The organism is Thiovibrio sp. JS02 (genome assembly GCF_053485635.1).
Window position 1 is genome coordinate 2,226,555 of the sequence record NZ_CM130715.1, and the last position, 456,559, is coordinate 2,683,113.

General features: G+C 59.2%; 400 protein-coding genes, 3 tRNA genes, 4 pseudogenes and 1 riboswitch (2 of these 408 only partly in view). Of the genes and pseudogenes, 181 read left to right on the plus strand and 226 right to left on the minus strand.

Annotation, left to right across the window (positions count from 1 at the left end):
- The 3 genes in view from ACUUL3_RS10235 to ACUUL3_RS10245 are tightly spaced (at most 3 nt apart) and all read left to right on the plus strand, a layout consistent with a single transcriptional unit that may run on beyond the window.
- Nucleotides 1-46 carry the end of an efflux RND transporter permease subunit gene (locus ACUUL3_RS10235; RefSeq protein WP_448551031.1) on the plus strand. The gene continues 1,943 nt to the left of window position 1, outside the view, so 46 of the gene's 1,989 nt are visible here — the last part of the coding sequence; its start codon lies off the left edge, out of view; it ends in the stop codon at nucleotides 44-46.
- A 3-nt stretch (nucleotides 47-49) separates the two neighbouring features.
- On the plus strand, nucleotides 50-1,111 hold the full coding sequence (locus ACUUL3_RS10240) for a hypothetical protein (RefSeq protein WP_448551033.1): 1,062 nt from the start codon (nucleotides 50-52) through the stop codon (nucleotides 1,109-1,111).
- Nucleotides 1,111-1,782: an alpha/beta hydrolase gene (locus tag ACUUL3_RS10245; protein ID WP_448551035.1), complete on the plus strand. Its 672-nt coding sequence runs from the start codon at nucleotides 1,111-1,113 to the stop codon at nucleotides 1,780-1,782. Before ACUUL3_RS10240 ends, ACUUL3_RS10245 begins: the two co-directional genes overlap by 1 nt.
- A 49-nt stretch (nucleotides 1,783-1,831) precedes the next feature.
- Here the strand turns inward: ACUUL3_RS10245 and ACUUL3_RS10250 are convergent, their stop codons facing one another.
- The 3 genes from ACUUL3_RS10250 to ACUUL3_RS10260 all read right to left on the minus strand — a co-directional run bounded on the left by ACUUL3_RS10250 (nucleotide 1,832) and on the right by ACUUL3_RS10260 (nucleotide 4,715).
- Complete coding sequence (locus ACUUL3_RS10250) at nucleotides 1,832-3,496, minus strand: protein phosphatase CheZ (RefSeq protein WP_448551037.1); 1,665 nt, start codon at nucleotides 3,494-3,496, stop codon at nucleotides 1,832-1,834.
- Between the two features lie 112 nt (nucleotides 3,497-3,608).
- A complete protein-coding gene (locus ACUUL3_RS10255) occupies nucleotides 3,609-3,986 on the minus strand; it encodes a PilZ domain-containing protein (RefSeq protein ID WP_448551039.1) in 378 nt (125 codons plus the stop codon).
- A gap of 165 nt (nucleotides 3,987-4,151) precedes the next feature.
- Nucleotides 4,152-4,715 (minus strand): isochorismatase family protein, encoded by a 564-nt coding sequence (locus tag ACUUL3_RS10260; protein ID WP_448551041.1) that lies wholly within the window; start codon nucleotides 4,713-4,715, stop codon nucleotides 4,152-4,154.
- 145 nt (nucleotides 4,716-4,860) lie between these two features.
- Between ACUUL3_RS10260 and asnS the strand changes: the two genes are divergently transcribed.
- The 9 genes from asnS to ACUUL3_RS10305 all read left to right on the plus strand — a co-directional run bounded on the left by asnS (nucleotide 4,861) and on the right by ACUUL3_RS10305 (nucleotide 14,488).
- Nucleotides 4,861-6,252: an asparagine--tRNA ligase gene (gene asnS / locus ACUUL3_RS10265; RefSeq protein WP_448551043.1), complete on the plus strand. Its 1,392-nt coding sequence runs from the start codon at nucleotides 4,861-4,863 to the stop codon at nucleotides 6,250-6,252.
- A 35-nt stretch (nucleotides 6,253-6,287) separates the two neighbouring features.
- Nucleotides 6,288-7,373: a TPM domain-containing protein gene (locus tag ACUUL3_RS10270; RefSeq protein ID WP_448551045.1), complete on the plus strand. Its 1,086-nt coding sequence runs from the start codon at nucleotides 6,288-6,290 to the stop codon at nucleotides 7,371-7,373.
- 18 nt (nucleotides 7,374-7,391) lie between these two features.
- Nucleotides 7,392-8,189, plus strand: coding sequence for a class I SAM-dependent methyltransferase (locus ACUUL3_RS10275; protein WP_448551047.1), 798 nt, complete (start codon nucleotides 7,392-7,394; stop codon nucleotides 8,187-8,189).
- A gap of 223 nt (nucleotides 8,190-8,412) precedes the next feature.
- The gene (locus tag ACUUL3_RS10280) at nucleotides 8,413-8,613 is read left to right on the plus strand and encodes a cold-shock protein (protein ID WP_448551049.1); all 201 of its coding nucleotides are present in this window, start codon (nucleotides 8,413-8,415) and stop codon (nucleotides 8,611-8,613) included.
- A gap of 220 nt (nucleotides 8,614-8,833) precedes the next feature.
- Nucleotides 8,834-9,466: a YchE family NAAT transporter gene (locus tag ACUUL3_RS10285; RefSeq protein WP_448551050.1), complete on the plus strand. Its 633-nt coding sequence runs from the start codon at nucleotides 8,834-8,836 to the stop codon at nucleotides 9,464-9,466.
- A gap of 136 nt (nucleotides 9,467-9,602) precedes the next feature.
- Nucleotides 9,603-10,424, plus strand: coding sequence for a universal stress protein (locus ACUUL3_RS10290; RefSeq protein ID WP_448551052.1), 822 nt, complete (start codon nucleotides 9,603-9,605; stop codon nucleotides 10,422-10,424).
- On the plus strand, nucleotides 10,424-13,123 hold the full coding sequence (locus tag ACUUL3_RS10295) for a cation-translocating P-type ATPase (protein ID WP_448551055.1): 2,700 nt from the start codon (nucleotides 10,424-10,426) through the stop codon (nucleotides 13,121-13,123). Before ACUUL3_RS10290 ends, ACUUL3_RS10295 begins: the two co-directional genes overlap by 1 nt.
- Nucleotides 13,072-13,524 carry a DUF2784 domain-containing protein gene (locus tag ACUUL3_RS10300; protein ID WP_448551056.1) on the plus strand — a complete coding sequence of 151 codons (453 nt, stop codon included), beginning with the start codon at nucleotides 13,072-13,074 and terminating at the stop codon, nucleotides 13,522-13,524. The genes ACUUL3_RS10295 and ACUUL3_RS10300 overlap by 52 nt, the downstream gene beginning before the upstream one ends.
- 70 nt (nucleotides 13,525-13,594) lie before the next feature.
- A complete protein-coding gene (locus tag ACUUL3_RS10305) occupies nucleotides 13,595-14,488 on the plus strand; it encodes an HDOD domain-containing protein (protein WP_448551058.1) in 894 nt (297 codons plus the stop codon).
- Here ACUUL3_RS10305 and ACUUL3_RS10310 read toward each other — a convergent pair.
- Nucleotides 14,485-15,495, minus strand: a complete 1,011-nt coding sequence (locus ACUUL3_RS10310; RefSeq protein ID WP_448551060.1) for a tRNA dihydrouridine synthase — start codon at nucleotides 15,493-15,495, stop codon at nucleotides 14,485-14,487. The genes ACUUL3_RS10305 and ACUUL3_RS10310 overlap by 4 nt on opposite strands.
- A gap of 185 nt (nucleotides 15,496-15,680) precedes the next feature.
- On the opposite strand from ACUUL3_RS10310, the gene ACUUL3_RS10315 reads away from it, so the two are divergent.
- A complete protein-coding gene (locus tag ACUUL3_RS10315) occupies nucleotides 15,681-17,390 on the plus strand; it encodes a flagellar assembly protein A (RefSeq protein WP_448551062.1) in 1,710 nt (569 codons plus the stop codon).
- A gap of 6 nt (nucleotides 17,391-17,396) precedes the next feature.
- On the opposite strand, the gene ACUUL3_RS10320 is transcribed toward ACUUL3_RS10315, so the two are convergent.
- Both ACUUL3_RS10320 and clpB read right to left on the minus strand, forming a co-directional pair.
- Entirely contained in the window at nucleotides 17,397-17,936 is a 540-nt protein-coding gene (locus tag ACUUL3_RS10320; RefSeq protein WP_448551064.1) for a C-GCAxxG-C-C family protein, read from the minus strand.
- 331 nt (nucleotides 17,937-18,267) lie between these two features.
- On the minus strand, nucleotides 18,268-20,856 hold the full coding sequence (clpB, locus tag ACUUL3_RS10325) for an ATP-dependent chaperone ClpB (protein ID WP_448551065.1): 2,589 nt from the start codon (nucleotides 20,854-20,856) through the stop codon (nucleotides 18,268-18,270).
- 418 nt (nucleotides 20,857-21,274) lie between these two features.
- Here clpB and ACUUL3_RS10330 point away from each other — a divergent pair, with 418 nt between their 5' ends.
- From ACUUL3_RS10330 to ACUUL3_RS10340, 3 genes are all read left to right on the plus strand, one after another.
- A complete protein-coding gene (locus tag ACUUL3_RS10330; protein WP_448551067.1) occupies nucleotides 21,275-22,048 on the plus strand; it encodes a fibro-slime domain-containing protein in 774 nt (257 codons plus the stop codon).
- A gap of 167 nt (nucleotides 22,049-22,215) precedes the next feature.
- A complete protein-coding gene (locus tag ACUUL3_RS10335; RefSeq protein WP_448551069.1) occupies nucleotides 22,216-23,451 on the plus strand; it encodes an anion transporter in 1,236 nt (411 codons plus the stop codon).
- A gap of 48 nt (nucleotides 23,452-23,499) precedes the next feature.
- Entirely contained in the window at nucleotides 23,500-24,828 is a 1,329-nt protein-coding gene (locus ACUUL3_RS10340) for a mechanosensitive ion channel family protein (RefSeq protein WP_448551071.1), read from the plus strand.
- Here ACUUL3_RS10340 and ACUUL3_RS10345 read toward each other — a convergent pair.
- On the minus strand, nucleotides 24,825-26,234 hold the full coding sequence (locus tag ACUUL3_RS10345) for an MBL fold metallo-hydrolase RNA specificity domain-containing protein (protein WP_448551073.1): 1,410 nt from the start codon (nucleotides 26,232-26,234) through the stop codon (nucleotides 24,825-24,827). The genes ACUUL3_RS10340 and ACUUL3_RS10345 overlap by 4 nt on opposite strands.
- 376 nt (nucleotides 26,235-26,610) lie before the next feature.
- Here ACUUL3_RS10345 and ACUUL3_RS10350 point away from each other — a divergent pair, with 376 nt between their 5' ends.
- The 7 genes from ACUUL3_RS10350 to ACUUL3_RS10380 all read left to right on the plus strand — a co-directional run bounded on the left by ACUUL3_RS10350 (nucleotide 26,611) and on the right by ACUUL3_RS10380 (nucleotide 36,781).
- The gene (locus tag ACUUL3_RS10350) at nucleotides 26,611-27,534 is read left to right on the plus strand and encodes a hypothetical protein (protein WP_448551075.1); all 924 of its coding nucleotides are present in this window, start codon (nucleotides 26,611-26,613) and stop codon (nucleotides 27,532-27,534) included.
- The gene (locus ACUUL3_RS10355; RefSeq protein WP_448551077.1) at nucleotides 27,531-28,043 is read left to right on the plus strand and encodes a hypothetical protein; all 513 of its coding nucleotides are present in this window, start codon (nucleotides 27,531-27,533) and stop codon (nucleotides 28,041-28,043) included. Before ACUUL3_RS10350 ends, ACUUL3_RS10355 begins: the two co-directional genes overlap by 4 nt.
- A gap of 80 nt (nucleotides 28,044-28,123) precedes the next feature.
- On the plus strand, nucleotides 28,124-31,081 hold the full coding sequence (locus ACUUL3_RS10360) for a pyruvate formate lyase family protein (RefSeq protein WP_448551078.1): 2,958 nt from the start codon (nucleotides 28,124-28,126) through the stop codon (nucleotides 31,079-31,081).
- Nucleotides 31,078-32,100 carry a glycyl-radical enzyme activating protein gene (locus ACUUL3_RS10365; protein ID WP_448551080.1) on the plus strand — a complete coding sequence of 341 codons (1,023 nt, stop codon included), beginning with the start codon at nucleotides 31,078-31,080 and terminating at the stop codon, nucleotides 32,098-32,100. The genes ACUUL3_RS10360 and ACUUL3_RS10365 overlap by 4 nt, the downstream gene beginning before the upstream one ends.
- Nucleotides 32,073-33,134, plus strand: coding sequence for a DUF6765 family protein (locus ACUUL3_RS10370; RefSeq protein ID WP_448551082.1), 1,062 nt, complete (start codon nucleotides 32,073-32,075; stop codon nucleotides 33,132-33,134). The genes ACUUL3_RS10365 and ACUUL3_RS10370 overlap by 28 nt, the downstream gene beginning before the upstream one ends.
- A gap of 45 nt (nucleotides 33,135-33,179) precedes the next feature.
- Complete coding sequence (locus tag ACUUL3_RS10375) at nucleotides 33,180-35,621, plus strand: hypothetical protein (protein ID WP_448551084.1); 2,442 nt, start codon at nucleotides 33,180-33,182, stop codon at nucleotides 35,619-35,621.
- A 26-nt stretch (nucleotides 35,622-35,647) separates the two neighbouring features.
- Nucleotides 35,648-36,781: a hypothetical protein gene (locus tag ACUUL3_RS10380; protein WP_448551086.1), complete on the plus strand. Its 1,134-nt coding sequence runs from the start codon at nucleotides 35,648-35,650 to the stop codon at nucleotides 36,779-36,781.
- Between the two features lie 24 nt (nucleotides 36,782-36,805).
- On the opposite strand, the gene bamA is transcribed toward ACUUL3_RS10380, so the two are convergent.
- From bamA to ACUUL3_RS10400, 4 genes are all read right to left on the minus strand, one after another.
- Nucleotides 36,806-38,860, minus strand: a complete 2,055-nt coding sequence (gene bamA / locus ACUUL3_RS10385) for an outer membrane protein assembly factor BamA (protein ID WP_448551088.1) — start codon at nucleotides 38,858-38,860, stop codon at nucleotides 36,806-36,808.
- Between the two features lie 100 nt (nucleotides 38,861-38,960).
- A complete protein-coding gene (locus ACUUL3_RS10390) occupies nucleotides 38,961-43,025 on the minus strand; it encodes a translocation/assembly module TamB domain-containing protein (RefSeq protein WP_448551090.1) in 4,065 nt (1,354 codons plus the stop codon).
- A gap of 110 nt (nucleotides 43,026-43,135) precedes the next feature.
- Nucleotides 43,136-44,320 carry a phosphoglycerate dehydrogenase gene (locus tag ACUUL3_RS10395; protein WP_448551092.1) on the minus strand — a complete coding sequence of 395 codons (1,185 nt, stop codon included), beginning with the start codon at nucleotides 44,318-44,320 and terminating at the stop codon, nucleotides 43,136-43,138.
- A gap of 119 nt (nucleotides 44,321-44,439) precedes the next feature.
- Complete coding sequence (locus ACUUL3_RS10400) at nucleotides 44,440-45,456, minus strand: diguanylate cyclase (protein ID WP_448551094.1); 1,017 nt, start codon at nucleotides 45,454-45,456, stop codon at nucleotides 44,440-44,442.
- A gap of 514 nt (nucleotides 45,457-45,970) precedes the next feature.
- On the opposite strand from ACUUL3_RS10400, the gene dinB reads away from it, so the two are divergent.
- Both dinB and ACUUL3_RS10410 read left to right on the plus strand, forming a co-directional pair.
- On the plus strand, nucleotides 45,971-47,155 hold the full coding sequence (gene dinB, locus ACUUL3_RS10405) for a DNA polymerase IV (RefSeq protein WP_448551095.1): 1,185 nt from the start codon (nucleotides 45,971-45,973) through the stop codon (nucleotides 47,153-47,155).
- A 436-nt stretch (nucleotides 47,156-47,591) separates the two neighbouring features.
- Nucleotides 47,592-49,643: a sigma 54-interacting transcriptional regulator gene (locus ACUUL3_RS10410; RefSeq protein ID WP_448551097.1), complete on the plus strand. Its 2,052-nt coding sequence runs from the start codon at nucleotides 47,592-47,594 to the stop codon at nucleotides 49,641-49,643.
- A gap of 159 nt (nucleotides 49,644-49,802) precedes the next feature.
- Here ACUUL3_RS10410 and ACUUL3_RS10415 read toward each other — a convergent pair whose 3' ends face one another.
- The 8 genes from ACUUL3_RS10415 to grpE all read right to left on the minus strand — a co-directional run bounded on the left by ACUUL3_RS10415 (nucleotide 49,803) and on the right by grpE (nucleotide 61,139).
- The gene (locus ACUUL3_RS10415) at nucleotides 49,803-49,925 is read right to left on the minus strand and encodes a hypothetical protein (protein WP_448551099.1); all 123 of its coding nucleotides are present in this window, start codon (nucleotides 49,923-49,925) and stop codon (nucleotides 49,803-49,805) included.
- Nucleotides 49,926-50,444: 519 nt separating this feature from the next.
- A complete protein-coding gene (locus ACUUL3_RS10420) occupies nucleotides 50,445-52,790 on the minus strand; it encodes a sensor histidine kinase (RefSeq protein WP_448551101.1) in 2,346 nt (781 codons plus the stop codon).
- A 344-nt stretch (nucleotides 52,791-53,134) separates the two neighbouring features.
- The gene (trpS, locus tag ACUUL3_RS10425; protein WP_448551102.1) at nucleotides 53,135-54,100 is read right to left on the minus strand and encodes a tryptophan--tRNA ligase; all 966 of its coding nucleotides are present in this window, start codon (nucleotides 54,098-54,100) and stop codon (nucleotides 53,135-53,137) included.
- Nucleotides 54,101-54,321: 221 nt separating this feature from the next.
- Entirely contained in the window at nucleotides 54,322-55,170 is an 849-nt protein-coding gene (locus ACUUL3_RS10430; protein WP_448551104.1) for an FAD/NAD(P)-binding protein, read from the minus strand.
- Between the two features lie 71 nt (nucleotides 55,171-55,241).
- Complete coding sequence (locus ACUUL3_RS10435; RefSeq protein WP_448551106.1) at nucleotides 55,242-56,288, minus strand: 4Fe-4S dicluster domain-containing protein; 1,047 nt, start codon at nucleotides 56,286-56,288, stop codon at nucleotides 55,242-55,244.
- 88 nt (nucleotides 56,289-56,376) lie between these two features.
- Nucleotides 56,377-58,407, minus strand: coding sequence for a formate dehydrogenase subunit alpha (fdhF, locus tag ACUUL3_RS10440; RefSeq protein WP_448551108.1), 2,031 nt, complete (start codon nucleotides 58,405-58,407; stop codon nucleotides 56,377-56,379).
- A 218-nt stretch (nucleotides 58,408-58,625) separates the two neighbouring features.
- Nucleotides 58,626-60,533, minus strand: a complete 1,908-nt coding sequence (gene dnaK / locus ACUUL3_RS10445) for a molecular chaperone DnaK (RefSeq protein ID WP_448551110.1) — start codon at nucleotides 60,531-60,533, stop codon at nucleotides 58,626-58,628.
- A 39-nt stretch (nucleotides 60,534-60,572) separates the two neighbouring features.
- Nucleotides 60,573-61,139: a nucleotide exchange factor GrpE gene (gene grpE, locus ACUUL3_RS10450; protein WP_448551112.1), complete on the minus strand. Its 567-nt coding sequence runs from the start codon at nucleotides 61,137-61,139 to the stop codon at nucleotides 60,573-60,575.
- Between the two features lie 355 nt (nucleotides 61,140-61,494).
- Between grpE and ACUUL3_RS10455 the strand changes: the two genes are divergently transcribed.
- Nucleotides 61,495-62,328, plus strand: a complete 834-nt coding sequence (locus ACUUL3_RS10455) for a carbonic anhydrase (RefSeq protein WP_448551114.1) — start codon at nucleotides 61,495-61,497, stop codon at nucleotides 62,326-62,328.
- Between the two features lie 84 nt (nucleotides 62,329-62,412).
- Here ACUUL3_RS10455 and ACUUL3_RS10460 read toward each other — a convergent pair whose 3' ends face one another.
- Nucleotides 62,413-63,717 (minus strand): pyridoxal phosphate-dependent aminotransferase, encoded by a 1,305-nt coding sequence (locus tag ACUUL3_RS10460; protein ID WP_448551116.1) that lies wholly within the window; start codon nucleotides 63,715-63,717, stop codon nucleotides 62,413-62,415.
- Between the two features lie 253 nt (nucleotides 63,718-63,970).
- On the opposite strand from ACUUL3_RS10460, the gene ACUUL3_RS10465 reads away from it, so the two are divergent.
- Nucleotides 63,971-64,174 (plus strand): hypothetical protein, encoded by a 204-nt coding sequence (locus ACUUL3_RS10465; protein ID WP_448551118.1) that lies wholly within the window; start codon nucleotides 63,971-63,973, stop codon nucleotides 64,172-64,174.
- Between the two features lie 55 nt (nucleotides 64,175-64,229).
- On the opposite strand, the gene ACUUL3_RS10470 is transcribed toward ACUUL3_RS10465, so the two are convergent.
- Together ACUUL3_RS10470 and ACUUL3_RS10475 are read right to left on the minus strand one after the other, a co-directional pair.
- Nucleotides 64,230-65,144 carry a putative metalloprotease CJM1_0395 family protein gene (locus ACUUL3_RS10470; RefSeq protein WP_448551120.1) on the minus strand — a complete coding sequence of 305 codons (915 nt, stop codon included), beginning with the start codon at nucleotides 65,142-65,144 and terminating at the stop codon, nucleotides 64,230-64,232.
- Nucleotides 65,145-65,375: 231 nt separating this feature from the next.
- Nucleotides 65,376-66,689, minus strand: coding sequence for a citrate synthase (locus ACUUL3_RS10475; protein WP_448551122.1), 1,314 nt, complete (start codon nucleotides 66,687-66,689; stop codon nucleotides 65,376-65,378).
- Between the two features lie 235 nt (nucleotides 66,690-66,924).
- On the opposite strand from ACUUL3_RS10475, the gene thiE reads away from it, so the two are divergent.
- Nucleotides 66,925-67,611: a thiamine phosphate synthase gene (gene thiE / locus ACUUL3_RS10480; RefSeq protein ID WP_448551124.1), complete on the plus strand. Its 687-nt coding sequence runs from the start codon at nucleotides 66,925-66,927 to the stop codon at nucleotides 67,609-67,611.
- A 17-nt stretch (nucleotides 67,612-67,628) separates the two neighbouring features.
- On the plus strand, nucleotides 67,629-68,297 hold the full coding sequence (locus tag ACUUL3_RS10485; RefSeq protein ID WP_448551126.1) for a hypothetical protein: 669 nt from the start codon (nucleotides 67,629-67,631) through the stop codon (nucleotides 68,295-68,297).
- A 4-nt stretch (nucleotides 68,298-68,301) separates the two neighbouring features.
- On the opposite strand, the gene hflC is transcribed toward ACUUL3_RS10485, so the two are convergent.
- From hflC to ACUUL3_RS10510, 5 genes are all read right to left on the minus strand, one after another.
- The gene (gene hflC / locus ACUUL3_RS10490) at nucleotides 68,302-69,228 is read right to left on the minus strand and encodes a protease modulator HflC (protein WP_448551128.1); all 927 of its coding nucleotides are present in this window, start codon (nucleotides 69,226-69,228) and stop codon (nucleotides 68,302-68,304) included.
- Nucleotides 69,229-69,269: 41 nt separating this feature from the next.
- The gene (gene hflK, locus ACUUL3_RS10495; RefSeq protein WP_448551130.1) at nucleotides 69,270-70,400 is read right to left on the minus strand and encodes an FtsH protease activity modulator HflK; all 1,131 of its coding nucleotides are present in this window, start codon (nucleotides 70,398-70,400) and stop codon (nucleotides 69,270-69,272) included.
- A gap of 92 nt (nucleotides 70,401-70,492) precedes the next feature.
- The gene (locus ACUUL3_RS10500; RefSeq protein WP_448551132.1) at nucleotides 70,493-71,392 is read right to left on the minus strand and encodes a rhomboid family intramembrane serine protease; all 900 of its coding nucleotides are present in this window, start codon (nucleotides 71,390-71,392) and stop codon (nucleotides 70,493-70,495) included.
- Between the two features lie 194 nt (nucleotides 71,393-71,586).
- The gene (locus tag ACUUL3_RS10505; RefSeq protein ID WP_448551135.1) at nucleotides 71,587-75,252 is read right to left on the minus strand and encodes an InlB B-repeat-containing protein; all 3,666 of its coding nucleotides are present in this window, start codon (nucleotides 75,250-75,252) and stop codon (nucleotides 71,587-71,589) included.
- An 18-nt stretch (nucleotides 75,253-75,270) separates the two neighbouring features.
- Nucleotides 75,271-75,666, minus strand: a complete 396-nt coding sequence (locus ACUUL3_RS10510) for a hypothetical protein (RefSeq protein ID WP_448551137.1) — start codon at nucleotides 75,664-75,666, stop codon at nucleotides 75,271-75,273.
- Between the two features lie 512 nt (nucleotides 75,667-76,178).
- Between ACUUL3_RS10510 and ACUUL3_RS10515 the strand changes: the two genes are divergently transcribed.
- Nucleotides 76,179-77,228: a peptidyl-prolyl cis-trans isomerase gene (locus ACUUL3_RS10515; RefSeq protein ID WP_448551138.1), complete on the plus strand. Its 1,050-nt coding sequence runs from the start codon at nucleotides 76,179-76,181 to the stop codon at nucleotides 77,226-77,228.
- A 93-nt stretch (nucleotides 77,229-77,321) separates the two neighbouring features.
- Here the strand turns inward: ACUUL3_RS10515 and ACUUL3_RS10520 are convergent.
- A tRNA-Leu gene (locus ACUUL3_RS10520) sits at nucleotides 77,322-77,408 on the minus strand.
- Between the two features lie 254 nt (nucleotides 77,409-77,662).
- On the opposite strand from ACUUL3_RS10520, the gene ACUUL3_RS10525 reads away from it, so the two are divergent.
- Entirely contained in the window at nucleotides 77,663-78,637 is a 975-nt protein-coding gene (locus ACUUL3_RS10525; RefSeq protein WP_448551140.1) for a bifunctional riboflavin kinase/FAD synthetase, read from the plus strand.
- Nucleotides 78,638-78,701: 64 nt separating this feature from the next.
- Here ACUUL3_RS10525 and ACUUL3_RS10530 read toward each other — a convergent pair whose 3' ends face one another.
- From ACUUL3_RS10530 to ACUUL3_RS10610, 17 genes are all read right to left on the minus strand, one after another.
- Complete coding sequence (locus ACUUL3_RS10530) at nucleotides 78,702-80,333, minus strand: methyl-accepting chemotaxis protein (protein WP_448551142.1); 1,632 nt, start codon at nucleotides 80,331-80,333, stop codon at nucleotides 78,702-78,704.
- Between the two features lie 139 nt (nucleotides 80,334-80,472).
- Nucleotides 80,473-81,363 carry a phosphate/phosphite/phosphonate ABC transporter substrate-binding protein gene (locus ACUUL3_RS10535; RefSeq protein WP_448551144.1) on the minus strand — a complete coding sequence of 297 codons (891 nt, stop codon included), beginning with the start codon at nucleotides 81,361-81,363 and terminating at the stop codon, nucleotides 80,473-80,475.
- A gap of 184 nt (nucleotides 81,364-81,547) precedes the next feature.
- Nucleotides 81,548-82,243, minus strand: coding sequence for an ABC transporter ATP-binding protein (locus ACUUL3_RS10540; RefSeq protein ID WP_448551146.1), 696 nt, complete (start codon nucleotides 82,241-82,243; stop codon nucleotides 81,548-81,550).
- Nucleotides 82,244-82,253: 10 nt separating this feature from the next.
- The gene (locus ACUUL3_RS10545) at nucleotides 82,254-83,411 is read right to left on the minus strand and encodes an ABC transporter permease (RefSeq protein WP_448551148.1); all 1,158 of its coding nucleotides are present in this window, start codon (nucleotides 83,409-83,411) and stop codon (nucleotides 82,254-82,256) included.
- 72 nt (nucleotides 83,412-83,483) lie between these two features.
- Nucleotides 83,484-83,924: a hypothetical protein gene (locus ACUUL3_RS10550; protein WP_448551149.1), complete on the minus strand. Its 441-nt coding sequence runs from the start codon at nucleotides 83,922-83,924 to the stop codon at nucleotides 83,484-83,486.
- A gap of 17 nt (nucleotides 83,925-83,941) precedes the next feature.
- The gene (locus ACUUL3_RS10555) at nucleotides 83,942-84,406 is read right to left on the minus strand and encodes a Fe-S-containing protein (RefSeq protein ID WP_448551151.1); all 465 of its coding nucleotides are present in this window, start codon (nucleotides 84,404-84,406) and stop codon (nucleotides 83,942-83,944) included.
- A gap of 19 nt (nucleotides 84,407-84,425) precedes the next feature.
- Entirely contained in the window at nucleotides 84,426-84,854 is a 429-nt protein-coding gene (locus ACUUL3_RS10560) for a hypothetical protein (RefSeq protein WP_448551153.1), read from the minus strand.
- Nucleotides 84,855-85,085: 231 nt separating this feature from the next.
- Nucleotides 85,086-86,435, minus strand: a complete 1,350-nt coding sequence (locus ACUUL3_RS10565) for a sigma-54-dependent transcriptional regulator (protein WP_448551155.1) — start codon at nucleotides 86,433-86,435, stop codon at nucleotides 85,086-85,088.
- 12 nt (nucleotides 86,436-86,447) lie between these two features.
- Nucleotides 86,448-87,563, minus strand: coding sequence for a sensor histidine kinase (locus tag ACUUL3_RS10570; protein WP_448551157.1), 1,116 nt, complete (start codon nucleotides 87,561-87,563; stop codon nucleotides 86,448-86,450).
- 62 nt (nucleotides 87,564-87,625) lie between these two features.
- Nucleotides 87,626-88,825: a bifunctional glutamate N-acetyltransferase/amino-acid acetyltransferase ArgJ gene (gene argJ / locus ACUUL3_RS10575; RefSeq protein ID WP_448551159.1), complete on the minus strand. Its 1,200-nt coding sequence runs from the start codon at nucleotides 88,823-88,825 to the stop codon at nucleotides 87,626-87,628.
- A 54-nt stretch (nucleotides 88,826-88,879) separates the two neighbouring features.
- Nucleotides 88,880-91,423: a preprotein translocase subunit SecA gene (gene secA, locus ACUUL3_RS10580; RefSeq protein WP_448551161.1), complete on the minus strand. Its 2,544-nt coding sequence runs from the start codon at nucleotides 91,421-91,423 to the stop codon at nucleotides 88,880-88,882.
- A 194-nt stretch (nucleotides 91,424-91,617) separates the two neighbouring features.
- Complete coding sequence (locus tag ACUUL3_RS10585) at nucleotides 91,618-92,076, minus strand: N-acetyltransferase (RefSeq protein ID WP_448551162.1); 459 nt, start codon at nucleotides 92,074-92,076, stop codon at nucleotides 91,618-91,620.
- 114 nt (nucleotides 92,077-92,190) lie between these two features.
- Nucleotides 92,191-92,742: an SPOR domain-containing protein gene (locus tag ACUUL3_RS10590; RefSeq protein WP_448551164.1), complete on the minus strand. Its 552-nt coding sequence runs from the start codon at nucleotides 92,740-92,742 to the stop codon at nucleotides 92,191-92,193.
- Between the two features lie 62 nt (nucleotides 92,743-92,804).
- A complete protein-coding gene (argS, locus tag ACUUL3_RS10595; protein WP_448551165.1) occupies nucleotides 92,805-94,463 on the minus strand; it encodes an arginine--tRNA ligase in 1,659 nt (552 codons plus the stop codon).
- Between the two features lie 37 nt (nucleotides 94,464-94,500).
- The gene (alr, locus tag ACUUL3_RS10600; protein ID WP_448551167.1) at nucleotides 94,501-95,640 is read right to left on the minus strand and encodes an alanine racemase; all 1,140 of its coding nucleotides are present in this window, start codon (nucleotides 95,638-95,640) and stop codon (nucleotides 94,501-94,503) included.
- 5 nt (nucleotides 95,641-95,645) lie between these two features.
- Entirely contained in the window at nucleotides 95,646-95,987 is a 342-nt protein-coding gene (locus ACUUL3_RS10605; RefSeq protein WP_448551169.1) for a hypothetical protein, read from the minus strand.
- A gap of 229 nt (nucleotides 95,988-96,216) precedes the next feature.
- Nucleotides 96,217-96,402 (minus strand): ATP-binding protein, encoded by a 186-nt coding sequence (locus tag ACUUL3_RS10610; protein ID WP_448551171.1) that lies wholly within the window; start codon nucleotides 96,400-96,402, stop codon nucleotides 96,217-96,219.
- A gap of 300 nt (nucleotides 96,403-96,702) precedes the next feature.
- Between ACUUL3_RS10610 and ACUUL3_RS10615 the strand changes: the two genes are divergently transcribed.
- The gene (locus ACUUL3_RS10615) at nucleotides 96,703-97,065 is read left to right on the plus strand and encodes a hypothetical protein (protein ID WP_448551173.1); all 363 of its coding nucleotides are present in this window, start codon (nucleotides 96,703-96,705) and stop codon (nucleotides 97,063-97,065) included.
- Nucleotides 97,066-97,148: 83 nt separating this feature from the next.
- On the opposite strand, the gene ACUUL3_RS10620 is transcribed toward ACUUL3_RS10615, so the two are convergent.
- Both ACUUL3_RS10620 and ACUUL3_RS10625 read right to left on the minus strand, forming a co-directional pair.
- A complete protein-coding gene (locus tag ACUUL3_RS10620; protein WP_448551175.1) occupies nucleotides 97,149-97,667 on the minus strand; it encodes a PilZ domain-containing protein in 519 nt (172 codons plus the stop codon).
- Nucleotides 97,668-97,730: 63 nt separating this feature from the next.
- Nucleotides 97,731-99,152, minus strand: a complete 1,422-nt coding sequence (locus ACUUL3_RS10625) for a cobyrinate a,c-diamide synthase (RefSeq protein ID WP_448551177.1) — start codon at nucleotides 99,150-99,152, stop codon at nucleotides 97,731-97,733.
- 409 nt (nucleotides 99,153-99,561) lie between these two features.
- Here ACUUL3_RS10625 and ACUUL3_RS10630 point away from each other — a divergent pair, with 409 nt between their 5' ends.
- Genes ACUUL3_RS10630 through ACUUL3_RS10640 form a run of 3 tightly spaced genes read left to right on the plus strand, consistent with a single transcriptional unit; the run spans nucleotide 99,562 to nucleotide 101,904 of the window.
- Nucleotides 99,562-100,188: a tetratricopeptide repeat protein gene (locus tag ACUUL3_RS10630; protein WP_448551179.1), complete on the plus strand. Its 627-nt coding sequence runs from the start codon at nucleotides 99,562-99,564 to the stop codon at nucleotides 100,186-100,188.
- 1 nt (nucleotide 100,189) lies between these two features.
- Entirely contained in the window at nucleotides 100,190-101,335 is a 1,146-nt protein-coding gene (locus ACUUL3_RS10635) for a DVU0298 family protein (RefSeq protein WP_448551181.1), read from the plus strand.
- Nucleotides 101,332-101,904 (plus strand): tetratricopeptide repeat protein, encoded by a 573-nt coding sequence (locus ACUUL3_RS10640; RefSeq protein ID WP_448551183.1) that lies wholly within the window; start codon nucleotides 101,332-101,334, stop codon nucleotides 101,902-101,904. The genes ACUUL3_RS10635 and ACUUL3_RS10640 overlap by 4 nt, the downstream gene beginning before the upstream one ends.
- 60 nt (nucleotides 101,905-101,964) lie before the next feature.
- On the opposite strand, the gene ACUUL3_RS10645 is transcribed toward ACUUL3_RS10640, so the two are convergent.
- From ACUUL3_RS10645 to dsrA, 4 genes are all read right to left on the minus strand, one after another.
- Complete coding sequence (locus tag ACUUL3_RS10645; RefSeq protein WP_448551185.1) at nucleotides 101,965-102,519, minus strand: YkgJ family cysteine cluster protein; 555 nt, start codon at nucleotides 102,517-102,519, stop codon at nucleotides 101,965-101,967.
- Nucleotides 102,520-102,656: 137 nt separating this feature from the next.
- Nucleotides 102,657-102,893, minus strand: a complete 237-nt coding sequence (locus ACUUL3_RS10650) for a dissimilatory sulfite reductase D family protein (RefSeq protein WP_448551187.1) — start codon at nucleotides 102,891-102,893, stop codon at nucleotides 102,657-102,659.
- A 110-nt stretch (nucleotides 102,894-103,003) separates the two neighbouring features.
- Nucleotides 103,004-104,134 carry a dissimilatory-type sulfite reductase subunit beta gene (gene dsrB, locus ACUUL3_RS10655; RefSeq protein ID WP_448551189.1) on the minus strand — a complete coding sequence of 377 codons (1,131 nt, stop codon included), beginning with the start codon at nucleotides 104,132-104,134 and terminating at the stop codon, nucleotides 103,004-103,006.
- 60 nt (nucleotides 104,135-104,194) lie between these two features.
- Entirely contained in the window at nucleotides 104,195-105,475 is a 1,281-nt protein-coding gene (gene dsrA, locus ACUUL3_RS10660) for a dissimilatory-type sulfite reductase subunit alpha (protein WP_448551191.1), read from the minus strand.
- 409 nt (nucleotides 105,476-105,884) lie between these two features.
- On the opposite strand from dsrA, the gene ACUUL3_RS10665 reads away from it, so the two are divergent.
- Entirely contained in the window at nucleotides 105,885-106,199 is a 315-nt protein-coding gene (locus tag ACUUL3_RS10665; protein ID WP_448551193.1) for a DUF134 domain-containing protein, read from the plus strand.
- A 36-nt stretch (nucleotides 106,200-106,235) separates the two neighbouring features.
- On the opposite strand, the gene ACUUL3_RS10670 is transcribed toward ACUUL3_RS10665, so the two are convergent.
- From ACUUL3_RS10670 to ACUUL3_RS10680, 3 genes are all read right to left on the minus strand, one after another.
- Nucleotides 106,236-106,634: a NifB/NifX family molybdenum-iron cluster-binding protein gene (locus tag ACUUL3_RS10670; RefSeq protein ID WP_448551194.1), complete on the minus strand. Its 399-nt coding sequence runs from the start codon at nucleotides 106,632-106,634 to the stop codon at nucleotides 106,236-106,238.
- A 57-nt stretch (nucleotides 106,635-106,691) separates the two neighbouring features.
- Nucleotides 106,692-107,678: an arsenic resistance protein gene (locus ACUUL3_RS10675; protein ID WP_448551196.1), complete on the minus strand. Its 987-nt coding sequence runs from the start codon at nucleotides 107,676-107,678 to the stop codon at nucleotides 106,692-106,694.
- A 73-nt stretch (nucleotides 107,679-107,751) separates the two neighbouring features.
- Complete coding sequence (locus ACUUL3_RS10680) at nucleotides 107,752-108,162, minus strand: DUF302 domain-containing protein (RefSeq protein ID WP_448551198.1); 411 nt, start codon at nucleotides 108,160-108,162, stop codon at nucleotides 107,752-107,754.
- 299 nt (nucleotides 108,163-108,461) lie between these two features.
- Here ACUUL3_RS10680 and ACUUL3_RS10685 point away from each other — a divergent pair, with 299 nt between their 5' ends.
- Together ACUUL3_RS10685 and ACUUL3_RS10690 are read left to right on the plus strand one after the other, a co-directional pair.
- The gene (locus tag ACUUL3_RS10685; RefSeq protein WP_448551200.1) at nucleotides 108,462-110,186 is read left to right on the plus strand and encodes an FAD-dependent oxidoreductase; all 1,725 of its coding nucleotides are present in this window, start codon (nucleotides 108,462-108,464) and stop codon (nucleotides 110,184-110,186) included.
- Nucleotides 110,174-110,773, plus strand: coding sequence for a phospholipase D-like domain-containing protein (locus ACUUL3_RS10690; RefSeq protein ID WP_448551202.1), 600 nt, complete (start codon nucleotides 110,174-110,176; stop codon nucleotides 110,771-110,773). Before ACUUL3_RS10685 ends, ACUUL3_RS10690 begins: the two co-directional genes overlap by 13 nt.
- A 176-nt stretch (nucleotides 110,774-110,949) precedes the next feature.
- Here the strand turns inward: ACUUL3_RS10690 and ACUUL3_RS10695 are convergent, their stop codons facing one another.
- Nucleotides 110,950-113,619: a DNA topoisomerase gene (locus ACUUL3_RS10695; RefSeq protein WP_448551204.1), complete on the minus strand. Its 2,670-nt coding sequence runs from the start codon at nucleotides 113,617-113,619 to the stop codon at nucleotides 110,950-110,952.
- A gap of 205 nt (nucleotides 113,620-113,824) precedes the next feature.
- Between ACUUL3_RS10695 and ACUUL3_RS10700 the strand changes: the two genes are divergently transcribed.
- A complete protein-coding gene (locus tag ACUUL3_RS10700) occupies nucleotides 113,825-116,296 on the plus strand; it encodes a formylglycine-generating enzyme family protein (RefSeq protein ID WP_448551206.1) in 2,472 nt (823 codons plus the stop codon).
- A gap of 10 nt (nucleotides 116,297-116,306) precedes the next feature.
- Here the strand turns inward: ACUUL3_RS10700 and aroB are convergent, their stop codons facing one another.
- Nucleotides 116,307-117,386 (minus strand): 3-dehydroquinate synthase, encoded by a 1,080-nt coding sequence (gene aroB, locus ACUUL3_RS10705; protein WP_448551208.1) that lies wholly within the window; start codon nucleotides 117,384-117,386, stop codon nucleotides 116,307-116,309.
- Nucleotides 117,387-117,540: 154 nt separating this feature from the next.
- On the opposite strand from aroB, the gene ACUUL3_RS10710 reads away from it, so the two are divergent.
- On the plus strand, nucleotides 117,541-118,011 hold the full coding sequence (locus ACUUL3_RS10710; protein ID WP_448551209.1) for a winged helix-turn-helix domain-containing protein: 471 nt from the start codon (nucleotides 117,541-117,543) through the stop codon (nucleotides 118,009-118,011).
- Between the two features lie 97 nt (nucleotides 118,012-118,108).
- Here the strand turns inward: ACUUL3_RS10710 and sat are convergent, their stop codons facing one another.
- The 6 genes from sat to ACUUL3_RS10740 form a co-directional block, all read right to left on the minus strand.
- Nucleotides 118,109-119,386 (minus strand): sulfate adenylyltransferase, encoded by a 1,278-nt coding sequence (gene sat / locus ACUUL3_RS10715; protein WP_448551210.1) that lies wholly within the window; start codon nucleotides 119,384-119,386, stop codon nucleotides 118,109-118,111.
- 378 nt (nucleotides 119,387-119,764) lie between these two features.
- Complete coding sequence (locus ACUUL3_RS10720; protein WP_448551212.1) at nucleotides 119,765-120,184, minus strand: flagellar protein FlaG; 420 nt, start codon at nucleotides 120,182-120,184, stop codon at nucleotides 119,765-119,767.
- Nucleotides 120,185-120,219: 35 nt separating this feature from the next.
- Nucleotides 120,220-120,633, minus strand: a complete 414-nt coding sequence (locus tag ACUUL3_RS10725) for a hypothetical protein (RefSeq protein ID WP_448551214.1) — start codon at nucleotides 120,631-120,633, stop codon at nucleotides 120,220-120,222.
- Nucleotides 120,634-120,694: 61 nt separating this feature from the next.
- Entirely contained in the window at nucleotides 120,695-121,177 is a 483-nt protein-coding gene (fliS, locus tag ACUUL3_RS10730; protein WP_448551216.1) for a flagellar export chaperone FliS, read from the minus strand.
- 46 nt (nucleotides 121,178-121,223) lie between these two features.
- Nucleotides 121,224-122,612, minus strand: a complete 1,389-nt coding sequence (fliD, locus tag ACUUL3_RS10735) for a flagellar filament capping protein FliD (protein WP_448551218.1) — start codon at nucleotides 122,610-122,612, stop codon at nucleotides 121,224-121,226.
- Nucleotides 122,613-122,813: 201 nt separating this feature from the next.
- Nucleotides 122,814-125,258, minus strand: a complete 2,445-nt coding sequence (locus ACUUL3_RS10740) for a flagellin N-terminal helical domain-containing protein (protein WP_448551220.1) — start codon at nucleotides 125,256-125,258, stop codon at nucleotides 122,814-122,816.
- 556 nt (nucleotides 125,259-125,814) lie between these two features.
- Here ACUUL3_RS10740 and ACUUL3_RS10745 point away from each other — a divergent pair.
- From ACUUL3_RS10745 to ACUUL3_RS10775, 7 genes are all read left to right on the plus strand, one after another.
- Complete coding sequence (locus tag ACUUL3_RS10745; protein WP_448551222.1) at nucleotides 125,815-128,706, plus strand: 6-hydroxymethylpterin diphosphokinase MptE-like protein; 2,892 nt, start codon at nucleotides 125,815-125,817, stop codon at nucleotides 128,704-128,706.
- A 63-nt stretch (nucleotides 128,707-128,769) separates the two neighbouring features.
- A complete protein-coding gene (locus ACUUL3_RS10750; RefSeq protein ID WP_448551224.1) occupies nucleotides 128,770-129,762 on the plus strand; it encodes an NAD-dependent 4,6-dehydratase LegB in 993 nt (330 codons plus the stop codon).
- The gene (locus tag ACUUL3_RS10755; protein ID WP_448551226.1) at nucleotides 129,755-130,894 is read left to right on the plus strand and encodes a LegC family aminotransferase; all 1,140 of its coding nucleotides are present in this window, start codon (nucleotides 129,755-129,757) and stop codon (nucleotides 130,892-130,894) included. The genes ACUUL3_RS10750 and ACUUL3_RS10755 overlap by 8 nt, the downstream gene beginning before the upstream one ends.
- Nucleotides 130,891-131,505, plus strand: coding sequence for an acetyltransferase (locus ACUUL3_RS10760; protein ID WP_448551228.1), 615 nt, complete (start codon nucleotides 130,891-130,893; stop codon nucleotides 131,503-131,505). Before ACUUL3_RS10755 ends, ACUUL3_RS10760 begins: the two co-directional genes overlap by 4 nt.
- Complete coding sequence (gene neuB, locus ACUUL3_RS10765; protein ID WP_448551230.1) at nucleotides 131,502-132,518, plus strand: N-acetylneuraminate synthase; 1,017 nt, start codon at nucleotides 131,502-131,504, stop codon at nucleotides 132,516-132,518. The genes ACUUL3_RS10760 and neuB overlap by 4 nt, the downstream gene beginning before the upstream one ends.
- A gap of 6 nt (nucleotides 132,519-132,524) precedes the next feature.
- Nucleotides 132,525-133,694: a UDP-N-acetylglucosamine 2-epimerase gene (gene neuC / locus ACUUL3_RS10770; RefSeq protein WP_448551232.1), complete on the plus strand. Its 1,170-nt coding sequence runs from the start codon at nucleotides 132,525-132,527 to the stop codon at nucleotides 133,692-133,694.
- An 8-nt stretch (nucleotides 133,695-133,702) separates the two neighbouring features.
- Nucleotides 133,703-134,770 carry a nucleotidyltransferase family protein gene (locus ACUUL3_RS10775; protein ID WP_448551234.1) on the plus strand — a complete coding sequence of 356 codons (1,068 nt, stop codon included), beginning with the start codon at nucleotides 133,703-133,705 and terminating at the stop codon, nucleotides 134,768-134,770.
- Between the two features lie 55 nt (nucleotides 134,771-134,825).
- Here the strand turns inward: ACUUL3_RS10775 and ACUUL3_RS10780 are convergent, their stop codons facing one another.
- From ACUUL3_RS10780 to rfbF, 11 genes are all read right to left on the minus strand, one after another.
- Nucleotides 134,826-135,566: a cytidylyltransferase domain-containing protein gene (locus ACUUL3_RS10780; RefSeq protein ID WP_448551236.1), complete on the minus strand. Its 741-nt coding sequence runs from the start codon at nucleotides 135,564-135,566 to the stop codon at nucleotides 134,826-134,828.
- Nucleotides 135,563-136,576 carry an N-acetylneuraminate synthase family protein gene (locus ACUUL3_RS10785; RefSeq protein WP_448551238.1) on the minus strand — a complete coding sequence of 338 codons (1,014 nt, stop codon included), beginning with the start codon at nucleotides 136,574-136,576 and terminating at the stop codon, nucleotides 135,563-135,565. The genes ACUUL3_RS10780 and ACUUL3_RS10785 overlap by 4 nt, the downstream gene beginning before the upstream one ends.
- A gap of 120 nt (nucleotides 136,577-136,696) precedes the next feature.
- Nucleotides 136,697-137,566: a hypothetical protein gene (locus ACUUL3_RS10790; protein WP_448551240.1), complete on the minus strand. Its 870-nt coding sequence runs from the start codon at nucleotides 137,564-137,566 to the stop codon at nucleotides 136,697-136,699.
- Between the two features lie 16 nt (nucleotides 137,567-137,582).
- Nucleotides 137,583-138,479, minus strand: a complete 897-nt coding sequence (locus tag ACUUL3_RS10795; RefSeq protein WP_448551242.1) for a TIGR00180 family glycosyltransferase — start codon at nucleotides 138,477-138,479, stop codon at nucleotides 137,583-137,585.
- Nucleotides 138,480-138,547: 68 nt separating this feature from the next.
- Nucleotides 138,548-139,312, minus strand: a complete 765-nt coding sequence (locus ACUUL3_RS10800; RefSeq protein ID WP_448551244.1) for a cephalosporin hydroxylase family protein — start codon at nucleotides 139,310-139,312, stop codon at nucleotides 138,548-138,550.
- An 8-nt stretch (nucleotides 139,313-139,320) separates the two neighbouring features.
- A complete protein-coding gene (locus ACUUL3_RS10805) occupies nucleotides 139,321-140,490 on the minus strand; it encodes a class I SAM-dependent methyltransferase (protein ID WP_448551246.1) in 1,170 nt (389 codons plus the stop codon).
- Nucleotides 140,477-141,397 (minus strand): NAD-dependent epimerase/dehydratase family protein, encoded by a 921-nt coding sequence (locus ACUUL3_RS10810; protein ID WP_448551248.1) that lies wholly within the window; start codon nucleotides 141,395-141,397, stop codon nucleotides 140,477-140,479. Before ACUUL3_RS10810 ends, ACUUL3_RS10805 begins: the two co-directional genes overlap by 14 nt.
- Entirely contained in the window at nucleotides 141,394-141,924 is a 531-nt protein-coding gene (gene rfbC, locus ACUUL3_RS10815) for a dTDP-4-dehydrorhamnose 3,5-epimerase (RefSeq protein WP_448551250.1), read from the minus strand. The genes ACUUL3_RS10810 and rfbC overlap by 4 nt, the downstream gene beginning before the upstream one ends.
- A complete protein-coding gene (locus ACUUL3_RS10820) occupies nucleotides 141,924-143,156 on the minus strand; it encodes a methyltransferase domain-containing protein (RefSeq protein ID WP_448551252.1) in 1,233 nt (410 codons plus the stop codon). Before ACUUL3_RS10820 ends, rfbC begins: the two co-directional genes overlap by 1 nt.
- Nucleotides 143,149-144,210, minus strand: coding sequence for a CDP-glucose 4,6-dehydratase (gene rfbG, locus ACUUL3_RS10825; protein WP_448551254.1), 1,062 nt, complete (start codon nucleotides 144,208-144,210; stop codon nucleotides 143,149-143,151). The genes ACUUL3_RS10820 and rfbG overlap by 8 nt, the downstream gene beginning before the upstream one ends.
- Nucleotides 144,210-144,983 (minus strand): glucose-1-phosphate cytidylyltransferase, encoded by a 774-nt coding sequence (rfbF, locus tag ACUUL3_RS10830; RefSeq protein ID WP_448551256.1) that lies wholly within the window; start codon nucleotides 144,981-144,983, stop codon nucleotides 144,210-144,212. The genes rfbG and rfbF overlap by 1 nt, the downstream gene beginning before the upstream one ends.
- 382 nt (nucleotides 144,984-145,365) lie before the next feature.
- On the opposite strand from rfbF, the gene ACUUL3_RS10835 reads away from it, so the two are divergent.
- The gene (locus ACUUL3_RS10835) at nucleotides 145,366-145,680 is read left to right on the plus strand and encodes a hypothetical protein (RefSeq protein ID WP_448551258.1); all 315 of its coding nucleotides are present in this window, start codon (nucleotides 145,366-145,368) and stop codon (nucleotides 145,678-145,680) included.
- 52 nt (nucleotides 145,681-145,732) lie between these two features.
- Here the strand turns inward: ACUUL3_RS10835 and tatC (ACUUL3_RS10840) are convergent.
- Nucleotides 145,733-146,517, minus strand: a pseudogene (gene tatC, locus ACUUL3_RS10840) (twin-arginine translocase subunit TatC).
- Between the two features lie 115 nt (nucleotides 146,518-146,632).
- On the opposite strand from tatC (ACUUL3_RS10840), the gene ACUUL3_RS10845 reads away from it, so the two are divergent.
- Complete coding sequence (locus tag ACUUL3_RS10845; RefSeq protein WP_448551260.1) at nucleotides 146,633-147,508, plus strand: YkgJ family cysteine cluster protein; 876 nt, start codon at nucleotides 146,633-146,635, stop codon at nucleotides 147,506-147,508.
- A 26-nt stretch (nucleotides 147,509-147,534) separates the two neighbouring features.
- Here ACUUL3_RS10845 and ACUUL3_RS10850 read toward each other — a convergent pair whose 3' ends face one another.
- Nucleotides 147,535-148,218, minus strand: coding sequence for a 5-formyltetrahydrofolate cyclo-ligase (locus tag ACUUL3_RS10850; RefSeq protein ID WP_448551262.1), 684 nt, complete (start codon nucleotides 148,216-148,218; stop codon nucleotides 147,535-147,537).
- Between the two features lie 93 nt (nucleotides 148,219-148,311).
- The gene (locus ACUUL3_RS10855; RefSeq protein WP_448551264.1) at nucleotides 148,312-149,247 is read right to left on the minus strand and encodes a D-alanyl-D-alanine carboxypeptidase family protein; all 936 of its coding nucleotides are present in this window, start codon (nucleotides 149,245-149,247) and stop codon (nucleotides 148,312-148,314) included.
- A gap of 57 nt (nucleotides 149,248-149,304) precedes the next feature.
- Here ACUUL3_RS10855 and ACUUL3_RS10860 point away from each other — a divergent pair, with 57 nt between their 5' ends.
- Nucleotides 149,305-149,565 (plus strand): hypothetical protein, encoded by a 261-nt coding sequence (locus tag ACUUL3_RS10860; protein WP_448551266.1) that lies wholly within the window; start codon nucleotides 149,305-149,307, stop codon nucleotides 149,563-149,565.
- 197 nt (nucleotides 149,566-149,762) lie between these two features.
- Nucleotides 149,763-150,320, plus strand: coding sequence for a methylated-DNA--[protein]-cysteine S-methyltransferase (locus ACUUL3_RS10865; RefSeq protein WP_448551267.1), 558 nt, complete (start codon nucleotides 149,763-149,765; stop codon nucleotides 150,318-150,320).
- Nucleotides 150,321-150,485: 165 nt separating this feature from the next.
- Here the strand turns inward: ACUUL3_RS10865 and ACUUL3_RS10870 are convergent, their stop codons facing one another.
- From ACUUL3_RS10870 to ACUUL3_RS10915, 10 genes are all read right to left on the minus strand, one after another.
- A complete protein-coding gene (locus ACUUL3_RS10870; RefSeq protein WP_448551269.1) occupies nucleotides 150,486-151,514 on the minus strand; it encodes a protein-glutamate methylesterase/protein-glutamine glutaminase in 1,029 nt (342 codons plus the stop codon).
- A gap of 56 nt (nucleotides 151,515-151,570) precedes the next feature.
- Nucleotides 151,571-151,975 (minus strand): chemotaxis protein CheX, encoded by a 405-nt coding sequence (locus ACUUL3_RS10875; RefSeq protein WP_448551271.1) that lies wholly within the window; start codon nucleotides 151,973-151,975, stop codon nucleotides 151,571-151,573.
- A 155-nt stretch (nucleotides 151,976-152,130) separates the two neighbouring features.
- Nucleotides 152,131-152,568 (minus strand): response regulator, encoded by a 438-nt coding sequence (locus tag ACUUL3_RS10880; RefSeq protein WP_448551273.1) that lies wholly within the window; start codon nucleotides 152,566-152,568, stop codon nucleotides 152,131-152,133.
- Between the two features lie 85 nt (nucleotides 152,569-152,653).
- Nucleotides 152,654-153,499 carry an HDOD domain-containing protein gene (locus ACUUL3_RS10885; protein ID WP_448551275.1) on the minus strand — a complete coding sequence of 282 codons (846 nt, stop codon included), beginning with the start codon at nucleotides 153,497-153,499 and terminating at the stop codon, nucleotides 152,654-152,656.
- Nucleotides 153,496-153,975, minus strand: a complete 480-nt coding sequence (locus ACUUL3_RS10890; protein ID WP_448551277.1) for a chemotaxis protein CheD — start codon at nucleotides 153,973-153,975, stop codon at nucleotides 153,496-153,498. The genes ACUUL3_RS10885 and ACUUL3_RS10890 overlap by 4 nt, the downstream gene beginning before the upstream one ends.
- Nucleotides 153,976-154,033: 58 nt before the next feature.
- Nucleotides 154,034-154,894 carry a CheR family methyltransferase gene (locus ACUUL3_RS10895; protein ID WP_448551279.1) on the minus strand — a complete coding sequence of 287 codons (861 nt, stop codon included), beginning with the start codon at nucleotides 154,892-154,894 and terminating at the stop codon, nucleotides 154,034-154,036.
- A 170-nt stretch (nucleotides 154,895-155,064) separates the two neighbouring features.
- Complete coding sequence (locus tag ACUUL3_RS10900) at nucleotides 155,065-155,574, minus strand: chemotaxis protein CheW (RefSeq protein WP_448551281.1); 510 nt, start codon at nucleotides 155,572-155,574, stop codon at nucleotides 155,065-155,067.
- A gap of 103 nt (nucleotides 155,575-155,677) precedes the next feature.
- Nucleotides 155,678-157,972 (minus strand): chemotaxis protein CheA, encoded by a 2,295-nt coding sequence (locus ACUUL3_RS10905; protein WP_448551283.1) that lies wholly within the window; start codon nucleotides 157,970-157,972, stop codon nucleotides 155,678-155,680.
- 230 nt (nucleotides 157,973-158,202) lie between these two features.
- Nucleotides 158,203-159,924 (minus strand): tetratricopeptide repeat protein, encoded by a 1,722-nt coding sequence (locus ACUUL3_RS10910; protein WP_448551285.1) that lies wholly within the window; start codon nucleotides 159,922-159,924, stop codon nucleotides 158,203-158,205.
- Between the two features lie 2 nt (nucleotides 159,925-159,926).
- Nucleotides 159,927-163,196, minus strand: coding sequence for a transglycosylase domain-containing protein (locus ACUUL3_RS10915; protein ID WP_448551287.1), 3,270 nt, complete (start codon nucleotides 163,194-163,196; stop codon nucleotides 159,927-159,929).
- Between the two features lie 347 nt (nucleotides 163,197-163,543).
- Between ACUUL3_RS10915 and ACUUL3_RS10920 the strand changes: the two genes are divergently transcribed.
- Complete coding sequence (locus ACUUL3_RS10920; protein ID WP_448551289.1) at nucleotides 163,544-165,214, plus strand: LysM peptidoglycan-binding domain-containing protein; 1,671 nt, start codon at nucleotides 163,544-163,546, stop codon at nucleotides 165,212-165,214.
- Nucleotides 165,214-166,029, plus strand: coding sequence for an SDR family NAD(P)-dependent oxidoreductase (locus ACUUL3_RS10925; protein ID WP_448551291.1), 816 nt, complete (start codon nucleotides 165,214-165,216; stop codon nucleotides 166,027-166,029). Before ACUUL3_RS10920 ends, ACUUL3_RS10925 begins: the two co-directional genes overlap by 1 nt.
- A 53-nt stretch (nucleotides 166,030-166,082) precedes the next feature.
- Here ACUUL3_RS10925 and ACUUL3_RS10930 read toward each other — a convergent pair whose 3' ends face one another.
- A complete protein-coding gene (locus tag ACUUL3_RS10930; RefSeq protein ID WP_448551293.1) occupies nucleotides 166,083-166,385 on the minus strand; it encodes a hypothetical protein in 303 nt (100 codons plus the stop codon).
- Nucleotides 166,386-166,633: 248 nt separating this feature from the next.
- Here ACUUL3_RS10930 and ACUUL3_RS10935 point away from each other — a divergent pair, with 248 nt between their 5' ends.
- The 3 genes from ACUUL3_RS10935 (at nucleotide 166,634) to ACUUL3_RS10945 (ending at nucleotide 169,159) form a co-directional block, all read left to right on the plus strand.
- Nucleotides 166,634-167,143, plus strand: coding sequence for a nucleoside deaminase (locus tag ACUUL3_RS10935; protein WP_448551295.1), 510 nt, complete (start codon nucleotides 166,634-166,636; stop codon nucleotides 167,141-167,143).
- Entirely contained in the window at nucleotides 167,140-168,141 is a 1,002-nt protein-coding gene (locus ACUUL3_RS10940; protein WP_448551297.1) for a radical SAM protein, read from the plus strand. The genes ACUUL3_RS10935 and ACUUL3_RS10940 overlap by 4 nt, the downstream gene beginning before the upstream one ends.
- A gap of 223 nt (nucleotides 168,142-168,364) precedes the next feature.
- A complete protein-coding gene (locus ACUUL3_RS10945) occupies nucleotides 168,365-169,159 on the plus strand; it encodes a cytochrome C (RefSeq protein WP_448551299.1) in 795 nt (264 codons plus the stop codon).
- Nucleotides 169,160-169,265: 106 nt separating this feature from the next.
- Here the strand turns inward: ACUUL3_RS10945 and ACUUL3_RS10950 are convergent, their stop codons facing one another.
- The gene (locus tag ACUUL3_RS10950; protein ID WP_448551301.1) at nucleotides 169,266-170,063 is read right to left on the minus strand and encodes a cytochrome C; all 798 of its coding nucleotides are present in this window, start codon (nucleotides 170,061-170,063) and stop codon (nucleotides 169,266-169,268) included.
- A 363-nt stretch (nucleotides 170,064-170,426) separates the two neighbouring features.
- On the opposite strand from ACUUL3_RS10950, the gene hisF reads away from it, so the two are divergent.
- Nucleotides 170,427-172,016 carry an imidazole glycerol phosphate synthase subunit HisF gene (hisF, locus tag ACUUL3_RS10955; protein ID WP_448556468.1) on the plus strand — a complete coding sequence of 530 codons (1,590 nt, stop codon included), beginning with the start codon at nucleotides 170,427-170,429 and terminating at the stop codon, nucleotides 172,014-172,016.
- A 120-nt stretch (nucleotides 172,017-172,136) separates the two neighbouring features.
- On the opposite strand, the gene ACUUL3_RS10960 is transcribed toward hisF, so the two are convergent.
- The 4 genes from ACUUL3_RS10960 to ACUUL3_RS10975 all read right to left on the minus strand — a co-directional run bounded on the left by ACUUL3_RS10960 (nucleotide 172,137) and on the right by ACUUL3_RS10975 (nucleotide 175,099).
- The gene (locus tag ACUUL3_RS10960; RefSeq protein ID WP_448551303.1) at nucleotides 172,137-173,261 is read right to left on the minus strand and encodes an LEM-3-like GIY-YIG domain-containing protein; all 1,125 of its coding nucleotides are present in this window, start codon (nucleotides 173,259-173,261) and stop codon (nucleotides 172,137-172,139) included.
- Nucleotides 173,262-173,354: 93 nt separating this feature from the next.
- On the minus strand, nucleotides 173,355-173,828 hold the full coding sequence (locus ACUUL3_RS10965) for a hypothetical protein (RefSeq protein WP_448551305.1): 474 nt from the start codon (nucleotides 173,826-173,828) through the stop codon (nucleotides 173,355-173,357).
- A 32-nt stretch (nucleotides 173,829-173,860) separates the two neighbouring features.
- Nucleotides 173,861-174,334: an SHOCT domain-containing protein gene (locus ACUUL3_RS10970; RefSeq protein ID WP_448551306.1), complete on the minus strand. Its 474-nt coding sequence runs from the start codon at nucleotides 174,332-174,334 to the stop codon at nucleotides 173,861-173,863.
- A 75-nt stretch (nucleotides 174,335-174,409) separates the two neighbouring features.
- Complete coding sequence (locus ACUUL3_RS10975) at nucleotides 174,410-175,099, minus strand: Lcl domain-containing protein (RefSeq protein WP_448551308.1); 690 nt, start codon at nucleotides 175,097-175,099, stop codon at nucleotides 174,410-174,412.
- A 59-nt stretch (nucleotides 175,100-175,158) separates the two neighbouring features.
- Nucleotides 175,159-175,239, minus strand: a riboswitch (cyclic di-GMP riboswitch).
- Between the two features lie 553 nt (nucleotides 175,240-175,792).
- Here ACUUL3_RS10975 and ACUUL3_RS10980 point away from each other — a divergent pair.
- A complete protein-coding gene (locus ACUUL3_RS10980; RefSeq protein WP_448550836.1) occupies nucleotides 175,793-177,007 on the plus strand; it encodes an IS256 family transposase in 1,215 nt (404 codons plus the stop codon).
- 27 nt (nucleotides 177,008-177,034) lie between these two features.
- On the opposite strand, the gene ACUUL3_RS10985 is transcribed toward ACUUL3_RS10980, so the two are convergent.
- Nucleotides 177,035-177,355 (minus strand): DUF262 domain-containing protein, encoded by a 321-nt coding sequence (locus ACUUL3_RS10985; protein ID WP_448551310.1) that lies wholly within the window; start codon nucleotides 177,353-177,355, stop codon nucleotides 177,035-177,037.
- Between the two features lie 310 nt (nucleotides 177,356-177,665).
- Between ACUUL3_RS10985 and ACUUL3_RS10990 the strand changes: the two genes are divergently transcribed.
- The gene (locus tag ACUUL3_RS10990; protein WP_448551312.1) at nucleotides 177,666-178,076 is read left to right on the plus strand and encodes a HisA/HisF-related TIM barrel protein; all 411 of its coding nucleotides are present in this window, start codon (nucleotides 177,666-177,668) and stop codon (nucleotides 178,074-178,076) included.
- A 123-nt stretch (nucleotides 178,077-178,199) separates the two neighbouring features.
- On the opposite strand, the gene tatC (ACUUL3_RS10995) is transcribed toward ACUUL3_RS10990, so the two are convergent.
- A complete protein-coding gene (tatC, locus tag ACUUL3_RS10995; RefSeq protein WP_448551314.1) occupies nucleotides 178,200-178,934 on the minus strand; it encodes a twin-arginine translocase subunit TatC in 735 nt (244 codons plus the stop codon).
- Nucleotides 178,931-179,266, minus strand: coding sequence for a Sec-independent protein translocase protein TatB (tatB, locus tag ACUUL3_RS11000; RefSeq protein ID WP_448551316.1), 336 nt, complete (start codon nucleotides 179,264-179,266; stop codon nucleotides 178,931-178,933). Before tatB ends, tatC (ACUUL3_RS10995) begins: the two co-directional genes overlap by 4 nt.
- A gap of 328 nt (nucleotides 179,267-179,594) precedes the next feature.
- On the opposite strand from tatB, the gene ACUUL3_RS11005 reads away from it, so the two are divergent.
- The 6 genes from ACUUL3_RS11005 (at nucleotide 179,595) to ACUUL3_RS11030 (ending at nucleotide 187,153) form a co-directional block, all read left to right on the plus strand.
- Nucleotides 179,595-180,896 (plus strand): adenylosuccinate synthase, encoded by a 1,302-nt coding sequence (locus ACUUL3_RS11005; protein ID WP_448551318.1) that lies wholly within the window; start codon nucleotides 179,595-179,597, stop codon nucleotides 180,894-180,896.
- A 17-nt stretch (nucleotides 180,897-180,913) separates the two neighbouring features.
- Nucleotides 180,914-181,690 carry an AMP nucleosidase gene (locus tag ACUUL3_RS11010; protein ID WP_448551319.1) on the plus strand — a complete coding sequence of 259 codons (777 nt, stop codon included), beginning with the start codon at nucleotides 180,914-180,916 and terminating at the stop codon, nucleotides 181,688-181,690.
- Between the two features lie 109 nt (nucleotides 181,691-181,799).
- Entirely contained in the window at nucleotides 181,800-183,152 is a 1,353-nt protein-coding gene (locus tag ACUUL3_RS11015; protein WP_448551321.1) for a glycoside hydrolase family 30 protein, read from the plus strand.
- Between the two features lie 307 nt (nucleotides 183,153-183,459).
- Entirely contained in the window at nucleotides 183,460-185,148 is a 1,689-nt protein-coding gene (locus tag ACUUL3_RS11020) for an ABC transporter ATP-binding protein/permease (protein WP_448551323.1), read from the plus strand.
- A 23-nt stretch (nucleotides 185,149-185,171) separates the two neighbouring features.
- A complete protein-coding gene (locus ACUUL3_RS11025) occupies nucleotides 185,172-186,353 on the plus strand; it encodes a glycoside hydrolase family 5 protein (protein ID WP_448551324.1) in 1,182 nt (393 codons plus the stop codon).
- A gap of 20 nt (nucleotides 186,354-186,373) precedes the next feature.
- Complete coding sequence (locus ACUUL3_RS11030) at nucleotides 186,374-187,153, plus strand: endonuclease/exonuclease/phosphatase family protein (protein WP_448551326.1); 780 nt, start codon at nucleotides 186,374-186,376, stop codon at nucleotides 187,151-187,153.
- Between the two features lie 196 nt (nucleotides 187,154-187,349).
- Here the strand turns inward: ACUUL3_RS11030 and ACUUL3_RS11035 are convergent, their stop codons facing one another.
- The 4 genes from ACUUL3_RS11035 to ACUUL3_RS11050 all read right to left on the minus strand — a co-directional run bounded on the left by ACUUL3_RS11035 (nucleotide 187,350) and on the right by ACUUL3_RS11050 (nucleotide 189,813).
- Nucleotides 187,350-187,982 carry a hypothetical protein gene (locus ACUUL3_RS11035; RefSeq protein ID WP_448551328.1) on the minus strand — a complete coding sequence of 211 codons (633 nt, stop codon included), beginning with the start codon at nucleotides 187,980-187,982 and terminating at the stop codon, nucleotides 187,350-187,352.
- Between the two features lie 9 nt (nucleotides 187,983-187,991).
- On the minus strand, nucleotides 187,992-188,603 hold the full coding sequence (locus ACUUL3_RS11040) for a FlgO family outer membrane protein (protein WP_448551330.1): 612 nt from the start codon (nucleotides 188,601-188,603) through the stop codon (nucleotides 187,992-187,994).
- A 65-nt stretch (nucleotides 188,604-188,668) separates the two neighbouring features.
- Nucleotides 188,669-189,460: a FlgO family outer membrane protein gene (locus ACUUL3_RS11045; protein ID WP_448551332.1), complete on the minus strand. Its 792-nt coding sequence runs from the start codon at nucleotides 189,458-189,460 to the stop codon at nucleotides 188,669-188,671.
- Between the two features lie 110 nt (nucleotides 189,461-189,570).
- On the minus strand, nucleotides 189,571-189,813 hold the full coding sequence (locus ACUUL3_RS11050) for a hypothetical protein (protein ID WP_448551334.1): 243 nt from the start codon (nucleotides 189,811-189,813) through the stop codon (nucleotides 189,571-189,573).
- A 563-nt stretch (nucleotides 189,814-190,376) separates the two neighbouring features.
- Here ACUUL3_RS11050 and rpoZ point away from each other — a divergent pair.
- The 8 genes from rpoZ to glyS all read left to right on the plus strand — a co-directional run bounded on the left by rpoZ (nucleotide 190,377) and on the right by glyS (nucleotide 197,259).
- On the plus strand, nucleotides 190,377-190,649 hold the full coding sequence (gene rpoZ / locus ACUUL3_RS11055) for a DNA-directed RNA polymerase subunit omega (RefSeq protein ID WP_448551336.1): 273 nt from the start codon (nucleotides 190,377-190,379) through the stop codon (nucleotides 190,647-190,649).
- Nucleotides 190,650-190,656: 7 nt separating this feature from the next.
- A complete protein-coding gene (dnaJ, locus tag ACUUL3_RS11060; RefSeq protein WP_448551337.1) occupies nucleotides 190,657-191,784 on the plus strand; it encodes a molecular chaperone DnaJ in 1,128 nt (375 codons plus the stop codon).
- Nucleotides 191,785-191,807: 23 nt separating this feature from the next.
- Nucleotides 191,808-192,311, plus strand: a complete 504-nt coding sequence (gene moaC / locus ACUUL3_RS11065; protein WP_448551339.1) for a cyclic pyranopterin monophosphate synthase MoaC — start codon at nucleotides 191,808-191,810, stop codon at nucleotides 192,309-192,311.
- Nucleotides 192,312-192,443: 132 nt separating this feature from the next.
- The gene (gene dksA / locus ACUUL3_RS11070; protein ID WP_448551341.1) at nucleotides 192,444-192,809 is read left to right on the plus strand and encodes an RNA polymerase-binding protein DksA; all 366 of its coding nucleotides are present in this window, start codon (nucleotides 192,444-192,446) and stop codon (nucleotides 192,807-192,809) included.
- A gap of 12 nt (nucleotides 192,810-192,821) precedes the next feature.
- The gene (gene galT / locus ACUUL3_RS11075) at nucleotides 192,822-193,823 is read left to right on the plus strand and encodes a galactose-1-phosphate uridylyltransferase (RefSeq protein WP_448551342.1); all 1,002 of its coding nucleotides are present in this window, start codon (nucleotides 192,822-192,824) and stop codon (nucleotides 193,821-193,823) included.
- 52 nt (nucleotides 193,824-193,875) lie between these two features.
- A complete protein-coding gene (locus tag ACUUL3_RS11080; protein WP_448551344.1) occupies nucleotides 193,876-194,229 on the plus strand; it encodes a response regulator in 354 nt (117 codons plus the stop codon).
- A 148-nt stretch (nucleotides 194,230-194,377) separates the two neighbouring features.
- Nucleotides 194,378-195,160 (plus strand): GTP cyclohydrolase, FolE2/MptA family, encoded by a 783-nt coding sequence (locus ACUUL3_RS11085; RefSeq protein ID WP_448551346.1) that lies wholly within the window; start codon nucleotides 194,378-194,380, stop codon nucleotides 195,158-195,160.
- A gap of 23 nt (nucleotides 195,161-195,183) precedes the next feature.
- The gene (gene glyS / locus ACUUL3_RS11090; RefSeq protein ID WP_448551348.1) at nucleotides 195,184-197,259 is read left to right on the plus strand and encodes a glycine--tRNA ligase subunit beta; all 2,076 of its coding nucleotides are present in this window, start codon (nucleotides 195,184-195,186) and stop codon (nucleotides 197,257-197,259) included.
- Here the strand turns inward: glyS and ACUUL3_RS11095 are convergent.
- The 4 genes from ACUUL3_RS11095 to ACUUL3_RS11110 form a co-directional block, all read right to left on the minus strand.
- Complete coding sequence (locus ACUUL3_RS11095; protein ID WP_448551350.1) at nucleotides 197,249-198,508, minus strand: EAL and HDOD domain-containing protein; 1,260 nt, start codon at nucleotides 198,506-198,508, stop codon at nucleotides 197,249-197,251. The two genes, glyS and ACUUL3_RS11095, sit on opposite strands and share 11 nt — an antisense overlap.
- A gap of 56 nt (nucleotides 198,509-198,564) precedes the next feature.
- Nucleotides 198,565-199,188, minus strand: coding sequence for a Maf family protein (locus ACUUL3_RS11100; protein WP_448551352.1), 624 nt, complete (start codon nucleotides 199,186-199,188; stop codon nucleotides 198,565-198,567).
- Nucleotides 199,189-199,298: 110 nt separating this feature from the next.
- On the minus strand, nucleotides 199,299-200,051 hold the full coding sequence (gene fabL / locus ACUUL3_RS11105) for an enoyl-[acyl-carrier-protein] reductase FabL (protein WP_448551354.1): 753 nt from the start codon (nucleotides 200,049-200,051) through the stop codon (nucleotides 199,299-199,301).
- 117 nt (nucleotides 200,052-200,168) lie between these two features.
- On the minus strand, nucleotides 200,169-201,110 hold the full coding sequence (locus ACUUL3_RS11110; RefSeq protein WP_448551355.1) for a DUF362 domain-containing protein: 942 nt from the start codon (nucleotides 201,108-201,110) through the stop codon (nucleotides 200,169-200,171).
- Between the two features lie 365 nt (nucleotides 201,111-201,475).
- Between ACUUL3_RS11110 and ACUUL3_RS11115 the strand changes: the two genes are divergently transcribed.
- The 19 genes from ACUUL3_RS11115 to ACUUL3_RS11205 all read left to right on the plus strand — a co-directional run bounded on the left by ACUUL3_RS11115 (nucleotide 201,476) and on the right by ACUUL3_RS11205 (nucleotide 222,150).
- A complete protein-coding gene (locus tag ACUUL3_RS11115) occupies nucleotides 201,476-201,976 on the plus strand; it encodes a flagellar basal body-associated FliL family protein (protein WP_448551357.1) in 501 nt (166 codons plus the stop codon).
- A gap of 53 nt (nucleotides 201,977-202,029) precedes the next feature.
- The gene (fliM, locus tag ACUUL3_RS11120; RefSeq protein ID WP_448551359.1) at nucleotides 202,030-203,019 is read left to right on the plus strand and encodes a flagellar motor switch protein FliM; all 990 of its coding nucleotides are present in this window, start codon (nucleotides 202,030-202,032) and stop codon (nucleotides 203,017-203,019) included.
- A gap of 72 nt (nucleotides 203,020-203,091) precedes the next feature.
- Nucleotides 203,092-203,487, plus strand: a complete 396-nt coding sequence (gene fliN, locus ACUUL3_RS11125) for a flagellar motor switch protein FliN (RefSeq protein WP_448551361.1) — start codon at nucleotides 203,092-203,094, stop codon at nucleotides 203,485-203,487.
- Nucleotides 203,488-203,626: 139 nt separating this feature from the next.
- A complete protein-coding gene (gene fliO, locus ACUUL3_RS11130; RefSeq protein WP_448551363.1) occupies nucleotides 203,627-204,193 on the plus strand; it encodes a flagellar biosynthetic protein FliO in 567 nt (188 codons plus the stop codon).
- Nucleotides 204,183-204,968, plus strand: a complete 786-nt coding sequence (gene fliP, locus ACUUL3_RS11135; protein WP_448551365.1) for a flagellar type III secretion system pore protein FliP — start codon at nucleotides 204,183-204,185, stop codon at nucleotides 204,966-204,968. The genes fliO and fliP overlap by 11 nt, the downstream gene beginning before the upstream one ends.
- A gap of 2 nt (nucleotides 204,969-204,970) precedes the next feature.
- Entirely contained in the window at nucleotides 204,971-205,240 is a 270-nt protein-coding gene (gene fliQ, locus ACUUL3_RS11140; protein ID WP_448551367.1) for a flagellar biosynthesis protein FliQ, read from the plus strand.
- 17 nt (nucleotides 205,241-205,257) lie between these two features.
- Nucleotides 205,258-206,049, plus strand: coding sequence for a flagellar biosynthetic protein FliR (fliR, locus tag ACUUL3_RS11145; protein WP_448551369.1), 792 nt, complete (start codon nucleotides 205,258-205,260; stop codon nucleotides 206,047-206,049).
- Between the two features lie 3 nt (nucleotides 206,050-206,052).
- A complete protein-coding gene (gene flhB, locus ACUUL3_RS11150; protein WP_448551371.1) occupies nucleotides 206,053-207,123 on the plus strand; it encodes a flagellar biosynthesis protein FlhB in 1,071 nt (356 codons plus the stop codon).
- 194 nt (nucleotides 207,124-207,317) lie between these two features.
- A complete protein-coding gene (gene flhA, locus ACUUL3_RS11155) occupies nucleotides 207,318-209,384 on the plus strand; it encodes a flagellar biosynthesis protein FlhA (RefSeq protein ID WP_448551373.1) in 2,067 nt (688 codons plus the stop codon).
- Between the two features lie 21 nt (nucleotides 209,385-209,405).
- The gene (flhF, locus tag ACUUL3_RS11160) at nucleotides 209,406-210,620 is read left to right on the plus strand and encodes a flagellar biosynthesis protein FlhF (RefSeq protein ID WP_448551375.1); all 1,215 of its coding nucleotides are present in this window, start codon (nucleotides 209,406-209,408) and stop codon (nucleotides 210,618-210,620) included.
- A 17-nt stretch (nucleotides 210,621-210,637) separates the two neighbouring features.
- Complete coding sequence (locus tag ACUUL3_RS11165) at nucleotides 210,638-211,531, plus strand: MinD/ParA family protein (RefSeq protein WP_448551377.1); 894 nt, start codon at nucleotides 210,638-210,640, stop codon at nucleotides 211,529-211,531.
- 53 nt (nucleotides 211,532-211,584) lie between these two features.
- The gene (locus ACUUL3_RS11170; RefSeq protein ID WP_448551379.1) at nucleotides 211,585-212,367 is read left to right on the plus strand and encodes a FliA/WhiG family RNA polymerase sigma factor; all 783 of its coding nucleotides are present in this window, start codon (nucleotides 211,585-211,587) and stop codon (nucleotides 212,365-212,367) included.
- A gap of 189 nt (nucleotides 212,368-212,556) precedes the next feature.
- A complete protein-coding gene (locus ACUUL3_RS11175; protein ID WP_448551380.1) occupies nucleotides 212,557-212,937 on the plus strand; it encodes a response regulator in 381 nt (126 codons plus the stop codon).
- Between the two features lie 8 nt (nucleotides 212,938-212,945).
- A complete protein-coding gene (locus tag ACUUL3_RS11180) occupies nucleotides 212,946-213,839 on the plus strand; it encodes a flagellar basal body-associated FliL family protein (RefSeq protein ID WP_448551382.1) in 894 nt (297 codons plus the stop codon).
- Between the two features lie 321 nt (nucleotides 213,840-214,160).
- A complete protein-coding gene (locus ACUUL3_RS11185) occupies nucleotides 214,161-215,375 on the plus strand; it encodes an ammonium transporter (protein ID WP_448551384.1) in 1,215 nt (404 codons plus the stop codon).
- Between the two features lie 71 nt (nucleotides 215,376-215,446).
- Nucleotides 215,447-215,785, plus strand: coding sequence for a P-II family nitrogen regulator (locus tag ACUUL3_RS11190; protein WP_448551386.1), 339 nt, complete (start codon nucleotides 215,447-215,449; stop codon nucleotides 215,783-215,785).
- Nucleotides 215,786-218,341 (plus strand): [protein-PII] uridylyltransferase, encoded by a 2,556-nt coding sequence (gene glnD / locus ACUUL3_RS11195; RefSeq protein ID WP_448551388.1) that lies wholly within the window; start codon nucleotides 215,786-215,788, stop codon nucleotides 218,339-218,341. It abuts the gene before it with no gap.
- A 173-nt stretch (nucleotides 218,342-218,514) separates the two neighbouring features.
- Nucleotides 218,515-220,656 carry a glutamine synthetase III family protein gene (locus ACUUL3_RS11200; RefSeq protein ID WP_448551390.1) on the plus strand — a complete coding sequence of 714 codons (2,142 nt, stop codon included), beginning with the start codon at nucleotides 218,515-218,517 and terminating at the stop codon, nucleotides 220,654-220,656.
- A 228-nt stretch (nucleotides 220,657-220,884) separates the two neighbouring features.
- Nucleotides 220,885-222,150, plus strand: a complete 1,266-nt coding sequence (locus ACUUL3_RS11205) for a TIGR03790 family protein (protein WP_448551392.1) — start codon at nucleotides 220,885-220,887, stop codon at nucleotides 222,148-222,150.
- A 21-nt stretch (nucleotides 222,151-222,171) separates the two neighbouring features.
- Here the strand turns inward: ACUUL3_RS11205 and ACUUL3_RS11210 are convergent, their stop codons facing one another.
- A complete protein-coding gene (locus tag ACUUL3_RS11210) occupies nucleotides 222,172-223,041 on the minus strand; it encodes an EamA family transporter (RefSeq protein WP_448551394.1) in 870 nt (289 codons plus the stop codon).
- Nucleotides 223,042-223,319: 278 nt separating this feature from the next.
- On the opposite strand from ACUUL3_RS11210, the gene ACUUL3_RS11215 reads away from it, so the two are divergent.
- From ACUUL3_RS11215 to ACUUL3_RS11225, 3 genes are all read left to right on the plus strand, one after another.
- Nucleotides 223,320-225,083, plus strand: coding sequence for an AsmA family protein (locus tag ACUUL3_RS11215; RefSeq protein WP_448551396.1), 1,764 nt, complete (start codon nucleotides 223,320-223,322; stop codon nucleotides 225,081-225,083).
- Nucleotides 225,084-225,104: 21 nt separating this feature from the next.
- A complete protein-coding gene (locus ACUUL3_RS11220; protein ID WP_448551397.1) occupies nucleotides 225,105-226,538 on the plus strand; it encodes a YihY/virulence factor BrkB family protein in 1,434 nt (477 codons plus the stop codon).
- A 1,145-nt stretch (nucleotides 226,539-227,683) separates the two neighbouring features.
- Complete coding sequence (locus tag ACUUL3_RS11225; RefSeq protein ID WP_448556470.1) at nucleotides 227,684-228,223, plus strand: methyl-accepting chemotaxis protein; 540 nt, start codon at nucleotides 227,684-227,686, stop codon at nucleotides 228,221-228,223.
- On the opposite strand, the gene cobS is transcribed toward ACUUL3_RS11225, so the two are convergent.
- The 32 genes from cobS to ACUUL3_RS11385 all read right to left on the minus strand — a co-directional run bounded on the left by cobS (nucleotide 228,220) and on the right by ACUUL3_RS11385 (nucleotide 257,495).
- Nucleotides 228,220-228,963, minus strand: a complete 744-nt coding sequence (gene cobS / locus ACUUL3_RS11230) for an adenosylcobinamide-GDP ribazoletransferase (protein WP_448551399.1) — start codon at nucleotides 228,961-228,963, stop codon at nucleotides 228,220-228,222. The two genes, ACUUL3_RS11225 and cobS, sit on opposite strands and share 4 nt — an antisense overlap.
- A gap of 3 nt (nucleotides 228,964-228,966) precedes the next feature.
- Nucleotides 228,967-230,031: a nicotinate-nucleotide--dimethylbenzimidazole phosphoribosyltransferase gene (gene cobT, locus ACUUL3_RS11235; protein WP_448551401.1), complete on the minus strand. Its 1,065-nt coding sequence runs from the start codon at nucleotides 230,029-230,031 to the stop codon at nucleotides 228,967-228,969.
- 51 nt (nucleotides 230,032-230,082) lie between these two features.
- Complete coding sequence (cbiR, locus tag ACUUL3_RS11240; RefSeq protein ID WP_448551403.1) at nucleotides 230,083-230,871, minus strand: cobamide remodeling phosphodiesterase CbiR; 789 nt, start codon at nucleotides 230,869-230,871, stop codon at nucleotides 230,083-230,085.
- Nucleotides 230,868-231,677 (minus strand): MBL fold metallo-hydrolase, encoded by an 810-nt coding sequence (locus ACUUL3_RS11245; RefSeq protein ID WP_448551404.1) that lies wholly within the window; start codon nucleotides 231,675-231,677, stop codon nucleotides 230,868-230,870. The genes cbiR and ACUUL3_RS11245 overlap by 4 nt, the downstream gene beginning before the upstream one ends.
- A gap of 74 nt (nucleotides 231,678-231,751) precedes the next feature.
- A complete protein-coding gene (gene dut, locus ACUUL3_RS11250) occupies nucleotides 231,752-232,213 on the minus strand; it encodes a dUTP diphosphatase (protein WP_448551406.1) in 462 nt (153 codons plus the stop codon).
- The gene (locus tag ACUUL3_RS11255) at nucleotides 232,213-233,478 is read right to left on the minus strand and encodes a M16 family metallopeptidase (protein ID WP_448551408.1); all 1,266 of its coding nucleotides are present in this window, start codon (nucleotides 233,476-233,478) and stop codon (nucleotides 232,213-232,215) included. The genes dut and ACUUL3_RS11255 overlap by 1 nt, the downstream gene beginning before the upstream one ends.
- Before the next feature lie 226 nt (nucleotides 233,479-233,704).
- Nucleotides 233,705-235,795, minus strand: coding sequence for a polyribonucleotide nucleotidyltransferase (gene pnp / locus ACUUL3_RS11260; RefSeq protein ID WP_448551410.1), 2,091 nt, complete (start codon nucleotides 235,793-235,795; stop codon nucleotides 233,705-233,707).
- 201 nt (nucleotides 235,796-235,996) lie between these two features.
- On the minus strand, nucleotides 235,997-236,266 hold the full coding sequence (rpsO, locus tag ACUUL3_RS11265; RefSeq protein ID WP_448551412.1) for a 30S ribosomal protein S15: 270 nt from the start codon (nucleotides 236,264-236,266) through the stop codon (nucleotides 235,997-235,999).
- A 143-nt stretch (nucleotides 236,267-236,409) separates the two neighbouring features.
- Entirely contained in the window at nucleotides 236,410-237,204 is a 795-nt protein-coding gene (truB, locus tag ACUUL3_RS11270) for a tRNA pseudouridine(55) synthase TruB (protein WP_448551414.1), read from the minus strand.
- Between the two features lie 5 nt (nucleotides 237,205-237,209).
- Nucleotides 237,210-238,184: a DHH family phosphoesterase gene (locus ACUUL3_RS11275; protein WP_448551416.1), complete on the minus strand. Its 975-nt coding sequence runs from the start codon at nucleotides 238,182-238,184 to the stop codon at nucleotides 237,210-237,212.
- Nucleotides 238,168-238,581 (minus strand): 30S ribosome-binding factor RbfA, encoded by a 414-nt coding sequence (gene rbfA / locus ACUUL3_RS11280; RefSeq protein WP_448551418.1) that lies wholly within the window; start codon nucleotides 238,579-238,581, stop codon nucleotides 238,168-238,170. The genes ACUUL3_RS11275 and rbfA overlap by 17 nt, the downstream gene beginning before the upstream one ends.
- On the minus strand, nucleotides 238,581-241,313 hold the full coding sequence (gene infB / locus ACUUL3_RS11285) for a translation initiation factor IF-2 (protein WP_448551420.1): 2,733 nt from the start codon (nucleotides 241,311-241,313) through the stop codon (nucleotides 238,581-238,583). Before infB ends, rbfA begins: the two co-directional genes overlap by 1 nt.
- Nucleotides 241,313-241,564, minus strand: a complete 252-nt coding sequence (locus tag ACUUL3_RS11290) for a YlxR family protein (protein ID WP_448551422.1) — start codon at nucleotides 241,562-241,564, stop codon at nucleotides 241,313-241,315. The genes infB and ACUUL3_RS11290 overlap by 1 nt, the downstream gene beginning before the upstream one ends.
- Nucleotides 241,565-241,587: 23 nt before the next feature.
- On the minus strand, nucleotides 241,588-242,874 hold the full coding sequence (nusA, locus tag ACUUL3_RS11295; RefSeq protein ID WP_448551424.1) for a transcription termination factor NusA: 1,287 nt from the start codon (nucleotides 242,872-242,874) through the stop codon (nucleotides 241,588-241,590).
- 77 nt (nucleotides 242,875-242,951) lie between these two features.
- Nucleotides 242,952-243,431: a ribosome maturation factor RimP gene (locus tag ACUUL3_RS11300; RefSeq protein WP_448551426.1), complete on the minus strand. Its 480-nt coding sequence runs from the start codon at nucleotides 243,429-243,431 to the stop codon at nucleotides 242,952-242,954.
- A gap of 172 nt (nucleotides 243,432-243,603) precedes the next feature.
- Nucleotides 243,604-243,678, minus strand: a tRNA-Gly gene (locus tag ACUUL3_RS11305).
- Nucleotides 243,679-243,777: 99 nt separating this feature from the next.
- Complete coding sequence (locus tag ACUUL3_RS11310) at nucleotides 243,778-245,199, minus strand: NADH-quinone oxidoreductase subunit N (protein ID WP_448551427.1); 1,422 nt, start codon at nucleotides 245,197-245,199, stop codon at nucleotides 243,778-243,780.
- A 37-nt stretch (nucleotides 245,200-245,236) separates the two neighbouring features.
- On the minus strand, nucleotides 245,237-246,760 hold the full coding sequence (locus ACUUL3_RS11315; RefSeq protein ID WP_448551429.1) for an NADH-quinone oxidoreductase subunit M: 1,524 nt from the start codon (nucleotides 246,758-246,760) through the stop codon (nucleotides 245,237-245,239).
- Between the two features lie 24 nt (nucleotides 246,761-246,784).
- The gene (locus ACUUL3_RS11320) at nucleotides 246,785-248,581 is read right to left on the minus strand and encodes a Na(+)/H(+) antiporter subunit D (protein WP_448551431.1); all 1,797 of its coding nucleotides are present in this window, start codon (nucleotides 248,579-248,581) and stop codon (nucleotides 246,785-246,787) included.
- Entirely contained in the window at nucleotides 248,571-248,822 is a 252-nt protein-coding gene (locus tag ACUUL3_RS11325) for a hypothetical protein (RefSeq protein WP_448551433.1), read from the minus strand. Before ACUUL3_RS11325 ends, ACUUL3_RS11320 begins: the two co-directional genes overlap by 11 nt.
- A complete protein-coding gene (locus ACUUL3_RS11330) occupies nucleotides 248,819-250,324 on the minus strand; it encodes a monovalent cation/H+ antiporter subunit D family protein (protein ID WP_448551435.1) in 1,506 nt (501 codons plus the stop codon). Before ACUUL3_RS11330 ends, ACUUL3_RS11325 begins: the two co-directional genes overlap by 4 nt.
- Nucleotides 250,325-250,447: 123 nt before the next feature.
- The gene (nuoK, locus tag ACUUL3_RS11335) at nucleotides 250,448-250,774 is read right to left on the minus strand and encodes an NADH-quinone oxidoreductase subunit NuoK (protein WP_448551436.1); all 327 of its coding nucleotides are present in this window, start codon (nucleotides 250,772-250,774) and stop codon (nucleotides 250,448-250,450) included.
- Nucleotides 250,771-251,289: an NADH-quinone oxidoreductase subunit J family protein gene (locus ACUUL3_RS11340; protein ID WP_448551438.1), complete on the minus strand. Its 519-nt coding sequence runs from the start codon at nucleotides 251,287-251,289 to the stop codon at nucleotides 250,771-250,773. The genes nuoK and ACUUL3_RS11340 overlap by 4 nt, the downstream gene beginning before the upstream one ends.
- An 11-nt stretch (nucleotides 251,290-251,300) precedes the next feature.
- Entirely contained in the window at nucleotides 251,301-251,741 is a 441-nt protein-coding gene (locus ACUUL3_RS11345) for a NuoI/complex I 23 kDa subunit family protein (RefSeq protein ID WP_448551440.1), read from the minus strand.
- Between the two features lie 2 nt (nucleotides 251,742-251,743).
- Nucleotides 251,744-252,736: an NADH-quinone oxidoreductase subunit NuoH gene (gene nuoH / locus ACUUL3_RS11350; RefSeq protein ID WP_448551442.1), complete on the minus strand. Its 993-nt coding sequence runs from the start codon at nucleotides 252,734-252,736 to the stop codon at nucleotides 251,744-251,746.
- A 13-nt stretch (nucleotides 252,737-252,749) separates the two neighbouring features.
- Nucleotides 252,750-253,868, minus strand: coding sequence for an NADH-quinone oxidoreductase subunit D (locus ACUUL3_RS11355; protein WP_448551444.1), 1,119 nt, complete (start codon nucleotides 253,866-253,868; stop codon nucleotides 252,750-252,752).
- Nucleotides 253,865-254,482 carry an NADH-quinone oxidoreductase subunit C gene (locus tag ACUUL3_RS11360; RefSeq protein ID WP_448551446.1) on the minus strand — a complete coding sequence of 206 codons (618 nt, stop codon included), beginning with the start codon at nucleotides 254,480-254,482 and terminating at the stop codon, nucleotides 253,865-253,867. The genes ACUUL3_RS11355 and ACUUL3_RS11360 overlap by 4 nt, the downstream gene beginning before the upstream one ends.
- Nucleotides 254,483-254,484: 2 nt before the next feature.
- Nucleotides 254,485-254,982 carry an NADH-quinone oxidoreductase subunit B gene (locus ACUUL3_RS11365; protein ID WP_448551448.1) on the minus strand — a complete coding sequence of 166 codons (498 nt, stop codon included), beginning with the start codon at nucleotides 254,980-254,982 and terminating at the stop codon, nucleotides 254,485-254,487.
- On the minus strand, nucleotides 254,952-255,362 hold the full coding sequence (locus ACUUL3_RS11370; protein WP_448551450.1) for an NADH-quinone oxidoreductase subunit A: 411 nt from the start codon (nucleotides 255,360-255,362) through the stop codon (nucleotides 254,952-254,954). The genes ACUUL3_RS11365 and ACUUL3_RS11370 overlap by 31 nt, the downstream gene beginning before the upstream one ends.
- 293 nt (nucleotides 255,363-255,655) lie before the next feature.
- Nucleotides 255,656-257,092: a UDP-N-acetylmuramate--L-alanine ligase gene (gene murC / locus ACUUL3_RS11375; protein ID WP_448551451.1), complete on the minus strand. Its 1,437-nt coding sequence runs from the start codon at nucleotides 257,090-257,092 to the stop codon at nucleotides 255,656-255,658.
- A 17-nt stretch (nucleotides 257,093-257,109) separates the two neighbouring features.
- On the minus strand, nucleotides 257,110-257,289 hold the full coding sequence (locus ACUUL3_RS11380; protein WP_448551453.1) for a hypothetical protein: 180 nt from the start codon (nucleotides 257,287-257,289) through the stop codon (nucleotides 257,110-257,112).
- Nucleotides 257,290-257,419: 130 nt separating this feature from the next.
- Nucleotides 257,420-257,495: transfer RNA gene (locus ACUUL3_RS11385), tRNA-Ala, on the minus strand.
- Nucleotides 257,496-257,708: 213 nt separating this feature from the next.
- On the opposite strand from ACUUL3_RS11385, the gene ACUUL3_RS11390 reads away from it, so the two are divergent.
- From ACUUL3_RS11390 to rodA, 5 genes are all read left to right on the plus strand, one after another.
- A complete protein-coding gene (locus ACUUL3_RS11390; protein ID WP_448551454.1) occupies nucleotides 257,709-258,746 on the plus strand; it encodes a rod shape-determining protein in 1,038 nt (345 codons plus the stop codon).
- A 125-nt stretch (nucleotides 258,747-258,871) separates the two neighbouring features.
- The gene (mreC, locus tag ACUUL3_RS11395; protein WP_448551456.1) at nucleotides 258,872-259,705 is read left to right on the plus strand and encodes a rod shape-determining protein MreC; all 834 of its coding nucleotides are present in this window, start codon (nucleotides 258,872-258,874) and stop codon (nucleotides 259,703-259,705) included.
- A gap of 118 nt (nucleotides 259,706-259,823) precedes the next feature.
- On the plus strand, nucleotides 259,824-260,360 hold the full coding sequence (gene mreD / locus ACUUL3_RS11400; protein ID WP_448551458.1) for a rod shape-determining protein MreD: 537 nt from the start codon (nucleotides 259,824-259,826) through the stop codon (nucleotides 260,358-260,360).
- Nucleotides 260,361-260,382: 22 nt separating this feature from the next.
- A complete protein-coding gene (gene mrdA, locus ACUUL3_RS11405; RefSeq protein WP_448551460.1) occupies nucleotides 260,383-262,293 on the plus strand; it encodes a penicillin-binding protein 2 in 1,911 nt (636 codons plus the stop codon).
- 1 nt (nucleotide 262,294) lies between these two features.
- Nucleotides 262,295-263,407 carry a rod shape-determining protein RodA gene (gene rodA, locus ACUUL3_RS11410; RefSeq protein ID WP_448551462.1) on the plus strand — a complete coding sequence of 371 codons (1,113 nt, stop codon included), beginning with the start codon at nucleotides 262,295-262,297 and terminating at the stop codon, nucleotides 263,405-263,407.
- 13 nt (nucleotides 263,408-263,420) lie between these two features.
- On the opposite strand, the gene ACUUL3_RS11415 is transcribed toward rodA, so the two are convergent.
- The 16 genes from ACUUL3_RS11415 to ACUUL3_RS11490 all read right to left on the minus strand — a co-directional run bounded on the left by ACUUL3_RS11415 (nucleotide 263,421) and on the right by ACUUL3_RS11490 (nucleotide 284,894).
- A complete protein-coding gene (locus tag ACUUL3_RS11415) occupies nucleotides 263,421-263,951 on the minus strand; it encodes a methyl-accepting chemotaxis protein (protein ID WP_448551464.1) in 531 nt (176 codons plus the stop codon).
- A 40-nt stretch (nucleotides 263,952-263,991) separates the two neighbouring features.
- Nucleotides 263,992-265,182 (minus strand): cytochrome c3 family protein, encoded by a 1,191-nt coding sequence (locus ACUUL3_RS11420; protein WP_448551466.1) that lies wholly within the window; start codon nucleotides 265,180-265,182, stop codon nucleotides 263,992-263,994.
- A gap of 37 nt (nucleotides 265,183-265,219) precedes the next feature.
- Nucleotides 265,220-266,677, minus strand: a complete 1,458-nt coding sequence (locus ACUUL3_RS11425; protein WP_448551468.1) for a YncE family protein — start codon at nucleotides 266,675-266,677, stop codon at nucleotides 265,220-265,222.
- A gap of 27 nt (nucleotides 266,678-266,704) precedes the next feature.
- Nucleotides 266,705-268,006, minus strand: a complete 1,302-nt coding sequence (locus ACUUL3_RS11430; protein WP_448551470.1) for a hypothetical protein — start codon at nucleotides 268,004-268,006, stop codon at nucleotides 266,705-266,707.
- Nucleotides 267,985-269,067, minus strand: a complete 1,083-nt coding sequence (locus tag ACUUL3_RS11435) for a cytochrome c3 family protein (protein WP_448551472.1) — start codon at nucleotides 269,065-269,067, stop codon at nucleotides 267,985-267,987. The genes ACUUL3_RS11430 and ACUUL3_RS11435 overlap by 22 nt, the downstream gene beginning before the upstream one ends.
- Nucleotides 269,068-269,076: 9 nt before the next feature.
- Entirely contained in the window at nucleotides 269,077-269,970 is an 894-nt protein-coding gene (locus tag ACUUL3_RS11440) for a hypothetical protein (RefSeq protein WP_448551474.1), read from the minus strand.
- Nucleotides 269,971-270,022: 52 nt separating this feature from the next.
- Nucleotides 270,023-271,186 (minus strand): cytochrome c3 family protein, encoded by a 1,164-nt coding sequence (locus ACUUL3_RS11445; protein ID WP_448551476.1) that lies wholly within the window; start codon nucleotides 271,184-271,186, stop codon nucleotides 270,023-270,025.
- Nucleotides 271,186-273,117 (minus strand): cytochrome c3 family protein, encoded by a 1,932-nt coding sequence (locus tag ACUUL3_RS11450; RefSeq protein WP_448551478.1) that lies wholly within the window; start codon nucleotides 273,115-273,117, stop codon nucleotides 271,186-271,188. Before ACUUL3_RS11450 ends, ACUUL3_RS11445 begins: the two co-directional genes overlap by 1 nt.
- Nucleotides 273,101-274,738 (minus strand): peptidylprolyl isomerase, encoded by a 1,638-nt coding sequence (locus ACUUL3_RS11455; protein ID WP_448551480.1) that lies wholly within the window; start codon nucleotides 274,736-274,738, stop codon nucleotides 273,101-273,103. Before ACUUL3_RS11455 ends, ACUUL3_RS11450 begins: the two co-directional genes overlap by 17 nt.
- The gene (locus tag ACUUL3_RS11460) at nucleotides 274,726-275,343 is read right to left on the minus strand and encodes a hypothetical protein (RefSeq protein WP_448551482.1); all 618 of its coding nucleotides are present in this window, start codon (nucleotides 275,341-275,343) and stop codon (nucleotides 274,726-274,728) included. The genes ACUUL3_RS11455 and ACUUL3_RS11460 overlap by 13 nt, the downstream gene beginning before the upstream one ends.
- 18 nt (nucleotides 275,344-275,361) lie before the next feature.
- Entirely contained in the window at nucleotides 275,362-276,870 is a 1,509-nt protein-coding gene (locus ACUUL3_RS11465) for a hypothetical protein (RefSeq protein WP_448551484.1), read from the minus strand.
- A gap of 3 nt (nucleotides 276,871-276,873) precedes the next feature.
- Nucleotides 276,874-277,467: a hypothetical protein gene (locus tag ACUUL3_RS11470; protein ID WP_448551486.1), complete on the minus strand. Its 594-nt coding sequence runs from the start codon at nucleotides 277,465-277,467 to the stop codon at nucleotides 276,874-276,876.
- A 76-nt stretch (nucleotides 277,468-277,543) separates the two neighbouring features.
- Nucleotides 277,544-279,619 (minus strand): hypothetical protein, encoded by a 2,076-nt coding sequence (locus ACUUL3_RS11475; RefSeq protein WP_448551488.1) that lies wholly within the window; start codon nucleotides 279,617-279,619, stop codon nucleotides 277,544-277,546.
- Between the two features lie 214 nt (nucleotides 279,620-279,833).
- On the minus strand, nucleotides 279,834-281,417 hold the full coding sequence (locus tag ACUUL3_RS11480; RefSeq protein ID WP_448551490.1) for a cytochrome c3 family protein: 1,584 nt from the start codon (nucleotides 281,415-281,417) through the stop codon (nucleotides 279,834-279,836).
- Between the two features lie 347 nt (nucleotides 281,418-281,764).
- Nucleotides 281,765-282,919: a cytochrome c3 family protein gene (locus ACUUL3_RS11485; RefSeq protein WP_448551491.1), complete on the minus strand. Its 1,155-nt coding sequence runs from the start codon at nucleotides 282,917-282,919 to the stop codon at nucleotides 281,765-281,767.
- A 625-nt stretch (nucleotides 282,920-283,544) separates the two neighbouring features.
- Nucleotides 283,545-284,894 carry a sigma-54-dependent transcriptional regulator gene (locus ACUUL3_RS11490; RefSeq protein ID WP_448551493.1) on the minus strand — a complete coding sequence of 450 codons (1,350 nt, stop codon included), beginning with the start codon at nucleotides 284,892-284,894 and terminating at the stop codon, nucleotides 283,545-283,547.
- A 472-nt stretch (nucleotides 284,895-285,366) separates the two neighbouring features.
- On the opposite strand from ACUUL3_RS11490, the gene ACUUL3_RS11495 reads away from it, so the two are divergent.
- The 6 genes from ACUUL3_RS11495 (at nucleotide 285,367) to ACUUL3_RS11520 (ending at nucleotide 293,260) form a co-directional block, all read left to right on the plus strand.
- The gene (locus tag ACUUL3_RS11495) at nucleotides 285,367-286,407 is read left to right on the plus strand and encodes a tetratricopeptide repeat protein (RefSeq protein ID WP_448551495.1); all 1,041 of its coding nucleotides are present in this window, start codon (nucleotides 285,367-285,369) and stop codon (nucleotides 286,405-286,407) included.
- A 120-nt stretch (nucleotides 286,408-286,527) separates the two neighbouring features.
- Nucleotides 286,528-287,637, plus strand: a complete 1,110-nt coding sequence (locus ACUUL3_RS11500) for a cytochrome c3 family protein (RefSeq protein WP_448551497.1) — start codon at nucleotides 286,528-286,530, stop codon at nucleotides 287,635-287,637.
- Nucleotides 287,638-287,653: 16 nt separating this feature from the next.
- Nucleotides 287,654-289,009, plus strand: a complete 1,356-nt coding sequence (locus ACUUL3_RS11505; protein ID WP_448551499.1) for a 6-bladed beta-propeller — start codon at nucleotides 287,654-287,656, stop codon at nucleotides 289,007-289,009.
- 101 nt (nucleotides 289,010-289,110) lie between these two features.
- Nucleotides 289,111-289,545, plus strand: a complete 435-nt coding sequence (locus ACUUL3_RS11510; protein ID WP_448551501.1) for a substrate-binding domain-containing protein — start codon at nucleotides 289,111-289,113, stop codon at nucleotides 289,543-289,545.
- 1 nt (nucleotide 289,546) lies between these two features.
- Nucleotides 289,547-291,259: a diguanylate cyclase domain-containing protein gene (locus ACUUL3_RS11515; RefSeq protein WP_448551503.1), complete on the plus strand. Its 1,713-nt coding sequence runs from the start codon at nucleotides 289,547-289,549 to the stop codon at nucleotides 291,257-291,259.
- A 66-nt stretch (nucleotides 291,260-291,325) separates the two neighbouring features.
- A complete protein-coding gene (locus ACUUL3_RS11520; protein ID WP_448551505.1) occupies nucleotides 291,326-293,260 on the plus strand; it encodes a sensor histidine kinase in 1,935 nt (644 codons plus the stop codon).
- A gap of 94 nt (nucleotides 293,261-293,354) precedes the next feature.
- Here the strand turns inward: ACUUL3_RS11520 and ACUUL3_RS11525 are convergent, their stop codons facing one another.
- The 6 genes from ACUUL3_RS11525 to ACUUL3_RS11550 form a co-directional block, all read right to left on the minus strand.
- Nucleotides 293,355-295,412 carry a sigma 54-interacting transcriptional regulator gene (locus tag ACUUL3_RS11525; protein WP_448551507.1) on the minus strand — a complete coding sequence of 686 codons (2,058 nt, stop codon included), beginning with the start codon at nucleotides 295,410-295,412 and terminating at the stop codon, nucleotides 293,355-293,357.
- A gap of 521 nt (nucleotides 295,413-295,933) precedes the next feature.
- Complete coding sequence (hemH, locus tag ACUUL3_RS11530) at nucleotides 295,934-296,917, minus strand: ferrochelatase (protein WP_448551510.1); 984 nt, start codon at nucleotides 296,915-296,917, stop codon at nucleotides 295,934-295,936.
- A 34-nt stretch (nucleotides 296,918-296,951) separates the two neighbouring features.
- Nucleotides 296,952-297,536, minus strand: coding sequence for an HD domain-containing protein (locus ACUUL3_RS11535; protein ID WP_448551512.1), 585 nt, complete (start codon nucleotides 297,534-297,536; stop codon nucleotides 296,952-296,954).
- A 22-nt stretch (nucleotides 297,537-297,558) separates the two neighbouring features.
- Nucleotides 297,559-298,596: a uroporphyrinogen decarboxylase gene (gene hemE / locus ACUUL3_RS11540; protein WP_448551513.1), complete on the minus strand. Its 1,038-nt coding sequence runs from the start codon at nucleotides 298,594-298,596 to the stop codon at nucleotides 297,559-297,561.
- 101 nt (nucleotides 298,597-298,697) lie between these two features.
- Nucleotides 298,698-299,759: a radical SAM protein gene (locus tag ACUUL3_RS11545; RefSeq protein WP_448551515.1), complete on the minus strand. Its 1,062-nt coding sequence runs from the start codon at nucleotides 299,757-299,759 to the stop codon at nucleotides 298,698-298,700.
- Between the two features lie 114 nt (nucleotides 299,760-299,873).
- Complete coding sequence (locus ACUUL3_RS11550) at nucleotides 299,874-301,193, minus strand: PhoH family protein (protein WP_448551517.1); 1,320 nt, start codon at nucleotides 301,191-301,193, stop codon at nucleotides 299,874-299,876.
- A 284-nt stretch (nucleotides 301,194-301,477) separates the two neighbouring features.
- Between ACUUL3_RS11550 and kdpA the strand changes: the two genes are divergently transcribed.
- From kdpA to ACUUL3_RS11585, 7 genes are all read left to right on the plus strand, one after another.
- Complete coding sequence (gene kdpA, locus ACUUL3_RS11555) at nucleotides 301,478-303,259, plus strand: potassium-transporting ATPase subunit KdpA (protein WP_448556472.1); 1,782 nt, start codon at nucleotides 301,478-301,480, stop codon at nucleotides 303,257-303,259.
- 3 nt (nucleotides 303,260-303,262) lie between these two features.
- Nucleotides 303,263-305,332: a potassium-transporting ATPase subunit KdpB gene (kdpB, locus tag ACUUL3_RS11560; protein WP_448551519.1), complete on the plus strand. Its 2,070-nt coding sequence runs from the start codon at nucleotides 303,263-303,265 to the stop codon at nucleotides 305,330-305,332.
- 34 nt (nucleotides 305,333-305,366) lie between these two features.
- Entirely contained in the window at nucleotides 305,367-305,933 is a 567-nt protein-coding gene (gene kdpC, locus ACUUL3_RS11565; protein ID WP_448551520.1) for a potassium-transporting ATPase subunit KdpC, read from the plus strand.
- Nucleotides 305,930-308,626, plus strand: a complete 2,697-nt coding sequence (locus tag ACUUL3_RS11570) for a DUF4118 domain-containing protein (RefSeq protein ID WP_448551522.1) — start codon at nucleotides 305,930-305,932, stop codon at nucleotides 308,624-308,626. Before kdpC ends, ACUUL3_RS11570 begins: the two co-directional genes overlap by 4 nt.
- The gene (locus ACUUL3_RS11575; RefSeq protein ID WP_448551524.1) at nucleotides 308,619-309,326 is read left to right on the plus strand and encodes a response regulator; all 708 of its coding nucleotides are present in this window, start codon (nucleotides 308,619-308,621) and stop codon (nucleotides 309,324-309,326) included. Before ACUUL3_RS11570 ends, ACUUL3_RS11575 begins: the two co-directional genes overlap by 8 nt.
- Before the next feature lie 68 nt (nucleotides 309,327-309,394).
- Nucleotides 309,395-311,062, plus strand: coding sequence for an NAD+ synthase (locus tag ACUUL3_RS11580; protein ID WP_448551526.1), 1,668 nt, complete (start codon nucleotides 309,395-309,397; stop codon nucleotides 311,060-311,062).
- The gene (locus ACUUL3_RS11585; RefSeq protein ID WP_448551528.1) at nucleotides 311,059-312,822 is read left to right on the plus strand and encodes a hypothetical protein; all 1,764 of its coding nucleotides are present in this window, start codon (nucleotides 311,059-311,061) and stop codon (nucleotides 312,820-312,822) included. Before ACUUL3_RS11580 ends, ACUUL3_RS11585 begins: the two co-directional genes overlap by 4 nt.
- A gap of 110 nt (nucleotides 312,823-312,932) precedes the next feature.
- Here ACUUL3_RS11585 and ACUUL3_RS11590 read toward each other — a convergent pair whose 3' ends face one another.
- From ACUUL3_RS11590 to ACUUL3_RS11600, 3 genes are all read right to left on the minus strand, one after another.
- On the minus strand, nucleotides 312,933-313,136 hold the full coding sequence (locus tag ACUUL3_RS11590; protein ID WP_448551530.1) for a dodecin family protein: 204 nt from the start codon (nucleotides 313,134-313,136) through the stop codon (nucleotides 312,933-312,935).
- A 125-nt stretch (nucleotides 313,137-313,261) separates the two neighbouring features.
- Nucleotides 313,262-313,702, minus strand: a complete 441-nt coding sequence (locus ACUUL3_RS11595; RefSeq protein WP_448551532.1) for an ExbD/TolR family protein — start codon at nucleotides 313,700-313,702, stop codon at nucleotides 313,262-313,264.
- Between the two features lie 2 nt (nucleotides 313,703-313,704).
- Complete coding sequence (locus ACUUL3_RS11600) at nucleotides 313,705-314,334, minus strand: MotA/TolQ/ExbB proton channel family protein (protein WP_448551533.1); 630 nt, start codon at nucleotides 314,332-314,334, stop codon at nucleotides 313,705-313,707.
- Between the two features lie 238 nt (nucleotides 314,335-314,572).
- Between ACUUL3_RS11600 and ACUUL3_RS11605 the strand changes: the two genes are divergently transcribed.
- From ACUUL3_RS11605 to ACUUL3_RS11615, 3 genes are read left to right on the plus strand one after another with little or no spacing between them, the layout of a single operon-like run.
- Nucleotides 314,573-315,793, plus strand: a complete 1,221-nt coding sequence (locus tag ACUUL3_RS11605) for an ABC transporter substrate-binding protein (RefSeq protein ID WP_448551535.1) — start codon at nucleotides 314,573-314,575, stop codon at nucleotides 315,791-315,793.
- A 2-nt stretch (nucleotides 315,794-315,795) separates the two neighbouring features.
- A complete protein-coding gene (locus ACUUL3_RS11610) occupies nucleotides 315,796-317,541 on the plus strand; it encodes a sensor histidine kinase (RefSeq protein ID WP_448551537.1) in 1,746 nt (581 codons plus the stop codon).
- Nucleotides 317,542-317,558: 17 nt separating this feature from the next.
- Nucleotides 317,559-318,176 carry an ANTAR domain-containing response regulator gene (locus ACUUL3_RS11615; RefSeq protein WP_448551539.1) on the plus strand — a complete coding sequence of 206 codons (618 nt, stop codon included), beginning with the start codon at nucleotides 317,559-317,561 and terminating at the stop codon, nucleotides 318,174-318,176.
- A gap of 44 nt (nucleotides 318,177-318,220) precedes the next feature.
- Here the strand turns inward: ACUUL3_RS11615 and ACUUL3_RS11620 are convergent, their stop codons facing one another.
- Nucleotides 318,221-319,576 (minus strand): hypothetical protein, encoded by a 1,356-nt coding sequence (locus tag ACUUL3_RS11620; RefSeq protein WP_448551541.1) that lies wholly within the window; start codon nucleotides 319,574-319,576, stop codon nucleotides 318,221-318,223.
- On the opposite strand from ACUUL3_RS11620, the gene ACUUL3_RS11625 reads away from it, so the two are divergent.
- The 16 genes from ACUUL3_RS11625 to ACUUL3_RS11700 all read left to right on the plus strand — a co-directional run bounded on the left by ACUUL3_RS11625 (nucleotide 319,575) and on the right by ACUUL3_RS11700 (nucleotide 335,664).
- The gene (locus tag ACUUL3_RS11625; protein WP_448551543.1) at nucleotides 319,575-319,934 is read left to right on the plus strand and encodes a hypothetical protein; all 360 of its coding nucleotides are present in this window, start codon (nucleotides 319,575-319,577) and stop codon (nucleotides 319,932-319,934) included. The genes ACUUL3_RS11620 and ACUUL3_RS11625 overlap by 2 nt on opposite strands.
- A complete protein-coding gene (gene hisD / locus ACUUL3_RS11630) occupies nucleotides 319,900-321,210 on the plus strand; it encodes a histidinol dehydrogenase (RefSeq protein WP_448551545.1) in 1,311 nt (436 codons plus the stop codon). The genes ACUUL3_RS11625 and hisD overlap by 35 nt, the downstream gene beginning before the upstream one ends.
- Before the next feature lie 19 nt (nucleotides 321,211-321,229).
- Complete coding sequence (locus ACUUL3_RS11635) at nucleotides 321,230-321,496, plus strand: DUF3862 domain-containing protein (RefSeq protein WP_448551547.1); 267 nt, start codon at nucleotides 321,230-321,232, stop codon at nucleotides 321,494-321,496.
- Nucleotides 321,497-321,663: 167 nt separating this feature from the next.
- Nucleotides 321,664-322,200 carry a flavin reductase family protein gene (locus tag ACUUL3_RS11640; protein ID WP_448551549.1) on the plus strand — a complete coding sequence of 179 codons (537 nt, stop codon included), beginning with the start codon at nucleotides 321,664-321,666 and terminating at the stop codon, nucleotides 322,198-322,200.
- 29 nt (nucleotides 322,201-322,229) lie between these two features.
- Nucleotides 322,230-322,616, plus strand: coding sequence for a YajD family HNH nuclease (locus tag ACUUL3_RS11645; RefSeq protein WP_448551550.1), 387 nt, complete (start codon nucleotides 322,230-322,232; stop codon nucleotides 322,614-322,616).
- Nucleotides 322,617-322,721: 105 nt separating this feature from the next.
- A complete protein-coding gene (locus ACUUL3_RS11650; protein ID WP_448551552.1) occupies nucleotides 322,722-322,919 on the plus strand; it encodes a hypothetical protein in 198 nt (65 codons plus the stop codon).
- A complete protein-coding gene (locus ACUUL3_RS11655) occupies nucleotides 322,898-323,494 on the plus strand; it encodes a CAP domain-containing protein (protein ID WP_448551554.1) in 597 nt (198 codons plus the stop codon). Before ACUUL3_RS11650 ends, ACUUL3_RS11655 begins: the two co-directional genes overlap by 22 nt.
- 188 nt (nucleotides 323,495-323,682) lie before the next feature.
- Nucleotides 323,683-324,393: a methyltransferase domain-containing protein gene (locus ACUUL3_RS11660; RefSeq protein WP_448551555.1), complete on the plus strand. Its 711-nt coding sequence runs from the start codon at nucleotides 323,683-323,685 to the stop codon at nucleotides 324,391-324,393.
- Nucleotides 324,394-324,555: 162 nt separating this feature from the next.
- The gene (locus ACUUL3_RS11665; protein WP_448551557.1) at nucleotides 324,556-325,389 is read left to right on the plus strand and encodes a mechanosensitive ion channel family protein; all 834 of its coding nucleotides are present in this window, start codon (nucleotides 324,556-324,558) and stop codon (nucleotides 325,387-325,389) included.
- A 26-nt stretch (nucleotides 325,390-325,415) separates the two neighbouring features.
- Nucleotides 325,416-326,330 (plus strand): cation diffusion facilitator family transporter, encoded by a 915-nt coding sequence (locus tag ACUUL3_RS11670; RefSeq protein ID WP_448551559.1) that lies wholly within the window; start codon nucleotides 325,416-325,418, stop codon nucleotides 326,328-326,330.
- A gap of 126 nt (nucleotides 326,331-326,456) precedes the next feature.
- Nucleotides 326,457-328,223: a protein kinase domain-containing protein gene (locus ACUUL3_RS11675; protein ID WP_448551561.1), complete on the plus strand. Its 1,767-nt coding sequence runs from the start codon at nucleotides 326,457-326,459 to the stop codon at nucleotides 328,221-328,223.
- Complete coding sequence (locus ACUUL3_RS11680) at nucleotides 328,220-328,648, plus strand: hypothetical protein (protein ID WP_448551563.1); 429 nt, start codon at nucleotides 328,220-328,222, stop codon at nucleotides 328,646-328,648. The genes ACUUL3_RS11675 and ACUUL3_RS11680 overlap by 4 nt, the downstream gene beginning before the upstream one ends.
- The gene (locus ACUUL3_RS11685) at nucleotides 328,635-330,257 is read left to right on the plus strand and encodes a pentapeptide repeat-containing protein (protein ID WP_448551565.1); all 1,623 of its coding nucleotides are present in this window, start codon (nucleotides 328,635-328,637) and stop codon (nucleotides 330,255-330,257) included. The genes ACUUL3_RS11680 and ACUUL3_RS11685 overlap by 14 nt, the downstream gene beginning before the upstream one ends.
- Before the next feature lie 211 nt (nucleotides 330,258-330,468).
- The gene (locus ACUUL3_RS11690) at nucleotides 330,469-332,079 is read left to right on the plus strand and encodes a sensor domain-containing diguanylate cyclase (protein ID WP_448551567.1); all 1,611 of its coding nucleotides are present in this window, start codon (nucleotides 330,469-330,471) and stop codon (nucleotides 332,077-332,079) included.
- Between the two features lie 107 nt (nucleotides 332,080-332,186).
- Nucleotides 332,187-333,452, plus strand: a complete 1,266-nt coding sequence (locus tag ACUUL3_RS11695) for a diguanylate cyclase (RefSeq protein ID WP_448551569.1) — start codon at nucleotides 332,187-332,189, stop codon at nucleotides 333,450-333,452.
- Between the two features lie 268 nt (nucleotides 333,453-333,720).
- Complete coding sequence (locus tag ACUUL3_RS11700) at nucleotides 333,721-335,664, plus strand: diguanylate cyclase (RefSeq protein WP_448551571.1); 1,944 nt, start codon at nucleotides 333,721-333,723, stop codon at nucleotides 335,662-335,664.
- Nucleotides 335,665-335,778: 114 nt separating this feature from the next.
- Here ACUUL3_RS11700 and ACUUL3_RS11705 read toward each other — a convergent pair whose 3' ends face one another.
- The gene (locus ACUUL3_RS11705; protein WP_448551573.1) at nucleotides 335,779-336,852 is read right to left on the minus strand and encodes a cytochrome-c peroxidase; all 1,074 of its coding nucleotides are present in this window, start codon (nucleotides 336,850-336,852) and stop codon (nucleotides 335,779-335,781) included.
- Between the two features lie 49 nt (nucleotides 336,853-336,901).
- Nucleotides 336,902-337,570, minus strand: a complete 669-nt coding sequence (locus tag ACUUL3_RS11710) for a DUF2202 domain-containing protein (RefSeq protein WP_448551575.1) — start codon at nucleotides 337,568-337,570, stop codon at nucleotides 336,902-336,904.
- Between the two features lie 348 nt (nucleotides 337,571-337,918).
- Between ACUUL3_RS11710 and ACUUL3_RS11715 the strand changes: the two genes are divergently transcribed.
- From ACUUL3_RS11715 to cbiB, 4 genes are all read left to right on the plus strand, one after another.
- Entirely contained in the window at nucleotides 337,919-339,868 is a 1,950-nt protein-coding gene (locus tag ACUUL3_RS11715; protein WP_448551577.1) for a glycoside hydrolase family 17 protein, read from the plus strand.
- Nucleotides 339,861-340,523 carry a 16S rRNA (guanine(527)-N(7))-methyltransferase RsmG gene (rsmG, locus tag ACUUL3_RS11720; protein WP_448551579.1) on the plus strand — a complete coding sequence of 221 codons (663 nt, stop codon included), beginning with the start codon at nucleotides 339,861-339,863 and terminating at the stop codon, nucleotides 340,521-340,523. The genes ACUUL3_RS11715 and rsmG overlap by 8 nt, the downstream gene beginning before the upstream one ends.
- Nucleotides 340,524-340,639: 116 nt before the next feature.
- Nucleotides 340,640-342,133, plus strand: a complete 1,494-nt coding sequence (locus ACUUL3_RS11725; RefSeq protein ID WP_448551581.1) for a cobyric acid synthase — start codon at nucleotides 340,640-340,642, stop codon at nucleotides 342,131-342,133.
- Nucleotides 342,130-343,092 (plus strand): adenosylcobinamide-phosphate synthase CbiB, encoded by a 963-nt coding sequence (gene cbiB, locus ACUUL3_RS11730; protein ID WP_448551582.1) that lies wholly within the window; start codon nucleotides 342,130-342,132, stop codon nucleotides 343,090-343,092. Before ACUUL3_RS11725 ends, cbiB begins: the two co-directional genes overlap by 4 nt.
- Before the next feature lie 214 nt (nucleotides 343,093-343,306).
- Here the strand turns inward: cbiB and ACUUL3_RS11735 are convergent, their stop codons facing one another.
- From ACUUL3_RS11735 to ACUUL3_RS11760, 6 genes and pseudogenes are all read right to left on the minus strand, one after another.
- Nucleotides 343,307-343,723 (minus strand): GNAT family N-acetyltransferase, encoded by a 417-nt coding sequence (locus ACUUL3_RS11735; RefSeq protein ID WP_448556474.1) that lies wholly within the window; start codon nucleotides 343,721-343,723, stop codon nucleotides 343,307-343,309.
- 66 nt (nucleotides 343,724-343,789) lie between these two features.
- Nucleotides 343,790-344,299: pseudogene (locus ACUUL3_RS11740) on the minus strand (GNAT family N-acetyltransferase); the annotation flags it as partial.
- Between the two features lie 149 nt (nucleotides 344,300-344,448).
- Entirely contained in the window at nucleotides 344,449-344,745 is a 297-nt protein-coding gene (locus ACUUL3_RS11745; RefSeq protein ID WP_448551584.1) for a type II toxin-antitoxin system RelE/ParE family toxin, read from the minus strand.
- Entirely contained in the window at nucleotides 344,742-345,023 is a 282-nt protein-coding gene (locus ACUUL3_RS11750) for a type II toxin-antitoxin system Phd/YefM family antitoxin (RefSeq protein ID WP_448551586.1), read from the minus strand. The genes ACUUL3_RS11745 and ACUUL3_RS11750 overlap by 4 nt, the downstream gene beginning before the upstream one ends.
- Nucleotides 345,024-345,458: 435 nt before the next feature.
- A complete protein-coding gene (locus ACUUL3_RS11755) occupies nucleotides 345,459-345,803 on the minus strand; it encodes a type II toxin-antitoxin system PemK/MazF family toxin (protein ID WP_448556476.1) in 345 nt (114 codons plus the stop codon).
- Nucleotides 345,803-346,039 (minus strand): CopG family ribbon-helix-helix protein, encoded by a 237-nt coding sequence (locus tag ACUUL3_RS11760; protein ID WP_448551588.1) that lies wholly within the window; start codon nucleotides 346,037-346,039, stop codon nucleotides 345,803-345,805. The genes ACUUL3_RS11755 and ACUUL3_RS11760 overlap by 1 nt, the downstream gene beginning before the upstream one ends.
- A 122-nt stretch (nucleotides 346,040-346,161) precedes the next feature.
- Here ACUUL3_RS11760 and ACUUL3_RS11765 point away from each other — a divergent pair.
- Nucleotides 346,162-346,620, plus strand: a pseudogene (locus ACUUL3_RS11765) (IS5/IS1182 family transposase); the annotation flags it as partial.
- A gap of 73 nt (nucleotides 346,621-346,693) precedes the next feature.
- Here ACUUL3_RS11765 and ACUUL3_RS11770 read toward each other — a convergent pair.
- Nucleotides 346,694-347,080, minus strand: a pseudogene (locus tag ACUUL3_RS11770) (transposase); the annotation flags it as partial.
- A gap of 240 nt (nucleotides 347,081-347,320) precedes the next feature.
- Here ACUUL3_RS11770 and ACUUL3_RS11775 point away from each other — a divergent pair.
- Nucleotides 347,321-348,535 (plus strand): IS256 family transposase, encoded by a 1,215-nt coding sequence (locus ACUUL3_RS11775; RefSeq protein WP_448550836.1) that lies wholly within the window; start codon nucleotides 347,321-347,323, stop codon nucleotides 348,533-348,535.
- Nucleotides 348,536-348,660: 125 nt separating this feature from the next.
- Here ACUUL3_RS11775 and ACUUL3_RS11780 read toward each other — a convergent pair whose 3' ends face one another.
- The 4 genes from ACUUL3_RS11780 to ACUUL3_RS11795 all read right to left on the minus strand — a co-directional run bounded on the left by ACUUL3_RS11780 (nucleotide 348,661) and on the right by ACUUL3_RS11795 (nucleotide 354,142).
- Nucleotides 348,661-350,973, minus strand: coding sequence for a DEAD/DEAH box helicase (locus ACUUL3_RS11780; RefSeq protein WP_448551590.1), 2,313 nt, complete (start codon nucleotides 350,971-350,973; stop codon nucleotides 348,661-348,663).
- Nucleotides 350,966-351,667 carry a hypothetical protein gene (locus ACUUL3_RS11785; RefSeq protein ID WP_448551591.1) on the minus strand — a complete coding sequence of 234 codons (702 nt, stop codon included), beginning with the start codon at nucleotides 351,665-351,667 and terminating at the stop codon, nucleotides 350,966-350,968. Before ACUUL3_RS11785 ends, ACUUL3_RS11780 begins: the two co-directional genes overlap by 8 nt.
- Before the next feature lie 318 nt (nucleotides 351,668-351,985).
- Nucleotides 351,986-353,200, minus strand: coding sequence for an IS256 family transposase (locus ACUUL3_RS11790; RefSeq protein ID WP_448550836.1), 1,215 nt, complete (start codon nucleotides 353,198-353,200; stop codon nucleotides 351,986-351,988).
- 156 nt (nucleotides 353,201-353,356) lie between these two features.
- Complete coding sequence (locus tag ACUUL3_RS11795) at nucleotides 353,357-354,142, minus strand: SMODS domain-containing nucleotidyltransferase (RefSeq protein WP_448551593.1); 786 nt, start codon at nucleotides 354,140-354,142, stop codon at nucleotides 353,357-353,359.
- Nucleotides 354,143-354,334: 192 nt separating this feature from the next.
- Here ACUUL3_RS11795 and ACUUL3_RS11800 point away from each other — a divergent pair, with 192 nt between their 5' ends.
- Nucleotides 354,335-354,865, plus strand: a complete 531-nt coding sequence (locus ACUUL3_RS11800; RefSeq protein ID WP_448551595.1) for an IS110 family transposase — start codon at nucleotides 354,335-354,337, stop codon at nucleotides 354,863-354,865.
- A gap of 130 nt (nucleotides 354,866-354,995) precedes the next feature.
- On the opposite strand, the gene istB is transcribed toward ACUUL3_RS11800, so the two are convergent.
- Both istB and istA read right to left on the minus strand, forming a co-directional pair.
- Nucleotides 354,996-355,778, minus strand: a complete 783-nt coding sequence (gene istB / locus ACUUL3_RS11805) for an IS21-like element helper ATPase IstB (protein WP_448551597.1) — start codon at nucleotides 355,776-355,778, stop codon at nucleotides 354,996-354,998.
- Entirely contained in the window at nucleotides 355,766-357,013 is a 1,248-nt protein-coding gene (istA, locus tag ACUUL3_RS11810) for an IS21 family transposase (RefSeq protein WP_448556398.1), read from the minus strand. Before istA ends, istB begins: the two co-directional genes overlap by 13 nt.
- A 117-nt stretch (nucleotides 357,014-357,130) precedes the next feature.
- Between istA and ACUUL3_RS11815 the strand changes: the two genes are divergently transcribed.
- Nucleotides 357,131-357,913, plus strand: coding sequence for a transposase (locus tag ACUUL3_RS11815; RefSeq protein ID WP_448556478.1), 783 nt, complete (start codon nucleotides 357,131-357,133; stop codon nucleotides 357,911-357,913).
- 307 nt (nucleotides 357,914-358,220) lie between these two features.
- Here the strand turns inward: ACUUL3_RS11815 and ACUUL3_RS11820 are convergent, their stop codons facing one another.
- Nucleotides 358,221-358,907, minus strand: coding sequence for a hypothetical protein (locus tag ACUUL3_RS11820; protein ID WP_448551599.1), 687 nt, complete (start codon nucleotides 358,905-358,907; stop codon nucleotides 358,221-358,223).
- Nucleotides 358,908-358,934: 27 nt separating this feature from the next.
- Nucleotides 358,935-359,294 carry a hypothetical protein gene (locus ACUUL3_RS11825; protein ID WP_448551600.1) on the minus strand — a complete coding sequence of 120 codons (360 nt, stop codon included), beginning with the start codon at nucleotides 359,292-359,294 and terminating at the stop codon, nucleotides 358,935-358,937.
- A 145-nt stretch (nucleotides 359,295-359,439) separates the two neighbouring features.
- Here ACUUL3_RS11825 and ACUUL3_RS11830 point away from each other — a divergent pair, with 145 nt between their 5' ends.
- The 3 genes from ACUUL3_RS11830 to ACUUL3_RS11840 all read left to right on the plus strand — a co-directional run bounded on the left by ACUUL3_RS11830 (nucleotide 359,440) and on the right by ACUUL3_RS11840 (nucleotide 362,044).
- Nucleotides 359,440-359,979 (plus strand): RNA ligase 1 family protein, encoded by a 540-nt coding sequence (locus ACUUL3_RS11830; protein ID WP_448551602.1) that lies wholly within the window; start codon nucleotides 359,440-359,442, stop codon nucleotides 359,977-359,979.
- A 115-nt stretch (nucleotides 359,980-360,094) separates the two neighbouring features.
- Entirely contained in the window at nucleotides 360,095-360,634 is a 540-nt protein-coding gene (locus tag ACUUL3_RS11835; RefSeq protein ID WP_448551602.1) for an RNA ligase 1 family protein, read from the plus strand.
- 162 nt (nucleotides 360,635-360,796) lie between these two features.
- Nucleotides 360,797-362,044: an integron integrase gene (locus ACUUL3_RS11840; RefSeq protein ID WP_448551604.1), complete on the plus strand. Its 1,248-nt coding sequence runs from the start codon at nucleotides 360,797-360,799 to the stop codon at nucleotides 362,042-362,044.
- 141 nt (nucleotides 362,045-362,185) lie between these two features.
- Here the strand turns inward: ACUUL3_RS11840 and ACUUL3_RS11845 are convergent, their stop codons facing one another.
- Nucleotides 362,186-363,385 (minus strand): amidohydrolase family protein, encoded by a 1,200-nt coding sequence (locus ACUUL3_RS11845; RefSeq protein ID WP_448551606.1) that lies wholly within the window; start codon nucleotides 363,383-363,385, stop codon nucleotides 362,186-362,188.
- A 342-nt stretch (nucleotides 363,386-363,727) separates the two neighbouring features.
- Between ACUUL3_RS11845 and ACUUL3_RS11850 the strand changes: the two genes are divergently transcribed.
- Nucleotides 363,728-364,405 (plus strand): hypothetical protein, encoded by a 678-nt coding sequence (locus ACUUL3_RS11850; protein WP_448551608.1) that lies wholly within the window; start codon nucleotides 363,728-363,730, stop codon nucleotides 364,403-364,405.
- Between the two features lie 115 nt (nucleotides 364,406-364,520).
- Here the strand turns inward: ACUUL3_RS11850 and ACUUL3_RS11855 are convergent, their stop codons facing one another.
- The 10 genes from ACUUL3_RS11855 to ydiK form a co-directional block, all read right to left on the minus strand.
- Complete coding sequence (locus ACUUL3_RS11855) at nucleotides 364,521-365,447, minus strand: AAA family ATPase (RefSeq protein ID WP_448551610.1); 927 nt, start codon at nucleotides 365,445-365,447, stop codon at nucleotides 364,521-364,523.
- A 12-nt stretch (nucleotides 365,448-365,459) separates the two neighbouring features.
- Nucleotides 365,460-366,101: a chemotaxis protein CheC gene (locus ACUUL3_RS11860; protein ID WP_448551612.1), complete on the minus strand. Its 642-nt coding sequence runs from the start codon at nucleotides 366,099-366,101 to the stop codon at nucleotides 365,460-365,462.
- A 7-nt stretch (nucleotides 366,102-366,108) separates the two neighbouring features.
- Nucleotides 366,109-366,483 (minus strand): response regulator, encoded by a 375-nt coding sequence (locus ACUUL3_RS11865; RefSeq protein WP_448551614.1) that lies wholly within the window; start codon nucleotides 366,481-366,483, stop codon nucleotides 366,109-366,111.
- Between the two features lie 33 nt (nucleotides 366,484-366,516).
- Nucleotides 366,517-367,125, minus strand: coding sequence for a PAS domain-containing protein (locus ACUUL3_RS11870; protein ID WP_448551616.1), 609 nt, complete (start codon nucleotides 367,123-367,125; stop codon nucleotides 366,517-366,519).
- Between the two features lie 138 nt (nucleotides 367,126-367,263).
- The gene (locus ACUUL3_RS11875) at nucleotides 367,264-367,677 is read right to left on the minus strand and encodes a hypothetical protein (RefSeq protein ID WP_448551618.1); all 414 of its coding nucleotides are present in this window, start codon (nucleotides 367,675-367,677) and stop codon (nucleotides 367,264-367,266) included.
- A gap of 16 nt (nucleotides 367,678-367,693) precedes the next feature.
- On the minus strand, nucleotides 367,694-369,799 hold the full coding sequence (locus ACUUL3_RS11880; protein WP_448551620.1) for an HD domain-containing phosphohydrolase: 2,106 nt from the start codon (nucleotides 369,797-369,799) through the stop codon (nucleotides 367,694-367,696).
- Between the two features lie 104 nt (nucleotides 369,800-369,903).
- Nucleotides 369,904-370,383: a type II secretion system protein gene (locus tag ACUUL3_RS11885; protein WP_448551622.1), complete on the minus strand. Its 480-nt coding sequence runs from the start codon at nucleotides 370,381-370,383 to the stop codon at nucleotides 369,904-369,906.
- 221 nt (nucleotides 370,384-370,604) lie between these two features.
- On the minus strand, nucleotides 370,605-371,603 hold the full coding sequence (locus ACUUL3_RS11890; RefSeq protein WP_448551623.1) for a PA2778 family cysteine peptidase: 999 nt from the start codon (nucleotides 371,601-371,603) through the stop codon (nucleotides 370,605-370,607).
- Nucleotides 371,572-371,979: a PA2779 family protein gene (locus ACUUL3_RS11895; RefSeq protein WP_448551625.1), complete on the minus strand. Its 408-nt coding sequence runs from the start codon at nucleotides 371,977-371,979 to the stop codon at nucleotides 371,572-371,574. Before ACUUL3_RS11895 ends, ACUUL3_RS11890 begins: the two co-directional genes overlap by 32 nt.
- A 128-nt stretch (nucleotides 371,980-372,107) precedes the next feature.
- Nucleotides 372,108-373,235 carry an AI-2E family transporter YdiK gene (gene ydiK / locus ACUUL3_RS11900; RefSeq protein WP_448551627.1) on the minus strand — a complete coding sequence of 376 codons (1,128 nt, stop codon included), beginning with the start codon at nucleotides 373,233-373,235 and terminating at the stop codon, nucleotides 372,108-372,110.
- Nucleotides 373,236-373,523: 288 nt separating this feature from the next.
- On the opposite strand from ydiK, the gene ACUUL3_RS11905 reads away from it, so the two are divergent.
- Entirely contained in the window at nucleotides 373,524-374,393 is an 870-nt protein-coding gene (locus ACUUL3_RS11905) for an AMIN domain-containing protein (protein WP_448551629.1), read from the plus strand.
- Between the two features lie 32 nt (nucleotides 374,394-374,425).
- Here the strand turns inward: ACUUL3_RS11905 and ACUUL3_RS11910 are convergent, their stop codons facing one another.
- From ACUUL3_RS11910 to mltA, 3 genes are all read right to left on the minus strand, one after another.
- Complete coding sequence (locus ACUUL3_RS11910) at nucleotides 374,426-375,220, minus strand: hypothetical protein (protein ID WP_448551631.1); 795 nt, start codon at nucleotides 375,218-375,220, stop codon at nucleotides 374,426-374,428.
- 69 nt (nucleotides 375,221-375,289) lie between these two features.
- Nucleotides 375,290-376,468 (minus strand): type IV pilus twitching motility protein PilT, encoded by a 1,179-nt coding sequence (locus tag ACUUL3_RS11915; RefSeq protein WP_448551633.1) that lies wholly within the window; start codon nucleotides 376,466-376,468, stop codon nucleotides 375,290-375,292.
- A 207-nt stretch (nucleotides 376,469-376,675) separates the two neighbouring features.
- The gene (gene mltA, locus ACUUL3_RS11920; protein ID WP_448551635.1) at nucleotides 376,676-377,824 is read right to left on the minus strand and encodes a murein transglycosylase A; all 1,149 of its coding nucleotides are present in this window, start codon (nucleotides 377,822-377,824) and stop codon (nucleotides 376,676-376,678) included.
- Nucleotides 377,825-378,203: 379 nt separating this feature from the next.
- Here mltA and acs point away from each other — a divergent pair, with 379 nt between their 5' ends.
- On the plus strand, nucleotides 378,204-380,198 hold the full coding sequence (acs, locus tag ACUUL3_RS11925) for an acetate--CoA ligase (protein ID WP_448551637.1): 1,995 nt from the start codon (nucleotides 378,204-378,206) through the stop codon (nucleotides 380,196-380,198).
- A gap of 183 nt (nucleotides 380,199-380,381) precedes the next feature.
- Complete coding sequence (locus ACUUL3_RS11930; protein ID WP_448551639.1) at nucleotides 380,382-381,704, plus strand: alanine/glycine:cation symporter family protein; 1,323 nt, start codon at nucleotides 380,382-380,384, stop codon at nucleotides 381,702-381,704.
- Nucleotides 381,705-382,042: 338 nt separating this feature from the next.
- Here ACUUL3_RS11930 and ACUUL3_RS11935 read toward each other — a convergent pair whose 3' ends face one another.
- The 11 genes from ACUUL3_RS11935 to ilvD all read right to left on the minus strand — a co-directional run bounded on the left by ACUUL3_RS11935 (nucleotide 382,043) and on the right by ilvD (nucleotide 395,699).
- Nucleotides 382,043-382,351, minus strand: coding sequence for a hypothetical protein (locus ACUUL3_RS11935; RefSeq protein ID WP_448551641.1), 309 nt, complete (start codon nucleotides 382,349-382,351; stop codon nucleotides 382,043-382,045).
- Nucleotides 382,352-382,391: 40 nt separating this feature from the next.
- Nucleotides 382,392-382,748 carry a hypothetical protein gene (locus tag ACUUL3_RS11940; RefSeq protein WP_448551642.1) on the minus strand — a complete coding sequence of 119 codons (357 nt, stop codon included), beginning with the start codon at nucleotides 382,746-382,748 and terminating at the stop codon, nucleotides 382,392-382,394.
- 14 nt (nucleotides 382,749-382,762) lie between these two features.
- A complete protein-coding gene (locus ACUUL3_RS11945) occupies nucleotides 382,763-386,803 on the minus strand; it encodes a PilC/PilY family type IV pilus protein (RefSeq protein ID WP_448551644.1) in 4,041 nt (1,346 codons plus the stop codon).
- A 44-nt stretch (nucleotides 386,804-386,847) separates the two neighbouring features.
- Nucleotides 386,848-387,339, minus strand: a complete 492-nt coding sequence (locus tag ACUUL3_RS11950) for a PilX N-terminal domain-containing pilus assembly protein (RefSeq protein ID WP_448551646.1) — start codon at nucleotides 387,337-387,339, stop codon at nucleotides 386,848-386,850.
- Nucleotides 387,340-387,347: 8 nt separating this feature from the next.
- Nucleotides 387,348-387,728: a type IV pilus modification PilV family protein gene (locus tag ACUUL3_RS11955; RefSeq protein WP_448551648.1), complete on the minus strand. Its 381-nt coding sequence runs from the start codon at nucleotides 387,726-387,728 to the stop codon at nucleotides 387,348-387,350.
- A gap of 8 nt (nucleotides 387,729-387,736) precedes the next feature.
- A complete protein-coding gene (locus ACUUL3_RS11960) occupies nucleotides 387,737-388,534 on the minus strand; it encodes a PilW family protein (RefSeq protein ID WP_448551650.1) in 798 nt (265 codons plus the stop codon).
- A complete protein-coding gene (locus ACUUL3_RS11965) occupies nucleotides 388,531-389,079 on the minus strand; it encodes a GspH/FimT family pseudopilin (protein WP_448551652.1) in 549 nt (182 codons plus the stop codon). Before ACUUL3_RS11965 ends, ACUUL3_RS11960 begins: the two co-directional genes overlap by 4 nt.
- Before the next feature lie 509 nt (nucleotides 389,080-389,588).
- Entirely contained in the window at nucleotides 389,589-390,629 is a 1,041-nt protein-coding gene (locus ACUUL3_RS11970) for a lytic murein transglycosylase (RefSeq protein WP_448551654.1), read from the minus strand.
- Entirely contained in the window at nucleotides 390,626-391,585 is a 960-nt protein-coding gene (locus ACUUL3_RS11975) for an acetyltransferase (RefSeq protein WP_448551656.1), read from the minus strand. Before ACUUL3_RS11975 ends, ACUUL3_RS11970 begins: the two co-directional genes overlap by 4 nt.
- Nucleotides 391,586-391,619: 34 nt before the next feature.
- A complete protein-coding gene (locus tag ACUUL3_RS11980; protein ID WP_448551658.1) occupies nucleotides 391,620-393,941 on the minus strand; it encodes an LPS-assembly protein LptD in 2,322 nt (773 codons plus the stop codon).
- Between the two features lie 78 nt (nucleotides 393,942-394,019).
- Nucleotides 394,020-395,699, minus strand: coding sequence for a dihydroxy-acid dehydratase (gene ilvD, locus ACUUL3_RS11985; RefSeq protein ID WP_448556480.1), 1,680 nt, complete (start codon nucleotides 395,697-395,699; stop codon nucleotides 394,020-394,022).
- A 259-nt stretch (nucleotides 395,700-395,958) separates the two neighbouring features.
- On the opposite strand from ilvD, the gene ACUUL3_RS11990 reads away from it, so the two are divergent.
- Together ACUUL3_RS11990 and ACUUL3_RS11995 are read left to right on the plus strand one after the other, a co-directional pair.
- Nucleotides 395,959-396,891, plus strand: a complete 933-nt coding sequence (locus ACUUL3_RS11990) for a radical SAM protein (RefSeq protein ID WP_448551660.1) — start codon at nucleotides 395,959-395,961, stop codon at nucleotides 396,889-396,891.
- Nucleotides 396,860-398,812, plus strand: coding sequence for an Rne/Rng family ribonuclease (locus ACUUL3_RS11995; protein WP_448551661.1), 1,953 nt, complete (start codon nucleotides 396,860-396,862; stop codon nucleotides 398,810-398,812). The genes ACUUL3_RS11990 and ACUUL3_RS11995 overlap by 32 nt, the downstream gene beginning before the upstream one ends.
- Nucleotides 398,813-398,864: 52 nt before the next feature.
- Here the strand turns inward: ACUUL3_RS11995 and ACUUL3_RS12000 are convergent, their stop codons facing one another.
- On the minus strand, nucleotides 398,865-400,178 hold the full coding sequence (locus ACUUL3_RS12000) for an L-lactate MFS transporter (protein WP_448551663.1): 1,314 nt from the start codon (nucleotides 400,176-400,178) through the stop codon (nucleotides 398,865-398,867).
- Between the two features lie 279 nt (nucleotides 400,179-400,457).
- On the opposite strand from ACUUL3_RS12000, the gene ACUUL3_RS12005 reads away from it, so the two are divergent.
- The 3 genes from ACUUL3_RS12005 to ACUUL3_RS12015 all read left to right on the plus strand — a co-directional run bounded on the left by ACUUL3_RS12005 (nucleotide 400,458) and on the right by ACUUL3_RS12015 (nucleotide 404,259).
- Entirely contained in the window at nucleotides 400,458-401,972 is a 1,515-nt protein-coding gene (locus tag ACUUL3_RS12005; protein ID WP_448551665.1) for a radical SAM protein, read from the plus strand.
- A 134-nt stretch (nucleotides 401,973-402,106) separates the two neighbouring features.
- Nucleotides 402,107-403,030: a phosphate/phosphite/phosphonate ABC transporter substrate-binding protein gene (locus tag ACUUL3_RS12010; protein WP_448551667.1), complete on the plus strand. Its 924-nt coding sequence runs from the start codon at nucleotides 402,107-402,109 to the stop codon at nucleotides 403,028-403,030.
- Between the two features lie 5 nt (nucleotides 403,031-403,035).
- Nucleotides 403,036-404,259, plus strand: coding sequence for a diguanylate cyclase (locus tag ACUUL3_RS12015; RefSeq protein WP_448551669.1), 1,224 nt, complete (start codon nucleotides 403,036-403,038; stop codon nucleotides 404,257-404,259).
- 53 nt (nucleotides 404,260-404,312) lie between these two features.
- Here the strand turns inward: ACUUL3_RS12015 and mltG are convergent, their stop codons facing one another.
- From mltG to ACUUL3_RS12030, 3 genes are all read right to left on the minus strand, one after another.
- Nucleotides 404,313-405,386, minus strand: a complete 1,074-nt coding sequence (gene mltG / locus ACUUL3_RS12020) for an endolytic transglycosylase MltG (protein ID WP_448551671.1) — start codon at nucleotides 405,384-405,386, stop codon at nucleotides 404,313-404,315.
- A gap of 39 nt (nucleotides 405,387-405,425) precedes the next feature.
- A complete protein-coding gene (gene lon / locus ACUUL3_RS12025; RefSeq protein WP_448556482.1) occupies nucleotides 405,426-407,717 on the minus strand; it encodes an endopeptidase La in 2,292 nt (763 codons plus the stop codon).
- Nucleotides 407,718-407,787: 70 nt separating this feature from the next.
- Nucleotides 407,788-407,973 (minus strand): hypothetical protein, encoded by a 186-nt coding sequence (locus ACUUL3_RS12030; RefSeq protein ID WP_448551673.1) that lies wholly within the window; start codon nucleotides 407,971-407,973, stop codon nucleotides 407,788-407,790.
- A gap of 88 nt (nucleotides 407,974-408,061) precedes the next feature.
- Here ACUUL3_RS12030 and ACUUL3_RS12035 point away from each other — a divergent pair, with 88 nt between their 5' ends.
- A complete protein-coding gene (locus ACUUL3_RS12035; RefSeq protein ID WP_448551675.1) occupies nucleotides 408,062-408,862 on the plus strand; it encodes a hypothetical protein in 801 nt (266 codons plus the stop codon).
- A gap of 8 nt (nucleotides 408,863-408,870) precedes the next feature.
- Here the strand turns inward: ACUUL3_RS12035 and ACUUL3_RS12040 are convergent, their stop codons facing one another.
- On the minus strand, nucleotides 408,871-409,167 hold the full coding sequence (locus ACUUL3_RS12040; protein WP_448551676.1) for a hypothetical protein: 297 nt from the start codon (nucleotides 409,165-409,167) through the stop codon (nucleotides 408,871-408,873).
- 164 nt (nucleotides 409,168-409,331) lie between these two features.
- Between ACUUL3_RS12040 and ACUUL3_RS12045 the strand changes: the two genes are divergently transcribed.
- Nucleotides 409,332-410,405, plus strand: a complete 1,074-nt coding sequence (locus tag ACUUL3_RS12045) for a hypothetical protein (protein ID WP_448551678.1) — start codon at nucleotides 409,332-409,334, stop codon at nucleotides 410,403-410,405.
- A gap of 18 nt (nucleotides 410,406-410,423) precedes the next feature.
- Here the strand turns inward: ACUUL3_RS12045 and ACUUL3_RS12050 are convergent, their stop codons facing one another.
- The gene (locus ACUUL3_RS12050) at nucleotides 410,424-410,870 is read right to left on the minus strand and encodes a universal stress protein (protein WP_448551680.1); all 447 of its coding nucleotides are present in this window, start codon (nucleotides 410,868-410,870) and stop codon (nucleotides 410,424-410,426) included.
- Between the two features lie 151 nt (nucleotides 410,871-411,021).
- On the opposite strand from ACUUL3_RS12050, the gene ACUUL3_RS12055 reads away from it, so the two are divergent.
- From ACUUL3_RS12055 to ACUUL3_RS12090, 8 genes are all read left to right on the plus strand, one after another.
- Nucleotides 411,022-413,019, plus strand: a complete 1,998-nt coding sequence (locus tag ACUUL3_RS12055) for an ATP-dependent DNA helicase (RefSeq protein WP_448551683.1) — start codon at nucleotides 411,022-411,024, stop codon at nucleotides 413,017-413,019.
- Nucleotides 413,016-413,996, plus strand: coding sequence for a polyprenyl synthetase family protein (locus ACUUL3_RS12060; protein ID WP_448551685.1), 981 nt, complete (start codon nucleotides 413,016-413,018; stop codon nucleotides 413,994-413,996). The genes ACUUL3_RS12055 and ACUUL3_RS12060 overlap by 4 nt, the downstream gene beginning before the upstream one ends.
- 34 nt (nucleotides 413,997-414,030) lie before the next feature.
- Nucleotides 414,031-414,978 (plus strand): divergent polysaccharide deacetylase family protein, encoded by a 948-nt coding sequence (locus tag ACUUL3_RS12065; RefSeq protein WP_448551687.1) that lies wholly within the window; start codon nucleotides 414,031-414,033, stop codon nucleotides 414,976-414,978.
- A 130-nt stretch (nucleotides 414,979-415,108) separates the two neighbouring features.
- Complete coding sequence (locus tag ACUUL3_RS12070) at nucleotides 415,109-415,756, plus strand: MOSC domain-containing protein (RefSeq protein ID WP_448551689.1); 648 nt, start codon at nucleotides 415,109-415,111, stop codon at nucleotides 415,754-415,756.
- Nucleotides 415,757-415,778: 22 nt separating this feature from the next.
- The gene (locus tag ACUUL3_RS12075) at nucleotides 415,779-416,591 is read left to right on the plus strand and encodes an SAM hydrolase/SAM-dependent halogenase family protein (protein WP_448551691.1); all 813 of its coding nucleotides are present in this window, start codon (nucleotides 415,779-415,781) and stop codon (nucleotides 416,589-416,591) included.
- Nucleotides 416,592-416,662: 71 nt separating this feature from the next.
- On the plus strand, nucleotides 416,663-416,950 hold the full coding sequence (locus ACUUL3_RS12080; protein WP_448551693.1) for an ArsR/SmtB family transcription factor: 288 nt from the start codon (nucleotides 416,663-416,665) through the stop codon (nucleotides 416,948-416,950).
- Nucleotides 416,951-417,189: 239 nt separating this feature from the next.
- Complete coding sequence (locus ACUUL3_RS12085; protein WP_448551694.1) at nucleotides 417,190-417,408, plus strand: YgaP family membrane protein; 219 nt, start codon at nucleotides 417,190-417,192, stop codon at nucleotides 417,406-417,408.
- Between the two features lie 316 nt (nucleotides 417,409-417,724).
- Nucleotides 417,725-419,509: a KamA family radical SAM protein gene (locus tag ACUUL3_RS12090; protein ID WP_448551696.1), complete on the plus strand. Its 1,785-nt coding sequence runs from the start codon at nucleotides 417,725-417,727 to the stop codon at nucleotides 419,507-419,509.
- 75 nt (nucleotides 419,510-419,584) lie between these two features.
- Here the strand turns inward: ACUUL3_RS12090 and ACUUL3_RS12095 are convergent, their stop codons facing one another.
- The 13 genes from ACUUL3_RS12095 to sfsA all read right to left on the minus strand — a co-directional run bounded on the left by ACUUL3_RS12095 (nucleotide 419,585) and on the right by sfsA (nucleotide 432,501).
- Nucleotides 419,585-420,235, minus strand: coding sequence for an OmpA family protein (locus tag ACUUL3_RS12095; protein ID WP_448551698.1), 651 nt, complete (start codon nucleotides 420,233-420,235; stop codon nucleotides 419,585-419,587).
- 174 nt (nucleotides 420,236-420,409) lie between these two features.
- The gene (gene bioD, locus ACUUL3_RS12100) at nucleotides 420,410-421,114 is read right to left on the minus strand and encodes a dethiobiotin synthase (protein WP_448551700.1); all 705 of its coding nucleotides are present in this window, start codon (nucleotides 421,112-421,114) and stop codon (nucleotides 420,410-420,412) included.
- Nucleotides 421,111-421,893 (minus strand): methyltransferase domain-containing protein, encoded by a 783-nt coding sequence (locus ACUUL3_RS12105; RefSeq protein ID WP_448551702.1) that lies wholly within the window; start codon nucleotides 421,891-421,893, stop codon nucleotides 421,111-421,113. The genes bioD and ACUUL3_RS12105 overlap by 4 nt, the downstream gene beginning before the upstream one ends.
- Complete coding sequence (locus ACUUL3_RS12110) at nucleotides 421,886-422,560, minus strand: alpha/beta fold hydrolase (RefSeq protein WP_448551704.1); 675 nt, start codon at nucleotides 422,558-422,560, stop codon at nucleotides 421,886-421,888. The genes ACUUL3_RS12105 and ACUUL3_RS12110 overlap by 8 nt, the downstream gene beginning before the upstream one ends.
- An 87-nt stretch (nucleotides 422,561-422,647) precedes the next feature.
- Entirely contained in the window at nucleotides 422,648-423,589 is a 942-nt protein-coding gene (gene fcl, locus ACUUL3_RS12115) for a GDP-L-fucose synthase (RefSeq protein ID WP_448551706.1), read from the minus strand.
- A complete protein-coding gene (gene gmd, locus ACUUL3_RS12120; RefSeq protein ID WP_448551708.1) occupies nucleotides 423,582-424,718 on the minus strand; it encodes a GDP-mannose 4,6-dehydratase in 1,137 nt (378 codons plus the stop codon). Before gmd ends, fcl begins: the two co-directional genes overlap by 8 nt.
- Nucleotides 424,719-424,870: 152 nt before the next feature.
- Nucleotides 424,871-426,712, minus strand: coding sequence for a glutamine--fructose-6-phosphate transaminase (isomerizing) (gene glmS / locus ACUUL3_RS12125; protein ID WP_448551710.1), 1,842 nt, complete (start codon nucleotides 426,710-426,712; stop codon nucleotides 424,871-424,873).
- Nucleotides 426,713-426,844: 132 nt separating this feature from the next.
- Nucleotides 426,845-427,993 carry a cysteine desulfurase family protein gene (locus tag ACUUL3_RS12130; RefSeq protein ID WP_448551712.1) on the minus strand — a complete coding sequence of 383 codons (1,149 nt, stop codon included), beginning with the start codon at nucleotides 427,991-427,993 and terminating at the stop codon, nucleotides 426,845-426,847.
- Between the two features lie 3 nt (nucleotides 427,994-427,996).
- Nucleotides 427,997-429,088: a quinolinate synthase NadA gene (gene nadA / locus ACUUL3_RS12135; RefSeq protein WP_448551714.1), complete on the minus strand. Its 1,092-nt coding sequence runs from the start codon at nucleotides 429,086-429,088 to the stop codon at nucleotides 427,997-427,999.
- A 132-nt stretch (nucleotides 429,089-429,220) separates the two neighbouring features.
- Nucleotides 429,221-429,754: a cold shock domain-containing protein gene (locus ACUUL3_RS12140; protein ID WP_448551716.1), complete on the minus strand. Its 534-nt coding sequence runs from the start codon at nucleotides 429,752-429,754 to the stop codon at nucleotides 429,221-429,223.
- A 237-nt stretch (nucleotides 429,755-429,991) separates the two neighbouring features.
- Nucleotides 429,992-430,987 (minus strand): beta-N-acetylhexosaminidase, encoded by a 996-nt coding sequence (gene nagZ / locus ACUUL3_RS12145; RefSeq protein ID WP_448551718.1) that lies wholly within the window; start codon nucleotides 430,985-430,987, stop codon nucleotides 429,992-429,994.
- A complete protein-coding gene (queC, locus tag ACUUL3_RS12150; protein WP_448551720.1) occupies nucleotides 430,984-431,706 on the minus strand; it encodes a 7-cyano-7-deazaguanine synthase QueC in 723 nt (240 codons plus the stop codon). The genes nagZ and queC overlap by 4 nt, the downstream gene beginning before the upstream one ends.
- 99 nt (nucleotides 431,707-431,805) lie before the next feature.
- Nucleotides 431,806-432,501, minus strand: a complete 696-nt coding sequence (sfsA, locus tag ACUUL3_RS12155; protein WP_448551721.1) for a DNA/RNA nuclease SfsA — start codon at nucleotides 432,499-432,501, stop codon at nucleotides 431,806-431,808.
- Between the two features lie 104 nt (nucleotides 432,502-432,605).
- Between sfsA and ACUUL3_RS12160 the strand changes: the two genes are divergently transcribed.
- From ACUUL3_RS12160 to fliW, 12 genes are all read left to right on the plus strand, one after another.
- Complete coding sequence (locus tag ACUUL3_RS12160; protein ID WP_448551723.1) at nucleotides 432,606-432,884, plus strand: EscU/YscU/HrcU family type III secretion system export apparatus switch protein; 279 nt, start codon at nucleotides 432,606-432,608, stop codon at nucleotides 432,882-432,884.
- A gap of 225 nt (nucleotides 432,885-433,109) precedes the next feature.
- A complete protein-coding gene (flgF, locus tag ACUUL3_RS12165; protein ID WP_448551725.1) occupies nucleotides 433,110-433,835 on the plus strand; it encodes a flagellar basal-body rod protein FlgF in 726 nt (241 codons plus the stop codon).
- A gap of 39 nt (nucleotides 433,836-433,874) precedes the next feature.
- Entirely contained in the window at nucleotides 433,875-434,657 is a 783-nt protein-coding gene (flgG, locus tag ACUUL3_RS12170) for a flagellar basal-body rod protein FlgG (RefSeq protein WP_448551727.1), read from the plus strand.
- 12 nt (nucleotides 434,658-434,669) lie between these two features.
- Nucleotides 434,670-435,398, plus strand: coding sequence for a flagellar basal body P-ring formation chaperone FlgA (gene flgA / locus ACUUL3_RS12175; RefSeq protein ID WP_448551728.1), 729 nt, complete (start codon nucleotides 434,670-434,672; stop codon nucleotides 435,396-435,398).
- A gap of 106 nt (nucleotides 435,399-435,504) precedes the next feature.
- Complete coding sequence (locus ACUUL3_RS12180) at nucleotides 435,505-436,215, plus strand: flagellar basal body L-ring protein FlgH (protein ID WP_448551730.1); 711 nt, start codon at nucleotides 435,505-435,507, stop codon at nucleotides 436,213-436,215.
- Between the two features lie 187 nt (nucleotides 436,216-436,402).
- The gene (locus ACUUL3_RS12185) at nucleotides 436,403-437,506 is read left to right on the plus strand and encodes a flagellar basal body P-ring protein FlgI (protein WP_448551731.1); all 1,104 of its coding nucleotides are present in this window, start codon (nucleotides 436,403-436,405) and stop codon (nucleotides 437,504-437,506) included.
- 18 nt (nucleotides 437,507-437,524) lie between these two features.
- The gene (locus tag ACUUL3_RS12190) at nucleotides 437,525-437,830 is read left to right on the plus strand and encodes a rod-binding protein (RefSeq protein WP_448551733.1); all 306 of its coding nucleotides are present in this window, start codon (nucleotides 437,525-437,527) and stop codon (nucleotides 437,828-437,830) included.
- 12 nt (nucleotides 437,831-437,842) lie between these two features.
- Nucleotides 437,843-438,343: a flagellar export chaperone FlgN gene (gene flgN, locus ACUUL3_RS12195; RefSeq protein ID WP_448551735.1), complete on the plus strand. Its 501-nt coding sequence runs from the start codon at nucleotides 437,843-437,845 to the stop codon at nucleotides 438,341-438,343.
- Nucleotides 438,344-438,346: 3 nt separating this feature from the next.
- Nucleotides 438,347-441,214 (plus strand): flagellar hook-associated protein FlgK, encoded by a 2,868-nt coding sequence (flgK, locus tag ACUUL3_RS12200; RefSeq protein WP_448551736.1) that lies wholly within the window; start codon nucleotides 438,347-438,349, stop codon nucleotides 441,212-441,214.
- A gap of 9 nt (nucleotides 441,215-441,223) precedes the next feature.
- Nucleotides 441,224-444,886 carry a flagellin N-terminal helical domain-containing protein gene (locus ACUUL3_RS12205; protein ID WP_448551738.1) on the plus strand — a complete coding sequence of 1,221 codons (3,663 nt, stop codon included), beginning with the start codon at nucleotides 441,224-441,226 and terminating at the stop codon, nucleotides 444,884-444,886.
- Nucleotides 444,887-444,980: 94 nt separating this feature from the next.
- Complete coding sequence (gene csrA / locus ACUUL3_RS12210; RefSeq protein ID WP_448551740.1) at nucleotides 444,981-445,247, plus strand: carbon storage regulator CsrA; 267 nt, start codon at nucleotides 444,981-444,983, stop codon at nucleotides 445,245-445,247.
- Nucleotides 445,248-445,344: 97 nt separating this feature from the next.
- Complete coding sequence (gene fliW / locus ACUUL3_RS12215; RefSeq protein WP_448551741.1) at nucleotides 445,345-445,836, plus strand: flagellar assembly protein FliW; 492 nt, start codon at nucleotides 445,345-445,347, stop codon at nucleotides 445,834-445,836.
- 67 nt (nucleotides 445,837-445,903) lie between these two features.
- On the opposite strand, the gene flgM is transcribed toward fliW, so the two are convergent.
- A complete protein-coding gene (gene flgM / locus ACUUL3_RS12220) occupies nucleotides 445,904-446,206 on the minus strand; it encodes a flagellar biosynthesis anti-sigma factor FlgM (RefSeq protein ID WP_448551743.1) in 303 nt (100 codons plus the stop codon).
- A 262-nt stretch (nucleotides 446,207-446,468) separates the two neighbouring features.
- Between flgM and polA the strand changes: the two genes are divergently transcribed.
- Both polA and ACUUL3_RS12230 read left to right on the plus strand, forming a co-directional pair.
- Nucleotides 446,469-449,144 carry a DNA polymerase I gene (polA, locus tag ACUUL3_RS12225; RefSeq protein ID WP_448551744.1) on the plus strand — a complete coding sequence of 892 codons (2,676 nt, stop codon included), beginning with the start codon at nucleotides 446,469-446,471 and terminating at the stop codon, nucleotides 449,142-449,144.
- 119 nt (nucleotides 449,145-449,263) lie between these two features.
- Nucleotides 449,264-451,159, plus strand: a complete 1,896-nt coding sequence (locus ACUUL3_RS12230) for a SurA N-terminal domain-containing protein (protein ID WP_448551746.1) — start codon at nucleotides 449,264-449,266, stop codon at nucleotides 451,157-451,159.
- Between the two features lies 1 nt (nucleotide 451,160).
- Here the strand turns inward: ACUUL3_RS12230 and ACUUL3_RS12235 are convergent, their stop codons facing one another.
- Nucleotides 451,161-451,487 carry a J domain-containing protein gene (locus ACUUL3_RS12235; protein ID WP_448551748.1) on the minus strand — a complete coding sequence of 109 codons (327 nt, stop codon included), beginning with the start codon at nucleotides 451,485-451,487 and terminating at the stop codon, nucleotides 451,161-451,163.
- Nucleotides 451,474-452,097: a glycerol-3-phosphate 1-O-acyltransferase PlsY gene (gene plsY / locus ACUUL3_RS12240; protein WP_448551749.1), complete on the minus strand. Its 624-nt coding sequence runs from the start codon at nucleotides 452,095-452,097 to the stop codon at nucleotides 451,474-451,476. The genes ACUUL3_RS12235 and plsY overlap by 14 nt, the downstream gene beginning before the upstream one ends.
- 166 nt (nucleotides 452,098-452,263) lie before the next feature.
- On the opposite strand from plsY, the gene ACUUL3_RS12245 reads away from it, so the two are divergent.
- The 5 genes from ACUUL3_RS12245 to ACUUL3_RS12265 all read left to right on the plus strand — a co-directional run.
- Nucleotides 452,264-452,731, plus strand: a complete 468-nt coding sequence (locus ACUUL3_RS12245; protein WP_448551751.1) for a nucleoside deaminase — start codon at nucleotides 452,264-452,266, stop codon at nucleotides 452,729-452,731.
- A gap of 209 nt (nucleotides 452,732-452,940) precedes the next feature.
- Nucleotides 452,941-454,566, plus strand: coding sequence for a hydroxylamine reductase (hcp, locus tag ACUUL3_RS12250; protein ID WP_448551753.1), 1,626 nt, complete (start codon nucleotides 452,941-452,943; stop codon nucleotides 454,564-454,566).
- Nucleotides 454,567-454,647: 81 nt separating this feature from the next.
- Complete coding sequence (locus ACUUL3_RS12255; protein ID WP_448551755.1) at nucleotides 454,648-455,379, plus strand: HD domain-containing protein; 732 nt, start codon at nucleotides 454,648-454,650, stop codon at nucleotides 455,377-455,379.
- 12 nt (nucleotides 455,380-455,391) lie between these two features.
- Complete coding sequence (locus ACUUL3_RS12260; RefSeq protein WP_448551757.1) at nucleotides 455,392-456,144, plus strand: ATP-binding protein; 753 nt, start codon at nucleotides 455,392-455,394, stop codon at nucleotides 456,142-456,144.
- A 159-nt stretch (nucleotides 456,145-456,303) separates the two neighbouring features.
- On the plus strand, nucleotides 456,304-456,559 hold the 5' portion of the coding sequence (locus ACUUL3_RS12265; protein WP_448551759.1) for a TlpA disulfide reductase family protein. 251 nt of this gene lie beyond the right edge of the window; only the first 256 of its 507 coding nucleotides appear in the window; its start codon is at nucleotides 456,304-456,306; the stop codon falls past the right edge of the window.

The following is a 456,559-nucleotide window of genomic DNA, read 5'->3' on the forward strand; positions in this document are numbered from 1 at the left end:
CCTGCTGCCGGCCCTGCTCCTGAGCCTGCCGAGCAGAAAAGGATAAGCAATGCCCCTGTCCGGCCCCCTGATCGAAGAGATCATCAACATCCATTTTGACCCACGCTTCGGTACTTCCTACTGGCTGGAGAAGGAAAAGCGGCTGGGTATTGACGCCCGCGGCGAAATCAGAAGCAGGGAGGCCCTGTACCTCTTCGGACCCATGGACAAAGAGGCCCTGCGCACCCGGCCCCTCAGGGATTTTATCCCCAGACGGTTCCATGGCGAACTGGCCGGGATGCTCCTTGCCGAAACCGGCGGCACCACCGGCGCGCCCTGCCGTCGGGTCTACCGGCCCGCCGAATTTGCCGCCGCTTTTCTCGATTCCTGGGAGCGGGCCGCCGCGGTCCGCAATTTTCCCAAGGGCGGCGACTGGCTCTTTGTCGGCCCTTCCGGCCCGCACATCATCGGCCAGAGCGCCCGGGCCATGGCCCGGCGTCTGGGCAGTCTCGAACCTTTTTCCGTGGACTGCGACGTGCGCTGGATCAAACGCCAGGCCAAAGGCTCCCTCGGCTTTACGCTCTACCTGGAGCATGTCCTGGACCAGGCCATGAACATCGTGGAGACCCAGGAGATCGAGGTGCTCTTCATCACCCCGCCCCTGCTCCTTGCCCTGGCCGCCCGGATGAGCGCAAGCGCCCGGCAGCGGATCCGCGGCATCCACCTGGGCGGCATGGCCTTGCCCGTCGCCGATTCGGATACCATCCGCCACGAACTTTTCCCAGGCGCCGTGGTGCTGCCCGGATACGGCAACAGCTTGCTCGGGGTGCTTTTTGAGCATCAACCACCAATGCCCGGCCAGAGCCCGGTCTATCTGCGGGACGACCCTGCCCTCTGGCTACAGCTTGTTCCCCTGGCGACAGATGGCAAAACCGGGCAGGCGGACCTGACCGTCACCCTGTCCGCCGGTGAGCGTGGCCGGGTGGTGGCGCACCGTCTGGACGCCTCCTTCCTTCTTATCAACCTGCTGGAACGGGACACGGCCTGTTATGCGGATGCCGAAGGCAATGCCCTTACCGAAGTGGCGCCGATCCAGCAGGCCATTGCCGGCAAGAGCGAGGGGGTTTACTGATGGCCGCGCTCCTGCATTGCCTGGCGGTTTCCATCCCCGTCCCGGAAGGGACGCTTGCCGGCAGCCTCTTCTACCAGGAGGGCGGGACGCCGTCGGCAGGGGTGCTCATCTGCCCGCCGCATCCGCTCCTGGCCGGGAACATGGAAAACAACGTGGTGCAGGCCGTGGCCGCGCACTGCGCAGCCCTGGGCCTCCCCGTTCTCATCTTCGACTACCGGGCCGTGGGCAACAGTTTCAGGCCGGAGCCGGATCTGCCCCTCTTTGAATACTGGCATCGGCTTGATCAGGGAGGAACATTTACCGAAGTCATCGCCGACACCGCCGCGGTGCTCGCTTACTGCCGCCGCTACTTTGCCGGCGTACATCTGGTCGGCTACTCCTTCGGCGCCTTCATCGGCCTGGCCGCCCTCGACGGCGCGGTCCGCAGCTACACCGCCATCGCCCCGCCCCTGGACGAACACGACTTCAGCCGCCTTCGCACCCTTGCCATGCCCGGCCTGGTCGTAAAAGCGGCAGAGGATCTTCTCCTGGCCACGGCGGACATCGGCCTGGCCGCCGCCGGCGAATGCCGGATACTTTCCGGGACCGACCATTTCTTCCTCGGCCGGGAGCGGGAGGTGGCGCTGCTGGCCGGAGATTTCATCTCCAGAAATCTGGCTCCGCGCAAATAAAAAAGGCCAGCGCAAAGGCTGGCCTTTGGCTCGGAATGGCAAAAATCGGCTAAAAACCCATCTCCGCGAGAAGACTGTTCACCGCGTTCTGATCCAGGGTTCCTTCCCCGCCCACCTGCTCGGTGGTCATGGATTTGAGATACTTGTCCACATCCTCCTGGGCCAGGCGCTTGCTTTCCTCCACCGAGATCTCGGCATGCTCCTCCTTGTGCTTCAGCTGGGAGCCGAAGGAAACGACAATGGCCAGGAGCTGCACCTGGAAGTCGGTGAGCAGCTTGATGATTTTCAGGATCTGCTGCCCGGAGAGATCCTGGAAACTCAGGGCTTCGGTGATCCGGGTGACATCCTCGGTGATGGAGGCGGTCACATGGAAGGCGTCTTCGATCTTGCTGAAAATCTCCTTCTGGTCCGCCATGCTCATCATGCTCATCTCCGCCTCCCGGCAGGGAGGCAGCGCGACCAGCTCCGTCTCAAGCTCCGCAAGCAGACCCTGGCTCTCGGCAAGCATCACGGAAAGCTCGGCCACCCGCGGATCGGCGCCCCGGGCGGAAGAATTCAGCACCGGAATCTCCAGAACGGTGGCATCCGCATCCTCCGGCCCCGCATCGGTGGAAACAGACAGGGTCTCTTCGATCTCTTCGGCGGGCGGCACCTCCAAAGGCAGGCTCTGATCCAGGAAGATCTCCTTCTGGTTCAGATCCATCTTCTTGAGAAGATTCTGGATCTTGCTGTCCGCGCAGGCGGCGAGCAGGGATTGCAGCACATCGGAAAGCGGCACGGTGAAAAAGTTGTCGCTGTCCGGCGCCAGATCCTTGACCTTGTCGTTCAGGCTCTCGATGAAGGCGTCGTTGGCAAAGATCTCGCCAGCCTTTTTCCGCGCGCCGCTGATATGGGTTTTCACGGTCTCGTTGGTGCAGAGCTCATACATGGTCTGGAAGATGGTGTCGATGGCGAAGAGATAACGGCTGCGGGTCACCAGCCGGGGCTCTGGTTCGTCGGGAGGCCCGGGCAGGGCTTCGCTCTGATCGTCCGGCTCTTCCCCGCTTTGCCGGCCTTGGTCATCCCCCGCGCCTTCTTCCCCCTGCAGGGAAGCCACCAGGCTGTTGGCCTGGGCAATTTTCTCCTGCAAGGCCTGCAGGGTGACCGCGGCCCCGGGCACCCCTCCGCTCGCCTCTGGCTCCTCACCGGTAACCTGGAAGGCGGGATGATTTTTCAGCAGGGAGAGAAGCTCCTTGACCCCGTCGGTCTGGCGCTGCACCTTCTCCACCTGATCCATGATCTCCATGGTGGCCTTTTCCGTCATGGAGACGATGTCGTGGAGCTGGTTCTTGGCATCCTCGATCTTTTCTCCCGCCTCGTCCAGTTCGACCCGTTTCAGTCGGCGGTCTTCGGCGGGAATCTCTCCCATGGTCGAGCTGAGACTCTTGGCCAGTTTGCCGATATCGTTGAAGATGTCCGTGGAGATCTTTTTGTAGTAGTCGTCAGGCCCCACCCCGGAGGAAAGCTTGTTCAGATCGATTTCCGGCAACGACTCCGGAGGGGCGCCGCCTTGGGCCCGCCGCCCCTCCGCGGCCACGATCTGCTTCGCCACCCGGTTGGCGCCGGTTTCCGGCCCGTCGAGCACCGTGATATTGTAGACCACCTTGTCCGTGGAAATCCGGAAGAACCCGGTACTTATCTCAAGATTGACTTCCGACTTGCTCGCTGTGGACATCGTTTCCTCCTGCGACTTTCAACGGCACCTGCCTTGCTTACTTTCCCAGCAAGATCCCCATCGGCAGCCCGTCGCTTTTCTTTACCGATTATTGACGGTTGGCAAGCCGGGCTCAGGGAGCGAGCATCCCGGAAAACTGAACGCCGATTTCATAGCGGCCCGACCTGGAACGGCTGGCCGCCACCCAGGAGACCTGGCCCACCGCCTGCAAGACCCCCACATCATCCTCGACCTTGGTGGCGACCCACTTGCCGTTTTCCGCGTGCCAACCCGGAAACTCCAGGACAATGACCAACTGGGTGCTCAGGGGAATGGGGGCCTCGGCGAGAAAACAGAGGCCGCCGCCGCCCAGATCGAGGAGCTCGCCATTTTCAGGGGAAGCTTCATCAAGAAGGTCTTCCAGCCTGGTGTAGCGGACGGCCAGATTCTTGGCAATCCGCTCATGTTGCCGCCGTTCGTCCTCGCTGCCCGCTTTTTCCCGCGCTTCCATGGTGCCCCGTTCCCCCTGTTTTTATCCCGGGCCATCCCGGTTCTTTTATGTTCTACCTGTTTTTGCGCGAAACAATCAACACACCCAGGCAAAAAATCTTCTTTTATCAATAAAAAAGGCCGTCTCCAGGAAAGGAAACGGCCTCTGAAACCCCAGGCAGCCCTTTTATTTGATAAAGGGCAACAGGGCCTTGAAGGCAGGAGTCCCCGCCTTGCGCAGCCACTCGTAGACGATCATCTCGGTATTGGCGACCACGCCGCCGACGGCACCGATCCGGGCGAGGCCGGTCTGATAATTTTTCCCCGTCCGGGAATTGACCGCATCGGCCGGCACCCACATCCGGTAGCCGGCAAGCAGCCCTCCCAGCACCGTCTGGTAGATGCAGATATGGGTCTCCACCCCGCAGACCACGATGGTATTGATCTGCCGGGGCAATTTCCTCATCGCCTCGGCAATTGCCGCGTTGTTGAAACAACCGAATTCCAGCTTGTCCAGGGGCACCACCCCGCCAAGTTCCGCCTGTATCTCCGGAAGCAGTTCGCCGATCCTGGCCACGTACTGGGTGGTGGCCACAAGCGGGATGCGGAGGAGGTTGGCCGCCTTCATGAGAAGAACGGAATTTTTCACCACCTCGTCACGATCCGGGATCGCCTGCATCATCCGCTCCTGAACATCCACCACCAGCAGCGCGCATTGTTCCGGTTCCAACCGGTAGAGCGTCTCTGTCATCCCATTCTCCCAGCGTCTCGATATTTCCGGGCTCCCTCCCCTGCGGCCCGCCGCAAAAAATCTATTGCAAAGAATCCATGATTATACATACTTTGTGATTTTGCAACGGACAATGACGTCCTGCCCGCAAGCCCGGAGGATTTTCATGACACCTTCTTTTCGCATCGCCTCCCTGCTGGACAAACAACCCATCGGCCAGGCCGTGGAAATCAACGGCTGGGTCCGCACCCGCCGGGACAGCAAGGAGTTTTCCTTTCTGGAGATCAACGATGGCTCCTCGGTCCGCAACCTCCAGGTCATTGCCGAGGCGACCCTTGCCAATTATCAGCGGGAAGTGCTCCGCCTCTCCACCGGCTGCTCGGTGAAAATCAGCGGCACCCTTGCCGCCTCGCCGGCCAAGGGACAGAACGTGGAGCTCAAGGCTGCCGAAATAGTCGTCTACGGCTGGGCTGATCCGGAAACCTATCCCCTGCAGAAAAAACGGCACTCCTTCGAGTTTCTCCGGGAGATCGCCCACCTGCGTCCCCGCACCAACAGCCTGGGCGCCGTGGCCCGAGTCCGCAGCGCCCTCTCTTTTGCCGTGCATCGCTTTTTTCAGGAACGCGGCTTTCAGTACGTGCATACGCCCATCATCACCACCAGCGACTGCGAAGGCGCCGGCGAAATGTTCACCGTCACCGCACTGGACCTCAACAAGCTCCCCCGGAAAGGTGACCGCGCCGATTTCAGTCAGGATTTCTTCGGACGCCAGGCCAGCCTCACGGTGAGCGGTCAGCTGGAAGCGGAGATCTACTGCCTTGCCCTGGGCGACGTTTACACCTTCGGCCCCACCTTCCGGGCGGAAAACTCCAACACCAGCCGGCATCTGGCCGAGTTCTGGATGATCGAACCGGAGATGGCCTTCTGCGATCTGGCCAGGGACATGGCCGTGGCCGAGGAATTCATCAAGTATCTGGTCTGCTACGCCCTGGACAACTGCGCCGACGACCTCAACCTCTTTGCCGGCTTCGTGGACAAAAATCTGCCGGCCCGCCTTGAGGCGGTGCTTTCCCGTGACTTCGCCCGCATCACCTACAGCGAGGCGGTGGAACGCCTGCTTGCCTCTGGCCGCGAATTCAGCTTTCCGGTGGCCTGGGGCGCGGACCTGCAGTCGGAGCATGAACGGTTCCTCTGCGAAGAGCTGTTCAAGCGGCCGCTCATCGTCAGCGATTATCCCAAGAGCATCAAGCCCTTTTACATGCGCGTGAACGACGACGCCAAAACCGTGGCGGCCATGGACATCCTGGTTCCCGGCATCGGCGAGATCGTGGGCGGCAGTCAGCGCGAAGAACGCTACGAAGCGCTGCTCGCCCGCATTCGGGAGCTTGGCCTCAACCAGCCCGATTACGAGTGGTACCTGGATCTCAGGCGCTACGGCACCGCCCCCCATGCCGGCTTCGGCCTCGGCTTCGAGCGGCTCATCCAGTTTGTCACCGGCATGGGCAACATCCGCGAGGCCATTCCCTTCCCGCGGACACCGGGGGCCGCCGCGTTTTGAACAGGCGGCCGAACGATCAGCCGGCGGCACTCCCCATGGCGATCCCACCGGCTGCCGGGCAAAAAGGAATCAGGCGATCCCTGCGCGCCTTTCTGCTCCTGCTCCTTGCCGCCCTCGCCCTGCCGGCGGGCGGCTGCAGCCGCTCCGAGGTGGCCGTCCCGGCGGACAAGGCCATCATCGATCCGGCAAACCTGCTCGACGCCACGGCAAAAGAAAGACTGATCACCATCTGCGAAAACGTGGAAGAGGCCTATGCCATCCGACTCACCACCATGATCCTGCCGAAACCGGCCCGGGATATCGACCAGAGCGCGGTACGGCTCTTCGCGGCCCTTGCCCGCCCCGACCAACGCCGGCAGGGACGGGAGCTCCTCTTCCTCATCGACCCGGTGGGCAGACAGGTGCGCCTTGAGGTCGGTTACGAACTGGAAGGCCTTTTCACGGATCTCTTCGTGGCCCGCCTCGAAACCGAGCAGATGCTTCCCTTTTTCGAGCAGGGCATGGTTGGCGCCGGGATTGAGGCGACCATCGAATTGCTGGTTGCCCAGATCGAAAGAGAGGGGGGGGAAATCGACACCGCTACGCTCCGGCCCGGCCTGCTCCGGCACCCCTCCGGCGGAGCAGGCGCGAAGATTGCCGCCGGGATCGGCGACAAAGCGGGCCAGCCCCTCGAAAAGGAGAAGGCGGCCGCAAGCTATTCCCCGCAACCCTCTCCCCGGGAAACCCTCCTGGTCTATCTCGAGGTTCTCCGCGACCGGGTCAAGGATCCGGAGCTGGCCGTGTACACCGAAGAGAGCCGGACCTTTTTCCGCAAATGGGTTGTCACCGACGGCCAGCAGGCCAACGAACACCGTGCCCTGCTTGCGGTCATCGGCAAAGCGGAATCCTTTGCGGACGGGGCGGTGGCGGTGGTCCGCTTCCCGCCGGAAGAACGCCGTTCCCCTCCCTATTTTTTCCGGCGCGGAAAAGCCGGCTGGCAACTCGATATTACGGCGATGCACGAGCTGATCCGCTTCAATACCCGCAACCAGTGGCACTTTACCCGGCTCGACCACCCGTACATGTTTGCCTTTGCCGACTGGCGCTTCGACCAGAACGGCTTCCCCTGGCCGGCAGAATGAGGCCGTCGCCCTGATCCCATGAGCACTGCTTCCAGAATCCGGGAGGACCGCATCTATGCCCATGACCGCTACACCTTTTTCTATGAGGTGGAGCTGGGCCGCTTCCGCGAAGACCTTGCCTTCTATCTGCGGCATCTGCCTGCCGCGGCCGGCGGTGTTCTCGAACTTGGCTGCGGCACGGGCCGGATGAGCCGGGAACTGGCCAGGGCCGGACACCGGCTGACGGGCATCGATCTGTCCTGGGCCATGCTCAGGGAGGCTTCCGGCCGGAAGGAGGCGACGACGGGACCGGCTCCTCTCTATGCCTGCATGGATATGAGCCGGCTTGCCTTTTCCCGGCCTTTTGCCGCCGCCATCGCCCCGTACAACACCTTCAATCTTCTCGGCAGCGACGAGAAGATACGCCGCTGCCTGAAGGAAATCACCCCCCTCCTTCCCAGCGGGGGCAAACTGCTTCTGCAGCTCTATGTCCCGGATGCGGAGTTGCGCGAGCTGAAGGGGAAAAAACGCTTCCAGTTCCAGATTTTCGACCTGCCGGAGGGGGCGAAGCTCATCAAGGAAATCAGCAAACGCTGCCGTCCAGACTCAGGACTGGTGGAAATGGAGGAATGCTATCGCCTGCGGTTTCGCAAGGACTTGCCCGACGAAGACTGGCGCTATTCCTATACAATCCTCGGCCACGGCGCCGAAGAGTGGCTGCGGCTTTTCCGCGACCACGGGTTTACGCCGACAGCACGGTACGGCACCTACGCGCTGGCTCCCTTTTGCGACGGCGAACATTCCCTTCTCCTGCTGGCCCTGGAAAAGAAGGCCTGATTTCCGCCCATAATCATTCGTTTTTTCCCCTCAATAATTTTATTTGCTATTCTCCAACCTTTTTGGTATCAAAAAATTAGTTAGCGTATTGTGCAGTATTTTTTAGCTTGGATAAAAAGTTCACCGCACAAACCAAAATCCGGTTGTGCGGTATTTTTTTTTGCCGGCGGGAAAATACTGCGGGTTCAAGTAAGTGTTCCAATGAGGGAACGAAGGAGTCACTATGTTTGAAGGCACTGTCAAATGGTTTAACGAGTCAAAAGGTTTTGGATTTATTGCCCAGGATAACGGCAAGGATGTCTTTGTACATTACTCCGCAATCCAGAAGAAGGGCTTCAAAACACTGCAGGAAGGCGAACGTGTCCGCTTCGACATCGTCGATGGCCAGAAAGGACCTGCCGCCGCCAATGTGGAATCACTGTAAATTCATCTGATCGCTTGATTCTCCAAGGGTCCCTGTGCGAGCAGGGACCCTTTTTTTCTGTCCGCCGACTCCGCCGCCGCAGGCCGGAACAGCTCCCCTGTTTTTCCCGCCCGGGCTGGATCACTGTTTGCGGAATCACCCTTCTCCGATACAATGCGAACAAGGCGGCCGGGGCAAAAAACATCTCCAGACAGGCGGACACTACAGGCAAAGAGACGACATGACCGATCTTTCCGAACATATCAAGTTCATCATCACCCTCTTCGCCATCGTCAACCCCATCGGCGCCATTCCCATCTACATCAGCCTGACCGACGGCTACCGGCCTGAAGAACGGCACCAGATCGTGCGCATCACCCCGGTGGCCGTGGTGGCGATCCTGCTGGTCGCCCTGCTCTCCGGCGAATTCCTCCTGCGCTTTTTCGGTATTTCCATCGGTTCCTTCCGGGTGGGGGGCGGCATCCTTCTCCTGCTCATGGCCACCTCCATGCTCCAGGCCAAAACCAGCCGGGCCGCGCACACCAGCGACGAGGCCGAGGAAACCGCGGAGCGGGAAACCATCGCCGTGGTCCCCCTGGCCATCCCGCTTCTCTCTGGACCCGGCGCCATCAGCACGGTGATCGTCTATGCCTACCGGGCAAAAAGCATGCTCGGCTACCTGCTCAGCAGCGCCGGCATTGTCCTGATCGGCGTCTCCATCTACCTGTCCCTGTCGGCGGCGCCCTACATCGCCAAGCGGTTGGGCAAAACAGGAATCAACATCGTCACCCGGATCATGGGCCTCATTCTCGCCGCCATTGCCGTGGAGTTCATCACCAACGGCATCAAAAACCTTTTCCCCTCCCTGGCCTGATTTTTCCCCTATCTCCAGACCCGGCCTTTCCGCTACAATAAAAAACAGCGGCCTGGTCGCGGCGCATTCTTTCCGGCAGAAGCGGTTCCTTGTCCCCTGCCCCCGTGGCCGGCCACACTCAACAGGGGGGAGTCGCATGAAGGTCATCGCAGCAGTCAACGGCCTCGTCACCTCGGACATCGCGGCGCTCTATGCCCTGCGCTACGCCGCCCTCTTCGACTACAGCCTGACCCTGCTCCATGTCCTCAATCCCGACGACCGCCGGGAAGAGGTGGAAACGAGCATGGCGGCCATCGAGGAAGCGGCCGAACAGTACCAAGTGAAGGTTGAACGCCTCTTCCTGCAGGGGGAACCGGCCCCGGCCATCCAGGCCCATCTCCAGAAAACCAATGCGGACATCCTCTTCTTAAGCACCAGGATGCGCAAACGCTTTTTTGAAAACTCCCTCAGCGACAAGCTCAGCCGTCTCCCCCTGCCGGTCGACCTGGCCATTGTCCGGGTGGCGCATGTGGACGCGGCCTTCCTGGCCGAGAATATCCTGCTGCCCATCAAGGAAGACCGCCTCTCCGTGAAAAAATTCGTCTTCGCCGCCGCCATGGCCAAGACCTTCGCCGCGGCAACCGAGATCTACAGCATCACCCTGGCCGGCAACCGTCGCCTGGCCCGGCTGGACATCGGCGCCACCAGGGAGTTGTTCCAGAAAATCAACGAACGGCTCGGCCATTACGCCAAAGGCTTCGCGCTCATGGCCGTACCCTTGCGTCTCAAGCATGCCCTGGCGGCAAACGAGATCGACCAGATCCTCCACCATGTGGCGCACCACGAGTTTGGCCTGATGATCATCGGCGGGAGAAGGCTGTCGCGCTTTTCTCTCTTCTGGCGGGAAAAGCCCATTGCCCGCCTCTTCCGTTACACGCCGGTGAACACCATTGCCTTTTATAGCCGGGATGAAAGGTGATGCAGCTTTTCAACCTGGAAAAATCCGCGCTCCTGAGGCGGCTGAAGACCTCGGAAAACGGCCTCTCCTCCGCTCTGGTCGCCAGACGCCTGCGTGAATTCGGCCCCAATGTCCTGGAGCGGGCCGCGAAAAAAAATTACCTGCTTGCCTACTGCGGTCAGTACATCCAGTTTTTTGCCATCCTGCTCGAAGTGGCCGCCCTGCTCTCCTTCATCGCCGACCACTACCTGCCCGGCCAGGGCAGCGACATGCTGGGCTACGCGATCCTGGCCGCGGTGGTCATCAACGCCACCTTCACCTTCTGGCAGGAATACCGGGCGGACAAGGCCATGGAGGCCCTGCTCAGGCTGATGCCCACCCTGGTCTCGGTGAGGCGCGACGGCGAAGTGGCGCAAATCGAGGCCCAGCATCTGGTGCCCGGCGACCTCATGCTCCTGGAAGAGGGCGACAAGGTGGCGGCGGACGGGATCCTGCTTGCCGCCAGCTCCCTCTACCTCAATCTTGCCTCCCTCAACGGCGAATCCGCGCCCGCCGCCCGCAGCGCCGAGCCGGGCAAGGCGAAAAGGGCCCTCGATGCCAGGAACATGGTTTTTGCCGGCACCACCGTGCTTGCCGGCAGCGGCTTGGCGGTGGCCAGCGCCACGGGCAGCGCCACGGAGTTCGGCAAAATCGCCAGCCTCACCAAGAACGTGCGCACCACCCTCACCCCCATGCAGCGGGAGATCATCCACATCACCCGGATCCTGACGATGATCGCCCTGCTCATGGGCGGCGTCTTCTTTGCCCTGGGTCTCTTCTCGGGCAAGGGCAGCCTCATGGCCTCGATCTTCGCCCTCTCCCTCATCGTCGCCAACGTGCCCGAAGGGCTGCTGCCCACCATCACCCTCTCCCTCTCCCTGGCCAGCCAGCGCATGGCCAGACGCAACGCTCTGATCAAGAATCTCGATTCGGTGGAAACCCTGGGCAGTGCCACGGTGATCTGTACCGACAAGACCGGCACCCTGACCAGAAACGAGATGACCCTCAAACTCATCTGGCTCGCCGGTGGCGAGGAGGTGGGCATCTCGGGGGAAGGCTATCGCGAGGCGGGCGAATTCTCCTTTGCCCAGGCAAACGACAGCAGCGAGCAGCGCCTCGCCGCTCTGCTCACAGCGGGGCTGCTCAACTGCCGGGCCAGCATCGACGCCGAAGGCCTGCGCGGGGATCCGACCGAACTGGCCATTGTCGCGGCGGCGGGCAAAAGGGGAATCACGGCGCCCGCCATGGAAAAGAAACGGGAATTCATCTTCACCAGTGAACGCAAGATGATGTCCAGCGTTTATCAGGAAGGGGAAAAAACCTGGCTTTTCGCCAAGGGCGCGGTGGAAGTGCTGTTGCCCAGATGCACGACCTTCCTGGCCGGCGACGGCGGGGAACAGCCCCTGGACCAGGCCGGACGGCAGGCGGCCCTGGCCCGGGCGGACGCCTTTGAAAATCAGGCCTTCCGGGTCCTGCTCATTGCCCGGGGCAGAAAGGAAGCCGAGGAAGAGCTGACCCTGCTCGGGCTCGTCGCCATCATGGACCTGCCCAGAGCCGAGGTGTACGGGGCCTTGTCCACCTGCAAGAGCGCCGGCATCCGCACCATGATGATCACCGGCGACAACCCGCGCACCGCTGCGGCCATTGCCCAACGAATCGGCATGGATTTCGAGCGGGTCATCACCGGCCAGGAGCTGGAAAAGCTCCGCGATGGAGAGCTGGAACGGATCCTTGCCGACCAAACCGTACTCTTCGCCAGAATGGCCAGCGGCCAAAAACTGCGCATCGCCACGGCCCTGCAGAACAACGGCGAGGTGGTGGCCATGACCGGCGACGGGGTCAACGACGCCCCGGCCCTGAAAAAGGCCGACATCGGCATCGCCATGGGGCTTGCCGGCACCGAGGTGGCCAAGGAGGCGGCTGACATGGTGCTGCTCGACGACAACTTCTCCTCCATCGTCACCGCCATCGAGGAAGGCCGCACCGTCTATTTCAACATCAAGAAATTCGTCACCTACATCCTCGCCTCCAACGTGCCCGAGATCGTCCCCTACATCCTGCAATTCTTCCTGAAGATCCCCCTGCCCCTCTCGGTGATCCAGATCCTTTCCATCGATCTCGGGACCGATATGCTGCCGGGCCTGGCCCTGGGCAGCGAAGGGCCGGAAAAAAACATCATGAACCGGCCGCCGGTGGGCAAGGGGGAAAAGATCCTCGACTGGGAGGTATTCAAGCGCGGCTACTTTTTTTTGGGCGCCATCGAAGCCGCCGCCGCCATGGCCGCCTTTCTCTCTTTTCTGCTCCTGCACGGCTGGCGGTACGGCACCGTTGATCTTGTCGACCCCCTCCTGCATCGGCAGGCCATGACCATGACCCTGCTCGGCGCCGTTTCCTGTCAGCTCCTCAACGTCTGGACTCTGCGCAGCTGGGAGTTCTCCGCCTTCAGCGTGGGGTTTTTCGCGAACCGCCTGCTGCTTCTCGCCATGGCCGCGGAACTCTGCTGGGTCTGGCTGCTCCTGAACGTGGCTCCGGTGCAGAAGGTGTTCAACACCGCGCATGTGCCGCTCGCCGATCTCTGGATCCTTTTTCCCTTCCCCCTGCTGCTCTTTTGCGGGCACGAACTCTACAAATGGCGGCAGCGGCGCGGATCCGCCCGGACGACGGACCCTTCCCGGCCATGATCTACCGGGTACTCGCCGACATCTGCGTCCTGTTCCACCTCCTCTTCATCCTCTTTGCCGGGTTCGGAGCCCTGCTGGCCTGGCGCCGGCCGTGGCTCGCCTGGCTGCAGATTCCCGCCGCCCTCTGGGGAGCCGGCATCGAGATTGCCGGCACGCTCTGCCCTCTGACCATCCTTGAAAACCGCTTCCGGGAAAAGGGCGATCTGGCAGGCTACCAGGAAAGCTTCATCGACCATTACCTCATGCCCCTCGTCTACCCGGAGCTGCTCTTTCCCCAGGGAGTGCCCCGTCCGGTGTTCATCGGCCTGGGCGTTCTGGTTCTCCTGGGAAACGCCCTTGTCTACGGGGTTCTTTTCCGACAGTGGCGGCGGCAAAAAAAATGCGGTTCTTCTCTTGGATAACCAGCCGAAAAGGTAGACTTTTTCCCCAAGGCGGGTAGAATGAATCATTCCTGAAAAAAGAGAGGAGCCGATGACCCTATCCTTTGATGAACACAGACTCTGCCAGGCAAAAAAAATCGTCGGCAAGATCACCCTGCCGACCCAGCCCGGCATTGTCATCGAAATCAACAAGGAGCTGCGGCAGGAGCATCCCAGCTTTCCCCGCATCGCCAGCCTGGTGAGTCAGGACGCCAGCATGTCCGCCCGGGTGATCAACGTGATCAATTCACCCTTCTTCGGCCTGGCCAAGAAGGTGGATTCCATCATCCAGGCCCTCACCCTCATGGGGCTCGAGAACTTCCGCAAGGTGGTGCTCACCGCCTGCCTGCAGGAGAAACTCGGAGGCAACAGCGAAGAAGAGAAGGTCTTCTGGGAACATTCCCTCCATTGCGCCGTGGCTGCCGAGGCTCTGGCCAGGTCCATCCGCGGCCTCCTGCTCGCCGAAGGCATTACCCCGGATCAGGCATACATGGCCGGGCTTTTTCACGACATCGCCATTCCGATTCTGCTGAAAAGAAGCGCCGACTACCGGCCCGTTGTCCCCTTTGCCCTGAGCCATAAGCGCGACATCATCGAAGAGGAGGACAGGCTCATCGGCTCGGACCATTGCGTGATCGGCGGGCTTCTGGCAAAGTCCTGGTCCGTGCCGGAGGAGGTCTGCAAGGCGATCATCCACCACCATGCCTCAAATCCCTCCGGACACAAGAACGTGCCCCTCAAGCTCATCGCCCTGATCCAGATGGCCGACTATCTCGCCTACCTCTACGATTTTTCCATCGGCAAGGTGCACCGGATCATCGAGGGAGAATGGGACCTGGAGGAGTGGGCGGAACGGCATGCGGCCACCCTGGACAACCTCCATCTGGGGGTGGATGACCTTGCCGATCTCAAAGAGGATATCTTCGAGCTTCTCTCCCGCCATTAAGCGAATTCATCGGGCAGATTCTCCGGATCGTTGCGCCGGAAAAACTCCACGGCCCGCGCCCTTGCCTCCGCCACGGTTCCGCTGGACTGCACCGCCGAGGCCAGACGATGTCCGAACCGATAGTTTGCGGCAAAGTAATGGCTGAACTCCTTGAGCCGGCCCAGGCGACGTTCCGGCAGAAAACTCTCGGCGAGCAGCTCCACATAGCGCAGATAGATCCGCGGCTTCCTCACCACTGGCAGGGCAAGGTCCGCCCCATACACTTCGCGGGCGATCTCGGCGAAGAGCCAGGGGGTGCGGGCCGCGGCCCTGCCGATCATCAGCCCGTCCGCTCCTGATTCGGCCAGGCAGCTTCCCGCATCCGCCAAGGAGAAAATACCGCCGTTGGCAATGACCGGGATGTTCAGCCAGCCCTTCACCTTGCCGATCCAAGCCCAGCGCGGCCTGCGACTGAATGGCTCCCCGCGGAGCCGCCCATGCACGGTAAGCAGCTCGATGCCCTCGCCGGCGAGCATCAGGCAGAAATCGCGAAGTTTTTTCTCGTCCAGACTCTCGCCCAGCCGGATTTTGGCGGTAAGGGGCAGATCGGTTTCCCGGCGCGCCGCCGCCACCAGGGCCCGCACCGTGGCCGGCGCCTCCATGAGCCGGCTGCCCGCGCCCATGCGCCGCACCGTGGGCGCGGGGCACCCCAGATTCAGGTCAATGGCGTCCGCGCCCAGGGCATGGAGCCTGGCAATGGCCGGTGCCACGTCCGCTTCGCGAAAAACCAGGAGCTGATAGGAAAGAGGCCTCTCCGCTTCGGTGCGGACCAGATAGGGGGAGAGGGCCGCGTTCTCCATGGGCAGCCGGGTGGCCGCCAGCATCTCCGTGGAGAGCAGACCCACCCCGCCCAGTTCGAGGATGAGCCGCCTGAGGGCCGAATGGGTAAGCCCGGCCATGGGCGCCAGCACAAGGGGAGGGGTGATGGAAAGACCTTTGATACGTATGGACTGGGAAAGAGCGCGCATGATTCGCCGGAGAAAAAGGGTTCAGTGCAAAACGGAAAAACAGAGGAGACACCATCCCTTAATAACGTGTTGATTTTTTTTGCCAACCTCTTTTCGAAAGGTATGATTTTTTCCTCTGCCTGTGATACTCTCGTTATAAGTTATTGAACAACCGCTTTCCTATTCCCTCCAGGCAGAACCAGCCCATGAGTCGCGTCTCCTCGATTGCCCAGGCAATCCATGCCTCCAACGCCGTCACCGCCCAGGGCGTTCAAGCGACCCTGCGCCTGCCCGCCAAGACAGGGCCGGACTCCCCGCAGGAAGTTGCCACCGCCATCGCCTGGGTATTGAAAAAATTTTTCAATATCCCGCTGAACCCGGACCAGATCATGGAAATCGAATATTCCGAACGGGCCTCCTTCAGCATCCCTTCGGAAAGGGGGCTGCCCTGCCGCCGGGTGCTTGTCGATTTTTCCGCCACGCCCCCCGTTCTGGAGATACGCGGCGAACCCGCCGTCCATGGGACAAACGGCTATTCCGCCCTTGCCTTCCCCTGGCAGAAACGGTCGGGCACCATCAACGAGGATGGCACCATCGACTGGAAGAAGATCAACAGCGTGCCCAACATCGAGCATGGCGCCCTCATCGCCACGATTTACGACAAAACCGACGGCAGTTACGGCATCGATTGCTTCGGCAAACCATTGCGGCCCGACCCCGGCCGCCGGCAACAGGTACGTTGGACTAAGGAGAACATCTACCGGGACAACGACGAACCGACCGCCCCCTCCTTCAACCTCATCGCCAAGAAATCCGGGGTCATCGTCTACCACCTGGAAGTGAAGGACGATCCCGCCACCCTCTCCCAGGTAAGCATTTCGGAAAATCTGAAGATCACCGGCGACATCGACTATTCCCTGGGGGATCTCGAAACCGCGGCAAGCCTGGAAATCATCGGCAGCGTCCGCGGCAACTTCTCCCTTATCTCGGAGGGATTCATCCATGTTTCCGATTGCATCGAGGGCAAGGAGATCTGCGCCCAGCGGGTGAAAGCGGATCTCATCACCAACAGATGCCTGGTCAAGGCAAAAGAAGAGGTGGAAACCGGCAGCATCACCAATGCCGAGGCCTCCGGCGCAACGATCGTGGTCAAGAAAAATGCCGCCCAGGCAGTGCTTTCCGCCAGCGACAAAGTTGTGTTCGAAAAAAACGCGGCAATCACCAACATCACGGTAAGCGCAATCACGCTGACCTGCCTCGGCAATGCCTTTTCCGGCAGGAGCACCGTCATCCTCGGGGAAAGGCTCTTTCAGGCCGTGAGACGAATCCTGCCCGAATTCGAGCATCTCGAGTCGGAGAGGACCGAGGCGAGCGGCAAGGCCAAGGAGGCGGCCACGGAGATCCTCAACCAGCTCGGCCAGCTGGAGCATTACGGCATCATCCAGAAAAGCACGATACTCCACAACCTCTGCCTTGCCCTCAAACAGAATTTCGTCAGAAGCTTTCAGACCGTACAGGCCATTGACCAGGAAACCCTGACCCAGGCCGCATTGTTCAAGGAAAAGGTGGAAGAGAAGGTCTTTGAGTATTCCATCTCGAAAAAAATCGAAAAACTGCACGAGGCGTTGCGCGACTACAACAGGGCACTGGCCATCCTGAGCAACGGCGCGGAGGAATATGCCGACTTGCGAAAAGAGGCCGAGCTGCTCAGCGACCGGATCGGCAAGGGGTTGCTGGCAACCCTGCACGAACCGCGGGTTGGCGGCAAGAATGCCAGTGTCCGCATTCTCTGCGGGGAGGCGGAGCTCACCCTCCAGGAACACGATCTCAGCGGCGCGACCAAAAAGGTCCGCTACCTGCCGCCGCGGGAAGGGGGCCTGGCCGCCATCCACAAGGGGCGGCTGGAGATCTGCTGAAGACAATCATCCCTGTCCGAGCAGCTTCCTGGCCAGGTTTCCCATCTTTGATTCCCGAAGGGCAAGAAAATCAAGGTCAGCGTGAGCGGCCAGCTCCGGCCGCTTTTCAAGAAGCAGGGCCGCGGCAAGTTCGGCCCCCCCCTGGGTCAGCTCCTTGCAGGTTGCCCCCTGTTTTTCCTTGCGCCGTTTAAGCAGAACCCGGCAGCAGGTGGCGCTGAAACGATCCCGGAAGCGGTCGTGCATTTCCCTGGCCACCTTTTCAAAGTCCTTCTTCTTCATGCCATGGGGCTGACGCGGCCCCAGAAAGAGGCTCAAGGCGATTTCCGCCCCGGCCAGGGCGCCGCAGGTGCAGCCGGCGCCGCCCATGCCGTGGCAGAAGCCGGAACCAAGCTGGGCCGCAAGCTCCGGCGCGAGTCCACCGCGAAATGCTCCGTTCATCATGGCGATGACCGCCTCGGCACAGCAATAGCCACGGGCCTCATAAATGTTGGCGGCCCGCTGCCCGGCGAGGCTTACTATCTCGGCAGGATCCTTACCTGTATCCATAGAACAAACCGTTATCCTTTATTGGGTTTCTGTATATTTTTTTTCACACTCTACCCGACAATCGCCCTGCTGTCGCCAGATTTCCGTAGCCGGGGGAGAGGCCGCCCGCCACTGTTACGTGAAAAAAATAACGCAAAGCCGGAGGAAAGCGAAAAAGGCGAGACTCCGAAGACGCAAAAAACCACCGATTTCGAGCATTTTTTCGCGGCGTCTTCGCGTTATTGGGTGAAGAAATCGATTTTCCCCCATCCGGCCACGCACGGCAATGCCCTGAAAAAAAGAGCCGGCCGGAGCATTCCCCGGCCGGCCCCAGAAGCAGGGAGGAAAGATCTCAGCCCTTGACAAACACCAGTCCGTCGCCCCCCCGGTCGATGATGATCCTGTCTCCCTCGCAGAAGCTCCCTTCCAGAATCTTCATGGCCAGGCCGTCCTGCACATGCCGCTGGATCGCCCTTTTGAGCGGTCTTGCTCCGTAGCTCGGGTCGTAGCCCACCTCGATCAGGTACTGTTTGGCAGACTCGGTAAGCTCCACGCCGAAGTGCTGTTCGGCCAGCCGCCGGGTGAGCAGCTCCACCTGAATGTCGATGATCCGGGCCAGATGCTCCTTTTTCAGGCCATGGAAGATGATGATTTCATCGATCCGGTTCAAAAATTCCGGCTTGAACTGGGCGTGCAGGATCTCGTTTACCCTGACCTTCATCTCGGCGCGCCGTTCCTCGCCAAGATCCATGATCAGCTGGCTGCCCAGGTTCGAGGTCATGATGAGAATGGTGTTCTTGAAATCCACGGTCCGGCCCTGGCCGTCGGTCATCCGGCCGTCGTCAAGGATCTGCAGCAGCACGTTGAAGACATCCGGGTGCGCCTTTTCGATCTCGTCAAAAAGGATGACGGAATAGGGCCGGCGCCGCACCGCCTCGGTGAGATAGCCGCCCTCCTCGTAACCCACATAGCCGGGAGGCGCGCCGATCAGCCGGGAAACCGAATGCTTCTCCATGAACTCGCTCATGTCCAGGCGGATCATGGCCTTTTCGGTGTCAAAGAGGAAATGGGCCAGGCTCCGGGCCAGCTCGGTCTTGCCCACCCCGGTGGGACCCAGGAAGATGAAGGAGCCAAGCGGCCGGTTCGGATCCTGGAGCCCGGCCCTGGCCCGACGCACGGCGTTGGAAACCGCGGCGATGGCCTCCTCCTGACCGACCACCCTTTTCGCCAGGGCGACATCGGCATGAACCAGCTTCTCCTTTTCCCCTTCCAGGAGCCGGTCCACCGGGATGCCGGTCCATTTGGCCACCACCGAGGCGACATCCTCTTCATCCACCTCCTCTTTCAGCATCTGCCGGTCCTTCTGGATCTCGGCCAGTCGGCTGTTTTCGGCGCCAAGCCGCTTTTCAAGCTCCACGATCCTGCCGTAGCGGATCTCGGCGACCTTGCTCAAATCCCCCTGCCGCTCGGCCTGCTGCTCGGCGACCCTGGCTTCGTCGATATCGCTCTTGATCTTTCTGATCTGCTGAATGATATCCCGCTCCAGGGTCCAGTGGGCCTTCATGGCGGTGAGGGTTTCGTTGAGATCGGCAAGCTCGGCCTCGATCTTGGCAAGCCTCTCCTTCGAGGCGGCGTCGTTTTCTTTTTTCAGTGCCTCCCGCTCGATCTCGAACATGATCTTCCGGCGCTCCACCTCGTCGATCTCGGTGGGCATGGAATCGATCTCTATACGCAGCCGGCTGGCCGCCTCGTCAATGAGATCGATGGCCTTGTCCGGGAGAAAGCGGTCGGTGATGTAGCGGTTCGACAGGGTGGCCGCAGCCACGGTGGCGGAGTCCTTGATGCGCACCCCGTGGTGCACTTCGTATTTCTCCTTGATGCCGCGCAGGATGGCGATGGTGTCATCCAGGGAAGGCTCCTGGACCAGGACCTGCTGGAAGCGACGCTCCAGGGCCGCGTCCTTTTCGATATGCTTCCGGTATTCGTCCAGGGTGGTGGCGCCCACGCAGTGCAGTTCGCCGCGGGCAAGGGCGGGCTTGAGCATGTTGGAGGCGTCCATGGCCCCTTCGGCGGCGCCGGCGCCCACCAGGGTGTGGATCTCGTCGATGAAGAGAATAACCTCGCCCTCGCGCTTCTGGATCTCCTTGAGCACCGCCTTGAGCCGATCCTCGAACTCGCCCCGGTACTTGGCGCCGGCCACCAGGGAGCCAAGATCCAGGGCCAGCACCTGCTTGTTGCGCAGGCTCTCCGGCACGTCGCCGTTGACGATCCTCTGGGCCAGCCCCTCGACAATGGCGGTCTTGCCCACCCCCGGCTCGCCGATCAGGACCGGGTTGTTCTTGGTCCGACGGGAGAGCACCTGGATAACCCTCCGCACCTCGTCGTCCCGGCCGATCACCGGATCGAGCTTGCCTTGTCTGGCCACGTCGGTGAGATTCCTGGCATATTTCTCCAGGGCCTGGTATTTCTCCTCGGGATTGGGGTCGGTGACCCGCTGACTGCCGCGGATGGCCACCAGGGCCTGAAGGAATTCCTCGCGACTCACGCCGCTGCGCTTCCAGGCCTGGGCCAGGGGAGACTCCCGCTCGTCGAGCATGGCGAGCACCAGATGTTCCTGGCTCACATATTCGTCCTGCATCTCCCTGGCGACCTTGAAGGCCCGGTCCAGCAGGGATCGGAAGCGATTGGAGGCATAGATCTGGCCGGAGCCGCCGCCGCTCACCTGGGGCAGTTTTTTAAGCAGTGCCTCCATCTCCTGGCGGAGAATCGCGGGATTGGCTCCGATCTTCTGCAGGGCCGGAACCACGACGCCATCGGTCTGTTCCAAAAGAACCAGCATGAGATGCTCGGGCTGCAACTCCTGATGGCCGCGCTCCTGGGCACGACTCTGGGCCGCCTGGATGGCCTCCTGGGATTTCACGGTGAATTTTTCAAACTGCATACAATCCATTCCTCCAAAAAGAGAACAAGTATTTTGCTGGGAGCAGGGGCCGAAACCAACCGCGTTCGCCCCTTTGCCGAAAGGATCAGGACACGCCGGCCCCCTGCTTGGGTACCGAAACCGTAAGCTCGCCTCCGGAGACTGTCAAGGGCGGCCGGACAACGGGATGGCCGCGCGCTCCCCCCAAAACCGGCGCCCGCACTCCCCCTCCTTGTTTTTCGAATTTCCGGAAAAACCGCCTTTCTTTCTGGAAAAACAGAGCCCCTGCCGGATGGATGGCCCAGCCTGAAAAACATATCCACCTGAAACAATTAGACATAACAAAAAACAGCCGCAACGGTATGCATTTTGCTTGATACAACAAAGAGGGGAGACAAACTCACGGAGTTACAACTCAGACAGATTACAGGAGGGAAACATGAAAAAGAAACTTCTCATCGGCCTGGTCCTGGGAACGGGCCTTTCGGTCGCCGCCGCGACCGCGCAGGCGACAACCATCAATCTCACCGGCACCATCCGCGATTTCAGCTCCAGCCATCCGCACATGGAGGGAGCAATAGACGGCGTGGTCACGGGGTTGGTGGAAACAACCCTCGGCGCGGACAAGAATCCCGTGCGCACCGGCAAGGTAACCGCCTCCATGCCCGGAGCGCTCTCGATTTACGATGAGTGGTACAACGATGTCGCCGGGGTCAACATGGCGCAAAACCTCACCCTGACCCTGGACAACACCATCACTGCCGACCCGGGCGTGTACACCTATACCAACAATGCCTTCTTTCCCATCGACAACCAGCTGCTGGGCAACGAGGGGAGAAGCCACAACTACCACTTCACCTTTGAGCTGCACACCGGCTTCACCTATCAGGGCGGCGAAACCTTTGCCTTCACCGGGGACGACGACCTGTGGGTCTTCATCGATGACCAGCTGGTAATTGATCTTGGCGGGGTGCATAGCGCCGCCTCCGGCAGCGTCGCTCTCGACACCCTCGGCCTGACCGTGGGCGAACTCTACGATTTCGACCTCTTCTTCGCCGAGCGGCACACGACCCAGTCAAGCTTCCGGATCGACACCTCCATTGCCCTGCATGAGAACGAGGCCGTGCCCGAACCGGCCACCATGCTGCTCTTCGGCTCCGGGCTGGCCGGGCTCGCCGGTTCGCGGATGAGAAGAAGGAAAACCCGGCAATAAGCACTTCGTGCCTTTCCCTCCTTTTTGGGGCCGGGTCAGCAATGACCCGGCTTTTTTATTTTCTCCCGCCCCAGCCGGGGAGACATTGTCCTTTCCGAGAAAGACCCCGATTGACAGCACGGCCAATGCTCTTTACAATGCGGCGTTTTTACGCCGACAGGAGCCCCATGCCAGACAGTGCCGTTCTCATCTTCGTTGTCACCTATCTCGGCGTGGCCGTAGGCCGGATCCCCGGCCTGGCCCTGGACCGGACCGGCATCGCCCTCCTGGGCGCCATCGCCATGGTGGTAAGCGGAGCGGTGCCGCTCCCGTCGGCCATGGGGGCCATCGACCTGCCCACCATCATCCTCCTCTACGCCCTCATGGTCCTTTCCGCGCAATTGCGGCTGGGCGGCTTCTACACCTGGGTCGCCGGCCACACCGTGGGTCTGCTCGCCAGCCCGCGTCTTTTCCTGCTCTGCTCCATGCTGCTGGCCGCCTTTCTCTCCGCCCTGCTGGCCAACGATATCGTCTGTCTCGCCTTCACGCCGGTGCTGACCCTGGCCATCCTCCGCGCCGGCCTGAATCCGGTTCCTTTCCTGCTCGGCCTTGCCTGCGCGAGCAACATCGGCTCCGCGGCCACCATCATCGGCAACCCGCAGAACATGCTGATCGGCCAGGTCGGCCGCCTCGACTTCGGCGACTTTCTCCTCTGGTGCGCGCCCCCTTCCCTGCTGGCCCTGGCAGCCGCCTACGCCATCATCGCCACCATCTACCACCGCCGCTTCGCCGCGCGCCAGGCGACACAGTCCCCGACCCCGGAAGAACAATGGCCCGAATTCGATTTCCGGCAAAGCGCCAAGGGCATTGTCGCCGTCCTGATTCTGGTCGGCCTCTTCTTCACCCCGATCCCCCGCGAACTCTCCGCCATCACCGTGGCCGGCATCCTGCTCTGCAGCCGCAAAATGCACTCCCGCCGGATCCTGGAGCTGGTGGACTGGCACCTCATCACCCTCTTCTGCGCCCTCTTCATCGTGGTACACGGCATCGCCAGCCGCGACCTCCCGGCGTCTCTCCTCTCCGGCCTTGCAAAACAGGGCCTTCAACTCAACGACCTCTATGCCCTCACCGGCATCTCCACCCTGCTCAGCAATCTGGTGAGCAATGTGCCGGCCACCATGCTGCTGGTCCATTTCCTGGATCCCGCCGCGCCCGCGCAGTGGTACGTGCTGGCTCTTTCCAGCACCTTTGCCGGCAACCTCCTCGTCATCGGCAGCATCGCCAATCTCATCGTCATCGAACAGGCAAGGAAATTCGCCGTCCGGATCACCTTTCGGGAGCATGCCGCCGTCGGCATTCCGGTGACGCTTTTTTCTCTGCTCCTGCTCGTTTTCCTGATATACTTGCAGAGTATTTTCAGCTGACACGCCGTCCGCAATCCCGCTGCCCATGGAACAAGGCTCCGCACCGCCATGAAAACCCTCCTGCAATCCGACTTCTACCGCACGGAATTCCTGCGCCTCAAGGCGTGGCTCCTGAAATACGTTCTGACCGCCGATAACTTCAGCCAGGCCCTGATCATCGTCTGCGCCATGCTCACGGCCTACCTCATCGGCAAAAGGCTTGAAAAGCGGTTTTCCGGCGGCAACCTGCCGAAAAACCGCTTCACCCACCTGCTGCCCGACCTCCTGCCCCTGGCCTTCCCTTTCGTCTGGCTCTGCCTGCAGGGCCTCGCCCTGGCGGTCGCCGCGGAAACGAAATGGCCCCACCATCTGCTCAACATCGTCGTGAATCTGCTGGCCGCCTGGATCATGATCGAAATCGCCTCTTCGCTCCTGATCAATGCCGCCTGGGCAAAGGTCATCGCCGTCATCGCCTGGACCTTGGCGGCCCTGAACATCATGGGCCTGCTGACCCCGACCATCCGCCTGCTCGACCGCATTGCCCTCGGGTTCGGCACCGTCAAGGTTTCCGTTCTCACCGTGCTGGAAGGAATCTTCATCCTGGCGCTGTTGCTCTGGCTGGCCCGTCTCGTTTCCGGACTCATCGAAAAACGGATGCAGGCAAGCCCCACCCTTTCGCCGTCCGTCCAGGTCCTTTTCAGCAAACTGAGCAAAATCACCCTCGTCACCATCGCCATCCTGGTGGCGCTGCGCATGGTCGGCATCGACCTGACCGCTTTCACCATCTTCACCGGCGCCGTGGGCGTCGGCATCGGTTTCGGCCTGCAGAAAATCATCTCCAATCTGGTGAGCGGCATCATCCTCCTTCTCGACAAATCCATCAAGCCCGGGGACATCATCACCGTCGGCAGCACCTACGGCTGGGTGAATTCGCTGGGCGCCCGCTACACCTCGCTGGTCACCCGGGAAGGCAAGGAATTCCTGATCCCCAATGAGGACCTCATCACCCAGAAGGTGGAGAACTGGTCGTTCAGCAACAGCATAATTCGGCTGGATATTCCGGTGGGGATTTCTTACAGGAGCGACGTGCGGCGCGCCATCAGTCTCTGCGAGGAGGCGGCGCGGCGCACGAATCGGGTGATCGGCGAACCGCTGCCCGTCTGCCTGCTGCGGGGCTTCGGCGACAGCTCCGTGGATCTGGAGCTTCGCTTCTGGATCAATGACCCGATCAACGGCATCGGCAACGTGAAAAGCGCGGTTCTTCTCAGGATCTGGGAACGGTTTCACGAACACGGCATCGAAATCCCTTATCCGCAACGGGATATTCATATCCGCACCCCGCAACCGCCCCCGGGGTTCATGGCACAGGACCGGGAAAAGGAAACGGCCCGACCCTAAATTTCAAAACTCTGATGCGGCTCCGGGATCTCCACCCGGGGAAAGCCCAGATCGGCCTTGAGGCTCTCGGCCAGGGCCAGGGCGGCATCTTCCTCGCCATGCACCACGAAGGTCCTGCCTGGTTTTTTTCGCATGGCGCCGGCCCAGGCCAAAAGACCATCCCGGTCGGCATGACCGCTGAAACCGGTGAGCACCTCCACCTTGGCGCGTACCGCGAACTCCTCCCCGAAGATCTTTACCGTCTCCTCGCCCTCGACGATCCTGCGGCCCAGGGTGTTGGGCGCCTGCCAGCCGGTGACTAGGATGGTGTTTTTCCGGTCGCCGATCCGGTTGCGCAGGTGGTGCAGAATCCGGCCGCCCTCCATCATGCCGCTGGCGCTGATGATCACTGCCGGCTCCCGCAAAAAATTCAGTTCCTTGGAATCCTGCACGGTCTGGGTATAGCGCAGGGTGTCGAAACCAAAGGGGTTGCTGTGGTTGTCCCTGAGCAGGAATTCCCGGATCTCCTGATCGTAGGTTTCCGGATGCAGGCGGAAGATGTCGGTGACCCTGGTGGCCAGGGGGCTGTCCACGTAGATGGGCAGGTTGGGGATATCGCGGTTCAAAAAGAGCTTGTGCAGGGCGTAAACCAGTTGCTGGGTCCGGCCCACGGCAAAGGCCGGGATCAACAACGACCCACCGCGCTGATAGGTATCGTTGACAATGCGCTCCAGCTCCTTCTCCGATTCGGGATAGGGGGGATGGCGGCGGTTGCCGTAAGTGCTTTCCATGATCAGGATGTCGGCCCCCTGGTCCATCACGGCCGGATCCTTGATGATGGGGATGTCCGGCCTGCCGATGTCGCCGCTGAACAGCAGACGCACCTCCCGATTCCGCTCCCTGTCATGGATATCGAGGATCACGTTGGCGCTGCCCATCATGTGGCCTGCATCGGTGAGGGTGAGATGCACGCCGGGCAGGATCTCCCGCCTGCGATTATAGCTCATGCCGATGAACTGATCCATGGCCGCCACCACATCCTCCTTGCTGTAGAGGGGTTCAAACTCCCGCTGCTGATTGCGCCTGCGCAGCTTGTTGGTGAAGGCGACATCCTGCTCCTGGATATGGGCGCTGTCCATGAGCATCACCGCGCAGAGATCGCGGGTGGCCGAGGTGCAGATGATATCGCCGCGAAAGCCGTTTTTCACCAGGCAGGGGATGTTGCCGGAGTGGTCGATGTGGGCGTGGGAAAGAACCAGGCAATCCAGTCTCTTGCCGTCGCAGAAGCCGCTGCGGTTCAGCTCGAATGCCTCCTTGCGCTTGCCCTGAAACAGGCCGCAGTCGAGGAGGATGCGCCTGTCGTTAACTTCGATGAGATGCTGCGAGCCGGTGACGGTTTTCGCCGCCCCGTGGAAGGTGATTTTCATTGTTGCCTCCGGAAAAAACAGACCGTGATGGGGGAATACTCTTTCGCCAAGTATGATATCAGGTAATTTTGGCGGGCGTCACAAAAAACTTGCCAAGCGTTCCACCTCTTGAAATATCTGGAGGATATATCGCGCGCCCCTTCCCCGCGGACCTCCCCCTGCCCACCTCACCTAACAATACCAGCTGATTCGGCGCAATCCGCGCCGGCCGGATCGGGGCGGCAAAACCATTTGACTTTGCTCCGGTTTCTGTCACACTGATTGAGTAAGAAAAGAAAAACAGAGGGAGCGGAACATTCGTGTCCGGCTCCCTTCATTGCCCGCAGGAGCAAGCCAGTGCAGGCCCGGGGGGGACGTACCGCGCGAGGGGGTGCCTATGCGAACGAGAACTGTCAGCTTTTCCGCTTTCTGTGTGTTCCTCTCCCTGCTGCTCGGGGCCTGCGCGCTTCCGGACCTGCAGCCCTTTGCCGACGCCACGGCCCAACTGCACACCGCTCTCCTGGAAACGGATTCCGCCATCCGCCGGACCATTCTGGAAGCCGGGGCGCGGCCGGAGGAGGTCGGCCAGCTGAGCAAGGAATTGGCAGTGCGGGTCGCCGCCATGAAGGCCATGGTCAACTACACCGATTCCCTCGCCAACATCGCGACGGCCGGCCGGACAGGCAGCGAGAGCGCCGGCAGCCTCGCCAGCGCGGTGGACGGCTTCCTGACCGCCTTTTCAGCGCCGACCCTGCCGGGCAATTACGTGGCCATGGCCAAAAGCCTGTACGGCATCGCCGCCGAGGTGCGCGCCAGCCGCTCCTTTGCCAAAGCGGTGGCAAAGGCGGACCCTGCCGTCCAGGCCATGGCCGAGATTCTCATGGCCGATTTCCACACCCTGGAAGCCCTGCTGGCCCAGGCGACCGTTCCGGCGCAGCAGGGTCTGCTGGACCTGGAAAACAACGCCGGGATCGTCGATTTCCGCGAACAGCTGGAAAAACGGCGCCGGCAGCTGGAAAAGGCCCTGGCCGCGGAGCCGTCCGCCCCGGACCTGATCACACAGCTCAAGGATATCAATGCGCTGATCGATCTGACCCGGGACCGCTACGAACCGCTGGTCATGCAGCTGGCGGCCATCGAAGAGAGAATCAACGGCCAGATCCTGCTGGTTGGAAAATCAAGAGCCGCGGTGAGAGAGTGGGCGAATATCCATGGCAAGCTGGCCTCGGCGGTCGAAGAGGGGCTTGCCCCCAACACCCGCCTCCTGGCTGCCGCGGTCATGGAAATCAGAACCCTGATCCATGAGGAGCAAAACCGATGAGCATCAACTGGGATTCATTGAACACCTTTGCGGACTGGGCCGCTGCCTTGGATCGGCTGCTGGACAAGGCCTCGGAAAGCATTTTGTCGGGGGAGGTCGCAACGCGGGTGGAAGCGCAAAAGGAGCTCAACCGCTTCATCACGCGCTCGCCCAACGCCATCGCCGGAGAACTGGATGAGATCGCGAGAGAGGCGATCAACGACATTTTCCGGACCGCGATGGACGAGGCCCTGGCAGGCATCGCCAGCCGCACCGCCGCGCTTGCCCGCCTGAGCAAAACCGTGAAGGCCGTCAGCGAAGAGGCCAACGCCGGCGCCAAGTCGATCCGGCTTGCCCGGGCCACCACGGTCATCGAATCGGCCACCCGGACCATCCGTGATCTGCACGATCTCAGGGCCGCCCTCTCGGAATCGGAGGACGACACGATCCTGGCCGGCAGAATAGACAAGGCCGTCGGATCGATCCAGGATCTGGTGCCGGCGGTCATGGCGGTGCGGCCCGCGGAGTAAAAAGTGTTCCCCCCAAACCGGAAGGACCGGCGGTTCATTATGCCCTGCCCCCTTGCCTGCCAAAGAGAATGGAGAAACAGATGGTTACCCTCACCGATATCAGCCTTGCCGCGCACGGCCTCGACACCATGCCCCGCCTTGCCTCGCTGCGCAGGGACTGCCTTGCGGCCCGGGCCGAGGTCTGCATCGAACGGGCCCGCCATGTCACCGCCTTCCTAAAGGACATGGCCGACGCCGGCGAGCCCATGGAGGTACGTTACGCCCGGGCAGTGGCCCATTACCTGCGCAACAAGACGCCGTTCTTCCCCGACGACAACCTGCTCGCCGGCACCACCACCTCCAAACGGTTCGGAGCGCCGGTTTACCCGGAACTGACCGGCATGACCATCTGGCCGGAACTCGATGTCATGAGCACCAGGGAGAAAAACCCGCAGCGCCTTGCCAAAGAAGACGCCGAGGCGCTGAATCTCGAGGTCTTTCCCTACTGGCTGGAGAAAAACATCCTGGAACGCACCCGCGCGGAGTTCGGCAACCCGCCGGGCATGCGGCTTTTTGAACGGATCGTCTTCTTCATCGCCAGCAAGGCCGGGGCCATTTCCCACACGGTTCCCTGCTACCAGATCGCCCTCACCAAGGGGCTCAACGCCATCATCATGGAGGCGGAGCAAGAGGCCGGGGCATTGCAGGAAAAGGACAACCCCTCGCCAGAGGAAACGCGCCGGCTCGCCTTCTACCAGGCCGTGCCCATTGCGCTGCGCGGCCTCATCGCCTATGCGGAAAACCTGAGCGGGGAGGCTGCCTCCCTGGCCAGGCGGGAGCTTGATCCGGCCCGGAAGGCGAATCTCATGGCCATGGCCGGGGTCTGCGCCCGGGTGCCGGCGGAGCCGGCCCGGAATTTCCGGGAGGCGCTGAACGCCATCTGGCTGCTGCAGATAGGCATCCATGCGGAAAATATCAACATGGCCATGAGCCCGGGCCGCCTGGACCAGCTCCTTTTGCCCTACTTCCTGGGCGATCTGGCCGCAAAGACCCTGAACGAAAAGGAGGCGCTGGAGCTGATCGGCTGCTTCTGGCTGAAACTGAACGACAACACCAATCTGGTGCCGGAAACCGGCGAGGAGCTCTTCGGCGGCGCCGGCACGGTACCGGCGGTGACCCTGGGCGGCATCGACCAGGCGGGCGAGGATGCGGTGAACGACCTCACCTATCTCATGCTCCGCGCCACCGAACTCCTCAAGACCCGTGACCCCAGCGTCAACGCCCGCTATCACCACGAAAAAAACAGCGCCACCTACCTGCGCCGAGTGGCCGAGGTGATCGCCAGCACCAAGGCGGTGCCCGCCCTCTACAACGATCTCGCCGCCATCAAAACCCTGGAACATCAGGGGGTACGCCGCGAACATGCCAGGGATTACGCCGTCATCGGCTGCGTTGAGCTCTCCGCGGCGGGCCGGAGTTACGACGCCTCAAGCTCCATCATGCTCAATCTGGTCTCGGCTCTGGAGCTTGCCCTGTACAACGGCAAACGGCCGGTAACCGGCGACGAGCAGATCGGACCGCGAACCGGCTCCGCCGAATCCTTTAAGGATTTCAACTCATTCTGGAAGGCCTTCACCTCCCAGCTCGGCTGGCTCATCGGACAGGCCATCGGGCTGAACGAGCAGATGGGCCGCATACACCAACAATACCTGCCCTCGCCGCTGCTCTCGGCGCTGTTCGAAGGGCCCCTGAGCAAGGGGCGGGATCTCATCTTCGGCGGCGCCCTCTACAACTCCTCCGGCGCCACCCACATCGGTTTCGCCGACACGGTGGATTCGCTGAACGCCATCGAGCAGGCGGTGTTCAGCGACCGGAAATACAGCCTGCCCCGTCTGCTCAAAGCCTTGGAGGCCAATTTCGCGGGCGAGGAGGAAATGCACGCCTGGCTGGTCAACCGCACGCCCAAATTCGGCTCCGACCATCCCGTTGCCCGGAAGAATAGCGAAAATCTCGTGCGGTTCCTCTTCGACACCTACCAGGCCCACGAGAACTATCGGGGCGGCCGCTACCGCCCTGCCTACTGGACCATGACCAACCACGCAGGCCAGGGCAAACTCTGCGGGGCCCTGCCCAACGGCAGGAAGGCAAACCGCGTTTTCGCCAGCGGCATCACCCCGGTTTCCCATGCCGCCACGGACCTGGCCGCCTGTTTGCACGCGGTGGCCGATATCGACTCGCGCCTGGTTCCCGGCGGGGTCGCCTTCAACCTCAAGTACCCCTCGCTGCGCAGCGAGGAAGAACGGAATAAATTCAGCCAGGCCATCGAGGCATATTTCCGCTCCGGCGGCCTGCACATCCAATTCAACATCATGAGCTACGAGATGCTCCTCGACGCCAAGGCGCACCCGGACGATTATCCCGAGCTCCTGGTCCGCGTCTCCGGCTATTCCGCCTATTTCAAGGACCTGAACGAGGCGATGCAGGACGAAATCATCACCCGGACCGCATACGAGCTGGACGCGGGCAGCGCCGTCCCCTTCCCGCCGAAGGCCCGGGCCATGCTGCCCACCGAATCCGCGCCGGGCGAAGCGCCCCGGAAACTCACCCTGCGGCGACCCCAAAAATCCACGGGCAATCCCATGCTGGACGCATTGATGGCCCAATTCCAGGCCTGCGTCGAGGACGGAGTCGCGGACACCTTTCTCGAGACCCTGCTCAGGCTCATGTCCCTGGCCCTGCGCTTTGACCGTGATTTTCGGAAAAATATCGACGGGTTCCACGGCAGCTACCTCTTCGTGAGCAAAGACGGCGGCGTCACCGCGGGCGCGGTCTTTGCTCACGGTCATCTCGAAGTGACCGGCGGCACGGTGCAAAACCCGCATATCACCATCCAGTTCAAGGACGGGAAGGCGCTCATGGACTTTCTCCTCACCCCCAAACCGGACATTCTGGGCTCCATGCTCCGCCAGGAAATCTCCCTCAACGGCAATCTCAACTACCTTTACAAATTTGCCTACCTGGCGCGGCGCCTCCAACTCAAGGCAACGGGACAGGCATGAAGGGACAGCGGCCGCTCATCTTCAACATTCACCGGCTGGCCATGGACGACGGGCCGGGCCTGAGGAGCACGGTCTTTCTCAAGGGTTGCCCTCTGGCCTGCGACTGGTGCCACAATCCGGAGTCCATGCGGCCGGGACCGGAGGTGGCTTTTTTCCCCAGGCTCTGCATCGGCTGCGGCGCCTGCCGCCAGGCCTGCCCGGAAGGGGCCATTGCCCCGGAGGGCGAAGAGCGCCTGCTCCGCTCCCGCTGCACCGGCTGCGGTCTCTGCGCCGATGCCTGCCCGGCCGCGGCGCTGCGCCGGGCGGGGAACCACTATCCCGTGCAGGAACTGGTGGCTTTGCTTTTGCGGGATCGCATCTATTACCGGGTTTCCGGCGGCGGCGTCACCTTCTCCGGCGGCGAGCCCACTCTGCATCTGGACTACCTGACAGAGGCGCTTTCCGCTCTTGCCCGCGAGGGCATCCACACCGCGCTCCAAACCTGCGGCCATTTCCAGGCTGAACCATTTATCGAGCGGCTTCTCCCCCTGCTCGACTTGATCTTCTTCGACCTGAAGCTCTGCGATACAGAAGCGCACCGCCGGTTCACGGGCAGGGAAAACCGCCTCATCCATGACACCTTCCGCCGCCTGACCAGCAAAGCCCGGGAAAAAATCGTTCCCCGCATTCCCCTGGTGCCGGGCCGAACCGCAACCCGGGCCAATCTCCTGGCCCTGGCGAATTTCCTCAAGGCGCAGGGCTTTCGCCGTTGCGAGCTCCTGCCCTACAACCCCGGCGGCGGCGAAAAACGGCGGGCCATCGGCCTGGCGCCACCAGCGGACCTGCCCGGAACCTTCATGGATCAGGAGGAGGAAAAAAGCCTGCGGGAGTTTTTCTTCCGGGCCCTGGCCGGACACGGAGCTGATCCGCGCAAAAAATCGTTTCCCCGGGCAGGAAGCAGCGCAGGATCCTCCCGGCGGAATCTTTCAACAACCAAGGAAGGAGAAGAGCCATGCAGATCGATTTCCACCATGCTGTAACCTACGTCGCGGCGCGATGCGCCGGCTTCAGCCCAGAAGAAGCGGCCACCGTCGCCTATGCTGCCCAGTATGTGGACGACGCCACCGCCAGCGGCCCGGTCTGGTTCGACAACAAAGCCATGTACCTGCGCTGCAGCTCGGCCCATGCCAGCCTTGATCTGCGCAATCTCAAGAACGAGGAGAACCATCTGGTCTGGCTGCCCTTCCATTTTCTGCCCGGCAACGGCGGCCGGCCGGCCGGCAAGGATCCCAAGGGTTCCTTCATCAACAAAATCATCTGCCGGCCGGACAGCCCGGTGGCCGCGGAAATGCTCGCCAGCGTCACCGCCGACCAGGCAAAGCCGTATGCCCTGCACCGCCTGGGCATCGCCATGCATGTTTACGCCGACACCTGGGCCCACCAGGGATTCGCCGGGGTGCTGCACGAGGTGAACGAGGTGGAGAGCATGAAGGAAACAGGCAAGAGCGGAGTGTTCAAGGGAGGACTCAAGAAATTTATCGGCTGCCTCCTGGATGACACCATTCCGCCCCTGGGCCACGGCCGCGCCCTGGTCTTTCCGGACATGCCCTTTTTATCCTGGGAATACAGCAACGGTCAGGGTGAACGAATCGTGCGCAACAACGCCGACCTCTTCGCCGCCGCTGCCGAGGCCATGTGCCGCGCCATGCAACGCTATCGACGCCACGGCGATCCGACCAGCAAGGAAACCGGACTTCCCGAGGCGGACAAGAAAAACATGCAGACCCTCTTCCTGGACCTCAAGGACGAGGACGGAAACACACGGCATAAGGCGTGGCTCGCCGAGATCGCCAAAGGGACCTTCAGCTTCGGCCCGGCCTCGATCTCCTATGCCGCCGACGGCAAAAATTCCTGGAAGGCCGCCGCCCTCGGCACCAGCCAGGAGATGCCGGTGTACAGCTACACGCCGGATTTTCTTCGCAGCGACTGGAAGCTCTTTCACGACGCCCTGCAGCAGCACCGTCTGACCGTGTCCCATGAAATCCTGCCGCGCTACGGCATCTGCGCGGCGTAATCAGGAGCGTCCGCAGCCAAGGGAGATCCGAAACAAGGGGGAAATATGAGCAGATATCTTGAGCCGGGGAATTTCTCCGGCGCCTCGCCGGACGAGCGGCAGGCGCTCGAACGCGATCTGGCGAGGATTCTCAGGGAGGAGTGGGGAGACGGGCCGCTCGCCATGCTGGGCCCCTGGCAGCGTCTCCTGGCCGACAACGACCGAAGACAGGAGTGGGATGCGGTTTTCGCCAAACTGCGCACCCTCTTTCTTTGCGGAGAAAGCGCGCCCCCGGACGGGCCCATGATCGGAGTGCCGATGGCCATCCGCGACAGCGATTACTTCCGGGAAACGGCCCGGCTCTTCGACAGGGACCGCTCGCTGGCCGCTGACATCGAGTGGATGGCGACCTGCTGGAACGCCGCCTTTGCCGGGACCGGCCTCTGGATGGGCAAGACCTTCGAGCCGATCCGCCGGGAGACCTTCGCCGCCCGCTGCGACCACGATGCCGATACCGTGGCGGGATACAGCCCGGAGACCACCCGCATCGGCCGCAACTTCTTCCGGGAGACGGCGGACCCGAATCTTCTCCAGGGCATCGCCCTGCCAGCGCTCACCCGACTCTGGCGCCTCAAGGACAGGCCCACAAACCAAGAGGCCGCAGGCTTTGCCGGCGAGCTCCTTTCCCGCAATCTCGAAAAGGAACGGGTCATTCCCTACACCAAAACAGGCGGCATCTTCCTCGCCCAGCCTGGCCGCTCGCTGGTGCCGGAACTGAAAGGCAAGGCGGTCTATCAGCTCAACTACCGCTGGCCCAGGCTCGAACCGGTCTATCCCATGACGCGGCTGGTGGACGAACTGGTCCGGATCGCCGACGGCATCTGGCTCGGCCAACTGGTCATGGCCACCCGCCATTACAGCCTTGGCTCCTTCTCCATCTCGTTGTTGGGCGAGCGCTCCCCGAAAATCGACCTCGGCGAAGCCTACCGGCCCGGCCGTCATTCTCCCCTTGATCATGTCAAAGAACTCCTGGGAGGAAAAAGAGAGGACCCCTACGGCTACCAGAACAACGGCTTCTTTCTCATGATCGATAGCTCCCTGGCCAGGGAGGCCTACGCCGAGGCGGCCTTTCCCCATTTGAGGCCGCGGCCCGGGGAGGCGGGCTATGCCGAACTCGGATTCCGGCCGCAGGAAACAAGGAAAACAGCGGCCCCTTCCCTGGCAAGCGGCAGGGAGATAGCCGACTGGCAAGCGGGCTGGCAACAGCACGAACGGCTTCATAAAAAATTCACCAGCCTCTGCCTGGAGCCGTCTCCGAAAAAGGAGGACGCCGACATCCACGAACTCCTTGCGGAGGGAGAGTCGATTCTGCAGATGCTGCAACGGATTCAGGGAGAAATCGCAAGACAAAGCAGCCTGGACGACCACCTGCGCCATTTCGAAAAACTGAACCGCCTCTTCCGTTGCGGCATCGCGCCGACGATCAAAGATGGTCTCTTTCAGGGGCGGGGCCGGGGCTACAACAGCCGCTTCGATGCCCCGGAAAAAGTGCTCTGGTACGGGAAGGAGGAACCCTGCCGTGGTTATGACCACTACCACGGCGCCACCCTGAACCTGCACCTGGGCTTCGGCGACACCTTCCGGGAGGACTGGCAACGGATGCTCGGCACGGACAGCCTCTTTCCCGGCGCGCTGGCCTGCCTGCTGCAGAAGGAAGACGGCGGCCCGAACGTGCTGAACGCGGTGTGGGCGAATATCGGCAGATTCATTTTCCCCTGGGCCGGCAAATCCTTCCAGCGGATTAGCCCCGGAAAGCTCAGCATGTTTTTGGACGAAAGTCAGGATCTTGCCGAACGCTATCCGGAACGGGTGGCGGAACTGGCCGCCCATCCGGCAAGCTGGCCCCATTACGATCTGGTGCGCCGCAGCCGGGATGGCTACTGGCCACAGCCGGGCGCCCATGCGGAGCATCTCGCCGCCGGCCCCTGGGACAACGGTATGAACGGCCGGGACAGGGACTTCTGGCGCCAGGAGGCGGATTGCCGTTGGCTCCAGGGCATGAATCTGCAGGATGATCGGATCCTGCCGGCGGATACCGTCTTCCGGGCCCTGGACATGAACTATGGCCCGCTGCTTCCCTCCATCCGCAAGCTGGCCGCCGCCTGTCCCTCGCCCTTTGTCAGACAGGGCTACATGTTTCTCGGCGCAGCGGATCGGGATTCCCTCCTGCCCATGAACCGCGGCAAGAAGGTCTTCCAGTTCCACTACCGCTTCCCTCTCATCGGCGGGCCGGCGCCCATCGGCACCTGTCTTGACGAACTGGTGGAGATCGCCGAAGGACTCTTCCTGGGCCAGCTCATCTACTCCACCGCCCTTTTCACCCCTTTCCGCTCCTCGGTGGATCCTGCCGAGTACCGTTACCAGCTCTTCGGCTACTTCCTGCTGCTGGACGACGAGTGGGAACGCCACCGCCAGGCCATCGGCCTGGATAACAACCGGCTTGTCTGAACGAATTTTCGCGAGGGAGCAAAGGCATGAGTGAAAAAGCAGGGCAGAATAAAGGCAGGGACGAATATCCATGCGCGGAACATCTGCGCCTTGTGGACAGATTCTTCAACCCCAGCATCGAGAATCTGATCAGCAAGTATCTGGAGTACGCGAACCGCGTCGATCTGCTCTGCAGAGAGCGGGAGGAGGCCCGCGCCGCCGGAGAAGGAGATGGCCGCGAAAGGGCGCTGCGCTTCTGCGAGGACAAGCTGCGGGAGATTCGCGCCCTCCTGTTCCCCCCCTCCGGCGGCCGGTCCAGGACCATCGCCGCCTGGCAGCTTCTCCACCGGGTGAGCGAAGAGATGATCCTCCTGATGAGCAGGGAGGAACTCCTCGGCTTCGGGTTGCGCCTGAAACGGGAGATATCCACCATGACCATGCCCGAGGTGATAAGGAAAGAATGGGCGGATCTGGCCCGGGTCCGGCTCGCCGCCCTCGAAGACGAACATGTCGCCAAGGCGGAACTCCGGGAAACCAGGCAGCTTTTCCTGAACATCTACCGTTCGATGAACGGAATCGTGGACGACCAGTTCTGGGATCTCTGGGTGCAAAAATTCCTGGCCGTAAGCTACACCGTAGCCCTTGCCCTGCTCACCGCCCTCTTCCTTGTCGGCGAACGCAAAGGAGGCCCCTGCCTCTCCCTGGACAAAGTCCTGCTCCTCGGCGCCATGGGCGGCCTGATGAGCGGGGTATTCACCGGCGCCCGGGAGTCCATGCCCAAGGGGCATTTCTGGACCCCCACCCTCTACTATCTGCTGGTCCGCCCACTCATGGGCCTTCTTGCCGCCCTGGCGGTGTTCTGGGCGGTGGAAAGCCAGTTCCTGGTTGCCATCGAACCTCCCTACCCGGGAATAATCACCACCTGCGAAGTCAGGGGCCGGCAAGACACCCCCGCCGTCCCCGAGATCGCCGCGCCAACCCCGACACCGGCAACGACCGAGGGAGAGGTGAAGGTCACGCCGGTGACCATGAAGGCGCGGGCGGGCCGAGAGCACTACCTCTACATGCTGCTCTTCCTCTGCGCCGGCTTTGCCGGCGACAAGCTCCTCAAGGCCATCGCCGACCGGGTCACGGCAAAGCTCATTTCCCAGGCGGAGAAGAGCAAGGAAAGCAAGGAGTAGGCCGGCCGTGACGGCAAAAGGGTATCAGAAGGCGGTTCCGATGCTGAAATGGATGACGTACTCCTCCTCGCCCCGATCCTTGTCCCGGTCCGGATTCCAGGCGAAATCGAGGCGGGCTGGCCCCACGGGCAGGAGATAGAACAGACCGCAGCCCAGCCCTGGCCGGAACCCCTTGAAGTAACCGCTAAATGTCGCGTCGATGACCTCCGAACGGTCGTTGAAGGGCGACTCGCCCAACTCATCCCGGGTCCGGTTCGGGGAAACGTTGCCGTAGTCGAGAAACACCGAGGCGGCCAGGCGGTCGGTGAGCCGCCGGCGCAGTTCAAGAGCGAAAACATTGAAGGCATCGCCGCCCAGGGGTTCACCTGCCGCATCCTTGGGCCCCAGTTGCGCCTCCTTGAAGCTGCGTACCGTATTCTCGCCGCCGTTGAAGAACCGCTCGCCGATGGGGATGGTGAGCTGACTGCGGCCGGGCAGGATGAGGCCGCTGTCAAAACGCAGACCCAGGGTGTTTCTTGCCGAGAGCGGCAGAAACTTCCTCAGGCCCAGGTTGAAGCGGTAAAAGGAGATGCCGCTGCCCAGGGATGGGTCGGCGATTTCCGCGGCGGCAAAGGCCTTGTGCCCGCGGGAAGGAAAGAGGATATCGTCGCGGTTGTCGGTGGTGGCCTGGAGCTTGGCGCTGGCCGTGGTATAATCGCTCTCAGGCACCTCGGTGACCGATTCGGAAGCGATGTCGACGATGTTGCTCTCCCGGTAGAGATAGCCCAGGGTCACGGCCACATTCCGGAAAAAATCCCTGGAAAAAAGGAGGGAGGCGCCCATTTCCTCCCGGGTGAAGGAAGGCTCTTCCCGCCGCCGGAAATAGACGGGAAAATCGGCGGTGATGTCGCTGCCGAGAAGCCACGGGTCGGTGACATTGGCCTGCAGGGAAGCGCTTTTCACCGAGCCGCCCGCCTCCAGGCGAAAAATCCGGCCGCTGCCGAAGAGATTGTTGTTCTGGTAGCCGGCCCCGCCGCGAAGCAACTCATAGGAGCCCCAGCCGCCCTGGAAAAAGAGCTCACGGGCCATGGCCTCCTGCACCGTAACGGCAAGCACCCGCCCGGTATCGCTCTCTCCCTCGCCCAACTCTATGGCCACCCTGGAAAAAAGGCCGGTCTGGTAAAGTCGCCTGAAGCTGGCCTGCTTTCCCTCCGCGCTGTAGAGGTCGCCGGGGTGCAAGGTGAGGCGGTCACGGATGAAGGCTTCCGAGGTCCGTTCGTTACCGCGGATCTCGATGGCGGCGATGGTCACCCGCGGTCCGCTGGCGATGGTGACCTCAAGTTCCACCTCGGAGAAATTGAGTCCGGTCTTTTCCTCGACCCTGACCTCCGCGGCGGGAAAGCCGAGATTGCCGTAAATTTCCCGCACCCGGCTCCTCAGCAGCAGCTTGCGCCGGGGCACATAGGGCTTGCCGATCAGTTCTTCGGGAATATCTTCAAGCAGTCCCATGGCCTCCGGACCGGGCTCCCCGCGAAACGTCACCGCGGCAATGGTGCGGCGGATTCCTTCATGGATGGTGCACTGCACCGTGACCCTGCTGCTGTCCGCCGAGAAGCTGAAAACCGGTTCGCCGACCAGGGCCTGGGGGTAACCCTCGCTCAGGTAAAGATCGCGGATGGCGACCAGGGCGTCCCGGATTTCCGTCTCCACGAAGAGCAGCTTGCCCAGACCGAGAAAGCCGCTCTTTCCCCCTTCGAAAAAGGCAAGCAGTTCGTCGTTGCCAAAGGCGGTGTTGCCGGCAAGCCTGACGTCCGCCACAACCACCTGCGGCCCCTCGCTCACCGCAAATTCCAGGTCCGCGTCCTCCGCGGCGGGCAGGAACCGATAAGAAACCGTGGCAAAGGCATAGCCTTCCCGTTTATAGGCCAATTCCATCTGAAAGGCGGCGTCATCCGCCATGGCGGCCGCATAGTCGGTATGGGTCAGGCCCGCAAGCTCCTCGGCGGCCGCCTGCCGCAGCCGATCTTCCGAAAGCGTCTGATTGCCGGAGAAGCGCAGGCGATACTCCCTGCCTGCCTCTCCCTCCGCCGGCAGTGCCACGGCCCTCCCCGGCCCTGCCGCCAGTCCCGCCAGGAACAGGAGCAGCCAGCACAGCACGACAGGCAGCCGGCGCGGAGATTTTCCCGCCGCAAGCCACCTCTTATTTGAAACGGAAGACAATCTTCACCCCCACGTTGTAGTTGTCATACACATCCCGTTCGCTGGTGATAAAAATCCGGTCGCCGGGAAGAAGCAGCCCTTCCACCACCCGGAACTGCGCCTCCAGCGTGTCTTCGCCGCTGCTCGTGATCTGACGGCCGACTTCCAGATCAAAACGGTCCAGCACCGACTCGTCGGTTTCCCCGTTGCCGAACCAGTTGGCCAGCAACCCCTTGCCCAGATAGACGGCCACATTCATCCCGGCCATGCTCTTGCGGCCGCTGGCGAGCGGCAGCCGGCCGGTGAGCACCAGCATGAGGAGATCTTCATCGGAGAGGGGCGGTTGCGAGGAGAGGCTGATCACCGGCTCCTCGGCCGTTCCCTGCAGCTGCATGGTGATATCATAGCCGGCCAGCCTCGATTTTGCCGCAAGATCGAAGATGGGTCGGTCCGGATCGTTTTCCGGAAAGGTGATCACCCCGGATTCGATGGTGAGGCGGCCGGCAGGCAGGGTGATGCGGGTCGGCTCGACAAAGAGCCGGCCGACCAGCACCGGTACCTCCCCGGTGCCGGTGAGGAGAAAGGCCGGCCGGACCGCCCCCCTGGCCAGATTGTTCCTGACCAAAAAGGGTTGGTCGGCACTGACCTCGATGGCCAGCTGCATGTCCCGGAAAGGCGGATCGGGCAAGGAAAAGGCCTGCAGGCCGGTGCCGCCGCGTGATCTGGCCGTCCCCTTGAAAAGGCTGAGAAAATCGATATTCTTCGCATAACGGCCATCCGTGACGACCAACCTGCCGGCAAGGGTCATCCTGCTCAACGGCCCGGTGAGATGCAGGTCGGCGTCGCCACGGATCTTCAAATCCGCATCCCGGAAAACAAGAAGGTTTTTCCCCTTGCCCCGGCAATCGAAACGGCTCTCCTCCCCGGCCAGAACAATGGTGCCTGCCAGGCTGAAGGGCGCGCCGCCCAGCAGCCCTTCCATGCTCTGCACCCGGATGCTGTCGTCCACGAAATCCGCCTTGGCAACGATCCCGTCCAGGGCAGGGAAGGACGGATCGGCAAAACGAAGGCCGCCCTCGCTGAGGGTAAAAGCGCCGGAAAATATGGGGGCCGCGGCCTTGCCGCCGAGGGAAAAGGCGGAGGACACCCGCCCGCTCAACCTCCGGAGCGTCTTGCTGTCCGCCACGAGCCAGCCGATGTCCGCCAGGTCGAGGGCGCCCTGCAAGGCAAGAGTGCCGGGCAACTCCGCCGGCGGCAGGCGGAAAAACTCCGCAAGAGCGGGCAACTGCCGCCATTCGCCGGAGAGCTCCCCCCGGCAGGAGGCGGAATGGAATTCAGCGCGGGCAAGGGTCAACCTTGTTCCCCGCAGAACAAGGGCGCCGTCAAGGTCGAACGGCTCGGGGGGGAGCAGCCCCCGCAATTGCGGCACGGTAAGCTCTTTGGCCCTGAGATGTACCCGGCCCACGGGCTCCTGCCAGGAGCCGGACAAATCAAGATCGGCAAAAAGCTCGCCGGTCACCGTCTGCTGGCGGGGCAGCTCCCCAGCCATTCCGCGCAGGTCAGGCAACCGGATCTGCCCTTTGACCGAGAGCGGGCCCGGCAAAAAGCCATTTTCCGAAAACGGCTCATAGGGAATCTTGCCGGTGAGGCTCAGATCATGGCCATGGGCGCCGCGCAGAGCCAGGCGCTCGATGCGGAAGCCGCCCGGGCCATAGGTGAGACGCAATTCTCCCCGCAAGGGCTCGTTCAGTTGAGGACAGGCAAGGGCTGCCACCGTTGCCTGAACAGAGGCCCTGGCGGCGCCAGGCTCTCCCCGGAAAACCATGGTCAGGTCCAACCCCTTGAGAGAATAGCCGGGACCAAGGGTGGTGGCGAACCACTGGCCGCCGGCCAGATTTCTGACCTCGACGGTGAGGGTATCCGCGGGCGATTCACCCAGACGGCCGGCAACAACGATGGCGCCGGCCTCGCCATGGAGAAGGAGATCAGCAATCTCCACGCTTTTCCGCTCGCCCCAGGAGACCCTGAACGACCACTCCCTTTGGACCCGGAAGGTGGCATCGCCCCGGGTGAGAATCAGTTGCCGGACCCGGGCGCGGAGCCTCTGCGCCGGCCAATCCGCCTCGGCATTGCCGATCAGGCGCAGGCTACCGTGGGGGGTGTCGATGAACGCCTTCTCGAAACGCAGTTCCTGCCGGTCCGTGACCAGTTCGAATTCCGCCCTCGAAACGGCAAGACCGTTAATTTCCGCATGCCGCAGGATGAGGTTGCCCTGCTGTTCGCCCGCCCGAGCGCTGCTCACCTCGGCATGCAGAAAGCCTTTTACCGCAAAACCAAGGGCCTTTTCAATCGCCTGATAGCGGGCAAGCTCCCCGACCCGCAGTTCCCCGCGCAGGGCCGTGAATCTCCGTGTCTGGGGAGAATACACCCCGCCGCCGGCAAGAAGATCCTCGCCGTTTCGGGCCGAGAGGGTGAGGATTGCAATCTGCTTTCTGTCCGCCCGGGCTTCGAGCTCCGCCATGGCCAAAGGCATGCCCAGGATCAGAAGTTCTTGGCCCCGGGCCTTGATGCTGCCCACCGGCTCCCGGAGTGTGCCGCTGAGGGAGATGGAGCCCCGCAGGCTTCCGGCCAGCGCTTCTTCCCCGAGCAGGACGGCAATCTCCCGAAGATCCCGCAGGGCAAAGGTCACCGTGCCGGCAATGGGCATCCCATAAACCGACTGACCCTGCACCGGGAGATCCAGGCTGGCCCGAAGCAGGGTAAGAGTGTTTTTCCGACTCAGAAAGGCCCCCCTGCTGATCACCAGCCGCCCCTCGCCGATGCTGCCGGCAAGCGAGAGGCTATGCCCGGCAGGCAATGCCCGCAACTGAGCAGGATCCCTGCCGGCCAGCTGCCAGAGGGCGGGAAGATCGGCAAGGCTCAGGGAAAAATCCGCCACTCTGAGAGTACGGGGCAGCTGCTTCTCCCCGTCGGCAAAGGCGGCGGTGGGGAACCGCGCCCCGTCGAGGGTCAGCCTGTTTTTTCCGAGCACTCCGGCAAAATGCGAAAGCACAAACTCGTTTGCCGTGGCCGTGCCGCTGAACTTCACGGCAAACTCCCGGCCTTGCCAGGTACCCTGCCCGGCGGAGGAAAAGGAGGAGGACGGACCGTCCGCGTCCTGCCCGGCGGTAAAATCCACGGAGAGTTTGCCGCGCAACTGCCGGGCCGCAGGAAGAACGGAGGAAGCGAATCTCGCCAGATCAAGCCTGCTCAGTCGGAGAGCAAGGTCGTTCCGCTCCGAAGCGAAACGACCTTGCACGGCAAGTTCGCCGCCCCAGGCGCCCAGGGTCAGGGTAACGCTTGCCGGTGTCCCCTGGCGCGGGAAAATAATCTCGCCGCTGGCGGCAAGCGCTTCCCCATCCAGCCTTATTGCCTGCAGGCGCAAGGATTGCGGCCGGTAGCGGGCTTCCAGCCGTCCGGCATGGCTGGGGCCTTTTTCGTCGTTTACCGAGAAAATCATCGCCCGGCTTTCAAGAACCAGAGGCTGCCCCTGTCCGGGCAGAGCAGAGCCGATGGACACGGCGCACTGCCCGAAGCCGGCCTGGTAGCGTCCACGGACAAGAGTCAGGGACAAATCGCTGGCCGTGAACCGGGGCAGCACGGGCGGGAGAAATAAGGGCGGCAGGGCCACGATGGAATCCGCCCCGGACTCTCCGGCAAGGTCGACAACCGCGGTTGCCCCCCGCAGGGTGATCCGGCTGCCGGCCAGAAAGGCATCCCGACCCCGAAACAGGTCAAGGAGGGAATATTCAAGGCGCAGGGAATCGAGGCTGAGTTCCCTCAGGGGGGTGGTTGCCTCGGTGCGGGCAAGCCGGACCTTGGCCAGGTGCAGGTCTGCCACCAGACTGCCACCCAGCTCCATCCCGCTCAGGGCAAGGTGGTGCTCCCTGGCCAGATAATCGGTCAGGCTGTTCCTGACGACGGAAAACAGGATGGCCCGGCCACTGAGGAGCGCAAGCAGGCAGACCGTCGCCAGAACGAGGAGGATACGCCGAAAGCGTGGATATGCCTGTTGCCAAGATGCCATAGGATGTTGCCGTCAGCAGAGGTTACTTCCCTGAGACCGCAGGGTAGCGTGAAAAGTTCCCGGCCGCGACAACTATCGGGATGGTGAAAAGATAATTCCCCACCACCCTCCTATGGCCGGAAGGGAATCACCCTGGTCCGGATGACCCCGGGGTGCGCTTCGATCGAGGCCACCAGTTCCGGGGGAATGGGGGATTCCAGGTCGATGATGTTGTAGCCGATGGTGCCGTTTGATTCGTTGAGATAGCTGGCGATATTGATGCCGCTGCCACCGATGGCGTGGGAGGCGAAGCCGATCATATCGGGAACGTCCCGGTTGACCATGATGAAACGGCTGTGCACATTTGCGGCGGGTACTGATTCGGCGGTGGGAAAATTGACGCTGTGGGTGATGGTGCCATACTCCAGATAGCCCCGCAATTCCCTGGCCGCCATGCAGGCGCATTGCTCTTCCGACTCTTCGGTGCTCGCCCCCAGGTGCGGGGTGGCGATGATCCGCGGATGCCCCAGGGTGGCGGCGGAGGGAAAATCGGTGATGTAGGCGGCCAGCCGCCCGCCGGCCAGAGCGGCCAGCACTGCCTGCTCGTCGACGATGGGACCCCGGGCGTAATTGACCAGGATAGCTCCTGCCGGCAGTCGGCCGATGAGCTCACTGTTCACCAGACCGCGGGTTTTCTCGGAAAGTGGGGTATGCACGGTGAGGATCTCGCTTTTTGCCACCATTTCGGCGAGGGAGCGGGACAGCGAAACCTCCGGGGAGAGATTGTGGATATTCTCCAGGGCCGGGAAGGGATCGAAGCCGATGACCCGCATCTGCCGCGTGATGCCGCCGTTGGCCACCCGGATGCCGATTTTGCCGAGCCCCAGAACCCCCAGGGTTTTCCCGGCCAGCTCAAAACCCTTGAAGGCGGCCTTCCGTTCCTCCATGCGGGCGGCGATCTCCTTGTCGGCAAGGCCGGCCAGCTCCTGCGAGAAGGCGAGGCTGTGATGGATATTGCGGGCCTGGATCCCCAGCATGACGAAGACCAGTTCGGCCACCGCATTGGCATTGGCGCCAGGCGTATTGAAAACGCAGACGCCCTGGCCGGTCGCCTTGGCCACCGTGATATTGTTGACGCCGGCGCCGGCCCTGGCCACGGCCAGCAGGGAAGGGTAGGCCGCGGTGTCCACCTGGGCGCTGCGCACCAGAATGCCGTGCGGATCCGGTTCTTCGGCGCTTACCTGAAAGCGCTCCGAGAAAAGGGCCAGACCTTCGGGAGCAATCCTGTTGAGCACCTTGATCCGATAGTCAGCCATGCTCCCTCCTCCCCATGCGGTAAAACGTCAAAAAAAAAGGCCATATCCGATTGTAGCAGATTTTTCCTCTGCTTCCCTCGGAGAAGGCCTGATTTTTTTCAAGTCGCAACCGCGGCGTTTCAACGCTCCTCGACGCACACCTTGCAGCGGCCGGTCCGCTTCGCCTGATAGAGTACCTCGTCGGCCCGCTGCAACCACTCCTCCCTGCCAAACTCCGGCCGCCACTGGACCAGACCGACGCTGATCCCGAGCCTGCTGCCGTCGCCGGCATTGAGGGCGAGATTATCAATGGCCCTGCAAAGGCGCTCCGCAAGAATCCTGGCCGCGTCCAGGCCGGTATCGGGCAGAACCAGGACAAACTCGTCGCCCCCCATGCGCACCAGCAGATCGCTGTTTCGCACCATCTTGACCATGGTATTGGCAACCATCCGCAGGGCGTGATCGCCCGCGGCGTGGCCCAGGGTATCGTTGATCTGCTTGAAACGGTCCAAATCCATGCTGGCCACGGTGATGGGGTGATTGTGGCGCCGGGCCGTTTCCAGAAGAGGGCCGATCCGTTCCTCAAAAACCCGCCGATTGTCAAGGCCGGTGAGCATGTCGCGCCGGGCCTGCTCGAAAAGATCTTCATAGTCCATGGCCCGCTGCAGGGATTCGCCGAGAATCTCAAGAACATTGCGCAGGATCTGTCCCTCGCCTTCCTCGATGCAACTGCTGCGCCGCAACAGCATCAGGCAGCCCTGACCGGTGGCAAAGGTCATGGTCCACTGCTGGACATAATAGGGTCCCCACTCGCAACAGGCGTCATCCCTTTGACAGTCTATTTTCTCAAAAACCTCCTGGGCGGCCTGCATGGCCAGCCGCCGGTCCGGCCCATGGCCGGAACAGACGATGTGCAAACGATCCTGCTCGATGCTGCGGTAGGCAATGAGGTCATGCTCCACCTGGGGCATCAACCAGACGGAAAAGGCCTCGATCATGCCCCGCAGGTCGGTGGCGCTCGCCAGACGGGCATGGAGCGCATTCACCTGCCGGAGCCACTCTGACTGCTGGCGGTACCTGTTCAGTTCCACCAGCAGATGATCGAGACTGATATTCTGGGTTTCTTCTCTGTCGGGAAGAGAAATCGCGGCGTTCATTGCAACAGCTCCTTTGCTGAAAAAGTTGTTTGCCCTGTACTTTTGCCAGTTTCGTGCCAAGTACGGGGAACAGCCTTGCAAACAGGGCTGACCGCACCGACAGATACCGCGACAAGAATCATGTAAATATTTATAATAACAGTATAAAAATTATTATCCAAAAAAATACCCCTTCCGCCCCCGGCCCCCTCCCCTCCCCCGGTTGGGAGGAAAATTCTACCCTCTTCCCCTGCCCTTGGCCTGGAAAAACCGGCATATCGTCAAGATTATGACGACTTGATTCCGGACCAACAACCCGCCAAAGGCCGCCTGATTCTCTTTCGCGTCCCGGTCACTGGTTGGCGCGGCAGGAGGCCACGTTTTCGGCGGGCATAACGGCGCCGGTCGATTCCCGCCAAGGCCCTTGCGGTCGCGCCCCTTCCGGGCGTTCAGCAATGTTTCCTTGCATCGGTTGAAGAAGAGGATATCATAAGAAAAAAATCTCCCCCTTCCCCCGGTGAGCACAAAGAGCGACATGGCCGCCCATCCCTCCCGCCGCATCATCCACCTCGACATGGATGCATTCTATGCCTCGGTGGAAACACTCGACAATCCCGAGCTTCTCGGCAAACCCGTGGTGGTGGGCGGCTGTTCCGACCGGGGCGTGGTCTCGGCCGCCTCCTACGAAGCCCGCGGGTACGGCATCCACTCTGCCCTGCCCATCGCCATGGCAAAAAAACTCTGCCCCCACGCCGTTTTTCTGCCGGTGCGCATGGAGCGGTATCAGGAAATTTCCCAACGGATCATGGCAATCTTTGCCCGCTTTACCCCTCTGGTGGAACCGCTCTCCCTGGACGAGGCCTTTCTAGACGTCACCGCAAGCCGCGCCCTCATGGGGCCGGCCGAGGAGATTGCCAGGGAGATCAAGCGACTGGTCCGCGAACGCACCGGCCTCACCGTCTCGGCCGGGGTTGCCTCCTCGAAGCTGGTGGCCAAGATCGCCTCCGATCTCAACAAACCCGACGGACTGACCATTGTTCCCGCCGGCGCGGAAAAAGAATTTCTGGCCCCCCTGCCCATCGGCCGCCTCTGGGGCGTGGGGCGGGTCACCCGGGAAATCCTTTCCCTGCTTGGGGTCAAGACCATCGGCGATCTTCACAAACTGCCGCCCAGGGTCCTGACGGGCAGGTTCGGCAAAGCAGGCCTTTTCCTCCTCGACTCGGCCCGGGGCATCGACAGCCGCCCAGTGGAGCCGGAGCGCGAAGCCAAGTCCATCGGCAACGAGGAAACTTTTGCCACCGATCTGCGCGACCGGAAACGGATCGAACAGGAGTTGCTGGCCCTCTGCACCAAGGTCGGCAGAAGAGCGCGCCGCCACGGGGTACGCGGCAAGACCGTCACCCTTAAGGTCAAATACCACGACTTCACCCAGATCACCCGGGCCTTCACCCTGGCCGCTCCCATTGATGACGACCACACCCTCTATGCCACCGGCCGCACTCTTCTTGCCAGGACCGAGGTCGGCAGCCGCGCCATACGCCTCCTGGGCATCTCCCTTTCCGGTTTCGCGGACAAAGGGACAACCCAGCTCTTCCTGTTTCAGGATCCGGAGGAAAAAGAAAAATGCCAAGAGCTCTACCGGGCCATTGACGCCATCAGCGCCCGCTACGGAGACAATGCCATCCTTCCCGGCAAACTGCTGGCTGAAGACCCCGCGTAACACCCAGCGCAAACAACCTTCGCCCCCCAGCCGGGGAAAATCTGGGGAAATCCCCAGCAGATTTTTGGTGTAATTCCCATCCCGGCCGCCCGCTACAACGGCCCCCATTCCGCCGGGCAACCGGATGCAAACCGGAGCCGCCCCTTGCCCGACAATCCGGAAACAAAAAAACAATGTAATTTCAAAAAAATAAAAACATCCGCCCGATTCCGCCTGATCTCTTTCCGCTCTCCGCCTCCCTGCCCCTCAGCCTGCCCTGGAAGCTGGCCTGATTATTGCATTCTGCATACAACGGATAGGTATGCCCAAAAAAAATGCCTTGCCGGCACCGGCGCTGAACCGCTGGTGCGCTCCCCGCCAGGATGATTTTCCAGAAAAACGGCGCTGCTTTTTGGGGGCTTGGGGGAAAACGCACTAAAAAAAGGGGGAAGGACGTATGAAAAGCGCAAGCAACCTTCAGGAAGAACGACGCACCCATCACCGGGCCCCGCTCAGCCTCATGTTCCGTCTGCACGAAAACCCCTCCCACAAGGTCTGGCAGGCGGTGAGCCGCGATGTCCATCCCATGGGCGTTCAGGTGGAAACGGAACCGCCGATCCCGCTGAAGCCCAAGATGATTGTCGAACTCTGGCCGGAGGATCCTGCCCTGAGCGACCATCTGGTCCGGGCCGAGGTCCGCTGGGTCAAACCCATCGACGACAAGAAGATCCTCTGCGGTCTTGCTTTTGCATACAAAACCGACTGGTGCGTTCCGGTCTCCACCATCTCCCGTTCGCTCCTTAAGCTCGGCGCCTCCGAGGACTTCACGCCGTTCAGATTTATCCTGGACAGCATCGTGGACGGGGTTTTCAGCGTGGACAACAAGTGGCGGATCACCTCCTTCAACCGGGCGGCGGAAAACCTCACCGGCTGGCGCAAGGAAGACGCCATCGGCAAGCCCTGTCGCGAGGTATTCAAGTCAAGTTCCTGCGGCGACGATTGCATTCTCGCCCAGAGCATCGCCAGCTCCAAGCCCCTGGAGAACAAGTCGGTTTTCATCACCCATGCCAGCGGCAAGCGCATCGCCACCACGATCAGCGCCGCGCCCTTGCGCGACGCGCAAGGCAAGATCACCGGCGGCGTCCAAGTTTTCCGGGATGTCAACGCCACCATGGACCGCTCCCTGATCCTGGACAATATAGCCGATGGCGTCTTCACCGTGGATACCCGCTGGCGGATCACCTCCTTCAACCGGGCCGCGGAAAAAATCACCGGGGTGCCCGCGGCCGAGGCCCTGGGAAAACCGTGCAGCGACATCTTCCACGCCAGCATCTGCGGGGAGACTTGCGCCATCGCCCACAGCATGTGCTCCGGCAAGCCGGAAACCAACCGCTGCATCCATATCCAGAACAGCGAGGCGAAACAGATTCCGGTCAGCATCTGCGCCGCCCCCATGTACGACAACCAGGGCAACCTGATCGGCGGCGTCGAGACCTTTCGCGACCTGCGCATGATCAACTACCTGCAGCAACGCCTCTCCCGCCGCAATTCCCTGGGCGACATCATGAGCAAAAGTCCGGCCATGCAGAAAATTTTCGACATTCTGCCCCAGATCGCCCGAAGCGCCAGCAACGTGTTGATCCTGGGCGAGTCCGGGACCGGCAAGGAACTGGTGGCCCGCGCCCTGCACGAGATGAGCGACCGGCGCCAGGGGCCCTTCGTGGCGGTGAACTGCGGCGCGCTGCCCGACACCCTCCTTGAGGCGGAACTCTTCGGTCACAAGGCCGGCGCCTTTACCGACGCCAAAAAAGACCGGGAAGGCCGCTTTGCCGCGGCTGCCGGCGGAACCCTCTTTCTCGATGAGATCGGCGATATTTCGCAGGCCATGCAGGTCAAACTGCTGCGGGTTCTGGAAAACAAATCCTACGAACCGCTGGGCTCAAGCCAGACGCTGAAGGCGGATGTGCGGATCATCGCCGCGACCAACCGCGACCTGGAAGTTTCCGTCCAGGCAGGCTCCTTCCGGGATGATCTCTTTTACCGCCTGAACGTGGTCAAGCTCACCCTGCCGCCCCTGCGCGAACGCATGGAGGATTTACCGGTTCTGGCCGACCACTTCGTGCAGAAGCTGGATATTGAAAAAAACAGGGATATCGGCGGGGTGTCCGAGGAAGCCTTGCGCCAGCTCATGAATCACGACTATCCCGGCAACGTCCGGGAGCTGCAGAACATCATTGAATACGCTTTCATTCTTTGCCCGGGGGGCCTGATCAGGCCGGAACACCTGCCGGCGCCCTTTGCCCCCAAGGATAAGGAGGAGACCACCGGTCTCGAATTCATGAAGCCGTTGCCTTTGACGGAAATCGAAAAGATCGCCATCGCCAGCTCGCTCAAGCGCAACAACTGGAAAAAGATGATGACCTGCCGGGAACTGGGCATTTCCAAAGACACCCTGCGCCGGAAGATCGTCCAATACGCAATCGCCGTTCCGCCGGAACTGGATATGTAGCGGCAGGAAGGCCGGATTCGGCAAACGGAAAAGGCCCCGTCATGATCCATATGAACGGAAGCCTTTGGGTGACGCCTGGGGATCTGCTATACGCCCCAAGCGGGAAGGAAGGGCCTTCGCGATGGCAAAACCGCCTGAAACCAGGCAGCGAAGGCCGCTTTACGGCAGCGTCGTGAATCGTTCACAAAATTCCTGAACCAGAGCGAGCCGCTCGCCAACCCCCAGCCTGAAATATATGGGGCTCTGGATCAGAATCCTGATTGCTTCCCTGGTGCTCATCATCTCGCCTCCCTGTGCCGTCAACAGCCATTTTTTCAACGGGCTGTTGGCATTGTTTCCCTCTGCCCACAAGGAAAAGCAAGATACATGCCATCGTGCCGAAAAAGAGGGTCCCAGCCCGACAGGCCGCATCGCTGCGAGGAATAAGGCGAAGAAGAGTCCTTGAGTGGCGCGGACGGGGATATGGGAAAAAAGCCCTGACCGGCGAAAAAACCAACCTGCCGCGGAGGAAGTTGGGGATTTCCCCAGCAGGAGAGTGCCTCGGTCTGCCGACCCGTGGGGCCAACGGCACGGACATGCCTCCGCACCCGGTTTTCCGGGGAACAGCCCACCGCCTTCACCGTCGATTAGCGGAGAGCGGGCGGTTGCCGGCGTCCTGATTGCCTTGGCACAAGGGAGGACGCACCAGCCCGGCTCCCTCCCGGGACCAGAGCGGATCAAAAAGGATCTGCCGGGAAAATACTCCGGATCTGAAAAAGGATTCCCCGTCGGGCAAGCGCCCTGCGGAAGCCCCCCGGTGCCTCAGGCGTTCCCGCCGATGGGGAGGGCCACCGTAAAGGTGGAACCTTTGCCGACCTCGCTTGCCACCTCGATCCGGCCATGGTGTTTTTTGATGATTTCATGGGCGATGCTGAGCCCCAGGCCGGTTCCCTTCCCGGCCTCCTTGGTGGTGAAAAAGGGCTCGAACAGCTTGTTGACGTTTTCGGCCGGAATCCCCTGCCCGGTATCCGAAACAGAGACAAAGACGTGCTCTCCCTCCCGCCAGGACCTGAGTGTTATCACGCCTTCCTTCTCTATGGCCTGCGCGGCATTGACCAGCAGGTTCATGAAAACCTGATTGAGCTGCTGCGGGTAGCATCTGATCGGCGGCACCTCACCCAACGCCTTGACAACCTTTGCCTTGTACTTGAGCTCGTTCCAGATGATCTTGATGGTGTTCTCAAGACACTCGTTGATATCGGCTTCCTTGAATTTGACCTCGTCCACCCGCGAAAAACTTTTCAGGTTCTGGACGATCTCCCTGACCCGCTCGGTTCCCTCAATGGATTCATCGACCAGGGCACGGATATCCTTGACAACAAAGTCGAGGCGCAACTTCTTCTCCAGCTGCCGCAGCTCGCTCCGCTCCATATCCGCCGAGACGGCGGCAACATACTCCACGAGTTTGGCGATATATTTCTTCAGACTGCCGAGATTGCTCGTGATGAAGCCGATGGGGTTATTGATCTCATGGGCAACCCCCGCGGCAAGCTGCCCCACCGACGCCAGCTTCTCCTGCTGAAAAACAAAGGCCTGCATCTGCTGTTTTTCCTTTGTCGCCTTGATCCGCTCGCAAACGTTTCCGAGCTGCTCGGCAATGGCGTTGATCAGATACCGTTCCTCCTTAAGAAAGGGATCCTCGTCACTCCCGGGATGTTCCCCCAGCCAATACACCTCCAGGACGCCGGTTTCCGCGCCGGAAATCATTATCTCCCGGGAGAGCCGCCAGGGCGTTTCCCTGAAATCGGCCGTCCGCCAGGTCTGGTCTTCCAGCCTGATCCGCGCGCAGACCAGGGCGGGATCCCGCCAGGAAGAGCGGATCAGGTCCACGGCGCCCTGGAGTATCGTCCCGACGTGGTCATTTTCCTTTTCGACGAGTTTCAGGATGCCGTACAGGCAGTTCAGTTCCTTGACCCGCGCGTCCAGCTCCTTGCTCCCCCGCTGCAGCGACTCTTCGGTCTGCTCCTGTTCGAGGATCTTCCGCCGGAGCTGTTCGGTGGTCACCCCCAGTTTCGCCACCAGGCCGGCAAATGAGCGGGAGAAATAATGGGTGAAGAGGATGGCAACCAACACCATCACGACGGCAATGGCCCACATGTGACGAACAAAGGAACTGACCGGTGCAAATACCTCCTCGAAATCCTGCTCAAAAATCACCAGCCAGCCCTGGCCCGGATAATCACGGTATCCAACGGAGCGGGCATAAGCGAAGAGTTCCGTACCCTCTCCCTTTCTGTCGCCCGCCGAGACGAAATATCCCCCCTCGCTCTCCCGCCCGATGCGGCGCAGGAAATCCTGGCCGGACAGATCCTGGTTGGTCTCATATCCGGGTTCACAGGTAAAGATAAGGCGATCATCCCTTGTCAGCAGTTTCACAAAGACATACTGCTCCTGTCCGGACTGCCCCGCATGCTGTTCGGCATCCCGCCTCAGGATGGACAGGATGGTCTCCAGGTTGAGGACCGCCTTGAAGAACCCGGCGAATTCCCGATCTTCAGCAAAGAGCTTCACGACGATGTCGCAAAAAAACACCCTTGCCTCTTTGTCGTATCGCAGATTTCCCAGCCAGAATTCCTTCTCGCCGGTCGCCTGCCGGTACCATTCCCTGTCCGCCAGCAGATAGTTGGAGGTTCCGCCGGTTGTCGCGACAACGACCCCGTATCTGTTGGTGACAACCATCTCTGGATAAACGGGGTGCTTCAGCCATTCCTGGGTGTAAAACGCCTTCTTTTCCCGCAGTTCCTCGGCAAGGGGGGACTCCGTCAGGCTGACCATGAAGGGCGTCACGGTTCCCCTGGGCGCGGCAAGCCATTCCTGCTCCCGCTGCCGTATCAGGGCTTCCCTGTCTGCCAGTTCCGCCATTTCCCGGTTGGAGCGTTCCAGGGCTTCCCGCAGGAGAACATCTCTGCCATAGCCCCTTATCTCCTCGATCCGGTAGTAGATCTCCCGGTCGATGTTCTCCATGATCTGTCGGGCCTGAACCACGTGGCTCTGGCCTATCGAATCGCCCAAGGACCGCTTGCTGAAGGAAATGGCAAAAAAATTCCCGACCAGCATGATGAGGATAATTACGGCAAAGGCCAGCAGCAATCGGAACTGTATCTTCATATCCACTCCCTGCCCGGAGAAACGTCCGGAAGGAAAGAGCTGTTCTCTTCCCCGGCGGCTTTTCCTCTTTTCTGATTTCACAGAAAAGATTCTCCGGAGTCAAGAAGAGAAAGACGGGGCTGCAAACAGCGAAAACACCGCAAGGATGGCCAGTTCGCTCAGCCCCGATGGTGCATGGAATTCCGCGATCTGGGGAAAAGTCCGGAAGGAAACAGGCGCCGGCGGCCTCCGGGACAGGCAAGGAAAAACCCGCGCAACCATCCGGGAGAACCCATTGCCTGCCGAAGCCAGGGGAAAAAAACGAAGAAAATACAGAAAGACGAAGACGCAGGCCTCGACTGGGCCTAGTACTTGAGCCCCACTTTCTCCCGGACCAGATCCAGGGTCTTGATCGCCTGGCCGCGGGCCTTGACCGCCCCATGCCGTAAAATCTCCCGCACCTGGCCGGGATCGGCCAGCAGCAGCTCGCGCCGTTCCCGCGCTTCGCGGAAATACTCCCAGAGGATATCAACCAGCTCAAGCTTGATCTTGCCATACATGGCGCCGCCGTTCACATAGAGGCCGCGCACTTCGGCCAGGCGGTCGGCCGGAGCGAACAGCTTGTAAATATTGTAGAGGTTGCAGATGTCCGGATTCTTGGGTTCCTCCACCGGGGTGGAGTCGGTGACAATGGCCATCACCTTTTTCTTCAACTCTTTCTGGCTGGAAAAAATCGGGATGGTGTTGCCGTAGGACTTGGACATCTTCTGGCCGTCCAGGCCGGGGATGGTCGCCAGGTTGTCATCGATGGCCGGCTCCGGCAGGACAAAGGTCTCGCCAAAAGTATTGTTGAACTTGATGGCGATGTCGCGGGCCACCTCCAGGTGCTGTTTCTGGTCCTTGCCCACCGGCACCCTCTCCGCCTGGAAGAGCAGAATATCGGCGGCCATCAGCACCGGGTAGGCAAAAAGACCGTGGCTGGGAGCGATGCCCTTGGCCACCTTGTCCTTGTAGGAGTGGCAGCGTTCCAGCAGCCCCATGGGGGTGAGGGTGGAGAGGATCCAGCTCAACTCGGTGACCTCGGGTACGTCGGACTGCACCCAGAAGGTGCACCGCTCCGGGTCGAGACCCAGGGCGAGAAAGTCGGTGGCAGCCTCCAGGGTGCCGCGCGCCAGACGCTCACCCTCCTGCACCGAGGTGAGGGCGTGCAGATCGACGATAAAGGCATAGAGTTCGCTTTTATCCATGTTTTCGATCATGGCGCGCATCATGCCGAAGTAGTTGCCGATATGGAGCTGGCCGGAAGGCTGAATGCCGGATAGGATTCTCATGGTACGCTCTTTAGGGAAATGACCTTACGGAAAGCGACGGATTCCGCGGAAGAAGACGCCGAATGCGCTTTTCCTTGCCTTGAAAGCTGTGGATGTTAAAAAAAAAAGACGGCCGCGGCAACCTTTTTCTACAGGAGGCGTTGCCGAAGGAGAGCGCAAAACCGGTTGTCCGAGGCTTTGCCGCGGCATCGGCAATTCCAAAACGGGAAACAGGGCCTGCCTCAGCCGGCAAGCTCCATGATCGAAAGTCTCCTCAGCTCGGCCAGGGTGAAGACCGGCCCGTCCACGCAGACCAGCTTACCCTCCAGATGGCAATGGCGGCAGATGCCCACCCCGCATTTCATGTGACGTTCCATGGTGGTGATGATCTGCGCGTCCGGCAACCCCTTTTCGCTGAGAAGACGAAGAACCGCCCGGATCATCATGGGCGGGCCGCAAACCAGGGCCACGGTCTTCTCAGGGCTGATATCGGTTTCGGCAAGGAGATTGGTCACCACCCCCACGGCCCCGCCCCAGCCCGGCTCCGTCGCATCCACGGTCAAACGGCAATCAAAACCAGGGCTCTGGCTCCAGAGGCCGAGATCGGCGGAAAAAGCGAGGTCGGAAGGGGTCCTGCTGCCGTAAAGCACCGTGAGCCGCCCGTATTTTTCCCGTTCATCCAGACAGGCATTCACCACGGAGCGCAGAGGGGCAAGGCCGATGCCGCCGGCGACAAAGATCAGGTCATGCCCCACCAGTTCCGCCAGGGGAAAGGGACGGCCGTAAGGGCCGCGCAGGCCGACCCGGCCGCCAACCTCCATTTCGTGCAGGGCCCGGGTCAGCCTGCCGGCCCGGCGTACGCTCAACTGGATGCTGCCCGGTCTGGTCGGAGTCGAGGAAAAGGAGATGGGAGCCTCGCCGAGGTGGGGGAGCGAAACCATCATGAACTGCCCGCTCTGGTAGCTGAAGGAGCGGTTCCGCTCCTGATCGACAAAGGAGAGGACAAAGGTCTTGATCTGAGAATTTTCCCTGACGATCTCGTCGATCCTCGCCTGCCTGGGCAGGTAGAGATCCGCGGCAACTGTCTGCATGGCTTCCCCTGGTGCTTGCAACCGGATTGATTGTGATGGAATACGCTTCCTTTCTTCCCTTCTGACCGGCCTCACAGACTTCCTTCGTAGGCCTTTTCCACGAAACGGACGATATCGGTGCCGCCAAAACAGATGCCCAGGCAGCGGCCGCAGCCCACGCAGCCCGGCCGGCCATATTTTTCCACATCGTAACGGAGCTTGTGCAGAAAACGCTGGCGGACGGCCTGGATTTTCTGCGTCACCGGATTATGGCCGCCCGCCATCCTGGTGAAGCCTCCAAAGGTGCAGGCATCCCAGGAGCGCAACCGCACCCCGCTCACCGCCGATCGTTGCTGGTCGCTGATGGTGAAGCAGGTGCAGGTGGGACAGATATAGGCACAGCCGCCGCAATCCTGGCAGCGCAGGGAAAGAGCGGCCCAGACCTCTTCCGCCACCTTGCCTTCGGCAAGCTGCCTGACCACCTGCTCGACATGCACCTGCCTTTTGAAGCTGCCGCGCGCCTCAAGAAAGGACTGGTACCTGGCGTTGTCCTCCTTTTCGCTGGCGGCCTCAAAGAATCGGCGCCATTTGCCGGCCAGCGCCGCCCCCTGCGCCCTGCCGGTTTCCACGAAGAAACGGTCTCCCAGATCGGTGAGCATGAGATCGGAGCCGAACTCCAGAAAAGGGCCGTGGCCGGTGGCATTGCAGAAACAGTTTTCCGAAGGGGGGACTCCGCAGTTCAGGCCGATCAGATGGGAATCCTTCCGCCTGCGCAGATAAAAATTATCCCGGCCATTCTGGGAAAAAACCACGTCCATGTAAAGAATCGCGGAAATGTCGCAGGGATGCGCTCCGTAATAAATGGTGGGCGCATCCGGGGCCTGCACGGGCCGGAACTCATACCCTGCCCCGGAATCCTCATAGGTGTAGAGCGCCTCCTGCTGGGGAAAGAAGAACTGTTTGAGCGAGTTCTGCGGCTGGGAACCGACGGCAAGCTCCACCCCGTCCAGATCGTCCACCACCGAAAAAAGCACGTCTCCATGCCGGTTTTTCACCGGCGCCACCAGCCGATGCTCCTTCATGAGTTTGCGCAGGAAGCTCTTCAGGTAATCTTTTTTCAATATGTACTTGTCGTGCATATTCCTCCAACTGCTCGCCTGACATTCCGTTAAAAAAGCCATCCCTGTGCCGCCGACAGTCCGTTTTTCAAGGGGCGGTCAAGCATTCTCAGACCTTTGCCACCCTGACCGCGCAGATCTTGTATTCCGGGCACTTTGAACCGGTATCCAGCTTGTCCACGGTGAGGAGGTTGATGGGCGCTTCGCTGAAATGAAAGGTGGTGTAGACCATGCCCGGCACCACCTGACCGCTGATCTCGGCGGCAAGCTCAATGGCGCCGCGGCGGGAGGCAAGGCGCACCCGGTCGCCGCTTCTGATCTTAAGCGCGGCGGCATCCTCGCCATTGATCTGCAGGAGCGCCTCGCCGCTCTCCCGATTCAACCGTTCGCTCTTTCTGGTCATGGTGCCGGTATGATACTGGTGATAGATGCGACCGGTCATCAGCAGCAGCGGGTATTCCGCGTCGGGAAGCTCGCTCGGCTCCCTGTGGCCAGCCGGCACGAAATGACCGCGGCCCCGGGTAAAATAATACTTGTGCAGGAAAGGCGTACCCGGATGTTCGCGGTTCCAGCAGGGCCACTGCAGGCCCCACCCCTGTTCCAGACGGTCGTGGTACATGCCGCCGTAGATGGGGGCCAACAGGGCGATCTCCTCCATCACCTCGGCGGAGGAATCATACTCCATCACGTAACCCAGGCGGCCGGCAAGCTCCATGATAATCTCCGCGTCGCTCCGGCACTCCGCGGGTGGCGCCACCGCTTGCCGCACCATCTGCACCCGACGCTCGGAATTGGTGAAGGTTCCGGTTTTTTCGGCAAAAGAGGCGGCGGGAAAGACCACATGGGCAAGCTGGGCGGTTTCGGTGAGAAAGATATCACTGACTGCCAGAAATTCCAGGCCGCGCAGGGTCTCTTCCACCCTGGACAGGGTCGGGTCGCTGAGCATGGGATTCTCGCCCATGATGTACATGCCGCGGATCGTGCTGCCAGGCCCTGCATGGGTCATCTCCACCAGAGAAAGGCCAGGAGTCTGCGGCAGGGTCACCCCCCAGGCCCGCTCGAACTTCTCGCGATAATCCTGAACAGAAACGGACTGATAGCTGGGAAAGACATTGGGCAGTGCCCCCATGTCGCAGGCACCCTGCACGTTGTTCTGGCCGCGCAGCGGGTCGACCCCGGTGTCCTCTTTTTCCACATGCCCGGCCAGCATGGCCAGATTGGCGATGGACTGGACATTTTCCGTGCCGCAGACGTGCTGGGTTATACCCAGGCAGTAGCAGACCACCGCCTTGCCGGCCCGGGCATAGAGCCGGGCCGCTTTTTCGATATCGGCAAGTTTCACCCCGCAAATCCCGGCCAGTTCGGAAAGATCAAGGCGAAAAAGCATGTCGCGCAGGGCGTGGTAGTTTTCCGTACGCATCTCGATGAAGAGATCATCGGCAAGCCCCTCGTCAATGATGATCCGCATCATCGCGTTGAGGAGGGGGATATCGGTGCCCGGCCGGATGGCGAGATGGAGATAACCGCACTCGGCAAGGCGCGTCCGGCGCGGATCGACCACGATCAGCCTGGCGCCGCGATCCACAGCGGCGAGCATGCGCCGCGCCACCTGCGGATGCGCCTCGGTGGTGTTGGAACCGATGGCCAGGATCACTTCGGCGTTTTCAATCTCATTGATGGAGTTGGTCATGGCCCCGCTGCCGAAGGTGGTGGCAAGACCTGCCACCGTGGGCGCGTGTCAGAGGCGGGCACAATGGTCGATGTTATTGCTGCCGAGCACGGCCCGGGCGAATTTCTGCAGCAGGTAGTTCTCCTCGTTGGTGCATTTGGCCGAGGAGAGTACGCCGAGCGCGCTGCCGCCGTATTGGTCGCGGATGCGCAACAACTCGCCGGCGGTGAAGGCCAGGGCCTCCTCCCAGGGAACCGGCACCAGGCGACCATTCTTGCGCATGAGCGGCTGGGTGAGACGGCTTGGGGCGTGGATGATCTCGTGCAGATGCCAACCCTTGACGCAGAGATTGTTCCTGGAAACGGGATGGTTACGGCTCGGCTGGGCACCGACCACCCGGCCGTTTTCCACGCCCAGATAGAGTCCGCAGCCGCAGCCGCAATAGACACAGGTCGTGAGCACATCTTGCATAAAGTCTCTCCTGCCCGGGATTGCCGGAAAATCTCATGGAGAATGGGAGGAGCCCGGAACAAAGGGATCCAGCTGACAAAATTCTAGCAGGAAGGCGCGGGAGTGGCAAAAGATTATTGCGGAAAACCGACGCGGGAACGGGCGGAGCACCCCGGGTAAAAAAAAGGGCCGGCGGGAAAACCCCGCCGGCCCTTTTTCACCAAGTACCCAATCAAGCGTTACTTCACTTCTTCAAAATCGGCGTCCACCACGTTGTCGTCGTCCTTCTTGCCGCCGGCCTCGCCGCCGCCGGCAGTGCCGCCGCCCGCGCCCTTATCCTTGGTGGCCTGGGCATACATCATCTCGGCCAGCTTGTGGGAGGCCTGGGTCAGGGACTCGATGCCCTTCTTGATCGCCTCGACATCGTTGGATTCCATGACCTTCTTCAGGCTGTCGATCTCGGCCTGCACCTTGTTCTTCAGCTCGGCATCCACCTTGTCGCCAAGCTCCTTGAGGCTTTTCTCGGTGGCATAGATCATGGAGTCAGCCTGGTTTTTGGTCTCGGCAGCCTCTTTGCGCTTGCGGTCCTCGTCGGCATGGGCTTCGGCATCCTTCTGCATCCGCTTGATCTCATCCTCGGAAAGGCCGCTGGAAGCGGTGATCCGGATGGACTGTTCCTTGCCGGTGCCGAGATCCTTGGCGGACACATGCAGGATGCCGTTGGCGTCCAGATCGAAGGTCACCTCGATCTGCGGCACTCCGCGGGGAGCGGGCGGAATGTCGGCCAGCTCGAAGCGGCCGATGGTCTTGTTGTAGGCCGCCATCTCCCGTTCACCCTGCAGCACGTGAATGGAGACCGCCGGCTGATTGTCGGCGGCGGTGGAGAAGACCTGGCTCTTCTTGGTGGGGATGGTGGTGTTCTTTTCGATCAGCTTGGTCATGACGCCGCCCAGGGTCTCGATGCCCAGGGAAAGCGGAGTCACGTCGAGAAGCAGCACGTCCTTGACATCGCCCTTCAAAACACCGCCCTGCACGGCGGCGCCGATGGCGACGACCTCGTCCGGATTCACGCCCTTGTGCGGATCCTTGCCGAAGATCTCCTTGACCTTCTGCTGAACCTTGGGCATTCTGGTCATGCCGCCGACCAGGATGACCTCGTCGATGTCCGCGGCGGTAACTCCGGCGTCCTTCAGGGCAATCTGGCAGGGCTTGACAGTGCGCTCGATCAGATCCTCAACCAGACTCTCCAGCTTGGAGCGGGAGAGCTTCATCTGCAGATGCTTGGGCCCGGAGGCGTCCGCGGTGATAAAAGGCAGGTTGATGTCGGTTTCCATGGTGGTGGAAAGCTCCATCTTGGCCTTCTCCGCCTCTTCCTTCAGGCGCTGCAGGGCCATCTTGTCCCCGCGCAGGTCGATGCCCTGGTCGCGCTTGAACTCGTCGGCCATCCAGTTGACGATGCGCAGGTCAAAGTCTTCGCCGCCCAGGAAGGTATCGCCGTTGGTGGACTTTACCTCGAAAACGCCGTCGCCGATCTCAAGGACCGAGATATCAAAAGTGCCGCCGCCCAGATCGAAAACCGCGATCTTCTCCTCACCCTTCTTGTCCAGGCCGTAGGCCAGGGCCGCGGCCGTGGGCTCGTTGATGATGCGCTGCACGTTCAGGCCGGCGATGCGGCCCGCGTCCTTGGTGGCCTGACGCTGGGAATCGTTGAAGTAAGCGGGCACGGTGATGACCGCTTCAGTCACCGCCTCTCCCAGGTATTCCTCGGCGGTCTGCTTCATCTTGGTAAGCACCATGGCCGAAACCTCGGCCGGCGCCAGTCTCTTGCCGTCCACCTCCACGGCGGCATCGCCGTCATTGCCCTCCACGATCTTGAAGGGGCTGATCTCGATGCTCTTCTTCACCTCGGCATCGGTGAACTTGCGACCGATGAGACGCTTGATGGCATAGAGGGTCTTGGTGGGATTGGTCACCGCCTGCCGCTTGGCCACCTGGCCGACCAGCCGTTCGCCGTTGGCGGAAAAGGCGACCACCGAAGGGGTGGTCCGGTTGCCTTCGACGTTGGCGATAACTTTCGGCTCGCCGCCTTCCATCACCGCGACACATGAATTTGTTGTTCCCAGGTCAATACCAATAATCTTACCCATAATCATATTCTCCTTAAATAACGGTATCGAGCATCGTTGTTATTCGCTTGCCTTGCCCTTTGAAACCACGACCTTGGCCGCCCGGATCAAACGGTCCTTGAACATGTACCCCTTCTGAAACTCCTGCAGGATCATGTTCTCGGGCACATCGTCGCTGTGCTCCGTGGCCAGGGCGTCATGAAAATTCGGGTCAAACGGCTGGCCCACCCCGTCCAGGGATTTCAGGCCGAATTTTTCCAGGGTGTTCACCAGGCCCTTGCAGGTCATCTCAACCCCGGCCCGCAACGCGGAGGCATCGGTATCATCCCCATGCCCCAGGGCACGCTCCAGGTTGTCGATGGAGGGCAACAGCTCGCGGAGGATATTCTCCTCGGCATACTTCAGAGAGGTTTCCCGCTCCCGCTGCATTCTTTTCTTGAAATTTTCCTGTTCCGCGGCCATGCGCAGGATCCGATCCTCAAGCTCCCGGATTTTCTCCGTTGCCGCAGCAAGCTCCGCCGCCGGATCGCCAGGGGCCGCGCCCGCCGCCGAAGCGGCCTCTGCCTCAGGTGCTCCCTCGCCAGGCTTCTCCTCAGGGACTTCTTTTTTTTCCTCTTGTTCAGACACTCTTCTCTCCTTTCAGGCCAAACGCATCCCTCTGGGGATTTTTCGCAAACCTCTATGTATCCAGTTGCAATAATTTGATTTTTTCCACAGAGACGTGTGAAGTTGAGACCAACAATAAGTATGGATATTTTCATTGTCAAGCAGGGGGCGGCGAATTGTCCCCACCTGCGGGCGACAGGACCCAATCGGCCGGACAACAGGCAACCATTTGATTTTTTTAACTTTAAAAACAAAAATAAACAATCACCCTTCCCTGCTCCGACGCGGGACTAAAAAAGTTTTAGTCATGGCACGGAAAGCCGATAATGTTCAGTAATACGAAACTGCGGAAATTACCCTACGACAGGACACCCCCATGCGGCCAAAAATTCCCCTCCTGACCCTTCTTATCCTTGTTTCTCTCATCGGCGCAACCGAGGCCAGGATGCTGCCGGTCAGGAAGGTCCGGGCAGGGATTCCTCCCTATTCGGTGGCCGACAACATGGTCCGCCACAACGATCAGGTGGTGAGCCGCGACGGAGCAGGCGGGGAGGCAAAGGAGGCCATCACCCCGCACCTGATCTGGCTGGCGGATTGTGATGCCCGGGTGCAGTCCAGCCTTTTTTATCCTGACCCGGAGAAAAGGGTCTACAGCGTGCGCAATATCGCCAACCAGCTTTCTCTCTCCCTGGGCGCCATCGACTACGGCGTCAACATCCTTCTTTCCCCGGTGCTTTTAATCACCGGCAACACGGACAGCGACAGCCTCCGCCTTTTTACGAACGGACACCGCGATCTTGACCAGGATCTGCGCCGCGACCTCGATCCCCTGCGGTTGCCCTTGGGCGAAAAACCTGTCCTGGGCGCAGGGACAAAGGGCGATGCCCCGCTGGTGGAAAAAAACATCGATTATCAGGTGACAGAGGCCGTGAAGCGCTACCGGCAGCGGATTGCGAGCGGCCGGCTGGTGGTGATCGGCGCGGTTCTCGACCTCGACAACCAGTACGGGCTGGGGGAAAACCGCCTCATCATCATCAACATCAACGGCGAAACAGATGCGGAGAAATTGCGGGCCATGAGCCACCTCACCCGCCTGGACAAGCGGCTGCTCGAAATGGTGGGCCGCCGCACGGCCCGGGAAAAAACAGCGGCGGAAAAACCTGCTGCCACGCCGGTGATCAAGAGCCCGGTGACTAAAAAGAAAAAGTAAGCATCCGCCGACGCCGACACAACGAAAAAAGCCCCGCTTCCTTGGGATGCGGGGCTTTTTTCGTTTATCCTTACGGCAACGACGTTACGATTTCAAATACTGGGCGATACCGTTGGCAATGATCTTGAAGATCTTGGCAAAACGCTCCTCGTTGCGTTCGAGCAGCGTAATGCGGAACCCCTGGAGCTCCGTGGCAAAGGAGGAGAGCGGCACCACGCAGACGCCGGTGGCCCCGAGGAGGTAATAGACAAAGCGCTTGTCAAAGGCGACATTGGCGCCGCCCACCAGGCTCTCCACCTGGGTCCGGACCTCGGGGTTGTCAATGAACAGCGTCTGGCTGCCGTTCAGCACCCCGTCCTTGAAAACCACACTCATGTAAAAGGCGCCGTTGGTGCGATTCACCTGGATGCCGTCGAGATCCTTCAGTGCCTCATAGGCGATGTTCGACATCCGCTCATAGCGGCTGATCCGTTCCCTGAGATAGGGCAGGTACTGCGGATGGCTGAGCAGAGCGGGAATCGCCTTCTGCGGCAGGGTGGTCGAACAGACCTCCACCATCTTCGCGTTGAGAATGGAGACCACATATTTGGCAAACATCGGATCCCGGTCGGCGTTGTAGACTTCGATCCAGCCGCAGCGCGAACCGGGCCAGGGCATTTCCTTGGAGATGCCGCGCATGGCAATGGCCGGAACGTCGCCGATCACATCGGAAAGAGGCAGGGTTTTCTGGCCGTTGTAGATGATGTTCTGGTACACCTCGTCGCAGATGACAAAGAGGTCGTACTTCTTGGCCAGAGCGACCATGCCGCGCAGGATCTGCTCGGGATAGACCGCGCCGGTGGGGTTGTCCGGATTGATGATCAGGATGCCGGCCACGGCAGGGTTGTACTTGATCCGTTTTTCCAGATCGTCGAGATCGGGATACCAGTAGTTATTGGGATCCAGCCGGTAGGTGACAGGCCGGTCGCCGGCATGTGCCGCTTCCGCCGAGGAATGGGTGGTGTAACTCGGTGAGGGCACGACCACCCGGGCGGTACGGCGCAGGAAGCCGAATACCTTGCTGATCGCGTCGCCCAGGCCGTTAAAAAAGATGATGTCGTCCGGGCCGATCTGGGCGCCGCCGCGCTTGTTGGTCTCGGCCGCCAGGAACTCGCGGGTTTCGAGGATGCCCCGGGTGGGGCAGTAACCGTAGGTGGCGTCCTCCATGACCAGGTCGGAGACGACCTTCTTCATCCAGAGGGGGATCTCCTCGCCCTTGGCAATGGGGTCGCCGATGTTTTCCCAGTACACCTTGGCGCCCAGCTTCTGCAGCTTTTCCCCGACATTGACGATATTGCGTATTTCGTAGGTCAGCTCGCCAGCTCCGATATGTAAGATATCAGTACGCATGTACCTTATCTCCCTTACAGAAATCTTAACTGTTCACGTGCGGCAGGAGGGATTTTCAGAGGTCTCAGGAGAATGGAACCTTCCTTGTGGCAACAAAAAATCGCCCAGGCGCAAGGATAAAGGGTAACTATTAACACCAGGGGAACCCAGAAGTCAATAAGTCCTTTACCGATCCTGCAATATTGCCGATAGGGTTAGTAAATGATGGGGGGTAAGGCTGCGCAATTCAGCCACAGCGGCAGGAGGGATCGGAATGGCAATCATCCGGTTTTCGATTCTCGGCAATGTGGTTCGCTTCGGGGCCAGGGAACGGCAAAAACTCTCCGCCACCGGCTGCAACGAACCTTACAAGGACCGTTACTGGTGCCCCAGAAAAAAATGGTTCAGCAAAGAACCCTGTCCCTTTGCCTGTAAGCGGGAATGTGAAAATTACCTGACCATGTGCGGCAGCCTGTGAAGACCGGAGGGAAAGCGCGGTGACGGCCGTGGCCGGCTCCCTGTGCCAGGAGCGGCTAGGCGCTGATCTTCACCTGGGGCGCTGAACGCCACAGACCGGCCATGATGGCGGCCGCGGCCCGCTGATTGCGGGTGGGACGGAACGATTGCGCCGAAACCGCCTGTCGCCCTTCGTCGCCGGCACCAGGCTCATCCTCTGATGCGGACCCGACCGGCGCGCCTCCTGCCTCCTCGACCTCCATAGCCGACCTGGCCTGTTCCAGGCGCACCATCTGCAACTCATGGGAAGCCTGGGTAATGGCAACGGAAGCGCTGGCGGCAACCTTCCGGTCCTGGGGGGAGGGATCAGCCGGAGCCAGGGCGGCGGCTCGCACCGTCTGCATCTTGCTGATCGTTGCCTCCGGAGTCGATTCCCTGGCGGTGTCGATGCTCACCTCGCCGGCAACGGCATAACGTTTGCCATCCGGCCCCTTGGCATACTGAAAATTGGCGCCGCTGCGCGCATAGGGTCCGGCCGCGGCAAGATGCGCCATTTCGTGGTTTTTGACCTTGGTGTCGAGCTGGACGAGTTTGGCAACCTCAAGGCGTTCCCCCTGGCTCAAAGGCTCGCCAGCAGGCCCCTTGGCCGCGCCGGCGGGCCGGCCTTCCGCCTCTTCGCCCTGGCCCGCGGATTCTGCCCGACCTGCTCCTGCCGGGGGGGCGTTGCCCTCGCTGCCCGAATCGCCCTGCCTGCCGACGGCGTCGGCCTGGAGCAGACCGGCCTGCTCCGCATAGGCCTTTACCCCGCGCGAGGCGGCGGGGCCGACGGCGTTGGCCAGATTCTTCCACCACTGGCCCCGTTCAAACACGTCTTCAGCCGCCCCGCCCTGTCGGGCACGGACGGCTCCCTCCTCCCCGGGGGGCACCGGAACGGCATTGCCGATCCCGACCAGAGATGAATTCATGCCGGAAAGCAGGGCGTTGATACGCATGATCTTCCTCACAACCGTCACTGTAGGCGCAGCGGAAAGCAAAAAACAGGGCGACCCGTGTTTCGTTATCGACAGGCGGAAGAGAAAACTTTAAGACTTTTTTTATTTTTTTTAAGAGGACTCCCGTCGGAAAAAAAACGGGCCAGCCACTTCCGGCCAGCCCGCGCGTATCTCTTCATGCTTCTTATCCCCGCCAGGACGGGGGAAGCCGGCCGTCGTTTCAACAGCCTGCTATTCCTTGCCGGTCCGCTTCTCCAGCGGCACGAAGGGCCGGCGCTTGGGACCGATGTAAATCTGCCGGGGCCTGCTGATCCGCCAGTCAGGATCATCCCACATCTCTTTCCAGTGCGCGATCCAGCCCGGCAGGCGCCCCAGGGCGAACATCACCGTGAACATATTGGTGGGGATGCCGATGGCCCGGTAGATGATGCCGCTGTAAAAATCCACGTTGGGATAGAGGTTGCGCTCCACGAAATAACTGTCTTTCAGGGCGACTTCTTCCAGTTCCTTGGCGATATCAAGAAGCGGATCGGAGATATTGAGGGCGTCCAGCACCTCGTCGCAGGCCTTCTTGATGATGCGCGAACGCGGATCGTGGGTCTTGTAGACCCGATGCCCGAAACCGACCAGCCGGAACGGATCGTCCGGATCCTTGGCCCGCTCGATGTACTTCTTGTAATTGCCGCCCTCCTTATGGATCTTGCTGAGCATGTCCATGACCGCCTGATTGGCGCCGCCGTGCAGCGGCCCCCACAGGGCGTTGATGCCGGCGGAAATGGAAGCGTAGAGATTGACCCGGGCGCTGCCGGCCACCCGCACCGTGGCGGTGGAGCAGTTCTGCTCATGGTCGCCGTGCAGGATCAGCAGCTTGTTCAGGGCCTTGACCACCGTGTCGTTGATTGCATAAGGCTGCACCGGCGAATCGAACATCATGTTCAGAAAGTTGGCGCAGTAGCTCAGGTCATGGCGCGGATAAACCAGGGGCTGGCCCATGGATTTCTTGTAGGAAAAGGCGGCGATGGTCCGCACCTTGGAAATGAGCCGGGCCGCCATCTTGTCGATATTTTCCAGGGGATTCTCCAGCATCTCCGGATAAAAGCTGCACAGGGAATTCACCATGGAGGAGAGAATGGCCATGGGCGGGCTGTTGGGCGGGAAGCCGTCGAAAAAGCGGATCATGTCCTCGTGGATCATGGCGTATTTGCCCAGCAGATGACTGAACTTGCTCAGTTCCGGCTGGGTGGGCAGGCTGCCGTGGTCCAGCAGATAGGCGACTTCGACGAAGGTGCAGTTTTCCGCCAAATCCTCGATGGCATACCCGCGATAGCTCAGGATCCCCTGCTCGCCGTCCAGAAAGGTGATATTGCTGCAGCAGGAGCCGGTGTTCATGAAACCGCTGTCCAGGGTGATGTAGCCCGTCTGCGAGCGGAGGCCGCGGATGTCGATGGCCCGCTCCCCTTCACTGCCGACGACGATGGGCAGATGAAAGGTTTTGCCCGCGAGTTTCAGTTCCGCCTTGTCCTCAATGATAAATCTGTCCGTCATAAATTCCGCCTCTTCGTTGCCGCCGGCCCCAGCAGCGCACGTTATGCATTTGCCTTACCCACCCCCGGGCAAACGCGCCGGCAAACAGTCCTTGAACGCAAACTCCCCTGGCCGGGGAAAGAGAAAACCATAATGAAATATTGCAACAAATCGTTTACTATACCTGGATTGCGTTTTTTTTCAAGACGTAAGAAATCCGCGGCCTGCGCGGGAAAAAAGCAACGAGCCCAGCACGATGAAAGAAAAACCGCTCACCCATCAACAACGGATGGAAAAGTTCATCCGCGAGGTCACCGTCTATCCGGTTTCCTGCGAAAAACTGGCCAACGGCCGCAGCGACCTTGACTGGCTGGAAGGAGTGCTGGCCGGCGGCGCCAGGATCGTCCAGCTCCGGGACAAGGAGGCGGACGGCCTGCTTCTCTATGAAAAGGCCAGGATCTTCCGACAGAAAACCCGGGCGGCCGGCGCCCTTTTCATCGTCAACGACCGGGTGGACGTGGCACTCCTTACCGGAGCGGACGGCGTGCATCTGGGCAACAGCGATCTGCCGGCGCCGGAGGTGAGAAGACTCGCGCCGGAGCTGATCATCGGCGTTTCCTGCAACACCAGGGAACAGGCGGCCAGCGCCAGGGCGCGCGGCGCCTCCTACTTCAACATCGGCCCCCTCTTTGCCACCGAAACCAAGGCCGGCCTCTCCTCCTTTCTCGGCCCGGAGGCGATTCCGGAGTTCAGCCGACTCTGCGATCTGCCCTTCACCGTCATGGGCGGCATCAAGAAGGAACACATCCCGACCCTGACCGCCCTGGACGCAAGACGACTGGCAGTGGTCACCGCGCTCACCGGCGCGAAAGACATCGCCGAAGAGACCAGGCAATGGATCAACGCGATCTCTTCCCGGCTCGCCCCCTCGCCTGAATATTGACCGCCGGAGGAAACAGTATGCAACCGCTCAGCAATCGCATCGCCGAGATAGAGCTTCTCATGCAGTACGCGGTGCCGCCTGCCCGGCTTACCGAAGCCACCGCCCTGGTGAAAAAATATGCCACCGATTCCGTGGGACTCAATGTGTTTCACAATTTTTACAGCTACCTGCCGGAAGGACTGGAGGACGCCATCGCCATCCTGCGCCTTCTCGACAGTCGCGGGGGCACCTTCCTTGTCTGCGCCAGCACCAATCTCGGCGACTACCTCTACCTCGCCAACGGCGAAAGGGCGGAGTTCCTGGGGCCTCTCGCGGAGGGGATCGCGGAGGAGGAGGTCCTCCGGTTCTTCGGCCTTGAAAGCCGCGCGGATTTTCTAAAAAAATATACCGACCTGGCGGAATTTCCGGTTTATGTCCCGGCTCATCTCCAGAACAACCTCTGCCCGGTCTGCCATGCCGCGCACGGGGAACCGCACACCCTGGGCTGTCCGGTGGAGATCTGCCCCTGGTGCGGCGGCCAGCTCACCTCCTGCCCCTGCCGTTTTACGGTCCTGGGCAGGGAACGCCTGAACAGCGAGGCCCAGCTCGCGGCTCTGCTTGCCGAACTCGATAAAAAAGGCCGGATCCCCTTTGACGCGGAGGAACACCGGCCCGCCTATCCGCTCAGCCCCGCGGACCTCGCGTAAACGGCTACTTCAGATCGGTGAGATACCGATAAAAGGGCGAATCCGAGGAGATCACCATCCTGGTGTTGTTGCCCAAGGTGTCCCTGTAGGTTTCAAGGGTTCGGGAAAAAGCATAGAATTCCGGATCCTGATTGTAGGCGTCGGCATAGATCCTCGCCGCCTGCGCATCCGCCTTGCCTTTGATCTCCTGCGCCTCACGGCTGGCGGCGGAGCTGATCTCCTTCAACTCCCGCTGCAACTTACCGATGATCTCCGCCTTCAGCCCTTCGCCCGTGGAGCGCTTTTCCGCGGCAATCCGCTTGCGCTCGGAAATCATCCGGTCATACACCCTCTGCTGGACCGACTCGATATAATTCACCCGCTTGAACATCACATCCACCAGCTCGATGCCATACTGCGGCGTCACCTTCGAGGCCGCCTCGTGGATCATCCTGGTGATCTTGTCGCGGCCGAGGCGGACCTGTTCCTCCGGCAGATTGCTTTTCTGCCCCATGGCTTCGGTGTTCCAGTCGGAGCTGCGGATGATCTCCACCAGATCATTTTTGTTCACCAGATCCCGCACCGTGCCGTCGAGGATATCGTCGAGAATGGACTGGGCCCGGTTCTCGTTGTTCACCGCCTGCAGAAAAACCAAAGGGTCGGAGATCCGCCAGCGGGCCGTGACGTCCAGATAGACAAAGGTTTTGTCGTTGGTGGGAATCTGATTCGGGTCGCCGTCCCAGATCAGGATCTTTTTGTCAAAATAGGTCACGTCCTGGATAAAGGGGGTCTTGAACTTGAGACCGGCCTCGGTGATGGGCTCACCCACCGGCCGGCCGAACTGGGTGAGCACCGCCTGCTTGCCCTCGGGCAGGACGAAGAACCCGTTCATCGACACGATGCCGGCAGCCGCCACAGCCACTATCAAAAAACCACGAAGTATCGTATTCACTGACTTCTCCTCTTCTCGTTCTTTCGCTTTGCCGACGGCCGTCACCGAGGTGTCGCCGTCGGGGCCTTCGGTCGTCCCGCGCCTGTCAGGTCGAGCAAGGGCAAAATGGAGCGCTGCTCCTTGTCGACCACGTATATCTCGGTGACATTGGGCAGCATGGCCTGCATGGCCTCAAGATACAAGCGCTGCCGGGTTACATCCTTGGCGGCCCGGTATTCTTTCAGCACGGAAAGAAAGCGGGAGGTTTCGCCCTTGGCGAGATTGACCCGCTCCACGGCATATCCCTGGGAATCCTCCAGCAGTTTTTTCGCCTCGCCGCGCGCCTTGGGCACCTCGCGGTTATAAGCCTCTTCCGCCTCGTTGACCAGGCGCTTCATGTCCTGATCCGCCTCGTTGACCTCGTTGAAGGCCGGTTTTACCGCATCGGGCGGATTCACATCCTGCAACTGCACGGTGACGATCTTGACCCCGGCTCCATAGGAATCAAGGGCATCCTGCACTTCCCGCTGGGTCTGACCCGCCAGAACCTCGCGGTTGCTGAGCACATAGTCGAAGGTCATGTTGCCGACGATACGCCGCATGGCCATCTCGGAAACGTCCCGCACCGCCTGCTGCACGTCCTTGACCTTGAAGCAGAAGAGAATGGGATCCTGCACCTTGTACTGGACGATCCATTCGACGTCGATGACGTTGCGGTCGCTGGTCAGCACCAGGGATTCCGCCTCAAAACCCTGTTTCTGAAACTGACTGCGCTGGCTGGGAACCTGGGTCCTGAAACCGAACTCCTCCTTGCGCACATTCTCGATATCAACCTTGATGACCTCATCGACAAAGGGCATCTTGAAATTCAGGCCGGGGTTCGCGGTTTTGGCATACCGGCCGAAGCGCAGGACCACGCCGCGCTCCCCGGGCTCCAGGGTATAAAAGGCCGTGAAAAGAATATTGGCGACAATGAAGATCCCGATGATCAGGGCAAGCTTGCCGAAAGGACCGTACCCGCCGCCGGGTTTTGCGGCGGGAGAAGCGCCGCCGCCCTCGCCGGGGGGGCCACCTTTGGCGCCGCGACCTTCAAAGGCATCCTTGAGCTTGGTGATCAGAGCGGCAATGAGTTCTTCCGGGCTCTGCGGCCCTTTCTTCTTGCCCCAGGGAGGCTGTTGATCGTCCCAGGCCATTGGCTGACTCCTTTTTTCTTTTTCAGGTGGACGGAAATTGCAATCTCGATTGGCAACAGTCTTGACTATTTACCAGGGCATTGCAACCCTTTTCAGAGAGAAAGCGCGCGGAGCCAGGCGGCGAGGACGCCGAGCAGGCAGGAGAGGAAGAGCAACCATTGCCAGATTGGCCGCAGGGATCGTCCCCTCGCCAGTCCGGCGGCGACGAGGAAAAGACCGACGGCAAAGCCCACGCCGATCCCCCAGAAATGGGCGCCCAGATCGGTGCGCTCACCCGAACTTCCCAGCAGGGCAAGAAGCGCCGCCGCGCTGCCAAGGGCCAGCACCAGCTCCTGCCAATCGCCGACCCGGCGCAGCCGCATGCCGCTCAACATGCCGACCATGCTGAAGACCGCGGTGGAAAAACCGACGGAACTGTACAGATTGTCGTGCAGAAACACATTGACGAGGTTGGCGACCACCGCGGAAAAAAGCACGGCGAACCAGGCGACGCCGCTGCCCAGATGCCGACAGAGAAAGTAGGCCAGCACGCCGCCAAGCGCGGCATTGCCGAAAAGATGAACGCTGTCCGCGTGCAGGGTCAGGGCGGTGAGGAGCCGCCACCACTCGCCGTTTTCGAGGACCTGCTCCCGACCGAGAACGCCGTTGACAAACCAGCGGTTGTGCGTACTCCAGGCGCCGGTGATGAAATGGAAAACGACCAGGGCACCGATGACGGGCAAGACCGGGGGGGCCTGTTCGACGACCTTCTCTTCGGCCGGCGCAAAGGGCCGGGCCGGGGGCCAGTCACGATTTTCCTCAAGAAAAAGCCCCAACTCCGCCGCGGCCAGCGGCCGCATCTCCTCGGCCACCAGCAGCAGCCATCCCGCCTCGCTTGCCTCCACCTGATGGGGAATGCCGGCCGCGGACAAAACCAGGGAAGCAAGATGGACCATCTCTTCCTCGGCGGTGGTTGTCACCACCGCGGTCATCTGCTGCTCTTCAGGAACCATTGCTCGTCCGGATAGGGTTGGAAAGAAAAGAATGGCAAGGCCGGATGCCTTGGCCTGCCTCGCGCAGACGCCCAGAAAGCATGAACAGAGAAAGTAAGTACAAAAAGTGATTTGGAAAGGGCAGGCATGAAAAAAGGGGCTGGCCCGCAAGGACCAGCCCCTTCACTTGAAAACCGGAACAGTTCAGCGGTTACTTACTGAACATAGAACCAGACCTTGATGGTATGGCCGTTGCTGATGACGTTGGTAAAGGTGTAGCTGGTGATTGCACCTTTGTACTTGCCGTCAACAACCACCCGACCCACTTTATACCCTGCATTCGGGGTAATCGTGAAGGTCTGATCGCTGCCCTTGCTCACCGCCACCGAGCCGGCCGGGCTGATGGTGCCGCCGGCATAGGCGGTGGCGGTGATGACGTAGGTCACATCCTGCTCAAAGGTGGCGTTGATGGTGTGGTTGCCGGAGACATTGTGGAAGGTGTAGCTGTTCCACAGGGTCTGCGGCTGGCCGTCAACGGTCAGGCTTGCCAGTTTGTAACCCGCATCCGGGGTGATGGTGTAGGTCACGTCGGTCCCGCCCAGGGCCACGGTATCGCCGACCGGGCTGATGGTGCCGTTGGCACCGGCAGAGGCGGAGATGGTGTAGCTGGGGTTCGCCACAAAGGAAGCGGCGAGGGTGTGGGAGGCCGTGACATACTCGAACTTATACGAGCCCACCGCGCCGACGGAAACGCCGTCCACCAGGACATCAGCGATCTGGTAGCCGGCATCGGCGGTGATGTATACGGTGTAGTCCGTGCCCGCGCTCACATCGACGGTTCCGACCGGAGCCACGCTGCCGCCAGCGCCCGCAGAGGCGGTGATGGCGAACTTGTCTCTGGTTTTCGGGGCCATGAGGAAGGCAAGCATGGCGGAATCATAGCCAAGAAGCTGATTGGCATGAACCGTGGTGTTGATGAACATCCCGTCCCCGCAGGGGGCCGGCATGCCGTACATATCCTTGCAGCTGGTCTGTGCCTGATCCCAGGAATTCACATGGTTGGGATTGCCGGGATTCTTCTCGACACTGATCGGCCAGGTCACCTTGGCGGCAGTGCCGGAACCGGACTGCTGCAGAGCGATCTTGAAGTGTGAACGGGCCTCGCTCCTCTGGTAGAGCAGACCGTTGGGGTTGGCGGCATATTCCTCGGCGCTGAAGGCTACACCGTTACAATCGGTATCAGCCATGCAGGCACCGCCGGCGCGGAAACTCATGGAATCGCACTGGCCGGGCATGCCGTTCATCGGGTCCGCACCCTCGCAACTGCCCATGTTGAACATGGGATTGTTGCTCGGCATGCAGTTGTTGACGCTGTAGCCGGGGAACGGGCTCATGCTGGCCGGGCCGGCAAAGGGGTTGCAGCCATTGGTCAGGCCGGAAAGGGTTTCCCGGACGGTGAAGCCCTGGAGACCCGCGATACCGTCATACATGCCCATCATCTTCGCAGTGCCGTCCGGGAAACCCATGGCCTTGTCGAAGGTGTTGGACATGAAGTCCACACAGTCGCCGAGCGTGGTCCAGCCCATGCCCATGGGGTCGCCGCAGGCAGCGTCGGAAATCGGGTTTCCGGCCTGATCAAAGTAGGTGGAATCCGGCTGCTGGCCGCCGCCGCACATCATGGTGCAGTCGAAATCGGCAAACAGGGCGAACCAGTTCTTGATCATGTCGTACTGCCCGATACCAAAGGCCGCGCCTTCCAGGGGCTGCTGATACCCTTCAAAGAAACCTACGGAATACGGAGAGTAGTTCGGGTTCTCACCGGTGGGCATACCCATCGCGTTCCTGGTGTAGGGATCGATGCTGGAGTGACAGCTCAGGCAACCGCCGCGCTTTTCACCACCAAGCGCCCACTCGGCCGGGGCAACGCCGTGGGTCACGTCGAAGTTGGTCTGGAACAGCTTCATCTTGTTGGCATACTGGCTGCCGTCAACAATGAGGCTGGTTGAGGTGAAGGCGTCGATCTCCGCTTTGGTGTCGACCTCCCAGGAATCGGAGAGGCTGAAGCCGTCGAAGAGCGGAACCATGTTGCCGCCGTTCAGGCGGATATCGAACTCCGGATGCTGCGCTTTCACGGCCATGGCGGCATACATGCTGTTTCTGGCCTTGACCGGGGCAACAAGCGGATTGGTGGTCTGGTAAGCGCCGCCGGCGATCTCGCTGCCGGTGTCCAGGCCGGAGTTGGTGGAGCCTTTAACCCAGATCGGCATGACGGACGGAAGCACGGGGTAGATCTTCTGCTCGCCTTCCTTGGTCAGCCACTGGTGCAGTACCGGCACCGTCTTGTGGGAACCGGTGATCAGGTCGAAGTTCCAGTCCAGCATGTTCCGGAAGCCGCCCTTATACTGACCTGCGGTCCAGTCGCGGTATTTCAGACGACCGGGCGCTGCATAAACCTCGGGGATATGGCAGGTCGCGCAGGCGATCTTCTCAAGATGCACCGCCGGAAATCCCTGATGGGTGGGGGTCGGGGAAACGAGAGTCCCGCCGTTGTCGGTGAGTCTCGGGTTGTCCCTGGTTGTATGACAGCTCTCGCAGGAAACGGTGCCGTCAAGGTTGTTTTTGGATTTGGTATCCGGATAGGAATCGGCCTGGGCGAACTGATGGTCAATGGCCCGGACAGTCTCCTCGGGATAGGGAACGCCGTGATGGTCTCCGGCCGCGAACACGCGGCTGTTGGCATCGGTCTGGTCGTCGGTCACGTCATAGGCCGGGTTGCGGGTGCCGCCCGAATACTTGTTCTCGGAGCCCAGGGTGTAATGGCAGGTGCCGCAGCTCATGCCGGTGGGCTGATGCGTATCGGGATTGATGTCGTGCACGTCGGCGTCCGGCATCCTCTCCTTGACGTTCACGGTCATGCCCATGCTGGCAAAGGGCTGATTCTGGGCCGCGATTGTTTCGGTCACAACCGGGTCACCAGGCTGTTTGCCAAGGCCGAACATGGCGTTGAACATGCTCATGCCCCAGTTGGCGTTGGGCCCCTGGCCGATCTTGTGCGCCCGTTTGCCCATACCGGTTTTGCAGCCAAGCTCGAACCAGAGCAGATCGTTGGATCTGTCGGGATCGCTGGCGTCCTTATCGGTATCGAGGGCCGTCCCCGGCGGGCTGACCAGGGCAAAGTTGCCGTAACCGAACTTCATCTGCATCATGCCGGGAAGTCCGGCGGTGCTGTCATCACGGGCATGGCACACCGAACAGTTGGCGCTCTCGGGAACCGGAGCGATATTGCTGCCGGGAATGGCCGAGGGAACACCGCTGATCGAGGCGATGGTGCCGTCGGCATTCCAGCCGGAAACAACGGCGCCGAGGCCAAGAGAGGCCGCGTAACTGTAAGACTTGGTCTTTAAGGCAAGGTTTCTGTTGTACATGTCGTAACTGGTGCCCGGCGTGAACGTGCCGGCGGCAGGGACGCCCGGATAGGCGCTGGTGCCGCTGCAGGTCGGGTCATTGAGCGGCCCCATGGGGTTGTTGCTGTCGCAGCCCATGGATTGCAACCAGGCACGGCCATTGCCGGTGCCGGCCGGATCGGTGGTCTTGATGTGGCAGAGCAGACAATCGAGTTCCGCCTTGTTGGTGGCGGACAGGCCGCCGGCCTGATCGATGGTGGTGAGCCTGCCGTTGGGGAATTGCAGGCTGGGATACTCGTAGGTGTACTGGTCGCCGGATGGAGAACTGGTGCCGTAATCGTTCATGTTCCGGTCATATTCCATCTGGCCGCCGCCGACATGGCAGACGCCGCAGTAGGTTACCCAGTCCTGCGTACCGCTTTCAACGGACTGCCACTGTACGCCATCCCCCAAGGGGTCGATATTCTTAGCCGCCAACTGGCGGTTGGAAGGCGGTCAGTACTTGCCGAACATGCCCGGCGAGCTGGTGAAGAACGGGTCGCCGAAGGCTGTTCGCATCTGGGTGGAGTAGGCTTCGTTCCGGCCCTGGTTCGAATGCCTGCCCTTGGAAACGCCATGGTCAAAGAACGACACGTCGTAACTCTGCCAGTAGACGCTGTTGGTGGAATCAATGACACCCTGGGTGTGGGTTATCGAAGTTGGTTCGGATCCGTAGTTGTGACAGCCACCGCAGGTGGCTTTGGGACTGTATGGCTCGTTAGATGCGACAGGTTGCCCTGCCGCATTTAAAAGCGGAACATTCTGATGGGCCCCGGCGACTGTTGCCAGTCCGCCCAAGAGCGCCATGGCAGAAACCCCCGCCATTATTTTTCGAAAACGTGGAGCTTTCATGATACCTCCTTATGAGATTTCAATCCTTGTCATTCCTCTGAGAACAAACAATCTCTCACTCCTCATCATTGCCTAAAATCAGGTCATTTCCTTAACGGTTAACACTCATTATTATCTGTTATTTCACCCCCTTATCCTTGTATTCCCACCTCAGGGCGGAAAGATGTTGAGACGAAGACGCAGGGTGATGGAGCAAATTGCGTGCCTGCCGAAAAAAACGGGCATATTTTGCCACCTTTACGAGACGTATAATGAGCCCCCACTTTTTTTGATAATAATTATCTATATTTGCCAATAGGACGGTTGGTCAAATACCCAAAAATACCCTGGGGATTTCACCAGATCCAAGCGGGGCTGCTTTTTCATTCCCTGTAAAATCAAAGAATTCATCATGGTATGGAATTTGCTGTCATCTTCACGGAGGCGGAATCATGCCTCGCCGTGCCCGGTAATGCGCTGTCGTTGTACCCAATGCAGCACGCATGCATAATCCACATAAGGAGAGGAAAAGAATGGCTCGCAAAACATCAGCTTCACCACTGGGAAAAACCAAACGGCTTGTCTACGCATCGGCCGCGCTCCTCTGTCTGACCATTGCCAACAGCGGCATGGCCCTGTCCGTTGGTAATGCCCTGGCCCAGGAAAGCCCTGGGGCGGGCGAAGTAAAAACCGAGAAAAACAGCCAGCGGGAATCAGCGAAGAAGATAGTGGTGGCAAAGGTCAACGGCGCGGAAATCACCATGGATTCCCTGGTAAAGATGATGAACCGGATCAGCGCCAAGGACAAAGACGCCGCGGACCAGGAGGCTGTCAAGCAACAGGCTCTGGATCGGTTGATCCTGCTCAATCTGGCTTTCCAGAAGGCGCAGAAGGACGGCTTGGCGGCCGACGAGAAAAACGTGATCGCCGCCCTGGAGAACCTCAAGAAAAATCTTGGCGGCGAGGAGGAATACAAAAACTTTCTCGCCAAGGAACAGGTCACGGAGGCGGACCTGAAGGCCCAGATCACGAGAAGTCTTACCCTTGAACTTGCCTATGCCCGTGAGGTATACAACAAGGTGAGCATTCCGGAAGAAACCGTAAAAAAGGAGTATGAAAAGGAAAAGGCCAGATATGTGACCCCGGAAAAGATGCGGGTCATCGATGTGCTCTTCCTGCAGCAGGAGAGCGACGAGGCTTCCCAGAAAACCGCGACCGAGGTGCTGAAGAAGATCAGGGAGGAGAAAGAACAAAACCCCTGGAAGCTTTCCCTGGACGGCACCTTCATTGTCAGATCCTACGATATCGACAAGGACAGGGACAAAGAACTCTACCAGGCGGCGAAAAAGATGAGAAAGGGCGACCTTTCCGGAATCATCAGGACCGCCAAGACCCTCCACATCATCAAGATGAAGGAATATTCCCCGGAACGCCAGATGACCCTGGAAGAGGTGCGGGGCAATATTGAGAATTCCCTCCGGGTGCCTGCCCAGGACAGAAGGCTGCAGGAATGGGAGCAGGAACTGCGGAAAGAGGCGAAAATCGAAATCGTCTGGCCCGAGCTTACGAAAAAAAAATCCTGAACCCATCCCCCTGAGGGGAAAAATCGCCACGCCCGCGGCGGCCACAATAAAAAAGCCGTAACCCCAAAAAAGGTTACGGCTTTATTATGTGCATGGTGCCGAAGAGAAGACTCGAACTTCCACGGGGGTAACCCCACTAGACCCTGAACCTAGCGCGTCTACCAATTCCGCCACTTCGGCACTTCGTGAGAGGCGATATTAATTTTTTGCACCGTGGTTTGTCAAGACAATTCACAGCGCTTTTCAGAAAAAAAAAGAACTGAGCGGAATGGCCGCGAAGTTTGTCCACGGACCGATGCCGAAGAGTTGGGTCGGCCATGGACGGTGCGGCCGGCAAAGGCTCCTGCGGGGAAATTCTCCGCGCACGGCGTATTGACCTTTTCGGGGTTGTCGCCTATTGTATGGGCACCCAAAAAACGGAGCCCCTGCCCATTATGGATATCTACACAAATCTCAGCGACATTAAAGAACCTTTCCGCAATGCCGCTGTCACCATCGGCAACTTCGACGGCGTCCACCTGGGCCACCAGATCCTCTTTTCCGAGGTGGTGAGCAAGGCTTACCAGAACAAGGGTACCAGCGTTGCCATCACCTTTGATCCGCATCCGCTCAAGGTGGTCCGTCCTGAAATCGGCCTGAAGCTCATCTCCACCGCCGAACAGAAAAAAGAACTGATCGCGCTGGCCAACATCGACAAGCTGGTGATCATCCCCTTTACCAGGGAGTTTTCCGCCACCCCGGCGGAAACCTTTGTGGACGACGTCCTGCGCAAGACCATCGGCGTAAGGGAGCTGGTGGTTGGCTATGATTACGCCTTCGGCAAAAGCCGCCAGGGCGATATCCCGTTTCTGCAGGCGCAGGGCCTCCAGAAAGGCTTCAACGTCACGGTGGTGGAGCCCTTTTACGTGGACGAGATGCTGGCCAGCAGCACCAAGATCCGGCAGCTTGTCACCCAGGGACGGATGCGGGACGTGCGGAAGTTGCTGGGCCGCCACTACCAGATTCGGGGGGAGGTCAGGATGGGCAAGCAGCGTGGCGGCCCGCTCCTGGGCTTCCCCACGGCCAACCTCGCCATCTCCGATGAGGATCTCTGCCCGCACCTGGGTGTCTATGTGACCCAGGTGGTCTATGACGGCAAATGCTATGGCGGGGTGCTCAACATCGGCTACAACCCCACCTTTGAGGGAAAAAAGCTTTCCGCCGAGACCCATATCTTTGACTTCAACCAGGATATCTACGGCAAACCCATCAAGATCAACCTGCTCCGCTTCCTGCGCGGTGAAAAAAAGTTTTCCGGCCCCGCCGAACTCGCCGCCCAGATCAGCCGGGACGTGGCCGAAGCCAGGCAGGTTCTCGCCGATGCCCAGAAGGAAATCCTGCTCTCCTGCGAGGAAAAATACAACCGATAAAAAAAGGCCGGAGACTCCCGCCCCGGCCTTTTTTTATCGGTTACAGCCCGTGTCGCGAGGGCTGTTAAAAATCCTCGAACTCCTCCTCATCAAAGGGGATCACCTCAGCGGCCGTCCCCTTCCCTGCTTTGCCGGAAGGTAGCGCCTTGGGGACAGCCTTCGTCGTTCCTTCTTTTTTCGGCGGCGCAGTAAGGGCGGGGGGGCCGGCTTTTCTGGTCGGGGCGGGGACAGGCCGCTGGCCCTGCGCTTTTGCCCGACTTGCCCTGGATTTACCCCCACCGCTCACCAGCACGACCAGATCTTCCACATAATGCTTCATGTACTCGGCCTGGGCGCTCAACTGTTCGGAGGCGCTGGCCGCCTCTTCGGAGCTGGCCGCGGTTTGCTGGGTGACCCGGTCGATTTCGGTCATGGCCGTGTTCACCTGATCCAAGCCCTGGGTCTGCTCATTGGAGGCCACGGCAATCTCGCCGACCAGGCTGCCGACCTTGGTGGCCAACCCTGCCACCTCGGCAAAATCCTCGTTGGTCCGCAGCACCAGGGATTCGCCCTCCTTCACCTTGACCACCGTTCCCTCAATGAGGGTGGCGGTATTCTTGGCCGCCTCGGCCGCCCGCATGGCCAGATTGCGCACCTCATCCGCCACCACGGCAAACCCGGCGCCGGCCTCTCCGGCCCGGGCCGCTTCCACCGCCGCATTCAAGGCGAGCAGGTTGGTCTGGAACGCAATCTCGTCAATGGTCTTGATGATTTTCGAGGTCTGTTCGCTGGCCCTGGAGATCTCGGCCATGGCGGCGGTCTGGGCAGCCATGGATTGATTGGCCTTGTCGACCACCGCGTTCACCTCCCGCATGAGGGAGTTGCACTCGGAGGCGTTGTCGGCATTGCGTCGGGCCATGGTCGAAACCTCCTCCAGGGAGGCCGAGGTCTCCTCCAGGGAGGCCGCCTCCTCGGAGGCGCCTTCGGCCAGGCTGTGCGCGGCGCCGGAAAGCTGGCCCGAAGCGGAGGTCACCTGGGCCGCGCAATCATCCAGGCCGGCAATGACCTTGCCCACCGGCTTGATGACGAAATGGGAGAGACAGGCATAAATGACGCTGCAGAGGGTAATAACTATAATGCCGGCCACAACCAGAACCACGATCCCGAGCCGCCATGAGGCGGAAACAAGTTCCGCGTTCGTGGTTTTGACCTGCTCGTCAATCCGGCTCGAAACCTCGGCAATGCTTTTATCCACCGCGGCAAAGCTCAAACCGACCTCGACAAGACCAATGGTCTCACCTTGAAAGGTTATGGATTTGCGCAACACCTCCTTGGCGGCCTCGCCACCTTTTGCCTGGGCAAGGGCATTATTCTCTTTTCCGAAAAAAATCACGGAAACAATATCTTCATCTTTTATGGTGTTGTTGGCCAAGTTGAGAAGAGAATCAAAGTCATAGCCCAGAATCAGGGCCGAACCGGTCTGGGCCAGCAGGGACGCGACGGAATCGCCCTTCTTCCGCAACTCGGCGGCGAGATGTTGTTTCTGCTGCTCCTGCTCAAATTGCAGACGGCCGACAAAACTCTGCGCCTGCTTTGCCTGGGAAGTGTATGAGGTATAGATGACGATAGCGATGAGGACGGCCATTAAAACCTGGGCCAGGATGGATACCACCAGAATGAACTTGGCGGCAATGCCTCTCTTTCTTGCATCTGCCATTCTTTCACGGTTCCTTTACAAAATAGAGTTGAAAAATCGCAAAATACGACGCAAGGACGCAACAGAACGTAGATAATGTTTCAGATCAACCTCGCTGTTGCGTCTTTGCGTTAAAAGATTTTCATAACCACCGGCACAATCAGTCTCCGGCGCCCACATTGATCTTTTTCAGAAGATCGCGGACGATTGCGTAGTCCGCCGGACTGGCCCAGCCGACCACCTTGGCGGCCTTGGCGGCCGGGGAGTCGGCGGGCATCGCCTTGAGCGCCTCGCCCACCTTGGCGGCCAGCTCGGGCTTCACGTGGGCCACCGCGGCCATGGGCCATTCGGGATAGAGCGGCGTGCTGTGCACAAAGGGAAAGTCATCCTTGACCTGATTGATGATCTTGAAATCGCCCATCTTGATCTTGCCCTCCGCCTCCATGCGCTCCAGGGTGTCGGAACGGACGGTGCCCGCGTCCATGGCGCCATTCAACACGGCCAGCACCACGTTGTCATGCTTGCCGCCCTCGACAAAGGCGGCGAAATCCTTTTCAGGGTCGATGCCGTTGTCCACAAAAACCTTCCAGGCCATGTGGGCGCCGCCGAAGGAGGTTTTCTGCACGATCATGAATTTTTTGCCCTTGATGTCGGCCAGGGTGTTGATGGGGCTGCCGGCCTTGGCGAAGATGACGCCGCCGAACTTATCCAGGGCCTTGCCTTCGCGGGAGTTGATCATGGTGGCCACGGCCCTGGCCTTGTACCTGTCTTCCAGGTTGACGAAAAAGGCGGAGTTCGCCAGAACGAAGTCGACCTGGCCGCCCTTCACCGCCGGGTCGATGGCCTCGAACTTCAAGGGAACGATGGTCACCTTGTCCCCCAGTTTGCCGGTGAGATATTCGCCGGTGGGCCCCCAGTCGGTCATGGCCTGCGGCGCTCCCCGTTTCGCAAGCACGCCGATCTTGATTTCCGCCTGCGCCGCCGTGGCACACAGGACGGCCGTCAACAGAGCGCAACACATCATGCCGATCTTCCTCATTCCACTCCCCATGGGAATCCTCCTCGCTGTTTGGTTTCCATGAAAAAAGTCGGCGTCGTGACACGTCACAACGCCAACGGGTACCCTGCAGGCAGAAAAAATCGACTGAGCTCAGGTCTCAATACAGCCTATAATTTTTCCCAAAAGCATGTCAAAGAAAATTCCTCCTGTTTTTTTACAAAATTTCCAAAACAATTCATTGTGTTAGGCAAACCCCGTCCCGAACCAGAATCGTCCGCCCGGAATAACGACAGGTTTCCGGATTGTGGGTGACCATGATCACCGTCAGTCCCTCCGCGTTGAGCTGCCGCAGGATCTGCATGACCTCGCCGGCGGTTTCGCTGTCCAGATTGCCGGTGGGCTCGTCGGCCAGCAGGATCGGTGGCCGGTTGACAATGGCCCTGGCAATGGCCACCCGTTCCTGTTCGCCGCCGGAGAGCTGATCCGGCAGGCGGCCGGTCTTGGCGGCAAGACCGACCTTACCAAGAACCTGACGCGCCATTTCCTCCTGCTGTTTCGAGGCAATACCGGTGATGGCCATGGGCAGCTTGACGTTCTCCAGCACCGTCAGGTAGGGGATGAGCTGAAAGGACTGAAAGATGATGCCGATGTACTCGCTGCGGAAATCGGCCCGCTGTTCGCTGCTCAAGGCATAGATATCCAGGGAATCGATGAGCACCTGGCCGCGGCTGGGGTGGTTCAGGCCGCCCAGGATGGAGAGCAGGGTGCTCTTGCCCGAGCCGGACTGCCCCATGATGCTGACAAACTCACCGTCGTCGATGAAAAAATCCATCCGCCGGATGGCGCTTACCCTGCCGGACTCAAGCGGATACTCCTTGCCGATGTTCCTGATTTCGATGAGATGCCCCACGCGTTCCGTCATGTTCTTCATTGCCGTTCTCCTATAGTGCCCGCAGGGCCTCGCTGGGATCGAGCCTGCTCCCTTTTTGCGCCGGATAGAGACTGGCCAGGAGGCTTAACGACACGGACAGCAGGACCGCCACGGTGCCCAGGCCAGGGTTGACGCCGGCAAAGGCGCCATTGGGGAGCACCAGGGGAAGCACCGCCCAGGCAATGAGGTTGCCGCAAACAAAGCCCAGAATGCCGCCAAGCAATCCGACCACCATGGCTTCCAGCAGAATGATCTGCATCACGTGCCCCCGCCTGAAGCCGATGGCCCGGAAAATCCCGATTTCCCGCGTACGTTCGTTGACCGCCCCCATCATGGTGACAAAAACCAGCAGGGAGCCGACGAAGATCACCAGGGCGGCGATGCCGTAGCTGAAGGTCTTGAACATCTCCACCGACTGCATCTTGGCGAGCACGGCCTGCTTCAAGGCGGTCACCCTGGCGGCCGGAAACTTCTCGGCAATCTGCAGGACCAGTTCGCTGATGGGGCATTCCCGGCAGAAGGCGGCAATCTCCACCAGGGAAACCCGCCCTTCCTTGCCCAGCACCTCCTGGATCGCGTGAAGATCACCGATGATAAGACCGTCCTCCGCGGCGCCGGTCGGCTCAAGCAACGCCGCCACCCGGAAGCTCTTGCCGCCCAAGGAGAGGGAATCCCCGGCCTTGAGGGTAAGGGCGGCGGCGGCCTCGGAGCCGATGACCACTTCCCCGGCCGAGGTCGGTTGCGCGCCTTGGAGATGCCACCAGGTTTTCAGGAGAAACTCGACCTGATAATCCACCCCCATCAGCAATACCTGCCGGCCCGCGATGGGGATGGCGCCGAGAACCTTGGGAGCGATCGCGCCCAGATTCTCACGGTTTTCTATTTCCCTGATCTTCACGAGATCCTTCTCGGCGAACTCCCTGACCTCGTAATTGACCCCGCCCACGGTGATGCCGCCATAGCTCAGGTTCAGGTTCTCGCTTTTCGGCGCCATGACAATGTTGGCGCCAAAGCGGTCCAGCCGGTCTTCGATATCGCGGCTCATGCTTTCCGTAATGGAAAGCAGGGTGACGATGGTGGCGATGCCGATCAGGAGCCCCAGCACCAGAAAGATCATCTTCCCCTTGCGCCGCCTGAGATTGTTGCAGGAAATGGTTGAGAGCTTCACGTGTTTTCCCCGTTCTCTGAAAAAATTCCGACAAGCCGCTCGCCGGGCGGCCCTCCGCCGGCGTCGCCTCCATTATTGCCCCATCCCGCCTTCCGCCTCTTTTTCCATGGTGTGCAGGCGCTGGCTGTGGCTGACCTGATTGAGGAGGACCGCCGCTATCCCTTTCCGGGCGAAGAAGGCGGAAAATTTCGCCGCCCCGGTGGCGGCATGGTCATAAGTAATGACCAGCCTCGTTCCCCTGGCGTCCTTCTCGACCCCGCGGATGCCTTCCTGGGTTTTGAGTTCGGCCAGCAGGGAATCCTGCCAGCCGCCCTCGCCCTCCAGCTTGAAAATGGCATCCTCAAGGTGACGGGAGGTAAAAAAAGCGATGGATTTCGGGATGACCACAACGGAAAGGCCGACCAGGATAGTCAGAGCGACCATGGCGGCAACGGCACCGAATCCCATGCCCCGCTTCCGCACCCCCAGCACCCTCTCCCGCTTTTCCCGATATTTTTCAAGATCGTACCCCATGCTGCCTCCCCTGCCTCTCAGCGTTTGAATCTGCAATACCAGCTGTTCCGGTTGATATCGGCCATGCTGATCACCAGCTTGTCGCCCTCGACCACCCGGGTGAGGGGGGCAGGATTACAGCCGCCCTTGACGTCGTTGATCCTGGCCGAGGCAAAACGCATCCCGCAGTTCTGGCAGACCATGAAATCCCCATCCTGCAGATAGCCCTTGCCGGAGCGGAAACAGACATCACAGGCGTCGATGGCCGCCCGGAGCACCCCGTCATTGCTCATCAGGGTGAAAAAGGTCACCTTGAGGCCGTCGCCTGCCTCCACCTTGAAGTAGTGCGCCCTGCCGTCACTTATCGAGGCAAGGGGGATAAACAGCTTGCCGTTGACCGGCGCAAGGCTGGTTGCGCGGTCGCCCCAGAAGGCAAATCCAGCCCCGGCGTGGAGGCTCATGGCCGCCAGGGCCAGGAGCACTGTCAGTGCAAATCTCTTCATGGTCATACTCCTTGTTTCCTCATGGTTTCTCCCTGCTGCCGAAAAATTTTCCCAGCAACTTTTTCCACGCGGCGGCGGTCGCCCCGCACTCATTGACTTCACAGGCAAAGCAGGCAGCAGCCGCTTCCGAAATAGCGGACCCGGCCGCCGGCACGACCTTCGCGGCAAAACCGAGCCTCCGCAGGGTCAGAACAATCTCCTCTTCCCGCAGGGGCGGATGGTACTCAATCCGCAGCAGGCCCCGGACCTGATCGGCGCTGATGGACACCAGGCCGTCCTGTTTGGCAAGTTCATCACGAAGAAACGGAAGGCAGGCGTTGCAAAACTGCTCATCGAGAAGGACGTTCAGTTTTGCCGTCATCGCTGTCGCGGCACCCGCGCCGGCAAGGAAGAAAATGATCCCGCAGACGATGCTGCGGATTATGCCCTGCCTGCCCGGAATCTTCATGGCCTTCCCTGGATGCTCTTCGCCACAACCCAACGTTGCCGCCCACGCTCTTGCCAAAAGTAAAGCAAGTCGCATGCCGGAAACGGGAATAGGTCGATAACCATTCAACATAACAAGGTTTTTACGGAAACATCCGCTGAATAGCAGAAGCGGGGGGAACGAATGTAAAGAATATTCTCCATCCGGATGATGAATATTCTTTACCTCGGAACGTGGATTCGGAACGAAAAATCAGATCTGAAACTTTTCCAGACGATAGATGAGAACATGGCGGGGAATCTTCAGGAGACGGGCGGCCTCGGAACGGTTGCCCCCGGCCCTGGCCAGGGCCTTTCGGATCAACTCCTCCTCAACCCCTTCAAGAGAGATCCCCTCGGCCGGGATTTCCGGGATAAAACCAGGGGTCGGCGCCGCCGGGGCCTGCCCCTGACCAAGCTGCATCTCCCCCGGCCCTATGACCGGACCCTTGCGGAGAATAATCGAACGCTCCACCACGTTCTGCAACTCACGGATATTGCCGGGCCAGGCATAGCCGGTGAGCTTGGCCAGTGCCTCGGCGGAAAAACGCACCCCGGCCGGAGCATTCAGTTTCTTGAGAAAATGGACGACCAGGCCCGGGATATCCTCCCGCCGCTCGCGCAGGGGCGGAATATGGAGAACGATGACCCCCAGTCGGTAATAGAGATCCTCCCGGAAACTCCCCTGGCCGATGGCGGCATGGAGATCGCGATTCGAGGCCGCCACCAGCCTCGCATCCACCGGCTCCGTATAATCGGCGCCGACCGGCTCCACCACCTTCTCCTGGATGGCGCGCAGCAGTTTTGCCTGCAGATCCATGCGCAACTCCCCGATCTCATCGAGGAAGAGGGTTCCCTTGGCGGCCATCTGGAAACGTCCCTTGCGGTTGGCCACCGCTCCGGTAAAAGCGCCCTTCCGATGGCCGAACAGTTCGCTCTCCAGCAGATTTTCCGGGATGGCCGCACAGTTGACCGCCACCATGGGACCCTGCCGCCGGGGGCTGTGCTGATGGATGAGCCTGGCCAGCACCTCCTTGCCGGTGCCGGATTCGCCGGTGATCAGCACGGTGGCTTCACTGTTTGCGGCGCGCACCGCCGTGGCAAGCAGCTCGGCCATGGCGGAGTTGGCCGTTTCCATGCCCTCGGTGCCGGTGAGCCGGCTTATTTCCCCGGCCAGCTGCTCCTTCTGCTCCTGCAGCATCTTCAATTCCAGGGCCTTTGCACAGGAAAGACGCAGCGCCTCCCGGTCAAAGGGCTTGGCCAGAAAGGTAAAGGCCCCCTCCTGCATGGCCCGCACCGCCATCTCGATGGAACCGTAAGCAGTGATGACCATGACCGGGGTTTCCGGCGACTCCTTTTTTACCGCAGCGAGAATCGCCAGGCCGTTCAGATCCCCAAGCTGCACGTCGGTGATCACCAGATCAGGAGCATGCTTCTTGAAAAGCGCAAGCCCCTCCTGCCCGGAGGCTGCGCCAAGCACTTTGTAGCCTGCGCTCGTCAGGTTGTATTCGGTAACCCGCCGCAGGCTTTCGTCGTCATCGATCAGGAGTATCCGTGCTGTCATTGTCGGCCTCCCTCAGGTCGTCCATTCTAAAGCGGAACCATTCCTTTCCGGCAGATACATGGCAAAACAGGCGCCGCCGCCCTCGTGATCGGCCACGGTCAGGCTGCCGCCGTAACTTTCCACAATTTTTCGACTGATAAGCAGCCCCAAACCCGTGCCTTCCTCCTTGCCTGAATAAAAAGGTTCGAAAATCTTCTCCTTTTCGGAATTACTCACCCCGGGGCCATCGTCGCAGACCACCACTTTCCGGCCGGCCTCGCCCCGCTCCACCATGATCCAGATCCGCCCCTGGCCGGCAACGGCATCCAGGGCGTTCAAAAGAAGATTGAGCAGAACCTGGGAAATCCTGGCGCCCTCCACCAGGAAATCATGCCCCTCCTCAAGAGCAGCCAGGGAGAGGGTCACCCCCTTTTTCTGCCGCTGCCTTTCAAGCAGGGCGCAGACATGGGAGATGACCCCGGAAAGCGGCTCAAGGGGTCCGATCTTTTCCCGGCCCTCTCCCCGGGAGTAACGGAGGATTTCCTCCACCGTGTCGCGCAGACGCGTCGTCTCCTTGAGCAGGATCTCCACAAATTCCCGTTTCGGATGGCCCATCGGAAATTCATCCTGGAGGATCTCTGCGGTCCCACGGATGGAGGCCAGGGGATTTTTGATCTCATGGGCCAGGGAGGCGGACATCCGCCCCAGGGCGGAAAATTTCTGGGCCGCGGCAAGCTGGGCCTCAGCCTCAAGGAGCTGGCCTGTTTCCTGATGCAGCCGGCCGTAGGAGGCTTGCAGCTTTTCCGAGAGCTGCTGGTATTTTTCCCTGAGCCGCATCTGCCGACCGGAAATCATGCCGACCAGGGCGCCGGCGGCCAGGTAGAGAATGATCTCGGTCAGCTCGCTCAGGTAGGCTTGCGGCCCTTGCCCCATATACATGAGAACATGGGGAATAAAGGCGATGGAGGAGAGGATTGAGAAAAAAAGGCCGCCGCGCAGGCCGAACCAGAGCCCGCCCAGAACGATGGGGAAGTAGCTGAGCCGGCGGAAGGTATTGTGATAAAAAATGAGATGGCCGGGGGTGAAAAGATGGAGCAGGCCGATGGCGACCACCAGGCCCAAGAGGAAGAGAAAAAGCGCTTTCCGCATGCCACCCCCTGGCTGTTGCCCAGAGCCATCCCGCCTTTTGCGCGGGATGGCTTTATCTTGCCCTAAGAACGGTAATCGGCGTTGATCTTCACATAATCGAGGGAAAAATCGCAGGTGTAAATCTCTTTTACCGCCCCACCGGCATGGAGATCAATGCTCACGGTGAACTCGCGCTTCTTGAGCACGGCCGTGGCCTTTCTTTCCACCTCCGCCCCCTGGCCGAGGCCGGCCCGCACCATGAAAACCTCGTCAAAGGCTATATCCACCCTGCTCTGCTCAAAGATGGCGCCGGAGCGGCCCAGGGCGGCGATGATTCTGCCCCAGTTGGCATCCTCGCCGAAAAATGCGGTCTTGACCAGATTGGAATTGGCCACGGTGCGGGCGGCCTGCTCCGCTTCCGCCTCGCTTCGCGCGCCCAGCACCCGCACGGTCACCAGCTTGGTGGCGCCTTCGCCGTCCCGGACGATCATGAAGGCCAGCTCCCGGCAGAGGTCGGTGAGCGCCTCGGCAAAGGAGGCCACCGCCTCGGGCCGCTCGTCGACAATGGGCGGGTGCTCGGCCGCGCCGTTGGCCAGCAGCAGCACCGTATCATTGGTGCTGGTGTCGCCGTCCACGGTGATGGCATTGAAAGTGGCGGCTACGCTCTTTTTCAGCAGCCGCTGCAACAGTTCGTGGGAAATCTTGGCGTCGGTGAGGATGAAACCCAGCATGGTTGCCATGTTGGGCATGATCATGCCGGCGCCCTTGGCCATGCCGACCAGCTTCACCGGCTTGCCGTCGATGAGGGCGGTGCGGGTCGCGGTCTTCTTCACCGTGTCGGTGGTCATGATCGCCTGCGCCACCTCGTCAAGCCCGGCCGCGTTTAAACCGCGGGCGGCCATGGGGATGCCGCGCTGAAAGCAGGCCAGCTCCAGCTGCTGGCCGATGATGCCGGTGGAGCAGACCTGCACCAGCTCTTCGGAAATATTCAGGGCATCGGCGGCCATGGCCGTGGTCAACCTGGCCAGGCGCATGCCCTCTTCGCCGGTGCAGGCGTTGGCGATGCCGGAATTGACCAGAATGGCCTGGGCCTTGCCGCTCTTAAGCCGCGCCATATCGAGCAGGACCGGGGCCGCCTTCACCAGGCTGCTGGTGAAAACCCCGGCCACGGAAGCCGGTTTGTCACTGACAATGAGGGCAAGATCGAGTCGATCCTTGCCGCGGATGCCCGATCTGACCGCGGCTGCCTTAAAACCCTTTACCTGAAATTGCGTCTCGCTCATCGTTTCACCCGTATTCAATGGGCAAGGGGGAACCCCTCCCCGCCTCCCTTCCGGCTACGCCTTGCCGACGCCGCAGCAGCGTTTGTACTTCAGGCCGCTGCCGCAGGGGCAGGGGGCGTTGCGGCCGATCTTATCGCCGTCGCGGCTCACGGTGGCATCCGCATCCTCATCTCCGCCGCCATGGCGCATCTGCATGGGCTGCCGCTGGGCGCGCTGCTCGCGTTCGAGCGCGGCCACCTCGTCCTCGCGGACAAGCTGCAGCCGGAACAGGGTGCTGATGGTCTGCATCTTCACCGCTCCGATCATCTCCATGAACATATTGAATCCTTCCTTTTTATACTCATCAAGGGGATTCTTCTGCCCATAGCCCCTGAGGCCGATGCCCTCCTTCAGGTGATCCATGTTGAGCAGATGTTCCTTCCAGTGGCTGTCCACGATCTGCAGAAGCACCACCCGCTCCAGATGCCGCATGTTCTGCGCGCCGATCTCCTCCTCCCGCCGGGCATAACGGCTTTCCAGGGCCGCCATGATCAGGTCGGTGAAGCTTTCCGGGGTAAGCTCGTGGCGTTGGTCCTCGCTCCAGTTCGGACTGAAGCCGAGCAGGGATTGCATCCGCTCGCCAAGCCCCGGCCAGTCCCAATCTTCCGAGGGGATCCTGTCCTCGATGAACTCACCGGCGATCATGGCGGCCAGGTCCGGAAGCATGTCGGCGATGACCTCGTGCACGTCCTCGCTGGCCAGCACCTCGCGGCGCTGCCGGTAGATGACCTCGCGCTGCTTGTTCATCACGTCGTCGTATTCGAGCAGGTGCTTGCGGATATCGAAATTATGGCCCTCCACCTTGCGCTGGGCGTTTTCGATGGCCCTGCTGATCATGGTGTGCTCGATGGGCTCATCCTCCTCCATGCCCAGTTTATCCATGAGGCCGGAAATCCGGTCCGAACCGAAGATGCGCAGCAGATCGTCCTCCAGGGAAAGATAAAAACGGGAGGATCCGGGATCGCCCTGGCGGCCGGCGCGGCCGCGCAGCTGGTTGTCGATGCGGCGGCTTTCATGCCGGCTGGTGCCGAGGATGTGCAGGCCGCCCAGTTCGGCAACGCCTTCGCCCAGCTTGATATCGGTGCCGCGGCCGGCCATGTTGGTGGCGATGGTCACCTTGCCCGCGTGTCCCGCCTCCGCCACGATCTCGGCCTCCCTGGCATGCTGCTTGGCATTGAGCACCGCGTGGGGCACCCCCTCCTTCTTGAGCAGGGCGGAAATCTTCTCCGAAACATCGATGCTGATGGTGCCCACCAGCACCGGCTGGCCTTTTTTGTGCAGCTCCTTGATCTCGCGGATGATGGCGCGCTCCTTGGCCTTGGCGTTCTTGTAGATCACATCGGCATAATCCATGCGGACCATGGTGTTGTGGGTGGGGATCACCACCACGTCGAGATTGTAGATCTTCTTGAACTCGGCGGCCTCGGTGTCCGCAGTGCCGGTCATGCCGCCAAGCTTGGCGTACATGCGGAAATAGTTCTGAAAGGTGATGGAGGCAAGGGTCTGATTCTCGCGCTCGACCTTGACCCCCTCCTTGGCTTCCAGTGCCTGATGCAGGCCGTCGCTGAAGCGCCTCCCCGGCATGGCCCGGCCGGTGAATTCGTCGACGATGACCACCTGGCCGTCCTGCACCAGATAATCCACGTCGCGACTGAAGAGGATATTGGCCTTGAGCGCCTGGTTCAAGTGATGCAGCCATTCGATGTTGCGCGGGTCGTAAAGGTTGTCGACGTTGAGCAGCTTCTCGCCCAGGGCCACGCCCTCCTCGGTGAGCGAGACCGAGCGGGCCTTTTCATCCACGGTGTAGTGTTCGTCCTTTTTGAACTTGGGGAAAATCCGGTTCACCTTGACATAGAGCTCGGTGGACATCTCCGCGGGTCCGGAGATGATCAGGGGGGTCCGCGCCTCGTCGATGAGGATGGAGTCCACCTCGTCGACGATGGCATAATTGAACTCGCGCTGGCAAAAATCGCCGACATCGAACTTCATGTTGTCGCGCAGGTAGTCGAAGCCGAACTCGTTATTGGTGCCATAGGTCACATCGCAGGCATAGGCGGCCCTGCGGGCCGCGTCATCCATCTCGTGCAGGATGGAGCCGACGGTAAGGCCCAGGAAACGGTAGACCTCGCCCATCCATTCGGCGTCGCGCCGGGCCAGGTAGTCGTTCACCGTGACCACGTGTACGCCCTTGCCGGGCAGGGCATTCAGATAAACGGGCAGGGTGGCGACCAGGGTCTTGCCCTCGCCGGTTTTCATCTCGGAGATCTTGCCCTGGTGAAGAACCACGCCGCCGATCAGCTGCACGTCGAAGTGACGCATGCCCAAAACCCGTTTCGCCGCCTCCCGGCAGACGGCAAAGGCCTCGGGCAGGAGGCTGTCCAGGGTTTCCCCCTTGGCAAGACGCTCGCGGAACGTGACGGTCATGGCGGCAAGCCCGGCGTCGTCGAGCCTGGCGACCTCGGGCTCGAACTGGTTGATGCGCGCCACCAGCGGCTGGATGCTTTTGAGCACCCGCTCGTTCTTGCTGCCGAAAACCTTCTTCAATACAGTACCGAACATACACTTACCCCAAGAGGTCAACGCAGGAGGAAGAAATAATCAGCCCCTGCTCCATTTCTCGAAATCGCCATTACAACGGCGGTGTCTGCCAGGCCGTTGCTTAATGTCGCGGACCATTACCTATCGTTGAGGACCTGTGACCGACTTCGCCCTTTGCCGCGAGGCCGTCAACCTTTGCTCCTTTGGCAGGCCCTTCATTTTTCCCAGATCAGGGCTTCCTCGTTGCAGTCGGGGAATTTGGGGCAATTGATGCAATCGCTCCACACCTTGTGGGGAAGCTCGTTTTTGTCAATGTGGCGGAAGGTGAGACGCTTGAAGAACTCCGGCTGATAGGTGAGGGTAAACACCCGGTTGATTCCGAAATGATCCGCCTCGGTCAGACAGGCCTCCACCAGACGCCTGCCGATCCCCTTGCCCTGATGCTCTTCGGCCACGGCCAGGGAGCGGATCTCGGCCAAATTCTCCCAGCAGACGTGCAGGGCGCAGATGCCGAGGATCTCGCCATCCTCGCCGTCACGGACAAAAACCTTGAAGTCACGGAGCTGGTCGTAGAGAGAGCTGAGCGAACGGCCCAGGAGCAACCCCTTGTTGGCAAAATGCTGCAAGAGAGCATACATCACCTTCACATCGCTCATGCGGGCATCACGGATCATAAACGCTCTCTCCCTCCTGCTGGCGCACGGCGAAACCGGCCAAAGAGGAGCCGGACGCCATGAAACACTGTTCTACCATAACCACTCAAAAAGAAAAAACAAATTAAGAATTCATCAGGGACTCCGCAGCCTTGAGGCGGGCAGCAGCGCGATATAGGTCTTCACGTCCTCCTCTTTTTCCAGGCGGGCGGCAAGCTGGTTGGCATCGGCAAGTTTGTCGAACTTTCCCACATAGACCCGACTGAAAGGGTCATCCGCGTCTTCGGGCGGGACCGCAAAAGCATCATACCCGCGTGCCCGCCATTGCTCCACATCGCTTTTCGCCCGTTCGGCCTCACGAAAGGCGGCGACCTGCAGGGCAAAGAAAGAAGGCTCGCTCGATTCAGCCTCGACCGTTGCCGGCAGAGGTTCATCCACCACGTCCTTTTCCGCCTCCGCGGAAGAGGGGATTGCAACCGCGCCCTTGTTGTCCTGAAACGGAGAGATGACTTGGGCGAAGGGGGCTTTGCCGCCGGCGGCCGGGGAAAACACCGTCTGCCCGGCCCAGAGGCCAAGGAGGAACATCCAGAAAAAAAGACAGAAACAGACGACAACCAGACTGAAAAGGCCGAAGAGCCCCAGTTCAAAACGGATGGTGAATTTTTTCTTCTGCGTCTGCTGTGCCATTTACAGGATTACCCCATCGTTGGGCAACAGAGAGGAATCGTCGCCCCCTCTCCCCTTCAGGCTCACATGCTCTCCGGCGCGCTGACGCCGATGAGGGTCAACCCGTTGCGCAAGACAATTCTCAAGGCATCCGCCAGCCAGAGCCGGGCCCGGGTCAATTCCTCGTCCTCGCTGATTATCCGGGTTTTATTGTAGTAGCTGTGGAACTGGGCGGCAAGATCCTGCAGATAAAAAACAAGCCGGTGCGGCGCCAGCTCCATGGCCGCGCTCTCCACCAGGCCGGGATAGGCGGCCATGGCCCTGAGCAGGTTGGTCTCCTCCTCCAGGCAAAGCCTGGCGAGAGGCGCGGCCTGAAGCACGCCCGCGGCGATGCCCTTTGCCTCGGCCTGCTTGCGGATGCTGCTCAACCGGGCGTGCCCGTACTGCACGTAAAAGACCGGGTTTTCCTGTCCTTCCTTCATGGCCAGACCAAGATCGAACTCAAGCTGGCTGTCCGCCTTGCGCATCAGGAAAAAAAAGCGGGTGACATCCACGCCGACCATGTCGATCAACTCGTCCACCGTGATAAAGGTGGCCTTGCGGGTGGACATCTTCACCTGCTGGCCGTCGCGCATCAGGGTGACGAACTGGTGGAGAACCACGGTGACCTTGGCCGGATCATAGCCCAGGGCCTTGACTCCGGCCAGAACATCGGGCACGGTGGCGATATGGTCGGAGCCGAAGATGTCCACCATCCAGTCAAAGCCGCGTTTGAATTTCTCCCGGTGGTAGGCCATATCAGGCAGCCGGTAGGTGGGCTCGCCCGTGGATTTGATGATCACCCGGTCCTGGGACTGGCCGAACTCGGTGCTCTTGAACCAGACGGCGCCGTCCTTGTCATAGGCAAGGTCTTTTGCCCGCAGGGTGGCGACCACATCCTCCACCAGGCCGTTTTCGTAGAGGGAATGCTCGTTGTAATAATTGTCAAAAACAATACCAAGGCGCTTGAGGGTGGAATTGATGTCGTCGAATATTACCTGCTCCGCCTTGTTCTTGAAGGGGGTGACGTCCGGTTCATCCTTGAGGGAATCGCCCTTCTCCCTGACCAGTTCCCGGGCGATCTCCCGGATGTACTCGCCCTGGTAGCCGTCTTCGGGAAAGGAAAAGGGCTGGCCCAGTTCCTCAAGATAACGGGCCCGGGTGGATTCGCCCAGCACCCGCATCTGCCGGCCGGCATCGTTGTAGTAATACTCCCTGGTCACCCGGTGACCGGTGGCGGCAAGCAGCCTGGCGATGGCGTCGCCCAGCACGGCCTGCCGCCCGTGCCCGACGCTCAAGGGGCCGGTGGGATTGGCGCTGACGAACTCAACCAGCACCTTCTTATCGCCACCGACGGTGCTCCTGCCGAAGTCGGCGTCCTGGCGGACGACCTCCGGCAGCACCGACTGCCAGACACTGTTGTTGATGAAGAAATTGACAAAACCGGGGCCGGCGATCTCCACCTTGTCGAGAAGGTCTTTATGGGGCGCGATCATCTCGACAAACTGCTGGGCGACCTGGCGGGGATTTTTCTTGTCCTTGCCGGCGACGACCATGGCCAGATTGGTGGCCAGATCGCCCTGCCCAGCATGCTTGGGCTCTTCCAGGGAATAGCCGCCGGCCGCCGCATCGCTCCAGAGTCCCTTCGCCACTCCCTCGGCAAAACATTGATCCATCAGTTGTTTCAGACGTGTCTTGATCATGACGATTCAACCCATTATTTTTTGAACAAACGCGCTCTCATCGCGCTTCGCTGTCAACGTAGGTCTGCCGATTGCAGGAACCGAACAGGCAGAGAATTTCGTAGTTGATGGTGGCCGACCACTTGGCCAGGTCATCGGCGCTGATCGCCGCCTCTCCCTGGCGACCGAGCAGCACGGCTTCATCGCCGGGCTGCACCGAGGGAATTCCCGTGATATCCGCCATGCAGGCGTTCATGCAGATCATGCCCCGGATCGGCACCCGCCGACCGGCCAGCAACACTTCGGCCTTGCCGGCAAGCCTGCGCAGATAGCCGTCATCGTAACCCACCGGCAAAACCGCCAGCCGGGTGGCACGGTCGGTCACATAGGCATGGCCGTAGCTGATGCCCTGCCCGGCCGGTACATCCTTGACCTGCAGCACCCGGGTGCGGAAACGCATGGCCGGCCGCAACGACAAGGCAACGGCGCGGCCCAGCCAACCGACCGGATAGCAGCCATAGAGGGAAATGCCCGGCCGCACCATATCACAATGCATGGCCGGGTAACGCAGCATGGTCGCGGAATTGGCGATATGCCTTATCGGCCCGCCGCTCCCAGATCCGGGCACCTCCGTAAGCAGCCGGGCAAAGGCGGCGCACTGGTCCTCCGTTGCCAAGTCCCCTTCCACGTCGGGCTTGGGGAAGTGACTGAGTACGCCGGCCGGATACAGATGGGGAAACTCCGCCAGCCTGGTCATGAAGGCCTGAAATTCATGGGGCAGGATGCCGAGACGGCCCATGCCCATGTCCACCTTCACCTGCACACCCACCCGCCGGCCGGCGGCGGCCGCGGCCCTGGACAGATCCCGCACCGTGGCCAGATCATAGACAACGGGCGTGAGGTCATGGGCAATGACCTCGTCAACACCTTGCGAATCGACGCCCAGCATGACCACAATCTGGCCGGCGATTCCGGCCTGCCGCAGCAAAACGCCCTCTTCCACCTCGGCCACGGCAAAGGCCTTCGCCCCCGCCTCGGCAAAGGCCTTTGCCGAGGGGATCAGGCCATGCCCGTAGGCATCGGCCTTGACCACGGCGAGGATCCGCACCGCGCCCCCCACCAACTGACGCACCTGGCGAAAATTATGGCGCAGGGCGGCAAGATCTATCTCAACTCTATTCCAGGAGAGGCTTCCCATAGGCTTCAGGCGATTTTTTCAGCAAGAGAGAACCGTGCCCGCCACAGCAGCCTGCTCGACAGAAGCAGTGCCCAGCCAACGGCGACATAGAGGACGGTAATGAGAACGGTCGGCACGCCGGAATCGCGCAACAGGCGCCCGCCAAGCATCATGCAGACCACCAGGCCCCACATCTTCCAGGAATAGACGCCGCCGAGACAAGCGCCATCCTGCCGGGAGGTGATTCTGGCAATATTCTTTCGCGCGGCCCTGTCAAGAACGAACAGGGCCTTGAACGAGCCACCGACAAGGGCTGCGGCGAACAGCCAGCCGTTTACGGCAGGGGTCAGCAGGCAGCCTCTGAGCATAAGATAAAAGCCGATAAAACTCCACATCAAAGCGGCAACCGCCAGATGGGTCCTTACACTCGCACTCGGTTTGAATCTCTTCAACCAGCGCATCCGCCTCCCTCACTCCCCGCTCAAGACAGGCTGCCTGCCCGGCAGGGCATTCTCCGAACCGGCCAAATAAATAGGCCTACCCCCACGGTCGGGGATAGGCCTACAATCTTCACAGAATGTTCTGCAAAAGACTACATTACACCTCGGTAACGGTGAGGGCGCCCTCGGGGCAAACCTCTACACAGGTCTCACAACCAAGGCACTCGTCGGCGTTAACAGCCTCGGCCTTGCCGTCAACCATTTCATAAACCTGAGCGGGGCAAGCGTTTACACACTCCTCATCACCGGCACATTTGTCCTTATCTACGTCGATCTGCCACATAATTCTTCCTCCATATAAGGTTAACAAAAATTGACAAACAGGATAGTGCTGCCGCATATTTCAGGCAGAACTTCGTACCCATTGTTTCTTAGGCCGAAACTCGAATTCCCTCTCCCTCTAATTCACCAACATTTTTTTGTCAATAAAAAAGCGCAATGCCCAAAGGAGATGGGCATTGCGGGAAAAGCAACGAATCCTGTTGACCTGTCCGGCCCGATCTTTTAGGATACCAGCCAACTTGAGAACGCAGCGTACCCAGCTTTGCCCGTCTCTTTTTTTGACAAGACACCGAGCCAGAGAATGAAGATCAAATCGAAGAAGAAAAAAGAAAAAACCGTGAGCTTTGAGCTCAAGACCCAGAAAAACGAAGAGGCCATGATCGCCGGGATCCTCGAAGGCAGCCCCGACGGCATCGGCGTCGCCGTCATCCGCCTGGACTGCGGCTGCAAGAAAATGGCAGCCGTGGACAAAACGGGAGAACCCGCCAGCAAGGTGGTCATCTACCGCGACGAGGCGGAAAGTATTTGCGAGCAATGCAAAACAGACAACGGCCCCTTTGCGCGGGTGGTGGCACAGTTTATCCACTGGGAAAAACCGGAACCGGACGGCGCCACCAAACTGAAGATCGAAGCAAAGGTACTGGGCACCTACACCAGCCACTGATCCTCACCAGCACCGCGTTTCCCCCGCAGGCCTCGCGCGGCAAATTCCGAGCGGGCGCCCCCCCCCGCGCGGCTGCCTGCCCTTCAGGAGAGGACGTAGAAGCCGAGCTTCTGATCCTGTTGATCCGGCTGGTGATTCCGGCAACCGAGATAATCGTTCTGCACCGAGACAACCAGATAGAGCTTTTCAATGATGGTGCCGACGGAATCATCGAGCAGGAAGCGAACCTTCAGGATGTCATCCTTCCTGATCCCGTGCGAGCCACCGGCCCGTATGCCGATTCCGTCCACGGAAAGATTGACTATGGTGCAATTGGGCCTGAGAATGGATTGCGTTTCCCAGCGCACCTTTGCCAGCCTGTCCGTGTTATGTATCCGTGAGCCCACCCTTTCCATGTAACCGGAGAGGGCGGTCTGCTTCCGAAACCTGTTCCGGTGCTCAAACTCGACGTCAAAGGCAAACTTGCAGGCGCAGATGATCCTCAACCAGCGCTCTTTGCCATACTTCTCCATGGCAAGTGTCTTGGAGTCGCCACACTTCGGGCAACGCACCGTGACTTCCTTTTGCTGCCTGAGAAGAACCTTGTGGGTATGCTGCTGCACGCTCTCTCCCCGGTAAAGACGTAATACCCTGCCCGCCATGGCCTCGCGGCAATGGCCAGACGGTCAGATCCGCGCCTGCACCTCTCGATGACGCGCCGCCTGTCTCACCAGGCCTTCGGCCCATTGCGGGGTACCTGCCGCATGCACATGCGTGTAAAGGGCAAGGACATTTTTATATACCAGCCCATCCCGCCCATTGACGAAGCCGACCCCGCGCTGCATGACGAGACTGAGGTCGGCGTCACTGCCCTGCCAGCGCAGGATTTTGCTGTAGCGGAACTCATGCCCCTTGATCTCGGTCCCCTCAGGATAATAGGGATTCCCGCCCTCAGCGCGAAGCACCGTATAGCCATGGGCCTGCGGTTTTTTCATCAGGCCGAATTCCACCGGAAAAACGCCCACCAGCGGAAAGGTCTCCCCCTCAAGCACCATGCTTTCGCCAAGATAGATGAGGCCGCCGCATTCCGCATAAATGGGCAGGCCCGCCTCGGCCGCTCTTTTCAGGGAGGCCCGAAAGGAAACATTGGCGGAAAGTTCCCGGGCGCTTGTCTCGGGAAAACCGCCACCGATGTAAAGGCCGTCCAGAGCGGGTAAATTCGGGGCGCGCAGGGCGTTGATTTCCACCAGCTCCGCGCCGAGCGCGGTCAGGGCCTCAAGATTTTCCGCATAATAAAACTGAAAGGCCGCATCCTTCAGGATGCCGATCCGCACAGGGCCTGCGCCGGAACGGACCGCCTCCGTCCGACCCGGGATTTCAGGGGGAATTTCCTGCATGATCCGCGCGATGCCGGCGAGGTCCAGATACTGCCGGGCCTTATCCGCCAGAAGAGCAACCGCCTCCTCGGCCGCCCCATGCTCCGGGCATGGGGTCACCCCGAGATGGCGCTGGGGAAAAACATCCTGCTTTGAACGCGGAATCGCGCCCAGCACCGGGATGCCCGTGTAGCGCGTAACCGCCGTCCGGACGATATCTTCATGTCGCCTGGTCCCCACCCGATTCAGGACAACCCCGCCGATCTTCACCGCCGGGTCAAGAAGTTTGCATCCCAGAACCATGGCGGCCACGGTCCGCGTTGTCTTGGTGCAGTCCACCACCAGAAGAACCGGAAGTCCCAGGCTCTTGGCAAGTTCAGCCGTGCTGTAGGTTCCCTCCGCGTCAACCCCGTCGTAGAGCCCGCGGTTGCCTTCGATGATAACCACCTCACGCCCCTGGCTATGGAGATAAAATGAGTGCAGCAGGGATTCCGGAGTCATCAGGTAAGGATCGAGGTTGTAACAGGGATATCCGGCAGCCTGGGCAAGCCAACCCGCATCGATGTAGTCGGGCCCCTTTTTAAAAGGAACAACCGTTCGGCCCTCGCGGGCAAGGGCGGCGACGAGGCCCACCGCCACCACGCTCTTGCCGGCGCCGCCGCCAAGGCCGCCGACCACCAGTCCCTTCGCCGCGCCCCCGCCGGCGGCGGGGAATGCATCCGTATCATTCATAACCATAACACTTCCCACAATATACTTCCTGCGTCCGGCGGGAGAGCCAAAACCACGCGCACGGCGTCTCAACAACAGCGCCGAAAAACAAGCACCCTGTTTCCGGCGGACAAAAACACTGTTCAGAAACCGCCTGCCGGTCGTCAACAAAAGACCACCTCCCGCCGGTGCTGTCAAGATGCTGAATGCGCGGCCCCACCGCCGGACAGCCCCTAAAGATTTTGACGAAAATTTCCCCATATGGTAATTTTCCCCACTTGCGGACCGGGCAGCCCATGCTTAATATAGCCCTTAACCAGCGACGAGGAACGCACGCCGTACCATCTCTTCTTCGAAACATCATCTGCTTTATTCCCCGAGCAACAAAGCGGATTAACGATTTCAACCCATTTCCGACGAGGTCTTTTCCATGTCTGCGCAACAACAAGAGGATCTGAGCAAGATCATTGCCGAGCTTGAGCAAAAATGCCAGGAACTGCCGGACAACGTCATGGCGCACCATCACCTGGCCCTGGTCTATCGCAAGGCCGGCCGCCGGGCGGATGCGCTGCGCAAGATCGAGCAGTGCATCGCCATCGATCCGCATTCCGTGGAGGCCCACATCAATCTGGGCGCCTTCTACTTCGAACAGGGCGACCTCGACAAGGCCCTGGACGCAAACATGACCGCCCTGCGCATCAACCCCGAACTCGCCCAGGCACACAACAACGTGGGCCTCATCTGGCAACAGAAGGGCGAAGCCGCCAAGGCCGTTGATTCCTACACCAAGGCCACCATGAACGACCCGAAAATGCACATGGCCTGGGTCAATCTTTCTTCCGCCCAGGTGATGGCCGGCGACTTCACCCTGGCGGCAAAGGCTGCCAAGGAAGCGATCAAACTCGAACCCGACCTCGGAGTGGCACACAACAATCTTGCCGTGGCCCTTTACTACGGCGAGGATTACCAGGGAGCGAAAAAGGCCCTGGACAAGGCATTGGCGCTGGGCTACAAGGCCGACCCCCGCTTCGTTGCCGCAGTGGAGCAAGAGCTGTAAGATGGTTAAGGACGCACAGATCAAGGTCCGCCCCTGGTGCCCGTTCTGCGGCCAGTATGTGGGGGTTCCCAAGGAACCGGTGCAGCGGAAGATGGATGAATTCACCATGGGCACCTGCCAGTGCGGGGCGGTATACACCTGTGACCCCACCGGCTTCAATGTGGGCGCCGCCATGGTCGAAGCCATCGTGCACGCCTGCGACGACAACTGGGATCTTGCCTGGGAATTGCTCCCGGACGAGGATTACCTCACCGGTCGCATCGACAACTACGACGAGCAGACCCATCAAGTCTACGAGACCAAAAACGTGGACGGCCGCAAGGTGTCCGGGGTGCTCTATTTTGTCCGCCTCAACCGGGACCTGGCCGCCCTTTCCCAGAAACTCGACAAACACAGGAAGGCAAAGGACGCGGCCATCATTCCGGAAGCCGCGGCAAGCGATATCCCGGAGATGGAACCGGTCCGTGATCCCAAGCGGGTGCTGAAAAAAGCCAACAAGCTCGATGTGAAAAAAATGGTCGAGGCCGGAGATATCGACTCCCTGGTCGATCTCGCCCTCGACGACCTCAAAACCCTGCGCTTCATGCAGCGCCTTCTCTATGATCCCGACGAGGCAAAACGCTGGCATTGCGCATATGTCATCGGCCAGGTCTGCAGGCGCTTGTCAACCCGCAAGCCGGGAGCGGTCAGCGACCTGCTGCACCGGCTCTACGAGGCCTGTTCCGACTCGGCCGCAACCCACTGGGGACTGCTCGAAACCATCGGCGCCATCATCGCGGCCCGGGCCGACATTTATGGCGCCTTTGCCAGGCACATGCTCATGTATCGCGGGGTTCCATCCACGCGGGTGCAGGTTCTCTGGGCACTTGGCACCATTGCCGAAAAGCGGCCCGATATCGTCCGGGCCACCCCTTTCTACAGCCTCTTTCCGTACATCGAGCACGCAGACTCCTACACCAGGGGACATGCGGTACGCCTCTTCGGGAGGATCCTCGCCACCGAGGTTGAAAGTGAAATCGAAAAACTGATCAGCGACGATGCGAAGGTCACTGTATACGAGCAAGGCAAACCCATGGCGACAACCGTGGGCCAACTTGCCCAGGAAGCATTGCAGCATTTGCGCAACAACAAGAGACAGGAACCATGAACGAGCAACAAGCAGCCACCGACGAAAAACAGGAAGAAAAGAGCCAGGCCCAAAAGGATTATGAGGCCGGCATCGATTTTTTGAAGAACAAGGACGCCTCCCAGGCCGCAAATGCCTTCCACAACGCCCTTCTCGGCTTTCAGCATGACGGAGACGACAACGGGATAGCCAATGCCTCCGATAAACTCGGCGACATCTGCGCCGAACGAGGGGAGGTGGAAAAGGCTCTCAGTCACTACGACCGCGCCTATGCCGTCTGCCAAAAGCACACCGATCGCTTCAGCCTTTTTGCCATTGAAAAGAAAAAGGCCAAGCTGATGTATGACGCCAAGAATTACGAGAAGGCCATCGAGTTGTATCTTGATGTGCTCGATGAATACGGGGCTCTCCGCAATCCGCAAGGTTCGGTGGACACCTTGGAAACTCTGGCGGAAATCTACCTCCTCTGCGGGGATCGCGCCAAGGCTGCCGACTCTTACCGGATGGCGGCTTCAATCCACAAGAACTTCCGGCATGCAAAGATTGCCGAAAAACTGCTGAAAAAGGCGGCGGAAGTGGAAAAAGGTTGAGGCAACGGGCCTTACCGCCAAAGGTGGGGCCTCCCCCGGTTCTTCCCCACTTTTTTTGTCTCAGACCAGATCCTCTATCCCCGCCTGTCCCAGAATGACGGCGGCGATGGGCCACCGCAGACGGCCTCGTTCTTCGCCGGCCAGCTGTGCCGAGAGGTCGAAAAGCACCTGCTGGAGGGCTGCAAGATTGGCGGTGGGATAGGATTTCCCGGGTTCAAAGCCGGACAGTCCGCACACATGCCCCTTGCCGCCGATGACGGTGGGAATCCCATAGGTACGGCAATTGACGGGCCTCGCCTCATAACAGAGACAGACTCCCCCCTCCCCGAGAAGCGGACAACGGATGCGTTCTTTCGCCGGATCCTTGGCCTGGTCGACAATTCCCCGCCAGAGGCCAAGAGCTGTTTCCGCTGCCGCCCGTACCTGCGCCTGCGCCGACAATGGCAGTGCCGCCAGTGCTTTTTTCAGATTGACCGCCTCAACCAGGGAAAGATCAAAAACCGCATGGCAGCAATCTTCGCATCCCCTGCCGCAGCGAACCTCGCCGGGATGCGCTTCCCGCACCCTGGAAAAAGCCTGATCAACAGCGGCAAAAAGCTCGAATAACGTTCCCATCCCATCCCCTGGCGGATTGAAAAAATGTCTTCATGCCCCGGGCCGTGCCTGAGGAGATTATCCTCCACCCGGCCCAGGGCAAAAAAAAATGCAGAGGAAACCCTCTGCATTTTCAACAAACCGAAACCGTTGCAAAATCAGCCGCGGGTTTCCTCGTTCTTGGCACGTCCTTTCGCAGCATACATGGTGGTGCTGCCGGAAGACCAAAAGTCCATCTTGCCTTCTTTCACCAGCTCGTTGGCTGCGTTTTTCACGTCACGGGGTTTTGACTCGGGATCGCAAGCATAAAAATCCTTAACATAGAGCTGGGGTTTGGGGGCTTTTATGGCTTTCTCAAGGATTGCTGCTTTGAGCTCTTCTTTGCTTAATGCCATGTCACTTACTCCTTCATAAAGGGTTTAAGCAAGCAAACTGGTTCAGAACAGAATAAGGTCAGCAGCTCAGAGGAGCTGCTGACCTTCTGATCTACATGATACTCACACCATTATCTGATATGGCTGGTGAACTTGAACTGGGTGGTAGTTCTCCAGGTATCGTAAGCCAGACGGTAGTCGTCAACGGACTTGATGGTGAAGGGAATACCGGTCTTCTCGAAGAATTTCTCCCAGCCGATCCGGGCGGCCCACTCGCCGATACGCTCATACTTGCGCGCATCCTTGGCATAGGTCTCAAGAATGTTCTTCACTGCGCTAACGGTCTCAGGCCAGCGCGGCGGAGTGTTGGGCAGGAAGGGGATAACCAGCTTGGAAAACATCGGCATCTTGCGGGAGTTGGAAACTTTACCACCAACCAGGATGGCGATGCCGTCACCATCAGGATCAGCCAGCGGCATGGCCGGACACATGGTGTAGCAGTTACCGCAGAACATGCAACGCTCAGCGGTTACCTTAACGGATTTCACATCCTCACCGGCGCTGTTCTTGACGGTCGCGGGCTTAACGGCACCCAGCGGACATGCGGAAATGGCCAGGGGCAGCTCGCAAAGGCCGGTGATGGCATCGTGGTCGATCATCGGCGGCTTGCGGTGGATGCCGAGGATAGCGATGTCGGATGCATGCACGGCGCCGCACATATTCAGGCAGCAGGCCAGCGCAACGCGGACCTGGGCAGGAAGCTTCATGCTGGTGAAGTAATCGAACAGCTCGTCCATAACGGCCTTAACAACACCGGAAGCGTCGGTGGCCGGGGTGTGGCAGTGAATCCAGCCCTGGGTGTGAACGCAGTTGCTGACAGAGGCGCCAGTACCGCCAACCGGGAACTTGTTGCCACGGCTCTTCAGGTCGTCCAGCAGTGGCTGAACCTTGGCCTTGGCGTCAACCATGAATTCGATGTTGTTACGGGTGGTCCAGCGGACATACCCTTCACAATGCTTGTCCGCGATGTCGCAAACCTCGCGGATGAATTCGATACTGATCAGACGGGCGGCACCAACGCGGACGGTGTATACCTCGTCGCCACCTTCTGCCTTGTGCATCAGAACACCGGGCTGCAGGATCTCATGATAGAGCCATTTGCCATAGTTCTTCTTGATGACGGGCGGAAAAAACTGCTCGTAATGTGGGGGACCGATGTCTGTGATTCTGTCGGCCATCGGATTCGCTGGATCGTAACCCATAATAAACCTCCTTATATCGTAACGTGTAAGTTCTAGTTAGCTGTATTTATTCCATTCACATTACTGAGCGTGACGCTTACGGAATTCCCTAACGTCGCGATCCCAGCCGCCTTCAACCTCGTCCTCGGACCAGAACACATAGGGGTTGGAGCGGGGCTCTTTCACATGCTGCGGAGCCGGGGTTACTTCCATAACCTTCAGGAAGGTCGGCAGGCCGATACGCATGATGGTTTCACCAACACGCTCACGGTTCTTGCCAACTTCCATCCACCAATCCCAGATCTTCTCAATAATCTCGACGATCTCTTCGTATTCGGAGTCTTTGTTGACTTCGACAAAGGGAATGGTCATGGTGGCGAACTGGGCGCCGTCAAGAATCGGGGCCTTGGCGCCGACACAGATGGTAGCGCCCTGCTGAACACCGGGCCGCAGAGCGCGCGGCATTACGTTGATGCAATGCATGCAGCGGGTGCACTCGGCGTTGTCGATCTTGAGGGTATCGCCTTCCATCCACATGCAGCCGGTGGGGCACAGGTCAAGAACCTCGGCTTTAATGTCGAACTTGCCCCAGTCCTTACCGGAATGCGCGCCGGCATTGGGAGCGAATTCCCCTTTGATGTAGCCCTTCACGGCAGCCTGGTCGATACGGATATCATCTTTCCAGGTGCCGATAACGGCAAAGTCGGAACGGGCGATGGCAGCAACGCAGTCGTTCGGACAGCCGGAGAATTTGAACTTGAACTTGTAGGGGAACGCCGGACGATGGATCTCGTCCTGGTAATGCATGGTCATGCTGTGGCAAAGATCCTGGGTATCATAGCAACCCCACTCGCAACGAGCGCGGCCCAGACAGCAGGAGGGGGTACGCAGGTTGGAGCCGGAACCGCCGAGATCCTGGTTCAGATTATGGGTCAGATCGTAGAACAGGGGCTCGAGGTTGTCGGTGGTGGTGCCGAGCAGTACCAGGTCGCCGGTGGAGCCGTGCATGTTGGTCATGCCGGAGCCATACTTTTCCCAGAGGTTGCAGATGTCGCGCAGTTTGGCGCTGCTGTAAAACTTACTGGAAGGCTGGTTCAGACGGACGGTGTGGAAATGGGCAACACCCGGGAACTGCTTGGGAACGTCGGAATAACGCCCAACGATACCGCCGCCGTAACCGAATACACCAACGATGCCGCCGTGTTTCCAGTGAGTGATTTTGTCCTTGAAGGACAGTTCAAGCTGACCCAGGATGTCCCAACACTGGGGTTTTGTCTCTGCCTGACGTTTCAAGTCGGAGACGAAACTCGGCCATGGGCCTTTTTCGAGCTCATCCAACAAAGGCGTAGCATGCTTGGGCATTGTCGATTCCTCCTTAACTGAAGTAATTTGAATAAGTTTTCAATAAAAACCCGCTCGCCAAGCCCTTCATCACCGTTTGCGAGAGCCGAAAGCGGCCTTCGAGGCAGGGCGATTGTATCCCACGTATAAAACCTGAATAGTTATTCAGAACACGACCATATCCAGTGGCGCAGCCTTTGTCAACAAAAAATGACAGGATTTATCCGCCTGTTTTTTTCCAGGCTCCCTGCCCTGTTCGCCTTGTTGCATGCGGATTTTCCGCCACCATCCACCGCCTCGTTCTCACGCGGTCCGGCCGCTGTTTCCTCTCATTTTCCCGCGCCACGATTCGACGGCAGGTAGCTGTTTATCTCCGCGTTTTTTTCCTGTACAGTACAGTCGTAATTATCAGAAGCGGGGGGGATTTGCATTGCCAAGACCGAAAAAAGAGCGACATTGCCAGGGGCGGGTCTGCGGCCGGGCCTTCAAACCCACCCGCACTCCGCTCGCGGAGCTGGCCCAGATTCACCTTCAGCATGACGAGCTGGAAGCCTTGCGCCTTTGCGATCAACTCGGCCTGACGCAGGCGGAAGCCGGAAAAAGCATGGGGATTTCGCGGGGCACCGTGCAGCGCATTCTTACCGCTGCCCGCCAGAAAGTGGCGAAGGCCCTGGTGGAAGGGGCCGCCCTCATCATCGAAGACAGCAGCCCCGAAACCGAAGAAGTGAGAATTGCGGGGGGGTGAAAAACGCTGTTTTGCAACCCCCCGCAATGAGATGGATCAATGCCCGTGGCAATTGCCCTGACCCTGGCAGGCCTGGGTGGGTTCCATGAGGATGAGCCTGTCGGCGAGCATGCCTGCCACCGCATCCTCGACCATGGCAAAGGCCTGCTGCGCGGCAAAATAGACATCGATGCCGACATCGGCGAATCCCCGCAGTGGGCGCGCGCCCATGCCGGCAACGACAATGGCGTCCACCCCATGCTCCCTGAGCATTCCCACCGGCGCCATGCAGCCACCTGCCCCATGCTCCACATTGGCAACGGTGTTTACCCCGGTGATCCTGCCGTTCTCAATATCGACAAGGGTGAAAAGATCACAATGGCCGAAATGCTCCGAGCGCTCACAGGCGAGGCCGCCCGGATTGTTGGAAGGAATTGCGATACGTTTTTTCCGCATGATACGTCCTCCTATAGGGTACATTCCCACAATTCTTTTCTCTGCAAACTTCGCCGTCTACTCATCGTTTGCCGGCGGCCCGAAAATCCGATCGGTGAACTTTACGTACCAGGCCGCGGACTGCACCTGGATAATATAGGAAGCCGCGATGATGAGCGCGGTTTCCGCGCCCTTGGCGCCAAAGGCATTGATGGCGATGGCCAGGGCGATGGAAAGGTTGCGCATCACCGTGCCGTAAACCAGAGCTATGGCGTCGCCCCGGACAAAAAACAGCTTGCCGACGACGGTGGAAAATCCGAAATTAAACAGATAGATGAGCAGAAGCGGCACAAAGATCGCCCCCAGAATCTCCGGCTGCGCGGCAATACCCTTTGCCTTCAGGGCAATGGCCACAAAGACGATGCCGAGCACCCCCACCGTGGAAAGAGAGGGGAAGCGGGGCGCCCAGGTTTTCTTGAATTCCTGGGGCCCGTACTTTTTCAGAAACGCCTGCCGAGTCGCGTAGCCGAGCGCCATGGGCAGAAAGACAATGAAAAGTATCTGCCTGACCACCAGGAACAGATCCACCTCCACCCTGGCCCCCATCAGCCACTGCACATAAAATGGGGTGGCCAGCGAACCGAGGGTAAGTCCGAGCACGGTCATGTTCACGGCCGAGGCCATGTTGCCTTTGGCAAAACCGGTCCAGGAGATGGTCATGCCGCTGGTGGGCAACAGGGAAGCAAGCAAAAGGCCAAGAGCCATGTACGGCTGCTCCCTGAAGAAGAGCAGGCCGAGCCCATAGGCGACAAAAGGAATGATGGCAAAGTTGATGAACTGGGCGGCAAACTGCAGCCTGACGTTTTTGATCCCGTCCCGCAGGGCCTTGATGTTCAAGGTCACCATCATGGGATAGACCATGAGGAAGGTGAGCGGGACGATCAGTCCCTTGAGGATCTTCAGAACCTCCGGGCCCGCGGCCAGACCGAAAAGGTAGCCGGCCGCCATCATGGCCGGAATGGCGACGACCAGCCGTTTATTGATCTTGATGAGAAAATTCCACATGGTCATTCCTTTCAATTATGGTTCAGCGGAAACGGGGCGGGACGCTGCCCCCCCCCCTGGCCCTGCCGCCACTTCACCTTGCCTCGTCGATCATCTCGCGGATTTTCTGAAACGATTCCGAAAGCGAACCGGGAAACACCTGATCATCCACCACAGCCCTGATGTCGGTTCCGTTATAGCTCAGGAAGCGCAGCTGGGTTTTGCCGGCCTTACTGAAGGCCATGACGAACTTGGGCATGAGAACGGAACGCTCCGGGTTGGCGGCCAGACTTTGCGAGGCCTTTTCCGGCTTGCAGATCTGGATCATGTGCAGATCAAAGCCCTCCCCAGCCTCCGCGCCGTGCGCCCTGAAGGTCTTGCCCATATCCATGGTCTCGCTGTTATTGATGATGAAGCCGTACCTGCCGAGCACCTTGTCGAAATCGCTGGCAAATTGCGCTGGGGTCTTGTCGGTTTCGGCGGTGTACAGATCGTCGCGGTTCATGGGATCCTCCTTTTCGGTCAAAGTGGTATCGGGAATAAAAAAATCCACGCCCGGTTATGTGCATATGCTCACAATATTCCCCTGCCCCTCGGCTGTCAAGCAAGAACTTAAGCAAACAATAAAACATTTAACAATCTGCAGGGAACGTTTGACAGAAGCACCTTTTCGCGATAGGTTACGCGAACTTATGGTGAGCCTCCCCCGGAAGCCACAGGTCGGCCTCGCAACCAAAATCGGCTACACCTTGAGTTTATGAGAAACCGCTCAGTTATTAACCTGTACAAATAAGGATGACTGCCATGGGAAAAAAAATCGTGATCATCGGCGGGGTCGCAGCCGGCCCCAAATCCGCCTGTCGCATCAAACGCCTCATGCCCGATGCGGAAGTAACCATCATCGACCAGGACAGCCTGATCTCCTACGGAGGCTGCGGCATTCCCTATTATGTCTCCGGAGATGTCTCCGACGAAAAGGAACTGAGAAACACCAGTTTCCACATGACCCGGGATGAAACCTTTTTCCTGAACGCCAAGGGCGTTGTCGCCCGGACCAACACCAGGGCGCTTGCCATCGACCGCAAGGAAAAGGTCGTGCATGTCGAAGAGGTGCATACCGGCCGGAAAGATAAAGTTCCCTATGACAATCTGGTCATCGCCACCGGCACGAAGTCCAACGTGCTGCCCATCCCCGGCGCCGACCTTGACGGAGTCTTCACCATCAGCGACCTGCACAAGGCCATTGCCATCAAAGAGCGGATCGCCAAAGGCGAAGTGAGCAATGCCGTGGTCATCGGCGGCGGCGCCATCGGCATCGAAATGGCCGAGGCCTTCTCCGATCTCTGGGGGATCAAAACCACCATTCTCGAATTCATGCCCCAGGTGATGCCCCGCCTGGTGGACTGGGACTTTGCCAGGATGCTGGAAACCCACCTTCGCGAAAGCGGGGTCGAGGTCTTCACCGGCGAGGCAGCCTCAGCCATTGAAGGTGAAAACGGCAAGGTCGCCAGGGTGGTCACTCCGAAGCGGACCCTGGCGGCCGATATCGTGGTGATGGCCGTGGGCGTCCGAGCCAGGAGCGAACTGGCCAAGGAGGCGGGACTGCTCGTCTCGGCCATGGGCAACATCGTGGTCAACGACCGGCTGCAGACCTCGGACCCAGCCATCTATGCCGCCGGCGACTGCATCGAGGTGAAAAACATCCTCACCGGCAAGGGCGGCATCGCGCCCATGGGCTCGCTGGCCAACCGGGAAGGTAGAATCGTCGGCGACAACATCGCGGGTATTCCCACCAAATACAAGGGCTGGATCGGCAGCTTCACCATGAAGGCCTTCGAGCGCTGCATCGCCGCCACCGGCCTCTCCCTGGACGCCGCCCTGGCCGAAGGCTTTGCCGCGGCCGCCGTCACCACGGCCCAGTCGGACCGGGCCCACTTCTTCCCCACTCAGGCGGTCATTCCCCTGCGTCTGGTCTTTGACCTGAAGAGCAGAAAGGTTCTCGGCTGCCAGGGCTTCGGACCGATGAGCGACGCGGTGCTGGCCCGGATCGACGCCGCGGCCGCCATGATCTCCCAAGGCGCAACCATCGACGATGTCAGCCAGCTGGAAATGGCCTATGCCCCGCCCTTCGCCACCGCCCTCGATGCCCTGAACGCCACGGCCAATGTCGCCGACAACCTGGCCGCCGGCAGGCTCCGCTCTGTGAGCACCAGGGACTTCCTGGCCTGGATGGAGGACTTTGGCGGCCATCCGGAGTGGGTGGCCCTGGACATCCGCCATCCCAACGAGGCCAAGGCCTTTGTCGAAAAATACGGACCGGAGAAATGGATTTCGCTCCCCTACATCGAGATCAGAAACCGCCACCAGGAACTGCCCATGGATAAAACCATGCTGATCATCTGCGACGCGGGCACCCGCTCCTCGGAAACCCAGATTGCCCTGGACCATTTCGGCCTTAACAATAATCTGGTGCTGGGCGGCGGCTTCAACCTCATCCGCAGGATGGGGGTATCCTGGTGGCCAAACTGATTCTTCCCGCATCCGCCCAGCAGAGAAAGGCCGCGATCCTTGCGGTCTTTCTCTGCCTGCTGCTCATCCCGCCCCGGCTTGCCGGGGCGGCCGGCGGCAGAAACACCCCGTTGCCAGCGCCACCTCCCGGCGGAATCACCATCCTGGCCGACAAAGACTATTTTGCAGCAGTGGAGTCTCTGCTCAACAACGCCAGGGAGCGCATCGACCTGGCCATGTTCCTCTTCAAGAAGAGCGACGCGAAAGACAACCGGCCCGGCCGCCTGGTAGATGCTCTCATTGCCGCCGCAAACAGGGGAGTCCAGGTCCGGGTTATTCTGGAATACTCAGGACATGAGGAAAGCATCAACAAGGCCAACCAACAGGTGGCCGAGGCTCTGAAAAGGGGCAAGGTGACCGTCCTTTTCGACTCGGCGCGCCGCACCAGCCACGCAAAACTCATCGTCGTGGACAATCGCTACTGCATCGTGGGCAGCCACAACCTCAGCCAATCGGCTCTCAAATACAACCACGAGCTCTCGCTTCTCATCGACAGCCGGGAACTGGCGGCAAAAATTCTCGCCTACATGGAGACCTTGAGCAGATAAGGCCGGCCGCCCTGCCCTACGGCCCGTACGGGCTTCACCGCGGGCCGGCCCCCGGTTGCCTGCCTCTTTTCCCGGCTTTTTGGACGACGGCGGCAAAAAGTTCGTCGCCGAACAGAGCGCCCCATCTCCTGCTCGCTGCTTTTTCGGATCCTCGCCGGCTGCCGGAAGACGCGGTTTCACTTTTTCTTTCTGACGATCCGCACCTTCCTGGTTGCTCCTCCGGCAACGCCACCAACCCGCCGGACCAGCACCTTTTTGCGCGGAGACTGTGCCGGAGCGGCCGCGACTTCCGCCGTTCCGCCCGCCAGGGGTTGCATGTAATTGCAGCCGGCCCGCGGACAGCGCAGAATCGCCTTGCCGCTCAAGGCCATTTTTTCAACGAGGAAGGGGGAATCGCAGGCCGGACAGGGAATGCTGTGCGGCCTGGCCCAGGCCATGAACTCACAATCCTGTTCCGGGCAGACATAAAAGAGCTTGCCCGTCGGCGTATGCTTGGTCACCACATTGCCGGTCCCGCACAGGGGGCAGAGCATCTCCGCCCCCCCCTCCTTGCCGTACGATTCGGAATGGCGGCATTCGGGATGGCCCGAGCAGTACCAGAACCTGCCGAAACGGTCTTCCTTCAGCAGCAGCGGCCGGCCGCAGTCCGGACAGGGCTTGCCCGGCACTCCGGCGGGCGGAATTTCCCGTACCTGGCCAGGTTCCTCCCTTGCCTCCTCGACCGCGGCAACCTCGGCAATGCTTGTCGGGGCCTCGGCGAAAATTGCCTCCACGGCGGCATTCTCCGATTGAGGGATCTGGGCCTCCCCAAACTCCGGGGCCTCCACCGCCAAAGTCCGCTCTTCGCCTTCCCGGCCAGAAACAGAAACCTCCTCGGAACCGGCGACAGGAGGCGCCGGTTCCGCCTCGCTCCCCGCGGACGCCTCTTCGGCGGAGGGCAAGGCCGCCGCCCCTTCGGAGATCGCCACCACCATTTCTTCCTGCCTCACCGCCTCCCCGGGAACGACTGCGGCGGGTGCCGGCGCCTCCTCCGGTCGGGCGCCGGCAGATATGGGAGACGGCGGCTCCACAGGAGCGGCCTTGTCTGGCGCGCCCTCCTCCTGCGTCCTGATGATGCTGCGGGAACTGATTCCCCGTTTCTGGGTGGTCACCGGCACCGCAAGCTTCACCAGAACCTCGCCCCGCATGAGCAGGGTTTGCTCAAACTGCTGCAGGGCCATGGCCAGAGGCTTCCGGCCGGTGGCCGCCTCGTCGATGGTCTGGCCCAGGTAGGCTGAGAAATGAATCCCCTTCATGCTCGGAAAAGCCTTGTGCATCACGGTGATAAGCTTGGCGGCATTTTCGGCGCAACGGAAGGAGCCGTCCGGCATCATCCGAAGATAGCCGCAATCCAGCATCTGCTGAAGCATGGCCACGGTTATCCCGTCCAGAGCCAGGGAAAATTCGGCAAGCTCGCCGGCCAGCGTCTCAAAGGTAAAATACTCCGGGGGCAGGCCGATATTTTTTTCCGGGATGATCTGCAGGCATTGCAGCTCCGCGCCCTTTGCCACTTCGGCCAGGGGGCAGGGCGTCAACAGCTCCCGCTCGTTGCTGCCTTGATAGAGCGCCAGAAACCCTTTATCGGTCAGCCGCTTGCCGCTGCCGGAAAAAAGGCAATCCTCTCCCGCCTCCACCGAAAACTGGACCACCTCGCCCCTTGCCTCGGACATCTGGCTCGCCAGGGATCTGGACCAGACAAGCCGGTACACGCGCTCTTCCGCCTCCCCCAGCTTGCCGGTGAGTTCATCAGGACCGAGTTCCGGCAGGGTGGGGAGAATCATGCCGGCAAACTCATCATACCGCTGCTCAGGCCCCAGGCTGCCCGCCCCCAGTCGCTGGCCGATCTGCTCGCGGATCTTCGGGAAAAGACCGGCGACAGCTTCGTGGTTCACGGGCAAAAAGGCGGTGATGAGGCCATGCCCGCGGCCCCCGATGACAACCCCGTGGCAGAGGTTACGAATGGCCACCATGGCGGCGAGAGGCTTCAAGCCCCCCTGCACCACGCAGTCGTGGAGCAGATCCTCAAGGCGATACGGCGCCGGCGGTGGGACGGCAAACGGCGTAGCCACGCTTTCGCCAAGCCGAAAAGTTTCGTTATTGAAGAGGGAGATGGCTGCCTGCACCTCCTTTTCGTTATGCAGAAAGCTGTCGTCGGTGATCCCATACGCCTCTTCCAGCCCGAGAATACTCTCTCCCCTGCCGGTGGAGACCTTCACCTTGAGTCGCCATTTGGAGACAGGGGTATACATGCGGATCTCCGTCTCCCTTTCCGCCAGAAGAAAAAGGGTGGTCAGGCTCAGGTAATTGAGGGCGAGCCCGCTGGGGCCGGAGCGGGAACCGAGCAGCCGCTGCAGATGCTTGCCGAGATAGGAGTCGAACAGCATCCGGATATAGGTGGCGGCGCCCCTCTGGTCGCGCATCGGCTCCACCCGACGGAAGGAATCGCGAAGGGTTTCGCCGGCCAAACCCGCAATCCCCAGTCGGTTCAACTGCTCTCCCCCCCCGCCCACCGTTGCCCAATACCCATTGATGAGCCAGGCCCAGAATTCTCCACGCCAATCCGTATCCAGTCCGAGATAAATCTCCCGGCCCTGACAGGAGATGAGCCGATCCCAAAAGGACTTCTCCTTCGGTTCCAGGGCAAAGGCAAAACGCGGCACCTGACGGCGCAGTTTCTCCGCGGCTGGCAGAGGAGAAACCCTTGCCGGAGGCGACTGGATCAGAATGGCTTCCACCTCCTCCCCAAGCTGGTCTTCCAGGGTTTTTGCCTTCGCCGCCGTCTCCACGATGACCACGGATTTTGCCATCTGCTCCTCCACTTTGCGGCACGGCTTTATCCTGCCCTGCCAAACCGATCGTTTGCCAAATGAAATTAATGTTTACGCCAACTGGAAGATCCGATACGCAACCCGGATATCAATGCCGCAGCCTGATAAATTCCTGCGAACCGCCTTGCCATGAGGTAGTATATAATTCATAACGATTTTATACAATTAATACGGACCTGAACCCATGCCTTCCCTCTTCACCCTGCAGGGCATTGATGAAACGCTGACCAATCTTGAGCTGAAGCCGGGAACCCTCAAAGCGGAGCTGGCGAAACTCATCCGCTCCTATCTCACGGACGAGCAGAAGCTGCAGACCATCAGCAGCATTCCCACCGATGAACTGATCCAGCGCCTGTATGGGACTTCCTCCGAGGAAGAACTCAAGGCAAAAAGAAAAAACTTCAGCAGCCTCAAATCCGGTCTCAACAAGTCTCTCAAGGATCTGGACAAAGCCGGCAAAAACCCTGCCGGCATCATCCTGGGCCGGGACAATGTCTTTATCGTTTCCGAAGAGCGCAAGGACGATCTCCTCAAACAGTTAGGGCTTTCCGCCGACTCGCCGCATCTTCTGCACGACATGTTCGATGCTTTCAAAAAGCTCCTCGCCGACACCGTAACACAGGAAAACAGAGAAGAGGCCCGGAACCTGTTGGACGAACTCGAGGGCATCCGCAAATCTCTCCTGCAGATGACAGACATGGAACCCCCCGCCCCAACTTCGGAAACCGGCCTGGCAACGGAATCAGGGAAACCGACAGGGGGCGAAAGCGGGGAAGCGGTCGAGGAAATCGAGCTTGCCGAAGGGGAAAAATTCGAGATTTTCGCGACAGATGAAGCTGCGGCCGAAATCGAGGAGATCGAGCTTGCCGAGGGCGAGGAGCTGGAGATCCTCGAAGGGGAGACGATTGCGGAAGCACTGTCCACGGAACAAGCCGAGGAACCGGGCCAAGATGCCGCCCCAGGGGCCGAGGAGATCGAGCTTGCCGAGGGTGAGGAGCTGGAGATCCTCGAAGGGGAGACGATTGCGGAAGCACTGTCCACGGAACAAGCCGAGGAACCGGGCCAAGATGCCGCCCCAGGGGCCGAGGAGATCGAGCTTGCCGAGGGCGAGGAGCTGGAGATCCTCGAAGGGGAGACGATTGCGGAAGCACTGCCCACGGAACAAGCCGAGGAACCGGGCCAAGATGCCGCCCCAGGGGCCGAGGAGATCGAGCTTGCCGAGGGTGAGGAGCTGGAGATCCTCGAAGGGGAGACGATTGCGGAAGCACTGTCCACGGAACAAGCCGAGGAACCGGGCCAAGATGCCGCCCCAGGGGCCGAGGAGATCGAGCTTGCCGAGGGCGAGGAGCTGGAGATCCTCGAAGGGGAGACGATTGCGGAAGCACTGCCCACGGAACAAGCCGAGGAACCGGGCCAAGATGCCGCCCCAGGGGCCGAGGAGATCGAGCTTGCCGAGGGTGAGGAGCTGGAGATCCTCGAAGGGGAGACGATTGCGGAAGCACTGTCCACGGAACAAGCCGAGGAACCGGGCCAAGATGCCGCCCCAGGGGCCGAGGAGATCGAGCTTGCCGAGGGCGAGGAGCTGGAGATCCTCGAAGGGGAGACGATTGCGGAAGCACTGCCCACGGAACAAGCCGAGGAACCGGGCCAAGATGCCGCCCCAGGGGCCGAGGAGATCGAGCTTGCCGAGGGCGAGGAAATCCAGGTGATTGAGGGGACAGAGGAGACCGGCCCACCGGAGGAAGCACCAGGCACGCCGCGCCCGCTTGAGGTGCTCTCCAAGTACCTCGAGGCCAACGAGGCGCTCAATGAGGAGCGGGAGCTGCTCCGTGAAACCCAGGAGGAATTCATCAACCAGATCCTGGATCGCTTCATGCCCAAGTTCATCAAGATCCCGTCCGGAAGCTACATTGTGGGCAGTCCCTTGCCGAGGTCATTGGAGCAGGCCCAAAAGAAAGTGACCATTCCGGATTTCTACCTCGGCCAGACGCCGGTGACCAATGACCTTTTCGATCTTTTTGTCCGGGAAACAGGCTATATCACCGATGCGGAAGAGGCCGGCTACGGCATCGTTTACGAAGGCCGCTTTACAAAGAGGATTGACCAGGAAACCGGGCGGGAAACCCTGACCCTCACCAGCGGCACCATTGCCCGCCACGTGAGCGGGGCAAACTGGCGCCATCCCGCCGGACCAGGCAGCAGCCTGGAAGGAAAGCACAACCACCCGGTGGTCCAGGTGAGTCATAATGATGCCATGGCCTTTGCGGCCTGGGCAGGCAAGCGCCTTCCCACAGAGGAGGAATGGGAAGCGGCGGCCCGGGGAGCAGACGGCCAGCTTTTCCCGTGGGGCAAGGAGTGGCAGGAGGGACTCGGCAACTTCGAAGGCGCCTGCCTGGGGGCAACCACGGCAGTGGAGCATTTCGGCAAAAAGGCCATGAGCCCCTTCGGCATCATCGACCTTCTCGGCAATGTCGCCGAGTGGACCGCAACCTCCTATCAGGCTGGAACTGCAGGCAGCCCAGGCAAGAGCAGGGATCTCGTCTATATATTAAAAGGAGGATCCTGGATCAGCTCGGGGATCGTGACCGCGGCGCATCGCCAGATCGAAAGCAACAGATACTGGGCAAATACCGTCGGCTTCCGCTGCGCGGTATAAACTTGAAGATCTAGCGCTTTGCCAACACCTTATCGATCAATTCCTCTGCCACATCGTCGGTGATGATGACCTTGCCGATTTCGGTGGGCAGAACGAAGAACGGCCTGCCTCCCACGGTTTTTTTGTCGGTCTTGAGGAAGGATTTGACCTGGACCGGGGAAAACTCCGGTGGAATCGTGACCGGCAGGCCGTAATCGCCGATCAGCCTGCGCACCGCCGCGGCCTTGTCTTTAGAAAAAATTCCTTTGAGGGCTGCCAGTTCGCAAACCGCGACCATGCCCATGCCCACTGCCAGGCCATGGGCCAGTGCATAGTGGGATGCCGCTTCCACGGCATGCCCCAGGGTGTGACCGAAATTGAGGATACGCCGCAGGTCTGCCTCACGTTCGTCTGCGGCAACCACCTTGGCCTTGATCGTGCAGCACCGGGCGATGACCTCCTCAAGAACCGGCAGCTTCCGGGCGAGGATGGCGGTACGGTTTTCGGAAAGAAAACGGAAGAATTCGGCATCCTGGATCACGCTGTACTTGATCACCTCAGCCAGACCGTTCAGCAGCTCGGCCTGGGGCAGGGAGTGCAGCACGCTGCTGTCGATATAGACACAGCAAGGCTGGTAGAAGGCTCCAACCAGATTCTTGCCCTCGGGAATATCGACTCCGGTTTTGCCGCCCACCGAGCTGTCCACCTGGGCCAGCAGGGTCGTGGGAATCTGAACAAAAGGGATGCCGCGCATGTAGATGGCGGCAAGGAATCCGGTAATGTCGCCGGTCACCCCGCCGCCCAAGGCGATCAGCGCGTCCTTTCTGTCCACGCCCAGGCGAGCAAGGTTGCTCGCCAGCGCGGCAACCGTGGCCAGATGTTTGCTCTCCTCCCCCCTGGGGAAGGTGATCAGGTCAGCCCGCAGCCCGGCTCCGGCAAGGGAGTCCATGAGCCGCGGAGCCAGAATTTCGGCCACATGGGAATCGGCCACGACCACATACCGCTTGGCAATGGCCCGCGTCTTGAGGTCCTGGCCGATTGCGGCCAGGAGTCCTTTTTCGATCAGGATGTCATAGGCGCGATCATCAAGCCCTACCCGTATCTTCTTCATAAAACCCCCGCACGTATCGATGAACAGATAACAACCGATCAAACCTATAAAGAAATGGATAAGATTGCAACCTTCTTGACAAGGACGTCGAGATCGCTAGACTGAAATTATCCTTATTCACCCGGTCAGTCATGAACGAAATGGAGGAGAGCAAATGGCGGCAAAGAAGGAACAATCACCACTCACCAAAACCTCGCAGAAAGTGGGAAAAGCCCTGGCCCGCTCCAGCCACACGGTGGAAAAAACCGGAGAAAAGCTGAAAAAAGCGGCGAAAAAACTGGTAAAAGAGGCAACGCACAAGGTCGAGGAAACGGTCGAGCAAACCGTGAGCAAGGTAAAAAAGGAAGTGGACAGCCTGACCAAAAAGAAGGCCGGCGGCGCGGCGGCAAAGAACTCTTCTCCCAAACCGGCAAGGGAGATAAGCGTGGAAAGCAGCATCGGCTTTCTGGCCGGCGACATCTTTCAGTATCTTTCCAGCAACGGCACCACCTCGGTGGAGAAAATCATCAAGACAATGAAGGCGCGCAAGAACAACGAATCGCTCATCAACGCCGCCCTGGGCTGGCTGGCAAGAGAAGCCAAGATCAGCTTTTCAAAGGACGGTAAGGAGATCTCGGTTCTTTAACAACCGAACCTCCCGCAATTCTCTCGCAATAAAAAAAAAGGAGATGCCGACAAGCGGCATCTCCTTTTTTCGCAATAACTATCTGAGCAGGATCAGATTACATCTTGGCGCCGGAAGCGGCACCCTGCATCTTCACCTCAACCTTTTCGGTCAGATTCTGGTAGTACTCCTTCAGGATCACGAGAACCTCGTCGCGGCCGAAGTGAGGCACGATCTCGGCGCCCTCGGAAAGAGCCTTACGCAGCTTGGTGCCGGAAAGGATAACGCGATCTTCCTTGGAATGCGGGCAGGTACGCAGAGAAGCCATGCCGTCGCACTTGTGGCAGTAGAAAGTCCAGTCGATCTTCAGCGGCTGGCACTGCAGGGCCTTGCCCGGGTCAGCGGGATGCGGGATGCGGTCGAAGATTTCCTGGGCCTCGAACAGACCGTAGAAATCGCCAACGCCGGCATGGTCACGGCCGATGATCATCTTGGTGATGCCGTAGTTCTGACGAAAGGTTGCATGGAGCAGGGCCTCGCGGGGACCGGCATAACGCATATCCAGGGGGTAACCGGCCTGGATGACGTTGTCTTTTACAAAGTAGTGCTCAACCAGGCAATCGATGGCCTTCACGCGAACGTTGGCCGGGATGTCGCCCTTCTTCAGGTTGCCGATCAGGGAGTGGATCAGTACGCCGTCGCACACCTCGATGGCGATCTTGGCCAGGAACTCATGGGAACGGTGCATGGGGTTACGAAGCTGCAGGGCGGCAACGTCCTTCCAGCCGCGCTCTTCGAACATGGCGCGGGTCTCGGCCGGGGTCAGGTATACACCCTTGTACTCGGCGGGATATTCACCCTCGGAAAGAACCTTTACCGGACCGGCCAGGTTGAATTCCTTCTGGTTCATGACCATCTGTACACCCGGGTGATCCTTGAGCGCGATCTCCCAGAACTTGTCGTCGGCAGACTCCTCGCCCTTGCCCTTGAAGACCTTCTCACACTCCCACTTCTTGTCGGACTCGCTCATCTCGAACTTCTCGCTGACCTTCATGGTGGCGTAAACCACGCCGTCACGCTCAAGGGCGATCTCGTCACCGACATTGATTGCATCGGCATCAGCCTTGGAGACGTCCAGGGTGATGGGCAGGGGCCAGAAGGTGCCGTTGGCCAGGGTGAAGTTTTCGCAAACGCTTTTCCAATCAGCCTTGGTCATGAAGCCGTCCAGCGGAGAAAAACCGCCGATGCCCATCATGATGAGGTCGCCTTTGGCGCGGGCGCTGATCTGGATCTTCTTGAGGCCTTTGGCTTTTTCCTGCTCGGCGTTAAGCTCGTTACCGTGCAGCAGACAGCAAACCAGACCTTTTCCACCATGGGGAGCTACTAATTTAGACATGATCGAGTCTCCTTTTGTCCATTTAGTAATTAAAAATAGTATTGGAAGAATGCACAATTGCACAATGAACACACATTCAGTTTGTCGGACAGGTATACGAAAGCCCCTGGGAATTGTCAAGGAAAAAAGTCGGGGAAAAAACCGAAACGCGCTCTCCCTTTCCCGCCCAAGGAACGCCACGCTTTCCCGAAGCTGCCAACAACAAAAAAGCCCCGTTCAGGGGGCTCATTGCGTCATTATCTTTACCATGGAATGGAGAAGGAAAAACAGGGAGTTTTTGGGTGGACGCACCTGGGGCGTCCGCTATAACCGTCTTTCCTTAAAAAGGAGGTTACAGGCCGAAAAGCGCCGATCTCGACTCGGGAAAAGCGGGGTGGGTTATGCCTGCTCGTCGAAAAGCAGCCCGCTCAACTCCTGCAGTTTTTTGCGCAGCTTCAACACTTCCTCGGAAGGAAACTGTTTGACCAGCTCGCCGCTCTGCCGATCGGTGACCTTGACCACGACCGCCTCGGGCTCCTTGCTGAGCGTAAAATTGAGCCGTGTGCCCATGGCGTCCAGGCGATTCTGGATCTCCTCGACCGCTTTTTTCAGCTCCTCGGCATTGACCGCGCCCTGCTTCTTCTCTTCTTCCCGGCTTCTGCGGTGCAATTCCTTCTCGCCCAGAGCCGATCTGGTCGATTCCGTACCGCCGGCCACCGGGGCAACCTGGGGTTTTACCCGGTCTTCCCGCTCAACGGCGGGCACCACCGTTGTTGCTACGCCAATTCCCTTGACTTCGCTGTTTACGCTGACATCCATGACAAACCTCCTACCAGATAATCCACGTTCCCCTACTACATCCTGTTGCTGAGGTACTTTGGCCGGGGGACCAAGCCTCTGTTTATGCTATACCCCTGCAATGCTCCCCTTCCTCTCCGCATTGCATCGAGCTGGGCCCGAAGGTCGTTTTTTTTCGCCTCCACGCTCCGGCGCAAGGCGTTTTCCCTGCGCAGCAACTCCTGGATCATTTCCCGCAGCTCGGCAAGAAACACCTTTTCCACCGGAAAATCCCCGCCGTGCACGGATTCAAGCGCCAGCGCCAGCGCCATGAACCTTTCTTCCCGTTCGCTCTGCCAGGCAAGACAATTCTTGCAGTTCCCCTCGGCCAAGGCCGCGAGGTGTTCCGCCTGCATTCGGGCAAAGGCAGCCACTGCCGTCAGCACATCCTCTCTTGCCCCGCAGAGCATATTCTCGGAAAAATCGCCCATAGTATTTCCCCCACCGGCTCTACCCCGGGAGGGAGCAGATCCCCCTCCCGGAACGCGCTTCTCAGATGGAAACGGAAAGTCCTCCTGCCATTGCCACCTGAGGCGCAGAAACCCCATGTCCCTCCCGCTCTCTTCCCATCTGGGCGGCGACCCCAAGACCCTCTTCGCGCATGGCGGTATCTTCCCAGATATCCTTCAGCCTTTTCAAGTAATTATAACTCTGTCGAAGGATCTTCACATTCTCTTCTCCGGCCATGGAAGCCTTGGGAAGCTCCATGAGAATGGCGCCATACAGGCCCCGCAAAAATTGGGCCGCCTCGGATTCATCCTCGGACTTGACGGAAGCACTCAGTTCGGTAACGATGGCGATCGCCTTGCTCAGGTTCTCCCCGCGTTTGCGCGGATTATTTTCCCTGATCCCGACTTCGGCCTGCTCAAGGTGCATCAGAACCCGCTCATACAGCATATGGATCAGTCTCACGGGGTGAATTTCGGCATGCTTCTCTGTTTTCCGATAAGCACTTACGACCTGCTGTCCGACCATGTAATGCCTCCTCTGTTGAACTTGAATATATGCACTGCGCCTATCCTCAGTCTTTTGAGCCGGACAACAACTTGCCCAGACTGTCAAACTGACTGCTGAGATAATCAGACAAGGAAGTCATCTTGTTCATATAGCTGTCCAGATCCACGAACTGCCTTGTCAGCATGTCATACCGCTTGTTGAGCCGCTCCGTCTCCGACTCTATTTGCAGCTCAAGGCTGTCGATGCGGGTCTGGGCGGCGGTTTTCTCCGCTTCGACCAGGCCGGTGCCGCCGGTCAACCCGCGGAGAGTCTCATTGACGTAATCGGCAAAGCCCTCGATATCCTCCTCGGCGTCACCGAGAAAAAAAGCCTCCACGCTGCTCCGGTTATCGGTAACCGCGGCGGAAAGGGTTTCCTCGTCGATGCTGATGGTACCGTCGCGGTTGAACTCGAGGCCCAGGTCGAACATGGTCTTCACCTTGCCGGCACTGTCCGCCGTAATGGTGCGGGTCATCATGTTCTGCAGGGTGTAGGGCAGATCCCGCATGGTGGTGCGGGCCAGCAACCCGAACTTCTCGGTCTCCTGATCGTACCCTGTATTGGCCTTGATCTCCTGCACCGTATCATTGTATGCAGTCACAAAGCCCTTGATCACATCCGTCAAATCCGTATCGGCATTGCTCACCGCAACGGAGGAACTGCCGACGCCCTTCAGTTCCAGGTTCACCCCGGTGAGCACATCGCTGACGGTGTTGCTCTGCCGCTGGTAGAGGATGCCGTTCACGGTGAGCTCCGCGTTCAGGTTATCGCCGCTCTCCCCCTGCACGGCCATGGCCAGATCGGGCAGCTGCGCCGAAATGCTGATCTCGTTATCCCGCCCCGTGCCTTCTGTCTGCAGAACCAGCTTGTAGGGGTCGATGGCTGAACCATCGTTGATCACCGTGGCGGTGACCCCGGGATTATCCTCGCTCTCATTGATGAGGGTGGCCAGCTGCGTCAGGGTGGTGCCATCCGGCACGGTTATGGTCACATTGGAGCCGGAGCCCAGCTTAAAGACAAAGGCCTGATCGGAGCCCTGCGTATTCACGCTGGCGTCCGTCGCGCTCACCCCGGCCGAAATAAAGGTGCTCTGGCTTGCCAATCTTCCCACGGAAACCGTGGCGCTCTGGGCCGTGGTGCCGTCGGCGGCCGTGGCGGTGAGCACGGTTTCGTCGGAACTGGTGACGGTACGGCCGAGGAAGGTTGAAGAGAGGGAAAGGGTCAGTGCCGAACTTTTCATCTCCAGCAGCTTGTTCTTGACAACGGTGAACTTGTCGAGCTGCTGGGTCAGTTCGGTGACGGCATCCTTTTTCCTGGTGATGAGTTGCTCATCCACCTCGCGAAGCTGATCGAGGATGCTCTGCAACTCCAGGCCCGAGCCGACTCCCAGTGCTGATACCGAACCGCTGGCCATGACTGACAACCTCCTTGGCAGATGCGAAAAAGCCCGGTTTGGGAACTATTTTTCGCGTAAAAACACATTCCTTCAAATACCGTATCGGCACCTTTCCGGGCACTCTTAATTATTTTTGCAAAAAAAGAGGGGCAACAGCCCGAAAGCTGTTGCCCCCCAAGTTTTGGTTAAGGGATAAACCCCACCAACGATACGGCCAGCTTATCCTTGCAGCAGGCTGAGAACAGTCTGCGAGCTTGCATTGGCCTGGGCCATGGCAAAGGAGCTTGCCTGGGTCAGGATCTGCATCTTGGAGAAGTTGGCTGATTCTTCAGCAAAGTCAACGTCGCGGATGGAAGATTCAGCCGCGGAGATGTTAACCCTGGTGGTGGAGATGTTGGCAATGGTGCTGGTCAGCTGGTTCTGTACAGAACCGAGGTCGGACCGCGTCTTGTCCAACGACTTCAGGGCAGAGTCCGCAATGGCGATGGCGATCTGCGCCCCTTCCTGGGTGGTCACATCCACGTCGGAGAGCCGATAGGCCTGGGCCGCGGAGGTGGCGGATTCGACGGTGTCGGCAACCCGAGCGCTGTTCACGGCAATCTGGGTGCCAGCCTGCAGGATGGATCCGCCCTTCACGACCATGTCGCTCTCAAGCCTTACGCCGCTGCCGGTAACGATATCACGGGTCAAAGTGGTGCCGGCCGCAAAGACGGTACCATTTTCATCGTAGATATCATTGGTCAGAGTGGTGCCGGCCGCAATGGTCGAGCCACTGTCAATGAGCGATCCGGCAGCGAGAACCATGCTCTTGTCAGCCGCCACGGTCTCGTCTTCCCGCAAGGCATAGGTGGAACCGAGGGAAGAACCGTTCGCGATGATGGAACCAGCACCAAGCTCACTGCCGACTTCGAGGGTCATATTGGCCGTCACCGTACCATTACCACTCATGAACGCCGTGGCAAAGTAAGATCCGGTCGCCAGTGTTGACCCGGACTCGATGGAGCTGTTTCTGGTTACCGTCATATCGGCACTCAGAGTCGTGGCGCCCTCCGTGACGAGATCCTGACCAATCTTGGAACCACTCTTCAGGATGGAGTCCGCTTCAATGGTCGAACCACTGGCAACGGTTGCCGATGCCGCCAGAGTCAAGCCACCGGTTTTAACGCTGGCGCCACTGGTTACATAGGTATTCCCGCCGCTGAGTACCACGGAACCATCGGCTGCACCGGACAAGAAGGCGGTGACATCGCCAGCGAACATCGAGCCGGATTCCACATAGGTTCCGGAAATCAGCTGAGATCCCGCGGCGAGGGTTGAGTCGCCAACAGTCGCGGCCGCATCAGCATTCAGTTTCACATCACCGGTCAGGGTGGAACCACAACCAATGGTGGAACCGGAAATAATAATGGAGCCAGCGCCAACCACGTTGGCGTCGGTGGTCATACCGGCCACGGGCCCGCCTTCCAGGGTAAACGCGCCCTGAACGACAGTGCCGGAAGCCAACGCGGTGCCAGAGGCAAGATAAGTCCCGGCGGTCATAACCGATACTGAGGTCGTGGCACCGGAAACACCGGATACAGCAACCAAGCCGTCGGCAGAGGACACGGCAATACCGGCCTGGGCTTCCTGGTCGGTAATGACGATCTCACCTGCGCCAGCCTGTTTGAGCTTGATCTCGCCCAGAGTGGACATGCTGGAGCCGCCCAGAACCGCGGTGGTGTTGGTATCCTGGGTTACCTGGATGGCACGGCCGTCGGTGGAGGTCAGGGTCAGCTGGCCAGCGGAATCAACAGAGGCAAGAACGCCATGCTGGTCGGTCTTGGCATTGATGGAGGCAACGAGGGCGCCGTTGGCGTCGTTCTCCTGCACGGTCAAGGAACCGATGGTCACGCCGTTGATGGCGAAGGAAGAATCGGTGGTGCCGGCGGCGACATTGCTGCTGCCGGTGGAAACAACGGATGCTTCCGCGGAAATACCAAGCACGTCGCTCAACTTGTTGATGGCGTCGGCAACGGCGGCCAGGCTGTGGTCGCGGGTGTTGTCGTAGGCGATCTCAACGGAGTTGAGGGAGTAGGTCTGGTTCTGCAGGTTGCTGTACAGGTTCAGCTTGGCAGTGCCTTCACCGCCAAAGGTCAGATTGGAGGTGGAGATATGGCCGACCTTGGTGGACTCGGTGGAACCGATGGAGATACTGACGGTTTCACCGGAGTAGGCGCCAACCTGGAACTTCTTGTTGGTGAAGTTGCCGGAAAGAAGCTTCTGGTTGTTGAAAGCGGTGGTCTTGGCGATGATGTCCAACTCTTCCATCAACTTGTTGATGTCGGACTGGATCGCCTTACGGGACTCGGTGGTCTGCCCGTCCTGGGCAGCCTGAATCGCCTTGGTCTTGATGGTGTTGACGATGTTGATGGACTCTTCCAGGGCGCCATCAGCGGTCTGCACCATGGAAATACCGTCGTTGGCGTTCCGGATCGCCTGGCCGAGGCCCAGAGCCTGGGACTTCAGGGAGTCGGCGATGGCCATGCCGGAAGCGTCGTCGGCAGCCTTGTTGATACGCAGACCAGAGGACAGTTTCTCAAGTGAAGAGGAGAGACCATTGTCGTTCTTGATCATGTTCTTGTGGGCGTTCAACGCGGCCACGTTAGTGTTAATTCGAAGTGCCATAATGTAATTCCTCCATGATGAGTTGCCAGCGGGAAATCCTTTCCCCGTTGTCTTGATAAGGCAGGGCCATTCCTGCCTGCACTAAAATAATTACTTCATGTATTGCGCGGCTCGAAGCATCACCTCCTCGACTCTCTGTGCCGTTAGCCAGCCTTGAGATTCCACTCCAATTCACATTACGTATCGACCCGGAGGGGGATTACTTGAACAGTTTATTTGCCGGAATGAAAAAAATCCCTCTCCCCATGGTATGGCCTGTAACCAGCGGAATACGCCGCCGAAAGAACGGAAAAACCGCGCGGGACGCCATCATTTTTTTGACGGCGCAAACGGGTTCATTGACGGTTTTTTTCGGAAAAAAGCGCAAAAAAAGTCCTCCGTGAAAAACTATCAACTATAGTGTAATGATGAGGCCCCCCCGGAAGAGAACGGACGGCGCGCACGGGAAAGAGCACCCCCCGGCCTTCCAGACGGGCCACTGCAAACATGGCATGATTATTGCTTACTTTCTCGGAAACAGATTTCAAACACCGCCCAAACACAAAAGAATGAGAGCATGATGACAAACGGACTTCCGGATTATTTCGAAGCCAACCTCGCCTTACTGCGAAAAAACCATCCCGGCATCTGGCAGCAGCTCACCACCACGCCCCCCGAGCCCTTGGGCAAAGTTTTCCCCGCGGCAGACGGCAAACTCTGCCTTGACATCGATAACGGGGAAGGGAACGTCGTCAAACTGCATGACGAAAAGCATCCCGAGGGAGAAATCTCTTTTTTCCTGGGAGAGATTCCGGAAGAGCACACCGGCTTCGTGGCTCTCCTTGGCATGGGACTCGGCTATACACCCACAGCAATTTTGCGGGAAAGACACCATCTGCAATACCTGGCAATTTTTGAACTGGAACCCGGCATATTCCTGCAGGCCCTCCGCCATATGGATCTTTCCGAACTCCTTTCCGACCCCAGACTCATTTTAAGCGTGGGAGCGGATATCGACATGAATAAAACGCTCGCCCCGGCCAGCAGAACCATCCAGCTTGAAACCTCGCAAATTTTTTACCACCGCGCATCCTTCAATTCCAACCAGACAACCTATAAGAAACTGAAGGATCAAGTGTATGCCCATATCAATACACTCAATATCGGCGGCACAACCACTCGGGCTTTGGGCCGGGATTTCCTCACCAACCGCTTCCAGCATATCACCACCATCCATCACGATCTTTTGCTTGAATCGCTGCAGAACACCTTTGCCGGCACGCCGGCAATTCTGGTGGCGGGCGGGCCTTCCCTGGACAAAAATATCCACCTGCTCAAAAGCGCCCAGAAAAAGGCGGTGATCCTCGCGGTGGACACGGTGCTTCCCGCCCTGCTCAACAATGGGATCCACCCCCATTTCCTCACCTCCATTGATCCCAACAACCTCACCTATGAAAAATTTGCCGATGTGGCCCCGGGGGCAACGGGCATCTCGCTCATCTGCTCCTCCTGGGTCAACCGGAAAACCCCGAAAATATTTCCGGCGGAACACACCTTCTGGGTCTTTACGGCAAATCCTCTGGAGGCATGGCTCAACTCGTTGCTGGGCGGTACGCTTTTCACCACCGGGGCAAGCACCGTGGCACACCTCAATCTTATTGCCGCCCATCTCCTTGGCTGCAATCCCATCATTTTTGTCGGCCAGGATCTGGCCTATCCGGGAAAAACCAGCCATGCAAAAGGTTCCGTTCTCCACAGCAACCCCCAGGAAACGGGGCCATCCCAGACGGAAGGCCTGACGGTACTGGGAATAGACGGATCCATGCTGCGAACAGACCGTTCCTTCTTGAGCATGAAGCATCATTTCGAGTCAATCATCGCCAAAACCCCGGATATCCGTTATATCAACGCCACGGAAGGAGGGGCGCACATTGAAGGCACGGAAACCATCACCCTGCAGGAAGCGCTGGACAGGGAGTGTGCGAGGGAAGAAAACCCCATCGGAAAAATAAGGGCATGCACATCGGAAATCCCTCCTCTCAGCCCGCAAAAACTGCACGCGGAATTCCGCAAAATCCTGAAGGAGACCTCCGCGCTCCGCAAACATATCGACAAGGCGGATACCCTCAGCAGAACGGTGCTCGCCAAACTTACACGTCTCAAGAAGGATGGGGCGCCTGTCCGCTCCTTTACCATGCTTCCGAAACAGATCCAGAGGACGATTAACGAAATCGACGCCCTGCACAAGAAGCTGGACGGCGCGACAAAAATCTGGCGTCTGCTTGAAGAGATAACCATGGAAGGCCTCAAGGAGAGTGAACGGCGGCGGCAGGCGATCTCCCTTCTTGCCAGGAATCCGGATACCTATTCGGAATGGCTGCAGGAAAATCTTGACCGCTTCCTTGAAATCAACAGAATCAGAATCGAAACCCTGGACCTCTTCACGGAAAACCTGAGCACGCTCCTCACCTTCCATGAACAGGAGGTCGCCTGCCTCAAAAAAATCGCCGATGCCGATCAGGCCGCCCAGGCCCGCCTTGCCCTGGCGCGATTGTATCTCGACTCCGGCAACTATTCCCTGGCCTTGCCGGTGGTGGAAAAGCTTTGCGCGGACATGCCCGATTGCGGGGAGGCCTTTTTTCAACTGGGCTGCATTCTCTCCCAGCGCACCGAACACGAGAGAGCAGCGGAATGCTTCGACAGGGCCGTTTCCCTCTCCCCGGAACTTGCTTCTGGTATCGAGGCGTTCCACCGGCGGCTTGGCGACGAGTACCTCACCTTTGTCCAGTACTTTAAAAAACAGGCAGGTCGCGCCCCCAGTCTCAGATACATGCTCCGCAAGGGGTTGCGATATGCCCCGGATCACCCGGCGCTTCGCCAGGAATTGGCGGAAGCCCTCGGCAAGGATCTGGAACAGATCCGCAGCTGCCTCGCCCGGGAAAAATACGAGGAGGCGGCGCCGCTCGCCGCCGAGTGGCATGACTATCTGTTGAGGAATGAGGCGATAGCCGCTGACCTTACCCCGGAACTCACCTCCGAACTCTTTGCGAGTCTCGGCAAAATACAGGCCGCGGAGAACATGCTGCGCGAAGCCCTGGCGAGCTTCCGGAAGGCGCTGGAATTTTCCCCGGACAATTCAAGCCTGCTGCTGCTGTGCATGGAAACCTGCTTTGCTCTGGGGGACTTTCCCAACGGCATCGCCACCCTCAACCGGGCCATTGAAATCGACCGGGCCGCGGCCGCATACTGGGAGCAGATCGGGGACAGCCTGCAGGCCGCAGGCCAGAACGACGATGCCGTGGCCGCATACGAACGCTGCTATCTGCATCTTCCGGAAAAAATCAACCTGCTCAAGAAAATCGGCGATTGCTACATGGCGACCGGAAAACTTGAAGCTGCCAAGGAAGCCTATCTCCACCTGAAAAACAAGATGCAAACGATTGACACGACGACAACCGGCGTGCAATAGTTGACAGCGCAGCATCCATTAAGCCAGGCAGCAACTGGCGCAGACAGCGAAGATATACATCCCATGAATATTGCAAGCAAAACAGTTCTGGTCACCGGCGCGGACGGCTTCATCGGCTCGCATCTCACCGAGATGCTGGCCAAAAAAGGAGCGAGGGTAAAAGCCCTGAGCCAATACAACTCCTTCAATTACTGGGGCTGGCTGGAAGACATCGACTGCCTGAATGAGATCGAAGTGCTTACCGGCGATATCCGCGACCCGCATTACTGCAAACACATCACCAGGGGCGTTGATGTCGTCTTCCACCTGGCGGCCCTGATTGCCATCCCCTACTCCTATGTGGCGCCGGACAGCTATGTGGACACCAACGTCAAGGGCACCCTCAACATCTGCCAGGCCGCCAAGGAAAACGGCTGCGAAAAAGTCATCCACACCTCCACCTCGGAGGTGTACGGCACGGCCCAATATGTGCCCATCGACGAAAAGCACCCCCTGCAGCCGCAATCGCCATACAGCGCCTCAAAGATCGGGGCGGACTGCATGGCGATGAGCTTCTTCAACGCCTTCGAACTGCCGGTGACCATCGCCCGGCCCTTCAACACTTACGGGCCCCGCCAATCCGCCCGGGCGATCATCCCCACCATCATCACCCAGATCGCCAAGGGCGCAACGCAGCTGAAGCTTGGCGATCTCACCCCCACCCGCGATCTCAATTACGTCACCGACACCTGCCGCGGCTTCATCGCCCTGGCGGAATGCGACCAGTGCATCGGCGAAACCGTCAACATCGGTTCGAACTACGAGGTGACCATGGCCCAGGTGGTTGACGAGATCAAGTCGATCATGGGCAGCAAGGTTACGATCATCACCGAACAGCAGCGGTTGCGGCCGGCAAAATCAGAGGTTTTCCGCCTCTGGTGCGACAACGGGAAAATCCACGCCCTGACCGGTTTCAAGCCGGAGCACACTCTCCGCCAGGGCCTTGAAAAAACCATCAACTGGTTCGCTGATCCGGCAAGACTCAACATGTACAAGGCGCACATCTACAATGTTTGATCAGGTCATCGCCAAGATCCGCTCCCTTTTTCCGGGCCGGGATTTCATCCCCCTGCACGAACCGAGATTCATCGGCCGGGAAAAGGAGTATGTCGCCGCCACCATCGACTCGACCTTTGTCTCCTCTGTCGGCAAGTTTGTCGATCGTTTTGAGGAGATGATGCGCGATTACACCGGCGCAGGGTATGCGGTCGCCACCGTAAACGGCACCTCGGCCCTGCACGCCGCCCTGCTGGTTGCAGGGGTGACGGCAGGAGACGAGGTCATCACCCAGCCCCTCACCTTTATCGCCACGGCAAACGCCATTTCCTACTGCGGGGCGCAGCCGGTTTTTCTCGATGTGGACCGCGACACCCTGGGCCTTTCCCCCGCCGCCCTCGACGCCTTTCTCAAAGAACACACCGAGCAGCGCGACGGCACCTGCCGCAACAAACGCACCGGCAGAAGGATAAGCGCCTGCGTGCCCATGCACACCTTCGGCCTTCCCTGCCGGATCGAGGCGCTTGTCGAAATATGCCGCAACCACAACCTGACCCTTGTTGAAGACGCGGCCGAATCCCTGGGCAGCACCCGGGCGGGCAAACAGACCGGCACCTTCGGGGTTCTCGGCGCTTACAGCTTCAACGGCAACAAAACCATCACCTGCGGGGGCGGCGGCGCCATCGTCACCAACGACAAGGCCCTGGCCGCGCATGCCAAACATCTCACCACCACGGCCAAAAAACCGCATCCCTACCTCTACGAGCATGACGAGGTGGGATACAATTACCGGATGCCGAACCTCAACGCGGCTCTGGCCTGCGCCCAGCTTGAGAATCTCGACCGTTTCCTCGCCGACAAGCGGGAACTGGCAACGGCATACAGGGAATTTTTCAACCGCCAGGCAATGGCCTTTGTCGTTGAGCCTGAAGACACGAAGGCAAACTACTGGCTCAACGCCATCCTGCTTGAAAACCTCGCGACCCGCGACCTGTTCCTTGCCGAAAGCAACCAGGCCGGCGTACAGACCCGCCCGGCCTGGACCCTGCTCAACCAACTTGCCATCTACGGCCACTGCCAGACAGACGCGCTCGCCAACGCAACCTGGCTGGCGGAGAGAATAGTCAACATCCCGAGCAGTGTACGGTTATGAAGGAAGCCCTTATTCTCATCGGCGGCGGCGGCCACTGCAAGTCCTGCATCGATGTCGTCGAGCAGGAAGGCCGCTATGCCATCGCCGGCATCCTCGACAAGCCTGAATTGGCGGGGAAACGGATCTTCGGCTATCCGTTCATCGGCACGGACGAAGACATTGCCGCGCTTGCCGCCGATCATCACTTTCTCGTCACGGTGGGGCAGATCAAAAGCCCGGCGATCCGGCTTGCCATTTTCCAGCGGCTCAAAGAGGCCGGCGCGAAGCTCGCCAGCATCGTCTCGCCCAGGGCCTACCTTTCCGCCCATGCCCGCCTCGGCGAAGGCAGCATCGTCATGCACGGGGCCACGGTCAATGCCGCCGCCAGCATCGGCGACAACTGCATCATCAACTCCCACGCCCTGATCGAGCACGACGCGATTGTCCACGATCACTGCCACATCGCCACCGGCGCCATCATCAACGGCGGGGTGGTTATAGGCGAGCAGACCTTCATCGGCAGCCGGGCAATGACCAGGGAATACATCGCCATCGGAGCAAAATCCTTTGTGGCCGGAGGGATGAACGTGTACCGGGATCTCCCGGAGGCAAGCAGGGTCAGGCCAACATGAAACCCACGCAGAATCAGGTGTTCATCATTGCCGAGGCAGGCGTAAACCACAACGGCGACCTGGGGCTTGCCAGGCAACTTGTCGAGGCCGCGGCAGCAGCCGGCGCCGATGCGGTGAAATTTCAGACCTTCCGGGCGGAAAATCTGGTGGCGGCCTCGGCTCCCAAGGCCGCCTACCAGCAGAAAACCACCGGCGCCGACGAATCCCAGCTTGAGATGCTCAAAAAACTGGAGCTTTCCCAGGCAGACTTCATTGCCCTGCAGAAGCACTGCGCCGCGCACGGCATCCTCTTCATGTCCACCCCCTTTGATCTGGAAAGCATCGATTTCCTGGCAGGCCTGGGGCTTACGACATTCAAGATTCCATCCGGGGAACTCACCAACCTGCCCTACCTGCGAAAACTCGGCGGCCTGGGCAAAAAACTGATCCTCTCCACCGGCATGGCCGACCTGGCCGAAGTGCAGGCGGCGGTGGCAGCCCTGTTGCAGGCAGGCACCCTGCCGGAACGGCTCGCCGTGCTCCACTGCAACACCGAGTATCCAACCCCTTACGAAGACGTCAACCTGAGGGTGATGGAAACCCTGCGCAACGATCTGCGCCTCAGGGTAGGATATTCGGATCACACCCTGGGCATCGAGGTACCCATCGCCGCGGTGGCCCTGGGCGCCGAGATCATAGAAAAACACTTCACCCTGGACAAGACCATGCCCGGCCCTGACCATCAGGCTTCCCTGGAGCCTGCGGAACTGAGGCAGATGGTCCAGGCCATCCGCCACATCGAAACCGCCCTGGGCCGGAAGGAAAAGAAGCCGACCCCCTCGGAGCTGCACAACCGGGCCGTTGCCCGTAAAAGCATTGTGGCGGCGCAAGCGATCCGCAAGGGAGAAATCCTGAACGATCAAAATCTCACGGTCAAGCGGCCCGGCACCGGGATCTCCCCCATGCAGTGGGATCAGGTGATCGGCAGGGCGGCCCCCCGCGACTTTGGCAAAGACGAACTCATAACCCTATAGACAATTATGCGAAAAATTTGCGTATTCACAGGCACCCGCGCCGATTACGGCCTGCTTCAGCCCCTGATGCGGGAGATCGCCGAATCTCCGGAACTGGAGCTGCAGGTGCTCGCCAGCGGCATGCACCTCTCGCCGGAATTCGGCGACACCTACCGGGAAATCGAGAATGACGGCTTTAAAATCGATGCCAGGGCGGAAATACTGCTCAGCTCCGACACACCCGTGGGTATTGCCAAGTCCACCGGCCTTGGCCTGATCAACTACAGCGAAACCATAACCCGCCTGCAACCGGATCTGGTGGTTATCCTGGGCGACCGCTTCGAAGCCTTCGCCATGGCCGCCTCCGCGGTGATCTGCAAGATCCCGGTCGCCCATCTCCACGGCGGCGAGCTCTCCTTCGGCGTCATGGACGAGGCCTTCCGCCATGCGATCAGCAAAATGAGCCATCTCCACTTCACCAGCACCGAGGAGTACCGGCAAAGGGTGATTCAGCTGGGGGAGGATCCGGCCAGGGTCTTTCAGGTCGGGGCACCGGGAATCGAGAACATCAGAAAGCTGCGCTTGCTGGACAAAGAGGCGCTGGCAAGGGCGATAGACTTTCCCCTCAACACCGACTACGCCCTCGTCACCTTCCACCCGGTGACCCTGGCGGCGCAGGGGTGCGAAGAACAATTCCGCGCACTTCTCGCCGCCCTCGACAGCCTGCCCGGCCTTGCGCTCATCTTCACCAAGGCAAACGCCGACACCGACGGCAGGATCATCAACAAACTCATCGACCGGTATACGCAAGACAACGCCCGCGCCATCGCCTTCACCTCCATGGGCCAACTGCGCTACTTGAGCGCCATGCGACACGCGGCCCTGGTGATCGGCAACTCGTCGAGCGGCATCATCGAGGCGCCGAGCTTCGGGGTGCCGACCGTCAACATCGGCGACCGGCAAAAGGGCAGAATCCGGGCGAAAAGCGTCATCGACTGCGCCCCGACCAGGGACGCCATCGCCGGTGCCCTGACCGAAGGCATGTCTCCGGAATTCAGGGCCAGGGCCCGCCAGACGGAAAACCCTTATGAAAGGCCTGACACAGCAAGGAATATCTGTAAAATACTCAAAGAGTACGATCTGGACGGCATCATAAAAAAAGAATTTTATGACCTTCCGCACCAGCGTCAGCAATGAGGTGATCCATGCATAAAGATTGGGAAAAATCCCTGGTTCCGCCCTCGATGTCCATCATCGAGGTGATGCGCCTTATCGACAAAATCGCCCTGCAGATAGCCCTGGTCACCGACGAAGACCGCAAATTGCTTGGCACCGTCACGGATGGCGATATCCGCCGCGCCATCCTCAAGGGCGGCTCCCTTGAGGATCCCGTCGAAAACGTGATGAACAAAAGGCCCACCGCCTTCAGGGCCGACGAAAGCAGGGAAGACATGCTGGTGGCCATGCGGCTCCTGAAAATCTCCAAGGTGCCGGTGGTGGACAACCAAAACCGGGTGGTCGGCCTTGAAATTCTCGAAGAACTCCTTCGCCCCACCCCAAAGGACAATCCCGTGGTGCTCATGGCAGGCGGCCTGGGAACCCGCCTGGGTTCTCTTACGGAAAACTGCCCGAAACCGCTGCTCAAGGTGGGCAACCAGCCCGTGCTGCAGACCATCCTGGAAAGCTTTGCGGCATACGGGTTTCACCGCTTTTACCTTTCGGTGAACTACAAGGCCGAGATGATCGAGAACTACTTCGGGGACGGCTCGCGCTGGAACGTCTCCATCAAGTACATCCGCGAGACCAAGCGCATGGGAACGGCAGGGGCGCTCGGCCTGCTGCCGGAAAAACCGGACATGCCATTCTTCGTCATGAACGGCGACATCCTGACCAAGGTCAACTTTCTCCAGCTCCTCGATTTCCACATCGATCACCGGGCCGCCGCCACCATGTGCGCCTTCAAGTATGACCTGCAGATCCCCTACGGCGTTTTGAAGGTCGACAAGCAGCGTCTGGTTGAGATCACCGAAAAACCCGTGCAGAGCTTTTTTGTCAACGCAGGCATCTACGTGCTGGACCCGGGCGTGCTCGCCCACATCCCGACCGATTCCTTCTTTGACATGCCCAGCCTGTTCGAGACCCTCATCGCCGACAGGCAGGAGGCAGCGGTCTTCCCCATCCGGGAGTACTGGCTCGATATCGGCCGAATGAGCGATTTTGAACAAGCGCAAACGGAATTCTCGGAAATATTCGGAGAAAGAAACGGAGACTGACGCGAAAAAACAGAAGAAACCGACAGGGAAGAAGGCATCCTCTTCCCTGTTGGTTTTATACCTTGAGGGCGATGGGCTTGCCGGGCTTCTGCTCGACGTTCCGGTTAAGCTCCAGGAGCTCCGGTTTTTCCTCGCAGAGGGCGATGATCCGCTCAAGACTGAAAACCTTGCCCGGCTCGTAACAGTGGGCGAAAATCTCCGAAATCAAGGCGAAATCCTCCGGAGTGTCAACGGTCAACCGCAGGTCCGGCCTGCGGAGACGTGCCTCCTTCACCGCCAAGGTTCCGCACCTGAAAAGCCCGGTCTGGGTGAAGTAGCCGCCCCAGACTTCGGTGTCCATCTCATCCTTGATTTCGCAGGCTTTGACCATGGCCGGATAGGAGAGGGCGTAACTGAAGGTCCCGAAGGGAAGACCGCTGATATTACTGAAATCATTGTTGTTTTCAACATGAAAATCCACCAGCTTGTCGATATACACCGGATCGACAAAGGGATTATCCGCGGTGCAGCTCACCACCAGATCAACATTGTTTTCCGCGGCGGCATTGGTCAAACGCAAGAGAACATCGTCCGGGTGGCCGCGATAAAATTTCACCCCTTCCTCCCGGGCGATTTTCACCAACGGGTCGTCCTGCTCCGCCGGCGAGGTGCAGATGATTATTTCCTGGGGCCGCCTGGCCAGCTTGAGACGATCAAGCAGGTGACAGATGAGCGGACGGCCCTCAATGAGTTTGATGGCCTTCAGAGGCAGACGGGTGGACTTGAGACGGGCGGTCACCAGAATGGCGGTCTTCATTGGAGATCCTCCTCTGTGAGGCAGGCGTATCTGGCCACCGGTTTCTTCAATGTGCGCCCCACCAGCCTCTCCGCCTGATCCGGTGGCAACCCCAATGTTTCCGCCCGCATGAAGAGCAGGTCTTCTTTCCCGACGACGCTGCCGGCAGCCAGATCCTTTCCCGCCACCAGGCTCTTCTTGGAATATTTGCGATACTTGGCCTCGGCTTCGCTGAAAGGCTTTGGCACCGCAATGCCCTGCGCCGCCTCGATCTCGCGGACCATATCGACAAACTTCACAAATTCGTCGGGATTTAAAGCGGACTCGTGATCGATGCCCTTGAAGCCGCGATCATGGGTGATGTGCTTTTCCAGGATATCCACCCCCATGCCAACCGCGGCGGCCGGTAGCCAGAAGGCGCCATCCGCATTGGCATCGCTGTGATCCTGATAGCCGATGGGAAGCTCGAAAAGATTTTTCAGCTTCATCATATAGCGCAGATGGATCCCATTGGTGGGCGTGGGAAAGCTCTGGTAGCCGTACATCAGCCAGATGGGCGTCTCTGGAGAGGCGGCCCTGATCCAGACAATGGCGTTTTCAATCTCAACCAGGGTCGAGGCCCCGACACTGAGATCAATCCGCCTCCCGGTCCTGGACACCTCGTCCAATAGGAGCGGGTTGGAAAGATCCGCCGAGTGGATCTTGTAGGCATCCACCCCGATGGTCTCGGCAAAGGCAAGACTCTTGGTTTCATAGATGCAGGCAATGATCTCCATGCCGGGATACTGCTTGCGGACATACCGGGCCAGCTCCGCCCAGGCTTCCTGGCTCAGCTCGATGCGGGAGAGCAGCTCATAACTCGGATGCTGCGGCACCACCATGTCCTTGAGCGACCAGATCTGAAACTGGATGGCATCGGCCCCGGCGCGGCCCGCCCCATCGATGATTTTTTTGGCCAAGGCCGGGTCGCCCTCGTGGGAGCAGGCCATTTCCGCAATGATGTATGTTCGGGGAAAATTATCAGAACACATGATATTACCTCTGGTCAGAAATCCTAACAGCCCGTTTAAAAACGGGCGACCGACGACACGGGATGTGTAGCCGAATTTTGCCGCACTGAAAGAGTCAGGGATGGCTTTTTCAAGAGACTGCTAAGAAAAATCCTTTTTCAAAAACAACAAAAGATTTTGATAATCCACCGATCCGGCGGCAAACATTTTCTGCCGCAGCTTCTCCACACATTGAAAGATCGGCTCACGGGCGTCTTTCATATTTACATAAAAAATGGGAAACAATATATCCTGTTGCGCAAAATATTTTGAGACTTGGTCAATCCCGAAGAGAAATATCGCTCGTTTATCTCTGATAATCGACGAAAAGGGGGATACCTGCAAAAACTCCACGAACCGTTCACGACTTTCATAAACCAGATACAGAGGGAATGAGGCTGCAACATATTCAGATGCATCACCTGTAAACTGCACGTTGAGGTATTTTCCAATTTCGTTGACGGAAAATTCATTTTTGAGCAGGTATACAGTAGGCTCTTCCTTTACTTTACCATTTGCCCTGGGTGAAAAATCAATATCAAACAAAAAATTTCCAACTGAAGAATCAAATACAGCATACCTACTTTCCGAGTATGGAATGAATCTGTAAACCAACGCCGAAAAATCCGGGAAAGAGTCAAATTTGCAATCATCAGAGCCACAAAAAGCAATTACGTTTTCATTATATTGCTTTTGAAAAACCATTTCATTGGGCTGATAATAAGCCCCCATAATTATCTGCTCGATATCGGAACACATGAATTTTGCCTTGTGGCAGTGCACGTAAAGCTCAAGTGCTGCGGCATAATCACCTGTTCTGAACAAAAAACCCGCCGTCTGAAAAGGAACAATGGGGTTATCCTGACCGAATTGCTCAAGGAGACTCTCATAGCAGGATCTCGCCTCCTCGGTTGCCCCACTTTCTTCGAGATACTGAACTTTTGCCAACATTACAGGGAGGTCTGCTTGCATTTGTCACCGGTACAGTTCAGTTGCTGATTTTTAACGCCTGAAAGCGGGCCAGCATTTCCGCAGTGGTAATCCTCTGCCCAAAAAAGGCGGCGAAAGCAAAATCAACGGCATCGGCCACCTTTTCAGAAGCATACCTGTCAGCTGCCGGCAAAGACCGGATGATGGATTTTTTCAGTTTATTGTATCGCTCTGAAAATCCTTCATCGAGAACATACTTTGCGTACACGACATACTTATCAGGCGGCGCAGGGACGAATCGCCTGGCCTGATAGAAGCTTTCCAGCCTTTTAAGTTTACCGTGCAGCAGAGGAATCGCGCTCACCAGGATCTCGAAGGAAACATAATCTTCGAACGGTGTGCCGTTGGCAACGATCTCCGCAAAGCTTTTTTTCAATAGTTGCGTCCGATTGACGGCGTAATAGGTTGGCGCCGTATACGCGGAGAAAAAAGAAAACAGTCGCGCAAGCGGAGAGCTTTCCTCAACGGAATTCGACCCGTACGTTTTATTATGCTTCAGGTCGCCCTGCGGACTGAAATTAAACCCCACGTATTGACCATGAGCTATGGCATAGTCGGGATATTTATGCAAAAAGCAGACGCTTTCCCAAAAGCCCTTGGGATTTAATATGTCATCATCCCCCAGGATGGTAACGGTTTCCGTGATGACCTCATTGAGTCCATTCAATATGCGCTGCAAATAGGAAACCTCGGGCCCGTACCTCAGATATTCAACGGAATACCTCGCACAGCTTGACTGGTTTGCCGCTCTCTCGTTTTTCCGGTCGGAGCCGTCCAGAACAATAATTCGGACAAGAGAATGGTTGAAATTGCCGGCCAGGTAATGGACCAGTTTTTCCAAGTCTCCCGCGCGATTGCATGTTGGCACCAGTATCGTTGTCGGATCAATCGTCATCTGCTTTGGACTCTTTCCACAAATACGTTGCGAAACCCTTTCCGCCTTTTCCACACCGGGCGGCGATATCACTGTTTTCGCAACCAGGCCTTCGGCCAATGGGTAATGTTTTCAGAAAGTTCGCTTTCGTTGAAAAGCCACGGCGGCTGCTCCAGCACGAAATCCGAATGCTTCGCTTGAAATTCGACAGCCGCCTCCGCGGGATTGTCCCACTTCCACTCGGCGGCTCCTCGCGGCACATCAAACAGATCAAACATAATCCCATCAGTGGCAACGATATATGAACCAGACGTCACAAGATCGTGGTAGGCTTCAAGTTCAGCCAGCACATGCTGCCGGCTATGATTCGAGTCGAGGATGACCAGCACTTTCTCTCCGGGTTTCACATGGGATTTTACCTGCGCGACAACGTCGCTGGCCGTGGAGCTGCCCTCAATCAGGGTGATGAGCGGAAACAGAGGATGCTCTTCAATTGCCTGCCGGTTATGCGGTCGAATCTCGATATCAACCCCGATAATCCGACCTTTCCCCATCACCCGGCAGAGGCTGGCATAATAAATCAACGACCCGCCATGCGCTATTCCGGTTTCAACGATCACATCCGGCTGCACCCTGTAGAGCACCTCCTGCATCCGCAGCATATCCTCCGGAAGCTGAATAATCGGGCGCCCCATCCAGCTGAAGGTGTACTGGTACTTTTGGCTCCAACCGGTTTTCACCCACTGCCTGGAGAGCAACTCAAACGCCTCTTTGCCGTAGAGGTCAAAACACGTCTCTACTCCATCAGCATCCTTTACAATCGTGTTTTTGGAAGTATCGATAATAAGCTTCATGCGCCCTCTCATTCAAACAGTTGAACATTGATGCCACAGGAGGCCAAAAGCCCCTTTATTTCTTGCCGATAGTTTGGATTCATCAATACAACATAATCAATTTGCCGAGCAGGAAGCGTCTCGTACCCAAGGATGGCATGCCCGGTGCCAGGAATAAAATTCCCTTTCTTCTGAGGGTTGATATCGATAACGCAGTCGATATACAGCCCCTGGGGGTCGAGCATGTTCACAAAAGTCGATCCCTTCGCCCCGGCTCCCCAAATCGCAACCTTCCCCTTGGCCGCCAGCGACCGGAGCCGCTCCCCCCAGCCCCCAATCAATTTTTTTTCTTCCACCCCGAACTCTTCCGCCAACCGGGGTATATCGCCTGCGAGCCTGTGAACACTTTCGCCCTTCCCGGACAAAACCGCTTCCGTAAACAGGTACTGGCCATCGAAGACATGCCTGCATTCGCTCATCCTGAACCCTTCGCCTTCCAAGGCGGTCCGAAGCGAGTCCTTGGTGAACAGCGAGCAATGCTCATAAAAAAAGTCCCATATCACTTTATTGCGGAGAATCCACTCGACGCAGGGGGTTTCCAGATAGATCCTCGGATTGATCGAGTTTTTCAGAGCTCTGCGGATAGCGCTGAGCATGCTCCGCGGACGCCGGATATGCTCGATCACGTGTCTTGACACCACCACATCAGCAGGCACGCTTGCACAGTTTTCATCATAGAGGGTTCTGCGAAAATGCAGCCTGCCGTCACAAACGCTATCCGGTCCAATGTAACTCGGGTCAAAACCGTCACCCGTATTGCCATTCTCCGGATCCTTGACCAGCAAACGCAAAAAATCCCCCTTGCCGCATCCGACCTCGACGACGTGGCTTCGCACAACTCTCTTTTGGTTGATCAGGTCATCCGCCAATTTCGATACATAATTCTGGAAATAAGGGGAATGGGTCTGAGTATTGTCGTAATCCTCCCCATAATTGAACTTATCCTCGCTGAAGCTGGCGTTGTATATGAAGCCGCAGTCGAGGCAAACCATCATGTCAAGATCCCCACGCGGCACACGGGTTGCGGCTTCCCGGCTCGGCACAACAAGATTCTGGAGCACAGGCACGTTCTTACGCTGCAAAAAACTTTTCACAGACCCAGTGCCGCATACGGGGCAGTTACAGCTATGGTCTTTCATGCCCAACGTGCCTTTTCCAGTAGTCCACGGTTTCCATGAGACCCTCGACCAGATCGTAGCGGGGTATCCAACCCACTTCTGCCGCCAAACGTTTACAGTTTGCAACCAGCAGAGGAGGGTCGGAAGGAGAAACAGGCAAGGCCCCAAGAGCTACCATGTGTCGCGCTCCCACGATATCGGCTGCCGCGTAAATAATTTCCCGCAGCGCTACGGGCCGTCCGGAGGCGATATTCACGGCCCCTTCGACTTCACTGTCCAGCAATGCGACAAAAGCTGAAGCCACATCGTCCACATACAAAAAATCCCTCAACTGCCGACCATGCGTACAGCGCGCCTCCTCCCCCCGCAGGAGGGAAGTAATCACCGAAGACACCAACCTTTCCGGATATTCTCCGGGCCCGTATAAAAAAAACAGTCTCCCCCATGCACTGCTAAGCCCCTGGGTTCTGCAATAGGACGGCACCAGAGAAGATAAGGCGTACTTACAGATTCCATAGGGTGAAGATGGATTAAGAGGAGTGAGAGCCTCCGTACAGTAGCCATAGCCCCAGTCATACTCGGCGCAGGTTCCCGCCATGACAACCCGCCTTCCGCCTGCCAGGGCAAACGCCTCCAGCAGGTCAAGGCTTGCCCTGACCCACCGGTAGTTTTCAGGAGAATGCTGGTACTTCTTGGGTTCAGCATACCACGCCAGATGCAGAAGATGGGAAGGAGCCAACTCTGCCAGCAAGGCACGTACGGCATTCCCGTCAAAGAGGTCCAGACAATGCTCAAAAACCCCCTCCGGCAAATCGCCTAATTTTCGCGTCAATGAAACCGCGTGAACCTCAAAGCCTTTTGCCAAAAACGGCGCAATAGTTCTCTTGCCGACAAAACCGCTCGCACCGGTGAGGAGAACTTTTTTCATTTGTCAAAATCCTGATACTGCAGGTCCTTGGGTGAAATTATCCGCCCCGCCTCGGGCCAGCCAATAGCGAAAGACGGATCATCCCAACGGAATCCCCTTGCACTTTCCGGAAAGTAACACTCCGACATCTGATAAAAAACTTCCGTGTTATCCTGCAAGGTTTGAAAACCATGGGCAAAACCTTCAGGGACATAAAGCATTCTTCGGTTCTCGGCTGTCAATTCACAGGAAAACCATTTTCTATAATTGAGCGAATCAGGGCGTAAATCGACAATCACATCATAAATTGCCCCCTGTGTACAGCGGACAAGCTTTGCCTCCGCATGGGGAGCAACCTGATAATGCATTCCCCTCAACGTCCCCTTCTTCCTGTTAAAAGAAATATTGCATTGCACCAACCGCGGATTGAGCCCGAGCGCCTCGAACTCTCGCCGGCACCAGCTACGGGCGAAAAAACCTCTTTCATCATTCACCGGCTCGATATCGATAACATAAGCACCCCGCAGGGGCGTCTCCACAAACAGCATCAGAATACCTGCACTGTGGGAATGGGGACAACGAATCTTCCGCCCCACTCCCTGATCAGGCGCATTTGCCTTTCTATCTCATCTTTTAGATTCCAAGGCAAAATGAGAACATAATCCGGTTTTGTCTCCGCAATCTTATCAGGATCATGGATTGGAATATGTGTTCCGGGAAGAAACATCCCCTGCTTGTGAGGACTGCGGTCAACGACATAATCGATGAAATCGCCACGAATTCCACAGTAGTTCAAGAGGGTATTCCCTTTTGCCGCTGCGCCATATGCCACTACAGACTTACCGGCATCTTTGGCAGCAACAAGAAACTGCAGAAGCTCGCGTTTCGCCTTATGAACCTTCCCCTCGAATTCCTTATAAGTTTCCAGGCGGCCGAGTCCTCCATTCTCCTCTGCGGCAAGCAGCTGATGGAGCCTCGCTGATTCTTGAAACATGTCATTTTCGGCATGTTTTGCATAAATCCGCAGAGAGCCACCATGGGTGGACAATTCCTCCGCATCGAATACACGAAGGCCGTGATGAGCAAATATCCGCATAACAGTGGAAAGAGACAGATATGAAAAGTGTTCATGGTATATTGTATCAAACTGATTTTGCCGCATGAGTTGCAGGAGGTGGGGAAATTCCATGGTAATAACCCCACGTTGTCTCAGTAAAATTTTCATCCCCGCCACGAAATCATTAATGTCCGGCACATGAGCCAGGACATTATTGCCAAGTAAAAGATCAGCGCGTGTGCCCTCACCCACAAGCTTTTTAGCCGTCTCGACCCCAAAAAAACTCACCACAGTCGAAATACCATTTTCCTGGGCGACCTTTGCCACATTAGCCGCCGGCTCAACCCCCAAAACCGGAATCCCCTTCTTTTGGAAAAACTGCAACAGATAGCCATCATTGCTGGCGATCTCGACAACCTGATGCCTGTTGTCATAGCCAAAACGCTTGCTCATCTCCTCAACATAGACCCTTGCATGCTCAAGCCAACTTTGGGAATAAGAGGAAAAATACGCATACTCAGAGAATATTTGCTCTGGAGACTCGAATTCTTCAAGTTGCACCAGAAAACATCTCTCGCAAACATATGCATGAAGGGGGTAAAAAATCTCCCTCTTCCGCAAGTCCTCCCCTTTGACATACGCATTGGACAGGGGACTCATCCCCAGGTCGACAAACGTGTGAGTAAGCCGTTTATCGCAAAATCGGCAACAGGGATCACCCATCTTTCCTCTCCCAACGCATATAACGCAATATTTGCTCTTCAGTGACCCGTTTCATGTCTTGTCCTTCATGGTGGGCCAGATACCATTCCACAACCCAATCGAGGGCTTGAGGAAGGGAAAGCTTCGGCGCCCAGCCCAGATAGGTTTTCACCTTGCTGCAGTCCAATTTGAGATAACCGGCCTCGTGGGGATGTTCCCCATTATCTGTTATCCAGCGGGCTCCACCGCCCCACTTTCGGCAGAGATGCTCTACTATCCAGCCCACAGGACGCGCACTTTCTTCGTTGGGCCCAAAATTCCAGCCTTGCGAAAAGGCGGCCCCATTTTCCCACATTTTTTCGGCAAGCAGCAGGTACCCTCCCAACGCCTCAACCACATGCTGCCAGGGCCTGATTGCCTGGGGATTACGAATCCTGACAGGCTCACCAACGACAAAACTCTTCATGATGTCCGGGAGAAGCCGGTCTTGCGCCCAATCACCACCTCCGATTACATTGCCAGCCCGTACCGACGCCAACGCAATCCCCGCTTTTGCAAAAAACGAATCACGATAGGCACTTGTCACAAGCTCAGCACAGCCTTTACTGCAGGAGTATGGGTCGTAGCCACCCATGGGATCCGTTTCACGGTATCCCCAAATCATCTCCCGGTTTTCATAGCATTTATCGCTTGTGATATTGATGACGACTCTCGCGGTTGCGGTTTTTCGAATTGCCTCAAGAAACGACACCGTCCCCATAACATTTGTCGAGAATGTGCCGACGGGATCTCTGTAGGATGGCCTCACCAAGGCTTGCGCGGCCATATGGATGGCAATATCAGGCTTATACTGGCGAAGCGTATTTTCAAGCCTGCCCAGATCACGGATATCACCGATGACAGAAACCATCCCATCGGCTACAGCGGCAGCCTCAAAAAGATTTAACGCATTCTCCGGCGGCAAGGAATACCCAACCACGTCCGCACCGAGCTGACCCAGCCATAAAGCGAGCCAACTGCCCTTGAACCCGGTATGACCGGTAAGAAAGACTCTTTTCCCCTTCCAAAAATCCATTACTTCTCCCACACCTTCCAAGGAGCCCCCCCGGAATTCCATATCTTTTCGAGGTACTCCTTGTCGCGGAGCGTATCCATGCATTGCCAGAAGCCATGGTGCTTATAAGCGGAAAGTTGCCCCTCGCGCGCCAGCCGCTCCAGAGGTGCGCGCTCCCAGGTTGTTGTATCATTTTCAATATAATCAATCACCTTTGGCGAAAGAACAAAGTACCCACCATTGATCCAACCACCCTCGCCATGCGGTTTTTCCACAAACTCCGTTATCTTGTTTTTGTCCATTCCCAGCACCCCAAATCGTCCGGGAGGGTGCACCGCGGTGACCGAGGCAAGGGTGTTTTGCTCTTTATGAAAAGCAAGCAGGCCCGCAATATCGACATTGCTGACCCCGTCACCGTATGTAAAAAAGAAATCCTCATCATCAAGATAATCCCTGACGCGCTTCAACCGGCCGCCGGTCATCGTGTTTTCTCCGGTATCAACCAACGTCACCTTCCATGGTTCTGCATGGTTGTGATGCACTTTCATGTTATTTTCAGTCATACAGAAAGTTATATCAGACATATGCAGGAAATAGTTGGCAAAATACTCTTTTATCATATAGCCTTTGTAGCCGAGACAGATGACAAATTCATGAATACCGTGATAGGAAAAAATTTTCATGATATGCCAAAGTATCGGCCTGCCGCCAATCTCCACCATCGGCTTAGGGCGCACAACTGTTTCTTCACTGATACGCGTACCAAGCCCACCACACAAAATGACAGCCTTCATAAATATCCCTTTTCTTTTTGCATCGCATCGAAGATTAAAACGGCTTCGGATTTCACCATATGTAAAGCAGGAAAAATATTCCCCCCTTCTTTTCACGATCATGAACAAAAGCAAACATTATGCCAACAAAGAACCACCCTCAGCTCCCTGGGGAAAATCAGGAAGTTCTCCCCGCGACCATCATTACCGTTAAACATATCGACAGCCAACACCATGAAGTTGAGTCATTATTTTGACACGATGATACCCTTCCCACCCAGCACCCTCAATCCTGTTTCCCTCGATTTTCCAATGACATTTTCCACTGCAATGCATATAATAATTTAACATCAGTAAAATATTCGATCCCCATCCCTTTCAAACGGTTGCCGAGCAGCCTTGTATGGGTGGAAAAATGGCTCCTGAAATCACACAATCCCTCAAGACCTCCGCCTCGGCATCCCTGCGCACGTATGCCACTGAAAAACAGGTTGCCACCCAGAAAGTCCGTGAGGCCCGCAATGAGCAACGCTCCGCCTCCCAGCGTATCCGGGATGCGCAGGCAGAAGAGCAACGCGCCCAGCGCAGGGTCGACGAAGCCCGCAGCGAAAAACAGCAGGCGGACCAGAGAGTCAGGGAAGCGGTGAATGAACAGACGCGGGCCAGCAGGGCCAATCAGCAGCAAACCCGCGGGGAAATCATCAACGTGGTGGTTTGACGCGCTGGCTTTTTCCCGTCCCTCTCCCCACCTTACGGCGCCCCCCGGGCTGTCAGCCGCTCTTCTCCACTTCTGCAAATCCGGACAACCGTTTTTTGCCGAACAACCAGACAGCACCGATGCTCACCTCATAAAGCACGATGAGCGGCACCGCCATGAGGCACTGATTGATAACGTCCGGAGTGGGGGTGAGTATGGCGGCGATGACAAAGGAAAGCAGGATGGCATACTTCCGGTGCCTGTTCAGGAAGGCGACGTTGACCATGCCCATCTTGGCAAGAAGCACCATGAAGATGGGAAGCTCGAAGATAACACCAAAGGCGATGAGAAGCCGGAGGCAGAGAGAAAAATACTCCCTCACCGCCGGCATGGGGCTTAAAAAATCATTGGAATAGCCGAGCAGGAACTTGAAGGCCGGCGGGAAGACGACGAAATAGCCAAAGGCGGCACCACCGAGAAAAAAAATGGAGGAAAGCAGGCTGAAAGGCAGGATCACCCGCTTTTCATGACTGTAAAGCCCGGGGGCGACAAAACGCCAGATCTGATAAAAGATGACCGGACTGGCCAGAAGAAGCCCGGCCACCAAGGCAAGCTTCAGGTAAAAAAAAACCCTTCCTGGTAGGAGGTGAAAATCAGGCTGGCATGCTCGGGCATGGTGGCAAAAAGAGGAGCAAAAAGCCACTCCCCCAACTCCTTGCTGTACGAGTAGGCCACCGCAAATCCCACCGCCGTGGCGATGAGCGAATAAATGAGGCACTGCCGCAGGTCTGCCAGATGTTCCGTTAATGCCTGCTTCTGAAACTCATCCATACCATCCTCGCCATTGTGTAAGATCATTTTCCCGTCAAAACACCGGCCATACTACCTTTTCTCTCGACACTGGTCAAGGAGTGCCTTTAACCTATTCCTCAGGCTTGCATTGCTTGTCGGAAGCCGGTATTAGTCATTGATCATGGTCAAGACAAAAAACGAACAATTCAGCCGAGGCATCGAACGGCTCGGGCAACCCGTCCTGCCGCTGGTCCGTATCCTCCAGCTTCTCTACCTCACCGGCCCCTTTGAACGCATCGCTCCCATCCTTGAGGAACTGAACGAACCGGTGGAAATGGAAACCGCCGTTTACCACGACCCGAAAGCCTTACTCCTCCGTTATCTTCCGACGCTTCAGCTCTTTGAGCATCTTAAACACCCCGGCCCGGTCGACTTTCTCGTTTACAACGAAGACCGGGAACAGCTCGACAGCTTTGAGAGTATCGAGCTTATGGCCTGCCAGGAAATCCTCAAACAGGAGCTGGAAGAAATCAACAGCCTGCTCTGCGGCCCCTGCGGGTGCGCCCTCTGCTGCGTTGGTCCCACCGGGGGGATGGCCCAGGACTTCTTTGAAATTCCCCTGACCGCAACGGAAATCTCGCAGTTCCAGATCCCCAGGTTCGACACGGCGGCAAGCCGCCAGACCGACCCCTACCACGAACCGCCCTTCAGGGTCGGGGGGAAACCCTTTTTCTCTGCCCCGTTGGCGCTGTATCATTGGCGACACAACTGGAGCCTGATCCTGCCCAAAAAGAGCAGCTGCCCCAACCTCGACCCGGCCAGCGGCGGCTGCACCATCTACCCGAACCGCCCCGAGGTGTGCAGGAGGCCGCAGATCTTTCCCTACGCCCTCGAACGAGCGCCTGAACTCGACACGGAAGGCAGGACAGCGTACTGCGTGCGGCGCAAGCTGTTGGCTGTTTGGGATTGCCCTTACGTGCAGGAATTGCAGGGGGAAATTGGCCTCTACGCCGAGCTGTGCGGCCTTGAGCCGATATTCAAACGAAACAAGGGCTGAACAATAACCGCGTGGGCACGGAAGCCTCACCGTTGCGAAAGCTTCCAGAGCGGGGTTATTTTTTTTATCCTTTTTGCCGGCAGCTCTGCCCACAGCAAACGCCGGCCAAGCGGGGGCTCCTCACTTGCGGCGAGCACCTCCTCCGAGGTCACCAAGCCGTTCAGGCGCACATCCCAGGCAGCAAGCTCGATCTCTTCGGCCAGGATCCGGGCGGCCTCTCCCACCACGCCAAATGTTCTCGACTCCGGCACCAAAGCCCCCGACTCGGCGAGAATGGCAACGGTGAGATCAAACAGACCTTTGCCATCCCCGACAAACCCGCCGGAACGGTCCGTTGCCGCGACCTCGGTGAAGAGCAGCCCCGCGGGCATCTTGCGCAATTCTTCCTCGCCGACCTTCAGGCCATACTGCGCCAGCCCCTTGTAGGTTACCGCATACCCCAAGTCACGGAAAGGAACCTGATAGGGCCTGAGCAGCAAGAAACCTTCCTTGAGCCCCTGCGCAGGCATGAGCAACTCCTTGCCGTCAAGCAGGGCGTTGATCCTCACCTGCTTGAGGATGGGCGCGGGAGTGACAAACACCCGGGTCGTCTGCCGATACTGCGCAAATCGCCTGACCAGTTCCGCGATCTTTCCCGGGGAATTCCCTTTCCGGAACTGCTGTGCCTCCGGGTCGAAACTTGCCGCCCGTGCCCGTTCTTTTGAAATCATGCCCGCTCCCCATCACAGTCCTGAGACATAAAAAAAGCCGACAGGCAGAACCTGTCGGCTTTTGCTTTTGCTGTTGGATATTCAGACAGAAAATTAGAGTTTAGCCTTTTTTTTCTGCTCGGCCAAAACGGTGAAATCGGCAATTTCCTGTTCCAGTTTTTTCCGGCTCGAAAGAGGAACACGTACGCTTTCACCGTCATCGACATTCTCCGCAACCTGCATCACCCCGCTCTTACGCTGCTGCGTAAAACCATACTCGACCAAGGCCGCGATGTCGTCCCACATGGCCTCGCTGCCCATGATGGCAACCACCAGCGCATGCCCACCCCGCTGGAACTTCCCGACATAAGTTTTCCTGGCCGCGTGCGTGTAGCCGGTTTTCCCGCCCACTGCGCCGTCAACGGTCCACAGGGCCTTGTTATGTGTCCGCAGCAATTTCCCGTCGCTTGTCTTGACGGCGGTACGCCCCATCCGGTCGGCGAACTCCTGGTTTTCCATGGCCTTGTTGAATATTTGCGCCAGGTCCCGCGGGGTGGACTGCTGCCCCGCCCTGGTAAGGCCGTTTGCTGTTTTGCAGATGGTATTTTTCGCGCCAAGCGCCTGCGCCTTCTTGGTCATCAAACGGGCAAAGGCCTGCTCGGAGCCGGCAACTTTTTCCGCCAGCGCCACGCTTGCATCGTTGGCAGAGGCGAGCAGCACCGCATTGATCAGGTCCGTCGCCTTGTAGGATGCCCCGCGCCGCATATACATTTTTGACCTCGGCATGTTCACCGCATATCTGCTGGCATAAACCGGTTCTTTATCCTTCAGGCTCTCTATGGCGATCAGACCGGTAACAACCTTGATGGTGCTGGCAGGCTGCCCGGGTTGGTCGGGCATGTGGGCGTAAATGGTTTTGCCGGTTTTGGCATCCATCACATACGCGCTTCGGCAGGAAAGCTTTGCCCGAAGCGCGACTGGCGAGCCCTGCACCCCCCTGACAACATCCGGCTTCTTTTTGAACCGCTCCGAAGAAGCCAGATTCACCACGGCAAAACGATCCTCTTCAGTGGCAGAGACGCCGCTTCCTTCATCAGGGGCAAATTTATGTTTCGACTGGAGGGTTACCACATTGAGGGAAGAAGCAACATCCTGTGCGGCGGCAAGGGGAGCCGCGGCGAAAAACAGGAGGAAGGCCAAGCATATTATTCTGGCGAGAATCCGGTTCATGCCCTATCTCATCGTCAGGGAAAAATTGTAAAAAATAAAACAGGTTACACCGCAGAAAAACGATATCTCTTTTTTTCTATAAAATATACTTGCCTCAAAAATCAAGGTTTTTTTGAACTTATCGACATATCAACTTGATTTTATGTTATTCTAAGCACGATCATCCCGCTTGTCATCGCTTGCTAAAAATCGCGTATATGCTTGACGTTATCATGCACGATCTTGCCCGCCACCGCTACAGTTCTTATCGAAAACGCGAGGAATTCAATTAAAAAAATATTTAGTGTTTCCTGCAATATCCGGATACACCACCCAGGAAGAGGTCAAAGCAAACCATGAACTTCATATCGGCAACTTTTTGGCTGCAAAACACCCCCCTCTTCACGATTTATTCCGGCAGCACCCCAATCATTCACACTTTTTCCCGGGAAAAATACTCCCGATCCTGCGACTGGCTGGAAAAAGAATCACGGCAATCGGTAAAAATCGTCCCCCCGGAGAATCACCCCTTGGGGAAATCGCTTCCGCAGATTCTCGCCGGAGAACTGCGACTCACCATGCTTCCTCCCTCCCCATTTCTCCGCATTGCCACGCCATTCCAGCGAAAGGTCTGGGAACTTCTTTTGGCAATCCCCCATGGAGAGACAAGGACATATGGTGATCTGGCCGTGGCCTTGGGCGGAAAAGGATATGCCAGGCCCGTGGGACAGGCGTGCAATGCAAACCCCCTCGCCCTGCTCATTCCCTGCCACCGGGTGGTGGGCGCACAAGGACTGGGGGGGTATGCGGGCGGTTTGCCACTGAAACAATATCTGCTTGCACTGGAAAAACAGACCGCTGCGGGCGTGGCAGGAACAAATCCGCTCAACCCGTTGATAAGAACACTGCCATGACATTGCCGCGCAGAGAGCGGTATCAGAGTCCGGAGCAAGGCGGCTGAAAGAATGACGGGATTGCGTTACCCTCCAACGGGATGCCAACAAACGCGCCGGTCGCAAGGGGCTCTCCATCTCCGCACTACTGAAAGACTGACGGAAAAGGGTTTTCCCGACAGTCTGTTAAAGCATTTTCATGACTTCACCAGGGATGTCGCGGAGGGTGACGATCTTGTCCACGCCCCCGGCCTCGATGGCCTCCTTGGGCATTCCGAAAACGACACAGGATTTTTCATCCTGGGCAATGGTCTGCGCCCCGGCTTCTTTCATCTTCAGCATCCCCTGTGCCCCGTCCTTACCCATCCCGGTCAGGATGACACCGACCGCGTTGGCGCCGCCATAGGCCGCAACCGAGTTGAAAAGAACATCCACGGCAGGACGCTGGTAACAGACCAACGGTCCGCTCTTGATGTTGACATAATAGCGGGCGCCGCTCCGGCGCATGACCATATGGAAATTTCCCGGCGCGAGGAGGGCGGTGCCCGGCACCACCGAATCCCCATCCTGAGCCTCTTTGACCCGGATCTGACAAAGGCTGTCCAACCTTTCGGCAAAGCTTTTCGTAAAATTGGCCGGCATATGCTGAACGATCATGATCCCGGGGGTGTTTGCCGGGAACTGGGTAAGCACCTCCTTGAGGGCCTCGGTGCCACCTGTCGAAGCACCGATGGCAATAATCTTGTTGGTCGTTTTGGTAAGTGAAAGCTTTGGCGCCTCAGGGCGGACCGCGGCAATATTTCTTGCCCTCTGGGCCATATTGACATGGGCCGCAGCCCGGATCTTCTCGGCCAGCTGGGCGCTCATGTCACCGACGGAATAGGCCTCGCCGGGCTTGCAGATTACATCAACCGCGCCGCTCTCCATGGCCTCCAGCGCCAGTGAACCGCCGGTCGGGGTCAACGAGCTGACGATGATGACCGGCAACGGAAAGTACTTCATCAATTTCCGCAGGAAAGTGATACCGTCCATCCGGGGCATTTCGATATCAAGGGTCACCACATCCGGCTTAAGGGCCACGATCTTGTCTCTGGCCACATAGGGATCCGGGGCAGTGGCTACGACCTCGATATCCTTCTCATGGGACAACTCCTCACTGAAGACCTTGCGGACCACCGCGGAATCATCCACCACCAACACACGTATTTTTCTCATGGCATTCGTCGCTATTTCGCTACTTGTCTCAGGAAATTTCCTTCCTTTCACCGGTTTCAAGCATGGTTGCCGACAACCCAGAGCACCCCGAATTCGGTATTAAACAGAGACAAACCCTGCTCGCCAAGCAGACTCTCCGGGGAGAAATCCGCAAGCTCCCTGGTCGCGGGGATGGCAAGGGAGGCCTTTCCCCCGGGATCCAGCTTGCCGAGCAGGCTGCCGATGGCCATGTTCGCCGTTTCCGCGGCCGTGTCCCTGATCTGCGCATCCTGCACATCGGTTTCGTCAATCCCGAGAAAATTCACGGTGATATTCTTGGCAAGCTCCCGGGGAAAAAAGAAACGGAAACAGCCGGTATGGCCGCCGGAATAGGTGATGGTTGCCTCAATGTATCCGCCGTTCCCCCCCAGGGTCTCCTTGTCCGGCGGTTCGGCAAGAGGCTCAAGGAAGGTAAAAAACATGGTTTCGAATACCTCCGAGAACGTCTCAAATATCGTCTTTCGCAACCGCTCATCCATTCCGCCACCTTCCCAACTCTGATTGCAGGCATTGCCAGATACGGTGATGCCAATGATCCCTTGTTTCCTTTTGCTCCGCGCCCGCCAGCTCCCGGCTTTTAAAAATCCAGGTCATCGCCGCCGCCCTCGTCGGACAGCTCCGTCATCCGATGCTCGTAGGCCTTTTCCAGCACTTCGTACAAAATGGCCTTGATGGCTTCGGGCTGAAACGGCTTCTTCACATAACCGGCAACCCCGAGCTTTTTCGCCTCCTCCTTCCGGGCATCACTCCCCTCGGTGGTGATGAAAATAAGAGGGATCTTTTTAAGATCCTCATCGGCGCTCACCACCTTGAGAAGCTCCATCCCTCCCATCTCCGGCATATTGATGTCGGAGAGGATGACGTCTATCCAGTTTTTTTCGAGAATCGCCAGGGCCTCTTTGCCGTTTGCGGCCTCATGAAACTCCCCAACAGGCACGCCGGACATACCAACTGTCTTCTTGATCACGGCCCGCATGGTCTCAGAATCATCTGCCACCAAAATATTGAAAGCCATTTCCCTCTCCTACCAAACAAACATTATTCTCAGGTTACCTCTTGCAACCATCAGGGATTGCCAGCCTCAAGGCCGGCAGTCCCGCTTACAGGTGAAACAACTCCTGCGCCCGGTCAATTTCATCAAGCAGATTCGCCATGCACAGATCAAGGTGCATGGGGGTAATGGCAAATCGTTTCAGTCCGATCCCCTGCAGCTTTGTTGACAAACCATCCGCGCCGACGCCGATGCCCATACTGATAACCAAGGCGTTGGCCAAAGCAACCACTGCGGTGAGCGGCTCCTTCTCCAGGGCATCCGGATCATGATGCTGCTGCACAGCCAGCTCCATCTCCCTGGGGAACTCCCACTGCCTGAGAATCATCCCCCCCAGCTCCGCGTGGGAGGCGCCCAACAGTTCTTTTTCCGCCTCCACAAAGGAGCAGCCGTCCTTCACGACCTTCATCATGATCTTCTTGAATTCGTCGGCCACGAAGCTGCTCAAAAACCTCTTGCCGATATCATGAAGAAGGCCGGCGGTATAGGCGCTGCCCTGATCAACATCCTTCACATGCTTGACAAGCTCCTTGGCCATGATGCCGGTGGCGACGGAATGCTTCCAGAGATCACCCTGTTCAAGTTTGTAGCCTTCTCCTGCCGCCCCCTTGTAATACCGCGCACTGCTGCTGGTGATGATGATATCCTTCAACGTCGCGTTCCCCACCACGACCAGGGCTTCATCAAGGGAGGCCACCTTGCGGGGCAACCCGAAGTAAGCCGCGTTGCAGATCTTCAGAACGTTGGCGGTAATGACCTGATCATACTGGATTACCTCGGCCAGATCCGCGGCCCCCACCTCGGGATCGTTCAGCATCTCGGAAACACGCTGCGCCACCTTGGGAAAAGGAGGAACATGCTTTACCAGGGAGAGGATTTCTTCCAAACGGCTCATAACTCAAACTCTCCTCTTCCAGAAACCTTTAAGTGCGTAATGCCGGTGCCGATTTCAAGACTCACGGTCCTGTTCCCGGAGCCCCCCACATCCTCTTTGGCGACCATGATTTGATTTTTCCAGAAAATTTTCCGAAGGACGGCATGGTTCCGCTTGCCAATATTGAAAACGCCCGCGTTGTCCATGATCTGAGAGCCGCCAACCACCTTGACTATCAGGCGGTTCTTCATGGCCCCGAATTTGTAGGTTTCCTTAAACAACCTCGGAATGCCGGTGTCCGCGAACATGAAGGGCTTGACCACCGCCTTCTCCTTGTCCAGGGAAGAGTCGGGAAGCATGTAGTGCAACAGGCCGCCGACCTTGGCCACCGGATCCCAGATGACGAGACCGATGCACGAACCCAGCGAGTATGTGATCAAGACATCCTCAGGCTTGTTACTGACCTTCATGTCTGAAATGCCGACAACTATCTTCATGCGTTCGTGATCCCGTACCCCTTATTGCGCAAGGAACAACACCTTTCCACAAAAGGATTCATCGTTTTTGATACGCCGTGGCGTCAATCTGGGTAAAACTGTGCTTCAGACTGGTGATGCTTTCCGAATGGCCGATGAAAAGATACCCTCCGGGGCTTAATGCCTGATAGAATTTATTGACCAGCTCCTGCTGGGTCTCCCGATTGAAATAAATCATCACGTTCCGACAGAAGATAACGTCAATGCTGTCACGCCAAGGGAAATCACCCATCAGATTGAATCGCTCAAAGTGCACCACGCGCCTCAGATTGTCCTTTACCTTAACATATCCCTCTGATTTTCCGACCCCACGCTGAAAATATTTTTTCAGCAACGGCTTGGGCACCTTGGTAATCCGGTCATCCGCATAGACCCCCTGCTTGGCATGGGCCAGCACCCGCGTGGAGATGTCGGTCGCCATGATCCGATACCTGAAGCCGGGATGCTGGCAGGCAAAGTCCTCCACCACCATGCCCATGGTATACGGCTCCTCGCCTGAGGAACAGGCAGAAGACCAGAGCAGCACCTCCTTGTTCTTTCCTCTGCCCTCCAGAACAAAGCCGGGCAAGACCTTGGAAGTCAGGATTTCGAAGTGGGAATTTTCTCGGAAAAAAGAGGTGAAATTGGTGGAAACGCTGTCAATGAGATGGATAAGCTCTTCGCCGGACTTGTCGCGGATGACATAGTCATAATAGTCCTTGAATGAGCTTATCGCGGTTGCCCGCAACCTTTTGCCAAGGCGGGCGTTGAGAAGTTCCTTCTTCTCCGGCTTCAGATAAATCCCGGTTTTCTCGTAAACCAGATCACTGAATTTCTTGAACTGCTCATCGGTGAGCTGATGGTAGCGAATACCGAATGATCCGTCACTGTTCAACGCCACATCGTGCTCCATTTGCCCGGACGGAAAATTCGCGGAACCGCCCGCGGACAGCGGCGGTAATTTTTATTGACCACGCAAAAACCTCGAAAAACGCCAGGCCCGCAACGACAACGCAAGAAATCACCCAACAATGGCCATGGATGTCAGGGTCGCGTGATTGCAACAACTTCTCACTGCGATTCGAACTGTTTCAAAAGCCCTTCGCCGACAACCTTGTCCACGTCAAGAAGGATCTTCACCTCTCCTTTAATCTTGGCCATTCCGAGAATATTCTCCGTCTCGGCCGATGTGCCAAGGGAGGGCGGCGGCTCGATTTCACCGGCCGCCACGTTCAGAACCTCCGACACGGAGTCAACGACCATCCCGACCTGCACCGGCGCCGTCTGTCCCTGCACCTCGACAACGATGATGCAGGTTCTCTCGTTGTACTCCTGTGGACTCATGCCGAATTTCAGACGCAGGTCCAAAACAGGAATAACGCGACCACGCAGATTGATCACGCCTTTTATATAGGTTGGCGTATGGGGCACGGCGGTGATTTCCATCACCCCGATGATCTCTCTGACGCTGAGGATTCCGACGCCGTAGTCCTCTTTGCCCAGGGAAAAAGTAAGATATTTCCCCGCCAGTTCGCTGCACCCCTGGCCCACACCCTGCGCTGTTACGCTTGCCGCCTCCATCAACACCCTCCTTTTTCAAAAAACCGTATGGTCTTTCCACACAATTCACAAGGAACAAGACACCACCAAAGCACCCCGCCCGCGGCCCCTGACCCCGAAGGGATCAGTTCGCGGCACTGGCGATGACGCCTGCCAGATCAAGGATAAGACCAACCCGGCCGTCACCCAGGATGGTCCCGCCGGCAACGCCCTGAACATCCTGCAGGCCGCCGAGACTCTTGATCACGACCTCCTCCTTTCCGAGAAGCTCGTCAACCATGAGAGCGCGCCGCCGGCCTTCATTTTCGACGACCACCACGATGGCCTCACAGGGGTCGGAATGAGTCGGCTCCACGCCGAAAATCTCATAGAGCCTGATAATGGGAACCAGATCGCCGCGCACCAGCAAGGTCTCGCCGCGACCATGCACGGTATTGTAGTTCTTCCGTTCCGGGTGCATGGATTCCTGAATGGCGATGGTGGGAATGATATACCGCTCGCCGCCCACCCGGACAATGATGCCGTCAATTATGGCAAGGGTAAGGGGAAGGCGGATCATAAACAGCGAGCCCTTCCCTGATTGGCTCTGCACCTCGACCTTGCCGCGCAGCTTCTCCACCGCCTTTTTCACGACATCCATGCCCACTCCGCGGCCGGAGACATCGGTAATCTTGTCCGCCGTGGAAAAACCGGGGAGAAAGATGAGATTGTTCAGCTCAAAATCACTGAGATTGTCCGAATCGCTGATCAGCCCACGCTCCAGGGCTTTCTTGCGAATCTTCTGGGTATTGAGCCCCTCGCCGTCGTCCTCGATTTCGATGACCATGCTGCCGCCCTTCTGATAGGCGCGCAGAAAAACCGTGCCGGTTTCGGGCTTGCCGCATTTCATCCTCTCCGCCGGCATCTGGATGCCATGATCAACCGAGTTGCGCATCATGTGGACCAGAGGATCGTAAATGGAATCAACCATGTTCCGGTCGATTTCGGTCTCGGCGCCCTCCATGATCAAATCCACCTTCTTCCCGGTTTTTTTGGAGAGATCCCGGACCAGGCGGATCATCTTGTCAAAGGTTTGCTTGATGGGCACCATCCGCATGGACATGGCGGTGCGCTGCAGCTCGGAGGTTATCCTGCTCAGCTGGGAAAAATCCTTGGTCAATTTGGGATCGGCGATGCGGGAAACCAGCTTGTTCTGGCGGACCAGGGATTGCATGATGACCAGCTCGCCCACGGCGTTGACCAGCGCATCCAGCTTTTCCACATCAACCTTGATGGAAGAGCCCAGTTTTTTCGGGCCCGCATCGGCGGCCGCCGGCCGCGACTGCGCCCCGAGCGAGGGGACGGGCCGGCCGTTGCCTGCCCCGGGCTGCGGAACCTGGGGGGAAGGGCGCACGGCAAGGGGAGCCTCCTCCTCGCTCTCCTCCGCTTCTTCCTCCTGAATCGCGGCAGGCGCCGGGCCGGCCGTTTCCGCGGACGCGGCTTCGACTGGAGTTTCGGGTGCCGCGCCTCCTCCGCCCTGCTGCAGTTGGGTGATCTCCGCGATAAAACCGCTGATATCGGTATCCTGATACCGCTCCGGGCCATGTTCCAACACGTCTTTAATATTCGCCACCATGGATTTGAGGGCATCGCCGACGGTCAGAACGATATCGATCACCTCGGAATCCATGGCCCGTTTGCCATTACGCACGTCATCCAGCAAATTTTCCGTGGCGTGGGCAAGCTTGTTGATGGTTTTCAGGTTGAGAAAGCCGGAAACACCCTTGATGGTGTGAAAGGGCCGGAAGATATTATTGATGATATCCATATCATCCGGACTCTGTTCCAGCTCAAGAACATTGACTTCGATGGATTCGAGATGCTCAAAGGCTTCCTCGATAAAACCGGCCAGAAGGTCTTTATCCTGCAGAAAATCCGGCACGGCCTCGGCGGGCTTGCCGCTCGGCGCCGGCACGGCCTCGGCTTGGGTCTTTGCCGGCTCTTGGCTCCTTGTCCCGGCACCGACCTCCGCCCGGGCCTCTTCCCCCCCCCCTCCGGAACCAGGCCGGGAAAAGGCATTGGCGTCCATGGCATATCCGGTCTTGCCCAGGTTTTCACGGAACAGGGCGATGATCTTTTCGTCGGCCACCCCCTCTTTGCGGATCGTTTCCTGCATCTGGGTCACGCACTGTCCCAGCAGATCGTAATTTTCCGCGGAGTCGGCCAGCTCGCCCATGATGATCCGCTCAAGAGCCCCCTTGAAGGCGGCGCCCATCTGCTGAATAACTTCGGGGATCCCCTCTGCCGCCTGACCGGGCAACAGCTTTTCGATCAAATCAAGCAACTCGCCGACCACCGAAAGATCGCCCGGCTCGATCATTAAAATTTTCAAGGCCATTTCATCCAGTATTTCGGATAACGGCTTGTCGCCATTTGCCATAAATGCACTCCTTAAGCGCGCAACAACACCCTGAAATGACTGTACTTTTACCGTATCATTTTAACAGGAACAATTCTCAGATTATTTGTATATACTGCCCAAACATTGACAAAGATTGCAAGTGTTTTTCGCAGGCCTATCAAGGGATAGCATCCCGACAACCCTATGAAAAATCAAGCCATTTCCCTTCATGCAACAACGGGCCGCCCGCGTCAGCAACAACACCCGCGTCACTGCCAGCTGCCCGCGCCACCCCGGGCATTCTCCGTCCCCGGAGGCGGAGGGGCCACGAGATCGCCGGCATTGTCCATCCCACCGGGGATCTGTTCCGCAATGCTTTTCAGATTGAGTCTCACCTTATCCAGAATCTCGCTGTCAGGGTATTTTCTTACAATTTCCAGTAGCAGCGCCCGGGACTCCAGCATCAACTGCCGTTGCCCCCCGACGTCTTTACTTTTTTTCGCCTTTACGAAAAGGGCGGCGGCCCGATGGCGCATCTCATTGGCCGCCAGATTGACGGCCTCCGCCATCTTTGCTCTGGCCTTTTCCTCATAGTCGGTTCCGGCCAGAGCGGAAAACGCCTCTATCGCTTCGTCGTACCGGCGCAACCCCAGGAGATTCATCGCCCTTTCCCACTGGCCGAGCAGAGTTTCCCCCTGATCGGAATTCAGCGTTGCCGTGTCCTGATTTTCGGCGCCCTTCACCCTTGCCCGGATTTCTTCCACATGCTGACGTGCTTCCGGGGCCAGATCCTCCCGCAGGAGAGCATCGAGCAGCGCGGCGGCCTCGGAGAATTTATTTTCAGCAATCAGTGCCTCAACCGAGGCAAGCTGCGTGCCGGTCCAGGTACCGGCCCGGGCCTGCGCAAGGGCGACAAGCTGCCGGGCCCGGGCCAGCACCGGACTGCCAGGAGCGGTGCGCTCCAACAGCGTCAGGGTGTCCTGCATCTCCGCCGGCACCTGCCTGCCGTCAAAAAGGAGATAATCCCGCAACAAACCGGCATATAAACGCATCTGTTCCCCAGAAGCCGCCCCGGCCGCCAGCAAAACAAGCTGCTCATCCACCCAGCGCCGGTCGCCCTGCTGCCCTCCGTAGTAACGCGCCAGTTCGCCATACAGCCTGCGGGCCTCGCCGGTCCGCCCGCCAACGAGGAGCAAGTCCGCGTACAGCATCTTAAGGCCGGTGAGATCACGCGGCTTTTCCCGTCCAAGCGTGTCCTGCAAAACCTGAAGAGCCTCGACAAGCTGCCCCTTGTGGAGCAGGGCGATGGCAATCTGCTCAATCACCTCGGGGGCCGGCGGATGCTGTGGATAAAGGGCGCCAAGCCCTCGGTAGGCGCCGATCGCCTCGTCGTACCGCGCACCTCCCACGGCGTCGATAATCGTTTTCTCCATTTCCTCGGCCGCCCTCTGCCCGAAAACGCCCTGCCAATGCTCCACGCCTTCCTTGCCGCTCATGTACACGGCCTGGCAACCGCCGACAAGATACTCCATATCCGCTGCGGTGGTGGCGGCAAGGAGCTGGAAATCAAGGGCGCCCCCTCCGGGACCGCCCGCCAAACGTCCGTATGAGGCAAGCAGGGCATCGAGCCGCCCCCGGCACTCGGCCCAGCCGGCGGGGCGTTCCTCCGGAATATTCATGGCCAGCATGCCCTCTTCCAATTCGGACCACTGCTTGGCCTTTGCCTGATACAGGGCATATCTGCCGGCAACATGGGCGCGCAGGGAGGCCAGCGCATCGCCGGAAAACGCGTGTTCCTGGGCCGGAATCTCGCCTCCCACCCCTACTCCGGCCCCCGCGCTGGCCTCCCTGCCGCCATCTTCCCCTTGTCCAGTCACGACCGGCGTGACTTCCGGCCGGGCCACCCTCGTGGGGCCCGAGGCACAGCCGCCTGCCAGGGCCGCCGTCAGCGCCAGCACCAAAAATCCGGATTTCAGCAAATACCGCTGCATTCTCAATTCTCCTCAACATCCCAGTAGGGCTTAAAAAATCTGGCCAGCCTGATCTCGCCATCCCCCACCCTTTCGCCAAAGGTGGTGACCAGGGCATTACCGTCCCGGAACGCCGGGAGGCCGCCCAATTCGTCGCCGACCCGCACACTCGTCTGCCCCAATTGTCCATAGGAAAAGGGCACTTCTCCCGCCCCGGCAAAGGAGAGATCGGCAAGATCAAGCCTGGCGGCATAATCCCCGGCAAAAAAGATGGCGTTGGCCAGGCTGACCCAGGCCGGCAGCGCTCCGCTCGCCCCGGACAGCCGGATTGTCCTTCTCTCCATCGGCGCATTGTCATCATACCCCACATAGGAAGTGAGGACATAGCCGTTTTCGAGCACAAGCCTGCCATCCTCGCCCAGCCCGGGCACAAAGCCGGCAAAAGCCGCATTGGTGAAGCGATTGGCCGTGCCGGTCTTGCCGAAAACCGGGACGAGCAGATCAAGGGCGCGCAGCTGCTCCTCCCGCTCCGGGTCCGGGCTGTGCAGCCGCACATTCCGCTGCGCATAGTTTCCCGTGCCGAAGCGGACGACATTCCGGAGGATGTCCGCCACCTGCAGCACGGTTTCCGGCTCGGCGACCTTGCGGACATGCTCCTCCGGGGCGTAGATCACCTCCCCGTCGGAATCCTCGATCCGGCCGATAATGGATATCGCCTCGCCGGCGTCGGGTCGCCCGCGGCCGAAAACCTTGCCGCTCCGCAGCCCTTCATAAGCGCGCGCCGCCTCCAGGAGACTGATGACGTTTGATCCCAGGGGAAAGGATAAAACAGGATCGAGCTTGCTTGCAATACCAAGTTCCCGGCACAGCCCGGTCAAATAGGTCAAGCCGGCCAGGATCCTGAAATCGCGAACCGCAAAAAGCACTTCACCGCTGTACGGCGGCAGAGCGCTCAACCGCTCATATTCCCCCTGCAGGGCATCGGCCAGCAAGGCGAGGGTGGGCGGGGTGAAAACCCCTTCGATGAGAACATCGTCCCAGAACTGTTCCCGTCGTTCCGGGGAAAGCTCCGCAAGCATGCCGGCCAGTCGGTGCCGGGAGACTCTTTCCCAGCCAGGCGCCGGCCCTTCTTCCGCGTAGATACGGCGCCCGCTCTTTGTCTCAACGTAGAGGGGCAAGGCTTCGTCGCCTCCAGGCAACTCCCGGTTCCCGGCCAACCCTCTCAAGTTCTCGCGGAGCCGCTGATAACGGAGGTAGTTGTTTTTCAGAATCTTGCGCCGCAACCGGCACTCGGCCACGGTCCGATTTTCATTGGCCCGCAGCGCCCGGCCAAGCTCACGGTCATTTTCCTCGCTGAATTTATCAAAGCCACTGCCGTAATGCAGATTCTGCAGCGCGGCGTGCTCTTCGGCCTTGCCCTCAAACAGCAAATCCGGCTCCACCTGCTCCACCGCTTTTTCAAAGGCGGCCTGCCGCAGGGTTTCCTGATTCACCAATACGCCGAGGCTGTCACGTATCCTGAGATAATACTGCTCATAGGATTCCTCCTCCCCCTGGGCAAGCCCCAGGTGCCGAATCAACTCGGCAAACTGGGCCGGAACAAGCTGGTCGCAGAGATGATACAGGAGCCAGACGCTGGCCAGGTTCTCGGAATGAACCCCGGCCCAGCTCATGGAAACGGATTTGTGGGGACTGTTATGGTCGGGTCTGGGAAAGTAAGGGGTGTTCTGATAGACAAAGACATTGCGCTCGTTGTTCAGGATATCCAGATTGTTCCAACCCAGCTGCAGGGCGGCGAGATAGACAAGGGGCTTGATCACCGAGCCCATGGAGCGCTTGGCCGTGACCGCCCGGTTGTAAAACTTGTTGTCCATGCCGCCGACCATGGCCCGGATCGTCCCATCCTTCAGGGCAAGAATCGCCCCCTGCAGCCGCGGGTATTTCTCCAGGTCGAGCAACGCTTCCCCGGAGATGCCGTCTTCAGCGCGGATACTGACGAGAACCAGATCCCCCTTTGTTATTTTTTTCAGGAACCGCGCCGTGTCCGCCTTGTTCGCCTCGGCCCAGGCATTGCGCTCGTAACGGACCCACGGAGAGACGATGTTCCGGATCCCCGCCGCATCGACACGACCGAGGCGGCCATTCTGCCTGTCAAGGGCCACGGTCAGCTGCGGTTTTTCCGCGTCGACCTCGGTCACCTCCCCCACCAGAAACCCGCGCCGCTGCTGCTCGCTGTCCTTGCCAAAAGGCATTTTCCGGTAAATTTGCTGCAGCCCTGCCTGATCATAGCCGGAAAGAGAAACATCGAGGCGGGATAACTCCTTGCGCAGGCCGTACATGGCACTATCCTGCAGATCTTTCTCAACAGTGGTGTAGATGCGAATCCCCGAGGTGGCGACATTGTCGATCCCCGCCTGGGCCAGGGCCTCTTCCACCTCGGGCTCGGCCAGGCCTTCCTTGACCAGATCCATGACGGTGTTCAGGGAAAAATACATCCGCCCCTGCCGGAAAGGGATCCGGCGGGCGATCTGCTGCTGGTACTCCTCCGCAGAAATCATGCCCAGCTTGTACATCTGCTTGAACACGTAGCGCACCCGCGCCTGGGCGCGTTCCCGGGTCTGGGCAACCGCGGCCTCGTCGGCTTTCAGGAAGGGATTGTAGTAATTGGGCCGTTTGACACTGCCGGCGATAAAGGCACACTCGAGAAGATCAAGGTCGGAGGCGGATTTGTCAAAATAATAGCGGGCCGCCACTCCCAAACCGCGCCCGTTCCCGCTCACATAGAACTGGTTTGCGTAAAATTCGAGGATCTTCTCCTTGGGGTAATGATACTCCAGCCGGAGGGCATAGAGCAGTTCCTTGAGTTTCGCGGCAAGCGAGCGCCCCTGCCGTTTGAACAAGTTCTTCGCGGCCTGCTGACTCAGGGTACTTCCGCCCTGCACGACTCGGCCGGCACGGATATTCGCCAGCAGGGCCCGTAGCACCCCGGGCAGGTCGATGCCTGGATGCTCAAAAAAAGCATGATCTTCCGCCGCAACGATGGCCTTGACAAAATGCCGGGGGATCTCCGCATAGGGAACGTATTGCCGGTGCGCCTCCTCGAAGAAGACCCCCACCTTGTTGATCCCGTCCGCATAGTAAACCGGGCTTTCCATGGCCAGAATCTTTTCGATGTTTTCCTGGCGAATGGCTTCGCCGGGAGACAGCACCACAAGCAGATACAATGCCCCCGCCCCCGCGAGGAGAGAAAGAAAGGCGACGGCCGTTACAACAAAAAAGATTTTTTTCAGCATCACGTGTTCACAGGAAGAGGACGAATACCGCCGGAGGGAAATCCCGCTAACCCAGCCAAATATTTCACAAAGGCCTTACAGCCGCAAGCAAAAGCAAGTTTTTTCGTTGCGGGAAAAGATATTGTCCAGTAAAAGAGGCTGAGTATTATCTGGGCGGATTTTGATAGTTTTTTATAAGAAATGTTTGACAACCGCTCCATCTCACTATGAAAATAGTTTGGACGGCACCCGGCCCCAAAAGGTGCCGAACTGAATGTAGCATATTACACGATCAGGGGAAACAAGGCTTGCACAATCCAGAAGATTTACAAGAACCGTTTCCCCCGGCGATGAGGCGGCCAGGGCTTTTGCTTCTTGCCGCCCTGCTCTTCGCCGCCGTCGGCTGCGCCCCTCTTGCCCCCCCGCCGGACACCTTCTCGACCGACCATTCTTCCCCGCCAATCGCCTGGAACGATCCCTCCCCGCCCAAGCTGAGCGCGCCCGAACCGTTTGTCGTTCCGGAAACAACCCGGCTCAACCCCTGGCAGGGACAACTGCCCGGACCGGCGGAGGCGGAGACCGAATCTCTCTACGATTTTCCGGTCACCATGAATGAACAGGTGGAGTACTATCTGGATTTTTTCCAGAACCGACAGCATGACGCTTTCGGCGGCTGGCTTTCCCGCGCCGGCCGCTACCTGCCCATGGTGAAAAAACAGCTCGCCGAGGCGGGACTCCCCCAGGATCTCGCCTACCTTCCTCTCATTGAAAGCGGCTACAACCTGCGCGCTTACTCCAGCGCCGCAGCCGTCGGCCCCTGGCAGTTCATGCGGGCCACAGGGCGGGGCTATGGCCTGACGGTGAACAAATACGTCGACGAACGACGCGACCCGATAAAATCGACCCAGGCGGCCGTGGCCTATCTTTCAAACCTCTATGAGGAATTCGACTCCTGGCACCTGGCGGTCGCCGCCTACAACGCCGGCGAGGGAAGAATCCGGCGGGCCATCAGGGAAGAAGACTCCACCGATTTCTGGGAAATCGCCAGCGGCCGCTATCTGCACAGCGAGACAAAGGACTATGTCCCCAAGCTCATTGCCGCCATCATGATCGCCAAGGATCCCGAAAAATACGGCTTTACGGACATCGAGTACGAGGAACCCCTTGATTTTGAGACGGTCCATGTGCCCCGCTGGACCTCCCTCAAAGCGGTTGCCGTGGCCTGCGGCACCGATTTCGACGAGATCTACGACCTCAACCGCCAGCTGTGCAAGGCCATCACTCCCCCTGATGTCGCCCGCTACCCGCTGCGGGTCCCCCTGGGCAAGAAAGAGCTGGTGCAAAAAAATCTCCCGCGGGTCAGGGAGGTTGCAAGCATCGACTACCGCGACCATGTGGTCGGCAAAGGGGAAACCATCACCAGGATCTGCAAGAAATACAACCTGAAGAAAACCACCCTGCTCAAGGCAAACAACCTTCGCCACGAAAGGCTTACCCTGGGCCAGCACCTGCGCATCCCCTTCCAGACCACGACCTTTCAGCTTCTCAGCGAAGAACAGCTGGCCAAGGCGGAAACCGCCAGGCAGCCGGCAAAAGAGGATCTGGTGCTGCACACCGTAAAGAACGGCGAAACAATCGGCAGCATCGCCAAACGCTACGCCGTGCCCGCCCACCTGATCGCCACTTGGAACAAGCTGAAGGATCCGGGTCGCATCAAGGTCGGCCAGGAACTCGCCCTCTACATCCGGGGGGGGGCGCCCCAGAAGACAAGCCAGGCGGCCCCTCGCCCCCAATCGGGAAAAAGCGCGAAGAAGAGCAGATCCGACGAGAAGAGCGCGTCCGCTGCCAAACAGCCCAAGGCGGCCAAGGGGAAAAAAGCCACCACCTATCTGGTCAAGCTGGGCGACACCCTCTGGTCCATCGCCCAAAAATACCAACTCTCGCCCCAGGACATCAAAAGCTGGAATCAGCTTGAGAACGACCGCATTCAGCCGGGCAGCCGCCTTCTCTTGAACCTGCCGCAGGACATGGACACCTGATGGAACTGCACGGCAAGGTCGCCCTTGTTCTCGGTGGAGCAAAAGGCATCGGCAAGGCCATCGGTTTTGCCCTGGCCGGACGGGGGGCAACGGTGCTGCTCACCTATTTCGACTGGCCCGAGGAAGCGGCGGCCATGCAGGAAGAACTGCGGCAGCTCCCCGGCGACCACGCCGCCTTCCGGATAGACCTGCGCGACCCGGATCAGATCAGCGCCCTCCTTGCCACCATCCGCGCACGCTACGGCGCCCTGCACATCCTGATCAACAACATCGAACGCGGCGGCATGCCCGTGGTGCATGGCGCCTATACGCCGGCCCAGTGGGAGCTTGAGATGGCCACCACCCTGCGGGCCAAGTGGTGGGTCATGCATTCGGCGCTGCCGCTGCTGAAGGAAGCTCCCGAGGCGGCGGTGATCACCTTTTCCTCCATAGCCGGCCTTGTCGGCCGGAGCGGTCCGGCCGCCCTCATCTTCAACGATGCTTACGGCGCGGCAAATCGCGCCGTCTCCTCCTGGACGGAGACCTGGGCCAGAGAAGGCGCGCCCTCGGTGCGGGTGAACGAATTGATGCTGGGATTTTTTGAAACCAGACATGCCGAGAAAACCCGGGGCTGGGGCCTGCTCAGGCCCGCCCAACAGGAGGCGATCCGCACACACACCCTGCTCAAACGCACCGGCACCATGGAGGAAATCGTTAAGGCGGTATTTTTTCTTCTGACGGAAGCGACCTTCATGACCGGCGCCGTCATCCGCATGGACGGCGGCTACCTGCTGGGCGGCGAAGAAATCCCGCCCATGCCGCGGGGAGTGGAATAGCCGTCAGCGGTCAGCCGGCGACGTCGGTCTTTTTCAGCCTTCCACCTTCATCCTCAGCCCTTCTTCTTCTCCATCTTGGCGAGCAGATCCTCCACCGCCCACTCCGGAATCTGGTGCAGGATCATCTCCACCGCCTTCGCCTTCATGTCGTCCGCCTTCTTGGGGATGCCGCCTTCGCTTGCCGCCATCTCGGCCATGATATCCTCGGCATCGAACCAGCAGATCTCCTGCTCGTTACTGTCATAAACCGTGAGAACCCTGCGGTTCGTCTCATGGAGATGCTCCTCCTCCATCACCGCTCCGACCAGCTTCTTGGCCAACTCATAGGGGATACATTTCACTTCATCCGTGCTCATGATTTTCTCCTCGGACTGCGCCGGTGTCCGCCGCGGCGAAGACCGGCGCGACCGCGATGCACATTATTGTTCCGCCACCAGATAAAAACTCACTACTCACTACCTCATTTCCTGAAGCTTTTCAACACCTCCTTCATCCGCACCCGGATGGCCCTCTCCCCTGTCCGGCCGGGCGGGCCTGCCTTTTCCGCCTTGACGCCACCGGGGCGTGCTGGTAAGTAGAAACCATACTTCCAGAAAGGTTTTCCATGAATCACGAGCATTTCATGCGCCTGGCCCTGGCCCAGGCCCGCGAGGCCCTGGCCGGAAACGAATTCCCCGTCGGCGCGGTTATCGTCGCCGCAGGCGAAACGGTGGCCACCGGCAAGCGCGAACACAGCCTCAACGAAGAGGCCACCGAGCTGGACCACGCGGAGATTGTCGCCCTGCGGGATCTTTTGCAGCGCAGGCCGGATATCGACCGGCGCAGCCTCACCGTCTACTCCACCATGGAGCCGTGCCTGATGTGCTACAGCACCCTGCTGCTCAACGGGGTGCGCACCTTCGTCTATGCGTACGAAGACGCCATGGGCGGCGGCACCGGCCTCAACCTGGACCAGCTCGCCCCCCTATACCGGGCCATGGCGCCGGAGGTGAACATCCTGCCCCACGTGCTCCGGCAGGAGAGCCTGCAACTTTTCAAGGATTTTTTCCGCAAGGCCGAAAACAACTACTGGCAGGGAAGCCTGCTGGAAGAATACACCCTGGCGCAGCCATGACCCAGCCCCTTGCCAGAACCCTCCATTTCAAAGCGCGGGAACGCAACATCTTCTTCCACCTGCTCACCGCCTGCAACCTCGCCTGCCGGCACTGCTACATCAATCCGGCCCAACACGGGACCGGCACCGTTTCCCGGCAGACCATGGAAGAGTGGCTCACCCTCTTCTACAACCCGGACAAGGAAAGCAATGTGATCTTTCTGGGCGGCGAGCCCACCCTGCATCCGGATCTGGCCCACGGCATCCGCTATGCCCGGAGCCTGGGCTACAGGACGATCACCGTGGATTCCAACGGCTTTCTCCACCACAACCTGCTCGAAAAAATCCGGCCGGAGGAAGCGGTGCTCAGCTTCAGCCTCGACGGTCCCGAGCCGGCGGTGAACGACCCGGTGCGCGGCGCAGGGGTCTTCGCCACCTGCACGCGGAACCTGAAAAAGGCCATCCAGCTTGGCTTTGACGTGAGCGTGATCTACACGGTGAGCAGACTCAACATCGACCACCTGCACCGGATGCCGGAACTGCTCGCCGCTTTCGGCTGCAAGCGTTTCTTCATCCAGGTGATCGGCCTGCGCGGCAAGTCCGCCAAGGAAAAACAGACCGATCTGCAGGTGAGTCCGGAGGAGTGGCTGCGGGTGATCCCGGAAGTGGCCCGCGACGCGGCGCGCCGAGGGATCCATGTCATCTATCCCAAGGTGTTCCTGGACAGTGATGAGGTATTCCAGTGCGCGGGCAATGTGGCGGAAAACTACTTCATCTTCCCCAACGGCCGGGTCTACCTCTGCCCCCTGTGCGAGGATTTTCCCCTGCACAGCTATCGCATTGAAGAAAATCAACTCATTGAAAACCAGGGGATCACCGAAAAAAAACTCTTCTCCCTCAACATTCCCGAAGGCTGCGTGATGAACAAGCTGCTGCAGCCGGGCAACATCGAATACAACTCGGACGGCAGCCCCGTCCATCGCATTTCCTGCTGCCTCCTGAAACAGGAAATGCGCTGATCCCAGCCGTTCCTCTTCTCCGCGCCTCGCCGCCGCGACCATCCTGAAAAGCATCCCTGGCAACCTGGCGCAAAAAACGCCTGTTTCCAATGAGAAAAAAAACCGAACAGGATTGGCAAGCGCCGGATGTTCTGCTAGGCTGGTTCAAATCAACGGCGGAAGGAGGCGACCCAAGGTCGTCCCGACAATGCACATTGAACCACTCAGCCTCAGAGGAAAAATCATGCCCAGAACCCAAAATCCTTCATTCTTGTCCTGGCTGCTCAAAGGCAGCCTGCTCGGCGCTTCGCTCATGCTTGCCGCAAACACCCAGGCCGCGGAACTTCTCCCCGGCGACTGCGTCAAATGTCATGACAAGGCTCCCCAGGATATTGCCGACAGCGGCGGCGCCCACAAAGCCCAGGTCACCTGCGTGGACTGCCACGAGGGGCATCCGCCCCGGATCATGGACATCATCCCGGCCTGCAACAAGTGCCATGACGGCAGCGATCACTTCAAACTCAAGGATTGTCTCGGCTGCCACACCAATCCCCACACCCCCCTGGCCATCACCTTGGGCGACGGGCTGACCGAGCCATGCCTCACCTGCCATACCGAACAGATCGCCCAGCTCAAGCAGCATGCAAGCAAACATACCGCCGTGGCCTGCAGCACCTGCCATCGCGAGAAGCACAAGGTGATCCCCAACTGCACGGATTGCCATGCGCCCCACACCACGGGGCAGGAACAGAAGGATTGCCTGACCTGCCACAAGCCCCACATGCCCCTGGAGGTCACCTATCCGGAAAATACGCCGTCCAGCGCCTGCGCAGCCTGCCATGACGGCGTCTACAAGCAGATCAAGGCAAACCCGGCCAAGCACTCCACCCTCGAATGCGCGACCTGCCATCAGGAACGGCACAAGATGATTCCCAAATGCCAGGGCTGCCATGGCGACAATCCCCATCCGGGACCGATGCATGCGAAGTTCCCGCAATGCGGACAGTGCCACGGCATTGCCCATGACCTGAACAAATAACCGCTTCACCCGACAAAAATAAACAAAGAGGCCCGGACGCTTCCCCGTCCGGGCCTCTTTGTTGTCGCTTCCTTTTCCGCGCCGAATGCCGCGGCCCGGATGCCATTCAGATCAGGGCGTGGGGATCCATGTGACACTCCAGACAGTTTTTGTGCTGACTGAGCATTTTCCAAGGGTGGGGCGTCCCGTGGCAGCTCTGGCATTGCGGCAGCGGCGCAGGATGCTGACCGGCATGGCAGTACACACAGGTCAGGGTGCCATGCCGGCGTGTTGTCTTGCCGATTTTCCTGGCCTCCTCGCCATGGCAGGGCTCGCAGAACCTGCCCGGCGTATTGCCCGGAGGAAGAACCCGGCTCGGCGAATGGGCAGGATGGCAGGAGAGGCAGTCGGCCACGGTCTGCGCGTCCAGATGGGCTCCATGGCATTGCAGGCAGCCGGGAATCTCCTTGTGGACCGGATGGCAAAAGGCACAGGACTGAACGGCATGCCGACTCGCCACCTCGGCAAAATCCCGGCCCTGCTTCTCATGGCAGCTAAGGCATTCCGCCTTGGCACCGCCGGGAAACTCAAGGGAGGTCATGGGCATGTGCGCCACGGTATGGCACTGACCGCAGCTTGTCAGGGAAAAATGGGGTGAACCCGAGTGGCATTGCGAACAGGGCGGGATCACCGCGATTCCCTTGGGGGGATGGGCGCTCTGATGGCAATCGAGGCAGCTGACCTTGCTTCGGTGGCTTCCGCCCTTGGCATTGATCGCCTCGACCTCATAGGCGTGACACTTCGCGCAGTCAGCCAACTGCAGGCCATTCCCGGTCTCCGCCTTCACGGCCACGCCCCCGAGCAGGACAAACAGGAAAACCGGCCACCCCTTCTTCAGCACGGAACAACAGCTTCGCAATCCCATTCCCTGTTCACTCCTTCCCCGGTCGGGTGGCTCCGGCGGCAGCCCAAACCATTGCCCGCCAGTAACGATGGCTTCAATACACCTCATCCCCCAAGCATCCCATATTCCCGCCCCGCAACAGTATAGACAAAAACAAAAAAACAAAGCAAACAAAAACAAGCCGTTATCATGGAGCATCCCACGGAGAAACACGGCCCGGCCAGCCCCATCCCCCGCCATCCCCTTCTCTGCCTGCGAAAACAAATTCCGTGTTGTTTCTCCCGGTCCGGTCGTCTATGATATAAAATTTTGGACATCCCCATGCGGCAGGCGCGAAAATCCTCCCAGGCACGCCTGCCCGGAAACCTTTCAGGTGAAGTGATGATGATTACCCTGCTCGATTACGGCGCCGGCAACGTACGCAGCGTGCGCAACGCCATCAGAAAGCTCGGCTTTGAGGTCAAGGACGTCAGAAGCCCGGACGATATCAACAATGCCGGAAAACTGATCTTTCCCGGGGTGGGCAGCTTCGGCAGCGCCATGGATCGCCTGCGCGAGTGCGGCTATGTCGACCCGCTTCTCCGCTATCTTCGGGACGACCGGCCCTTCCTCGGCATCTGCCTGGGGCTGCAGACTCTTTTTGAAGGAAGCGAAGAGGCGCTGGGCGTGGCGGGGCTCGGGCTCATCAAGGGACAGGTCAGGCGCTTTCGCGACACAGGCCTCGCCGTGCCGCAGATCGGCTGGAACGGGGTCAGGATCCGGAAGGAATCAAACCTGTTCGCCGGCCTGGGTCGCGAAAAACTTTACTTTGTCCATTCGTACCGGGCCGCGGCGGAACCGGGCAATGAGGAATGGATCCTCTCCACCACCGACTACGGGGAAGAGTTCATCAGCAGCGTCCAGAAGGGCAATGTGACCGCCTGCCAGTTCCACCCGGAAAAAAGCGGGCGGGCCGGGCTCACCATCCTCAGGAACTTCCTCACCGCAACCGCCCTTACGGAAAAAAGCGCGTCCCTGACAAGCGCCCCGCCGGAAGAGACAAGGATCGCCAAACGCATCATTGCCTGCCTGGATGTGCGGAGCAACGACGCCGGCGACCTGGTGGTGACCAAGGGCGACCAGTATGATGTCCGGGACAAGGGCGAGGTGCGCAACCTGGGCAAACCGGTGGAACTGGCCAGGCGTTACTACGAGGAAGGCGCCGACGAGGTGACTTTTCTGAACATCACCGCCTTCCGGGCCTTCCCCCTCAAGGATCAGCCCATGCGCGAAGTGCTGGAACGCACTTCGGAGCAGGTTTTCGTGCCGCTCACCATCGGCGGCGGCATCCGCGAGTTCACCGACTCGGAAGGCAGGCACTATTCGGCCCTGGATGTCGCCTCGGAATACTTCCGTTCCGGCGCCGACAAGATCTCCATCGGCAGCGACGCGGTGGAAATTGTCGAGGAGTACCGCAAGACCGGCCGGAAAACCGGCCAAAGTTCCATCGAACAGATCTCGCGGGTCTACGGCAATCAGGCCGTGGTCATCTCCGTGGACCCACGCCGGGTTTACGTAAAATCCCCCGCCGACACGCCACGCCATACCATCAAGACCGCCTTTCCAGGCCCCAACGGCGAGGAATATTGCTGGTACCAGTGCACCGTAAAGGGTGGACGGGAAGGCCGTGATGTGGACGCCTTGGAACTCGCCAAGGCCTGCGAGGAGCTGGGGGCCGGAGAGATCCTTTTAAACTGCATCGACAAAGACGGTACCAATAGCGGCTTTGATCTGGAGCTGATCCGCCAGATCAAGGAGGCGGTCTCCATTCCGGTCATCGCCTCCAGCGGCGCCGGCCGGGTGGAGCATTTCTCCGAGGTGTTCGAGAAAACCAACGCTGACGCCGCCCTGGCCGCTGGCATCTTTCATAGGAGGGAGGTACCCATTGCTGCGGTGAAGGAGCACCTGCGGGAGAAAGGTGTTGAGGTGAGGTAAGAATACTGCTACTTCAAAACGAGAAAGGGCAAAGTCTATAACGACCTTGCCCTTCTCTCACTTATCTGTAATCAGAAATATTACTTCTTCCTGCGCAGCAGTGATTTGTTGTGCACGGTTTTATATTCTGACCTTTTCTATTTCTGCTAAAGTTTCTTTGAATTTTTCCAATATAATCATAGGATCGCTATGTGTTCCTGCGGGCATAATTCGACCATAGCGCCCATTGTCCTTCCACTCCAACCGACTGTTGTCACAAATGTAACGGACTCTTTCTTTATTGGCCTTTTTTCCATTAAGAGATTCAATAGTCACAGCCGCCGCTTTTCTGGCAGAATGATGGCACGCAACCGTCAATCTTACACCTTTTATAAATTTAACTAGATACGTATGCCTGTCATTATGTGTATGAATATCGTCGAATTTTATATTACAGCTTGACTCAATCAACATTCTTATTTCAGTGAGATATGGAATGATGTCATTCCTTTCTCTATTTTCTTTTGTCCTAACGCAGTAGTTGAGTTCAGGCTCATCTATCCCTTGCAATTCTTCGTAATGGCCTTTAGGCCTAATGAAATTTACTCCGTGACCGCCAATATCATTTGTTAATGAATCTATACCATATACCCAGTGGATCAATAAACTCTCTACCGCTAATGCTTCTTGCTCGGTTTTAAATCTTCCCACAATAAAAGATTTAACCTGTTGACCTTGAGAAATTATATGCTCTATTTTTTTCTGTTTGATTGTTTCAACAATCCCACTTTCAACTTCTTTTTGATGTTGGGAGTATCTTTTCCCTTTCCCCTTACCAACATAAAAAACCTGATTTGTCTTGGGATCCGTCAAAATGTAAACGTAAAATGGTTTTTGAAAGTCTTCTTCAAGTCCGGGAATATATCCAAAATTATTATGGGGTCGCACAGACTTGACGCCATGACCACTAGTTATATTGGTTAAATTGTCAAAACCGTACACCCAATGTATTAAAATGCATTCAACAGCATAAGCCTCTTCTTCTGAGTCAAACCTGCCAATAACTGTTTGTTTGACATAATTACCTGAGCTTTCAAGCTCTGCTATTTTGTTTTGTTTTGCTGTCTCAGCAATCCCTCTTTTTACCTCCTTAACATGCTGAAAGACTCTATCGTCTTGGCCTTTACCAATATAAAAAATTCCCAAATTATTTCCATCCATGAGGGAATAGACATAAAAAGGCTTAAGGTTACTGAGTAGCCCCATCCCAAAAGTCCTCTATAATTTTATTTGATTGCAACAACCGCCCTAAGATCTTGACGGTAGCAAGATGGACCATGATGTGTCCCATTACTTGGCTTAATGCTTACCCATGAGCATAGGTTGCATTTCTTGAATAAACAATACCATCGTGCTTATCCATTTTTTGTCATCGAAGTCCGCTAAATAAACTTTGATTCTTAAATCACCTCCATCACTTTTTCTATTCACCGACAATCTATCTTCTTCATCCCACGTTATTTTAAGGGAGTTCCTTTTTTGTGTTTGGATGTTTTTCTTTATGATTTTGTATAACTCGTTTTGTGATTGCATGGCTCCGTTCAGGCGTTTTGCCTTGAGCTCAAGTTCCACCCACCGTCTAGATGAGTCTTTGGCATATACCCATTTGGTCCCTTCTCTTCCGGTTTTAGCTTTTGCATAGGACCCGTCATTTTTGAATTCATCAAATGTGATTTCACAAATACCTGCATTTCTTAACTCGCAATCGCTTTTTCCTATGAATATTTTCCAAAACAACCTATTATTTAGGTTTTTTACTGAATTTAATCCCATATTAAATCCTTATTAGCCACCAAATAATACTATTAGCGGAGGTCGAGAAGTTTCTTTTTTTGTGCTTCAAACTCATCTTCCGAGATGATATTTTTTTCTCGCAGTTCGGCAAGCTTTAGCAACTCATCATAAACATTCTTCGCCACTGCCTCTTGCCGCTCTTTTTTAGTGAGATTTTTAAAAATCCCCACCCCCGCCCCAATTGCCGCACCGGCCATCGGCCCAAGCACAGGAACTGGAACCGCAGCTACTGCACCAATAGCCGCTCCTGATGCTGCATCCGTGACCAAGTCTGAACGGATCGCTTTTTTGCCAAGTTTACTTGCCTCTGAGCCTATTGTGGAAACAGCTTTTTTGGCCCATTGGGCCGCAATCATTGCATCTTCTTCGTCAACTTTACCGTCGCCATTCAAGTCTCCCACAAGAACAGCAGTCACCGAGGCCACTTTCTTCGCTTTTTTGCCAATTTTTTTGAAATTTTTAAGCATGGGCTTGCCTAACTTCATTGACCTACCCTCCGTCACCTATGCAAATTCCGCTTCTCTCAAGCACCGAGCGTACCGACAATATTCACATTTGCATTATTGCTTCGTTGTTTTTACCCTCCTCCTTGCTAGTACTGCCAACCCGCTTCCGAAAAGAAGTATTGTGGCTGGCTCTGGAACTGGGCTAACATCCCCATCGCGTACCGCCCAAGCATGAGGGAAGCTAAACAATTTCCACGTTTCATCTAACCCGCCTTCGGCAAAATCCATCCGGTATGCGGTGTCAGCAGGTGACCCAGCCCATTCAGTGGAAGACCAATAAGACTCGGCTAGCAATTGGTCGAAAGGTCCTACATTATTCAGACCGTGTCCCGGCTGGAACACCCCCAGCTTAGTTAGTGGCGCTTGATTGCCTAATTCGACATAGAACATGTGGCCTAACTCAATATCTGTACAATTATAAATATATCCATCATAAGTGGGGCCAGCATTTAAAAGCGTGGAAACATCAGTGGCTGGAAGCCGCCAATTGTTGTAACCTAGATAATTTGCTGTATTCATTGCGCTTATCCACTGTTGAGCAGTGAGCCAATCCATGCTCCCATCAGGATTAATCCCAGCAACCCCAAACGTGTTTGTTGCTGCAAGATTAGCATTCTGTAGCCATGTGAGATTTGTATCTTCATCATAAATCAAACCGTTTCCCCGGTCGATTAAGACTGCCTGCGCATTTCCCTGTAAAAATATGGCGCCTACTACTCCCCAACCGATGATTATTTTTTTCATAGTTTTCCCCTTTTCTTCTTCCACGTTTCTTAAGCACAAAAAAGCCGGACTACCATTTCGCTGGCAACCCGGCTTTCTTTCCATCAAAAAGACCCGTGGCTTTCCGTCCCTGCCTCACAACAGGTTTGGCTGATTATTTTCCCTTAAGAAAAGGCAAGCAAAAGGAATACCATTATGTTAGGCCGTTAACGACAGCAGGTCTAATGCATTAACGGGAAACCACACTTCAAAAAGCAGCCAACATGTCTAAATTACACAAAAAATAACCATTACTCCAATACGTATACTGTCTTACCTAATGCATTGTTTTCCGTATTTTTTCCGTATCTATCGTCATCAAAAATACAGAATACTCCCCCAAATACTTCCTTTCTCTCTCAGAGAGATTTGGTGATTTTGCCAAGGAGAAAACGGGGAAATTCCCAACTTGTCATAGCAGCGATAAAATTTAATTACCCGGCAAGGAATCAAAACACGGCGGATGATGACTTTCCAATTTCCCCTCTGTTCTGATTGATCAGTCCTCTCAATTCCTCTTCTGACCAAACCAACACGTTTTCACCCAGCCCCTCTGGCCATTTCGGTCACTGCGGCTTTTTTATTTCCTCAAACTCAACAGGGAGGGTGTAAAAAGGATTGTGTAAATGGCCATTCCGGGGGTAGAAAAGTTCGCCCCCAACCAAGGAGAGAGATATGGCCATTTCCAAAGAATTGCTTGACCAATTGATTGCGGATTACAAAAAGCCGGAAGACCTGATCGGCGAGAACGGCATACTGAAACAACTGACCAAGGCCCTGCTGGAGCGGGCCATGCAGGCCGAGATAACCGATCACCTCGGCTATCCCCGGAACGCTCCGGCTGGGAAAAACAGCGGCAACTCCAGAAACGGCAGCTACAAGAAAAAGCTCAAGGGAGATTTTGGCGAGATTGACGTCGCGGTTCCCCGTGACCGGAACGGCTCCTTCGAGCCGATCATCGTTCCCAAGGGAGAGACCCGCTTCAAGGGGTTTGATGACAAGATCATCTCCATGTATGCCCGTGGGATGACCACCCGTGATATCCAGAGCCATCTGGAGGAGATTTACGGCGTTGAGATTTCACCGACCCTGATCTCCCAAGTGACCGACGCCGTCACGGAAGAGGTCCGGCTCTGGCAGAACCGGCCATTGGAAGATGTTTACCCCATCGTCTATCTGGATGCGGTGCGGATCAGGGTCAAGCACAACGGCCAGATCATCAAGAAGGCCGTCTACCTGGCGATTGCCGTGACGATGACTGGGGTGAAGGAGGTTCTCGGCATGTGGGCCGCCGAGACCGAGGGCGCCAAGTTCTGGTTGGCCATCCTGACCGAGCTGAAAAATCGGGGCGTGAAGGATATCCTGATCGCCTGTGTCGATGGGCTCAAGGGTTTTCCGGAGGCCATCGAAGCGGCGTACCCCGCCGCCCAGGTCCAGTTATGCATCGTGCACCTGGTGCGGCACAGCCTGAATTTCGTTTCCTGGAAACAGCGCAAGGAAATGGCGGACGACCTGAAGGAGATTTACAGCGCCCCGACCGTAGAACAGGCCGAGGCAAACCTGATCAGCTTCGGGGAAAAATGGGATGCTACCCATCCTCGGATAAGTCAGTCCTGGCAGAACAACTGGCAGCGAATCATCCCGTATTTTGCCTATCCTCCGGAGATCCGCAGGGTGATCTATACGACCAACACCATCGAATCGTTGAACATGTCCCTGCGCAAGGTCACTAAGAACCGGGGCTCTTTTCCGAATGACGAGTCGATGTTCAAGCTGCTCTATCTGGCGCTGACGAATATTTCGAAACGATGGACGATGCCGATCAAAAACTGGAAATCGGCGCTGAATCAATTCAGCATCATGTTTGAAGACAGGCTGCCGGAATTTTGATCACAAAAAACATTTACACAAAATTCTTTACACGCCCGAATAAATGACTGTCAGTCGTTGTTGCCCATCAAGGACATAATCTGTTGGTGTAAGATCATCAGTTTCTGGCAACTTAAATTCCCCTAAATTCCTTTCCGCTGCCAATTTATTACTGGTCTTCCAAAGCAATAAACTCCCTACAGGATAATTGCTGGCAATACTATCAAGCAAATTGAGGGCTTGCTCTTCTTTCCAAACAAATTTCCTTTGAAATTGAGGCACCTTTATTTCACCTTTTTTGACCCCCGTAATCAAATCCTTAAGAAAGGGGGTCCCCGTACCTAGTCGGCTAGCTATATTTGCTTTCATTGATTTTCACGTCACTATTCAAGAGGTTGATAAGTAGAAAATTGTATACTAACTCACATAGGCGGCCTTATTACCGCATCACCCCGACAAAGGAAGACGCTATGAGTTTCGCCCATGGGGCGGAGACTTTTATTTCCTAACAAAAACAAAGAAACTATGCAACACAGATGAATACCCCATGGCCTATGGGTGGGTTGGGCCGCCGGTGGGTGAAATTTCATCGCCCGATCTCCCGAAAGAATTTTCATGTTTATTAATGGGCAAATGCATACCTGCTCCAGTTGGGAGATGGTTGGGTGCGACAGCGAGAATGGCCTTAATTCGACCGCAAAACCTTGAAAAGACTCAAGTTTCCATTTTGTTTTCCTTAAATTGCTGGTACCAGTGCACCGTAAAGGGTGGACGGGAAGGCCGTGATGTGGACGCCTTGGAACTCGCCAAGGCCTGCGAGGAGCTGGGGGCCGGAGAGATCCTTTTAAACTGCATCGACAAAGACGGTACCAATAGCGGCTTTGATCTGGAGCTGATCCGCCAGATCAAGGAGGCGGTCTCCATTCCGGTCATCGCCTCCAGCGGCGCCGGCCGGGTGGAGCATTTCTCCGAGGTGTTCGAGAAAACCAACGCTGACGCCGCCCTGGCCGCAGGGATCTTCCACCGCAGAGAAGTGCCCATCTCCGCGGTGAAGGAACACCTGCGGACAAAGGGGGTTGAAATCAGGTAGGCTGCACCCCCGAAAACCGAAGAGAGGTCGGTTGCGCCAGCGCACCGGCCTTTTTTATTTCTGCTTGCCATCAGACCTCGGCCATGAAAAATCATGCTGGGCCAAGAGTGAGGATAATCGGAGCTATTCGCGGCTGGCCGGCTCCTTCCCCTTGAACGGCCGGCTGATGAGAATCCCTGCCTCGTAAAGACCGAACAGCGGCAGGGCGAGCAGAACGGTGGAGAAGATATCCCCCACGGTGAGCAGGAAGGAGAGGATCACGATGGCGATGTAGAAGTACTTGCGGCGGCGGGCAAAGTAGCCCCTGGCCACAATGCCGACCTTGGTGGCCATGACCATGAGAAAGGGGATCTCGAAGGAAAGACCGAAGGCAAGGGCTGTCCTGGCCACGAAGGTGAGATAGGAGTCCAGCTTGGGCAGGGGGATGAGCCGCTCGGTGGCAAAGCTGAGCAGAAAGGAAAGAGCCTGGGGCAGCACCACAAAGTAGGCAAAGACCACGCCGCCGGCAAAAAGGGAAGTGCCCCAGAACACCACATGCCGGGCCACCCGCTTTTCATGCTGGTGCAGACCCGGGGAAACAAACATCCAGAGCTGATGGCAGCAGACCGGAAAGCTGGCCATGAGCCCGACCAGCAGGGAAATCTTCAAGTAGCTGACAAAGGCCTCGGTGAGATTGGTATAAACGAGCTTGGCCAGGGTCGGATGTCCCTTGATGAGCGGCGCCATGAAAAAACGGGCAAGATGGTCGGAGAAGGCATAGGCCGTGGCCGTGAAGACCAGAATCGCCAGGAAGGAAACCAGAACCCGGTGCCGCAGTTCGGTAAGATGCAGGGAAAAATGGCCGGCGAGAACGCTCATCCTGCCTTGTTCCCGCCTTGGGCTTCCGGCGTCTCCTCGGCAGGGGCCGGCACGGGCGAGGCAACCGCGTCAATCTTCGGAGTCCCGCCCTCGATCATCGAGGTGGAGGGCAGCTGGGGATACTCCTCCCCCACCTTCTGCTGCCAGGGATCCTGCTTGAGTTCATCCTTCAGTTCCTGGTCCAGGTTGTCCTTGAGGGCCGAGGCGGTTTTCTTGAGTTCCAGCACCCCCTTGGCAATGGATTTCGCCATCTCGGGAAGCTTCTCCGGCCCCACCACGATAAGGGCTATGCCCATGATCAGAATCAATTCAGGAAGCCCGATGCCAAACATACCAGTAGCCTCTGCGGAAAACGGAGGAAACGCCGGCCGCCCGCACGATGCGGACAAACGGCTCAACAGGATCAGAAGCTGCAATCTACGGCATTTGCAAAGGGGTGTCAAGAAGCGCGACGCGATGACAAAAGCAGGGCCGGCCGGCCTTCGCCGGAGCAGCGAGACCATCCGGCCAGACCATCTTAATTGACTTTTTATTTTGCTTTGACTATGGTGCCTGTGGCTGTAATGGGTAATCCGTAGCAAATCGATGCCGCCATTCCGGGACGGCTTGCTGATACATATTTTTTCACTGATTTTTTCGCGCTTTTTAAGGAGAAGAAAGATGGCCAATGTGGTAATCATCGGGACGCAATGGGGCGACGAAGGAAAAGGCAAGATTGTCGACCTGTTGACAGAGTATGCCGACTATGTCGTTCGTTTTCAGGGGGGCAACAATGCCGGCCACACCCTGGTGGTCGAAGGCAGAAAATTTGTCTTTCACCTCATCCCCTCCGGCATTCTCTACGAAAACAAGAAATGCTTCATCGGCAACGGCGTGGTCCTCGACCCCGGCGTCCTGCTTGAGGAAATGAGCAAACTCGCCGCCAGCGGCCTGCCGGTCAATCCCCAGCGCCTGATGATCAGCGAGCGCGCCAACCTCATCATGCCCTACCACCGGGTCCTCGATTCCTGCAGCGAATCGGCCCTTAAGAGCGGCAAGAAAATCGGCACCACCGGCCGCGGCATCGGCCCCTGCTACGGCGACAAGATTCTCCGCAAGGGCATCAAGGCCGGCGACCTCCTGGATCGGGAATTCTTCCGGGAAAAACTCCAGGAAAACCTTGAGGAGAAGAACTTCCTCATCACCAAGAGGTTTGGCGGCGAGGCCCTCTCCGTTGACAAGATCTACGACGAATTCATGCGGTACGCGGAACAGCTCGCCCCCTTCATCGACAATGTTTCCGTGGCCCTGGACCAAGGCCGCAAGGCCGGCAGACACATCCTCTTCGAAGGGGCGCAGGGCACCCAGCTCGACATCGACCACGGCACCTACCCCTTTGTCACCTCCTCAAACACCATTGCCGGCAACGCCTGCACCGGCAGCGGCTTCGGCCCCTCCCATATCGACTGCGTCATCGGGATCCTCAAGGCCTACACCACCCGGGTCGGGGAAGGCCCCTTCCCCACCGAGCTTTTCGACGGGGTGGGTGACGAGCTGCAGCAAAAAGGCGGCGAATTCGGCGCCACCACCGGACGCAAACGCCGCTGCGGCTGGCTGGACGGCGTCATCGCCCGCGAGGCTGTCCGCCTGAACGGCATCAACGGCCTGGCCATCACCAAGCTCGATGTCCTGAGCGGCCAACCGAGCCTGAAGCTGGCCACCGCCTATGAGGCAGAGGGAAAAACCCTTTCCGCCATGCCCGGAAACATCAAGGCCTACGCCAGGCTGATCCCGATCTACGAAGAGCTTGCCGGCTGGCGCGAAGAGATCAGCCAGGCCAGAAACGTTGCGGATCTGCCGGCAAAGGCCAGGGAGTACGTGAAACGCATCGAGGAGTTCACCGAAACCCCGGCTTACGTCCTCTCCGTTGGGCCGGGCCGCGAGCAGACCATGCTCCTGCGGAATCCATTTGAGAAAAAATAACCCGCAAGGGGGAGAGGATGACCTCACTGCTCAGGCCAGACAGCTACGCCCGCCACACCCTGGAGCGCTATACCGGCTCAAGCGTCAAGGAGTTCGGCACCCACATCCTGCTCTGCAACTTCAACCGTTATATCGATGATTTCGCCCGCATCACCGGCAACGAGATCAAACGCGGCCACTGGAGCGCGGTGCATGACCGGGAACGGAACCTGAGCATCATCAATCACGGGGTGGGCTCGCCCTCGGCCGGCATTGTCATGCACTGCCTCTCCTTTCTGGACGAGATCAAGTGCGTGCTCATGCTCGGCATGTGCGGCGGCATCGACGACAACCTGGAAATCGGCGACATCATCATCCCCACCGCCAGCATCCGCGACGAGGGCACCAGCCCCCATTATCTGCCCAAGGACGTGCCGGCCATTCCCTCCATCCACGTCAACCGCATCTGCGAACAGGTCATCACCAGCGAATTGAAGATCGTGCCCAAATCGGGCATCCTGATGACCACCGACTACCGGATGTGGGAGTTTGACAACGAGTTCATCGACTACATCTACAAGCACCGCATCATGGCCATCGACATGGAGATCGCCACCCTCTTCGCCGTTGGCTACGCCCTCAACGTGCCCACCGGCGCCATGATGCTCGTCTCCGACCTGCCCCTCAAAAAGGGCGGCATCAAGAGCAAGGACAGCGCCGAGGAGATCTTCCTCACCTACACCCAGGAGCATCTGCAGATGGGGCTCAAGGTGATGGCGGCCGCCTGCCAGGGCGGCCAGGGGCCGCTGGGCTGAGGCCGGGATGCTCCCATGCGTATCCGCCCGGCAAGCGCTTGTCCGTCCTGAGCGCCATGCCGCCTGAACCGGAATTGCCCGGCAAGAGATACTTCCCGCGGAGAAATGCATGCCCAGCCAGATCGTCCATATCTCGCTCACCGCGAAAGATACTTCATCCCGCCTGAGCGAACAGCCTCCCGTCTCTTTCGAGACGATCCGGCCGGAAACACACGCCATCACCATCGACCCGCGCAAGCGTTTTCAGACGATGGAAGGCTTTGGCGGCGCCTTCACCGAAGCGGCCGCCGTTACCTGGCAAAAGCTTTCCGCAGAAAAGCGGGCTGAGGTCATGCGGGCGTACTTCGACCCGCACGACGGCCTTGGCTACACCATGGGGCGAACGCATATCAACAGCTGCGATTTCGCCTTGGGGAACTATGCCTGTGCCGAAGTGGACGGCGATTTTGCCCTGCAGCACTTTTCCATCGAGCGTGACCGGGCCGCCATTCTGCCCATGCTCAAGGAAGCCCTGCGCCAAAGCGGCGGCCTGAAACTGTTCGCTTCGCCCTGGAGCCCGCCGGCCTGGATGAAGACCAACGGGCAGATGAATGGCGGCGGCCGGTTGCGGCCGGAATGCCGCGAGGTCTGGGCGCGTTACTATTGCCGCTACATCCGGGAGTATGAAAAAGAAGGCATCCCCTTCTGGGGCCTCACCGTCCAGAATGAACCGGAAGCCAGCCAATCCTGGGATTCCTGCCTGTACACCGCCGAGGAAGAGCGCGATTTCGTCCGTGATTATCTGGGGCCGACCCTGCGGAAAGAGGGACTGGACCATCTCCGCCTGCTGATCTGGGACCACAACCGGGATGCGATCTACGAGCGCGCCAGGATAGTGTACGATGACCCCCTGGCCGCGCAATACGTCTGGGGTACTGCCTTTCACTGGTATATGGGGGATCATTTCGAGAACCTGACCGCCCTGCACGAAGCCTTTCCGGACAAACACCTGCTCTTCAGCGAAGGGTGCCAGGAAGGCGGCCCGCATACGGGCGAGTGGGAGGTGGGCGAACGCTACGGACGCTCGCTCATCAACGACCTCAACCGCTGGACCGTTGCCTGGGTGGATTGGAATCTCATGCTGGATGAGCGCGGGGGCCCCAACCATGTCGGCAATTACTGCAGCGCGCCCATCCTGGTGGATACCCGGGCAGGAGAGCCCCTTTATCAGAGTTCGTTCTACTATCTCGGCCACTTCTCCCGCTACATCCGCCCTGGCGCCCAACGCATCCTGCATGCCGGCACGGCCGACGAGCTCGAAACCACGGCCTTCCACAATCCGGATGGGAGCATCGCCGTGGTGGTCATGAACCGCACCGGGCAGGCGGTGCCCTTTGCGCTGCAATACAGGAACCGGGCCGCCCGCACGATGAGCCCGGCCCGTTCCATCATGACCCTGCGCTTTGTCCATTTTCCCGGCTAGGCCCGGGCCGGGGCAGCACGACGATTTTTCCGGCACCTGCAAGAAGATGTTGACGGAGTTCCCCTCTTTATGTAGGAATTGCAGTGTGATCTTGTCGTGGGACCGTGGGCGGATTGATATGGCCGGATGCCAACCGAGAAACGATTTGTACAACCGAAAAGCCGTTGCGGACGATTTCCGCCATCCGGGAAAGACCGCGAAAATCAATCGGGTACGCCCTCTCCCCCCCGCCCGCCGTCGCCTTTCGCCGCCCAGGATTCCATCGCAGCCGACCGGCGTCACCTCCTCCATTACCCCCTGAGCCCAGATGCCTAACTCCCTCGATTTTCTCTTTGAATTTCTTCGCCTGTCGAAGCTGTTCTGGCGCTCGGATAAAAAACTGAAGATTCGGGGCACCGTTTTCTTTCTGGCCCTCCTGACCATCATGCAGATGCTCCTGGCCGTGGTGATCACCCAATGGAGCGCGGCCTTGTTCAACGCCCTGGAGCAGCACTCCATGCGCGGTCTTGTCACCCAGATCGGCGTACTGGCGATCATCTTCGTCGCCGACATGGCCGTGACCGGCTCGCATCTGGTCATCAAGCGCAATCTGCAGATCTACTGGCGCGACTGGCTGACCGACCATGTCTTCTCCCGCTGGATGCGGGATGGCCGCCACTACCTGATCTCGCACCTGCCAGGGGAGCACGACAACCCGGACGGGCGCATCGCCGAGGATTGCCGGGTCGCCAGCGAGTCGGCGGTCGCCCTGGGTCACTCGTTGTTTTACTGCATCCTGCTTCTGATCGGCTTCACGCAGGTACTCTGGTCCCGCTCCGGGGTGGTGACCCTCGACCTGGGCGCGTGGCAACTTCCCATCTACGGGCATCTGGTCTGGATCGCCATCATCTATACGGCGCTGGCCTCCTGGCTTGGCTGGCGGGTGAGCCGGCCCCTGACCGCCGCCACCAACGCCCGGCAGTCGGCGGAGGCGGACTTCCGCGCCAGCCTGGTGGAAGCACGGGAAAACAGCCAGGCCATCGCCCTGATCCATGCCGACCGCTTTGAACGGCAGCTTTTCCGTGAGCTGTTCTGCAAGATCCGGAAGGTCTGGAACGTGCAAACCGCTGCCTGGCGGAATATCCAGATATTCAGCACCGGCTATTCCTCGCTGAACATGGCCTTTCCGATCCTGATCTCCGCCCCCCGCTACATCCTGGGCAGCATCACCCTGGGCGCCATGATGCAGGCCGCCCAGGCCTTCCAGCAGATGGTCGGCGCCCTTTCCTGGCCGGTGGGCAACGCGGGCGGGATCGCCGAGTGGCGCGCCTCGGTGGAACGCATCCTGAGCCTCTTGAAGGTGCTGGACAATGTGGAGGAGGAGCTGGCCAAGCCGGACCACTGGATCCGAGTGCAGAGCTCCGACCGGCCGGTCCTGGCCTTCCGCGACCTCGGCATCGCCAAATACGACGGCCCGACCTTGGCCCAGGGCCTCAACATGGAGATCGGCAGGGGCGAGCATGTGCTGGTCACCGGCAACACCTACACCGGGGCCAAGCTCTTCCGCGCCATTGCCGGGATAAGGCCCTGGGGCCGCGGCCTCATCGAACTCCCCAGCCAGGGCCGCCTCTTTTTCATGCCGCCCCGGCCGCATCTGCCCACCGGCACCCTGCGCAACGCCATCTGCTATCCGGCCTCCCGCCGGGTTTACACCCAGGAACAGCTGGAAGAGGCGCTCCGTCTGGTGGGCCTTGACTACCTGATCGGCCAGCTCGACCAGAAGGACAATTGGCTGCACACCCTGGCCCGGGGAGAGCAGCAGCTCCTGGGCATGGTGCGCCTGCTGCTCAACCGGCCCCAGTGGATTTTCCTGCAGGAGGCCTTCGACTCCCTGGACCCGGCCGAGGAGGAACGGATGCTGCGCCTGATCTGCGAACAGATCCCCGACGCCACCCTGCTTGCGATTTCCCACCTGCCAAACGGCGATTCTTTTTACGCGCGCCGCCTGGTCCTGTAAAAATTTTTCCCAGAAGAGCGATCATGACCATGCAAACGGTTCACCAAGGCGAAAGCAAACTGCGCGGCGTCAATCTCGGCGGCTGGCTGGTGCTGGAAAAGTGGATCACCCCCAGCCTGTTTACGGGCTTAGATGCCACCGACGAGACCTCCTACTGCGTCGAACTGGGCGAGGCCGAGGCAACCCGACGCCTGCACCGGCACTGGCATACCTTCATCAGTCGCGACGATTTCGCCTGGCTCAAACGCGCCGGCATCAATGCCGTGCGCCTGCCGGTCGGCCACTGGCTCTTCGGCAAGGACTACCCCTATCACCGCAGCTACCAGGAGACGCGCTATCCCTTTGTGGAAGGAGGGCTTGCCGTGGTCGACAAGGTATTCGAGTGGGCCGGGGAATTCGGCCTGCGGGTGGTCCTCGACCTTCACGCAGCACCAGGTTGCCAGAACGGCTTCGACAACGGCGGCATCCTCGGCGTCTGCGAATGGCACACCAGGGAGGAGTACATCGAGCACTCCCTGACGGTGCTGGAGCGGCTGGCCGAGCGCTACGCCGACCAACCGGCCCTGCACGGCATCCAGGCGCTCAACGAGCCGCGCTGGGATATCCCCACCGACCTGCTCAAGCGCTTCACCGGCGAGGCCTATCGTCGTATCCGCCGCCATTGCCCAGCCGAGCGGGTGACGGTGGTCTTCCACGACGGCTTCCGCAGCTTCAAGGAGTATGCAGGCTTCCTCCAGGAGCCGGAGTTCAGGAACGTGGCCCTCGACATCCACCGCTATCAGTGCTTTGTCGAGCACGACATCAACCTGGACATTTTCGGCCACATCACGAAAAGCGCCGTGGAGTGGCGCACGGAAGCGGACGAACTCATCCGCGAGGCGGGCTATCAGATCTATTGCGGCGAATGGAGCCTGGGGCTGAACCTGAAGGTGGTCTCCCTCTGGGCGGAGGGGCCCTTCAACCATGCCCTGGAGGAAATGGACGCCTTTCAGATGTCTGCGGCCTACCGCGGCTACGCCGCGGCCCAGCTGCTGACCTTCGAGAAATACGCGGGCTGGTTCTTCTGGACCTACCGGACCGAGAGCGCCACGGAGTGGAGCTATCGGGACTGCGTGGAGCAGGGCTTCTTCCCCGACTTAGGCCGGCCGGAGCAATTCACCGGCATCCGCGCGGCCCTGGAACGGGTCAAGAATCCCACCGCCTGAAGAATGGAGAGATTTCAGCCATGCTCAAGGTGATGAGCTTCAACATCCGGGTCGGCCTGGCCGACGACGGCGAAAATCACTGGCAGAGGCGCAAGGCTTTTGCCCTGGAAAGGATTGACGCCTTCGGACCCGACCTCCTCGGCCTCCAGGAATGTCTCGACGGCGAGCAGGCCGAGTTTGTCCGCGCCAATCTCCCGGACCATCATTTCCTCGGCAGCCATCGGAGCGGCCCCGGAGGCACCGCGCTGGAGATGGCGCCCCTGCTCTTCCGCCGTTCCGCCTTCCATCTTCTCGACACCGGCTGCTTCTGGTTGAGCGAGACCCCGGAAGTTCCCGGCAGCATGAGCTGGGGAAGCAACTATCCCCGCACGGTGACCTGGGCCAGGCTCTCCTGCCGGCACACCGGGGCGGTGCTTACCCAGGTCAACACCCATTTCGACTACGAACCAACGGCCATCGACGGAGACGCCAGGGTTCTGCGCCACTGGCTCGACCGGATCGGCCGGGATACCGCGCTCATCGTCACCGGCGACTTCAATGCCGACAGGGACTCAGACGCCTACCGCCTCCTGACCGGCGACGGCACACTGCGCGACGCCCTGCGGCAGATTGAGCCGCAGGCGGAAGATGGGGCCACCTTCCATGCCTATGGCCGGCAGGAGGAAATGGCGGCCATCGACTGGATCCTTATCTCCGGCCATTTCCGGGTGCTTGCCGCGCAGATCGACCGCGCGCGCCACGGGAACCTCTTCCCCTCGGACCACTACCCCATCACGGCAACCCTCGACTGGAAGGGGTGATCCGGCGACAGCCGGGGGCAACCATTTCCCGGACGGCAAAATTCCCGCACGATTCAACGCATACCGCGGTCCTTCCCGATACGACGCCTGTTGCCTGACCGTCAGTGGCCGACGATGCAAACACGCCGACCTCGGCAGCCCGAAAAATCCTGGCGAAAAGAGGTGGGGCCTTTGCTCCCGGCACCGCATCGACCTGTCACCGCGCCACCGTCCGTGCGCCGGCGATGACCTCGCCCATGTCAAAGGCGATCTGGGCGAGCATATTGGGGACCACCGGCCCGACCTGGGAATCCCTGGTCTCCGGCGGGTTGAAGGAGGCGACAAAGCGGCTCCAGGTGGAGCTGTCCGGATAATCCATGGGCTGATCCATGGACTGCTCGATGTACCAGACGGTATTGCCGGTATGCACATTGAGAAGCCGGGTGGCCACCTCGACCCTGCCGCCTCCGAACTGGCTCCCCTCCAGGGCATAGTTGACCCTGCCGGCAAGGACCAGATCCACTTTGGCCTTGCTTCCGGCGGCCAGGGCGGCCGGAAGATCGTCATAGGACCCTTCCAGACGCAGGACCCTGGGAAAGGCCTGCTTGCCCAGAAGCACATCTTTGAAAAGCATGGCCACGCCAATCCCCTGCTCCGGTCGCATGTTGGCCGGCATTTGAAAAGGCAGCACCCCCACCGTCATCTCCTGGTAGGTGTTTACCTCAGGGTAGATATAGACCACCGGCGAATTCTTTTTCACCGGAACCGGGGAAGAGGCCCAATTGTTCTGTTTCGGCGCGCAGGCGCAGAACGCAAAAAACAGAAACACGGCAATGATCAATTTATGCATGGTCGCTCCTCAACGCTCATAGGCGGAAAGAAAGGCATCGCTGCCGCTCTGGCTGCCGGCGGCAAGGAGATGATTGATCGTGCGGCTGCGCTGCAACTCAAGACCGGCCACGGAAAGCACCTGTTGCGAGCCGGCATCGAGCAGCTTCAGGTTGAGTATCACCGTGGTCGGAGTCAGGGAGTAGGTGCCGGTGAGAACGGCCGCGACCTGCTGCTGTTTGGCCAGAAGCGCGGCATCCCTGGTGAGCATCAGCTCGCCGCTGTTATCCCGGATCAGCAGCTCGGCCCCCTTGCGGATCTCCACCACCGCGAAGCCATGGCGGAAAAGACTGGTCGAAAGCGCTTCGCTCAGGGTCCGGCCGAACCGGCTGCTGGCATAGAGATTGTCAAGCTCGACAATGGTGGTGAGCAGCAGGCGCTGACCGCGACCGCCTCCCTGCATGCCGGAGGCGAGCTGCAGGGCCAGCTCTTCCCCGACCCCGAAGAAATCAGGGGTGACCACCGATACGGTGCCGCCGTTGTTCACCCTCGGCGCGCAGCCAACCAGAAAAAGCAGCAACAGTCCCAACGGCAATATCCCTGCCAGCCTTCCCGCCCTCTCGATCCGCAGAAACTCTTTCATACCCCGCCTTCTCCTTGTCGGGAATTTGACAGCAAGTTGGTGTCCCGCAACCATTGCAAGGTCCGTCATTTTTCCGGAAACTGCCGGACCGTCACCCTGGAGGTGCCGATGGCGACCGCCGGCATGCTTTCGTTGGCCAGCATCCCCGCGGTCAGGGAGCCCAACGGCAAAACGGCGTTTGCCGTGGAAAGCACCATATTGTCCTCATTACGCAGCAACCGGACATTCACCAGCACCTCCTGCTCGGTCACCGTATAGGTGCCCACCACCATGGCCTGCGCCGACTGAACAAAGCCCAATTCATCCATGTCCCGGGAGAGCCCGTACTCGCCGTGATGCTCGCTGATCATCATTCCCGGGGTTTTACGCACCTCCACCACCTCCACCCCTGCCTGCTGCAGTTCACCGATGAACTGCTCGCCGAGGTAGCGCCCCAGCGAAGAGGTGGCATAGAGGTTGTCCAGGTTCACGAAGGTGCTCACCGCCACCACGTACTCGTCGACAACATCCTCTCTGGCGTTGACCAGCAGTGCCTTGCCGAGCTGCGTGATTGCCGTTTTCAGCGCCGCGCCCTGATCCGGAAGCGCGCCCGCTCCGCCGGCCCCCTTGCCGCCACCGGGCAGAGGCAGGGCCAGATTATGGGGCGAAAAAACCCGGGCCGTGCGGAAGACATAATCGGGCGGCAGGGCGTGGGGATAGTTGTAGAAATAAGGCCGATAGACAGGCACAGGCCGAACCTGGCCGCCAGATATCACGGGATTGCCGCCAGCGGCCGCCGGAGCTCCCGAGTCATCGCCAGTGGCCGGACTTGCCGTAAAGAGCGCGGCAAGCGCGGAGATGATTATTGTTTTTCGCATTGCAAACCCTCCATACCCGATTAAGGATTGGTGGACTCCCAAGACGGGATTCCCACCGGTTAACGCCTTGAACTCCCCGTCCTTGTCCTTCCTTCGCTTTTGCCAGGGCATCAGGGATTAAAATTATATGCCGGATACTCGTCTTCCATGTTCCGCCAGGAAGGCCCAAAGGCCTGGACCATCGGGTCCATCCGGTCGAGCGCCTGCTTGCCCGGATAAATCACCGGCACCCTCTCCCCGCCGGCGCCAGACGGGGACCCGAGACGCATCTGCACCTCGGCCAGTTCCGTATAGACTCCACCGGAACAACCGAAACAGCTCAGCAGCAAGAGCAGCACCGCCACGATTCTCATAACCAACACCTCCCCTTGCCTTGCGGCAGACGCCAGGCCCGCCTGCGCCCATGTCAGCAAAATGACATTCCATTCAAAAGGCGGACCCTGGAAAAAATTTCCCGCCAGGACCGCAACCAAAGCGCTCCTGGCGAGCGGACAGGGAATATTTTTCTTCCTGCCCGCAGCCGTTCGCCCATTTTTCTCTCTGCTGCATTGTCAACAAGCATATTCTGTGCCAAAAAACACGAACAAGATCTCTTACCCATGCGCGCAGCCCATTGCGCGGCTGGGTCCTGAAGAATTGGCGGTTTTCCCAAAAACAGCACCACAGGACAAAAAAACCAAAAATTCAACTGGTTGGAAGGCGCAAACCGCCACCGTTCGCTTGCCCGAGCAAGACGCCGCATGGCCTCCTGCTTACGCGGTCAGGAAAAAATTCCAAGCCGGAAATACCGATCTGGCGGGCTTCCGCCGGAGCGCGGCGAAAAAAACATTGCTAAAAAGTCGCGATAGATTATATTTTTTCGGTTTAATCTGCCGCAATAAGCTCAAACAGTTCTCCCCAAGGAGGAGTTGCAACTATGGCACGTATTACTGTGGAAGACTGCCTCAGCCAGATCGGAAACGAAAACCGTTTTTCCCTTATCCATCTCGCGGTCAAGCGCATCAAACAGCACCGCAAGGGTGCTCCTTTTCTGGTGCGCTGCAAAAACAAGGAAATCGTCTGCACCCTGCGGGAAATTGCGTCTGGCCTGGTAAACTTCAAAACCATTCAGAGCTACAACGCCTATGCGGAGGAAGTCAAAGAGCCGGTCGCCCAGGAGGCGAACACGCTCACGGATCAGGCTTCTTAACTGACCAATGGAAAAGGATTTTTACAAAACCCTTGGCGTCGGCGCCGACGCGTCCGCGGAGGAGATAAAAAAAGCATACCGCAAATTGGCCATGAAGTATCATCCGGACAAGAATCCGGGGGACAAAGAGGCTGAGGAGCAATTCAAGGCAGCCGCCGAAGCCTACGAGGTGCTCGGCGACCTTGAAAAAAGGAAAATTTACGACCGCTACGGGGTTGCCGGCCTGAAGGACAGCGGTTACAGCGGCCCGGGCAACTTCGAAGACATTTTCTCCAGCTTCGGCGATATCTTCGGCGACATGTTCGGCGGCTTCGGCGGCCGTTCGGGACAGAGAAGGCAGGGCCCTGTCCAGGGCAACGACCTGCGCTATGACCTGCATATCTCCTTCATGGAAGCGGTGCACGGCGCGGAAAAAGAGATCGAGATCACCAAGCTGGACACCTGTTGGACCTGCGAAGGAACCGGGCTCAGGCCGGGCCACAAACCGGAAACCTGCTCCACCTGCAAAGGCCACGGCCAGGTCGTGCATGCGCAGGGATTTTTCCGGGTGCAGACCACCTGCCCCAAATGCCACGGCGAAGGAACGATAATCACCGAGCCGTGCAACGATTGCCAGGGCGCCGGCCTTGTCAGGAAGAGCAAGAAGGTATCCCTGAAAATTCCGGCCGGTGTTGATACCGGCGCCCGCATGCGCCTCAGGGGGGAGGGCGAAGGCGGCCGCAAGGGTGGCCCTCCCGGGGATCTCTACGTGATTCTCCATGTGGAAGCCCATGATTTCTTCCACCGGGAAGGCAACGATATCCACTGCCATTTCCCCTTGAGCATGGTGCAGGCCGCCCTGGGCGCCAAGGTGACCATCCCCACCATCCACGGCAGCAAAGAGTTGGAGATCCCGGCAGGCACACAGCCCGAGCAGGTTTTCACCCTCAGGGGCGAAGGGGTTCCCTCCCTGCGGGGGGGCGGCAAAGGGGACATGTTCGTCGGCATCAAGGTCATCATCCCCAAGAAGTTGAGCAAAAAACAGAAAGAGCTTTTAAGCGAGTTCGAGGGACTGCAAAAGGAAAAGGGGCAATCCCACGAGGAAGAAGGGTTTTTCAAGAAAATTCTCCATATGCTTGCCGAGGAAAAGTCTTGATTCTTCCCGCCGGGTCAGAGAAAATGAGCGACCAAGAAACCGCGCCCAATCCGCTCACCCATTTTGACGATGCCGGCAATGCCCGGATGGTCGACGTGGGCGCCAAGAACGAAACGGTGCGGGAGGCGATGGCGGCGGGAGCCATCACCCTTTCGCCGGAAGCGTTTGCCCTGCTGCGATCCGGAAATATCGCCAAAGGCGATGTCCTGGGGGTTGCGCGCCTTGCCGGCATCATGGCGGCAAAAAAGGTGGATGAGCTCATCCCCTTGGCCCATCCCCTGGCCATCAACAAGGTGACGGTCGATTTCGACCTCTCGGAGGCGACCAGCTCCATTGAGATTCGGGCAACCGTGGGCATCACCGGCAGGACCGGCGTCGAGATGGAGGCCCTCACCGCCGTCTCGGTGGCGGCCCTGACCATTTACGATATGTGCAAAGCCGTGGACAAGGGCATGATCATCAGCAACATCAGGCTCATCAGGAAAACCGGCGGCAAGAGTGGAACCTATGCGCGAAACGAAGGATGATGCCCGCGGCCGGATGGATAACCGGAAGTATTGTTAAGGAATAACCGTCGGCAACGCGTTGTCCGCGATGCCGACAAGGATGCACCTCGCTGAAAAAGCAGTTTGCCTCAGCCATACCAAGGGAGTAACAGAGTGAAAAGAGAGCAACTTGATTATTTTCGCCAAAAACTCGAGGCCATGAGCCAGGATCTTTTGCAGGAAGCGGAAAAAACCATCCATGAGATGACCGACAGCACCGACAACTATCCCGATCCCACCGACCGGGCCAGTGCCGAATCCGACCGGAGCTTCGAGCTTCGCATTCGTGACCGTGAACGCAAGCTGCTTGTAAAAATCCGGGAAGCCATCGAACGCATCGACGAGGGGACTTACGGCATCTGTGACGAATGCGGAGACGATATCTCGGTGAAGCGCCTTGAGGCGCGCCCCGTCACCACCCTCTGCATCGAGTGCAAAACCCATCAGGAAAACCACGAACGAGCCCAGAAAGGCTTATAGGGATAGCCGACGATGCCTGAACTCCGCAAAGACCCGATCATTGGCCGCTGGATTATCATTTCCACCGAAAGAGGGAAGCGGCCCACTGATTTCATTGTGGAAAAAAGTACGGCCAAAGGCGGCTTCTGCCCCCTCTGCCCAGGCAACGAGAACACCACCCCTCCCGAGGTCCTGAGCTACAGCAGCGCCGCCGGACACCAGCCCAACAGACCGGGCTGGGATCTGCGGGTTGTCCCCAACAAGTACCCTGCCCTTGTTATTGAAGGCAACCTCAACAAGGAAGGCGAGGGGCTTTATGACCGGATGAACGGCATCGGGGCACACGAGGTCATCATCGAGACCCCGGACCACGCCGAAACCTTCACCACCCTGCCACCGGAGCGGATGGTCAAGGTTTTCTGGGCCTACCGGGACCGCCTGGTCGACCTCGGCCAGGATCCGCGCTTTCGCTACGTGATGGTCTTCAAGAATTACGGTGCCGCGGCCGGCGCCTCTCTTGAGCATTCCCATTCCCAGCTCATTGCCCTGCCCATCCTGCCGAGGATGATCAGCTCCGAACTGGAGGGCAGCCTTTCCTACTACAAGTACAAGGAACGCTGCATCTTCTGCGATATCATCCGCCAGGAGATCAATCAGGATCTGCGGGTTGTCGCGCAGAACGACCTCTTCATCGCCATCGTCCCCTATGCGCCACGCTCGCCTTTTGAAATGTGGGTGCTGCCCAAACGGCATGCCTCCTCCTACCTGGCCATGGACGATGCCCACTTTGTCGCGCTGTCCCAGATCTTTTCCGAGTGTATGCGCCGCCTGGACAAATGCATTCCCAATGTCCCCTACAACTTCGTCCTGCACGGAGCACCGCTGCGCTCGCAACCGCTGGAGCATTACCACTGGCATTTTGAAATCATGCCGAAACTGACCATGATCGCCGGTTTTGAATGGGGCTCGGGCTTCTACATCAACCCCATTCCGCCGGAAGAGGCTGCCCGTTACCTAAAAGAGGCGGAAATTTGACCCTTGCCGGAAACCGCTTCAAAATCTTGAGCAACTACAAAGGGGGGGCTCAATGAAAAAAATACTGCTCGTTGACGACGAAGACAGCATCCATCTCCTCTACCGGGAAGAACTGGAAGAGGAAGGCTACGAAGTGCATTCCGCCCTGTCCGGGGAAGAGGCCCTGGGAAAGCTGAAAATCATCGCCCCGGATCTGGTCATCCTCGACATCAACATGCCGGGGCTGAACGGCATTGACGTATTACGCCAGCTCAAGGAAAAAAATCCCACCCTGCCGGTCATCCTCAGCTCCGCTTACCAGGAGTACAAGCAGGATCTGGCCTCCTGGGCCTCGGATGAGTATATCGTCAAGTCCTCCAACCTTGACGAACTCAAGGCCGCTGTAAAGAAGCATCTCAGCAAGTAGTGCGCAGTTGCGGTACCCCTGTGCGCAAAGCCTCCCCTGAGCCGAGACCGTTCCGCCCTTCTCCGGAAGGCGCCGGCCCCGGCTTTCCGGCCCCGAGGCTTATTTTTTTTACGGATGGCGAACAAAGACGCAGGTGAGCGGAACCGCAATGAAAGATATCCAAGGCCAGCGCGACTACAGGCGCATCAACATCAAGAAGGTGGGGGTAAAAAACATCTCCTACCCGGTCACGGTTCTGGACAAATCTCAGAAAACCCAAAAAACCGTGGCCACGGTCAACATGTACGTAAACCTGCCCCACCACTTCAAGGGAACCCACATGAGCCGTTTTGTGGAGATCCTCAACCGCTTCCACGGCGAAATCAACCTGAAAAGCTTCCACCTGATCCTTGAGGAGATGAAAGCCAGGCTGCAGGCCGAGGCGGCCCACATGGAAATCGCCTTTCCCTACTTTCTGAAAAGGACGTCGGGAGAGGGAAAATCCGTGGAGATCCATGAATACCCATGCAGGATGCATGGCTCCCTGCAAAAAACCGACGATCTGATCCTGGAAGTCCAGGTGCCCATCTCCCCCCCCCTGCCCTCCCAGGTGAACAACGGCCTGCCCCGCTCACTCGGGCACTGGGGCCGGGCCACCATCCAGCTGCGCTTCCGGCATTTCATCTGGATCGAAGAGATCATCACCCTGGTGGAGGAGGTGACCAGCCACGGACTCAACTGGCCGGTCAGCGAGAGCGGCCCGGAGCTTTCCCTTTCCGTGGAAAGCCTCACCCAGGCCCTGGGCGGCAAACTTGAGAAGCATCCGGAGATCCGCTGGTTTTCCGTCCTGGTGGAAAACCTCGCGCAAGGCTACAGCACCTTCGCCTCCCTGGAATGGCCGGAGCAAAACACCTTGAACCAAAGCCCGGGCCAATCCCCGGCAACCCACTGATCATTACAAACGAGACACCAGTCATGCAAGATGAACTCCTCTTTGAAATCGGCACCGAAGAAATCCCGGCCGGCTATCTCATGCCCGCCATGAAGCAGCTGGAAAAAATCATGGGCGAAAAGCTGGGCTCCCTCTCCCTGCCCTTTGCCTCCCTGCGGACCCTGGCCACCCCGCGCCGACTGACCATTGCGGTTAAGGGCCTGGCCGGACAACAACCGGATCGGGAAGAGGAAGTGCTGGGGCCGCCGAAAAAAGCCGCCTTTGACCAGAAAGGGCAGCCCACCCAGGCGGCCATCGGCTTTGCCAAATCACGCGGGGTCGATATCGAGGCCCTGCAGGTTGCCCAAACCCCCAAGGGCGAATATCTCATGGTCAGGGTCGCGGAAAAGGGCCGCTCCACCCCGGAACTGCTTGCCGAACTGTTGCCCGAGGTGGTGACCAGCCTCAATTTCCCGAAATCCATGCGCTGGGGCAAGGGCCGCATCAGTTTTGCCCGGCCGATCCAGTGGCTGCTCGCCGTCTACAACGGCAAACCGATCTCCTTTACCCTGGATCAGACAACCAGCGGCAACAGCACCCAGGGCCACCGCTTCATGGGCCGCGGCCCCTTCCCCGCCTCCGGGCTCGACGACTACCTGGAAACCCTGCGCAACGCCGAAGTCGTGGTTGATCCCGCGGAACGGCGGGCGGCGGTGCTTGCCGAAATCACCCGGGCCGCCAGGCAGGTGGGGGGCACGATCCTCCCCGACGAGGAACTGGTGGACACGGTGTGCAATCTGGTGGAAAAACCCTTTGCCATCTGCGGCACCTTTGAGGAACGTTTTCTGGCCCTGCCCCAGGAAGTGCTGATCACCTCCATGCGCGAGCACCAGAAATATTTCGCCGTGGTTGACGAAAGCGGCAGGCTCATGCCCCACTTCGTGGCCGTGAACAACACCAGGGTGAAAGATGCCAAATTGGGCGCCGACGGCCACCAGCGGGTCATCCGCGCCCGGCTTGAAGACGCTTTTTTCTTTTTCAAGGAAGATCAGCACAAATCCCTGGCCGACCGGGTTCCCGACCTTTCCGGCGTCATCTTCCAGGCCAGGCTCGGCACCATGCTGGAAAAGACAGAGCGGGTCAAGGCCCTGGCCGGCCTGCTGGCCAGACAGCTCGCGCCGGCTCATCTTGCCCAGACCGAACGGGCCGCGCACCTTGCCAAGGCGGATCTGCTCACCAGCATGGTCGGCGAGTTCCCCACCCTGCAGGGCGTGATCGGCCAGGATTACGCCCTGCTCAACGGCGAAAGCCATGAGGTGGCAAAGGCCATCCGCGAGCATTATCTGCCGGTCCGGGCCGGCGGCGCCCTGCCCGCCAGCATCCCCGGCGCCCTGGTGGGCATGGCGGACCGGCTGGACTCCATTGCCGGCTGCTTCGGCATCGGCCAGACCCCCACCGGCACCACCGACCCCTTCGGCCTGCGCCGTCTCGCCCTGGGGCTGCTCAATATAACCGCCGCCATGGGCTTTCCGCTCTCCCTGCCGGAAGCGATCGCCAAGGCCCTGACGCTTTACGGCGACAAGCTGACCATCCCTCGCGAGGAGGCGGCCAGAAACGTGCTCGATTTCATCAGGGGCCGTTTTGTCAACGACCTTACCAGCCAGGGCATCCCGGCGGAAGCGGTGGAAGCGGTCACCTCGGTTTCCTTTGCCGACCCGGTTGATTGCCGGCGCCGCATCGACGCCCTGCTGGCCATCAGCAACCAGGAGGCTTTTGCCAGACTGTCCGGCGCCTTCAAGCGAGTGATCAACATCATCAAGGAAAACAAGGAAACCGCGGTCCGGGAGGCCCTCTTCCTGGAGGCTGCGGAACGGGAGCTGTATTCCGCCTATCAGTCCGTCAAGGGGGAGGTGTCCCCCCTGCTGGCGGAAGGGCAATACGAAAGGGCCATGACCGTGATCCTGAGGATGAAGGAACCGGTGGACAGCTTTTTCGACAAGGTGATGGTCATGGTGGAAGATGAAAAGGTGCGGCAGAACCGCCTGAACCTGCTCACCGCCATTGCCCGGCTCTTCCTCGGCATCGGCGATTTCTCAAAGATGTACGCCCTTAATCAGTGAATTCGAAGAGCTCTACGATATCGAGGGCCTCATCGTAGAGCACCGGCAGGGAAGTCGCTTCGATCCTGAGCCCCTTGGCCAGGCGCAGCACCGAATCCCAGTTGCCCCGCTCATAATCGCGGACCAGGGCCAGGGTATAACGCATGGGATTTACGGCCTTGCGCAGCAGGACTTCCTTGATGACCGGAGCCAGGGGCAGCTCGTGGAGGACTTCGGCCATGGGCCGGTCGAGCAGGGCCGGCAACAGGGAGAACATGCCCACCGTGTGATACTTGCCGCTCTCGGCCGGGCAGCGCAACAGCCGCTGGGCTATCAACTCGCAGAAGCAGCCGCGCATGGTTGCCATGCGCAGCAACTCGGAAGGCTTGTCGTCGGCCATGTACGAGAGCATCATCAACGAGAGCCACTTCCGGATATTGATCTCCCCCAGCATGACCACCGCATCCGGCACCGCCTGGATCTCCTGCATCCGGGCAAAGTAAGCGGAATTCACATACTTGAGCAACTTATAGGCCAGGGAAACGTCACGGCTGATCAGTTCGGCAAGCCTGCCGAAATCATAATTCTCATCCTGGATGTGCTTCAAAATCTGCAGATACTGGAGCTTGGAACCCGGAATATCGCGCCCCTCGACGATGTTCGGCCTGCTGAAAAAGTAGCCCTGGAAGAGATCGAACCCCATCTCCTTGGTAAGCTCAAACTCCTCGGCTGTCTCAATTTTTTCAGCCAGCAGCTTGAGCTCCGGCCTGGCAACCACCTCAACCTGACGCCTGAGCTCATCGATCCCCATCAGCCGGATGTCGAACTTGATGATTTTGGCCAATTCCAGGAGCGGCAGGAACTTCTTTTCGTAGAAAAAATCATCCAGGGCCAGGACGTAGCCCCGTTTGGCCAGTTTCTGGCAGGCGGTGACCACTTCCTGGGTCACCGCGACGGTTTCCAGGATCTCCACCACGGTGGTTGCCTTGGAAAACAGCGCGGGAACGCCATTGAGAAGCATGTCTTCGGTGAAATTGATAAAGGCCTTCTTGCCGCCGGTGAGCTTGCCGAGGCCAATCAGAAGGTAGGAGTTGGTGAGGACTCTGGAGGTTGCCTCTTCACCGTCCTGTAACGGGTCGAAAAAATTCTGCTGTCCGGCCCGAAAGAGAAGCTCATAGGCAAATACCCTCTGGTTTCTGCGAAAAATGGGCTGCCTGGCGATGAAGATATTGGGTTTGGCAGCGACTTCTCTGTCATTGGCATCAGACATACGACGGAAAATGCCTCACAAGCGTTCTTCCTCAAGGATCTTCCCGGACCGGCGGGTCAGGATTGTTTTACGATGCCATCGCTGTTTGGCGCGATGACCCCGAAGCGAAGCAACTCGGCGAGAACCTCGGCCAGGGGCAAGCCCACCACGTTGGTATAGGAGCCTTCAATTTCTTCCACCAGGAAGGCGCCTTTCCCCTGGATGCCGTACGCGCCCGCCTTATCAAGGGGCTCCCCGGTCCGGACGTACGCCGAACAGAGGACGGGGTCAAGGGCCATGAACCGGACCCTGGTGCGCACCTCAACGGCCACCTGCCGGCCGCTCCCCCCCTGCCTGAGACAGAAGCCGGTCCAGACCTCATGCCAGCGGCCGGAAAGGCGCAGGAGCATCTCCAGGGCCTCATCCGCATCCCTGGGTTTGCCGAGAATCTGATCATCCGCCACCACCACGGTATCGGCGGCCAGGACCCAGGGGGTTGGATGCCGCTCGGCAACCGCCGCGGCTTTCTCCCCGGCCAGCCGCGCCACAAAGGCGCAGGCCTTTTCTCCGGCCCGCGGGCTTTCGTCGATATCCGCCTTCTGCACGATAAAGGCAAGGCCCAGACCGGCGAGAAAATCCCGGCGCCTGGGCGAACCGGAGGCAAGCACCAGGGGAGCCGTGGCGTGGAAAAGGCCGCTCATCTCACAGCCGCCAGGGTAAAAATGGAGCACGCGGAATGCGGGAGCTCGCGTTCTTGAAAATTTTCCCCGGCAAATTCTGCATTCTCGGTTCTGTGTTCTTCTCCGCCGGCTCAGGCCCTGATGGAATAACCGCCGTCCACGACGATGGTCTGCCCCTGGATCATGGTGGCAAGATCGCTGCAGAGAAACAGCGCCACGTCCGCGACATCCTCCGGGGTGGTGAGCCGGCCCAGCGGCGTCCTGGCGAGGGCCCCTCCCAGGATCTGCTCCCGGTTGGGAAATTTTTTCAGGGCCTCGGTATCCACTGCGCCGGCGCTGATCGTATTGACATTGATCCCGCGGGGACCGAGCTCCACGGCAAGATGGCGCACCAGCGACTCCAGGGCCGCCTTGGAAGCGCCCACCGCCGTATAATTTTCCACGGCCCGCACCGCACCCATGCTGGAAACCGCCATGATCCGGGCGCCCCTGCTCATCAGAGGCACCGCCTGCTGGGTCAGGGAAAGCAGAGCCCGGGCATTGATATCCATGGCCCAGTTCCAGTGGCGGCTGCTCAGCTCCAGAGCAGGTTTCAGAACGCCGGAGGCCGCGTTGCTGATCAGATAATCAAGGCGACCGAATTCGACGTTGATCAGCTCGAACATGGCGGCCAGGTCTTCGTCGTTGGCCACATTGGCCTTGACCACCAGGCAACGCACTCCCTTTTCTTCGATGAGCCGGGCGGTGGCTTCCGCATCCTGGCGATGGCGCACATAGTTGACCACCAGATCGACGCCGTTTTCCGCGAGCCGCACCGCGATGGCCTTGCCGATTCCCCGGGAACTGCCGGTTACCAGGGCAACTTTTCCCTGCAGATTGTACATGGACGAATACCTCTCTCGTGTCCTTTATGATAAAAGGTGTATCACAGTTAAGTGCCTGCCACGATAAAATTTTCACAACAGAATGTAAAGAGGACTTTCAGCCTTTGCCTGGCTGGCTCATTCCCCGTCCCGCCAGCCGGCCCGCACCCTTTTCAGCGCCCCGGTCAAAAGACGCCAGGGATGAAAACTGACGGGCTTCAACTTTTTGGGCGCCTGAAACCCCGTGACCGCCAGCTCCTCCGGCCGGCGGAGGGGAAAGGCGAGTTCGGCGAGCGTACAGCCGGCAAGTCGCCGCCTCGCACATTCACGCCAGAGGGGGCTTGCCGCCGCCGGCAGACCGAGTACCGCGATCAGGGCGGTGTCCAGGGCAACCGGATTGACGCCTGCCGCGAGAAGCCCCAGGGGATAAGGCTGACCGTTCACCGGCCCGTCCACATGCATGGCGACAATGCCGTCGGCCAGCGACAGCCCTGCGGGCAGAACGCCAAGCAGATCCACGAGCAGGGCCTCGAAGCGGTTATCGATATCGCCATGCCTGGCATGCAGCCAAGGCTTGCGAAAGCCGACCACCGAACCGAAATAGTTTTTCACCGCCAGGGACAGATAGAGCTGACCGTGCGCCTTGACCTTGGGCAGGTTGACCAAAAGATCGCATTCCAACACGGCCGGGGCCACTCCCACCACGAGGCCGGAGGCGAGACGGACCGGGCGTGGCTCCTCGAAGTTGATCAGGGCAACGGGCAATCCTTTCAGCGCCTCGGTAATGCCACAGACCCGCATCACCCCCTTTGCCGTGCCGAAGGCGGGCGAATCGCCGATGGAAACCCGGGCCCCCTGTTCAAGAAACCATTCGGCGGCCGCGGCAATGAACTCGGGGTGGGTGCAGGCGAGATTCCTGTTGCGCACCGCGGAAACCAGATTGGGTTTGAGCAGCACCCTGCTGCCGGCAGGGCAGGAAAAATCAAGGCCCGCGGCAAGCTGTTCGATCTCATTCCTGATCAGTTTCCGATCATATTGGCGGCAGGCCGCGAGACTCACCCGTCTCTCCCTCAGTTCCATCACCTTCTCCACAAGACAAAGAGGAATCGCACAGGAACAGAGGCTCCGGCGCCCTGGCTTTCCGCTCTCCCGCAACCTCTGATTTTTCGGGCGGAAAACTCCGGAACCCCTTCTCGCGTCGCATATTTTTTTGACGCTCCCGCCATCCATGTCAAAATTATGACGAAGGAATGAGGAGATGCCTTGTCCGGCGCAAGCAGGCCTTCCGCCCGCGATTCCTCAGAAATCCATTGAATTAACGACAATTTACAGCTAAATTAAAACAAGAATTTTCTCTTCGGCACGATGCTTGCTTTATAGTCAAGGCGAAGTAGAAGCGCCTCATTTTTTTTTGGCGTTCCCTTTGCAAAAGGAGAAACGATTCCATGGCTGATGAAAAAGATGCCCAAGCAGCGGAGCAGGGGCCCAAGAAAAAATCAAAACTGTTTTTCTTCATCGCTCTCGGCGTGGCCATCATGATCTTGGGCGGCGGCGGCTTTTTCGCCTACACCAAATTTCTCGCGCCCAAACCCGCCGTTGAAGAGGCCGGCAAGGATGACCCCAGCAAGCCTCCGCCGCCGGTGATCGGTGAGATTCTGGCGCTCGAACCCTTTGTCGTCAATCTGGCGGACCCGAAAGGCAAACGCTACCTCAAGGTGAAAATCGAGATCGAGCTTGAGGATCCCCTTGCCCTGGACAAAGCCACCAAGGTGACGCCGAAGCTGCGCGACATGGTGATCGTGATGCTCACCAGTCTGGGCTTTGAGGAGGTCATGACCCCGGAAGGAAAGATCCGGGTCCGGGACGAGCTGCTCGAACGCTTCAATCAGATCATGCGGCCGGACCGCGTCAAGAATATTTACTTCACGGAATTTGTCGTGCAGTAGGCGCAGGCCTCTGCATCTTTTGCCAATAACGCCATCACGGGCAGCCAGACACCATGGAACAGATTCTCAGCCAGGACGAGGTTGACGCCCTACTCAAGGGAATTTCAGGCGGCGAGATCGAGGAGCCCGAAGAGCCCATTGATGCGGAGGCTCTGGGCTATCAGCCCTATGACTTCACCCGGCAGGAAAGGATTGTCCAGATCAAGATGCCGGCCATGGAGGCGATCTCCGACGCCTTCATGCGCTCGGTGCGCACCTCGCTCTCCACCACCCTGCGCCGCATCATCGATCTGACCTCCGCGCCCATGGAACTGGAGCGTTTCGGCGCCTTTGTCCGCACCCTGCCGGTACCGAGCAGCCTGCAGATCTTTCGGATGGCGCCCTTTCGCGGCCACGCCCTCATCGTGCTCGAACCGAAACTGGTCTTCACCCTGGTGGAAAACTTTCTCGGCGGCACCGGGGCGAGAAACATCCGCATCGAGGGCCGCGATTTCACCGCCATCGAGCAGCGCCTCATCCGCCGGGTGGTAAATCTGCTGCTCAATGACCTGGAAAAGGCCTGGTACAACCTGCAACCCCTCAAGGTGCAGTACATCAGGAGCGAAATCAACCCGCAGTTCGCGAAAATCTGTCAGCCGGAAGACGTGGTGATCATCACCCGCTACGATGTGGACATGGACCGGGCCGTGGGCAGCATCACCGTCTGCATCCCCATGAACAACCTGGAGTCGGTCAAGGGCAAGCTGCTCACCACCTTCCAGCGGGAACAGAGCGATGAAGACATCATCATCAAGCGGATCCTCACCGAGAACATAAAAAACGTGCCGGTGCAGGTCCGGGTGGAACTCGGCAAGGCTTCCGTCACCGCCGGGGATGTCATGGAGCTTGAGGCCGGCGACATCATCCAGCTCGAACGCCGCACCGACGCCCTGCTCCCCGTCTTTGTCCAGGGAGAGCGGAAATACATGGGTACCCCGGGCGTACATCGCGGCAATAATGCCTTGCTCATCAAAAAGAAAGTGCTGGACCCGGAAAGAGACTGAAAAACAAAGAACCAGGCCGCTGCCGACACCAGCGCCCATCACGGAACGATCTGAAATCACGAGGAGAAACCCATGGCTGACGACAAAGCCCATAGCGATGCAGCCGGAGACGATTGGGCAGCCGCCCTGTCCGAACAGGATGCCGCCGGAACCCAGACCCCTGCCTTTGCCGAACTGGGAGACGGGGCCGCCACCGCGCCTGCCGGCACCCAGAACCTGGACTTCCTCCTGGACATTCCCCTGGAGGTGACGGTGGAGCTGGGCAGGACCAGCATGATCATCAACAAGATGCTCCAGCTGACCCAGGGTTCGGTGGTGGAACTGGACAAGGCCGCCGGCGAACCGGTGGAAATCTTTGTCAACAACAAGCTGCTCGGCAAGGGCGAGGTTATCGTGGTCAACGAGCGCTTCGGGGTGCGGATCACGGAAATAATCAGCCAGGCGGACCGCATCAAAAACATGGGCTGAACAATGGGGCGACGTCGGACTCTCCGCCCTTTCCCGCGCAAAACCGGGATAAACCCGCGGTCGCCGGCCCTGCCCCGGAATTTTCGGCAGCCGCCGGAAGGATGCGCTCCCGGAAAGGCAAAAAAAGCATGGAACCGCGATGACAAATCAGCATCTGACAAAACAAACCGCGTTGGCGGGTTCCCAACGGACGTTGCTGGCCGCCCTGGCGGCCGCCTTGCTCCGGGACCTTGCCGACCCGCTCCTTCTTCTGGCGGAACAGACCGCGGCCGGCGCCTCCTCGCCTCTTCTCCTTGCCGGCAATGCCGAGACGCTTTCTCTGACCGCGACCATCTTTAAAACCATCGGCGCGCTGATCCTCGTCATCGGCCTGATGCTGCTCCTGCTGGCCTGGATTAAAAAAATGGGGCTGGCGCAGAATTCCCCGCAGCAGGGCCGCCTCATCAAGCTGCTTGACATGCAGATCCTGGCCCCCAGGAAACAGGTGGCGGTGCTGGAAGTTGCCGGCCAATTTCTGGTTGTCGGCATAAGCGACCGGCAGATCAATCTCCTGGCCAGGCTCCCGGACAACGAAATCCTGCGCGCCGCCGTCAAAGGCGGCTTAAAGCCGGCCGGGCTGCCGCCCTCCTTTGCCGCGCTCCTCCGAAAAGCCAGGGGGGCGAGCGGAAGCAAAGAAAACCAGGAGAACTCCTCCGATGCGCGCTAAAACCACTGCCCTGGCAGGAGACCTGCCGGCGAAATTCACCCTCCTGGCCCTGCTTGCCGCCGGCGTCCTCCTGCTTCCTGAGAAATGCGGAGCCGTGACCCTTCCCACCCTGCAGATCGGCCTGGCCGAGGCGAAGACCCCGCAGCAGGTTTCCGTGCTCATCGAGATTCTCCTTCTCTTCACGGTCCTCTCCATGGCGCCGGCCATCCTGCTGATGATGACCTCCTTCACCAGGCTGGTCATCGCCTTTTCCTTCCTGCGCAGCGCCCTTGGCACCCAGCAGATGCCGCCGACCCAGGTTCTGATCGGCCTGGCCCTCTTTCTTACCGTCTTCATCATGTCCCCGGTTTTCAACCAGATCAACGAGAGCGCCATCAAGCCATACATGGCCGAACAGATCAACGCCGAGCAGGCGCTGGGCGAGGCGGCGAAACCGGTACGTGCCTTCATGTTCAAGCAGACCAGGGAAAAAGATCTTGAACTCTTTCTTTCCCTGGCCAAGGCGCCCAAGCCGAAAAACAAGGATGAGGTCGCGACCAGCATCCTCATCCCCTCCTTCATGATCAGCGAACTCAAAACCGCCTTCACCATCGGCTTTGTGCTCTTTCTACCCTTCCTGGTCATCGACATGGTGGTGGCCAGCATCCTGCTCTCCATGGGCATGATGATGCTGCCTCCGGTCATGGTCTCCCTGCCCTTCAAGCTCCTGCTCTTCGTCCTGGTGGACGGCTGGTACCTGATCGTGGGCTCCCTAGTGAAAAGTTTTGGAGTGTGATCATGACCGCCGCGGAAGCCATCACCCTTTCCCAGAACGCCGTCACCCTCACCATCCTGCTTTCCGGCCCCCTGCTGCTGGTGGCCATGGCCGTCGGCCTGCTCATCTCCCTTTTTCAGGCGGTGACCCAGATCCAGGAAATGACCCTGACCTTTGTGCCGAAAATCGTCGCCGTCATGCTCGCGACCCTCTTTCTCTCCTCATGGATGGTCAGCAAGCTGGTGGACTACACCCATGATCTGATCGTCAGCATCCCGAATATCATCCATTAGCGAAGAGATCGGACCCCATGGTAGAAACCGCGCTGCTCAACTGGACCCTCAACCAAACCCTGCGCCTGGCCATCATCCTGACCAGGGTGGCGCCGCTGCTTTTTTTCATGCCGGTGATCGGCTACCGCAGCCTGCCCGCCCAGATCAAAATCCTGCTTTCCCTGCTGACCGCCCTGATTCTGGTGCCGGTGGTCGAGGTTGACCCACGCCTGCTCGACGGCTCGCCGCTGGGCTTTGTGGTTCTGGTGATCAGCGAAGTGGTCTTCGGCGCCATTCTGGCCCTCTTTGCCCGTTTTGTTTTCGCCGCGGTGGAAACCGCCGGCCAGATGGTGGGCATCCAGATGGGCATGGGCGTGGCCGGCGTCATGGACCCCCAGTTCGGCACCCAGATCTCGCCGGTGGGCATGCTCTGGAACCTCACCGCCATCCTGATCTTTCTCGCCATCGACGGCCACCACATGTTCTTTTCCACCCTGGCGGAAAGCTTCGCCTGGAACAAACCCGGCAGCCTGCATCTGCCCCAGGCCACCTTCACCGCCATCATCCAGGGCGCCACCCACATGTTCGTCCTGGCCATCAAGATCATGGCTCCCGCCAGCGCCGCCCTGTTTTTCTCCCATGTGGCCATGGGCATCATCGCCAAGACCGTGCCCCAGATCCCGATCCTCATTGTCGGCCTGCCGATGAACATTGCCATCGGCCTTATTTTTGCCGGCCTGTCGCTGGGGTACTTTCTGCCGCTGATGATCACGAATTTCGAGATGATGGCGCGGCTGCTGCCCAAGCTGGGCATGGGGATGGGAGGCTGAACGATGGCTGACGAGTCTTCCGGACAGGAGAAAACAGAGGCGCCCACCTCGCGGCGGATTCAGGAGGCGCGGAAAAAGGGGGACGTGGCGAAAAGCATGGAGGTGCCCTCGGCGGCCGTGCTGCTCGCCGGCCTGCTCACCCTTTACGCCTCAAGCGGGTTCATCATGGAACACCTGTACATGCTGCTCAGGCACTATCTCGGCAACCTGCACAGTATCGAGGTCAGCCCGGGCAACATGACGACGATCACCAGGGAAAGCATGCTGCACACCGGCCTGATCCTGGCGCCGGTCATGCTGGCCATCTTCGTGGTGGCGCTGGTCGCCAACTATGCCCAGGTGGGAGTGCTCTTCACCACGGAAAAAATCGCGCCCAAGTTCGACAAGATCGACCCGATCCAGGGCCTTGCCCGGCTTTTTTCCAAGCAGACCCTGGCAAACGTGGTCAAATCCATCGCCAAACTGCTGATCATCGGCTACGTGGCCTATACGGAGATTATGAAAGCCATGCCCGGCATCCTGCCCCTCATGGATCAGGAACCGCTGCCAATCCTGGTCTTCATGAGCAGGGTCGCCTTCTGGATCTTTTTGAAATCCGCGCTGATCATCGCCATCCTCGCCGCGGCTGACTATGCCTTCCAGCGCTGGCAGTTCATGGAAAAGATGAAAATGACCAAACAGGAGATCAAGGACGAGGCCAAGCAGACCGAAGGCGACCCGCATGTGAAGGGAAGAATCCGCTCCATCCAGATGCAGATGGCCAGGCAGCGCATGATGGCGGAGGTGCCCAAGGCGGACGTGGTCATCACCAACCCGACCCGCCTGGCCGTTGCCCTGCGCTACGATGCCCTGAACATGGCGGCTCCCACCGTGCTGGCCAAGGGCGCCGGCGTCATCGCCCAAAAGATCAGGGAGGTCGCCGCCGAACACGGCATCCCCCTGGTGGAGGATAAACCGCTGGCCCAGGCCCTATACAAGAGCGTGGGCTTAAACGAGACCATTCCGGAGAATCTCTTCCAGGCCGTGGCGGAAGTGCTTGCTTACGTATACAATCTCAGGAAAAAAGGCGCCTGACCTCCTGGGGAAAGGCAATGAACAGTCAATGACGCAGAATGGAGAAAGCAGAATGAAAACCAGCGCCGCGGCGAAGGGAAACCGGGGTTTTTCCCAATCCTTCATTCCTCATTTTTCATTCATGATTTACAGTCTGTAATCCCATGGCCGACAAACCGGAAACCCTCTCAGCATTCAAGGCGGTAAAACTCGAGATGTCGAGTCTCTTCGTGGCGGTGGGCGTCGTGGCCATTCTCATGGTCATGATCATCCCCCTGCCCACCATCCTGCTCGACCTTCTCCTCTCCTTGAATATCACGGTTGGCCTCATCATCCTCCTGATGAGCATGTACAATACCAACCCCCTGGATTTTTCCGCCTTTCCGTCGCTGCTTTTGATCACCACCCTGTTCAGGCTTTCGCTGAACATCGCCTCCACCCGCCTCATCCTCCTGCACGGCCACGAGGGCGTCGGGGCGGTGGGCCAGGTCATCCAGGCCTTCGGCAGCTTCGTGGTGGGCGGCAACTTCACCGTCGGCCTGATCATCTTCCTGATCATGGTCCTGATCAACTTCATCGTCATCACCAAGGGTTCGGGCCGTATCGCCGAGGTGGCGGCCCGCTTCACCCTGGACGCCATGCCCGGCAAACAGATGGCCATCGACGCCGACCTCAACGCGGGCCTGATCAACGAAGCCGAAGCCAAACGGCGCCGAAGCGAGATCAGCCGCCAGTCGGAATTCTACGGGGCCATGGACGGCGCCAGCAAATTCGTGCGCGGCGAGGCGGTGGCCAGCCTGGTGATCATGGTCATCAACATCCTGGGCGGCCTCTTCATCGGCGCGGTCCTGGAGAACATGCGGGTCGGCCAGGCCGCGACGACCTACACCCTGCTCACCATCGGCGACGGCCTGGTCTCGCAGATTCCGGCCCTGGTCATCTCCACCTCCGCCGGCATCATCGTCAGCCGCGCCGCCTCGGACGTCAGCATGGGCAAGGAATTCATGCAGCAGTTCGGGATGCAGCCCCAGGCCCTGGCGGTTTCTTCCGGAATCATCTTCCTCTTCGGCCTGATCCCCGGGCTGCCGCACCTCCCCTTCATCATCCTGGGCATCGCCATGGGCGCCATCTCCCTCCTGGCCTTCCGGAAGGGGGCGGAGGCAACCGAGGCGAAGAATGTCGAAGAGGAGAAGAAAAAAAAGGAGGCCGCCGCCCCGCCGCCCGGCTCGCCGGAAACCGTGGAAAGCCTGCTTCCCCTCGACATCCTGCAACTGGAGGTGGGCTACGGCCTGATTCCCCTGGTGGACGAATCCCAGGAAGGCGATCTGCTCGAACGGATCCGCGCCATCCGCCGCCAGTTCGCCATGGACATGGGCATGATCATCCCGCCCCTGCATGTGCGGGACAACCTGCAGCTCAAACCCGATGAATACGTCCTGCTCTTGAAAGGCGTGGAGGTCACCCGCGGCGAGATCATGATGGGCCACCTCCTGGCCATGGATTCCGGCATGGCCAAACGCAAGATCGAAGGCATTCCCACCATGGAGCCCGCCTTCCAGCTGCCGGCCCTCTGGATCGGCCAGGAGAAAAAAGATGAGGCCCAGGTGGCCGGCTACACCGTGGTCGACCCCTCCACCGTCATCGCCACCCATCTCACCGAGGTGCTCCGCACCCACGCCGACGAACTCCTCGGCCGGCAGGACGCCCAGAAGCTCCTGGACAACCTGGCCAAGACCCACCCCAAGGTGGTGGAGGAACTGGTGCCGCATCTGCTCACCCTGGGCGCGGTGCAGAAGGTGCTGCAGAACCTTTTGCGGGAACGGGTTTCCATCCGCGACCTGCTCACCATCTGCGAGACCCTCGCCGACTTTTCCCCCATGGGCAAGGATCCGGATATCCTCACCGAATATGTACGCCAGAAGCTGGCCCGTTCCATTGTCGGCGCCTACACCGATGAGCAGGGCACCCTCTCCGTGATCACCCTTTCCACCCAGGTGGAAGACATGGTCCGGGAGTCGATCCAGAAAAGCGAGCAGGGCGCCTTCCTGAACCTGGAGCCGAACCTGGCCCAGCGCATTCTCGCCTCCACCAAGGATCTGGTGGAAAAGGTCTCCGGCGAGGGCTACCAGCCCATCATTGTCTGCGCGCCGATTGTCCGGCGCCATTTCCGGCGGCTGATGGAGCGCTTCATGCCCCACGTCATGGTGCTTTCCCATAATGAGTTGACGACCCAGACCAAATTGCAGTCCCTGGGCACAGTGGAAATCAACCCGCGCAGATAGGGAATCTAATCAGGAGTTGCGATGCGAATCAAACGTTTCGAGGCCGCGGACACTTACAGCGCCATGGCCATGGTCAAGGAAGAGTTGGGGGAAAACGCGGTGATTCTCTCCACCCGGACCCTCAAGGAGCACGGCGGCGCCAAACGGGGCCGGCCCCGGGTTGAAGTGGTGGCGGCCATGGAGTATGACCAGGAGCCCCTGATCGTGCCTCCGCCGGAGGAGGAACCCAAGGCGGAGGAGGCCTGTAGCCCGCGGGCGGCGAACAGCGGCTACGGCTACCACACCCTGCGCGCCCCCCAGCAGAAAAGCGAAAAAAAAGAGGACCAGTTTGCCCGCAGCCTTTCCGCCAAGATTGCCAGTCAGGCTGGCACGGAGGACAAGATCCACTTCGAGGCCAACGACCTGCGCGCCCGGTTTGCCAGCTTTCTGCGCCGGCAGTACTGCGCCAGGACCGAGATCGATGGCCGCGCGCACGAACCCGCCATCGGCGACACCGGCAAAAAAGGGGCCCGGCCCGATCCGAAACAGGTTGCCCAGTGGCGCGACAAGATCATCGACCAGCTGCGCATCATCCCCCTGCGGGTGGAAAAGCAGGGCGGCCCGAACGTGGTCGCCCTGGTCGGCCCCACCGGAGTGGGCAAAACGACCACGGCCGCGAAAATCGCCGCCTGGTACAGCATCCACGAAGGGCTGCGGGTTGCCCTCCTTTCCATGGACTGCTACAGGATCGGCGCCACGGACCAGTTGCGCACCTATGCCAAGATCATGCGCCTGCCCTGCGAGATCGCCCTGCGCAAAAGGGATTTGGAATCCGCCCTTCTCCGCCATCAGGACAAGGATCTCATCATCATCGATACGGCCGGGAAAAGCCCCTATGATCCGGGCCACATCAAGGAACTTGCCGAATGGTTCGCCGCCATTCCCGGCCTGGCCGCCTATCTGGTCTTAAGCGCCACCTACAAAAAGGAAGACCTGCAACATATTCTCAAGACCTACGATCCCCTGCGGGTGAATGGCCTGGCCCTGACCAAGCTGGATGAAACAAGGGCCTACGCCGCGCTCTGTCAGCAGCTGGCCAGCTCTCCGCTGCCCATCTCCTGCCTCTGCACCGGGCAAAGGGTTCCGGAGGATTTTCTCCTTGCCAGCAAAGAGTTTCTCCAGACCCTCTTCGGACAGGGCTGGCAGGCCGCGACCACGGAACTCGCGGCCGAATCCTTGGGCAGATGGACACAGTAAACAACAGGACGCGAACCATGAACCAGGCGGAAACATTGGAACGAATCATGACCCATTCGGAAAGTCAGAAGAGAAAAGCAACCAGGCGGCCCGGCAGCGCCCCCAAATCGCCGCCCAGGGTTATCTGCGTCACCAGCGGCAAAGGCGGGGTCGGCAAGACCAACATCGTCACCAACCTGGGTTTCGCCATGGCCCGGGGGGGAAAAAAGGTACTGGTTCTTGACGCCGATCTCAACCTGGCCAATGTGGATATCCTCCTGGGCCTTACCCCGCGCTACAACCTGCACCATGTCTTCATGGGCGAAAAAAGCCTGCAGGAAGTGCTGGTGCAGGGACCGGCCGGCCTGCTCATCCTGCCCGCCAGTTCGGGAATCATGGAACTTGCCGATCTCACCGAACACCAGCGTCTCTATTTCCTCTCCGAGATGGACGCCCTGGCCCAGGAGATCGACATCATGCTCATCGATACCGCGGCCGGCATCAACAACAATGTCATCTACTTCAACCTGGCCGCCCAGGAACGCATCATCATCCTCACCCCGGAGCCGACCTCGCTCACCGATGCCTACGCCCTGGTCAAAGTACTCTCCAGCCGGCACGACGTGAAAAAATTCCGCATTCTCGTCAACCTTGCCCGTTCCGAAAAAGAGGCCCTGGCGGTGTTCAGGAAACTGAGCATCGTGGCCGATCGTTTCCTGGGCTCCCTCTCCCTGGATTATCTCGGCCACATCCCCTACGACAGCAAACTTCCCCTGGCCGTCCGGGAACAGCGCCTGGTGTCGGATCTCTATCCAGACACGCCGGCAAGCAGGATGTTCGGCAAGCTGGCAAAACAGATTTCGCAGGAAGAACCTGAGGTTAAAGCCGATGGGAATATAAAATTTTTCTGGCAGGGACTGATTGATCTGTAATATACTTTTTACACATGACAGCGGAACCCACTTTGCACATGAACGCACCAGCCATGAACAAACAACAGTCGCCAAAATTCAAGGACTACACGAATACGTTTTTCAGCCAGTCGGAGCCGCTCAACGCTGAAAAACGTAACGAGCTGATCCTTACCTACACCCCGCTGATCAAATACATTGCGGCACGTCTGGCGGCCCGTCTGCCTTCCCAGGTTTCGGTGGACGATCTCATCAGTTGCGGCATCATCGGCCTCATTGACGCCATCAACAAGTTCGATCTTTCCAAAAACGTCCAGTTCAAGACCTATGCGGAGTTCAGGATCAAAGGGGCCATGCTCGACGAACTGCGCGCCCTGGACTGGGTGCCCCGCTCGGTGCGCAGAAAAATCACCGACCTGGAAAAGGTGTACGCTGATATCGAAAAGAAGCAGGGCCGCCCCGCCACCGACGATGAGGCGGCCAAGTCCCTTGGCCTGGGAATGGAGGACTTCTATCGACTCCTGGACGAGACCAAGGCCGTCACCTTCATGGACATCGAATTTCTCCGCCAGAAATCAGCCGAGGCCAACGAGCCGACCCTGGCGGAATACTTTGCCATGGATGACCGGGATCCCTATACCGCCATCAACATATCGCAAATCCGGCAGCTCATTGCCACCGCGATCAATGAGTTGCCGGAAAAAGAAAAGCTGACCGTCTCCCTCTACTATCAGGATGAGCTGACCATGAAGGAGATCGGCGAGGTTCTCGGCTATACGGAGTCGCGCATCTCCCAGATGCACAGCAAGGCCATGCTCCGCCTGCGGACAAAGTTGAAAAAAGCCCTGGCCAGCTGAAGATCGGGGCGCGATTTCCCAAAGCCGCTCCGCCGCAACCCGAGGGCACCGGAAACCCCATCCGGTAACTATCTTTTTTTATTTGCAAATCCTAATGTTGCAGGTACAATAAAGTACATTTTTTTCCAACGAAACAGGCAGCCCCCATGCTCGGGGTTATGCTTTGGCAAGGCTGTTCAGGGAGGTAACATGGCTGCAGATCCTGGTATGAAAATTCTCGTGGTTGACGACTTCGCCACCATGCGCCGCATAGTGAAAAACATCCTCACCCAGCTTGGGTTTAAAAACATCATCGAGGCCGATGACGGCACCACCGCCCTTGACGTGCTCAAATCAGAAAAAATCGGCCTGATTATTTCCGACTGGAACATGCCGAAGATGACCGGACTTGACCTGCTCAAGGCGGTGCGCGCCGATGCGAGCATGGCCAACACCCCCTTTATCATGGTTACGGCGGAAGCGCAGCAGGACAACATCATCCTGGCGGTTAAGGCCAAGGTAAGCCAGTACATTGTCAAGCCATTTACCGCGGAAACCCTGGCAGAGAAACTGACCAAGATTTTCGGCTGATCCGAACCATGGCTGTAGAGCGCCCCCAATCCGAAGACCCGTTTGCCAGCCCCCCTAAAGACGCGGCCGACCATGAGGAAGCAAACTGGGGCGAGGATTGGGAATCCGCCTTCCAGGCGGAAGACGATGTCTTCTTCGCCGAGGGCGGAGAAGAGGAAGAAGGATTCTTCCAGGACGACAAAGCCCAAACCTCCGGCACCAGGAAGCCACAGACCGACCTTGCCGCTTCCCTGGCGGAAAGCCTGGCCGGCATCCCCGACCAGCAACGGCCGGCCAGGGATGCCGCTGCCCCCCCCTCCGCCCTCAAAGCCAGCGCATCCTCCCTTTTCGCAGGGCTTGCCGCCCTGATAAGCAGTCAGTGGCAACGCCTGCAAGCCCTGCCCTTACCGTTACGGATTCCAGCTTATCTTCTCCCGGCGGTCCTCCTCGGCGTTCTCCTCTTTATGAGCAGCGGAGGGCCGGACCTGGCAACAGCCCCGCAACCGGCCGATTCACAGCCGCAAAGCGGTGCAGGCGCGCTCACTCAACCTGATGGTGCTCCGGGTTCTGCCGGCGACGCCCCACATCAACCGGCTCTTGCTGAAAAAGTTCGCAAGAAATGGCCCTTCCCCTCCTTCCTGATCTCCGTTCCCCCGCAGGACGGCGAACAACCCACCACCTTCGTCATGGTGGACATAACCCTGGTCGCCGCTCTCGATGCCCAGGAAGAGCCGCCCGCCGACAAGAAGACATTTGTCCGCGACATCATCTACCAATTCTACCTCAACCACCCGGTTGAGGATCTGCGCAGATTCTCCCTGGCCCGGGGCGAAATGAACAGAAAACTCAGAGCCTGGCTTGAAAAACAATGGCCAGGGGCACCCATCGAATCCATTATCTTCGATCGTTACGTTGTCAGCTGACCCTGCGTCAACAATATCGCACAAAGGTATCCCCCTCCCTTTCGATCACTCCCACCCTTTCCTTTTTTCCGCAAAACACAACCCAAAAAAACAACAAAAAAGTAATACACAGATAATAATCTTACCCTTTTGTAATAAAAAACCATGCCCCATTCCCCTGGAAAATAGCAAAACACCTTTATTGTCAACAAGTTAAAACAAAACAACCCTTTTGGCATAAAGTTTGCTTTCAACAAGCACGGCCACGCTGTCCCATTGCGCAATACAACCGGAAATTTGTTTCATCTTTCAAACAACCTGAGGGGAATAAAGGATTCGAACATGAATACTGGTGATACAGCCTTTGTGCTGACGGCTACCGCATTGGTTATGCTGATGACTCCCGGCCTGGCTCTTTTTTACGGCGGCATGGTCCGCGCCAAAAACGTTCTGAGCACCTTGCTGCAGAGCTTCATCTGCCTCGGCATCGTTTCCATTATCTGGGTATGTTACGGCTACTCGCTGGCCTTTGGTCCTGATGTGAACGGCCTGATCGGCAACCTCGACTTTGCCGGCCTCGCCGGCGTGGGCTTGGAACCAGGCCCCTATTCCGCGACCATTCCCCATCTGCTTTTCTGCGCTTTCCAGCTGATGTTCGCGGTCATCACTCCGGCGCTGATCACCGGCACCTTTGCCGAACGGGTCAGATTCCCCGCCTTTCTGCTCTTCACCGTCCTCTGGAGCACCCTGGTCTATCTGCCCGTCTGCCATTGGGTTTGGGGCGGGGGCTGGATGAGCGGCCACGGCGGTCTCGATTTTGCCGGCGGCACCGTAATCCATATAAACTCGGGGGCGGCCGCCCTGGTCGCGGCTTTGGTATTTGGAAAACGTAAAGGCTGGGGCAAGGAATCCTTCCACCCCCACAACCTGACCATGACCGTTCTTGGCGCAGGCATCCTCTGGTTCGGCTGGTTCGGCTTCAACGCCGGCAGCGCCCTGGCCGCAAACGGGATCGCCGCCAACGCCTTTTTCACCACCCAGGTCGCCACCGGCGCGGCTCTTCTCTCCTGGCTTGCCGCGGAATGGCTGGTGCAGGGCAAACCCACCACCCTGGGCGCGGCCTCCGGCGCCATCGCCGGCCTGGTCGCCATCACCCCCGGCGCCGGTTTTGTCGGCGCCAACTCGGCGATCGTTATCGGATTGGTCGCCGGCGTACTCTGCTATCTCGCCGTTCTTGCCAAGAGCAAAATCGGCTATGACGACGCTTTGGACGTGGTCGGCGTACACGGTGTCGGCGGCCTCTGGGGCGCCTTGGCCACCGGACTTTTTGCCTCCACCGCGGTCAACCCCGGCGGCAAGGACGGACTCTTCTTCGGAAACCCTCAGCTTTTCGGCATTCAGGCCATGGACGCCTTTACGACCATCGTCTACTCAGTGGTGGCAACCTTTATCATCCTCAAAGTGGTTGACGCCCTGGTCGGTCTCCGGGTAAGCACCGAGGAAGAGGTCCAGGGACTCGACCTCACCCAGCACAGTGAGATCGGCTACTCCCTGTAGATAACGCCAGACAATAAACGATGCCATCGTGGGGTTGAACGGTTGCGTCAATTGACGAAAAGGAGCGTTTTATGAAGAAGATCGAGGCCATTATCAAGCCCTTCAAGCTGGACGACGTGAAAGAGGCTTTAAACGCCATCGGCATCAAGGGCATGACCATCTCGGAAGTCAAAGGGTATGGCCGCCAAAAGGGCCATAAGGAAATTTACCGCGGGGCCGAGTACATTGTGGACTTCATCCCCAAGGTCAAACTGGAAATCATCGTGGAAACCTCCCAGGTCGAAGAGGTGGTGACCAGGATCCGCGAGGCGGCCAACACCGGCAAGATCGGCGACGGCAAAATCTTCATCCTGCCGGTTGAGGATGTCATCCGCGTACGCACCGGCGAACGGGGTACCGAGGCGATTTAAATGGATGTCGAGCTGCGGGCGAAACGTGACGCCCTGGAATATCTCTGGCGGCAAGGGTTGAGTGGCCAGGCCCTCCTCCATAAGCACTCGCAGCTCATCGATGACTACCTGGGCGACTGTTTTGCCAACTGCCCCGAAGCGCAAAGCGGCATGGCCCTCATCGCCCTGGGCGGCTACGGAAGAAGGGAGCTTTTCCCCTATTCGGACATCGATCTCCTTCTCCTCCATGAGCCACGGGTTGAGGATCGGCTCACCGCCGTTACCGAGGCTCTTTTTTATCCCCTCTGGGATGCGGGGCTTGAGGTCGGACATGGAGTCAGAACTCCGGAAGCCTGCCTGGCGGATGCCAGGCAGGACTTCTTTTTTCAGGTGGCCATGCTGGACGCCCGGCCCCTGGCCGGGGAAGAAAAACTCTTTACCGAACTGAGACAGACCTTCCGGCAGGAGATCATCGAAGGACACCGACGGAATTTTTTGCAGAGCATGATGCATCACCGCAATGAACGCCATCAGCGCTACGGCATGCACAGTTACCAGCTGGAACCGCACATCAAGGAAAGCCGCGGCGGCTTCAGGGATATCCATGCCATGTTCTGGGTGGCGCAGGCCCTCTTCGGCATGCAGACCCTGGAGGACATCGCCGAAGCAGGACTTTTGTCCCGCCGCGAAAAAGAGGCATTTGAAGAGGCGGCAAACCATTTGATCAAAATCCGCAACCGCCTCCACTATCTGAGCGGCAGAAAAAACGACCAGCTCTTTTTTGAACACCAGGAAGAGATGACCAAGGCCTTCCGCTACCATGACGCCAATGGCATCCTCGGCGTGGAGCGATTCATGCAGGATGTCTACCGGCACCTGCAGACCATTGCCACCACCACCGATCTCTTTTTCGAGCATGTCGATGAAACCCTGGGCTCTCCCCGGGCACCCCTGGCCGAGCAGGCCATCGAACCGGGCATCGCCGTGCGCCATGAACGATTGCACCTCACCGCCCAGGAGCTCATCAACAAACGCCCCTATCTTTTGATGCGCCTTTTCGCCCATGCAGGGAAAACCGGCCTGGAAATCCACCACCGCAGCAGGAAAATGGTCACCGCCAGCCTGCACCTCATCGATGACAAGCTGCGCCATTCCAAAAGAATGGCCAAGGCCTTTCTCGACATCCTGGAAAACGCGCAGGACGTGCGGAATGTTCTTTCCGTCATGCTGGAAACCGGCCTGCTCACCGCCTATCTCCCCGAGTTTAAAAGGGTTCACTCCCTGGCCCAGCATGACATTTACCATATCTACACCGTGGACCGGCATCTGCTTGAAACCGTGGCGGAACTAAAAAAACTGAGCCTTGCCGAGACACCATTCGTCGGCATCGAATCACCCCATGTCCTCACCCTGGCCGCCCTTTTGCATGACATCGGCAAAGGCCACCAGGAAGACCATTCGCTGCGGGGCGGCGAGCTGGTGAGCGGAATAGCCAAACGTCTCGGTCTGCCTGCGGCGGAAGCCGCCTGTCTCAGATTTCTCGTGGAAAAGCATCTCTTTCTCACCGTGACCGCCCTGCGCCGCGACCTGGAAGACGACGCCTTCATTCTGCAATGCGCCGAACAGATCGACAGCCAGGAACGCCTGGCCATGCTCTATCAGCTTGCCATTGCCGACGCCAAGGCCACCGGACCCACCGCCTGGAACGAGTGGAAAGCTGCCCTGGTCATGGAGCTGGCACTCAAGATTTCCCACCTGCTCGACCGGAAGGATCTGGAAATTCCCGACAAACGGCAGGGCGCCGAATGGATGCTCGCCCGAATCCGGAAACTGCTCGGGGAAACGAAGCCCGTTGATTTTTCCATCCTGCCGGAAGAGTATCTGCTCAGCTTTCAGGCGGAAGAAGTCGCCCACCACCTCAAACTCCGCGGCGAACTCAGAAACAGAAAAAAAGCCATCATGGAGCATTCCGACGATGGCTTATCCTGGTCCGTGCTGATCATGGCCCACGACAGCACCGGCTTGCTCGCCAAGATCTGCGGCACCCTGGCCCTGCACGGCCTCAATGTGGTGCGGGCGCAGATATTCACCTGGGAAGACGGAACTGCGGTTGACGTCCTCAATGTGCGGCCGGCCGTGGAACAGGAATACGGGCGGCAAAACTGGCAGGCCCTGGCGGAGGACCTGAATCTGGCCCTGAAAAACCGCCTCGGCCTTACCCACCGTCTGGTCGACAAGTTCCGCGCCACCTACCGGCCCGGCAACGGCAAGACGGTTCACGCCGCCCCCCGCGTCGTCCTGGACAATGAGGCATCCGCTCTCTATACCATCATCGAGGTGTACGCCCATGATCGCCCGGGCCTGCTCTACGATATCACCCGTACGCTGGCGGATTTCGAGATCAATATCCACCGGGCGAAAATCGGCACCAACGGCGATCAGGTGGTGGATGTCTTTTACACCCAGGACGGCTTTTCGACAAAAATCAACAACTCCGCCTTTCAGGAGGAAATATCCAGGGCGCTCCTGTATATTGCCGGCAGCGAACCGGCCACGGGAACGCGGCTTGCCTGGTAACGGAACCGTCCGACGGCAGGAAGACCCGGCATTTTTCGGGCCGGGGAGGCAGCAAGGGACCAACGCCGGCCCGCGTGGCAGGCAAACATATTCCCATTCTCTTTTTTTTGCGACAGGGCATGGGGAATTTTCATCTACCCTTCAGAATCAAAGTATTTAAGGAGGAAAACAGAATGTGTGATAACTGCAACTGCTCTTGCGGCAATGACTATGACCAGGCACTTATCCCGGTGCCCGAGCTCTTTGGCGCCAATGTCTTCAATGACAAGGTCATGAAGGAGCGCCTGCCCAAGGAAACCTACAAGGCTCTGCGCAAAACCATCGATACCGGCTCCAACCTTGCCCCCGAGGTTGCCTCGGTGGTGGCCAACGCCATGAAGGACTGGGCCATCGAAAAGGGGGCCAGCCATTATACCCACTGGTTCCAGCCGCTCACCGGCGCCACCGCCGAGAAGCATGACTCCTTCATCTCCCCCACCGCCGACGGCGGCGTGATCATGGAGTTTTCCGGCAAGCAGCTGATCCAGGGCGAACCCGACGCCTCCTCCTTCCCCAGCGGCGGCCTGCGCGTTACCTTCGAGGCCCGCGGCTACACCGCCTGGGACTGCACCTCCCCCGCCTTCCTGAAGGAGGATGCCGCCGGCGACGTGACTCTCTGCATCCCCACCGCTTTCTGCTCTTACAAGGGCGAGGCCCTGGACAAGAAAACCCCGCTGCTCCGCTCGATGAACGCTGTCTCCAAACAGGCGCTCCGTGTGCTGAAAGCCATGGGCAACACCACCTCGACCTCCGTGATCTCCACGGTGGGCGCCGAACAGGAGTACTTCCTGGTGGAAAAGGAATACTACCTGCAGCGCCTCGACCTGATGACCTGCGGCCGCAGCCTCTTCGGCGCCCCGGCCCCCAAGGGCCAGGAACTGGAAGACCAGTACTTCGGCGCCATCAAGGACCGGGTCTCCGCCTACATGAAGGATCTGGACATCGAGCTGTGGAAGATGGGCATCACCTCCAAGACCAAGCACAACGAGGTCGCTCCGGCCCAGTTTGAAATGGCGCCGGTCTTCACCACCACCAACATGGCCACCGACCACAATCAGCTGGTCATGGAAACCATGCAGAAGGTGGCCCTGCGCCACGGCATGGTCTGCCTGCTGCACGAAAAGCCCTATGCCGGCGTAAACGGAAGCGGCAAGCATAACAACTGGTCGCTCTCCACCGATGACGGCATCAACCTGCTCGATCCGGGCCAAACCCCCGAGGACAACGCCCAGTTCCTGGTTTTCCTTTCCGCCCTGATCAAGGCGGTGGACACCCATGCCGACATCATGCGCGCCACCTGCGGCAGCTCCGGCAACGATCATCGCCTGGGCGCCAACGAGGCCCCGCCGGCGATCATCTCCATTTTCCTGGGCCAGGAACTCTCCGACGTGCTGGAAAAACTGGCCAAGGGCGAAAAGATCTGCAAGAAGGGCGCCTGCCAGACCCTGAAGATCGGGGTGGACTCCCTGCCCGAACTGCCCAAGGACAACACCGACCGCAATCGGACTTCGCCCTTTGCCTTCACCGGCAACAAGTTCGAATTCCGCATGGTCGGCTCCTCCCAGTCCATCGCCGGTCCCAACGTGGCCCTGAACACCATCGCCGCCGAAGCCCTGGATGAGATCGCCGCCCGCCTGGAAAAGGCCAAGGACGTGAACAAGGAGATCCTGGCGATCCTCACCGAAGCCATGAAAAAGCATGGCCGCATCATTTTCAACGGCAACAACTACTCGGCCGAATGGGCACAGGAAGCGGAGAAACGCGGCCTGCCCAACACCCGCAACACCGTGGACGCCCTCAAGGCTTTTGTAACCCCCAAGGCGATCAAACTGTTCGGCAAATACAATGTCCTTTCCAAGGAAGAGCTGCACTCCCGCTACGACATCTATGTTGAGCAGTACGCGAAGCACATCAACATCGAAGCGCGGACCGCCATCCAGATGACCAAGCGTCAGTTCATCCCGGCGGTCATCCGCTATGTCGCCGAACTGGGCGCCTCCGCGGCGGCGGCTGGCAAATACGGCTCCGTGCAGAAGAACCTGCTGGCGGATGTCGGCAAGCTGCTCGAGTCCGCCGCCAGGAAGCTGGCCAAGCTTGAAGAGGAAACCAGGAAGGCCCAGGCCATCGACAAGGTTGACAAGCAAGGCGCTGCCTACCGCGACAAGGTCTTCACCGCCATGACCGACCTGCGCGCCGACATCGATGCCCTTGAAGCCATCCTGCCCAGCGATCTCTGGCCGGTGCCGACTTACAGCGAGTTGCTCTTCGAGCTGTAAGCCTGCATTCAAACCGCACGCAAAGGGGGCCTTGCGGCCCCCTTTTTCTTGCCCGCGCGAAGAAAACGAAGATCAGGAGTCCCTCCCTCGGCCGGCCTTGCCGACAGATCTTGGCCATATCCATTTTCCCCTGCATCTGCTAGTCTGGTGATACGAAAAAAACCGCCCAGATTCCGGCAGGTCGCCTTGCTCCTGCCGGTGAGCCCCCCACCGCCGCGAGAGGAGAAAATGGACTCCAGCCACGCAAAGACCAGCAGAATTCACCGGGTTGCCCTTATCACCCTTACGTTTGTCGCGCTCTTCCACTGGCTGTCCCCTGCCCGCTGTTACGCCCTCAGACCGGAAGAGATTCTTCTCGTTGCCAACGGCAATGTGCGGGAAGGCGTAGAGCTTGCCCGGTATTATCAGCAACGCCGGCAGATCCCTGAAAAAAATTTTCTGCTTCTGAAAACCACCGGCAAAGAAAACATCAGCCGCGGAGAATATGAACGGCAGATCGCCGCTCCGCTCCGGGAGTTTCTCGACAGCCATCCGGACAGCCCCATCACCTGTCTGGCCTTGTTCTATGGGCTTCCCCTGAGAATTTTGCCGCCACCGATCCCGGAAGAGAACGAGAAAAAGATCAAAAAACTCAAAGCGGAAAAGACCGCTCTGGAAAAAATCGGGCCAGAGGCGAAGGACAAGAGGGCGCAAGGCGTTCTCAAAACGCTCAGGAAAGAGATCGCCCGCTTAAGCGGCGCCGACCAGGAGGCGGCCCTGGACTCGGAGCTGGCTCTCGTCCGGCTGGGCAACTACCCATTGCCCGGCTGGCAGATGAACCCCCTCTTCCTTGGGCAGGGCAAGGAGGCGGCCCTGCCCAAGGAACGGCTGCTCCTTACCGGCAGGATTGACGGCCCGGACGAAAAAGTGGCGAAAAGGATTGTTGACGACAGCATCCGCGCCGAAGAAACAGGGCTGCGCGGCACCGCCTATTTCGACGCCCAGTGGAAGCACCCGAAGAACAAGGAGAAATTGAGCGGCTACGCTTTTTATGACAAGTCCCTGCACGAGACGGCCAGGCTGCTTTCCGAAAAAGGCTTTCCGGTGGAGCTCGACAGCAAGCCGGAACTCTTTGCCGCCGGCTGGCGGCTGCCGGCCGCTCTCTACTGCGGCTGGTACAGCCTGGCCAAGTACGTAGACGCCTTTGCCTGGCAACCGGGCTCGGTGGGCTACCACATCGCCAGCGGGGAATGCCGCACCCTCAAGGATAGGGAGAGCACGGCCTGGTGCAAGATGATGCTGGAAAAAGGGATTGCCGCCACCCTGGGTCCGGTGAGCGAGCCCTATGTGCAGGCCTTTCCGATTCCGGAGCTCTTTTTCTCCCTCCTCATCCGCGGCGATCTCACCCTGGCCGAGTGCTTTTCCCTGAGCTCCCCCTATCTCTCCTGGAAAATGGTGCTCATCGGCGACCCTCTTTACCGCCCCTTCAAGAATACCGGCCATCCCGGTCCGTGAAGGGGTGGCGGGCCACGGACCTCATCCGACCAGGAGGATGAGCAGCATGCCGGCAAACATCAAGAGCGCGCCGCAGATCCGGCCGGGCAGAGGCTCCTCCCTGAGCAGCAGCCAGCCGGCAAGAACGGTGAAGAGTATGCTGCTGCGTTTCACGGCGATCATATAGACCGCGGTGGCAATGCTGATGGCCAGCGCATGGCAGATGACATGCATGCCCAGAAAACCGCCCAGCCACAAGCCCTTCTCCCACTCGCCCATCAGGAGACGGCGGCTGACCCTGCCGCGAATACCCAGCCAGGCGAGCAGCCCCAGGCCAAAGAGAAGAAAAAAAAGATTGGCGAAGAAAAGGGGGGATGAGTGGAGGATGGCCTGCTTGCCGATCACCGCGCCAAAGGAATAGAGAAAGGCGACAGACAGCATGCACATGCAGCCCTTATCCCGGCCAAGGGCTCGTAGGGGCGCCCAGAAACCCTTGTCTTTCTCTTCGCTTTTCAAGAGGTAGCTGCCCCCGGCAATCAGGAAAACGCCACCCCCTCCCCAGAGACTGATCCGCTCGCCAAGAAAAACGAGCCCGGTGACGATCATGAAGAGCGGAGTAAAGGCGAGAAAAGGAATGACCAGCGAAAGGGGGCTTAGGGTGATGGCACGCAGGTAAAGGAAATAGGCCAGGACGTTTACCGGAAAAGAGATCAGGAAATTCCACCAGAACACCGCGTCGAGCTCCGGCCAATCAATCAGCGCCAGGCCCACGGCAAAAACAGGCAGGCCCCAGAACATTTCCAGGCCGGCCACCTCTTCCAGGCGCAACCTGGGGAAAAAAATCTTCACCGAGACATCACGGCCGGCCACGGCAAGGGCAGTCATCAAGGAGAGAACAAACCAAAGCAGCATGCGGTACTGGGCAGGTCGAGATTATACCCCTCATTCCGACCAGGGGAGGCCGGCGTCTCATTTCAGCACAATTACAGTGTGCCAGATTCCCCCCGCGGCAACCAATGAAAAATTTCGGCCGGGCAGAGCCGGGGCGGCGAACATCCCGGCGCCCCGGCTCTGCCCGGATTTCCCTCTATAATTTTGCCAGGCAGCGTGGTAGACTGAAGGCAGTATTCTCTCACAAGCCCTCCCTCCCTTGCGACAAGGCAGCAAAGAACCATCGTGGAGATTCCACCATGAAAAAAACCGCCACCATCCTCCTCGCCCTCCTGGGCCTTGTTCTCATAACCGTCTTGACCCTCTCCCTGCTGATCCGCTTTTATCTCACCGATGACCGGATCAAGGCCCTGGTCATTCCGCCGGTGGAAAATGCCCTGGCCAGAAAGGTCGTGATCGGCGCCATAAAGGTCAGCCTGCTCCACGGCATCACGGTGGAGGACTTTGCCGTCAAGGAGCTGGACGGCAAAGACGATTTTGCCAGAGCCAGGGCCTTTGTCCTTCGCTACGACCTGCTGCCGCTTCTCCAAAAAAAACTGGTGGTCAGCGAAATCGTTCTTCAGGAGCCAAGTATCCATATCCATCGCGACACAGCCGGCAAATTCAACTTTGAAACCCTCGCGTTCCTGCGGGAAAAAAACGAGGAGAAAAAAGCGGTCCCCGCCGCCGGGGCGACGGCCCTGCCCATCGCCCTGACCGTTGAGCAGATCCGGGTGGAAAGGGCCGCAATCGCGGTGAGCGACGATAAAAACGAACTGCCGCGGCTCCAGGTGAACGCCGACCTGAAACTCGCCGTGGATCTGCATGATCTCGCCGCCGTCACCTACAAGGGAGAACTCGGCTTTCAGGCCGATGCGGTGCATGGTTCCCTGCAGCCGCATCTTGTCGGCACCAGCAGCTTCGACGATAAGAATCTTGTTCTGCAGGGCGATCTCAGCCTGGACAAAGAGAAGATGCATCTCAGCGGGGAGATAAAAAACTATGCGGCCGCCCCGGCAATCCGTCTCGACTTGAGCAGCGAGGCGCTTGACCTCGACCATCTCCTCGCCTTGCTCGCCGGGCTTCCCAGGGCGGCTCAGGAAGCGGAAAAGAAATTGCCTCCGGCCGACGTCCCGCAGAAACCTGCCGGCCTGGGCGCGGAAGGAAAAATCACCGTGGGCAAGGCGCTCTACAACACGCTCAGCCTGGAAAATATCGCCCTTGCCTATGCCTTGCGCAACGGCATCTTCACCATCAGCCAGCTGAGGGCGGAGGCCGTTGGCGGGACGGTCGCCGCCAGGGAGCTGCGCCTTGACCTCAATACGCCCACCCTGATCTATCAGGGCGAGGTGAAAGCGGAGGGAATTGAGCTGAGCGCCCTGCGCAAGGCGCTCAAGCCCGAGGCGGAAGAGATGTTCGGCGGCGTCCTGGCCAGCGAAATACGCTTCCGCGGCGCCGGAACCGAATGGGAGGAGATCAAGCGGAAACTGGCGGCGGACGGCACCTACAGCATCAGCAAGGGCTGGTTCCGCAACAATGAGATCAGTCGCACCGTTGCCGCCCTGGTGGGCTTGCCGGAGTTGCAGGATCTGAGCTTTGAGCGGGCCGCCGGCAACATCAGGGTGCGGGACGGCAATATCGGCCTGGACTCCCGGGCAGATTCGCAGGATCTGAAAATCGCCACCCAGGGAACCATCGGCCTGGACGGCGCCCTGGCTCTGCCGGTCACCCTCACCCTTTCTCCCGTCTTAAGCGAAAAGCTCAGGCAACGGATTGCCATTGCCAAGTATCTGGCCAACGAGGAGGGAGAAACCGTGCTGCGCCTGAACCTGACCGGCACCGTGGAGAAACCGCGGCCGAGCCTCGATGAAAAGGCGCTTCTCTCCCGGACCGAAGAGGTCATCAAGAAAAAGCTCCTGGAGAAACTCGGCACCCCGCCGGCGGAACAGGAAGGGAGCGGCGGCGAGGCAAAACCGCGACAGGAGAGCCCCGGGGATCTCATCAAGGGGATTTTCGGATTGTAATGGGTTTTTCACCTCAGGGAGATGCCGATTTTGCCTGAAACATCGCAAAAGAGCCGGACCCCGGTCGCCATCCGCCTCGCCTCGGCACAGGAATGGCTCTGGCGCCTCCCGCAGCCGGCGGATTCACGCTGGCAACGGAACCTCCGCGCCAGCCTGCGCGTGCTGCTCATCTTTTTCCGCGAGTTCGGCCGGGACAGCATTCCCCTGCGCGCCAGCGCCCTGACCTTTATCGTGGTCCTCTCCCTGGTGCCGATGCTGGCTCTGGGCACTGCGGTGCTCAAAGGTCTTGGCGGCGGCAACGAAGCCCGGCAGGCGGCCTACCGCCTCATCGCCCAGCTGGAAATCCAGAGCCGGCTTGCGGCCCAGGAACAGGCGACGATCTACGACGAGGAATTGGCCCTCACCCCGCTGGCAAAGGAGCTGAAATCGCCGGCAATGGCAGAGGAACAAGCCGCGCTCACCGCCCACCTCAAAAAGGCCGTGGACCGGATTTTTGACTATGTGGACAGAACCGATTTCGTTGCCCTGGGCGCCTTTGGCGTCATCGGCCTGGTCCTTGCCGTGATGGTCGTCCTCGGCAGCATCGAATCTTCGCTGAACGCCATCTGGATGACGGAAAGCGAACGCCCCTTGGGCCGCAGATTCATGGATTATCTTGCCCTGATGATCCTGCTGCCGCTGGCCATCAACCTCGCCCTGGCCACCGAGGCCACCCTCCAGAGCCCGGCTCTGCTGGTAAAAACGCGGGAGCTTCTGCCCCTGACCCCATGGCTCGAACATGCCCTGCTCCAGGTTCTGCCCCTGCTGCTGGTCATTGCCACCTTCAGCATCCTCTACCGTTTTCTGCCCAACACCAAGGTCAGAACAATGCCGGCCCTTGCGGGCGGTATTTTCGGCGGCATCTTCTGGCTCATCATCCAGGCACTCTTCATCAGGACGCAGATCGGGGTTGCCCGCTACAACGCCATCTACGGCTCCTTCGCCACCCTGCCCCTCTTCCTGATCTGGCTGCAGATGGGCTGGACCATCTTCCTGGCCGGCGCGGAAATGGCCTTTTCCTGCCAGGTCTGGAAAACCTACCGGCCCGGCCCGGACAACCTCTCCCCCGTGGCCCGGCTGGCCCTTGCCTTCAATATCGTCGATGCGGTATACACCGATTTCAAAAACCGCCGCCTGACCCTGCCGGCCAACCTGACCGAGGAACTCCAGCAACCGGAAACAATTATTAACAGCATCCTGACGGAGCTGGTGAACGGCGGCCTCCTGCGCCGGGTGGAAGAAAAGGAAACCGGCTATGCGCCGGCCTCGCCCTCGGAAACCATGGCGCCAACGGAAATTGTCGACCTGATCCTTGGCACGGATGTCCCCCCCTTCAAAGGAAGCCATCTGGTCATCGAGGCCATGCAGGCAGCGCGGCAGGCCGTCGCCCGCCAAAAAATCGGACCCGGCGCTTGAGCGCCCTATCTCCTTGTTCCCCCTTTTTCCCGCCCGAAAAAGGCGCCATTTTCATTGCCATTTTTTCCCCATTCTGCTCTACCATATGAGTCGGGGCCATACTTTTCCCTCCGGGTTGGGCCAAGGAACAACCCTTGGCCGCGGTGTGGCTCACGTGTCTTCATCCCCCAGAACAGGAGCAACGAATGCGTATTTGCTTTAACAGCCTCTCCCTGCGGATAAAACTTCTTTTGCTGGTTTCCTTTTCCCTCGTGGTTGTCGGCGTGGGCACCATCTTTGCCCAATACGTGATCAGCCAGGTGCAGATCGGCGGTCGGGTCTATCAGGGGATCGAGCTGAAAAGCGGTCATATCGACAAAATCGCCCGGGCCCGCCTCAACATCAACCTGATCAACAGTCTGGTTCTCCTGCAGATCCAGGACCATGACTCCGAGCGGCAGACTTCCCTGGAAAACGCCTTTAGCAAACTCGATGCGGTTGTTGCCGAAATGCAGGCCGATCTGTCCGAACCAGCGGAACCCTCTTCCTTCACCTGCACATCCTGCCACAACCTGGAGCGCGCCACCGACATCACCGCCGCTCTGGCCACCACCATCAGCGGCTGGGCAAAGATGCGCGCCCATATCACCGACGATATCATCCCGGCCGCGCAGCGGGGAAACACGGAAGAGGCCACTGAAATCTTTGCAGAGGAATATCTGGAAGATTTCTATCTGGTCACAGGGGACACCAAAACAGCGGTGGACACCCTGCGCGCCGCCCTGAACACCATCAAGGAAAAGACAAAAGCCAAAGTAGGCACCTATACAATCATCTTCAATGCCGGCGCTCTCGGTGCCATCATCGTCATCCTGGTGGCCTCCCTCTTTTTCGTACAGATGCTCATCTCCCTGATCAACGGGATCGTTGAGGATCTCAAGCTGAGTGCCGACAGCATCAACGAGGAGGCCCATGCCGCCGCGAGCAGTTCCCAGGAGGTGGCGGAAATGGCCTCGGAAATGGCGGCAAACCTGGAGCAAACCAGCGCCACCCTGGAAGAGATCACCAGTCGCGTCCAGCAGAACGACAGCAATGCCGGCGAGGCAAATACGGCGATGAAAAAAAATGAAGCAACCGGAACCAGGGCCAGCAGCGAGGTTTCGGAAATGCTCAACAACATACAAAGGATCAAACAGGACAGCGATGCGATCAAGGCGTTCATCTCCGATATCGAGGGGATTGCCTTCCAGACCAACCTCCTTGCCTTGAATGCAGCGGTGGAAGCGGCCAGGGCCGGCGAACACGGGGCCGGTTTTGCCGTGGTGGCGGAAGAGGTCAGAAACCTTGCCCGCCGCACCAGCGAATCGGCAAGAAGCTCGACCGCTCTCATCGAGCAGGCCATTGCCAACGTGGACCAAGGCTTGGAAAAGGTGAATTCCGTGGCGGAAAATACCCGGGAGGTGATTGAAGATTCCCGGAAGGTCGGTCGGCTGGTGGAGGAAATCTCTCTGGCCTCCCACGAACAGAGCCAGGGAATCGGCCAGATCAACCAGGGGGTCACCCAGATGGACAGCGGCACCCAGCAACTGGCTGCCAATGCCGAGGAACTTGCGGCGGCCTCCGAGGCGGTCGCCAACCAGGCCCTTCGTCTCCAGGACAATATCGGCGCCCTGATCAATCTGGTGGAAGGCGGGAAAAAAGACTAGGGCAAAATTACCGCGGCAACCAGACAGCAGGCCTCAGCAAGCTCGCAGGCCGCGCCCAGGACATCGCCGGTAATGCCGCCCAGGGCCTTTTGCGCGAGAAAACGTAAGGTAACTGCGGGCAGCAGACCCGCAGCCAGAATGGCCAGGGCCAGGGGCCACTGCCAGACAAGAAGCGGCAGCATGAAGAGCGCGCCAAGCGCTAAATCTCCTCCCCGCACCTTGCCGACAAACGAATGGCCTGTACCGCCCTCCCTGGGGTAGCTCGTCCGGAAGGCCAGGGTCGCCATGGCCCAGCGCGCCGTGACCGGCATGGCAAAAAAGACGAAGAAAATTGCCTGCCCCTTTTCATAGAGGGTCGCCAGACAGGAAATCTTCAGGGCCAGGAGCAGCACCAGGCTGATGACCCCGAAGGCGCCAGTGGCGGAATCTTTCATGATGGCAAGCCTCCGGGCCGGCTCATGGCCGCCGCCCAGGCCATCCGCCAGGTCGGCCACTCCGTCCAGATGCAGACCACGCGTCAGCCAGGCAGCCAACCCCACCAGAAGCACGGCCGCAACCAAGGCCGGCAGTTGGAGATAGACAAAAACCCAGCAAGCGCCGGCAAGCAGGCAACCCAGCAGCCAGCCGGCCAGGGGGAAAAAAGCCGCGCTCCGCGCCAGCTGTTCCCCGCTCAGTTGCGCCGGCAACGGCAGGGGCACAATGGTGAGAAAGGCTATGGCGATGCGGGCGGCCAGCAGCATGGCTCAGTTGGCCTCACTCACCCCGGCCTCACCGAACGTGGCCATTTCGTTCATGATCTTCAGACCGGCCTCCACCAGATTCATGGAGAGCGCCGCCCCGGTTCCCTCGCCCAGACGCAGATCAAGATGCAGAAGGGGGCTCAAGCCCATCTTCTCAAAAAAGATCCGATGCCCCTGCTCGGCGGACATGTGACTGAAGAAGCAATAATCAAGCACGTCGGGAGCCAGGCGGAGAGCCACAAGTGCCCCGGCGCTGGAGATAAAGCCATCCACCACGATGGGCACCCGGCTTCTGGCCGCCTCAAGAATCGCCCCGCAGATGGCGGCGATCTCCAACCCTCCCACTGCGGCCAGGGTCGCCAACGGCGAAGACAGGTGCTCTTTGTTCACGGCCAGGGCCTGCTCGATGACGGTAATCTTATGCCGCAGGGTTTTATCGTCGATGCCGGTACCCCGGCCGGTCACTTCGGCAACCTTGGCGGGCAGCAAGGCGGCAAAAAGGGCGGCAGAGGGGGTGGTGTTGCCGATGCCCATATCGCCGGTGCCGAGAATCTCGGCGCCCCCGGCAATGGCATCGCGGGCAACCCGCATGCCGACCCCGATCGCCGCCAAGGCCTCATCGATGCGCATGGCCGACCCCTTGGCCATATTGGCGGTGCCGGGCCGCACCTTGCACTGGAGCAGGCCTTCGGCCTCAATCGGCACGGCCACGCCCACGTCAATCACCTTCACTTCGGCGCCCACATGGCGGGCCAGCACATTGACCCCTGCCCCGCCGGCCAGGAAATTGAGGACCATCTGCGGCGTAACCTCCTGCGGGAAGGCGCTGATCCCCTCCGCCACCACGCCATGATCGCCGGCAAAGGTGAGAATGACCTTTGCCCCAACCCCGGCCTCAAGGGTTCCCCGTATGCCGCAGGTTCGGGCCGCCAGCATCTCCAGCTTGCCGAGGCTGCCCAGGGGCTTGGTCAAATTGTCGAGCTTTGCCTGGGCCTGGGCCTGGACTTCCTTGTTTGCCGGGGAAATGGCCGCGCACAGGGCCTGAAGTTCTTCCACTGTCTTGAGCATCCTCATTCTCCTTGCTTCCGGGCAAAGAATGTTCCCTGCCGCTTCTCTCTTTCAATATTCATTCTTCCCAAAGGGCTGCCACGCCTCTCCCAGCATGGCCAGGGACGCTTCGAGCCCTGCAAGGCTGTAAAGCTCCAGGGTGACGACGCCTTGAAAATCGGCGGCAGCCAGCGCCTCCCCCAACCGCAGGGCCTCGCCGGCATCCGCGAGCGCCTGATGGTCTTTTTTGCCCTGCACGCCATGATAATGCAGGTGGCGCACCTGGCCAAGCCGAGCCAGGGCCTCCCGCCGGTCATGGCCATGGCGGTGAAGGTGGCCCCAGTCCAGGCAGTGCCCGAAGCCATGCCCGGCGACCAGGGCGGCGACGAGCCCATAGGGATACTCGATATTCTCCACCGCCACCAGTTTTTTTTCCGCTCCCAGGCGGCTCGCCAGCTCCTCCAGGCCATTGTCCAGGTGGTCGAGCCACTCGGCCACGGGCAACTCTTCTTCCCGCACCAGATGCAGATCATAGCAGGAGGGAACCAGGGGAGCAAGCGCGGCCATCAGCCGGCAGATTTCACCAATTCCCTGTTGACGAAGCCCTCTCTCGGCAGCGCCCAGTCGGATGTCGATGGGCAGATGGACCGTATAGGAAAGGCCATGTTCCCGCTGGAGGCCGGCAAGGACGGCACAGTCCATCTCCTGGGGCAACCGGGCGTTTGTCGCGCTTTCAAAAAAAAGCAATTGGACATCATCGACCAGGGGAGCCAATATCCGGACATTGCTTGTCATATCGGCCGGCACCACAAAGGAGGTGGCGCCAAGCCGCCAGGGGTAGCGCCCCTTCCCCGGCGTCATCGGCAGCTCCGGCCGGCAAGCAGAACCACTTCGCCAACCCGGTCCTGATGGGCCAGGGAGATTGCGGGCAGGGGCCATTCGGCGCCGTTTTTGCGGCGCATGCCGGCAAGCACCAGCCGCACTGCCTCCTCGGCCATCTCCGGCCGGTTGTTGGTTTCGCTGATGTGAGAGAGAACAACATGCTCCAGGCCGGCGTGCAGGATCTTCGCCAAAAAGCCTGCCGCCTCCCCGTTGGCCAGATGGCCGGTTTTTCCTCTCACCCGCTGCTGCAAGGCGGGCGGATAGGGACCGTTTTTAAGGAGCAGCGGGTCATGGTTGCATTCAAGGATCAGGCCGTGGCAGCTGCTCAGACGGTGCTCCATGAGCTTGGAGACCACACCGGTGTCGGTGCAGTAGCCGAGAAGCAGGCAGCCGTCATGGAGGAGAAAACCGACAGGATCGGCGGCATCATGGGAGACACGGTAGGGGTGGATCTGAAAATCCTGAAAGACAAAGGTGCTGCCGGTGGCAAACCCCTGCCGGCCGTGCAGATTGGCCAGCACCTCGCCGGCGGCGGCATGGGTGGCGTCGTTGAGGAAAAGCGGGATTTTGTAGCGCCGGGAGAGAATGGCCGCCCCCCGGATATGATCGCCATGCTCATGGGTGATGAGGATGGCGGCCAGGGTTTCCGCCGCAACGCCGATGGCGGCAAGGCGCTGTTCGATCTCCCTGCCGGAAAAACCGGCATCGATCAGGAGCCTTGTCCTGCCCGATTCGACAAAGGTGCAATTCCCCTTGCTGCCGCTGCCCAGAACACAGAAACGCATCGGTCGTTAAAGGGAGATGGGTTGAAAGGAAACAGGGGCCAGAGGCCGGAACGTACCGCGCATCCCCTCTGCCCCTAAATACCGGTATGGCCGAAGCCGCCCGCCTGACGGCCGGTTTCACCAAGCTTCTCCACCACCTGCACCCTGGCCCGGCAAACCGGCGCCAGAACCAGCTGGGCGATCCGATCGCCCCGCCGGATGGTGAAGGGTTCAGTTCCCAGGTTGATGAGGCCGATCTTCACCTCGCCGCGGTAATCGGCATCAATGGTGCCGGGGCTGTTGACCACGGTGATGCCGTGCTTAACGGCCAGCCCGCTGCGCGGCCGCACCTGCAGTTCATAACCGGGCGCCAGGGCCACGGCAAAACCGGTGGGCAAAAGCCTGATCTCCCCCGGCGCCAGGCAGAGCGGCTCGGAAAGCGCGGCAGCCACGTCCATGCCTGCGGCAAGCTCGGAATGATAGGTGGGCAGGGGCAGATCCGGCTCCGGCCGCAGCCAGCGGAGCTGCATGATATGTTGCGCTTCCAAGTCGCCCATCAGTTCGCCTCCAGATCCAGGGGTTGCCAATCAATGTCCTTGCCCCGCACCGGACCAAGGGCCGCACCAAAAAACGGCCTGGCAAAAAGCTGGCCGGCAAGCTGGATGATATCCTCCTGCCCTACCCGGTCAAAGCCGGCAACGACCTCGTCAAAGGGGATGTAGCGGCCGAAGGTCAGCTCGTTTCTGGCAATGCGGGTCATGCGCGTCTCCATGTTCTCCGCGGAAAGAAAAATACCGGCCTTGGCGTAATCCTTGGCGTTGGCCAGCAATGCCAAGGAGGTTCCTTTACTCCGCAAAGCCCTTATCTCCCGGGCGATGACGGCGAGGGACTTATTGACCATGGCCGGGTCCACCCCCAGGTAGATGCCGAGATAGCCGCTGTCGGTAAAGGAGGAGAGGTAGGAATAGATGGAATAGGCCAGCCCTTCTTTTTCCCGGACCTCCTGGAAGAGCCGGGAACTCATGTTGCCGCCCAGCAGAATATGCAGCAGATAGAGGGCGTAACGCTCCTCGGCGATGATGGGCAGGCCGTAGGTGCCGAGCACCATGTGGACCTGCTCAAGCTTCTTTTTGTAAATTTTCCGCACCGGCGCAAGCTGGGCAGGGACCTCTCTCCCGGTGCCGGCCTTTTCCGCTTTCGCCAGGCCGCCGAGCTGCTCCTGCCAGAGCCGGCAAAATTCCCCGTGTTTCACATTGCCCGCCGCGGCAATAACCAGCCGCGCCGGGGTATAGGTTTCCCGCACATAGGCGCGCAGCCGCGCCGAGGTCATGTTTGCCACCACATCCCTGCTGCCGAGCACGGTCTGCCCCAGAGGGTGCGCGCCCCAGAGACTGCCGGTGAACAGTTCGTGAATCCGGTCATCCGGCGTATCCTCCACCATGCTGATCTCCTGGAGGATCACTTCCCGCTCCCGGGCCACTTCCTCTTCGAGGTAGAGGGAATCGAGGAAAAGATCGGCCAGAAGCGCGACAACCCTGCCCAGCTGGTCATCAAGGACTGTGGCGTAATAGGAGGTGGTTTCATTGGAGGTGAAGGCATTGGACATCCCGCCCAACATGTCGAATTCCTGGGCGATCTGCTGGGCGTTGCGCGCGCTGGTGCCCTTAAAGAGCATGTGCTCGACAAAATGGGCGCTGCCGTTGTTCGCAGGCTGCTCGTCGCGGGCGCCCACATCGACCCAGATCCCCACGGAAACGGTACGGGAGGGTATCTTTTCTGTGATGACACGGACACCATTGGCAAGCACGGTTTTTTCAAACATGGGATTCCCGTTCACAAAGGGGGCAAAAGCAAAGTTGACGGCCTCGAAAAAGCCTCTGCGATGCACAGATTCGGCACCACAAATCGCGGAGTTGCAGAGCCATGACGTTGTAATCGTGTCTTGTTCCCATTTCCGCGCACTCAGGGCACAAAAAAAGGAGAAAAGAGAGTGTGGTTCTCTTTCCTCCTTCTGCTCAGCACATCATGGGCGTTCGGTCGCCGCGGGACTAGGAGCCCAGCTCCTGCATGGCCGCCTTCCGGCTCAGGCGGATTTTTCCGCGCTGGTCGATCTCCAGAACCTTGACCGTGACCGTATCTCCTTCGTTGAGGACATCGGTCACCTTCTCGACCCGCTTGTTCTCAAGCTCGGAGATATGCACCAGGCCGTCGACGCCGGGCATGATCTGCACAAAGGCGCCGAAGTCGACAACCTTCTGGACCACGCCGGTGTAAATCTTGCCAACCTCGGGCTCCGCGGTCAGCTCGTTGACCCTGGCGATAACGTCCTGGGCAACCTGGCCGTTGGGCGCGAAGATCGTGACCTTGCCGGAATCCTCGACATCGATCTTCACTCCGAAGTCGGCGGTGATCGCCTTGATCATCTTGCCGCCCGGGCCGATGAGATCGCGAATCTTGTCCGGATTGATCTGCAGGCTGAAAATCTTGGGCGCATGCTCGGGCACTTCCGCCCTGGGGAACTCGATGCCCATCTTCATCTTCTCGAGAATATGAAGGCGGCCGGCCTTGGCCTGGTCAAGGGCCTTGGTCATGATCTCCTTGGAAACACCCTCGATTTTGATATCCATCTGCAGGGCGGTGATGCCTTCGTCGGTGCCGGTGACCTTGAAATCCATATCGCCCAGGTGATCTTCGTCGCCCAGGATGTCGGAAAGGATGACGATGGTGTCGTTATCCTTGATCAGGCCCATGGCGACACCGGACACCGGTTTCCGCATGGGTACGCCGGCATCCATCAGGGCAAGGCTGCCGCCGCAGACCGTGGCCATGGAAGAGGAGCCGTTGGATTCGAGCACCTCGGAAACCACCCGGATCGTGTAGGCGAAATCGCCGCTTTTCGGCAGCACGGCGCGGAGCGCGCGTTCGGCCAGGGCGCCGTGTCCGATGTCACGCCGGCTCGGCCCGCGCATGGGCCTGGCCTCGCCGACACAATATGGCGGGAAGTTGTAATGGAGCATGAACTGTTTGGAGGACATGCCGCTCAACGATTCGATCTTCTGCTCGTCCTCGCCGCTGCCCAGGGTGGCGGTGACCATGACCTGGGTTTCTCCCCTGGTGAAGAGGGCGGAGCCGTGGGCGCGCGGCAGAGCCGCGACCTCGCAATGAATGGGCCGGATCTCGTCAAAGCGGCGGCCGTCGATCCGCGCCTGCTCCTTGACAATCCGATCCCGCATCATGGTTTTTTTCAGATCATGGAGGTATTCCTTGGCCTGCTTGAGGTTGTCGGCGAACTCCTCGCCCAGGGCGGCCAGCACCTTTTTCTCAAGCTGGTGGTAGAGCTCGCTCCGTTGCTGTTTGTCGGCCATGGTGATGACCCCCCGCATCTCCTCCCGGCCCAGCGCTTCCACCCGGGCTTTCAAAGCCTCATTGACCACGGGCGGGGCAACCTGCATCTTGGCCTTGCCCACAGCCCCCGCAAGCTCTTCCTGGATATCGAGGATGGGCTGCAGGGCGTTGTGGCCAAAAAAGATGGCTTCAAGCACCTCGGCCTCGGAGAGGCTGTCGGCCCCGCCTTCCACCATGACCACCGCCTTGCGGCTGCCGGCCACGATGAGGTTGATCCGGGATTTCTCCCGTTCCACCCGGGTGGGGTTCAGCACATACTGGCCGTCCACGTAACCGACGCGTACGCCGGCGATGGGGCCGAGGAAGGGAATATCGGAAATACCCAGAGCCGCGGAGGCGCCGATCATCGCCAGCACATCGGGATCGTTCTTCTGGTCCGCCGAAAGCACCGTGGCAATGACCTGGGTTTCGTGCTGATAGCCTTTCGCAAAGAGAGGCCGCAGGGGCCGGTCGATGAAACGGGACGACAGGGTCTCCTTCTCACTGGGGCGGCCGATTTCCCGCCGAAAAAAGCTGCCAGGAATCCGACCCACAGCGTAAAACCGCTCCTGATACTCGACGGTGAGGGGCAGGAAATCCACCTCCGGTTTCGGATCCTTGGCCGCGGTGGCCGTCACCAGCACCACGGTATCGCCATAGGTTACCAGGGCCGAACCGTTCGCCTGTTTTGCCAGTCTGCCGGACTCGATGGTCAACGGTCGTCCACCAAGATCTATTTCTACTTTCTTGTACATATACTCTCCTCTGACAACCCTCTTCCCACGCCGGTAATGGCCATACGCCACGGGACAAAACAACGAGGCTGTATCCTGAATGTGAAATGGGACAGGGTGTCTTTAAAGCCCCGAACACGCCATGGGCGGTTGTAATACGGAAATACCACAGGGGCGAAAATGAGCCACCGCCGGGATGCCGGCGGTGGCTGTTGCAGCATCCTACTTTCTGATGCCGAGCTTTTGGATCAGGTCGCGATACGTATCGATATTTTTCTTCTTGAGATAATTCAGGAGACGCCTTCGCTGTCCGACCAGTTTCAGCAGGCCGCGACGGGAATGATGATCCTTCTTGTGCGCCTTGAAATGCTCGGTCAGGTAATTGATCCGGGAGCTCAACAGGGCGATCTGCACCTCCGGAGAGCCGGTATCATTGGCATGGTGGGCGTATTGGGTGATAATCTCCTTCTTCTGTTCCGTTTGCAGTGTCATGACTTCCTCTTCACAGGATAATTGATAATTCGGGATATCGACAGAACCGATGAACCGTCGAGTCCTAAGTGTACGCTTCTTATTAAATGAAAGCGCCGACAATGTCAATTGAATGTCGTTGCGCGCTTTTTTTGCCTTCCCGTTCAGCCGGCCGACAGAAGCATCTCCTCAACCGCCGCGACAGGCAACATCCGGCTCAGAAGTTCCTTGCGGCCTTCCTCCCGATCTGAAAGCAGCGCGCCATCCACTGCGTCCGCCACGGAAAAGACGCCGCTTTTCGTCCGCCGCAGGGCGATGAGATGGGCGCCACAGCCCAGGCTTCTGCCGATGTCGGCGGCCAGGGTCCGGATGTAGGTGCCCTTGCTGCATTCCACCCTGATTCGCAGGGTGGAAGCGCCAACCTCGAGAAGATCGAGGGTCTTGATCGTTACCGTTCTGGCTTCCTTCTCGACGACAATACCACGGCGGGCGTAATAATACAGAGGCTTTCCCTGATGCTTGAGGGCGGAATACTGGGGCGGCACCTGTCGCTGCTCGCCGCAGAATGAGGCCAGACAGGCCGTGAGGCGGGAAGGCGCGATGACTTCCACCTCTTTTTGGGAAACCACCTCGCCCTCGAGATCGTGCGTGGTGGTTTCCACCCCCAACCGCAGCACCGCCTCGTATTGCTTGTCGCCGTCCATCAAACGAGAGATGAGGCGGGTTGCCGGCCTGCCGACACAGATGACCAGGAGTCCGGAGGCAAAGGGATCCAGGGTGCCGGCATGGCCCACTTTTTTTACGAAAAGCGCCCGCCGCACCAACTGCACCATCCGGAAGGAGGAAGGTCCCACCGGTTTGTCCACCAGCACGATGCCCGCTTCAACGGCCGGCTCTGCCGCCGCCGGCCTGACGCGCGTTTCCGCGGGCGGGCCGGCAATCCCCTCTTCGGCAGCCATCGGCTCTAGCTGCTCACCAGAGGCAACAGTTCCGCGAGCAGTTTTTCCTGCACCTCAGGGATGGTGGTATCACGCACTTTAAAGCCGGCCGCGTTGCGATGGCCGCCGCCGCCGAAGGAGGCCGCCACCCGGGCCACATCGTAGCTGGTGCCTTTCGAGCGGAGGCTCACCGCAATCAGCCCCGATTCCGTCTCCTTCAAAAAGGCGGCGACCTTTACCGTATCCAGGGAGCGGGGGTAATTGATAAAGGTTTCAGTGTCACCCTGGGTGGTGCCGGTTTTGACAAAAACCTCCCGCGGCGCGGAAATCACCGCCAGCCGATTCCCGGCATAAAGCTGCAGGGAATCGAGAACCAGACGCATGAGGTTGAGGCGTTTGAGGGTGAAATTGTCAAACAGCTTGCCGGAAACATCGGCCGGCTTCACCCCTTTTTTGATCAGTTCCTGGGCAATGCGAAAGGTGTCGGCGGTGGTCGAGGAATACTTGAAAGACCCCGTATCGGAAACAATCGCCGCGTAGAGGCAGTAGGCGGCTTCGTAAGAAATCTCGGCGCCCAGCGCCTCGGCAAGGTCGTAGACCAGCTCGCCGGTGGAGGCCCGGTCCGGGGCAACCCAGCGCAGATCGCCGAAATCCTTGTGGCCGGCATGATGGTCCACCACCAGAAAGGGATGCACCGTCAGCAACTGCTCCATGGCCAGCCCCAGCCGGAACTGGTCGCCGCAGTCCAGAGCAATGGCACAGTCAAAACCGCTCAAGGCGGGAAGCAGGGATTCGACCAGGGCGCTGCCAGGCAGAAACCTGTACAGCGGGGAAACCTGTTCCTCGCCGTAGAGAAAGACATTTTTCCCCAATGAACGCAAAATATCACCCATGGCAATCTGCGAGCCCAGAGCATCGCCGTCCGGATGGGTGTGCGTGGCCACCAGAACGTTTTTCGCCTCTTTCAGGGTACGGACAATCTCGTCACGGGGGTGAGCCATCTTCTTTCGCTATCTCCCTGAGCAATCGCTCCATTTCTTCCTGCCGCTGTGCCGCCAGGTCCTGCCGAAAATCCAGGGCCGGGACATGTCGCATCTCCAGAACCTTTGCCAGGCTGCTTCTCATGAATCCCCTGGCGCTCGCCAGCCCCTTGGCGACGTTTTCCGGCCGCTCGTCATCCAATATACTGTAAAAGACTCTGGCGTGCCCAAGGTCATCACTCACTTCGACCTTGGTAATGGTCACGTTGTGCAGGCGCGGATCGTTGATCTTTCTGAGGAGCAGATCCGCTATCTCCGTCTTGATGGCATCCGCCACCCGGATCGGCCGGCGCTTCGGGGCGGAACGGCCGAGAGCCGCCGGCAGGGAAAAACGCGATTTTGATTTTCCGGCCGCCATTAGAGCTCCCTTTCGACCTCTTTCATGACGAAAGCCTCAAGCACATCGCCCACCCTGACATCGTTATAGTTCACCACGCCGATGCCGCACTCGTAGCCGGTCTGGACTTCCTTGACGTCATCCTTGAAGCGGCGCAGGGAAGCAAGCTGACCGGTGAAGATCACCACGCCTTCCCGCAGAACCCGGACCTTGGCGTTGCGCTCGATCTTGCCGTCCAGCACATAACAGCCGGCAACGGTGCCGACCTTGGGAACCTGAAAAGTCTCCCGCACCTCTGCCGAACCGATGACATTTTCCTCGAAGCTGGGCTCAAGCATGCCGACCATGGCCTTCTTGATATCATCCAGGGCGTGATAGATAACGTCATAGGTGCGGATATCGACCTTTTCATTCTTGGCAAGCTCCTGCACCTTGGCGGAAGGCCGGACGTTGAAGCCGATGATCAGCGCATCGGAGGCGGCGGCCAACAGGACATCCGAATCGGTAATGGTGCCGGTGCCGGAATGGAGAATCTTGACCTTGATCTCGTCGGTGGAAAGGTTTTCGATGGCCGTGCCAAAGGCCTCCAGGGTTCCCTGCACATCGGCGCGCAGGGCGACCCGCAGTTCCTTGACATTGCCCTCCTGCAGCTTGTCGAAAAGGTTCTCCAGAGAAATCTTGCTGGAGGTGGCAAGCTCCGCCTCCCTGCTTTTCAACTGCCGGTCGGCACTGACGCTTTTCGCCCGTTTTTCGTCGGGCAGCACCACAAATTCGTCGCCGGCCGAGGGCACGCCGCTCAAACCCTGCACCTCCACGGGCATGGCCGGGCCGGCCTCCTTGACGCTTTCGCCATGATCGTTGGTCAGGGAACGCACCTTGCCGTGGTAAAGACCGGCCACGAAGGCGTCTCCCACCCGCAGGGTTCCCTGTTCAACGAGGACGGTGGCAACCGGGCCGCGCCCCTTATGGAGCTGCGCTTCAACGACATGGCCCCTGGCCCGCCGATGGGGATCGGCTTTGAGCTCAAGAACTTCCGCCTGCAGCAGGATGCTTTCCAGCAGCTCGGCTATGCCCTGCCCGGTCTTTGCCGAGGTTTCGCAATAGATGGTATCGCCGCCCCACTCCTCGGGAACCAGATTGAGATCGGCCAGCTCCCTCTTTACCCGCATGGGATCGGCTTCCGGCTTGTCTATCTTGTTGACGCAGACCAGGATGGGCACCTTGGCGGCCCTGGCGTGGTTGACAGCCTCCTTGGTCTGATCCATGACGCCGTCATCCGCGGCGACCACCAGGACCACCACGTCGGTAATCTGGGCGCCGCGGGAGCGCATTTCGGTGAAGGCTGCATGCCCCGGGGTATCGAGAAAGACCACATCGCCCTGGGGCGCACGTACGTAATGGGCGCCGATATGCTGGGTAATGCCGCCGGCCTCGCCCGCGGCCACATCGGTTTTGCGGATCGCATCCAAAACCGAGGTCTTGCCGTGGTCGACGTGCCCCATGACCGTGACCACCGGCGGCCTCGGCAGCATCTCGCCGCCGCTCGCCTCTTCCTCAAGCTGGAGGACGGTCTGCTCTTCCGTTACCCCCTGTTCGATTTCATAACCGAAATCAGTGGCCACCAGGGCGGCGGTATCCACGTCAAGGGCCTGGTTGATGGTGGCAAGCACCCCAAGCCCCAAGAGTTTGGCAATGACCTCGCCCGCCTTGACCCCCATCCGATGCGCCATATCGCCCACGGTGATGGTCTCAAGCACTTTGATTCTTTTCTTGATCGCCTTGGTCTCCGCCGCCTGCTGGATCACCACGTGATGCTTGCCCTTTTTCCCGCCGCCGCGGGAACTGCGGCCGATGCGCAGCCCGGCCGGAATACGACCGCCCAAAACATCGTCAACATCTTCGATATCGATATCAGCTTGGCGCTTGCTGCGCAGGGGTCCTTTTTTCGCCCGCTCGGCCTCGCCGACCTCGGGGGTGAATTTGACGAAACGCTTGCCCTTCTTGGCCTTGGCCTCGTCAAGATCCGTCTCGGCAGCGGCGGGTTCCGGAGTCACCACCCGGGGTTTGGGCTTCTCGGGACGCTTGGGCTTCGGGCCCCGCGCTTCTTCGGGGGTGGGAATGACAATGGCCGCCCTTTTGATGATCCGGGCCAGGCCTTTGCGCGCTTTATCCGCCGGGGCGGCAGCCTCTTCCGGCTGCACGGCTTCTTTTGCCTCGCCAATCTCCTGGGCGGGCGACTCCTCGGGCTGCGCAGGTCCCGCCGATACGGCCTCCTCTGCGGCGGCTTCATCGCCCGCCGCCGTCACTTCTTCCTGTCGGGCGGCAACTTCTTCTTCAGACCCGACAACCGCTTCCTCGCCCTGCTCTTCCGCGGTCGCCGCGATTTGCTCGGCCTCGGCCTCGGCCTCGGCTTCTTCCCCGGCGGCTTCCGCGAAGATGGCTTGCGCTTCTTCCGCCTCCTCGGCAAACTCTTCCGCCTCTTCGCCCGCGCCCTCGCCGGCAACCGGAACCTCAACCGGCACCGTCTTGGTTCGCCTGCGAATGATGGTGGTTCGTCCCTTGCCCTGGATCCGCTTCTCTTCGGTGCGCGTCTGGCCAATGCCTAAACGCTGGCGGATCTCCTGCGCTGTATCGTCGTCCAGAGTGGAACTGTGGGATTTGACAGCATAACCCATGTCGATGAGCGCGGCCACCAAGTCTTTTGCTTCCATTTCTGCTTCTTTTGCTAACTCGTAAACCCTGATCTTTGTCATTACACACTCCCGAAGAGGTCGTTCAACTCTTCGTCAAATCCCAGCACTTGTAGACGAAACGCTCTGGATAATTCTTTTTTGTTTTTCAAAAACTTCTGCAGACAACCCGTATTTTTACAGCAGTAGCCATGGCGGCCTGCATGCCGGCCGCGAAAATCCTTTCTGAGCACACCATCCGCATCCACGGCAAAACGCCAGAGGTCAGGCTGTTCTCTCCGTTGCCGGCATCCCAGACACGTCCTGATCGGCATTGCCTGCTCCCGGCGGGATCCGATTACGCGTGTTCCTCTTCGCCCTCTTCCGCCCCCGCGCTTTTGGCGGAAGCATCACTGCCCTTCCGGGCGGCGGCAACCAATCTGGCAAGCTTGTCGCCATCGAGGGTGGGAAAATCCACAGCAAGGACGGCGACATCAAGCTGCGCAAGCTCCTGAGCCGAACCGATACCGGTATCGTAAAGCGCCTCGGCAAACTTCTCGTCCATGCCCTGCACCTCAAGGAGAGACTGGAAGCCCTCCTCGATGAATTTCGCATACTTCTGCTCGCTCTTCACATCAATCCGCCAGCCCAGAAGGGCGGAGGCCAAACGGACATTCTGTCCCTGTCGGCCGATGGCCAGGGAAAGCTGATCATCCGGCACCACCACCAGCAGGGTTTTCTTTTCCTCATCCACCACCACCAGGGAAACCTGGGCCGGAGAAAGCGCATTGGAAACATAGCGGGCCGGGTCAGGGCTCCAGGGCACGATATCAATCTTCTCGCCCTGCAGTTCCTGGACGACATTCTGAACCCGCGAGCCCTTCATGCCGACACAGGCGCCGACCGGATCGACATCCGACTCGGAAGAGGTGACGGCGATCTTGGCGCGGGCGCCAGGCTCCCGGCATACGCCCATGATTTTCACGATACCCTCGGCAATTTCCGGCACTTCCAGGGTGAACAGCTTGGTAAGGAATTCATCGCTGGTCCGGCTCAACACCAACTGCGGATCCCGGCTGGACTGGCGGACATCGAGAAGAAGGGCGCGGATGCGGTCGCCCTGCCGGTATGACTTCCTGGGCATCTGCTCCTTGGCCGGTAGGATCGCGTCGGTTCGCCCCAGGTTGACAATGATGTTGCCGCGTTCAAAACGCTGGACAATGCCGTTGATCACCTCACCCTTCCTGTCCTTGTACATCTCGAAGATCACGTCGCTCTCGGCATCCTTCATCTTCTGGATGATGACCTGTTTGGCGGACTGGGCGGCAATCCGCCCGAGATCGGCCACGTTGTCCATCTTGCTGCCGAGTTCGTCCCCGAGCTGCACCTCGGGGTCAAGTTCCTGCGCGTCGGCAAAGGAGATCTCGGTCTGCTCGTCCTCAACCTCTTCGACCACGGAGCGGAACTGAAAGAGCTCAACCTCGCCGAGTTCATCGTTGTAGCGAACCTCCAGATCACGCCGCTGACCATATTTTTTCTTGGCCGCGGACATGACCGCTTCTTCAATGGCGTCGATCAGCAGTTGACGATCGATCCCCTTGTCTCTACTGATCTGATCAATTATTCTTTTTAAATCTGACAGCATTGTTCTCTCCTGTCTTCCTTGCGGCGGAAACAATCAGGTCCGCCCAGGAATAGCTCCCATATCCAGAGTCTCTACTTCTAAAATTCAACCACCAACCTGGCTTTCTTCACCGTGGTGAAAGGGATATCAACCGTCCCCTGCTCGGTGGCCAATACAATATTTCCAGCTTGGAACCCTTCAATAACGCCAACAAAAGCATTCTGGCCGGCAATGGTCTGGTGCACCACCACCTTGGCCTTTTTCCCTTTGCACCTGACAAAATCTTTTTCTTTCTTGAGCGGCCTGTCCAGACCCGGAGAGGAAACCTCCAGGGTATACGCCTGCTCAATGAGATCCTCAACTTCCAGCAGATGCCCAACCTCACGGCTGACGTTGGCGCAGTCATCGATGGAAACCCCGACTTCACTGTCGATGATGAGCCTGAGCACCCAGCCGGGGGCCTCGCGGCGAAACTGCAGCTCCACCAGTTCAAGGCCGAAATCCTCCACCACCGGCTCGATGAGTTCGGTGAGCTTTTTCAGCAGGGGCGGCTCTGTGTTTTTTTCTTCTGAAACCATATATACCAATAAAAAAAGCGGGCCTGGGCCCACTTTCTTAAAAAATCCCACCAAGCCAGAATGGCCTGATCGACAATACGAAAAAAATCAACCTGCCCCAAAAAACTTCCATTGCTGGCAAGAAAACATTGCGTTTTCTTCAATGAAGAAGCACGAGCACAGAGAATCATTCTGGAGCGGGAAACGGGATTCGAACCCGCGACCTTCAGCTTGGGAAGCTGACACTCTACCACTGAGTTATTCCCGCAGGCCTGAACAATTTTGAAGATTATACAATTATTTTATGACTTGTCAAGAGGCGCCCCCACTATCGGAGGGGCGCCAGTCGGAAAAACAGGGAAACCACTTAGAGAATGGTGCTGATGGCGTCCGTGGCAAGCTGAAGAAGCTGGTTCGGGGCAACCCCCAGGGCGATGATGATTACCACCAGGGCAATGCCGACCAATTTGGTCATCCCGTCCACCACCAGCAAAGGCCGCTCCTCGGCGCTGTTGGTATAGGTGACCCGCACCACCGAAAGATAGTAGTAGATGGAAATGGCCGTATTGATGGCGGCAATGATGACCAGGGGCAGATGGCCCGCCTGGTAAGCGCTGGTCAGCAGCATGAATTTCCCCATGAAGCCGACAAAGGGAGGAATTCCGGCCATGGCGAACATGCTCACCGCCAGGGTAAGCGCCAGCAGGGGCGAACGTTTGTGCAGACCGGTGAGATCCTCAATGGCGAGATTTTCTCCCCGGCTGGCAACCTTGCAGATCACCAGGAAGGCGGCAAGGTTCATGACCAGATACCCGACGATATAGTAAAAAGAATTCGCATAGCCGGTCTTCTGCAGGGTGACCAGACCGAGCAGTACGTACCCGGCATGGGCGATACCGGAAAAACCGAGCATGCGCTTGAGATCGGTCTGCACCAGGGCGACAAGATTGCCGTAGAGCATGGAGCACGCCGAGAGGATAATGAGCATGGTGACGATTGCCTGGCCTTCCGGGTTGACCAGGGCGGCGATGCGGATCAGCATGGCAACAGCGGCAATCTTCGGCACTGAGGCAATAAAGGCGGTGGTTTCATTGGAAGCGCCCTGATAGACATCGGGAACCCAGAAATGAAAGGGAAAGACCGCCAGCTTGAAGAAGAAGCCGCCCATGACCATGGCGATGGCAATGAGGGCCACCGGACTCGCCATCATCATCTGCAATTTCGGCAGCAATTCGACCAGATAGGTGGTGCCGGTAAGTCCGAAGAGGTAACTCATCCCGAAGAGCATGACCCCGGTTGCAACCACGCCGAAGAGGATATACTTGATGCCGGCCTCCATCTGTATCCGCAGCCCGGAACGATCGTCCCGCATGGGCACCAGCAGGTAGAGAGAATAAGAGGACAGCTCCAGGGCGATGAACATGGTGAGCAGCTCCACGCTGCTCACCAGCATGAGAAGCCCCAGCGTGCTCAAGAGCATGAAAAGGTAGTATTCAGGGCGAACGTCGTCATCAATCCCCTTCAGTTCGCTACTGAAGAGGAGCACCACGGAAAAGCCCATGGAGATGAAAAGCTTCAGGACCTGAGAGAAGAAATCGATCTTGTAGGCATCGTAAAAGAGAAGTCCTTCCTGGCGCAGGCTGGCGAAGCAGATAAGTACATTGATAAGGGCCAGGCTCACGCTCAGGGCACGGGCCTTTTTCCCGCCGACCTTTCCGGTGCTCATGAAAAAAAGAACCAGGGCGCCAAACAGAAGAAACAACTCAGGGGCAAACAACATGAGCTTCATTTTGTATCCTTTTCGTAAGATCCTTTCAGATAAACCGTTACGGAATCATCAGCTTCGCTACGGAAACAGCACCACCTGAGGCAACCCCGACCTGCTCGATCAGATGGGAGACACTTGTGTGCATCACATTCATGAAGGGCTCAGGCGAGAGGCCTATCCAGAAGACAAAGTAGAGCAAGGGAGCAAGGGTGACGATCTCCCGCAAGTTCAGGTCGGTCAGATTGGACTGATCAGGATTGTTCGGACCGCCCCAGACAACCCGCTGCAGCATGCGGAACATATAGGCGGCGGCCAGAACCGCGCCGGGAATGGCGCAGGCGGCGACCAGCTTGTTGTCGGCAAAGCCGCCGGCCAGGATCAAAAACTCACCGATAAAGCTGTTGGTGCCCGGAAAAGCCAGGGAGGAAAGGGAAAAAAAGGTGAGAAAACTCACATATACCGGCATGTAGCGCCCTACCCCGGCGGCGGAAGAGAGTTCCCGGCTGTGGGTGCGTTCGTACATCATGCCCACGCAGAAGAAGAGGGCGCCGGTGGTGATGCCGTGGTTGATCATCTGCAGGATCGCCCCTTCGATCCCCTTGGGATTGAGAACAAAGATCCCCAGGGTGACAAAACCCATGTGGCCGACGCTGGAGTAGGCGATCAGCTTCTTCATGTCCTGCTGGGCCAGGGCGGTGAAGCCGCCGTAAAGGATGCCGGCCACGGAAAGCCAGAGGATATAGGGCAGAAAGGTCATGGTCGCCTCGGGGGTGATGGGCAGGCAGAAGCGCAGAAAGCCGTAGGTGCCCATCTTCAGCAGAACCGAGGCAAGAATAACGCTGCCGGCGGTGGGTGCTTCAACATGGGCGGCAGGCAACCAGGTGTGGAAAGGAAACATCGGAACCTTGATGGCAAAAGCCAGAAAAAAGGCCAGAAAGACCAGGATCTGGAAGGTGGTGGAATAATCCTGACCCATCAAGGCTGGAATGGAGAAAGTGCTCTGGTGCAGATAGAGAGCGATGATGGCGACCAGAAGGAGTACCGAGCCGGCCAGGGTGTAGAGGAAGAACTTGATGGAGGCATACACCTTCCGCGGCCCGCCCCATACTGCGATAAGCAGGTACATGGGGATGAGCATCGCTTCCCAGAGAATATAGAACAGCACCAGATCAAGGGCCATGAAAACGCCGAGCATGGAGGTTTCCATGAGGAGGATGCAGACCATGAACTCCTTGACCCGCTTGTCGATATAACGCCAGGAACCCAGCACGCAGAGCGGCATGAGCAGGGTGGTCATCAGCACCAGCAGCAGGGAAATGCCGTCAATACCCAGGGTGTAGTTGATATTGAGGGACGGAATCCAGGCGGCATGCTCACCGAACTGGTACTTTGCCGTGCCGACATCAAAATGCCAATACAGGGGCAACGAGATCAATGCCGTGACAATGGTCACCAGCATCGTCCAGTTCTTGGCTGCGGTCTCCCCGGGAATACAGAGCAAGATCAGGGCGCCGGCCAGAGGCAGGAAGATCAGGGTACTTAAAATGGGAAACCCCATATCGTTCATCAGCAAAAAGTCCATTCCCACAATCCTCAATATGATAAATTAGGCAAAAACGTAGATTACCAGCACCACTGCCACAAAGGACACGGCATAGAATATATTGTACTGGAGCTGCCCGCTCTGGACATTCCGCACCTTGCCGCCAATCCCGCGCACCGTCCTCGCGATACCGTCCACCACGCCATCAATGCCGTGCCAATCGAACCATGACCAGAAGCGGGCCGAGGTCATCAACGGAATCAGACCGATGTAGCGGTAGGCCTCACTCACGCAGCTGTCAGCCCACTGGATCGGCTTCTGCGCCAGCCAGAGGAAGCCGCGGCCGCCCATCCGGTAGAACCAGTCCAGGTCGATGCTGATCTTGGGTTCCGGAGCCAGCTTCTTGATGAGAAGAAAGAAGCCCAGGGCGGTGAAAAGCAGAATCTGCAGAGTCTCGGAGAGATGGTAGGTATCATAGGGATGATACCCGGCGGCAATCTGCGGGTAGGGCAGCATGTTATAGAGGTAAGGTGTATACGAACCGATGAAAATACACAGGAATGCGGCGATACCCATGCCAAGCTGCATGTTCCATGGCGGATCGGCAGCCTTGTCCCAGGTTTCCTGGCTGCAGTTGTTCTTGCCGAACCAGATGAAGTAAGGAACCTTGAGGCCGGTGTGCAGGAAGGTACCGGCCGAGGCCAGGGTGAGCAGGAAGGCAGCCCAGTAGTTATGGACCTGAAAGCCCGCCGCCACGATCATGGCCTTGCTGACGAAACCGGAAAAGAGGGGGAAGGCCGAGATCGACAGCCCCCCGATCATGGTGAAGACAAAGGCCATGGGCATCTTCTTGTACAGGCCGCCCAGCTCGCTGAACTTGCTTTTGCCGGTCATGTGCAATACCGAGCCGCAGCCCATGAAGAGCAGGCCCTTGTAGAGGATGTGGGCAAAGGCATGGGCGCAGGCGCCGTTGATGGCAAGCTCGGTGCCGATGCCGACTCCGGCAACCATGTACCCAACCTGGCTGATGATATGGTAGGCGAGCAGCCTACGGGCGTCGTTTTCCAGAACCGCGTAAACAACGCCGTAAAGAGCCATGCAGACGCCCAGGGGCACCAGGATGTCCATGCCGGCAAAGCCGCGGGCCAGGGCGTAGACGGCGGTCTTGGTGGTGAAGGCGCACATGAAGACCGCGCCGCTCACCGTGGCTTCGCCGTAGGCGTCCGGCAACCAGGCGTGAAAAGGCGGCACAGCGGCGTTCAGGATGAAGCCGATCAGAATCAGGTAGGTATAAAGACTCGGATTATCCACGCCGATGGGGCCAAAGGAGAAATCGCCGCCCGTCGCCTTGTAGCGAAGAACGAAGCCGGCCAGGAGGGCAAGACCTCCGGCGGTATGGACAAGAAGGTACCGGTAGCCCACGGCCAGCGACTCGGGCCGCCGGCGGAACCAGACCAGGAAAACCGAGGCAAAGGCCATCAGCTCCCAGAAGAGGAAGAGAACGATATAATCGCCGCAGAAGATGACGCCCAGTGAGCCGGCCACGTAGAGCCAGGCCGCGATGTGCTGAAAATCCTCCTCAACGTGCAGGCCGTAGATGGTGCCGATGATGCACATCAGGGTCATGATGTAGGCAAAAACCATGCTCAGCCCGTCCACCCGACCGAAGGTGAGCAGCCAATCCATGAACTGCACCACCCCATAGGTGCCGTTGTGACCCTGCATGGTGATGACATCAAGAAAGGCCAGGGTCGGAACAATGACCAGATAAGGCCTTTTCAGCCATTTCGGGATGAGGGGCAGAATAAAGGCGCCGACAATGAGAATGAGGGCGGGATGCAGCCAGAAATCAGTTATCATAGTAATCCTCACGGGTCATGATTCCCAAATGACCATACCACTTAGAAACGATAATGATGAGTACGCAGGCGACAAAACCGAAGACCGCCCAAAACCCCGGGATATGCTCGGCCGCGGTATGCGCATGTTCTTTCGAGACAAAGAGCACGTCCCAGACCACCAGGAGCGCCAACCCCACATAGCAGAGGCGTATAACCAGCTGCAACCGCTCGCGGAAAAAATCAATCAGTTTCACTATCATCCTGTCACCGCCTTGACGAAGTTCATGATAAAGTCAGGATAGATTCCGATAACCACGGAGATAATCGCGGCAATCATAATGGGCACAACCATGGCCAGGGGCGCCTCTTTGATCCCAACATAGGGCTCCCCTTCCGGCCGTTTGCCGAAAAAGGCTTTATAGGTAACCGGGGCAAAGTACCCTACATTCAGCAGGGTGCTGGCCAGCAGGATCAGAAGAATCCCGACATAATGCGTCTCCATCTCCATGGCGCCGACCAGGAGCTTCCATTTGGTGACAAAGCCGGCCACCGGCGGGGCGCCGATCATGCTGAGAGAGGCGATGGCGAATGCCCCAAAGGTAAAGGGCATGGTCCGTCCCAGGCCGCTCATCTCGGAGATGCACTTCTTGTGGGTGGCTACATAAATGGCGCCGGCACAGAAGAAGAGGGTGATCTTGGAAAAGGCGTGGTTGGCGATATGAATGAGGCCACCCTGGATACCGCTGGTGGTGAGAAGAGCCACACCAAGAACGATGTAGGAAAGCTGGCTCACGGTGGAGTAGGCGAGCCTGGCCTTGAGGTTGTCCTTGGACAGGGCGATGATCGAAGCGGTAAGAATGGTGAAGGAGACAAAATAGGCGGTGGGGATGCCGAGGTTCAAGGCCTGCATGAGGTCGGTGCCGAAAACATAGAGCATGACCCTGGTGGTACAGAAAACACCGACCTTGACAACTGCCACCGCATGCAGGAGCGCCGAAACCGGAGTCGGGGCGACCATGGCGCCGGGAAGCCAGTTATGGAAGGGCATGATGCCGTTTTTGGCAAAGCCCAGGATACAGAAGACGTAGAGTACGGTCACCAGTAGGCCGTGCGCATCGGCGATGCCGGCCGGGAAGAGGCCGCTCCTGATGTCATGGGGAAAGTCCAGGGTGCCGGTCAGGACATAGATCAGGATCATTGCCGGCAGGACCAATCCCTTGGCGGTGGTGGTCAGGTAGACGATATACTTCTTGGCCCCTTCATAGCCCTCCTCGTCCTGGTGATGGGCAACCAGCGGGTAGGTGCAGATACTGACGATCTCGTAGAAGAGGTAGAGGGTGAACAGGTTATCGGAAAAGGCCACCCCGATGGCGCCGAAGAGGGCCAGGGCGAAACAGGCGTTAAACCGGGTCTGTGCATGTTCGTGCAGCCCCCGCATATACCCGGCTGAATAGAAAACCGCCAGCATCCAGAGGAAGGAGGCGACCACGGCAAAGATCATGGAAAAGGCGTCGACCCGCAGGGTGATTGAAAGCCCCGGCAGAATACTGAAAAGCTGATAGACTATGGTCTTGCCCTGCCCCAGCGGCGCCGGCGCCACCGTGGTGATCATCGAGGCGATGATGCCGAACATGGTGACCGCGGCGATGAAGGACCATGATTCCCTGACATTGGGCTTGCGGCCGGAGAGCATCACCAGAACGGAACCGGCCAAGGCCGTCAGTATGGCAAGCAGCGGTTTTACGGAAACAATTGTATCCATGACCCTTATTCCTTTTCCTCTCTCACCTTGCTGCAGCCGGACACCCCACGGCTGCATCGGTAATTGCGTTATGATCGTTGCCTTATCGTCGTAGGCCCTTGGCCTTTCCCGATTTACAAACCATCAACCCCTCAGGTCCACCACCTCTTCGGTGTCGATGGACTTATAATTCCGGTAGACGGCGATAATAATACTCAGGGCGATGGCGGCTTCGGCCGCGGCAATCGCCATGATGAACAGGGTGAAGATCTGCCCCACCGTGGGATTGGGGGCAAGAAACCGGCTGAAGGCCATGAAGTTGACGGAAGCGCCGGCAAGGATAAGCTCGGCGGAGATCAGCATGCCGATAAAGCTCTGGCGCTGCACCATGCCGTAACAGCCGATGCCGAAAAGCACGGCGCCCAAAACCAGATAGGTGTCAAGACTGCTGCTCAAGGTGAGGATGTTCATGATTTACTCCTTCCGGCCCGGGCCAGCACCAGGGACCCGACAATGGCGACGAGCAGGACGACAGAGATCAACTCGAAACTCATGCTGTAGGTGGTCAACAGGGCTTCGCCAAGCCGGGGCAGGGAACCGTCGTTGACCTGACAGGCACTTTTGTACCACTCCGTTTTCAGAGCCATGCCGGCCAGGGCCCAGACCAGGGTACCGCTGGCGAGAATGCCCAGGGGCCCGACAAGACCATTGCGCTGCCGCAGCCTTTTCAGCTCGGAAGACTCGGCGAGCATCACGGCGAAGATGATGGTGACGCAGACCGCGCCAACATAAATGAGGATCTGCATGAGGGCGACAAAGGGGCTGTTCAGGTAGTAATAGACGCCGGCCACCCCGAGAAAGCAGAGGGCAAGCCCAGCCACGCTGCGGATCAGATTCTTGCTGCTGGTGGCAATCACGGCCCCGACCAGAGTGATGCCGAGCAGGAGCAGGAACAACAGCCCGGCCAAACCTTCAACTGTCAACAAGGAGGGACTCATTATTTCTTTTCCTCCAAACGTTTTTTAAGATCAAAGATGTATGCTTCCTTCTTGGGCCCTGCGAGATTGTAATCCTTGGAAAAGGTGATGGCGTCGAAATTACAGCTTTCCACACAGAGGCCGCAGAGGCTGCATTTGGTAAAGTCGAGGGTGTACTCGCTCAAAACCTTGCCTTTCCCCCCTTCCTTCTTTTCGCCGTTCACGGTAATGCAACCGGAAGGACAGGCCTTCTGGCACATGCCGCAGACCACGCACTTCGCCCCCCCGGTCTCCGCATCCTTCACCAGCTCGATATGCCCCCGGAACCGCGGGGTCATGGTCAGGGTCTGGCGCGGATACTGGACCGTCACCACCGGCTGAAAAAAATACTTGATGGTAATCCCCAGGCCGACAAAAAGACTCCAGGTTCCGCTGATAATCTCTTTCAGATAGTCGATCATGATCAAAACACCTTCAACATGGCACTGGTAAGAATCAGATTAAAAAAGGAGATCGGTATCAAAATCTTCCAGGAAAGGTTGAGCAAGCTGTAAAAGGTGGTGCGCGGATAGGTCCAGCGGATCCAGATCACCGTGAAGATCAGGAAGTACATCTTGATAAGGAACCAGTGCACTCCCGGGAACAACCCGAAGGGGCATTGCCAGCCGCCAAGGAAGAGAATGGTGGCGACGCTTGCGCCGATGACGATGTTGGCATACTCGCCCATGAAGAAAACACCGAAACCCATGCCGGGATATTCGGTAAAGGCGCCGGCGATGAGCTCGCTCTCCGCCTCGGCCATGTCAAAGGGCGCCCGGTTGGTCTCGGCCAGCATGCAGACAAAGAAGATCAGAAAGGCCACCGGCATGAGCGGGCTGGCCGTAAGCTTCAGGATGTTCCAGTTCCAGAAGCCGCCCTGCTGCTGCATGACGATCTCGTGGAGGTTCAGGGTGCCGGTGACCATCACCAGGGTCACCACCGTGATCAGCATGGGGATCTCATAGGCAACGTTCTGGGAAACCACGCGGGCAGCGGAGATAACCGCGTACTTGTTGCGGGAGCCCCAGGCGCCCAGGAGAAGGCCCAGTACATTCACCGAGGCAAAGGCGAATATCATCAGGAGGCCGATGTCGATACTCCGGGCCACGAGGTTCTCGCCGTAGGGAATGGTGACAAAGCTCATGATGGCCGGAACCATCACCAGGATGGGGGCGATCTTGAAGAGAATGGGGTCCACCCCGGCCGGGACGATGAGCTGCTTGGTCATCAGCTTGATCCCGTCCGCCAGCGGCTGCAGCAGACCGTAAGGGCCGACCTCCTTGGGCCCGATCCGCCGCTGGATATGCCCGGCCTCTTTGCGCTCCAGCCAGACCAGATAGGCGGCATTCAAGGCGGCAAAGGCAATAATCCCCACGAGGAAGACCAGCAGCCTTATAACTTCCGGATGTAGACTCATAACATTCGACTCCTTACCTGTCGATCTCGGGGATAACCAGATCCAGACTTCCCATCAGCGCCAATCCGTCGGGGAGCAGCATCCCCTGGCAGGCCTCGCCGAAGAGACTCAAGTTGGAAAAGGTTGGCGACCTCAGTTTCAAGCGGTAGGGGGTGTTGCTGCCGTCGCTGACCACCCGGATCCCGAAGGACCCGCGGGCAGACTCAACGGCGTGGTAGTAATCACCCTTGGCAGGCTTGATGATTTTCGGCGCCTTGGCGGCCATGACCGGCCCCTCGGGCAGCTTGTCCAGTGCCTGCTCGACGATACGCATGGACTGCTCGATCTCATCCATGCGCACCATGTAGCGGGCCATGGAGTCGCCCTCCGTATAAACCGGCACGTCAAAGCTCAGTTCCGGATAAATGGAATAGGGCTCGTGCTTGCGTACGTCAAAATTGATGCCGGAGCCTCGGGCCACCGGCCCGGTGGCGCCGTATTTGCGGCACATCTCCTCGGAGATGGGGCCGATTTCCTGAAGCCGCTTCATGAGGATGATGTTCTTGGTGACCAGGTTATGGTACATGGGCATGCGTTCGCGCAACCGCTTGATGAATGCCCGGGCCCCGGTGGCGAAGTTCTCGTCGATGTCGTTGTAGACGCCGCCGAAACGGAAATAGCAGTAAGTGAGGCGGGAACCGGTGACCGACTCGAGCAGGTCCAGGATCTGTTCACGGTCGTCAAAGGCATAGAGCAGGGGAGAAAAGCCGCCCAGGTCGAGAATAAAGGCCCCGAACCAGAGCAGGTGGCTGGAAATTCTGTTCAGCTCGGTGGTGATGACCCGGAGGTATTCGGCCCGCTCCGGCACTTCAATGCCGGCGGCCCGCTCCACCACGCTCACATAGCCGTGGTTGTAGGCAAGGGCGTGCAGGTAGTCCATCCGGCCGGTATTGGGCATAAACTGGGCCCAGGTCCGGTTCTCCCCCATTTTTTCATGCATCCGGTGGATGTATCCGAGGACCGGCTCGGCCTCCACGATGTATTCGCCGTCCATCACCAGCTTTACCCGCAGAACACCATGGGTGGCCGGGTGCTGCGGGCCCAGGTTCAGGACGAATGTCTCATTGGTTTGGGTTTGGGCATAGGCGCTCATACGTGAAAATCCTTCTTAAGGGGATGGAAGTCGGCATCTTCCGGCAAAAGAAGCGGCACCAGATAGGGATGGCCGACAAACTTGATCCCGAAGAAATCATGGGTTTCCCTTTCATGCCAGTTGGCGCCGGCATAGATGTGCGAGATGGTCGGCACCTCGGGATTTCCACGGGGAACGCGGGTTCTCAGCACCACCCGGCAGAATTCGGCAAAGTTATTGAAGTCGTAAACCACTTCCATTTCCTCGCTGAAAGGCTCGGCAGGGTCAGCCGGCACCACCACCGCCGCCTCGGCCGCCTTCTGCGCAGCCTTCTGGGCTTCCTCATCGCCGCCCTCGTCGGCGACCTTTTTGGCCGCGGCCTTGCCGGCATCCTGGGCTTTTTTCCTGGCGGCGGCAACAGCTTCCTTGTGGACATTTTCCTTTTCGCCGAACCAGTCCACGCCGGTGATCGCCTCAATGAAAAAGCCTTCCCGATCGAGCACGGTTACCGCATCGACAACCTGCCCTGCGGAAACGGTCACATCGAGAAGACAACCCTTTTTCGCGTACTCTGCCTCAACCATTGCCTCGGGAGAAATGGCGGCCAGGGCCTGTTTGATCGCATTCAGCTTCATGGTCAAGCGACCTCCACTCTCGGAAACCGGCGGGAACCGGTTACCTTTTCTTCAAGCTCCAGGATTCCCTCAATCAGGGCCTCCGGTCTCGGCGGGCAGCCGGGGATAAAGACATCCACCGGGAACAACTTCTCAGCGCCCTCGACAATGCCGTACTGCCCCTCGAAGACGAAAGGCCCACCGGAAATGGCGCAGTTGCCCATGGCGATAACCCACTTGGGTTCGGGCATCTGATCGTAGAGGGTTTCCACGGCCGGGGCCATTTTTTTGCTGATGGTGCCGGCGACAATCATGACGTCGCACTGGCGGGGAGAGGGCCTGAACACCTCGGCCCCGAAACGGGCCAGATCGAAACGGGAGGCGCCGGTGGCCATCATCTCGATGGCGCAGCAGGCAAGCCCGAAGGTCATCGGCCAGAGAGAGTTGGCCCGGCCCAGGGCAAGCAGCTTATCCAGCTGGGCAAACTGAACTATCGGGGGTTGTATATTTTGCGTTCCCACTTAAACACTCCCTTTTTCCATGCATAGATGATTATCAGTGACAGGATTCCGACAAAGATCAGGATTTCGACAAAGGCATACAAATCGCCGACCAGCGCCTGCGACCTGTAGATGAGCGCCACCGGAAACAGAAAAAGAATATCCACGGCAAAAGCGACAAACATCAGGGCATAGAGGTAATATACAACGCCGAAACGGATCCAGGCGTCGCCGATGGGCACCATGCCGCACTCAATGAGCTGCTCGGTTTTCTGCTGGGTGTTTCTGGTGGAGCGGGCGGCGAGAAGTTTCGCGATGATGAAGGGGCCGATCGCGAAGCCCAGGCCGCCCAGGAAAAAGGCTGCCACATAGAGAAGGTCTACGGTTGCTTGCTGTTCCACGACTTAAGCTCCTTAGGTTGAAGCGCGTTATACGGATAGCTTCCGACCTAAATAGCCCGATCAAAAATCGATGTCAAGAAAATACTGAATGGCTATTCAGGAAACAGATCCCCTGATTTGCAGGCATCCACTACATTTAATTTTTAACTGAAATACAAGAAGTTAGTGGACGGAAAAGAATGGTTCCGGAGTAAGGAAGCAGAATAAGCCGAAGGGGAAATCAACACAAATTCAAGAGGTTAATTCCGGTAAAAATACCTTCCGTACTTTTACCTAAAATTGCATTTTTTTTATTATCCCCGAGAAAGAAGATCAAGAAGGCGCTGATGGATGTTGTCAAAACCGCCGTTGGACATGATGGCAACCACATCTCCTTGGCGGGCGTTGGCATCGAGATAGGCGAGGATGGCCTCGGTGGTAGGAAAGTAACGGGCGGAAATACCACGGGCAACGAGATCAGAAACCAGTTGCCGCGAGGAAAACTGCTCATGGGCAGAAACATTTGGCAAGGGCACATGCTCGCGCACCAAAACCTCGGCGGCGTCATTGAAGGAATCGGCATAGGCAGCCTGGAACACCTTGCGGCGGCTGGAGTTGGTCCGCGGCTCAAAAACCGCAACCAACCTCTTGCCGGCATAGGCTCCGGCTAGGGCGGCCAGGGTTTCCCGCACCGCCGTGGGGTGGTGGGCAAAGTCATCGATCACGGTAACCCCGCGCACGACGCCGCGCACCTCCTGCCGCCGCCTGACCCCCTTGAACTCCTTGAGGCTCACGGCAATCTTCTCCGCCCCAACCCCGAGAATATCAAGGACGGCGATCACCGCCAGGGCATTCAGGGCATTGTGTCGCCCCGGCAGAACGCTGAGGAAGGAGCCGAAGGCCTGACCGTTTTTCTGGGCAACAAAACTGGTGCCGGAGGGCGCAATCTGCAAACCATCAAGCCGCCAAAGCGCATCCTGACTGCAGCCGTAGCCGATTACCTTGCAGGGGGCGGCGGCAACGATCTCCCGCACCACCGGGTCATCCAGACAGGCGACCAGATAGCCGTCCGGCGGCATGATGGCCACCAGCTTTCGGAAGGAGGCCTTGATCGCCTCCAGATCGGCATAAATGTCGGCGTGATCGAATTCGATACTGGTGATGATGGCCACATGGGGACGGTAGTGCAGAAACTTGGGCCCCTTGTCGAAGAAAGCCGTGTCGTACTCATCACCCTCGGCAACGAAATACTCACCGTCAGCCACATTGAAGTTGCGACCGAAGGCCTGGACCAGCCCGCCGATCATGAAACTCGGCGCAAGCCCTGCTCCGTCAAGCAAGGTCGCCAGCAACGAAGAGGTCGTGGTCTTGCCGTGGGTGCCGGTCACCACCAGGGATTTTCTGGCGCCGATGAAGAAATGCCCAAGCGCCTGAGGAAAAGAGGCATAGGGAATGGCAAGCTCGGCCAGGGCCAGGGCTTCGGGGTTGTCGCGGCGGATGACGTTGCCGACCACCACCAGATCCGGACGCGGGACGAGGTTGGCCGGCGAATAGCCTGACTGCACAGTAATCCCTTGCGCGGCAAGGAAATCGCTCATGGGCGGATACACCTGCTGGTCGGACCCGGTCACCGTGTAACCGGCGCTCTTCAGCATGCCGGCCAGGGCTCCCACTCCGGTGCCGCAGATGCCCATGAGGTGAATGTGACGCACCTGCTCGGGAAAACGATTAAGGGAGGGATCGAGGGTCACGGCACTCCTGACTAAGGTCACGACCTGACGGTATCACGCACCGACTGATAGATGGCACGGAAGGTTTCGTCGAAATTCCCGGGTGCGAGGCGGCCGACCTCAATGAACTTGATGACGATCTCCTTGGCCACCTTGAGGATGGCATCGTCGGTGATCGGCTTGAGAAACGGGTCGGATTTTTTGGCGGATGGGCTCATAACGTAACGGGAGCGGCAATGAAAAAACCCCTGCCACAAGAAGAAGGCCAATTCATTCAAGGTCGGCAGAGGTTTGACCTGTTGAGAAAAACCGGCAAGGCCCCTCCCAAAGGATCATTTGCTGAGAAGTTGGTGGAGCTAAGCGGGATCGAACCGCTGACCTCTTGAATGCCATTCAAGCGCTCTCCCAGCTGAGCTATAGCCCCACGTCATTGAAACATCGAACAGGCGTCTGTCTGGCCGATTCGAAGAGATCAAATACCACCCGACTCCCCCTCTGTCAAGACTTTTCTCACCGAAAACACCTGCCATTTTCCTTGCCAAGCCCCAACGAGTCTGTTAGAGTCTAGCAGATTTTCTCCCGTCCATAACTATTTGGAACTTAAGGCATTCGTTAACAATTGAAGAGGTAACTTCTTATGTTTTCGCCCTTTGACTCGCTGTTCGGTTGGCTTTCCAACGATCTGGCCATTGACCTGGGGACTGCAAACACCCTGGTTTTCGTAAAAGGTAAAGGCATTGTCTTACGGGAGCCTTCCGTGGTTGCCATCCGCAAGGACGTACGGACGAACAAGGTGTTGGCGGTGGGGAAAGAGGCGAAAATGATGCTGGGGCGCACACCGGGCAACATTGTCGCGGTCCGACCCATCAAGGACGGCGTCATCGCCGACTTCGAAGTTACCGAGGCCATGCTCCGCTATTTCATCAACAAGGTGCACAATCGCCGCACTCTGGTCCATCCCCGCATCATCATCAGCGTTCCCTCCGGAATCACCCAGGTTGAAAAGAGAGCGGTCAAGGAATCCGCCGAATCCGCCGGTGCCCGCGAAGTCTATCTCATCGAAGAGCCGATGGCGGCCGCCATCGGCGCGGGTCTGCCCATCACCGAACCCACCGCCAACATGGTGGTCGATATCGGCGGCGGCACCACCGAAGTCGCGGTCATCTCCCTGGCCGGCGTAGTGTACGCCAGCTCGGTTCGGGTGGCTGGCGACAAGATGGACGAGGCAATCTTGCATTACATTAAAAGAAAGCATAATCTGGCCATCGGCGAGCACACCGCCGAGATGATCAAGACCACCATCGGCGACGTCATGCCGGAACCCCCTTACGAGAGCATGGAGGTCAAGGGACGCGACCTTGTTTCCGGCGTACCCAAGACCCTGACCATCACCTCGGAGGAAATCCGCACCGCCATCACCGAACAGGTCGACGCCATCGTCGAGGCCGTGAAAATGGCGCTTGAGCTGACCCCGCCCGAGCTTTCCGCCGATATCGTCGACCAGGGCATCGTGCTCACCGGCGGCGGCGCCCTGTTGCGCAACCTCGACCAGCGTCTGAAGGAGGAAACAGGTCTGCCCATCATCATCGCCGAAGACCCGCTCTCCTCGGTGGTGCTCGGTTCGGGCAAGGCCCTGGAAAACATCGATATCCTCAAAGAGGTCATGACCACATAACGGCGGCGGGGATGGCAGGATATTTCCTCGGACAGCCTTCCTCCTTACCTTACGCGGGGGTCCGTCTGGCCCCGGCTTTTTGATGGCATGTTTATGGCGAGTAAAAATCAGGTTCAGAGTCTGCAATGAGGAAAAGAGGTAAACGCGCCAAACAGATAAAGGTCTTTCTTCTTTTCGGACTCCTGCTCACCCTGATTCTTATCCTGATCGTTTCCGCGGTCGGCCGCCAGGAATTCAACGCTCCCCACAAATTCGCCCTTGAAGTTATCGGTACGGCCCAGTATGGCATCACCAGGGTTTCCGGCTACTTCAACGGAGTCTGGCGTAACTATACCGCCCTCATCAGTGTAAGGGAGGAAAACGCCAGGCTGCGGGAGGAACTGCAAAAATACAAGGCGATCAACAACGAGTACCGGGAGGCTGTTGCCACCAACGTCCGCCTGGCCAAGCTTCTCGAAATGAAGGAAGTTCTGCCCGCCCCCACCCTCACGGCGGAAATCATCGGCATGGACCCTTCCCAATGGTTCAAGACCGTCATCATTGACCGGGGCAGCAGCGACGGTGTGCAGGCAGGCATGCCCGTCACAACCGTGGAGGGGGTTGTCGGCCAGGTGGTCAACACCTCACCGCACTATGCCAAAATTCTGCTGGCCACCGACCCGAACAGCGCCATCGATGCCTTGATCCAACGCACCCGGGTCCAGGGCATCGTCAAGGGCAACGGCACCGCCTACCACATGGACTACGTGCTCAAAAACAGCGATGTCCAGAAGGGAGACACCATTGTCACCTCGGGGATCGGCGGGGTTTTCCCCAAGGGCATTCCCCTGGGCACGGTTGCCAATGTCGAGAAAACCCGGCGCGGCATGTTTCAGAAAATTGACATTGAGCCATCCACGGATTTCACCCAGTTGGAGTACATCATCATTGTCATGAAAAAAGATCCGCTGGCCAAATAATGATGAACACGCGAAATTCTCCTCAAGCCACAGATCCGCGAGACCGGCTTAAAAACACGCACAGCGAAAACCGACGGCGGAGCGGTTCAGCGCAACGCCGTCAAATGATGCGCACCCCATGGCTGTAGGCGTTTTTTTCCTCTTAGGAACCATCCTCCTCGTTTTCGAGACCACCTTGCTGCATGCGCTGCCCGAATGGTTTGGTCGCCCTAACTTGTTGTTTTTACTGATTGTTTTCATAGCCACCAATCTGGATATCTACAAGGGCGCTGTCCTGGCTCTGCTCTTCGGCCTGCTCATGGATATCTTTTCCGGTATCTTCCTCGGCCTGCACCCCATCGTTTATCTGCTCCTCTTTTTCGTCCTCCAGGGGGTTTCCCGGACCCTTGCCATCAATGAAGCCGTGCATCAGATGCCGCTGGTCGCCCTCAGTTACCTCTTCACCGCCAGCAGCATCTTTCTCTTTGCCTCGATTCTCGCGCCGGAAAGCAAACTCTACTGGGCCTGGGGCAATGAAATCCTCCAGGTTCTCATTCTGGCGGTCATCTGCATTCCGTTTTTCAGCCTCTTCAAGTGGCTTACCCTGTTTGTAAACAACAAAGGCCAGCGCAATCCATTCCGGCGCCAGAAATCCGGCAACCGCTACCTCGCGTAGCCTAAGGCTTGCAAAGAACGTCATGCCACGCCCCCTTGCCAAAATTAATAAAATCGACCCGGCCGAACTCAAGATGCTCAAGAAGCGTCTTGACATTGCCACGGCGATCATCACCTTTTTCATCGCCATTCTCGTCTCCAGGCTCTGGTTTCTGCAGATCCACAGTGGCACCGACTATGCCAAGATGTCGGAAAGCAACCGCATCCGGATTCAGGATATCGCCGCTCCCCGCGGCAACATCCTGGACAGAAACGGCAAAACCATCATCACCAACCGCCCCCGCTTCAATGTGGTCTGGAGCCGCGAGGATGCGCCGAACCCGGACGAGGTCATCAAGACACTCGCCAAAATCCTTGACGAAGACATCTCCGTGCTCCTGGAGAGAATCCGCGCCGCAGCGGATCATCCTCGTTATGTGCCCACCCGGCTCAAGGAGGACATCGACTGGAAGACGCTGGTCACCATCGAAAACAACCACTTCAATCTTCCCGGCGTCCGCATCGAGGTACTGCCCTCCCGGGACTACCTTTACGGCGACTTTGCCTCGCACACCATAGGTTATCTCGGGGAGATCAGCCCGGCTGAACTGGAAGAGCCCCGTTACGCCAACCATCAGAGCGGAGACCAGATCGGCAAGCTCGGGGTGGAAAAACTGTATGAGGAAACCCTGAAGGGCGAAAAGGGCCGCCATTACCTGGAGGTGGACGTACACGGCTTTGAGCAGCGTCAAATCAACCTGCAGGAGCCGCTGCCGGGCAATGATCTCCAGCTTACCCTGGATATTGACCTGCAGAACGCGGCGGAAAAGGCCATGGAAGGCAAAGCCGGCGCCGTCGTCGTCATGGAGGCGAACACCGGCAGGCTTCTGGTTCTCTGCAGCACCCCTCCCCTGCGGCTGCAGGAGTTTGTCGGCGGCATCTCGAGCAAGGCGTGGAACGCCCTGCTCAATGACCCGCTGAATCCCTTGATCAATAAAACCATCCAGGGCCAGTACCCGCCCGGCTCCACCTTCAAGATCGTCACGGGTCTGGCGGCCCTTTCCGAAGGGGTGGTCACCCCGGATACCGTCTTCTACTGCACAGGCTCGATCAACTTTGGCAACCGCCGTTACGGCTGCTGGAAAAAAGGCGGCCATGGGCCGGTCAATTTCCATCGGGCCCTGGTGGAATCCTGTGACGTCTATTTTTATCAGGTCGGCCAGAAGCTCGGGGTGGACACCATTGCCAGATATGGCCAGAGCATGGGCCTGGGCCGGAAAACCGGCATTGACCTTGAACACGAAAAAAGCGGCATCGCGCCAACGGCCGCCTGGAAGCAGCAGCGCTTCAAGGAAGCCTGGCAGGAGGGCGAAACGCTTTCCGTCGCCATCGGCCAGGGCTTCAACCTGACCACACCCCTGCAGATCTGCCAGATGACCGCGGCCCTGGTAAACGGCGGCGTCCTCTATCGGCCGCAACTCATCCAGACGGTCATGGATCCGGAGGGCAAACCCGTTTCAACCTTTGCCCCGGAGGTTTATGGCAAGGCCCTCGGCTCGGAACGGGCCCGCACCCTTGTTCGGGAGGCCCTGGTGGATGTGGTAAACTCGAAAAGCGGCACGGCCAAGGTCGTGAAACTCGACAACGTGCTGGTGGGGGGCAAGACCGGCACGGCCCAGGTGATCCGCCTCTCCCACATAGAAGGCTTAAGGGAGCAGGCAATCCCCTACAAATACCGGGACCATGCCTGGTTCACCTGCTTCGCGCCTGCGGAAAAACCGGAAATCGCCGTGACCGTTCTGGTGGAGCATGGCCTGCACGGCGGTTCCGGCGCCGGTCCCATTGCCAAGACCGTTCTGGCCCGCTATTTCGAGCAGAAATACGGTGTGCCAGCCGCGGAAAACGCGGCTTCGCCTACTCCGGCAACCTCTGAACCGGAACAACAGGGAGATTAAGATGTTACGCTTCGACAGACGGTTGCTCCTCAATTTCGACTGGGTGATGGTCGGCGCCGTGGCCATTGTCGTGCTCATAGGCCTGGCCAATCTCTACAGCGCCTCCCACCTCTACGAAAACGTGGGCACCTCGGTCTTCCTAAAGCAGCTCAGCTATTATCTGCTTGGAGCTGCCGTCATCCTCCTCATCATCAGCATTGACTACCGGGTGCTCATCTCCTGGAACTACCCCTTCTACGCCCTGATGATCCTCTCGCTTCTCGCCGCTCTTTTCATCGGCAAAACCATTGGCGGCTCCCAGCGCTGGATCGACCTGGGCTTTTTCCGCCTCCAGCCTTCCGAGCCGGCAAAGCTGATCCTGGTCATTACCCTGGCCAGCTATTACTACCGCAAGGACACCGGCAAGGGCTTCGCGCTCAAGGATCTCGTCGTGCCCATCCTGCTCACGGGCGTACCGTTTCTGCTCATCGTCAAACAGCCGGATCTGGGCACCGGCCTGATGCTCTGTTTTGTTTTTGTCTCCATGACCCTGTTCGTCAAGCTGCGCTGGAGCACCCTCGCCATCCTCATGAGCGTCTGTCTCTCGGCCATTCCCATCGGCTGGAAGTTCTTTTTGAAGCCATATCAGCGCCAGCGGATCGAAACCTTCCTGAATCCGGAAAGTGATCCTTTGGGTACCGGCTACCACATCACGCAATCCAAAATTGCCGTGGGCAGCGGCCTGAAATTCGGCAAAGGTTTTATGCAGGGAACCCAGGGGCAGCTCGACTTTCTGCCGGAACGGCATACGGACTTCGCCTTTTCCGTCTGGGCCGAGGAGTGGGGGTTTTTCGGCTCGGTCGTCTTTCTGGCCTGTTACTTCTTCATGATTCTCTGGGGGCTCAACATCGCCATCTCCTCACGGGATAAGTTCGGGGTTCTGCTCGCCTTCGGCATTGTTTCCCTGATCTTCTGGCAGGCGCTGATCAACCTGGCCATGGTTTTGGGGTTGCTGCCCGTGGTCGGCATGCCGCTGCCCCTGTTCAGCTATGGAGGCTCATCCCTGCTCACCACCCTGGCCGGCATCGGCATCCTGCTCAATATCCGGATGCGCCGCTACATGGGAACAAGCTGAGTTTTTTTACCGCTCAGGTCTTTAAATTTTTCAGTTCAGCGATGAGGCGCTTGAGGGAGTCATCCACCTGCTGGTACCCTTCCGTTGCCTCGAATTCCGCGCACCCCTCCTGGGCCTTTTTCACCCGCTGCCGCAAGACCTCGATGGTCTGATTGATCTGAGCGGCCAGATCCTGCAGGGGGTCGCCGCTGCGCAGCTTGAACCGCACGGTCAGATCCCCCTGGCGCACGGCGGCCAGATCCCGCTCGATATGGTAAATGGGGCCGGCGATCTTCTGGGGCAGAAAAATTGCCAGCAGCATGCCGCTCAGAAGACTGACCGCCGACCCTGCCGCCACCACCGGCCAGAGCAGGTCGCTGACCCGCCTGATGGCGATATGGGCGCTGTAAAAGGAATCGCAGACCTCCTTGCGGGCATAGCCGTAGAGAATAAGGGCGGCCAACAGGGAGCTGAGGAGCACCACCCCGAAAATCCGCAGCAGCAGCCAGCGTTGAAATTCTCTTTTTACAGCCATGTTCAACTTTTTTCTTTTATATTCCACCATGATGGATTCCTCTCTTTTTTCCGCGCCGCGATACCGGCAATCAGCCCATATTGTTGTGGCAGCCCACGCAGAGTTGCTTCTTGCTTCCCTTTACCAGTCGGTATTCATTGTCCGAGGCATGGGGGACGTGACAGGACATGCAGCTGATTCTGCCGTCCTCCTGGATTCTGTATTCCCTGCCTATGCGCATCCCCCGTTTGGGCAAGACATCCACCGGGTGGGACAACACCCCCTTTGCCTGCGGATGACAGGAATAACAGGTCGTGACCGTGAGATAGTGGAAATCCGTGAGGGGAAGATGCTCGGGAGGCAAACCGGCCCCCCCGGCCGACTCGCCGCGCTGCCCTGCAAAAGACCCACCCCCGGCGACACCCACCATCATGGCAACCGGCGCCTGGCTCCGTATCTGAACCAGAAATTGATTCCCCTTCCGGAAATAATCGGCGCTCACCTGATTTTTCCCGGAGACCGCGTTTTGCGGCGCAGCGGGGCTGCTGAAGAGTGAACGGGTGGAAAAGGTCATCTCGGGAGAAACCGCCCTGTTCCCGAACACATCCTGGGACACCGCGGTAAACTTGTAGTTTCTGCCGGGGAGCAGACCGGAAAGCACCACTTCGTGGTCGGTGGCCAGCCTGGTCTCCACCGGACTCCTGCCGTTGAGATCCTTTTCGCCATAGTAGGCTGCCGAATCCGCTATCCGGTCGGTTTTCCAGGCGATGCGGGCGGTGAGAAAAACCCCCTGCCGCACCTCCAGCACCCGCAACGCCGTGATCTGGGGAGGGCCGGCAGGCACGGGCAACTCCGCGGTTGCGGCGAGGGCAGGCATGTTCAGCTCGGCGCGCAACACTTCGCGACCGCCTGCATCAGCGCGGACTACGATCTCTCTGCCTTCCAGCTCAGCGGGCAGGTTGAACCAGTGCACGGTATCGGCCTGAAAATCCTTGGCCAGCCAGCGCACCTTCTCCTGGTTGCCTTTCTCCCGCTTCTGCTTGCCGCCATGGGAATCGGCAATATGGCAGACGGCGCATTGCTGTTCCAGCACCGGCGCATGCACATACCGCTTGCTGGCAACATCCTCGCAGACGCCCTGGTGACAGAGGCAGCACTGACTGGGGCTGGTCCCGCCCACGGCCTTTCCGCTCCCGCTTATGGCCAAAAGAGAAACCAGCGCCACAACCACGGCGGGAAACGCATCCGGCCGTAACAACTTTCGCTTTTCCGTTGTCAACATCGTGCTTCTTTCATTTCCTGTAAAGTTTTCCCCCTCTTTACTGGATAACGAGAAGATGCAGGGGCTTTGCCCCCAACTCGATATACCCCGCAACCCGGCTTGATGTCTGGTCGATGACCGTGACCCTGCCGTTCTCCCTGTCCGCCACATAGAGCCACTTCTGCCGGTCGGCCACGGCCATCTCAAAGGGGCGGCCGCCGGTCCTGATGTCGCGGATCAACCTCTGCTGCCGGGTGGCGAAAAGGGAGACTGAACCATCCCGTTGATTGCTGATGTAGAGCCTGTTCTCGCTCTGCACCAGTCGCATGGGCTGAAAACCCACCTTGATCCTTTTCACGACCTGTCGGCTGCGCAGATCATAAATGCTCAGGGAATTCGCCGCGCTTTCCGCCACATAGAGATAATCTTCCGCCGCCAGCAGACCCTCAGGCGTGTTTCCCACCACCAGGGTATCCTGGGTGGCCAGGGTTTCCGGATCGAGCAAGTAGACCGTCTGCGAGAGGGCGGATGAAATGGCGAGCTGATTGCTTCCCTCCACCCAGGCCAGATAGCTGGGCTTATACCCCAGGCGCACCCGCCGGTCCATGGCGCCCTGCTGAAGATCCATGCGGATCAGATTGTCCCCTTCCTGATCCAGCACGTACCCCCAACGCCCGTCCCGGCTCAGCAGATGGGTGGGCTGGACGGTCATGGGGATCTTGATACGATCAAGCACCTGGCTGGTGGCGGTCTTCACCGCATAGATTTCGGAACCCTTCCTGGCCAGGACAAAAAGCCGCTTCCGGTCCGCCGCGTAGGCCATATAGGAAGGATCCGCCGGGATGGCGAAGGAGCCGGTGACCCAGTTTTTGTCCGTCCTGATCATGAACACCGTATTGATCTCCGGACAGCTCACGTAGGCCAGGTCCGCGAGCAACGGCTGTTTTTGCACGGAGGCCGCCATGGCCGGGGCGAAAATGGCCCTGTTGCTGACGGAATTATCCTCATCCCAGATCAGAAAAATCGAGATGCTCTCCCCGGCGGCGAGCTGAAACCCTTCCGCCAGGGGCAAGTCCACCACGGGCTGGGCAAGAGCCAGCAGCATCTTGCCTCCGTTTTTTTCCCGCGCCGCCTTTTCCAGGGTCAACCGAAAAGAACGATAGCTCCCCTCCGGCACGGCAGCCCGCCCCACGAACTGCTGCGCGCCGCCGATCTCGTTGGCGGCAAACTCCGTGCGCCCGAGGACGAGCGGCACCACGTTCTCGCCGCCAATCAGCTCCAACGCGGCAATCCGCATCCAGCTCCCCTTGGCATGCTCGTCCTTGAGCTGGAGAAAGACCTGCACCACCCCCTCTTTCTCCCTCACCTGGGGCGGGGCAAGAACATTGCCGCTCCTCCCTGCCAGCTCCTGCTCCACGCAGCCAGCGGCGGAAAGGAAAAGGAGGGAGGCAAGGAAAAGCCCTGCCGTACAAAGCCAGGCAGGGCACCACAGGCCGGCGATTTTATTTTTCTCCATATCGATATGGTCCAGCAGCGCTTTTCTCTAAAAAGTTTTCCGGCCCGTGACCTGACTAGGTACCCAGCTGTCTGTCATGCCATGGCCATGACAGAAACCGCAGGGGATGGGAAAGCCCTGGCCGTAAATGTGGCAGGTCGTGCATACCGCCTGTCGGACATAGGGCCGGTCGGCAGCGTCATGGTGCACATAACGCCATTTGTTAAACACGGTGGTCCCCGCATTGGCGATCAGATCGTCCTGATGGCAGCGCCGGCACACATAGCCCAGGACAGAGGAATCGACGGTGGTGACGGTGCCTTCCAGATCCTCGCCGTTGATCCTGCGCCGCAGAAGCATGATATTCGGAGAGCCATGCGGCTCGTGGCAATCCAGGCAGGAAAGGATGAAATTGCTCTTGGCTCCTGCCGCGGCGGCAAAAGGGTTCCTGCTGATGATGCCGACATCCCGGGCATAGCCGCCATGCTTCTCTCCCTCGGCCGACCCCGACCAGTCGATGGGCCTGAGGTCGCGCCCCAGGCTGGTGCTCCAGATGGTGTTGGCGCTGTTGTGGCAGTCGGTGCAGAAGCCGACATAATCCGGGGTGTTACTGCCGTCCGCATCCCCGACCCCGGCCGGTTCCCGGTTGGTGCCGGAGGAATAGGGCGCTTCATAGCTTACGTGGGAGGCCATGGTCTCGCTCTCGCCCCAGAGGCCAAAATGCGCGGAGGGCTTGGAGATGGCGGAATTGAGCGGAAAGCCGGTAAGGGTGGAAACCCAGTTGCGCTTGGCCAGGTGCGGGTTGTGGCAGGCGTTGCAGGGATTGGAGGAATCGGTGAACGCCGGATAGACGCCGCTGTTGTCACGCACAAAGGTACGGATGTCGTTGAGGTTATGGTAGGAGGCCTGATTGAAGGCGGCCAGGATGGAGGCCGGCCCGCCGCTGCCGCCGCCAAAGGTCGTGCCGTAATCGGAATTCGTCACCGTCTGGGCCGAGCCCGGGGAATTGTGGCAGTAAAAGCAAAAATTGCTCGCCTCGGTGTATGGCTTGGCGGTAAAGGCGGTGTCGAAGTTCTTGGCAAAAACGGCGTAGTCGCTTGGCGCTCCGCCCGCGGGCGCAGGCTCCTGCCCTTCCAGGCTGGCATGCATTTCATGGCAGTGACCGCAATTGCCGCGGCCATAGCCGGCCGTACTCGTCACCCCGCGGTTCACCCCGGCGTCCGTCGAACCGTGGGCGGAGACAAGATAATCCCCGGCCTGGGCCGGCCGGCCAGGGAAAAAAAGAGCGCCGGCAAGGATGGCCAGGGAGAAAAAACAAGGCCTTGCGATCAATCTTTTGCGGTATGACATACAGCGCACCCGTTGTGGCCGGCAGCAGGCCATTTTTTATAATCCCAGCGCAGGATGGCGTCATAGGGGGTGCCATGGGCCCGATGACAGGAAAGGCACATGACGATGGCGTTGTTGCTGTCCGTGCTGATGTTGACGGTGGAGTTTACGGTGGTCGAGGTGTCGGATGAGGCCACCGGCGTTATGACGCTGTAGGTGTTGTTGCTGCCGCCGCCGCCGTTGTAGGCTTCGTATTCCGTGCCGGAAGCGGCCCGGCTCATGTCGAAATCCACCGGGTGCCGCAGCCAGACCCCGTCGAGAAAACTTCCCGACGCCATCTTGCCGGAGCCGTTGTGGAAATCGCCATGACATCTGGCGCAGTGATTGCTGATGGAGCCGACCGCCTCTTCTGTTTCAAAGTTGCGATCCTCGCCGTAATACTTGTTGTGCGCCGTGTCGGTGGGCTGATACTCGTAATCCTGGTCTTCAAGCCCCTTGACGCCGTCAAGAAAACGGTAACTATCCGCGATGGAGGTACCGTCCTTGTAGGCGCTCATGTTGTTGCCATGATGACTGCCCAGGATGGCCACGGTGGGGTTTGCCTCGGCCGCGCTGCCGTGACAGCCATAGGTGCCGGCGCAGGTGATCTGGGCGCCCAGCGACTCCCCTCCCGGCGGGACAAAGCCGTGCTTCTGATCAGCCAGCGTGATGTCGGCAATATTGTGACCGACGCGATCCTGGCCCAGGCTTACCCAGTAAAAATTCCCGCCGGCCAGGGTGTTGCCTTCCGTGCCGGTGGTGCCGTAGGAAGGCCCTTGGGTATCAAGAACATAGGGGACGCCCCCGCCGCTGTTGGTACCCTGGTGGCAACCCACGCAGTCCGTGGTCAAAAGAGCGGCATTCACCGCCGTCACCATGGTCTTGGCTCCAGTTTTGCTGATCACATAGGCCATGGGCGCGCCATCCTGACTGTTGTGCATGGTATGACAGTCGGCGCAAAGACCACGCACCCTGGCCACTCCCGCCAGGGGAAGGCCAAGGCAGACAACGCTCACTATGCTGCAGACCGCGGCAAGACGCATCGTGTTCCTCTATCTGGCGAAAATCTCGACCCTGCCGTTGCCCTCATCGACAATACAGAGACGGCCCCAGGGATCAAAACGGATGGCATTGGGATAATAGAGCTTCTCCCGGGCATGTCCTTTTCCCAGGAAACGATATTTTTCCTTGCCCTGCTGGTCATAGACCACAACCTCGCCAAGATGCCGGTCGAGCACATAGAAATTGCCCGCCTTGTCCAGAGTAAAGGAAACCGGGAAGGACAGGCTCTCCCCCAATTCGAGCTGGGAGAGCAGCTTGCCGCCATTGTCGAACTGGTAGAGCCTCCTGTCCAGCTGGCTCAGGGCCCAGACCTTGCCATCGACGACCTGGAAATCAACGATGGCGCGGGCGGCCTTCGGGGCCGGGAATTGTTGCCCGGCCTGCATCTTCTCATCCAGGCGGAAAATATCGCCGGTCGCCTTGTCAAGGACGTAGAGCACTTCCCCGACCTGGGAGATGCGGTCAACAAAGATCTGCCGGCCGCGGTAACTGACGGTGTTGGCCACGGCGCTCCGGTTCTTCACATCGATGAGCGTCAGAGAGTTCTTGCCCTTTTCCACCACCAGCAGGTCATCGGAGGGCAGACGCACCATGTCGTAGGGGTTGGCCAGCCCCCCTTGCTGGGGATAGGACTGGAGAAACTGCCCTTCCCTGTCGAAGGAATACAGGCGCTGGCCGCCACTGTCGATCACATAATAACGGCCACGGCCTTCATCCACATAGAGCGCCGTGGGCAGCTGGAAAAGGGTATCGGCGCCGCCCCGCAGACTGAGCAGCCATCGCCATGGCTGCCCCGCGCCGGACGCCGGCGAATCCCCCAGACCAACCAGAAGACAGAGGCCCAACAACCCAAGCCACCAGCTTTTTCGCGAAGATTTCACCATGCCGGCACTCCTGTTTTTCCTTGTCTCTGCATCGCTGCTCCTCTCCATCCCTCTAATAACTCCGATGGCATTGTACGCACAGATCCTTGGTGCCACTCTGTTTCAGGTGATACTTGAAATCAGTGCCCATGGGATCGTGGCAGGTGAGGCAATCCATGGCCTTGCCGGTGCGCTGGTCGATGACCTTTTCTCCCACCGGATGGCTGAAGACACCCTGGGTTTCATGGCAACGCGAACAGACGGCGTTGCCGTCCGCCTTGAGAAGGGCAAAACGGTTGGCGCCATGCGCGTCATGGCATTCACTGCACTGCTCTATTTTGGAATGGTGGTGCAGGCTTGCCCGCATGCGTTCGCCGGTGTCCCCATGGCAGGAAAGGCAGAGCTGGGACTCTTTTCTCTTCAACAGCTTCCTGTTGTCGCCGGCGTGGGGACTGTGACAGAGAATGCAGGTATTCCCGGTCATGGAAAGCAGATGATTGTGGGGGGTGAGCATCTGCTCCCGGACGCCTGCATGGCAGGAAAGGCACAGACCGCTGTCGGCAATGTTCTTGCCGTGGCAGGTGGCGCAGCCCTGTTCAAAAGGCGGATGCACATACTCCCGCAACAACCCTTTCCGGCTGCTGCCATGGGGCGTATGGCAGGAAAGGCAATCCTCAACCCTGGTCGGAAATCCCTGGTGCCCGGCCAAGGCGTCCGGCTCCTTATGGCAGGGAAGGCAGAGCTGCGCAACCCCGCTTTTCAAGAGTTGCTCATGGCTGCTCTGGTGGGGCTGGTGGCAGACGGTGCACTTCCCCTGCGCATAGGGTTTATGGGCGACCTTATACTGCTGCACCGCCTGCTCATGACAGGAAGAACAGAGTGCGGCCAAAGGCTTGTTCAGCAGGCCGGCCTGCCCGGAAGCATGGGCGGCGTGGCAGGCGGAGCACTCCCCTTTTTTGACGGGCTGATGTACGATCCCCCGGCCAAACTCCTCTTCCTTCTGCCCATGGCAGGAATAGCAGAGCCCCGCCCCTTTTTCCCGCAAAAGGCCCTCATATTTTGCCACATGCGGGTTGTGGCACTTGCCGCACTCCCCTCGGGCAACGGGGGAATGCACCGCGGCGCCCTGGAACTTCTTCCGGTCATGGCATTGAAAACAGCCGGATTCCGCGGCGGCGACGGAATACCCCCCCGCCAGGAGACCGACAAGCACGAGAAAGATGAAAGTGCGACGCATTACTTGTTCCTCCCGGGATGGCAGGCTTTACAGTTCCCCTGGCCAAACGGCGAATGGCTCACCGGATAGAGCAAACCCTTCCTGGCCGAGCCATGGGGGTCATGGCAGCTCAGACAGGAGGCGCCGGAAGGAATGACGCCGCCATGCACATTGACGAAGCGCGGGGTATCGTCGCCATGGCAGGCCCGGCAGAGGGCCGAAGGCTCTGTTTTCAGCAGGGCCGCATTCCCCGCCGTATGGGGAAGGTGACAAAGGGCGCAGTCCTGCCGGGCCGGGATGTGGGCAATGCCGCCAGCCCAGTTCGCCGCCACCTCCTGATGGCAATCAAGGCAGAGATCCGGGCTTTTTTTGACAAGAGCGCCACGCACTTCCGAGCCGTGGGCGGCATGACAGCCGCCGCAATTTTTGGCCCGCACCGGCTCATGCACCGTCTTTGCCGCAGCCAGATCCTGGCCGATGCCTGAATGACAGGCAAGACAGATCTCTCCCCCCTCCTTCCGCATGAGAAGGGAATAATCAGCGGCATGGGCAGTATGACAGGTGAGACACTCGCCATTGCGGAAAGGAGGATGCCTGGAAACGCTTTCCTGCTGTTTGCGCTGGTCCTTATGACAGGTCAGGCAGAGCCCGCTCACATTTTCGCCTCGCAGCAGTTTTTCTTTTCCCCCTCCCTGGTGCGGATTGTGGCAGGAACTGCAATCCCCGGCGGCAAAGGGCTGATGGAGGTTGAATCTGTTGAGTTCCCTCTCAACGTCTTGATGGCAGCGCAGGCATACGGCAAGTTCCTTCTCGACAAGCAAGGCCTTTTCCGGGGAGGAATGCGGTTTATGGCAATCTCGACATTTTCCCTCGGCCACCGGCGCATGACCGCCCGGACCGCCCCCATACTCGGCCTTGGCGTGGCACTGATAACAGAGTTCCGCCCCACCGGCAAACTTCACCCCCTGCCCTTCGCGTTTTCCGTGGGCGAGGTGGCAGGAAAGGCAATCCCCCGTGGCAAAGGGGGCATGTTTTTTCTCCTTATTTTCCTTCTGATCGTGGCATTTCAGACAGAGGGCTTCCGGGCGAACGGCAAGCAGGCCGTTGTGCTCGCTGGCATGCACGGCATGGCATTCCGTGCATTTACCCTGCGCAACCGGGTCGTGCAGCAAAGCGGAACCGGCGGCCTCCTGGGTGTGACATTTTCCGCAAACGCCAGAAGGTTCCGCAGGGGCGGTCAGAGTGGCGCCCGGTTCGGCCCCATGGCAGGAGCGGCAGTCACCGGCACCGACCGGCCCGTGCAGCACGGCTCGCAACAACCCGGCCTTCTCGGTGCTGTGCGGATTATGACAGCTGGTGCAGCCACCGGAAAGGGCATAGCCGAAATGCGCCGCCATAAAGTTCTGCTCGTCACCCTTGTGGCACTTCTGGCAAAGAAGATCGGGGCTCTCCTTCAGCAAGGCCGCCTGCCCGGAGGTATGCGGAGCGTGACAGGTGACGCATCCATCCTGTACCGGTGCATGCACGGTTTGCTTCGCAAAGGGGGCCCGGTCATGGCAGGAATAACAGATCTCATTGCCGGCCTTGAGCAGAAGAGAGGGTTGCTCCGAATTGTGAACAGCATGGCAGGCCACGCACTTTCCCTGGGCAAAAGGGGGATGCACCGAAAGGCGCCCTTCCTCGGCAAAGGTCTTGCCGTGGCAGCCAAAGCAGAGTTGCGGCATCTCCTGCCGGAGAAAAACGCCGCCAATGAGGCCATGGGGAAGATGGCAGGTATCGCAGGCCTTTTCCCGCACAGGGGCATGGGCCTTGCCCGTCTGAAACTTGAGCGCCATTTCCGCATGGCAGTCAAGGCACCCCTTGCGGACCGCCTGGGGCCGTGTCTCCTTGACACAGGCCAGGACAAGAACACCGGCCGCAAGCACCAGAAGCAGACTAACTGTTTTTCGCACTGTCCTTTGTCTTTTCAAGCTCCCTCCGCACTTTTCCCCATTCCTTACCATCCACGGCGATCTCGGAAAGGGATTTCAGATTTTGCAGAAAATCCCTCTTGGCCTGCTCGTATTTCTCCTGTCGCAACTGCATCTCCAGCTTCTCCTTGATCGCGGCCAAGGGAACCAGCTTTTTCTCCTGCTGGCCCATCAGCTTCACCAGGGCCATGCTTTCGCCATGCGCAAAAGGCTTGCTGATCTCGCCCTTTCTCAACGGGGCAAGCGCCAGGCGCACCTGCTCATCCAGATGGTCGAGCGGCACCCGCCGGACAGGCGCTCCGCCATGCACCTTTTCCCTGGCGATCTCAAAAAAATCCCGGCCCTGAAGCACCTCGCCCCAGACCTTTTCAATGAAGCCCTTTTCCCCATCCAGCAGGGCAATGCTCACCATTTCCGGTTGGGTAAACAGTTCGGGATGGGTATCGTAATACCGTTGTGTCTCCTCGGCGGCAAGCTCCGCCTTGGGCTGCACGAAACGTTTTTCAATCTCCTTGGTCAGCCGGTGCCGACGATAGAATTGATACGTCTTTTTGAAGGGCTCTTTTTCTTCATAATGGCGGTCCATTGCCTCCCAGGAAATCAATGTCTGAGAAATAATATTTCCCAAAACATTTTTTTTCATGGCTTCCTGATCCTTTGCCGCGAAATGAAACTGCTTGCGAAACTTTTTTTCTTTTTCAAGCTGGGTCCAGAATGCCCCGACATCGATGTTATCCCGGTTTGTCTGGATCAGGATTTTCTTGGCATCATCCCCGACAGGCGCATCTTCGCCCACGGCCTTGAGGAGTTCCTCGTCCACCCGCACCGCGAATTTTTTTTCCAGGGAGGCGACAAGCCTGGCCGTCAGTTCGGCGGACTTCTCCTTTTTCAGGATGTCGATGATGCCGGCCCTGGCCTTGTGGAAATCCTCCTTGTCCGGCGCAAGCACAGAGTCCAGCTGCAGGACCACGACTCCCTTCGGCATGACGATGGGCGCGCTCACCGTGCCGGGAACGGCGCCGGCCAAGGCCTTCCGCCAGCTTTCATCGAGCTTCTTTTCCCGCACCTCCAGACTTTGATAATACTGCGGCCCATCCTCCTGGTTCACCGCCTCGGCCAGCTCCTTTACCGAAATCCGCTTTTCCCGCAAATCATCCGCCTTGGCCGCGGCCCCCTTCTCCTCGGAAAAGACAAAAATATTGAGCAGCCAGCGCGGGCAATACTCCTGTTCATAGAGCTTCCAGGCCTCCGCGTCGGCAACGCTGACCTTCCTGTCGACCTCTTCGCTTTTAAGGAGCATCAGGGCGCGCACCTTCAAAAAGGTTTCCACCTTTGCCAGAAAGCCGGGGTCACGGTCAAGCTGCATCTTTTCCGCTTCCTGGGCCAGCAAGACCCAGTCGATGAACGGCTCGGGCGTTTCCGGCAGAGTCATGCCTTCCTCCTGCCAATTCGCCCACCAGTCGGAAAAATCAGTCGCCGTATACTGCGTACCGTTCACGGTGACCAGCACCCGCTCTCCCCAGGACCAGGCCAGGACGGGAGCCGGCAGCCACATGCCAAGCAGACCGGCAAAGAGCATAACGCAGCATATCAATCGTGGCATGGCACGAAACCCTTGCTTTCCCATAACGTCAGAATCTCCTGCGTGACGTGTTTTGCCAGACTCGTCACGGTATTGATCAAGCCAAAATGCATCATGGTCCGGTACTCAGCCCCTTCACGCCGATGGATGGTGGCAAAGAGAAGCCTGCCGTCCTGGCCGTCATATACCCGGACCTGCACCGAGATGGAAGGGTTGACAAATTCCTTGCCGACCTGCTCATCCATGGCCAGGATCTCGGCGCCGATCAGCCGTTCCACGCCCAACCGCGAGGCGATGATCCGCAGTTGCTCCGGGCTGGGCTGTTCCCAGGGCCGCAGACGCAGCTGCCGGTAAATTTTCCGTACGTCTCCCTCCAGGGCGATACGCCAGTTTCCATATCGTATCAATTCCGTCATGAAAATTCGGTAAAAAATTTGCCCGCCCGCCGTAAAGCCGCTCTTATTGGCAAAGGGCAGCAGGGCAACGCTGCACGCCGGGGTAAAGGCCTTTACGGAAAATTCCTGCAGATATGGTCTCTGCGCGGCACATCCCGGCAGAAGGCAGAACAGAACCAGCCAGCAGACCAGCAGAACCTTTTGCCTCCTTCCCGGTGTTTGTTCTTTCACGCTGAAATCATGCCTCTTCTAAAAATCCTCGGGAGCCAGCCCGGACACCACAACCTCGGGTTCCTGCTCCACCTTGCCGGCGGCACTCCGCAGAGGATTGTTGATTGTTCGCCGCACCTTGTTTCCCAGGATATCCCTGGCAAAAAGAACAAAACGCAGGCCTTTTTCCTGTTGGGCGGCAAGCGGCACGTTCAGTTTTGCCGGCAGACTGTTGCCGCTTTCCTCATGCACGAGTCCACCGGCTTTATCGTGAATCTCAATGCGCCAATAAGCCAGGGGAACCTCATCGTCGTGCCGCAGGTCAACAATCAACTCCTCCTGTTCCTGTTCAACGGCAATATCGAGGTTGGGAGCCCGGCGCAGGATCTGCAAGCGGTCGGAAACCGTCACTTTATTGGCAGCCCGGTCCCAGGCGGTGAAAAAAACATCATAAAACCCATCGGGAAGCTGCATGCCGTCCCGGGCCTGTCCCCGCCAGACGAGACGGTCCGGCAGACTCCTTCCCTGCTCGACCATGAGCACATTGCCATCCAAATCCGCTATGGAAATTTCCCAGCGGAGAATCGGTTCCGGATCGAGAACAACGGGGACAATGGCCACCCTGTCGCGCAGGACCGCGACATCATGCAATTGCGGGGCATTCACCTGCAGGCGTAAACGCGGGGCAGAGCCATCAACCAGATAGCTGCCCACGAAGATCTCGCTCTGCCCGCCGGCAGGGTCTGCCAGATTCAGCATGACCGGATACCGCCCGTCGCTGCCTGTCGCTTGCCAGACCGCCTCATAGAGGTGCTCATCGGTTTTGTATTCGGCCACAACCTTGAGATCCCCCACCTGCAGGGTTACTTCCCCGCGGCTGTCAGCCCCCCGATCGCCAACGAGCCTTACCCGGCAGACCACCGGCTCGCCGGGCTTGACCACCTCAGGCCTGAGCTGCACCAGATCAAGGACTCGGGGCGTGACCTGCGCCAGCCCTCCGATCAGGTCCCCCGGCATGGCGGCAAGCAGTTTTCCGACAACCAGTTCTTCCACATCCTGAAGCGTTTGCGGTTCGGCAAGATCGAGGAGACGCTGCATGTCCGCCTTGCAAAGCTCACTGCTGCCGGCCCAGATTATTTTCGCGTCCGCGGTTCGCACCAGTTGCAAGGAGGCCCCCAATGCCGGGGGGTTTTCCTCCCGTGCCTGGTTCACCGAACCAAGAAGGATAAAATCACAGGCCATATCCTCCTTCAGGCGAACGACATTCTGTGAATCCAGGAACCCCAGCCAGCGGATCCTGTTTCTGACCATAAAATCGATCAGATCCGCCTCGGCAAGAACGGAAATCCCCTTTTCGCGCAACTTCGCGGCCAGGGAGCGGGTCATGGGCAGGTTATAACCGTTGGCTCCCATGCTGAGATCCTCAATGGGCATCACCGCGAGGGTGATGGCCCGCTCCTGGGCAAAAGCAGGAGCTGCCAGCAGAGCGACAACAACCACCACCGCCGCCAGGACACAAAGATATGCTCTTTTGCCCGTGCGCGGCATGCCTCAGCTCCCCCCACCCTTGGGTATGGTGCTTAAGATCTCATTGACGAGTTCCATGGTCACCTGGAAGGAATCGTGGGCGGCCAGGCCGAAAAGCCGTCGCAGGACAGAGTCTCCGCTGCCATGGCCGCTCGCCTGCCAGATCACCACGCCGCTTTGCACCTCCAGCATGCGCACGGTCAGATCCAATTCCGGGTAGACATTGGAACCCTTCCGGTTTTCCCCGGAATGATCGATGGTACCAAAGAGGATCGCCTGTACGCTCATCCGCTGGCCAAGCCGCTGCACGGCATGCCGATCCAGGGGTTTTCCCGGGTCGATGCCCTCTTCCCGCAGAATGCTGTCCACCATGCCCTTGTCCACGGCATCGAAAAGCCCCATGGAAAGAAGTTGGGTATTCATGATATCACGGACCCGTTCCGGGGCAAATTCATCCTTGCTGTTGTTTTCAAAGGGGAGGACTGCAACATTTTTCACAAAGCCGAAGTCGACATTTTCCCGGAGAAAGTTTTCCGAGATGGTCGGCACACCGCAACCGGCGAAAAAAATAGAAAGGCAGGCCAGCAGGATCGCGGTGGCGGCAATATTTTTCCTCATGGGCGCACATGGCGTTGTCATTATTTTCTCCGTAACGATTCTCATCCTCTTTGTCCTTCTCCAGGGCCGCAAACGGCTACTGGGTGGTGAAACGGGCGATCAGCTGCCCTCTGATCAACCAATCCTCCTCAACGCTGCTGTCCGTATAATAGGCGTCGCCCTGCAGAGTCAGCGCACGGCTCAGACTCCAGCTCAGAAAATACACATAGCGGTTGATCCGCTTGGTTGTTTCACTGAAATCATACCCCACGCTCATCTGAATTTTTTCAGTGGCCGCCACCGCCGCCGACAGGGTGAGAGAACGGCTTTCCAGCCGCCCTTCCAGCCATCTTTGCCGACCATAGGCAAGCAACGACAGCATGTCCGAGGTTCGCCAGTTCACATTGAGACCGGAATCAATGGTGTCGATTGTGGTTTCCGTGGCCATGGTCCGTTGATATTCACCGGAGAGGTCCGCGATGACGTCGGGGATCAGCCTCGCGGTCAGGGTAAGGCGCGAGGTATAATGACGGCTCGCCTCGTCGCTCTCTTCCTCCACCGCGCGGCCATAGGTCAAATCCAGGCTGCTGTCCAGGTCAGGGTAGAGGGCGGCGCTGGTGTAGAGGCCGACATCGTGACTGGTCCGTTGGAGCAGATCCCCTTCATACTCCTCGGTTCGGCTCAAGCCAAGGTTCATGTCCACGGTGGGAATGGGGGGAGAGCTGAAATTGAGGCCGTAAGTCCGGTTGAGCGTTTCCGGCAGATCCCCGTTCTGCTCCAGGGTTTCACTCAAATCCAGGGAAGAACGCAAATAGGTGGAAGGATCCCAACGCAGATTACCGGCCTGCGAACGGCGGTCATGGGTGACTCCCGAGGCATAATCGCCGTTTTCCACGGAAAGGCTGTAAGCCATGAACACGGTGGGCAACACCTTGTATCCCATGTTGAAATCGGAAATGGCGGTTGTGCTCTTCCTTGCCTGCTCCACCGCCGTGCCGCTGGAGACAACCCGACTGTACACCTCCACTTCAGTGAAATCCACCTGCGTCAGGGAACTATTGGTGATGACCAGCTTGAGCCAGAGACGGCGTGGTCCGCCAATGCTTAAGACAAAACGCCGCTCCACCGGATCATAGGTATGGCCGATGCTGGTGCCGATTTTCTGCCAATCGGTGCCGTTGGCGCTGGTGTACAGGTCAAAGGTAAAGCTGCCGGCATGGGCGGCGTCGTTGTTTTTGGTATAGAGATAGAGAAGATCAACCTGGGAAAAATCAACCTTGACTGCAATATTCACCGGCGGATTGTCAATCCCGTCGGTAAAGAGTCCCGAGGCAGTTTCCGTGTCGCCGTCGTGGAGCTGGGTGTTTCCGCTGAGTTCGCCGCCGCTCGTATCATCGGGCGTGGCATCCTTGCCGGTCAGCACCTGGGATAGACTCTGCGGGATGAGCGCAACCCCTCCGGCCCCGACCGAGGTGGAAGATTCACTCTTGTTCACTGAATATTGCTGGGAAAAGCGCAGATCGAGCCGATCATCCCAAAAGGCCCTGCCGGTGTCGAACTTGGCAAACTGGCTGGTGGCGCGACTTGTCGCCTGGGTGGCATTGTCGGTATGCCGACTCCTGTTGATGTTGTAATAGGTACGGCACAATTCCAGATCCCAGTCAACCGAGGCATTCTCGCGGCTTCCCTCGGTGTCGTTGACGCTGGGGTCTTCATCGTCACGGGCGAAATCCTCTCCGTAACTGGCCCGCAATTTTGGCCAGAATCTTTTTTCCCAGTTACTTGCCCATGTTGACTCCCATGAAGTATTGCGTCGATTGGCCTGGGTTGAATCACGGCGCTGACTGGCGGAGCCGAAGAGATCCAAAAGAAATATGTCGTTGTCCACGGCAAAACGAAGATTGGGATCAAAGGATTCCGTGTCCCTGTCCTCCTCCCATCTCCGGTTATAGCGCATTGTCTCGCTCAAAGAGAGAGCCTCGGTAAGGTGCTGCGACAGATTGAGGTTATAATTGAACGCGCTATCTGTGGCATCACCGTCGCTGGCGTTCTTTTGCTGCGCCATGGTGGCGGTTACCCCCTGGGCGGCGAAGGCCTCATTCACCCCCATCTGCGTCAGCCCCAAAACCAACAGGCAGAAAGAAAAAACAAGAGAGCTCCCGATTTGCCACATCTCTCCTATCCTTTCCTCCTGCCTGTTGCCCTGCGTAAAGGCTCAACCGCGTTTTCCCGCCGGGATCGAGGCGGTTATCGCCCGCTGCAAGCCAAACCAGAGCAATTCAAATTCGTTCTCAATGCCCCCCACGATCGGGTTTGCCCGGGGCAGTGGCCAAAACCGGCCTGCCGCGAATTGTTCACCACCCCGGCTAAATGATAACGTGCATTCCCTATCTGCTTGGTTTGTTCTTCGGGTTGATCCGGTCATAGGATTTGGGCGCATGACAACCAACCACGCAGGTGCCGCCGGTTTCCTTCTTGGTCAGGGAAATCGGGTAGGACCAGGCCCCAAATGGCACTTCGTAGCGAATATGCTTGGCCTGATTGCTGGCATGGGCATCATGACACGCCACACAGTTACGCCCTTTCTTCATGTTCACATGGAAATAGTGCAGGTTGTACTCACCGTCCCGGAAATTCGTCAGGGTGTTGGTGAACTTCTTCTTGGCTATCTCCTTGTTATGGCAGCCAAAGCAGAGGTCATAATTCTCCGGGCTGTAATCCTTATAGAATTCCTCGGGATAGTAGCGCACCAGCATCCGGGTATTCTTGGAGCCATGCACCTTATGGCAGGCGGCGCAGTCTCCGGTCTGCACGGGACCATGCCGGTTCTTGCTGCCGGTGACCTGATCGCTCAACTCGTCATGGCAACTGAAGCAGAGCGCTTCCGTGGTATTCTTCAAGAGAGGCTTCACATTGGAGGAGTGGGCACGATGACAATCGGTGCAACGCCCCTGATCCACGGGTTCATGTTTGTATGTCGCCGTTTCAATATCCTGATAGACTCCCGGGCTCAGCTTCTTGTGACAGCTGGCGCACAGAGCGCCGCCCGGCTTGTGCAGCTGGTAGCGGGCTTCGGAACTGTGCGGGTCATGGCACTGGTTGCAATCCTGCGTCACAGGCTGATGCACATACTTCATGGAAAACTCGTCCTTGCGGTCCTGATGGCACTGGAAACACACCTGTCCATTCTCGGGCGGGGCTATCAGCAACTTCTTGAATTTTCCGGCATGGGGCCGGTGACAGGCGATACAGTCCCCCGCGCCGACCGGGCCATGCCTGTGCGCTTTGGTGAAGATCGCTGCTTCATGGCAGTTGAAGCAAAGGCTGCTGACGCTTGCCCCGTTGCCACGCAGCTGGAAGCGCATCGGCGACTCATGGGGATTGTGACAGTCGGTGCATCCCTCCTTGACGGGAGCATGAACGACACTTTCGTTGAATTCCTCCCTCTTCCCCTGATGACAGACCAGACACAGCTCCTGGCCGGAACGTTCCATGGATTTCGGCAGATAGGAACCATGGGGACTGTGGCAGGAAATGCAGACACCGGCGCCCACCGGCCCATGCACATGGGCGGCCTTGCCCATATTGTTGTGGCAGTTGCTGGTGGTGCAGTTGGCCTGCGCCGGAGTGATCTTCTTGAAATCAAATTTCCCGCGCCTTTTCTTGTGGCAATCCTCACAGGAAAGGGCGGAGGGGTTGGCATGAACATAAAAACGCTTATAGCCGGACGGCCCCTTGCCATCCTTACCGACGGACTTTGCCGGCAGATAATACACCTTGACCGTCTGCTGCAGCTTGCCGGCGGAAAGCACAATGCCGTTCTCCCCCTCCCGCAGGGTGATCAGGGTTCCGAAGGCGCCGCTGTCAACGGGGAGAACCTCCTTGCCATCCTTGGTGGACACCCCCTTTATCGCCACCTCTTTCGCCTCGCCGCCGATCCTGCCGACAAGAAAAAGATTTTTCTCCGTCACCCAGACTCCGGAGGGGGGAGAAACAACCGTTAATCCCGCCGGGCCATCAGGCTCTTCAGCGGCCAACACCGGGGAACCCAGGAGACAAAGAGCTGCCGTGGCGACAAACAGCCCCCAGCAGGAAACGATACCCCACCCGGGAGACCTTTTCAGAAAATTTCGAACAAAGCCCGTTTTCAAAATTCTTCCTCCCAGTAATGTTTCCGCCACGACTGTACAGCCACGCCCGAACATCCTTGTTTCTTAACGCTAACACGGCACAGGCAAGTTACCAAAAAAACACCGCGCAGTCCATGCACTCGGACAGGCTGGCGCGGTGTTTTTTTTAACTCTGCGATCCGGGTTAATTATACATCATCCTTGGTGGTATGGCAGTTGAAGCAGCCACCGGAGCCGCCAGCATGGGCATCCATGTCGGCATAATCCCAGCGGAGCAGGTCGTCATTGGCACTGCCGTGGGCACGGTGACAGGAGATGCAGGTCACTATGGCATCGCCCTGGGCGGTATAGACGTTGGCCACCCGGGTGCTGGCATCGCTAACATTCGCGGAAGCCACCGGAGACTCCACCACATAAGGGTTGCCGACCCCGCCGTAACCCGCGTAATCGGCCTTGGCCCGGACGTTCCACATGTCGAAATCGGTGGGATGGCGAACCCAGGGCGAGCTCATGTCATTGCCGTAGCTGATCCCCATGGTCGCGTCGTCCGCATGTGCGGTCGCGGAGGAGTGGAAGTTGCCATGGCACTTGGCGCACAGGGCGCTGATGGTCGCGGTGGAATCCGCAGCGTCCGTGGCGCGGTCAACGCCGTAGTAGACGTTATGGTCGACGGCGCCGGAGGTGTTTTCCCAGTCATCATCCTCAAGCCCCTTGATACCAGACAGGAACCGGTAGCTGCTGGCAAGATCACTTCCATCCACGTAGCCGTTAACGCCGCCCGAGTTGTTCTTGCCATGGTGGGCGCCGCTCATGTCCGCATAGGAATCCGCGGCCGCGCCCCCGCCATGACAGCCATTGGTGCCCGCGCAGGTCAAACGGCTGGCATCGGTGTACGTGGCGTTCAAAGCAACGTTGAAACCCGGCGGGGTATTGACAAGAGTTGCATCCGCGGCGTCCGTGATCCCTTCCACGTTATGCCCCTTCCGATCCGGGTTATCCGCCGCATTCCTTACCCAGTAGAAACTGCCACCGGCCAGCGTGGCCGCCGGCTCAGCCGCCTGGTTGACATAGGGGATGTTATTGGTCGCCCCGCCGACAGTCGTATTGGTGGACGAGGTGTGGCAGCCCACGCAATCACCCTTGGTAAGGGCACGATAGACATTACTGTCCGCGGCACCGGCCACGTCGGTGCTCATCGGGTCTCCATCCTGGCTGTTGTGCATGGTGTGACAGTCCGCGCACTGCCCCGCAACCTGCGCACCCGCGCCGACCGGGGAAAGACAGAGCGCTCCCGCCAGCAGTGCCGAACCCAGCGCCAATTGTCCATTCATTATTTTCTTCATTTTCTGCATCCTCCCTTCCTGGTTACTGACTTTTTTTGCTGCTTTTCCCACAACCCCTCCGGTTGCAATGACTCTTCCCTTACCTGCTCTCTCTTCCCTGCATCCCTCTTCCTTGCCTTCTTCCTTCGTCGTTTTTTTTATTTGGCTTACCCCCAAACCCCATCCCCCGTCAAGGGGGTGGGCACCGGTGGCAGACGGCTGGAGGGGACGTTACCGTCTGCCACCGGGATGGTGAGGCCCTTTGCTGCTACTTTAAAAACCTTTCCTCAAACTCCTTATCCTCGCGGACCCGACCCAACCGGAAGCATCTCGCGCCCACTCGTTTTATTATTCTCAATTTCTTCCATATTCATCATATTATCACACAACTTTATTATTATCACAAAGCAACTTGTGTGCCACCAAAAAAACAGTATTCTGACGCGGCAAATTGTCGCGAAAAATCTGCAAGATAAAGTCCACATGGGGCAAGAGGGTCGCAGGACGGGTAACCAGTATCTGACCACTCATGCCCAGCTACTGGTTTTCAAAAGAAAAAACCGCATGGGATCATTTTGCGCCCGCCCAGCATGATCCCGCCAAGACGTGCAAAGTTCTTTGCGCCGTGCAAAGAACTTTGCACCGGTCAGGAAAAAGGGTTCTCGATACGATAATCAGAGATCTTCTTACGCAGGGTGGTGGGGGAAATGGCCAACTGCTTGGCGGTTTTGGTGATATTCCAGTGCAGAGCGAGCAACGTCTTTTCCAGATGTCGCTTTTCCGCCTCGGCAAGGGTAACCGGGTCGAACTCCTTGGCGGAACAGGGGGGAACCTCCTCCACCAGAAAGAGTTGCAGATCTTCGGCAGTGAAAATCTTGTCGGTGGCAAGGGCAATGGATCTGGTCAGAACATTTTCCAACTCGCGGACATTCCCGGGCCAGTCGTAGGAAAGCAGTTTCCGCATGGCGTCTTCGGTGAGGGTCGGCTTGGGACATTGCAGCTTCAGGGCAATCTTCCCCAGCAGGGAGTCGACCAGAAGGGGGATATCATTACGACGCTCCCGCAACGGAGGCATGTAGAGAGTGGAAACGCTGAGGCGATAAAAAAGATCCTTGCGGAAACGGCCATCAGCCACAAGTTTCTGCAGGTCGCAGTGGGTGGCGGCAACCACCCGGGCCCGAAAGGGAATCGATTCGAGTCCCCCCACCCGCACGAACTCCTCCTCCTGCAGAACCCGCAACAGCTTTCCCTGCAAGTCCAGAGGCATGTCCCCGATTTCATCCAGGAAAACCGTGCCTCCGCTTGCATACTCGAGTTTGCCGATCTTGGGGCGATCCGCGCCGGTGAAGGCCCCCTTCTCATGGCCAAAGAACTCGCTCTCCAGAAGGGTGGGCACCACCGCCGAACAGTTGATGGCGACGAACGGCTTGTCCGGAGTGCCGGCCTCATGCAGCAGTCTCGCCGCAAGCTCCTTGCCGGTTCCGCTCTCCCCTTGAATGAGCACGGTCACCTTGCTCCGGGAAAGAAGGCCGATTTTTTTGTGCAGCTCAATCAGCTTGGGATGGGCGCCGATCATCTCCAACCGGTAGTTGCCGGTAAAACCGGACTCCACCTTGGTCGGGATCACGTCTTCCTGGGCCCGATGCCGCGCCACCCTTTCCACCATGGCAAAAATATCATCAAGATCAAGGGGTTTTCGCAGATAATCAAAAGCCCCGCGCCGCATCGCCTCCACGGCGGCGTTATTATCCGCCTCCCCCGTCATCATCACCACCGAGGGTTTGCAGGGAATATCGAGAAGACAGACCAAGGCGCTCAGCCCGCTCTGATCGGGAAGATTGAGGTCGAGAAAGACAAGGTCGGGCGCAAACCCCTTTGCCTCGGCCACCCCGGGCTCGGCGGCATACACGCAACGCACCTCATGCTGCTTGATCCCCAATTGAATCTGCAAGGACCGACAGAGCGCCTTGTCGTCATCCACAATCAAAATCTTCATCCCCACCACCTCAGAACAGGTCAACCCCCCAAAAAGCATGAGCACCACAAAAACCCATCACCAGTCCGCTGAAAAAGCCATCCCTGACTTTCTCAACCACCGGTTGGCCGAAAAAAACCTTGGCCGACCTCACAATTTGCCGGCTCTTTCAGGGCCGGCAAACCCCAGCGACACGTCCCTCTGCCGCCAACAGCCTGTTTTTCAACGGACTGTTAAAAACTTACCCCAAATAACCACGCCGGTCAACGCGAACCGCTCCAGTCAGACCCATGGGGAAAATCGTTTCACCAAGAATACGCGGTTGTCAATTTTTCGATTTGCCTCTATAAAATTTATAGGGTATTATTTGACTTCCTCTCTCTTTACATGCGCTTTCAAAATTTGTAACACCTTCTTCTTTTTTTCTGCACGTCTTCGCGACAACAGTAAATTTGCATCTTGCATTCAATGCATAAGGAAGAGAGGTGGTCCTTTGAAAAACAAGTCTTTTCTCCAGGCAGTCGTACTGTTTTTTTTCGTATCATTCTGCACATTTATCACCACAGGCGCCGCGGAATCCTTCCCCTTCCGGGCCATCTCTCCGGGCGAACGCATCCCTGACGTCAAGGTGGCGGGACTTGCCGCGGGCAAGGAAATCGCCCTCCGCCCTCCCCAGAACAGACCGGCCCTCCTTGTCTTTTGGGGCGCGGATCTGCCCACCAAAAAAGAACGCTCCATTCTGGCACTCCGTCAGATTCGCGAGCTGCTCCCCTTTCTTGCCGAAAAAAAGGTGGATCTGCTCATTGTCAATGCCCAGGGGGATGCCCAGGCCGTCGTCAATGAAGTCGTTTCCTCTTCCGGGATGACCGAGCCTGTTTACATCGACCAGGAACAAAAGGCCTACGGCGCCCTGGGCATTTTCGTCATGCCCTCCCTCCTCCTCCTCGACAAGGACGGCACCGCGGTCGCCGGCCTGGGCTACAGCAAGGAGATGAAACAGCGCCTGCAGGGGGAGATAGAGATCATGCTGGGAGAAAAAACCCGCGCCCAGGTAGACGCGGAACTCAACCCGACCATGAGTGACAAGAGCAAGGAAGACAAGGATGCCACCCGGCACCTGAACCTGGGCAAGGTCATGAGGGACAAAGGGCAGCTGGAGTCAGCCCAGCACGAATTCCAACAGGCCATCGCCCTCAATCCGAAACTGGGCGAAGCGTATATCGAAATGGGCTGCGTCAGCGTGGAGCTTGGCAAACTGGAGGAGGGACAGGATGCCCTGGACAAGGGACTCGACCTCTTGCCCGGAGGTTCTCTGGCCGGAGAAATCTGCAGCGCCCAGATCAAGGCGGCAAAGGGCTCCGTGGATGAAGCACTGGATGACCTCCAGCCCCTGGTCTTCCGCAACAACCGTAACCCGCAACTCCACTATGCCATCGGCTCCTTCCACGCCGCCAAAGGAAAACACCAGGAGGCGGCTCAGGAATTCCGCAAGGCATACGAACTGCTCGCCAAGCAGCAGGAGCACGAACAATAATTTCGATGGAGCACAGCCACAACGCACCCAACCTCAACAACGGACAGGGAACCGATGCATAACTCGACCACATGCCCTTGGCACAGTCGGAGGCCGTCAGACAACAGCATGGTGCTTGCCATGCTGTTTCTTTTTTTTCTTTGCGGTCAATTCACCCCCCGGATCGCACTGGCGGAAGAACCTGAGATTCTCACGCCAGTAGCCTCCGCCACGATATATGCGCGAAAACCGGTTACCCATCTGGTCCTCCGCCAGCAGGACAATATGACCTTGAATCAGATCCGGGTCCGCAGCGGGGATCTCCTCCTGTCGCCGCAGGGCATGTGGCAGGCGCAGGGATCGTATTACCTGCATTTCCGGCTGCCGCTCACTCCGGGTAAGAACAATTTTGAACTCATTCCTTCTGAAAAAAAAATCACCATCAGGTATCGACCGCTTCGCTCCCTGCTCAATGCCGACCTGAACGCCAAGGAGGTGTACCTTTTTCACCGCGATGAGATTCTGCCGCAAAGCTGCACCCTCTGCCATGACCCCAAAAAAATCAAGCCCTCCGAAGGGATCACCGGCGACGCCCAGCCTGTTTGTCAATCCTGCCACAAAAACATCCTGGAAAAAACCACCTGGCAGCACAGCCCCGCCGCCAACACACAATGTCTCGCCTGTCACCAGAAATCAGACAGTCCGTTCAGGATAGCCATTCCGGAAGGCAAGGTGGAAACCATCTGTTTCCGATGTCATGTGAACAAAAAGGCATGGCTGACCAAGTCACACATCCATGGCCCGGTCGGCACCGGAGACTGCACGGTCTGCCATAACCCCCATGGCGACAACAACCATTCCCAGCTCTGGGCCGACGGTCAGGCCGAGCTCTGCGTCGCCTGCCACACCGACAAGAAGGCCATGATCCAGGAAGACAGCCCCATCTATTATATCCACGGCATCTTGAACGGCGCCGGCTGCGTCGCCTGCCACAACCCCCATGCCACGGACCACAGGTTTCAGCTCTATAAACCGATCAATCAGCTCTGCACCGGCTGCCACACCTCCCTGCAAGGCGTGACCAAGGGCCATCCGGTCGGCGGCCATCCGGTGGAAGGGGTCAAGGATCCGCGCAGGACGGAAAGGATGTTTGCCTGCACCAGCTGCCATAACCCCCACGGCTCCGACTATAAATTTCTCTTGATCGGCGACATTCTCGGCGGCCATGTCTGCAGCCAGTGCCATTACTAAGAGGGAGAATTACCGCATGTATTTTTTTCTTTCCGGGCCGCACGCGAAGGCCTTTGCCGATAACCGAAAAGACACGAGGCCAACGACCGCGCATCGGCGTGGGGCCGTTTCCCTCGTCAGCCTTACCCTCATGGTCCTGCTTTTCGCCCTGCCGCCTTCCGGGCGGGCCGAAAAACCCGCTTCCGCCAAGGAACTCATCGGGGTGGTCACCATTCTGAACGAAGACGCCCAGGGAGAACCCCTCCGTTTCCCCTCCGCGGTGGCCTGCTCCCGCGACGACGATGAACTGTACGTGGTGAACGGCGGCAAGGGAGGAATCGTCATTTACGACAACGACTTCTTCCCCTATCTTTTCCTCGGTCCCGGTCGGGGCATTGATGCGCCGCAACATATCTTCTTCGACAGGGAAACCGGCAGGATATTCATCTGCCAGGGCGCGACCAGCAAGCACCCGCCCAAGCTCTCCATTCTCAACGCGGCCTTCTTCCCGGTGGCGGAAATCCTTTTCACCGATATCCCGGGCGGAGAGAAATTTTCGCCTGCCCGGGGCGCGCTGGGCAAAAACGGCAACATCTATCTGGTCGGGGCCAACACGCGGGGGGTGCTGGTCCTTGACAAGAACGGCGGTTTCCTGCGTTGGCTCTCCCCGGTCGACAAGCTCCATCCCAGGCAGAGCCAGGAGGAAATCACCGAGGAGGAGGAAAAGTCACCGGAAGAAGCCGCGCCTTCGGCTCCCGGAGCGGCAGAGGCCACCGATGCGCAAAGCCCGGATGATACGGCGGCCGAAAAAAGCACCGATGCCGCGACCGATGCCGCTCTGCTCGGCCTGCCCACGGAACTGCTGCCCAAATCCAGAAGCAAAAAAATTCCGGTGGCGAGCGACACCATGCTTGAGCCGGTTCTACTCAACGACATAGCCATCGGTCGGGACGGCCATCTCTTTCTTCTCAGCGAGGAGACAAGCAGGGTGTACGTATACTCGGCCAGCGAAACCCCCCTTTTTTCCTTCGGACAAAAGGGCGGCTCCAGCGGCAAGATGAGTCGGCCACGCGGCATTGCCATCGATGAGAACAAGAAATGCATCTATGTCGTCGATTACATGCGGCATACGGTTCTCGTCTTTGACCTTGGCGGCAAATATGTCTTCGAATTCGGGGGCCGGGGCAGCGGACCGATGTGGTTCAATTTCCCCAATGCCATTGCCGTGGACCGCAAAGGAAATCTGGCGATTGCCGATCTTTTCAATAACCGGGTCCAGATTCTCAAGGCGGACTTTGATATGACCTTTCCCATCTTCCAGAATGTGAAAACCGTCCAACCGGGTCAGGAAAGCGAAACGCCGGCAGCGGAAAGCGAAGAAGCAACGCCATGATGGATGCCCCCACCAGGGCGGACAGCGGCAAAACAGTATCCGGGGCCGGCAGCCGGCGACAAAATGGCCTTTGCATCTTTTGCGATCGGACATAAAAAACATTGAACCTGAAAAAGACCACATACAGCCTCTTTCTGACGCTGAGTCTGCTTCTGGGCCTGGACAACCACGCCCAGTCCGCGGATTTCATCATCGTGGTCCACAGGGAAAACCGGATCAAACGCATGGACCGTGAGGAAATCAAACAGATTTTTCTAGGGAAAAAGACCAGCTGGCCCGATGGCAGCCCCATCACCATCATCATGAACACCAACGATGAAATCCACGAACAGTTCACCCGCACGGTGCTCCAGAAATCTCCCATGCAGCTTTCGGTGTACTGGAAAAAAATCCTTTACAGCGGCACCGGCATGCTCCCCCTGGCGGTCAAGGACGACGAATCGGCAAAATCGTATATCGGCTTTCATAAAAACGCCATCGGCTACATCGCTGCGGACTCCGTGGACAAACAGGTCAAAAGGGTGGACATTGAATAAAATGAAGCGATTAAGCAGTATCCGGTCAAAGATCTGGCTCTGCGTCGCGGTTGCCCTGGCCGGCTACTTTGTCGCCACCCTTTCCGGCTTTTACTCCAACCTCACCCAGTACAATCGCCTCTCCCATCTGAAAGAGCTGCATTTCCCCCTGGTGAGTGTGGCGAACAACCTGCTGAACACCTTCAAAAAACAGACGGAACGCTATGAAGACGCCTTTCTGACCGGAGAAAACGACCTGGCTTTCCAGGGGAATGCGTTGAGTTCCCAGGTTCTTGCCCTCCTGGAGCAACTCAATGACATGGCCGGGAAATACCCGCATCCACCCGTTTCCACCGAGCATCTCGACCGTCTGAAGGAAGAATATCTGGCCTACAGCCAGGTTGCCCGGGCCGTGTACACCCAAGTGGCGGAGGTGGAGTTTTCCCTGGAATTGCAAAAAAACATCCAGCATCTCGGCCGGACGCAACGCACGCTTCTCGAAGAGTTCACCAACCTGGACAAAACCATGACCCTGGCCTTTGTTGAGGAAATCGACAACAACAAGGGAAAATCCCTTTTCAACACCTTTTTTCTGGGTACCTTCTTTGTTCTGGTTCTCCTCTCGGTCACCCTGATCATCGACCGGGTGGCCCACCGGCTCCTCATCACGCCACTCGCCAGGATTCAGGATAATATCCGGCTCCTGGCCCACTCCCAGGAGATAACCAAACCGGAAATCGGCAACCCGGCCGATGAAATCGGCCAACTGGCCAGCGCCTTCTGGGAGATGACCGAAAATCTCAAGGTCACCACGGTTTCCAAAAAATATGTGGATAATATCATCCGCAACATGGCCGGCGGCCTGGTGGTGGTGACCCCGGCCGGGAAGATCCAGACCGTGAACCAACGCACCCTGGAAATGTTCGGCTACCGGGAGCCGGAACTGATCGGCCAATGCGTCTCGCTCCTTTTCACCCCGGACAACGACAAGCTCATCTGCCTGCAGAGCATCGACAAACTGGTGGCGGACGGGCCGGTAAGAGACATGGAAATCCTCTGCCGGACCAAGGCGGGCAGACACTTTCCCTCCCATTTTTCCGGGGCGGCCATGCACAACGAACAGGGAAAACTCGAGGGGATCATCTGCGTGTTCAACGACATCACCGACCTGAAAAACGCGGAGGAACGGCTGAAGCAGATGGCCCACTTCGACGCCCTCACCGGCCTTGCCAACCGCAACCTCTTCTTTGAACGCCTGGAAAAAGCAATCAAAGAGGCCGCGGAATCCTCCCTGATTTTTGCCCTCCTCTACCTCGACCTGGACAACTTCAAGCCGATCAACGACACCCTGGGCCACGATGTCGGCGATCTTGTCCTGCAAACCGTGGCAAACCGCCTTCACGAAGTGGTCCGGGCGGGCGACACGGTGGCGCGCATGGGCGGCGACGAGTTTACGGTCATCCTCAATGCGCTGCAGTCGCCCACCGACGCGGAAACCATTGCCAAAAAAATCATCAACCGCCTCTCCATCCCCCTGAATCTCAAAGGAAAGACCCACAGTATCGGGGTGAGCATCGGCATCAGCATCTATCCTGAAAACGGCAGGGAGACGGAATCCCTGGTGACCAAGGCGGATCAGGCCATGTACCTTGCCAAGGAGGCCGGCCGCAACACTTTCCGCCGGGTTCCGAGCAACCCAACGCCCCTGTTTGACTGCAAGGGGAAAAGCGCATGATCGCGACATCTCAGCCAGGCCGCGCAACAACGGCTCCGCTCCTTTACTCAACTCACCAGTGACACCATGATGAAACCTCGTTTTCCCAAATGTCTGCCCGGCGCCGGCAGCATCCGCACCAAAGTCTGGATCTGCGTGCTCATCGCCCTGGCAGGATATTTCATCGCCACCCTGTCCAGCTTTTACTCAAACAGCAGGCAGGCCCTGCGGCTGGCACACCTGCAAAACATCCAGCTGCCCCTGGCCCTGCACAGCGACGCCACCCTCAACACCTTCAAAACCCAGATAGGGAAATACGAGGATGCCTTTCTGACCGGCGAGGCCGAGCAGGCAATCCAGGGAAACCGGCTCAGCAACACCATTCTCGACCATCTTGACCAGATGAAGGCCGTCGTTGCCCAGGATCCGGTCTTCGCCACCGAAAACGCCCTCATCGACGCCCTGCAGCAACGCTATCTGGAATTTTCTCAACTGGCTTCGGAGGTATACCTGCAGACCCAGTTCATCGAGACTTCCCTGGAACTGCAGAAAAAGGTGCAGAGCCTCGGCAGCATGCAATCCCTGCTCTTCAACGACATTCACAACCTTTCCCAGCACCTCACCGAAACCGTGGGGCAGGGGATCCAAGAGGAAAGACGCCATGCCCAGCGAAACACGGTTTTTCTCGGCGTTCTCTTTGTACTGGTGCTCGTCGGCGCCACCCTCATCAGCCACTGGTTCGCCAACCGCCAGCTGATCATCCCCCTGGCGCGGATCCAGCAGATGGTTACCCTCTTTGGCCAGAACAAGGAGATCAGCCGCCCCCCCGGCGGCGACGAGGATGACGAGATCAACACCCTCGCCACCTCCTTCTGGGGCATGACGGAACAGCTCAAGGAGACCATGGTTTCCAAGGACTATGTCGACAACATCATCAAACACATGTCCGGCTGTCTCATGGTCCTCTCTCCCTCCTTGACCCTTGTCAAGGTCAACGACAACACCCAGAAACTCCTGGCTTTTCCCGAGCAGGAACTTCTGGGCAGACAGCTCACCGATTTCGTCTGCCCCGAGACCATGCAACAGATGGATAAAAAGGGCCTGGCCGCCCTGCGCAGGGGTGAAGACGTCATCAATCTGGAAATCTGCTTAACAAGAAGGGATGCCACCAGGATACCGGTCCTCTTTTCCGGCTCGGTCATGCACGGCCCCGAGGAAACGGTGGCGGCGGTGATCTGTGTCGCCACCGACATCACCGAACGGAAAAAAAGCGAGGAAATGCGGCAGAAGATCGAAATAGAAAGGGCCCTGGCCAAGACCGCTTCGCTGGCGGCCATCGGCGAGCTCACCTCAAGCATTGCCCACGAGATGCGCAATCCGCTTTCATCCATAAAGATGAACATGAAGGCCATCAAACAGAAACTGGCAGCGGAGGATCCGGACTTCGCCGAGCTTGCCGAGATCACCTGCCAGCAGTCGCTGCGCCTGGAATCCATGCTGAACGATCTGCTCAGCTACGGCAAGCCGCTGCAGCTCAGGCCGAGCCAAACCAGCTTCACCGCGCTCATGCAGGAGACTCTCATCGCCGTAGCCCAGGAAAAAAAGGACAAGGGCGTGGTGGTGGAAATCAACAACAATCTCGGCGACACCCTCACCTTTTCCGTGGATGTGGAACTCTTCACCCGGGCCTTCTCGAATCTGGTCCTGAATGCCATCCAATGGTCGCCCCGGGAGGGAACCGTGCAGGTGACGGCCAGCCTTGCCGCCCTGACCGACGTGCAGCGGCAGCTCACCATCCAGGTCAAGGACAGCGGCCCGGGAATCAATCAGGAGAAGATCGGCCGCCTCTTCCAGCCCTTCTTCACCACCCGCGAAGGCGGCACCGGCCTCGGCCTGGCCAACGTCAGGAAGATCATCGAATACCATGGCGGCACCGTCACCGGCGCGAACAACCCGGCCGGCGGCGCGGTCTTCACCATTACCCTGCCCCTGCCGCAGCAGGATCTGCCGCCGATGGCATAAAAAAAATCCTTGCCGCTTTGCCGACCGGCGGCAGAGGCAAGGATTTTTTTCTCCCTGGACAACAGATGGCGCTCGGCTCAGGCCTCAGGCCATTTCAGGCCGCCTCAACTTCTTCCACCTGCTGCACTTCCAGGCCGAACTGGGCGATCTTTCTGCGCAGAGTGTCTTTGGAAATGCCAAGCTCCTTGCAGGTTGCCATCCGTCGCCAGCCGTTGCGCCTCAAGGCGCTGGCAATGGCCCGCTTTTCTATTTCGGACAGCGACAAGGGGCTGTTCAGATCCATCTCCCCCAAAGCCGGCCCCTGTTGCGCGGCCAGAGGCGAGGGCAGATGCTCGGGCTGGATCAACCCGCCCGGACAGAGGATAAAAGCATATTCGATAATGTTCTGCAGCTCGCGAATATTGCCGGGGAAATCATAGGCCATGAGAATCCGCAGGGCCTCTTCCGACACCCCGCCGATATCGCGGTCTTTTTCCATGTTGAGCTTTTCGACGAAGTGCTCCACCAGAAGGGGGATGTCCACCGAGCGCTCGCGCAGGGAAGGCAGCAGCAGCCTGGCCACGTTCAGTCGGTAGAAGAGGTCATCCCGGAACTTTCCTTCCTGGACCAGCAGTTCGATATCCCGGTTGGTGGCGGCCACGATGCGGACATCGGCCTTCACCGTGCGGCTGGAGCCGAGGGGCTCATAGCATTTCGCTTCGAGAACGCGGAGGAGCTTTACCTGCATGGCCGGCGAAATATCGCCGATCTCGTCGAGAAAAAGGGTGCCGCCCTCGGCAGCGGCAAAACGGCCCTGCCGATCCTGCTTGGCGTCGGTATAGGCACCGGCCTTGCAGCCGAAAAGCTCCGATTCCAGGAGCGTGTCCGGCAGGGCCCCGCAGTTGACGGCAACAAAGGGGCCCTTACCCCTATCGCTCATCTGGTGCAAGGACCAGGCTACCAGCTCCTTGCCGGTTCCCGATTCGCCCAGAATCAGCACGTTGCTTTCGCTCTGGGCAATCTGGGGCAGGATATCGAAGATCTTCTTCATGGGCGCGCTCTTGCTGATCATGTCGCCCAGCCGTTCCCGCTGGAAGAGTTTTTTCTGCAGGGCCTTGACCACGCGCAGATCACGAAAGGTCTCCACTCCGCCGATCAGATTGCCGCTGTTGTCGTACATGGGCGCGGCGCAGATGCTCACCGGCACCCTGGCCCCATCCACGTTGCAAATGGTAATGCAGCGGTTGGTCTCCGGCTTGCCGGTGCTGATGCTGTGCGCAATGGCGCAGTTCTGGCCGCAGATGCTGGCATGGAACACCTCGCTGCAGGGCTTGCCGATGGCCACCTCCCGCGGCAGGCCGGTGATCCGTTCCGCCGCCTTGTTGAAGGAGGTGACCCGCCAGTTGGTGTCCACGGTGAATACCCCGTCGGCAATGTTGTCGAGAATCACGGCCCGCTGTATGGAGGCCTTTGTGCCGCGGAAGACCTGGACGCCTCCCACCACATTGCCCTCCTTGTCCAGAAGCGGGGTGGCGCTGATGGTGGCGCCGATTCTCGTGCCGTTGGCATGGGTGATAAAAACGGATTTATTTTCCACCGCCTGTCGCGAATCGATGCTTTCGGCCAATACGCACTCCGTGCCGCAACAATTGGACTTGAAAACCTCCTTACAGGTCTTGCCGAGAGCGTCTTCCCGCTTCCAGCCGGTCAGCTCCTCCGCTGCCCGGTTGAAGGAAGTGAGCCGCCAGTTTTGATCAACGCTGAAAACCCCGTCGACAATGCTGTCGAGGATAAAATCCGTGGAGGCCATGACCCCGGCCCCGGTGGGGCTGGTGTAGGTCTTGGTGAGAACGGGCAAGGGGATATTCCAGTCAACCCTCCTCTTGAAATTGATCCCGCACAGCACCTTGCCGTTGCCGTTCAGCCCCTTGACCCAGCAGACCTCGCCGTGCACGTAGTAGGCGTCCAGAATATTGTCTTCCGGCCAGAGTTCCACATCCATCTTTGGCACGACCGGGGCATCGGTTTCCAATTGAATCCCGCAGGGATGGATATCGCAGCTTGTGGCATGAAAGGTCTGCTTCCCGGAATCATCCCGGACACGAAACTTGAGATTGAACGGCATGCGAACCAGGGAACGACGATCATTGCTGTTCATTTGTGTTGTTCTCATTTTCCTCATCTCTTTTGTTCAGCATGGAGTGGATAGACCGACAACACCGTAAACATACCCTTTAGCCGGCAGAAAACAGAGACACCTCCTTTCGTTGGCAAACCCGGTGAAGGCAAAAAATCAGCCCGGCTGAGGAGGCAGGCGCCACGCAAAACAGCCGGTCTGTTTTTTCGATACCTTGGGTTATAGCAAGAACGGTACCACCGGGATAAAAATGCGTATCTGTCCGTTTTAATGAAAAAAAGTTTCAATCCGCAGCCAAGATCGCGCAGGCGGCCACCATTTTCTTGGCGGAGACCCCTCAGGATCTGACGATGGCTGCTGCGACCAAATGCCGCAGCAACACGGGATTTTGAGCGCGATGAGCAGGCGAACAGGGATTGGCAGGGTCGGATGGCCTCAGGGACTGACGGGACAGGCGTGAAAAAATGGGCGTAAATCTTGTCGTGGCCGGCCTTTCACCCGCTAGGCAGGGAGAAAAGCGCGACCAGAACCGGGAGGGTCGGAACAGCGGAGAGCAATCAGAGCCAGCCCTGCCGGCGGCAGGCATCCAGCACCAGGGTGGTCAGCCCTTTGATGAAGAGGGGATCGGTGTTGAGGGAAGCGGTGCGGACAAGACGCATGCCGAGGTTCCTGGCCTGATCCTTATAAAGGATATCGATTTCGTAAAGGGTTTCCACATGATCGGAAACAAAACTGATCGGCACCATGAGGATATTTTTGCAGCCATGGGCGGCAAGGGTTTTGAGCATATCCGGGGTGGAGGGGGAAAGCCACTGGACCGGTCCGCTTCTGCTCTGGAAGCAGAGATGGCCCTGCACCCCGGTCAGGGCCTCGACCGCCCGGAGAGTCTGTTTGATCTGGTCGAGGTAGGGGTCGCCCTCTTCGATGAACTTGAGCGGCAGGCTGTGGGCGCTGTAGACAAGCTCCACCTTCTCGTTGCCAAAGGCATGCAAACCCGCCCTGATCGAGTCAGCCAGACAGAGGACATACTCGGGCTGTTCCGGCCACTGACGCACCTCGGCCATGGCAAAGGGGGGCTGCGCAGCCTGCGCGGCCTTCCGCAGGTCATCGAGGGAGGAGCCGGTGGTGGCCACGGAATAGTGGGGATAGAGGGTCAGGGCCACCACCTTGCTGATCCCGGCCTGGGCAAACATCCGCAGGGTCTCCTCGGCCTTGGGGTACCAGTACCGCATGGCCATGCGCACCTTGAAGGAGCCGGCCGCGGCCAGAACATCTTCCAGGGCATGGCCCTGGGCCGCGGTGATCCTTGCCAGGGGGGAACCGCCGCCGATGAGCCGGTAAGCCTCACGGCTCTTCGGCGCCCGTTTTTTCGCGATCCGCGCGGCAATGAACTTCTGCAGAAAAGGAAAGGGGGAAAGGCGGATGATCTTGCGGTCGGAAAAAAGATTGAAAAGAAAGGGTTCCACATCCTCCAGGGTGTCGGGCCCGCCGAGGTTTAAAAGGATGACGCCGATGGTTTCCCTGCTCTGCTGATCACTCATGCGAATCCCATGCGCCTGAGAAGCGCGAATCGAATTAAAAGGGGGAAATCTCCTCCGCCTCCGCGAAGAGAGGATACTCCTGAACCAGACCCGCCAGATCCCGCGGGGCAAAGGGCAGCACCGCGAAGAGCCGCGCCTCTATCGCATGGGCCTGGATGAAGTTCCCGCGGATCCGGGCATGAAGCGCCTCGTCGCCGTTCCCGTAACGCTCGATGATATAGTCCAGCCGCGCCTCAAGATCGACGACCGCATCATGCAGCACCCGTTTGTCCGCGTAATAGACGATCTCCTTTTCCGTGCAGCAGGGTTGCGGCACCCCGCCTTTCAGGACCACATGCTCGGCCACGATGTCGGCCAGCTCGTGAAAGCCATGCGCAAGGCAGATCTCCCGGCCCAGTTGGTCATGGCGCAGATCCTTGCCCAGGGAGGCGGTTTTGGCGATATCGTGCAAAAGCGCCCCGCTCACCACCAGCTCCGGCGAAACGGCCCAGCCGGCCTGGGCCACCCCTCGGGCGATGAGGCCGGCAACCCGGCCGACCATCAGGGAATGCTCCCGGATATTGGCGAGCATGGCATACTGCTCCATGAGCGCCAAACATTGACTGACAGACGGAATCATTCTCCTCGCCACCCGTCGGTCGTTACTGCCTTTTGCTGAGCCGATGCACGGTCTCGACAAAGAACCTGGCCTGCTCCGGCGGAATCTCCGGCACGATGCCGTGGCCGAGGTTGAAGATATGGCCCCGCGCCCCCCTGGCCTGATCGAGGATATCGCGGATCAGCGCTTCCATCTTTGCCGGCGGCAACAGAAGGGCGATGGGGTCCATGTTGCCCTGGAGCGAAACCTTTTGCCCCACCACCCTGACCGCATCGTCGAGGCGGATACGCCAGTCAAGCCCCAGAACATCGGCGCCGCTCTCAAGGGACTGGGGGAGCAGGGTGGCGCCGTTGTTGGCGAAATAGATGATGGGCACCGTAACGCCGCGTTCTTTCAGGGTGCTGATGATCCGTTTTACGTAAGGGATGGCGAATTCCGCGAAATCGTTGGGCGCGAGCACGCCGGCCCAGGAATCGAAGATCTGCAGGGCCTGGGCTCCGGCAGCGGCCTGGGCGGCAAGGTACTCGATGGTGCAATCGGTGATCTTCACGAGCAGATCCCGGTACAGCGCAGGATCGGTATACATCATTTTCTTGGTGAGAAAATAATTCTTGGAGGAGCCCCCTTCGATCAGATAGGTGGCCAGGGTAAAGGGCGCCCCGGAGAAGCCGATGAGGGGGACGCGGCCGGCCAGCTCCCGCCGGAGGATGCGGATGGTTTCGAGCACGTAGGGCAGTTCCGTCTCCGGCTCCGGCACGTGCAGCCTGGCCACGGCGGCCCGGTCCCGGATCGGCTCGGGAAAGACCGGGCCCCGTTTTTCGTGAAACTCCAGGGGAGTACCCATCTTCTCCAGCGGCACCAGGATATCGGAGAAAAGGATGGCCGCATCCACCCCGAGGATATCGACGGGCTGAATGGTCACTTCGGCCGCGGCCTCCGGGGTCTTGCACATCTCCAGAAAGGTGTATTTGCTGCGGACCGCATGGTATTCGGGCAGGTAGCGGCCCGCCTGCCGCATGAGCCAGACCGGGGTATAATCAACCGCTTCGCCGCGGCAAGCCTTCAAAAAGGTATTGTTCATCACTTCCTCCAGTTGGGGAGCTCAAAATGAGAGGGAAAACAGCGCCAAGGGAGAAAGCAGGTCATCGGCTTCCGCCTCCCGCCCTTCTTCATTCTGAACCCTTAATTCTTCATTTTCTTCGGCACATAGGTGCAAAAAGGCTCCTCGGCCATGTAATCGCCGGAAACCGCATAGGCGCGGGCCCGACAACCGCCGCAAACATTGACATACTCGCAGGAGCCGCAGCGCCCCTTGTAGGCCTTGAAATTGCGCAGATCATGGAAGAGTTCGGACCGCTCCCAGATCTCCTTGAAGGATTTCTCCCGGATATTGCCGGCCGCCATGGGGAAATAGCTGCAGGGCAGAACATTGCCGTCCACATCGATCAAAGAGATCAGCTGGCCGGCCAGACAGCCCTTGGAGCCGCCGGTGGAGAACTGCAGGGTCCTGCGCTTGAAATCATCGCCCTGCTCCTTGGCCTTTTGCAGCACCACCCGGTAATAGTTGGGCGCGCAGGTGGGTCGGACCAGGAGATCGTGCTCGTCCTTCTCCATCTCGTAATGCCATTCCAGAAGCTTTTCGTAATCCGCAGGCGAGATCAGCTCATCCATGATCTCTTCCCCACGGCCGGTGGGGACGATCATGAACATGTACCAGGCCGTGGCCCCCAGTTCCTTGGCCAGTTTGTAGATCTTCGGAATCTCGTCCTGATTGCGCTTGGTGAAGGAGGAATTGATCAGAAAGGGGATGGCGTTCTCGCGAAAAAGCCGGGCCGCATTGAGGGTGCCGGCAAAGGCGCCGGGCTGGTTGCGGAAGTTGTCATGCACCTCCGCGCTTGCGCCGTCCAGACTCAAGGAAACCATGCGGATGCCGGCCGCCTTGATCTTGTCGCAGATTTCCTGAGTCACCAGGGTGCCGTTGGTGGCCAGGCACATGCGCAGTCCCTTCCGCGTTCCGTAGGCGGCGATCTCGAAAACATCAGGCCGCAGAAGCGGTTCCCCGCCGGAGAGCACCACCACCGGCGCGGCATAGGAGGCGATGTCGTCGAGCACCCGGGTGGCCTCGGCAAAGGGGAAATCAGGGTGCCCCTTCGCCTCAAGCTCCGAGGAGGAGCGGCAGTGCACACATTTGAGATTACAGCGGCGGGTGATCTCCCAGGCTATCCATTTCGGTTCAAAATCCACGGCGGCTCCTCAATTTTTTTTCCACAAAGACCAGAAAATACCCGAAAGGGTTTCGGGCCGGGCCCTTTTTCATAAGACATCCGCGCGCCCGTTTCGTTCCCAAATAAAATGACCTCACAGGAAGTCGGCGGCCGCGGCGGCCAGGACACTGCGCTCGCTTTTCAGCAGGGTGACATGGCCGTGCAACTTCTGGTGCTTCAGGCGCTCCACCGTATAGGTCAGGCCATTGCTGCTGGTGTCAAGATAGGGGTTGTCGATCTGGTAGGGATCGCCGGTGAGCACCATCTTGGTGCCTTCCCCAGCACGGCTGATGATGGTTTTCACCTCGTGGGGAGTCAGGTTCTGCGCCTCGTCGACAATGACGAACTGCCTGGGTATGGAGCGGCCCCGGATATAGGTGAGCGCCTCCATCTCCACCAGATGGGAGTTCAAGAGCTTGTCCACCTTCTGTTTGCCTGATTCGTCCTTTTCCTGATCCTTGCGCTTGCTGCCGTCGCTCATCAGGTAGGTGAGATTGTCGAAGATGGGTTGCATCCAGTGGGCCAGCTTTTCGTCCTTATCGCCGGGCATGTAGCCGAGGTCCTTGCCCAATGGGATGATGGGCCGGGAGACCAGGATGCGGTCAAAGCGCTTCAGGGTGATGGTGCACTCCAGGGCGGCGGCCAGGGCCAGCAGGGTCTTGCCGGTGCCGGCCTGTCCCACCAGGGTCACCAGCTGGATGGACGGATCCATGAGCAACTCAAAGGCCATGCGCTGCTCCTTGCTGCGCGGCCGGACATTCCAGACCATTTCATACTCTTCACGCAAAGGGCCCAGGGTGGTTCCGTCCACGGCCCGGGTCAGGGCGGTGTGCTTTTCGTCGTTGTCATCGCGCAGGAGGACAAACTCATTGGGCATCAGGTCAAGGCCCTCGGTTTCCACCAGCTTCTTCTGATAGAACTCGTTGACCACGCTGCCGGGCACCAGCACCTCCCGCTGGCCGCGGTACAGTTCGTCGATATTCACCTTCTGCTTTTCGAAATCCATGACCTCGATGCCCAGGGCGTCCGCTTTCAGGCGGGCATTGATGTCCTTGGAGACAAAGATGACCTTCTCTCCTTTCTTTAACAGGGTATAGGCCACGGCCAGGATCCGGTTGTCCGGCACATGCATGTCGAGGCCGGGATCGACGCATTTGCCGGTTTCGGTGAAAATCATCAGGGTGCCGCCGTTCTCCATGGGCACGCCGTCGGCAAGCCTGCCCTTGGTGCGCAGGGAGTCGAGCTGCCGGATCACATGGCGGGCATTGCGGCCCAGTTCGTCGTTGTGGCTCTTGAACTTGTCCAGTTCCTCGATCACCGACATGGGCAGCACCACGGTGTTGTCGGCGAAGGAGATGATGGAGTCGGCATTGTGCAGGAGAACGTTGGTATCCAGGACGAAGAATTTTTTCACGCAATACTCCGGATAAGGGTGTGCGACAGCCGAAGGCGGCCAGCTGGGAAGCATCGAATATGCGGCGGAAGGGAGGAAAGCATCTCCAGGCAAATTAGCCCGTTGAAACGTTTTTTGGCAAGGAAAATGATACCAGCCGCCTTGATACATTCTTGACGCCCCGGACCTCCGTTTTGACCCCGCCTTGACGACGACCGTGCTATAATGACCGCCGAGAAGAGCGCGCCGCCCCGTGCAGTGGCGGTCCGAAACATTCACCAGGAGGAAACAGATCTGCCATGGCCATGCTAAACGACCTGTTCCAATTTTTCGGGCTGCTTGCCGTCTCGCTGCTGCTTGCCCACCCCCTGGGCACCTTCATGGCCCGGGTATACCGCGGGGAGCGCACCTTTCTCACCCCAGTCCTCGCTCCCTGCGAAAACTTCTGCTATCGCGTCTGCGGGGTGGAGCCGAACGACGAGATGGGCTGGCAGCGTTATGCACTGGCTCTGCTGCTCCTTAACCTCATACTCTTCCTGACCCTGTTTGCCATGCTGCTGGCCCAGCCCGTCCTGCCCTTCAATCCCCAAAGGTTGCCGGGCCTCCCCTGGCCTCTGGCCATGAACACCGCGGTGAGTTTTGTCACCAACACCAACTGGCAGAACTATGCGGGCGAATCCACCCTCAGCTACTTCACCCAGATGGCTGGGCTGACGGTGCACAACTTTGTTTCCGCCGCCAGCGGCATGGCCATCGTCGTGGCGCTCATTCGCGGCTTTGTTCGGCGCACCGCCGCAACCATCGGCAACCTCTGGGTGGACCTGACCCGCTCCGTCCTTTACATCCTCCTGCCGCTGTCGCTGCTCGGCGCCGTCTTTCTGGCCTCCCAGGGGGTGATCCAGAACTTCAGCAGCTATAAAACCGTGCTGCTTACCCAGGAAACCAGCATCGCCAAGCCGAAACTGGACGAACCGGGCAACCCCATGCCGGACCGGCCCGGCAGGCCGCGCACCGAGACGGTGACAGCGCGGGAGGCCGTCATCCCCATGGGGCCGGTGGCCTCCCAGGAGGCGATCAAGGAATTGGGCACCAACGGCGGCGGTTTTTTCAACGCCAATGCGGCCCACCCCTTTGAGAACCCCACTCCGCTCTCCAACTTCATGGAGGTGCTGCTCATCCTGCTGATTCCGACGGCGCTCACCCGCACCTTCGGGGTGATGGTGGGCAACCCCGGACAGGGGCGGGCGCTCCTGGGGGTGATGCTCTTCCTGTTCATCGCCGCTTTCGGCGTGCTCCACGCCAGTGAATCGCTCTCCACCCCCATGCTGCAGAAAATGGGGCTCATGGGAGGCAATCTGGAAGGCAAGGAGCTCCGTTTCGGCCTGGCCGGCAGCAACATGTTCGAGGTGGCCACCACCGCCACCTCCTGCGGCGCGGTCACCGCCATGCACGACTCCCTTACCCCGCTGGGCGGGCTGGTCCCCCTCTCCCTGATCCTGCTGGGCGAGATCGTCTTCGGCGGGGTGGGATCCGGACTTTACACCATGCTGGCCTTTGCCGTCATCGCCGTCTTTGTCTCCGGCCTGATGATCGGCCGCACTCCAGAATACCTGGGCAAAAAGATCGAGGTGCGGGAGATGTGGATGGCCATCGTCATCATCCTCGTGGCCGGAGTGGTGGTGCTGATCCTCTCCGGCCTGGCCATGCTCACCCCGGCCGCCACGGCTTCCATGGCCAATCCCGGCGCGCACGGCCTGAGCGAGGTGCTCTATGCCTTCGCCTCCATGGCCAACAACAACGGCAGCGGTTTCGCGGGCCTTGCCGGCAACACAATTTTTTACAACCTGCTGGGCGCGCTGGCCATGCTGATCGGCCGCTATGCTCCGGCCATGGCGGTGCTGGCCATGGCCGGCGGCCTGGCCGGAAAGAAATACGTCCCCCCCAGCCTGGGCACCCTGCCCACCGACAGATTCCCCTTTGCCTTCTGGCTGACCCTGGTCATCCTCATCGTGGGGGCGCTCACCTTTTTCCCGGCCCTGGCCCTGGGGCCAATCGCCGAACATCTTTCCATGACCGGAGGAAACTGAACCATGTCCAGACACCTTCCCGAACGGAAATCGCTCTTTGACCCTACCCTGCTTCGTACCGCGCTCCTCGACTCCGTCAAAAAGCTCGATCCGCGCCTGCTGTGGCGCAACCCGGTACTGCTCTGCGTGGAAATCGCCGGCTTCATCACGGTGATCACCTTCACCTTGTCGCTCGCCGGCCCGGGCCGGGAGCCGGCCTGGTTCACCGGCCAGGTCTCGGTCTGGCTCTGGCTGACCGTGCTCTTCGCCACCTTTGCCGAAGCGCTGGCCGAGGGACGGGGCAAGGCCCGGGCCGCATCCCTGCGCAAGTCGCGCACCGAGGTGATGGCCAGACTGCTGTCCACCGCTGACCCCGCCGGTCCCGTCAGCGCAACGAGCGCCAGCCAGCTCCGCAAAGGGAACCACATCCTGGTGGAAGCCAACGAGATCATTGCCGGCGACGGCGAGATCGTTTCCGGCGCCGCCCTGGTCAACGAATCGGCGGTAACCGGCGAATCCGCTCCGGTGGTGCGCGAGTCCGGCGGCGACCGCAGCGCGGTGACCGGCGGCACCACCGTGGTTTCCGGCACCGTGGTGGTGCGGATCACCGTTGATCCCGGCGAAACTTTCCTCGACCGCATGATCTCCCTCATCGAAGGGGCAAGACGACGCAAGACCCCCAACGAGGTGGCCCTGGAGGTGCTGCTCATCGCTCTCACCCTGGTCTTCCTGCTGGTCTGCATCAACATCAGCCCCCTCTCCATCTACAGCGTCTCGACCACCGGCCATGGCGTCCCGGTATCGCTCACCGTGCTGGTGGCCCTCTTCGTCTGCCTGGCGCCGACCACCATCGCCGCGCTCCTGCCTGCCATCGGCATAGCCGGCATGGACCGCTTGTTCCAGAAAAATGTCATCGCCCTTTCCGGCCGGGCCATCGAGGCGGCGGGCGACGTCAACGTGCTCCTCCTGGACAAGACCGGCACCATCACCCACGGCAGCCGGGAGGCGGTGGAGTTCATCCCGGTGGGCAGCCACACCGAGCGCGAGGTGGCAGAGGCGGCCCTGATCACCTCCCTGGCCGATGAAACTCCGGAGGGCAGGAGCATCGTGGCCCTGGCCGAGCAACGCTTTCAATTGCCCCGACAGCAGATGCCCGCCGACGCCGAACCGGTGGAATTCACCGCCGGAACCCGGCTCTCCGGCCTGAACACGGCAGGAAAGCAGTACCGCAAGGGCGCGGCCGATTCCCTGGTCGCCTTTGTCCGCGCCCTGGGCGGGGATTCCATTCCCGCCGAGCTGAGCCAGGTGGCCGATCGCGTCGCCCGGGCCGGCGCCACCCCGCTGGTGGTCTGTTGCGACACCCGGATCTTGGGGGTGATCAACCTCAAGGACATCGTCAAGAGCGGCATCCAGGCGCGCTTTCGACAACTGCGGGCCATGGGAATCAAAACCGTGATGATCACCGGCGACAATCCGCTCACCGCCGCGGCCATCGCCGCGGAGGCGCAAGTTGACGACTTTCTGGCCCAGGCCAAGCCGGAGGACAAGCTGCGCTTGATCAAGGAGAGTCAGGAGGCCGGCTTCATGGTGGCCATGACCGGCGACGGCACCAACGACGCCCCGGCCCTGGCCCAGGCCGACGTGGCCGTGGCCATGAACACCGGCACCCAGCCGGCCCGGGAAGCCGCCAACCTCATCGATCTGGACTCCAACCCCACCAAGCTCCTGGACATCGTCGAGGTGGGCAAGCAGATCCTGATGACCCGGGGCAATCTCACCACCTTCAGTATCTCCAACGACATCGCCAAGTACTTTGCCATCGTACCGGCGGCGCTCGTCTCCATTTACCCCCAGCTGGGAGCGCTCAACGTCATGCACCTGGCCAGCCCGGAGAGCGCCATCCTCTCGGCGGTGATCTTCAACGCCCTGATCATCCCCTTTCTGGTGCCGCTGGCCCTCGGAGGCACCAGATTCCGTCCCCTGCCGGCGGAAAAGCTCCTGATCACGAACCTGATGATCTACGGGGCGGGCGGCATCGTCGTGCCTTTTGCCGGCATCAAAGCCATCGACCTGATGATCGGTTTATTTGTATAATGATTTGTCCCGATCATCTCCGGAGAGCCAAACCATGAAAGAACTGAAACCAGCCGTGCTGATGTGCCTGTTGTTCACCGTGCTCTGCGGCGGTCTCTATCCGGCCGTGGTCACCGTCCTCGCCCAGGCCCTCTTCCCGCATCAGGCGAACGGCAGCCTGATCATCGATGCCGACGGCCGGACAGTCGGCTCCACCCTCATCGGCCAGCCCTTCTCCGACCCGCGCTACTTTTGGCCCCGTCCCTCGGCCACCGCCGAATTTGCCTACAACCCCATGGCTTCGGGCGGCTCCAACAACGGCCCTTCCAACCCGGCCTTCCTCGCCACCGTGGCCGAACGGATCGAAGCACTGCGGAGTGCCGGCCATACCGGCCCCATTCCCACCGATCTGGTGCTGGCCTCGGCCAGCGGCCTTGACCCCCATATCTCCCTTGCCGCCGCCCGGCTGCAGATTCCGCGCATTGCCAAGACGCGCAATCTCCCCGAGGATACCGTCGCCAGCCTGATAACCAGCCACACCGAGGGACGCCACCTGGGCCTGCTGGGAGAACCGCGGGTCAACGTCCTGCTTCTTAACCGGTCCCTGGATTCCCAACCGTGACCAACAACAGCGATGACATCCGGCCTTCGCCGGAAGCAATGCTCAAACTGGCCCAGGCCGAGGAAGCCAGGGCCGACCGGGGCAGGCTCAAGATCTTCCTCGGTTACGCGGCCGGGGTGGGCAAGACCTTCTCCATGCTGAGCGCGGCCCGCCAGCGCAAGCGGGAGGGAAAGGACGTGGTGGCGGCCTACGTGGAATCCCACGGCCGCCCCGAAACTGATGCCCTGCTGGAAGGGCTGGAAATAATGCCCAGGCTGCCTCTTGTCTACCAGGGGGTGCCGCTTTTCGAACCGGATCTCGATGCGGTGCTGAAACGACGTCCCCAGATCGCCCTGGTGGACGAGCTGGCCCATACCAACGCCCCGGGCTCCCGGCATGAAAAACGCTGGCAGGACGTGCAGGAATTGCTGACCGCGGGCATCGACGTCTACACCACGGTCAATGTTCAGCATTTCGAGAGCTTGAACGATGTGGTGGAAAAGATCACCGGGGTGACGGTGCGGGAGACCGTGCCGGACCTCCTCCTTGACCTGGCCACGGAGATCCAGCTGGTGGACATCCCGCCGGACGAACTGCTGGAGCGGTTGAGCGAGGGCAAGATCTACATCCCCGAGCAGGCGGCCAGGGCCATGGAAAAATTCTTCCAGCCCGGCAACCTCATCGCCCTGCGGGAGCTCTCCCTGCGCCGCGCCGCCTCCCGGGTGGACGACCAGATGCGCTCCTACATGGAAACCCGCGCCATCCCCGGACCCCGCTCCGTGGCGGAGCGGCTGCTGGTCTGCATCAGCGGCAGCCCCTTCGGCGAGAAGCTGATGCGCACCACCCGGCGATTGGCCGACGAGATCAAGGCCCCCTGGCATGCGCTGTACATCGAAACCCCGGACACCGGCCGCTTCAGCCGCGAAAACCGGGAACGGATCTGGCACGATCTGAGGCTGGCCGAGAGCATGGGCGCCACGGTGGCTTCGGTCACCGCCACCACGGTGGCCGAGGCGGTGGCCGATTACGCCGACCGCCACGACATCACCAAGATCGTGGTGGGCAAACCAACCCGGCCCCGCTGGCGGGAGCTCCTGCGGCCGCCCATCGTGGATCAGATCATCCGGGCAAGCGGCGAGATCGACGTGTATGTGGTCAGCATGAGCCTTGGGGAACGGCGCACGGCGACGCGGCAGCGCCGTCAGCTCCGCGCCGTTCCCTGGGCGGGATATGCGGCGGCCCTGGCCCTGGTGACCGGGGCCACCGTGCTCTGCAGTCTGGTGCAGTCTTTTTTTTCTCCCACCAATATGGCGATGTTCTACCTGTTGGCGGTGGTGCTGGCCGCTGTCCGTCTCGGCCTCCAGCCGGCGGTGCTCACCGCCTTCCTCGGGGTGCTCGCCTTTGACTTCTTCTTCGTTCCCCCCGTCTTCACCCTTGTCGTGGCTGACACCGAATATCTGCTGACTTTTCTCGTCTTTCTCACCGTGGGACTGGTGATCAGCTCCCAGGTGGCCAGAAGCCGCGAACGGGCAGAAGCCTTACGCTTACGTGAGGTGCAGACCGCAAGCCTCTACTACCTGAGCCGCGATTTGGCCGGGGCCGCCGATCTGGTTGCCGTCACCGGCGCGGTGCTCCGCAACATCCGGGAAAGCCTGCGGGCCGAGATCGTGGTCTTCCTGGCCGATGGGGAACAGCTCAAGATCATCTCCGCCAGCGAAAAACTGCATCTCGACCTCAAGGAGCAGGCTGTGGCGGACTGGACTTTCCGCAACCGCCAGGAAGCGGGACGCGGCACCGCCACTCTCGGCTCGGCCGCCCTGCTCTACCTGCCGCTCAAGACCTCGGCGAACATCCTTGGCGTATTGGGGGTGAGGATGACAGAGCCAGCCGCCTACAACTCCCAGCAGCACCGGCTGCTGCTCGACGCCTTTGTCAGTCAGACCGCCATGGCCCTGGAGCGGGTACGCTTTTCCCGACAGGCGGAGCAGGCACAGATCCTCCAGGCCAGGGAAAATCTGGAACGGGCGCTCCTGAATTCCATCTCCCACGATCTGCGCACCCCGCTGGCCTCCATCACCGGGGCGCTGAGCAGCCTGCGGGACCAGGAGGGGTTGGACGTGGCGGCCAGGACCGAACTGCTGGCCACGGCCTGCGAAGAGGCGGCCCGACTGAACCGCTTTGTCGGCAACCTGCTGGACATGACCCGGCTGGAAGCCGGGGCGGTGCGACTGAAGTACACGCCCTGCGACGTCGAGGAGCTGATTGGCTGCGCCCTGGCGGTGCTCGATCCGCGCCTGAAAAAACGGGAGATCGCGGTGCGCCTCCCTCCGGACCTGCCGCTGGTGATGCTGGACATGGGCTGCATAAGCCAGGTGCTGATCAATCTGCTGGACAACAGCCTCAAGTATTCGCCGCCGGATCAACCCATCGGGATCAATGCCCGGACCGATCGGGAATGGCTGATCATGGAGGTGATCGACCATGGCCCCGGCGTCGCCGATGCGGATCTGGAACGGATCTTCGACAAGTTCCACCGGCTGCCGGCGCCGGAGGGCGCGCGCGGCACCGGGCTCGGCCTTTCCATCTGCAAGGGGTTTGTCCAGGCTCACGGCGGTACAATCAAGGCCGCCATTACTCCCGGCGGCGGTCTGACCGTGACGTTCAGGCTACCCCTTGTCCCGCCCCCCCGGCAAGAGGGTTCTCCCCATGGATGAGACAAAGCCCGGCGAGCATCCGCCCCGCATCCTGGTAGTGGATGACGAGACCGCCATCCGGCGGTTGCTTGCCACTGTGCTCGGCAGCAGTGGCTTCACCGTGCATTCAGCGGAAACAGGCCGCCTGGGCCTGGCCGCCGCCGCCGCGGTACGACCGGACCTAATCCTTCTCGACCTGGGATTGCCCGACCTGGACGGGGTTGAGGTAATCCGACGGCTGCGCGAGTGGTCGGAAACGCCGATCATCGTACTGTCGGTGCGGGAGCGGGAGGGCGACAAGGTGGCCGCCCTGGACGCCGGCGCGGACGATTACCTGACCAAACCCTTTGGCGTACCGGAGCTGCTGGCCCGGATCCGGGTCTCACTGCGAAGAGTGGTCGGCCAGGCCCCGCAACCGGTTTTCCGCAATGACGGGCTTGAGGTGGATCTTGCCCGACGGCTGGTGCTGTTGGCCGGCCGGGAGGTGCAGCTCACCCCCACCGAATACGAGATCCTCAGGTTGCTGGTGACCCACGCCGGCAAGGTGCTGACCCACCGTCAGCTGCTCAGCAAAATCTGGGGCAGTTCCCATCTTGAGCAGCCGCATGTGCTGCGGGTGAACATCAGCAACCTGCGGCGCAAGATCGAACCCGATCCGGCCCGCCCCAGTCTGCTGCTCACCGAACCAGGAGTGGGCTACCGGCTGCGGGCGCAATCCTGAAACAGCGGCAAATCGCCGCCCCCTCTTTTCCCATGCCAATTCATGGCCGCCATGCTATGATAGCGGCCATGAAAATCGCCCTGATCCAATACAATCCCCTCATCGGCGACTTTGCCGGCAACCTGGCCGCCATGGGCGGCTGGCTCGAAAAGGCCCGGGCGGCGGGCTGCGAACTGGCCGTGCTCCCGGAACTGAGCCTGAGCGGCTACCCGCCCCAGGACCTTCTCGAACGGCCCGCCTTCCTTGCCGATCATGACCGGGCCTTTGCCCGGCTTGTCGCCGAAACCCGCGGTATCGCCGTGGTCTGCGGCCTCATCACCCGCCACACCGGCCCAAACGGCAAGCCCCTCCACAACAGCGCCGCCCTCTTTGCCGACGGCCAGGTGCTCTTCACCACGGAAAAACGGCTGCTGCCCACCTACGATGTCTTTGACGAATCGCGCTACTTCGAACCGGGTCGGGAAAGCAGGTCCTTTCTCTACAATGGGCTACGCCTGGGGCTGACCATCTGCGAAGACATCTGGAACGACAAGACCATCTTCAGTCAGCCCCTTTACGCCGCCGACCCGGTGGGGGAGCTGCTGACCCTTCCCCAGGGCAGGCCGGATCTTTTGATCAACATCGCCGCTTCCCCGTTCAATCTGGGCAAGGCGCACGTCAAGCAGCGGATCTTCACCAATATCTGCCACCGCTACCAGGTGCCCCTTCTCTATGTGAATCAGGTGGGCGGCCAGGACAGCCTGGTCTTTGACGGCGACAGCCTGGTCATGGACCGGGCGGGCGAGGTGGTGGCCAGGGCGGCGAAATTCCAGGAAGATCTGGTGGTGGTGGATACCGACACCTGGCAGGGGGAGAAACATGGCCCGCCCCCGGAAGCGGAAGAGGAGAGCGCCGAAGTGTATCAGGCCCTGGTGCTGGGCACCCGCGATTACGTGCGGAAATGCGGTTTTTCCCGGGTGGTGATCGGTCTTTCCGGCGGGGTGGATTCGGCTCTCACCGCGGCCATCGCCGCCTCCGCCCTGGGAGCGGAAAACGTGCTGGGCGTGGCCCTGCCCTCCCCCTATTCCTCGCCGGAGAGCATGGAAGACGCCGAGCTGCTGGCCAGAAATCTTGGCATCGATTTCACCGTCCTGCCCATCAGCGACCTTTTCCGCGCCTTTCTCGCCGCCCTGGCTCCCCATTTTGCCGGGACGAAACCGGACGTCACCGAACAGAACATCCAGGCCCGCATCCGCGGCAACCTGCTCATGGCCCTGGCCAACAAGCAGGGCCGGCTGGTGCTTTCCACCGGCAACAAATCGGAAAACGCCGTGGGCTACTGCACCCTGTACGGCGACATGAGCGGCGGCCTGGCGGTGATCTCCGACGTGCCCAAGCAACTGGTCTATGCGCTCTGCCGCCACATCAACGGCAAGGGTGAGATCGTGCCCTGGCGCACCATCACCAAGGCGCCTTCGGCGGAGCTTGCCCCCAACCAGAAGGATGAGGACGATCTGCCCCCCTACCCGGTGCTGGACCGGATTCTCACCGCCTATCTCGAAGAAAACCGCACCCTTGAGGAAATCGTCGCCATGGGCTTTGCGCGCCCGGTGGTGACGGACGTCATCCGCCGCATCCGCAACAACGAATACAAACGCAAGCAGGCGCCGCTGGGCCTCAAGGTCACCAGCAAGGCCTTCGGCTACGGCCGCCGCTATCCCACCGCCGAAGGCTACCGGGAAGGGGGCTTGCCGTGAAGCCGCTCCCCTCCCGCTGGACCGTTCTCATCCTGCTCCTCATTGTTCTGGCCCTGGTGATCCGGGAAAATCTGAACAGGCGGCCGGCAAAGCTCCATACCCTGGTGAGCGGCAATGTGGAGATGTGCCTGGCCTGCCACAAGGACGAAAAGCTCGATGCGGGCCATGGCGCCGAGCTGCTGGGCTGCTCCTCCTGCCACTTGGGCGATGCGCTCGCCACCGACAAGGCGAAGGCGCACAAGGGCATTGTCAGGAACCCCGGCGATCTCCGGGTGGTGGAAAAAACCTGCGGCGTGGAGGGCTGCCACGCCCAGGACGTCAAGAAGGTGAAGAACTCGCTGATGGCCACCAACCGCGGGATCCTCGCCACCCTCCGTTATTACTGGGGAGAGGCTCCGGACCAGCACGGCGACTTCTCGGTGGAGGAACTTCTGAAAACCGGGGAGACCTCCCTGGCCATCGACTATTACCGCAAGCTCTGCGCCACCTGCCACCTCTGGAAAGAAAAGGGGGACATGGAAGGCTTTTTCGGCGAAAAGGGCGGCGGCTGCACGGCCTGCCACTATGTGCGGCCCCAGGCGCCAACGGCCGAACGGCCATGGGAAACCTTTCTGCGCTTTGGCCGGGAAAAGAAAAAACCGCATCCGCAGATCGTCAAAAAGGTGCCCATGGAAAGCTGCATCCGCTGCCACAATCGGAGCGGCCGGGTAGGCACTTCCTATATCGGCGTCTATGAAGGGGAAAACTACGGCACCCCCTACGAGAAGGGCGGGCTTTCCAAAAAGGAGCTGCCCGGGGACCGCTTCTATCTGGAGCTTGCCGACGACATCCACCACAAGCAGGGCATGGCCTGCATCGACTGCCACACCAGGGACGAGGTCATGGGCGACGGCGAGCGCCACGCCCATTACGAGCAGTCCCTGGAGATCTCCTGCGAACTCTGCCATACCAGCGGCAAACCCGGCCTGACCCGGAAAAAGAAGGAGCTGAACAATCTCCGCCAGGAAGCGGACGGCCGCTTTGTCCTCATCGGCAAGCTGACCGGCAAGGCCCACCCCCTGAAGCCGCCCAAAAAAGAGGCCTGCGAATATCCCGGCCACAAGCGCCTCTCCTGCTCCTCCTGCCATTCGAGTTGGATTCCGCAGTGTTACGGCTGCCATGCCAAGCGCGACCTGCGCGACACCCATCTCGACAAGCTGACCGGCGAGGAGTCCAAGGGCTGGTGGGAGGAGGGCCGCTCCTACCTCCGCTACGAACGGCCCATGCTCGGGGTCTGGAAGGACCGGGTGGTCACCGTCACCCCCGGCTGCCAGGACATCGTCACCCTGATCGACGAAAAGGGCGAATCGGCAGGCTCCTTCAACTCATTCACCATGGCGGCCCTGAACCCGCATACCACCCAGAAGGCCGGCCGCGCCTGCGCCGACTGCCACACCTCCACCAAGACCGTGGGCCTGGGCGAGGGCAAGGCCTGGAAGGAAGGCGGCCAATGGCGTTTCGCCGGGGTGGACCAGGGGGTGCAAACCGAAGCAGGCCTCAGCCCGCCGCTGGACGGCTACGTGGACATCACCGGCAAACCGCTCCAGAAGAGCGCCCGCCCGGACCTCAGGCCCTTCAGCGGCGAGGAGCTTGCCCGCATCCTGCGGGTGGGCCAGTGCCTGCCCTGCCACAAGGATTACGCGGACAAGGTCTACACCAACTACGACCCGAAAAAACCCTGCCCGGTTTTTGACGAGGAAAACGGCGGGAAGAGGGAGTGAAATCCCCCCTGATCTCCAATTCCCCCTTGTTCACGGCGCCGTGCTCCATCCCCGGCGCTTCCAAAGAGACCGCAACGGCATTCCGGACAGCGGCCCGGCTTCTCCGCCGGTTACGAATGATACTTGAAGGAAAGCGAAACCCGGGCCCGGTAGGCGGTCACCTTGCCGTCCTCGATCTTCATGTCCAGCTTGGTGACCTCGGCGACCCGGAGATCCTGCAGGCTCTTGCTCGCCGTCTCGATTGCCGTTTTCGCCGCAGCCTCCCAGGATTCGGTGCTGGTGCCCACCACTTCGATGATCTTGTAAACGCTCATGGTTGCCTCCTCCGTTTGGATTTGAGAAAAGGATTCCGGCACGGCTGTCACCCCGGATGGAATCCGAATGTTTTGCGCATCCCGTCGTCACGGGCAAGGGCGTGTTTTTGTCTGCGAATTGCCCATCAGGGCGGCGCTTTCCCGCCGAGGCCCGCGCCAGGCGGCATCGGCGCCCGCTCCGTGGCCAGCAGCAGTTCTTTCGCCCCGGCCTTTTTGGCGATGTCCATGGCCTGCATGACCCGGTCGTAGACCACCCTTTTGTCGGCGTTGATGATCACCGGTTCGCCGCCGCCCCGCAACCTCAGCTTCAGGGCGCTGAACAGCCGCGCCTCGTCAAGTACCCTTTCCTCCAGGAGAAACCGCCCCTCCCTGTCCACCACCACGATGAGCCGCTCCTCGACCTCGCCGAATTTCGAGCTGACCTGGGGAAGCTGCACGTCCACCCCTTCCCGGCTCACGAAACTGCTGGTCAGGAGAAAATAGATGAGCAGAAGAAAGACCATGTCGATGAGGGCGGTGAGATGGATGCTGGCCCGGGTCGGGGTGCGTCTGGCAAAGGCGAGCATGGTCAGGCCCCTTTCCGCTCGCGGTTCAGCCAGGCCTTGAAAAAGGCGATGGTCCGCTCCTCCAGGTTCACCTGGATGAGATTGAGCCGGTTTTCCAGGTGGTTGTGGAGAATGATCAGCGGGATGGCCACCGAGAGCCCCAGGGCGGTGGTGAGCATGGCCTCCCAGATGCCGCCGGCCAGCACCGCGGCGTTGACCCTGCCGCCCAGCCGCTCCACGGCGGCAAAGGCCTTGATCATGCCGAGCACGGTGCCGAGCAGGCCGAGGAGCGGCGCGATATTGGCCAGGGTGGCCAGGGTGCCCAGATGGCGGGCGAGATATTGAATCTCCCGGGATACGCCCTGGGAGAGCAGAAGCTCCATGGTCTGCCGGTCGGCCCGGGCAGAGGTCAGGGCATCGAGGAGGATGACGTTTAAGGGCTGGCGGGCGGCCCGGCGCAGGGGTTGCAGCAGATTGACCGCCTCGCCGGTGCGACTGTTCTCGATGAGGTCGCAGAGCAGCTCAAGGGTGTCGTCGGAGAAGGAAATCTTCCGGTAGAGAAGAAGGCGCTCGAAAAAGATGGTCAGCCCGGCCAGCGAGCAGAGCAGAATGGGAATCACCAGAATCCCGCCCCGACTCAAGATCTCCAGCATATCCCCCTCCCGTTTGCGCGCATGGAAGAACGTTGTCGCCCTGCCGTAACAGCCTTCTCCCTTGAAGGGTAGGCCCGTGGCCATGGCTTTGTCAAGGGGCGACAGGGCAAATGTGGAGAAAGCGCCCGGTTTCCGGACAACGCGCAAACATTACTTTTGACATTCTTCTTTTCTTCTCTGTAGCATGAGAACAAAAGCACCTTCCTTACCCTGACCGGCCGACGGCGGAGGCAACGCAATGACGAGAGACGCAACATCCGGAAAACGCATCTGGCTGCCCCTTGTCTGCGCCATTCTGATGGCGGCGACAATCTCCGCCCTGCCGGCCGCGGCGGCCGCGCCGGAACCAAAACCGGTCCTGGTCGGCTTTGACGCCGAGATCGGCCACACAACCAGCACCTCGGACGATGCCATCCACATGGGCATCCGCATCGCCATGGCCGAAATCAACGCCGCGGGCGGGGTGCTGGGCGGCAGGCCGCTGCAACTGGTGATCAAGGACCATCGCTCCGTGCCGGCCCGGGGGGTGAAAAATATCGGAGAATTCGCGGAAATCCCCGATCTGGTGGCGGTGGTGGGCGGCAAATTCAGCCCGGTGATGCTGGAAGAGATCCCCATCCTCCACGAAAAGAAAATGATTCTCCTCGACGCCTGGGGAGCGGCCGACGCCATCGTCGACCACGGCCGGACCCCCAACTTCTGCTTCCGCCTCTCCCTCAAGGACAGCTGGGCCATCCGGACCATGCTGGACCACGCCGCCCGGAAGGGAGCCAGACGGCTCGGGGTGCTGTTGCCCACCACCGGCTGGGGCAGGAGCAACGAAAAAGCCATCAAGGATTATCTCGCCGACCGGCCGGAACTTACCGTCACCACCACCCAATGGTATCTGTGGGGCGACAAATCCCTGGCGGACAAGTATGAAGCCGTCCGCAGCACCGGGGCCGAGGCGGTCATCCTGGTGGCCAACGAAGCTGAGGGCTCGATCCTGGTGAAAGAGGTGGCGGCCCTGCCGGCGGCTCAACGTCTCCCCATCATCAGCCACTGGGGCGTCACCGGCGGCGTCTTCACGCAGCTTGCCGGCGGGGCGATCGGCCTGGTCGATTTTTCCGTGGTACAGACCTACAGTTTTTTCGACAACCGGCGGGAACACAGGCTGACGCGATTTTACAAAACCGCGGCCCGGCTCTTCAACGTCGAAAAAGCGGAGGATATTCCCTCGCCGGTGGGCGTGGCCCATGCCTACGACCTGATCCATATCCTGGCCCTGGCCGTGAACAGGGCGGGCACCACCGAAAGGAGCGCCATCCGCGATGCCCTGGAGCAGGTGCGGGACTATGATGGTCTGATCAAGGCCTATCCCAGGCCGTTCACCCCGGAACGGCACGAGGCCCTGCAACCGGAAGACCTCTTCATGAGCAGGTTCCGGCCGGACGGCGCCATCCTGCGGATCCGGGAATAGACATGCCCAGAAGCATCGCCGACAAGATCTCCCTGGCCGCCCTTTCGCTCACCATGGCCGTTGTCCTGGCGCTGGGAGCGGCAAGCTACCTCTTCACCCGGCAGACCATCAAGGGGCAGATCGAGGAAAAGCTCTCCTTCGAAGCATCCCTCCTCGGCAACCGCCTGGAAACCCGTCTCGCCGGCATCAACGACGACATGCGGGACATGGCCGCGAACCTCATCATGGTCAACGCCCTCATCGACTCCACGGGACGGGATATGTACGTCGAGCCCTTCTTGAGCAGCTATCGCCTTCCGCACCAGATCCCCTGCCTGCTCACCCTCTGCGACTTCGAAGGAAAACCGCTTGTTTCCTGCGAAGAACAGAAACCATTCCTCTCCTACACAGCCAAGTCCCTGCTGAGCGAGGTGATCGATGGAGGGCGCCCCTTGGCGCTCCTGAGAAAAACCGACCCGGAAATCACCCTCCTCATCGCCCAGCCGGTTTTTTATGGCGCCACGGGCCGGGCGGAAGGGATGCTGGTCATGGAGTTGCCATTTTTTCAGCTTGTCACGAGTTGCCTGCCGGATGCGACGGCGGCCGAGGCGAAAATATTCACCCTTTCCGGCAGCCCGGGAGAAATCTGGACAAACCGCAAGGGGCGTCCGGTTCCGGGGCTGAGTACCACCGTCCCGCTCAAGACCGAGGCGCCCCTTGACCGGCTCGCCCTGGCCATTACCGTCGGCCAGAGCCTCAAGGAAGCCTATGCGCCCCTGACCGCCCTGACCGGCATCTATCTGGCCATCGGTCTTGCCGTGCTTATCGGGGCGGTCGCCGTCTCCCGAAGCATGGCCCGGCAACTGACCTCGCCCCTCCTTGCCCTGACCAGAGCCGCCGACCAGGTGACGAAAAACGGCACGGTCGAGGCGCAGATCTCGGTGACGAGCAACGACGAAATCACCCAGCTTGCCTCTTCCTTCAACACCATGCTCGCCCGCCTCCAGGAATCGCACGACCTTCTGGAGCAACGGGTGGCCGACCGCACCAACGAACTGGAAAGAATGAACAGGAAACTGGCGGCCGAGATACGGGAACGCATCCAGGCGGAAGCAAAATCCAGCGAGTACGCCGAAACGCAGGCGGTGCTTCTCCGGGAGGTCAACCACCGGGTCAAGAACAACCTGATCGCCATCATCGGCATGCTCCACCAGGAAGAGGACCGGGCCGGGGAAAAAGGCATGCACGAACACCAGAGGCGCATCCAGGAGATGGTCTGGCGGGTGGCCGGCCTGCTCACCGTGCATCGGCTTCTCTCCTCCGTAAAGTGGCAACCCCTGCTGTTGACCAACCTCTGCGAAAGCATTATCAGGGAGACCCTCAAGGGGCTGTCCGCCGCCAGCGCGTTCAGCCTGAGCGTTTCCCCCTCCGAAATCCGGGTGGACAGCGACCAGGCCCATTCCCTGGCCATGATCGTAAACGAGTTGTGCACCAACACCATGAAGTACGCGCTCCGCGGCCGGAGCAACGGCGCCATTGCGGTATCTGTCCGGCAAGTTGCCGACGGCATTGAGCTGACCTATCACGATGACGGCCCCGGGTTTCCCGAACCACTGTTACGGGGAGATTACTCGGAGAGCGGGATCGGCATCACTCTGCTGAACGGACTGGTGACGAGAAACCTGCAGGGGGCGCTCACCCTGACCAACGAAAACGGGGCCGTGGCCCGCCTCACCTTCCCGGCCGCGGCCCCGGCCCCTGCGAGCTGAGGCAAGGAGAAAGAGAGATGGGTGAGCGCCGGATCCGCCTGGTCATAGCGGAAGACGATTTTCTGGTTTCCGAAGAGATAAAACGGATACTGCGGGGCGCCGCCTACGAAATCGCGGGAGAGGCGAGCACCGGCCAGGAGGCGGTACGCCTGGTGGCGGAACTCAACCCCGACGCCGTGCTCATGGATGTCCGCATGCCGGGAATGGACGGCCTCACCGCCGCGCGGCGCATCGCGGTAGAACACCCGACTCCCATCGTGATCATGACCGCGTATGAATCGGAGGAACTGGTCGCGGAGGCCAGCGAAGCGGGAGTTGCCGCCTTCCTGACCAAGCCGCCGGTGCTCGCGGAAATCGACCGGGCCATAACCATCGCCCTGGCCCGGCATGCCGACCTGCGGGAACTGCGCCGGGTCAATCTTGAACTCAAGCAGGCCCTTGCCGAGATCAAAACCCTGCGGGGAATTCTGCCGATCTGCAGTTTCTGCAAAAAAATCCGCACCCCGGACGGCCATTGGGAAGACGTGGCCCTGCACATCAGTAAACATACCGAGGCGGAACCAAGCCACGGACTCTGCCCGGAGTGTTTCAAAAAGAATTATCCGGAACTGTATGAGAAAATAGAGAAAAAATAGAGCGGCCAGGGCCCGGGCCGCTCTTCCGCCTCATCTGCCGCGGCTCATCCCCCCCTTTTTTCCCCGAATCCCAGAGTGATCCAGAAAACCCTGCCCAGGGAGCGCAGGGGCTGACTTGGCCTGATCAGGTGATGCAGTTCGTGCATGGGCGGCTTCCCCTCTTCAGGGGGCAGGGAATACATGCAGGCCGCCGTTGATAATCCCAGGCCGCCCGCGATGAGAAAGCAGAGCCTGAAACCGGCCAGGCCCAAAAAATCGATGAGCAGGCCCGCCAGAATCGGCGGCAGGCCGTTGGCCGCCGAGACCGCGAGAATCCAGAGACTGGTATAGGCGACACGGCCCTCTGCTCCCACCCGACAGAGCATGCCCCGGGCGCTCACCATGACAAAGGCGGCGTTGAAAACCGTGGTGCAGACGATGACCGGCAGGGCAAGCAGCCCGGTAAAACGGCCCGCCGGCAGAAGAGCGAACCAGGAGAAGGCGAAGAGCGCGTGCGCGACGAGGAGCTGGATCATGGCCGGCACGCTGCCGAAGCGATCCGCGGCCCGCCCCCAGAAGCGGACGGTAAAGGCCACCCCGATGCCGCCGGCGGCGAGCAACAGCATGATCCTGGAGTCGGAATAAAACAAGATATCGCGAAGATACATCACCGAGGCGCCGTTGAGCCACATGAGGGAGGCGATCCCCAGCATGGCCAGGAGGAGAAACCTGCGGTAGTCCCGATCCGCCAGGGCCTGCCGCAAATCGGCGGGCCGGCTGGCCGCTTCGCCGACCGCCGCCCTGGCGCCGCCGGGAATCCTGCGGATGAGAAAGACGCTGACGAAACCCGCTCCGATGCCGGCCGCGTAAATCAGGAAAAATCTGCCCAGCCCCTGCTCAAGGGCAAGAATTTTTGCCATGCCCAGGGCAAGCAGGATGGCGATCATCTGGCTCATCGCGGTTTCGATGGAAAAGTAGGACCCCAGGAGCCGGCGGGGGACGAGTTCGTGCAGCCAGGGATACCAGCCTCCCACCCCCACGGCCCGGACCAGGGAAAAGGCCAGGGTGGCGAAAAGGAGAACATGCCAGGCCGCCGCCCGCCCCCAGCGGTCCATGGCCCAGGGGAGAAGAAAGATGGTCATGGCCAGGACGTTCCTCGCCAGCCAGGTGGCCAGGAGCAGCTTTTTGGGCCCCAGCCACTCCACCAGCGGCACGGCAAAGACCACCAGGAACATGGAGATGGGCAGAAAGGAGAGGAGCAGCCCCACCCAGGCCGGCGGCATCTCCACGGCCCGGGCAAAGAGAACCAGGGCCTGCCCGGCGATGCACTGCCAGGAAAAGACGTTGACCGCGGTGAAAAGCAGAAAAAGGCGGGGCGGAGCCGGAAGCCCCCGCAAGGCGCCCAGGTACGAACGGAACATGGTTATGTATCCTGCCGGGATTGGAAGTGAAAAAGAAACCATAGCAGCTTGGCGGGCGCCATGCAACGGCAACGAAAATAAAGAAAAAATCATTGACAGAACAAAAAAATGCAACGCAGAGGCGCACCGGCGCGGAGAAAACGGATCATCACCGCATCTCCCCTTGCCTTGCCGGGCCTCGCCGTCAAAAAAAAATGTTTTTCCGAGAGCATCACTTTTCTTCCCTGAAAAACGCTGGTATAGAGAGAGCAACAACGCTGGAAAGACTGCGCCTCATTTCGGGCGACGCCCCCTGAACTTTCCGCAGAAGAAAGAGGAAGCCCATGATCATCACCCCGGTAAGCACCGCCTCGGATGAAGGCAAACAAATACTCAACCGCTTGAGCGACCGCTTCCAGCCGGCGGACGACAAATGCCGGCAGACGGTGAGCGGGATCATCGCCGAGGTCCGCACACGCGGCGACGCGGCCCTCATCGACTATATCCGCAAATTCGACTCTCCCGATCTGACCATCGAGGCTCTGCGCGTCAGCGAGGAGGAGCTGCGGGCGGCCTTTGCCCAGGTGGACGACGACTTCATGGAGACCCTGGAGCTGGCCATCGAACGGATCTACCTTTTCCACGAACGGGAAAAGGAGCAGTCCTGGATGATGACCAGGGACGACGGCACCATCACCGGCCGCCTGGTCCAGCCGGTGGATTCCGCCGGCCTCTATGTGCCGGGCGGCCAGGGCGGCAAGACGCCCCTGGTTTCCTCGGTATTGATGAACGGCATTCCCGCCGCCATCGCCGGGGTGGCAAAGCGGATCATGATGACGCCGGCGGACGCAAGCGGCAAGATCAATCCGGCCCTGCTGGTGGCGGCCCAAGAGATCGGCATCACCGAGATCTACAAGGCGGGGAGCGCCTGGGCCATCGCCGCCCTGGCCTACGGCACCAGGACGGTGCCCGCCGTGGATGTGATCGTCGGCCCGGGCAACCAGTATGTCACCGAGGCCAAGCGCCAGGTTTCCGGCCGGGTGCGCATCGACATGATCGCCGGCCCCAGCGAGGTCCTGATCATTGCCGATGAAACGGCGGAGCCTTCCTATATCGCCGCCGACATGCTGGCCCAGGCCGAACACGACCCGCAGGCCCTGGCCATGTGCATCGCCACCGAAGAGACGATGGCCAGGGAGATCGCCGGCGAGCTTGAGAAACAGCTGGCCGAGCTTTCCCGGGCTGAAATCGCCGAAAAATCCCTGCGCGAGCGGGGGGTGATCCTCGTTGCCCGCGAGCTTGAGGAGGCCATTGTCCTGGCTAATGAAATCGCCGCCGAGCATCTGGAGTTGATGATCAGGGATCCCTTCGAATGGCTGACCCGGATCCGCCACGCCGGCGCCATCTTTCTGGGCCGCCACACCCCGGAATCGGCCGGCGATTATCTGGCCGGCCCCAACCATGTGCTGCCGACCATGGGCACGGCCCGCTTCTCCTCGGCCCTGGGCGTGGAGACCTTTGTGAAAAAATCGAGCCTGATCGCCTATTCCCGGGCGGCGCTCATCGCCGACAGCAAGCATATTCAAAAACTGGCAAACCTGGAGGGCCTCACCGCCCATGCCAGATCCGCGGCCATCCGCACCAGGAAAAAATAAGAACCTAAAGAGGCGTATTATGGGGAAGAAGATGAAGCGGATCATGGTGGCACTGCTGGCGACCCTGCTCTTTACCGCGGGCTGCGGCAAGCTTACCAAGGAAAACTACGACAAGCTGAAGATGGGCATGGAGTACGGCGAAGTGACAGCGCTGCTCGGCAATCCGGATAACTGCAGCGAGTCCATGGGCGCCAAGAGCTGCTCCTGGGGCGACGAGACCAGAAACATCACGGTGATGTTTCTGGCCGACAAAACCATGGCCTTCTCCAGCACCGGCATCAAATAGACGCCTTCCGAAGCAGCCGGCCGCGGGCGGCCGGCTGCTTTCCCTGTCTTTTCCCGTCTCCGCCGCTCCCCCATCTTTTCCCCTTCTTGACCCGCTGCGCCTCTCCCCTGTAAGATGAAAATCATGAGGAACCATCCTCCAGCCAGACCGGAAAAAAGGAGGTCAGTATGGCGAAAAAATCGTTTCCCCTGGCCGAGGTTTACGGCCTGCTCGAACCGGGGCCGGTGCTCCTGGTCTCCACCGCCCACCGGGGCAAAACGAACATCATGACCATCTCCTGGCACCTGATGATGGAGTTTGAGCCGCCCCTGGTGGGCTGCATAATCAGCGGCAACAGCTACAGCTTCACGCTCCTTGGGAAGAACAGGCAGTGCGTGCTCAACATCCCCACCGAGGAACTGGCCCAACAGGTGGTGGACTGCGGCAACACCTCAGGCCGCACGGTGGACAAGTTCAAGACCTTCGGCCTGACCCCGGTCGCCTCCGCCCGGGTCGCGGTCCCGCGCATAGAGGAATGCCATGCCAATCTTGAATGCAAGGTTGTGGATGATAGCCAGGTGGACAAATACAACCTTTTCATCCTTGAAGTGGTCCAGGCCTGGATCAGTCCAAGCCGGAAAACGCCGCGTACCCTGCATCACCGCGGCTACGGATCCTTCATGGTGGCGGGGAAGACAATCAGGATGCCTTCAAAAATGCGCTAGGCGCCTTGGCGCGAGATGAGAGTTGAGAAATGGCTATAAAAACAGGGGCGGAAACAGAGAGAAACGACCAGAATCTGACTGCGGCCCAGCGGGAACGGGAGCTGCGGGAAAAGGGCTACCGGGAAAAGGCCCTCAAGATCCACCCCTGGGTCTGCGCCCGCTGCGGCAGGGAGTTTTCCGGCAAAAAGCTGCGCGACCTCACCGTGCACCACAAGGATCACAACCACGAAAACAATCCGGCCGACGGCAGCAACTGGGAGCTGCTCTGCATCTACTGCCATGACAACGAGCACGGCAGGAACGCGGTGGCGGAAGCCTGCGGAGCCCTGCGGCCCGGGGAAGCCGAACGGATCGAGGCTTCCCAGACCCCTTTTGCCGGGCTGGCCGGCCTGCTCAAGGCCAAGACAACGGATTGAGAAAAAACTGGCGGTTCGTTCATAAATTGACCCTCGCGTCAAGTTGGGATATTATGCGCCCCTGAACCCCCAGAGCAGAATCACGCCAACACGCCCTTATCGTCCATGAAAACAGCGAACGAAATCTGGGACGCCCTCGGCGCCCTCTCCGAGGACGAGCTGTTCCACGTGATCACCAGGCTTTTTGCCTTTTACGAGGGGGAACTGCAGCGTGACCCGGACAGCCGCGAGGCCCGGCTCTTTTTCAGGAATCTCGCTGCCGCCATAACCCAGACCGGCCAATGCAACAGCAACAGACGCTGATTACCACGAAAACCGGAATACTCCGCAATACCCTGCTGGGCTTTCTCGCTCTTCTGGTCTGGGCCAACCCTGCTTCCGGCCAGGATAAAAAAGTCGACGGGATGTGCATGATCGAAGAACACAATGCCTGGCGGGCGCAGGTCGGCTCACCTGGCTTGCGCTGGTCCAAGAATCTTGCCAGGCAGGCGGCGAAATGGGCAGCAGTTCTCAAAAAGGATGGCTGCGCACTGCGGCACAGCCGCAGCAAAGGAGTTGGGGAAAACCTTTACTGGGCCAGCGCGAAAAAGACCGCGACCAGGAAAGATTCCTTTGGCCGCTGGATCTGGAAGAACAGCCCGCAGCAGGTCACGGAAAAGGATGTGGTCGCCAGCTGGGGCAGCGAGAAAAAATGGTACTCGCACCGGAACAACTCCTGCAACGCCCCGGACGGCGCCGGTTGCGGCCATTACACCCAGATGGTCTGGAAGACCACCACCGAGGTGGGCTGCGCCGCGGCAATCTGCGAAGATCAGTCCCAGATCTGGGTCTGCAATTACGCGCCGGCCGGCAATGTGGTCGGCCGGAAGCCTTATTGAACGACAGCCGCGCCTCCGCTCTTTGGCTGCGGACCGGAGGCGCGACAAACATTACAAAGTTGTAATATCCAGGAAATCTTCCGGTAATCCCGTGGCATTATCATCAGGAGACTTTCGGCTCCCCCGGGGTTGAAATATTTCTGCCGACAACATTGCAACCTTTTCCGTTCTCACGGAGGTCTTGAGCGTTGAGCAACAAAACAGGCGACGGCATTCTCGCGGACAATGCCAACTGGACCTTTTCCGGCGAAGTGGTCGAAAGCTTCGAAAGTCATGCGGAAAAGTCCATCCCTTTTTACCGGGAAGGCCACGAACTGGTGATCAAGCTGAGCGACTATTTTGTCAAGGACGACTCCATCTGTTACGAACTGGGCTCCTCCTGCGGCACCCTCTCGGACAGGCTGGCCGGCCGCCACCATTTCCGCAGGGCCAAGTTCATCGGCATCGAAAAGGAAACGGACATGGTGGGGTATGCCAAAACCAAATACCGGCGGAACAACCTCAATTTCGTTCATGAGGACGTCAACGGTTACGAGTACCAGAAATCCGATTTCATGGTTTCCTACTACCTCATCCAGTTCATCAGACCCAGCCAGCGACAGCAGCTGTTCGACAAGATCTATCAGTCGCTGAACTGGGGCGGCGCCTTTGTTCTTTTTGAAAAGGTCCGGGCCTGCGACGCCCGCTTCCAGGATATCATGACCGGTCTTTACACCGACTACAAGATCGAGCAGGGCTACACCTCCGAGGAAATCATCAACAAGTCCCGCAGCCTCAAGGGGGTGCTCGAACCATTTTCCACCCAGGGCAACATCGACCTGCTGAAAAGGGCCGGTTTTATCGATATCATCTCCGTGATGAAATATCTCTGTTTTGAAGGCTTTCTTGCCATCAAATAGGCGGCAAAACCGCGGCCCCCTCCACGTCGATGCCGCCCCGCCCCTCTCCCCGGCCCCCTCCTTCCTGAAACACTTGCCTTTCCTTCTCCTTCCGCACTATCATGAACAGAAGCGAAACCGGGGCCACAACGCCCATCACCGCGCCGGAAGGAGGGAGAAGCCATGGAACAGCAGCTGGAAACCGTGCAGGCCCTGATCAACAAGGTGGTCCTTTTCTTTGTCGACTACAGCTTCCAGGTGATCGGCGCCATCATCGTCCTCATCGCCGGCATCTTCATCGGCAACCGGGTCTCCGGCCTCATCGGCAGGCTTTGTGAAAAGAAAGGGCTCGACGTCACCCTGAGCCATTTCCTCGCCTCCATCGGCAAGGGCGTGGTGGTGGCCTTTGCGGTGATCATCGCCCTGAGCAAGTTCGGCATCACCATCACCCCCTTCATAGCGGCCATCGGCGCGGCCGCCTTCGGCGCCACCTACGCCATCCAGGGCCCGCTTTCCAATTACGGCGCCGGGCTTGCCATCATCATCGGCCGCCCTTTCCTGGTGGGAGACACCATTGAGGTGGCCGGGGTTTTCGGGGTGGTGGAGACGGTGAAACTCGCCCACACCACCTTGCGCACCGAAGATGGCGTTTCCATCACCATTCCCAACAAAAAAATTGTCGGCGAGATTCTGCACAACTCCGGCGGATACCGGATTGTCGAGGGTGTCGTGGGCATCAGTTACGGCGACGACCCGGAACAGGCGATCCGGGTCGTCCGCGAGACGCTGGCCGGCTTTGCCGAACTGCAGGGCGGGCCGGTTCCCCAGATCGGCATCGACGGCTTCGGCGACTCCGCCGTGCACCTCGGCTACCGGTTCTGGGCCCCGACCCGGAAATACATCGAGACCCTGCACGGGGTGAACCTGGCGGTGTACAAGGCACTGGCCAGGGCCGGGATCAGCATCCCCTTCCCGCAACGGGTGGTCACCATGGCCGCCGGCGAGAAAAAATCCTGAAAAAACAAGCCATTCCGGAAGCATTCATGTCCAGCGGCCAAACCCACGACACCGACGATCTGCTCAGGCTCGCCACCTATGCCTCCACCGCCACGGCCCTGATGCTCATCGCCGTCAAGCTGGCGGCCTGGATCATGACCGGCTCCCTGAGCGTCATGGCCTCGCTGGTGGACTCCTTCATGGACGCGGCCGCCTCCCTCATCAATCTCCTGGCGGTCCGCTACTCCCTGAAATCCGCGGACGAAGATCACCAGTACGGCCACGGCAAGGCGGAATCCCTGGCCGGTCTCGGCCAGGCCTCCTTCATCTGCGGCTCGGCCATCTTCCTGCTCATGCAGGCGGCGGAACGGCTGCGCAACCCCCAACCCCTGAACGCCGTCGGGGTCGGCATCGGGGTCATGGCCTTTGCCATTGCCGCCACCCTCATCCTCCTTATCTTTCAGGGCTACGTCATCAAACAGACCGGCTCCACCGCCATTAAAGCCGACGCCCTGCACTACAAAACCGATCTGCTCACCAACACGGCCAGCATCGGCGCCCTGTTTTTCGTCGCCGCGGGCTGGCCCCTTCTCGATCCACTCTGCGCCGCGGGTATCGCCGGCTATATCCTTTACAGCGCCTGGCAGATCGGCAAGGAGGCGATGCAGGTTCTGATGGACAGGGAACTGCCCGAAGCCACCCGCCAGGCCATCTGCGATCTGTCCCTGGCGCATGGGATGGTGCTGGGGATCCACGACCTGCGTACCCGCCAGTCCGGGCAGACCATGCTCATCCAGCTCCACCTCGATCTGGACCGGAACCTGCCGCTTGCCTCGGCGCATCAGGTGGCGAAAGAGGTGGAGCTGAAGATTCTGGCCGCCTACCCCAACGCCGACGTCATCATCCATCAGGATCCCAGCGAACCGGGGAAACGTCCGGGCCCATCCCGCGATTGCCTTTGATCTCCGTTGCCGTTTAAGGCTGGCATTGCCGGACCTACCTGTTATAATGGCGGCAAGGTTACAGGCCCCGGCAGACCGGGGCAAAGGATTCCCCAGCAGCCGCGGCAAAGAGCAACCAGCCAGACCATGCCTGATTATCAGCCCATCCAGTACGGAAAATTTCTTCTCCTGGACCGCATCGCCCGGGGCGGGATGGCGGAGCTCTACCGCGCCAAGATCATCGGTTCCCAGGGGTTTGAAAAGCTGGTCGCCATCAAGAGGATTCTGCCCAACCTGGCGGATCAGGAGGAATTCGTCTCGGCCTTCATCGACGAAGCCCGCCTCGCCGCCTTTCTCCAGCACCGCAACATCGTGCAGATCTTTGATTTCGGCGAGATGGCCGGAAGCTATTTCATCTCCATGGAATATCTTTCCGGCCTGCCCCTGCGCACCCTGATGAACCGGGCCGGGAAAAACAACACCCGGCCCGCGCTCGGCACCATCCTTTTCCTGGTCGCCGAAATCTGCGCCGGCCTGGATTACGCCCACAATCTGAAGAATTTTTCCGGGGAACCACTCAATATCATCCACCGCGACATCGGGCCCCAGAACGTTTTCATCACCTATGACGGCCAGGTGAAGATCATTGATTTCGGCATCGCCCGGGCGGCGAGCCACAACTCGGCCACCGCCACCGGCTCGCTCAAGGGCAAGATCGCCTATATGTCGCCGGAGCAGGCCGGCGGCCAGGAGATCGACCGCCGCTCCGATATCTTTTCCGTCGGCATCATCCTCCATGAGCTGGTTACCGGCAAGCATCTCTACAGCGGCGAGGACGCCAAACAGCTGCTCGCCAGGGCGGCCAACGCCGCCTTTGTTCCGGCCCGGCAGATATGCGAGAGCCTGCCGCCCCTGCTCCATGAGATCCTGGACCGGGCCCTGGCCAGGGAACCCGGGCATCGGTACCATTCCGCCGAACAAATGCGCAACGATCTGGAGGAATGCGCACGCCAGGCAGGCGGCCTGGCCACGGCCAAGGAGCTTTCCTCCTTCATGGCCCGACTCTTCGCCGATGACGCGGCGCGTGAGGAAGAAGCCCTGCGGCGGGCCGCCTCGGTGGAGCTGCCGCCCGCCGACGAGATCCTCGATTCCGGGGCTTCGCCCCTGGAGCAGACCATCTTTCTGCCCACGGAAAAACCGCGGCCAAGGCCGGCCCTGGCCCGGCCCTCCCTTTTTGCCGTCCTCCTGGCGGGCCTGGCCCTGGCCGCCTTTTTCTGGCTCTCGCCCGACCGGCCCGAACAGAGGCCGGACCGGCTTCCCGGACGCACGGCAAACACCGCCCCGGCCAATGGACAGGCCGAGAGCCCGCTCGATCCCCACATCAAGGCGCGCATGTATTTCAGCCGGCTTCTGGCCGGGCCGGGCAAGACAACCACCCTGACCCCCGGGGATCTTGCCGAACTGGACGACCAGACCGCCTATCTCGTGGAAAAATACCCGGCAGAGGCATATACCCTGCTCACGGACCTGGCAAAAAAATATCCGGACAGCGCCCGGATCCACTTCCAGCTCGGCCGCCTCCATACCCTGCGCCGGGAGACGGCCAGGGCCGCAACCGCCTACCGGCAGGCATTGGCCCTGGCGCCGGACATGGACGAGGCTTTTTTCAATCTTGGCTACCTGCATGCGCAAAAAAAAGAGTATGGTGAGGCGCGGGAAATGTACGCCAAGGTCATTGAGCTTGCCCCGGCCTACGTGGACGAGGCGCTCTTCAACCTGGCCCTTATCGAAAAAGAACTTGGCCAGCTGGAGGCGAGCGGCAGGCACGCCCGGCTGGCCCTGGAAAAAAACCCCAACAACCGCCAGGCCGCCAAACTGCTTGCCCGGCTGACAAACAAAAGCAAGGAACAATGAAGCGCGCCCTCTACCGTCCTCTCCGCTCCCCCCTTCCCGCCGCCCTCTTTCTCCTTTTCTGCCTGACGGCCTGTGTCGCCGGCGGCACAAAAGAGTGGCAGCCCGTCCTGCCGAGGCAGAATTTCCATGAACACCTTGTGGAGTGGCCCGACGAAACCCTGGCCATGATCGCCCAGTGGTATACCGGCAGCAAGGACAACTGGAAAAAAATCGCCAACGCCAATCCCAACATCGTCGCCGAGCATCTCGCCCCGGGCGACCGGATCCTCCTGCCCCCGGATCTGCTGCGGACCACGAAGAAGATGCCCAGGGACTTCCTGGCCACCTTTGCGGGCAAAGGGCAGGCCGGGCAGGCAAAAACGCCGGCCCGGGCAATGCCCGCGCCAGAAAAAAATGAGGAATTTCAACTTTATGGCCCCAAATAGTCTCAGCTTGCCGGAAAAATGGCCGGCCCGGATCACGGGCATGTTCCTCCTCGGCGCCCTGCTTTTCCCTGGCGCGGCGCGGAGCGCGGAGGGTCCGACCCCGATCTCCGCGGCGGAGATCAAGGAGATCCTGGCGGGCAACCGGCTCTTTCAGCAAAAGAATCTTGACCAAAAGGATCTCTCCGGCATGGATTTCAATCACGTCCGGGTTTCGCAGTCCAGTCTGGCCGGCAGCAACTTGAGCAAGGCCACCCTCAACAACGCCGTTTTCAGCAACAGCGATCTTTCCGGGGCGAATTTGTCCGGCGCCGATTTGAGCGGAGGCAAGCTGGACAATGTCAATCTCGCCCAGGCCCAGCTGCGCGGCGGGGATCTGAACCGCATCGTGGTCCAGAAGGGAAACCTCAAGGGGGTCGGCGCCCGGGGCGCCATTCTCCGGGGCGCCTTTTTCGAGGCAAGCGTCCTTGACGGCGCGGACCTGAGCGAAAGCGATCTCGGCAACGCCAGCCTGCGCGAGGTTTCCTTCCACGACGGCCTTCTCCGCAAGGCCGATCTGCATGCGGCAACCCTGGACAACGTGCAGCTGCGCAACGCCGACCTGAGCGGCAGCAACCTGAGCGGCAGCAACCTCATCCACGTCAGCCTGGCCGGCTCCGCCGGCAGACACGCCATCCTCAGCGCCGCCAACGGCAACCACCTCATCATGCAGAACACGGACCTGGAAGAGGCGGACCTGAGCGGCGCCTACCTCCTCGGCGCCTTTCTCCAGAACTGCACCCTTGCCCGGGCAAATTTGAGCAACGTCACCCTGGACAGCGCCGCCATCGAAAATACGGTCATGAAGGGGGTGGATCTCCGCTACGCAAACCTCGGCAACGCCTCCCTTGCCAAGGTGAAGCTGAGCGATGCCAACCTTTCCATGTCCCGCCTCGACCGGCTCCGGCTCGTCGACTCCTCGCTGGCAAATACCCTGCTCAACAAAGCCAGTCTCAGGGAGGCCCAGCTTGAGGATGTTGACCTGGCTGGGGCCGACCTCGCCGGGGCCAACCTGGAAAAATCCACCCTGACCTCGGTGGACCTCACCGGGGCCAACCTGTTCGGCGCCGACCTGAACGGCGCCGTCTTCAGCAAGGCAACGCTGAAAAAGGCCAATCTCGGCAAGGCAAATCTTGCCAACACCAGATTTCTGGACACCGATCTCAGCAACGCCGCGATGCACAATGCCACCTTTGCCCAGACCAGCTTTGTCGGCACGAAGCTGCGCGCCGCCATGCTCAAGGGCGCCAGCCTCCCGCAGGTCTATCTGCAGGGAATAGACCTGCGGGAGGCGGATCTCAGCGAGGCCGACCTGTCCGGGGCCGTGCTGGCCAACGCCGACCTCCGGGGCGCGCGCCTGGCCAAGGCGGTGTTGAGCCGGAGCGATCTTTCCGGAGCCAATCTCGCCGGCGCCGATCTTGTCGGCGCCGACCTTTCCGGAGCCGACCTTGCCGGCGCCGATCTCAAAGGCGCTGATCTTTCCGGCTGCCGGCTGCTGCAGGTAAAAAATCTCGACAAGGCCGTGCATGCCGAAAAGGCCAAAGGCCTCTCCCTTTCCACGCCCCGACCCTGACCGGGACCATTCCGGCGCCGAATCGGAAATTGAAATTTCCGATTCGGCGCACATTTAAGTTTTTAATACTTTACAAATTTTCTTTTTTAACTAAATTCCTTTCCCGAGGACCAAGGGGGAATACCAACGGCAGAACCCGCCTCGCCGGCCAGTGATTCCCTGGTCCTTGCCGAGGGACCGGGTTGCGCGCAATGCACGGCGGAACAACAGGATGATGATGGATTTTTCCAAACGCTCGTCCAGAACCTTTTTTCTCCCCGCCGTTGCCGTTTTTCTCCTGCTTCTTCTCGCCTTCAACACCCGCCGCAGCCACCTGGAATTCGAAGAAAGCATCGTCGGCAACACCAAGCAGCAACTCCTGGCCACGGCCGGGGCCAGCGCCAACGCCCTTGCCACCCATATCCAGAAAGACATCAAATCCCTGCGGCTTCTGGCCCAGGATCCCATTTTTTCCAGCGACCGGAACCTCGTCGCCACCGGGGAGATCGCCAGGAAGCTGCAGGCTTTTTTCGCCCTCCATGGCGGCGGCATCGACTGCGTCAGCGTCCTCGACCGCAACGGGGTCATGCTGCACCGCGAGCCTTTCTGGCCCGATGGCCGGGACCGCCGCGGCCTTCGGCTTGCCGAGGAGGAAAGCGTCGCCAGGGTTCTGGCCAGCGGCCAGGCATACGCCAGCGAGGCATACCGGACCAGGCTCGGCCGCCTGGCCATCGCCCTTTCGGTGCCCATTCTGCACGACGGCAGGCTGCTCGGCCTGCTGCGCATGGTGCTCCCCATCGAAACCCTGGCCAGGGAAGCGTTCGCCCCCATCGCCTTCGGCGCCGGCTCCCCCATGCTCATCGACAATCGCCAACGCCTCCTTTTTTCCGGCGCCGGCCCGCGCAACGACCAAGAGCTTTCAAAGCGCCTGCGCGAAATTCCCCTGCAGGAAGCAGGGGTGGAACTTTTCACCCCTCCGGGGGCGGCCCAGGCCGAAAAACTGCTCCTTGCCCATGCCCCGGCGGTGCTGCCCAATTCCACCTGGACCGTGGCGGTTTCCCTGCCCTGCCAAACCATCATGGCTCCCATCGACCGCCACTCGTACCTGGCCTCCGCCACCATCCTCCTCGTCTTCCTCTTTGCCGGCACCGGCGCCTTCATCATCTTCCGCACCCAGCAAAAAAAACAGGCCCTGGAACTTGAAAACCGATACCTGGCGGAGCTTGCCCATTCCCATGCGGAACTGGCCAAGGCCAACGCCATTCTCAAGGAGCAGGCCACGCGGGACGGCCTGACCGGCCTTTTCAATTACCGCCACTTCCACAAGATGCTGCAACGGGAATTCCGGCTGGGCCAGCGCCAGGAAGGCGATTTCTGCTGTCTGCTCATCGACCTTGACCACTTCAAGAAGGTGAACGATACCTATGGCCACGCCTTTGGCGATTTTGTCCTCCAGGAGTTCGCCGGCCTGCTCAGGGAAATGGCCGGCGAAACGGACCTGATGGCGCGCTATGGCGGCGAGGAGTTCGTGGCCCTGCTCTCCCGGGCGGATCTGACGGACGGCGCGGCCTTTGCCGAACGGTTGCGGCAGAGGGTCGAAACATTCGTCTTTGACAACGGCCTGCGTCAGTGCCGGATCACGGTGAGCGTCGGGGTCGCCTCCTTTGGCGCCAACCTGCCGGAATCGCCGCAGGATGTCCTGGCCTGCGCGGACAAGGCCCTCTACCGGGCAAAGGCGGAACGCAACCAGGTGGTGTTTTTCCGCAAACAGATCTCCCAGCTCGACCTCCTCGACCCGGCCGGCCCGGAGCCAAGGCCATTTTCACCAGACCGCTGCAACTGAACGCCATTGCCGGGAAACCATGGGCCGGCGATTCTCTCTGTTGACCGCCTCACTGCCAATCCGCTATGATTTTCCCAAGAGAACTCTCAGCCCGGACAGCGCCGACCATGGCCCAACAAAACGACATCACCAGCAAAAAAATCTGGCGCCCCTTCATCCTCAATGTCAGCATGGTCATCCTCCTGATGCTCCTCGGCATCTTCCTCGGCCTCTTTCTCAACAACAAACACCTGATCGAGAGCGAGCTGAAAACCCGGGCCCGTTCCCACTTCAACAACATCGTCATCACCCGGCGCTGGAACGCCATGCATGGCGGCGTCTATGTGGAAAAAACCCCGGGAGTCACCGCCAACCCCTACCTGGAAAACCCCGATATCACCACCATCGACGGCAAGGTCTACACCAAGAAGAACCCGGCCCTGATGACCAGGGAAATCTCGGAAATCGCCGCCGCCGAGGGAGCCTACCAGTTCCATATCACCAGCCTCAAGCCCCTCAACCCGGCCAATGTTCCGGATGCCTTCGAGAAAAAGGCGCTCGCCGATTTTGCCGCCGGAGTCACGGAGGTGTTCCACAAGGAGCGCCGGGGCGACAAGGTGCTCTTTCGCTACATGGCCCCGCTCTTCACGGAAGACTCCTGTCTGGGCTGCCATGGCAAACAGGGCTACAGAACGGGCGAGGTGCGGGGCGGGGTAAGCGTCTCCTTTGATATCGGCGATATCGAAAAGACCCTGAAGCTGCACCGCCTCATCCTGCTCATCCTCTTCTGCGCGGTCATCTCCCTGTTCCTGGGCATCATCTATTTCTACATTCTCAAGCTCATGCGCCAACTGACCGATGCCCACGAAAAAATCCGGGAGATGGCGACCCGCGACGAACTGACCGGCCTTTACAACCGCAGACATTTCTTTGCCCGCTTCGAGGAGGAACTGAGCCGCGCCATCCGGCAGGGCCATCATCTGGGCTGCATCCTGCTTGATCTCGACCATTTCAAGAGGGTGAACGACACTTACGGCCATTCGGCCGGCGATGCCGTTCTGCAGGCCACCGCCATTCTCCTGCGGGAGAGCAGCCGCAGGGCGGACGTGGTCGCCCGTTACGGAGGAGAGGAGTTCGTGATCCTGCTGCCGGAATGCCAAATGGAATGCGCGCTCTCCGCGGCGGAAAAACTCCGGGAATTCATCGCCGGGGAATCCATTGCCGTGGGCGGCGGCCGGGAACTGATGATCACCGCCAGCTTCGGGGTGGCCAGCTTCCCGCCGGAAACGCTGCAAAAGACCGGCCAGCCCTCCCTGCTCATCAACCTGGTGGACAAGGCCCTCTACCGGGCCAAGGCAAATGGCCGCAACCGGGTGGAGGCGGCCGTGGGCTAAGCCCCACCCGGTCGGCCCGAGCCGCCGGGGAATTTCCCCGCCCCGCTGTTTTCCGCTTTTCGCGGCCGTGATTTTTTTTTTTTGCCTCTCCCACCGGCCCGCCTCTCTTTTCTCCCTTTGCCAGCCACAAATTTCCTTGCAATATCTTACAATTCCAAGATACTTGAAAAATATTCCTTGCGGCAGCCAGTGGGACGGGTGACGGCACCCCGGCCGGCTGGGTCCGGAAGAGGCCGGCAACGAAGGGAAATATGGACAGGGAGCGGGTATGACTGAAGAGCAGGCAAAGAACAAACCGTGTCAGCAAGGGCTATTCCGTTTTTTCAACTGCGAAAGCAAGAATTTCCTCGGCTGTTTCATCAGAAAATGTCTCGACACCAGCGTCACCGGCAAGCTCGTCGGCATGCTGATCGTCTCCCTGCTCGGCTTCACCCTGGTCATGGCCCAGCATCTTTACACCCTCCACAACATCGAAAAGCTGACCCGCAGCATCGAGACGGAGAACATCCCCCATTACAAGGTGAGCCAATACATCCTGCGCAGCCTCAACGGCTTCAAAATCTCCCTGCTCCATCTCCTGCACCAGGACAAAGTCGGCCCGGACGACAAGAACATCCTTGCCAACCTCCAGCGCCTCGAACTGCTGGAGCGCATGCTCGTCTCCCTGAAGCAGGGCGGCACGCTTCTCGACGTGGCCAAGGCCTCGCAGAAAACCATGGACATCATCACCGTCGCGCCCTCCAGAAGCAGGGAGGCTGACGCCATCATCGACGGCATCAGCGCCGAATTCAAAAGCCTGGAGGAAAACTTCCGGACCCTTGCGGAGGCGTTGACCAGGAACAGCCCGCCCGCCCTGATCGAGGAAAGCACCGCCGAGGTGGTGGACAACCTGGACGAGCTGCATGGGCAGGTCACCGCCCTGGCGATCCTGGTCAACGACAGCTACAACCAGAACCTTGCCGAGACGACCAGGACCATCCATGCCTCCAAATACAAATCGTTCCTGACCAGCGCCGCCATCGCCGTCGTGCTGGCCATCGGCACCATGCTCTATATCTTCCTCATCGTGGTGCCGCTCAAGGATATCCTCAAGCGCATCACCTTCATCACCGAAGGCGAAGGGGATCTGACCCGGCGCATCGAGGTCCGCACCCAGGACGAGGTGGGCCAGCTCGCCCGGCAGCTCAACACCCTGGTGGACAATATCTTCAGCCTCAACACCTTCAAGGCCGTGATCGAGGAGGAGGAATCCACCACCGAGGTCAACAGGCGTCTTGCCGCCCTCCTTGAGGAGCGTTACGGCTTCACCCGGCTCTTTGTCTACGAGATGCCCGGCAACAAGAACACCATGACCGTGGCCTACGCCTCGGGATATGAGGATATCTGCAGCCCCGACATCCTGGACGACTGCAACGCCTGCCGGGCCAAACGCACCGGCCACCCGATCTCCTCGATCCAGTACCCGGAGATCTGCAAGAAATTCCCCCATGGCGACCGGTTGGAGCATCACTGCATTCCCATGATCGCCAATGGCAGGGCCGTGGGCATCGTCCAGTTCCTGTACGCCAAGGCCGCTCCCCGCGAGGAGCTGGAACGGTTCGAACAGAAGGTGAAACGGGCCAGCCGCTACATCGCCGAGGCAACCCCGGTCCTTGAGGCGAAACGCTTTGCCTCGGCCCTGCAGGAAACCACCCTCAAGGACCCCATGACCGGCCTTTACAACCGCCGCTTCCTGGAGACCTACACGGAAACCCTGGTGGCCGGCACCAAACGGCGAGGCAGCAAGCTCGGCATCCTGATGTGCGACATGGATTTCTTCAAGGAGGTCAACGACAATTACGGCCACGAGACCGGGGACACCGTGCTGATCAGGACCGCCGAGGTGCTCCAGCAATGCGTGCGGGCCTCGGACATCGTCATCCGTTACGGCGGCGAGGAGTTTCTGGTGCTGCTTGCCGACGTGCAATGCGGCAACGACATAGCCGAGCTGGCCGAACGTATCCGCCTGACCATGGAAAACACCGTCATCAAGATTCCGGAGGGCAGCCTGCAGAAAACGGTGAGCATCGGCTACAGCCTCTTCCCGGACGACACCGACGGGCTGTGGGAATCGATCAAGTATGCCGACGTGGCCCTCTATCGCGCCAAGGAATCCGGCCGCAACAAGGTGGTGGGCTTCAAGCCGGAGATGTGGGAGGAGGAGAAGTACTAAGCGCGCGGCCGCTTCCGTCCCTTGCGGAAGAACGAAAAAGCGTGGGAATATCCCCGGCCGGAGCCGGAATATTCCCACGCCGTGAAACAGGCGGCTCTTCTCAGCCGACGACCATCATGGCTGGCTGTCGGTCAGGGCCGCGAGGAAGGCGACCAGATCATCGACCTCCTCGTCGGTGAGGCCCATGTTGCCCACCTCGCTGGTGTTCAGGTTCTCCACCACCTCCGACGCCGGCCAGCTGCCGATATCGCGGGAGTTGTGGAAGCTGACCACATCCCGCAGGGTGGGGAAGTAGCCGTTATGGCCATAGGGCGCGGTCAGGGCCACGTTGCGCAGGGTCGGCACCTTGAACTTGCCGTTCTCGGCCGGATCGGCCAAAAAACCGCCCAGGCCGTAATCGGTCGGATTACCCTCCAGGAGCGGGTTTGCCGGCACCCCGATATTTTCATAACGATAATTGGTGAAAAGCGCGGCCGGGGCGCCGAAATCAGGCCCGCTCGCGTGACATTTGCTGCAATTCGCCTCAAAAAGCGCAAGCCCGCGGGCTTCCTGGCCGGTCAGCTCGCCGGCATCATAACGGGAAGAAAACCTCTGCACCCCGGGGGAGCGCTCAAAAGCGGCAATGGCCCGGGCGATGTTGTCGTAGGCGGCGCCGACCTCATCCAGGGAGCCGGGGCCAAAGACCTGGAGAAAGCGGTCCGCGTAGCTGGAATCACGTACCGCCTGCACCACCGCTTCGGCGCTGGGCATGTTCATCTCCAGCGGATTGAGCGGCGGCCCCTGGGCCTGTTCGGCCAGGGGGTCGGCCAGATTCGGGGAATTGCCGGTGGCGCGGCCGTCCCAGAACATGCCGCCCACATAGGCGCCGGTGGCGGGATCCTGATGCAGGGCCGGGCTGAAGCCGGCATAGGCGGCGCTGGGCGCGTTCCGCCCTCCCTTGCTCACCCCGTCCGCGCCGGTGGAAACCACGCTGTGATAGGGATCCTGGCTGTTGGCCGGGTCCGCGAAGCCGGTGCGGGGATGATGACAGGACTTGCAGGACTGGGTGCCGTTGTAGGAAAAATCCGTATCCACGTACATCATGTGGCCCAGACCGACGATGGCCTTCTGCTGGGGAGCGGCCACGGCCGAACCGGCCCAGACCGAGGCGCAGAGGAGCGCGCTTGCGCAACAAATTTTCTTCATCATGGAACTTCTCCTTAACAAAGGTTGAAAAGCATTTTCACTGTCCCCGTTCCTACCGGCCCAGGATGGCGTCCACTTCCTCCTGGCTCAGCACCTGGGCCACGTAATTCCCTTCGCCGATGATGGCCTCGATGTTCCTGACATAGGCCCGCAGATGATCCTTGGACCCTTCCACCAGATGCGTATACATGGTGACCAGCGGGGCCTCATCGGTATAGGTAAGACCGCACTCGCCCTCGTCGATGCCGTTGTCAGTCTGGACGATCACCTTGGGACAATTGACGATATCGATCATATCCAGCTCTTCGATGAAGGCGCCCACATACAGAGCTTCCAGAACGCTCTGGGAGCCCCGGTTCACCAGTTCGGTGAATTTTTCCGTGAAATACCAGCCATAGTCGGCGCCGGTGAAGACGCCGATGCTGTCCGGGAGGTTGTTGGCATCGGGATTGGGATCAGCGATCTCGTATATGGCCAGCATGTCCCGCACCGTATCGGTATGGGTCTGTTCGGAATTCTCGCCAATGGTGGCAAAGGCCGGTTCGGCCGGATACATGACGCTCAAAGTGAGATAGACGTCACGGGCCAGCTTCTCTTCCTCGCGCATGAAGATCAGATGGGTCTCTTCGCCGGCATCCAGCACGGCGGCGGCGGCCGGCATGGAGGTTGCCACGGAGGCGACGCCCAGGGCAATGGTTGCGACAATCTTTTTCAGTTTCATGATACCCCCTCTTTTTGTTTTTTTTTTTCAATCGGAACACTCGGGAAAACCGTTCCCCGGTTACCGCGAAACACTCTTCACCCGGCAATCACCCCCTTTTCAAGTTAGGCAATTGAAAACATTTCGCCCTGGCCCCCACCGGGACCCGGGCGCGCATATCCGGTTATAACGCGCTATTTTTCCGGACGGTTCCATTTTTTTTCCGAGGCTCGCGGACCCTCTCGCATCCCTTGCAAAGAAGCGGCAAGCGGTGTAGAAATACACTCTTTCTTTTTCAGACGAGGGCCTGCCAACGCAAGGCAGGTCGGCTAAAAAAATATGACAGGCGCTGGCGGGAAGGAGAGCAGGGTGAACAGATTCGTACAGGGTATTCTCGCCTATTTCCTGGCGCTTGCCGTGATCCTTTCCTTCTGGTACCTGGCAGGCCGCCCTTGCTCCATTGCCGAACCGGCAGCGCCTGAAGGCAAACGCCTGCAGAGCGTTTCCTACACCCCCTTCATCGGCGACCAGTCCCCCTTTGATTTCGGCAAGGGGCTCACCATCACCGACGCTAGGCTCGAAGAGGATCTGGCCATCCTTTCCCGCCGCTTTTCCGGCATCCGCACCTATTCGACCACCGGGCTCGATTCCCTGCCAAAGATTGCGGAAAAGTACGGCATGCAGCTCCTCCTCGGCGCTTGGGTGAGCAGCGATGCCGCGACCACCGGCCAGGACCTGGAGCACCTCATCGCCCTGGCCAAAAAGTATCCTGCCAGCATCCGGGCGGTGGTGGTGGGCAACGAAACCCTGCTCCGCCGGGAAATCACCGGCAGCCAGCTGGCCGCCTACATCCGCCAGGTCAAGGCCGCCCTGCCGGGGGTGCCGGTCACCTATGCCGATGTCTGGGAGTTCTGGCTCAGGCACCCGGAAGTCGCCGAGGCGGTGGACTTCGTCACCATCCACATCCTGCCCTACTGGGAGGATGAGCCGGTGGGGATCGACGCCGCCATGGCCCATGTGAAAAAAATCCGGGACGAAGTGGCCCAAAAGATCCCCGGCAAGGAGATCCTCATCGGCGAGACCGGCTGGCCCTCCCAGGGCCGGATGCGGGAACGGGCCCTGCCCAGCCTCGAAAACCAGGCCCGCTTCATGCGCGGCTTCATCGCCCTGGCCGAAAGGGAACACTGGCAATACAACCTGATCGAAGCCTTTGACCAGCCCTGGAAACGCATCAAGGAAGGCGCGGTGGGCGGCTACTGGGGCATGTACACAACCGAGCGGCAGGACAAGAACACCCTGGCAGGCGAGGTGCGCAACCTCGGCAACTGGCAACTGCTTGCCGCCCTTTCCGCCGCCATCGCCCTTTTCGCCCTGCTCATCACCCCGCGCCCTGCAAGGACTGGGCGCTTGCTGCAATACACCCTCGCCCTTGCCGCGGGCGCCGTTCTCCTCGTCCTGCAGGGCCAGCAGTTTGCCATCATCTCCCTGGGAATAACCGCCCACATCTGGGCCGGACTCGTGCTCACTTCCGCCGCCGGCGTCTATTTTCTGAGCCTGCGCGCCATCGCCGGCGAAAGCAGGCTCAGCTACGCGAGCCTCGACACGGCCCTTGATCTCCTGCGCGGCAAGGCCGCCGTTAATTCCGCAACCCTCGGCGGCCTGCTGCGCCTTGCCGTGGTGACCTGCGCCCTCATCGCCGCCTCAGGCCTCTTTTTCGACGGCCGCTACCGGAACTTCCTCAATGCCGGCTTTGTCATCCCGGCCATTGCCTATCTCCTCTGGGGTGCAAAGGAACAAGACCGGGCAAACACCGGGATGCCGGAAAAATTGACAAGCATCCTCCTTGCCGTGGCAGCCGTTGGCATCCTCGCGCTGGAGACCTGGCACAACTTTCAGGCGGTCATCTGGTGCGCCATCTGCCTCATGCTCGCCTGGCCCCTCTGGCGGGAAGGCCGCCAGGCCTCCCTGCGGCCGCTCCTGCCCCAGGCCTTGCTGCTGCTCACGGTCTACGGACTGCTTGCCCTGGTTCGCCACAAGATCTTCATCGCCGAAGAGCTGGTGGAGGTATGCGCCGCAGCCCCGAACACCCTGATCTGCCAGGTCCGCACCATCCTGGGCAAGCTGATGTATTTCGAGGTCTTCGGCTGGAGCGCCTTGGGCCTCACCCTGCTCTCCCTCCTTTTGAACCGGGCCGTCCTGACCATGCTCGCCCTGTTCGCGGCCCTGGCAAGCCTTCTCTTCTACAATGCCGGCATGGGGGCGGTGGCTTTTGTCCTGGCCCTCATTGCCCTGGCCCACGGCAGGCAACGCCATGGCTGAGGCAACGAGCAGAGAGCTCCTGAACAAGGGTCTTTCCAGCATGGGCATCTGCTTGGCGCCCGCGGCCGAAGAACGCCTCCTTGCCTACTGCGCGGAGCTGCTCAAGTGGAGCAGCAGGATCAACCTGATCGCCAAGGCCCCTCTGGCCCAGGTCTGGGAAACGCACTTTTTCGATTCCCTCACCCTGCTGCCGCTCCTTTCCGCCTCGCCCCTGGCCGATATCGGCACCGGCGCCGGCTTTCCGGGCCTGGTCCTGAAGATCGCCCGGCCGGAGCTTCAGGTGATCCTTGTGGAACCGCGACAGAAACGGGTCTCCTTCCTGCGCCAGGTGATCCGCGCCCTGGGCCTGAAAGAGGTCGAGGTACTCTGCGGCAGGCTGGAGCCGAACAATCCGCAGATCGCCGGGCAAAACGTGTCCGCGCCGCTGGTCACCAGCCGCGCCTTCACCGCCATCCCCGAGTTTCTCCTCCATGCCGAGGCGATCAATCCGGCGGGCGGCAGGGTGATCTGCATGAAGGGCCCGAAGGCCGAAGAGGAGATCGCCGCCTGGCAGCGGGCGCAGCCGCAAAGCCCCTACCGGCTTGTGGAGATTTCCACGGCGACCCTGCCCTTTTCCGGCATGGTCCGCAGGCTGGTGGTGTTTGAAAAAAGGTAACGACACAAAGCGACGGCAAGGCACGATGACGCAAAGAGAGCGTACAGAAAGAACAATGAGAACCCGTGGCGCCTCCGCGCCATTGCCTTAATTTTATCCAGGATCCGGACAACGCCATGACACGCCACAAAACCCCGGCCATCATGTTTCAGGGCACCTGCTCCAACGCCGGCAAATCGGTGCTCACCGCCGCCCTGTGCCGCATCCTCCTGCAGGACGGCGTCAGGGTCGCGCCCTTCAAGGCGCAGAACATGTCCCTCAACTCCTTTGTCACCCGGGACGGCGGCGAAATGGGCCGGGCCCAGGTGGTGCAGGCCCAGGCCGCCCGCCTCGACCCGGACGTGCGGATGAACCCGGTGCTGCTCAAGCCCGCAAGCGACACGGGCAGCCAGATCATCGTCCTGGGAAAACCGGTGGGCAACATGAGCGTCAACGACTACGTCGCTTACAAGTCCACCGCCTTTGCCAAGGTGCAGGAGGCCTACGACTCTTTGGCCGCCGAATACGAGGTTATGGTCCTTGAGGGCGCGGGCAGCCCGGCCGAGGTGAACCTCAAGGCCCACGACATCGTCAACATGCCCATGGCCCGCCATGCCGGGGCCAGGGTGCTCCTGGTGGGCGACATCGACCGGGGCGGCGTCTTCGCCTCCTTTGTCGGCACCATGGAGATCCTCGATGCCTGGGAACGGGAGCTCATCGCCGGCTACGTGGTGAACCGCTTCCGGGGCCAGAAATCGCTGCTTGAAGACGCCCTTGCCTACATGGAGCGGAAAACCGGCAAGCCGGTGCTGGGAGTGGTGGATTATCTGCCCAACCTGGGCCTGCCCGAAGAGGATTCGGTGAACTTCAAGGCCGGCCTCTTTGCCGGCAAAAGGCCGCCGGGCGAACACATCACCCTCGCCCTCATCGACCTGCCTCATATCTCGAACTTCACCGATTTCGAGCCCTTCCTGGCCGAGCCGGACGTCTTTGTGAAAATCGCCAAAACCCCGGGCGACCTGGCCGAGGCGGCGGCGGTGATCATCCCGGGCAGCAAGAACGTGATCGCCGACCTCAAGTGGCTGAACACCTCGGGCCTGGCAGACGCGATCAGGGAGTGTGCCGAAAAAGACGCGGCCGAGATCGTCGGCATCTGCGGCGGCTTCCAGATGCTGGGCCGGAGTGTCGAAGACCCGTACTTCATCGAATCCGCCGGCGAAGCTCTGGAGGGACTCGGGCTCCTGGCGCTTTCCACCGTCCTTATGGAGGAAAAAACCCTGACCCGGCAGAGCGGCCGCCACCTCGCCTCCGGCCTTACCGTGCACGGCTACGAGATCCATCACGGCCAGAGCCGGGCCAGCGACACCCGCGAAATCATGCGCTTTGCCGACGGCGGCACCGGGGCGATCGGCCACGGCAGCCGCAGGATCTGGGGCACCTATCTGCACGGGGTCTTTGACGCGGATGGTTTTCGGCGCTGGTTCATCGACCGGCTGCGGGAAGAACGGGGGCTTACGCCGTTACGGCAGGGGCAGGCGAGCTACGATCTGGAGCCGGCCTTCGACCGGCTGGCCGATCTGGTCCGCGGCCAGCTCGACATGCAAAAGGTTTACGAGCTGCTCGGCCTATGATCGCCCTGGAATACCAGCTCCTCATCGCCATTGTTCTCGATCAGATTTTTGGCGACCCGCGCTGGCTGCCGCATCCGGTGCGCCTGATCGGTGCCGCCTGCACCACCTTCGAGAAACTGAGCCGCGCCATCCTGCCGCCCCTGGCCGCAGGACTTGCCACGGTGCTCCTGGTGCTTTCCGTCACCGGCCTTGCCACCTGGGGCGTCATCTACGGAGCAAACCTCCTCCACCCCTGGCTGGGCACCGCCATGGGCATCCTTCTCCTCTACACCACCATCGCGGCCCGGGATCTGGTCCGGCACAGCCGCGCGGTGCATACGGCCCTGGCCGCCCGGGATCTTGCCGAGGCTCGCCAGCGGGTGGCGATGATCGTCGGCCGCGACACCGCCAACCTCGATGAAAAAGGGGTGGCCCGGGCCGCCGTGGAGTCGGTGGCCGAATCCATGGTGGACGGCGTCACCGCCCCGCTCTTCTTCGCGGTTCTGGGCGGACCGCTGGCCGCCATGCTCTACAAGGCGGTGAACACCATGGACTCCATGTTCGGCTACAAGAACGAGCGCTATCTCCAGTTCGGCCGGGTCGCGGCCCGGCTGGACGACGCGGCCAACTTCATCCCGGCCCGCCTCACTTCCCTGCTGATCCCGGCCGCGGCCTTCTTCCTGCGCCTGGACATGAAGCGCGCACTTTTCACCCTCTTCCGGGACCGCCTCAACCACGCCAGCCCCAACTCGGCGCACAGCGAGGCGGCGGTGGCCGGCGCCCTGGGCGTCCAACTCGGCGGCACCAACAGCTATTTCGGCAGGCCCGTGGTCAAGCCGACCATCGGCGACCCCACCCGCCCCGTCGAGGCGGACGACATCCTGCGCACCAACCGCCTGATGCTCCTCGCCTCGGCCCTCACCCTGCTGGCGCTTTTCGCCCTGCGCCACCAGATCCTCCTGCTGCTCGCCACAGGGTAACGGCGGAGGGCCGGTGGATTTCCCGGGCCGCAAACAACCTGAGCCATTTTTTGATTTTTTCGCCCGGATGTTCGCGGGCTGTTCCCATCTGAGGACTGGAGAAAAGTTCCGCCGTTAAGGAAGTTGCTCCCGCTGATCTGCCGGGGCAGCGAGGCGGATCAAAAGGTTGACGGACGCGTTTTTTCACCTCCGAGCCGGGATCGCGGCCGGCACATCATTCAGTGAATTTTTCCATTGCTTGTGAAGTCGTGAATACAGCCATCCCCGTTTTCATCAAACGGAAGCCAAGTTTTTCATAAAACCCTTCCATTCCGGGAGTTGCATAAAGAATGATGTTGCAGTTCGGGAGTCTCCCCAGGATTGTTTGCATTATGACCTTCCCGATTCCCTGCCCTTGCGCTTCCGGCAAAACCGCGACATCATAAACTGCGGCCTGGTATTCACCATCGGATATTGCTCTGCCAAAGCCGAGCAGCCGCGATTCATCATAAATGAACACCGCTGTATGACTGGCCGCGAATGCTCTCTTATGGACTTCCGGTTCATGCCAGGCCATGCCGACTTTTTTCAACGATTCGGCTATGGCTTGCCAGTCAACGCCAGAACAATCAGTTACTATTTTCAATCCCATGTCCTTGTATGAGCCCAACGCCCGAAACCGGGGGCGCCGGCACGCGTCGCCAGGATCCTTTTGTTGGCCATCCGCCTTGAATGCTTCGTGGAATGCGACGGCGCCCCGTGGCATATGCCCACCAAAAGACAAGGCGAAGAAGGCCTCCGGCGGCACTCCCTCGTGCGCAAGACCCGGCACCTTCTTGAACCCGAATCTTCCGTAGTAATCCGGATGCCCCACAAGACAGACTCCTTGAGCATGCCGGCCTTTCAACCGTGTCAACCCCTCCTCGATCAACGCCTTGCCTATCCCCTGCCGCTGGCGTTCCGGCAACACCGACACGGGCCCAAGACCGTACCAGTTCCCGGTCCCGTCCGAAATGGTCACGGGAGAGAAGGCAATATGCCCGACCACACGGCCATCCACTTCCGCGACCAGCGACAGGGTCAGAGCTTTCGCGGCCCGGAGCGCCGCAATGATGAACTGCTCGGTGTGGTCGCTGATCTCCAGGGTTTTGAACGCCGCGACGGTCACATCCCCTATCGCGTCGACGTCAGCGTCTGTTTCACCCCTGATAACGATCTTTGCCGTCATGGTATCTGGGGACATAATACCTATTTGTTGAGTCGTTTTGTAACGGGCTTCCGGCCTGGTTTTCCTTGGCAAAAAAATAGGTATTGTGTCCTCGAAAATTCGGGGGGGCCGTCAGACCGCAGCCGTTCTCGACGCCAAGTATGCCATTGTTATGCCAGCAGTTCATCTATAGGCAGTATTTGCTTGCCATGGCGAATTGTCAGTATTGATATTTGCTTTTGTTCCACCAAATAAATGATCCGATAATTGCCAAATAATAACTCTCGAATATCATCTCTGCCTGATTCGGGGACAATCCTGCCAATTTTGGGAGTAGATTTTAGTGTTTCGACTTTGTCAAATAATGCTTCAATCCATGCAATTGATGCGGCGGCTTTATCGAGAGCGATATAATCGGCAATATCTCCTACTCTTTCGAGCGAAAGGGGTGACCAGATTATTTTCATTTTGCAATCCGATCAAGGAGAGTATTTTTAGCCAGATCATGCTCAATTCCTTTTCCTGCCCCAAGTTGAGCGATGGAAGTTTGAATATCTCCTAGTAATTCAATTTTTTCTTGCATAGCCTCATATTCTGAAACATCGAGTAAAACGGCAACTCCTTTGCCATGCTGTGTAATGACGAGCGGCCTTTTTGTATCATGAACTTGTTTCAAAAACGCGGCGATTCCTGTCCGGAACTCTGACATTGAATGGATGTCTTGGTCGATTCTCAATCTTTGCATAATGCACCTCAGGATATAATTTAGTACATTATACCGTACTCAATGATGTGCTTCAAAATATTATTTTCTGGGCATAACGAGCCTGGTTGGTGATGGGGCCAGATCTTCATTGCTGTCCAAATAAGGGCGCGTATGGTCGACACGCATGGAGGGCGCCTGGATTTCGATACGAAGAGTCGTGCCGTTTCAAGATGCCGGAGAAGAAGAGGCTGGCGGCGATTTCCCCGCTGGGTGGCATGGTGCGGCATGCCAGGTAAAATAATTCGTGCCATTCTTGCCATGCTGAGAGCATAACAGGGGGAAAGCAGCCAATTAAATATATCCCCGAAACTCCGTGATTAGCGCAAATCGAGACAGGAGTCAAACAAAGGCCTGACCCCTTTTTTCCTGAACCTTGACAAATCGGAATATTTCTTATTAGCGCTTTTTTTGCAGTTAACTCTTTAACTTCAGGACTAATTTTAAGCCTTCGTCGACTTGAGCTATCATTTCATTGGATAGGGCATGAACCTTTTCAGATAAAAACGACTTATCAATCGTAATTACTTGTGAAATGTTGATGACACTTTCTTTCGGTAATTTTGATTTTTTGGGGGGGAGTAAAACATTGCCTGGGGCGGCTGCCAACCGGATATTTGATGTGATTACAACGGCAATTATGGTGTTTATTTTGCTTTTATTAAATTCGTCTGATTGAATAATGAGGATTGGCCTTTTATAGCCAGGTCCCGAGCCCGCAGGCTCAGGTAATATTGCCCACCAGATTTCCCCTCGTTTTATTACCATTCTTCTTTTTCTATTGAACTAAATTGCATGGTTGAAAGCATTTCATTTAATTCAGCCTGGTCAGATGAGTAAACCTCATTAAGTTGTTTGGTGATGTGGTCGGAAGGGTGGACTTCAAGATATTGCTCAACGGCTTTCGCAAATAGTTCACTGCGAGAGTAACCGTGGCTTTTGGCGTATTGATCTGCTTTGCGAAACAAATTGTCTGGGATAGAAATTGCTGTTTTCATGTCGACAGTATAACCAAGGTAATACTGTGTGTCAAATTTTATTGTTGCGCTAACGAGCCTGTAGAAAAACTCGTTTTGAAAGGATTCCTCGACTGAGAACGACTTAATTTTTTCGAGACAATTTCGTGGTGGGCATGTTCGCGGAGCACGGGAATCCGTATGACGGACATACCCTTTCCCGAGCGCTTGAGCAGGTGAAACGGATTGCCGGTGCGGGGGTAGAGCGCTGTTTTGTTGATCGCGGCTACCGGGGGCATGGTGTGGCGGGAACGGAAGTTTACATTTCAGGCCGCCGCCGTGGGATTACGCCTCAGCTCAGGAAAGAGCTGAAGCGGCGGAGCGCCATCGAGCCGGTGATCGGCCACATGAAGGCGGACGGAAAGCTGGGCCGAAACCACCTGCTGGGCGTGCTTGGCGACAAGATCAACGCGCTGCTCTGTGGAGCCGGTCACAATATCCGGCTGATCCTCAAGAAATTGAGGGAGTTTTTGTTTTTCGTTCTTTTTTTCGGCTGGCTTGAGAGATTACGACAGCCATGGGCTCGGCCTGCAGATGGCGATATCCTGCCTGTCAGAGGCTGAAAATGGATTTTTCAGGGACGACTACTTACCTGAATATTTCATTTTCCTCTTCTCGACGCATAACGAGTCTGTCGTCGCAGACCAGCAGCACATCCCGGAACAGGTGGATGATCTCCTTGTCCATGGAGGAGATGAAATCGGCAATGGTGGTGAAATGGGGCCGGGTGTCGGCGGAGAGCGCCATGAAGACCACGTTTTCCTGGCAGGCCTGCTCGATCTTCCGGCTGGAGACAATGCCCCGCGAGTAGGCGTAGAGCACGATTTTCAAAAGAATCCTGGGGTCGTAGGCAGTGGCGCCGGTCTGGTCGTTGCCGAAGCGGGCGTCGAACAGGGACAGGTCAAGTTCGTGGTCGATGAGGTGGTTCAGGGAGTACTCGAAGGTGCCGGGTAAAATCTGCTTGGCAAAGTGGACGGGGATGAACTTTCCCTGGGCGTAGGAGTAAGGTTTGTAGCGGGCCATGAGGCAATACCCTTGTGCTAAAGTTAAGCGGTTGTGTTCCGGGATATCGCAGTCATTGCACAGTGATCACGCACACAAATAAAGTAGAAATTACAATGAGTTGAGTTTTTCTACAGGCTCAACGTAGAAATCAGGTGCGGGCCAAAAGCCTTGCGGCGTCAGCACCCGAGGGTGTAAAAAGGATTGTGTAAATGGCCATTCCGGGGGTAGAAAAGTTCGCCCCCAACCAAGGAGAGAGATATGGCCATTTCCAAAGAATTGCTTGACCAATTGATTGCGGATTACAAAAAGCCGGAAGACCTGATCGGCGAGAACGGCATACTGAAACAACTGACCAAGGCCCTGCTGGAGCGGGCCATGCAGGCCGAGATAACCGATCACCTCGGCTATCCCCGGAACGCTCCGGCTGGGAAAAACAGCGGCAACTCCAGAAACGGCAGCTACAAGAAAAAGCTCAAGGGAGATTTTGGCGAGATTGACGTCGCGGTTCCCCGTGACCGGAACGGCTCCTTCGAGCCGATCATCGTTCCCAAGGGAGAGACCCGCTTCAAGGGGTTTGATGACAAGATCATCTCCATGTATGCCCGTGGGATGACCACCCGTGATATCCAGAGCCATCTGGAGGAGATTTACGGCGTTGAGATTTCACCGACCCTGATCTCCCAAGTGACCGACGCCGTCACGGAAGAGGTCCGGCTCTGGCAGAACCGGCCATTGGAAGATGTTTACCCCATCGTCTATCTGGATGCGGTGCGGATCAGGGTCAAGCACAACGGCCAGATCATCAAGAAGGCCGTCTACCTGGCGATTGCCGTGACGATGACTGGGGTGAAGGAGGTTCTCGGCATGTGGGCCGCCGAGACCGAGGGCGCCAAGTTCTGGTTGGCCATCCTGACCGAGCTGAAAAATCGGGGCGTGAAGGATATCCTGATCGCCTGTGTCGATGGGCTCAAGGGTTTTCCGGAGGCCATCGAAGCGGCGTACCCCGCCGCCCAGGTCCAGTTATGCATCGTGCACCTGGTGCGGCACAGCCTGAATTTCGTTTCCTGGAAACAGCGCAAGGAAATGGCGGACGACCTGAAGGAGATTTACAGCGCCCCGACCGTAGAACAGGCCGAGGCAAACCTGATCAGCTTCGGGGAAAAATGGGATGCTACCCATCCTCGGATAAGTCAGTCCTGGCAGAACAACTGGCAGCGAATCATCCCGTATTTTGCCTATCCTCCGGAGATCCGCAGGGTGATCTATACGACCAACACCATCGAATCGTTGAACATGTCCCTGCGCAAGGTCACTAAGAACCGGGGCTCTTTTCCGAATGACGAGTCGATGTTCAAGCTGCTCTATCTGGCGCTGACGAATATTTCGAAACGATGGACGATGCCGATCAAAAACTGGAAATCGGCGCTGAATCAATTCAGCATCATGTTTGAAGACAGGCTGCCGGAATTTTGATCACAAAAAACATTTACACAAAATTCTTTACACGCCCGCGGGCCACCCAAACTTGCCGCATCTACCGCCGCCGCGCTTCTTCCCGTCTGCGTTAATGGGTTGGTTGTGTGATCGTCTTGTAATAATTAGATATATCGTTCAACTAATGCGAACAATTCTTCACTAAGTTCCCAAACTGTATCTTTAAAAGTAATTTTGTTAGAGTCTACATGCTCAACATGTTCTTTGATAAATTCAATCTCTTCGAACCCAAAACCATACTTAATTAACCAGATTTCTAATTCATCATTAGTTCCATACCGGATATAATTCTTTAAAACTCTAGCACGTAGATCATTATGATTTTGATAGAAAATCTCTAATGCTGCACAAATTGGGTCAGATAGGGATAAGGAAATTACTTTATCAAGGTAATCATATGTATCATAAACTATTGTATCAAAATCGATAAAGTTAACAGACGTGCCTTGTGGATAGAGGGGTGCTCGAGTCAGTCTCTTGTTTGGTAAAGCCGAAGGTATAGGGGTATATCTTATAGGAATGGCTTGGATCTTTGATCTTGCTTCTGCCGGCGTTCCACCATTTCTTATTGTTTCTCGAAAAACAAATCTTCTTTTATCTCTTTCACTTAAAAATGAATACCGAAGTGATACTATCTCGCTAAATGATTTACCTTGAATATGCCACAATAAAATAGGGATAGAAGCGCTTAGCACTGCTGATTCAGCAGGAGTAAGTTTGTTGCGACGAAGATGTTTTATATAAATTTCTTTAAAGGAAGACTTTACTCGTTTTCTGATATCATTATGCAACTCGTAATATGCCTTCCCAGAAATAGGAACATTGTTCAGCAAAAGATTGTCGAGTATATATATAATATCATTGTCAATATCTGCTTCTTTGATTCTTTCTATTTGAGACTCTGTAAGCTGTAAGTCATCGTTAAAGGTATCATCTTGTATAGCTTCAATAATATCCCTTTCATCTTCATCTGCAAATTCCAGTTCAATATCAAGTCGTGAGTTATCTGAAATTTCAATTGATTCGTTGTATCTACTTTTGAAAGTAGGGATATTATGTTGCTGGACAATGGTATATCCATAATCAAAGTAATTTTTTATTGGAGTTGTTCGGCCTGACCTGCCAATTAAATTCTTTAATGTCAGCGGATCCATACGATTGAAGTTATCGATCCACACAACATCAAATGGCATATTAATACCCTGATTTAAGGTTGATGTGGCGAAACAAAGTCTGGCGAAGTTGTGTTTTATAAACTCTTCTACCAATAATCTTGCCCTTAATGGCATAGAGCCATGATGAACAACGATTCCTCTTTCCATCATTTCAATTAAAAGAGAATGTTTTTCTGGGCCTTTTCGTGATGCGCCAATAAATGTTCGAAGTTTTTCAATTATTTTTTGTGCATACTCTTCTTTTACCTTGTCGCATAAATCTATATATGAGCCATATTCCTCAATATACCTGCCATCATAGATTTTTGTTTTTGCTATATATACTAATAGTGCCCCTCCTTCTTGGAGGGTTTTGGCGGCAATGTCTGTTTCAACAGGGATATTGCTTGTCTCCGTATGCGGGGAAAAATATTCAAATTCCCCATTATTACTTGAGATGAAAATTTTCCCAACGGTGTGAAAATTGTAATTTCTAGCAGATGCTTCTTCTAGAAATGCGTGCTTTGATAGTTGAGCTTGAGGATTATTAATAAATGGATGAGCAAATACTTTTTTAGCAGTTGGGAACACTCTATTCGCTCTTCTAACAAATGAGTCAAAAGTCATCCCTCTAATTGGCTCTTCAGAAATTTGTGCCTCATCCAAAAGGAATAATTGCACATCAAATATTTCCGAATACTTGAATAGCTCAACTCCTCTTTCAGGAGTAATAATAAAAACTCTCTTATTTATTTTTTCTCTATTTATATCTTCTATAAATTGAAGGACTAGAACTGAGGTATCTACAATTGAAATAACTTCGTAATAGTATTCAGCTATTAAAGCTCTTGATGGGACAACAATTACAATGTCCCCATCCGTATTTTGTATTAATTCCCTAAAAAGAAACGATTTCCCCGAACTAGTCGGAGCTGAAAATGAAAAAAACCTATTTTGAAGTATTTCCCTGTATGCACTTGACTGGACAGGTGTTAAATTATTTCCTGTTTCAAATGCTATTGAGTCTGAATATATTGAGTAAACTTCTTCAATAATGCTATTTGGTTCAGTAGTTTTGTAAAAAAGTCCCAGAACAGAAATTAGTTTTTTTTCATATTTTATAAAAATATTTTTATGGAATTTCTTTATATACGCGAGTTTTTCAAAGATGAAAGGGTCAATTGGTCCAGCTGAATGAATTTTGAGCAGAGAATTTTTTAATTCTTGCTCTATGCCTTCTCCATTGATTAGAGATTCAAGCATTTGTTTCAATACCGATTACGTATGTTTCAGGAAATCCTAACAAAGGGTCAATGGCGCTAGATTTTAGAGCATTTTTTATAATATTCCCAGGGGAATCGCTATTTATAGAAAAAGCAGCTACATATGCTCGTTTCCCATTCAAAGAGTTCTCTGTAGCTTCAACGCTAACAAAATTCTGAATTATTATCAGCTCAGCAGTATCTTTCTCTAACTCGATAAATTCGACAATTTGGTTTAGAGCATTTGGATGTGGATTAATCGATGAACTAAATTTCGCCTCGCCAAAAGCGACTATTTGGGAACCGCTTTCCGTATGAAAATCAAACCCTGGATTACCCGTTACTTTTTCTTTTAATATTTCTGCCAATGGGACTTTAGTGTGTCCAAGCTTGCCCAAAGTGCTTTGTGCCGTTTCTGAAACTAGGAATTCCCCAAATTCGGTTGATATTTCATTTTCTATTCTCGATCTAATAAGTTCAACTAGCTTCTCAATTGTTCGCTGAGACCTAGCTCTAAATGTTGCTCGTTCAACTGCGTTTAATTTTTCAATCCAGCTTGTGTCAGAAATGATTCGAATCATTTCTGACGCTCGGGATTCGATATCTTTAATTTTTACATGCGCACTGAAAACTGAGCCTGTTGCAGTTTTACCATACTCGCTCATATCTTCTTTTTTAAATGATATGATTTCCATTCCTAAGAGCCCCCAGAAGAACTCAATAATTTATATATTGAGCATGGAATTAATACACACAACGGTAGAAATCAGGCGCGGGCCAAAAGGCTTGCCGCGTCAGCGCCACTGAGCCCCTTCCCGTCGCCTGAATTGCCTTGATATGTTATTCTTTCAATAAATCTGGTGGACTGTGCCAGTATCTTGAACAACGTAGATTTTTTCAAAATAGTGATCAATGTCCATTGTGCTTAATGCCATTTTATAATTCGCATGATCGGCAAGCCAATAATCATTGAACAGGGCGTGTAAAGAATTTTGTGTAAATGTTTTTTGTGATCAAAATTCCGGCAGCCTGTCTTCAAACATGATGCTGAATTGATTCAGCGCCGATTTCCAGTTTTTGATCGGCATCGTCCATCGTTTCGAAATATTCGTCAGCGCCAGATAGAGCAGCTTGAACATCGACTCGTCATTCGGAAAAGAGCCCCGGTTCTTAGTGACCTTGCGCAGGGACATGTTCAACGATTCGATGGTGTTGGTCGTATAGATCACCCTGCGGATCTCCGGAGGATAGGCAAAATACGGGATGATTCGCTGCCAGTTGTTCTGCCAGGACTGACTTATCCGAGGATGGGTAGCATCCCATTTTTCCCCGAAGCTGATCAGGTTTGCCTCGGCCTGTTCTACGGTCGGGGCGCTGTAAATCTCCTTCAGGTCGTCCGCCATTTCCTTGCGCTGTTTCCAGGAAACGAAATTCAGGCTGTGCCGCACCAGGTGCACGATGCATAACTGGACCTGGGCGGCGGGGTACGCCGCTTCGATGGCCTCCGGAAAACCCTTGAGCCCATCGACACAGGCGATCAGGATATCCTTCACGCCCCGATTTTTCAGCTCGGTCAGGATGGCCAACCAGAACTTGGCGCCCTCGGTCTCGGCGGCCCACATGCCGAGAACCTCCTTCACCCCAGTCATCGTCACGGCAATCGCCAGGTAGACGGCCTTCTTGATGATCTGGCCGTTGTGCTTGACCCTGATCCGCACCGCATCCAGATAGACGATGGGGTAAACATCTTCCAATGGCCGGTTCTGCCAGAGCCGGACCTCTTCCGTGACGGCGTCGGTCACTTGGGAGATCAGGGTCGGTGAAATCTCAACGCCGTAAATCTCCTCCAGATGGCTCTGGATATCACGGGTGGTCATCCCACGGGCATACATGGAGATGATCTTGTCATCAAACCCCTTGAAGCGGGTCTCTCCCTTGGGAACGATGATCGGCTCGAAGGAGCCGTTCCGGTCACGGGGAACCGCGACGTCAATCTCGCCAAAATCTCCCTTGAGCTTTTTCTTGTAGCTGCCGTTTCTGGAGTTGCCGCTGTTTTTCCCAGCCGGAGCGTTCCGGGGATAGCCGAGGTGATCGGTTATCTCGGCCTGCATGGCCCGCTCCAGCAGGGCCTTGGTCAGTTGTTTCAGTATGCCGTTCTCGCCGATCAGGTCTTCCGGCTTTTTGTAATCCGCAATTAATTGGTCAAGCAATTCTTTGGAAATGGCCATATCTCTCTCCTTGGTTGGGGGCGAACTTTTCTACCCCCGGAATGGCCATTTACACAATCCTTTTTACACCCTCTAGCCACGCCGCAAGCTTTTCAAATTTAACAGCTGGTTTGTAGTACTGTGCTACCTCATCAATTCTGTTTTCTGTTGTATTGTTCATAACGTAGGGACAATTTTCTTGATTTCAGCTTCAGCAGTGGCGGGCATTTCATCATTTTCATACTGTTTTGCATTTTCTGCATATTTTTTAGCCCTTGCCACTCTATCTTTGGTGTTTTGAAAACTCTCATATGAACAGTTAAAGTCATTCCAAAAGGCATAAAAATAATCTCTTAGCGTAGTGCATGACCAGAAGTATTTTCCGACAATATATTCCTCAATTGAAAACGATGTAAAAAGATGCCCTTGTGTTGCATTCCAATATTTAATAAGACGCACTAAAGGTTTGATTTGATAGTTCTCTGCTTTGTTTTTGTCCTGAATTGCTTGGTTTGCGCCTGATGGATCTGTTGCTATCCATTCAAGCCATGACGAAGCTGGGGAGGGAATTTGATAACCATAATTATAAATGGCTGGTACTAATTCAAACTTGATATGATTTAGGGATAGCACAATTGTCGGGCTTGATTGGGATATTTCAGAAGTCGAATATTTTGCTTCGGCAAACCTTCTCAACCGGTCAAGATAAGTCTGAGGTTTCTTTTGCCCGTCAGAAGTGTCAAAAACAATCATATAATCAATGTCTGAGTTACTATCTGCCTTTCTCGGTAAAATTGTCCCACGAGTGTTTGAACCAAATTGAAAATGGTTGGTTATATTATTTCCAAAATATGCATCGAGCCTTGAAGACAACGTTGTAATAGATCTGGAGATATTCGTTTTTTCTGTTTCAGAAAGAACAAGGCTACTTGCCGTTGTTGTAAGATGAGTACTTACTGTCATTTTTTCTCCTTATGCTTTCCAACGTTGTGCTTGAGGGGCGCGGAAACAGGCAGCGAAGCTGGCTGTTGGAGCGTCCCTCTCGACATACTATTAGGCAGCAAAGAGAAAGGCTTCTCCTTGAGAGTCGGATGTACAATATGGGGGTTGTCGCTCACAACCGGTACTATCCAAGCCACAAAAGGAGAAGCCATTATGAATGTTACCCTTACTGCCCAGAAAATCAACCTCAATAACGTTGTCGATGTTGCCGTGGACGTCCACAAGGACACCCTTTGTTTTTTCTTTGAAATCGATGGCCGGGAATTTTCCGACGAATGCCGCAATCGCACCGCCGTTATTGAAAAGCGCTTGCGCCGCTATCACGATATCGCCAAGGAAAACGGCAGACAGACCCTGCGCGTTATCTGCGAACCCACGGGGCAGTATCAGAACAGCCTCTTTCGCACCGCCAGGCGCTTGGGATTCTTCACCTGTTTCGTCAATGCCGAGTCGGTCGCCAAATTCCGGGTGGTTGAAAGCAATGACAGCAACAAGACCGACAAAAAAGACCCGCGCGTTATCGGCACCCTGGCCAAGCTCAATAAGGTGATCAAATACCGGCTGATCGGCGAGGAGTATCTGATGCTCAGAAAACTCCATAAAATATACGATGAATGCGACGTGACCATTACCAGCCTGCGCTGCCGGATCGCCAAGCTGCTGGTCGTGTCAATACAGAAGTAAAAGTGTACCAGTTTCGGCAAAGTAAAAGTGTACCACCTGTGAGGGAAAGAGGTCTGCGAAGACGCCAGCGGAGTTTGTCGCCCAAAGCGTTCATCGAAGCGGTCTCTCCCAGCCGCTGCAAATGGTTCGGTTACATGGGTTGATTTTCTGCCAGTGTTTCACCTTGTTCTTTGATAGTTGATTTTGTGATCGAGTGGCCCCGCAGCCGGTAGCTGTGGCCCTTGATGTTGACCACTCGGCAGTGGTGAAGGAGCCGGTCGAGGATTGCGGTGGCTATCACCGGATCTCCGAAAAATTCCTGCCAGTCCCCGAAGCTCTTGTTGGAGGTTATTATGGTGGAGCTTCTCTCGTAGCGGTGCGAGATGAATTGGAAGAAGAGGTAGGCTTCCTGGGGATTGACCGAGAGGTAGCCGACCTCATCCACCACAACCAGGCTGGAGCTGAGATACGCTTTATGCTTGGACTGTCCGCTTTCCTTGAGTTTTCTGATCAGGGTTTCCATGGTTGTGAAGTAGACCTTGAAACCATGATGGCAGGCCTTGATGGCAAGGGCCGTTGCCAGGTGGGTCTTGCCGACCCCGGGCGGGCCGAGAAAGACGACGTTTTCGTGCTTGGTAATGAAATCAAGCTCGAAAAGCTCCATGACCGCCTTCTTGTCCAGGTTGGGATGGAAGGAGAAGTCGTACTCATCGATGGTCTTGGCGCTGGGGAGGCCGGCGGTTTTCATGGCGGTCTGCACTCGCCGGGTGTCCTTGGCCGCCACCTCCTCTTCCAGCAGGTGATCAAGAAAGGCCAGATACGAGCTCTTGTTCCCCTCGGCATCTTGGACGATGGCGTCAAGCACCTCTGCGGCCCGGCTCAGCTTGAGGCGTTGCAGGTTGTCCTGGAGACGTTCACTGGTCAGTTGTTCCATGCGACACCCCCCTGTGCAAACAGGTCATACTCGGCCAGGGGGCGCTGCTCGACTTGCGGATAGAGGCTGCCGGAGGTGAGTCCCCTGGTGGCCTTGCCCTTGCCTTTGCCATATTTGCGGGTGAGCTGTTGCTGATCGCGGCGGAGTTGGTCGTAGAACAGGCGGTTGCCGACAAACTCGTGCTTTCCGCCTGCCTCCTGGTAGCTGACCAGGAAGTCGTGATCGTGGAAGATGGCGATGACGCCGTGCTTGATCTTGAGCAGCACTCTTTTGCCCACCACCCGGTGAGGGACAAGATAGCGGTTGGTGTTGTAGGAGATCTGACAGTCCTTGTAGACCTTGCGATACACCTTGATGGAGGTGTCGTAGTCGGTGGGCGGCAGTTTCCCGAGCAAGGAGCTTTCCTGCTGCCAGCGATCGCAAACCGGCCGATGATGGGTGCCATGGACTCGACGGTTGGCGGTTTCGTCAAGCCAACGGCGCATGTCCCGATTGAGGGCCTGGAGGGTGGTGAAGGTGTAGCCCCGCCAGAAACGCTCCCGGATATAGTCCATGGGGCGTTCCACCTTGCCCTTTACCCATGGGCTATAGGGAGGGCAGGCCTTGGCTGCGAAGCCGTAGTGATGGGCGAAATGGAGGAATTCCTTGTTGAAATTCGCCTTCCCCTCACTGCGGTCGACCACCACGTTCTTCATGTTGTCGTACAGGATCTCCGCCGGCACCCCGCCAAGGTAACGGAAGGCGTTGATGTGGCAGTCCATGAAGGCTTCCATGGTGCAGCGCTCGACGTACTCCACATACATGGCGCGGGAAAAGCCGAGGAGCATGGAAAAGGCATGGACCGTGGTGGTGGTGCCGTCTGGTTCGACAATCTGATAGTCGCCGAAATCAACCTGGGCCTGCAGGCCAGGCTCGGTCTCGAATCTGATATAGGCCAGACGGGTTTGTTGCTCCTTGAGAGGGCGAACGAAATCCCGCACGGTTTCGTAGCTGCCGACATAGCCCATTTTCCTGAGTCGGTCAAAGATCCAGGTTGCTTGGTAGTCGTCCTGCTCGACATAGTCCTTGATGATCTGGCGGAAGGGGTCAAGAACAGAAGGCCGGCGCTTTTTCGTGTGGTATTGGGGCAATGTGGTTGCCGCGAGATGATTTTTGACAGTCTGCCGGTGAATGCCGAGCTTCTTAGCAATGGCCCGGATACTCAGGCCGTCACGTCGCAATGAGTGAATGTCCATAAAAACCTCCAACGTAATCATGGGAATCACCTCCTTGCGAAGAAGGTAATCTCCCTTGGGTTAGGTTGCAGGTGGTACACTTTTCATTGCCATTTTTGGTACATTTTTACATTGCCAGTGACAGTCGAGCTGTTCTGCGATTATTCGTTTCAAAAGGACTTTCTCTACAGCAACTCCGGCCTGGCCTTGGTTGAGCAGTATGGCTGCAACCCATACCGGATCGTGGAAGACGGATTTGCGGTTTTTGCCGGGAAGATGAAGAAAAAGGCACCGCGCATCAGAGAGGAAACCCTCAAGCGCCTTTGGGACGATGCGGCCAGTTCGACCCTGAACGAGATGCCGAGCGGATACGTTGCTGTTCTGGAAGACCATCTCTACGATCTTTTGGCAAACTACTTCCAGCAGGTGGACCGGAAGGAGGAAATCACCGGGCAAATGCTGGATATCCTGGCGCGACTGCGGGAAAAGGACCCCAACATCCCGCCGCCGACTCCGCAGGTGATTTCGGAGAAGAATCTGGCCCGCTTTCTCGGAGAAACCGGCCCACTCTCCGACTTCGAGAACTGGCGGAAATTGATGCGCTATGCAGGGCTGAACCTCAAGACCAGACAGAGCGGCACCTTCCAGGGGCAGAACAAGATCAGCAAAAAGGGCAGGCGCTTGCTCAGGAAGGTGCTGCAGGCAATCGCCTTGCCGCTGGTCAGAAAAGGGCAACTTTACGGCGAGGTGTACCACAAGAAGAAGGATGTGACCAAAATGCCGGGCAACAAGGCGATGACGGTAATTGCCCGCCAGATGCTCAAGAAACTCTACGGCTGGTACCGATCCGGAGAAAAGTTTGACGAACAGCGTTTTTTCAACTGCAAGAGCAGATGCCTGCAAATGGCCGAGGCCGCCTGAGCGCGCAGAACAAGACAAGAAAGAAAGACAAAGTCCGGTGAACCCCGGCCCGGAGATGACCGCAATTCGCTGGTGATCCTTTAGGGAATCATCAGGTGCACAATCCGTCACTCGGGCCGGGAGTTCCCGACATGGCCGATAAAGTATGGCCGTCCCGCCCCCTGATTGGGCCAGGACCGAAGCTTGGTAGGATTGCCAGTCGCGAACGGATTTCATTGGACTTAAAGGATCGCCTATTGCATTTTTTTCATCTTTACAGGAGAGCCTTGACTTTTAACGCCTAAAGGTAGCCGATTGTTAGCAAGATTCAATGGTTAGACAACCATTCACGCATATTTCTTGAAATTGTATCAATTTCTCCATGTATTTTAGATGAAGAAAAATGAGATATTTCTTGTATTCTATTGCCACACATGAATTTTAAAAACAGTTTATTATCTCTGCATTCAAATTGAAAATCCTGAAAAACAGAATGAATCTTTTTCAATTTATTCATATTTCTCAAAACTCCACTTGACACAAGAAATAATTTATTTCCACCGCCGAGCATAAGAGTTTCTAAATACTCAAGATGTGACTTAGAGACGAGACTATAAAAGCGATGAACATTCTCTGATTTATTGCCAATTGTTGGCACATCCAGAAGCTCTACAAAAGAAATATGACTAGCATGTTCAGGACCAAAACCAAGCTTGCTAAAATTTCTATGAAACGGGACGCCAGCTTTAGATTTACTAAATGGATAATTAGCCAATAAAAATGGATGATGACAACCATATTTATTCCAAAAAGCTACCCCATCTTTTTGATACTCCAAAATGTATTTGAAGAAATCATGGTTAGATATTTCTGGAGAATAATTTGCATCAGAACTTAAAAATATAATTTTTGCTTTTTCCGGCGATTGCCCCTGAAATGGCTTTCGTTTAAAAAGCGAAACCATTTCAGGAGAAGTATGTATTCCAAATTCAATTTCTTCATTAATGTTCAGCATAGTACCACACAATAATACTTTATATATTTACCACCATTCAGCCTCAGCAAAATCACGCCAATACAAATTTCCGCAATCATGCTTATACCAAGAAACACAACCAAAAATGAAACCAAAGACTAAGCTAAATTCAAGATTTTGCGAAAAAGCAAACAATAATACAGTAGTTAAAACTGCCCATATAATAGTAACAATCCATCCAATTATTAATCCAATCTTTGTCCCCATCGATCCAGCTAACAAGAACCACGATATTAACCAAACGAACCAAGAAGATGTTATCAATCCGATAACTATTGAAATAATCAGCATTTCCGTTTGCACAAAACTGCTATTCTTTTTTGTTTCTTTGTAAACGCTGAACGACCCCCTTAATTTCTTAGTCATAGAAACTCCAGAAGGTTATCTACTTGCTAACACCAAGGGTGAGCTGACCGGGCCACCCAAAGATGAATAAAAACGCCGAGCTTCCCCCGGTCAGCTCGACCCGCTTGTTAGCGATGTTTTCTTTTAATTTTACGGAGGGCTACACATGAAGAAAATTCCTACTATTTTCATCCGCGACCCGGAAAACATGAAAGCCGTATTGAATCAACCGCACCCTGATTGCGGATGGGTGTTCGCTGGCGAAGGTGTTGCCACCAGGAAGTACGACGGGACTTGTTGCAAGATCGAAAATGGCAAGCTGTGGAAACGGCGAGAAATAAAGCCTGGAAATTCTGCCCCGGCTGATTTCGTCGAGGAGCAACTTGATCAGAATACTGGCAAGTGCGTCGGCTGGATGCCGGTAGACTGCAACGATAAGCAGGACCGCTATCATTGCGAGGCATTCTCCGGCCAACCAGACGGAACTTATGAACTGCTCGGGCCGAAGGTGCAAGGGAACCCTGAAAAGTTGGGTAAACATATCCTCCTGGCGCACGCCGACGCAGAAATTTTTAATGGATGCCCTCGGGATATGAAATCGCTCAAGGCTTGGCTTGCTGGACGTGACATCGAAGGGGTTGTTTTCCACCACCCTGACGGACGCATGGCGAAGATTAAGAAGCGGGACTTCGGCTTGTCTCGCTAACACCAAGGGTGAGCTGACCGGGCCACCCAAAGATGAATAAAAACGCCGAGCTTCCCCCGGTCAGCTCGACCCGCTTGTTAGCGATGTTTTCTTTTAATTTTACGGAGGGCTACACATGAAGAAAATTCCTACTATTTTCATCCGCGACCCGGAAAACATGAAAGCCGTATTGAATCAACCGCACCCTGATTGCGGATGGGTGTTCGCTGGCGAAGGTGTTGCCACCAGGAAGTACGACGGGACTTGTTGCAAGATCGAAAATGGCAAGCTGTGGAAACGGCGAGAAATAAAGCCTGGAAATTCTGCCCCGGCTGATTTCGTCGAGGAGCAACTTGATCAGAATACTGGCAAGTGCGTCGGCTGGATGCCGGTAGACTGCAACGATAAGCAGGACCGCTATCATTGCGAGGCATTCTCCGGCCAACCAGACGGAACTTATGAACTGCTCGGGCCGAAGGTGCAAGGGAACCCTGAAAAGTTGGGTAAACATATCCTCCTGGCGCACGCCGACGCAGAAATTTTTAATGGATGCCCTCGGGATATGAAATCGCTCAAGGCTTGGCTTGCTGGACGTGACATCGAAGGGGTTGTTTTCCACCACCCTGACGGACGCATGGCGAAGATTAAGAAGCGGGACTTCGGCTTGTCTCGCTAACTATATTATTATCTAGCGCGAGATTTTGTGACGTTCTCGCCTGCCTAACAACTTTCCTTGCAATAAAATGCAGCCTATTTTATTATTATCTCGCACCGACAATAGATAACGATAAATATTTATCATTATCTAGCGCTAGATAATCTCGCCGGAAAATTATCCATGACCTCGCTGCATGATTTCGAAGGGTATCTTACGGATAGGCGGCTTGTCCAGAAAAAACAGCTTCCCTATTTTCTCCGCTGGGTTGCCAACTATCTTACTTTTTGTGAAAAATCCGCCTCCGAGCCGAGCAACGAAGGCAAGGTGCAGGATTTTCTTCAGTTCATGGGCAAAAGCAAAGAGGAGTGGCAGGTCAAACAGGCGCGGGAGGCGATCCGGCTTTTCCTCTTCCATCTCTCCCGAACAGGCCCGGAGATAAACGGCGCGGCGGTTTCGTCCTCCACCGCATCCTGGCAAGAGACTGCCTCACTGATGCGCGAGGCTCTACGCCTGCGGCATCGTTCATTGCGGACTGAAAAGTCATACCTGCAATGGTTGCGGGCATTTCAAGGATTCTTGGCGGGGAAATCTCCCTCTGAGATCGACTCTTCGGATGTCAAACGCTTCCTCAGTCACATCGCTGTTGAAAAGACGGTCTCCGCCTCGACCCAGAACCAGGCATTCAGCGCCTTGCTTTTTTTGTTCCGGCACGTCTTCGACCGTGACCTTGCCGAGATCAGTGAAACCGTCCGGGCCAGTTCCCGGCGACGCCTGCCGGTGGTCTTAAGCCGCCAGGAAATCCAGCGCCTCTTCGCACAGATGCAAGGGGCCTATCTGCTGATGGCCAAACTGATCTACGGCTGCGGGCTGCGGCTTCAGGAGTGCGCCAACCTGCGCACCAAGGATCTCGATTTCGAACGGGGCACCCTGACGGTTCGCGCGGGCAAGGGGGACAAGGATCGGGTCACCGTGCTCCCCGAATCGCTGAAAAAGGAACTGCTGAGCCACCTGGACGGAGTGCGTCTGGTTTTCGACCAGGACTTTCGGAACGGCAAGGCCGAGGGGGTGGCACTGCCGGATGCCCTGGAGCGAAAATATCCGAATGCCGGCCGGGAATGGGCCTGGTTCTGGGTCTTTCCTGCCCCGGCCAGGTCAGACGACCCCCGATCCGGCAAACACCGGCGCCATCACATCCACGTCTCGAACCTGCAACGCGCTTTCAAGGAAGCGGCCCGCCGGGCCGAGGTAGACAGGAACGCCTCGGTACATTCGCTCCGTCACAGTTTCGCCACCCATCTTCTCGAAAAGGGCTATGACATCAGAACCATCCAAAATTTGCTCGGTCACAGCAATCTGCAAACCACAATGATATATACCCATGTGGCGGGCAAAAACCTGCTTGGCGTTGCGAGCCCTCTGGACGGTTAGCGGGCCGCACGGGGAAACAGCCAAGGCGGAAAAGACTGGGATGTCCCCTTCTCACCCCGAAGCAAATTCCAGCAAACCGAGCTTCATGCGCTGACCCGCGAAACCCGGGGCATCCTTGGCAAATTCGCCTGCCCCTTCATTTCACCCCTTCCTGACGGGATTTTTGCGATAGCTGCCGCTGGGGGCGCCGTCGACATAGATGCCTTCCAGATAGGAGAGTTTTCTTGGCAGTTGCTTCGCCATGCCCCTGGAGATCAAAAATGTCGCTTTCCGCCCCACCGCAAGCGTTCCCAGCCTGTCCATGCCGAAAAATCGGGCGCCGGTTTCCGAGGCGCAGCGGATGGCCTCCTCCAGGGAATAGCCGGCATTGATGAAGAGCCTCATCTCCTCGGCCACGGCCTCGCCATGGAGGATGCCGGCGCTGCCGGCCCCGGTTCCCACCGCCACTTTCAGGCCCAGCTCCCGGGCCAACCGCAGTTGCGCGAGGTGTTCGGCGAGGGTCTTTTTCCAAAAGGCCTCCGCGCCGGGAATCGGCTTTCCCGGCGCCACATAGCGGGTGGAGAAACGGCAGCACACCGAGCCGCCCGAGCTGGCGTTGTCCAGCCCGTTCTTGGCCCGCAGCAGGCTGGGAATCCAGAGTACATTCCTTGCCGCCATTTCCCGAAGATTCTCCTCGCCCATCCCGTATCCCTGCTCGATGGCATCGCAGCCCGCGCGAAGGGCCTCCTCCACCTGCCGCCGGCCATTGGCCAGCACCACCGCCTTCCTGTCGCCTTTGCGTCGGAGGATGCGGCACAGGTCTTCCTGACGCAGCCGAAGATAGGGGGGCTCCTCGTCTTCGATGTTGCCGGAATAATCGATCCTGAGAAAATCAAGGCCTGCCGGCAAGCCGGCCGCGCAATCCTGCCTGCTCCGGCAGAGAGGGCCGGACGAACGGATGTCGATGCCGCCTCCCCGGGCACTCTCCTTCTGCTGCCGCGCCAGCAGACCGCCCATGTCCCCGCCGTCGGCCACCCCCAGCACTCCGTGGTCATGGCAGTAGCGGATATGCTCCGCCAGCATGGCCGCTTTCTGATCGGCATCGGCCTCTTCAGCGGCCAGCCGCACCCGCCAGTCCACGGAGGGCGACCGCGTCAGCGACACGCTGCAATCCACCAGGGCCGGCAGAATGGTGCAGTGCGAGAAATCGACGAGCGCGGTCCCGTCTTGGCGGGGAAGGTCCGCGGCGGAGCCGATGGCGGCAACAACGGTGTCCGTGACCCGCAGAAAAACATTCCTGCGCGCGGGAGCGCCGCTGCCGTCGATGAAGCTGCCCGCCACGATGCATTGCGTGTGGTCCATGCCGTGTGTTTCCTTGTCAGTCCGAATTGCAGCGGGCGATCATGCAGGCGGCCGCGCCCGGAGCCCGCGGGTTGCCGAGGGGCAAAGCCGTGAAAAACACCCTTGTTTAAACCTTGATTAAGCCCTACCATAGGACCAGAACCGCGCCGTGATTGTAATCCGGAAAATCATGGGCCGCGACCTGAAAGACAGCCGCCCAGGCGGGCAGACAGGCAGGGCAAGCTCCGGATTTCTTTTCGGCCCCTGCTCCGGAAAAGCATAAATCCGTGGTCGAGGCGCCGGCCGGGACGGCTGGAAATTTGCCCGCTCCACCCTCAACCGACCCGTTACCGTGAGGCCAAGATGATCCCCTGGGAATTGCTGGACAGCGCCCCAATCCCCGGAGGCGGCGAAACGCTTCACCTCTACCGCCGGGGCACGGAATTTTCCATCCGGGTGGCTGGCTGCGAACTGATGAACAGCCGCGTGCACGGCTCGGAAGAGGCCCTGGCCGGGCTTGCCTGCGCCAGGCTCGCCGACCGCCAGGCGCCCACGGTCCTGATCGGCGGCCTGGGCATGGGTTTCACCCTGGCCGCGGCGCTGCGCCATCTGAACGAACAGGCGCAGATCATGGTGGCGGAACTGCTGCCGGCGGTGGTGGCCTGGAACCGTGGCCCCCTGGCCGCTCTGGCCGGCCAGCCCCTGCTGGACCGCCGGGTTTCGGTGCGGGAGATCGATATCGCCCGGATCCTGCGCGCCGGCCAGCAGGCCTTTGACGCCATCCTCCTCGACGTGGACAACGGTCCCCAGGGGCTGACCCGCGGCGGCAACGACTGGCTCTACGGCAGAACCGGCCTGGCCGCCGCCCATGCCGCCCTGAAGCCTTCCGGCCTTCTGGCCGTCTGGTCCGCCAGCCCGGACCCCGCCTTCAGCAGGCTCCTGCGCCGGACCGGCTTCGCTGTGGAAGAGGTGCCGACCCGGGCGCGGGGCCGCAGGGGCGGCGGCCGGCATCTGATCTGGCTGGCCCGCCGCGACGGCTAGCAGCCCCATGCAAAACGGTCTGCCGGCGGCACAGGATGCGTGGCCGGATTGCGCCGGCCCTGCAAGAGACAGGGAATCGGGGAGGTTGGCCGAAACGTCTCTGGCGCGCCCCCCCTCAGGCAACAAGGAGCGGGTCGGCGGCCACCTTTCGGACCAGATCCTGGTAGTCCTGGACGCCTTTTGCCTGACAGGCCGCGTCGAACGGGGTTTGCCCCAGGGCCTGACACTCTTTCAGCTGACCGCTGTAGCGGATCGGCGCGCAGACGAGATCACCATAGACATTCCTGAACTTTGCCAGGATATCGACGGACTTCCTGACCCGCTGATCATAAAAGGTGGGCAGAATATAGCCGAGCCGCAGCTCCTTGCCGGATCTGCCCAGGGCCTCGAGCAGCTGGAGAAATTCCCCGAATCCCTGCACCGACATGACCTCCAGGGAAACCGGGATGAGCAGCTCGCGCACATAGGACAAGACGCTGATGGTGAGCGGATCCCAGTCCGGCGAGGTATCCACCAGCACGTAGGCGAATTCCTGTTCCCTGGGGGCGAGGGCCTCGGCAACGACCTGCCTGCCGCCTCCGGCCCTGTCGCCGATACTGTCTTGCAACCCGGCCAGCCCTTTTCCGCCGGCCAGCAGCCAGAGATTGTCGCGCGCCTTGACCAGGGCCTCTTCCGGCGGCAAGGCGCCGGTGATCAGCTCCCCGAGCCCCCCTTTCGGCTCGACTCCCAGATAGGAAGCCGCCTGCCCTTGCGGGTCGGCGTCGACGAGCAGCACCCTGGCGCCGGCCAGGGCCAGGCCGGCGGCCAGATTCACCGCGGCGCTGGTCTTGCCCATGCCTGCCCTGTTCAGGGAAACGGCCAGCCGCCTGGGCCGGCGCCCGGCTGCGGGAGGCAGGGGAAAGGTGGCGCCGCAGGCCTTGCAGCGGGCGGTTTTCAGCGAGGGCGGGATCTTTGCCCTGTCGAGGCGGTACTGTTTCCGGCAATGGGGGCAGGTGAGCAGCATTGGGGAATCGTTGCCGGCCAAGGGGGGTTCTCCAGTCACGACCGGCTGCCGCTAAAAGCTCGCCATGAAGTTTTCCAGGGCGGTTTCCAGCCATTCCATGGAGTCCTGGCTGGCGACCAGGAACAGGAAGCCGCTGATGTCCTTATCCTCGAACCGGAACACGGTTTTCATGAGAACCGCGATCTTGTCCGCCCCGGCAAGCTGCTCCGTCACGGCCTCCCTGCCGAGATTGCTGATGACCACATGGGGATTCAGGCGCGGCGGCGAAAAGGAGACCACCTCGCCGAGCAGTTCGGCGACCTTGCCGACGCAGGCGCCGATGAGGATGTTGCCCACTTCGAGCAGGGTTTCCTTTTCAAGCAAGGGGCTCACCTCCTCCCCCTCCTCGTCAAAGAGGCTGACCAGGCCCTTCCGGGCGGTGGCGGGGAATGCCAGCAGGGCGGAGCCGCTGAACTTTCCCCAGAAATTCTGCTCGATGAGACTGAGGGCGTCGCAGACCCTGGTCTCTTCCCTGACCCGCCGCAGCAGGTCATCCGCCCGCATCAGCTCCACCTGGGGAACGCTGAGCACGACGCGGATATCGATGACCCTGGCAAGGTCGGCCGAGGCCTTGCCAAAGGCGATGTTCATCACCTCCTGGAGAATGGCGGCATCATCGCGGGAAAAGTTGCCTGCGGACGGCGAGATATCCATAACGCCTCTATCCTTCTAAAAGTTTTGCCGCTTTTGTCAAAGCCTCTTGAATCGACTCCGCGGATGGTGGTTTGGGGAGAACCAGATCGGCGCCCAGGGCCATGACCTTGGCAACGGTTTTCTTCTGGATATCCGAGGAGAGCACGACCACCACCGCCATGCTGTCTTCTTTTTTTATGGCCGCCAGGGCCCCGAACCCGTCCATCACCGGCATGGTCAGATCGAGCAGGGTGAGATCCGGCCGTACTTCCTTGAATTTCCGCAGCCCCTCCTGGCCGTCGCCGGCCTCGGTCAGCTCAAAATGGCGGTCCTTGGGCAAACATTTCTTTACGATCGCCCGGGCCACCGGCGAGTCATCAACAATCAGGATCTTCTCAATCATGCGGGTCTCCTTGCAAGGGATGCGCTCGGGTCGTCATTTCCTGGTAACGGCGGAGAGGATCTCATCGATCTGCGCCTCGATGACCGCGTCAATATTCTTCTGGCCTTTCCGGGCCGGGGCATGTTTGGCGAGAAAGGCCTCGCCGGAATGGGGAAGCAGCTCCGAGAGCACGGACTGCACCGCGGCGGGCACCTCGCCCTGGTCGACATTTTTTTCCAGCAGGGAGAAAAGCGCCGCGGTGAGCTTTGTTTCGTAAATATGGGCCTCGGTCACGTCCTTGACCGTCACGTACACATACTCGATGCCCTTCCTGTCGTTGCGCAACGGCCCCATGACGCAATTTTGCTGCATGTAATCGACTTCGTTGGCAAAATTGCTGACCGGCTTGAAAGGGAACATATAATCGTACAGCTTCTGGGGGAAAAAATAGCAGTTGCCAAAGGCGAGAATGGCCTGAAAGTTTCGCAAGAACTTCTTATTGTCGAGATGGGGGAAAAAGTCGAAGAGCAGGGCCCCCTTGATCCGCTGGGAGGGGATACCGCTGTGCGAGGCGAGCCAGCGGTTCCAGTAGACCACCCGGCAGTCTTTATCCAGAAGCAGAAGCCCTATGTCGATAACGTCCAGAATCTGGGCGAGGATCATTCCGTGCGGCTCTCCTGACTCACGAGGGGAAGGAGCAGATGGCGGTGATTTCAAGACCTTGGACAATGCACGCATCATAACAAAACGCCCTGGCCAACACCAGTTTTTTTGTCGCCGGCTGGCGCCGTCGTTCTTCTTTCAATACTCTTTTTTCGCCTTCAGCCAGATGACGTCCCGCTGGTTCCGATAGGAAAGCATTCCGGTTGCCGCATCGTAATGGATGCGAAACTCCAGCTCCAGGCCCTCCTCGTCTTCGCAGAGCAGGGTGTAGAAACGACCGGCGCCGTTTTCCGAAGCCTCCTCCTCCACCGATTTGAGGGCATAGTGATAGGTGTTGCCGTCTGCGCCGCCGATGACAAAGGAATCCGCGCTGATCGTCACGAAGCAGGTCTGGTAACGGGGATCATCGGAATACCACTCGCCGAAAATCTCCTGGGGAAGCTGGCGCTCCTGCCGGTCTGAAAAAAGAAAAACCGTGCCGGCCGCGAGAAAGACCGTCAGCGCAAGGTAGAGCAGGGGTTTGACCAGGCCTGTGTCGGCGGTGGACTTCATGGCGCACCTTTTCCGGTTACTGGACGGCAAGGAGGAATGCCTTGATAACGGCGGGATCGAACCTGCTCCCGCTTTCCGCCTGAATATGCTCAAGCACCCTGTCCTTCACCCAGCCGTCCCGGTACGGCCGTTCCGAAATAAGGGCGTCGTACACATCGGCCACGGCAAGAATCCGGGCGCCGAGGCAGATTGCCTCGCCCCGCAGGCCGTGGGGGTATCCGGAGCCGTCGCAGCGCTCGTGGTGGTGGAGAACAATGTCGATGGCGTCGGCAAAGGCCGAAATGGGTTCGAGGATGCGGGCGCCGACATACGGGTGTTCCTTGATGAGCGCAAACTCCTCCTCGCTGAGCTTGCCCGGTTTATCGAGAATGCTGTGCGGAACGGCGATCTTGCCGATGTCATGCACCAGGGAGGCCTGATGGAGGGTGGCGATCTCCCTTTCCGGGCAGCCCATGATTCTCGCGGTCCTGAGGACCAGATCGGTCACCCGCTCCGAATGGCCGGCGGTCCAGGGGGATTTTGCGTCAACCGTGCGGGCCAGGGCTTGCAGGGTGCCCCAGTTGAACTTTTCAAGGGTTTCGATGAGACCGGCGTTCTCCAGGGCAATGGTGAGCTGGTCGGCAAGCTGCCTGGCCTGGTTGCAATCCTCATCGCTCAACGCCCTCTCCGTTTTAAAGCCGAGGCTGATGACCCCCTTGAGTTCCCGGTTGCCGACCAGGGGAAGCTGGAGACAGACGGGCATGGGTTCACGGAAAAAGGCGGTCAGATAGCGGGGGAGATGCTCCTGGCCGGTGCGGATGAGATAGCGGTTCTCCAGGAGCTGTCTCTTTTCGGCGGGCGAAATTTCGATGCGCTCCTCCTCGCTGTTGATGCTTGCCTCGACCGAGTAGGTCGCAACCTCGGCCAGGTGTGATTTCGGATCCTTGAAAAGGAGAAGCTGGCTGGCCTCGCTTTGCAGAAACTGACAAAGGCGGCTTAAGCCTGTGGCGACGATCTGCTTGCTGTGCAGGGAAGAGAGAATGGACTGGCTGATGTCGGAGATGGTTTCCAGGGCCTTGAACTGCTTGTTCAACTGGGAGCTCATCCGGTTGAAGGAGCGGGCCAGGGTTTCGAATTCGTCGCCGCTCCTGACATCGACCTCCAGACTGAAGTCCCGGCGGGCGATATGAACGGTTGCCTCCTGCAGCTTCTCCACCGGCACCATGTACCTCCGGATGAAGACCATACTGAGCAGGAGAACGATCCAGAGCGACAACAGCACGACCAGGGGAAATATTATCTTGAAGTCCTCCAGGGGCGAGAGCACTTCGGCCCTGGCCTGCCTGAGGATGACCGTAAGATTCTGGGAAGAGAATCTCCCCTTCAGATAGAGGGGCCAGAAGCTGACCAGAAAATCGCCGGCCCCGGCCTCCGTGTATTCAAACTGCCGCGCGTCCGCGCCGCCCGAACGGAAGGCGATTTCCCGCAGCAGGCGGGAATCGGCCGGAAACGAGCTGACAAGGACGTCGCGCTTCTGATCGATGATGCACAGCTCCGTCATCGGCGGCAGGATATTTTCGTGCCCGATTCCCCAAAGATAGGTGGTGTTGATCCGGGCGACCAGCACCGGTCCCCGGGGGGCGCCCCTGTCCACGGGAACGAGGAGGAACACCTCGGCCGGGCCGTTTTTCTCCTTTTTGATCAGGAGCTGATTCTTGTCGCCGCCGGGAAGGAAATCCCTGCTCGGCACGAAAGCGGCGGCAGGCTCCCCGAAAAGCGGGCGCGGGCCTGCGCCATTCTCATACAGGAAAAGCGCACGATACCGCTGGCCGATCCTCTCCTGAAAAAGGCCGTCAAAACCCGCCAGGGGAGATTCGCCGTTTGGGTTTTGCCGCAGCGTGGTGGCGACGAACTGCATATCGCTTTCCATGGACAGGAGCCGTTCATAGATGCTCATCCCATGGACTTTCGAAGACTGCTGCAGACGCGCAAGGCTCTGGATTTCGATCTGCCTTGTGACGTGGAAGAAGGTGAGGCCGGTCAAAACGGCAAGGGGCAGCAGCGCGCAGCCGACAAAGAGAAAGAAAATCCTGCGGGCTATTTTGCTTTTCAGGAACGCGGAGTCAAGCTTGAACAATTGCATATTCCATCTCGTTGACAGTCACGAATTTCCCGGCTCTTCCGGAGCCGGCGGAATCCGGCGACACATCCCCGTGCCGCCGACGGCCCGTTTTTTTGGGCGGACCGTCAATATTGAGAAACGAGCCCGATATACGAACCGTCATTGGCCCGGACAATGTCGTCCCGGCTGGCCCTGGCGGTGAACGGAGACTGGCTGCTGCCGTCTTTCCCCATACTGTAGAGATCGTAGTCCTGATTGACCGGCACCATGGAGTGGTCTTTGCGCAGTTTTCCCTTGGGGGTGCCGGCCACCGGCCGATATTGATACGGATTGCCCCAGGGATCGAGAAGGTCGCCAAGGCCGAGTTCGTCGAGGTTGTCCGGGTAGCGGCGGTTTTCTTCGTAAAAGTCCGCGATCTCCCGGGAGAGCATGCGGATGTCGTTCTTGGCGTTGTTGACCTTCACCTGATCAATGTAGCGGGAAAACAATGGGGTTGCAATCCCCGCCAGGGTGGCAATGATCGCAATGACGACAAGAAGTTCCACAAGGGTCAGGCCCTTGCCGTTACCCACATCGCAGCGACGGAATATGTGGCTGTATAGCATGGGCAGAGTGTCCTTTCCAGAACCCGGGCACCCTCCGTGCCCTGTTTGCCGCATCCGCAGGGCAGCCCTGCTTTTGCGCCACGGATACAGCTTAACCATTCGCCGGCCTGAAGGCAAATGCTCGTTTTGCCGGAAGGGGGCGAAAGCAGACCCCGGGCAAAACGATCTCCTGAACATCCATGCTGCCGCCGCCCGGGAATGCGCCCGGACCTCCCCGTCCTTCAGGGGAATGCCTTTGCCTTGATCTCCTCCAGAGTCCGCCGGAAGCCGTCAAGCAACGGACCGCCAAGTTCCACGGCCCGTTGCGCCGCGGCCAGGGCCTCGGCCCGCTTACCCTGTTCGGCGAGAACCTGGGCCAGGTTGTTGAAGGCCATGCCGTTATGCGGCTGCAGCCGGCTTGCCTGCAAAAAGGCCTCCTCGGCGCCGGCAAGATCGTGCAGACCGTAACGGCTGTTGCCAAGACCCATCCAGGCGGCAAAGCTTGCGGGCCAACGGCCGAGGGCGGCGGCATAACCGCTTTGCGCCGCCTGCCACTGCCGCAGGTGCTCAAGGGGGGCAACGGCGGCAAGCCAATCCTCCTCCCTGGCCCGCGCCGGCAACTGCTCCGGCGGCAGCACCAGGAGCCCCCAGAAGCCGCCGCGGCGCCAGATATTCATGAAAACCCGGGCAGAAAGCCGCTCGTTGGCGGTCAGCCCCGAGTGAAGGATAATCTGGTGCCGCTGCTGATCGTAGCCGAGCACCACGCCATAGTGCCATTTCGGGTACCAGGAAAAAGCGAGGTTCATCAGGACGATGACCGGCCGGCCGGCGGCAACTTCGGCCAGCAGCGCCTCGCCGCCGGCAATGGGGTAGGCCACCCGCCCATGCCGGCGGGCCGCGCCGACGAGGGCGCTCTGCAGGCTGCCCTTGAGACCGGGGCTGTAGACCTGGCCGGAAAGGTCGGCGGGGGAAACGGCAATTCCGCTCCAGGAAAGCGCCATGGCGAGCGCGGCAGGCCCGCACTGCAACTCGTCCTGCGGGAAAAAGGGAACCCCGGCGACCAGGGCGCTTTCAGGCCCTTCCGGCACCCGGGGCAACCGCCCTCCCGGCAAGAGGCCGCAACCGGCCGACAGGACGGCAAGCAGAAAAAACAACAGGCCGGCAATCAAACGACTGCCGGCCTGGAAGAAACGCGGTTTACCCCGGCGGTTAGCGCCGATGGTTGACAAAGGAGAAGACATGGGTGAGTCCGAGAAGATCGGTGATCAGCAGCACCACAAAGATGAACACCGCGGCGCCGACGATGACGCCCACCCCGTCGCCGCCGGCCGGCAGCTGCTCCATGGCCTGGGAGATTTTCGCCAGCTCCGCGTCGGAAAGGCTGGCCACCCTTTTCCGGGCCTCGGCGGCGTCGACGCCATGCCGCATCATGACCTGCCGCACCTCTTCGCGATCAAGGAAAGCGGCGACCTTTTCCCGGTTCGCCTCCTCCTGCTGGGCCGCGATCACGGTACTGGTGTCGACCATCTGCGCCCTTGCGTTCCGGACGGAAAAATCGAGCAAAAGAAAGGAAAAAACCAAAAAGAAACTCACGGGTTTGATCATTTTCTGCAACATGGATCCTCTTCCTTGTTTTTGAAGTTCAGTGGACATCTCCCCGACAAAAAACACCCCTTCTATATAATTAATCAGGACAAACACTGCAACGGCTTTCCCTCCCCCTGGCGACTCTTTCAGCCGGAAATTCACCCGGCGGGAGGTTCCGCGGGCGGGAGGTTGTTTTCCCTTGCCGGCTGCGGGTCCGCAATCTTGGCCGCGGCTTTTTCCAGCCCGCTGTCCTCGATCCAGGCCATGAGCAGGGTATAGGAGACCGCCAGCACCACCGGTCCGACAAAAAGGCCGATGATGCCGAAGGCCATGAGCCCGCCGAGCACTCCGGCGAAAATCAGCGGCAGGGGCAGATCGGCCCCCCGCCTGATCAGCAGCGGCCGCAGGAAGTTATCGAGGGTGCAGACCAGGACCGACCAGAAAAGCAGAAAGGTGCCCCAGCCGAAATGGCCCTGCCAGTACAACCAGACAACCGCCGGCACAAGCACCGGCGCGGGACCGACCTGGATCACGGAAAACATGAAGGCCAGGGCGGTCAGCAGCACGGCGTAGGGCAGCCCGGCCACGGCAAGACCGATCCCGGCCAGCACCGACTGGGCCAGGGCGGTGACGACTATGCCCAGGGCCACGGCCCGCGTGGCCTGCGCCGCAAGGCGAACCGAATTTTCGCCGGGCGTGCCCGCCACCCTTCTGGCAAAGGCCAGCACCCGACCGGCGGCCCACTCGCCCTGGGAATAGAGAATGGCGGAAAACACCAGGGTCAGGAAGACATGGACAAACATCATTCCAAAGCTGCCGGCCTGGGAGACAAACCAGCTGACGCTCTTGCCTGCGTAAGGGGCGAGACGCCCACCCAGCTCCTCCGGCGGCAGGGCGGCCAGCTGCCGCCAGAGCCCGGAAAGGCCTGAACCGGCCAGGGGCAGGGATTCCAGCCAGGCCGGCGGCGGCGGCAGGCTTGCCTGGGTGAGGGATTTCGCCCAGGCCGCGATCTGGCCTGCGTTTTCAACGATGGTGCCCACGGCCAGGGAAAAGGGCAGAAAAAAAACGAGCAGCATGGCCGCGGTCATCAGCAGCACGGCCCGGGAGCGGTTTCCGCGCAGAACCTTCTGCCCCTTGATCATCAGCGGCCAGGTGGCGACGACAATGGCCACGGCCCAGACCAGGGCGGGCAGAAAGGGGCGCAGAATCCAGAAACAGGCGGCGATGAGCATGCCGAGAAAGAGAAGCGCCAGGGTGATGCGGGTAAGATCTTGCGGTGTTTGCATGCATTACCTGCGTCAGGGGGAAGAATTTTCTTGTGTTCGCGACTGCTTGCCGGCGGGATCCGGCCCCCTCTTCCGGCTCTTTCCGCGCATGGCCCCGCCCGTTCGTCTTATCGTTGCCGGCCCACGCGGCGATTGGCTCGCTAAAAAAGATCGGGACATGCGGCCAAAAGACCGAACCGGCAAAAGAGAGCCGCCGCGCCCTCTTTTGCCGGGGCTCTTGTTCTTGGCTGCCTATTGTGGTATCAGTAAGGCCAACCCTTTGGAATAACCGCTGAATCTGGAGGCCGTATGTCCATTTTGCCGCGATCTCTTGCCGCCATGGCCTGCCTGTTTCTCCTTGCCATGACCACCCTCCCGGTGCCGCCGTCCTTTGCCCGGGCCGCGGAAACCGCCCAGGGCAAAGGGCGGCGGGCAAGGAACCTGCCCGTGATCTTTTTCGATTACAGCGTGGTGGAAGGCCATGACGAACTGCTCCTCCTTGCCGATGGCCCACTCGACAAATACAAGATCTTCCGGATGGAAGGACCGCCCCGCCTGATTCTGGATATCCCGGGGGTGGGCCTGCTGGAAAACGTTGTCGGCCTGCCGGTCAACAGACCGGAACTGAGCAGAATCCGCATCGCCCGTCATCCGGACAAGGTCCGTTTCGTCTTCGACCTGACGGAACAGGTGCCGGTACGCCATGAGGTGGTAAAGCTCGACAAGGGGCTGAAGGTTGTCCTTATTCCCAAAAACCAGGACCGGAAGAAAGCCCCCTCGCCTCCCACCGCGGTTGCGGAGCAAAGAGCCGACAACACGGTCCCACCGGCTTCCGCTCCCGCCGCCGAATCCGGCAAGGAAACAAAGACGCCGGCCGGCGGGGAGATCCTCACCCTGACCCATATCACCCGTCTCTTCGGAAACCAGCGGGTGACCATCCTCTTCCACAAGGCCTCGGCAAAGGATTTTTTCTCCTTTGTCGCGGAAAAAAGCAACACCCGGATTACGGTCAGCCCCGAGGTGACCGAAGCCATCTCCCTGCGTCTGACCGATGTGACCCTGGGCGAGGCGGTGACCGCCGTCGTCGGCCATCTCGACCTTGTGCTCAGCCGCGAAAAGGAGCAGATTTTCGTCCGCTCCGCCAAGACCCGGAAATCGGCGACCGCGGACAGCATCTGACCGCCCCGCCCGCCGGGGCACCAGGCGGAAAGTTACTTGACGCCATAATGCTTCAACGCATCGATGAACGGCCCGAAGAGCTCATCGTAATCGCTCATCCCCTTTTTCAGGACCAGGGAGAGATGGCCGATGTCATTGTCGTTGATCACCAGATTGGCGCTGTTGGCCAAGGCCTCCAGATCGTAGAGGGTTCTGAATTCCGAGCCGACAAGCACGTAAAAGATGTAGCGCCGCTTGCTCATGGCCATTTCCCGCATGTACTGATGGAAGGTGGAGTCATCTACGCCGCCGCCCTCGAACCTGCTGTGCAGCACCACCGCGTCGAAGCTCATGAACTGCATCTTCTCGATGGCCGCCTCCGCGGAGTCGACATAGGAAGGCTGATAGCCCATCTCGCCGAAGGCCATGGTCGCCTGGGTCTTCACCTCTTCGTCGGCGGCGAGAACGAGCACGTGCGGCACATCCTCGATGATCTCCTTTTCGTCGTACACGCCGCTGGACAGCCAGCTGGTGTCGGGGGGTTTCGGGGCATCCGGCGGCAGGCGCACCGGTTGCGGCCTCTTCTGGTAGGCCTGCACGATGCCGACGGCGGCCTGATCCTCGTCGCCGGTGTGATCGGAGTAGAGAACATCCTTCAGGACCGCGGCCGACATCCCGGCGCCGCCCACCGCGCCTTCACTGTTCAGTTCGATGGGCTGCCTGCATTTCGGGCAGCCGATCTTCAAGGTCTTGCCGGACGGCAAGGAAGCGAGGGCGGCCTTGACCTTTTCCAGCTGCGCACTGCTCAGCATGAGCGTCTGTTGACAATGGGGGCACTGTGAAAGCATCTTCTCCTCCGGTGGTTCCTGACTGCGGATAGGCTGGTTCCGGTATGGCCGGGGCAAGGAATGCCCGGCCTAAAACCCGCGCCTTTTTTTACTGTCTTCCTTCACATCCATGGCAAGGCCGGTGATGCCGGTGGTCGACTCGCCCCGGGCCGCCTTGATGCGGTCGAGCCCGCGGTTCACCTGGGTTTTCCGTGTGCAGTACCCCATGGCCGTCTCCTCGGAAATCAGCCCCTCTTCGTACAGTTCCAGAATATGCTGATCAAAGGTCTGCCAGCCCAGGGCCTTGGCATCGGCGATGACGTCATAGAAGGTTTTGTCTTCGCTTTCCCCGTGCATGATCAGTTCGCGGACCCGCAGGTTCATGCCCATGATCTCGAAGGCCGCGACCCGGCCACCGCCGACCTTGGGCATCAGCCGCTGGCAGACGATCCAGCGCACGGTATCCACCAGACGGTTGCGGATCTGCGCCTGCTCTTCCTGCTCGAACATGCCCAGGATACGGTTGATGGTCTGGCCGGCATCCACGGTATGGAGGGTGGACAGCACCAGATGACCCGTTTCCGCGGCGGAAAGACCGATTTCCATGGTTTCCCGGTCGCGCATTTCGCCGACCAGGATGACCTTGGGCGCCTGACGGAGGGCGGCGCGCAGCCCGGAGGCGAAGGTGTCGAAGTCGTTACCAAGCTCGCGCTGGTTGAAGGTGGCGACCTTGTGCTGGTGCACATACTCGATGGGGTCTTCCAGGGTGACGACATGCACCGGTTTTTCATCGTTGATCTTGTCGAGCAGGGCCGCGAGGCTGGTGGACTTACCGGAACCGGTGGCGCCGGTGACCAGAATGATGCCGTTGCGCTCCTCGGCCATGTTGTAGAAGAGCGGCGGCAACTGCATCTGCTTGATGGTGGGAATCTTCATCTCCAGTTTGCGGAGGACGATGGAAAGATTGGTTTTCTGGGAAAAGACATTGACCCTGAAGCGCGCCTTCTGCCCCAGCCAGTAAGAGAGGTCACAGGAGCCGTGCCTGACAAGGTCGTCCAGCAGCCGCTTGTTGCCGCCGATCAGGTTCAGGGCGAAAACCTCGGCCTGGAAGGGGGTGATCTCCTTGACCGGCGGCTCAACGGCAACCGGCACCAGCTGCCCGGAGGTTTCCACCTGCAGGGGCTTGCCCACCGTGATGTTAAGGTCGGAAACATTGTTGTAGGTTTCCAGCATACTGGTGATCCAGTAGTCGATTTCAGTCTGCTTCATGGCACCTTCCCCTTCAGAGCGTTGAGCGGCCAGCCCTTGCGCACCGCCAGAAATTGTTGCCCGCGCCAGGATCCTCCCGCCGGCAGGAAGCGAAGGCGACCTGCCCTGACCGTTGCCGCCACGCCGCCCGGTTCGGCGCGGCAACGTGACCTGCGGGAATGGTTACAGTCCTTGGAAATTGTATAAAAATGGCTCCGCTCCTGCCATCTATTTCTTTTTAATCAGAAAATAAAGATTGCCGGGATGCTTCATGTGGCCGGCGGCCACTTCCGCGTACTGGCCGGAACCCCAGAAAAAATCCAGCCTGGCCGGCCCCTTGATGGCGGAACCGGAATCCTGGTTGAGGACAAATCGGCGCATGGGCCCCCAGCCCACGATCTTGCCGGCGTTGCCAAGCCGGGGTTTACGGGCGACCAGAAACGCGAGCGCGCCGGGCGGAAAGCAATCCTGGTCCAGGGCCACGGAACGGCCCGGGGTCAGCGGCTCGCCGAGGCAACCCAGGGGGCCGCAGGCGGAATCGTCGCCCCAGCGGAAAAAGACAAAGGAATCATTGTGGTGGAGAATTTCCTCCTGCTCCGCCGGATGCTCCTTGAGGTAACGGACAATCCTGGGCAGGGTCACCTCTTCGAGGCGCATTATTCCTTTTTCCACGAGAAAGCGGCCGATACTCCGGTAATCGTGGCCGTTTTTCCCGGCAAACTGCACCCGCCGCATGCCGCCATCGCCAAGCCACACCTGACCGGAGCCCTGAATATGGAGAATGAACACATCGACCGGGTCGGCAAGATAGACCAGTTCCTGCCCGGCGAGCAGGCCGCCCTTTTCGATTTCCGCTCGGGTCCAGTAGGGCACCAGTACGCCATTCTCGATTCTGCCGACCTGAGCCGGCCGGCCTTTTTTTGCCTGGCCGGAAACCAGATCGGCCGGCGGTCGATAGAGGGGGTAGCGGAATTTTTCCGTCTTCTGCAGGCTGCCGGCAAACAGGGGGGCGAAATAGCCGGTGAGCAGCATCCTGCCATCGGCTTCGCGCCCGCTGGCCTTGCAGACGGTGAACTGTTCGGCGATTGCCTGCCGCAACTGCCGAGGCCCGGGCCTGGCCGCAATGAGGCGCTGAAAGGCCTTGAGCGAATCCGCAAGCTGCCGGACGGAACGCGTCTCCCCGCAGAGGGGAAACCGCTGCTCCTGCGGCAGCCGTCCCAGATAATTGAGGCTTTTCTCGATTGCCGGCCCAAGGGCCTCCAGGTCGAGATCGTCGGAAAAATCAGGGAGATTCTCCCGTCCCACCGACGTTGTCGCCGGACCCTCACAGGATGAAGCGGCCAGGGCCGGCGCGCCCCAGCAAAAAAACAGGACCATCCCGAAAAAAACCGCGCGAAAAACCAGCCTCAATGTTCTCACCGTTCTCAAATCCCGCTCTCCATTCATGATCAGCGGTTCGTACTATAGCAAAAATAGCTCCGCCCGTAAAAAGGGAATTCGCTCCCCTTCCGCGCGGCCCGGCAACGGCATCTGTTTTCGCCAGCCGTTTTCCCGGGAGATTTTTTTTCAACCAACCCAACCTCGCGCAGTGATGGGATTTTTTTCCCTTGACCTTGGCGAGTATGGCCACGTACAAAAAAAATATGGCAAAAAAGTGTGGCACGAATCCGCTGCCCTAGGTATATATTCCTACTTTTTGGTTTTATAGGTAGATATCCCTATACTCTTCTGGCTTACGAAAACCCTGGGAGGAAACATGAGCGACGATAAAAAAATTGAAAGTCTGATGCAGGAAAAGCGCCTTTTCGAGCCGCCAGCAGCCGGCCGCGACCAGGCCCATGTGAAGAGCATGGCCGAATATGAAGCCCACTACAAACGCTCCATGGAAGATCCGGAAGGATTCTGGGGCGAGCGCGCCAGAGAACTGCTGACCTGGGATAAGGAATGGAGCAGGGTTCTGGATGCGGACATGCATAAGCCGGAAATCAAATGGTTCCAGGATGGCAAACTGAACGTATCCTACAACTGCCTGGACCGGCATCTGACCAACGGCCGCCGCAACAAGGCCGCCATCATCTTCCAGGGCGAGCCGGAAGAGGACGTCAGGGTCTATACCTACCAGATGCTGCACACCGAAGTATGCCGCTTCGCCAATGTCCTGAAGAAAATGGGCGTGAAAAAGGGCGACCGCGTTTCCGTCTATCTGCCCATGATCCCGGAACTGGCCATCACCCTGCTGGCCTGCACCAGAATCGGCGCCATCCACAGCGTGGTCTTCGCGGGCTTTTCCTCCCAGAGCCTGAAGAGCCGCATCCAGGACTGCGAGGCCAAGGTGCTGGTCACCGCCGATGCCGTCCTGCGCGCCGGCAAGACCATCCCCTTGAAGCCCAATGCCGACGATGCCCTGAAGGAGTGCGCCTCGGTGCAGAAATGCATCGTGGTGAAGCGGGCGGGCAACGAGGTGAAGATGCAGGAAGGCCGCGACCTCTGGTGGCATACGGAAATGGGCGCCGACGGGATCAGCACCGACTGCGCGCCGGAAAGCATGGATGCCGAAGACACCATGTTCATCCTCTACACCTCCGGCTCCACCGGCAAGCCCAAGGGCGTGGTCCACACCACCGGCGGCTACCTGGCCTATGCGGCCCATACCTGCCAGTGGGTTTTCGACCTCAAGGACGACGACGTCTACTGGTGCACCGCCGACATCGGCTGGATCACCGGCCACAGCTACATCCTGTACGGGCCCCTGGCCCTGGGCGGGACCTCGCTCATGTTCGAGGGCGTCCCCTCCTGGCCGGCACCGGATCGCTTCTGGAAGATCTGCGAGAAATTCAAGGTCAATATCTTCTACACCGCGCCCACCGTCATCCGCGCCCTGATGCGGGAAGGCGCCAAATGGACGGAAAAGCACGACCTCAGCGCCCTGCGCATCCTCGGTTCGGTGGGCGAGCCCATCAATCCGGAGGCCTGGATGTGGTACCACGAGCACATCGGCAAGAACAAGCTGCCCATTGTCGACACCTGGTGGCAGACCGAAACCGGCGGCATCATGATCTCCGGCCTGCCCTACGCCACTCCGCTCAAACCCGGCTCCGCCACCAGGCCGCTGCCCGGCATTGACGCCGCCATCCTCCGGGAGGACGGCAGCGAGGCCGGCCCCAATGAAGGCGGCCATCTGGTCATCCGCAAACCCTGGCCCGGCATGCTCCGCGGCGTGTTCGGCGATCCGGCCCGCTACAAGAAGGCCTACTTCTCCCGCTATGCCGGCATCTACGATCCCGAAGACGGCGCCCGCAAGGATGAAGACGGCTATTTCTGGGTCATGGGTCGCCTGGATGACGTTATCAACGTTTCCGGCCATCGCCTTGGCACCGCCGAAATCGAATCCGCCCTGGTGGCACACCCCGACGTGGCCGAAGCCGCGGTGGTGGGCGCGCCCCACGAAATCAAAGGCCAGACCATTTACGCCTATGTTTCCCTCAAGGCCGGCGTCAAACCCAGCGAAGAGCTGCGCGGAGCCCTGCGCACCCATGTCCGCAAGGAAATCGGCCCCATCGCCACCCCGGAATTCCTGCAGTTCGCCGAAGGGTTGCCCAAGACCCGCAGCGGCAAGATCATGCGCCGGATCCTGCGCAAGATCGCGGCCGGCGAGACCGAGGCCCATGACTTTGGCGACACCTCCACCCTGGCCGATCCTTCCGTGGTCGACAATCTGGTGGCCGGCAGCAAGGATTTCGTCAAAAAATAACTTCAGTCCGCATGATGCCATAAAAAAAGGGCCGGAATCTCCGGCCCTTTTTTTATGGCCGCCTCTCCTTTTGGACCGTGGCGCCCGCAATTCAGTATTTTCTTCCCCCGCCTTTTCGGTTACCCTGCTGCCGAGAGTAACAGGAGTCCGATTCCCAGTCACCCCAGCAAAAGGCGCTGACCCATGGAAACTTTTGAGCAGTTGATTTCCACCCTTTCCGGTTGGATCTGGGGGCCGCCCATGCTCGCCCTCCTGGTGGGCACCGGCCTGTACCTGACCATAATCCTGCGCGGCATGCAGTTCCGGGCTCTCCCCCACGCCCTGCGCCTGATCTGGCACAAAGAGCACGCCTCAGACGGAGACATCAGCCACTTCGCCGCCCTGACCACGGCCCTGGCCGCCACGGTGGGCATCGGCAATATCGTCGGCGTGGCGACCGCCATCACCCTGGGCGGCCCTGGCGCGGTTTTCTGGATGTGGATGACCGGGCTGGTCGGCATGGCGACCAAATACGCGGAGGCGGTGCTGGCCGTCAAATACCGCGAAAAAGGAGAACACGGCATGCGGGGCGGCCCCATGTACTACCTGGCCAAGGGCGCCGGCCTGCCGAAACTCGGCTGGCTCTTTGCCCTGTTCACCGCCCTGGCCACCTTCGGCATCGGCAATATGACCCAGGCCAATGCCGTGGCCGCCATCTTTCAGAAGACGTTTCACATCGAGCCCTGGCTCACCGGCACCGTCCTCATGCTGCTGACCGGCCTGGTGATCCTCGGCGGCATCAAATCCATCGGCCGCTTCACCTCGCTGCTGGTGCCGTTCATGATCATCGTCTACGTGGGGGCAACTCTGCTGGTGCTTTTCCTCAACGCGGCCAAGATCCCCCATGCCCTTTCCCTGATTTTTCTGCACGCCTTTACCCCGGCCGCGGCCAGTGGCGGCTTTGCCGGTTCGGTGGTGGCCGCCTCCATGCGTTACGGCATTGCCCGCGGCGTGTTCTCCAACGAATCCGGCCTCGGCTCCGCGCCCATTGCCGCGGCCGCCGCCCGCACCCACGATCCGGTCAAGCAGGCCCTGGTGAGCATGACCCAGACCTTTATCGACACTCTGGTGGTCTGCAGCATGACCGCCCTGGTGATTCTCACCGCCCAGAGCTGGCTGCTGGGGGTGGCGCCGGGCGAACTGACCAGCGCCAGCTTCGGCGAATCCATGGGCCGGGCCGGGGTGGTGCTCGTTTCGCTGGCCACGGCCCTTTTTGCCTACTCCACCCTGATCGGCTGGAACTATTACGGTGAAAAGGCCGTCGAATACCTGATCGGCCCCCGCGCCATCGCGCCCTACCGGGTGGTATTCGTTTCGGTGGTTATCATCGGCGCCATGATGAAACTGGAGTTTGTCTGGAATTTCTCCGACCTCATGAACGGCATGATGGCCGTGCCCAATATCATCGGCCTGCTGCTTCTTTCCCAGGTGGTGAAAGCCGAAACCATCCGCTACTTCAAGCGTTGAGCCAGCCGCAGACAAGTCCTTTTTCACACCCAAAAACCCATTCCGATCACGGGGTGGGCTTTTGGGTTCCGCCATTCTTGACTTCCGTTTGACCTATCCGCTACTTTCCCCTGGCATGGTTTTCTGATTGCGCCACGAAATTGTCCCGATTGCTGCCGGCAACGCTCACCTTCACCCAAACGCCTATTTCTTGTGGGCCTTGCCCTTGGCAATGCATTGGAGCAAATACCATGCTGACCATCTGACAACATCGTAGCCTTGAAGGAGAAGTTCAACCAACAGGATCAGAGAAGCCCAGCCTGGTATTCGCTGTCTTCTTCCCTGATTGTTCAGGATCATTAACGGCTTCGGAAATTTTCCGCCAGTTCGATAAGGGCCATGACGTAACGATTGCCAGTACCCCGGTTACCGCTTGCCTGGGCTTCGGGATCATCGGATGCAGCCGACGCTGCTTTCCCGTCGCGCAAGGCGCTTTGCCCTGCGGAAGAAACCGCAGGGGCATGGGCCAAAACAACCTTCAAGTCGCGAGACCGACCGGCAACCTGAATCACATAACGTTTTTCCGCCTTCTGCGAGTAAAGGGCCACGTCATTGTTGCTGGTAAAGGGAAACACCCAGCAGCAACTGAGAGCAAAGCCGATCATCAACCAGAAAAAATTCCGCATTCCCTGTCACGTCCGGAGAAATTTACTGGTCACGTTTCTGTAACTTTTTTTGCGCTCCCCAAAGACGGCTTCCCTTGAGAATCACGACCTTCCGCGCCTCGGAGATATCTTCCCCCTTGAATCCTACCTCCACCTCGACAAGCTGCCCTTCCTGCAGGTCAAAGCGGCTTGCCGCCTTCTCGCCGCTGCCGTCGTCAATCAAAACCGGGCCCAGGCTGAAATTATAATCCCCCACCTGCAGCAGCATATGATCGCCGCTCATCTCCACGATTTTACCCAGGAAGATTCCCTCAGGCAGATGCTTGCTTCCTGCCTGAACATTGCAGGGGACGCTCCAGACAAAAAGCATCAACACTAATGCCGTAATTAACGTTTTCATCGCCCGCGTCTCCTTTACCGTTTTTCCCACCAGGACCTGAGCGAAGGCCTCATTCGCGGCAGGTTGACCTTTTTGGTGATGGTGCCGCCGGTTTTTGTGCCGACCACAATGGTGTCCTTGTGCAGAACAGGATTGGAGGCCATGTCCTCCCCCAGATAAATGGCGGCCACCCGGAACTTTTGCCCGCTGGCATCGTTGATCATGTCGTTTTCGTCAAAAACCCCGTCGCCGTTAATATCAAAGACCGGATCAGCGGGCGGGATCCCGGAATCATACTCCAGGGCAAAAAGCCAGGATTCGCCGGTGCCCTCGCAGACATCGGCGGCAGGGGTGAAGGTGGTGAAAAACACCACCCCGCCGGCGACCAGGGGATCGCTAATCACCCGTTCCGTGGCGCCGGAGGCGGCGTTGTTGTTCATCTCCACCGCCCAGGAGTATGGGGGCAGCCCCGGAGGTGTGCCGAAGATATAGCGGTAATCCTGCAGGGTGACGGTATCGGTCGCCTTGAGGGCGCTGAAAACCGGCAGGGCACCCAGCGTATGGCTGGGGTTGCTGAGATCATCCCTCAACCCGAAAAAATACTGCATGTCGCTGGTCACCTTGTCCGCCTGCACCTCGTAACGGCCGGTGCCGAAATAGACCCAGACCACGTTGGTATCATAATAGGCATAGGCCGGTTTTACCCGGATCGGCGTACTGTGATCCGGGGTTGCCCGGTTGAAACTGAAAAGGGTGGAGACCTGCGGAGTATTGTTCTTGTCTATGTCGGTCACCCGGTAGAGATTGCCGTAAAGATTGCCGACATAGAGCCTGTCGCCCTTGTAGTCATCGTCCAGTTCGGCAACCATGGCGCCGGAAAGAGCATCGTCCGGCAGGGAGGCGGAGGAGATTTTAATCCGGTTGATGGGGTTGCCCGAGGCATCCTCCCAGAGAGGAACGGACGCATCGTTTGCCTCGACTCCATAGAGGTAGGCCTCCTTGGCCGGCTGGAGAAGAGAGTCCTCCGAGTAGCCGGACCCCCAGAAGGCCGCCCATACCGTGTCGGTCAGTGAGGCCTTGACCCCTACCCGGTACACCTCGGGCTGGGCCCAGGTCTGGCCGAGCTGGGGATCGGTGAACTCCCAGAGGAACTTGGAACGGTTGGCGGTGTCCACATCGTCAAAGGCCTTGCCGCCGGTGATGTCCAGGGCGAAGTAGGAAGAACCGCCGCGGCGCAGACCGCAGAGCAGCACGGTTTTCCAGTCGGTGCCGTCATGGATGTCCGCGGCGATCGGCGAACCATCCACCAGATAGCGGTGGCAATAATCCGAGGAGCACATATCCTTGGTGGCATCGCTCGCCTCGTTGAGCTTGGCCAGGATGCTGTTCGGATAAAACCGCCACTGCTCGACCCCGTCCTCAAGGGTAAAGGCATGAAGCGCCCCATCGTTGGAGCCGACATAGACCATGGACGCCCGACTTGCCTGCGCCGCCTTGAAAGCGGTGTAGGAGGCGAATGGATAATAAAAGGGCGGCACATCCACGATCACCGGGGTGGAGTTGATGATATCGCCCAGGGGCTTACAGAGATAATTGTCGCTGGCCAGAGTGGCGTCGGTATAGGCCGCAACGACGCCGGTGGCCAGGCTGGGGACCGTATAGGCCTTGATGGGGCTCGGCATGACGCTTGAGGAATACCAGCGCACCGCCCCGGTGGTGGCGGTTGTGGTGTCATACTCGGTGGCGGTCAGGTCGCCGGTCCAGCCTGCCGCGCTGAACTGGGCATTGACAATGAGATCCTCCTGGCCGGCCGAGGTGGTGGGGGCCGGGGTGGCGCCGTAGAAAACCTGGGCCTTGACGCTGGTGGTGATCTCCTGCAGGGTGGACTGCAAATCCGCCTTGTTCTGGGCGATGAACGGCACGCCATCGCCCGCCACCTCGTTGTGCATGGGATAGAGACTGTCGGTGTCGGACTGCTTTGCCCGCTCGTTGCTGATCCTGGCGATCTCACTGATCTGGGTGGCGTCATCGATGCCAAAACCGATGGCCACCGTGGTGATGCCGTCATCGGCGAGATTTCCCGCCTCGCTCTGGACCCCGGCCAGGGTGGTGGCGGTGTTGCCCAAACCGTCGGTGATCAGGATCAGGAACTTGGGCTGACACTGGAGGGCGCCATAGTAATCCCCTTCCAGATCCGCCTTGATCCCGTCAAAATATTTCTGCGCCGCCCGCATTGCCGGCTCAAGCGGGGTGGTCCCGCCGTCATTGGCGGCGGCAATGGCATTCTGCAGGGCGGTCTGGTGGGCATTGTCATTGAACTTGCAGCCGGTATGCACCTTGGTGTAGTCGATGCTGCTGCTGTTGCTGCCGGTCCAGGTGCCAAAGCCCCAGGCGATGCTGCGGTCGGTCACCAGCTCGCTCAAGACGTCCTTGGCGATTTTAATCCGCTCTTCCTGGGTGGGCGGGCTCCAGGCCGGCACATTCCAACTCACGCCGGCAGAGGTTGCGGTCCGACTGCTGATGTTGTTCGCGGCCGCGGTGTAGGTTGCGGCGCTGTCCTGATCCTCGCCCTTGATGGTCAGAGTGATGGCATTGCTCCCCGCCGAAGTCGGGACAAAGGAGATATTGGCGCTGCTGACCGTGGCGCCCTGGGGGATGTCCACGTTGTCGAAACGCAACCCCACATGCCTGCTGCCACCCAACTGGACGTTGGTGGTGGTCAGACTCATGTTGCCGTTGCTGATTTCATAAGCATCATCGCTGGAGCGCACCACCCGGGCCTCGGTGGTGTAGGAGATGCCCGCGCTGACATAGGTCACGTTGAGACGTGGCACATAGGCGGAAGAATTGTCGTAGGACTTGGCGATCCTGTCGCCGGTACTCACCCCGCTGAACATGAAGGCCATGGGATTGCCGGCCTGCCAGCCGGCCCGGTCGACGATCTCCTGAACAATGGTCTTCAGCTCTGGAGTGGTGGAATCGTCGGTGGAGGCGACCAGATCCATCCTGGTGGACATGCTGCCGGAAACATCGAGAAGATGGAGGATGGCCGGGTTGACCAGATTTTCCGTGTAGAGAGGCACCTCGCCGCAGGCGCTGCTCTGGGGCACCGGCTGCACCGTCAGGCTGACCGGGATATCAAGAGGACTGTTGCCGGCGGCAGGATCGGTAACAGTGATCTGGGCGGCATGGGTGCCGACCGCCAGCAGCATGGTGGCATAGGTGACATTGATGGTCACCTGGCTGCCGGCAGCCAGCGTCCCGCTGGCGGGCGCCACGGCAAGCCAGGCCACGTTGCCGGTGATGGTGTAGTTGAGATCGGCGTCGCCCGTATTGGTGAGAATAACACTGCTCGCCAGCGGATTTATGCCCTCGTAGGAAGACTTTCCGATATTGCCCGGATTGACGCTGATCTCAGGAGCCGGCGCAGGCAGATACTCGATGTGGAGAAGCGGGGCGCGGTTACTGTTGTTGTCATGGGAGTAAGTATTGCGCCGACCTGTGCCGCTGACGAAGAGGGCCATGTCGTTGCCGGAGAGCCAACCGGCCCGATCGACAATCTCCTGGATGACATTTTTGACCTCAGGCCCTTCGAGGGTTTCCCTGCTGCCGTTGCAGGAGTCCCCGTCGTTCTTCCAGTTTGCCGCGGCCGTGGTGGGGTTGCTGCTTCGGCGGCCGGAGACATTGCCCGCCGTCGCCGTAAAGCCCGCGGCGTCATCGACATCCTCACCCAGCAGGGTCCAATCGATATCTTCACTGCAGGTGCTGCTTTCCACCACAATTTCGAGATGGGCATGGGTGATGGTGGAACCCTTGGGAACCGTAATACTCTGAAAACGCAGTCCCATGAGCATGGCCGGGTCAAATCCGGAACAGTCGTCCCGGCCAAAATCCAGATAGCTGTCCCCCTGACGCACGGCGCCTGCCGACTGGCTGCAGCCTGCCTGCAGATACTCCTCCACGTCGTCGTTGTCGGCGGCAATCCGTTTACGCAACGTGTCCCCCATGGCAAGGGAAGCGCTCAGAAAAACACCCAGCAGTGCAGCCGCTATCCGCGAAACGATACGATATCTCATGACCCACCTCCCGTACATCGGCCTCTGGCGGACCGGGGGACAACTCAATAGCCGACCTTGTATACCTTACGGACAACGGCTGCCAGCTCCTGGGCCCGGTCGGCGTTCCCGCTGATATCATAATAAAAATCCCGATAATCCTTGCCGCTGCCCTGGGTGGCCCGATCATCTCGATAGGCTACCTTATACCAGTAGGGAACGCCGCCCAGAAATCCGTCCTCGCTGCCGGCGGGAAAATCGTTGTTCAGGACGCCGGCGGCGCCGTCCCCGAAGTTGCGGACATTTTCGATTTCGCCGGAAGTGTTGACATGCTGAGGCGGTTTGGCGAAGTTGAGAAGCCAGTTGCCCCCCTCCTGCCAGCTTGTTTCCGCCACATAAAGTTCCTGGACCATCTCCCTGGTATTGCCGGCGATCTTCAACTCGACATTGGTGTTGGTCAGAGAGGTTGTGCCCAGGATAACCAGGAGCAGCAGCACCACCAATGCCGCCACCAGGACAAAGCCTTCTTCCCCTTTGGCTGTTTCGGCAATCCGCATATTTGCTCCTACATGAAATTGGTTTTTCGATAGGCAAACTGGGCTTCCTTGGCAATCCCCTTGTCCGACCACTGCACGGTGACGGCGACATCCTTCCGGGAGGCGTCCAGGTTGGTCACGTTCCAGTTCACCGTGTAGGTAACGCCGCCCTCGGTAACGGTTGCCGAATGATTGCCCGGGGTAAGATCGGCTTCGGTGTTATCGAGGGTCATGAGCTGCTCGATGCGGTCCATGGCTCCGAAAGAAGCCTCGGTGAGGCGCTGGGCCGTGCGGTTGCCCATCATCACCGTCACCGGCATGGAGGCCACCGCCATGAAGCCGATGGAAAGCAGGATGAGGGCAATCATCATCTCGACCAGGGTAAAACCCTTTTCGCTGTCAAGGTACATTTTCAGCCTCACAGTATGTTCAGATTTCTGCACATGACGGTGGTGGTGAACATCCTGCCCCGCTCACCCTTGGCAAGGTTCCAGGTGACGCCGCCGCCAGGTGGCGTGAAGGAAGGGGTTTCCGGATAGTTCCGGTCCGGCCGTCCGCTCTTGGCAAGCACCGTCACCTCCACCCCGCGCACCAGTCGCATGTTGGCGGCGTCCACCGAATTGGCAAAGGTGAAGCCGCCGCTGCCGTCATCGATGAGATAACGGAACTGGAGGCCGGCGATATTGAGAACCGTGGGCTGCCGATTGCCGCTGCCCACGGCGCGGGCCAGATCATCCAAAGGATCGGCAGGAGCGACACCATCGTCGTAGGCGGCATAAAGGTCGTACCGGACCTTCACCAGCTCGCCGGGATCGGCGCCATGGGGTGTGCCGTCGCCGTCATAATCGACGCTGTTGTCGGCGGCATCCTCGTCATAATAGGTAAAAACAAGCTGGCTGTTGCCGGAACCGAGGCAGACACCGGGCCCGACTTCGCAATCCGTGCTGGTCGGCCGGTTGATATAATCATTGCTGTGCCCGGCCAGGCGGATCTCCCGCGCCATCACGTTGACCGCCGCCCGGAAATTCTGCTGCAGCTCCGCTACAGCCTCCTGGGAGGTATATGCATTCTGCTGGGAACGGTAAACATTATAGACCGCGGCCATGACCACGGAGGCGATGAGCAGGACAATGGCGACTTCCACCAGAGTAAAGCCCCGCCCTCCCGCCAAAAGCAGAAAACCCGTTTTTCTTTGCCCGGGAAGCTCCCGATTCATATGGCACCTTCGTCCGATGATTTTTCGATGCGAATGTTGCCGGTGTTGGAGACCGAAATCTTGTAATATACCGGCGTCGTGTTGGCCAGTCGGATGCTGCCGGCGCCATTGGCCAGCCCCTGGCTGTCGTAGCGGGCGCCGCCCGCGGCAAAGGTGCTTTGATAGAGGGCGACTCCGCCGGCCACAGAGGAAATTACCAGGTCCTCCCCGCTGTCCCAGACGCCATTGCCGTTATCATCCACATAGACCCGGTAGCCCCCCCCCAGATCGGCGGCAGTGGTGGCGCTGAAATCCGTGGACCCGGAGGCGGTGAAAAAGACGACGCCGGCGGTCTTCTTGCGCTTCACCGCCTCGGTGCGGGCCCTCTGCAGGCTTGAGGCCAGGACGCGGACCTCGCCACGCAATTCGGCATCCCGCATGGCTCCCCTGAGCTGGGGCACACCGATGATGGCCAGAACGCCAATAACCGCGAGCACGGTGACCATTTCGGTGAGGGAATACCCGGCCTGTCGCGTCGGCAATGACTTGTTTTCAGGACAATCCATTTTTCCCCTCCCAATCAGATTGCATTCCCCTCCACTGCGAAGGAAGCATAATCCATACCCAACCGAAACGTCAGGCGCATTCGCGGCCGCTGTCGTTCTTATCTGATTGCACTGACAGAAAAAAATTCCTACGAAACAGAATGGGGAAAATGCTCCTACATCAAAAAAACGTCAGGCTTATGACATTTTTTGCCCAACGGCAACAAAAAAAAGGCCTCTTCCCATGGTCACCGCGCTTTTTTAACAAATACAATGCGCAAAATTGGGCAATTGGACACATAAACACATTGGGTATTATTCCGGGAAAAAAGAAAAAACGCAAGCGGGAATGGGAGGCCTGACAGAAATTTAACAATAGTCTTTCCGCGTTTCCACGGGGAGATAAAGCAGAAAAAATGCTTCCGGTTATCGGGAAACCGCTGTTCTTGATGGTTACTGAATCATTGGCTCATGCGGTTGGGGACTCCGCAACCGCACGCAGAAGAAAAAGGGCGGGATGCTCCCGTGTCTCAATCGCGGAAGCGTTCCGCCAGTTCGGCCACGGCCATGGCATAGCGGTTGGAATTGTTCCATTTGGTGATGGCCTGGAAATTGGGATAACCGGCCACGTAGCGCATGGCACCGTCCCCGAGTTCCAGGCCGACGATGGTGAGGTCCTTGTTTTCCTGGGGAGGGGCCAGATTGACGCCCTGGATTTTCTGCACCTCTTCCCAGGACACCAGCCCCTTTCTCCCCTGCTCATGGGCCTTGACCAGGGCCTCACCCTTGAGCTCCCGGCCAAGCTCCCGGTAGACCGGGGCACCGAAGGCCCAGCCGAACTTTTTCAGATAATTGGCAATGCTGGCCAGGACATCGGGCACCGACTCCCAGACGTCGCGGCGACCGTCGCCGTCAAAATCCACGGCATAGATGCGGAAGCTGGAAGGAATGAACTGGGTCTGACCAAAAGCCCCCCCATAGGAGCCGGTCACCTCAAGGGGATCCACGCCGTTTTCCCGGCAGAGCAGCAGGTATTCGATCAGCTGCTCCCGGTAAAACTTGCTCCGGCGCGGATAGGCATCGAACATGGTGTTCAAGGTCTGAAAGATGCTGAAAGCCCCTTTATGCTCGCCAAACTGGCTTTCAATCCCCCAGATGGCCACGACGATCTCCCGCTCCACCCCGATTTCTTTTTCGATACGGTCGAGCACCTCGCCGTGCCTGGCGAGCATCCGCTTGCCGTCGCTGATCATCTGCGGGGTGACGAAGCGCGGGTAGTAGATATTGTAGGGTTTGGCCTCCCACTGGGTATCCATGAGTTCCAACACCCTTTTCTTGATGCTCACCCCGGCAAACAGCCGCTGCAATTCCTCCTGACCGAAGCCGTGCTGCAACCTGAGCTCCTGAAAAAGCTCTTGATAGCGGGCACTGTCAAGGTCGATGGCCTGGCCGTCCTCCACCCGATCGGCGGCCTTGGGCTCCTCGGCCCGGGCAACCGCCGGCAGCGAGAACAGTACGAGTGAAGCGAGAAAGAAAAAGGCGCAAAGGATTCTATTCTTAGAAAAGATCATAGGGAAAACACCTCGTCAAAGGCCTTGCAAAAGACCGCGATCTGATCGGCAGGCAGGGCATTGATTCCGGCGGCGGCGGCCCGGCCGCCACCGGTGGGAAAAGATCTGCAAAGCGCATCAGCTCCCTGCCTGCGGGCAAGGGGGGCACGGACACTGACCATGCAGGAACCGTCACCGTTGTCCACCAGAAGGGCGTGCGCCTTTTCCGGCATCTCCCGGGCTTTTTCGTTGCTGAACACCCCGGCCACCCGCCGCGCCCATTTTTCCGCGGGAAATTCGTAAATCCGGCCATGCGGTGTCTGCCGCAAGGGCGCAACGCTCCGGCCCCGCCGCATGTCGTCGGCAAAGCCGTCGCGCAGCATGGCTAAAATTTCCGATTTTTCATGAAAATCCAGGGGATTTGCATACGGCCGCGCCGCGGCATAGAGATCCTGGGGACTCACATGCAGATCAGCAAGACTCTGACCGTAGCCATTGTAGTTCATCAGCTCGCCAAGCTCCCGTAGCCTGCTTATCTGATCTTCGGAAAGATGAAGCGTGGCAGCCGCCTTGCGGGCCGTGTCGTGGAGGTTGTCACCAAAGGCCGCAGCCACGGCCCAGGCGCGAAAGCGTCCCCCCAGCAGGCCGTCGACAATGAGGGAGGTGCACACCTCCGGGCTCGGATCGATATGCGCCACCAGATTGGGCGTTTGCGGAATCTCGCCGGCATAATGATGGTCCACATAGACAACCGTACAGGAGGCAAGCAGCTTACGCAAGGCGGCCTTGTTGCTGTCCATGGAAATATCGAGCACCGTCAGGGTGGCGCCCTGAAGATCGGCAAGCGGGTCCAGCAGCCTGACATCCCGTTTCACCCCGGTGACCAGCCGCGACTCCCGCGGCTCCGCCAACCGGAGCTGGTGCAGGGCGCAGATGCCGTCGGCATCGCCGTTGAATACATCGTAATAATCAGACATGGCCACCAACCAAAAAAATTATCCGGAAAGAGGATCAGACGTTGCCCTTGCCCCAGCGGAAGGCGCGCCCAATGCCATCGAGGGAGAAGATGATCATGATCCGCTGGTCGCCGACGGATCGCACGGCCTCCACCTCCACCATCCAGCAGTGCGGCATGTAGGCCAGCCCCACACTTGATTCCACGGTATGGTTGGCGGAAAAGGACTTGTTCAGCGCGGCCGTGGCCAGCAGGGTTTCGGTGAGCCTGGCCTTGATCCGGCCTGTCAGGTCATGCACCGACTCCCCCAGGTCGGTGTAAAAATAGGGGGCCTTCATGGTGCTGTCCTCAAGGTAGCGGTAGTCAAGGGAGAAGCTGTGCCCGGCCCTGAGAGCATAGCTGCTCAACAGCTGGTAACGGGTCACCCCCTTGCCGTACATGCTCACGTTGGTCTGATAGCGCACCTTCCAACGCTCCAGTGGGTACAGCTCGAAATCAAAGCGGAGATCCGACCAGTCGTAGCGGCGGGCATCGGCTGCAACCCGCATGGTTTCCGGGTTCTCCGCCCGGAAATCATAGGTCTGCAACACCTTGAAAAGCGCGAAATCCCGGTTCCAGAGCTCGCCATCCTCCCGCGTCCCGCCCATGCCGAAATAATTGTTCAGCTGCCAGGTGAGCCAGTTCTCCCGCTCCAGGTTGTCCACCGTGTCGAGAAGGGGCAATCTCTGCTCCTCGGTTCTGGTCACGTATTCATAGAGCAGATTGGGGCGGATCATATGCTCAAGCCAGTCCGCCTCGCCCGCCCCAAAGTCAAACTCGCGGATGAGGGTGGTGGCCATGTTGCCGGTGAAATCAAAGGCCTGCCGATCCTGGAAGCGGTCATACTCCCAGTCGGATTCACCGTAGTTTTCGATCTGGTAGACGGTTTCCCGCACCCCGCCGGTGACCTTGCCCTCCACCCAGCCGCCCCGGGGCAGGGAGGTGATGAGCTGGGGGTGCAGATCCATGCGCTGGGCGCCGAGCCCCTCTTCCCGCCAGTAGTTGACGTATTCCGTGCCCCAGGCACCGCTCACGCCGGAATCGCCAATGGGCATGCGGCCGGAAAAACCAAACCTGGGCAAGGCCTGCAGGGGAGAGGTGGAACGGTTGCGAAAAACATACTCGCCACTCTCCAGCACGCCATCGCCGTCATCCGTGGTGAGCCTCAGATCGTGGGCCGCGTTCTGCCTGGTCCGCACCTCCCCGCTCAACACCATATTGGCCCAGGCCTTGGTCAGCTGCAGGGCGGACTCGCGTTCGGTAAGGGTTTTTTCCTGCAGATCGCGGCGGAAATCATCGAGGAACAGATCATTGCTCGCCGTATAGCCCAGGGCACCGCCTTCGAACTCCTGCATGTAGTCCTGATCGGAAACCAGATCAAGGTCGAGCCTGGCGGTGAGATCGTCACCGAAATCGTGATCCGCCTTGCCCCGCAGCCAGTAACGGTTGTTGGCTCTCCGAATCAGGCCGTCGGTCTTGAACTCGTCGTCCAGATCCGCGCCATCCAGCAGATCATCCCGCAGAAAACTGAGCATGAAGGTGCCGAAAGAGTTCGCGCCCCGCGCATAGCGGTACTGGGCGCCGTAGAGGGCGCCGCGTTCGGAAAGATAGCCGGGATAGAGGGTCACGTCCTGGCTTGGGGAAATATTGACAAAGAAAGGAGCCGTGATTCCGAAGCCGTCCCGGCTGGAATGGGACCACTCCGGGAAAAGAAAGCCGCTCTCCCGCTTGGTCTTGGCCGGAAAGGTCAGATAGGGTGTATAGAGCACCGGCACATCCTTCACCTGGAGGCGGACATTGCTGAGATGGGCCATGCCGTCCACGGTGAGCTTGGTCTTGCTGCTGCGGAAAGACCAGGGGGTTCTTTCCCCTTCCACGGTTTTGCAGGCAGAGGCCCAGCCGTTGGTGAGGGTATAGGTGAAGTCGCCGGTCTTGACCACCTCGTCGCCGCGGACGAACATATGGGTCTCGGCCATGAAAATCGTGGAGTCGGTGAAGGTGCCGGTTTTCGCCTCCAGATCGAGATCGGCGCTCCTGGCGGCGATCTCGTCCCGGGCGGAAAGCACGTAGACGTTGCCGCGGGCCTTGACGGTGCCGCGCTCCACATCGTAGCGCACCCAGTCCGCCCGGATCACCATGGCCTTGGGATCCTGCTCCTTGGGCCGGGTCAGGATGACATTGCCTTCGGCCAGGATGCTCTCCGGATCCTTGAGGTGAATGAGGCTGTCCGCCGTGATTTCCCAGGGAACGGGCTTTGCGAAGAGTGGTTCCGGAGAAAAGCCGAACAGGATGAGCAGGATAACGGCAAGGCTATGCGGGATGTTCCGGTTACGCAGCATGTTTCCTCATTGGCGCGATAACTCCGTTCAGCTACACTTTTTTTGCGCTTCGGACAAAGGCCGGCCTCCGCCGGGCACCTATCTGTTGCAGGCGTCGTCGCGCAGGACCGCGCCGGTGCTGCCGGAGGTCACCAGCCTGGCGTAACGGGCCGCATAGCCGCTGGTGATCTTCGGCGCCGGCGGCTGCCAGGCGGCCTGGCGCTTGGCGAGAATCTCCTCGGCCACGGCCAGCTCGATCTTCTTGCGGCGGATGTCGATATTGATGCGGTCCCCCTCCTCCACAAAGGCGATGGGGCCGCCGTCCGCCGCTTCCGGGGAAACATGGCCGATACAGGCGCCCTGGGTGCCGCCGCTGAAGCGGCCGTCGGTGATCAGGGCCACGCTCTTGCCCAGGCCCATGCCGATAATGGCCGAGGTGGGGGAAAGCATCTCCGGCATGCCCGGACCGCCCTTGGGGCCGCAGTAACGGATCACGATCACGTCGCCGGCCCTGATCCGCCCCTCGAGAATGGCGGCCTGCGCCTCGGCCTCGGAGTTGAAGACCCGGGCCGGGCCGCTGTGGGAGAGCATCTCTTCGGAAACCGCGGACTGCTTGACCACGCAGCCATCCGGGGCCAGGTTGCCGTAAAGCACGGCGATGCCGCCGAATTTGTGATAAGGCTCCTCCACCGGCCTGATGATATCCGCATCCCGCACCTTGACCTTGTCCAGGTTCTCGCGCAGGGTCTTGCCGGTAACGGTCATGACGTCGAGGTTGATGCCGGCGTCGGAGTTCAGCAACTCCCGCATCACAGCGGGTACGCCGCCGGCCTCGTCCAGCTGTTGCAGGCTGTGCGGGCCGCCGGGGATCAGGCTGCACAGGTGCGGCACCCGCTCGCTCACCTCGTTGAACAAGGCCAGGGGCAACTCCACCCCTGCTTCCTTGGCAATGGCGGGCACATGCAGCACCGTGTTGGTGGAGCAGCCCAGGGCCATGTCGATGGCCATGGCGTTCTCGAAGGCCTTGCGGGTGGCGATATCTCGCGGCCGGATATCATCCTCGAGCAGCTTCATCACCGCCATGCCCGCGGTTTTCGCCAGACGAATCCGCGCCGCGGCCACCGCCGGGATGGTGCCGTTGCCGGGAAGCCCCAAGCCGATGGCCTCGGTGAGGCAGTTCATGGAATTGGCGGTGAACATACCGGCGCAGGAACCGCAGCCCGGACAGGCCTTGTCTTCCAGCTCGGCCATCTCCTCGATGCTCATGGAGTTGGCCTTCACCCGGCCGACCCCCTCGAAAACACTGACCAGATGCACGTCCTGGCCGCGGAACTTGCCGGTGAGCATGGGACCGCCGCTCACCATGATGGCCGGAATATTGACCCGCAGCATGGCCATGAGCATGCCGGGAGTGACCTTGTCGCAATTGGGGATCAGCACCAGGCCGTCGAAGGGATGGGCCATGGCCATGATCTCCACCGAATCGGCAATGATCTCGCGGCTGGCCAGGGAATATTTCATGCCCTGATGGTTCATGGCCAGGCCGTCGCAGACGCCGATGGTGCCGAAGGCGATGGGGGTGCCCCCTGCCATGCGCACCCCGGCCTTGACCGCCTCTAAAATCTTGTCGAGATGGGCGTGCCCGGGCACTATTTCACTGTGGGCATGGCAGATGCCGATAAGCGGCCGTCGGATTTCCTCGTCGGTATAGCCCATGGCCTTCATCAAAGAACGGTGCGGGGACCGCTCCAAACCTTTTCGGATTGCATCGCTGCGCATCTGTTTCATGGCTTGATTCTCGCTTATTTTACTGAATTTACCATACTTTCATCAGAATTTTGAATCTTAGCAGGCCGCCGTCTGCTGTCAAGGCAAAAGTCGCTTGCAACCAAATTTGCCTTGCGAATAACAAGGGATTGTTTTAACTTGCAATTTAAGTAAAAAGATCTCCGGCCCGAGCGCGGAGCTTACGCCAACCCCCATTAGACAACGGATCCAACACTGTCCAGCCGCCCCTTGGCTGCACCCTGAAGACTGCATGAAATATATATTCGGACCGGTCAACTCCCGTCGCCTGGGGATATCACAAGGCATTGATCTGGTCCCTCCCAAGATATGCAATTTCAACTGCATATACTGCGAGGTGGGCGCCACCACCAATTTGACCTGCGAGCGACGCGAGTATATCCCTCTGGCCGAACTCTTCGCGGAAATCGACAGCCTGCTCACCGATCCGGATCATATCGCCAGACTGGACGTCTTCACCCTCACGGCCAGCGGCGAGCCCACCCTGCACAGCGGCATCGGCAAGGTGATCCGTTACATCAAGGAAAAGACCAGCAAGCCGGTGGTGGTCCTGACCAACGGCTCCCTGTTTTTCCTGCCCGAGGTACGCAGGGATCTGCTTGAGGCGGATATCGTCATCCCTTCCCTGGACGCCGCCCGGGAGGAAAGCTACCGCCGGATCAACCGGCCGGCCTCCTGCGCGCCCTTGCAGGAACTGATCGCCGGGCTGGTTCAGTTCCGCAAGGAATTTCCCGGCCGGATCTGGCTGGAGATCCTTCTGGCAAAAAACATCAACGACAGCCCCGAGGATATTGCCGCCCTGGCCGCGGCGGTAAAGGAGATCCGGCCCGACAAGGTACAGCTCAACACGGTGGCAAGGCCCCCGCTGGAAAGCTTTGCCAAGCCCCTGACCCGGGAAGAACTCGAAGAAATTGCCTGTCATTTTTCCGTGCCCGTGGAGATTCTTGTTGATTTCACCACCCGCAGCCGGGAAAAATTCCGCAACCCATCCGAGGATGAAATTATCGATATGCTGAAACGAAGGCCCTGCACGGCAGCAGATGTCGGCGAAGCCCTGAACCTGGAACCCGCGACAACCCGTTCCATTTTAGAAAAATTGGCCGAAAGCGGCCGCATCATACAGACGAGCCACCATGGCAAACAATACTACCAAACCAACAGATGAAAAGGCCAACGGCCAGCAGGCAGAGAGCAACGAACCGACCTCGGTGATCGCCCGGGTGAGCAAGTGGTTCAAACCCAAACGGACAGGCCAGGAGAATGGCGACGAACCCGCCCCCCCTCGCGCCACCTCCGCGGATCCGCAGAACCGGAGCGAGTCGGCAGGACAGGCGACCGCCGGAGATAAAGGCGAGCAGCCGCGGGAGGGGGGGCAGAAACCCCGGCGCCCACGCCGGAAGAGACCGAGCAGCCGCCGGAAACCACGCACGCCGGAAGGGACAGCCCCCGAACAGGACACCGGGGCTGACGAGGCGCTGCCCGCGGTGGCCGAGGCCCCTGCCCGGCAGGGAGTCGCCGGCAGGCAGGCCCCGAAAAAGAAGGAGCACGCCCCGGCATCTGCCAAGCCCGCCGGAGCCAAGCCTGCCGCCAAGGCGGACACTGTCCTGAAGCTGCTCATCAACACCGACGAGCCGGAGGAGTGCCGGGTGGTGCTCCTGGAAGGCGGCAAGGTGGAATCCTTTTACGTGGAAACGGTGAGTCAGGCCCAGACCAAGGGCAATATCTACAAGGGCCGCATCACCGCGGTGGAGGCCAATCTGCAGGCGGCCTTCGTCGACTACGGCAATGAAAAAAACGGCTTTCTCCCCTTCAGCGACATCCATCCCGAATATTATTCCAAAGAGGTGGGTGAGGATACCCACTGGAAGGATCTCCATATCCAGGACGTGATCAGCAAGGGCGAGGAGGTGCTGGTGGAGGTGGTGAAGGAGCCCACCGGCAATAAGGGCGCGACCCTGACCACCTATCTCTCCCTGCCCGGCCGCTATCTGGTGCTCATGCCCGGCAGCGACAGCGCCGGGATTTCCCGGAAGATCGAATCCGAGGCTGAGCGCAACAAACTGCGGGAGATGGTGGACAGCGTCAGCATTCCCGAGGGAATCGGTTACATCATCCGCACCGCCAGCCAGGAAATCACCAAGACCGCCCTGGCCCAGGATGTCCGTTTTCTCTTGAACCTCTGGAAGGAGATCAAGAAAAAAGGCCAGACCGCCAAGACTCCCTCCCTGTTGCACAAGGAGCAGAATATCATCTCCCGCTTCCTGCGCGACCACTTCACCACCGACATCCAGGAAATCCTGGTGGACAACGAAGAGGCCCTGCTTCAGGTGGAAAACTTCCTGGAGCTGCTGCCGGCCGCGCAGCGCAAATCGACGGTGGCCAAACTGCACAAGGGTTCCCAGCCACTTTTCCATCAGTACCATGTGGAAAAACAGATCGAGCAGATCTACCAGCCCACCGTGCCTCTGCCCTCCGGCGGCTCCATTGTCATCAACCCCACCGAGGCGCTGGTGGCCATCGACGTGAACTCGGGCCGCACCGGCAAGGACAAGAACTTTGAAGACGCGATCTTCCTGGCCAACATGGAAGCGGCGGAGGAACTGACCCGCCAGCTCAGGCTCCGGGACCTGGGGGGGCTTATCGTCGTAGATTTCATCGACATGCGGGAATCAAAGCACATCCGCGAGGTGGAGAAAAAGGTGCGCGACTGCATGAAGCGCGACAAGGCCAAGGTGGACTTCTCGAAAATATCCAAGTTCGGCCTCATGCAGATCTCCCGCCAGAAGATGGCGGCGCCGGTGGCGGTGGGCAGCTACCGCATCTGCCCGCACTGCCAGGGCCGAGGCATGGTCCGCTCGGTGGAGACCCAGGCCCTGGTGCACCTGCGTCATCTCCAGACCGGGGTTTCCCGCAAGCAGATAAAAAAGGTGCTCTGCCGCCTGCCCATGGAGGTGGCCCAGTATATCCTGAACAAGAAACGGGCCGACCTCCTCGAACTGGAGCAGGAGAATCAGGTGGAGATCCAGGTGATCGCCGATCCCGCCATGCCGCCCACCGAGAGCAAGATCGATTTTCTCAAGGAATAGCCCCTGGCCGGGTGACCATAAAAAAAGCCGGCTTCCGCCGGCTTTTTTTATGCTATGACTTGCCCGGTTGCGCCAGCAGCCCCTTGGCGAGTTCCCGCCGCTTTTCCTCCTTTTCGTCCCGCATGAAAACGATGAAGCAGACGCCCACCACCAAAAACACGCCGGCAGTGGCGAAGGAGGTGGTGAAGCTGCCGGTGCTGGCATTCAGGGCCTGCGAGAATTTGCTCATCACAAAGCCGCCCAGGCCCCAGGCCGTAAACAAGGTGCCGTAATTGACGCCGAAGTGCTTCATGCCCCAGAGATCCTTGGCAAAGGTGGGGAAGAGGGCAAGATTGGCGCCGTAGTTGAAGCCGATCAGGGTGGCGATCAGGACCAGCAGCAGGGCGTTGGGCTGCGGCGCGCCGATGATGGGGATTGCCCCGAACATCATCGCCGCCTGCAGGGTGAAGACCCCGGCCAGGGTACGGCAGCGCCCCACCTTGTCGGCAAGGTTGCCGGCGACAATCCGGCCGGCGGCATTGCCCACCGCGAGGATGGCCACGGCCAGGAAGGCATTGGCGCCCAGACTGCTCTTCGCCATGCCGGCCACGCTGCCGATCACCATGAGGCCGGCGCCGGCACCGATGAAATAGAGAAACCAGACCCGCCAGAAATCCGCGGTGCCCAGCATCTCCCTGGGAGTCAGATTGACATCCTCGAAAAGGCTCCTGGCCGCGGCATGCTTCGCCGTGCAGGCCCTGCGGTCGATAAAGCCCTTCGGCTTGAAGCCCTCCGGCGGGTTGACCAGAAAAAGAGCGAGGAGGCTCACCACCAGCAAGAAGGCGATGCCGAAAAAGAGCATGGTCTGCGAGAGTCCGCAGGCACCGAGGAGGTACTGGGCCAGAGGCGCTATATAGACCGAGGCCAGGCCGAAGCCCGACACCACGATGCCGGCGATCAACCCGGTCTTGTTGGGGGGGAACCACTTGAGGGCCGGCGGAGTCGCCGAGGAGTAGCCAAAGGCGATGCCCATGCCCACCAGAACCCCGAAGCCGAGAATCCAGTGGAGATAGGAGGCGGTCTGGGAAATCCAGACAAAGCCCAGTCCCACCAGCAAGCCGCCGATGATGGCGGTCAGGCGCGGCCCATATGTGTCCTGGCATTTGCCGGCGATGATCATGCTGCAGGCAAAGACCAGACAGCAGACTGCATAGGGATCGTTGAGATTGGCGGGATCCCAGTTAAAGGCGCCAGCCCCTCCCGCCTCGATGGACTGCCTGATCGCGCCCTTGAAGATACTCCAGGCGTAGAGCACTCCCAGGGCCAGATTGATGCCGGTCCCCGCCGCTGTTACGGAAATTCCCCTGTCCGCTGTTTTCTCGCCCATGTCCTCTCTCCATCTCAACAGGTTTGCCGCCTCCCGCACCGAAAACGCACACTCCAAGAAACCGTAACATCGCGATTGTCTTGGAAAAGAACACCATTACCCTGATTACACCGCCGAAGGCTGCCCCCTGTCAAGCAGAATAATTTCAGCCCGGGCCGCGCTATTTTTCTCGACCTCGCAAAGGCGGACGGGTACCTTACGAAAAAATCGCCCCAGGCTGGAAATTGCCCCTGCAATCCTCGGGCCCGGCATCCTTTTCCCGGCGGAAGAAGCTGTGTCATGAAACGCGAAAAAAAACGGATTGCCCTGCTCTACCGCGGACCACAGCGGGAGGGAAGGGATGACTTTTCCTCCTTTGTGCCCATGGGCCTCTTCAATGTCTTAAAAAGCCTGCTCGCCGCGGGCTACCGAGTACACCTGCACAATCTCTCCGGAACCCCGCGCGCTGCCCTGCGCGACAGCCTCGCGGCCATGAGAGCCGATGCCTTTCTCGTTTCCGCGTTTTTCGGCTGCCACCACGAGGCCTCCCTCCTGGCGGAAACCGCGAAAAAAATCTCCCCGCAAATGCCCGTCATCCTGGGGGGACCGCTTTCCGTGCTGGGCGTGGCCATCCTCGCCCAGATGCCGGCAATCGACTTTGTCATCCGCGGCGAAGGGGAAGAGAGCACCGTCGATCTCCTCGACTTCCTCTTTGCCGGCGGCGCAAATCCGGCGGCCATCCCGGGCGTGGTTTTCCGCACCGCGGCCGGTCCCAGGCAAAACCCCGCCCGACTGCTCGCCGACATCAACCGCTATTTTTTTCTCCCCTCCGAACTGCTTCCCCACTGTGCCGGGGTGGCGCCGGAAAACTTTTCCGTGCTCATCTCCTCCAGGGGCTGCCCATTCCACTGCGCCTTCTGCTCCTCCACCGTGCTCTGGCAAAACAGGGTCCGCCACCATCGCGTTGACCTGCTTGTCAAATACCTCAGGGACCTGCGCAAGACATTCGGGGCTCTCTACTTCAGCCTGCGCGACGAAAACTTCCTGGTCAACCGCGGCCATGTGGAAGAATTCGCCGGGGCCCTCAACCGGGCCGGCCTTTACTATCTCTGGAACGCCCAGGGATCGCCGCATCTCATCGACGACTGCCTGGCGGCCACCCTGGCCGAGGCAGGCTGCGACCAGATCCAGATGGGAATCGAAACCATCACCCCACGCCTGCTCGCCCTGCTGAACAAAAAAGGCGACCCGGGGAGGACAATCGAAGCGATCAACGTTCTCCGGCGCCATCTTATCCGGCCCTTCGGCTATTTCATCTATGGCATGGGCGAGTCAGAGGCAGAGGGAAAGGAGTCCCTTGCCTTCATCAAAAAAGCAGGACTGCTCGACGCCGTGGCCTCCCCCCTGGTGCTCTATCCCGGCACCAGCCTGGCCGAGGGGACACCCCCGCAAAGGTTTTTCGCCGCGGGCGAGTTGCTGCTCCACTCCCCGGACTCGCGGAAAAAATGGCAAAAAAAATATGAACAGGCCGTAGCGCTGCTCCATAGCCGGGGGGGATTCACCAGGGAGGAGCTTTTCAGGGAAAAAAAGGCCAATCCGATCACCTCGGTGGCGCGCCACTTTTACCATCTCGACCGGGGGGAACTGCCCCGGGCGGAAAAGACTCTCCTGGCCATGACCGAGGCAAGCCCGAACAATCCGTGGGCCTTTGAACTCCTCGCCCGGTTCTACGCCGAAACCGACGCCGCCGACAAGGCGCGCGCCATGACAATGGCCCTGCGGCGGGTGCTTTCCAGCCCCGAACCCCGCTCCTAACGGGCCTTTCCCCTTTTTACCAGACGAACATTTCGTTGCATGTTTCCCGCATCTTGGCCACAATATCATTGATATTGCATTGTCCCATCCGGAAAAGAGGCACGAAAGACTTCCCCGACAAGGAGAACCAGCACATGCAGAGGTACAACCATTCCCTTCCGCCCCGGTGCCGACGCCTGTTCCTCGGCGGCGTCCGGCGTTGCTTCGCTGCCCTCATGCTCACCCTTCTCCTGGCCGGCGCCGGCTATCCGGCCGCCAAGCCGGAGCCGGTCCGGATCGCCATCACCCCCTGCACCGACATCATGAAGTCCTTCAAGGTCTATCAACCGCTGGCCGCCTATCTGGAACGGCAGATCCAGCAACCGGTGGTCCTCGTGATCCCTCAGCACTTCGCCGAGTTTGAACGCTCCGTCAGGGCGAAAAGCGTGGAATTCACCTTCCAGGCGCCGCACACCTATGTGAGACTGGCCCATCTCTACCGCCGGGAGACACTGCTCAAGGCCCTCACCCCTGAAGGGAAAACCAGGCACCGGGGCGTGATCATCGTCCGCAGGGACAGCCCCATCAAGCGGATCGAGGATCTGAAGGGGAAACACGTCATCTTCGGGGCGGAAAACGACATGGCGAAGTCACTTTCGGCAAAACGCCTTCTTGGCGCGAAGGGTATCGATCCGGAGAAGGATCTGCGCGGTTACAAACACAACGGCAGCTGCGAGTCCATCGCCCTCAATGTGTTTCTAAAAGAAACCGATGCCGGGGCGGTCTGCGACTACTCCTTCGCGGATCTCGACGAACCGGAGGATATCGCCGAAAGCGAGATCCCCCCCCACCAGCTGAGGGTTCTCGGAGAAACCGAAGAGATCCCCACCTGGGTCTTTGCGGCCCTGGCCAAAGTTGACGACGGGCTGGTGGCGAAGATCATCACGGCGCTCACCGCCCTGACCCCGGAGAACAGGGAGTATGGGGAGGTTCTTGAATCCGCGGAGGTGGGGGGGTTCATTCCCGCCAAGGACAGCGATTTCGATGAGGTCAGAAAAATCGTGCCCATGGGCCGTTAGCGCGCATGATCACACTCAAGACCAAGATCGTCCTCCTCGTCATCGGTCTTGTTGCCGGCGCCCAGCTTGCCACCGGCTTGCTCATCGTTTTCCGGGTCCAGGAGGCCATGCACCATGAAAACCACCGCCGCGGTCTGGCTGTGGCCTATGACCTCGCCCATGTCTCCGCCCGTTCCCTTATCAGCCGGGATCTGGCTGAACTGCGAAACTACGTGCGCTTTACCATGGACCAGGAATTTGTCACCCAGGCCATGGTCGTCGATCCCGACTGCCGGATCGTCATGCACAACAATCTGACACAGGTAGGCGCACAGTACGCGGGGCCCTGCCAGCACACCGGGGAGGCGTTCAGCGACCATTACGCGAACGAGAAAGGGGAAACCGTCACGGACATCCGGGTTCCCATCGAGGCGGCTGGCACGGAACTGGGCGCCGTCATCCTCAGCTACTCGCATATCGGCATTGAAAACGAAATGAAGCTGCTGAGCAGCAAAATTTTCCTTATTCTCTGCCTCGGTTCAGGTCTCGCCATCCTCTTCGGCATCCTGCTCGCCGAATACATTGCCCGCCCGATCAGACACCTTTCCCGGGCCGCGGAAGATCTTGGCGGCGGCTGCTTCACGATCAAAAGAATGGGTGAGGAGTACAGCGACGAGATAGGCGACCTTGCCAGATCCTTTTACGACATGGCCGGCAAACTGGAAAAAGAGGTGTGCCATGACCCCCTGACCGGCCTTTACACCCGCAACGTCTTCCAGATGCGCCTGGTCGAGGAGTGCGCCCACAGCCTGCGCCATAACTGCCCCCTTGCCGTGCTGATGCTCGATGTGGATCATTTCAAACAGGTGAACGACACTTACGGCCATGTTGCCGGAGACGAGTCGCTCCGGCACATTGCCGGCATCCTGAAAAGCCAGACCAGGGGCGGAGATTGCGTGGCCCGTTACGGGGGCGAGGAGTTCGTTCTGCTTCTGCCGGAAACTCGCAAAAAGGCCGCCTTGCATGCCGCGGAAAAGATCCGGAAGCGGATCGAGACGGAACCCTTCCGGTCGACCGGCGGGACCGTGATCAAGCTCACGGTCAGCATAGGCATCGCTCTGTTTCCGGAGGATACCGACGACTACACCTGGCTGCTCGAACTTGCCGACCAGGCCATGTATGAGGCAAAGAAAGCCGGCAGAAACGCCGTGGTGCTGGCAAGCGCTTCGCAACGGACAGGGCAGGACTGATGGAAGATTGAGCGCGGAGGGGGAAGAGAGCCTCCCGCCCGGCAATGCGGGCGCTATTTCCCTGCCTGCCGGGATTTTCCGCTCTTTTGAAACTTGTAGACCGCGCGGTTGTGCTCGGCAAGGGTGGCGGAAAAATAATGGGAGCCGTCGTTTTTTGAGACGAAGTAGAGGTAGTTGCCCTCCGCCGGCCGCAGGACCGCCTCGATCGCCTCCCGACCGGGATTGGCGATGGGGCCCGGCGGCAGACCTTTGATCACATAGGTATTGTAGGGGGTGGGCTGCCTGAGGTTCTTCCTGGTGAGATTGCCGTCAAAATCGGTGAGCCCGTAGATCACGGTGGGATCTGTCTGCAGCCGCATCCTTTTCTGCAGCCGGTTCAAAAAGACCCGGGCAATGAGCGGCCGTTCCGCCGGCAAAGCGGTTTCCTTTTCCACGATGGAGGCCAGGGTGAGCACTTCATGGCTGGTAAGCCCGAAGGGATTATCGGCCAGGTCTCCCAGCTGCCCGCGCACCTGCCTGCCCCTCTCCGCCATCATCCCGATAATCTCGGCAACGCCCTGCCCCCGCGCGAGATGATAGGTGTCAGGGAAGAGATAGCCCTCAAGGCTGTCGCCCTGGGCCCCGTATTTTTCGAGAAGCTCCTGATCGCGGACCAGGGCAAGAATCTGCTCCCGCTCGCCCCAGCCGCCGGCCGCCAGGAGGTCGGCAATCTGATAGATGCTCGCGCCCTCGGGGATGGTGAGGGGCCAGCGCACACTGGAACCGGACGCCAGGGCCAACAGCACCTCATAATGGGTTTGCCCGGCCCGGAAAAGATACTCCCCGGCCTTGAGCCGCTGGGTGAGATCATGGTACCGGGCGAGATGAAAGAAGCGCCGATCCGGCCGGATCACCCCTTTTTCGACAAGAATCTTCTGGATACCGAAAAAGCTGGTTTTGGGAGGAATCGACACATGGAGGCTGGCGCCCTCGACAAGGGGCCCCGGGGAGACGGCGTAGGACCAGAGCCAGAAAGCCCAGCCGGCAAAAGCCAGGAGCACTACGGCGCCGAACAGGCCGAGCAGGCGGCCGAGGACGAAAAGGGTGCGTCTTTTTCCCGCCGCCCCCCTCCCCTCCAAAAAAGTCATCGGCGGCCGACCTTTGCCGCCAGGCAGGCAACCATTGCCTCAATCCCGAAAAACAATGGCAAGGATGCGATCCATGTTCTTCACCGGGATGAAGGTGATTTTTTTGCGCAAATCCTCCGGGATCTCCACCAGATCCTTCTTGTTGAGGTCAGGGATGATCACCGTTTCGACCCCGGCCCGCAAGGCCGCCAGGGCCTTTTCCTTCAGGCCGCCGATGGGCAGCACCCGTCCGCGCAGGGTGACCTCGCCGGTCATGGCCACATCCTGCCGCACCTTCCTTTTGGCAAGGGCCGAGTACATGGCGGTGGCGATGGTCACGCCGGCGGAGGGGCCATCCTTGGGAATGGCGCCAGCCGGCACATGCACGTGGATATCCACCTCGTCGAAATAGTTATCGGCAAGCTTCAGCTTCTTGAGACGCGACCGGCAGAAGCTCAGAGCGGCCTGGGCCGATTCCTTCATCACCTCGCCCAGCTGCCCGGTCAGGGTCAGGTTCCCGCGGCCCTTGAGGATGGAAACCTCCACATAGAGAATCTCACCGCCCACCTCGGTCCAGGCGAGGCCGGTGGCCATGCCCGGCTGGTCGATGATCTCGGTTTCCGACTCGGGTGAGAACTTGGGCGGGCCGAGATACTTGCTCAAGGTCCGCTCGGTGATGGCAAAGGGCCCCTTGCCGCCCTCGGCGACCTTCCGGGCGATCTTCCGGCAGATGGAGCCGATCTCGCGCTCCAGGTTCCTCAAGCCCGCTTCCCGGGTATAGTTGGTGATCACCCTGGCCAGGATGGCGTCGGTGAGCTGCACCTGCTTGCCGGTGATGCCGTTCTCCTCAAGCTGGCGCGGCACCAGATAGCGCCGGGCGATTTCGATCTTTTCCTCCAGGGTATAGCCGGCAAGCCGGATCACCTCCATCCGGTCGTAAAGCGGGGCCGGAATGGTGTCCGCCATGTTGGCGGTGGTGATGAACATGACCTTGGAAAGGTCGAAGGGCATGTTGAGATAGTGATCGGTAAAGTCGCTGTTCTGGGCCGGATCAAGCACTTCAAGGAGAGCAGAGGAAGGATCGCCCCGGTAATCGGAGCCGACCTTGTCGATTTCATCGAACATGAAGACCGGATTGTTGGAGGCAACGGTCTTGAGCCCCTGGATGATGCGGCCCGGCATGGCGCCGATATACGTGCGCCGATGCCCGCGGATCTCGGCTTCATCACGCATGCCGCCCAGGGACATGCGATGGAACTTCCGACCCATGGCCCGGGCGATGGACTGCCCCAACGAGGTCTTGCCCACGCCCGGCGGGCCGACGAAGCAGAGAATGGGTCCCTTGGTCGTCTTGTTCAGGGAGCGGACGGCCAGGTATTCGAGGATACGCTCCTTGACCTTTTCCAGCCCGTAATGATCCGCGTCGAGCACCTCCTTGGCGATCTTGAGATCCAGCCGGTCCTTGGTGCTCTTCCGCCAGGGCAGATCGAGAATCCAGTCAAGATAGGTGCGGATGATGGTTGCCTCGGAGGCATCGGGGTGCATCATCTCCAGGCGCTTGAGCTGCTTGCTCGCCTCCTTCTTGACCTCCGGCGGCATCTTGCCCCGGGCGATCTTGTCACGCAGTTCATCCAGTTCCTGGGAGCGTTCGTCGATATCGCCCAATTCTTTTTTCAGGGCCTGCAACTGCTCCCGCAGGTAGTACTCCCGCTGGGTGCGGCTCATCTCTTCCTTGGCCTCGGACTGGATCTTGGCCTGCATGGTGGAGACTTCCAGCTCCTTCTGCAGGTACTCGGCCACCTTCCGCAAGCGCAGGACGGGTTCGAAAGTTTCCAGGACCGCCTGGGATTCGGAAACCTTGAGCTGCAGATTGGAAACCACCAGATCCGCCAGGCGGCCGGGCTCTTCCACGTTGTTCAGGATGACCATGAGGTCGGAGGACATGATGCCCTTCAGGGAGAGGATCTTTTCGGTCTGTTCCCGGACATTGCGCATCAGGGCCTCGACCTCCACCGTGACCTCGCCCACGTCCTCGTCCTTGATCAGCTCGATCCTGGCGATATAGTGCGGGTCCTCCTGGACAAAGGCATCAACCCTTGCCTTGCGCAGAGCCTGCACCAGAACCTTGAGTCTGCCGTCGGGCAGTTTCAGGGTACGCATGATCATGCAGACCATGCCCACGTCGTACATGTCCTGGGGCTGCGGTTCGTCCAGCGAGGCGTCCTTCTGGGTGACGAGCATGAGCAGCTTGTCCTTGGCCATGGCGTCGTTGACCGCGCCCACGGACGCGGGCCGCCCGACAAAGAGGGGAATGATCATGTAATTGAAGATGACCACATCGCGAACCGCCATGAGGGGCAGCTCCTCGGGGATTTCCTGCCCCTCGGGATCATGGAAATCATTCAGCTCGGAAGTTATGGAGTCATTGATGTCCACAACAGGCCTCCTGTTTTTTAGTAAAGCCAGCCGGGCGGGCGGAAAGCGCCGCCGCCGGGGAATGACCGTTTAAGGGTGCAAAAATAAGCACACTCACCAGTGAAGTCAAGGCGGGATCGGCATGGCGGCCGAAACCGGAAATCCTCTTGAACAAATCGCCTTTTTGCACCATATTGCGCTCTGCAGATGGAACAGCAACCGCGGCAAATACAATCAATCATGCCACGACAGGCAACAAAAAACAACTTTAACCGCCTCCCATGACGCTTACCAACAGCTCTTTTTTTGACACCGACAACTATGCCCACAAGGATCTCTTCCTTGCCGACGAGTACCCATGGCAACCCCTCAGCCGTCTGAAGGCTTACATGGCAGAGTACTCCTACCCCGAGATCGTCTGGCCGCAGACCATGGGCCCCATCGCCACCACCCTGATCCTGCATGAAAACAGGCTGAGCGAGGCGGACAGCGCCACCAGCATCGAGTTCAACGACGCCACCAAGGGCAAGCTCAAGGTGTTCCGCAACGGCCGGCTCCTGGCCGGAGCCAGCGTCATCATGGCCGGCGTGGTGCTTGCGGGCGGCCCGCTCGCCGTTGGGGAAGGGGTACTGATCGAATCAGGCGCCTTCATCAAAGGGCCGACCATCATCGGAAACCAGAGCGAGATCCGGCAAGGAGCCTACCTGCGCGGATACTGCCTGGTGGGAGCGCGTTGCGTCGTCGGTCACGTCACCGAGGTCAAACACGCCATCTTTCTGGACGATGCCAAGGCAGGGCACTTCGCCTACCTGGGCGACAGCATCCTGGGAAACGAGGTCAACCTGGGCGCCGGCACCAAGCTTGCCAATCTGCGTTTCGCCGGCGGCGAGGTGCTCGTGAAAACCCCGAGCGGCGCCATCGGTTCCGGCCTGCGCAAATTCGGGGCGATCTTCGGCGATCGAGCGCAGACGGGCTGCAATGCCGTCACCAATCCCGGCACCGTGCTGGGGAAGAAATCCATCCTCCTGCCCAACACCACCGCCCCCTCGGGCTGGCACGGCAACAACTCCCTGATCCGCTGAGAGAACTGTCAGGATACGCCGTGCACGGCGTAATAGTTGGAAAGCCCGAGGACAACTTCAAGAAAGATGGCCGCCGTCAGGAAGATGCGGATGCTTCTGCCCAGGGGCAGCCGTTCTCCGACCAGGCGCTGCAGCACCGCGACAATCACCAGGGTGGCGCCCAGGTTGATGGGAGCCACCGAGAGGATATGGATGAGGGTTTCCACCAGGGACTGCATGGCCTTGCCCGGAAAGAACCGTACGCTGGCAAGCAGATAGACAATGGACAAGAATCCGAGGGAAAAATATTCTTTTAGGCGTTGCATGGCTTCCTGAAGATGAAAAGGGTTCCCGTCTTTGCAAAGGCGTTTTACAGTAGCGTATTTTCGGAGAAATGGGAACAGAAGACCCCTTGAAAAGAAAAAACACCATGCGGCCCGGCGTTTAAAAAACACCTTGTCGCATGGCCCACCATACGAGAGAAACCCCGATGAAACAGATCAGCGCCCTTTTTTTCCCGGAAACCCTCCCCCTGGAGACGGAGCTTATCCCCCTGCTTCTCTTCTGCGACACGGTTTCCCATTACGCCCTCCCCCCCCTGCCGGAGGAAGCGTGGCGCGAAAGCCTCGCCAAAGCTGGCCTTTGCGCCGGATACAACCCGGTGCTGCTTGCCGAGGAGGAGCAAAACCGTTTCCAGGCCCTGGTTCGAGACCTGAAGGGGCATGAGGGGGAATTCTATGGCGGCGCCCTCGCTTCCCTCGCCGTCGGAATGCGGGACCGTGAGGAAGCCGCGACCTGGTCGCTCGCCAGCCGCCTGCGCGCGGGGACGGCCCCCATGCCCCGGGAAGGAACGGAACAGGAGACGCTCTGGCAGGCCATGCTTCTCTTGAAACTTGCCGAAATGCTCGCGGAGGAGGAACGGGAGATAGCGCAGGGGCTGGCCGCCATCTCGAACAGGGAAGCGGACCTGCTTGCCGCCCTCAAGGGCGAGCAAGAGGCTGACGGGGAGGAAGAGCTGGAACTGGAAAACCTCATTGCCCAGCAGGCCGTAAGCGGACCGGCGCTCAACCTGGAGCGGCTGACCAGGGCCTGGGCCGCCCTCTACCTGCAAGACGGCCGCCGGGAAGAACACCCGCTGCTGGCGACATCTCACCCGGAACTCCACGCCCTGCTGGCGGATACCCATGAAACGCTGACGGGAAAATCCCCCCGTGAACTGCTGCGCCTTCCCCTGCCGGTTGTCGGGGCCGCGAGCGAAAAATTCCCGGCCCTGCGCGACAAACACCTCAAGGCGCGGGAGGAACTTGCCCTCCTCATGGCGGAAATCGCCGCCGGAGGGGTGCTTTCCCCTGAAATTCTCACGGCTTTCGACCGGGAAAGGCGAAAACTCGCCCAGTCCGCCGCCCCCACGGCCCAGGACGACACCGAGCGCACCCTGACCCTTTACGCATACGAAGGCGCGTCCTTTGCCCTGCTCTTTGCCAAGCTCCGCGGCAGGGAACAGCCGCCCGCGGAAATACCCGCGCCGCAACTTCGCACAGGACTCCTGGCCGTGCTTTCCTAGCAGGAGAGCCGGAAAGAATCAACGGTAAGGATTGATGGTCAGGACCGGGCAGGGAGCGGTTTTGACGATTTTTTCCGCGACGCTGCCGAAAAGAACCTTTTCCAGCCCCTTGTAGCCATGGGTGCCCATGATGATCATATCCGCCCCCTGCTCCTCGGCATAACGGTTGATCTCGTCGGCCACATCGCCGGAAAGGATGGCGGAGGAAGGGGCGGCGAGGCCGGGCAGGGTCTCGGCGAGGAAGCTCTTCATCTTTTCCCTGGCGCTTGCCACCATCTCGTCCTCGAACTGGGCGATGGGCATGTGGGGCACGAAAAAACCTGAATAGTCGTCAAAACTCTGCACCACGAAAACAACAGCGAGCCTGGCTTGGAACTTGCCGGCAAAATCAGCGGCGTCACGGAGAATTTTCTGGGAATTTTCCGAGAAATCAACGGGAACGAGAATTTTTTTCATTTCCTTCATAACCCCTCCTCGTGGTATAGATGACACTGTTTTCACAAAGGTTGCGCAAACAGTCTCCGGATGATAAGCCTCTTGATATCTTCAGGCTATCAGAACAATTTTCTCGTTGTCAACAGCAGAGAGTCCCGGCAAAAACCGTGTCTTTTCCCCAATGATGCCCGCGAAAACCTTTCCCTCCCCCAGTCCGGATTCGCTCCCTGCCGCGGTTTCCGCCATTTTCGTCTCCGGCGGCATCCTGGCCGAACAACTGCCCGGCTACGAGGTTCGCAAAAGCCAGCTCGCCATGGCAACAGCCATTGCCGGGGTTCTTACGGCGGACACCTTCGAACGGACCGGTAAGGCGGAACTCCTGACCGTCGAAGCGGGAACCGGCACCGGCAAGACCCTTGCCTATCTGGTCCCGGCCATCCTCAGCGGTCGGAAGGTGGTGGTTTCCACCAACACCCTGAACCTGCAGGATCAGATCCTGCACAAGGAAATCCCCTTTATCAGGGAACATCTCGCCCCGGAACTCAACGCCATCTGCGTCAAGGGGAGGCAGAACTATCTCTGCCTCTACCGCTGGCGCCAGTTCACCAGCGCCCCGCAACTGCAGCTCTTCTCGGACGACGAAGAGGTGGCGCGCATCCAGGAGTGGCTCGACACCACGGAAAGCGGCGACAGAGCCGAGCTGTACTGGCTCGCCGACAGCTCTCCGCTCTGGGCCGCCATCAGCGCCACCACCAGCCAATGCCTCGGCAGCCACTGCCCGGACCTGGGCCAGTGCTTTGTCAGCCAGCTGCGCAAAAAAGCGGGCATGGCGCAACTGCTCATCGTCAACCACCACCTCTTTTTCTCCGATCTGGCCTTGCGCCGCTTCGGTCATGCCGAGGTGCTGCCCCGCTACGAATCGGTGATCTTTGACGAAGCCCACCATCTGGAGAGCGTGGCAACCCGCTACTTCGGCATGAGCTTCAGCCATTATCAGGTCATCGATCTGGTCAAGGATCTGGAGACCGCGGCCCAGGCGGATCTTATCGGCCGCGACCGGGAAGGGGTCGTCCAGACCGCCCGGGCCCTGGCCAAGCAGGTGGAACTCTTTGCCGACCTCTTCCCCAGGGAACGCGGCCGCTTTTCCCTCTTCGCCTTCACCGACTCCTTTCCCCACTGGCAGGAGGAAAAGCAACGGCTCCGCGACCAGATCACGGCCCTTTGCAACCAGCTGCAGAAGACGGCCATGGTGGCGGAGGCCTGGCAGGGCATGCTGCGACGGGCCGAGGAACTCCTCCTGAGCTTTGCCGGCATCACCGAAGCCCAGGATCTTGCCGCGGTTTACTGGTATGAACGGCGGGAAAAAACCGTCTCCCTCTCCGCCTCGCCAATCGACATCGCCAGCGACCTGCAGGAGTACCTTTACGGGCATTGCAGAAGCGTCATCTTCACCTCGGCCACCCTCACCACCGGCAACACCTTCACCTACTTCAACAACCGCCTCGGCCTGCCGGAGGAGACGCCGGGCCTCATCCTGGAAAGCCCCTTTGCCTATGAACGCCGCAGCCTGCTCTTTGTCCCGGCCGGCGATTTTCCGGAGCCGTCCAGCCGTACCTATCCCTCCGCCTCGCAGAAACTGATGCGAGACCTCGTCCTGGCGGCCAACGGCAGAACCCTGCTCCTTTTCACCAGCATCGGCGCCATGCGCGGCGCCCACGAATATCTGTCGGCCGAGTTGCCCTACCCTGTCCTCCTGCAGGGGGAAGCGCCCAAGGCAAAGCTGCTCGACCGGTTCCGCACCGAGACCCACTCCGTGCTCCTGGCCGTGGCCAGCTTCTGGGAGGGGGTGGATGTGCCCGGGGAATCGCTGAGCTGCGTGATCATCGACAAACTTCCATTTGAAGTCCCTTCAGACCCTGTTATTATGGCCCGCATGGAACGGATCAAAAGCGAGGGCGGCAATCCCTTTTTCGATTTTCAGGTGCCCCGGGCCATCCTCACCCTGCGCCAGGGGGTCGGCCGGCTCCTGCGCGCCACCTCCGACCGCGGGGTCCTCGCCATCTGCGACGTGCGTCTTTTCAGCAAACAGTATGGCCGCCTTTTCCTAAAAAGCCTGCCGCCCAGCCCTGTCTGTCGCGACCTTGCCAAGGTGCAGGCCTTTTTCCAGGAGGAACCATGAGCAACGCCGAAGTTCTTGCCGCCTTAAAGCAACGGGCCGCCGCCATTGACGCGGTCATGGAGGAGGATCTCGCCAGCGTGCGGAGCCCCTTGCTGAAAAAGGTGATCCGGCACGCCCTCTTCCAGGGCGGCAAACGGATCCGGCCCCTGCTCACCGTCCTGGCCGCCTCCCTGCGGGGCACACCGCCGGACGACACGGCCAGGCTCGCCATCTCCTTTGAATACCTGCATGCGGCCAGCCTCATCCACGACGACATCATCGATCATTCCGAACTCAGACGGGGGCAAAGGACGGCCAACATCCTCTGGGGAGATGGCCCGGCCATTCTTGCCGGCGACTTCCTCCATGCCCGGGCCATGGGACTCGCCAGCGAGATCGGCGGCAGACAGGGCATGGAGGTCATCGGCAGGGCGACCGCCGCCATGGTGGAGGCGGAGTTCCTCCAGATGCAGAACGCCCTGGAAAAAAGCCTCACCGAGGAAAACTACTTCCAGGTGCTCATGGGCAAAACCGCGGCCCTCATCGCCGCCGCCTGCGAGGCCGGGATCAGCCACGGCCTCGGCAGCCAGGAGGAATGCCGGGCACTTCGCAACTACGGCACCAACCTGGGTCTTGCCTTCCAGATTGTCGACGACCTGCTCGACTATCTGGGCGACCCGGCAAAAACCGGCAAGGCGGTTGGCAACGATTTCCAGGAAGGCAAGATGACCCTGCCGCTCATCCACGCCTTGGCCGCGGCAGCCCCGGAGGACCGGGACGTTCTGGCGGCCCTTTTGCACGTCAGCAGGGAAGAGCGCAACCGGCAACTGCCCCAGGCCAAGGCAATCATGGAAAAAAGCGGCTCCTTCCTTTACGCGGGGGAGAAAGCCAAGAACCTCATCGGGGAGGCGGTGGAGGGACTCGCCATTTTTCCGGACAGCCAGGCAAAGCTGACCCTGATCAGCCTTGCCCACTATGTGCTGACCAGGGAAAAATGACTCCGCCCCTGGCCAGGCAAAAGGGTAAACAGGCATGACGGCTCTCCGCGCGAAGAGAGGGAAAAAAGGAAAAAATAAAAAGGCCGGGCGCCGGAGCCTGAATCTGTTTCTCCTCTTTCTCCTTGCCGCAGCCACCATGACGGCCGGCTTCTTTTTCATCTTTCTCCATGATGGCGGAAAGACCCTGTCCGGCTCTCCGACCATCCTCAAAAAGCAGGCCAAAAAAACCATCCGGCCGCCGGCTTACGAGGAGCCGGCCACCTCTGCTCCCCCCGCGGCGCCGGGAACAGCGGGAAAAAAAACGTCCGGCCATCCCCCCCCCGGCAAGCCGCTTGTGGCCATCATCGTGGACGACATGGGCTATCAGCCGGGAATCGGCCGGGGGCTGCTGGCCCTTGACCTGCCGCTTTCCTTCGCCTTCCTGCCCTTCGCCCCCTTCAATCAGGAGCTGCTGACCACGGCCCACGCCAAGGGACGGGATATCCTTCTTCACCTTCCGCTGGAAGCCGCCGACCCAAAGTGGAACCCTGGCCCGGGCGCCCTGAGCACGGCCATGGATACCTACACCCTCAAAGCCTCCTTGCACAAGGACCTCAAAGCAGTACCCCAGGCCATCGGCATCAACAACCACATGGGCTCCCGCTTTACCGCCGATCCGGCCGCCATGCGCCGGCTGTTCGGCGCCATGCAGGATCTTGATCTCTTCTTTGTCGACAGCCTTACCTCACCCAAGAGCGCCGCCTATGGGCTTGCCGGCCAGATGGGGGTCAGGGCTGGCCGCCGCAACGTATTTCTCGACAATGAGCAGATCCCGGAAAAGATCATCAGCCAACTGGAGAGCCTGATCAGCTACGCGAAAAAACACGGGCAGGCCGTGGGCATCTGCCATCCGCATCCGGCGACCCTGGAGGCCCTGCGCCGCTTCCGGCCGCAATTGCTGAAGCAAACGGAGGTGGTCGGCATCCATCGCCTGGTTCATTAACAGGCCGGCAAAAGGCACGACGACCTTATTTTCCTGCTCGCCCTGCCTTTGAATCTCGATTACATTCAAACAGGTCATTCAGGGGAGACCGCCTCGGAGTTGGTCCCCCCTCTTCCCGGAGGTTACGGCCATGCATCTTGTCTCCTTAAACATCGGCATCCCCAAAACAGAGATTTTTCACGGCAGAGAGGTAATCACCGGCCTCTGCAAGCTCCCGGTGGCGGAAACACTTCGCCTGACCAAAACAGGCTTTGTCGGCGACGGAGTGCAGGACAGAAAACACCACGGCGGCGAAGACAAGGCGGTCTGCGTGTACAGCGCCGACCATTACCCGCATTGGGAAAAGGTTCTCGGCCAGAAGCTGCCCCCGGCCGCCTTTGGCGAAAACCTCACCGTTGCCGGACTCGACGAAGAGAACATTGGGATCGGCGATCGCTTTACACTCGGCACGGCGCAGCTCCAGGTAAGCCAGCCCCGTCAGCCCTGCAAGACCCTGGCCGCCCGCTACGGGAGAACCGACTTCGTCAAGCTCGTTGTCGATGCCGGATACACCGGCTTCTATTTCCGGGTGCTTGAGGAAGGAGAGGTCAAACCCGGAGATTTGCTGGTGGCGGAGGGACGGGACCACCACGGGGTTTCGGTTTCCCTTGCCAACCGGATCTACCACCATGACCGACAGAACAGGGCCGGCATCGAAAAAGTGCTGGCCGTGCCGGCTCTTTCCTCCTCCTGGCGGGAATCCTTTACCGAGCTTCTGAAAAAATGCCCCAACCCATGACCAGTGCCATCAACCGCGACCCATGCCGCCCATCATCACCCTGACCACCGATTTCGGCCTGCGGGATGAATACGTGGGGGTCGTGAAGGGGATCCTGGCCGCCCAGGCGCCGCAGGCCCGGGTGATCGACCTCTGCCATCAGGTGGCCCCGCAGGATGTCCGCCAGGCAGCTTTTCTCCTGCGGGCGGCAGTCCCCTACTTCCCGGCGGGCACCATCCACCTGGCCGTGGTCGATCCCGGGGTGGGTACCGAAAGAGAGCTGCTGATCCTGCAGGCCCAGGGCCAGTGCTTCCTGGCGCCTGACAACGGCTTGCTTGCGCCTTTTCTTGCCGATGACTCTTTTCAGGCCGCGTTCGTGATCGACTGTCCGCACCTTTACCAACAGCCGGTGAGCGACACCTTTCATGGCCGGGACATTCTGGCGCCTGTCGCCGCGGCCCTTGCCAACGGCAACACCCCGGCGGAACTAGGCAGGATGGCGCTTAAGGACGACCTTAAAAATCTTTCATCCCCGCAGTTGCAAATTGACTTGATTCATGGCAACATAGCGGGGTTTGTGATCCATATTGACCACTTCGGCAATCTGACCACCAATATCCGGCAGCGCGACCTTGCGGCATTTCCCGTCTGGCGTTCTGGATTGGAGATTGTGTGCCGAGGAAAGCGGATTGACGGTCTCGCCACAACGTACGGGTCATTCCCCGAGGGGAAATTATTGGCACTTCTGGGCAGCCGAGGCTATCTTGAGGTGGCGGTAAGTCGGGGAAATGCCGCAAAATTGCTTGGGGCAGCAATTGGCGACCCGATTCAGGTCCTTGTAAAACGGAAGGAGTAATTTTTCCGGTTTACAAACAGACCATCAAGTATTAAAGTTTTTCCTTAAACTCTGGTGAGGTTACACGGTTCATGCACGACCAACACATCGATGATATCGCGAAACTCCTCAAAACAATGTCGCATCCCATCCGCCTGAAGATTCTCTGCCTGCTGCAGGACCGCGAGATGACCGTGGGAGACATCCACAAGGAAGTGCATACCACCAATGCCAATGTCTCCCAGCATCTTTCCATCCTGCGCAACCAGGGCATCATTTCCTATCGCAAAGACGCCAACTTCATCTACAACCGGATTGCGGAAGGCAGGGTGACGGAACTGATCAAGACCATGCGCGAGCTTTTCTGCACGGTTTCCTGATCCGCTTCGTCTCGGATGCGGGCCGTTGGCAAGGCCTTTTTGCCGCGCAGTTTTCCGTGCCGTCCGGGGGGAGTCCACGGACGCATCCGCCACTGGCGTGTCATCTCCAGGCGTGTTGCCGTACCAGGCTGCACTTTCTGTTTCACCCTGTTGCCTCATTTCCCCAAATTGTCCCGGGGGAAGCGCGATTCCCCCGATCACCTTTTTTATTCATTTTTTTTTCACAAGGAGCGCTGCAAATGATTGTTACCGATTGGGTTCATGTTATTGCCGGCATCTTCATCCTCATCAGTCTGGCCCTGGGCACCTGGGTGCATCCCTACTGGTATTTTTTCACCGCCTTTGTCGGGGCCAACCTTTTCCAGTATGGCTTCAGCAAATTCTGTCCTCTGGCCATCATCCTCAAAAAGCTGGGCGTGCCGGAAAGCCGCACCGGCCAGGGCTGCTGCGGAAAATAAGAAGCAATTTCAAGAAAATACAATGGGGAGTCCGCCCATGGCTCCCCACTTTTTCTTCCCCCTGCCTTGACCTGGGCAACCATCTCGGTTAGCCTTGGGGCCTGGGAAATTTTCTTTTTCGGCACCCATTGGCGTCACCCGCAGACAGCGAAAGCTGCCCATGATGTTCGTCGCCAGGCAAAAACATTCCGTTATCCCGAGGCCCCGTGGCATTCCGCAACGTTCACGGGTCTGTCAACCATTGTCGCTCCGCCCCTTTCCCACCGCAGGAAACCCTTCATTTTCCGGGGCCGCGCCGTCTGTTTCAGGAGTACGCATGGATCTCTCTGTCTTCACCGCGAAATATCTGAAAAAAACCAACCCCCTGATCTTTAAGCGCATCGGCCGGGCCCAGGACATTGAGGAACTACGCGGCCAGCTCATCGATTTCACCTTCAGCGTGGAACAGCAGGCCGTGGAAGAAGCGAGCTGCGACGATGCCAGCCTGCTTGCCCGCATCCGCGATTGCGGCTTTTCCTTTCGCACCATTCTTAAAAAAGGCTCCGAGCAGGCGGCGGGCTTCAGCATCCTGCAGGCCCTCTGGGATATCGGCCACGACATCCCGCGGCCGGAACTGACCCCTGCCTTTTTTGCCGATCTCCTCTATATGCTGCTGGGCATGCAGGGGCAGAGCCCTCACAAGGCCCTGGACGCCATCCACCTCACCGCCGTGGGATCGCGCGGCAGAAAGGCGGCCATCAAGCGTTCCCGGCAGCTGGACAATCTCTGGGTCGAAGTGGACCGCCGCATGTCCGCTTACCCTTCAGGCCTTGAAGAGCCGGCGGTGCGGCGGCGCCAGGCGCGCAGGGAGAAGATCCTTGCGGTATTGGGCGGCAGCCTTGACGATTGGCACGACTGGCGCTGGCAGGTCAGGCACATTATCCGCGATCTTGCCAGCCTGGAAAAGCTGGTAAAACTAAGCGCCTCGCAGCGCAAAGCACTCAAGGCCGCCAAGGAAAACCGGCTTCCCTTCGGCATCACCCCCCACTATCTCTCCCTGATGGATGACGAGATCGGCAAACGGGACGCGGCCATCCGCGCCCAGGTACTGCCGCCCATGAGCTATGTGAAGGAGATCGCGGCGGTGGAGGATGTCTCCTGCCTCGATTTCATGGGCGAGGAGGACACCTCGCCCTTTGATCTCGTCACCAGGCGCTATCCGGCCATCTGCATTCTCAAGCCCTACAATACCTGCCCTCAGATCTGCGTATACTGCCAGCGCAACTGGGAAATCGACGACGTCATGGCCAGCGGCGCCTTTGCCGGCATGGACAGGATCGATGCCGCCATCCAGTGGATCCACGACCACCCTGCCATCCACGAGGTGCTGATCACCGGCGGCGATCCTCTGGCCATGGGCGACGAGGCCCTGGCCGCCATCCTGGCCAGGGTGGCGGAAATCCCCACGGTGGAACGGATCCGCATCGGCAGCCGAACCCTGGTCACCATGCCCATGCGGACCACGGAAGGGCTGGCCGACCTGATCAGCCGGTACCGGGATCCGGGCCGCCGGGAGGTGGCGATCATGACCCATGTCCAGCATCCCTACGAGGTGACGCCGGATACGGTGGCGGCGGTGGACAGGTTCCGCCTGCGCGGCATCCCGGTCTACAACCAGCTGGTCTACACCTATTACGCCTCGAAGCGCTTCGAGGCCACCGCCCTGCGCCGGCTTCTGCGCCTGATCGGCATCGACCCCTACTACACCTTCAACACCAAGGGCAAGGACGAAACCCTGGCCTACCGCACCCCCATCGCCCGGCTCCTCCAGGAACAGCAGGAAGAGGCCAGGCTGCTGCCGGGCCTGGCCCGGACCGACGAGGCGGTCTTCAATGTGCCCCGGCAGGGAAAAAGCTATTTGCGGGCCCGGGAGTACCGGAATTTCCTCTCCATTCTCCCGGACGGCGCCCGGGTCTATGAATTCCATTCCTGGGAAAAGAAGGTTTCCCAGGAAACCTCCACCTTCATCACCACGGACGTGCCGATCCTCCACTACCTGGAACGGTTGAGCAAGGACGGGGAAAGCGTTTCCGACTACGAGACCATCTGGTACTATTTTTGAAAAAAAGGGCCGGCAGCTCTTTGCAGAGCCCGGCCCGATGCATGTGCCCGAGAACAGAAAGCAGGGACTACGCGATCAGTTGCTCTGCGGAGCGATCTTGATCTCCACCCGGCGGTTTTTCTGTCGGCCCGCCTCGGTTTCATTGGTGGCGACGGGGCTTGATTCGCCAAGGGGGAGCACCTCCATCCTGGCGCCGTCCACCCCGCGCTGGATGATCAGATTTTTGACCGCCTCGGCCCGCCTCCGGGAAAGGTCCATATTGTACTCTTCGCTGCCGGCGCTGTCCGTGTGGCCCTCGATCCTGATCACGGTCTGGGGATACTGAACCAGCACCTGGGCGATTCGGTCCAGCTCGCCATGGAGGCCGGGCCTGACCACGGCGGAATTGGTGTCAAAGCCCACATCCCCCTTGAGCACCACGGAAAGCAGGTTCCCCTCCCGCCGGACCGCGGCCGCGTCGGAGGCGGCCAGGGCCTCGCGCATCTGCTGCTCCTGCTGATCCATCATCCTGCCGACTCCGGCTCCGGCCAGGCCACCGGCCGCGGCCCCTATGGCGGCGCCGATCAGGGTGCCCTTGGTGTCACGGCCGATCGCCTGTCCGAGCAGGGCGCCGGCCACGGCCCCGCCGGCGGCACCATAGGCGCCGCCGGTCTGGGTCTTGTTTTGCGGGGCGCACGCAGCGAGAAAAAGCATTCCTGCCAAACCGACAACAAACAACTGTTTCATGGTGTTCTCCTCCAAAAGAGTTAAGGGAATGGTCTCCGGATTCAATACCAAGACGCATCCGAGCCCGGGAAGTTCCCTATTTTGAGGTGAGGGGAAAATTTCGCTTTCTCATCCTATCGCAAAGTTCAACCTGAAAAAAAAAGGCCGTTCGGGCAGGCAAGAGAAAAAATGCTCTCAGGAGAGGGCGGCGGCTTTGCCTATGGCGGCGAGAACGGCCCGGCCCACCGGGATAAAATCTTTTTTCGCCCCGGCAGGATCGGCGGTGTGCGCCAGCCGGCCAAGAACCGCGACCTGACCCAGCTCGGCAATGGTTCGCATATTGTCGACGGCAAGAAGCTCCGATTCCACCGGACTGGCATCGGAAAAAACCACCCCGACAACCCTGAGCCGCCGCGCCCGCAGCGCCGAGATGCTCAACAGGGTATGGTTGATGGTGCCCAGACCGCTGCGGGCCACCAGCAGGGTGGGAATCGCAAGCTCCCCAAGCAGATCGATCAGGAGCAGATCCCGCCTGAGGGGCACCATGAGGCCGCCTACCCCCTCCACCACCAGCAGTTCATGGCGGCCAAGCATCTCCTCATAGTTGCTTCTCACCAGGGCGGCCTCGATGCGCTTTCCCTCCTGTTCCGCGGCAAGATGGGGAGAGGCGGCCAGGGAGAAATGGTAGGGAACCTGGCGTGCCACTTCCGCCGGGACAAGGGGCTGCCCCGCCACCCGCAGGCATTCGGCAAGATCGGCCGGCGGGAACTCCGGTCCGGTGGCCACCCATTTCTGATACCCGGCCTTGACGCCATCCTTCAGGAGAAAATCGAGGAGAAGCGCGCAGAAACGGGTCTTGCCCACGTTGGTATCCGTACCCGCCACAAAGATGGCGCTCATTTTCCCCCCTTCACGATAAAGGCCTGATAAGTGGCCGGATAGCCGTTGAAATGTTCCTGAAACCAGGCATCGAGCAGGCGCAGGCGGCCCCGGGTAAGGGTGGCCGGCAGTTGCTGCCCGCCGCCGGTTCCGGTCTTGCGGATATGATCAAGCAGGTCGAGCAGGGAGCCATACTGCCGGACCTTCTCCACCTCCTGCACCCGCGCCTCCTTCAGGCCCGAAGCCGCCATCGCCGCGATGGTCTCCCGGCCGGGAAAGCGGTGGGGCGGCAGCAGCACCGGCGCGGCAAAGCAATGACTCAACCCCCGGCTCAATTCATAAAAGGTCCTTGGCCCGAAGAGCGCCCCGAGGAAATGACCCTCGGGGGCCAGCAGGCGGCGGATCCCGGCAAAGGCGGCGTCGATGTCGTCGAACCACTGCATGGTGGAGTTGCTGCAGATGAGATCAAAGGAAGAGGCGCAGGCAGCGAGAAAGCGCTCGCCATCCTCGCAAAGAAAGGAGAGATTCCCGCGGCCGCCCAGCTTTTCCCTGGCCTGCCGGATCATATTTTCGGAAAAATCCAGGGCGATGATCTTTGCCGCCGGGTAGCGCCGGGCCAGCACCGCGGTGAAATTCCCGGTTCCGCACCCGATTTCGAGGATTCGCGCGGGCAAAACCGCCGGCGGCAATTCCCGGCCAAGCCGCATCGCCAGCTCCTGCTGCACATCGGCATGGGCATCATAGGTGGCGGCGGCCCGGGAGAAACGCTGCCTGATTCTCTTTTTCCGCGGATCAGTCACGGCCGGGAAACTCCTGGTCAAAAAAAAGGGCGTGGCCGGCATGGTCAAGAACCCGGCTCTCCGCTCCGGGAATCACCGCTCGCTCGGCAAGCGGCGCGATCACATCCCGCCGGCCATGCCAGCAGAACACCTGGCCGGACAGGGGCTTGACCGGCAGCCGCCAGGAGGCAAGATAATCAAGCCCCCGGGCGAGCAGGGCCGGCGCAATGGTTTCGAGCAGCTCCTCCTGCTGGTCGGCCAGAAAATGCCGGTATTCCGACCTGTAGCCCAGAAAACACTTGCGGTAGAAATCCCGCAAAAAGGCGTGGGGATCGCGTTGCAGTCCCGCCCGGATGGCGGCGATCTCCGCGGCAGGCCAGGAAGAGCGCAGGGCAAGAAGGGCGAGGGAGGCGACCCTCTCCGGAAAGCGATTGGCGAAATCCAATGCCAGATGCGCGCCAAGCGACCAGCCGACGAGGCGGACCAGGCCAATCTCCGCCTCTTGCAGAAAGAAGGCAAGATCGGAGACGGCGGTTGCCGCATCAAGAGGGGCGACCGGCGCAAGCCAGGGGAAATCCTTTCCGGCAAGGGAGAGAACGGCTCCGGAAAATGCCCAGCCGGGGAGAAAGACGGTCACCCCCCCCGGCAAACCATTGCCCACCGCCTGATATTTCCAGCTCTGCGTCATGGTTGCCCCGTTGCCCGGGCAGGGCAAAGAAAAAAGGCGCCGGGTTGCGCCGGCGCCACTGTCAACCATCCCCTTGCCATTGCCGCCTCAACTCCGAAAGGAATCCTGATGGGCAAGAAACCAGCGGTAGGTCTCTTCGACCCCCTGCCGCAGTGAGATTTTCGCCCGCCAGCCAAGCTCGCTCAATTTGGCGACATCGAGCAGTTTAAGGGGAGTGCCGTCGGGTTTGCTGGTGTCGTAAACAATCGTGCCGCCAAAGCCGACCACCTCTTTCACCAGTTCGGCCAGCTCCCCGATGGAGAGGTCCTCCCCCACCCCGACATTGACAATCTCCTCGTCATCGTAGCGCTGCATCAAAAAGAGCGCCGCCTCGGCAAGGTCGGCAACGTGCAGAAACTCGCGGCGGGGGGTGCCGCTGCCCCAGACAACCACCTCCTTCGCCCCGCTCTCCCTGGCCTCATGGAATTTACGGATCAGGGCCGGCAGCACATGGGAGTTGGCCAGATGAAAATTGTCGCCAGGGCCATAGAGATTGGTGGGCATGAGGGAAATGGCGTTGAACCCGTACTGGCGGCGGTACGCCTGGCAGAGCTTGATGCCGGCGATCTTGGCGATGGCATACCACTCGTTGGTGGGTTCGAGGGGTCCGGTGAGCAGACAGGCCTCGGGCATGGGCTGGGGGGCGAATTTGGGATAAATGCAGGAGGAGCCCAGAAAAAGAAGTTTGTCCACCCCGGCCCTGTAGGCGGCATCAATGACGTTGATCTCAATCTGCAGATTGTCCCGGATAAAATCAGCGGGATAGCTGCTGTTGGCCTGAATGCCGCCCACCCTGGCCGCGGCCAGAAAAACATGGGCCGGCCGCGCTTCCTGGAAAAAATCCCGCACTGCGGCCTGGCTGGTCAGGTCCAGTTCCGCGTGGGTCCGGGTGATGAGCCGCGAATACCCCTCCTGCCGGAGCTGCCGGACAATGGCCGCGCCGACCAGGCCGCGATGCCCGGCGATATATATCTTGTCGTCCTTATTCATGGTATTGATAGGTCTTAAAGCCTTCCTGTCTGCAAAGGGCGTCACGCCGCGCGGCAGCCAGATCCTCGCGCACCATTTCCGCCACCATTTTCATAAAGGGAATTTCCGGCACCCAGCCCAATTTTTCCCTGGCCTTGCCGGCATCGCCCAGGAGAGTTTCCACCTCGGTGGGCCGAAAGTACCTGGGATCGACCCGGATGATGGCGTCGCCCTTCTGCGGCGCCCTGCCCAAGGCGGCAGCGGGGAATCTCCCGGCATCCAGGGAATCGATGATTCCGACCCGCTCGACTCCCTCACCCTGCCACCTGAGGCCGATGCCCATCTCGGCAAAAGCATAGCCGCAGAAGTCCTGGACGGAATGCTGCTCGCCGGTGGCGATCACATAATCCTCCGGGGAATTCTGCTGCAGCATCAGCCATTGCATGCGGACATAATCCTTGGCATGCCCCCAGTCCCGTTTCGCATCGAGATTGCCGAGATACAGGCAATCCTGCAGGCCAAGAGCGATTCGGGCCGCGGCCCGGGTGATTTTCCGGGTGACAAAGGTTTCCCCCCGGATCGGGGATTCATGGTTGAAGAGGATGCCGTTGCAGGCATAGATCCCGTATGCCTCCCGGTAATTCACGCAGATCCAGTAGGAGTAGAGCTTGGCCACCGCATAGGGAGAACGCGGGTAAAACGGAGTGGTCTCCCGCTGCGGCGTCTCCTGCACCTTGCCGAACAGCTCCGAGGTGGAGGCCTGATAGAATCTGGTCTTTTCGCTGAGGCCCAGGATCCTGATCGCCTCAAGCAGGCGCAGGGTGCCCAGAGCGTCGGCGTTGGCCGTGTACTCCGGCGTTTCAAAGGAAACCGCCACATGACTCTGGGCGGCGAGATTGTAAAGCTCATCGGGCTGCACCTGCTGAATGATCCGGATCAGATTGGTGGAGTCGGTCAGGTCTCCGTAGTGGAGAATGAACTTGCGCCCAGTCTTGTGGGGATCCTCGTAGAGATGGTCGACACGGTCGGTATTGAAGGACGAGGCGCGCCGCTTGATGCCGTGCACCTCGTAGCCTTTGTCCAGGAGAAACTCCGCCAGATAGGCGCCGTCCTGACCGGTCACCCCGGTAATCAATGCTTTTTTCTTCACTTCTTCTCCTCGGTGGGGTTCATCCGCGTTTCCAAACGGCCGGAACCGTCGCGGACCGCGACGCGCGGGCAGGGTTGGGGGCAAAACATACGTTCCCGGGCCAGGCCCAACGCCTGAACGTCTTTGCGTTAATCGTATTTTCTGATCTTCATTTACTCGACAGTCACGCTTTTCGCCAGATTCCTAGGCTGATCCACGTCGCACCCGCGCAGGGTGGCGATTTCATAGGCAAGAAGCTGCAGCGGCAGGACGAAGAGGATGGGATTCAGATCCTCGTGGCTCCTGGGCAGAAAAATCACCTCTTCGGCAATGCGCTGGCAATTCCTGTCTCCCGTATTGGCCAGCAGGATGATCCTGCCGTTTCTGGCCTTGACCTCTTCCACGTTGGAAATGACCTTCTCGTAGACGCTGTCCTGGGGGGCCAGGGCCAGAACCGGCATCTCGCGGTCGATGAGCGCGATGGGGCCGTGCTTGAGCTCGCCGGCCGCATAGCCTTCCGCGTGGATATAGGAAATTTCCTTGAGCTTCAGGGCGCCTTCCAGGGCGATGGGGAAATTGCAGCCCCGGCCCAGGTAAAGGAAATCCCGGCTGCGGGCAAAGAGATCGGCAATGCGGGTCGCCTCTTCCTGCAGGCGGGGAAGTTCCTGGGTAAGCAGGGCTGGCAGCTCGACCAGCGCCTTGCCCAGGGCCTTGCGCTCCTTGGCGGGAATGGTTTTCCTCAGCTCTCCCAGATAGAGGGTGAAGAGGAGAAAGGCGGTGAGTTGACAGGTGAACGCCTTGGTCGAGGCCACCCCGATCTCGGGCCCGGCATGGGTATAGATGGTGCCGTGCGACTCCCGGGTGATGGTGCTGCCCAGGACATTACAGATGGAAATGACCCTGGCCCCCATCTTCTTGGCCAGCCTGAGTCCGGCCAGGGTATCCGCCGTTTCCCCGGACTGGGAGATGGGCACCACCAGCACGGTTTCGTCGAGGAGCAGGCGGCGGTAGCGGAATTCCGAAGCGATGTCAACCTCCACCGGAATGCCCACCCATTTCTCCAGCCAGTATTTCGCCACCAGGGCGGCGTGCCAGGAAGTGCCGCAGGCAACCAGGGAAATCCGGCTGATCTTTTTCAGTTCCGCGGCGCTCAAGGTGATTTCCGGCAGGCTCACCTTGCCGGTGGCCGGATCGAGGCGGCCCCGGAAGGTGTTGAGGATGGCCTGGGGCTGCTCAAAGATCTCCTTGAGCATGAAATGCTTGTAACCGGCCTTCTCGGCCATGGCCGCGTTCCACTCGATGCGCTGGACCTCCTTTTTCACCTTGCGGCCGCCGGCAATGGACATGACCTGCCAGTCTCCCTGCCTGAGGACCGCCATCTCCTGATCCTCAAGGAAGACAACCTGATTGGTGTAAGGCAGCAGGGCGGGAATATCCGAGGCCATCAGGCAGCCAACCCCATCCTGGATACCCAGAACCAACGGGCTCTGGTTCCTGGCCGCCACCAGCATGTCGGGAGCGCCGGCCCAGAGGACGCCGATGGCATAGGAGCCCTGCACCTTTTTCAGGGCCCGGCGCACCGCCGCCACCAGATCGTCGGCCAGCTCTTCCTCAATGAGATGGGCGAGCACTTCGGTGTCGGTTTCGGAACGAAAAACATGCCCGCGGTCTTTCAGTTCCTCGCGCAGGGGGTGATAATTCTCGATGATGCCGTTGTGGACCACGACCAGCTTGCCGCTGCAATCACTGTGCGGGTGGGCGTTTGCCTCCGAAGGCGCTCCATGCGTTGCCCAGCGCGTGTGGCCAAGACCGATGTGGCTGTCAAGGTTGCGCACCGTATCGAGGCGCTCCTCAAGATGGACGAGTTTTCCCTCGGCCCGGTATTTTTCCAGCTTGCCCTTGTGCACGTATACCAGGCCTGCCGAATCATAGCCGCGGTACTCAAGGCGTTTCAATCCTTCCAGGATAATGGGCACAACGTTTCTCTGGCCGACATAACCGACGATTCCGCACATAGTGATCTCCTCGTTACAAGCGCGTTCCCTGAAACCACGTCCGGGCAAGGGGCAACGCCGCAAAAAAATCTCCCGCCTCAGCAATGGACCGATGATCAGATGAGAATAAGAGAAAAACGACCGGCTGCGCACTCACAGGGCAAAGCCCTGCCTGGATCTCGCCACCACGCCGGGGAGTACCTCCAGCAGCCGCGTCACTTCCGCCTCGGTGCTGTGCCGGCTGAGACTGATCCGCAGGGTGCCGTGCAGAAACTCTTCCGGCAGCCCCATGGCCCGCAACACATGCGAGGGGTCCAGGTCGCCGCTCTGACAGGCGGCATGGGCCGAGACCGCGATCCCCAAAGAATCAAGATCCTGGATCAGACCGGCGGAGGAAGCGTGCCTGAAGCTCACATTCAGGGTATTGACCAGCCTGGGCAGCCCGCCCCCGTTGATACGGACCTCCGGGATCGCCGTCATTATTCCGGACTCGAGAAGATCGCGCAACCGGGCCACCTGGCGCAGATCGGCCTCCCGCAAGGAGAGCGCCCGCTCGCAGGCCTTGCCGAAGCCGACAATGCCGGCGACATTTTCCGTACCCGCCCTCCGGCCGTCCTCCTGGCCCGCCCCCATGACCAAGGGGGTGAAAGGCGCGGTCCTTCGCACGTAAAGGGCGCCGACGCCCTTGGGGCCATGCAGCTTGTGGCCGGCCAGGCTGAGATAGTCAACGCCCCACGCCTCCACCGGCAACTCGGCCTTGCCGGCCAGCTGAATGGCGTCGCAGTGGAAGAGCACCCCCTTTTCCTTGCAGATCGCGGCGATCTCGGCAATGGGCCAGATGACGCCTGTTTCGTTGTTGGCCCCCATCAGGGTGACCAGGGCGGTGTCCGGACGGATCGCTTTTTTGAGATCGGCAAGAGCAAGACCGCCATCCTGGTCCACCGGCAGCAGCTCGACCTCATAGCCCTGGCCGACGAGAAACTCCAGGGGCACCAGCACCGAACCATGCTCCACCCGGGAGGAAATGATGTGTTTTTTCCCTGGCGCGGCGCGGACCGCACTCATGATCGCGGTATTGTTCCCCTCGCTGCCGCCGCTGTTGAAGACGAGCCTGCCGGGATGGCAGCCAAGGAGCGCGGCCACCTGTTCCCTGGCCGCGTTCACCCCTTGCCGGGCCGCTTCCCCGAAGCGATGGCCGCTGGCCGGGTTGCCGAAATGTTCGGCAAGATAGGGAGCCATGGCCTCCCGTACCGCCGGATCGACGGGGGTTGTCGCGTTGTTGTCAAAATAGATGGTCTGCATAAGCTAGATCAGGAGCATCCTGTCGAGAGAGAGTTTGGCCTCCGCCGCCACCTCGGCCGGCACGGTGATACGGTTGACCACCTTTCTCGCCACCAGATTGTCAAGAACCCAGAGCAGGTAACCCGGCTTGATGCGGTACATGGTGGAACAGAGGCACTGAAAGGGGGAAAGCGAGTGGATCTCGCGGTCCGGATAAAGCCGTTTCAGGCGGTTCACCAGATTCACCTCGGTGCCGATGGCCCACTTGCTGCCGGGGGGCGAGTCGCCGACCGCCTTGATGATCGCCTCGGTGGAACCATAAAGATCGGCCTGACTCACCACCTCGTGCCTGCACTCGGGATGGACGATGATGCGCACCTGCGGATCCTTTTCCCGCCAATGGCTGACATGCTTGGCCTGAAACTGCATATGCACGGTGCAGTAGCCGTTCCAGAGAATGACCTTGGCTTTCCGTAACTGGGCCGGGGTATTGCCGCCCAGAGGTTTCGCGCGATCCCAGAGGACAACCTCATCGTCCGGGATGCCGAGAGCGCTTGCGGAATTACGGCCCAGATGCTCGTCGGGGAAAAAGAAAACCTTCTCCCCCTGCGCGAGGGCCCAGGTCAGGACCCGCTCGGCATTGGAAGAGGTGCAGACCGAGCCGCCCAGCCTGCCGACAAAGGCCTTGAGCAGGGCGGAGGAATTCACATAGGTTACCGGGATAATACGCCCGCTGACAACTCCGGCCAGATCCTGCCAGGCCCATTCCACTTCCTCGCGGCTGGCCATGTCCGCCATGGGGCAGCCGGCGCGGAGGTCGGGCAGGATCACCACCTGATCCGGCGAAGTAAGGATATCGGCGGATTCCGCCATGAAATGAACGCCGCAAAAGACGATGTACTTCTTGTCCGTGGCCTGCGCGGCGTTGCGGGCGAGCTTCAGCGAGTCCCCGGTGAGGTCGGCGAACCGGAAGATCGCCTCCTGCTGGTAGTGATGCCCCAAAATCAAAAGATTGCCGCCCAGCTCTTTCTTGCGGGCGGCAATCTTTTGGCTCAATATCTCTTCTTTTTCCTGCAGGTATTCAGAGCCGAGCTCAACCTGCTGCAACGCTGTCATCTTCTCTCTTTCGCACTCCGGGAGTCACACAAAATCAAAACAGAACGCAAAGGGGCAGGGACGCCACGGGAAGAGGACTCTGTTCGGTTTCCCCATCCTCCTTGCGTCACCGCGCCTCTGCGTTTCTCTTCATTATTTCACCAGCCGCACCCAGGTGGCGGTAGGGCCCTTGTCGCCCTCGCCTTCGCCAAAGCGCACCTCATCGCCCTCGGCAAGCTGCTCCATGCCCACATCCTTCAAGGCGTTCTCATGGAAATAGACTTCCTGCCCGCCCATGGTGGCGATGAAGCCATAAGACTCGAAGGGGAACAGCTTTTTAATGGTGCCGCTCATCGGCCCGGCCGCCGCACCCTCCGGCTCCTTGCCGGTCTGCCGCCGCTTGCGCTGCAGCTCCTTCAGCTGGAGACCCAGGGTGTCGAAGGCCTCGACCAGCAGGGGACGCACCGTCTCCCCCTTTCTTTTCACCACCACGGTGTCGTTGGGAACGGAAGCCACCAGGCGAACCTCATGGCCGCCCTCCTTATGCTGGGAGGTCTCCTCAATGGAGACGCGCAGATGATGAACAAGTCCCGGATGATGACGATCAAGGCGCACCTTTTCCTCTTCGATCTTCTCCTGCCATGCCTTGCGAATTTCCAGGTTGCGTCCTTCAACTTGAAGTTCCATATATATCCTCCATCAAAGTAATTAAATCGCTGCCGCTCCGGGCAGCATCCTGGAGATCTTTCACCTTTATTTTACCATAGTCGCCGGCGGAAAAATCATGCTTTCTTTCAAAAAAAAGCCGTGCCAGACCGCCGCGATAAAACAAAGAGTTACAGAAACAGGCGCTGAAAATGTCCCCTCAACCGCCTTTTTTGTGAAGATACCCACTCTTCCCCGGCCTTGCAAGAAAAAGGGGGGTCAGCCGCCGGCAAACCGCTCCCGTACCGCATCGATGCGCCGCAGCGATTCCCGCACCCTTGTCGAGGGAATCCGGGCGCCCATCGCCTGCGCCAGACACGCATGGGCGGCCCTGATCTTGTCGTGGTCGTGACAGATCAGCAGCAGATCCGCGCCGGCCAGAAAGGCGAGAAGAGCGGCGTCGGCCACGGTTCCCTCCTTCTCGATGGCGCCCATTTCGAGATCATCGGTGATCACCAGTCCGGAATAGCCGAGCCGGTCCCGAAGAAGACCGCCCAGGATCGCAGCGGAGAGCGTGGCCGGACTTGCCCTGTCCAGATGGGGATAAACGGTGTGCGAGGTCATGACCGCCGCCACCTCCGCGGAAATCGCCGCCTGAAAGGGCAGGAGATCGCAGGACTCCATTTCGGCGCAGGAACGGTCCACCACCGGCCGAACCTCATGGGGATCGAGGGAGACCGAACCCAAGCCCGGAAAATGCTTGGCGCAGGCGGCGAGACCATGCCCCTGCATCTCGCCGATGACCAGGGCCCCGAGCCGGGCCACCCTCACGGGATCCTCCCCCAGGGAGCGCCGCTCCATGACAAGGTTTCGGCCGGCCGGGCAAACGTCGAGCACCGGGGCCAGATTCATGTTCACCCCGAGGGCCAGCAGCTCCCGGGCGCAGACACGGGCGTAATCGGCAAGCTTTTCCTCGGCGTCCTCGCTCTCCGCAAGCTCCCGCGCATCGGGAAACTCGGTGAAAAACGGCGCCCTGAGCCTGGCCACGCTGCCCCCCTCCTGATCGATGGAGATGAGCGGAGAGGGCAGGCCGGCCCCATGGCAGGCAGCGACCAGATCGCCGCAGAGATTGCCGAGCTGGACAGGGTCAACCACGTTTCTTTTAAAAAGGATGAAACTGCTGATCCCGTATGCATCGATAAGCTCGCGGGTCGAATCGTCGAGCCTGGCGCCGGGCAGGCCCACCATGAAGAGACCGCCCAATTCATTTTTCATTTTCCACTCTCCACTTTGTTTTTCCCTTGATACGCCACCGGATCCGCGAGCCCCGCCTCGGCAAAGCCCTTCAAGCGCAACCTGCAGCTGTCGCATTCCCCGCAGGCCCTGCCCTGTTCGTCCGGATCGTAGCAGCTGTGGGTAAGGCCGTAATCAACGCCGAGAGCCACCCCCTTCTCGATGATCTCCTTCTTGTTCAGCGCAAGAAGCGGAGCATGGACACGAAAGGGATTGCCGCCCTCCAGACCGGCCCGGGTGCCCAGGTTGGCGACCTGCTCGAAGGCATGGAGAAACTCGGGCCGGCAGTCGGGGTAGCCGCTGTAATCCATGACGTTTGCGCCGATGAAGATGTCGGCCGCACCCAGCACCTCGGCCCAGGCCACGGCATAGGAGAGGAAAATGGTGTTGCGCGCCGGCACATAGGTGACCGGAACGCTGCTTGCCATCTCGTCGATGTCGCGGCCCTTGGGCACGGCCAGTTCCGAGGTGAGCGCCGAGCCGCCAATGGCGTCAAGATCAAGACGCAGCACCAGATGCCGCTTTACCCCCCAGCGGGCCACGTTGGCCCTGGCCCGCTCCAGTTCGATCCGCTGGCGCTGGCCGTAAGCAAAACTCAGGCAACAACATTCATAGCCCTCCTGCCGGGCAATGGCCAGGACGGTGGCGGAATCAAGGCCACCGCTCAACAGGATCACGGCTTTTGCTTTATCCTTTCCCATACGATTCCTGATCCTCTGAAGATTTCTTCCGCCGTCGTTTTTTACTCTAACCGCGACAGCCGATACCGCGCAAGCTGCATCCATCGGGCCTCTCTCCGCTCAGAGACGCACGGGCAGCCCCCTGACGACACGGATCTCTTCCGGGCCGACCTGGGCCTGGTAGGCAAGCACCTCCACGCCCGAGGCGGCCGCCTGCCGCAGGGTTTGGGCATAGTGGGGATCGATCCGCGCAGCCGGACTGAAGGATGAGACATCCTCCCGCTGCACGCAGAAAAACACGCAGGCGCGGTGCCCCTGCCGCCGCAGGGCGACCAGCTCCCCGAGGTGCCTGCTGCCCCGCACGGTAACCGCATCGGGGAACAGGGCAACCCCGGCCTCCGCCAGGGTGCAGTTCTTCACCTCCACATAGATTTTCTCCTGGCCGCGGACAAGGAGAAAATCAAGACGGCTTTCCGGCGAGACCTTCACCTCCGGCCTGATCGTTTCGATCCCGGCAAGTTCCGCCACCACGCCGTTGGCGATGGCCTCGCCCACCAGCCTGTTGCTCAGCGAGGTGTTTATCCCCACCCAGGCCCCGCCCACCCTGATCATCTCCAGGGTGTGGCCGTATTTGCGCTTGACGTTTTCCGCCCGCGAGACAAACACCGGGCTGCCCGGCGCCAGGCAGCCCAGCATGCTGCCGGAGTTGGGACAATGCACGGTGAGCAGACTGCCGTCCGCCAGCTCCACGTCGGCGAGAAAACGCTTGTACCGACGGACAAGCCGCCCGGCGAGCAAGGATTGCGAAAATCTCATTTTTTGAACCAGAAAACCTTTTCCCGGGTATAATGAAAACGATTGTCTCGACAAAGGGACCACCCGCTTGATCCCGTTCACTATTAACCATAAATTGCGCGAAGATGCCCGAGAATAGATCACAGAAAAAAGCGGTCGCCCTGCGCTACGACAAGGAGCAGGACGCTGCCCCCAAGGTCGTCGCCAAGGGAGGGGGCGAAATCGCCGAGAAGATCCTTGAGCTGGCACGGGAGTACGGCATCCCGATCCACGAGGATACCGATCTGGTGGAAATACTCGCCAAGCTGAACCTCAACCAGGAGATCCCGCCGGCCACCTACATCGTGGTGGCCGAGATTCTCGCCTTCATTTACCGCGGCAACGAATCCTACACCCGCTCGTAACCCCGAAGCGCCCTCCCCCGATTTCCCCTGGGAAAAATATACCCGCCGCCGCCCCGTGTTCATTTTTTTGACACCATACCCCCCCGACGGAACGCATCGCCGGAAAGCCTTTCCCATAAGCATTTCCCAAGGAAATACCGCCGGAACGTGGGCATTCCGCCAACCCCACTCACCCAGGCACGCATATTGCATACCCATCTGTCACAAACCAAAAAGAGGTATGCCATGTTCATCCACAATCGACTCGGAATGCTGGAAAGCGTCGAAACCCTGCTGGCGCAGGAACAGCGCCTGCATCAGGTGACCAACAACCTGGCGAACGTCGACACCCCTGGCTACAAGAAGGAAACAGTCACCTTCGGGGAGATGCTTTACAACGTCAACCGGAGCCGGCAACGGGTCGGCAAGGCCCTCAACATTGACACCGTGCACCAGCAGGGGGTGATTCAAAAAACCGACAACCCCCTGGATCTCGCCATCACCGGGGACGGTTTTTTCAAAATCGAGACCGCCGCCGGCGTCCGCTACACCCGGGCCGGCAACTTTCAGCGCAACGCCCTGGGGCAGCTGGTCACACCCAACGGTTATCCGGTCCTCGGCGAAGGCGGCCCCATCACCCTTGAGGGCGACAAGGTCGATATCGGCCTGGATGGCCGCATCTTCGTCGATGGCGTCCAGGTGGACCAGCTCGCCATCGGCACGGCAGCCCCGGACGCACTGGTCAAGGAGGGCGAAAACCTCTTCCGCCTGAAAGAAGGCGCCGCCGAAGAGGTTCCGGAACGCTTCGTCCTTCAGCAGGGCTATGTGGAAAAATCAAATGTCAACACCGTCACGGAAATGACGGAGATGATCGATCTCTACCGGGCCTACGAAGGACAACAGAAAATGATTCGGGCGGTTGACGACCTGGACGACCTGGCGGTACGCAAGGTCGGAACCCTGGCCGGCTAACCGCCCTGGCACCGCCAACGACCACACAAGGGGAAGACCATGATCCGCTCACTCTACTCAGGCCGCACCGGCATGAACGGCCAGCAGCTGCAACTGGACACCATCGCCAACAACCTGGCCAACGTCAACACCGCCGGCTTCAAGAAAAGCCGGGCCCAGTTCGAAGACATCTACTACCAGGAAATCAGGGCCATGGGCACCGAGACCGCCGACGGCGGCATGGTGCCCTCCGGCATCCAGGTGGGCCTGGGCGTCCGTCCCACCTCGGTGCAGAAGATCTTCACCCAGGGCAGCCTCACCGAAACCGGCAACGAGCTGGACTGGGCCATCGAAGGTGCCGGCTTTTTCAAGATCATCCGCGACGGCGAGGAATATTTCACCCGGGCCGGCGCCTTCACCCTGGACGCGGACGGCTACATCGTCACCCAGAACGGCGACCGCCTGCAACCGGAATTTGCCGTGCCCGACGGAACGACCATCATCGACATCAACGCCAACGGCATGCTCACCGCCAAGGACGCCCAGCAGCAGATCCTCGCCACCACCCAGGTAACCCTGCACAGCTTCGTCAATCCGGGCGGCCTGCGCAGCATCGGCTCAAATCTGTTCAAGGAAACCGAGGCCTCGGGCGCGCCCACCGAGGCAAACCCGGGCAGCGAGGGTCTTGGCACCATCTCCCAGCGCTTCATGGAGGTTTCCAACGTGGATGTCACCGAGGAACTGGTCAACATGATCATCACCCAGCGGGCCTACGAGGTGAACTCAAAGTCCGTGCAGACCGCCGACAAGCTCCTTGAGGTGGCCAACACCCTGGTTCGTTAAAGGATGACTGAGATGATGCGCAAAACCGCGTGGCTGCCCCTCGTCGCCCTCCTGATCTGCCTGTTTTTCCCTTTTCCCGTGGGAGCGGCGGAGAAAACCACGACCATCGGCCTGGCTGAACTGGAAACCATCTTCAGCAACATTGTTCTGGAAAATTCTCCCTTCCCGGCGGAGGATACCAGGATCGCCAACTTCACTGCCCGCCCCTTCAATCTGACCCTGCCGGCGGGCAATCTTGACTACCGGGTCAATCAGCGACCCGCCGACGGCAAACCCGGCCGAAAAAGCGTACTCGTCACCTTTCTGGCGGACGGGCGCGATGCCGGCCAGGTCAGGATGAACGGCGACCTGCAGCTTTACAGCGACGTGGTCTGCACCAGCAAGCGGCTGGCCAGAAATGAGATCATCACCGAAGACGCCATCACCGTGGTCAGGCAGGACATCTCCATGCTGGACAGCGGCATCGTCCGCGACCCGGCCCAGGTGCTCGGCCAGAAGTTGAAGACCTCGTTGCGCGCCGGAGCGGTGCTCTACAGCCAGCTCATTGACGCGCCGCCCCTGGTCAGTCGCGGCGAGATGGTGACCATCATGGCCAAATCCAAAACCGTCCGGATCACCGCGCCGGGAGAGGCAAAAAACACCGGCGCGCTCGGCGAGGTGGTCAAGGTGAAAAACCTGATGAGCCGCCGGGAAATCTACGCCCGGGTTGCCGGGGCCGGGGTGGTGGAAACGGAATTCTGACGGAGGCGTTCGGGCATCGGCGAAGCGGCTGAAAATGAAGAGTTCCTCGACAAAAACCGGTGGCGGTCCGCCTGGCGCCATGCCATCAACCATAAAGGAGAAAAAAATGCGCACAAAAAACCGGAGCCCCTTCCTCCTCCTCTTGCTCGGGCTTTCCGCCCTTGCCGGCTGCGCCGGCATGGGGCAGCAGCAGGCCCAGCAATTGCCGGAACGCTACACCTTGCCGGAAACGCAACGCCCCGCGGAACCGAAACCGGAGGGGACCATCTATGCCGCCAGCAGCGGCCTGGACCTCTATGCCGACAGCCGGGCGAAAAAAATAGGGGATATCGTCCTGGTCCGCATCGTGGAGACCTCCACCGGCACCAAGGAGGCCAATACCAAGACCGAGCGCACCTCCACGGCCACCGGCGGCATCGCCAGCCTGTTCGGCTTCGAGACCTGGCTGGCGGACCGCAACAGTCGGTACAACCCGTCCCTCACCGATATCCAGGCCCGGCTCACCAACGACTTTGAAGGCAAGGCAAAGACCAACCGGAAAAGCAACGTCACCGCCACCATCTCCGCCCGGGTCATCGACATCACCAGCGACGGCAACCTCTCCATCCGGGGCTACCAGGAGGTGAAGGTCAACAACGAGACCCAGCACATCATCCTTTCCGGCATCGTCCGGCCGGTGGATGTCGCCCAGGACAACTCGGTTCTCTCCTCCCATGTCGCCGACGCCCGCATAGAATACAGCGGCCAGGGGGTTCTTGCCGACAAACAGCAGCCGGGCTGGCTGGCCAGGGCACTGGACAGCGTCTGGCCTTTTTAAGAGAACCGCCGGGGAGCTAGGAAAAATATTCCTGCCCCCCGGACGGCCAGCCAAGGTCTGAAAATATAAAAAGCAGCAAAAACAACAAATTACAAAACAACGCACCCAATGGCACACCGCTTGCTTTATTCTTTATGCCAACAAGGCACCCGCAGAGAAAGAGAGAAAAAACTGCCGAGGAGTTTCCATGACGACCTGTAAGTCAGCCCCGAAAAAAGACCGCCGCCATCGCCTTGCCGGCCTGCTGGGCATCGGCCTCCTCCTGGCCGGCCTGCTCCTTTTCCATGCGCCCGCCCAAGCGGCGCGCCTCAAGGACCTGGCCTCGGTCAAGGGCGTACGCAGCAACCAGCTGGTCGGCTACGGCATCGTCGTCGGCCTAAACGGCACCGGCGACGGCAACAACGCCGCCTTCACCACCCAGGGACTCACCAACATCCTGAACAACCTGGGGATCAAGGTGGATGCGGAAAACATCAAGGTCAAAAACGTGGCCAGCGTCATGGTCACGGCCAAGCTCCCCGCCTTTGCCAAGACAGGACAAACCATCGACGTGACGCTCTCCTCCATGGGTGATGCCTCTTCCCTCGTCGGCGGCACCCTGTTGCCCACGCCCCTCAAGGGCCTGGACAACAACGTCTATGCCATTGCCCAGGGCGCTGTCAGCCTGGGCGGCCTGGCGGCCGGCACCGCCGCCCCCGGCCAGAAGAATCATCTCACCGTGGCCCGCATTCCGAGCGGGGCCTCGGTGGAACGGGAAGTGCCCATGAGCTTTGCCGACAAGGAACAGATCTTCATCAGCCTCGACGCCTCGGACTTCACCACCGTCTCCCTGATGAAGACCGCCATCGACACCCTGCTGGGCGGTCCCTTTGCCACGGCCAGGGATGGGGCCACCGTGGAGGTCACGGTGCCGGAGAAATACCAGCATCAGGAGATCGCCCTGCTCGCGGCCATTGAAAATCTCGAAATTACGCCGGACCTGCCCGCCAGGGTGGTGCTGGATGAACGCACCGGCACCGTGGTCATGGGCGAAAATGTCCGGATCAGCCAACTGGCCCTTTCCCATGGCAACCTCAGCCTGCAGGTCACCCCGCCCCAGGCCGGTGCCCCGCAGGAGGCTCTCGCCCCCGTGGCCGCGGGCCAGAAGCTGGTCACCCTGCAATCAGGGGTAACCCTGGGCGAGGTGGTACGGGCGCTGAACTCGGTGGGAGTTGCCCCCCGGGAACTGATCGCGATCTTCCAGTCCATCAAGGCATCAGGCGCCTTGCAGGCGGAACTTGAAATCATCTGAACCACCGGGAGAAGCCCCATGAATATAATCAGCGATGCAACTTCAGGACTCAAGGGAAACAGCCTTTCTGCCGATATGGCCAAAGAGGGGAAGTTGCGCGCGGCCTGCGCCGGTTTTGAGGCGATCATGCTCAAACAGATTCTGGCCATCGCCCGGGAAAGCGTTCCCGAGGGCGGCCTGCTCGACGGCGGCTATGGCGAAGAAATCTTTCAATCCATGCATGACGACCAGCTGGCCCAGCACATGGCCGGCAGCAGGGGCATGGGCTTTGGGGAAATGCTTTACCGCCAGCTTTCCCAATCCGCGAGCTTCCGCGATAAATAATCGGTGACCTTCATGGCCAAAACCTTACCCGCGAAATTTTACGAAATTCTCAAAGAGGAAATCTTCCTCTCCGAGGAGATGCTGCGGATTCTCAGCCAGGAAAAAGAAGCCCTGGTCAAGATGGAGATGCAGACCCTCCTTTCCCTGAGCGGCAAAAAAGCGGCTCTGGTTTCCCGGCTGCAGGCACTGGACGCCGGACTCCAGGAATCCGCCCGCGCCTTCACCGGCGCATCCGGGGATACAGTGATCAGATTGCGTTCCCTCGGTTCCCGGCTCGACGCGGAGGAGGCAAGGAGCCTTGAGCAGTATCGGCTGCGCCTCGTGGAACTGCGGGAGGAAATCCTCGCCAGAAACATCGTCAATAAACGCTTCAGCGAGGAAACCAGGCGTTTCCTGAACGACGCCATTTCGACCATCACCAGCACCGTGGCCGAGCGGCCCATGTACGGCCGGGGCAAGGGCTTTGCCAAGCCCTCCCTGCATCAGCCTTCCTTCATCAGTCGCGAGGTTTAGACAATGGCCGGCATCTCCCACGTCCTCAGCATAGCAAAGGAGGCTCTCCTCACCCACCAGCTCTCGGTGCAGGTCTCCTCGAACAACATCGCCAACGTCGACACCCCGGGTTATACCCGGCAGAGCCTGGAGCTGAGCACCCACCAGGCCACCCCGGTCGGCGCGGGCATGCTGGGCGGCGGCGTGACCGGCACGGAGATTCTCAGGAAATACGATCAGTTCATGGTGCAGCGCCTGATCAGCCAGCAGTCCCTTCTGGGCAACCTGCAGGCCCAGCAGGAATCCATGCGCCTGGTGGAAACCGTCTTCAACGAGGCGCCGGGCCTGGCCATCAACGACCTGATGAACCAGTTCTGGACAAGCTGGCAAGCGCTCTCCGACAATCCGGAACTGCCGGCGACCAGACAGTCGGTGGTGCAATCCGCCCAGCTGATCGTGGACCAGCTCCACTCCATGAGCGCGGAAATGGCCCAGGCCAAATTCGACATCGGCGTCAGCCTGGACACGGCCATCGAAGACGTCAACTCCATTGTTTCGCAGATCGCCACCCTGAACGTGCAGATCGCCGGTCAGGAATCCGGCGGCCATGAGGCCAATGACCTGCGCGACCGAAGGGATGTGCTGCTCAAGGATCTTTCCGACCTGGTCGACATCTCCTATTTTGAAGATAAAAACGGCGGTACCACCGTGCTGCTGGCCGATGGCCATACCCTGGTCGCCGGCCAGGAATCCTGGCGGGTGGACTGGGCAAACAACGAACTCATCTGGGTTAACCGCGATATCAATGGCAATGAGGTGCGAAAATCCCTGGGCGGCGACGCCGAACTGGGCGGCAAGATCGGCGGCTGGCTCGAAGTGCGCGGCAACCTCATCGAGGGCGACCCGAACAATTACCTGGGCCGGCTGGACGCCTTTGCCAACTCCCTGATCAGGGAGATCAACCAGCAGCATTCCCAGGGCGTGGGCCTCATCCTCTTCGACGACACCCTGACCGGCAGCGAACAGGCGAAAAACGTGGCGCGCCTCACCACCCCGGTGGACGCCTCCACCGCCACCGTCACCATTCCGACCGGCACCATCACCATCAACGACCGGGAGGTTGGGGAAATCCTCGGCGGCACGGCGGTGAACGGCCTGGCCATGGCCAAGGCCGCCAATGCCGTGGACGCCATCAACAAGGCCGAGGCAGGGGTGGAGGCGCGGCTCACCACCCTGGTGGCGGGCAGCGCCGTGGACACTGCCGCCTTTACCGCCGGCGACGTGATCAATTTCGAACTCAACGGCGTCACCATCGACTATACAGTGGTGGCGGGCGATGTCGGCGACGATGCCGGTTTTGCCGCCAATCTCGTCGCGGAAATCAACAACGACCTTGCCGCATACAATACCGCCGCCACCACCACCAACCCGATCACCATCGAGGCCGTAACCGGAGACGGCACCAACGGCGGCGCCCTGAACTCCCTCGTGCTCAAAAACATCAATTCCGGCGACGAGGCCAATATCATCCTCAGCGACATCACGGTGACCGACGGTCTCGGCAACGTCATCACCGCCATTACCGATTATACCGGCTTCGACACCGGCACGGATCCCGAAAACACCCTGACTTTCAACGCCGACGCCACGCACAACACCGGGGAGATCACCATTTTCTCCAGCGCCACCTTCACGGTTGACGCGGGTTCCAACGACTACACCCTGGCCCAGCTCGGCATGGGCGGCGGCAACCAGACCACCACCTTCTACAGCGGCGACACGGTGACCACCCCGGCGGGGGTGGACACCGACATCACCTTCAACCTGAACGGCACCGCGGTTGCCGCCAGCGTTCTTGCCGCGGACAACGCCGCCACCATGATCAGCAAGCTGCAGACCGCCATCGACACCGCCTACGCCCCGGGCACTGCCCCGGTCGAAGTAAGCCTGGTCAACGGCAAGATCCGCTTCGAGAACGTCACCTCCGGCGACAACACCCCCATCGTGGTGGACGGCTTCACCACCGTTGCCGGCGACGGCACCATCTTCGGCTTTTCAAACTTCACCGCCCAGGTGGGCGGCGTGGCGGGCGACACGGTGTCCAACGACGGCAAATTCACCTTCTCCTACGAAAACGGTGGCGCCGGCGCCCTGCTCCCCGGCTACGATTATTTCGACGAACTGGACACGGACAACGGCTCCTTTGACATCTGGATCTACAACAACGACGGCACCCTGGCCATGCCGCAACCGGTGACCGTTTCCCTGGAACGCGCCTACAGCCTGGACGACGTGGTGAGCATCATCAACAAAAGCATCGAGGTTGCCACCAACAGCAGCGGCTGGGTCCGCGCCTCCAACTCGCTGAACAGCCTGCGGCTGACCCCGGACGCGAGCCACCAGTTCGCCTTTGCCAACGACACCTCCAATTTCCTCCAGGTGGCCGGACTCAACACCTTTTTCAGCGGCAGCGACGCGGCGAGCATCGGCATGAACTCCGTGGTGACGGACGACCTCAATCGTCTCGCCGCAGGCCTGGTGGGCCCGCTCGGCCAGGTTTTCCGGGGCGACAATTCCAACAGCCTGCAGATCACGGAAATCCAGAACTACGAATATGTCACCTTTACCGGCGGCACCCAGAACACCCTGGACGGCTTTTACAACGCCCTGGTCGGCGAGGTGGCCAACGGTACGAGAACCATCAACAGGGCCTTTGAATTCAACACCCTGGTGAGCAACCAGATGAACGAAATGCGCGATTCGGTTTCCGGCGTCTCCCTGGATGAGGAAATGGCCAATCTGGTCAAGTATCAGCATGCCTATACGGCCGCGGCCCGCCTCATCACCATGTCGGACGAGATGCTGCTCACCCTGCTCGATTCCGTAAAATAGGAGGTTGCCATGCGTATCACCATGCAGTCCATCCACAACAACATCCTGGGCAACCTCAATAACCTCACCGAGGAGATGAACCGCATCAACATGCAGATCTCCTCGGGAAAACAGATCTCGAAGATCTCGGAGGATCCCGTCAATCTGGTGACGGCCCTGGGCCTGCGCACCAGCGTCACGGAAATCGTCCAGTACCAGGAAAACCTCCAGTTCGGCGACAAGGCCATCAGCGCCGCGGAAAATTCCCTGACCCAGATGAAGGAAATCGCCATGCGGGCCAAGGTTCTGGCCCTGCAGCTGGTCAACGGTTCCATGACCGCCGACACCAGGCGGAACGCGGCCGCCGAGGTGCAGCAGCTCTTCGAGGAGGCCATCACCCTGGCCAACACCTCGGTGAACGGCAAGTACATCTTCGGCGGCTACCGCACCACCGGCTATACCGACAGCGAACCGACCCCCTTTATCCAGGACGCCCGGGACGGCTACTTTACAAACGGCTCCCGACTGCCGGACAGCAACAACACCCGGCTGACCGGGACAATCCTCTCTGCCGGCGCCGCGGCCGATATCAGCACCGGCGATCTGCTGATCAACAATGTCGATCTGGTGGATATCCTGGGCGCCGACATCGACCTTACCTCGGCAGGCGATACCGACGGCCTCAACATGACCGGCGCCTGGAATGTGGCCCAGGCGGTCAATGACCAGCAGATCCTCTCACTCACCGGCAGCACCGACAGCCTTTCCTCCCCCTACGCCGGCGGGCCGGCCACCAATCCGGCCGCGGCCACCCGGATCGCCTTTTACCTGAACGGCGAATTCGTCGACGTCACCACCGGCGGGCCGGGCAGCAGCGCCGACCAGGTCGCCCTGGACATCGCAGCGGCCATCAATGCCGTCGAACCCAACAGCGGCGTCACCGCCACCGTCGGCACCGGCAATAACGGTGGAGCCATCAACGCCATCATCCTCAAGAATTCCGCCTCCGGCGACGGCACCCCCATTGCCATCACCGGCCTGAACGAAACGGAGAAAAGCGTCTCCGGCTTTACCAACAATGACAGCGAAGAAGGCGTGACCGCAAAGCTCACCACCCTGCACAGCAGCGGCGCGGCCGCCACCGCGGGCAACAACTCCGTGTTCTTTTACCTGAATGGCGTTCCGGTCAGCTATTCGACCACCGCCGGCACCGCCACCGCAGCCGCGGATGACGCGGTGGCGGCCATCAACGGCATGAGCGAACTTACCGGCGTCACGGCGGTGCGGGGCACCGGCGGCAACGGCGGCGTCGCCGACTCGGTGGTGCTCCGCAACACCATGGCCGGCGACGAGAGCAATATCACCATCAGCGGCTATACGGAAAGCGGCCCCGGCAGCACGGGCCTCGGCGATGTCGACCAGGCGGTGGACGCCACCCACAACACCGGCAGCGTCTCCTACTCCTCCAGCATCGCCTTTGTCGTCACCACCAGTGCCGCCAGCCTGCCGGTGCCCACCGACGACATCCTCGACCTTCTCGGCCTGGGCGGCGGCAACATCGGCTTTGCCGACAACCCCGACGATGGCGCCCTTGCCTACGGCTCCCGCTTGAATGCTGGGGATCTGAAGATCAACGGCATGGAAGTCACCACCGAAGCAGACAAAATTTCCGATGTCTACCAGGACATCTCCGCGGCGGCCAAGGCCGCGGCAATCAACGCCAAAACAGCGGAAACCGGAGTTTCCGCCGAGACTGTCCCGGCGACCCTCACTGCGGCCCAGGCCGTGCAGGCAGGCACCGAGGCCGAAAAACTGACCTGGATGGCGACCAGTCAGGACATCTTGGCGGGCGATCTCTCCATCAACGGCTTTCTCACCGCGGTGGATATCACCACCGGCGCGGTGAGCAACGGCCTCAATACCGGCAAGGCATCCAACTTCAAGGATGTTGTCAACTCCATGTCCGGCGCCACGGGGGTCACCGCCAACATCACCACCCTGGCCGTCAACAACACCGCCGCCGACCCCAGCGCCGGCACCAGCACGGTCTCCTTTGACCTGAACGGGGTTACGGTCAAGGTCAATGCCACGGGCACCACCGCGGCCGAGATCGCCCAGCAGGTGGTCGATGCCATCAACGCCGTGACCGGGCAGACAAACGTCAGCGCCGTGGTCGGCGACGGCATCAACGGCGGAGTCACCGATTCCATCGTGCTCTACAACACCATGCCCGGCGACGAAACCGCCATTGTCCTCGCCAATATCGACGACACCACCCCCGGCAACGACGAGGCCACCCGCATCGGCCTTACCAACGGCACGGTGGCGGCGGATGCCGTCAACAATACCGGCAAAGTGACCTTTTCCTCCGACGCGCCCTTCACCCTCATGAATCCCAGCAACCCGGCCGGCCGCACCGATTACGGTTCGACCCCGGTCTACCTCACTGCGGGCGACCTCATCATCAACGGGGTGGACATCTTCTCCCAGGTTACCGCGACAACCTCCGGCGATGGCAGCAATGCCATCATCAATGCCATCAACGCCAAAAGCGAAGCAACCGGGGTCAAGGCCGGGCGAGACAGCAACGGCCGGCTCATTCTCTCCGCCGTGGACGGCCGGAACCTGCACATCGAGACCTCCGCCCTGGGCGAAAAAGTAACCCAGCTCACCGGGGCGAGCGGCCCCCAGGATCAGGTCTACTTCGGCCAGATCCGCCTCTGGGGAGGAAAGGAATTTTTCCTGGAAAGCGATACCGCAACCGTCGGCGCCCTCCCCAGTTTCGAAACAGGCTTTGCCGCCCTCGGTCTTGCCGGCGGCGAAATGACCACCGGACAAAGCGGCGACCTGGCCGATGACGGCACAATTTTCGTCAATAAAATCAATTACGAAAGCGGCTACGTCCGCTATGCCGGGGATCGGGACAATGATTTCGCCATCAAAGTCGGCCAGAAGAGCACCATCGAGGTCGGCAAGAACGGCGAAACCGCGATCATGGACACCGCCATCTTCAGTGTTCTCGCCAAACTGCAGGAATATTTCCTCGGGCAAGGCTACACCGTTGCCACCGGCGGCTACCGGGCCAGCGACGCCACCGCCATGCTCGACAGCGGCAACACCGGCCTTGAGCTTGCGGACGAACTGCAAAACGGCTCCTTCAAGGTCACGGTGACGAGCCACGACGCAAGCCCGGCCACGCTCTTCAGCACCATGGAGATCAACGTCGACCCGGCCAGGGATTCGGTTGAGGATATTGCCCAGCGCCTCAACGGCGTGCCGGGCCTCTCCGCCGCCGTGACCGAAGCGGGCTACATCGAGATCAAGAGCAGCGACCCGGCCCGCTATACCTTTGCCCTGGCCGATGACACCAGCAATTTCCTCCGGGTCACCGGGCTCAGGCCCGAAGACATGCAGGTTTCAAACATCAGCCAATCCATTGCCGAGCTTGACCAACTGATGCAATCACTGACCAATCAGGTATCGGACTTCGGCGCCCGGGCCAACCGGATCATTGTCCAGCAGGAGATTTACAGCAAGCTGGAGCTTGCCACCCGGGAAAATCTTTCCGAAAAGGAAGACACCGATCTGGTGCAGGCGCTGATGGAATTGAAGGCCAAGGAAACCGCCTACCAGGCGGCGCTGTCCGCGGCAGCCAAAACCATGCAGCTCAGCCTGGTGGATTACCTGAAATAAGGCTTGTCTTGCCTTTGCCGAACAGGGAGAATACGTTCAGGGAAGAACGTCAAGGGCAAAAAATCGCCAGCAGCCAAGCCAGGGAGGGCAGGAGATGCTCATACTCGCCAGAAAGACAGGAGAAGCCATTGCCATCGGCGACGGGATAAAAGTCAGGGTGCTTGAAGTCAAGGGCGGCCAAGTCAAAATCGGAGTGGAGGCCCCGGCCGATGTCATGGTGCATCGCGAAGAAATTTATCTCCGCATCGTGGAGGAAAACAAACGGGCCGCCCAGGAGGCGCCGGTCGACCTCTCCTCCCTGGCTTCCGTTTTCGGCGGAGACAAGACACGGATGAAAACCCCGCCCGCGGACAAGGGTTGAAGCCGCAGGCGGAAGGGGCGGAACCGGCCCGAAGAACAAAAAACAGATACCAGACTCCATCGCCAAACCCACAGGGAGGACAAGGATGGTTCAAGCCATGACCAAGACAGAAGAAACACGCCAGGGAGAACTGAGGGTGATGACGAGCCGCTTCGGCGAGCTGAGGGTGCGGCCGGAAAAAATCATCACCATGACCTCTCCATTCCTGGGCTTTCCCGACTCAAAGCGTTTCCTTCTCAAGCCACACGGCGAAGAGTCCCCTTTCATGTGGCTCCAGTCCCTCGATGATCCGAAGCTCGCCTTCGTGGTCACCCAGGCGCTGCTCCTGGCGCCCCGATACCAGCCGATTATCCCCGGCTTTATCCGCCAGGAGCTGGACGCCGCGGAAAACGCCCCGCTGGAGATCCTGCTCATCCTCACCATTCCGCGTGACAATCCGCAGAAAATGACGGCGAACCTGCTTGGCCCGGTGGTGATCAACAGTCAGAAAAGGTTGGCGAAACAGGTTCTGCAGGACCCGACCGTCTATGATGCATGCTGGCCGGTATTCGCCGTGGAGGCCGCGGAAGAAGAGGCAAATGGAAAATAACAAAAAAAAGCGTGCAGGGGAAACTGCACGCGGGAACGGCTTGCACCGGAGGAAAGGCTGCGAAAAACTAATCCAGCAGATTCTCGGAAAGCAGGCTCGCCATCATCTTGTCGGCAAGCTTGTAAGGATCAACGGTGTACTCGCCGCGAGCGATCTGTTCTTTGAGAGCCTGAACCTTGTCCACGCGAACCTCCGGGGTCTGCTCGAGAATATCCTTGGCCTTCTGTACTTCCAGGGAGCCGGCGGAAAGCTCCACCCGATCGGTGGCGGCGGCCTTGCCCGCCTCCGCCTTGGCGGTGGCGACACCTTCAGATCTCTTGGCCTGAACCTTCTCTGTCTTTACCGGTGAAAAAATGCCTGATAGTTTCATGACCAACTCCCGTCTTCCCTACAGGTTGCCGTCGGCCGCTCCTGGAAGTCGAGGCCCGATGGAGCCCCCTGCTCCATCATACAAACCTGCATTATTCTAATTATCATATCGTCCATTCGATTACAAACCTAAAATAAAAATTCACGCCTGCAAAAAAACAAGCAATTCCAGTGGCTAACCGCGGGAAATCGCAGACCGTTCCCTTCCGCTCGCATCCATGTTGCGCATTGCCAAACCACCATGCTGCTGGTAGTATCTGGCCATGAAAATTCATGACCCTGTTTACCTGATCGACGGCAGCGCGTACATCTACCGGGCCTACCACGCCATCGCCCCCCTCACCAACAAGAGCGGCCTGCCGACCCACGCGATTTACGGCTTCACCAATATCATGCTCCGGGTGATCCGGGAAAAAAGCCCCAGATACCTGGCAGTGGCCTTTGACGTCCGGGGCCCGAATTTCCGCCACGGACTCTATCCGGAATACAAGGCAAACCGCCCGCCCATGCCGGATGACCTTGCCTGCCAGATTCCCTACATCAAGGATATTGTCGCGGCCCATAATATCGCCTGTCTGGAGCGGCAGGGTTATGAGGCCGACGACCTTCTGGCCTCGGCGGCCAGGCAGCTCGCGGGCCAGGGCAATCCCGTCGTTCTGGTCTCGGGCGACAAGGACCTGCTGCAGCTCGTCTCCGACCCCATCAGCCTCTGGGACCCCATGCGGGATGTGGTCATGGACCCGGCGGCAGTGCGGAAAAAATACCATGTCGGCCCGGAGCGGCTTCTTGACTTCTTCGCCCTGGTGGGCGACAGTTCGGACAATGTGCCGGGCGTGGCCGGCATCGGCCCCAAAACCGCGGAAAAACTGATCAACGAATTCGGCTCCCTGGAAACGCTGTACGAAAACATCGACACCATCCCCCAGGCCAAGCTCAAGGAGAAGCTCCTCGCCAGCCGGGAAAACGCCTTTCTCTCCAGAAAACTCATCGCCCTCAGGGAGGACCTCGCCACCCCGGAGCTTGCCGCTTACGCCCTGCCGGGGCCAGACAACGAAAAGCTCCGCGAGCTTTACACCTTCCTGGATTTTTCCCGCCTGCTGAAAAACGAAACCAGCGCCGTTGCCATGGAGAGCAAGGGCTTTACCCTGATTTCCTCCGAGGAACAGCTCGGCGCCCTCTGCGCGGAACTGCGCGAGGCGCCCTTTCTGGTGCTCGACACGGAAACAACCTCACTCGACCCCCTGCTGGCGGAACTTGTCGGCCTCTCCCTCTGCGTTTCCGCGGCAAAAGCCTATTACCTGCCCTTCGGTCACCGGAACGAGGCCGGCGACCTGCTGCCCGGCCAGTTGGCCCTTGGGCCGGCGCTGAAACATCTCGCCCCTTTGCTGGCCGCCCCCGAGCTGCCCAAGCTCGGCCATAATCTCAAATTCGATCTGGCGATCCTGAAAAACCACGGGCTCACCCTTGGGGGGCCGCTCTGGGACACCATGATCGCCTCCTACCTCATCGATCCCTCCCGCCGCTCCCAGAAGCTCGACGATCTCTGCGCGGAAATCCTCGGCCAGCGGCTGACCAGCTTCAAGGAGGTGACCAGGGAGGACAAACGGCCGGACAGCTTTGCCTACGTCGCCCTTGCCGAAGCCAAGAACTACTCCTGCGAGGATGTCCGCGGCACCATTCTCCTCTGGGAACAGTTCCGGCCCCAACTCGAACAGCTCGGCCTCTGGGAGCTGTTCTCCACCCTGGAGATGCCCCTGGTCCCCATTCTCGCCCGCATGGAACACACCGGCATCACCGTGGACCAAGCCCTTCTCCAGCGGCTGGCAAAGGATTTCGGCGAACAGCTCCGGGAGCTGGAAAAGGCCATCTACGCCTTGGCCGGCGAGGAATTCAACATCAACTCCCCGCGGCAGCTCGGCGAGATCCTCTTCGAAAAGCTGCGCCTGCCCCAGGGCCGCAAGACCAAAACCGGCTACTCCACCGACGTGAAGGTCCTGGAAAAGCTGGCCATGCAGCACGATCTGCCCGCTGCCGTCATGAACCACCGCAACCTGAGCAAACTCAAATCCACCTATGTGGACAAGCTTGCCGGCCTCATCCACCCGAAAACAGGCCGGGTGCACACCTCCTTCAACCAGACGGTCACCGCCACGGGACGGCTGAGCAGCAGCAATCCCAATCTGCAGAACATTCCGATCCGCACCCCGGAAGGGCAGAAGATCCGGGCCGCCTTCATCGCCGCGCCCGGACATCGCTTCCTCTCTGCCGACTACTCGCAGATCGATCTCAGGGTCATGGCCCACTACTCGCAGGATCCGGCCCTGCTTGCCGCCTTCCGCGCCGGACAGGACGTCCACACCCAGACCGCGGCGGAAATTTTTCATGTCAACCCTGCCATGATCACCCCGCAGATGCGACGGGTGGCCAAAACCATCAATTTCGGGATCATCTACGGCATCAGCGCCTTTGGGCTTTCCAGCCAGCTCAACCTGAGCCGCAAGGAGGCCGCCACCTTCATAGAGCGCTACTTCACCCATTACGCCGGGGTGCAGCGTTTCATGGAAGACATTGTCGAAAGAGCCCGGCGGGACGGCTTTGTCACCACCCTCCTGAACCGACGCCGCCCCTTGCCCGATATTGCCAGCAGCAACAAGGTGAGCCGGGAATTCGCCGAACGCACCGCGATCAACACCCCCATCCAGGGCACGGCCGCAGACATCATCAAACTGGCCACCATCGCCAGCACCACGGCGCTGGCCAGGGAAAAACTCTCCGCGGCCCTGCTTCTGCAGATCCACGACGAACTGGTTTTCGAGGTGCCGGAACATGAAATCGACGCCAGCAAGGACGTGGTGAAAAATGCCATGGAGAGCGTCATGCGGCTTGACGTGCCCCTGGTGGTCAACACCACGGTCGGGGAAAACCTGGCCAAGATATGAGCCTGGCGCGGGAAACCGCCGCCTCATGAAATAGATTGACTGCCCTTGGGAAAATATTTAGGATAACGCATTGAATTTGTAATAAAACAAGCCTCCTTCAGCAAAAAAACAGGTGCCGCATGCTCGATTTCCTCCGCCGCAAGGCTCAGTCCACCACCATCCAGGTCACCATCCTCCTCATCGTTCTGGTTTTTATTTTCTGGGGTGTGGGCACCAACCAGAACGGCGGGCCGGACGCCATCGCCACGGTGAACAAGCAGAGCATCAACTATGAGCAGTACCAGCGCACCTATGAACAGACCCTCGCCCGCTACCGCGATCAATTCGGCGGCAACCTGCCCGCCGGACTGCTCGAAGCCCTGAATCTCAAGGAGCAGGTGCTGAATCAGCTGATCCAGCAGCTTGTCATGCAGCAGGGCGCCACGGAATCCGGACTCATTGCCAGCAACGAGGAGGTGCGCAAGATCATCCAGGAGATGGAATCGTTCCGGGAAAACGGCGTCTTCAACCTGGACCGCTACAAAACCCTGCTGACCTCCTCCAAAATGACCCCTGCCGAGTTTGAAAACAGCATCCGCACCGACCTCCTGAACAACAAAATCCTCACCCACCTCGCCCATTTCGCCAGGGTTTCCGACGGCGAACTCAGAGACCGCTTCGCGCTCGAAAACGACGCGGTGAAGCTGGAATTTGTCTCCTTTGCCGCCGGGGATTTCAAGGGTGGGGTGACCATTGCCGAGCCTGAGCTGACCGCCTTTTACGAAAAGAGCAAGGCCGCCTACCAGACCGAACCGCAGGTTAAGCTCAAGTACCTCTCCATCCTCTATGATCAGGCCGCGGCCGGCACGCCCCCCTTCGGCGAAGAGCAGATCGAACAGTACTACACGATGAACAGCGACAAATTTTCCTTCCCGGAACAACGCCGGGCCCGCCATATCCTGGTCAAATCGGATGAAAAGGAGAGTCCGGAACTGCGCGCCGGCAAGCGGCAGAAGCTGGAAACCATCCTGGCGCTCGCCAAGGCGGGCAAGGACTTCGCCCAGCTGGCAAAGGAATATTCCGACGACCTGAGCGGCAGCGAAGGCGGGGATCTCGGTTTTTTCACAAGAGGCCAGATGGTGGCACCCTTTGACGAGGCGGTCTTTGCCATGAAGGAAGGGACGCTCAGCGACATCGTGGAAACCCCTTTCGGCTTCCACATCATCAAACTGGAAGCAATTACGCCCGCCAAGGTGATTTCCCTTGCCGAGGCCAGGGAACAGATCATTGGCGAACTGCAAAAAAGGCAGGGCAGGGAGGTCGCCTTTACGCTTGCCAATCAGGCTTACGAGGGGATTATCGCGGCCGGCAGCCTCGACAAGTACGCGACGGGAAGCCATGTTCCGGCCAAGGAAACGGATTTCTTCAGCCGCCTGAACCCGCCCAGAGAGTTTGCCGACAACGCGGCCCTGCTCAATACCGCCTTTTCCCTGAAAAAGGGCGAACTGAGTTCCCTTGTTGAAACCGGGGACGGCTTTGCCGTTTTGTACGTCGAAGATGTGAAAGAGCCCCAGGTGCCGCCGCTGGCGGAAGTGCGCGCCAGAGTGGAACGGGACTTTGTCGCCGACCGGGCGAAAACCCTGGCCCGGGAAGCCGCGGTGACCCTGCTGGCCACGGCGAAAAAAGAGGCATCCCTGGCTGCCGGGGCTGGCAAGGCCAATGCCGATCTCCGGGAAAGCGGATTTTTCTCAAAGGGCACGGTCGCCGCGAGCGGCCTGCCTGGCGCCGTTGCCGCCCAAGGACTCAAGCTGAACGCTGCCGCCCCCTTCCCCGAGACGGTCGGCGAAAACGGCGACACTTTCTATGTGCTGCGTTTCAAGGAAATCAGGAAGGCTTCCGAGGAAGAGTTTACCCGGCAAAAGGCGGCGCTCGCGGAGATGCTGAAACAGGAAAAACAGATCCAGCTCATGGGGCAATGGCTCAGCTACCTGCAGGCAGACGCCAAGATAACCACCAACAAGAAATTTCTGCAGTAGGCTATTTTCTGCCGGGACTCCAGAGAGGATCGTCCCCGAAGCGCTCCATCCACCAGTCTTCGCCTTCAAGGGGCTGGTCCTCTCCCGGCACCAGGGGGATTTTGTACCTGGCGCAGTAGGCCATCAACATCTGGTAAGCTTCGGAAAGCCGGTGCATCTCAAGCTCAGGCGCCGCCCCTGCCGCGCTTGCCCCTCGGCCGGCCAGATCGGGGTGGTGCTTTTTGGCGGAGCGCCGGTAGGCCGCCTTGATTTCGGACAGGGTCGCCGTATCAGCAAGGCCGAGCAGATTCTTTGCGGCAACAATCTTTTTCCACTCATCGTTGGTCATTGCAGTCCTGATCCGTCTTTTCCTTTTTCCAGCTTTTCTCCTCCTGCCGCATGAGCCGCAGGAGGTTGTCCCGGTGCTTCAACCAGACAAAGAAACCGACCACCAGGGCCAGCAGGGCGTTGCTCGGCGAACCGTACAGCAGCCAGACCAGGCCCGGCATCAACAGCGAGGCGGTGAGCGAGCCCAGGGAGACATAGCCCCAGTTATAAACCACGCCGACGAAAATCAGCATGTCGATGAGGGCGGCGCCAGGGGCAAGATAGAGGAAGATGCCCAGCGCGGTGGCCACTCCTTTGCCGCCCCTGAAGGAGAGATACACCGGATAGAGATGGCCCAGGAATGCGGCGCCGCCGCAAAGCGCCACCCAGATCTCGCGCCCGGAACCTGCCGTCAGCAGCCGGTCGGCGGCGACCATGGGCAGAACGGCCTTGAGCACATCGCAGATCAGGGTCAGCGCCCCGAGTTTTTTCCCGGCAAGCCTGGCCACATTGGTCGCCCCGATGTTGCCGCTGCCGGCGGCGCGCACGTCGATCCCGGCCATCCTGCCCAGGATCAGGCCAAAGGGAACGGCGCCGACGAGGTACGAAGCGACGATCAAGAAATATTCCATGGCTGCCCCAAAAAAATTCTTAGTCAAAGCGCGGGCGGCCCGGCCCGGAGAGCCTTTTTCCAGCGTATCTCCACATTTTTCTGCCGTTCCCTGCCGCAAAACAGCTATATTAGCATTGCAGGGAAGAGTTGCACCATTTTTTTGATTCTCCGCCGGAGCGGCAACCATGCATGAAAAATTCATGACCGAGGCCATCCTTTTAGCCGAGGAAAAGATTCCCCATGCCGAGGGAGGCCCTTTCGCGGCAATCATCGTCAAGGAGAACCGCGTCATCGGCCGGGGCTGGAACCGGGTCATAGCCGGCAACGATCCCACCGCCCATGCCGAGATCGTCGCCATCCGCGACGCCTGCGCCCGGCTCCATACCCACGACCTCACGGGCTGCGCCCTTTATGTCAACTGCGAACCCTGTCCCATGTGCCTGGCCGCCGCCTACTGGGCCGGGATCACCGCCATCTACTACGCCGCCACCCGGGAAGATGCCGCGGCCATCGGTTTTGCCGACGCCCATATCTATCAGGAGTTTTCCCGTCCCCATCCTGAAAAACAGATCCCTCTCACCCAGCTCATGCGCGACAAGGCGCTTCCCGCCCTCGCCCACTGGAATTCCCTCCCCGACAGAATCCTCTATTAGCGGTCCGTTGAAAACCGCCATCCCTGGTTTTTTCAACCGCCGGTTGGCAAAGAAGGCTTTGGGCAGTTAAAAAAACAAAACGGACCAAAAAGATCCTTGTTCTTGATTTAAGTCAAAGCCCCCATGCATACTGGCTGATATAGTCTGAGCATCAAACAACCGGATAAGGGGTACGCTCACCTTCCCATCAACATCAAGGAGGAATCACCATGTTTTGTTATCAATGTGAACAGACCGCGCAAGGAAAAGCCTGCACCTCTGTCGGCGTCTGCGGCAAGCAACCCGATGTCGCCGCCCTGCAGGATCTGCTGATTTACGCATGCCAGGGTCTTGCCCTGGTGGCCGAGGCGGGCCGCAAGGCCGGGGTGAAAGACAACGCCGTCGACCTCTTTGCCTGCGAGGCGGTATTCTCCACCCTCACCAATGTGGATTTTGACCCGAACCGTTTTGTCTCCCTGATCAAACAGGCGGTTGCCCTGCGCGAGGGCCTCGCGGCCAAGGTCAGGGCCGCCGGCGGCAAGACCGATTTTTCCGACCCCTGCGCCACCTTCACCCCGGCCGCCGATCTTGCCGGCCTGGTCAAGCAGGGCGAAGGAACAGCCCTTAACATCAACGGTGAAAACGAGGACATCAAATCACTCAAGCACATCCTCCTCTTCGGTCTCAAGGGCGTGGCCGCCTATGCCGACCATGCCAGGATCCTCGGCCAGGAAGACGACAAGGTATACGCCTTCATCCACGAAGGCCTGGCCGCCATCCGGCGGAAGGATCTCGACCTCAACGCCTGGGTGGGCCTGGTTTTGAAATGCGGGGAAATCAATCTGCGCACCATGGAGCTGCTCGATGCCGGCAACACCGGCACCTACGGCCACCCGGTTCCGACCCCGGTCCCCCTGGGCGCCAGGGCGGGCAAGGCGATTCTGGTTTCCGGCCACGACCTGAAGGATCTGGAGCTGCTCCTGAAGCAGACCGAGGGCAAGGGGATCAATATCTACACCCACGGCGAGATGCTGCCGACCCACGGCTATCCGGAGCTGAAGAAATACCCGCATTTCCATGGCCATTACGGCACCGCCTGGCAGAATCAGGGCAAGGAATTCGCCGAGTTCCCCGGCGCCATCCTGATGACCACCAACTGCATCCAGAAGCCGAAGGAGTCCTACAAGGACCATATCTTCACCACCGGCCTGGTGGGCTGGCCGGGCCTCGTCCATATCGCCGACAAGGATTTCAGCCCGGTCATCGACAAGGCCCTGGCCATGCCCGGCTTTGCCGCGGACACCGACAAGGGCTCCGTCCTGGTTGGTTTTGGCCGCAAGACGGTGATGGGCGTCGCAGGCACCGTGATCGAGGCGGTCAAGAACAAGGCCATCCGCCACTTCTTCCTGGTGGCCGGCTGCGACGGCGCCAAGCCCGGCCGCAACTACTACACCGAATTTGTCGAAAAGGTGCCCAAGGATTGCGTGGTCCTCACCCTTGCCTGCGGCAAGTTCCGCTTCTTCGACAAGCAGCTGGGCGACATCGGCGGCATTCCGCGCCTGCTCGATATCGGCCAGTGCAACGACGCCTATTCGGCGATCCAGATCGCCGTGGCCCTTGCCAATGCCTTTAACTGCGGAGTCAACGACCTGCCGCTCTCCCTGGTGCTCTCCTGGTACGAGCAGAAAGCGGTGGCGATCCTCCTGACCCTGCTCCACCTGGGCATCAAGGATATCCGCCTCGGGCCCAGCCTGCCGGCATTCATCACCCCCAACGTGCTGGATGTCCTGGTGCAGAACTTTGCCATCAAGCCGATAACCACGCCCGATGCTGATCTGAAGGCGATTCTCGGGTAAAGACCGGGGCTGAAGACTGAAGCCGGAAGTGCCGGGCACCTCCCTTCAGCCTTCAGCCCAATCACCGCAAAGGAGAACGAGATGCAGTGCCCCGGACAGGACAGCCGCTATTGGGATTCCACCGCCGTTTTCGAGGCCCGTTGCCCGCAATGCGGAACCGCGGTGGAGTTCTTCAAGGACGACAGCACCAGAAAATGCCCGGGCTGCGGCACGAAGATGCTCAACCCAAACAACGATTTCGGCTGCGCCTCCTATTGCCCCTATGCCGAACAATGTCTGGGCTCCCTGCCGCCGGAGCTGCTCGCCAAAAAACAGGAGTTGCTCAAAGAACGGGTGGCCATTGCCATGAAAGGTTACTTCGGCGCCGACTTCAGGCGCATCGGCCATGCCGGTCGCGTGGCTCGCCATGCCGAAGAGATCGGCAAAACCGAGGAGTGCAATCCCGCGGTCACCATGATTACCGCCTATCTGCACGACATCGGCATCAGGGAGAGCGAACGCAAATACAACAGCGCGGCCCCGAAATACCAGCACCAGGAGGGACCGCCCGTGGCCCGGCGAATTCTCACGGAACTGGGGGCTCCCCAGCCGCTCATCGACGAGGTCTGCGACATCATCGGCCACCACCACCTTCCGCGGCCGGAAGAAACCACGAATTTCAAGGTGGTGTACGATGCGGACCTGATCACCAATCTGGAGGAGAAACAAAAGGATGCGCCCACCAGCCGAGAACATCTTGAAAAAATTATCGCCCGCTCGTTCCTGACCACAAGCGGCGCCGCCCTGGCGGCCAGGGTATTATTGCGACAATGACGGAGAAGCACCATGAAGGTAATGCGAAAAATAATCGAGATCGATGAGGACCTGTGCACCGGCTGCGGAGAATGCGTGCCGAACTGCGCGGAAGGAGCCCTGGAGATTGTAAACGGCAAGGCAAGGATGATCGCGGAAAAATATTGCGACGGCCTTGGCGCCTGCCTGGGCGAGTGCCCCACCGGCGCCCTGCGTATCGTGGAACGGGAAGCGGACGATTTTGACGAAGAGGCGGTGGAGGCATTGCTGGCCAGCAGAAAGGCGGCCGCGTCCGAACCTGCTCCCCCGGCGGAAGGCTGCCCCTCCGCCAGACTGCAGACCTTTGCCCCCGCGGCCGCCCCCACCCCCTGCCAGAGCGCCAACCGGCCCGTGCAACTGGGCGGAATCACCGCCGCAACGGAGTCACAGCTGAGTCACTGGCCCGTGCAAATCCGCCTGGTGCCGCCGAGCGCTCCCTTTCTCAAGGGGGCCGATCTCCTGGTTGCCGCGGACTGCGTCCCGGTTGCCTACCCGAATTTCCATCGGCATCTGCTGACCGGCAAGGCGGTGATGCTCGGCTGCCCGAAATTCGACGAGACCGGGAGCTACATCGCAAAGTTCAGCGAGATCTTTGCCACGGCCCAGCTCAAGAGTATCACCATGGCCATCATGGAGGTGCCCTGCTGCAGCAATATGCGTCAGATCATCAAGGAGGCGCTCAAGCGCGCAGGCAAAAACATCCCGGTGCAGGAAGTGGTAATCAGCGCCCGGGGCGAAATCATCTAGTGTCCTCTCCCCTTCGCCACCCCTGCCCTCCTTCTCCGGCAGGGGTGGCGAAGGACAATATTTTCTCTTTTGTTTCCCCCCGAAAAAAGGTAATACATACTCTATTTCGGCAAACGGTTAACCACCGTGCCGGCCCTGCAACCCATTCAGGAGCAAACCATGCAGAACAAGAAATTCCTGTCCACGCAAACCGTGATCCTGGCCCTTGCCATTCTCCTTCTTCCTTTCCTGCACTTCCCGGCCCATGCCGCGACCCCGATGCCCCGTTTCGCCCTGCCCTCGGTGACGGATGGCGTCACCATCGATTCCAGCGCCTACCAGGGCAAGGCGATACTCGTCAATTTCTTTGCCACCTGGTGCCCTCCCTGCCGGAAGGAGATCCCTTCCTTCATTGAGCTGCAGAAAGAATTCGGTC

What these genes read in the sequence shown, in the direction of transcription:
- tatB (WP_448551316.1), bottom strand. Translation starts at nt 179,266, where the DNA reads ATGTTTGGCATCGGGCTTCCTGAATTGATTCTGATCATGGGCATAGCC.
- ACUUL3_RS12015 (WP_448551669.1), top strand. Translation starts at nt 403,036, where the DNA reads ATGATCACACTCAAGACCAAGATCGTCCTCCTCGTCATCGGTCTTGTT.
- ACUUL3_RS11680 (WP_448551563.1), top strand. Translation starts at nt 328,220, where the DNA reads ATGAAGCGCGCCCTCTACCGTCCTCTCCGCTCCCCCCTTCCCGCCGCC.
- ACUUL3_RS10670 (WP_448551194.1), bottom strand. Translation starts at nt 106,634, where the DNA reads ATGCGGAAAAAACGTATCGCAATTCCTTCCAACAATCCGGGCGGCCTC.
- fliM (WP_448551359.1), top strand. Translation starts at nt 202,030, where the DNA reads ATGGAACAGATTCTCAGCCAGGACGAGGTTGACGCCCTACTCAAGGGA.
- ACUUL3_RS11645 (WP_448551550.1), top strand. Translation starts at nt 322,230, where the DNA reads ATGGCTATAAAAACAGGGGCGGAAACAGAGAGAAACGACCAGAATCTG.
- ACUUL3_RS10710 (WP_448551209.1), top strand. Translation starts at nt 117,541, where the DNA reads ATGGCGGCAAAGAAGGAACAATCACCACTCACCAAAACCTCGCAGAAA.
- ACUUL3_RS11100 (WP_448551352.1), bottom strand. Translation starts at nt 199,188, where the DNA reads ATGAGCGGCCTTTTCCACGCCACGGCTCCCCTGGTGCTTGCCTCCGGT.
- ACUUL3_RS12185 (WP_448551731.1), top strand. Translation starts at nt 436,403, where the DNA reads ATGACGACCTGTAAGTCAGCCCCGAAAAAAGACCGCCGCCATCGCCTT.
- rpsO (WP_448551412.1), bottom strand. Translation starts at nt 236,266, where the DNA reads ATGACACTGCAAACGGAACAGAAGAAGGAGATTATCACCCAATACGCC.
- ACUUL3_RS11355 (WP_448551444.1), bottom strand. Translation starts at nt 253,868, where the DNA reads ATGAGCGCCTATGCCCAAACCCAAACCAATGAGACATTCGTCCTGAAC.
- ACUUL3_RS10695 (WP_448551204.1), bottom strand. Translation starts at nt 113,619, where the DNA reads ATGGCAAAATCCGTGGTCATCGTGGAGACGGCGGCGAAGGCAAAAACC.
- ACUUL3_RS11885 (WP_448551622.1), bottom strand. Translation starts at nt 370,383, where the DNA reads ATGCTATACAGCCACATATTCCGTCGCTGCGATGTGGGTAACGGCAAG.
- ACUUL3_RS10750 (WP_448551224.1), top strand. Translation starts at nt 128,770, where the DNA reads ATGAATATTGCAAGCAAAACAGTTCTGGTCACCGGCGCGGACGGCTTC.
- dinB (WP_448551095.1), top strand. Translation starts at nt 45,971, where the DNA reads ATGGCCGCCCATCCCTCCCGCCGCATCATCCACCTCGACATGGATGCA.
- ACUUL3_RS10255 (WP_448551039.1), bottom strand. Translation starts at nt 3,986, where the DNA reads ATGGAAGCGCGGGAAAAAGCGGGCAGCGAGGACGAACGGCGGCAACAT.
- ACUUL3_RS12245 (WP_448551751.1), top strand. Translation starts at nt 452,264, where the DNA reads ATGCATGAAAAATTCATGACCGAGGCCATCCTTTTAGCCGAGGAAAAG.
- ACUUL3_RS11430 (WP_448551470.1), bottom strand. Translation starts at nt 268,006, where the DNA reads ATGTCATACCGCAAAAGATTGATCGCAAGGCCTTGTTTTTTCTCCCTG.
- ACUUL3_RS11790 (WP_448550836.1), bottom strand. Translation starts at nt 353,200, where the DNA reads ATGGCCATTTCCAAAGAATTGCTTGACCAATTAATTGCGGATTACAAA.
- ACUUL3_RS11895 (WP_448551625.1), bottom strand. Translation starts at nt 371,979, where the DNA reads ATGTTGCAGAAAATGATCAAACCCGTGAGTTTCTTTTTGGTTTTTTCC.
- ACUUL3_RS11390 (WP_448551454.1), top strand. Translation starts at nt 257,709, where the DNA reads ATGTTTTCGCCCTTTGACTCGCTGTTCGGTTGGCTTTCCAACGATCTG.
- ACUUL3_RS11445 (WP_448551476.1), bottom strand. Translation starts at nt 271,186, where the DNA reads ATGCGTCGCACTTTCATCTTTCTCGTGCTTGTCGGTCTCCTGGCGGGG.
- ACUUL3_RS10785 (WP_448551238.1), bottom strand. Translation starts at nt 136,576, where the DNA reads ATGTGTTCTGATAATTTTCCCCGAACATACATCATTGCGGAAATGGCC.
- ACUUL3_RS10890 (WP_448551277.1), bottom strand. Translation starts at nt 153,975, where the DNA reads ATGAAGATAGTTGTCGGCATTTCAGACATGAAGGTCAGTAACAAGCCT.
- polA (WP_448551744.1), top strand. Translation starts at nt 446,469, where the DNA reads ATGAAAATTCATGACCCTGTTTACCTGATCGACGGCAGCGCGTACATC.
- dut (WP_448551406.1), bottom strand. Translation starts at nt 232,213, where the DNA reads ATGGGCGACTTGGAAGCGCAACATATCATGCAGCTCCGCTGGCTGCGG.
- cobT (WP_448551401.1), bottom strand. Translation starts at nt 230,031, where the DNA reads ATGCTCAAGACAGTGGAAGAACTTCAGGCCCTGTGCGCGGCCATTTCC.
- hemE (WP_448551513.1), bottom strand. Translation starts at nt 298,596, where the DNA reads ATGAACAATACCTTTTTGAAGGCTTGCCGCGGCGAAGCGGTTGATTAT.
- ACUUL3_RS10500 (WP_448551132.1), bottom strand. Translation starts at nt 71,392, where the DNA reads ATGGTTCCTGAAGAGCAGCAGATGACCGCGGTGGTGACAACCACCGCC.
- ACUUL3_RS10510 (WP_448551137.1), bottom strand. Translation starts at nt 75,666, where the DNA reads ATGAAAGCTCCACGTTTTCGAAAAATAATGGCGGGGGTTTCTGCCATG.
- ACUUL3_RS12075 (WP_448551691.1), top strand. Translation starts at nt 415,779, where the DNA reads ATGCCGCCCATCATCACCCTGACCACCGATTTCGGCCTGCGGGATGAA.
- lon (WP_448556482.1), bottom strand. Translation starts at nt 407,717, where the DNA reads ATGGCGGTTCGCGATGTGGTCATCTTCAATTACATGATCATTCCCCTC.
- ACUUL3_RS11095 (WP_448551350.1), bottom strand. Translation starts at nt 198,508, where the DNA reads ATGTCTGATGCCAATGACAGAGAAGTCGCTGCCAAACCCAATATCTTC.
- nagZ (WP_448551718.1), bottom strand. Translation starts at nt 430,987, where the DNA reads ATGAAAAATGAATTGGGCGGTCTCTTCATGGTGGGCCTGCCCGGCGCC.
- hflK (WP_448551130.1), bottom strand. Translation starts at nt 70,400, where the DNA reads ATGGCCTGGGACGATCAACAGCCTCCCTGGGGCAAGAAGAAAGGGCCG.
- mltA (WP_448551635.1), bottom strand. Translation starts at nt 377,824, where the DNA reads ATGGTCCTGTTTTTTTGCTGGGGCGCGCCGGCCCTGGCCGCTTCATCC.
- ACUUL3_RS11610 (WP_448551537.1), top strand. Translation starts at nt 315,796, where the DNA reads ATGCCCAGAAGCATCGCCGACAAGATCTCCCTGGCCGCCCTTTCGCTC.
- sat (WP_448551210.1), bottom strand. Translation starts at nt 119,386, where the DNA reads ATGTCTAAATTAGTAGCTCCCCATGGTGGAAAAGGTCTGGTTTGCTGT.
- ACUUL3_RS10725 (WP_448551214.1), bottom strand. Translation starts at nt 120,633, where the DNA reads ATGGGCGATTTTTCCGAGAATATGCTCTGCGGGGCAAGAGAGGATGTG.
- aroB (WP_448551208.1), bottom strand. Translation starts at nt 117,386, where the DNA reads ATGAAGAAGATACGGGTAGGGCTTGATGATCGCGCCTATGACATCCTG.
- ACUUL3_RS10685 (WP_448551200.1), top strand. Translation starts at nt 108,462, where the DNA reads ATGGGAAAAAAAATCGTGATCATCGGCGGGGTCGCAGCCGGCCCCAAA.
- argJ (WP_448551159.1), bottom strand. Translation starts at nt 88,825, where the DNA reads ATGAGCGAGACGCAATTTCAGGTAAAGGGTTTTAAGGCAGCCGCGGTC.
- ACUUL3_RS10400 (WP_448551094.1), bottom strand. Translation starts at nt 45,456, where the DNA reads ATGAACGCCGCGATTTCTCTTCCCGACAGAGAAGAAACCCAGAATATC.
- thiE (WP_448551124.1), top strand. Translation starts at nt 66,925, where the DNA reads ATGAAAGAAAAACCGCTCACCCATCAACAACGGATGGAAAAGTTCATC.
- ACUUL3_RS10950 (WP_448551301.1), bottom strand. Translation starts at nt 170,063, where the DNA reads ATGGGATTGCGAAGCTGTTGTTCCGTGCTGAAGAAGGGGTGGCCGGTT.
- fabL (WP_448551354.1), bottom strand. Translation starts at nt 200,051, where the DNA reads ATGTACAATCTGCAGGGAAAAGTTGCCCTGGTAACCGGCAGTTCCCGG.
- ACUUL3_RS10485 (WP_448551126.1), top strand. Translation starts at nt 67,629, where the DNA reads ATGCAACCGCTCAGCAATCGCATCGCCGAGATAGAGCTTCTCATGCAG.
- ACUUL3_RS10345 (WP_448551073.1), bottom strand. Translation starts at nt 26,234, where the DNA reads ATGAAAATCACCTTCCACGGGGCGGCGAAAACCGTCACCGGCTCGCAG.
- ACUUL3_RS11620 (WP_448551541.1), bottom strand. Translation starts at nt 319,576, where the DNA reads ATGTTCCGTTCGTACCTGGGCGCCTTGCGGGGGCTTCCGGCTCCGCCC.
- ACUUL3_RS11960 (WP_448551650.1), bottom strand. Translation starts at nt 388,534, where the DNA reads ATGAATCGGGAGCTTCCCGGGCAAAGAAAAACGGGTTTTCTGCTTTTG.
- ACUUL3_RS10720 (WP_448551212.1), bottom strand. Translation starts at nt 120,184, where the DNA reads ATGGATGTCAGCGTAAACAGCGAAGTCAAGGGAATTGGCGTAGCAACA.
- ACUUL3_RS11955 (WP_448551648.1), bottom strand. Translation starts at nt 387,728, where the DNA reads ATGTACCTTGACAGCGAAAAGGGTTTTACCCTGGTCGAGATGATGATT.
- ACUUL3_RS11030 (WP_448551326.1), top strand. Translation starts at nt 186,374, where the DNA reads ATGCTCAAGGTGATGAGCTTCAACATCCGGGTCGGCCTGGCCGACGAC.
- istA (WP_448556398.1), bottom strand. Translation starts at nt 357,013, where the DNA reads ATGGACATTCACTCATTGCGACGTGACGGCCTGAGTATCCGGGCCATT.
- ACUUL3_RS10460 (WP_448551116.1), bottom strand. Translation starts at nt 63,717, where the DNA reads ATGCGTACTGATATCTTACATATCGGAGCTGGCGAGCTGACCTACGAA.
- ACUUL3_RS10320 (WP_448551064.1), bottom strand. Translation starts at nt 17,936, where the DNA reads ATGGATACAGGTAAGGATCCTGCCGAGATAGTAAGCCTCGCCGGGCAG.
- ACUUL3_RS11725 (WP_448551581.1), top strand. Translation starts at nt 340,640, where the DNA reads ATGACACGCCACAAAACCCCGGCCATCATGTTTCAGGGCACCTGCTCC.
- ACUUL3_RS12065 (WP_448551687.1), top strand. Translation starts at nt 414,031, where the DNA reads ATGACGGCTCTCCGCGCGAAGAGAGGGAAAAAAGGAAAAAATAAAAAG.
- ACUUL3_RS10885 (WP_448551275.1), bottom strand. Translation starts at nt 153,499, where the DNA reads ATGAGCCGTTTGGAAGAAATCCTCTCCCTGGTAAAGCATGTTCCTCCT.
- ACUUL3_RS11760 (WP_448551588.1), bottom strand. Translation starts at nt 346,039, where the DNA reads ATGAAAACAGCAATTTCTATCCCAGACAATTTGTTTCGCAAAGCAGAT.
- ACUUL3_RS10315 (WP_448551062.1), top strand. Translation starts at nt 15,681, where the DNA reads ATGAGTCGCGTCTCCTCGATTGCCCAGGCAATCCATGCCTCCAACGCC.
- alr (WP_448551167.1), bottom strand. Translation starts at nt 95,640, where the DNA reads ATGGGAAGCCTCTCCTGGAATAGAGTTGAGATAGATCTTGCCGCCCTG.
- hisF (WP_448556468.1), top strand. Translation starts at nt 170,427, where the DNA reads ATGATTACCCTGCTCGATTACGGCGCCGGCAACGTACGCAGCGTGCGC.
- glmS (WP_448551710.1), bottom strand. Translation starts at nt 426,712, where the DNA reads ATGTGCGGAATCGTCGGTTATGTCGGCCAGAGAAACGTTGTGCCCATT.
- ACUUL3_RS11025 (WP_448551324.1), top strand. Translation starts at nt 185,172, where the DNA reads ATGACCATGCAAACGGTTCACCAAGGCGAAAGCAAACTGCGCGGCGTC.
- ACUUL3_RS10415 (WP_448551099.1), bottom strand. Translation starts at nt 49,925, where the DNA reads ATGATGAGCACCAGGGAAGCAATCAGGATTCTGATCCAGAGCCCCATA.
- ACUUL3_RS11485 (WP_448551491.1), bottom strand. Translation starts at nt 282,919, where the DNA reads ATGAAGAAAATAATGAATGGACAATTGGCGCTGGGTTCGGCACTGCTG.
- ACUUL3_RS11980 (WP_448551658.1), bottom strand. Translation starts at nt 393,941, where the DNA reads ATGCTGCGTAACCGGAACATCCCGCATAGCCTTGCCGTTATCCTGCTC.
- ACUUL3_RS11200 (WP_448551390.1), top strand. Translation starts at nt 218,515, where the DNA reads ATGTGTGATAACTGCAACTGCTCTTGCGGCAATGACTATGACCAGGCA.
- ACUUL3_RS10800 (WP_448551244.1), bottom strand. Translation starts at nt 139,312, where the DNA reads ATGAAGCTTATTATCGATACTTCCAAAAACACGATTGTAAAGGATGCT.
- ACUUL3_RS11995 (WP_448551661.1), top strand. Translation starts at nt 396,860, where the DNA reads ATGGCAAACAATACTACCAAACCAACAGATGAAAAGGCCAACGGCCAG.
- cbiB (WP_448551582.1), top strand. Translation starts at nt 342,130, where the DNA reads ATGATCGCCCTGGAATACCAGCTCCTCATCGCCATTGTTCTCGATCAG.
- ACUUL3_RS10700 (WP_448551206.1), top strand. Translation starts at nt 113,825, where the DNA reads ATGCCTTCCCTCTTCACCCTGCAGGGCATTGATGAAACGCTGACCAAT.
- ACUUL3_RS11345 (WP_448551440.1), bottom strand. Translation starts at nt 251,741, where the DNA reads ATGATCGACTATCTGAAAGAGATTATCAGCGGAACCTGGAGTCTTTTT.
- dsrB (WP_448551189.1), bottom strand. Translation starts at nt 104,134, where the DNA reads ATGGGTTACGATCCAGCGAATCCGATGGCCGACAGAATCACAGACATC.
- ACUUL3_RS10795 (WP_448551242.1), bottom strand. Translation starts at nt 138,479, where the DNA reads ATGACGATTGATCCGACAACGATACTGGTGCCAACATGCAATCGCGCG.
- rodA (WP_448551462.1), top strand. Translation starts at nt 262,295, where the DNA reads ATGTTACGCTTCGACAGACGGTTGCTCCTCAATTTCGACTGGGTGATG.
- ACUUL3_RS11580 (WP_448551526.1), top strand. Translation starts at nt 309,395, where the DNA reads ATGAAAATCGCCCTGATCCAATACAATCCCCTCATCGGCGACTTTGCC.
- infB (WP_448551420.1), bottom strand. Translation starts at nt 241,313, where the DNA reads ATGACAAAGATCAGGGTTTACGAGTTAGCAAAAGAAGCAGAAATGGAA.
- ACUUL3_RS11205 (WP_448551392.1), top strand. Translation starts at nt 220,885, where the DNA reads ATGGACTCCAGCCACGCAAAGACCAGCAGAATTCACCGGGTTGCCCTT.
- ACUUL3_RS12055 (WP_448551683.1), top strand. Translation starts at nt 411,022, where the DNA reads ATGATGCCCGCGAAAACCTTTCCCTCCCCCAGTCCGGATTCGCTCCCT.
- ACUUL3_RS11170 (WP_448551379.1), top strand. Translation starts at nt 211,585, where the DNA reads ATGAACAAACAACAGTCGCCAAAATTCAAGGACTACACGAATACGTTT.
- ACUUL3_RS12260 (WP_448551757.1), top strand. Translation starts at nt 455,392, where the DNA reads ATGAAGGTAATGCGAAAAATAATCGAGATCGATGAGGACCTGTGCACC.
- ACUUL3_RS10630 (WP_448551179.1), top strand. Translation starts at nt 99,562, where the DNA reads ATGTCTGCGCAACAACAAGAGGATCTGAGCAAGATCATTGCCGAGCTT.
- ACUUL3_RS10270 (WP_448551045.1), top strand. Translation starts at nt 6,288, where the DNA reads ATGGCGATCCCACCGGCTGCCGGGCAAAAAGGAATCAGGCGATCCCTG.
- ACUUL3_RS10550 (WP_448551149.1), bottom strand. Translation starts at nt 83,924, where the DNA reads ATGGGGTACGATCTTGAAAAATATCGGGAAAAGCGGGAGAGGGTGCTG.
- ACUUL3_RS12010 (WP_448551667.1), top strand. Translation starts at nt 402,107, where the DNA reads ATGCAGAGGTACAACCATTCCCTTCCGCCCCGGTGCCGACGCCTGTTC.
- ACUUL3_RS10915 (WP_448551287.1), bottom strand. Translation starts at nt 163,196, where the DNA reads ATGCTGAAAAAAATCTTTTTTGTTGTAACGGCCGTCGCCTTTCTTTCT.
- ACUUL3_RS10875 (WP_448551271.1), bottom strand. Translation starts at nt 151,975, where the DNA reads ATGTTTTTTACCTTCCTTGAGCCTCTTGCCGAACCGCCGGACAAGGAG.
- ACUUL3_RS11670 (WP_448551559.1), top strand. Translation starts at nt 325,416, where the DNA reads ATGTCCAGCGGCCAAACCCACGACACCGACGATCTGCTCAGGCTCGCC.
- ACUUL3_RS12090 (WP_448551696.1), top strand. Translation starts at nt 417,725, where the DNA reads ATGGATCTCTCTGTCTTCACCGCGAAATATCTGAAAAAAACCAACCCC.
- ACUUL3_RS11825 (WP_448551600.1), bottom strand. Translation starts at nt 359,294, where the DNA reads ATGACTAAGAAATTAAGGGGGTCGTTCAGCGTTTACAAAGAAACAAAA.
- ACUUL3_RS12060 (WP_448551685.1), top strand. Translation starts at nt 413,016, where the DNA reads ATGAGCAACGCCGAAGTTCTTGCCGCCTTAAAGCAACGGGCCGCCGCC.
- ACUUL3_RS10880 (WP_448551273.1), bottom strand. Translation starts at nt 152,568, where the DNA reads ATGGCTTTCAATATTTTGGTGGCAGATGATTCTGAGACCATGCGGGCC.
- ACUUL3_RS10565 (WP_448551155.1), bottom strand. Translation starts at nt 86,435, where the DNA reads ATGACAGCACGGATACTCCTGATCGATGACGACGAAAGCCTGCGGCGG.
- ACUUL3_RS12005 (WP_448551665.1), top strand. Translation starts at nt 400,458, where the DNA reads ATGAAACGCGAAAAAAAACGGATTGCCCTGCTCTACCGCGGACCACAG.
- ACUUL3_RS10275 (WP_448551047.1), top strand. Translation starts at nt 7,392, where the DNA reads ATGAGCACTGCTTCCAGAATCCGGGAGGACCGCATCTATGCCCATGAC.
- ACUUL3_RS10910 (WP_448551285.1), bottom strand. Translation starts at nt 159,924, where the DNA reads ATGCAGCGGTATTTGCTGAAATCCGGATTTTTGGTGCTGGCGCTGACG.
- ACUUL3_RS11990 (WP_448551660.1), top strand. Translation starts at nt 395,959, where the DNA reads ATGAAATATATATTCGGACCGGTCAACTCCCGTCGCCTGGGGATATCA.
- ACUUL3_RS12085 (WP_448551694.1), top strand. Translation starts at nt 417,190, where the DNA reads ATGATTGTTACCGATTGGGTTCATGTTATTGCCGGCATCTTCATCCTC.
- ACUUL3_RS10640 (WP_448551183.1), top strand. Translation starts at nt 101,332, where the DNA reads ATGAACGAGCAACAAGCAGCCACCGACGAAAAACAGGAAGAAAAGAGC.
- ACUUL3_RS10540 (WP_448551146.1), bottom strand. Translation starts at nt 82,243, where the DNA reads ATGAAGAACATGACGGAACGCGTGGGGCATCTCATCGAAATCAGGAAC.
- ACUUL3_RS10470 (WP_448551120.1), bottom strand. Translation starts at nt 65,144, where the DNA reads ATGCGTATCAACGCCCTGCTTTCCGGCATGAATTCATCTCTGGTCGGG.
- ACUUL3_RS11675 (WP_448551561.1), top strand. Translation starts at nt 326,457, where the DNA reads ATGCCTGATTATCAGCCCATCCAGTACGGAAAATTTCTTCTCCTGGAC.
- fliN (WP_448551361.1), top strand. Translation starts at nt 203,092, where the DNA reads ATGGCTGACGACAAAGCCCATAGCGATGCAGCCGGAGACGATTGGGCA.
- ACUUL3_RS12230 (WP_448551746.1), top strand. Translation starts at nt 449,264, where the DNA reads ATGCTCGATTTCCTCCGCCGCAAGGCTCAGTCCACCACCATCCAGGTC.
- ACUUL3_RS11930 (WP_448551639.1), top strand. Translation starts at nt 380,382, where the DNA reads ATGGAAACTTTTGAGCAGTTGATTTCCACCCTTTCCGGTTGGATCTGG.
- flhF (WP_448551375.1), top strand. Translation starts at nt 209,406, where the DNA reads ATGCGAATCAAACGTTTCGAGGCCGCGGACACTTACAGCGCCATGGCC.
- ACUUL3_RS10610 (WP_448551171.1), bottom strand. Translation starts at nt 96,402, where the DNA reads ATGTGGCAGATCGACGTAGATAAGGACAAATGTGCCGGTGATGAGGAG.
- fliW (WP_448551741.1), top strand. Translation starts at nt 445,345, where the DNA reads ATGACCAAGACAGAAGAAACACGCCAGGGAGAACTGAGGGTGATGACG.
- ACUUL3_RS10780 (WP_448551236.1), bottom strand. Translation starts at nt 135,566, where the DNA reads ATGAAGACCGCCATTCTGGTGACCGCCCGTCTCAAGTCCACCCGTCTG.
- flhB (WP_448551371.1), top strand. Translation starts at nt 206,053, where the DNA reads ATGGCTGACGAGTCTTCCGGACAGGAGAAAACAGAGGCGCCCACCTCG.
- ACUUL3_RS12110 (WP_448551704.1), bottom strand. Translation starts at nt 422,560, where the DNA reads ATGACGCAGAGCTGGAAATATCAGGCGGTGGGCAATGGTTTGCCGGGG.
- ACUUL3_RS11600 (WP_448551533.1), bottom strand. Translation starts at nt 314,334, where the DNA reads ATGCTGGAGATCTTGAGTCGGGGCGGGATTCTGGTGATTCCCATTCTG.
- ACUUL3_RS10365 (WP_448551080.1), top strand. Translation starts at nt 31,078, where the DNA reads ATGAAGGGACAGCGGCCGCTCATCTTCAACATTCACCGGCTGGCCATG.
- ACUUL3_RS11525 (WP_448551507.1), bottom strand. Translation starts at nt 295,412, where the DNA reads ATGAGAACAACACAAATGAACAGCAATGATCGTCGTTCCCTGGTTCGC.
- kdpC (WP_448551520.1), top strand. Translation starts at nt 305,367, where the DNA reads ATGAAAGAACTGAAACCAGCCGTGCTGATGTGCCTGTTGTTCACCGTG.
- hemH (WP_448551510.1), bottom strand. Translation starts at nt 296,917, where the DNA reads ATGAGTGATCAGCAGAGCAGGGAAACCATCGGCGTCATCCTTTTAAAC.
- ACUUL3_RS10635 (WP_448551181.1), top strand. Translation starts at nt 100,190, where the DNA reads ATGGTTAAGGACGCACAGATCAAGGTCCGCCCCTGGTGCCCGTTCTGC.
- ACUUL3_RS11045 (WP_448551332.1), bottom strand. Translation starts at nt 189,460, where the DNA reads ATGCGAAAAACAATAATCATCTCCGCGCTTGCCGCGCTCTTTACGGCA.
- fliO (WP_448551363.1), top strand. Translation starts at nt 203,627, where the DNA reads ATGACAAATCAGCATCTGACAAAACAAACCGCGTTGGCGGGTTCCCAA.
- ACUUL3_RS11965 (WP_448551652.1), bottom strand. Translation starts at nt 389,079, where the DNA reads ATGGATTGTCCTGAAAACAAGTCATTGCCGACGCGACAGGCCGGGTAT.
- ACUUL3_RS11190 (WP_448551386.1), top strand. Translation starts at nt 215,447, where the DNA reads ATGAAGAAGATCGAGGCCATTATCAAGCCCTTCAAGCTGGACGACGTG.
- ACUUL3_RS10615 (WP_448551173.1), top strand. Translation starts at nt 96,703, where the DNA reads ATGAAGATCAAATCGAAGAAGAAAAAAGAAAAAACCGTGAGCTTTGAG.
- ACUUL3_RS11300 (WP_448551426.1), bottom strand. Translation starts at nt 243,431, where the DNA reads ATGGTTTCAGAAGAAAAAAACACAGAGCCGCCCCTGCTGAAAAAGCTC.
- argS (WP_448551165.1), bottom strand. Translation starts at nt 94,463, where the DNA reads ATGATCAAGACACGTCTGAAACAACTGATGGATCAATGTTTTGCCGAG.
- flhA (WP_448551373.1), top strand. Translation starts at nt 207,318, where the DNA reads ATGTCGAGTCTCTTCGTGGCGGTGGGCGTCGTGGCCATTCTCATGGTC.
- ACUUL3_RS11440 (WP_448551474.1), bottom strand. Translation starts at nt 269,970, where the DNA reads ATGGTGAAATCTTCGCGAAAAAGCTGGTGGCTTGGGTTGTTGGGCCTC.
- ACUUL3_RS11020 (WP_448551323.1), top strand. Translation starts at nt 183,460, where the DNA reads ATGCCTAACTCCCTCGATTTTCTCTTTGAATTTCTTCGCCTGTCGAAG.
- ACUUL3_RS10260 (WP_448551041.1), bottom strand. Translation starts at nt 4,715, where the DNA reads ATGACAGAGACGCTCTACCGGTTGGAACCGGAACAATGCGCGCTGCTG.
- ACUUL3_RS11110 (WP_448551355.1), bottom strand. Translation starts at nt 201,110, where the DNA reads ATGGAACTGAGGGAGAGACGGGTGAGTCTCGCGGCCTGCCGCCAATAT.
- ACUUL3_RS11650 (WP_448551552.1), top strand. Translation starts at nt 322,722, where the DNA reads ATGAAAACAGCGAACGAAATCTGGGACGCCCTCGGCGCCCTCTCCGAG.
- ACUUL3_RS10865 (WP_448551267.1), top strand. Translation starts at nt 149,763, where the DNA reads ATGAACTTCATATCGGCAACTTTTTGGCTGCAAAACACCCCCCTCTTC.
- kdpB (WP_448551519.1), top strand. Translation starts at nt 303,263, where the DNA reads ATGTCCAGACACCTTCCCGAACGGAAATCGCTCTTTGACCCTACCCTG.
- ACUUL3_RS10435 (WP_448551106.1), bottom strand. Translation starts at nt 56,288, where the DNA reads ATGCACGACAAGTACATATTGAAAAAAGATTACCTGAAGAGCTTCCTG.
- ACUUL3_RS10900 (WP_448551281.1), bottom strand. Translation starts at nt 155,574, where the DNA reads ATGGAGGCGGCAAGCGTAACAGCGCAGGGTGTGGGCCAGGGGTGCAGC.
- ACUUL3_RS12000 (WP_448551663.1), bottom strand. Translation starts at nt 400,178, where the DNA reads ATGGGCGAGAAAACAGCGGACAGGGGAATTTCCGTAACAGCGGCGGGG.
- ACUUL3_RS11625 (WP_448551543.1), top strand. Translation starts at nt 319,575, where the DNA reads ATGGTTATGTATCCTGCCGGGATTGGAAGTGAAAAAGAAACCATAGCA.
- ACUUL3_RS10740 (WP_448551220.1), bottom strand. Translation starts at nt 125,258, where the DNA reads ATGGCACTTCGAATTAACACTAACGTGGCCGCGTTGAACGCCCACAAG.
- ACUUL3_RS11640 (WP_448551549.1), top strand. Translation starts at nt 321,664, where the DNA reads ATGGCGAAAAAATCGTTTCCCCTGGCCGAGGTTTACGGCCTGCTCGAA.
- ACUUL3_RS10530 (WP_448551142.1), bottom strand. Translation starts at nt 80,333, where the DNA reads ATGGCAGATGCAAGAAAGAGAGGCATTGCCGCCAAGTTCATTCTGGTG.
- rfbC (WP_448551250.1), bottom strand. Translation starts at nt 141,924, where the DNA reads ATGCTGTTTGTGGAGACGCCCCTGCGGGGTGCTTATGTTATCGATATC.
- ACUUL3_RS10810 (WP_448551248.1), bottom strand. Translation starts at nt 141,397, where the DNA reads ATGAAAAAAGTTCTCCTCACCGGTGCGAGCGGTTTTGTCGGCAAGAGA.
- ACUUL3_RS10420 (WP_448551101.1), bottom strand. Translation starts at nt 52,790, where the DNA reads ATGAAGATACAGTTCCGATTGCTGCTGGCCTTTGCCGTAATTATCCTC.
- ACUUL3_RS11310 (WP_448551427.1), bottom strand. Translation starts at nt 245,199, where the DNA reads ATGAAGCTCATGTTGTTTGCCCCTGAGTTGTTTCTTCTGTTTGGCGCC.
- ACUUL3_RS10860 (WP_448551266.1), top strand. Translation starts at nt 149,305, where the DNA reads ATGTTTCGACTGGAGGGTTACCACATTGAGGGAAGAAGCAACATCCTG.
- ACUUL3_RS11890 (WP_448551623.1), bottom strand. Translation starts at nt 371,603, where the DNA reads ATGTCTTCTCCTTTGTCAACCATCGGCGCTAACCGCCGGGGTAAACCG.
- ACUUL3_RS11415 (WP_448551464.1), bottom strand. Translation starts at nt 263,951, where the DNA reads ATGGTGGAATATAAAAGAAAAAAGTTGAACATGGCTGTAAAAAGAGAA.
- hcp (WP_448551753.1), top strand. Translation starts at nt 452,941, where the DNA reads ATGTTTTGTTATCAATGTGAACAGACCGCGCAAGGAAAAGCCTGCACC.
- ACUUL3_RS11845 (WP_448551606.1), bottom strand. Translation starts at nt 363,385, where the DNA reads ATGGACCACACGCAATGCATCGTGGCGGGCAGCTTCATCGACGGCAGC.
- ACUUL3_RS10990 (WP_448551312.1), top strand. Translation starts at nt 177,666, where the DNA reads ATGGCCTTAATTCGACCGCAAAACCTTGAAAAGACTCAAGTTTCCATT.
- ACUUL3_RS11970 (WP_448551654.1), bottom strand. Translation starts at nt 390,629, where the DNA reads ATGATCTTTTCTAAGAATAGAATCCTTTGCGCCTTTTTCTTTCTCGCT.
- ACUUL3_RS11515 (WP_448551503.1), top strand. Translation starts at nt 289,547, where the DNA reads ATGAAGCGATTAAGCAGTATCCGGTCAAAGATCTGGCTCTGCGTCGCG.
- pnp (WP_448551410.1), bottom strand. Translation starts at nt 235,795, where the DNA reads ATGTACAAGAAAGTAGAAATAGATCTTGGTGGACGACCGTTGACCATC.
- ACUUL3_RS11325 (WP_448551433.1), bottom strand. Translation starts at nt 248,822, where the DNA reads ATGATAGTGAAACTGATTGATTTTTTCCGCGAGCGGTTGCAGCTGGTT.
- ACUUL3_RS11820 (WP_448551599.1), bottom strand. Translation starts at nt 358,907, where the DNA reads ATGCTGAACATTAATGAAGAAATTGAATTTGGAATACATACTTCTCCT.
- ACUUL3_RS11380 (WP_448551453.1), bottom strand. Translation starts at nt 257,289, where the DNA reads ATGAGCCCATCCGCCAAAAAATCCGACCCGTTTCTCAAGCCGATCACC.
- ACUUL3_RS10805 (WP_448551246.1), bottom strand. Translation starts at nt 140,490, where the DNA reads ATGAAAGACCATAGCTGTAACTGCCCCGTATGCGGCACTGGGTCTGTG.
- ACUUL3_RS10370 (WP_448551082.1), top strand. Translation starts at nt 32,073, where the DNA reads ATGCAGATCGATTTCCACCATGCTGTAACCTACGTCGCGGCGCGATGC.
- ACUUL3_RS10525 (WP_448551140.1), top strand. Translation starts at nt 77,663, where the DNA reads ATGGATATCTACACAAATCTCAGCGACATTAAAGAACCTTTCCGCAAT.
- ACUUL3_RS10845 (WP_448551260.1), top strand. Translation starts at nt 146,633, where the DNA reads ATGGTCAAGACAAAAAACGAACAATTCAGCCGAGGCATCGAACGGCTC.
- ACUUL3_RS10355 (WP_448551077.1), top strand. Translation starts at nt 27,531, where the DNA reads ATGAGCATCAACTGGGATTCATTGAACACCTTTGCGGACTGGGCCGCT.
- ACUUL3_RS12030 (WP_448551673.1), bottom strand. Translation starts at nt 407,973, where the DNA reads ATGGTGCAAAAAGGCGATTTGTTCAAGAGGATTTCCGGTTTCGGCCGC.
- ACUUL3_RS10775 (WP_448551234.1), top strand. Translation starts at nt 133,703, where the DNA reads ATGCATAAAGATTGGGAAAAATCCCTGGTTCCGCCCTCGATGTCCATC.
- ACUUL3_RS11535 (WP_448551512.1), bottom strand. Translation starts at nt 297,536, where the DNA reads ATGATTCCGTCTGTCAGTCAATGTTTGGCGCTCATGGAGCAGTATGCC.
- rbfA (WP_448551418.1), bottom strand. Translation starts at nt 238,581, where the DNA reads ATGGCGGCCGGAAAATCAAAATCGCGTTTTTCCCTGCCGGCGGCTCTC.
- ACUUL3_RS10280 (WP_448551049.1), top strand. Translation starts at nt 8,413, where the DNA reads ATGTTTGAAGGCACTGTCAAATGGTTTAACGAGTCAAAAGGTTTTGGA.
- ACUUL3_RS10410 (WP_448551097.1), top strand. Translation starts at nt 47,592, where the DNA reads ATGAAAAGCGCAAGCAACCTTCAGGAAGAACGACGCACCCATCACCGG.
- ACUUL3_RS11255 (WP_448551408.1), bottom strand. Translation starts at nt 233,478, where the DNA reads ATGTTTGAAAAAACCGTGCTTGCCAATGGTGTCCGTGTCATCACAGAA.
- ACUUL3_RS10350 (WP_448551075.1), top strand. Translation starts at nt 26,611, where the DNA reads ATGCGAACGAGAACTGTCAGCTTTTCCGCTTTCTGTGTGTTCCTCTCC.
- truB (WP_448551414.1), bottom strand. Translation starts at nt 237,204, where the DNA reads ATGGCTGCCGAAGAGGGGATTGCCGGCCCGCCCGCGGAAACGCGCGTC.
- ACUUL3_RS11865 (WP_448551614.1), bottom strand. Translation starts at nt 366,483, where the DNA reads ATGATTGAGAAGATCCTGATTGTTGATGACTCGCCGGTGGCCCGGGCG.
- ACUUL3_RS11665 (WP_448551557.1), top strand. Translation starts at nt 324,556, where the DNA reads ATGGAACAGCAGCTGGAAACCGTGCAGGCCCTGATCAACAAGGTGGTC.
- tatC (WP_448551314.1), bottom strand. Translation starts at nt 178,934, where the DNA reads ATGAGCGTTCTCGCCGGCCATTTTTCCCTGCATCTTACCGAACTGCGG.
- ACUUL3_RS11180 (WP_448551382.1), top strand. Translation starts at nt 212,946, where the DNA reads ATGGCTGTAGAGCGCCCCCAATCCGAAGACCCGTTTGCCAGCCCCCCT.
- ACUUL3_RS10680 (WP_448551198.1), bottom strand. Translation starts at nt 108,162, where the DNA reads ATGAACCGCGACGATCTGTACACCGCCGAAACCGACAAGACCCCAGCG.
- queC (WP_448551720.1), bottom strand. Translation starts at nt 431,706, where the DNA reads ATGGGAAAGGATAAAGCAAAAGCCGTGATCCTGTTGAGCGGTGGCCTT.
- clpB (WP_448551065.1), bottom strand. Translation starts at nt 20,856, where the DNA reads ATGCAGTTTGAAAAATTCACCGTGAAATCCCAGGAGGCCATCCAGGCG.
- ACUUL3_RS11880 (WP_448551620.1), bottom strand. Translation starts at nt 369,799, where the DNA reads ATGCAATTGTTCAAGCTTGACTCCGCGTTCCTGAAAAGCAAAATAGCC.
- nuoH (WP_448551442.1), bottom strand. Translation starts at nt 252,736, where the DNA reads ATGAGTCTACATCCGGAAGTTATAAGGCTGCTGGTCTTCCTCGTGGGG.
- sfsA (WP_448551721.1), bottom strand. Translation starts at nt 432,501, where the DNA reads ATGAGATTTTCGCAATCCTTGCTCGCCGGGCGGCTTGTCCGTCGGTAC.
- ACUUL3_RS12080 (WP_448551693.1), top strand. Translation starts at nt 416,663, where the DNA reads ATGCACGACCAACACATCGATGATATCGCGAAACTCCTCAAAACAATG.
- bioD (WP_448551700.1), bottom strand. Translation starts at nt 421,114, where the DNA reads ATGAGCGCCATCTTTGTGGCGGGTACGGATACCAACGTGGGCAAGACC.
- ACUUL3_RS10745 (WP_448551222.1), top strand. Translation starts at nt 125,815, where the DNA reads ATGATGACAAACGGACTTCCGGATTATTTCGAAGCCAACCTCGCCTTA.
- neuC (WP_448551232.1), top strand. Translation starts at nt 132,525, where the DNA reads ATGCGAAAAATTTGCGTATTCACAGGCACCCGCGCCGATTACGGCCTG.
- ACUUL3_RS11035 (WP_448551328.1), bottom strand. Translation starts at nt 187,982, where the DNA reads ATGCATAAATTGATCATTGCCGTGTTTCTGTTTTTTGCGTTCTGCGCC.
- ACUUL3_RS11420 (WP_448551466.1), bottom strand. Translation starts at nt 265,182, where the DNA reads ATGTTGACAACGGAAAAGCGAAAGTTGTTACGGCCGGATGCGTTTCCC.
- ACUUL3_RS11915 (WP_448551633.1), bottom strand. Translation starts at nt 376,468, where the DNA reads ATGAAGCAGACTGAAATCGACTACTGGATCACCAGTATGCTGGAAACC.
- secA (WP_448551161.1), bottom strand. Translation starts at nt 91,423, where the DNA reads ATGTTCGGTACTGTATTGAAGAAGGTTTTCGGCAGCAAGAACGAGCGG.
- ACUUL3_RS12255 (WP_448551755.1), top strand. Translation starts at nt 454,648, where the DNA reads ATGCAGTGCCCCGGACAGGACAGCCGCTATTGGGATTCCACCGCCGTT.
- ACUUL3_RS10650 (WP_448551187.1), bottom strand. Translation starts at nt 102,893, where the DNA reads ATGGCATTAAGCAAAGAAGAGCTCAAAGCAGCAATCCTTGAGAAAGCC.
- ACUUL3_RS10970 (WP_448551306.1), bottom strand. Translation starts at nt 174,334, where the DNA reads ATGAAGTTAGGCAAGCCCATGCTTAAAAATTTCAAAAAAATTGGCAAA.
- ACUUL3_RS10625 (WP_448551177.1), bottom strand. Translation starts at nt 99,152, where the DNA reads ATGAATGATACGGATGCATTCCCCGCCGCCGGCGGGGGCGCGGCGAAG.
- mrdA (WP_448551460.1), top strand. Translation starts at nt 260,383, where the DNA reads ATGCCACGCCCCCTTGCCAAAATTAATAAAATCGACCCGGCCGAACTC.
- ACUUL3_RS12205 (WP_448551738.1), top strand. Translation starts at nt 441,224, where the DNA reads ATGCGTATCACCATGCAGTCCATCCACAACAACATCCTGGGCAACCTC.
- ACUUL3_RS10945 (WP_448551299.1), top strand. Translation starts at nt 168,365, where the DNA reads ATGCCCAGAACCCAAAATCCTTCATTCTTGTCCTGGCTGCTCAAAGGC.
- istB (WP_448551597.1), bottom strand. Translation starts at nt 355,778, where the DNA reads ATGGAACAACTGACCAGTGAACGTCTCCAGGACAACCTGCAACGCCTC.
- dnaJ (WP_448551337.1), top strand. Translation starts at nt 190,657, where the DNA reads ATGGAAAAGGATTTTTACAAAACCCTTGGCGTCGGCGCCGACGCGTCC.
- ACUUL3_RS10285 (WP_448551050.1), top strand. Translation starts at nt 8,834, where the DNA reads ATGACCGATCTTTCCGAACATATCAAGTTCATCATCACCCTCTTCGCC.
- dnaK (WP_448551110.1), bottom strand. Translation starts at nt 60,533, where the DNA reads ATGGGTAAGATTATTGGTATTGACCTGGGAACAACAAATTCATGTGTC.
- ACUUL3_RS11655 (WP_448551554.1), top strand. Translation starts at nt 322,898, where the DNA reads ATGCAACAGCAACAGACGCTGATTACCACGAAAACCGGAATACTCCGC.
- ACUUL3_RS10330 (WP_448551067.1), top strand. Translation starts at nt 21,275, where the DNA reads ATGAAAAAGAAACTTCTCATCGGCCTGGTCCTGGGAACGGGCCTTTCG.
- nusA (WP_448551424.1), bottom strand. Translation starts at nt 242,874, where the DNA reads ATGCTGTCAGATTTAAAAAGAATAATTGATCAGATCAGTAGAGACAAG.
- ACUUL3_RS10555 (WP_448551151.1), bottom strand. Translation starts at nt 84,406, where the DNA reads ATGAAGAGATTTGCACTGACAGTGCTCCTGGCCCTGGCGGCCATGAGC.
- ACUUL3_RS11040 (WP_448551330.1), bottom strand. Translation starts at nt 188,603, where the DNA reads ATGAAAGAGTTTCTGCGGATCGAGAGGGCGGGAAGGCTGGCAGGGATA.
- ACUUL3_RS11800 (WP_448551595.1), top strand. Translation starts at nt 354,335, where the DNA reads ATGAATGTTACCCTTACTGCCCAGAAAATCAACCTCAATAACGTTGTC.
- ACUUL3_RS10475 (WP_448551122.1), bottom strand. Translation starts at nt 66,689, where the DNA reads ATGACGGACAGATTTATCATTGAGGACAAGGCGGAACTGAAACTCGCG.
- ACUUL3_RS11470 (WP_448551486.1), bottom strand. Translation starts at nt 277,467, where the DNA reads ATGAGGAAAAATATTGCCGCCACCGCGATCCTGCTGGCCTGCCTTTCT.
- ACUUL3_RS12130 (WP_448551712.1), bottom strand. Translation starts at nt 427,993, where the DNA reads ATGCAGACCATCTATTTTGACAACAACGCGACAACCCCCGTCGATCCG.
- ACUUL3_RS10340 (WP_448551071.1), top strand. Translation starts at nt 23,500, where the DNA reads ATGAAAACCCTCCTGCAATCCGACTTCTACCGCACGGAATTCCTGCGC.
- ACUUL3_RS10335 (WP_448551069.1), top strand. Translation starts at nt 22,216, where the DNA reads ATGCCAGACAGTGCCGTTCTCATCTTCGTTGTCACCTATCTCGGCGTG.
- ACUUL3_RS11505 (WP_448551499.1), top strand. Translation starts at nt 287,654, where the DNA reads ATGTATTTTTTTCTTTCCGGGCCGCACGCGAAGGCCTTTGCCGATAAC.
- mltG (WP_448551671.1), bottom strand. Translation starts at nt 405,386, where the DNA reads ATGACTTTTTTGGAGGGGAGGGGGGCGGCGGGAAAAAGACGCACCCTT.
- fliS (WP_448551216.1), bottom strand. Translation starts at nt 121,177, where the DNA reads ATGGTCGGACAGCAGGTCGTAAGTGCTTATCGGAAAACAGAGAAGCAT.
- ACUUL3_RS10535 (WP_448551144.1), bottom strand. Translation starts at nt 81,363, where the DNA reads ATGGGGAGTGGAATGAGGAAGATCGGCATGATGTGTTGCGCTCTGTTG.
- cbiR (WP_448551403.1), bottom strand. Translation starts at nt 230,871, where the DNA reads ATGACGCCGGGGAAGGGGCGCTACCCCTGGCGGCTTGGCGCCACCTCC.
- flgA (WP_448551728.1), top strand. Translation starts at nt 434,670, where the DNA reads ATGATGCGCAAAACCGCGTGGCTGCCCCTCGTCGCCCTCCTGATCTGC.
- ACUUL3_RS10395 (WP_448551092.1), bottom strand. Translation starts at nt 44,320, where the DNA reads ATGGCTGACTATCGGATCAAGGTGCTCAACAGGATTGCTCCCGAAGGT.
- ACUUL3_RS11315 (WP_448551429.1), bottom strand. Translation starts at nt 246,760, where the DNA reads ATGGACTTTTTGCTGATGAACGATATGGGGTTTCCCATTTTAAGTACC.
- fliD (WP_448551218.1), bottom strand. Translation starts at nt 122,612, where the DNA reads ATGGCCAGCGGTTCGGTATCAGCACTGGGAGTCGGCTCGGGCCTGGAG.
- ACUUL3_RS10965 (WP_448551305.1), bottom strand. Translation starts at nt 173,828, where the DNA reads ATGGGATTAAATTCAGTAAAAAACCTAAATAATAGGTTGTTTTGGAAA.
- kdpA (WP_448556472.1), top strand. Translation starts at nt 301,478, where the DNA reads ATGCTAAACGACCTGTTCCAATTTTTCGGGCTGCTTGCCGTCTCGCTG.
- ACUUL3_RS11780 (WP_448551590.1), bottom strand. Translation starts at nt 350,973, where the DNA reads ATGCTTGAATCTCTAATCAATGGAGAAGGCATAGAGCAAGAATTAAAA.
- ACUUL3_RS11945 (WP_448551644.1), bottom strand. Translation starts at nt 386,803, where the DNA reads ATGAGATATCGTATCGTTTCGCGGATAGCGGCTGCACTGCTGGGTGTT.
- ACUUL3_RS11010 (WP_448551319.1), top strand. Translation starts at nt 180,914, where the DNA reads ATGACCTCACTGCTCAGGCCAGACAGCTACGCCCGCCACACCCTGGAG.
- asnS (WP_448551043.1), top strand. Translation starts at nt 4,861, where the DNA reads ATGACACCTTCTTTTCGCATCGCCTCCCTGCTGGACAAACAACCCATC.
- ACUUL3_RS11215 (WP_448551396.1), top strand. Translation starts at nt 223,320, where the DNA reads ATGAAAAAAACCGCCACCATCCTCCTCGCCCTCCTGGGCCTTGTTCTC.
- ACUUL3_RS11050 (WP_448551334.1), bottom strand. Translation starts at nt 189,813, where the DNA reads ATGAGAATCGTGGCGGTGCTGCTCTTGCTGCTGAGCTGTTTCGGTTGT.
- ACUUL3_RS10905 (WP_448551283.1), bottom strand. Translation starts at nt 157,972, where the DNA reads ATGGCAAATGGCGACAAGCCGTTATCCGAAATACTGGATGAAATGGCC.
- ACUUL3_RS10245 (WP_448551035.1), top strand. Translation starts at nt 1,111, where the DNA reads ATGGCCGCGCTCCTGCATTGCCTGGCGGTTTCCATCCCCGTCCCGGAA.
- ACUUL3_RS11910 (WP_448551631.1), bottom strand. Translation starts at nt 375,220, where the DNA reads ATGCTTTCACAGTGCCCCCATTGTCAACAGACGCTCATGCTGAGCAGT.
- ACUUL3_RS10835 (WP_448551258.1), top strand. Translation starts at nt 145,366, where the DNA reads ATGGGTGGAAAAATGGCTCCTGAAATCACACAATCCCTCAAGACCTCC.
- ACUUL3_RS12160 (WP_448551723.1), top strand. Translation starts at nt 432,606, where the DNA reads ATGCCCGAGAATAGATCACAGAAAAAAGCGGTCGCCCTGCGCTACGAC.
- ACUUL3_RS10645 (WP_448551185.1), bottom strand. Translation starts at nt 102,519, where the DNA reads ATGGGAACGTTATTCGAGCTTTTTGCCGCTGTTGATCAGGCTTTTTCC.
- ACUUL3_RS10675 (WP_448551196.1), bottom strand. Translation starts at nt 107,678, where the DNA reads ATGTGGAATTTTCTCATCAAGATCAATAAACGGCTGGTCGTCGCCATT.
- ACUUL3_RS12180 (WP_448551730.1), top strand. Translation starts at nt 435,505, where the DNA reads ATGCGCACAAAAAACCGGAGCCCCTTCCTCCTCCTCTTGCTCGGGCTT.
- ACUUL3_RS12190 (WP_448551733.1), top strand. Translation starts at nt 437,525, where the DNA reads ATGAATATAATCAGCGATGCAACTTCAGGACTCAAGGGAAACAGCCTT.
- ACUUL3_RS11875 (WP_448551618.1), bottom strand. Translation starts at nt 367,677, where the DNA reads ATGAAGTCCACCGCCGACACAGGCCTGGTCAAACCCCTGCTCTACCTT.
- ACUUL3_RS11275 (WP_448551416.1), bottom strand. Translation starts at nt 238,184, where the DNA reads ATGGCTCACCCCCGTGACGAGATTGTCCGTACCCTGAAAGAGGCGAAA.
- ACUUL3_RS11905 (WP_448551629.1), top strand. Translation starts at nt 373,524, where the DNA reads ATGTCCATTTTGCCGCGATCTCTTGCCGCCATGGCCTGCCTGTTTCTC.
- rsmG (WP_448551579.1), top strand. Translation starts at nt 339,861, where the DNA reads ATGGCTGAGGCAACGAGCAGAGAGCTCCTGAACAAGGGTCTTTCCAGC.
- ACUUL3_RS10940 (WP_448551297.1), top strand. Translation starts at nt 167,140, where the DNA reads ATGACCCAGCCCCTTGCCAGAACCCTCCATTTCAAAGCGCGGGAACGC.
- ACUUL3_RS10290 (WP_448551052.1), top strand. Translation starts at nt 9,603, where the DNA reads ATGAAGGTCATCGCAGCAGTCAACGGCCTCGTCACCTCGGACATCGCG.
- rpoZ (WP_448551336.1), top strand. Translation starts at nt 190,377, where the DNA reads ATGGCACGTATTACTGTGGAAGACTGCCTCAGCCAGATCGGAAACGAA.
- ACUUL3_RS11490 (WP_448551493.1), bottom strand. Translation starts at nt 284,894, where the DNA reads ATGAAGATTTTGATTGTGGATGACGACAAGGCGCTCTGTCGGTCCTTG.
- galT (WP_448551342.1), top strand. Translation starts at nt 192,822, where the DNA reads ATGCCTGAACTCCGCAAAGACCCGATCATTGGCCGCTGGATTATCATT.
- dsrA (WP_448551191.1), bottom strand. Translation starts at nt 105,475, where the DNA reads ATGCCCAAGCATGCTACGCCTTTGTTGGATGAGCTCGAAAAAGGCCCA.
- ACUUL3_RS10930 (WP_448551293.1), bottom strand. Translation starts at nt 166,385, where the DNA reads ATGAGCACGGATGAAGTGAAATGTATCCCCTATGAGTTGGCCAAGAAG.
- ACUUL3_RS11575 (WP_448551524.1), top strand. Translation starts at nt 308,619, where the DNA reads ATGGATGAGACAAAGCCCGGCGAGCATCCGCCCCGCATCCTGGTAGTG.
- ACUUL3_RS10360 (WP_448551078.1), top strand. Translation starts at nt 28,124, where the DNA reads ATGGTTACCCTCACCGATATCAGCCTTGCCGCGCACGGCCTCGACACC.
- ACUUL3_RS10790 (WP_448551240.1), bottom strand. Translation starts at nt 137,566, where the DNA reads ATGCAAGCAGACCTCCCTGTAATGTTGGCAAAAGTTCAGTATCTCGAA.
- ACUUL3_RS11290 (WP_448551422.1), bottom strand. Translation starts at nt 241,564, where the DNA reads ATGCCGATCAGGACGTGTCTGGGATGCCGGCAACGGAGAGAACAGCCT.
- acs (WP_448551637.1), top strand. Translation starts at nt 378,204, where the DNA reads ATGAGCGACGATAAAAAAATTGAAAGTCTGATGCAGGAAAAGCGCCTT.
- ACUUL3_RS11735 (WP_448556474.1), bottom strand. Translation starts at nt 343,723, where the DNA reads ATGGGATTGAAAATAGTAACTGATTGTTCTGGCGTTGACTGGCAAGCC.
- fliQ (WP_448551367.1), top strand. Translation starts at nt 204,971, where the DNA reads ATGACCGCCGCGGAAGCCATCACCCTTTCCCAGAACGCCGTCACCCTC.
- ACUUL3_RS11085 (WP_448551346.1), top strand. Translation starts at nt 194,378, where the DNA reads ATGAAAGATATCCAAGGCCAGCGCGACTACAGGCGCATCAACATCAAG.
- ACUUL3_RS10760 (WP_448551228.1), top strand. Translation starts at nt 130,891, where the DNA reads ATGAAGGAAGCCCTTATTCTCATCGGCGGCGGCGGCCACTGCAAGTCC.
- flgN (WP_448551735.1), top strand. Translation starts at nt 437,843, where the DNA reads ATGGCCAAAACCTTACCCGCGAAATTTTACGAAATTCTCAAAGAGGAA.
- trpS (WP_448551102.1), bottom strand. Translation starts at nt 54,100, where the DNA reads ATGAGAATCCTATCCGGCATTCAGCCTTCCGGCCAGCTCCATATCGGC.
- ACUUL3_RS11835 (WP_448551602.1), top strand. Translation starts at nt 360,095, where the DNA reads ATGAAGAAAATTCCTACTATTTTCATCCGCGACCCGGAAAACATGAAA.
- ACUUL3_RS10560 (WP_448551153.1), bottom strand. Translation starts at nt 84,854, where the DNA reads ATGAAGATTCCGGGCAGGCAGGGCATAATCCGCAGCATCGTCTGCGGG.
- ACUUL3_RS10455 (WP_448551114.1), top strand. Translation starts at nt 61,495, where the DNA reads ATGCGGCCAAAAATTCCCCTCCTGACCCTTCTTATCCTTGTTTCTCTC.
- nadA (WP_448551714.1), bottom strand. Translation starts at nt 429,088, where the DNA reads ATGACAGCGTTGCAGCAGGTTGAGCTCGGCTCTGAATACCTGCAGGAA.
- ACUUL3_RS10515 (WP_448551138.1), top strand. Translation starts at nt 76,179, where the DNA reads ATGGCTCGCAAAACATCAGCTTCACCACTGGGAAAAACCAAACGGCTT.
- ACUUL3_RS11435 (WP_448551472.1), bottom strand. Translation starts at nt 269,067, where the DNA reads ATGCGTCTTGCCGCGGTCTGCAGCATAGTGAGCGTTGTCTGCCTTGGC.
- ACUUL3_RS10985 (WP_448551310.1), bottom strand. Translation starts at nt 177,355, where the DNA reads ATGAAAGCAAATATAGCTAGCCGACTAGGTACGGGGACCCCCTTTCTT.
- flgM (WP_448551743.1), bottom strand. Translation starts at nt 446,206, where the DNA reads ATGAAACTATCAGGCATTTTTTCACCGGTAAAGACAGAGAAGGTTCAG.
- ACUUL3_RS11210 (WP_448551394.1), bottom strand. Translation starts at nt 223,041, where the DNA reads ATGCTGCTTTGGTTTGTTCTCTCCTTGATGACTGCCCTTGCCGTGGCC.
- ACUUL3_RS11475 (WP_448551488.1), bottom strand. Translation starts at nt 279,619, where the DNA reads ATGTGGCAAATCGGGAGCTCTCTTGTTTTTTCTTTCTGCCTGTTGGTT.
- glnD (WP_448551388.1), top strand. Translation starts at nt 215,786, where the DNA reads ATGGATGTCGAGCTGCGGGCGAAACGTGACGCCCTGGAATATCTCTGG.
- ACUUL3_RS10250 (WP_448551037.1), bottom strand. Translation starts at nt 3,496, where the DNA reads ATGTCCACAGCGAGCAAGTCGGAAGTCAATCTTGAGATAAGTACCGGG.
- ACUUL3_RS10300 (WP_448551056.1), top strand. Translation starts at nt 13,072, where the DNA reads ATGGCGGCAGCGGCGCGGATCCGCCCGGACGACGGACCCTTCCCGGCC.
- ACUUL3_RS11520 (WP_448551505.1), top strand. Translation starts at nt 291,326, where the DNA reads ATGATGAAACCTCGTTTTCCCAAATGTCTGCCCGGCGCCGGCAGCATC.
- ACUUL3_RS11695 (WP_448551569.1), top strand. Translation starts at nt 332,187, where the DNA reads ATGGCCCAACAAAACGACATCACCAGCAAAAAAATCTGGCGCCCCTTC.
- ACUUL3_RS11005 (WP_448551318.1), top strand. Translation starts at nt 179,595, where the DNA reads ATGGCCAATGTGGTAATCATCGGGACGCAATGGGGCGACGAAGGAAAA.
- ACUUL3_RS11940 (WP_448551642.1), bottom strand. Translation starts at nt 382,748, where the DNA reads ATGAAAACGTTAATTACGGCATTAGTGTTGATGCTTTTTGTCTGGAGC.
- ACUUL3_RS11015 (WP_448551321.1), top strand. Translation starts at nt 181,800, where the DNA reads ATGCCCAGCCAGATCGTCCATATCTCGCTCACCGCGAAAGATACTTCA.
- ACUUL3_RS10570 (WP_448551157.1), bottom strand. Translation starts at nt 87,563, where the DNA reads ATGCGGAAAGCGCTTTTTCTCTTCCTCTTGGGCCTGGTGGTCGCCATC.
- ACUUL3_RS11115 (WP_448551357.1), top strand. Translation starts at nt 201,476, where the DNA reads ATGGCTGATGAAAAAGATGCCCAAGCAGCGGAGCAGGGGCCCAAGAAA.
- neuB (WP_448551230.1), top strand. Translation starts at nt 131,502, where the DNA reads ATGAAACCCACGCAGAATCAGGTGTTCATCATTGCCGAGGCAGGCGTA.
- ACUUL3_RS12070 (WP_448551689.1), top strand. Translation starts at nt 415,109, where the DNA reads ATGCATCTTGTCTCCTTAAACATCGGCATCCCCAAAACAGAGATTTTT.
- ACUUL3_RS10375 (WP_448551084.1), top strand. Translation starts at nt 33,180, where the DNA reads ATGAGCAGATATCTTGAGCCGGGGAATTTCTCCGGCGCCTCGCCGGAC.
- ACUUL3_RS11705 (WP_448551573.1), bottom strand. Translation starts at nt 336,852, where the DNA reads ATGATGAAGAAAATTTGTTGCGCAAGCGCGCTCCTCTGCGCCTCGGTC.
- ACUUL3_RS11245 (WP_448551404.1), bottom strand. Translation starts at nt 231,677, where the DNA reads ATGCGTTTCTGTGTTCTGGGCAGCGGCAGCAAGGGGAATTGCACCTTT.
- mreC (WP_448551456.1), top strand. Translation starts at nt 258,872, where the DNA reads ATGAGGAAAAGAGGTAAACGCGCCAAACAGATAAAGGTCTTTCTTCTT.
- flgG (WP_448551727.1), top strand. Translation starts at nt 433,875, where the DNA reads ATGATCCGCTCACTCTACTCAGGCCGCACCGGCATGAACGGCCAGCAG.
- ACUUL3_RS12095 (WP_448551698.1), bottom strand. Translation starts at nt 420,235, where the DNA reads ATGAAACAGTTGTTTGTTGTCGGTTTGGCAGGAATGCTTTTTCTCGCT.
- ACUUL3_RS10240 (WP_448551033.1), top strand. Translation starts at nt 50, where the DNA reads ATGCCCCTGTCCGGCCCCCTGATCGAAGAGATCATCAACATCCATTTT.
- ilvD (WP_448556480.1), bottom strand. Translation starts at nt 395,699, where the DNA reads ATGCGCAGCGATGCAATCCGAAAAGGTTTGGAGCGGTCCCCGCACCGT.
- ACUUL3_RS11850 (WP_448551608.1), top strand. Translation starts at nt 363,728, where the DNA reads ATGATCCCCTGGGAATTGCTGGACAGCGCCCCAATCCCCGGAGGCGGC.
- moaC (WP_448551339.1), top strand. Translation starts at nt 191,808, where the DNA reads ATGAGCGACCAAGAAACCGCGCCCAATCCGCTCACCCATTTTGACGAT.
- ACUUL3_RS10305 (WP_448551058.1), top strand. Translation starts at nt 13,595, where the DNA reads ATGACCCTATCCTTTGATGAACACAGACTCTGCCAGGCAAAAAAAATC.
- fliP (WP_448551365.1), top strand. Translation starts at nt 204,183, where the DNA reads ATGCGCGCTAAAACCACTGCCCTGGCAGGAGACCTGCCGGCGAAATTC.
- ACUUL3_RS11710 (WP_448551575.1), bottom strand. Translation starts at nt 337,570, where the DNA reads ATGAAACTGAAAAAGATTGTCGCAACCATTGCCCTGGGCGTCGCCTCC.
- glyS (WP_448551348.1), top strand. Translation starts at nt 195,184, where the DNA reads ATGCAAGATGAACTCCTCTTTGAAATCGGCACCGAAGAAATCCCGGCC.
- ACUUL3_RS12050 (WP_448551680.1), bottom strand. Translation starts at nt 410,870, where the DNA reads ATGAAGGAAATGAAAAAAATTCTCGTTCCCGTTGATTTCTCGGAAAAT.
- ACUUL3_RS10380 (WP_448551086.1), top strand. Translation starts at nt 35,648, where the DNA reads ATGAGTGAAAAAGCAGGGCAGAATAAAGGCAGGGACGAATATCCATGC.
- ACUUL3_RS10925 (WP_448551291.1), top strand. Translation starts at nt 165,214, where the DNA reads ATGGAACTGCACGGCAAGGTCGCCCTTGTTCTCGGTGGAGCAAAAGGC.
- ACUUL3_RS10465 (WP_448551118.1), top strand. Translation starts at nt 63,971, where the DNA reads ATGGCAATCATCCGGTTTTCGATTCTCGGCAATGTGGTTCGCTTCGGG.
- ACUUL3_RS11745 (WP_448551584.1), bottom strand. Translation starts at nt 344,745, where the DNA reads ATGAAAATAATCTGGTCACCCCTTTCGCTCGAAAGAGTAGGAGATATT.
- rfbF (WP_448551256.1), bottom strand. Translation starts at nt 144,983, where the DNA reads ATGAAGGCTGTCATTTTGTGTGGTGGGCTTGGTACGCGTATCAGTGAA.
- ACUUL3_RS11785 (WP_448551591.1), bottom strand. Translation starts at nt 351,667, where the DNA reads ATGGAAATCATATCATTTAAAAAAGAAGATATGAGCGAGTATGGTAAA.
- ACUUL3_RS11175 (WP_448551380.1), top strand. Translation starts at nt 212,557, where the DNA reads ATGGCTGCAGATCCTGGTATGAAAATTCTCGTGGTTGACGACTTCGCC.
- ACUUL3_RS12035 (WP_448551675.1), top strand. Translation starts at nt 408,062, where the DNA reads ATGACGCTTACCAACAGCTCTTTTTTTGACACCGACAACTATGCCCAC.
- csrA (WP_448551740.1), top strand. Translation starts at nt 444,981, where the DNA reads ATGCTCATACTCGCCAGAAAGACAGGAGAAGCCATTGCCATCGGCGAC.
- nuoK (WP_448551436.1), bottom strand. Translation starts at nt 250,774, where the DNA reads ATGAACATCCTCACCTTGAGCAGCAGTCTTGACACCTATCTGGTTTTG.
- ACUUL3_RS10960 (WP_448551303.1), bottom strand. Translation starts at nt 173,261, where the DNA reads ATGGGGCTACTCAGTAACCTTAAGCCTTTTTATGTCTATTCCCTCATG.
- ACUUL3_RS11615 (WP_448551539.1), top strand. Translation starts at nt 317,559, where the DNA reads ATGGGTGAGCGCCGGATCCGCCTGGTCATAGCGGAAGACGATTTTCTG.
- ACUUL3_RS10980 (WP_448550836.1), top strand. Translation starts at nt 175,793, where the DNA reads ATGGCCATTTCCAAAGAATTGCTTGACCAATTGATTGCGGATTACAAA.
- ACUUL3_RS10605 (WP_448551169.1), bottom strand. Translation starts at nt 95,987, where the DNA reads ATGCTCAGAGGCTGCCTGCTGACCCCTGCCGTAAACGGCTGGCTGTTC.
- ACUUL3_RS10975 (WP_448551308.1), bottom strand. Translation starts at nt 175,099, where the DNA reads ATGAAAAAAATAATCATCGGTTGGGGAGTAGTAGGCGCCATATTTTTA.
- ACUUL3_RS11595 (WP_448551532.1), bottom strand. Translation starts at nt 313,702, where the DNA reads ATGCTCGCCTTTGCCAGACGCACCCCGACCCGGGCCAGCATCCATCTC.
- ACUUL3_RS11750 (WP_448551586.1), bottom strand. Translation starts at nt 345,023, where the DNA reads ATGCAAAGATTGAGAATCGACCAAGACATCCATTCAATGTCAGAGTTC.
- ydiK (WP_448551627.1), bottom strand. Translation starts at nt 373,235, where the DNA reads ATGCAAACACCGCAAGATCTTACCCGCATCACCCTGGCGCTTCTCTTT.
- ACUUL3_RS11830 (WP_448551602.1), top strand. Translation starts at nt 359,440, where the DNA reads ATGAAGAAAATTCCTACTATTTTCATCCGCGACCCGGAAAACATGAAA.
- ACUUL3_RS11165 (WP_448551377.1), top strand. Translation starts at nt 210,638, where the DNA reads ATGAACCAGGCGGAAACATTGGAACGAATCATGACCCATTCGGAAAGT.
- ACUUL3_RS10850 (WP_448551262.1), bottom strand. Translation starts at nt 148,218, where the DNA reads ATGATTTCAAAAGAACGGGCACGGGCGGCAAGTTTCGACCCGGAGGCA.
- ACUUL3_RS10430 (WP_448551104.1), bottom strand. Translation starts at nt 55,170, where the DNA reads ATGCAGACAGTTGCCGCGGATCTCTACCTGCCCAGGCAGGCGAGGATC.
- ACUUL3_RS11320 (WP_448551431.1), bottom strand. Translation starts at nt 248,581, where the DNA reads ATGATAACTGATTTCTGGCTGCATCCCGCCCTCATTCTCATTGTCGGC.
- fliR (WP_448551369.1), top strand. Translation starts at nt 205,258, where the DNA reads ATGGTAGAAACCGCGCTGCTCAACTGGACCCTCAACCAAACCCTGCGC.
- ACUUL3_RS12140 (WP_448551716.1), bottom strand. Translation starts at nt 429,754, where the DNA reads ATGGAACTTCAAGTTGAAGGACGCAACCTGGAAATTCGCAAGGCATGG.
- ACUUL3_RS11685 (WP_448551565.1), top strand. Translation starts at nt 328,635, where the DNA reads ATGGCCCCAAATAGTCTCAGCTTGCCGGAAAAATGGCCGGCCCGGATC.
- ACUUL3_RS11500 (WP_448551497.1), top strand. Translation starts at nt 286,528, where the DNA reads ATGCTGTTTCTTTTTTTTCTTTGCGGTCAATTCACCCCCCGGATCGCA.
- ACUUL3_RS12235 (WP_448551748.1), bottom strand. Translation starts at nt 451,487, where the DNA reads ATGACCAACGATGAGTGGAAAAAGATTGTTGCCGCAAAGAATCTGCTC.
- ACUUL3_RS10390 (WP_448551090.1), bottom strand. Translation starts at nt 43,025, where the DNA reads ATGGCATCTTGGCAACAGGCATATCCACGCTTTCGGCGTATCCTCCTC.
- ACUUL3_RS10310 (WP_448551060.1), bottom strand. Translation starts at nt 15,495, where the DNA reads ATGCGCGCTCTTTCCCAGTCCATACGTATCAAAGGTCTTTCCATCACC.
- ACUUL3_RS10755 (WP_448551226.1), top strand. Translation starts at nt 129,755, where the DNA reads ATGTTTGATCAGGTCATCGCCAAGATCCGCTCCCTTTTTCCGGGCCGG.
- flgK (WP_448551736.1), top strand. Translation starts at nt 438,347, where the DNA reads ATGGCCGGCATCTCCCACGTCCTCAGCATAGCAAAGGAGGCTCTCCTC.
- ACUUL3_RS11635 (WP_448551547.1), top strand. Translation starts at nt 321,230, where the DNA reads ATGGGGAAGAAGATGAAGCGGATCATGGTGGCACTGCTGGCGACCCTG.
- ACUUL3_RS10590 (WP_448551164.1), bottom strand. Translation starts at nt 92,742, where the DNA reads ATGGCACAGCAGACGCAGAAGAAAAAATTCACCATCCGTTTTGAACTG.
- fcl (WP_448551706.1), bottom strand. Translation starts at nt 423,589, where the DNA reads ATGAATAAGGACGACAAGATATATATCGCCGGGCATCGCGGCCTGGTC.
- ACUUL3_RS11870 (WP_448551616.1), bottom strand. Translation starts at nt 367,125, where the DNA reads ATGATCCTCGCCCAGATTCTGGACGTTATCGACATAGGGCTTCTGCTT.
- ACUUL3_RS11360 (WP_448551446.1), bottom strand. Translation starts at nt 254,482, where the DNA reads ATGAAGCTGAATGCGATCAAACAGGCCCTGGCCGCCATTTCTCCCGAG.
- ACUUL3_RS11840 (WP_448551604.1), top strand. Translation starts at nt 360,797, where the DNA reads ATGACCTCGCTGCATGATTTCGAAGGGTATCTTACGGATAGGCGGCTT.
- ACUUL3_RS11425 (WP_448551468.1), bottom strand. Translation starts at nt 266,677, where the DNA reads ATGGAGAAAAATAAAATCGCCGGCCTGTGGTGCCCTGCCTGGCTTTGT.
- plsY (WP_448551749.1), bottom strand. Translation starts at nt 452,097, where the DNA reads ATGGAATATTTCTTGATCGTCGCTTCGTACCTCGTCGGCGCCGTTCCC.
- ACUUL3_RS11455 (WP_448551480.1), bottom strand. Translation starts at nt 274,738, where the DNA reads ATGCCACGATTGATATGCTGCGTTATGCTCTTTGCCGGTCTGCTTGGC.
- ACUUL3_RS10295 (WP_448551055.1), top strand. Translation starts at nt 10,424, where the DNA reads ATGCAGCTTTTCAACCTGGAAAAATCCGCGCTCCTGAGGCGGCTGAAG.
- ACUUL3_RS11080 (WP_448551344.1), top strand. Translation starts at nt 193,876, where the DNA reads ATGAAAAAAATACTGCTCGTTGACGACGAAGACAGCATCCATCTCCTC.
- ACUUL3_RS11185 (WP_448551384.1), top strand. Translation starts at nt 214,161, where the DNA reads ATGAATACTGGTGATACAGCCTTTGTGCTGACGGCTACCGCATTGGTT.
- hisD (WP_448551545.1), top strand. Translation starts at nt 319,900, where the DNA reads ATGATCATCACCCCGGTAAGCACCGCCTCGGATGAAGGCAAACAAATA.
- ACUUL3_RS11225 (WP_448556470.1), top strand. Translation starts at nt 227,684, where the DNA reads ATGCTCAACAACATACAAAGGATCAAACAGGACAGCGATGCGATCAAG.
- ACUUL3_RS10935 (WP_448551295.1), top strand. Translation starts at nt 166,634, where the DNA reads ATGAATCACGAGCATTTCATGCGCCTGGCCCTGGCCCAGGCCCGCGAG.
- ACUUL3_RS11590 (WP_448551530.1), bottom strand. Translation starts at nt 313,136, where the DNA reads ATGAGCGTTTACAAGATCATCGAAGTGGTGGGCACCAGCACCGAATCC.
- ACUUL3_RS12040 (WP_448551676.1), bottom strand. Translation starts at nt 409,167, where the DNA reads ATGCAACGCCTAAAAGAATATTTTTCCCTCGGATTCTTGTCCATTGTC.
- ACUUL3_RS11330 (WP_448551435.1), bottom strand. Translation starts at nt 250,324, where the DNA reads ATGGATACAATTGTTTCCGTAAAACCGCTGCTTGCCATACTGACGGCC.
- ACUUL3_RS11465 (WP_448551484.1), bottom strand. Translation starts at nt 276,870, where the DNA reads ATGCCGCGCACGGGCAAAAGAGCATATCTTTGTGTCCTGGCGGCGGTG.
- ACUUL3_RS11605 (WP_448551535.1), top strand. Translation starts at nt 314,573, where the DNA reads ATGACGAGAGACGCAACATCCGGAAAACGCATCTGGCTGCCCCTTGTC.
- ACUUL3_RS10585 (WP_448551162.1), bottom strand. Translation starts at nt 92,076, where the DNA reads ATGATCCGTGATGCCCGCATGAGCGATGTGAAGGTGATGTATGCTCTC.
- ACUUL3_RS11950 (WP_448551646.1), bottom strand. Translation starts at nt 387,339, where the DNA reads ATGCGGATTGCCGAAACAGCCAAAGGGGAAGAAGGCTTTGTCCTGGTG.
- ACUUL3_RS11860 (WP_448551612.1), bottom strand. Translation starts at nt 366,101, where the DNA reads ATGGATATCTCGCCGTCCGCAGGCAACTTTTCCCGCGATGATGCCGCC.
- mreD (WP_448551458.1), top strand. Translation starts at nt 259,824, where the DNA reads ATGGCTGTAGGCGTTTTTTTCCTCTTAGGAACCATCCTCCTCGTTTTC.
- ACUUL3_RS11775 (WP_448550836.1), top strand. Translation starts at nt 347,321, where the DNA reads ATGGCCATTTCCAAAGAATTGCTTGACCAATTGATTGCGGATTACAAA.
- ACUUL3_RS11975 (WP_448551656.1), bottom strand. Translation starts at nt 391,585, where the DNA reads ATGTCTGATTATTACGATGTATTCAACGGCGATGCCGACGGCATCTGC.
- ACUUL3_RS11690 (WP_448551567.1), top strand. Translation starts at nt 330,469, where the DNA reads ATGATGATGGATTTTTCCAAACGCTCGTCCAGAACCTTTTTTCTCCCC.
- flgF (WP_448551725.1), top strand. Translation starts at nt 433,110, where the DNA reads ATGTTCATCCACAATCGACTCGGAATGCTGGAAAGCGTCGAAACCCTG.
- cobS (WP_448551399.1), bottom strand. Translation starts at nt 228,963, where the DNA reads ATGCTGCTGGCCGCCCGCATCGCCATAGCCTTTCTCACCATTGTGCCC.
- ACUUL3_RS12045 (WP_448551678.1), top strand. Translation starts at nt 409,332, where the DNA reads ATGAAACAGATCAGCGCCCTTTTTTTCCCGGAAACCCTCCCCCTGGAG.
- ACUUL3_RS10870 (WP_448551269.1), bottom strand. Translation starts at nt 151,514, where the DNA reads ATGAGAAAAATACGTGTGTTGGTGGTGGATGATTCCGCGGTGGTCCGC.
- ACUUL3_RS11795 (WP_448551593.1), bottom strand. Translation starts at nt 354,142, where the DNA reads ATGACAGTAAGTACTCATCTTACAACAACGGCAAGTAGCCTTGTTCTT.
- ACUUL3_RS10820 (WP_448551252.1), bottom strand. Translation starts at nt 143,156, where the DNA reads ATGGGTGATCCCTGTTGCCGATTTTGCGATAAACGGCTTACTCACACG.
- rfbG (WP_448551254.1), bottom strand. Translation starts at nt 144,210, where the DNA reads ATGGATTTTTGGAAGGGGAAAAGAGTCTTTCTTACCGGTCATACCGGG.
- ACUUL3_RS11700 (WP_448551571.1), top strand. Translation starts at nt 333,721, where the DNA reads ATGACTGAAGAGCAGGCAAAGAACAAACCGTGTCAGCAAGGGCTATTC.
- ACUUL3_RS11220 (WP_448551397.1), top strand. Translation starts at nt 225,105, where the DNA reads ATGCCGATTTTGCCTGAAACATCGCAAAAGAGCCGGACCCCGGTCGCC.